At 35.0% G+C, this 461,373-nt stretch carries 342 protein-coding genes, 2 tRNA genes, 1 other RNA gene, 3 pseudogenes and 1 riboswitch (2 of these 349 only partly in view); of the genes and pseudogenes, 161 read left to right on the top strand and 187 right to left on the bottom strand.

Features of this window, described 5'->3' with window-relative positions:
- The 3 genes from FFWV33_RS13470 to FFWV33_RS13480 all read left to right on the top strand — a co-directional run.
- On the top strand, positions 1 to 659 hold the 3' portion of the coding sequence (locus FFWV33_RS13470; protein WP_108741391.1) for an alpha/beta hydrolase. Its footprint begins 466 nt before the window's first position; 659 of the gene's 1,125 nt are visible here — the last part of the coding sequence; the start codon falls outside the window, past its left edge; it ends in the stop codon at positions 657 to 659.
- 115 nt (positions 660 to 774) lie between these two features.
- A complete protein-coding gene (locus FFWV33_RS13475) occupies positions 775 to 2,424 on the top strand; it encodes a M1 family metallopeptidase (RefSeq protein ID WP_108741392.1) in 1,650 nt (549 codons plus the stop codon).
- A gap of 55 nt (positions 2,425 to 2,479) precedes the next feature.
- On the top strand, positions 2,480 to 3,172 hold the full coding sequence (locus tag FFWV33_RS13480) for a DUF4240 domain-containing protein (protein WP_108741393.1): 693 nt from the start codon (positions 2,480 to 2,482) through the stop codon (positions 3,170 to 3,172).
- 52 nt (positions 3,173 to 3,224) lie between these two features.
- Here FFWV33_RS13480 and FFWV33_RS13485 read toward each other — a convergent pair whose 3' ends face one another.
- Positions 3,225 to 4,118: a hydroxypyruvate isomerase family protein gene (locus FFWV33_RS13485; RefSeq protein WP_108741394.1), complete on the bottom strand. Its 894-nt coding sequence runs from the start codon at positions 4,116 to 4,118 to the stop codon at positions 3,225 to 3,227.
- Between the two features lie 173 nt (positions 4,119 to 4,291).
- Here FFWV33_RS13485 and FFWV33_RS13490 point away from each other — a divergent pair, with 173 nt between their 5' ends.
- A complete protein-coding gene (locus FFWV33_RS13490; protein ID WP_108741395.1) occupies positions 4,292 to 4,777 on the top strand; it encodes a hypothetical protein in 486 nt (161 codons plus the stop codon).
- A 1-nt stretch (position 4,778) separates the two neighbouring features.
- Here FFWV33_RS13490 and FFWV33_RS13495 read toward each other — a convergent pair whose 3' ends face one another.
- From FFWV33_RS13495 to FFWV33_RS13510, 4 genes are all read right to left on the bottom strand, one after another.
- Complete coding sequence (locus FFWV33_RS13495; protein WP_108741396.1) at positions 4,779 to 5,972, bottom strand: ATP-grasp domain-containing protein; 1,194 nt, start codon at positions 5,970 to 5,972, stop codon at positions 4,779 to 4,781.
- Between the two features lie 26 nt (positions 5,973 to 5,998).
- Positions 5,999 to 6,820: a type 1 glutamine amidotransferase gene (locus tag FFWV33_RS13500; protein ID WP_108741397.1), complete on the bottom strand. Its 822-nt coding sequence runs from the start codon at positions 6,818 to 6,820 to the stop codon at positions 5,999 to 6,001.
- A gap of 37 nt (positions 6,821 to 6,857) precedes the next feature.
- Positions 6,858 to 7,964: a carboxylate-amine ligase gene (locus FFWV33_RS13505; protein ID WP_108741398.1), complete on the bottom strand. Its 1,107-nt coding sequence runs from the start codon at positions 7,962 to 7,964 to the stop codon at positions 6,858 to 6,860.
- Positions 7,965 to 8,126: 162 nt separating this feature from the next.
- Positions 8,127 to 8,531, bottom strand: a complete 405-nt coding sequence (locus FFWV33_RS13510) for a glyoxalase (protein WP_108741399.1) — start codon at positions 8,529 to 8,531, stop codon at positions 8,127 to 8,129.
- Positions 8,532 to 8,600: 69 nt separating this feature from the next.
- Between FFWV33_RS13510 and FFWV33_RS13515 the strand changes: the two genes are divergently transcribed.
- Complete coding sequence (locus FFWV33_RS13515; RefSeq protein WP_108741400.1) at positions 8,601 to 8,993, top strand: acyl-CoA thioesterase; 393 nt, start codon at positions 8,601 to 8,603, stop codon at positions 8,991 to 8,993.
- 62 nt (positions 8,994 to 9,055) lie between these two features.
- On the opposite strand, the gene FFWV33_RS13520 is transcribed toward FFWV33_RS13515, so the two are convergent.
- Complete coding sequence (locus tag FFWV33_RS13520; protein WP_108741401.1) at positions 9,056 to 9,340, bottom strand: DUF3817 domain-containing protein; 285 nt, start codon at positions 9,338 to 9,340, stop codon at positions 9,056 to 9,058.
- A 96-nt stretch (positions 9,341 to 9,436) separates the two neighbouring features.
- Here FFWV33_RS13520 and FFWV33_RS13525 point away from each other — a divergent pair, with 96 nt between their 5' ends.
- The 4 genes from FFWV33_RS13525 (at position 9,437) to FFWV33_RS13540 (ending at position 14,332) form a co-directional block, all read left to right on the top strand.
- Complete coding sequence (locus tag FFWV33_RS13525) at positions 9,437 to 9,961, top strand: DUF6155 family protein (protein WP_108741402.1); 525 nt, start codon at positions 9,437 to 9,439, stop codon at positions 9,959 to 9,961.
- A gap of 103 nt (positions 9,962 to 10,064) precedes the next feature.
- Positions 10,065 to 11,633, top strand: coding sequence for a DEAD/DEAH box helicase (locus FFWV33_RS13530; protein WP_108741403.1), 1,569 nt, complete (start codon positions 10,065 to 10,067; stop codon positions 11,631 to 11,633).
- A 47-nt stretch (positions 11,634 to 11,680) separates the two neighbouring features.
- The gene (locus FFWV33_RS13535; protein WP_108741404.1) at positions 11,681 to 13,018 is read left to right on the top strand and encodes a DEAD/DEAH box helicase; all 1,338 of its coding nucleotides are present in this window, start codon (positions 11,681 to 11,683) and stop codon (positions 13,016 to 13,018) included.
- Positions 13,019 to 13,048: 30 nt separating this feature from the next.
- On the top strand, positions 13,049 to 14,332 hold the full coding sequence (locus tag FFWV33_RS13540) for an NAD(P)/FAD-dependent oxidoreductase (RefSeq protein WP_108741405.1): 1,284 nt from the start codon (positions 13,049 to 13,051) through the stop codon (positions 14,330 to 14,332).
- A gap of 159 nt (positions 14,333 to 14,491) precedes the next feature.
- On the opposite strand, the gene FFWV33_RS13545 is transcribed toward FFWV33_RS13540, so the two are convergent.
- The 3 genes from FFWV33_RS13545 to FFWV33_RS13555 form a co-directional block, all read right to left on the bottom strand.
- Entirely contained in the window at positions 14,492 to 15,328 is an 837-nt protein-coding gene (locus tag FFWV33_RS13545; protein WP_108741406.1) for an OmpA/MotB family protein, read from the bottom strand.
- Positions 15,329 to 15,402: 74 nt separating this feature from the next.
- Entirely contained in the window at positions 15,403 to 16,389 is a 987-nt protein-coding gene (locus FFWV33_RS13550; protein ID WP_108741407.1) for a glycosyltransferase family 2 protein, read from the bottom strand.
- On the bottom strand, positions 16,389 to 16,838 hold the full coding sequence (locus tag FFWV33_RS13555) for a type I restriction enzyme HsdR N-terminal domain-containing protein (protein WP_108741408.1): 450 nt from the start codon (positions 16,836 to 16,838) through the stop codon (positions 16,389 to 16,391). Before FFWV33_RS13555 ends, FFWV33_RS13550 begins: the two co-directional genes overlap by 1 nt.
- 227 nt (positions 16,839 to 17,065) lie before the next feature.
- Between FFWV33_RS13555 and holA the strand changes: the two genes are divergently transcribed.
- The 3 genes from holA (at position 17,066) to ettA (ending at position 20,122) form a co-directional block, all read left to right on the top strand.
- Positions 17,066 to 18,070 carry a DNA polymerase III subunit delta gene (holA, locus tag FFWV33_RS13560; protein ID WP_108741409.1) on the top strand — a complete coding sequence of 335 codons (1,005 nt, stop codon included), beginning with the start codon at positions 17,066 to 17,068 and terminating at the stop codon, positions 18,068 to 18,070.
- A 53-nt stretch (positions 18,071 to 18,123) separates the two neighbouring features.
- Positions 18,124 to 18,300, top strand: a complete 177-nt coding sequence (locus tag FFWV33_RS13565; RefSeq protein ID WP_108741410.1) for a CAL67264 family membrane protein — start codon at positions 18,124 to 18,126, stop codon at positions 18,298 to 18,300.
- Positions 18,301 to 18,427: 127 nt separating this feature from the next.
- Complete coding sequence (ettA, locus tag FFWV33_RS13570; protein ID WP_108741411.1) at positions 18,428 to 20,122, top strand: energy-dependent translational throttle protein EttA; 1,695 nt, start codon at positions 18,428 to 18,430, stop codon at positions 20,120 to 20,122.
- A gap of 291 nt (positions 20,123 to 20,413) precedes the next feature.
- Here the strand turns inward: ettA and FFWV33_RS19670 are convergent, their stop codons facing one another.
- The 3 genes from FFWV33_RS19670 to FFWV33_RS13580 form a co-directional block, all read right to left on the bottom strand.
- Entirely contained in the window at positions 20,414 to 20,542 is a 129-nt protein-coding gene (locus tag FFWV33_RS19670; protein WP_281261788.1) for a hypothetical protein, read from the bottom strand.
- 150 nt (positions 20,543 to 20,692) lie between these two features.
- Complete coding sequence (locus FFWV33_RS13575) at positions 20,693 to 21,547, bottom strand: hypothetical protein (protein ID WP_108741412.1); 855 nt, start codon at positions 21,545 to 21,547, stop codon at positions 20,693 to 20,695.
- Between the two features lie 11 nt (positions 21,548 to 21,558).
- Positions 21,559 to 22,281 (bottom strand): hypothetical protein, encoded by a 723-nt coding sequence (locus tag FFWV33_RS13580; RefSeq protein WP_159086026.1) that lies wholly within the window; start codon positions 22,279 to 22,281, stop codon positions 21,559 to 21,561.
- A 386-nt stretch (positions 22,282 to 22,667) separates the two neighbouring features.
- Here FFWV33_RS13580 and rpsA point away from each other — a divergent pair, with 386 nt between their 5' ends.
- Together rpsA and FFWV33_RS13590 are read left to right on the top strand one after the other, a co-directional pair.
- On the top strand, positions 22,668 to 24,449 hold the full coding sequence (rpsA, locus tag FFWV33_RS13585; protein WP_108741414.1) for a 30S ribosomal protein S1: 1,782 nt from the start codon (positions 22,668 to 22,670) through the stop codon (positions 24,447 to 24,449).
- A gap of 105 nt (positions 24,450 to 24,554) precedes the next feature.
- On the top strand, positions 24,555 to 25,019 hold the full coding sequence (locus FFWV33_RS13590) for a DUF5362 family protein (RefSeq protein ID WP_108741415.1): 465 nt from the start codon (positions 24,555 to 24,557) through the stop codon (positions 25,017 to 25,019).
- Positions 25,020 to 25,077: 58 nt separating this feature from the next.
- Here FFWV33_RS13590 and FFWV33_RS13595 read toward each other — a convergent pair whose 3' ends face one another.
- A complete protein-coding gene (locus FFWV33_RS13595; protein WP_108741416.1) occupies positions 25,078 to 25,611 on the bottom strand; it encodes an ExbD/TolR family protein in 534 nt (177 codons plus the stop codon).
- A gap of 314 nt (positions 25,612 to 25,925) precedes the next feature.
- Between FFWV33_RS13595 and FFWV33_RS13600 the strand changes: the two genes are divergently transcribed.
- Positions 25,926 to 26,480 carry a fasciclin domain-containing protein gene (locus FFWV33_RS13600; RefSeq protein ID WP_108741417.1) on the top strand — a complete coding sequence of 185 codons (555 nt, stop codon included), beginning with the start codon at positions 25,926 to 25,928 and terminating at the stop codon, positions 26,478 to 26,480.
- Between the two features lie 72 nt (positions 26,481 to 26,552).
- On the opposite strand, the gene pheT is transcribed toward FFWV33_RS13600, so the two are convergent.
- The 4 genes from pheT to recG all read right to left on the bottom strand — a co-directional run bounded on the left by pheT (position 26,553) and on the right by recG (position 33,746).
- On the bottom strand, positions 26,553 to 28,973 hold the full coding sequence (pheT, locus tag FFWV33_RS13605; RefSeq protein ID WP_108741418.1) for a phenylalanine--tRNA ligase subunit beta: 2,421 nt from the start codon (positions 28,971 to 28,973) through the stop codon (positions 26,553 to 26,555).
- Positions 28,974 to 29,400: 427 nt separating this feature from the next.
- On the bottom strand, positions 29,401 to 30,645 hold the full coding sequence (locus FFWV33_RS13610) for a hypothetical protein (RefSeq protein ID WP_108741419.1): 1,245 nt from the start codon (positions 30,643 to 30,645) through the stop codon (positions 29,401 to 29,403).
- Between the two features lie 127 nt (positions 30,646 to 30,772).
- Complete coding sequence (locus FFWV33_RS13615) at positions 30,773 to 31,636, bottom strand: bestrophin family protein (protein WP_108741420.1); 864 nt, start codon at positions 31,634 to 31,636, stop codon at positions 30,773 to 30,775.
- Positions 31,637 to 31,640: 4 nt separating this feature from the next.
- Positions 31,641 to 33,746, bottom strand: a complete 2,106-nt coding sequence (gene recG / locus FFWV33_RS13620; RefSeq protein WP_108741421.1) for an ATP-dependent DNA helicase RecG — start codon at positions 33,744 to 33,746, stop codon at positions 31,641 to 31,643.
- Positions 33,747 to 33,867: 121 nt separating this feature from the next.
- Here recG and FFWV33_RS13625 point away from each other — a divergent pair, with 121 nt between their 5' ends.
- Both FFWV33_RS13625 and FFWV33_RS13630 read left to right on the top strand, forming a co-directional pair.
- Positions 33,868 to 34,314: a DUF2059 domain-containing protein gene (locus tag FFWV33_RS13625; RefSeq protein WP_108741422.1), complete on the top strand. Its 447-nt coding sequence runs from the start codon at positions 33,868 to 33,870 to the stop codon at positions 34,312 to 34,314.
- A gap of 128 nt (positions 34,315 to 34,442) precedes the next feature.
- A complete protein-coding gene (locus tag FFWV33_RS13630) occupies positions 34,443 to 34,985 on the top strand; it encodes a DUF1697 domain-containing protein (RefSeq protein WP_108741423.1) in 543 nt (180 codons plus the stop codon).
- A gap of 223 nt (positions 34,986 to 35,208) precedes the next feature.
- On the opposite strand, the gene ald is transcribed toward FFWV33_RS13630, so the two are convergent.
- The 10 genes from ald to FFWV33_RS13680 form a co-directional block, all read right to left on the bottom strand.
- Complete coding sequence (gene ald, locus FFWV33_RS13635) at positions 35,209 to 36,288, bottom strand: alanine dehydrogenase (RefSeq protein ID WP_108742555.1); 1,080 nt, start codon at positions 36,286 to 36,288, stop codon at positions 35,209 to 35,211.
- A gap of 364 nt (positions 36,289 to 36,652) precedes the next feature.
- The gene (locus FFWV33_RS13640) at positions 36,653 to 37,381 is read right to left on the bottom strand and encodes a Dph6-related ATP pyrophosphatase (RefSeq protein ID WP_108741424.1); all 729 of its coding nucleotides are present in this window, start codon (positions 37,379 to 37,381) and stop codon (positions 36,653 to 36,655) included.
- A gap of 62 nt (positions 37,382 to 37,443) precedes the next feature.
- On the bottom strand, positions 37,444 to 38,388 hold the full coding sequence (locus FFWV33_RS13645) for a tRNA dihydrouridine synthase (RefSeq protein ID WP_108741425.1): 945 nt from the start codon (positions 38,386 to 38,388) through the stop codon (positions 37,444 to 37,446).
- Between the two features lie 112 nt (positions 38,389 to 38,500).
- Positions 38,501 to 39,016, bottom strand: coding sequence for a hypothetical protein (locus FFWV33_RS13650; RefSeq protein ID WP_211316262.1), 516 nt, complete (start codon positions 39,014 to 39,016; stop codon positions 38,501 to 38,503).
- Between the two features lie 281 nt (positions 39,017 to 39,297).
- Complete coding sequence (locus FFWV33_RS13655; protein WP_108741426.1) at positions 39,298 to 39,675, bottom strand: DUF4258 domain-containing protein; 378 nt, start codon at positions 39,673 to 39,675, stop codon at positions 39,298 to 39,300.
- Between the two features lie 38 nt (positions 39,676 to 39,713).
- Positions 39,714 to 40,913: an alanine dehydrogenase gene (locus FFWV33_RS13660; RefSeq protein WP_170111564.1), complete on the bottom strand. Its 1,200-nt coding sequence runs from the start codon at positions 40,911 to 40,913 to the stop codon at positions 39,714 to 39,716.
- Positions 40,914 to 41,083: 170 nt separating this feature from the next.
- Entirely contained in the window at positions 41,084 to 41,491 is a 408-nt protein-coding gene (gene tsaE / locus FFWV33_RS13665; RefSeq protein ID WP_108741427.1) for a tRNA (adenosine(37)-N6)-threonylcarbamoyltransferase complex ATPase subunit type 1 TsaE, read from the bottom strand.
- Positions 41,492 to 41,633: 142 nt separating this feature from the next.
- Entirely contained in the window at positions 41,634 to 43,187 is a 1,554-nt protein-coding gene (porX, locus tag FFWV33_RS13670; RefSeq protein ID WP_108741428.1) for a T9SS response regulator signal transducer PorX, read from the bottom strand.
- Between the two features lie 234 nt (positions 43,188 to 43,421).
- Positions 43,422 to 44,384: a sodium-dependent bicarbonate transport family permease gene (locus tag FFWV33_RS13675; RefSeq protein ID WP_108741429.1), complete on the bottom strand. Its 963-nt coding sequence runs from the start codon at positions 44,382 to 44,384 to the stop codon at positions 43,422 to 43,424.
- Positions 44,385 to 44,446: 62 nt separating this feature from the next.
- The gene (locus tag FFWV33_RS13680; RefSeq protein WP_108741430.1) at positions 44,447 to 44,722 is read right to left on the bottom strand and encodes a hypothetical protein; all 276 of its coding nucleotides are present in this window, start codon (positions 44,720 to 44,722) and stop codon (positions 44,447 to 44,449) included.
- Positions 44,723 to 44,820: 98 nt separating this feature from the next.
- On the opposite strand from FFWV33_RS13680, the gene FFWV33_RS13685 reads away from it, so the two are divergent.
- From FFWV33_RS13685 to FFWV33_RS13695, 3 genes are all read left to right on the top strand, one after another.
- Positions 44,821 to 45,741 (top strand): LysR family transcriptional regulator, encoded by a 921-nt coding sequence (locus FFWV33_RS13685; RefSeq protein ID WP_108741431.1) that lies wholly within the window; start codon positions 44,821 to 44,823, stop codon positions 45,739 to 45,741.
- A 267-nt stretch (positions 45,742 to 46,008) separates the two neighbouring features.
- A complete protein-coding gene (locus tag FFWV33_RS13690; protein ID WP_108741432.1) occupies positions 46,009 to 46,611 on the top strand; it encodes a transcriptional regulator in 603 nt (200 codons plus the stop codon).
- On the top strand, positions 46,605 to 47,312 hold the full coding sequence (locus FFWV33_RS13695) for a DUF3307 domain-containing protein (protein ID WP_108741433.1): 708 nt from the start codon (positions 46,605 to 46,607) through the stop codon (positions 47,310 to 47,312). The genes FFWV33_RS13690 and FFWV33_RS13695 overlap by 7 nt, the downstream gene beginning before the upstream one ends.
- Before the next feature lie 161 nt (positions 47,313 to 47,473).
- On the opposite strand, the gene FFWV33_RS13700 is transcribed toward FFWV33_RS13695, so the two are convergent.
- From FFWV33_RS13700 to FFWV33_RS13715, 4 genes are read right to left on the bottom strand one after another with little or no spacing between them, the layout of a single operon-like run.
- Positions 47,474 to 48,874: an efflux transporter outer membrane subunit gene (locus FFWV33_RS13700; protein WP_108742558.1), complete on the bottom strand. Its 1,401-nt coding sequence runs from the start codon at positions 48,872 to 48,874 to the stop codon at positions 47,474 to 47,476.
- Positions 48,864 to 52,028, bottom strand: coding sequence for an efflux RND transporter permease subunit (locus FFWV33_RS13705; protein WP_108741434.1), 3,165 nt, complete (start codon positions 52,026 to 52,028; stop codon positions 48,864 to 48,866). Before FFWV33_RS13705 ends, FFWV33_RS13700 begins: the two co-directional genes overlap by 11 nt.
- A gap of 24 nt (positions 52,029 to 52,052) precedes the next feature.
- Positions 52,053 to 53,159: an efflux RND transporter periplasmic adaptor subunit gene (locus FFWV33_RS13710; RefSeq protein ID WP_108741435.1), complete on the bottom strand. Its 1,107-nt coding sequence runs from the start codon at positions 53,157 to 53,159 to the stop codon at positions 52,053 to 52,055.
- Between the two features lie 12 nt (positions 53,160 to 53,171).
- Positions 53,172 to 53,663 carry a GbsR/MarR family transcriptional regulator gene (locus FFWV33_RS13715; RefSeq protein WP_108741436.1) on the bottom strand — a complete coding sequence of 164 codons (492 nt, stop codon included), beginning with the start codon at positions 53,661 to 53,663 and terminating at the stop codon, positions 53,172 to 53,174.
- A 195-nt stretch (positions 53,664 to 53,858) separates the two neighbouring features.
- Here FFWV33_RS13715 and FFWV33_RS13720 point away from each other — a divergent pair, with 195 nt between their 5' ends.
- The 14 genes from FFWV33_RS13720 (at position 53,859) to FFWV33_RS13785 (ending at position 68,692) form a co-directional block, all read left to right on the top strand.
- Positions 53,859 to 55,100 (top strand): HD domain-containing protein, encoded by a 1,242-nt coding sequence (locus FFWV33_RS13720; RefSeq protein WP_108741437.1) that lies wholly within the window; start codon positions 53,859 to 53,861, stop codon positions 55,098 to 55,100.
- Positions 55,101 to 55,211: 111 nt separating this feature from the next.
- Positions 55,212 to 56,255: a UDP-3-O-(3-hydroxymyristoyl)glucosamine N-acyltransferase gene (lpxD, locus tag FFWV33_RS13725; RefSeq protein ID WP_108741438.1), complete on the top strand. Its 1,044-nt coding sequence runs from the start codon at positions 55,212 to 55,214 to the stop codon at positions 56,253 to 56,255.
- Positions 56,248 to 57,642, top strand: coding sequence for a bifunctional UDP-3-O-[3-hydroxymyristoyl] N-acetylglucosamine deacetylase/3-hydroxyacyl-ACP dehydratase (locus tag FFWV33_RS13730; RefSeq protein ID WP_108741439.1), 1,395 nt, complete (start codon positions 56,248 to 56,250; stop codon positions 57,640 to 57,642). The genes lpxD and FFWV33_RS13730 overlap by 8 nt, the downstream gene beginning before the upstream one ends.
- Positions 57,643 to 57,697: 55 nt before the next feature.
- Positions 57,698 to 58,486 carry an acyl-ACP--UDP-N-acetylglucosamine O-acyltransferase gene (gene lpxA, locus FFWV33_RS13735; RefSeq protein ID WP_108741440.1) on the top strand — a complete coding sequence of 263 codons (789 nt, stop codon included), beginning with the start codon at positions 57,698 to 57,700 and terminating at the stop codon, positions 58,484 to 58,486.
- A gap of 63 nt (positions 58,487 to 58,549) precedes the next feature.
- Entirely contained in the window at positions 58,550 to 59,116 is a 567-nt protein-coding gene (efp, locus tag FFWV33_RS13740; RefSeq protein WP_108741441.1) for an elongation factor P, read from the top strand.
- 78 nt (positions 59,117 to 59,194) lie between these two features.
- Complete coding sequence (locus tag FFWV33_RS13745) at positions 59,195 to 60,124, top strand: UDP-3-O-(3-hydroxymyristoyl)glucosamine N-acyltransferase (protein ID WP_108741442.1); 930 nt, start codon at positions 59,195 to 59,197, stop codon at positions 60,122 to 60,124.
- Between the two features lies 1 nt (position 60,125).
- Complete coding sequence (locus FFWV33_RS13750) at positions 60,126 to 60,488, top strand: nuclear transport factor 2 family protein (RefSeq protein WP_108741443.1); 363 nt, start codon at positions 60,126 to 60,128, stop codon at positions 60,486 to 60,488.
- Between the two features lie 95 nt (positions 60,489 to 60,583).
- Positions 60,584 to 61,456: a succinate--CoA ligase subunit alpha gene (gene sucD, locus FFWV33_RS13755; protein ID WP_108741444.1), complete on the top strand. Its 873-nt coding sequence runs from the start codon at positions 60,584 to 60,586 to the stop codon at positions 61,454 to 61,456.
- Positions 61,457 to 61,672: 216 nt separating this feature from the next.
- Positions 61,673 to 62,098, top strand: a complete 426-nt coding sequence (locus FFWV33_RS13760) for a hypothetical protein (protein WP_108741445.1) — start codon at positions 61,673 to 61,675, stop codon at positions 62,096 to 62,098.
- Between the two features lie 118 nt (positions 62,099 to 62,216).
- Positions 62,217 to 62,312, top strand: a riboswitch (SAM-I-IV-variant riboswitch).
- A gap of 56 nt (positions 62,313 to 62,368) precedes the next feature.
- The gene (locus FFWV33_RS13765) at positions 62,369 to 63,691 is read left to right on the top strand and encodes a Na+/H+ antiporter NhaC family protein (RefSeq protein ID WP_108741446.1); all 1,323 of its coding nucleotides are present in this window, start codon (positions 62,369 to 62,371) and stop codon (positions 63,689 to 63,691) included.
- Between the two features lie 190 nt (positions 63,692 to 63,881).
- Positions 63,882 to 64,628 (top strand): 3-oxoacyl-[acyl-carrier-protein] reductase, encoded by a 747-nt coding sequence (gene fabG, locus FFWV33_RS13770; RefSeq protein WP_108741447.1) that lies wholly within the window; start codon positions 63,882 to 63,884, stop codon positions 64,626 to 64,628.
- 74 nt (positions 64,629 to 64,702) lie between these two features.
- Positions 64,703 to 66,730 carry a hypothetical protein gene (locus FFWV33_RS13775; protein WP_108741448.1) on the top strand — a complete coding sequence of 676 codons (2,028 nt, stop codon included), beginning with the start codon at positions 64,703 to 64,705 and terminating at the stop codon, positions 66,728 to 66,730.
- 27 nt (positions 66,731 to 66,757) lie between these two features.
- On the top strand, positions 66,758 to 67,654 hold the full coding sequence (locus tag FFWV33_RS13780; protein ID WP_108741449.1) for a LysR family transcriptional regulator: 897 nt from the start codon (positions 66,758 to 66,760) through the stop codon (positions 67,652 to 67,654).
- A 72-nt stretch (positions 67,655 to 67,726) separates the two neighbouring features.
- The gene (locus tag FFWV33_RS13785) at positions 67,727 to 68,692 is read left to right on the top strand and encodes a YeiH family protein (RefSeq protein WP_108741450.1); all 966 of its coding nucleotides are present in this window, start codon (positions 67,727 to 67,729) and stop codon (positions 68,690 to 68,692) included.
- On the opposite strand, the gene FFWV33_RS13790 is transcribed toward FFWV33_RS13785, so the two are convergent.
- From FFWV33_RS13790 to FFWV33_RS13800, 3 genes are all read right to left on the bottom strand, one after another.
- On the bottom strand, positions 68,685 to 69,281 hold the full coding sequence (locus FFWV33_RS13790; RefSeq protein ID WP_108741451.1) for a 3'-5' exonuclease: 597 nt from the start codon (positions 69,279 to 69,281) through the stop codon (positions 68,685 to 68,687). The genes FFWV33_RS13785 and FFWV33_RS13790 overlap by 8 nt on opposite strands.
- A 2-nt stretch (positions 69,282 to 69,283) precedes the next feature.
- Positions 69,284 to 71,200 (bottom strand): DUF294 nucleotidyltransferase-like domain-containing protein, encoded by a 1,917-nt coding sequence (locus tag FFWV33_RS13795; protein ID WP_108741452.1) that lies wholly within the window; start codon positions 71,198 to 71,200, stop codon positions 69,284 to 69,286.
- Between the two features lie 617 nt (positions 71,201 to 71,817).
- Positions 71,818 to 72,561: a hypothetical protein gene (locus FFWV33_RS13800; RefSeq protein WP_108741453.1), complete on the bottom strand. Its 744-nt coding sequence runs from the start codon at positions 72,559 to 72,561 to the stop codon at positions 71,818 to 71,820.
- A 203-nt stretch (positions 72,562 to 72,764) separates the two neighbouring features.
- Between FFWV33_RS13800 and hxpB the strand changes: the two genes are divergently transcribed.
- The 6 genes from hxpB to FFWV33_RS13830 all read left to right on the top strand — a co-directional run bounded on the left by hxpB (position 72,765) and on the right by FFWV33_RS13830 (position 79,426).
- Entirely contained in the window at positions 72,765 to 73,409 is a 645-nt protein-coding gene (gene hxpB / locus FFWV33_RS13805; protein WP_159086027.1) for a hexitol phosphatase HxpB, read from the top strand.
- 234 nt (positions 73,410 to 73,643) lie between these two features.
- Positions 73,644 to 74,111: a nuclear transport factor 2 family protein gene (locus tag FFWV33_RS13810; RefSeq protein WP_108741455.1), complete on the top strand. Its 468-nt coding sequence runs from the start codon at positions 73,644 to 73,646 to the stop codon at positions 74,109 to 74,111.
- 302 nt (positions 74,112 to 74,413) lie between these two features.
- A complete protein-coding gene (locus tag FFWV33_RS13815; protein ID WP_108741456.1) occupies positions 74,414 to 76,156 on the top strand; it encodes an APC family permease in 1,743 nt (580 codons plus the stop codon).
- Positions 76,157 to 76,336: 180 nt separating this feature from the next.
- Positions 76,337 to 77,167 (top strand): mechanosensitive ion channel family protein, encoded by an 831-nt coding sequence (locus FFWV33_RS13820; protein WP_108741457.1) that lies wholly within the window; start codon positions 76,337 to 76,339, stop codon positions 77,165 to 77,167.
- Positions 77,168 to 77,221: 54 nt separating this feature from the next.
- The gene (locus FFWV33_RS13825) at positions 77,222 to 78,058 is read left to right on the top strand and encodes a hypothetical protein (RefSeq protein WP_108741458.1); all 837 of its coding nucleotides are present in this window, start codon (positions 77,222 to 77,224) and stop codon (positions 78,056 to 78,058) included.
- A 195-nt stretch (positions 78,059 to 78,253) separates the two neighbouring features.
- Positions 78,254 to 79,426 carry an MFS transporter gene (locus FFWV33_RS13830; protein ID WP_108741459.1) on the top strand — a complete coding sequence of 391 codons (1,173 nt, stop codon included), beginning with the start codon at positions 78,254 to 78,256 and terminating at the stop codon, positions 79,424 to 79,426.
- 23 nt (positions 79,427 to 79,449) lie between these two features.
- Here FFWV33_RS13830 and FFWV33_RS13835 read toward each other — a convergent pair whose 3' ends face one another.
- Positions 79,450 to 80,220 carry a sulfite exporter TauE/SafE family protein gene (locus FFWV33_RS13835; protein WP_108741460.1) on the bottom strand — a complete coding sequence of 257 codons (771 nt, stop codon included), beginning with the start codon at positions 80,218 to 80,220 and terminating at the stop codon, positions 79,450 to 79,452.
- 106 nt (positions 80,221 to 80,326) lie between these two features.
- Here FFWV33_RS13835 and FFWV33_RS13840 point away from each other — a divergent pair, with 106 nt between their 5' ends.
- Positions 80,327 to 80,848 (top strand): DUF7935 family protein, encoded by a 522-nt coding sequence (locus tag FFWV33_RS13840; RefSeq protein ID WP_108741461.1) that lies wholly within the window; start codon positions 80,327 to 80,329, stop codon positions 80,846 to 80,848.
- Position 80,849: 1 nt separating this feature from the next.
- On the opposite strand, the gene FFWV33_RS13845 is transcribed toward FFWV33_RS13840, so the two are convergent.
- Complete coding sequence (locus FFWV33_RS13845) at positions 80,850 to 82,931, bottom strand: M1 family metallopeptidase (RefSeq protein WP_108741462.1); 2,082 nt, start codon at positions 82,929 to 82,931, stop codon at positions 80,850 to 80,852.
- A gap of 1,006 nt (positions 82,932 to 83,937) precedes the next feature.
- Here FFWV33_RS13845 and FFWV33_RS13850 point away from each other — a divergent pair.
- Positions 83,938 to 84,585, top strand: coding sequence for a DUF2306 domain-containing protein (locus FFWV33_RS13850; protein WP_108741463.1), 648 nt, complete (start codon positions 83,938 to 83,940; stop codon positions 84,583 to 84,585).
- Positions 84,586 to 84,676: 91 nt separating this feature from the next.
- Here the strand turns inward: FFWV33_RS13850 and FFWV33_RS13855 are convergent, their stop codons facing one another.
- The 5 genes from FFWV33_RS13855 to ung all read right to left on the bottom strand — a co-directional run bounded on the left by FFWV33_RS13855 (position 84,677) and on the right by ung (position 90,653).
- Positions 84,677 to 86,890: a TonB-dependent receptor gene (locus tag FFWV33_RS13855; RefSeq protein ID WP_108741464.1), complete on the bottom strand. Its 2,214-nt coding sequence runs from the start codon at positions 86,888 to 86,890 to the stop codon at positions 84,677 to 84,679.
- Between the two features lie 3 nt (positions 86,891 to 86,893).
- Entirely contained in the window at positions 86,894 to 88,189 is a 1,296-nt protein-coding gene (locus FFWV33_RS13860; protein ID WP_108741465.1) for a tetratricopeptide repeat protein, read from the bottom strand.
- A gap of 112 nt (positions 88,190 to 88,301) precedes the next feature.
- The gene (locus tag FFWV33_RS13865; RefSeq protein ID WP_108741466.1) at positions 88,302 to 88,856 is read right to left on the bottom strand and encodes a DUF4331 family protein; all 555 of its coding nucleotides are present in this window, start codon (positions 88,854 to 88,856) and stop codon (positions 88,302 to 88,304) included.
- 58 nt (positions 88,857 to 88,914) lie between these two features.
- A complete protein-coding gene (locus tag FFWV33_RS13870) occupies positions 88,915 to 89,565 on the bottom strand; it encodes a DUF4331 family protein (RefSeq protein ID WP_108741467.1) in 651 nt (216 codons plus the stop codon).
- 416 nt (positions 89,566 to 89,981) lie between these two features.
- Positions 89,982 to 90,653, bottom strand: a complete 672-nt coding sequence (ung, locus tag FFWV33_RS13875) for a uracil-DNA glycosylase (protein ID WP_108741468.1) — start codon at positions 90,651 to 90,653, stop codon at positions 89,982 to 89,984.
- Between the two features lie 156 nt (positions 90,654 to 90,809).
- Here ung and FFWV33_RS13880 point away from each other — a divergent pair, with 156 nt between their 5' ends.
- The 5 genes from FFWV33_RS13880 (at position 90,810) to FFWV33_RS13900 (ending at position 100,059) form a co-directional block, all read left to right on the top strand.
- Complete coding sequence (locus tag FFWV33_RS13880) at positions 90,810 to 92,978, top strand: endonuclease MutS2 (protein ID WP_108741469.1); 2,169 nt, start codon at positions 90,810 to 90,812, stop codon at positions 92,976 to 92,978.
- A gap of 121 nt (positions 92,979 to 93,099) precedes the next feature.
- The gene (locus FFWV33_RS13885) at positions 93,100 to 93,516 is read left to right on the top strand and encodes a thiol-disulfide oxidoreductase DCC family protein (RefSeq protein ID WP_108741470.1); all 417 of its coding nucleotides are present in this window, start codon (positions 93,100 to 93,102) and stop codon (positions 93,514 to 93,516) included.
- Positions 93,517 to 93,747: 231 nt separating this feature from the next.
- A complete protein-coding gene (locus FFWV33_RS13890) occupies positions 93,748 to 94,476 on the top strand; it encodes an LOG family protein (protein WP_108741471.1) in 729 nt (242 codons plus the stop codon).
- A 149-nt stretch (positions 94,477 to 94,625) separates the two neighbouring features.
- A complete protein-coding gene (locus FFWV33_RS13895; RefSeq protein ID WP_342748653.1) occupies positions 94,626 to 97,457 on the top strand; it encodes a gluzincin family metallopeptidase in 2,832 nt (943 codons plus the stop codon).
- Positions 97,458 to 97,647: 190 nt separating this feature from the next.
- A complete protein-coding gene (locus tag FFWV33_RS13900; RefSeq protein WP_108742560.1) occupies positions 97,648 to 100,059 on the top strand; it encodes an alpha-ketoacid dehydrogenase subunit alpha/beta in 2,412 nt (803 codons plus the stop codon).
- 366 nt (positions 100,060 to 100,425) lie between these two features.
- Here FFWV33_RS13900 and FFWV33_RS13905 read toward each other — a convergent pair whose 3' ends face one another.
- On the bottom strand, positions 100,426 to 103,608 hold the full coding sequence (locus FFWV33_RS13905) for a cytochrome c biogenesis protein CcsA (protein WP_108741472.1): 3,183 nt from the start codon (positions 103,606 to 103,608) through the stop codon (positions 100,426 to 100,428).
- A 322-nt stretch (positions 103,609 to 103,930) separates the two neighbouring features.
- On the opposite strand from FFWV33_RS13905, the gene FFWV33_RS13910 reads away from it, so the two are divergent.
- Both FFWV33_RS13910 and FFWV33_RS13915 read left to right on the top strand, forming a co-directional pair.
- On the top strand, positions 103,931 to 104,857 hold the full coding sequence (locus FFWV33_RS13910) for a mechanosensitive ion channel family protein (RefSeq protein WP_108741473.1): 927 nt from the start codon (positions 103,931 to 103,933) through the stop codon (positions 104,855 to 104,857).
- A 359-nt stretch (positions 104,858 to 105,216) separates the two neighbouring features.
- Complete coding sequence (locus tag FFWV33_RS13915) at positions 105,217 to 106,851, top strand: response regulator (protein WP_159086028.1); 1,635 nt, start codon at positions 105,217 to 105,219, stop codon at positions 106,849 to 106,851.
- 225 nt (positions 106,852 to 107,076) lie between these two features.
- Here FFWV33_RS13915 and FFWV33_RS13920 read toward each other — a convergent pair whose 3' ends face one another.
- Both FFWV33_RS13920 and FFWV33_RS13925 read right to left on the bottom strand, forming a co-directional pair.
- Positions 107,077 to 108,330, bottom strand: a complete 1,254-nt coding sequence (locus FFWV33_RS13920; protein ID WP_108741475.1) for a nucleoside permease — start codon at positions 108,328 to 108,330, stop codon at positions 107,077 to 107,079.
- An 806-nt stretch (positions 108,331 to 109,136) separates the two neighbouring features.
- On the bottom strand, positions 109,137 to 109,670 hold the full coding sequence (locus tag FFWV33_RS13925) for a DUF2911 domain-containing protein (RefSeq protein ID WP_108741476.1): 534 nt from the start codon (positions 109,668 to 109,670) through the stop codon (positions 109,137 to 109,139).
- A gap of 122 nt (positions 109,671 to 109,792) precedes the next feature.
- Here FFWV33_RS13925 and FFWV33_RS13930 point away from each other — a divergent pair, with 122 nt between their 5' ends.
- Positions 109,793 to 110,347, top strand: coding sequence for a hypothetical protein (locus tag FFWV33_RS13930; protein ID WP_108741477.1), 555 nt, complete (start codon positions 109,793 to 109,795; stop codon positions 110,345 to 110,347).
- A 7-nt stretch (positions 110,348 to 110,354) separates the two neighbouring features.
- Here FFWV33_RS13930 and cmk read toward each other — a convergent pair whose 3' ends face one another.
- From cmk to FFWV33_RS13980, 10 genes are all read right to left on the bottom strand, one after another.
- On the bottom strand, positions 110,355 to 111,047 hold the full coding sequence (gene cmk, locus FFWV33_RS13935; RefSeq protein ID WP_108741478.1) for a (d)CMP kinase: 693 nt from the start codon (positions 111,045 to 111,047) through the stop codon (positions 110,355 to 110,357).
- Between the two features lie 6 nt (positions 111,048 to 111,053).
- Complete coding sequence (gene porQ / locus FFWV33_RS13940; protein WP_108741479.1) at positions 111,054 to 112,073, bottom strand: type IX secretion system protein PorQ; 1,020 nt, start codon at positions 112,071 to 112,073, stop codon at positions 111,054 to 111,056.
- Positions 112,074 to 112,249: 176 nt separating this feature from the next.
- Positions 112,250 to 114,700 carry an endopeptidase La gene (lon, locus tag FFWV33_RS13945; RefSeq protein ID WP_108741480.1) on the bottom strand — a complete coding sequence of 817 codons (2,451 nt, stop codon included), beginning with the start codon at positions 114,698 to 114,700 and terminating at the stop codon, positions 112,250 to 112,252.
- A 208-nt stretch (positions 114,701 to 114,908) separates the two neighbouring features.
- The gene (locus FFWV33_RS13950; RefSeq protein WP_108741481.1) at positions 114,909 to 116,234 is read right to left on the bottom strand and encodes an MFS transporter; all 1,326 of its coding nucleotides are present in this window, start codon (positions 116,232 to 116,234) and stop codon (positions 114,909 to 114,911) included.
- Positions 116,235 to 116,330: 96 nt separating this feature from the next.
- The gene (locus tag FFWV33_RS13955; protein ID WP_108741482.1) at positions 116,331 to 117,146 is read right to left on the bottom strand and encodes a M48 family metallopeptidase; all 816 of its coding nucleotides are present in this window, start codon (positions 117,144 to 117,146) and stop codon (positions 116,331 to 116,333) included.
- Positions 117,147 to 117,181: 35 nt separating this feature from the next.
- The gene (locus FFWV33_RS13960; protein WP_108741483.1) at positions 117,182 to 119,581 is read right to left on the bottom strand and encodes a glycoside hydrolase family 31 protein; all 2,400 of its coding nucleotides are present in this window, start codon (positions 119,579 to 119,581) and stop codon (positions 117,182 to 117,184) included.
- Between the two features lie 199 nt (positions 119,582 to 119,780).
- Positions 119,781 to 121,688, bottom strand: a complete 1,908-nt coding sequence (gene glgB, locus FFWV33_RS13965; protein ID WP_108742561.1) for a 1,4-alpha-glucan branching protein GlgB — start codon at positions 121,686 to 121,688, stop codon at positions 119,781 to 119,783.
- Positions 121,689 to 121,751: 63 nt separating this feature from the next.
- Positions 121,752 to 123,686 carry a maltotransferase domain-containing protein gene (locus tag FFWV33_RS13970; protein WP_108741484.1) on the bottom strand — a complete coding sequence of 645 codons (1,935 nt, stop codon included), beginning with the start codon at positions 123,684 to 123,686 and terminating at the stop codon, positions 121,752 to 121,754.
- Positions 123,687 to 123,755: 69 nt separating this feature from the next.
- Positions 123,756 to 125,036: a glucose-1-phosphate adenylyltransferase gene (locus FFWV33_RS13975; RefSeq protein WP_108741485.1), complete on the bottom strand. Its 1,281-nt coding sequence runs from the start codon at positions 125,034 to 125,036 to the stop codon at positions 123,756 to 123,758.
- Positions 125,037 to 125,040: 4 nt separating this feature from the next.
- Positions 125,041 to 126,456: a glycogen synthase gene (locus tag FFWV33_RS13980; RefSeq protein WP_108741486.1), complete on the bottom strand. Its 1,416-nt coding sequence runs from the start codon at positions 126,454 to 126,456 to the stop codon at positions 125,041 to 125,043.
- Between the two features lie 459 nt (positions 126,457 to 126,915).
- On the opposite strand from FFWV33_RS13980, the gene FFWV33_RS13985 reads away from it, so the two are divergent.
- Both FFWV33_RS13985 and msrB read left to right on the top strand, forming a co-directional pair.
- Positions 126,916 to 127,992 (top strand): sensor histidine kinase, encoded by a 1,077-nt coding sequence (locus FFWV33_RS13985; protein ID WP_108741487.1) that lies wholly within the window; start codon positions 126,916 to 126,918, stop codon positions 127,990 to 127,992.
- A gap of 56 nt (positions 127,993 to 128,048) precedes the next feature.
- Positions 128,049 to 128,444 carry a peptide-methionine (R)-S-oxide reductase MsrB gene (gene msrB, locus FFWV33_RS13990; protein WP_108741488.1) on the top strand — a complete coding sequence of 132 codons (396 nt, stop codon included), beginning with the start codon at positions 128,049 to 128,051 and terminating at the stop codon, positions 128,442 to 128,444.
- Between the two features lie 44 nt (positions 128,445 to 128,488).
- Here the strand turns inward: msrB and FFWV33_RS13995 are convergent.
- Positions 128,489 to 128,566, bottom strand: a tRNA-Val gene (locus FFWV33_RS13995).
- Between the two features lie 68 nt (positions 128,567 to 128,634).
- Positions 128,635 to 128,709: transfer RNA gene (locus FFWV33_RS14000), tRNA-Val, on the bottom strand.
- A 208-nt stretch (positions 128,710 to 128,917) separates the two neighbouring features.
- Here FFWV33_RS14000 and FFWV33_RS14005 point away from each other — a divergent pair.
- Positions 128,918 to 130,708, top strand: a complete 1,791-nt coding sequence (locus FFWV33_RS14005) for an ABC transporter ATP-binding protein (protein WP_108741489.1) — start codon at positions 128,918 to 128,920, stop codon at positions 130,706 to 130,708.
- Between the two features lie 70 nt (positions 130,709 to 130,778).
- Here FFWV33_RS14005 and FFWV33_RS14010 read toward each other — a convergent pair whose 3' ends face one another.
- Positions 130,779 to 131,945 carry a proline dehydrogenase family protein gene (locus FFWV33_RS14010; protein WP_108741490.1) on the bottom strand — a complete coding sequence of 389 codons (1,167 nt, stop codon included), beginning with the start codon at positions 131,943 to 131,945 and terminating at the stop codon, positions 130,779 to 130,781.
- A gap of 263 nt (positions 131,946 to 132,208) precedes the next feature.
- Between FFWV33_RS14010 and aroB the strand changes: the two genes are divergently transcribed.
- The 5 genes from aroB (at position 132,209) to recQ (ending at position 138,749) form a co-directional block, all read left to right on the top strand.
- Entirely contained in the window at positions 132,209 to 133,288 is a 1,080-nt protein-coding gene (gene aroB / locus FFWV33_RS14015) for a 3-dehydroquinate synthase (RefSeq protein ID WP_108741491.1), read from the top strand.
- 298 nt (positions 133,289 to 133,586) lie between these two features.
- Positions 133,587 to 134,987 (top strand): type III PLP-dependent enzyme domain-containing protein, encoded by a 1,401-nt coding sequence (locus FFWV33_RS14025; protein WP_108741493.1) that lies wholly within the window; start codon positions 133,587 to 133,589, stop codon positions 134,985 to 134,987.
- Positions 134,988 to 135,085: 98 nt separating this feature from the next.
- Positions 135,086 to 136,057: a deoxyhypusine synthase family protein gene (locus FFWV33_RS14030; RefSeq protein ID WP_108741494.1), complete on the top strand. Its 972-nt coding sequence runs from the start codon at positions 135,086 to 135,088 to the stop codon at positions 136,055 to 136,057.
- 9 nt (positions 136,058 to 136,066) lie between these two features.
- On the top strand, positions 136,067 to 136,465 hold the full coding sequence (locus FFWV33_RS19320) for a DNA primase (RefSeq protein ID WP_159086029.1): 399 nt from the start codon (positions 136,067 to 136,069) through the stop codon (positions 136,463 to 136,465).
- A 175-nt stretch (positions 136,466 to 136,640) separates the two neighbouring features.
- Complete coding sequence (recQ, locus tag FFWV33_RS14040) at positions 136,641 to 138,749, top strand: DNA helicase RecQ (protein ID WP_108741495.1); 2,109 nt, start codon at positions 136,641 to 136,643, stop codon at positions 138,747 to 138,749.
- Positions 138,750 to 139,086: 337 nt separating this feature from the next.
- Here recQ and FFWV33_RS14045 read toward each other — a convergent pair whose 3' ends face one another.
- From FFWV33_RS14045 to FFWV33_RS14060, 4 genes are all read right to left on the bottom strand, one after another.
- Positions 139,087 to 139,602 carry a DinB family protein gene (locus FFWV33_RS14045; RefSeq protein WP_108741496.1) on the bottom strand — a complete coding sequence of 172 codons (516 nt, stop codon included), beginning with the start codon at positions 139,600 to 139,602 and terminating at the stop codon, positions 139,087 to 139,089.
- 11 nt (positions 139,603 to 139,613) lie between these two features.
- Entirely contained in the window at positions 139,614 to 142,199 is a 2,586-nt protein-coding gene (locus tag FFWV33_RS14050; RefSeq protein ID WP_108741497.1) for a phosphoenolpyruvate carboxylase, read from the bottom strand.
- Positions 142,200 to 142,281: 82 nt separating this feature from the next.
- Positions 142,282 to 142,761, bottom strand: coding sequence for an Lrp/AsnC family transcriptional regulator (locus FFWV33_RS14055; RefSeq protein ID WP_072943262.1), 480 nt, complete (start codon positions 142,759 to 142,761; stop codon positions 142,282 to 142,284).
- A gap of 79 nt (positions 142,762 to 142,840) precedes the next feature.
- The gene (locus FFWV33_RS14060; RefSeq protein ID WP_108741498.1) at positions 142,841 to 143,995 is read right to left on the bottom strand and encodes a M14 family metallopeptidase; all 1,155 of its coding nucleotides are present in this window, start codon (positions 143,993 to 143,995) and stop codon (positions 142,841 to 142,843) included.
- Positions 143,996 to 144,306: 311 nt separating this feature from the next.
- Between FFWV33_RS14060 and FFWV33_RS14065 the strand changes: the two genes are divergently transcribed.
- Entirely contained in the window at positions 144,307 to 144,747 is a 441-nt protein-coding gene (locus FFWV33_RS14065) for a helix-turn-helix transcriptional regulator (RefSeq protein WP_108741499.1), read from the top strand.
- Positions 144,748 to 144,809: 62 nt separating this feature from the next.
- Here FFWV33_RS14065 and FFWV33_RS14070 read toward each other — a convergent pair whose 3' ends face one another.
- The 3 genes from FFWV33_RS14070 to FFWV33_RS14080 all read right to left on the bottom strand — a co-directional run bounded on the left by FFWV33_RS14070 (position 144,810) and on the right by FFWV33_RS14080 (position 148,228).
- Entirely contained in the window at positions 144,810 to 145,814 is a 1,005-nt protein-coding gene (locus FFWV33_RS14070) for a hypothetical protein (protein WP_108741500.1), read from the bottom strand.
- Positions 145,815 to 145,920: 106 nt separating this feature from the next.
- Entirely contained in the window at positions 145,921 to 146,646 is a 726-nt protein-coding gene (gene kdsB, locus FFWV33_RS14075) for a 3-deoxy-manno-octulosonate cytidylyltransferase (protein ID WP_108741501.1), read from the bottom strand.
- A gap of 157 nt (positions 146,647 to 146,803) precedes the next feature.
- Complete coding sequence (locus tag FFWV33_RS14080; RefSeq protein ID WP_108741502.1) at positions 146,804 to 148,228, bottom strand: ATP-dependent DNA helicase; 1,425 nt, start codon at positions 148,226 to 148,228, stop codon at positions 146,804 to 146,806.
- Positions 148,229 to 148,492: 264 nt separating this feature from the next.
- Between FFWV33_RS14080 and FFWV33_RS14090 the strand changes: the two genes are divergently transcribed.
- Positions 148,493 to 149,299, top strand: a complete 807-nt coding sequence (locus FFWV33_RS14090) for a DUF3822 family protein (protein ID WP_108741504.1) — start codon at positions 148,493 to 148,495, stop codon at positions 149,297 to 149,299.
- Positions 149,296 to 149,883 (top strand): RsmD family RNA methyltransferase, encoded by a 588-nt coding sequence (locus FFWV33_RS14095; RefSeq protein WP_108741505.1) that lies wholly within the window; start codon positions 149,296 to 149,298, stop codon positions 149,881 to 149,883. The genes FFWV33_RS14090 and FFWV33_RS14095 overlap by 4 nt, the downstream gene beginning before the upstream one ends.
- 125 nt (positions 149,884 to 150,008) lie before the next feature.
- On the opposite strand, the gene FFWV33_RS14100 is transcribed toward FFWV33_RS14095, so the two are convergent.
- Together FFWV33_RS14100 and rnpB are read right to left on the bottom strand one after the other, a co-directional pair.
- Positions 150,009 to 150,935, bottom strand: a complete 927-nt coding sequence (locus FFWV33_RS14100; RefSeq protein ID WP_108741506.1) for a ketopantoate reductase family protein — start codon at positions 150,933 to 150,935, stop codon at positions 150,009 to 150,011.
- A gap of 127 nt (positions 150,936 to 151,062) precedes the next feature.
- An RNA gene (gene rnpB / locus FFWV33_RS14105) (RNase P RNA component class A) lies at positions 151,063 to 151,380 on the bottom strand.
- Between the two features lie 176 nt (positions 151,381 to 151,556).
- Between rnpB and FFWV33_RS14110 the strand changes: the two genes are divergently transcribed.
- The gene (locus FFWV33_RS14110; protein WP_108741507.1) at positions 151,557 to 151,871 is read left to right on the top strand and encodes an SH3 domain-containing protein; all 315 of its coding nucleotides are present in this window, start codon (positions 151,557 to 151,559) and stop codon (positions 151,869 to 151,871) included.
- A 94-nt stretch (positions 151,872 to 151,965) separates the two neighbouring features.
- On the opposite strand, the gene FFWV33_RS14115 is transcribed toward FFWV33_RS14110, so the two are convergent.
- Positions 151,966 to 152,799, bottom strand: a complete 834-nt coding sequence (locus tag FFWV33_RS14115) for a universal stress protein (RefSeq protein ID WP_108741508.1) — start codon at positions 152,797 to 152,799, stop codon at positions 151,966 to 151,968.
- Between the two features lie 62 nt (positions 152,800 to 152,861).
- Positions 152,862 to 153,692, bottom strand: coding sequence for a universal stress protein (locus tag FFWV33_RS14120; RefSeq protein ID WP_108741509.1), 831 nt, complete (start codon positions 153,690 to 153,692; stop codon positions 152,862 to 152,864).
- Between the two features lie 290 nt (positions 153,693 to 153,982).
- Between FFWV33_RS14120 and mnmE the strand changes: the two genes are divergently transcribed.
- The 3 genes from mnmE to FFWV33_RS14135 all read left to right on the top strand — a co-directional run bounded on the left by mnmE (position 153,983) and on the right by FFWV33_RS14135 (position 157,892).
- Positions 153,983 to 155,386 carry a tRNA uridine-5-carboxymethylaminomethyl(34) synthesis GTPase MnmE gene (gene mnmE, locus FFWV33_RS14125; protein ID WP_108741510.1) on the top strand — a complete coding sequence of 468 codons (1,404 nt, stop codon included), beginning with the start codon at positions 153,983 to 153,985 and terminating at the stop codon, positions 155,384 to 155,386.
- A gap of 177 nt (positions 155,387 to 155,563) precedes the next feature.
- Positions 155,564 to 156,922, top strand: a complete 1,359-nt coding sequence (gene dndC / locus FFWV33_RS14130; RefSeq protein WP_211316263.1) for a DNA phosphorothioation system sulfurtransferase DndC — start codon at positions 155,564 to 155,566, stop codon at positions 156,920 to 156,922.
- Between the two features lie 7 nt (positions 156,923 to 156,929).
- Complete coding sequence (locus FFWV33_RS14135; RefSeq protein ID WP_245891518.1) at positions 156,930 to 157,892, top strand: HNH endonuclease; 963 nt, start codon at positions 156,930 to 156,932, stop codon at positions 157,890 to 157,892.
- 18 nt (positions 157,893 to 157,910) lie between these two features.
- On the opposite strand, the gene FFWV33_RS14140 is transcribed toward FFWV33_RS14135, so the two are convergent.
- The 16 genes from FFWV33_RS14140 to FFWV33_RS14210 all read right to left on the bottom strand — a co-directional run bounded on the left by FFWV33_RS14140 (position 157,911) and on the right by FFWV33_RS14210 (position 169,599).
- Positions 157,911 to 158,192: a hypothetical protein gene (locus FFWV33_RS14140; protein ID WP_108741511.1), complete on the bottom strand. Its 282-nt coding sequence runs from the start codon at positions 158,190 to 158,192 to the stop codon at positions 157,911 to 157,913.
- Between the two features lie 69 nt (positions 158,193 to 158,261).
- Positions 158,262 to 159,107 (bottom strand): IS3 family transposase, encoded by an 846-nt coding sequence (locus FFWV33_RS14145; protein WP_245891521.1) that lies wholly within the window; start codon positions 159,105 to 159,107, stop codon positions 158,262 to 158,264.
- A gap of 50 nt (positions 159,108 to 159,157) precedes the next feature.
- Positions 159,158 to 159,469, bottom strand: coding sequence for a transposase (locus FFWV33_RS14150; RefSeq protein WP_108739487.1), 312 nt, complete (start codon positions 159,467 to 159,469; stop codon positions 159,158 to 159,160).
- An 86-nt stretch (positions 159,470 to 159,555) separates the two neighbouring features.
- A complete protein-coding gene (locus FFWV33_RS14155) occupies positions 159,556 to 159,762 on the bottom strand; it encodes a helix-turn-helix domain-containing protein (protein ID WP_108741512.1) in 207 nt (68 codons plus the stop codon).
- Between the two features lie 156 nt (positions 159,763 to 159,918).
- Positions 159,919 to 160,764, bottom strand: a complete 846-nt coding sequence (locus FFWV33_RS14160) for an IS3 family transposase (RefSeq protein WP_245891521.1) — start codon at positions 160,762 to 160,764, stop codon at positions 159,919 to 159,921.
- Positions 160,765 to 160,814: 50 nt separating this feature from the next.
- Positions 160,815 to 161,126 carry a transposase gene (locus FFWV33_RS14165; protein WP_108739487.1) on the bottom strand — a complete coding sequence of 104 codons (312 nt, stop codon included), beginning with the start codon at positions 161,124 to 161,126 and terminating at the stop codon, positions 160,815 to 160,817.
- 187 nt (positions 161,127 to 161,313) lie between these two features.
- Positions 161,314 to 162,780 carry a hypothetical protein gene (locus FFWV33_RS14170; RefSeq protein WP_159086030.1) on the bottom strand — a complete coding sequence of 489 codons (1,467 nt, stop codon included), beginning with the start codon at positions 162,778 to 162,780 and terminating at the stop codon, positions 161,314 to 161,316.
- Positions 162,781 to 163,104: 324 nt separating this feature from the next.
- A complete protein-coding gene (locus FFWV33_RS14175) occupies positions 163,105 to 163,950 on the bottom strand; it encodes an IS3 family transposase (protein WP_245891521.1) in 846 nt (281 codons plus the stop codon).
- Positions 163,951 to 164,000: 50 nt separating this feature from the next.
- The gene (locus FFWV33_RS14180) at positions 164,001 to 164,312 is read right to left on the bottom strand and encodes a transposase (RefSeq protein ID WP_108739487.1); all 312 of its coding nucleotides are present in this window, start codon (positions 164,310 to 164,312) and stop codon (positions 164,001 to 164,003) included.
- A gap of 52 nt (positions 164,313 to 164,364) precedes the next feature.
- A complete protein-coding gene (locus tag FFWV33_RS14185) occupies positions 164,365 to 164,820 on the bottom strand; it encodes an AAA family ATPase (protein WP_108741514.1) in 456 nt (151 codons plus the stop codon).
- Positions 164,821 to 164,822: 2 nt separating this feature from the next.
- Positions 164,823 to 165,032, bottom strand: coding sequence for a hypothetical protein (locus tag FFWV33_RS14190; RefSeq protein WP_108741515.1), 210 nt, complete (start codon positions 165,030 to 165,032; stop codon positions 164,823 to 164,825).
- 1 nt (position 165,033) lies between these two features.
- Positions 165,034 to 167,268 (bottom strand): DEAD/DEAH box helicase family protein, encoded by a 2,235-nt coding sequence (locus FFWV33_RS14195; protein ID WP_159086031.1) that lies wholly within the window; start codon positions 167,266 to 167,268, stop codon positions 165,034 to 165,036.
- Positions 167,269 to 167,279: 11 nt separating this feature from the next.
- The gene (locus tag FFWV33_RS14200) at positions 167,280 to 167,492 is read right to left on the bottom strand and encodes a helix-turn-helix domain-containing protein (RefSeq protein ID WP_108741517.1); all 213 of its coding nucleotides are present in this window, start codon (positions 167,490 to 167,492) and stop codon (positions 167,280 to 167,282) included.
- A gap of 152 nt (positions 167,493 to 167,644) precedes the next feature.
- Complete coding sequence (locus FFWV33_RS19325) at positions 167,645 to 167,785, bottom strand: hypothetical protein (protein WP_159086032.1); 141 nt, start codon at positions 167,783 to 167,785, stop codon at positions 167,645 to 167,647.
- 163 nt (positions 167,786 to 167,948) lie between these two features.
- Positions 167,949 to 168,707 (bottom strand): LytR/AlgR family response regulator transcription factor, encoded by a 759-nt coding sequence (locus FFWV33_RS14205; RefSeq protein ID WP_108741518.1) that lies wholly within the window; start codon positions 168,705 to 168,707, stop codon positions 167,949 to 167,951.
- Between the two features lie 250 nt (positions 168,708 to 168,957).
- Positions 168,958 to 169,599, bottom strand: coding sequence for an SOS response-associated peptidase (locus tag FFWV33_RS14210; protein ID WP_108741519.1), 642 nt, complete (start codon positions 169,597 to 169,599; stop codon positions 168,958 to 168,960).
- Positions 169,600 to 169,854: 255 nt separating this feature from the next.
- Here FFWV33_RS14210 and FFWV33_RS14215 point away from each other — a divergent pair, with 255 nt between their 5' ends.
- Together FFWV33_RS14215 and FFWV33_RS14220 are read left to right on the top strand one after the other, a co-directional pair.
- Positions 169,855 to 170,352 carry a helix-turn-helix transcriptional regulator gene (locus tag FFWV33_RS14215; protein WP_108741520.1) on the top strand — a complete coding sequence of 166 codons (498 nt, stop codon included), beginning with the start codon at positions 169,855 to 169,857 and terminating at the stop codon, positions 170,350 to 170,352.
- Positions 170,352 to 170,999, top strand: coding sequence for a nucleotidyl transferase AbiEii/AbiGii toxin family protein (locus FFWV33_RS14220; RefSeq protein ID WP_108741521.1), 648 nt, complete (start codon positions 170,352 to 170,354; stop codon positions 170,997 to 170,999). The genes FFWV33_RS14215 and FFWV33_RS14220 overlap by 1 nt, the downstream gene beginning before the upstream one ends.
- Positions 171,000 to 171,333: 334 nt before the next feature.
- On the opposite strand, the gene FFWV33_RS14230 is transcribed toward FFWV33_RS14220, so the two are convergent.
- Positions 171,334 to 171,636: a hypothetical protein gene (locus FFWV33_RS14230; protein ID WP_108741523.1), complete on the bottom strand. Its 303-nt coding sequence runs from the start codon at positions 171,634 to 171,636 to the stop codon at positions 171,334 to 171,336.
- Positions 171,637 to 172,029: 393 nt separating this feature from the next.
- On the opposite strand from FFWV33_RS14230, the gene FFWV33_RS14235 reads away from it, so the two are divergent.
- The 3 genes from FFWV33_RS14235 (at position 172,030) to FFWV33_RS14245 (ending at position 174,905) form a co-directional block, all read left to right on the top strand.
- Positions 172,030 to 172,389 (top strand): hypothetical protein, encoded by a 360-nt coding sequence (locus tag FFWV33_RS14235; RefSeq protein ID WP_108741524.1) that lies wholly within the window; start codon positions 172,030 to 172,032, stop codon positions 172,387 to 172,389.
- Between the two features lie 164 nt (positions 172,390 to 172,553).
- Complete coding sequence (locus FFWV33_RS14240; protein ID WP_108741525.1) at positions 172,554 to 172,730, top strand: histone H1; 177 nt, start codon at positions 172,554 to 172,556, stop codon at positions 172,728 to 172,730.
- Positions 172,731 to 173,102: 372 nt separating this feature from the next.
- Positions 173,103 to 174,905, top strand: a complete 1,803-nt coding sequence (locus FFWV33_RS14245) for a glycoside hydrolase family 15 protein (protein WP_108742564.1) — start codon at positions 173,103 to 173,105, stop codon at positions 174,903 to 174,905.
- Positions 174,906 to 175,071: 166 nt separating this feature from the next.
- Here the strand turns inward: FFWV33_RS14245 and FFWV33_RS14250 are convergent, their stop codons facing one another.
- The 3 genes from FFWV33_RS14250 to FFWV33_RS14260 all read right to left on the bottom strand — a co-directional run bounded on the left by FFWV33_RS14250 (position 175,072) and on the right by FFWV33_RS14260 (position 178,627).
- Positions 175,072 to 177,282, bottom strand: coding sequence for a bifunctional alpha,alpha-trehalose-phosphate synthase (UDP-forming)/trehalose-phosphatase (locus tag FFWV33_RS14250; protein ID WP_108741526.1), 2,211 nt, complete (start codon positions 177,280 to 177,282; stop codon positions 175,072 to 175,074).
- Between the two features lie 64 nt (positions 177,283 to 177,346).
- Positions 177,347 to 177,532: a hypothetical protein gene (locus tag FFWV33_RS14255; protein ID WP_108741527.1), complete on the bottom strand. Its 186-nt coding sequence runs from the start codon at positions 177,530 to 177,532 to the stop codon at positions 177,347 to 177,349.
- A gap of 567 nt (positions 177,533 to 178,099) precedes the next feature.
- A complete protein-coding gene (locus tag FFWV33_RS14260) occupies positions 178,100 to 178,627 on the bottom strand; it encodes a hypothetical protein (RefSeq protein WP_108741528.1) in 528 nt (175 codons plus the stop codon).
- A 296-nt stretch (positions 178,628 to 178,923) separates the two neighbouring features.
- On the opposite strand from FFWV33_RS14260, the gene FFWV33_RS14265 reads away from it, so the two are divergent.
- Both FFWV33_RS14265 and FFWV33_RS14270 read left to right on the top strand, forming a co-directional pair.
- Entirely contained in the window at positions 178,924 to 180,552 is a 1,629-nt protein-coding gene (locus tag FFWV33_RS14265; protein WP_108741529.1) for an acyl-CoA carboxylase subunit beta, read from the top strand.
- 14 nt (positions 180,553 to 180,566) lie between these two features.
- On the top strand, positions 180,567 to 181,100 hold the full coding sequence (locus FFWV33_RS14270; RefSeq protein WP_108741530.1) for a YfiT family bacillithiol transferase: 534 nt from the start codon (positions 180,567 to 180,569) through the stop codon (positions 181,098 to 181,100).
- A 153-nt stretch (positions 181,101 to 181,253) separates the two neighbouring features.
- On the opposite strand, the gene FFWV33_RS14275 is transcribed toward FFWV33_RS14270, so the two are convergent.
- Positions 181,254 to 182,300 carry an AMP-binding protein gene (locus tag FFWV33_RS14275; protein WP_108741531.1) on the bottom strand — a complete coding sequence of 349 codons (1,047 nt, stop codon included), beginning with the start codon at positions 182,298 to 182,300 and terminating at the stop codon, positions 181,254 to 181,256.
- Positions 182,301 to 182,327: 27 nt separating this feature from the next.
- Positions 182,328 to 183,242 (bottom strand): CPBP family intramembrane glutamic endopeptidase, encoded by a 915-nt coding sequence (locus FFWV33_RS14280; RefSeq protein ID WP_108741532.1) that lies wholly within the window; start codon positions 183,240 to 183,242, stop codon positions 182,328 to 182,330.
- 131 nt (positions 183,243 to 183,373) lie between these two features.
- Between FFWV33_RS14280 and arsC the strand changes: the two genes are divergently transcribed.
- Together arsC and FFWV33_RS14290 are read left to right on the top strand one after the other, a co-directional pair.
- Complete coding sequence (arsC, locus tag FFWV33_RS14285; protein ID WP_108741533.1) at positions 183,374 to 183,718, top strand: arsenate reductase (glutaredoxin); 345 nt, start codon at positions 183,374 to 183,376, stop codon at positions 183,716 to 183,718.
- A 79-nt stretch (positions 183,719 to 183,797) separates the two neighbouring features.
- Complete coding sequence (locus tag FFWV33_RS14290; RefSeq protein WP_108741534.1) at positions 183,798 to 186,296, top strand: TonB-dependent receptor; 2,499 nt, start codon at positions 183,798 to 183,800, stop codon at positions 186,294 to 186,296.
- Positions 186,297 to 186,417: 121 nt separating this feature from the next.
- On the opposite strand, the gene FFWV33_RS14295 is transcribed toward FFWV33_RS14290, so the two are convergent.
- Entirely contained in the window at positions 186,418 to 186,582 is a 165-nt protein-coding gene (locus FFWV33_RS14295; protein ID WP_108741535.1) for a hypothetical protein, read from the bottom strand.
- A gap of 149 nt (positions 186,583 to 186,731) precedes the next feature.
- On the opposite strand from FFWV33_RS14295, the gene fumC reads away from it, so the two are divergent.
- Positions 186,732 to 188,117, top strand: a complete 1,386-nt coding sequence (gene fumC / locus FFWV33_RS14300; RefSeq protein ID WP_108741536.1) for a class II fumarate hydratase — start codon at positions 186,732 to 186,734, stop codon at positions 188,115 to 188,117.
- 24 nt (positions 188,118 to 188,141) lie between these two features.
- Here fumC and FFWV33_RS14305 read toward each other — a convergent pair whose 3' ends face one another.
- Positions 188,142 to 188,735, bottom strand: coding sequence for a MiaE family protein (locus tag FFWV33_RS14305; RefSeq protein WP_108741537.1), 594 nt, complete (start codon positions 188,733 to 188,735; stop codon positions 188,142 to 188,144).
- Positions 188,736 to 188,913: 178 nt separating this feature from the next.
- On the bottom strand, positions 188,914 to 190,188 hold the full coding sequence (gene glyA, locus FFWV33_RS14310; RefSeq protein WP_108741538.1) for a serine hydroxymethyltransferase: 1,275 nt from the start codon (positions 190,186 to 190,188) through the stop codon (positions 188,914 to 188,916).
- Between the two features lie 108 nt (positions 190,189 to 190,296).
- Here glyA and fahA point away from each other — a divergent pair, with 108 nt between their 5' ends.
- Together fahA and FFWV33_RS14320 are read left to right on the top strand one after the other, a co-directional pair.
- Positions 190,297 to 191,580, top strand: coding sequence for a fumarylacetoacetase (gene fahA, locus FFWV33_RS14315; protein WP_108741539.1), 1,284 nt, complete (start codon positions 190,297 to 190,299; stop codon positions 191,578 to 191,580).
- A 298-nt stretch (positions 191,581 to 191,878) separates the two neighbouring features.
- On the top strand, positions 191,879 to 192,670 hold the full coding sequence (locus FFWV33_RS14320; protein WP_108741540.1) for an EcsC family protein: 792 nt from the start codon (positions 191,879 to 191,881) through the stop codon (positions 192,668 to 192,670).
- Positions 192,671 to 192,738: 68 nt separating this feature from the next.
- Here FFWV33_RS14320 and FFWV33_RS14325 read toward each other — a convergent pair whose 3' ends face one another.
- The 7 genes from FFWV33_RS14325 to FFWV33_RS14355 form a co-directional block, all read right to left on the bottom strand.
- A complete protein-coding gene (locus FFWV33_RS14325; RefSeq protein ID WP_108741541.1) occupies positions 192,739 to 193,080 on the bottom strand; it encodes an L-rhamnose mutarotase in 342 nt (113 codons plus the stop codon).
- A 2-nt stretch (positions 193,081 to 193,082) separates the two neighbouring features.
- On the bottom strand, positions 193,083 to 194,408 hold the full coding sequence (fucP, locus tag FFWV33_RS14330) for an L-fucose:H+ symporter permease (RefSeq protein ID WP_108741542.1): 1,326 nt from the start codon (positions 194,406 to 194,408) through the stop codon (positions 193,083 to 193,085).
- A 102-nt stretch (positions 194,409 to 194,510) separates the two neighbouring features.
- Positions 194,511 to 195,473, bottom strand: coding sequence for an aldo/keto reductase (locus FFWV33_RS14335; RefSeq protein WP_108741543.1), 963 nt, complete (start codon positions 195,471 to 195,473; stop codon positions 194,511 to 194,513).
- Positions 195,474 to 195,484: 11 nt separating this feature from the next.
- Positions 195,485 to 196,312, bottom strand: a complete 828-nt coding sequence (locus FFWV33_RS14340; protein WP_108741544.1) for an amidohydrolase family protein — start codon at positions 196,310 to 196,312, stop codon at positions 195,485 to 195,487.
- Positions 196,309 to 197,766, bottom strand: a complete 1,458-nt coding sequence (locus tag FFWV33_RS14345) for a tagaturonate reductase (RefSeq protein ID WP_108742565.1) — start codon at positions 197,764 to 197,766, stop codon at positions 196,309 to 196,311. The genes FFWV33_RS14340 and FFWV33_RS14345 overlap by 4 nt, the downstream gene beginning before the upstream one ends.
- Before the next feature lie 16 nt (positions 197,767 to 197,782).
- Positions 197,783 to 199,435 carry a UxaA family hydrolase gene (locus tag FFWV33_RS14350; RefSeq protein ID WP_108741545.1) on the bottom strand — a complete coding sequence of 551 codons (1,653 nt, stop codon included), beginning with the start codon at positions 199,433 to 199,435 and terminating at the stop codon, positions 197,783 to 197,785.
- Positions 199,436 to 199,445: 10 nt separating this feature from the next.
- Positions 199,446 to 200,459 carry a zinc-binding alcohol dehydrogenase family protein gene (locus FFWV33_RS14355; RefSeq protein WP_108741546.1) on the bottom strand — a complete coding sequence of 338 codons (1,014 nt, stop codon included), beginning with the start codon at positions 200,457 to 200,459 and terminating at the stop codon, positions 199,446 to 199,448.
- A 214-nt stretch (positions 200,460 to 200,673) separates the two neighbouring features.
- On the opposite strand from FFWV33_RS14355, the gene FFWV33_RS14360 reads away from it, so the two are divergent.
- Together FFWV33_RS14360 and FFWV33_RS14365 are read left to right on the top strand one after the other, a co-directional pair.
- Positions 200,674 to 201,705, top strand: a complete 1,032-nt coding sequence (locus FFWV33_RS14360; protein ID WP_108742566.1) for a LacI family DNA-binding transcriptional regulator — start codon at positions 200,674 to 200,676, stop codon at positions 201,703 to 201,705.
- Between the two features lie 23 nt (positions 201,706 to 201,728).
- Positions 201,729 to 206,021: a hybrid sensor histidine kinase/response regulator transcription factor gene (locus tag FFWV33_RS14365; RefSeq protein ID WP_108741547.1), complete on the top strand. Its 4,293-nt coding sequence runs from the start codon at positions 201,729 to 201,731 to the stop codon at positions 206,019 to 206,021.
- 75 nt (positions 206,022 to 206,096) lie between these two features.
- Here FFWV33_RS14365 and FFWV33_RS14370 read toward each other — a convergent pair whose 3' ends face one another.
- From FFWV33_RS14370 to FFWV33_RS14385, 4 genes are all read right to left on the bottom strand, one after another.
- Entirely contained in the window at positions 206,097 to 207,128 is a 1,032-nt protein-coding gene (locus FFWV33_RS14370; protein WP_108741548.1) for an L-rhamnose/proton symporter RhaT, read from the bottom strand.
- 95 nt (positions 207,129 to 207,223) lie between these two features.
- Entirely contained in the window at positions 207,224 to 208,681 is a 1,458-nt protein-coding gene (locus FFWV33_RS14375; RefSeq protein WP_108741549.1) for an aldehyde dehydrogenase family protein, read from the bottom strand.
- A gap of 10 nt (positions 208,682 to 208,691) precedes the next feature.
- Entirely contained in the window at positions 208,692 to 209,462 is a 771-nt protein-coding gene (locus FFWV33_RS14380) for an enoyl-CoA hydratase/isomerase family protein (RefSeq protein ID WP_108741550.1), read from the bottom strand.
- A gap of 1,546 nt (positions 209,463 to 211,008) precedes the next feature.
- Positions 211,009 to 211,818 (bottom strand): phospholipase D-like domain-containing protein, encoded by an 810-nt coding sequence (locus FFWV33_RS14385; RefSeq protein WP_108741551.1) that lies wholly within the window; start codon positions 211,816 to 211,818, stop codon positions 211,009 to 211,011.
- Between the two features lie 176 nt (positions 211,819 to 211,994).
- Between FFWV33_RS14385 and FFWV33_RS14390 the strand changes: the two genes are divergently transcribed.
- On the top strand, positions 211,995 to 212,306 hold the full coding sequence (locus FFWV33_RS14390; RefSeq protein WP_108739487.1) for a transposase: 312 nt from the start codon (positions 211,995 to 211,997) through the stop codon (positions 212,304 to 212,306).
- Between the two features lie 50 nt (positions 212,307 to 212,356).
- Positions 212,357 to 213,202 (top strand): IS3 family transposase, encoded by an 846-nt coding sequence (locus FFWV33_RS14395; RefSeq protein WP_245891521.1) that lies wholly within the window; start codon positions 212,357 to 212,359, stop codon positions 213,200 to 213,202.
- A gap of 55 nt (positions 213,203 to 213,257) precedes the next feature.
- Here FFWV33_RS14395 and FFWV33_RS14400 read toward each other — a convergent pair whose 3' ends face one another.
- Positions 213,258 to 214,085, bottom strand: a complete 828-nt coding sequence (locus tag FFWV33_RS14400) for an IclR family transcriptional regulator (RefSeq protein ID WP_159086033.1) — start codon at positions 214,083 to 214,085, stop codon at positions 213,258 to 213,260.
- A 56-nt stretch (positions 214,086 to 214,141) separates the two neighbouring features.
- On the opposite strand from FFWV33_RS14400, the gene FFWV33_RS14405 reads away from it, so the two are divergent.
- The 9 genes from FFWV33_RS14405 (at position 214,142) to FFWV33_RS14445 (ending at position 225,417) form a co-directional block, all read left to right on the top strand.
- Entirely contained in the window at positions 214,142 to 215,194 is a 1,053-nt protein-coding gene (locus tag FFWV33_RS14405) for an L-rhamnose/proton symporter RhaT (RefSeq protein ID WP_108741553.1), read from the top strand.
- Positions 215,195 to 215,234: 40 nt separating this feature from the next.
- The gene (locus FFWV33_RS14410) at positions 215,235 to 216,386 is read left to right on the top strand and encodes an ABC transporter substrate-binding protein (protein ID WP_108741554.1); all 1,152 of its coding nucleotides are present in this window, start codon (positions 215,235 to 215,237) and stop codon (positions 216,384 to 216,386) included.
- Positions 216,387 to 216,494: 108 nt separating this feature from the next.
- Positions 216,495 to 217,637 carry a CaiB/BaiF CoA transferase family protein gene (locus FFWV33_RS14415; protein ID WP_108741555.1) on the top strand — a complete coding sequence of 381 codons (1,143 nt, stop codon included), beginning with the start codon at positions 216,495 to 216,497 and terminating at the stop codon, positions 217,635 to 217,637.
- A 17-nt stretch (positions 217,638 to 217,654) separates the two neighbouring features.
- Positions 217,655 to 218,794 carry a CaiB/BaiF CoA transferase family protein gene (locus FFWV33_RS14420; RefSeq protein WP_108741556.1) on the top strand — a complete coding sequence of 380 codons (1,140 nt, stop codon included), beginning with the start codon at positions 217,655 to 217,657 and terminating at the stop codon, positions 218,792 to 218,794.
- A 1-nt stretch (position 218,795) separates the two neighbouring features.
- Positions 218,796 to 220,031, top strand: coding sequence for an extracellular solute-binding protein (locus tag FFWV33_RS14425; RefSeq protein WP_108741557.1), 1,236 nt, complete (start codon positions 218,796 to 218,798; stop codon positions 220,029 to 220,031).
- Positions 220,032 to 220,566: 535 nt separating this feature from the next.
- Complete coding sequence (locus FFWV33_RS14430; protein ID WP_108741558.1) at positions 220,567 to 221,637, top strand: Gfo/Idh/MocA family protein; 1,071 nt, start codon at positions 220,567 to 220,569, stop codon at positions 221,635 to 221,637.
- Positions 221,638 to 221,648: 11 nt separating this feature from the next.
- On the top strand, positions 221,649 to 222,092 hold the full coding sequence (locus FFWV33_RS14435) for a MaoC/PaaZ C-terminal domain-containing protein (RefSeq protein WP_108741559.1): 444 nt from the start codon (positions 221,649 to 221,651) through the stop codon (positions 222,090 to 222,092).
- 86 nt (positions 222,093 to 222,178) lie between these two features.
- On the top strand, positions 222,179 to 223,744 hold the full coding sequence (locus FFWV33_RS14440) for an alpha-L-fucosidase (protein ID WP_108741560.1): 1,566 nt from the start codon (positions 222,179 to 222,181) through the stop codon (positions 223,742 to 223,744).
- A gap of 86 nt (positions 223,745 to 223,830) precedes the next feature.
- Positions 223,831 to 225,417 carry a sulfatase family protein gene (locus FFWV33_RS14445; RefSeq protein ID WP_108741561.1) on the top strand — a complete coding sequence of 529 codons (1,587 nt, stop codon included), beginning with the start codon at positions 223,831 to 223,833 and terminating at the stop codon, positions 225,415 to 225,417.
- Between the two features lie 277 nt (positions 225,418 to 225,694).
- Here the strand turns inward: FFWV33_RS14445 and FFWV33_RS14450 are convergent, their stop codons facing one another.
- Entirely contained in the window at positions 225,695 to 226,816 is a 1,122-nt protein-coding gene (locus tag FFWV33_RS14450; protein ID WP_159086034.1) for a T9SS type A sorting domain-containing protein, read from the bottom strand.
- Positions 226,817 to 227,194: 378 nt separating this feature from the next.
- Between FFWV33_RS14450 and FFWV33_RS14455 the strand changes: the two genes are divergently transcribed.
- A complete protein-coding gene (locus FFWV33_RS14455; RefSeq protein ID WP_108741563.1) occupies positions 227,195 to 228,370 on the top strand; it encodes an HYR domain-containing protein in 1,176 nt (391 codons plus the stop codon).
- 713 nt (positions 228,371 to 229,083) lie between these two features.
- On the opposite strand, the gene FFWV33_RS14460 is transcribed toward FFWV33_RS14455, so the two are convergent.
- The 3 genes from FFWV33_RS14460 to FFWV33_RS14470 form a co-directional block, all read right to left on the bottom strand.
- Positions 229,084 to 229,923, bottom strand: a complete 840-nt coding sequence (locus tag FFWV33_RS14460; RefSeq protein ID WP_108741564.1) for a carbohydrate-binding protein — start codon at positions 229,921 to 229,923, stop codon at positions 229,084 to 229,086.
- A gap of 150 nt (positions 229,924 to 230,073) precedes the next feature.
- Positions 230,074 to 231,036 (bottom strand): IS30 family transposase, encoded by a 963-nt coding sequence (locus tag FFWV33_RS14465; protein ID WP_108739654.1) that lies wholly within the window; start codon positions 231,034 to 231,036, stop codon positions 230,074 to 230,076.
- 430 nt (positions 231,037 to 231,466) lie between these two features.
- Entirely contained in the window at positions 231,467 to 232,336 is an 870-nt protein-coding gene (locus FFWV33_RS14470; protein ID WP_108741565.1) for a family 16 glycosylhydrolase, read from the bottom strand.
- Between the two features lie 176 nt (positions 232,337 to 232,512).
- On the opposite strand from FFWV33_RS14470, the gene galB reads away from it, so the two are divergent.
- The 5 genes from galB to FFWV33_RS14495 all read left to right on the top strand — a co-directional run bounded on the left by galB (position 232,513) and on the right by FFWV33_RS14495 (position 241,404).
- Positions 232,513 to 234,999, top strand: a complete 2,487-nt coding sequence (gene galB / locus FFWV33_RS14475; RefSeq protein WP_108741566.1) for a beta-galactosidase GalB — start codon at positions 232,513 to 232,515, stop codon at positions 234,997 to 234,999.
- Between the two features lie 74 nt (positions 235,000 to 235,073).
- A complete protein-coding gene (locus tag FFWV33_RS14480) occupies positions 235,074 to 236,645 on the top strand; it encodes an alpha-L-fucosidase (protein ID WP_108741567.1) in 1,572 nt (523 codons plus the stop codon).
- A 16-nt stretch (positions 236,646 to 236,661) separates the two neighbouring features.
- Positions 236,662 to 238,320, top strand: a complete 1,659-nt coding sequence (locus tag FFWV33_RS14485; protein WP_108741568.1) for a sulfatase-like hydrolase/transferase — start codon at positions 236,662 to 236,664, stop codon at positions 238,318 to 238,320.
- Positions 238,321 to 238,345: 25 nt separating this feature from the next.
- Positions 238,346 to 239,998 carry a sulfatase-like hydrolase/transferase gene (locus tag FFWV33_RS14490; RefSeq protein ID WP_108741569.1) on the top strand — a complete coding sequence of 551 codons (1,653 nt, stop codon included), beginning with the start codon at positions 238,346 to 238,348 and terminating at the stop codon, positions 239,996 to 239,998.
- A gap of 41 nt (positions 239,999 to 240,039) precedes the next feature.
- A complete protein-coding gene (locus tag FFWV33_RS14495; RefSeq protein ID WP_108741570.1) occupies positions 240,040 to 241,404 on the top strand; it encodes a glycoside hydrolase family 28 protein in 1,365 nt (454 codons plus the stop codon).
- 211 nt (positions 241,405 to 241,615) lie between these two features.
- Here the strand turns inward: FFWV33_RS14495 and FFWV33_RS14500 are convergent, their stop codons facing one another.
- The 3 genes from FFWV33_RS14500 to FFWV33_RS14510 all read right to left on the bottom strand — a co-directional run bounded on the left by FFWV33_RS14500 (position 241,616) and on the right by FFWV33_RS14510 (position 245,117).
- A complete protein-coding gene (locus FFWV33_RS14500; RefSeq protein ID WP_108741571.1) occupies positions 241,616 to 243,469 on the bottom strand; it encodes a T9SS type B sorting domain-containing protein in 1,854 nt (617 codons plus the stop codon).
- Between the two features lie 220 nt (positions 243,470 to 243,689).
- The gene (locus FFWV33_RS14505) at positions 243,690 to 244,229 is read right to left on the bottom strand and encodes a GNAT family N-acetyltransferase (RefSeq protein ID WP_108741572.1); all 540 of its coding nucleotides are present in this window, start codon (positions 244,227 to 244,229) and stop codon (positions 243,690 to 243,692) included.
- Positions 244,230 to 244,292: 63 nt separating this feature from the next.
- Entirely contained in the window at positions 244,293 to 245,117 is an 825-nt protein-coding gene (locus FFWV33_RS14510; RefSeq protein ID WP_108741573.1) for a hypothetical protein, read from the bottom strand.
- A 543-nt stretch (positions 245,118 to 245,660) separates the two neighbouring features.
- Here FFWV33_RS14510 and FFWV33_RS14515 point away from each other — a divergent pair.
- Both FFWV33_RS14515 and FFWV33_RS14520 read left to right on the top strand, forming a co-directional pair.
- A complete protein-coding gene (locus FFWV33_RS14515) occupies positions 245,661 to 246,857 on the top strand; it encodes an ImmA/IrrE family metallo-endopeptidase (RefSeq protein ID WP_108741574.1) in 1,197 nt (398 codons plus the stop codon).
- Between the two features lie 5 nt (positions 246,858 to 246,862).
- On the top strand, positions 246,863 to 247,420 hold the full coding sequence (locus tag FFWV33_RS14520) for a hypothetical protein (RefSeq protein ID WP_108741575.1): 558 nt from the start codon (positions 246,863 to 246,865) through the stop codon (positions 247,418 to 247,420).
- A 205-nt stretch (positions 247,421 to 247,625) separates the two neighbouring features.
- Here the strand turns inward: FFWV33_RS14520 and FFWV33_RS14525 are convergent.
- The 13 genes and pseudogenes from FFWV33_RS14525 to FFWV33_RS14585 form a co-directional block, all read right to left on the bottom strand.
- Positions 247,626 to 249,113, bottom strand: a pseudogene (locus FFWV33_RS14525) (sulfatase family protein).
- Between the two features lie 69 nt (positions 249,114 to 249,182).
- Positions 249,183 to 251,537, bottom strand: a complete 2,355-nt coding sequence (locus FFWV33_RS14530) for a glycoside hydrolase family 3 N-terminal domain-containing protein (RefSeq protein WP_108741576.1) — start codon at positions 251,535 to 251,537, stop codon at positions 249,183 to 249,185.
- Positions 251,538 to 251,570: 33 nt separating this feature from the next.
- The gene (locus FFWV33_RS14535) at positions 251,571 to 253,778 is read right to left on the bottom strand and encodes a glycoside hydrolase family 3 C-terminal domain-containing protein (protein ID WP_108741577.1); all 2,208 of its coding nucleotides are present in this window, start codon (positions 253,776 to 253,778) and stop codon (positions 251,571 to 251,573) included.
- A 221-nt stretch (positions 253,779 to 253,999) separates the two neighbouring features.
- Positions 254,000 to 255,643 carry a sulfatase-like hydrolase/transferase gene (locus tag FFWV33_RS14540; RefSeq protein WP_108741578.1) on the bottom strand — a complete coding sequence of 548 codons (1,644 nt, stop codon included), beginning with the start codon at positions 255,641 to 255,643 and terminating at the stop codon, positions 254,000 to 254,002.
- 197 nt (positions 255,644 to 255,840) lie between these two features.
- Positions 255,841 to 257,388, bottom strand: coding sequence for a sialate O-acetylesterase (locus tag FFWV33_RS14545; RefSeq protein ID WP_108741579.1), 1,548 nt, complete (start codon positions 257,386 to 257,388; stop codon positions 255,841 to 255,843).
- Between the two features lie 15 nt (positions 257,389 to 257,403).
- On the bottom strand, positions 257,404 to 258,873 hold the full coding sequence (locus FFWV33_RS14550) for a sulfatase family protein (protein ID WP_108741580.1): 1,470 nt from the start codon (positions 258,871 to 258,873) through the stop codon (positions 257,404 to 257,406).
- 2 nt (positions 258,874 to 258,875) lie between these two features.
- A complete protein-coding gene (locus tag FFWV33_RS14555; protein WP_108741581.1) occupies positions 258,876 to 260,720 on the bottom strand; it encodes a sulfatase-like hydrolase/transferase in 1,845 nt (614 codons plus the stop codon).
- A gap of 24 nt (positions 260,721 to 260,744) precedes the next feature.
- A complete protein-coding gene (locus FFWV33_RS14560; protein WP_108741582.1) occupies positions 260,745 to 262,601 on the bottom strand; it encodes a sulfatase-like hydrolase/transferase in 1,857 nt (618 codons plus the stop codon).
- 36 nt (positions 262,602 to 262,637) lie between these two features.
- A complete protein-coding gene (locus tag FFWV33_RS14565) occupies positions 262,638 to 264,062 on the bottom strand; it encodes a sialate O-acetylesterase (protein ID WP_108741583.1) in 1,425 nt (474 codons plus the stop codon).
- Positions 264,063 to 264,134: 72 nt separating this feature from the next.
- A complete protein-coding gene (locus FFWV33_RS14570; protein WP_159086035.1) occupies positions 264,135 to 265,502 on the bottom strand; it encodes a family 43 glycosylhydrolase in 1,368 nt (455 codons plus the stop codon).
- A 429-nt stretch (positions 265,503 to 265,931) separates the two neighbouring features.
- Positions 265,932 to 267,335 (bottom strand): sulfatase-like hydrolase/transferase, encoded by a 1,404-nt coding sequence (locus tag FFWV33_RS14575; protein WP_245891525.1) that lies wholly within the window; start codon positions 267,333 to 267,335, stop codon positions 265,932 to 265,934.
- Between the two features lie 6 nt (positions 267,336 to 267,341).
- Complete coding sequence (gene lacZ / locus FFWV33_RS14580) at positions 267,342 to 270,563, bottom strand: beta-galactosidase, LacZ type (protein WP_108741586.1); 3,222 nt, start codon at positions 270,561 to 270,563, stop codon at positions 267,342 to 267,344.
- A gap of 15 nt (positions 270,564 to 270,578) precedes the next feature.
- Positions 270,579 to 272,093 carry a sulfatase family protein gene (locus FFWV33_RS14585; protein ID WP_108741587.1) on the bottom strand — a complete coding sequence of 505 codons (1,515 nt, stop codon included), beginning with the start codon at positions 272,091 to 272,093 and terminating at the stop codon, positions 270,579 to 270,581.
- A 558-nt stretch (positions 272,094 to 272,651) separates the two neighbouring features.
- On the opposite strand from FFWV33_RS14585, the gene FFWV33_RS14590 reads away from it, so the two are divergent.
- A complete protein-coding gene (locus FFWV33_RS14590) occupies positions 272,652 to 275,234 on the top strand; it encodes a VPS10 domain-containing protein (protein ID WP_108741588.1) in 2,583 nt (860 codons plus the stop codon).
- Between the two features lie 98 nt (positions 275,235 to 275,332).
- Here the strand turns inward: FFWV33_RS14590 and FFWV33_RS19715 are convergent, their stop codons facing one another.
- The 4 genes from FFWV33_RS19715 to FFWV33_RS14600 form a co-directional block, all read right to left on the bottom strand.
- Positions 275,333 to 275,980 (bottom strand): sulfatase-like hydrolase/transferase, encoded by a 648-nt coding sequence (locus FFWV33_RS19715; protein ID WP_211316264.1) that lies wholly within the window; start codon positions 275,978 to 275,980, stop codon positions 275,333 to 275,335.
- 258 nt (positions 275,981 to 276,238) lie between these two features.
- Complete coding sequence (locus FFWV33_RS19680; RefSeq protein ID WP_211316266.1) at positions 276,239 to 276,550, bottom strand: sulfatase-like hydrolase/transferase; 312 nt, start codon at positions 276,548 to 276,550, stop codon at positions 276,239 to 276,241.
- A gap of 20 nt (positions 276,551 to 276,570) precedes the next feature.
- Positions 276,571 to 276,861 carry a sulfatase-like hydrolase/transferase gene (locus tag FFWV33_RS19685; protein WP_211316267.1) on the bottom strand — a complete coding sequence of 97 codons (291 nt, stop codon included), beginning with the start codon at positions 276,859 to 276,861 and terminating at the stop codon, positions 276,571 to 276,573.
- Between the two features lie 32 nt (positions 276,862 to 276,893).
- Positions 276,894 to 278,237, bottom strand: a complete 1,344-nt coding sequence (locus FFWV33_RS14600) for a sulfatase (RefSeq protein ID WP_108741589.1) — start codon at positions 278,235 to 278,237, stop codon at positions 276,894 to 276,896.
- Positions 278,238 to 278,584: 347 nt separating this feature from the next.
- Here FFWV33_RS14600 and FFWV33_RS14605 point away from each other — a divergent pair, with 347 nt between their 5' ends.
- On the top strand, positions 278,585 to 280,243 hold the full coding sequence (locus FFWV33_RS14605; RefSeq protein WP_108741590.1) for a tetratricopeptide repeat protein: 1,659 nt from the start codon (positions 278,585 to 278,587) through the stop codon (positions 280,241 to 280,243).
- Between the two features lie 39 nt (positions 280,244 to 280,282).
- Here the strand turns inward: FFWV33_RS14605 and FFWV33_RS14610 are convergent, their stop codons facing one another.
- The 10 genes from FFWV33_RS14610 to FFWV33_RS14655 all read right to left on the bottom strand — a co-directional run bounded on the left by FFWV33_RS14610 (position 280,283) and on the right by FFWV33_RS14655 (position 294,805).
- Complete coding sequence (locus tag FFWV33_RS14610) at positions 280,283 to 281,347, bottom strand: glycoside hydrolase family protein (RefSeq protein WP_108741591.1); 1,065 nt, start codon at positions 281,345 to 281,347, stop codon at positions 280,283 to 280,285.
- Positions 281,348 to 281,383: 36 nt separating this feature from the next.
- A complete protein-coding gene (locus tag FFWV33_RS14615) occupies positions 281,384 to 282,319 on the bottom strand; it encodes a LamG domain-containing protein (protein ID WP_108741592.1) in 936 nt (311 codons plus the stop codon).
- 155 nt (positions 282,320 to 282,474) lie between these two features.
- Complete coding sequence (locus FFWV33_RS14620) at positions 282,475 to 283,758, bottom strand: glycoside hydrolase family 117 protein (protein ID WP_108741593.1); 1,284 nt, start codon at positions 283,756 to 283,758, stop codon at positions 282,475 to 282,477.
- Positions 283,759 to 283,796: 38 nt separating this feature from the next.
- A complete protein-coding gene (locus tag FFWV33_RS14625) occupies positions 283,797 to 285,242 on the bottom strand; it encodes a sulfatase family protein (protein ID WP_108741594.1) in 1,446 nt (481 codons plus the stop codon).
- Between the two features lie 2 nt (positions 285,243 to 285,244).
- Positions 285,245 to 286,351 carry a glycoside hydrolase family protein gene (locus FFWV33_RS14630; protein ID WP_108742567.1) on the bottom strand — a complete coding sequence of 369 codons (1,107 nt, stop codon included), beginning with the start codon at positions 286,349 to 286,351 and terminating at the stop codon, positions 285,245 to 285,247.
- A gap of 5 nt (positions 286,352 to 286,356) precedes the next feature.
- Complete coding sequence (locus FFWV33_RS14635) at positions 286,357 to 289,371, bottom strand: glycoside hydrolase family 2 TIM barrel-domain containing protein (protein WP_108741595.1); 3,015 nt, start codon at positions 289,369 to 289,371, stop codon at positions 286,357 to 286,359.
- A gap of 18 nt (positions 289,372 to 289,389) precedes the next feature.
- The gene (locus FFWV33_RS14640) at positions 289,390 to 291,669 is read right to left on the bottom strand and encodes an FAD-dependent oxidoreductase (protein WP_108741596.1); all 2,280 of its coding nucleotides are present in this window, start codon (positions 291,667 to 291,669) and stop codon (positions 289,390 to 289,392) included.
- Between the two features lie 40 nt (positions 291,670 to 291,709).
- The gene (locus FFWV33_RS14645) at positions 291,710 to 292,246 is read right to left on the bottom strand and encodes a hypothetical protein (RefSeq protein WP_108741597.1); all 537 of its coding nucleotides are present in this window, start codon (positions 292,244 to 292,246) and stop codon (positions 291,710 to 291,712) included.
- Positions 292,230 to 293,624, bottom strand: coding sequence for an IS4 family transposase (locus tag FFWV33_RS14650; RefSeq protein WP_108741598.1), 1,395 nt, complete (start codon positions 293,622 to 293,624; stop codon positions 292,230 to 292,232). The genes FFWV33_RS14645 and FFWV33_RS14650 overlap by 17 nt, the downstream gene beginning before the upstream one ends.
- Entirely contained in the window at positions 293,600 to 294,805 is a 1,206-nt protein-coding gene (locus tag FFWV33_RS14655; protein WP_108742568.1) for a sodium:solute symporter family protein, read from the bottom strand. The genes FFWV33_RS14650 and FFWV33_RS14655 overlap by 25 nt, the downstream gene beginning before the upstream one ends.
- A gap of 180 nt (positions 294,806 to 294,985) precedes the next feature.
- Between FFWV33_RS14655 and FFWV33_RS14660 the strand changes: the two genes are divergently transcribed.
- Entirely contained in the window at positions 294,986 to 296,002 is a 1,017-nt protein-coding gene (locus FFWV33_RS14660) for a LacI family DNA-binding transcriptional regulator (RefSeq protein ID WP_108741599.1), read from the top strand.
- Positions 296,003 to 296,078: 76 nt separating this feature from the next.
- Here the strand turns inward: FFWV33_RS14660 and FFWV33_RS14665 are convergent, their stop codons facing one another.
- From FFWV33_RS14665 to FFWV33_RS14680, 4 genes are all read right to left on the bottom strand, one after another.
- Complete coding sequence (locus FFWV33_RS14665) at positions 296,079 to 297,689, bottom strand: hypothetical protein (RefSeq protein WP_108741600.1); 1,611 nt, start codon at positions 297,687 to 297,689, stop codon at positions 296,079 to 296,081.
- A gap of 23 nt (positions 297,690 to 297,712) precedes the next feature.
- The gene (locus FFWV33_RS14670; protein WP_108741601.1) at positions 297,713 to 299,479 is read right to left on the bottom strand and encodes a RagB/SusD family nutrient uptake outer membrane protein; all 1,767 of its coding nucleotides are present in this window, start codon (positions 299,477 to 299,479) and stop codon (positions 297,713 to 297,715) included.
- A gap of 17 nt (positions 299,480 to 299,496) precedes the next feature.
- The gene (locus FFWV33_RS14675) at positions 299,497 to 302,532 is read right to left on the bottom strand and encodes a SusC/RagA family TonB-linked outer membrane protein (protein ID WP_245891527.1); all 3,036 of its coding nucleotides are present in this window, start codon (positions 302,530 to 302,532) and stop codon (positions 299,497 to 299,499) included.
- A gap of 441 nt (positions 302,533 to 302,973) precedes the next feature.
- Entirely contained in the window at positions 302,974 to 304,629 is a 1,656-nt protein-coding gene (locus FFWV33_RS14680; protein ID WP_108741603.1) for a helix-turn-helix transcriptional regulator, read from the bottom strand.
- Between the two features lie 488 nt (positions 304,630 to 305,117).
- On the opposite strand from FFWV33_RS14680, the gene FFWV33_RS14685 reads away from it, so the two are divergent.
- The 22 genes from FFWV33_RS14685 to FFWV33_RS14790 all read left to right on the top strand — a co-directional run bounded on the left by FFWV33_RS14685 (position 305,118) and on the right by FFWV33_RS14790 (position 335,922).
- Positions 305,118 to 307,676 carry a glycoside hydrolase family 2 TIM barrel-domain containing protein gene (locus tag FFWV33_RS14685; RefSeq protein ID WP_108741604.1) on the top strand — a complete coding sequence of 853 codons (2,559 nt, stop codon included), beginning with the start codon at positions 305,118 to 305,120 and terminating at the stop codon, positions 307,674 to 307,676.
- A gap of 31 nt (positions 307,677 to 307,707) precedes the next feature.
- On the top strand, positions 307,708 to 308,964 hold the full coding sequence (locus tag FFWV33_RS14690; protein WP_159086036.1) for a glycoside hydrolase family 117 protein: 1,257 nt from the start codon (positions 307,708 to 307,710) through the stop codon (positions 308,962 to 308,964).
- 297 nt (positions 308,965 to 309,261) lie between these two features.
- Positions 309,262 to 310,461, top strand: a complete 1,200-nt coding sequence (locus tag FFWV33_RS14695) for a family 16 glycosylhydrolase (protein ID WP_108741605.1) — start codon at positions 309,262 to 309,264, stop codon at positions 310,459 to 310,461.
- A 104-nt stretch (positions 310,462 to 310,565) separates the two neighbouring features.
- Positions 310,566 to 311,357, top strand: coding sequence for an IclR family transcriptional regulator (locus FFWV33_RS14700; protein ID WP_108741606.1), 792 nt, complete (start codon positions 310,566 to 310,568; stop codon positions 311,355 to 311,357).
- Between the two features lie 186 nt (positions 311,358 to 311,543).
- Entirely contained in the window at positions 311,544 to 312,560 is a 1,017-nt protein-coding gene (locus FFWV33_RS14705; RefSeq protein WP_108741607.1) for a zinc-dependent alcohol dehydrogenase, read from the top strand.
- Positions 312,561 to 312,580: 20 nt separating this feature from the next.
- The gene (locus FFWV33_RS14710) at positions 312,581 to 313,375 is read left to right on the top strand and encodes a gluconate 5-dehydrogenase (RefSeq protein WP_108741608.1); all 795 of its coding nucleotides are present in this window, start codon (positions 312,581 to 312,583) and stop codon (positions 313,373 to 313,375) included.
- A gap of 39 nt (positions 313,376 to 313,414) precedes the next feature.
- Entirely contained in the window at positions 313,415 to 314,185 is a 771-nt protein-coding gene (locus FFWV33_RS14715) for an SDR family NAD(P)-dependent oxidoreductase (protein ID WP_108741609.1), read from the top strand.
- A gap of 15 nt (positions 314,186 to 314,200) precedes the next feature.
- Positions 314,201 to 316,735 carry a glycoside hydrolase family 2 protein gene (locus FFWV33_RS14720; protein ID WP_108741610.1) on the top strand — a complete coding sequence of 845 codons (2,535 nt, stop codon included), beginning with the start codon at positions 314,201 to 314,203 and terminating at the stop codon, positions 316,733 to 316,735.
- 15 nt (positions 316,736 to 316,750) lie between these two features.
- The gene (gene aldA / locus FFWV33_RS14725) at positions 316,751 to 318,205 is read left to right on the top strand and encodes an aldehyde dehydrogenase (RefSeq protein WP_108741611.1); all 1,455 of its coding nucleotides are present in this window, start codon (positions 316,751 to 316,753) and stop codon (positions 318,203 to 318,205) included.
- Between the two features lie 12 nt (positions 318,206 to 318,217).
- Positions 318,218 to 319,786: a sulfatase family protein gene (locus FFWV33_RS14730; RefSeq protein ID WP_425433135.1), complete on the top strand. Its 1,569-nt coding sequence runs from the start codon at positions 318,218 to 318,220 to the stop codon at positions 319,784 to 319,786.
- Positions 319,787 to 319,901: 115 nt separating this feature from the next.
- Positions 319,902 to 321,548, top strand: coding sequence for an apiosidase-like domain-containing protein (locus FFWV33_RS14735; protein ID WP_108741612.1), 1,647 nt, complete (start codon positions 319,902 to 319,904; stop codon positions 321,546 to 321,548).
- Between the two features lie 26 nt (positions 321,549 to 321,574).
- Positions 321,575 to 322,669 carry a mandelate racemase/muconate lactonizing enzyme family protein gene (locus FFWV33_RS14740; protein WP_108741613.1) on the top strand — a complete coding sequence of 365 codons (1,095 nt, stop codon included), beginning with the start codon at positions 321,575 to 321,577 and terminating at the stop codon, positions 322,667 to 322,669.
- A gap of 27 nt (positions 322,670 to 322,696) precedes the next feature.
- The gene (locus FFWV33_RS14745) at positions 322,697 to 323,743 is read left to right on the top strand and encodes an aldose epimerase family protein (RefSeq protein ID WP_108741614.1); all 1,047 of its coding nucleotides are present in this window, start codon (positions 322,697 to 322,699) and stop codon (positions 323,741 to 323,743) included.
- 42 nt (positions 323,744 to 323,785) lie between these two features.
- Positions 323,786 to 324,790 (top strand): L-rhamnose/proton symporter RhaT, encoded by a 1,005-nt coding sequence (locus FFWV33_RS14750; RefSeq protein WP_108741615.1) that lies wholly within the window; start codon positions 323,786 to 323,788, stop codon positions 324,788 to 324,790.
- A 103-nt stretch (positions 324,791 to 324,893) separates the two neighbouring features.
- Complete coding sequence (locus FFWV33_RS14755; protein WP_108741616.1) at positions 324,894 to 326,150, top strand: glycoside hydrolase family 117 protein; 1,257 nt, start codon at positions 324,894 to 324,896, stop codon at positions 326,148 to 326,150.
- Positions 326,151 to 326,493: 343 nt separating this feature from the next.
- Positions 326,494 to 327,528, top strand: coding sequence for a Kelch repeat-containing protein (locus tag FFWV33_RS14760; protein WP_159086037.1), 1,035 nt, complete (start codon positions 326,494 to 326,496; stop codon positions 327,526 to 327,528).
- Between the two features lie 13 nt (positions 327,529 to 327,541).
- Complete coding sequence (locus tag FFWV33_RS14765) at positions 327,542 to 329,359, top strand: arylsulfatase (protein WP_108742571.1); 1,818 nt, start codon at positions 327,542 to 327,544, stop codon at positions 329,357 to 329,359.
- A 60-nt stretch (positions 329,360 to 329,419) separates the two neighbouring features.
- Positions 329,420 to 329,719 carry a hypothetical protein gene (locus FFWV33_RS14770; protein WP_108741618.1) on the top strand — a complete coding sequence of 100 codons (300 nt, stop codon included), beginning with the start codon at positions 329,420 to 329,422 and terminating at the stop codon, positions 329,717 to 329,719.
- A gap of 242 nt (positions 329,720 to 329,961) precedes the next feature.
- The gene (locus tag FFWV33_RS14775; RefSeq protein ID WP_108739654.1) at positions 329,962 to 330,924 is read left to right on the top strand and encodes an IS30 family transposase; all 963 of its coding nucleotides are present in this window, start codon (positions 329,962 to 329,964) and stop codon (positions 330,922 to 330,924) included.
- A gap of 306 nt (positions 330,925 to 331,230) precedes the next feature.
- Positions 331,231 to 332,652: a glycoside hydrolase family 28 protein gene (locus FFWV33_RS14780; protein WP_245891529.1), complete on the top strand. Its 1,422-nt coding sequence runs from the start codon at positions 331,231 to 331,233 to the stop codon at positions 332,650 to 332,652.
- A 209-nt stretch (positions 332,653 to 332,861) separates the two neighbouring features.
- Positions 332,862 to 334,355 (top strand): alpha-L-fucosidase, encoded by a 1,494-nt coding sequence (locus FFWV33_RS14785; RefSeq protein ID WP_108741619.1) that lies wholly within the window; start codon positions 332,862 to 332,864, stop codon positions 334,353 to 334,355.
- A 91-nt stretch (positions 334,356 to 334,446) separates the two neighbouring features.
- The gene (locus tag FFWV33_RS14790; RefSeq protein ID WP_108741620.1) at positions 334,447 to 335,922 is read left to right on the top strand and encodes a sulfatase family protein; all 1,476 of its coding nucleotides are present in this window, start codon (positions 334,447 to 334,449) and stop codon (positions 335,920 to 335,922) included.
- A gap of 175 nt (positions 335,923 to 336,097) precedes the next feature.
- Here the strand turns inward: FFWV33_RS14790 and FFWV33_RS14795 are convergent, their stop codons facing one another.
- Entirely contained in the window at positions 336,098 to 337,273 is a 1,176-nt protein-coding gene (locus FFWV33_RS14795; RefSeq protein ID WP_108741621.1) for a hypothetical protein, read from the bottom strand.
- Positions 337,274 to 337,601: 328 nt separating this feature from the next.
- Here FFWV33_RS14795 and FFWV33_RS14800 point away from each other — a divergent pair, with 328 nt between their 5' ends.
- Positions 337,602 to 340,163: a glycoside hydrolase family 3 C-terminal domain-containing protein gene (locus FFWV33_RS14800; protein WP_108741622.1), complete on the top strand. Its 2,562-nt coding sequence runs from the start codon at positions 337,602 to 337,604 to the stop codon at positions 340,161 to 340,163.
- A gap of 36 nt (positions 340,164 to 340,199) precedes the next feature.
- On the opposite strand, the gene FFWV33_RS14805 is transcribed toward FFWV33_RS14800, so the two are convergent.
- On the bottom strand, positions 340,200 to 341,354 hold the full coding sequence (locus FFWV33_RS14805) for a hypothetical protein (protein ID WP_108741623.1): 1,155 nt from the start codon (positions 341,352 to 341,354) through the stop codon (positions 340,200 to 340,202).
- A 187-nt stretch (positions 341,355 to 341,541) separates the two neighbouring features.
- Between FFWV33_RS14805 and FFWV33_RS14810 the strand changes: the two genes are divergently transcribed.
- The 9 genes from FFWV33_RS14810 to FFWV33_RS14845 all read left to right on the top strand — a co-directional run bounded on the left by FFWV33_RS14810 (position 341,542) and on the right by FFWV33_RS14845 (position 355,285).
- Positions 341,542 to 344,379 (top strand): glycoside hydrolase family 2 TIM barrel-domain containing protein, encoded by a 2,838-nt coding sequence (locus FFWV33_RS14810; protein WP_108741624.1) that lies wholly within the window; start codon positions 341,542 to 341,544, stop codon positions 344,377 to 344,379.
- Positions 344,380 to 344,404: 25 nt separating this feature from the next.
- Positions 344,405 to 347,254, top strand: coding sequence for a glycoside hydrolase family 2 protein (locus tag FFWV33_RS14815; protein WP_108741625.1), 2,850 nt, complete (start codon positions 344,405 to 344,407; stop codon positions 347,252 to 347,254).
- Positions 347,255 to 347,283: 29 nt separating this feature from the next.
- Positions 347,284 to 349,278: a right-handed parallel beta-helix repeat-containing protein gene (locus FFWV33_RS14820; protein WP_108741626.1), complete on the top strand. Its 1,995-nt coding sequence runs from the start codon at positions 347,284 to 347,286 to the stop codon at positions 349,276 to 349,278.
- 19 nt (positions 349,279 to 349,297) lie between these two features.
- Positions 349,298 to 350,590, top strand: coding sequence for a glycoside hydrolase family 117 protein (locus FFWV33_RS14825; protein WP_108741627.1), 1,293 nt, complete (start codon positions 349,298 to 349,300; stop codon positions 350,588 to 350,590).
- 105 nt (positions 350,591 to 350,695) lie between these two features.
- Positions 350,696 to 352,057 (top strand): alpha-L-fucosidase, encoded by a 1,362-nt coding sequence (locus FFWV33_RS14830; protein ID WP_245891530.1) that lies wholly within the window; start codon positions 350,696 to 350,698, stop codon positions 352,055 to 352,057.
- Complete coding sequence (locus FFWV33_RS19550) at positions 352,054 to 352,230, top strand: hypothetical protein (protein ID WP_245891531.1); 177 nt, start codon at positions 352,054 to 352,056, stop codon at positions 352,228 to 352,230. The genes FFWV33_RS14830 and FFWV33_RS19550 overlap by 4 nt, the downstream gene beginning before the upstream one ends.
- A 241-nt stretch (positions 352,231 to 352,471) precedes the next feature.
- Positions 352,472 to 353,464, top strand: a complete 993-nt coding sequence (locus FFWV33_RS14835) for a sulfatase-like hydrolase/transferase (RefSeq protein ID WP_245891734.1) — start codon at positions 352,472 to 352,474, stop codon at positions 353,462 to 353,464.
- Between the two features lie 44 nt (positions 353,465 to 353,508).
- Positions 353,509 to 353,802, top strand: a complete 294-nt coding sequence (locus FFWV33_RS19770; protein ID WP_425433144.1) for a hypothetical protein — start codon at positions 353,509 to 353,511, stop codon at positions 353,800 to 353,802.
- 82 nt (positions 353,803 to 353,884) lie between these two features.
- The gene (locus FFWV33_RS14845) at positions 353,885 to 355,285 is read left to right on the top strand and encodes a glycoside hydrolase family 28 protein (RefSeq protein WP_108741630.1); all 1,401 of its coding nucleotides are present in this window, start codon (positions 353,885 to 353,887) and stop codon (positions 355,283 to 355,285) included.
- 52 nt (positions 355,286 to 355,337) lie between these two features.
- On the opposite strand, the gene FFWV33_RS14850 is transcribed toward FFWV33_RS14845, so the two are convergent.
- The 4 genes from FFWV33_RS14850 to FFWV33_RS14865 form a co-directional block, all read right to left on the bottom strand.
- Positions 355,338 to 356,006 carry a hypothetical protein gene (locus FFWV33_RS14850; protein WP_108741631.1) on the bottom strand — a complete coding sequence of 223 codons (669 nt, stop codon included), beginning with the start codon at positions 356,004 to 356,006 and terminating at the stop codon, positions 355,338 to 355,340.
- A 365-nt stretch (positions 356,007 to 356,371) separates the two neighbouring features.
- Positions 356,372 to 359,266: a glycoside hydrolase family 2 protein gene (locus tag FFWV33_RS14855; RefSeq protein WP_108741632.1), complete on the bottom strand. Its 2,895-nt coding sequence runs from the start codon at positions 359,264 to 359,266 to the stop codon at positions 356,372 to 356,374.
- Positions 359,267 to 359,297: 31 nt separating this feature from the next.
- Positions 359,298 to 360,164, bottom strand: a complete 867-nt coding sequence (locus FFWV33_RS14860) for a family 16 glycosylhydrolase (RefSeq protein WP_108741633.1) — start codon at positions 360,162 to 360,164, stop codon at positions 359,298 to 359,300.
- 32 nt (positions 360,165 to 360,196) lie between these two features.
- Positions 360,197 to 361,516, bottom strand: a complete 1,320-nt coding sequence (locus FFWV33_RS14865) for a family 43 glycosylhydrolase (protein WP_159086038.1) — start codon at positions 361,514 to 361,516, stop codon at positions 360,197 to 360,199.
- Positions 361,517 to 361,771: 255 nt separating this feature from the next.
- Here FFWV33_RS14865 and FFWV33_RS14870 point away from each other — a divergent pair, with 255 nt between their 5' ends.
- The 11 genes from FFWV33_RS14870 (at position 361,772) to FFWV33_RS14920 (ending at position 379,929) form a co-directional block, all read left to right on the top strand.
- A complete protein-coding gene (locus FFWV33_RS14870; RefSeq protein WP_108741635.1) occupies positions 361,772 to 363,649 on the top strand; it encodes a sulfatase-like hydrolase/transferase in 1,878 nt (625 codons plus the stop codon).
- A gap of 203 nt (positions 363,650 to 363,852) precedes the next feature.
- The gene (locus tag FFWV33_RS14875) at positions 363,853 to 365,091 is read left to right on the top strand and encodes a T9SS type A sorting domain-containing protein (protein WP_108741636.1); all 1,239 of its coding nucleotides are present in this window, start codon (positions 363,853 to 363,855) and stop codon (positions 365,089 to 365,091) included.
- 355 nt (positions 365,092 to 365,446) lie between these two features.
- Positions 365,447 to 367,348 (top strand): T9SS type A sorting domain-containing protein, encoded by a 1,902-nt coding sequence (locus tag FFWV33_RS14880; RefSeq protein WP_108741637.1) that lies wholly within the window; start codon positions 365,447 to 365,449, stop codon positions 367,346 to 367,348.
- A gap of 468 nt (positions 367,349 to 367,816) precedes the next feature.
- Entirely contained in the window at positions 367,817 to 370,699 is a 2,883-nt protein-coding gene (locus FFWV33_RS14885; protein WP_211316268.1) for a T9SS type A sorting domain-containing protein, read from the top strand.
- 448 nt (positions 370,700 to 371,147) lie between these two features.
- Positions 371,148 to 372,266: a Zn-dependent alcohol dehydrogenase gene (locus tag FFWV33_RS14890; RefSeq protein WP_108741638.1), complete on the top strand. Its 1,119-nt coding sequence runs from the start codon at positions 371,148 to 371,150 to the stop codon at positions 372,264 to 372,266.
- A 94-nt stretch (positions 372,267 to 372,360) separates the two neighbouring features.
- On the top strand, positions 372,361 to 373,230 hold the full coding sequence (locus FFWV33_RS14895; protein WP_108741639.1) for a LamG domain-containing protein: 870 nt from the start codon (positions 372,361 to 372,363) through the stop codon (positions 373,228 to 373,230).
- Between the two features lie 72 nt (positions 373,231 to 373,302).
- On the top strand, positions 373,303 to 375,798 hold the full coding sequence (locus FFWV33_RS14900) for a glycoside hydrolase family 2 TIM barrel-domain containing protein (RefSeq protein WP_108741640.1): 2,496 nt from the start codon (positions 373,303 to 373,305) through the stop codon (positions 375,796 to 375,798).
- Between the two features lie 4 nt (positions 375,799 to 375,802).
- The gene (locus FFWV33_RS14905) at positions 375,803 to 376,609 is read left to right on the top strand and encodes an alpha/beta hydrolase (protein ID WP_108741641.1); all 807 of its coding nucleotides are present in this window, start codon (positions 375,803 to 375,805) and stop codon (positions 376,607 to 376,609) included.
- Positions 376,610 to 376,969: 360 nt separating this feature from the next.
- On the top strand, positions 376,970 to 377,797 hold the full coding sequence (locus tag FFWV33_RS14910) for a S1 family peptidase (RefSeq protein WP_108741642.1): 828 nt from the start codon (positions 376,970 to 376,972) through the stop codon (positions 377,795 to 377,797).
- 370 nt (positions 377,798 to 378,167) lie between these two features.
- The gene (locus FFWV33_RS14915) at positions 378,168 to 379,181 is read left to right on the top strand and encodes a DUF4062 domain-containing protein (protein ID WP_108741643.1); all 1,014 of its coding nucleotides are present in this window, start codon (positions 378,168 to 378,170) and stop codon (positions 379,179 to 379,181) included.
- Between the two features lie 448 nt (positions 379,182 to 379,629).
- Positions 379,630 to 379,929, top strand: a complete 300-nt coding sequence (locus tag FFWV33_RS14920; RefSeq protein WP_108741644.1) for a nucleotidyltransferase family protein — start codon at positions 379,630 to 379,632, stop codon at positions 379,927 to 379,929.
- A 406-nt stretch (positions 379,930 to 380,335) separates the two neighbouring features.
- Here the strand turns inward: FFWV33_RS14920 and FFWV33_RS14925 are convergent, their stop codons facing one another.
- Positions 380,336 to 382,501 (bottom strand): T9SS type A sorting domain-containing protein, encoded by a 2,166-nt coding sequence (locus FFWV33_RS14925; RefSeq protein ID WP_108741645.1) that lies wholly within the window; start codon positions 382,499 to 382,501, stop codon positions 380,336 to 380,338.
- 287 nt (positions 382,502 to 382,788) lie between these two features.
- Between FFWV33_RS14925 and FFWV33_RS14930 the strand changes: the two genes are divergently transcribed.
- Positions 382,789 to 384,108, top strand: coding sequence for a sulfatase-like hydrolase/transferase (locus tag FFWV33_RS14930; protein WP_108741646.1), 1,320 nt, complete (start codon positions 382,789 to 382,791; stop codon positions 384,106 to 384,108).
- 153 nt (positions 384,109 to 384,261) lie between these two features.
- On the opposite strand, the gene FFWV33_RS14935 is transcribed toward FFWV33_RS14930, so the two are convergent.
- The 5 genes from FFWV33_RS14935 to FFWV33_RS14955 form a co-directional block, all read right to left on the bottom strand.
- Positions 384,262 to 385,401, bottom strand: coding sequence for a zinc-binding metallopeptidase family protein (locus tag FFWV33_RS14935; protein WP_108741647.1), 1,140 nt, complete (start codon positions 385,399 to 385,401; stop codon positions 384,262 to 384,264).
- Positions 385,402 to 385,588: 187 nt separating this feature from the next.
- A complete protein-coding gene (locus FFWV33_RS14940; protein WP_108741648.1) occupies positions 385,589 to 386,434 on the bottom strand; it encodes a transglutaminase family protein in 846 nt (281 codons plus the stop codon).
- Positions 386,435 to 386,572: 138 nt separating this feature from the next.
- On the bottom strand, positions 386,573 to 387,538 hold the full coding sequence (locus FFWV33_RS14945; RefSeq protein ID WP_108741649.1) for an alpha-E domain-containing protein: 966 nt from the start codon (positions 387,536 to 387,538) through the stop codon (positions 386,573 to 386,575).
- A gap of 12 nt (positions 387,539 to 387,550) precedes the next feature.
- Positions 387,551 to 388,993 (bottom strand): circularly permuted type 2 ATP-grasp protein, encoded by a 1,443-nt coding sequence (locus FFWV33_RS14950; RefSeq protein WP_108741650.1) that lies wholly within the window; start codon positions 388,991 to 388,993, stop codon positions 387,551 to 387,553.
- 1,071 nt (positions 388,994 to 390,064) lie between these two features.
- Positions 390,065 to 391,348, bottom strand: coding sequence for a DEAD/DEAH box helicase (locus FFWV33_RS14955; RefSeq protein WP_108741651.1), 1,284 nt, complete (start codon positions 391,346 to 391,348; stop codon positions 390,065 to 390,067).
- A 534-nt stretch (positions 391,349 to 391,882) separates the two neighbouring features.
- Here FFWV33_RS14955 and FFWV33_RS14960 point away from each other — a divergent pair.
- The 3 genes from FFWV33_RS14960 (at position 391,883) to FFWV33_RS14970 (ending at position 395,331) form a co-directional block, all read left to right on the top strand.
- The gene (locus FFWV33_RS14960) at positions 391,883 to 392,626 is read left to right on the top strand and encodes a proteasome-type protease (protein ID WP_108741652.1); all 744 of its coding nucleotides are present in this window, start codon (positions 391,883 to 391,885) and stop codon (positions 392,624 to 392,626) included.
- A 32-nt stretch (positions 392,627 to 392,658) separates the two neighbouring features.
- Entirely contained in the window at positions 392,659 to 393,507 is an 849-nt protein-coding gene (locus FFWV33_RS14965; RefSeq protein ID WP_108741653.1) for a transglutaminase-like domain-containing protein, read from the top strand.
- A 411-nt stretch (positions 393,508 to 393,918) separates the two neighbouring features.
- Complete coding sequence (locus FFWV33_RS14970) at positions 393,919 to 395,331, top strand: APC family permease (RefSeq protein ID WP_108741654.1); 1,413 nt, start codon at positions 393,919 to 393,921, stop codon at positions 395,329 to 395,331.
- A gap of 131 nt (positions 395,332 to 395,462) precedes the next feature.
- On the opposite strand, the gene FFWV33_RS14975 is transcribed toward FFWV33_RS14970, so the two are convergent.
- The 4 genes from FFWV33_RS14975 to FFWV33_RS14990 form a co-directional block, all read right to left on the bottom strand.
- The gene (locus tag FFWV33_RS14975; RefSeq protein WP_108741655.1) at positions 395,463 to 396,911 is read right to left on the bottom strand and encodes a glyceraldehyde-3-phosphate dehydrogenase; all 1,449 of its coding nucleotides are present in this window, start codon (positions 396,909 to 396,911) and stop codon (positions 395,463 to 395,465) included.
- Between the two features lie 498 nt (positions 396,912 to 397,409).
- A complete protein-coding gene (locus FFWV33_RS14980; protein ID WP_108741656.1) occupies positions 397,410 to 398,663 on the bottom strand; it encodes an NAD(P)/FAD-dependent oxidoreductase in 1,254 nt (417 codons plus the stop codon).
- Positions 398,664 to 398,678: 15 nt separating this feature from the next.
- A complete protein-coding gene (locus FFWV33_RS14985; RefSeq protein WP_108741657.1) occupies positions 398,679 to 398,987 on the bottom strand; it encodes a 2Fe-2S iron-sulfur cluster-binding protein in 309 nt (102 codons plus the stop codon).
- 151 nt (positions 398,988 to 399,138) lie between these two features.
- Entirely contained in the window at positions 399,139 to 400,296 is a 1,158-nt protein-coding gene (locus tag FFWV33_RS14990) for a cytochrome P450 (RefSeq protein ID WP_108741658.1), read from the bottom strand.
- 315 nt (positions 400,297 to 400,611) lie between these two features.
- On the opposite strand from FFWV33_RS14990, the gene FFWV33_RS14995 reads away from it, so the two are divergent.
- Entirely contained in the window at positions 400,612 to 401,448 is an 837-nt protein-coding gene (locus FFWV33_RS14995; RefSeq protein WP_108741659.1) for an AraC family transcriptional regulator, read from the top strand.
- A 167-nt stretch (positions 401,449 to 401,615) separates the two neighbouring features.
- Here the strand turns inward: FFWV33_RS14995 and FFWV33_RS15000 are convergent, their stop codons facing one another.
- From FFWV33_RS15000 to FFWV33_RS15045, 10 genes are all read right to left on the bottom strand, one after another.
- Positions 401,616 to 402,869, bottom strand: a complete 1,254-nt coding sequence (locus FFWV33_RS15000; protein ID WP_108741660.1) for an MFS transporter — start codon at positions 402,867 to 402,869, stop codon at positions 401,616 to 401,618.
- 165 nt (positions 402,870 to 403,034) lie between these two features.
- Positions 403,035 to 404,087 (bottom strand): sugar phosphate isomerase/epimerase family protein, encoded by a 1,053-nt coding sequence (locus FFWV33_RS15005; protein ID WP_108741661.1) that lies wholly within the window; start codon positions 404,085 to 404,087, stop codon positions 403,035 to 403,037.
- A gap of 37 nt (positions 404,088 to 404,124) precedes the next feature.
- The gene (locus tag FFWV33_RS15010) at positions 404,125 to 405,282 is read right to left on the bottom strand and encodes a Gfo/Idh/MocA family protein (RefSeq protein WP_108741662.1); all 1,158 of its coding nucleotides are present in this window, start codon (positions 405,280 to 405,282) and stop codon (positions 404,125 to 404,127) included.
- 68 nt (positions 405,283 to 405,350) lie between these two features.
- Positions 405,351 to 407,567, bottom strand: a complete 2,217-nt coding sequence (locus tag FFWV33_RS15015) for a DUF7133 domain-containing protein (protein WP_108741663.1) — start codon at positions 407,565 to 407,567, stop codon at positions 405,351 to 405,353.
- Between the two features lie 14 nt (positions 407,568 to 407,581).
- Positions 407,582 to 408,337 (bottom strand): ThuA domain-containing protein, encoded by a 756-nt coding sequence (locus tag FFWV33_RS15020; protein ID WP_108741664.1) that lies wholly within the window; start codon positions 408,335 to 408,337, stop codon positions 407,582 to 407,584.
- A gap of 12 nt (positions 408,338 to 408,349) precedes the next feature.
- Positions 408,350 to 410,704, bottom strand: a complete 2,355-nt coding sequence (locus FFWV33_RS15025; RefSeq protein ID WP_108741665.1) for a TonB-dependent receptor — start codon at positions 410,702 to 410,704, stop codon at positions 408,350 to 408,352.
- Between the two features lie 14 nt (positions 410,705 to 410,718).
- Entirely contained in the window at positions 410,719 to 411,081 is a 363-nt protein-coding gene (locus FFWV33_RS15030) for a c-type cytochrome (RefSeq protein ID WP_211316269.1), read from the bottom strand.
- A 254-nt stretch (positions 411,082 to 411,335) separates the two neighbouring features.
- Positions 411,336 to 412,220: a family 16 glycosylhydrolase gene (locus FFWV33_RS15035; protein ID WP_108741667.1), complete on the bottom strand. Its 885-nt coding sequence runs from the start codon at positions 412,218 to 412,220 to the stop codon at positions 411,336 to 411,338.
- Between the two features lie 234 nt (positions 412,221 to 412,454).
- Positions 412,455 to 413,879, bottom strand: coding sequence for a sulfatase (locus FFWV33_RS15040; protein ID WP_108741668.1), 1,425 nt, complete (start codon positions 413,877 to 413,879; stop codon positions 412,455 to 412,457).
- A gap of 94 nt (positions 413,880 to 413,973) precedes the next feature.
- On the bottom strand, positions 413,974 to 417,042 hold the full coding sequence (locus FFWV33_RS15045; RefSeq protein ID WP_108741669.1) for a DUF2264 domain-containing protein: 3,069 nt from the start codon (positions 417,040 to 417,042) through the stop codon (positions 413,974 to 413,976).
- A gap of 178 nt (positions 417,043 to 417,220) precedes the next feature.
- On the opposite strand from FFWV33_RS15045, the gene FFWV33_RS15050 reads away from it, so the two are divergent.
- Positions 417,221 to 418,411 carry a hypothetical protein gene (locus tag FFWV33_RS15050; RefSeq protein WP_108741670.1) on the top strand — a complete coding sequence of 397 codons (1,191 nt, stop codon included), beginning with the start codon at positions 417,221 to 417,223 and terminating at the stop codon, positions 418,409 to 418,411.
- A gap of 91 nt (positions 418,412 to 418,502) precedes the next feature.
- Here the strand turns inward: FFWV33_RS15050 and FFWV33_RS15055 are convergent, their stop codons facing one another.
- The 8 genes and pseudogenes from FFWV33_RS15055 to FFWV33_RS15095 all read right to left on the bottom strand — a co-directional run bounded on the left by FFWV33_RS15055 (position 418,503) and on the right by FFWV33_RS15095 (position 430,874).
- Positions 418,503 to 419,732, bottom strand: a complete 1,230-nt coding sequence (locus FFWV33_RS15055) for an SGNH/GDSL hydrolase family protein (RefSeq protein WP_108741671.1) — start codon at positions 419,730 to 419,732, stop codon at positions 418,503 to 418,505.
- Between the two features lie 51 nt (positions 419,733 to 419,783).
- Positions 419,784 to 421,301 carry a sulfatase family protein gene (locus tag FFWV33_RS15060; protein WP_108742573.1) on the bottom strand — a complete coding sequence of 506 codons (1,518 nt, stop codon included), beginning with the start codon at positions 421,299 to 421,301 and terminating at the stop codon, positions 419,784 to 419,786.
- A gap of 19 nt (positions 421,302 to 421,320) precedes the next feature.
- Positions 421,321 to 422,910 carry an arylsulfatase gene (locus tag FFWV33_RS15065; RefSeq protein ID WP_108741672.1) on the bottom strand — a complete coding sequence of 530 codons (1,590 nt, stop codon included), beginning with the start codon at positions 422,908 to 422,910 and terminating at the stop codon, positions 421,321 to 421,323.
- Between the two features lie 19 nt (positions 422,911 to 422,929).
- Positions 422,930 to 424,426 carry a sulfatase family protein gene (locus FFWV33_RS15070; RefSeq protein ID WP_108741673.1) on the bottom strand — a complete coding sequence of 499 codons (1,497 nt, stop codon included), beginning with the start codon at positions 424,424 to 424,426 and terminating at the stop codon, positions 422,930 to 422,932.
- A 19-nt stretch (positions 424,427 to 424,445) separates the two neighbouring features.
- Positions 424,446 to 425,954, bottom strand: a complete 1,509-nt coding sequence (locus tag FFWV33_RS15075) for a sulfatase family protein (protein WP_108741674.1) — start codon at positions 425,952 to 425,954, stop codon at positions 424,446 to 424,448.
- Positions 425,955 to 426,004: 50 nt separating this feature from the next.
- Positions 426,005 to 427,827: pseudogene (locus tag FFWV33_RS19555) on the bottom strand (arylsulfatase).
- Positions 427,828 to 427,855: 28 nt separating this feature from the next.
- Positions 427,856 to 429,460, bottom strand: a complete 1,605-nt coding sequence (locus FFWV33_RS15090; protein WP_425433136.1) for a sulfatase family protein — start codon at positions 429,458 to 429,460, stop codon at positions 427,856 to 427,858.
- A gap of 91 nt (positions 429,461 to 429,551) precedes the next feature.
- Positions 429,552 to 430,874, bottom strand: a complete 1,323-nt coding sequence (locus tag FFWV33_RS15095; protein ID WP_159086039.1) for a hypothetical protein — start codon at positions 430,872 to 430,874, stop codon at positions 429,552 to 429,554.
- 148 nt (positions 430,875 to 431,022) lie between these two features.
- Here FFWV33_RS15095 and FFWV33_RS15100 point away from each other — a divergent pair, with 148 nt between their 5' ends.
- A complete protein-coding gene (locus tag FFWV33_RS15100) occupies positions 431,023 to 432,471 on the top strand; it encodes an IS1182 family transposase (RefSeq protein WP_108741163.1) in 1,449 nt (482 codons plus the stop codon).
- Positions 432,472 to 432,955: 484 nt separating this feature from the next.
- Here the strand turns inward: FFWV33_RS15100 and FFWV33_RS15105 are convergent, their stop codons facing one another.
- From FFWV33_RS15105 to FFWV33_RS15155, 10 genes are all read right to left on the bottom strand, one after another.
- Positions 432,956 to 434,506: a sulfatase family protein gene (locus tag FFWV33_RS15105; protein WP_108741679.1), complete on the bottom strand. Its 1,551-nt coding sequence runs from the start codon at positions 434,504 to 434,506 to the stop codon at positions 432,956 to 432,958.
- A gap of 40 nt (positions 434,507 to 434,546) precedes the next feature.
- Positions 434,547 to 436,148: an arylsulfatase gene (locus FFWV33_RS15110; RefSeq protein ID WP_108741680.1), complete on the bottom strand. Its 1,602-nt coding sequence runs from the start codon at positions 436,146 to 436,148 to the stop codon at positions 434,547 to 434,549.
- A gap of 21 nt (positions 436,149 to 436,169) precedes the next feature.
- Positions 436,170 to 437,495 carry a sulfatase family protein gene (locus FFWV33_RS15115; RefSeq protein ID WP_211316270.1) on the bottom strand — a complete coding sequence of 442 codons (1,326 nt, stop codon included), beginning with the start codon at positions 437,493 to 437,495 and terminating at the stop codon, positions 436,170 to 436,172.
- A 24-nt stretch (positions 437,496 to 437,519) separates the two neighbouring features.
- Positions 437,520 to 438,935, bottom strand: coding sequence for a sulfatase family protein (locus FFWV33_RS15120; protein WP_108741681.1), 1,416 nt, complete (start codon positions 438,933 to 438,935; stop codon positions 437,520 to 437,522).
- Between the two features lie 102 nt (positions 438,936 to 439,037).
- Positions 439,038 to 441,146, bottom strand: coding sequence for a six-hairpin glycosidase (locus FFWV33_RS15125; protein WP_159086040.1), 2,109 nt, complete (start codon positions 441,144 to 441,146; stop codon positions 439,038 to 439,040).
- 70 nt (positions 441,147 to 441,216) lie between these two features.
- Positions 441,217 to 442,734, bottom strand: a complete 1,518-nt coding sequence (locus FFWV33_RS15130; RefSeq protein ID WP_108741683.1) for an alpha-L-fucosidase — start codon at positions 442,732 to 442,734, stop codon at positions 441,217 to 441,219.
- A gap of 24 nt (positions 442,735 to 442,758) precedes the next feature.
- Entirely contained in the window at positions 442,759 to 444,087 is a 1,329-nt protein-coding gene (locus FFWV33_RS15135; protein ID WP_159086041.1) for a sulfatase family protein, read from the bottom strand.
- Positions 444,088 to 444,463: 376 nt separating this feature from the next.
- Positions 444,464 to 445,774 (bottom strand): amylo-alpha-1,6-glucosidase, encoded by a 1,311-nt coding sequence (locus FFWV33_RS15145; RefSeq protein ID WP_159086042.1) that lies wholly within the window; start codon positions 445,772 to 445,774, stop codon positions 444,464 to 444,466.
- 127 nt (positions 445,775 to 445,901) lie between these two features.
- The gene (locus FFWV33_RS15150; RefSeq protein WP_342748676.1) at positions 445,902 to 446,597 is read right to left on the bottom strand and encodes a response regulator; all 696 of its coding nucleotides are present in this window, start codon (positions 446,595 to 446,597) and stop codon (positions 445,902 to 445,904) included.
- A 3-nt stretch (positions 446,598 to 446,600) separates the two neighbouring features.
- The gene (locus tag FFWV33_RS15155; RefSeq protein ID WP_108741688.1) at positions 446,601 to 449,999 is read right to left on the bottom strand and encodes a ligand-binding sensor domain-containing protein; all 3,399 of its coding nucleotides are present in this window, start codon (positions 449,997 to 449,999) and stop codon (positions 446,601 to 446,603) included.
- Between the two features lie 376 nt (positions 450,000 to 450,375).
- Between FFWV33_RS15155 and FFWV33_RS15160 the strand changes: the two genes are divergently transcribed.
- The 10 genes and pseudogenes from FFWV33_RS15160 to FFWV33_RS15200 form a co-directional block, all read left to right on the top strand.
- Positions 450,376 to 452,985: a hypothetical protein gene (locus tag FFWV33_RS15160; RefSeq protein ID WP_108741689.1), complete on the top strand. Its 2,610-nt coding sequence runs from the start codon at positions 450,376 to 450,378 to the stop codon at positions 452,983 to 452,985.
- A 193-nt stretch (positions 452,986 to 453,178) separates the two neighbouring features.
- On the top strand, positions 453,179 to 455,206 hold the full coding sequence (locus tag FFWV33_RS15165; protein WP_108741690.1) for a glycoside hydrolase family 2 protein: 2,028 nt from the start codon (positions 453,179 to 453,181) through the stop codon (positions 455,204 to 455,206).
- Positions 455,207 to 455,525: 319 nt separating this feature from the next.
- Positions 455,526 to 455,717, top strand: coding sequence for a hypothetical protein (locus tag FFWV33_RS15170; RefSeq protein WP_108741691.1), 192 nt, complete (start codon positions 455,526 to 455,528; stop codon positions 455,715 to 455,717).
- Positions 455,718 to 455,721: 4 nt separating this feature from the next.
- Positions 455,722 to 456,570: an LPO_1073/Vpar_1526 family protein gene (locus FFWV33_RS15175; protein ID WP_108741692.1), complete on the top strand. Its 849-nt coding sequence runs from the start codon at positions 455,722 to 455,724 to the stop codon at positions 456,568 to 456,570.
- A 151-nt stretch (positions 456,571 to 456,721) separates the two neighbouring features.
- Entirely contained in the window at positions 456,722 to 457,522 is an 801-nt protein-coding gene (locus tag FFWV33_RS15180; RefSeq protein WP_159086043.1) for a glutathione S-transferase family protein, read from the top strand.
- A 168-nt stretch (positions 457,523 to 457,690) separates the two neighbouring features.
- Complete coding sequence (locus FFWV33_RS15185; protein WP_108741694.1) at positions 457,691 to 458,311, top strand: hypothetical protein; 621 nt, start codon at positions 457,691 to 457,693, stop codon at positions 458,309 to 458,311.
- A 649-nt stretch (positions 458,312 to 458,960) separates the two neighbouring features.
- Positions 458,961 to 459,923, top strand: coding sequence for an IS30 family transposase (locus FFWV33_RS15190; protein WP_108739654.1), 963 nt, complete (start codon positions 458,961 to 458,963; stop codon positions 459,921 to 459,923).
- A gap of 121 nt (positions 459,924 to 460,044) precedes the next feature.
- A pseudogene (locus FFWV33_RS19775) lies at positions 460,045 to 460,179 on the top strand (hypothetical protein); the annotation flags it as partial.
- A gap of 75 nt (positions 460,180 to 460,254) precedes the next feature.
- Entirely contained in the window at positions 460,255 to 460,881 is a 627-nt protein-coding gene (locus tag FFWV33_RS15195) for a hypothetical protein (protein WP_245891533.1), read from the top strand.
- Positions 460,878 to 461,373, top strand: the 5' portion of a protein-coding gene (locus FFWV33_RS15200; RefSeq protein WP_108741696.1) for a nucleotidyltransferase domain-containing protein. Its footprint extends 425 nt past the window's final position; the window shows 496 of its 921 coding nt (coding positions 1-496); its start codon is at positions 460,878 to 460,880; its stop codon lies beyond the right edge, outside the window. The genes FFWV33_RS15195 and FFWV33_RS15200 overlap by 4 nt, the downstream gene beginning before the upstream one ends.

The raw sequence follows: 461,373 nt of genomic DNA on the forward strand, positions 1-461,373 counted from the left end.
ATGATCATACAACCGAGCATTATCCTGTTTTGTATTTGCAAGATGCTCAAAATCTATTTCATGGTAATGCGGCCTACGGTAATTGGGAAATCGACAAAAAATTGGCTGTTATGGCAGAGTACAAAATTGGAAAAATCATTGTCGTAGCTGTGGAGCATGCTGATGGTGATAGATTAACAGAGTACAGTGTCGGAAAAACAGTTTTGGGTAAAGGGCAAGGAAAAAAATACATTCGATTTTTGACCGAAACGTTAAAACCTTATGTAGATCAAAATTTTAGAACGAAAAAAGATCGTAAGCACACCGGAATAGGTGGTAGTGCGATGGGAGCCTTGATTAGCATTTTTAGTGGTTTACGCAATCCAGAAGTTTTTGGGCGATTGATGATTTTTTCTCCTTCACTGTGGGTAGCGCCTCAACTCAAAATTGATGTTGAAGTTGAAAATACAGATGATACAAAAATTTACCTTTATGCAGGTGCAGAAGAGCGTGAGAATATGGTCGATCATGTTCAAAAATTTAGAGAACGTTTGTTGCAAAGCGAATTTGTAAAAAGTAAAATGGAAATCAATTTGAGCATTAATAAAAATGGCGAGCACAATGAAAGTTATTGGAGTGACGAATTTCCAAAAGCTATTGAGTGGTTGTTTTTTAGATAACAATTCGTTAGTCCGGTTATGGCTATATAGTGTTAGGAAGTTTCTTTGCAATAATGTATAGCTGCTTTAAAATCAATGAAAACTATTTTTTTTGAATAAAAATATAATGTCTTTTATGAGAAACACAGTTGCTTTATTTTACCTATTATTCTTGAGTATTCAAACAGTTTCATCCCAGGAGCATACTGCTTTGGTTGCGACCACTTTTACACATCAAGATAGTTTACGTGGTGGAATATCTAAAGAAAGAAGTTGGTGGGACGTAAAGAAATATGAACTTCAAATCAAAGTTAATCCTAAAGACAGTTCCATTGTTGGTTCTAATAAAGTCATTTACTCCGTTATTAATGAGTATAATACGATGCAGATTGATTTGCAAGAACCTCTCCAAATTACAAAAATAACTCAAGAAGGTTTACCATTGAAATACAAAAGAGATGGAAGCGCATACTTTATAACCTTAGATAAAAAGCAACTAGTGGGAGCGTTAAATGAACTTACTATTTATTACGAGGGTAAACCAAAATCAGCAATAAATGCACCTTGGGATGGTGGTATTGTTTGGAAAAAAGATGCAAACGGTCATCCATTTATAGCCTCATCTTGTCAAGGAATTGGTGCCAGTGTTTGGTGGCCAAATAAGGATCATATGTATGATGAAGTTGAAAGCATGGACATTAGTGTCAACGTACCATCCAATTTGATAGCAGTTGCCAATGGTAGATTAAAAAGTAAGCAAGAACAAAATGATGGTACAACTACATTTAAATGGTCGGTTGTTAACCCAATTAATAATTATGGGGTGAATTTTAATATAGGTGATTTTGTTTCTTTTTCAGAAATTTATAAGGGAGAGAAAGGAAATCTAGACTGTACCTATTACGTTCTTAGATCGAATTTAGAAAAAGCAAAAAACCAATTTAAGGATGTTACTCGCATGCTTAAAGCTTTAGAATATTGGTTTGGAGCATATCCATTTTATGAAGATGGGTACAAATTGGTCGAAACACCATTCTTGGGTATGGAGCATCAAAGTGATATCAGTTATGGTAATGGTTTTAAAAATGGCTATCGTGGATCTGATTTAAGCGGTACCGGTTGGGGATTGAAATTTGATTTTATAATCATTCATGAATCGGGTCACGAGTGGTTTGGAAATAATATCACAAACAAAGATCGCGCTGATATGTGGATACACGAGAGTTTTACTAGCTATTCTGAAACTCTTTTTCTCGAATATTATTATGGAAAATTAGCTGCAGATGAGTATGTACGTGGTACGAGACGTAATATTTCTAATGACAAGCCCATAATTGGATCTTATAATGTCAATGATCAGGGTTCTGGTGATATGTATTTTAAGGGTGCAAATATGTTGCATACGCTGCGCCAAATAATGGACAATGACAAAAAGTGGCGTAAAATGCTTAGAGGATTAAATAGTACCTTTTACCATCAAATTGTTGCATCTCAGCAAATAGAAGATTATTTATCGAAAGCAGCAAAACGAGATTTAACTCCCTTCTTCGATCAATATTTGCGAGATATTCGTGTTCCAACTTTAGAATATAAAATAATTCAAAATAAATTCCAATATCGTTGGTCAAATAGTGTGGACGGCTTTGATATGCCAATCAAAATTAATGTAGATGGAAAATTGAAATGTATTCACCCTACATTGGAGTGGAAAGCACTAACAATAAGTCGCGGAATTGACAGTATTAAAGTGGATCCTAATTATTATATAAATGTAAAAGCAAATTAGAAATAAATTTTACTAATTTTACCACTGCATTGCAATCTTAACTTGATCAATCATTATGAAAACTTCTGCTACCATTTTATTTCTTTCTCTTTTTAATTTCTTAGCAGTTTTTGCGCAAAATAATGTGAAAGACAAAGAGGTAGTAAAAACGGTTGTTGTAGTTAAAGAAACAGAACCATTGCAAGTATTTGATTCCATTGCTTTCGTAAAATCAGCAGAAATGCTTCCAGAGGATCAGTATTGGGCCATTATCGAAAAGTCAAAAGAAGCAAATGTTACACAGGCGTATCAAGAAATTTTCATAACAAATGAGCTTGAAAAATTAACTCCAAAAGAAATCATTGGTTTCCGATTGCGTACAGATAAATTATTATTCGATACCTATAAATCCAATTTGTGGTGTGCCGCATACATCATGAATGGTGGTACAGATGGTGGATTTGATTATTTTAGATGTTGGATTATTGCACAAGGAAAAGATGCTTTTAACAAAGCAGTGGCAAACCCTGATAGTTTAGCCGATTTAGTGCAAGAAGGCAAAGAATCATATGAATTTGAAGGTTTTTGGTTTGTAGCAATGAACGCGTTCATGAATAAAACAGACCATGAAATATACGATTATATTGATTATGATACCTTTGTGACTAATGATGAGCATTATCCATTAATTACTTTCAATTGGAGCGTAGATGAACCAAAGTCAATGGAGAAAATTTGCCCTACGCTATTTAAAAAACTTTGGAAATAAGGGTGGTTTAGATGGAAAGCTTATTCTGTTTTCAGTTATATTCTTTATTAAATTAAATGTCACAAATAGTAACGGCTTGTCGTAATGATTTTAGTTTATCTGGATTTTTAGCTAAAAATTCTTGTCCTACATAACCTTTGAATCCTGTTGCGGCTATTGCTTTCATAATTGCAGGATAATTTAATTCCTGTGAATCATCAATTTCATTTCGGCCAGGTACTCCTGCAGTATGATAATGAGCAATGTATTGATGATTTTCTTTTATTGTCCGAATCACATCTCCCTCATCTATCTGCATATGGTATATGTCGTAAAGTAATTTAAAGTTTTCCGAATGCAATCTTTTTGCAAGTTCAACACCCCATGATGTTTTATCACATTGATTGTCCTTGTGATCTATTTTACTGTTAAGTAATTCCATTACAAGGATTACATTATGTTTTTCGGCTATGGGGATTAATTTTTGTAAACCTATCACGCAATTATTCCAACCTTCCTCATCAGTTTTTCCTCTTCGCTTACCGCTAAAACATATTAATTTTGAGTATCCCGCTTGTGCTACCAGAGGAATCATTTCTGTGTAACTTTTTATAAGTACTTCATGAAATTTTAAATCATTAAAACCGTCTAATAAATTTATTTCGGCACCATTACACATGGAAGATGTGAGTCCATGTTTTTGTAAAATTGGCCAATCTTTTGGGCCTACTAAATCAATTCCTGTAATCCCCATATTTTTTGCAGCGATACATAAAGCTTCTAATTCTATATCTTTAAAGCACCATCTTGCAACAGAATGATTAATATTTCCATTTAATTTTATAGGTTCATCCTTTGTATAAACACCAGCGGTTGGAAGTGCGAATAAGCGATCAGAAATACCAAAAGTAATAGTACCTGCTAAAATACTTTTGAGTGCTGATCGTCGATTTGTTGGTCTTTTCATTTTCCTTAGTTTAATCAAATATAAGTAATTGTTTTTTTATATGATATTTAAGTTTTCCTTCAGCCATTAAAAATTATTAAAGTAACTTGCTTAGAAACAGTAATTAATTTTTTCTATTAGAAAAAAAAATCCTTAAAATAATTATTTAAAGCAATTAAAAAATAGCTAGTATTATGAAGAATAAATTTTTATTAGTTTTTACTTTTGTATTTTTAATGATGTGCAATCCATTTTTTGGTCAGCAAAAAAACCAACTAAAATTAGAGAAGATTTTTATAAAAAGCGCTGCTAAAGCATTATTAGCCATGGAAAAGGAGGCAATTGATGTAAAGGCAGAAGGAGTAGCAATAGTATGTTTTGTTCCTGGCGATAGCGTTCAGTCTTGGATATCAAAGATGAAAGTTGTAGGTTCTCTATCCGACGAAAAAGCAAATTTGTTAGCAATTGCAAGTGCAAAGGCATCTGAAATGGCTGAAACACTTAAAAATAGCGGTGAAAAAGGCAGAAAACTTAAAACTGGGGAATTCGGTTGGGCAGGAGGTGTTATAGTAAAAGTAAAATCAGGATTTGTTTTAGCATCTTTTTCAGGTGCAAAGACGCAACAAGATATTGCTATTTCAAAAATTGGTCTTACTATGCTCGCTCCTTTTTTTAACTAATTCATTCTTTTTCAAACAACCCAAGAGTACCACCCACCCAATCTTTGTCTTGATTGTATTTTACACCAATCATTTCGCCACGGCTCAGTCGTACCAAATTACTAAGTATAATTGGGTTTTCGTCATCATCCTTCCAAGTACACAACATTCTCACTTCGACCTTTATTTTTTGGTCAGGAGCTTGTAGAATAGGGAGGTAGTGCACTTTTTTTTGTAAAATATAGTTTTCTTTGTCAACTACTGCTTCAATGTCGGCTTTTGTGACATGAAAAATAACTCCTGCTCCAGAGAACGAAAAAAGAGGCTTTAAAACATAGTTCTCTAAATCTTCAGGAATTTGTTCTAAATCACTAAGTAAAATGGTATCAATAAAGTATTTACCTTTTAATAATGGCAGTATAAATTTACTAATCCTAAAAAACCAATTTGGATGACCTGCCCATTCAACATCCAAATCATCAGTGAAGCTAAACTGTAATTTCAAATCGGTACGGGCATCGAGTTCGTCAAATATGACGCGGTTATAAATTCGTTTTACAAGAATTTCTTGTCCGTTCTTATTTTTATAGAATAATTGTTTTCCTTTTTTGATCAGTTCCGTAACACATACAGGGGTAACGCCTAGGTCTCGTTTACAATAATCAAAGTCAATTTTTGTGGGTTGGTTATCAGGTTCTATTTCGAGTAAAATTACATTTTCAGTTGGATGATTATTGCAAATTACATCTCTCAAAATACCAAGATATTCCTCTTGAGATGCACCATTGACATAAGGTGTAAAAGATGCTAAAAAAGGATAAACTTCTTTAAATTTTTCGAATAAATTATTTTGAAAATTAAACAAAGACGGAAATCCTTGAACTTCAATTAACTTAGGAATGGTGTGTCCGTTTTCTTCGCAAATACCAAAATCAACAGCCATAAAATTAGTATGGCTATCTTCATTGGCGACTTTTTTATTATTTTCTAATGATTTATTAGTCAGTTTATTAAATCCGTCTCTCTTAATAAAAGCTATAACATCGTTACAACCTTCTATTAATTGGTCTTTTAATGTTTTCGAAATAAAAAAAGGAGTTTCTGCAATTCTAAATTTGGGTTCACAATCAAAATCACGAGCAATAGCATCCTTAAGATTTTGATAGTTTTCTCCGGAAAATGCCGAGTTGAATTCTTCTCTATATTTCGAAATCATAGTACTTTACATTTATTAAACAGACATTATTTTTTTGTCTTCAGTAAGTCGTTCACGGCTACTTTTAGAAAATTTGGAATGATAGTTTCATTTGTCATGTAGATTTTATCATCATCTAACAAATCTTCCAACATATTTCTGAATTTTCGCTTACCCTTCATTTTTCTTATTTTGTCTTTCGCTTCTTTATTTCGAAGATGAGAAATAAAACTAATTGGATCTGCTTCTGGATGAAATTGGGTACCAACAAAATGGTCTGTAAATCGCACCGCCATGATGGCTCGCTCGTACTGGACTTTGTCTCTCATTTTTTCAAGCGAAAGAATTTTTGCGCCGTATTTTTTAAAAACATTCAGTTTGGGTTGCACTACTTGATAATCTCTCGAATCAATAGTGTAAAAAGGATTGTTTAATCCCTCATATAAAGGGTCATCTTGTCCGTCGACTGTTTTTTTGATTTTCATCACTCCAAATGAGGTGCCTTTTCTTTTAGTGATTTCTGCCAATCCAAAATGTTTGCAGGCCATTTGAAAAGAATGACAAATAAATAAAACATGCTTTTTTTCCTCGTTCTCTTTATTCCAAGCCATCAGCGAATCAATAAATTGGTAGTACTTTGTGTCCCAAATTCCGTCACCTTCCAATGGGTTTCCTGGTCCTCCGGTAGAAATATAAATGTCGTATTTTTCGATTTCGGGTAATTCACATTTGGAGCGCACGTCAAAGATTTCAAATTTCATAACATTCGAAAATTGCATAATGCTATCAATAATGCACCGCATTCCTTGATTAGGATGCCCGTCGTACATATCCAATATAGCCAACCTAATAGTGTTATTCTTGTTCATTCTGTGGTATTTAGTGGAACAAATATAAGAATTTCATCTATAAACCCTTGGTGAATTCTGTAGTGATAAAATCAACTACCTTCTTTAAATCTTTTGTTTCCTCAAATACCGCCAATTGTTTGGCTGCTCCAGTGCCGTTTTTCAGTATTTCATGTACATAATTAATATGATCTCTACTGCCTAATTCATCAACTACCTCGTCAATAAAATCGATTAATTCACGAATTAATACACGTGTTTCTACTTCTTTCTGCAGACCAAAATCTATCATTTCACCTTCGATGCCGTATCTCGAGGCTCTAAATTTATTCTCCTTTATTAATGCTATCCTATAAATATTAAAACTCATATTGTTCAAGTTCATTTTATATAGTTTTGCTACAACTGCTTGTATGATAGCTACGATACACATTGTTTCGTCTGCAGTGAGACACATGTCGCAGATTCGAAATTCAATGGTATCATATACCGGATGCAGTCGCAAATCCCACCAAATTTTCTTGGGATCATCAATGCAGTTTGTTTTAACTAAGGTCTCCAAAAAACCTTCATAAGAACTCAAGCAGTCAAAATATTCGGGTAAACCAGTTCTAGGAAATTTATCAAATACTTTGGTTCGATACGATTTGTAGCCTGTCTGCCTACCTTGCCAAAAGGGGGAATTAGTCGAAAGTGCAAAAATATGGGGCAGAAAATAACAAGCTTGATTCATTATTTTTAGCGCCATTTCCTTGTTTTGAATCCCTATATGGCAGTGTAATCCAAAAATTAAATTGGATCGCGCAGCATCTTGTAGTTCTTTGATAATATTATGGTAGCGAGGATCATCTGTGATTAATTGATCTTGCCAATTTGCAAAGGGATGTGTACCAGCGCCACCTACAATTAATCCTTGATGATCTGCTAATTCAACGATTTTTGAACGTAAAAATTTTATTTCTTTCTCAGCTTCATGTACTGTATTACAAATATTAGTCCCGACTTCGACCGCAGATTGGTGCATTTCGGCTTTTACTTGTTCCTTGAGTAGTATTTTACCACCTTCTACAATTTTTGACAAATGAGATCGTAAGTCTCTAGTCTCAGGATCTATAATTTGATATTCCTCTTCGACACCTATTGTGAAAATGGGTAGTTTTTTCATTTATAGAAGTTTTTGATATAAATTAAATAGTTTGGTGTTTTGGTTGGTTAATAGTAAAATGCTCTTTCATGACGAATCATAAAAGAGAAAAATAAATAGGTTTTGTGTATGCAAAACCTATTTATAATAAAAAATAACAGTTTTTTTATAGTTCAACTGCTCTTAAACGCTGGTTTTTGCTTCAAAGAGTTGAACTTGGCTTTTGAGTCTTTCTATCAGCATATTCATCATTCGTTTGTTCAAACTTGATGAGTTTTGAATATAAAGACTATATTCTTCTGTTGTAAATAAGCCTACAACCATCCCTTTCAAAGCATTTCGATACTTAATATCTTTTTGAATAGCATTTTCGATGGTAGCAGTCTTTTTTTCAATAGATTGCGCATAGAAATCCTTTTTGTACTTGGTGATATAATTTAAAAACGAAGCTACAAAAAGATCGTTTTGTAGTTTTAAAATTGGTCGTAGTACCTGATTTTGAAAATTTTCATCAGTTGACGATTGCGAATTGATACTACCTATAGATTCTCCTCTAAATTCGGTTAAAAATTGGTCTCTTGGGCTCATTTTTTTTCTTTTAAAATTAACGAAAAATACTTTAGCAAATCGTATTTTAGCAATATTAAATAATGATTTATGAGATTTCACACAAGAAAATGGGTCAAGCCGCAAGACCTAAATCCAAACGGCACTTTATTTGGAGGACAACTATTAGCATGGATAGATGAAGAATTGGCTTTGTACGCTATTATTCAATTAGAAAGTCCTAGAGTAGTAACCAAAAGCATGTCTGAAATCAATTTTAGACGATCAGCAAAACAAGGAGATATTATCGAAATCGGAATTGATGTTGTGAAATTTGGCAATACATCGCTCACCTTACAATGTGAAGTGCGAAACATGATGACGCGCGAGACCATTATCACCATAGATACTACAACCATGGTTAATTTGGGCCCCGATGGAAAACCGAAAGCACATGGGAAAACTAAGATTGAATTTGTAAAAGATAGATTGATCGAAAATTAAAAAGTTCTACTAGGTACGATACATATACCTGGTAGAACTTTAATTTTATTTTTCGAAAGAAATTAAGCAGTTGCTAAATATTTTTTTTCAATATAAAAAGTACCGAATGGAACTAAAGAAGCTGCAAGGATGATCCCGAAGGTCTTCCAGTCCCAACGTTGTGCATTTTTGAGTAAAATAGCTAGAGCAATATATCCTATAAACAATACACCATGACTCATACCAATTGGATATAATAAGGTATGATATAGTTCGAAATTGTTAGGTTTTATAAAAAGCATGTTCGAAAATAAAACCAAATAGGATATTCCCTCAAGTATAGCTACAATTTTAAACAGTTTTAACATGGATTGTTTTTTTTAATTTCCAGCAAAAATAAGTAATATCGTTGGTTATTAAAACTTTTAAGAAGCTAATTTAACACTAGGTTTACAATTTAAACAATGAGTAAGAGAGATTTAAAAAAATACTTGTCAGAATTAAATAAGGAACAACTCGAAGAGCAACTTTTGGAGCTGTACGATAAGTTTCCGCCTGTGAAGGTGTATTATAATTTTGTATTCAACCCGAAAGAGGATAGCTTACTGCAGGAAAGTAAATTAAAAATTTCTAATGAATATTTCCCTGTAAAAGTGGGTCGAAGAACCAAACCAAAAATGAGACGATCGGTAGCCCAAAAGTATATTAAACATTTTTTACTGTTAGGGGTCGATCCATTTATTATTGCCGATTTGATGTTATACAATATTGAAATTGCACAAACTTTTTCTACCGAAAACCACATCAAGCAAGAGCTGTTTTTTAAAAGTATGTTGAATTCATATCAGCAACTAGTGCAATATGTGATTGCAAACGGAATTATTACCGATTTTAAAGGCAGAATTAAGGCAATTCATCAGGAAACGGTAGCTCAAAAGTGGAAGAATCATGCCCTTTTTGGTGCAGTTTTGGAGCCTTTTGATTACTAAAACTACTAAATTTCTTATTTATTTAAAGATTCTATTTCTTTTTGTTTAAATATCATGGTTTGCCTGTTTTTTCGACGTATTTTTGCAAAAACTCAATAAACGCATGCTCGAAAATTTTATAGAAGTAGAAAAAGAAGATAAAAAGGAACTTTATGCATATCAACAAGGCGATATTGACGCTATTTTTGAACGCATAGACAATGGACCAAAGCAACATCATTTGTTATACCAATTACCAACGGGTGGAGGTAAAACGGTGATTTTTTCTGAAATTGTTCGTAGATATATTTCTAAGCACCAAAAGAAGGTTGTTGTACTAACTCACAGAATTGAGTTGTGTAAGCAAACATCAAAAATGTTGAAAGGCTTTGGTGTGAAAAATAAAATTATTAACAGTAAAGTTAAGGATCTTCCGGATCAAAACGAATATTCATGTTTCGTGGCGATGGTCGAAACTTTGAAAAACCGTATCAATGACGAAAAGTTACACTTAGACAATATTGGTCTAGTGATTATTGATGAGGCGCATTACAATTCCTTTAGAAAATTATTAAGTTCTTTTAAGAACGCCTTTATTTTGGGGGTAACTGCTACGCCGTTAAGCTCGAATATAAAATTACCAATGCACCAAAGCTATGATGAATTAATTGTAGGAGACACGATCGCCTCTTTAATTGATCAAGGTTTCTTGGCGCGTGCTGTTACCTATAGTTATGATGTGGGATTGACCTCTTTGAAAGTAGGTATAAATGGTGATTATACTGTAAAATCATCAGATGATTTGTATACCAATACGTTGATGCAAGAAAAACTATTGCACGCTTACACAGAGCGATCATTGGGTAAAAAGACATTGATCTTTAACAATGGTATTAATACGTCGCTTTATGTTTATGAAACCTTTAGAGAGGCAGGATATCCCGTGCGTCACCTAGATAATACGAGCAGTAATGAAGAACGTAAAGAAATTTTGCAATGGTTCAAACACACGCCTGATGCTATTTTGTCTTCAGTCGGGATTCTTACCACTGGTTTTGATGAACCAACGGTAGAAACTATTATTTTGAATAGAGCTACCAAGTCTTTGACATTATATTATCAAATGATAGGTCGTGGTTCTCGTAAACTACCATTAAAAGATGAGTTCTCTGTAATTGATTTGGGGAATAACGCTGCGCGTTTTGGATTATGGAGTGAGCCTGTAAACTGGCAACATATCTTTAAATCGCCAGAATTCTATCTAGAAAATCTTAGGGATGACTCTGAAATCGAATTGCATTTTAAATACACTATGCCAGCAGAATTGCGAGCAAAATTTAGTAAAACAGAAGATGTAACATTTGACGTCGATGAAGAACACAAAGCAGCAATAGCACAAAACTTACGTTCGAAAGTAGTTCTTGAAAAATCATTGGATCAGCATGCTGCCATGTGTGTAGATAATACCGAAGAATTGAGAGATGCTAGAATGCTGTCAAAAGAATTGGCTGCCGATATAGAATGCCGTATCAAACGCTACTCAAAATGTTTGAGTCAGTGTAGTAAAAATTACCGTGAGTGGTTGGTAGAAGATTATTCTTTGAAACTAACATTACTTATCGGGAAAAAATACAGAGAAAAAATATTACGTGAATTAGATGAAGAAGAGGACGAAGACGAAGATCAATCGTAAACGTTGCTATTCGAAATTAAATTTACACTTAAAACAATAAAATTCAAATGCCAAAACAATTCTTAGATTTAGGAATTTCAGCACCAATTCTAAAAGCACTTGCCGAATTGAATATTGTTGAACCTACAGAAATTCAACAAAAATCCATTCCGCTACTTTTAAGCAACACTACTGATGTGGTAGGAGTTGCCAAAACAGGTACTGGTAAAACAGCTGCATTTGGATTGCCATTGTTACAACTTATAGATGTCAAAAATACCGCTGTACAAGCGGTAATTTTGGCTCCAACGCGTGAATTAGGACATCAAATTTTTAATAATTTGGAGTCGTTTGCAAAGTATTCAACAGAGATTTCTATAGCGGCAACATGTGGTGGAATTCCGATCAAACCTCAAATGGAACGCTTACAATCTGCTACACATATTGTAGTGGCCACTCCAGGTCGTTTAATTGATTTAATCGAAAGAAAAGCTATCGATTTGTCTCAAACTGCCTTTTTGGTATTGGATGAAGCTGATGAAATGGTGAGTATCTTAAAAGAAAGTCTAGATACTATAGTAGCAGCATTGCCCAAAGTTCACAAGACGATTTTGTTCTCGGCCACAATGCCAGGAACAATCAAGCAGTTGATTCAGAATTATTTGCATAAAAATGTTGTGCAAGTAAGTGCAAGTATGGAAACGGTAGGAAACCAAGGGATAGACCACCAATATATTGTGGTAGATCCGATTGAAAAACTAGACGTCTTAATGCATTTTTTGAATAGCAAAGAAGGAGAAAGAGGAATTATCTTTTGCAAAACTAAAGCAGCGGTAAACAAATTAGCCAAAAACCTAGCGATCAACCGATTTTCTTCAGGAGCAATTCACGGTAGTTTAAGTCAAGGAATTAGAGACCGAATCATGGACCAATTTCGTGAAGGGCATATCAATATATTAGTGGCCACTGATTTGGCAGCTAGAGGTATTGATGTCAAAGAAATATCATATGTGGTAAACTACCATCTTCCTGATGCTTACGAGGCCTACGTGCACCGTAGCGGGCGTACTGCGAGAGCAGGAGCAAAGGGACTTTCATTAACTGTGTTACAACCAGAAGAAGTGAATGAAATTCCTGAATTCGAAAAAGAATTAGGAATTAAGTTTCATCTTTTTCAAAAACCATCAGAAGCTAGTATTGAAGAAAATAATACACTTTTATGGGCCAAACAAATTTTTAAAACCAAACCGAACCACGAAGTAGACCAAAATTTAAAAGCAAAAATTAAAACCATCTTTCATCATCTGACCAAGGATGAATTGGTTGATAAAATTCTAGCGAATTATTTGCTTCAAAACAAAAATACACCAGCAGAAAAACCGGTGAAAAAATTAAAAAAGAACTAAAAAACTAAATTAAATATTAATTAAATCTGTATGGAAATCGTAATTATCGGAGGCGGTTTTGCGGGAATGAATCTCGCAAAAGCACTATTGAATCAAGATGGAGTTCGCGTAACTTTGGTTGATAAAAATAACTATAATTTTTTTCCTCCACTAATCTACCAAGTAGCTACAGCCTACTTGGAGCCTTCTAGTATCAGTTATCCTTTTAGAAAATTTTTTGCAGGTAAAAAAAATCTACAATTTCGCTTAGGCGAATTTCAAGAAGTAATACCTTCAGAAAATAAAGTAATTTTAAGTAATGGCGAATTGTTTTACGACCAACTAATTTTTGCTACTGGTGCAGAAACTAGTTACTTTGGAATGGAAAACGTTAAAAAGAACGCTATTCCAATGAAGACCTTGAACGATGCAATTGTGATGCGTAATACTTTGTTGAAAAACTTAGAAAAAGCAGCCATTACAAAAGATATACGTAAGCGTCGTAAATTACTAACGGTTGTTGTAGCTGGAGGTGGACCAACTGGAGTGGAGATTTCTGGAATGTTTGCCGAAATGCGTAAGAATATCTTCTTGAAAGAATATCCTGAATTAGCAACTACTGCCAGCAATATTTACTTGGTAGATGGTGGTCCGGCATTATTGGCACCAATGAGTAAAAAGTCGCAAGAAGATACTTATAAAGCATTAACCGAATTGGGGGTTGTGGTAAAATTGAACAACAATGTAGTTGACTATGTTGACGATACTGTTCATTTTGCAAATGGTGATACCATCCAAACCAAGAATCTTATCTGGGCAGCTGGTGTAACCGCACGAGAGTTTAAGGGCATTGGGGCTGAATCATATGGACGCGGTAAGCGTTTGAAAACCGATGCTTATAATAAAATTGAAGGTACGCAAAACATTTTTGCGATTGGAGATACTTGTATTCAATTTAATGATCCAAGTTTTGAACATGGACATCCACAAGTGGCACAAGTAGCAATACAACAAGGTATTAATTTGGCCAAAAACTTCAAGTTGAGTATGAACGGTAAAGCGCAAGTACCTTTTATCTACAATGATAAAGGAGCGATGGCTATTATCGGAAAAAATAAAGCAGTTGTTGATTTACCTAAACCAGAAATGCACTTCAAAGGTTTCTTTGCTTGGATCATTTGGTTGTTCATTCACTTGATCTCTTTGATTACTTATCGAAATAAAGTAAAAACCTTTTACAATTGGATGGTTGCTTATTTTTCTAAAGATAATTCATTACGAATGATCATTAGACCTGATAAAAAAGCACCAAAAATTACTACTACAGAATCATAAAACTGTTTTCGTTTATAAAATTAATGCCCTTCTGAATACGTTTCAGAAGGGCATTTTTTATTTAATCGAAAATGTGAAAACCAAAAAAAAACGCTCCGATTAAATCGGAACGTTTTTGATCTTTTCAAAAAAGTAATAATTGTACTTTGTGGGTACTAGTTATTTACCTTGTTGTTTTTTCATTTCTTTTTCGATCATATCGTAGAATTGATCAATTTTTGGTAAAATTACGATACGAGTTCTACGGTTACGAGCTCTGTTTTCAGCAGTATCGTTTGATACTAAAGGAATGTAAGAACTTCTACCTGCTGCAATTAATTGTTCTGGTTTAACACCCAATTGGTTTGTTAAAACACGGATAATTGAAGTAGAACGTTTAACACTCAAATCCCAGTTGTCAAGTAATACACCACTACCTACATAAGGTACGCTATCAGTGTGTCCTTCTACCATACATTCAAAGTCTGGTTTGTCATTTACCACTTTAGCAACTTTAGCCAAAACACCTTTTGCTTTGTCAGTTACGTCATAGCTACCACTTTTAAATAATAATTTATCAGCAATTGAGATGAAAACAACTCCTTTTTCAACGTTGATTTCGATATCTGGATCAGAGATTCCAACTGAGCTTTTCAAGCTAGATACCAATGCAAGAGTAACACTGTCTTTTCTTGTCATTGCATCTTGCAATCTTGTAATTCTTAAATCTTTCTCTTTTAAGCTTTCCAAAGATTTCTCTAAGTTTTCAGCTCCTTTAGATGTTAACATTGTTAAGTTTTTAGAGGTTGTCATCAACGTTTCGTTGTGATCTCTTAATCCCTCAACTCTTGCAGTAAGACCTGCTTTTTCTTCTAAACAACTGTTTAATTTTACAGTAGCAGAATTCAATAAATCTTGAGTTTCTTTATTTCTAGCTTCAAGATCTTGGTATTTCTTTTTAGATACGCAAGATGTCAAAAGTGTAAGTACGGATAGTGCGACTACGATTTTTTTCATAAAATTGATTAATTAGGTTCGAATACAAATTTAGTTTTTATAGTTCATAAGTTCTCTATAAAACAGTGTTAAAATTAGTTAACAAATATCTTGCCACCTTGTACGTAGTACTTGTAAACAATGGACTTTTCTTTGTAATAGTGTAATTGTTGCTTTGTGGTTCGTTTGTTGTAATTACTTAAAAATGAACCGTAAAAGCTAAAATGAGCACGTAATATTGCCCAAAAATGTTTCCATTTTCCTTCTGAAATAAATTTAAAACCAGCTATTCCGTCTAATATCATTCTAGAGAGAATAATAGGGAAAAGCGATCTAGTGGGTAAGTTTTTAACTAACATAAACAATGAATTTCTAAAATTCAAGTATGTTTTCTTTGGATTTCCTTGGTCTAAAGTTGCACCGCCTACATGATAAACGGTAGAATAAGGGGTATATTTAATTTTGTATCCTTGGTTTAATATGCGCCAGCACAAATCAATTTCCTCTTGATGGGCAAAAAAATCATTATCAAACCCTTTTAAATCCTTATAAACATTTGATCGAATAAAAAAACAAGCCCCAGAGGCCCAAAAAATTTCTTTCTCGTCATTGTATTGCCCTTTGTCTTTCTCGATTGTGTCAAAAATGCGACCTCTACAATATGGGAATCCATATTTATCAATAAAACCTCCTGCAGCTCCTGCGTACTCAAAATTTGCTTTAATTTTGAAGTCTAAAATTTTGGGTTGCAAAACAGCCGTGTTAGGTTCTTTTTCGAAAGTTGTAATGATGGGCACCAACCAATTTTCGGTAACTTCAATATCAGAATTGACCAAAGCATAGACATCGGCGTCGATATGTAGTAGCGCTTCGTTATAGCCTTGCGCAAAACCATAATTCTCTTTGTTCTTGACAATTTGTACCGTTGGAAAATGCTCCTTAATATAAGGTATAGAATTATCCGTTGATGCATTGTCTGCTACATATATAGTAGCTTCCGGTGAATATTGTATCACCGAAGGTAAAAATTGTTTAAGTAAAGCTACTCCGTTCCAGTTGAGTATGACGACTGCTATTTTCATTAATTTGTTGCGTATTGAGGTAAGTCAGGCATGAAATCATATTTTTCGTTTTCATAATCCATTTGACAAAAGTAGTGATTCAAACCGTTGGTTACCATTAAATATTCGGCATCCATGGTGAGGTTGTATCTTGCAATTTGGTCAAAGACGCCTTGCGTAATTTTTACTTCGGGTGCTTTGCATTCGACCAAAATATAAATACTACCATCAGAATTGTAGACTACAGCATCATATCTTTTTCTTAATCCGTTTACTTTTAATACTTTTTCGACGTTGATTAAGGATTTCGGAATGTTTTTTTCTTCTAGTAAAAAACGAACCACATGTTGACGAACCCATTCTTCTGGTGTGAGAATGATGAATTTTTTCCTGATTTCATCAAAGATAGACACTTTATTTTCGCTATTTTTGAATCGAAATTGATAAGTTGGGAATTGTAGCTTTTGCATTCGGCAAAAATACAAAATAGTTCCAGCTTTAAAGTTTAAAGTTCCAAGTTGTTTGATGATAGTAGTAATTGTAACCTAGTAATTGGTTGGTTATGTTAGCAAATAGGGGACAGGAGGATTTAAATAGTTTGATGTATTTAAAGTAAGAATAGAATATCTAGTTGCTCGCTTCGGGGCGCTCAATGGACAATTGTTTTTTGGAATGAATTTTGAAATAGAAAAGGTAAATGGACGAGGTAATAAAAATTGTTAATGATATCAAGGCGGGAAATATAAAACCGATTTATTTTTTGATGGGCGAGGAGGCTTATTATATTGATAAATTATCGGATTATATTGAGGACACGATTTTGACTGAGGAAGAAAAAGGGTTTAATCAAACCGTTTTGTATGGTCGAGACGTAACTATTGAAGATATTGTATCAACCGCAAAACGCTACCCAATGATGGCTGATAGACAAGTCGTAATTGTTAAGGAAGCGCAGGAATTGAGTCGTACCATTGATAAAATCGAAGCTTATGCCGAAAATCCGATGCCATCGACTGTGCTTGTGTTTGCTTACAAGTACAAAACACTAGATAAACGTAAAAAAGTCACCAAAACATTGGCTAAAAATGGCTTAGTTTTCGAAAGCAAAAAGTTGTACGAGAATCAAGTAGGTGATTGGATAAAGCGTGTTTTGGCTGGTAAAAAATATGCAATTGAGCCCAAAGCGGCCGCTATGCTAGTGGAATTTCTAGGTACAGATTTGAGTAAAATTAATAATGAACTAGAAAAGCTAAAGGTGGTTTTGCCTAAAGGAAGCACAATTACAGCACATGATATTGAAGAAAATATCGGTTTTAGTAAAGATTTTAATGTTTTTGAATTGCGTAAAGCAATAGGGGAACGCAACCAACTGAAAGCGTATAAAATTGCGGAGAATTTTGCCCAGAATCCAAAAGATAACCCAATGGTGATGACCACTGGATTGGTCTTTGGTTTTTTTATACAACTTTTAAAATACCATGGTACAAAAGACAAAAATCCTAAGGTAGTTGCAGGTGTAATTGGTGTCAATCCGTTTTTCATGAAAGAATATGACGTGGCCCTGAAAAATTATCCTATGCGAAAAGTAAGTCAAATTATAGCTTCGTTACGAGAAATCGACGTTAAAAGTAAGGGTGTGGGCGCAAATGCACTCTCAAACGGTGATTTGTTGAAAGAAATGCTGTATAAGATTTTTAATTAGGGGCAAAAAACACCGATATTTGTTGATGCAAAAATAACATTCGAATTATGTCAATGAATAAAAATACAATTTTGGGATGGGCCACTTTTATAATGCTATTGATGGGACTCTTATTAATAGGATTAGGTGCATTCAAATATAATCAAGTAGCAGGTTGGGGGTTTGCAGCTGTTGGAGTTGGTTTTTTGGCTATTTCATGGGTGTTTAATTCATTGAAAGGGAGACTTTGATTTGAATTTATAAAATAAGTTAGACATGAATTACATTTATTAGCTCGATTTATTCTTTATAAATCTGTAGAAATTTGCGTAATTTGTGGTACAGAAAAAAAGTAAAAAATAAAAATATAACATAATTATGTCAGACGATAAGAAAGTAATTTTCTCAATGTCAAAATTGAGTAAGACCTACACGGGAGCAGATAAACCTGTTCTTAAAAATATCTATTTGAGTTTCTTTTACGGAGCTAAAATTGGTATTCTTGGTTTGAATGGTTCTGGTAAATCTTCTTTGTTGAAGATTATTGCTGGAGTAGATAAAAATTATCAAGGTGATATTGTTTTTGCACCAGGATACACTGTTGGGTATTTGGAACAAGAACCAGCATTGGATGATAGCAAAACGGTAATCGAAATTGTTCGTGAAGGTGTTGCTGAAACCATGGAAGTTTTGGAAGAGTACAATAAAATCAATGATCTATTTGGTCTTGAAGAGAACTACTCTGATCCAGACAAAATGGACAAGTTAATGGATCGTCAAGCTTCACTGCAAGATAAAATCGATGCTCTAGGTGCTTGGGAAATTGATACTAAACTTGAAATTGCAATGGATGCTTTGCGTACGCCAGACGGAGATACGCCAATCAAAAACCTATCTGGAGGAGAGCGTCGTCGTGTAGCTTTATGTCGTTTGTTGTTGAAACAACCTGATGTATTGTTATTGGATGAGCCTACCAACCACTTGGATGCTGAGTCTGTTTTATGGTTAGAGCAACACCTTGCACAATATGCAGGAACGGTTATCGCGGTAACACACGATAGATACTTCTTAGATAATGTAGCAGGTTGGATTTTGGAATTGGATAGAGGAGAAGGTATTCCTTGGAAAGGGAATTATTCTTCTTGGTTGGATCAAAAATCAAGCAGAATGGCATTGGAGGAAAAAGTAGCTTCAAAACGTCGTAAGAATTTAGAGCGTGAGTTGGACTGGGTTCGTCAAGGTGCGAAAGGACGTCAAACAAAACAAAAAGCACGTTTACAGAACTACGATAAATTATTGAACGAAGATCAAAAAGAGCTAGACGAGAAATTAGAGATTTACATTCCGAATGGTCCACGTTTGGGTACGAATGTAATTGAAGCTAAAGGAGTTGCGAAAGCTTTTGGAGATAAATTATTATACGACAATTTGAACTTTACCTTGCCACAAGCAGGAATTGTTGGAATCATCGGGCCAAACGGTGCGGGTAAATCAACAATCTTCCGCATGATTATGGGTGAACAAGAAACAGATAGCGGTGAGTTTACGGTTGGAGAAACTGTTAAAATTGCTTATGTCGATCAAGCGCACTCTAATATTGATCCAAATAAATCAATTTGGGAAAACTTCTGTGATGGTCAAGAATTGATCATGATGGGCGGACGCCAAGTAAATTCTAGAGCTTATTTGAGCCGTTTTAACTTTGGTGGAAGCGATCAAAACAAAAAAGTAGCGACACTTTCTGGTGGTGAGCGTAACCGTTTGCACCTTGCAATGACTTTGAAAGAAGAAGGTAACGTATTGTTACTCGATGAGCCAACCAATGATTTGGATGTAAATACTTTACGTGCACTTGAGGAAGGTTTGGAGCAGTTTGCGGGTTGTGCAGTAGTAATCTCTCACGACAGATGGTTCTTGGATAGGATTTGTACGCATATCTTAGCTTTTGAAGGGGAGTCTGAAGTGTATTACTTTGAAGGTGGATTCTCTGAATATGAAGAAAATAAGAAAAAACGTTTAGGTGGAGATTTGACTCCAAAACGTTTGAAATACAAAAAACTGATCAGAGGATAATAGCTCTGAATCTTAATAAAACTGAAAAGGATAGTTCGAGAGAGCTATCCTTTTTTTTTGCTATTTTTTGCAGTCGATGCTCGAAGTTACTAGGTGTTAAAAGACTTAGCTTTGGAATCGGTTGTAGTCCAAGCTTATTATTGTGCTGCTTTTAGAGTAGTTTCCCATGCTCTTGGAAATAATTTTCTAAATGTAATTACAAAAAACAGTATCAACATTTAGATAATAATAATTATTATTTACAAAAAAAACTTAGAAGCTCAGCCTCTTAGCACCTAGAAACTTACTAGATTACTTCTTCTTTTTATCACCACTCATTAATAAAAAGATGGCGGCTATTAATCCGATGATTACCAATCCAAAAACAAAGACGATGATGATTGATCCGTTATCCCAATTGACAAGTATTGCGTTTTTCATATTTTTTTATTTAGTACAGCAAAGTTAAAAAACAGATTTTTCTACAACTATGACATTTATCAGGTATTATAAAACCTAAAAAAAGCCCAGTCATTGCAGTGCAACAGCTGAGCTTTCTCCTCAATAAATAATAATCTACTAAAAATACAATTATTGAATATCTAAAAATATTCCGCCTGTATACGTTGGGGCGGCATATGTTATTTTTCCGGACAGGATATCAGTATAGTTCACAGATACTCCAAATTTACTTGAGATATAATACGCCACTTCAATTCCCAAATTGGTAAACTCTACATTATTGGCAAAAATACCTTGCCCAGTTTCATTATTGAAAGTACCATTATTAAGAGAACGCACATTACTGAATTTTGTTGCAACAAAAAATTTATTAGCAATTTTAGTTCCAACTTCGGCTCCAAAATGAAACTCATCCGAGAATCCTTTTGTACGATTGTTAAACCCAGAATAGAGTTTTCCGTATAAATTTTGATTGCTAATCTTAAACGGAATACCTAAGTCGATTTGTAGTAATTGATTGAATTCTCCATCTCCAGTTTGGAGGCTTCCGTCAGATCCACCTTGACTTTTTCCAGTAGGTAAACCGAATTTTAAAGTAGCTGAAACTACCAAATGATCATTTTTTAAGAGTCCGTAACGCAATCCTAAATCAATATCTCCAATAGAATTCACAGCTTCACCATTTGCTAAAACTGAACCTGTTAGTCCAGAAACTTGTTTGTTTTGATACACACGGGCAAGTAGGGGCACGTAGGCAATCGCATCAATCCTATCGGTTAATCCGTATTCTGCGTAGGCGCTTACAATAAAATTCCCTCGGGTAACATTGGGATCTTTTTGTTTGCTACTCGTGAAATGTTCATCAGCAATAAGCGAACTTGCTGATAATTTGTAATACCCGTTTGATTTGCCTTTGGTCCATTGTCCATAAGAGAATTGGGATAGTATAATAAATAGGAAGGATAGTTTTATAATTTTTTGCATCTTGATGAAGTTTATTTGTTTTTAATTTCGGCTTGTCCAACTTTGATTCTAAAGGGTTCACACCAATGTGTTAGGTAGCCAAAATCATTTATTCCCACTCCAATTACATCAATAGAATGTATTCCTTTATATATTACACCATCTGAATCTCCTTGGGAGTCAATTTTTAATGCTCCACTAATACTATTTGGATTATTGGTAAGATACATTGCAAAGCCGGGTAGCGTTTGATCGGCTACATAATTACTGGCAAATGTGATTCTAATTCCGTTTGCAATTGCTACAATTTCAAAATCACCCGCAGAAGCATAGGAGCTAGTTTTTGTAATTGTTCCCACTTTTGCAGTGCTATTTGTAGGCATGGTACCACCTGGATTCACGGTAACTGCATTAACTGTAACTGTAGTTTCTTTTGTTGTCGTTACACCTGCATATAGTGTAGATACCGTGATAACGGCAGTACCTAAGGCTTTCCCTGTGATTATCTTGTTTGCATTATCTACTTCAACTGTAGCAGGATTAGAACTTTTTAGGTCGAAAGCAACGGTTTGTCTCATTCCTAAATTATCAAAAAAGAATGCATCTAGAGCAACTTGATCATTAACTTTAAAATTCGAAAAAGAATTATTTATTCTAATAGAAGCATCGATCTCGTCATTTACAATATCCTCTTGAATGCAAGAGCTAAATCCCACTATAATAAATAGGAGTAAAAAAGGCTGATAGATTTTCATGGTTATAAGGTTTTGGGTTTATATAATTGAAGAGTCGTTGTAAAAGTGAGAACCTGACACATTATTTACGATCTTTTTTGTCAAATGGTTTTTAAGATCATATAATAAGGTAGAAAGTAGTAGGGTTATTTAATAAGTTACTGTTATGTAAATCAGTGATTTGGCTAGTTTTGAATGCGTTTAATTTCTTTTCTGATTGTTTTTGATACTTTAAATAGTGATTATCAGAAGTTTATTTTGTAATTAAGTAAAAAAGAGTTAATTTTGCACACCTTTTGGTGAATAAGAGTTTCCTTTAGGTATCAATTAATTATACAAACAACTTCTGTTGTTTTCTATCACATTAAGAAGCTCGAGAGAATACAGAATACAAATTTTTAATCAGCATGTCTGAACAAATCCAATCACAAGAAGAGTTTTTAGCAAATTTTAACTGGCACAATTTCGAAGAAGGTATTGATGTAGTTGACGATCAGCACTTAAAAGAATTCGAAGAATTAGTAACTAAAACTTTTATCGCTACTGACCAAGAAGAAGTAGTTGATGGTACCGTAGTTAGAATTACAGATAGAGACGTAATCGTTGATATCAATGCTAAGTCTGAAGGTGTAATCTCTTTAAACGAATTCCGTTACAACCCAGCTTTAAAAGTTGGTGATACTGTAGAAGTATTAATTGACATCCGTGAGGATAAAACAGGTCAATTGGTATTGTCTCACAGAAAAGCACGTACTATCAAATCATGGGATAGAGTTATCGCTGCAAACGAAACAGGTGAAATCGTTAATGGTTTTGTAAAATGCAGAACTAAAGGTGGTATGATCGTTGACGTTTTCGGAATCGAAGCTTTCTTACCAGGATCTCAAATTGATGTTAAACCAATTAGAGATTACGATGTTTACGTAAACAAAACAATGGAATTCAAAGTTGTGAAAATCAACCACGAATTTAAAAACGTTGTTGTATCTCACAAAGCGCTTATTGAAGCGGATATTGAAGTACAGAAAAAAGAAATTATCGGTCAATTACAAAAAGGACAAGTATTAGAAGGTGTTGTTAAAAACATTACTTCTTATGGTGTCTTTATTGACTTAGGTGGAGTAGATGGATTGATTCACATTACTGACCTTTCTTGGTCTAGAATCAACCACCCATCTGAAGTTCTTGAATTAGATCAAAAATTAAATGTTGTAATCCTTGATTTCGATGATGAGAAAACAAGAATTCAATTAGGATTGAAACAATTAAACGCTCACCCATGGGATGCATTAGATGCTAACTTGGCTATTGGAGATAAAGTTAAAGGAAAAGTAGTTGTTATTGCTGATTACGGAGCTTTCATCGAAGTTGCTGAAGGTGTTGAAGGTTTAATCCACGTTTCTGAAATGTCATGGTCTACTCATTTACGTTCTGCTCAAGATTTCGTAAAAGTAGGTGATGTTGTTGAAGCTGTTATCTTAACATTAGATAGAGATGACCGTAAAATGTCATTAGGTATCAAACAATTATCTCAAGATCCTTGGACTGATATTACTTCTAAATACCCTGTAGGTTCTAAACATTCAGGTATCGTTAGAAACTTTACAAACTTTGGTATCTTCGTAGAACTTGAAGAAGGAATTGATGGATTAATTTACATCTCTGACTTATCTTGGACTAAGAAAATCAAACACCCATCTGAATTCGTTAACGTTGGTGAAAAACTTGACGTTGTTGTATTAGAATTAGATGTTGATGGACGTAAATTATCTTTAGGTCACAAACAAACTACTCCTAATCCATGGGATCAGTACGAAGATTCATTCGCTGTTGGAACTATCCACAACGGAGAGATCTCTGAGATCGTTGACAAAGGAGCTACTGTAGAATTCGGAGAAGATATCGTTGCTTTCATTCCTACTCGTCACCTTGAAAAAGAAGATGGTAAGAAATTGAAAAAAGGAGAATCTGCTGATTTCAAAGTAATCGAATTCAACAAAGAATTTAAAAGAGTTGTTGCATCTCACACTGCTATCTTCCGTGAAGAAGAAGAGAAAAATGTGAAAGCTAACAATGATAACAATTCTTCAGCTTCAAGCTCAACTAATGCACCTGCATCTACTTTAGGAGATAGCAATGATGTATTAGCTGCATTGAAAGCTAAAATGGAAAAATCAGAGAAAAAATAATTCTCATTTTCTAATATTAGAAAGCCTCACAGCAATGTGAGGCTTTTTTTTGTTGTTATTTCTGATAAAATCTATATATTTGAATCTAATTGTAAATTTATAAAAATGGAAGAAACTACTTTTCAAGAAGATGGCAGATTGTATTTAGGCCAAGAGGCACAAGGATTTTTAAAAGAAACAGCTAAGTGGGCTTACTTCTTATCCATATTGGGTTTTATCGGAATAGCATTTATTGTGATAATTGCATTATTTATAGGTACTATTTTTTCTACCTTAAACAGTATGAGTGGGAATTCGAATCCAATTATGGGAATTGGAACGGGAGTAATTACAGGTTTATATTTAGTACTTGCTGTATTGTATTTTTTCCCTGTTTTCTATTTGTTTCAGTTTTCATCTAAAATGAAAAAAGCTTTTAAAGAAAACGATAATGATTTGATTAGTTCTTCTTTTGAATACTTAAAATCACATTACAAATTTATTGGGATTATGGGGCTTGTATTAGTAGTAATTTATTCTGTAATAATTTTATTTTCTATAATTGCAGGTGGAATAGCGGCATTTAATTAATAAAATATAAAAGTGCTTTCAGTCTACTATTTTAATGTAGAACTAAAAGCACTTTTTTTTATCCTTTATATTTTTTCAAAAGTACTCTCTCTTCTGGAGTAAATTCATTTACGATTGAATAATTATCAATTTTATTTATTTCGAGTAAATCTAAAACTGCAATTAGATTTCCATATTTTGAAGTGGAGCTAGGTTTGATAATAACGATTGCTCCTCTATCTGGTTTTCCTAAGGCAGCAGAATATTTAAGAATAAGTTTATTTTTAGATTTTATGTCAAATGCCATATCATTTTGCTGTAAATCAAATTGCTTTGGTTTGAAAACAGGATACTGTATTGTGCCTTGATAAGCAGTAGCTGTATCTTCTTCTCCCAAAAGAATTGTAATAATTCTACTTGGATCAGGATTATAACAACCAAAATTACCACAAGTCCAGTCGTTACCGCTTGTGTATTCTATCATTCGCGATTTCCCCATTTCCTTACTTACCATAAAGAACATGAGTAATAGAAACGAAATGCTAGTCATAGCCGTTAAGTCAACTCTATTATTTAATTTTTTACTTCTAATTTTAGAATTTAAATTTTTCATTATCGAATGTAAATTAGTGGTTAGTAGAATATAGTTGTTTCTTCTGAATCTAAATATAAGCAATTATTGGTATGTATTTATAAGCGGTTATCTTTATTTTATGCCAAATTCAGATAGTAGTAGATATTACTTTCAGCAAACGAACTGATATTACATGCCGTTATTATGATTCTTTTCTATTTCGAATAAAAAAAAAGAAGTTTTAAAGCGTTGATTACTAGAGTAAAGAAAAAAACTTTCAAAAAAAGATGCTTTTTTTAAATCCAAATCGAAAGTGACAGCGTAAATGGATATATAACTTAATAAATAAATTTATGAAAACTAGAAAATTTTTATCAGTAGCAATTCTTGCATTAGTATTTGGAGCAACATCTTTCGCTCAAAAAACAAAAATGGTTGGTGGAGCCGAAATGTTTCCAACTAAAAACATCGTAGAAAATGCGGTAAATTCAAAAGACCATACAACATTGGTAGCAGCTGTAAAAGCAGCAGATTTAGTTGAAACCTTACAAGGCAAAGGACCTTTTACGGTTTTTGCTCCAACAAATGCAGCTTTTGATAAATTGCCAAAAGGAACGGTTGAAACTTTATTGAAACCAGAAAACAAAAAAATGTTGCAATCAATTTTGACTTACCACGTTGTAGCAGGAAAAATGAGCGCAATGGACATTATGAATGCTATCAAAAAAGGTAATGGAAAAGCAACTCTTAAAACTGTAAGTGGTGGAACTTTGACTGCTTGGATGAAAGGGAAAAAATTGTACATTACTGACGAAAAAGGTGGAATGTCAATGGTTACAATTGGTGATGTAAATCAATCAAATGGTGTAATTCATGTTGTTGACACTGTACTTTTGCCAAAAGCATAATTTACAAACAACCTTATTCAAAAAAAGCCAATTCTGAAAAGAATTGGCTTTTTTTGTATCATTACATTTTGATTATCTCAAAGTTGCTCCTAATTCGGTTTCAAAATTAGTTTGCAATTTCCCCATTAATTTATCAATCTGTACATCTGTCAATGTTTTTGTACTGTCTTGAATAGTGAAACTGATAGCATATGATTTTTTTCCTTCAGGTAATTTTTCACCTTCGTATACATCAAACAAATTGATATTCTTAAGTAAATTTTTCTCTGTTTTCTTTGCCAAAGCATATATTGAGTCGTAAGTAACGGCTTGATCAACTAACAAAGCCAAATCTCTTCGAACTTCTGGATATTTTGGAATTTCAGTATATTTAATTTTTAAAGCAATTGCCTTTAAAATTTCATCCCAATTAAAATCAGCATAAAATACTTCTTGCTTGATTCCAAAATGTTTTAAGATAGATTTTTTTACCACTCCAAATTCCACTAACGGAATATGTGTAGTTCCAATTGCTATTCCTTCAGAAAAAACATCTGAAGTTACAGGAGAGTTAATTGTTTTGGTTATTCCAAGACGGTGAAAAATAGCTTCGACATATCCTTTAAACAAAAAGAAATTACTAGGAGTTTGTGCTTTTGCCCAACTTTCTGCATTTCTGCTTCCTGTTTGGAATAACGTTAAATGCTTGTGTTCTTCAAAACCAGATAAATATTTATGATACGTTTTACCGAATTCAAAAAGTTTTAAATCATAATTTCTTCTATTAATGTTGTATGAAACGGCTTCTAATCCTGAAAATAACAACGATTGACGCAAGGTAGCCAAATCATTACTCAAAGGATTCAGCATGGTAACATTGTGCTCTTCCTTTAAATTTCCTGAAAGTTTTGCGTATTCAGCAGTGGTTAGCGAATTGGCCATCATCTCATGAAAACCTTGTGAGTTTAACTGAGATGCAACAATATTCTGAACTTTGTAATCTTCATTTTTAGGTGAATTACTTACCGTAGCATTCATCTTTCCAGAAAACCCAATATTGTTGTAACCGTATACTCTTAAAATTTCTTCGATTACATCAATTTCTCTTTGTACATCTACGCGGTAGGCAGGAATCGTAATTCCAAGACCAGCTTCAGAAACACTGTTTACTTTAATATCCAAAGAAGCCAAAATTTGCTTAATGGTATCTTTTGGGATTTCTTGTCCAATTATTTTTTTAACGTTACTGAAATTTACAAATACTGTAAAATCCTCAATTTTCTTTTGGTATACATCGCTCACATCAGATGTTACGATTCCACCAGCCACTTCTTGAATCAAAATAGCAGCACGTTTCAAAGCATAAACAGTAATGGTAGGATCAATTCCTCTTTCAAAACGGAAAGAAGCGTCGGTACTTAACTGATGTCTTTTGGCTGTTTTACGAATGCTTACTGGATTGAAGTAGGCACTTTCTAAGAAAATATCTTTAGTATGCTCGCTTACACCTGAATTTTTTCCACCAAAAACACCTGCGATACACAACGGACCCTTTTCGTCACAAATCATTAAATCTTCTTCGTGTAACGTGCGTTCAACATCATCGAGAGTAGTAAATTTAGTTCCAGCTTCAGCAGTTTTTACTATAATTTTACCATTAATTTTTGAAGCATCAAAAGCATGCAACGGTTGACCAAGATCATGTAAAACATAATTGGTAACATCGACTACATTATTTTTTGGTGTTAAACCAATCGCTTTCAATCGGTCTTGCAACCAGGCTGGAGATGGTTTAATAGTAATACCAGAAATTGTCACACCACAATAACGTGGCGCCAAGGTGATGTCTTCTATGACAGTATCAATTTTTAAAGTACGCATGTCAACTCTAAAATTAGAGATAGATGGCGTAATTAACTCTGTATTAATTCCTTTTTGCATCAGTCCTGCTCTAATATCACGAGCAGTACCCATGTGACTCATTGCATCCGCACGGTTGGGTGTTAGACCAATTTCAAAAACTTCATCATCTTCAATCTTGAAAACTTTTGCAGCTGGAGTACCAGGAACCAAGGCTTCGTCTAGAACCATAATTCCGTCATGACTATTTCCAAGTCCCAATTCGTCTTCGGCGCAAATCATACCATGACTTTCTTGACCACGAATTTTTCCTTTTTTAATTGTAAATGGGTTTCCATCTGCGTCATATAATACAGTTCCAATCGTAGCAACAGGCACTTTTTGACCAGCAGCAACATTGGAAGCACCACATACTATTTGAACAGGCGCTTCAGCACCAATATCGACAGTAGTAACTTTCAATCGGTCGGCGTCTGGATGTTGCTCACAAGTTAGAACATGTCCTACAACAATTCCTGCCAAGCCTCCTTTTACAGATTGGTATTTGTCTACACCTTCTACCTCAAGCCCTAAATCCGTTAGTAAGTTGGATACTTCCTCTGAATTCCAGTCTGTTTTTATAAATTGTTTCAGCCAATTATATGATATCTTCATTTTATGTTTTTTTCAAGATTGCAAATATAAACATTGTCAACCGAGGTTCAAAGTTATTAAAGCCCATTTTTAGGAATAATACTGATGATTTTTAGTAGTAGAAAAGTAGTTTATACCCACAAAGACTGTCCCTGCCATCCGTTTCAAGCTTTCCGGCTTCAAGCTCTTTTTCTAAGGTACTGCAGGAGCTTCTTTCAGTCGCTCTGCACCACCAAGAAAAAAGTAGCTTTCTTTCCGCAAAGGCTTTTCACTATTGTCAGGACTAACCAGATAGTTTAGTGTTATCAATATCATTCCAAAATTAGTATGCTATTTTTAGATCCTAAATAACAGCAATGTGAATTTTATAAAATAAAAAAGCAATCCGTTTAGAATCGTATTCCTAAACTGACTGCTAAATTTCACTTAAATTCTTTATTTCTATTGATTATTGCGCTCCATTTTTCATGGCTTCCAGTATTTTTACATTTAATTCCTCTTGCGTCATTATAGGATATCCTGCTGGAATTTGGAACTCGCCCTTATCTATTTTTTGAAGTGCTTTAAAATTCTCCATTTTATAAGTCACACCATTTCCAGCTTCATCCTTTAGTATTGCTCCAACAAAATAACCGCCTGCATTGAGTTTGTTTTTTTGTGTAGTTAGGGCTTTAGGCAGTACGTTATCCAAATCATGGGTATAATACAGCTCCATTATTATCTTGTACTTAGGGTCATAATTAGTATTGACCAAATCATCAAAATTGACATTAAGCAGGCAGTGGAACCACAGTGAGCTATTATCGACATGATTTTTTCTTTCTTGTTCCGGTTGTACAGGAATAATAATTCTGGCTACATTGCAATTATAACCAAATGCTTTTTGGTTTAGTATCACCTCCGATGTTGCACCTTTTTTTTCAATATTTTTTTCTGCCAACTTTGCCATTGCAAATAGGGAACCTACATTAAAATCTTTTTCAATTAGGGTGTAATTTACGCCCATAATGGTACCAACAGTTTTAGCAGCGTTTTGCTGTAAATCAACCAAACTAAAACCATCTATTTGAAAACCTACAAGAAAAATAGGCTTTTGCTTTGAGCTACCAATACCTTTAATAGTAGACTTCACAAAATCGTTTGTAATCAATACAGAGGTGCTAGCCAATGCCATTGCTTCAAAAGTAGCTGCAATCTGAAATTTTTTCTGAATCTCAAGAGCGTCTGCAGGAAGCGGACCTTTCATTAATTCAGTCCAAATTTTGGTTACTGTTGTACTATCCGTTCGGGCATTGTTAAAAACTTCTTTATTAGTTCCCGTAAAACCATTTTTTCTTGCAATCGCAATTGCTTTTTGTCCCAATGAATGTTGGAGAAAAAAGTCATAATCAACAGCGTATGTTAATTTGGAACCTAAATCAAATTTTCCAGTTTTAGGGAAAGTTATTGGCGCCATTTCTGGGAAACCTACTTTTTCTTTTTGTTTGGCTGTTGTTTGACTTGTTTCATCGTAAACAACTACACCTTGAGTGGTTGCAATTGTATCTGCAGCAATCTCTGTTGCTTTTGGAGTAATTAGCTTCTCTAATTTGGTATTGATTTTATCTTTTAACTTTTTTGTAAGCGAGCCAAATTGGGCTTGAGCGGTACAAATAATAAAAAATAAGAACAGAAAAGTTAGTTGTTTTTTCATAATTCTTCGTTTTCTAGTCTTGGTTTGTTAACTAGCTCGTTGATAATGAAGTAAAAGTATAAAAAATACTAATGTTCTGATGTTATTTTAGCTTTTCAAATTTTAAAAAATGATTAAGAATTGACATCTACAGTAATTCTTCAACATGTTTTTTAATGTTTTCTGCTATTTTACGGGTAGGTAGATCATTAGCATCATGTCCAAATGGTTCTTCAATTTCTTCAGCAATAAGTTCTAAGCTAGCCAAAACATAAAATATAAAAACTACTACAGGAACAACATAATACCCTAGATTGAAAACGTAACCAAAAGGCAATGTCATCACATAAAAAAAGATAAATTTTTTCAAGAATACACTATAAGAGTAGGGAATAGGTGTGTTTTTTATTCGCTCGCAAGCACCACATATATCGGTAAAAGATTGCAGTTCACTATTAAGAATAATCAATTGATCACCAGTGATTTTTTGTTTTTTATATAATTCATTAACTCTCAAGAACATCATTTTGGCTACTTGATTGGGACGATGCGTGTGATGATCCTCGGTAAAGGAGATTTCTTCGAATAATTGCTTACCAGTTTCTTCATCTTTTAGATGTTTGTTCAGAATGGCTGCGTAACTAGGTATCATTTTTCGAAAGAAAGTTTTGTCTTTTTCGTCATCCAAAATGGCGTGCAATTTCAAGGCTAAGTTGCGGCTGTTGTTGACCAACGCGCCCCATAGTTTACGGCCTTCCCACCAACGATCGTAAGCGGTATTTGTTCTGAAAACGAGCAGCAGTGAAATCACAAACCCCAGCATTCCGTGCATCATGGAGATGTTTTTTACATGGCTACTATCGGGTAATTGCCAGTATTCAATTTCGAGATAGGCTACTCCAGCGGCGTAGAGTCCAATAAGGACCATCATTACAAATAATTGTCTAAAAGTATCTGCTTTATGAAAACGAAATATAAAAGTAATCCAGTCTTTAGGGTTGTAGCTTATCATGTTTTTAACTTATATAATTCCAAATATTTTTCTTCTTGGTCAATTGAATGTAAATGCTTTTAATAATTTCGTTTTCAGGTTTCGCCAGTGATTTATCATTTGCAAGTACACGTTGTGCGTGATTGCGTGCTAGTCCTAGAATATCCTTGTCACGCACAATATCTGCAATTTGCAGATTAAGCACACCGCTTTGTTGTTTCCCCATAAGATCACCAGGTCCACGGAGTTTGAGATCGACTTCGGCAATTTCAAATCCATCATTGGTTGCAACCATAGTTTCCATTCGGATTTTACTATCGGTACTCATTTTGTGACTAGTCATTAAAATGCAATAACTTTGTTCGGCACCACGTCCTACGCGTCCGCGTAATTGGTGCAATTGTGAGAGGCCAAAACGTTCTGCACTTTCGATAATCATTACACTCGCATTGGGCACATTGACACCAACTTCAATTACTGTTGTAGCCACCATAATATTGGTCTTTCCTTCAGAGAAACGTTTCATTTCGGCATCTTTGTCAGCGGGCTTCATCTTTCCGTGTAAAATCGAAATAGAGTAGGTAGGCAAAGGAAAATCACGAGAAATACTCTCATAACCATCCATTAAATCCTTATAATCCATATTTTCAGATTCTTGTATCAAGGGGTAAACAATATAGATTTGTCGTCCTTTGGCAATTTCGTCTCTCAAAAATTTCCAAACTTTTAATCTATTACTGTCATAGCGATGCACGGTCTGAATGGGTTTACGTCCAGGTGGTAATTCATCAATCACTGAAATATCTAAATCACCATATAAACTCATGGCCAAAGTACGTGGAATAGGAGTGGCGGTCATCACCAATATATGCGGCGGAATCACATTTTTTCGCCATAATTTTGATCGTTGTTCAACACCAAAGCGATGCTGCTCATCAATAACAGCAAGACCTAAATTTTTGAATTTAACTTTGTCTTCTAGTAAAGCATGTGTTCCGATGATGATTTGTAAACTTCCGTTTTCAAGTTCTTCATGTATGACTCTTCGAGCTGCGATTTTGGTCGATCCGGTAAGGATTTTTATGTTTAAGTTCAGTTTTTCTGCCAGTTCAGAGAGTCCTATATAATGTTGATTGGCCAAAATTTCGGTTGGAGCCATTAAGCAAGTCTGAAAACCATTGTCGAGTGCCAAAAGGATACTCATAAAAGCGACAATTGTTTTTCCAGAGCCAACGTCACCTTGCAGCAAGCGGTTCATTTGTGCATTGCTTCCCATATCAGTTCTAATTTCTTTGATCACTCGTTTTTGAGCTCCAGTTAGATTAAAAGGAAGATGATTTTGATAGAATTCATTAAAAAGCTCACCGACTTTGGTAAACGGGTGTCCTTTAATTTTATGTTTCTGAATCAAGTTTTTCAGAATCAACTGAATCTGAATATAAAATAATTCTTCAAATTTTAAACGGAATTCAGCTTTCGCCAAAGCGTCGGTGCTTTTAGGGAAATGGATATTGAAAAGCGCTTCTTTTTTCGAAATTAACTTCAACTCATCAATTAAGTAATCGGGTAAAGTCTCTGTAAATAAGGCTTGTGTTTCAATAAACAATTGTTGCATCAGTTTATTTACCGTGCGGTTAGTAATACCTCGATTTGTCATTTTTTCGGTCGAGGGATATACAGGTTGCATGGCCGAACGTAAGCTTTGTTGGTGCTCTGCAAATTGTTCAATCTCCGGATGCGCCATATTGAAGGCTCCGTTGAAAGAAGTACATTTTCCAAAAATAACGACTACTTCATTAACCTTTAATGATTCTTTTATCCATTTTTGACCCTGAAACCAAACTAGCTCCATTTGGCCTGTATCATCGATAAAAGTTGCTACTAAGCGCTTTTTATTTTTACCAAACTCAACCGTTTTTATATGTACAATTTTGCCAATAATTTGTACCTCGGCAGTTGTATTTTGTAGCTCGTTAATTTTGTAATACCGAGTACGATCGATGTAACGATTGGGATATAAATTAATCAAATCAGCATATTTATGAATCCCAAGTTCTTTCCTGAAAAGTTCGCCCCTGCTTGGGCCAACGCCTTTGAGGTATTCGATTGGAGTGAGAAGGATATTGGTCATAAATGCTTAAATAATCATTAAAACACGAAGATAGTTTTTTAAAGAGGATTTTAAAAATAGAATAATTGTAATTTGTACCTAGAATTGGTAAGTTTGGTTGAAATATAAAAAATAAACAACAATGAAAACCAGTCTATATCTTCTTTTATTACTTTGTACCTGTACTTTGAGTTTTGCTCAAGCTTCTCCATCAAAAATAGCGGCTATTAAAGAATTACTTGACCGTACTGGATCTGGCAAGCTAGGCGTCCAGGTAGGACAAGCTATTATAGCAAATTTTAAAAAAAGTCAGCCGAATGTTCCAGAAGGATATTGGGTAGAAGCGGCAAAAGAATTTAATGCAGAAAATTTATTAGAACTTCTAATACCTATTTATGATGAAAATTTTACAGAAAGTGAGATTAATGGTTTGATTGCCTTTTACAAAACAACTTTAGGTGAAAAAGTAATTGCCACTTTACCAAATATAATGACACAATCCATGGAAGTTGGTAGAAAATGGGGTACGCAAATGTCATTTAAAATTTATCAACAATTAAATGCAAAGAAACTAATTATCAATGAATAGTATGTGAGTACTACACTATATTTTCACAATTGCAAAATGTAGTGATTGGCAAAAAATAGTAAAGAAAACGAATCTATTCGGGTGTTTTACGAAAAAGACAATATCTTTGAAAAAATTAAAATAAGACAATGACAACTCACTTAGTACTACTTAGAGGAATAAACGTATCAGGCCACAATATGATGAAGATGGAAGCTTTGAAAAGCTGTCTTGAAGCTGCTGGTTTTGAGAACGTAGTAACTTATATTCAGTCTGGTAATGTATTTGTTGATACCGATGATGACAGTACGGCTGCAGTGGGGTTTAAAATCAAGCAAGAAATTTTTAAGGTATTTGGTCATGAAGTTCCAGTAATTGTAGTAAATAAGCAAGATCTTGAAGCCTGTTTACAAAATCCATTTTTAAATGAGAAAGATGTTGATCTCAAGAAGTTGTACGTCGCATTTGTCTCTACTACTTTGCGTTCAGATAGTATAAATGATTTAAAAATTAGTCAGTTCAAACCTGACGAGGCTCGAATAGATCAAAATCGTATTTTTATAAAATATGCAGTAGGAGCTGGTAAAACCCGTTTTGACCAAAAGTATATTGAGAAAAAACTAAATGTCTCGGCTACAATACGTAATTGGAATACCGTCATGCAATTGTTGAAAATGTATGAGGAGCGATAATAAGTAGCATTAAGAAGCAATTATTCTTTATTATCAAAAAATAAGTAGTTTTGGAGTACTTAAGAAGTAATATGCACGATTTGCGTGAGGGATAAAAGCAAAAAGCCCGGAAACAAGTGAAGCGGTAGCGGAACTTGTTGAGGACTTGTAGCGAATAGCCCGACCGGCTTTTTTGCCGGTCACGCCAAACACTTTATTATTATAATTTTCTGTTTTTAAGGGATTAAAAACCTTCCATGATTCCAGGGTAAACGCATTCTCCACCTACAACATTCAGTCCTAATGCTAGACCTTTATTTTGATCCAAGGCATCTTTCCAACCTTTGTTTGCGATTTGCAATACATACCCAACGGTTACATTGGTCAAAGCTAGGGTAGAAGTACGAGGTACTGCACCTGGCATATTGGCAACGCAATAGTGTACAACATCGTCAATAATATAAATTGGATCTTGGTGAGTCGTAGCTACTGTACTTTCAAAACATCCACCTTGATCTACTGCAACATCAACAATTACAGTTCCTGGGCGCATATCTTTAAGCATGTCGCGTGTAATTAATTTTGGTGCTTTTGCTCCTTTTACCAAGACTCCACCGATAATTAAATCGTGCGTTTGAATGTTTTTTCTAATGTTGTATTCGTTAGAAAATTCTGTGATTACATTGTTTGCCATTACGTCATTGATGTAACGTAAACGCTTCATATTAACATCCATAACGGTTACTTGTGCTCCTAATCCCGCCGCTTTTTTAGCCGCTTGAATTCCAACAACTCCAGCTCCTAAAATTAAAACTTTTGCAGGAGGTACTCCAGGTACTCCACCTAATAAGATTCCTAGTCCACCGTATGTTTTTTCCAAATATTTGGCACCTTCTTGAATTGACATTCTACCTGCCACCTCAGACATTGGTGTTAATAATGGTAAACTACCATCTGGATCTTCAACAGTCTCGTACGCGATGCAAATTGCATTACTTTTCATCATTGCTCTTGTTAGCGTTTCGCTACCTGCAAAGTGAAAATAAGTGAATAGAATTTGTTCCGGTTTAATTAAAGCATACTCCGATTCAATTGGCTCTTTGACTTTAACAATCATGTCGCTTATTGCATAGACCTCCTCTATAGTTGGGAGAATATGAGCACCAGCATCAATAAAATCCTGATCCGAAAATCCGCTACCCAAACCAGCTGTATGCTGAACGTAAACAGTATGATTACTTTTTACTAATTCAAAAACACCTGCAGGTGTCATACCAACGCGATTTTCATTGTTTTTAATTTCCTTAGGAACTCCTACTATCATATATTCTTTTTTAAGTGTTAATTTGTAGCATATACTCATCATAATAAGCAATGCGTTGTTAAATTTACAAAAGAGATACCATATAAACAATGTTTTTTAAGAATAATGTAGTGCTAAATCCAAATACTAAATTGCATTTTATTTTGCATTAAATAGAAAAATAGTAACGATATTTCAGTGAAAAGTAGGAATTCAAAATTTTAATTCACTTATTTTTTTAGTTAACATTTTTTTAATCATTTGTTAGAAAATAAAAATAATAAAATGTTAACGTCTTTTTGTTGTAAATTTTCCTATATTTCAATATGGACAGTGTTTTTGGATTCTAATTTAAGTGTTTCATAATGGTAGCATAGAGCTCTTTTTACAATAGGTCACAATACCAAAATCCGAAGTCAAAGGCAGTGTCGTCTGTTGTGCAGGTACTGTCTTGAGAGGTTTCTGATTTGGTTTTTTCATATTTTCTATAAATAATTTCACCGATTGTGAACGGAATCGCTTTCGAAAAAATAGGACCGTCAAAGGTAAAGGTGTGAAACTCTCCATTCTCTCCACAAACATCCACATTATCAGGTAGATCATTAATGAAATCTTGATCTAATAGGCGCCCCACAAAGCTTTTGTCCAAAAATTTCTCATTTACACATACGACTATAGTTTTGAATCCTAGTGCTAAAAATTCTTGGATCAATGTTGATGTCGAAATTTTCCAGAGCGGAAAAATACCTTTAAATCCTTGTGTAGCTAGTTTATCTTCGCGGTATTGCCTTAAATCTTCGAGAAAAATATCGCCAAAGATGGAATGTGTTACTCCTCTTTCTTTTAATCGAATAAGATGTTGGTTTACTACGGCTTCATAGGCTTCCATAGTTGGCATTTCTGGAATCATCATGATTTGTAGCGGAATACCAATACTCTCTGCTTGTTTTTGCAGTAGTTCTACCCGTACGCCGTGCATGGATATGCGCTGGTATTGCACACTCACGCTCGTGAGTAGGCAATCAATTTCGAATTCTGGATTTTGTAGTGTTTTGAATAAAGCTAGCGCAGAATCTTTGCCGCTACTCCAATTAAAAATGGCTTTTGTCTTCAAAGGATATGAATAGAATTATATTAGGTCACTAAAATAAGACTATTTTTTTTGAAAAGTAATAATTATCCTTTTTTGAAAATTTCGATTACTGCAGCATCATAATTTCTAAAGGTTTTTGCTTTTTTAATTTGCTTTAAAACTTTGTGTGGATCTGAAAAAGTAGTTGAAAAATATTCCCATAAGTGGTACATTTTTAATAAAATATGAGTTTGTCCTGATAAAGATTCACTATATATTTCGTATAAAGTATCATGAAATTGCTTGAAGACTTCAAGTTTGTTTGCAGGATATTCGTGTGTGTTGTTTTTGATCATGGTTGGCAAGAAAGGATCAGCTATCAAAGCACGTCCAATCATCCAGTGGTCAATAGTTGGGAAACGCTCTTGCATTTCGTGAAACTTAGCCACAGACGTAATGTCACCGTTGTAGTATAGTTTATGTTTTGCCGTATCAATACAGTTTTGAAAAGCATCCAAGTGTACGCCTCCTTTGTACAATTGCTTACCTAGTCGTGCATGAATCGCTATGTTTTTAAGCGGATATTGGTCTAAAATAGGCATTACGTCAAGAATTTCTTGCGCATTATCATACCCTAATCGCATTTTCATCGAAACCAGAATGTCACTCTCTGAATGTGCACGGTCAAGAATGGTATTAATTTTTTCGGTATTACTTATCAATCCTGATCCCATACCGCTTTTGGTCACCATTGGGTAGGGGCAACCTAAATTCCAATTTAGTTCTTTGTACCCTAACTCCTTTACATATTTTGCAACGAACAAAAATTCGTCTGCATCATTAGTGATTACTTGCGGAATCACTTCTAGACCCGTATTATTTTCTGGTAATAGGTCACGTTCATACGATGATTTGATCACCATTTTTCCGTTTAATCGAATGTAGGGAGAATAGAAGGTATCAATACCGCCAAAGAATTTATTTTGGGCATTTCTAAATCTAAAATCGGTAAAGCCTTGTAATGGGGAAGATAATAATGTGTAATCCATATGAAATTTAAGTTGTGCAAATATAGTGTACTTTCTAGTTTATTGATGCTAGTTTGATTTTATAATCATCAAAAACGTACCAATCAAACGTGCTACAAAATAACTAGTAGAACTACCATTCTCTCCATAAATCTGCGATACCTTCGCCTTTAGCATAGTTTTTTGGGTTTAAACCTGCAGCAATAGTGATTTTGTCGATGAGTTCACATAAATCTTCACGTTCTCCGGTTTCAATCAATCCTTGTTCAACATCATTCAATTCATTTAAGGCCAAGACGGCAATCTCAAAATATTTCTCTTTCTTTTTAATTTCGCCATTTTCACCCGTTTTAATAAGCTTTTCTAGTAAGGTGTCAAAAATATTTTTGGCAGCTGTGCAATTGTCTTCGGTATACTGCAGTAATCCATATTTAGAGGATTTCTCGCGCCATTTTTCAAAAGGATAATACTGCTTTGTAGCAATTAGCGCTTCAATATAACTTAATTTATCCTTTTCGGGTGTGTTTAAAAATTCTGCTTTTTCAAAAGCAATATTCGAATCTCCAAGGTCTTTATTTAAACTTTTCGAAATATAATAAGCCACTCCAATAATTAGTGCGGCCAACGAACCTATAAAAATGTTATTCATGATAGTGGTGCTATTTTAACTTGTTATTCCAATAAAATCCTAACTTTCTTGAAGCGATCTCTATTTCTTGGCGCAAAGGTACTTAAAGAATGGAAAAGGAATGTCGTCTCTTTGTTGGCAAATCATTAAACTATTTTTGCTAATGTAGCACTTCCTTTTTTTTTTAGATAGAAAGGAAGCAGTCTATAAAGATTGGACAAAAAAACTCCTAACAGTTAAGTTAGGAGTATGATTTAATGTATAACAGTAATTGTATGTAATTCATTATCAGTATAATGTGCTTATTTTTTTATAATTTCTTCAAGTGTAGCACCACCGGCTTTGTTGCTAACCTTTAAGATTATAGCTTGATTTTTGGTTGTTTTACCTTCGATTACATACAGTTTGGTGTTTTTACCAAATTCGGTGTTGCTTTGATCAAAATCAACGTCACCATATTGTAAACTATTTTTAATATCAATAGTATCAATCCATGGTTCAGCTAGAACTGCTGATGCTTTTTCGGAATAAGAAAATGGTTTAGAGCGTAAATCATTTAAAACTCTAGCATTTGGAAAATAGTTGCAACGGGTGTCTTTTCCGCTGAAAATCATACCCACAAAGAACAGACCAAGTACTAAACCTACCAAATAGTAGGCGAAACGGTGAAAAAATTTCATGTATTATTATTTTGGTGCAAAGGTAAAATAAAGATTCCTTAAAAAACAATTAAATTGATATCGTTATTGGGTAAATTGAACCAATCTCCAACCGCTTTGTTTGTTAGGATGCCGTGGTAAAGATAAACGCCATTTTTCAACCCCACATCACAACGTATTGCCGACTCAATTCCGCCATCGTCTGCAATTTGCATCAGGTAGGGAGTAAGAATGTTGCTAATTGATAATGATGCAGTTTTAGAATAACGAGAGGCAATATTTGGTACGCAATAATGCAAAACATTGCTTCTTATAAATGTTGGTTTTTCGTGAGTCGTAACTTCGGAGGTTTCAAAACAACCACCTGTATCAATACTCACGTCTACGATTACTGCACCTTTTTTCATGTGTTCAACCATGGTTTCAGACACGACTACAGGACATCGCTCAACCCCGCGTAAGGCACCAATAGCCACATCACAACGACGCAAGGCTTTGGTTAATGCTTTAGTTTGAATTGTAGAAGTGAATATCCTCTGGTTCAGTGTGTTTTGTAATCTTCTAAGTTTGGTAATTGAATTATCAAAAACCTTGACACTTGCTCCAAGACCAAGTGCAGTTTTGGCAGCAAATTCGGCAACTGTACCTGCACCTATAATCACAATTTCAGTTGGTGGCACTCCTGTTATATTCCCAATCAGTAACCCTTTTCCAAAATCATTTGTAATCATCAATTCGGCTGCAATCAATATAGATGCTGTTCCTGCTATTTCGCTTGTAGAACGAACAGCTGGATACGAGCCATCTTCGTCTTTAATATATTCGAAAGCCAACGCAGTGATTTTCTTTTTGCTCAGTGCTTCAAAGTATGCTTTGCTTTTTGTCTTTAATTGGATGGAAGAAATCAAAATCGTTTTTGAATTCATCATTTCGATTTCGTCAATCGTAGGAGCACCGATTTTTAAAATCATCGGACAGCTAAAAACTTTCTTGGTATCGTGAGTAATTTCGGCACCAGCATCACTGTACTCTTTGTCTGTGTAACTAGAGTTTTCTCCAGCGCCAGATTCAATCATCACGCGATGTCCGTGGTGCGTAAGCGTGTTCACGGCATCTGGAGTCAAACAAATACGACGTTCTTGATAACTGGTTTCACTAGGAATACCAATGAAAAGTTCGCTCTTGCGCTTTGATACTTCAAGTTTTTCTTCTTGTGGCATCAATTGCTCTTTGGTAAATGGTGTAATCGCTATAGATATTGACATTGTATACGGTACTTATTGAAAGGTAAAATTACATAAAAAGATTAAAATAAGGACTTTTGAACCGTATTATTAACCTATTGTTATCCTTGTAATTTTTAGATTTATTGCCTTTGACTCTGTTTTATGTAGTTGTAAAACGATTTAAAATTTTTTATTCGAAAATATTATCGCAATTCCAATACTCGCTTTCCGTTGGGTAGTGCTTTAATGGTTATAATCGAATGTGACTCAGGGATTAGATTCGGAATATTTTCGGCCCATTCGATAAAACACCAGTTTCCGGAGTATAAATATTCATCAACACCCATGTCCAGTGCTTCTGTTTCTTTCTTTAAACGGTAAAAATCAAAATGATAAACCAGTTGGTTGTCAAGTGTTTCGTATTCGTTAACTAAAGAAAAAGTAGGACTGCTAGTAGCTTCAGTAACACCTAGTTTTTTGCATAGTTCCTTAATAAAAGTGGTTTTTCCAGCGCCCATATCCCCATGAAAAAGGATGATTTCGCTCGGTTTTGTATCTAGCACTTGTTGCGCCACCGACTCAATTTCGTTCAAAGAAAATATAAATTCCATTAATTTAAAAGATATGAATTACACATATAAAGCATTACTAATTTACTTTTTTAAAATTATGAGAGTTAGATTTTAATGATAGTTAACTGTTTTAAACAATTTTACTTTCGATCTAAAATCGAACTCTCCTATTTCAATTTTACTACTTTGGATTGAACACCAAACAAGGAATAATCATTTCTTCCAATGATATTCCGCCGTGTTGGTAGGTGTTTTTGTAGTAACCAACATAATGATTGTAATTATTGACATAAGCCAAGAACAAATCATTTTTAGCAAAAATATACGAACTGGTCATATTAATAATAGGTAAACCTATTTTTTTTGGATCTTTGACCGCATAAACATCTTTTTGTTCATAAGTAAGGCTACGACCCGTTTTGTAACGTAGGTTTAGACTGGTATTTTTGTCTCCTACTACTTTTGAAGGATTTCGAACATTAATAGTACCGTGATCGGTTGTAAGTACCAATTTGAAACCTAAGGCTTGTGCTTGCTGAATAATTTCGAGCAAAGGCGAATTTTTGAACCAACTTAAGGTCAAAGATCGGTATGCTTTGTCATCTGAGGCCAATTCTTTTACAACATCCATTTCGGTTTTAGCGTGTGATAGCATATCTACAAAATTGTACACTACCGTAACCAAATCATTGTTTTTTAAAGCTTTGAAGTTCTCGGCTAGTTTTTTTCCGCTAGCCAAGTTGGTGATTTTAAAATAATCCTCCTTAATATTGAGTCCCAATCGTTTGATTTGAGCGGTCAAAAACTCCGCTTCATACAAGTTTTTACCACCTTCTTCTGGATCATTTTTCCAATATTGCGGGAACTTTTTCTCCATTTCTAAAGGGAGCATTCCAGAGAAAATCGCATTACGAGCATATTGCGTAGCCGTTGGCAAAATAGAGTAGTAGGGAACCTCTTTTTCAAGTTTATAATGGTTGGCAACAACATCTTCAAACACTTTCCATTGGTCGTAACGCAGGTTGTCAATCACTACAAAAAGTACAGGTTTGTCTTTTTTCTTCAATTCTGGAACTACAACATCTTTGAATAAAGTATGTGACTGCATTGGTTTGTCTGCTTTTGGTTCAAACCAATCTTCATAATTTCGTTCAATAAATTTACCAAATTGAGAATTTGCCTCTTGTTTTTGAGATTCTAATATTTCAGTAAGCGAATGATCGTTTATGTTTTCAAGATTAAGCTCCCAAAAGATTAACTTTTTGTACAATTCGATCCAATCTTCATGAGAATTAACCATTCCCATTTCCATAGAAATTTTTCTAAATTCTTTCTGATAGTCTAGCGTAGTTTTTTCGGTTACCAAACGAGAATGATCTAAGTTTTTCTTTAAACTCAACAAAATTTGGTTGGGATTGACGGGTTTAATCAAATAATCAGCGATTTTAGAACCAATGGCTTCTTCCATGATATATTCCTCTTCGCTCTTGGTAATCATAATCATAGGAACAGCCGATTTTTTTTCTTTCATTTCGGCCAAAGTCTCCAATCCGCTCATTCCTGGCATGTTTTCGTCAAGAAAAACAATGTCAAAAGCTTCATTTTCGAATATTTCAATCGCATCACGTCCATTATTACAAGTCGTTACGCTATAATTTTTTTTCTCTAAAAAAAGTATGTGAGGCTTTAGGTAATCAATTTCGTCATCAACCCAAAGTATTTTTATTTTGTCCATATCGTAGTGTTTTTTATGTGCATTAACTAGCAATCAATGTGCCAATTTACATATAATACGAGCTTATAGTTCCTAATTTTATTATAAAAATTACCGATTTATATTTTAAATATTACGATTAGTAAGGATATCGAAATTAAAAAGAAAACAACTCATTGTGGTAATGAGTTGTTTCTGGCAATAAAAAGTCCGAGGATTAAACGTGGTATTTGGAATTTCGGATCGACTTTTTATCTAAAATGTTTGAATTACCCAAAAGTAGAGTGGCATACCGATCGTTATATTGATCGGGAACGTTACTGCTAGTGCCATGGGTAAGAATAATCCAGGATTTGCTTTGGGTACCGTGATTTTCATAGCGGCAGGCACGGCTATGTAGGAGGCACTTGCGGCTAGGATGGCAAAGATGAAACGGTTGGCGATATCATCTGTTACAGTTGCGCTCAAGATTGCAAACAAACAACCATTGAATAAAGGAATGAGCATTGCAAAAAGGAAAGGAAACCAGCCGAATGAGAAAAATGATTTTAATTTTTTCCCGCTCGTGATACCCATATCAAGCAAGAATATCGCTAAAAACCCTTTGAAAAGATCGTTTGTAAACGGTTTGATTCCTTGTGCTTGCTCGGCATTGGCAATAAAACCAATCACCAAACTTCCTAAAATTAACAGCACACTACCGTTGGTCAACGAATGTTTGATAACCGAACTTTTTTGCATTTCGGTAGTTTCTTTTTTATTAAAAATGGTGATAAGAACGAGCCCGATTATGATTGCAGGCGATTCCATCAAAGCCATGATAGCTACCATGTGACCATGTAATTCAAGGTGTTGCCCTTCTAAAAAAGATACTGCCGTGACAAAAGTAACTGCACTTACAGATCCATACGCCGCTGCAATGGCTGCCGAATTGTAAACACTAAGTTTTGTGCGTAAAATAAAGAAGGTGTATAGCGGAATTATCACGGATATAAAAATACCAAACAGAATAGACCAAGCAATTTCTGCAGAGAACGTTTCGTGTGACAATTCTTGACCACCTTTGAAACCAATTGCAAACAAAAGGTATAAGGATATAAATTTGGATGAATTGGCGGGGATTTCTAAATCGCTCTTTAAATAAGCTGCTAGTATTCCTAAAACAAAAAATAAAAGTGCAGGATTCGTTAAGTTTTCAGTGAGCAGATTGAAATTCATTTTGTGTATTTAGTGAGATTGAAATAGTAAGTTGTTGTGCGTGTGCTTTTACTTTATAAATATTAAACTACTTGTATAGAAAGTGTCGAATAGATTTGCACTTTTTTGTTTGAAATTGTTGCCTTGGCCATGAACTTTTTGATGGTTTCAATGTCGGCTTCCAATTCAGGTATTCTTTTTACTGAATATAAATCCTGATCACCAGTACATTCTTGGGTACTAAAATTTTTCAATTCATGAAATTTTATCTTTTGGTTGTACAAATTCAGTAAAATATCAACTGCTTCGCTTGGCAAAAATGTTCCTTCAATTAAATGTAATGATTGTTTGTTGTCCATTTTGTTTGTGTTTTTGGTTTTGTTTTCGAATGCAAAATTGAAATATTTAATTCATAAATTTTTATTTATATTTGTAATGATACGTATAAATTTATTTTATGAATTACACCCTTAACCAGTTACAGATTTTTTTGAAAATTGTGCAAACACAAAGTGTAACCAAAGCTGCTGAAGCCTTACACTTAACTCAGCCGGCAGTCTCGATTCAGTTACGTAATTTTCAAGATCAGTTTGATATTCCGCTCACAGAAGTTATTGGTCGAAAGATTTATATCACTGATTTTGGGCACGAAATTGCCGAAGCGGCTGACCAAATTATAAGTCAAGTCCAAGCTATAAATTATAAAACGCAAGCCTACAAAGGAAAACTTTCGGGTAAATTGAAAATTTCGATTGTATCAACCGGAAAATATATCATGCCTTTTTTCTTGGCGAATTTTATGAAACAACACGAGGGTATTGAACTACTGATGGATGTAACCAATAAAAGTAAGGTGCTTGAAAGTTTAAAAAATAACGAAGTCGATTTTGCATTGGTTTCTATTATTCCCACCACTTTAGAGGTAGAACAGTTGGATTTACTTCAAAACAAATTATACCTCGTGGGTAGTGGTGACGATGCTTTTGATGGAGAAACTAATACGCAAAAAATATTTGAAAATAGACCTATGATTTATCGGGAACAAGGTTCTGGAACGCGCCAAATCATGGAAAGATTCATTAAAGATAATGCTATTTCTGTTTTTAAGACCATGGAGCTTACCTCCAATGAAGCAGTCAAACAAGCTGTAATTGCAGGTTTGGGCTATTCGATTATGCCGTTAATAGGAATCAAAAATGCACTTCGAAGTAATGATTTGCAAATTATTCCGGTTGATGGCTTACCAATAACCACCAATTGGAGTTTAATTTGGTTAAAGGGTAAAAAGCATTCTCCAGTGGCGTCTGCCGTTTTGAGTCATATACAAACCGAGAAAGAACAAATTATTCAGCAGAAGTTTCAGTGGTATACGCAGTAGTTTATTTTTCGAAAATAATAAAGAAAAAGATAGCTGCCTATTTGGTTTGTTATGAATTTAGAAGAATATTATTTTTAGGTTAGAAAGTGTTTTATTGCTCTATAAATCTTATTTTTATCAGATTAATTTTTGAGGATACTATCTATATTTTGTTAGATAAATTAAAATATCTGCTTTTAAGTAGATAAATTAAAATATCTGCTTTTTGGTGGATATATTTGATTATCTGTATTATAAAAGATATATTTACAAACCAAAAGAAATATTATGTACGCAGTAATCACAGGAGATATCATTGAATCACAACAAACAGCGACTACTGTTTGGATGCCTATTTTGAAAGAAGTACTCAGTCAATTTGGCTCAAATCCAAAAGATTGGGAAATTTTTCGTGGTGATAGTTTTCAGATTATATGTCCGCCAGAGCAGGCATTATTGTGTGCTATGATCATTAAATCCTATTTAAAAAGTCATGAAATTCAAGTTCGAATGGCGATAGGAATTGGAACCATTGATTATAGAACGGATAAGGTAACAGACTCCAATGGATCTGCCTTTGTACACTCAGGCACCCGCTTTGACAACCTCAAAAAACAAACCTTAGCCTTACAAACTCCTTGGGAAGAATTGAATAGTCCGTTATCGATAATGCTTGATTTGGCCGCAATAACGTTAGACAAATGGACCGCCAAAACTGCGGAAGTAATTTGTTTTAAACTTCAAAATCCTAGTTTAAGCCAAAAGGAGATTGCAGAAAATTTAGATAAAAAAAGACAAGGAAACGTTAGTGAAGCCCTGAAAAGAGGTGGATTTGATGAACTACAACAATTACTAGATTACTATCACAAACAAGTAACAATGCTATGTTAGATCTTTTACTCCCTTTGCTATTAGCACATCTTATCGGTGATTTTTTATTACAACCTGATCATTGGGTCAAAGCAAAATCTATTGCTCATAAGCGGGTCAAATACCTCAGCTATCATGTTGGTGTACATGCTATTTTATTGTTGGTTGCTTTGCAATTTCAGCTACATTATTGGATGGGTATTCTTTGCATTTTGATCAGTCACTTTGTAATTGATTGGATAAAAATTAAATTCCAAAATAAAAAAAATCAAATTTGGATCTTTTTTGCAGACCAGCTGGCCCATCTAGTCGTTCTTTTCTTGATTGCTTTGTGTTATGTACCTTTCGAATGGGACTTAAGGGCAATAGCAAATCCTAAAACCGCATTATTTTGCATTGCTTTTTTACTTCAAACCCAAGTTAGCGCCATCGTGATGCGGGTGCTTTTGTCTAAATGGAAAATGAAAGACGATAACCCCAACCAAGCCGGAAAATATATTGGAATGCTAGAACGCTTGTTCATCTTTGGTTTTGTTGTTATGAATTTCTGGGAAGGGATTGGTTTTTTATTAGCAGCAAAATCAATCTTTAGATTTGGAGATCTAAACAACGCCAAAGATCGCACCCTAACCGAATACGTTTTGATCGGAACTTTATTAAGTTTTGGCTTAGCAATGCTTATTGCAAAAGGGTACTTAGTATTATTGCTGCAAATGGTTTAAGATATTTTTACAAAATGAATATGGTTTTAATTGTTAATTGAATCCACCATTGAATAAAGTACAAGAAAGGTTTAAACATAAAAAAAGCCCCTAAGTACAGTACTTAGGGGCTTTCTAACATAATCAACCAATCATAATTTCAAAAAAACTGAAACTATTTTTTATTGCCATCCACCACCTAAGGCTCTGTACAATTGAATTACCGATTTATATTGTTGGTATCTATTATCTGCAAGCGTCAGTTGAGCATTTAGCGCATCATTTTTGGCTGTTAAAACCTCAAGATAATTTGCTAATCCGTAGGTTAACAATTCTTCAGAGTAGCTAGAAGCTTTGGTTAAGGCAGCCACTTGCTTTTCGCGAACAGTTATCTTGTACGACTCGTTTTTGTATTGCGCCAAGGCATCAGATACTTCTTTTCCTGCTGTTAATAACGACTGCTCAAATTGCAAATAGGCCTTCTCTTGATTTGCTTTTGCAATTTCATATTTCGTTCTTATTTGTCTTTGATTAAAAACAGGTTGCGTTAATCCAGTAATAATAGAAGCAAAGATAGAGTTGGTAGAAAACAATTTCTGAATATCAATACTTTGCAGTCCGGAGCTTGCGGTCACGGTCAAAGCAGGATAAAAACTGCTTTTGGCAACATTCGTCATTTCAAAATTTGTAATCAAATTGTATTCAGCAGCGATAACATCAGGTCTGTTGCGTAATAAGCCAGACGCAACCCCAACATTAATATCTGCTTGCAATGGATAAGCAGCAAAATTTGAACGCTCAATTTTATTTGCTCCTTTGCCCATCAAAATACTAAGTGTGTTTTCTAAAAGAATACTGTTGTTTTTTAGATCTGCAATAATTAATTCTGTAGCATATTTTTGAGCTTCCGTTTGTTTTACACCAACTTCAGTTACGTTTCCAGCTTTTTTCAAGGCAAGAATCGTTTCAATGCTCTGCGTTCTATTCACCAAGGTATTCTCGGCAATTTTGATTTGCTCATCAACAGCTAGTAATTGGTAATAGGTACTGGCAATAGAAGCAATAAGCTGCGTTTTGATCGCTTGGTTAGCTGCTTGGCTTTGCAAATATGAAGCCTGAGTTCCTCTTTTATTACTTCTAATTTTTCCCCAAATATCAGCTTCCCAACTTAGATTTCCTACCAATTGATATTGATCTGTAGTAGGGTTTTTTACAATGGCACCAATTTGAGTGTTTCTTGATAACTCTTGATGTGTCCAGTTGGTAGTGACATTTAAAGTAGGGAAGTAGCCTGCTTTTCCTTGTAGCATGCTAGCCTCTGCCGCAGCCAATGTTTGCATTGCAATACGCACATCAAGATTGTTTTCTAAACCTTTTTTAATATACCCTTGCAACAAAGGATCGGTAAACATTTTGTCCCAACTAAGATTCGCTAAGGATAGCGAATCTGTACTTGGTGTCTCTGTGCGGTATAAATTTTCTGTTTTTACATCCGGTCGTTGATAATCTTTTGCAACAAAACAAGATTGCATCAGTGTAGCAGATACTGCTAATACCCCGATTTTATATAGGTTATTTTTCATTTTCTGTGTCATAAAATTGAACATCTGCTCCTTGTGGTACTGGTAATGGTTTTGTTGAAATGCGTTCTTGTAATCCTTGGAAAACAATAAATAAAATTGGCACTACAAATACTCCCAAAAGAGTACCTATTAACATTCCTCCGATTGCACCTGTACCAATTGCTTGATTTCCTACAGCACCTGCTCCTTGTGCCAACATCAACGGAAGTAATCCCAAGATGAAAGCAAACGAAGTCATCAAAATCGGACGCAAACGCGCAACAGATCCTGTGATAGCCGCTTGACTAATGCTCAATCCTTTTCGGCGAGCATCTGCCGCAAATTCAACAATTAAAATCGCATTCTTGGCCAGCAAACCAATCAGCATGATGAGCGTAATTTGCAAATAAATATTGTTACTGATATTAAAGAAGAAAGCAAAAATATAAGCTCCAGCTAATCCAATTGGTAAAGAAAGTAATACTGCGAATGGTAAGATGTAACTTTCATATTGAGCAGCAAGCAAAAAGTAAACAAACACAAGACATAAAATAAATATGTATAATGTTTGACCTCCAGCACTTATCTCCTCACGTGTCATACCCGAGAACTCATATCCGTAACCAATTGGTAAACTTTGACTAGCTACTTCTTGCACAGCCTTAATTGCGTCTCCGGTACTGTATCCATCTTTTGGCGCTCCAGTTACTTTTACCGAAGTAAATAAGTTGAAACGATCAATCGCTTGAGGACCAAATGTTTTTTCAAGTTTTAAAAACTGTGAAATAGGAGCCATTTGCCCTTTTGAATTTCGAACCATAACTTGATTTAATGATTCTGGATCACGTCTAAATTGTGGTTCAGATTGGTAAACAACTCTAAATTGTTTTCCGAATTTATTAAAGTTAGAGGCATAAACTCCACCATAATATCCTTGCATTGTACCTAATACATCCGTAACCGTAAGATTTGCTTTTTTGATTGCAGCAACATTCAAGTCAATTCTATATTGTGGGTAATTTGGAGAGAAAGAAGTTGCGGCATATTTAATTTCTGGACGACTATTCAGCGCAGCCAAAAATTTGTTGTTCACATCACTCAATTCTTGAATGGTTCCCCCTTTTTGATCTTGCAATTGCACTTCAAAACCATTCGTAAATCCAAAACCAACTAAGGTAGGACGTGCAAAAAATAACACTTTGGCATTTTTAACAGCTGAAGCACGTTTAAATAATTCGCCAACAATGGCTGATATTTCTTGATTTGCTTCTTTACGTTCAGCCCATGTTTTCAATTTCACGATAACCATTCCGTAGTTACTACCTGTACCACTAATCAAACTACGACCAGAAACACGCAATACTTCTTTTATTTCAGGAATGTCTTTAATTTTATTTTCGATCTCTAATAATACTTTTTCAGTATTGGCTAATGAAGTTCCAGGAGGTAAGCTTACATCAGATAAAATAGCACCCGTATCTTCACCCGGTACAAAAGCTTTTGGAGTAATATTAAGCAATAAAACAAAAATTCCTGCAAAAACAGCGATTCCTAAAAATGCCAACCATTTTCTTTTTACCAAAAACTCAACCGAGCGTTTGTATTTGGCAGTCGTAGTATCAAATCCAGTATTAAATGCGGTATAGAAACGAGCTAAGAATCCATCATTTTTCTTTTCTCCATGGCTTTTCAAGAAAATAGCACACAAAGCAGGTGATAATGTCAATGCATTAATTGCCGAAAGTACAATTGCAATAGCCAATGTTAAACCAAATTGTTTGTAGAATACACCTGCCGAACCGCTAATAAATGAAACCGGAATAAATACGGCAGACATCACTAAAGTAATTGATATGATGGCACTACTAATGTCACCCATCGCGCTATGCGTAGCTTTCCTTGGATCGTGTTCACCAGCTTCCATCTTGGCATGCACAGCTTCAACAACCACAATGGCATCATCGACTACAATTCCGACGGCGAGTACCAAGGCAAACAAAGTCAATAAGTTAATGGTAAAACCAAAAATGCTTAAGAAAAAGAAGGTACCAATAATGGCAACCGGAACTGATATAGCTGGAATTAATGTAGATCTCCAGTCTTGCAAAAAGACGAATACCACAATAAATACCAAAATAAAGGCTTCGATTAACGTATGAATTACTTTGGTAATCGACTCTTCCAAGAAATCATTAGCGTTAATCAAGGTAGTATATTTAACTCCTTTCGGGAAATTAACCATTGATTTTTCCAGTACAGCCAATGATCCTTCAATCACTTCTTGTGCATTTGATCCTGCTGTTTGAGCAATTGCAATCGCTACCGATTGATGACCATTTGTTAACGTATTACTAGCATAATTCACAGCTCCCAATTCGATCTTCGCAACATCTCCTAATTTTAAAACCTCACCGTTTTCGGTAGAACGAACCACGATTTCTTCAAATTCTTTGGTGTCTTGCAAACGACCTTTGTATTTTAACGTATACTGAAACGATTGATCACTATCTTCTCCCAATTGTCCTGGAGCCGCTTCAATATTTTGTTCTGCTAGTAAAGCAGTAATATCAGATGGAACGAGTCCATACGCACCCATTACATCAGGCTTAAGCCAAATACGCATGGAGTAATCTTTTTGTCCAAATATTGACGCATCACCCACACCAGCTACCCTTTTAATCTTAGGTAAAATGTTGATATTAGCATAATTTTGAAGAAAAGTCATGTCATAATCTGGATTTTCACTGTATAATGAAAAGATCAAGATATTATCACTTTGTCTTTTTGATGTGGTAACCCCTGCTTTTGTAACCTCTTGCGGAAGCAAAGGTGTTGCACGAGATACACGGTTTTGAACGTTTACAGCAGCCAAATCAGGATTTGTACCTAATTTAAAGTAGATGCTAATCGATGCCGAACCATCATTGTTGGAGGTAGAGGTCATGTATGTCATGTCTTCTACACCATTAATTTGTTCTTCTAGCGGTATTACAACCGAGTTCATTACTACCTCGGCACTTGCACCTTGGTAACTAGCTGCCACCGTTACGGTAGGTGGAGCAATTTCTGGGTATTGGGAAACGGGCAATGACGTTAATCCTAATGCTCCTAGTATGACAATGATAATAGAAACTACCGTTGACAGTACGGGCCTTTCAATAAATTTTGAAAACATATCCTGTTATTTAATTCGAATGTATTATTTACTTTCTTGTTCTTTCATTATCGTAGAATTATCAACCAATTCTGGTTTGATCAATGTTCCTTCGGCTACGATTCCAACACCTTCAACAAGGATTTTATCTCCTACATTAAGTCCTTTATCAACTACAAAATAACGACCTCCTGGTACTGGACGTACTTCAACCGGAATGGCTTTTACTTTGTTTTCTTTGTCGGTAACCAAAACAATTCGTTTGTCTTGCAATTCCAAAGTAGCATTTTGCGGGATTAAAATCACATCTTGCAAATCTGTTGGGATTTGGATTGTTCCACTTCCTCCAGAACGCAATAAGCGATTTGGATTTGGAAAACGAGCACGCACATTAAACGATCCTGTAGAAGAGTTCGCTTGACCACTAAAGGTTTCAATCTTTCCTTTTTGATCATAAGGTGATCCGTTACTCAAAAGCAAGTTCACATTTGGTAGTTTCGAAATTTTATCCTGAAAAGATTTCCCTTCACCATTCATCATGATGTCTAGTTGTTGCTTTTCATTTACGGAGAAGTAAGCATAAATGGTACTGATATCTGATATTCTAGTCAATGGTTCAGCAGTTTGGCTACTTACGTAACTTCCAATTCTTAGCGGTAACGTTCCAACAATTCCGTTCACCGGACTTTTTATTGACGCATAATTTATTTTAGCAATAATACCTTGGTACGTACTTTTTGCACCAGCCAAATTGGCTTTGGCAGTTTCTAACTGTACATCACTAATAATGTTACGGTCGACAAGAGGTTTTAATCGATTCACTTCTACTTGTGCAGCAGTTACTTTTGCTTTGGCCGCGGCAGCATCTTGATCAGCAGTTTGTGTTTCTAATTTAAACAAAACTTGGCCAGCGCGTACTTCTTGGCCTTCTTGAACATATATTTCCTCAATATATCCGTCAACTTTTGCACGGATATCGATATCTGTAACTCCTTCAAGTGTGGTAGGATATTCGGCCAATAGCGTAGTGCTTGAAGGCGCAACTTGCACAACCTTGTAAGGCATAACGGGAGGCGCGGCCTGTTCTTCGTTTTTCTTTCCGCAGGCTACTAGCAGAACTAAACTTACAATGGTTAAGGAAATTTTCTTCATTTCGATAGATTATTAATGGTTTTTATTACTGTTTTCTATTTGTTTAAATTCATTTATTGTTTTGGTAAACAACTTTTCAAGCTCCATAACGTGCAGCCGATATGCCTTGACATTCTCAAGGTTGGATTTTTCTTCAGGACAGGAAACGGTTTCTTGGCGGTAACCAATCATTCGTGTTATAATTTCCATTTCTGAATCAATTAATTTTAAATAATTCGATAATCTGTCACTTAAATCAGCTGCTCGAAAATATTTTTTTCGATCTCCACAAATGGTAAAGTAGGTTGCTTTGTCCATTTTTAAAAGAAGATTTAAGTTGGTCGAAATAGAGCTTTTACTAGCACCCATCTTTTCGACTAATTCCTCAAATGTGATTCCGCTCTTGCAACCGTCCACTATTAATGTTCCCAAAATCCGAGAAGCTAAAGGTGGAATGTTATAAAGTTTGGCAAAATGAACTCCAAAAAGTTCAATAATTTCTGCTCTTTCTTTTTCGATTTCCATTTTAAATCTTTTTTTCGGCAAATTTATATCTAGTTCGGAAATTACCGAACTAATCGAACTTAAATTAATGTTAAACTATCGTTTTATTTCTGTAGTGTACATAGTGTTTCTGTCAAAAACTTAGTAAACACAAAGGGTATACGTTATTTCGAATGTTAAATTTTATATCTTTGTCCTCTTAAAATAAAAGTTCGAGTGACTAAAATCAACAAACTAAAAATATTTAATGACCCGATTTATGGGTTTATTTCGATACCAAATGAATTAATCTATGATTTAATTCAGCATCCGTATTTTCAGCGTTTACGTCGCATTACACAGATGGGATTGTCTTACCTAGTTTATCCAGGTGCACATCATACGCGTTTTCATCACGCACTTGGATGTATGCACTTGATGCAAAAAGCAGTGGATGTGCTACGTTTTAAAGGAGTTGAGATTTCGTCAGAAGAAGAAAACGCCTTATATATTGCGATTTTATTGCATGATATTGGGCATGGTCCGTTTTCGCATACGATGGAGAAAACTATCGTTGAGGATGTACATCATGAACAAATTTCGCTACTCTTTATGGAGCAATTAAATTTGGAATTTGATGGTAAGCTCGATTTGGCTATTCAAGTTTTTAAAGGAGAATACAATCGAAAATTCATGTTACAATTGATATCAAGTCAGCTAGATATGGATCGAATGGATTATTTAAAACGTGATAGTTTTTATTCTGGAGTTGCAGAAGGGAATGTAAATTCTGAGCGATTAATACAGATGATGAATGTTGTTGACGAAGTATTAGTTATTGAAGAAAAAGGAATTTATTCCGTTGAAAAATTCTTAATGTCAAGACGATTGATGTACTGGCAAGCTTATTTACACAAAACTAGTTTGGCGGCAGAATTGATTTTGACAAAAGTTTTAAAGCGTGCCAAAGAGCTAACAAGTAAAGGAGTACTATTGCCTTCGAGTATGCCTTTGGGTTATTTTATGAAGAATAAAATAGATTTTGACTCTTTTGATGCTTCAAACTTGGAGCTTTTTTCACAATTAGATGATTTTGATATCATGAGCGCCTTGAAAGCATGGCAGTATAACGAGGATTATATATTGTCTACTCTGAGCAAAATGATTATAAATCGTGACCTTCCAAAAATTAAGTTGTCTAGTGAAAAGCCTGCTACAGATGCATTAGACGATTTTAAAGAGCGATTTGCCAAAGAAAACAACTTGAGTTTATTAGATACGAATTATTTCATATTCAAAGGAAAAATAAAAAACCAAGCCTACAGTAAGGAAGCAGAACCGATTCATATTTTGAAAAAAGATCGCTCTGTAGAAGATGTTTTTGAATCAGCAGATCAACTGAACTTAAAATCATTATCCAAGTTAGTTACTAAATATTACATCTGTTTCCCAAAACAACTCGAACAAATAAAGATTTAACATCAATTTTTTTATATTTTTGTCGAAATCAAAAATACAATCATTTTTTTATAACAGATTGATAATTGAACAGTGAAGAAGGAAAGGTTATAAAAAAAGAATTTAATCACAATGAAATTTACAGCAGAACAAATAGCGGGGATTTTAGAAGGCGAAGTAGTTGGTAATCCCAATGCTGAAGTTCATGAATTGTCTAAAATTGAAGATGGGCAAGAGGGTTCATTGACTTTTTTGGCCAATCCTAAATACAATAATTTTATATATAGTACCAAAGCAACGATCACCATTGTCAACAAAACATTTGTTCCCGAAGGTGATTTGAATACTACAATGATCAAGGTTGATGATGCTTACCTGTCATTTACCAAATTATTAGAATTTTATGACTCCGTAAAAAACCTAAAAAACGGAATAGAACAACCGTCAGTAATTTCGGAAGGAACTGTGTACGGTGAAAATTTTTATTTAGGAAGTTTTAGTTACCTTGGTACCAACATTACGATAGGTGATAATGTAAAGATTTATCCTAATTGTTATGTGGGCGATAATGTAAAAATTGGAGACAATGTAACCTTATATTCGGGAGCCAAAATTTATTCAGAGTCACAAATTGGTAATCAGTGTAAAATTCATTCAGGGACAATAATTGGATCTGATGGTTTTGGTTTTGCACCAAATGCTGATGGATCGTATAAGAAAATCCCACAAATAGGAAACGTAATCATAGAAGATGATGTCGAAATTGGATCTTGTACAACAATAGATAGAGCAACAATGGGTTCGACTATTATTCGAAAAGGGGTCAAATTAGACAATCAAATACAAGTTGCTCACAATGTCGAAATAGGAGAGAATACAGTTATTGCAGCTCAAACCGGTATTGCAGGTTCGACCAAAATTGGTAAAAACTGCATGATAGGTGGTCAAGTTGGCTTTGCTGGTCATTTGACAATTGGTGATAATGTTCGTATTCAGGCGCAAGCAGGGGTAGGGCGAAATATTAAGAGTAATGAGGTTTTGCAGGGAAGTCCATCTTTTGGGTATAATGATTTTAGTAAATCATATGTGCACTTTAGAAACTTACCAAAGATAATTACAGAGATTGAAGAGTTAAAGAAACAAATACTAAACACAAAAAACGGAAACAATGGTTAAACAGAAGACCATCAAAACAGAAATCTCCCTAACTGGAGTTGGATTACACACAGGTAAAGAAGTAAGTATGACTTTTAAACCTGCTCCAGTAAATAACGGATTTACTTTTGTTAGAATTGATCTAGAGGGACATCCTGTTGTTGAAGCAGATGCAAATTATGTTGTTAACACACAAAGAGGTACTAATTTGGAAAAATTAGGTGTTAAGATTCAAACTCCTGAGCATGTTTTGGCAGCGCTTGTTGGTTGTGATCTAGACAACGTAATTATTGAGCTAAATGCTTCAGAATTACCTATTATGGATGGTTCTTCTAAATATTTTGTGGAAGCACTTGAAAAAGCAGAATTTGAAGAACAAAATGCAAAACGTAACGTCTATGTTGTAAAAGAAGTTATTTCTTTTACAGACGAAGCTTCTGGAAGTGAAATTCTAGTTATGCCTAGTGATTCGTATAGCGTAACAACAATGGTTGATTTTGGAACTAAGATTTTAGGGACTCAAAATGCAACATTAAAAAGCATTGACGACTTTAAAACGGAAATCGCAAATTCTAGAACATTTAGTTTTCTTCATGAATTAGAGTCATTACTTGAAAATGGTTTAATTAAAGGAGGAGATCTAAACAATGCAATTGTATATGTAGACAAAGAAATCTCTGCAAGCACAATGGCAAGTTTAAAAGTTGCTTTTGGTAAAGAAACTTTGGCAGTAAAACCAAACGGAATATTAGACAACCTTACTTTGCACTATCCTAATGAGGCTGCAAGACACAAACTACTTGATGTAGTGGGTGATTTGGCTTTGATTGGAACAAAGATTCAAGGTAAAATTATAGCAAACAAACCAGGACATTTTGTAAACACACAGTTTGCAAAAAAAATGGCAAAAATAATTAAAATAGAACAACGTAATTTTGTACCATCTTATGATTTGCATGCTGAACCATTGATGGATATTCATAAAATCATGTCTGTTTTACCTCATAGACCTCCGTTTTTATTGATTGATAGAATTATCGAAATGTCTGAAAATCACGTAGTGGGAATGAAAAATGTAACGATGAACGAAAATTTCTTCGTAGGTCATTTTCCAGAAGCTCCAGTAATGCCGGGTGTTTTAATCGTTGAAGCTATGGCGCAAACAGGAGGAATTCTAGTTTTGAGCACCGTTCCAGATCCAGAAAATTATTTAACTTATTTCATGAAAATGGATAATGTTAAATTCAAGCATAAAGTGTTACCAGGTGATACCTTGTTATTTAAGTGTGATTTAATTACACCTATTCGTAGAGGAATTTGTCACATGCAAGCCAATGCATACGCTAATGGAAAATTAGTAGCAGAAGCAGAGTTGATGGCTCAAATTGCTAGAAAACCACAACATTAAAATATAAAATAGTTTAGCGTTTTTCTCTAATCTAAAATAACTAAAAACTAAGTAGATGAATCAACCATTAGCATATGTTCATCCAGGTGCAAAAATTGCCAAAAATGTGGTTATAGAGCCCTTCACGACCATACATAACAATGTTATCATCGGAGATGGGACTTGGATTGGATCCAATGTAACGATCATGGAAGGCGCTAGAATTGGAAAAAATTGTAATATCTTTCCGGGCGCAGTAATTTCTGCGGTGCCACAAGATTTAAAATTTGGAGGTGAAGATTCTCTTGCGATAATTGGTGACAATTGTACCATTAGAGAGTGTGTAACCATTAACCGTGGTACAGTTGCATCAGGACAAACAACCATTGGAAACAATTGCTTAATTATGGCTGCGGCACATATAGCACACGATTGCCACGTAGGTGATAATGCTATCATTGTGAACGGTGTATTATTGGGCGGACATGTAACCGTAGGTAACTATGCAGTAATTGGCGGATTATCTGCAGTTCATCAATTCATAAGCATTGGTGATCATGCAATGATTTCTGGTGGATCTTTGTTAAGAAAAGATGTTCCTCCATATACCAAAGCAGCCAAAGAGCCGCTTTCTTACGTTGGAATCAATTCAGTTGGATTGAGACGAAGAGGTTTTACAACAGAAAAAATTAGAGAAATACAGGACATATACCGTATTCTTTACCAAAAAAATTACAATACAACTCAAGCAATAGGAATCATTGAGGCTGAAATGGAGGCGACTCCTGAGCGTGACGAAATTCTTGATTTTATCAGAAATTCATCTCGAGGAGTAATGAAAGGATATTCAAGCAGTACCTTGTAAGATAATAAAATGAATTATAAACCGCTATTAGCCAGTCGCTAGTAGCCAAAAGCAATAAATAAAATGGCATCTACATCAGACATCAAAAACGGATTATGTATTAAATATAATAATGATATTTATAAAATCATTGAATTTCTTCATGTTAAACCAGGAAAAGGACCTGCTTTTGTTCGAACAAAATTAAGAAGCTTAAGCAACGGTAAAGTATTAGATAACACTTTTTCTGCTGGGCATAAAATTGAAGAAGTAAGAGTTGAAAATCATAAATTTCAATTTTTATACCCAGAAGGAGATGAGTTTCATTTTATGAACACAGAATCTTTTGAACAAATTTCTTTGAACAAAAATATTTTGGACTCACCAGATTTATTAAAAGAAGGTGAAAGTGTGATGGTCAGTATCAATACAGAAACAGATTTGCCTCTTTCTGTAGATATGCCAGCATCTGTAGTACTTGAGGTAACTTATGCTGAGCCTGGTATCAAAGGAAATACAGCTACAAATGCAACAAAATCAGCAACGGTTGAAACTGGAGCAACGGTTAATGTACCTTTATTTATTAATGAAGGTGATAAAATCAAAATTGACACCGCTTCTTGTTCTTACATGGAGCGTGTAAAAGAGTAATATTTAATATCCCGTAAACTTTTTCTATAAAGAGTTTACGGGATTTTTAATTGCATAAATAATATACAAAGAGCTGCTATGAAATTTCAAAAAGTTATAACTTTAGAAGAAATTGCAAATTTGATTCAATGCGAATTTGTAGGTGAAAAAGATTTTCTTGTTCATGGTATGAATGAAATTCATGTTGTTGAAGCTGGCGATATTGTTTTTGTTGATCATCCAAAGTATTATGACAAAGCGCTTCAATCTGCAGCAACCATAGTATTGATTAACAAAAAAGTAGACTGTCCAGCAGGCAAAGCATTATTGATTTCTGAAGATCCTTTTAGAGATTTCAATACACTTACCAAACATTTCAGACCATTTCATTCGGCATCTACATCAATTTCATCCTCTGCTGTAATAGGAGAAGGTACTGTGATTCAGCCAAATGTATTTGTTGGACATCATGTTACCATTGGAACAAATTGTTTGATTCATGCCAACGTAGCTATTTATGATCATACCGTAATCGGAAATAATGTGATTATTCACGCAGGTACTGTTTTGGGAGCTGATGCTTTTTATTATAAAAAAAGAGAAACTGGATTTGATCAATTGGTTTCAGGTGGTAGAGTAGTGATTGAAGATAATGTTGGAATTGGAGCTTTGTGCACCATTGACAAAGGTGTAACGGGTGACACTACAATTGGTGAAGGAACCAAAATTGATAATCAAGTTCACGTAGGTCACGACACCGTAATTGGAAAAAAGTGTTTGATCGCATCACAAACAGGTATTGCAGGTTGCGTCGTTATTGAAGACGAGGTGACATTGTGGGGGCAAGTTGGAACAACAAGTGGCATAACTATAGGTACAAAAGCTGTAATTATGGGGCAAACTGGTGTTACAAAATCTGTGGCAGGTGGCAAATCTTATTTTGGAACTCCAATACAAGAGTCAAGAGAGCAATTGAAACAATTAGCAAATTTGAAAAAAATACCTGAAATATTAACCAAACTAAAATAGTATGACTGCAAAAGAATTAGTACTTAATTTTTACAAATCAGATGCGCTGATAAATCCTGAAGAAATGAAGCAATTCATTCATCCTGATTTTTGTATTGAATGGCATAGTAGTACCGGATTTTCTGAATTGAATTATGATGGAATTCTTTCCTTGATAGAAACATTAGGAAAAGCGTATGTTCGAACAAAAGTAAGAATTAGTCAAATTATTGCAGAAGACAATAAAGTTTGTGTGCGATATTCACATTTTGTAAAGACGATTGAGAATCCAAGAGAAGAGATGTTACTTGGTTATTTCATGGTGATCTGGGAGATAAAAGACGATAAATTATTCAGAGGTTTCCAAAATAGTCAAAAACCCTGAATTTTGTGTTAAAATATCTGAGTGCAATTACAGATTACTGCCTACTATTTTATATTTTTGCAACACAAATTTAAAAACTACATAAAATATATATCATGAGTGTTTTAGTTAATAAAGATTCCAAAATAATTGTTCAAGGATTTACAGGAAGTGAAGGAACATTCCACGCTTCTCAAATGATTGAATACGGTACAAACGTTGTTGGAGGAGTTACTCCAGGAAAAGGTGGTTCTACACATTTAGATCGTCCTGTTTTTAATACAGTAAAAGATGCTGTTGAGCAAGCGGGAGCAGATACAACTATCATTTTTGTACCACCAGCTTTTGCTGCTGATGCAATTATGGAAGCTGCAGATGCAGGTATCAAAGTGATCATTGCGATTACTGAAGGTATTCCTGTTGCAGACATGATTAAAGCAAATGGATATGTAAAATCTAGAAATGCTAGATTGATCGGACCTAACTGTCCAGGTGTTATTACTCCAGGAGAAGCTAAAGTTGGTATTATGCCAGGTTTTGTTTTCAAAAAAGGTACAGTAGGAATCGTTTCAAAATCTGGAACTTTAACGTACGAAGCTGCTGATCAAGTAGTAAAACAAGGTTTGGGTATCACTACTGCTATTGGTATTGGTGGAGATCCAATCATTGGAACTACAACAAAAGAAGCAGTTGAATTGTTGATGAATGATCCAGAAACTGAATGTATAATCATGATTGGTGAAATTGGTGGTCAATTGGAAGCTGATGCCGCAAAATGGATCAAAGCTGATGGTAACCGTAAGCCAGTTATTGGTTTTATCGCTGGAGAAACTGCTCCTGCTGGTAGAACAATGGGTCACGCAGGTGCTATTGTTGGAGGTACTGATGATACTGCCGCTGCCAAAAAACAAATTATGAGAGACAACGGTATTCACGTTGTTGATTCACCAGCTGAAATTGGTAAAAAAGTAAAAGAAATTTTAGGATAATCTTTTCTTGAAATTAAAATATAAGAAGCCTCACATTTGTGGGGCTTTTTTAGTATAAAAATGAAATTAAAGAAATACATTTGCACTTTATTAAAAAGGACTGTTTTTGCAGCCATTTAATAAGAATCAGATAGATGAATAAATGATTTTCAAGCTTAAGGACATTTTATCAATGAAATTGGGTCGAGCAAATCTCAAAATAATTAAATAATAGTTATGTACAAAGAATTAGAAAAATACAAAGAAAACAACAGTTTTACTTTTACAATTGATGATAGTTTAGAAGATGTTTGCAATGCTTCAGAAGGAAGTGGTGTTTTTATCGTAAACGCTATCAACGGAGATGATAAGGAATTAATCATGGTAGGTTCTACTGGAACAGTACAAAATGATGGTTCTTTGAAAAGTAAAAATGGTGGTTTGTATGATAAAATTGTAAACGGACATCAATTTGCAAAAACAGGTAGAAAATATTCTTGGCCAGCGCAAATGAAAATTGAGAACATTGAAAGACTTGAAGTTCTTTGGTTCGAAACTTTCAACGCTGAAGACAAAGGAATCCCAACTTCTGTAGAAGGACAAGTTTTGCAAAATTTCTTGACAGCAAACGGAAAATTACCAAAATGGAATGTAGCTTTTTAAGCTGATACATTTTGATTGAAACAATTGAAAAAGCTTTACTTTGGTAAGGCTTTTTTAATTTAAAATTATAAAAAGCATTATGCTATTATTTTTTTTATAAAATAATAAGTACTTTTGCACCCGTTATCACGAATCTCATTACGAGATAGCAACCTGCAACAACGAGCAAGGTGCTAAAACGATAAGCCAATCCTTTGGAAAAAATGTTGTTTTACATTCCCATTTTTAGCTTTGTTTTTCGTTATAATCATTTCATTATAAAATTGATTTATGACACATTTATTGAAAAAAAAGGGCAATGCTTATGCTTTGATACCGCTACTTATTTTTATTTTCACCTTTTTGGGAGCTGGTATTTGGCTTGACGATTTTTATGCCTTACCTGCACCAATTGCTGTACTAATTGGTATTATAGCTGCTTTTTTAATGTTTAAAAGTTCAACCGAGGAAAAAGTTGCTACTTTAATTGCTGGTTGTGGCGAAAGTAAAATAATGACCATGTGTCTCATTTATCTTTTAGCAGGCGCTTTTGCAGTTGTTAGTAAGGCCATGGGAGGTGTTGATGCGGTTGTAAGCCTAGGAATTAACACCATAGATGTAGCCTACTTCCCTTTGGGAATCTTTTTAATTGCTGCTTTTTTATCAACGGCTACAGGAACTTCTGTCGGCGCTATCGTTGCCATAGGCCCGATTGCGGTTGACTTGGCTAATTCAAGTGGCGCTTCATTACCCTTGATTGCTGGTGCTTTATTGGGTGGTTCAATGTTAGGTGATAATCTATCGATGATTTCCGATACTACAATTGCAGCAACTCAATCCTTGGGTTGCGAATTAAAAGACAAATTCAAGATTAACTTATTTATTGCTTTTCCGGCCGCTATTATTACAATACTTGTATTCTTTTATCTTGGTTTAAATTCTGATATTACAGCAGTAACGATTCCGAAAACCAGTTTTGAATGGTTTGCAATTGTTCCTTACATACTAGTTATCGTACTTGCTTTGGTGGGAGTTGATGTATTTTCGACTTTGATTATAGGTATTGTACTGGCGGGATTGATTGGTTATTTTGGAAATCATTTTACGATAATGGAATTTGCTCGAAAAATCTATGAAGGATTCACTAGCATGACCGAAATCTTTTTGTTGTCCATGCTTACGGGCGGATTAGCAGCGATGGTGGATAAGGCGGGAGGAATAGATTTTTTATTACACCAAATTAAAAGAAGAATTAAGAGTAAAAACTCAGCTCAATTGGGAATAGGAGCGTTGGTTGGTTTTACTAATATGGCGATTGCCAATAATACGGTTTCAATTGTGATTACCGGAGGAATTGCAAAGGAAATTAACGAGGAATACAATTTGAGTTCAAAAAAAACAGCCGCTATTCTCGATATATTTTCTTGTGTAATTCAAGGGATATTACCTTATGGAGCGCAAGTACTTTTAATATTAAGTTTTGCAAAAGGGAAATTGGATTTTATGGATTTAATTGGTAATGCTTGGTATCATTTATTTTTGTTCGTTTTTACTTTGGTTGCCATTTATAGTGCTTTTTGGGATAAATTGGTCAAACGTTTTTTTAAACTATAAATTCGATTCGATTTTATAAGGTAAATGAATTTGAAATTTTTTTTAAAAAGGGAATTACTCTATATTTGACAACTCTAAGATGATAGCCCTGATAGTAGTGAAAATCCTTTTGTGTGCGCCGCGGCGGACATAAAAGATTGTAACGGATAGCAGGAATAGCTTCAAATAAAAATTAAACTAACTTTTGAACATGAAATTACTAGAAGGAAAAGTGGCGATTATAACCGGTGCAAGTCGCGGAATTGGAATGGGAATAGCAGAGGTTTTTGCAAAACATGGAGCTAATGTGGCTTTTACTTACAGTTCATCTGTAGAATCTGCTTTGGCATTGGAAAATGAATTAAATGCTTTAGGAATTAAAGCAAAAGGATATCAATCAAATGCAGCTGATTTTAATGAAGCACAACTTTTGGTTGACAAAGTTCTAGAAGATTTTGGAACAATTGACATCTTAATTAATAATGCAGGTATCACTAAAGATAATTTGCTAATGCGTATCTCAGAAGCTGATTTTGATAATGTTATCGCAGTTAACTTAAAATCTGTATTTAATATGACCAAGGCCGTTCAAAAGACATTTTTGAAAAAACGTGCTGGTTCAATTATCAATATGAGTAGTGTAGTTGGTGTAAAAGGTAATGCAGGACAAACGAATTATGCAGCATCAAAAGCTGGAGTAATTGGTTTTACAAAATCTGTAGCGCTAGAGTTAGGTTCACGTAATATTCGTTGCAATGCAATTGCTCCAGGTTTTATCGAAACTGAAATGACTGCAAAACTAAGTGAAGAAGTAGTGCAAGGATGGAGAGATGGTATTCCGTTGAAACGTGGTGGAACTACTGAAGATGTTGCTAACGCATGTTTGTTCCTAGCTTCAGATATGAGTGCATACATTACTGGTCAAACACTTAATGTTTGTGGAGGAATGCTAACTTAGTAAACAGTTGATAGTCTCGGTTTATAGCATACTATTGATAACCGCGACTTTTAAATGAAATTATATTACTAAATATGACTGCAGCTACAATCCTACTTCTTATACTTTCTTTGCTATTGGCAGGAGGATTGTCATTTTTTCAATACATATACAAAGCCAAAAGCAAATCAAAACTGAATTTGTTTTTGGCTTTTATTCGTTTTTTATCCTTGTTTGGTCTTTTTTTACTTTTGATCAACCCTGTAATTACAACTAGCAAACTAGAAATAGAAAAACCAGCTTTCGCCATTGTGATTGACAATTCTAGCTCTATTGCCGTATTAAACGCTAGACAAACAGCAAAGGATCTTTTTTCGTTTTTTAAAGAAAGCAAAGAGTTGAATGATAAATTCGAAGTGCAGACCTATCAATTTGACAAAGAATTTAGTGCTACAACAACTTTAGATTTTAAAGGGAGTCAAACCAATTTTGACGGTATAGCAAAAAATCTAAAAAATTACAATCGAAATCAAATCTATCCCACAGTAGTAATTACAGATGGTAATCAAACTGCAGGTAGTGATTATACCTATAGTTTTTCTGATACCAACAAAATATTTCCTGTGGTCGTTGGAGATACTATAAAAGTATTTGATTTGAAGATTGCTCAACTGAATGTAAATAAATATGCTTTTCTAAAAAATAAATTCCCTGTTGAAATTTTCTTATCCTATTCAGGAGATAAAAATTGTAGTGCAGAAGTTAGCATTTCAAATGGGAAGTCCATTATAGCCAAACAAAGTGTTTCATTTTCTCCGGAAAATACTAGCCAAACGATTAGTCTACTTTTACCAGCGGATAGAGTAGGGTTAATGGTGTACAAAGCAACTATTAGCTCTATAGAAAGGGAAAAAAATACGTATAATAATTCAAAGAATTTTGCAGTTGAAGTATTAGATCAAAAGACAAATATAGCGCTAGTTTCTAGTATTTCTCATCCGGATATTGCAGCTTTTAAACGTGCAATAGAATCTAATAAACAACGCAAAGTTACCATCGTTAAGCATAACGATATCAAATCATTAGCAGACTATTCAGTTTGTGTTTTGTACCAACCCAACAGTAGTTTTAAAACCCTATTTGATCTAATTAAAAAGGCTAGAATAAACAGTTGGATTGTAACTGGAACGCATACTGATTTTATGTTTTTGAACCAGAATCAAAACCTTTTTGATTTCAAAATGAGTGGACAACCTGAAGAATTTACAGCTAGTTTTCAGAGTCAATTCAATCAATTTGCAGCAGAAGATATTGGTTTTGATGCCTTGCCACCATTAGAAAATCCGTTTGGCACGATTACAACCAAAGCTGTAGTTTCAAATTTACTTACATCAAAAATAAGAAATATTGATACCAAAGCACCTTTACTGACTTTTGTAGAAAATCAAGGAATTCGCTCTGCCTTTCTCTTTGGAGAGAATAGTTGGAGATGGCGTCTAGATACGCACGTAAAGGATCAGTCTTTTGAAAAATATGATTTATTTATAGACAAGATTATTCAATTTTTAGCTTCAAATAACAGTAAAAAGTCACTAGTTGTTAGTCATGAAAATTTTTATAATTCAGGTGAGTCTATCGAAATGACTGCGCAGTTTTTCAATAAAAATTATGAATTCGATGAAAAGGCACATCTTACCATTGCAGTAAAGAACACTAAGACGAAGGAGGTAAAAAATTACGATTTTCTACGTTCTAATAATGCTTTCAAAGTCAATCTCGATGGTCTTTCGCCTGGGACTTATACTTTTTCGGTTAAGGAATTAAATACAAATAGTAGTTACAGTAATTCGTTCGAAATCTTAGATTTTGATATAGAAAAACAATTTGTAAATGCTGATGCGGAAAAATTATCCCAATTGGCGCTTAAGACAGGAGGGAAGCTTTATTTTCCGAACCAAAAAGAAAATCTTGTACAATTACTTTTAAATGATCAAGATTACAAAGCAATACAGAAGAAAGTTACAAGCAAATCTCCGATTATCGAATGGTATTGGCTGTTGCTATTAATTTCGTTATTTCTTTCTACGGAATGGTTTGTTCGAAAATATAATGGTTTACTCTAGTACTTTTTAGATAAAAATAATATCAAAATGGATTTTAGACTGCATGTTTTTGTTACCGTGGCCAATCGCTTGAGCTTTACCAAGGCCGCAAGTGAATTGTATATTTCGCAGCCAGCAGTAAGCAAACATATTCAGGAACTGGAAGAACAGTATAAAATAAAACTTTTTGATCGAACGGGAAGCAAAATTGCACTGACGCAAGCTGGAGCTGTTTTACTAAAAAACTGCAAAACTATTTTTGATATTTATCGAAATATTGATTTCGAAATGAGTGCTTTAACCAACGAAAGGCAAGGTGCACTTCGACTTGGGGCAAGTACCACAATTTCGCAATATGTAATTTCACCCTTATTAGCAGATTTTCATTCGAAACTAAAAGATATCAAAATAAATCTTCGAAACGGTAATACAGAGCAAATCGAAAATGCCTTGGTTAACAAAGAGATAGAGGTTGGAATAGTAGAAGGACAATCTCGAAATGCCAACATTAAGTACCAGGAATTTTTAAAAGACGAAATTGTTTTAGTTTGTAAAAGTACACATGCCTTAGCGCATAAAACGCCCATTTCGATAACAGACTTAGAGTATTTAAAATTTCTGACTCGTGAAGTTGGATCTGGTACCTTGGAAGTTATCGAACATAGTCTCAAAAAGCAAGGAGTCAAAGTTCAAAAGCTAACAATTGAAATGCAGTTGGGTAGTACTGAAAGTATAAAATCGTATTTGTTAAATTCTGATTGCGTGGCGTTTATGTCTATCCATGCGGTGAATAAAGAATTGATAAACAATGAACTAACCGTAATTGATGTTACGGAATTAAGTATTGAGAGATTTTTTTATATTATCACGCTTCAAGGAAATCAAAATCAACTCACCTCTTTTTTTATCGATAATCTCTCAAGTTATTATAACTTGAAGTTATAAGTTATAGTTATTTTAAATGTTGGATATTGAGGAAAGTGGTGCACCTTTGTACTAAGAAAATTTGAAAGTAGCATGGAAAAAGATGATAACAACAGCACCACTTTTATTAAAGTTAATCCAAATCTACAAAAAGTAATTTTTGTTATTTTATTAATTGTTTGCTTCACCAATGAGGTCACTCCACCCATAGCATTATTGCTAGGACTGGTAGTAGCCAATGTTTCTGGGCATCCTTTTTTGCCTTTTAATCACATTGCTATTCGCTATCTACTGCAGTTTTCGGTGGTAGGGTTGGGATTTGGCATGAATGCGTATCAGGCGATTGCCATTGGTTCTACTAGTTTTTTGTTTACCGTTGTCTCTATTGCAAGCACAATTACCATTGGACTATTTTTAGGAAAATGGTTCATGATGGACAAAAAAACTACTCACTTAATTTCTTGCGGTACGGCAATTTGTGGTGGAAGTGCAATTGCAGCGATCGCTCCAATTATAAAATCAGATGAAAAACAGACCTCTGTGGCACTGGGAGTGATCTTTATTTTAAACTCTATTGCTTTATTTTTATTCCCTGCTATTGGACATTATTTACAGTTAAGCCAACAAGAATTTGGTTTATGGTGTGCCATCGCTATACATGATACGAGTTCGGTTGTAGGTGCAGCCAACAAGTACGGACCTGAAGCTTTGTCAATTGCCACCACAGTAAAGTTGGCAAGAGCTTTGTGGATTATTCCGATAGCTTTGATTACAACAATTACTTTTAAAAATAAGTCTTCAAAAATTAAAATACCTTACTTTATAGGTTTCTTTATAATTGCCATGCTTTTGAATACCTATTTTACAGACATTTCAACTGTGGCACCAACAATTGTACTTTGGGCAAAAGTGGGTTTAACCATCACTTTGTTTTTGATAGGTTCGGGTCTAAATTTCAGTGTTTTGGCAGCCGTTGGATTAAAACCATTATTTCATGGAGTACTATTATGGATTTTTATCGCTTCTTTGTCACTAGTTACAATTCGCTACTTTATTTGATTCCTAATCTTGATTTTAGTTTTAGAAAAAGCAAAGCAGTTCTGTAAGCAGTATCAGGAGAAGAACCTTTCTCTTCATTAGGAATTTTGTAAGTTGCTAATAATTCGTCTAAAGTAAAATCTTGATCCGTAATTTCGATTAGCTTTTGGTGCATAATGTTCACATCCAAGGCTTCATTTTTTAAGTTCCCACACTCAAGGCGTTCAAGAGCTGCATTAATCATTGCAACACTGAAGTTGATATTGTGTCCTACCAAAATAGCATTTCCTAAGTAATCAATAAATGCTTTCATGGCGTCGGGCTCGCCCATTTTTTTCAATTTGCTTTCGACAATAAAATCAAAAGGCATTTTGTTATCATGGAAAAACTTGTACTGCATTAATACAGTTTCAAAACTATCACCAATATGAATACTGTCGTCTATCACAGAGAAAGCGCCGATGGTCAAAATAACATCAGAATGCAGGTTCTCGCCCGTACTTTCTGTTGCCAGAACGACGAAACGTTTTGTTTTTTTATTAAAAGTGGATAAGTAGTTTTTCCAGAATTCTGGATACACTTTATTCATTGATTTTAACCAATCTAGCATAATTAAGAAAATTGAGTTAATTGAAATTTATGTTTAATCAAGTCTTCAAGCTCTTTCATTGGAGCAAGCGCATTCTTTAATTTTTCGCGGTCAATTTTAGATAATTCTTCGATGTTGATGAATTGACCATTGTCGTCGTTTTTAATTCCTTCCAAAGTTCTGAATTTCGTCAAGGTTAAGTAGGCATCCGCACAGTCGAGATAAATTTCAGCATGTTTAGGATCTGTAATGGCCAATTGTTTGAAACGGACATAGGTATTATTGATTCCTTTGATGCCAAAACTCATGGTAAACATTCTAGCGCCATCAATAAGCGGTAACAATGCACGTGTTTTAATATCAAATTTATCTTTGAAAGGACCTTCTTCTTCAACCAAGAATTTCTTGAAAAAACTTAATGGAGAATTTGTTCTCAACGCATCATTACCTAAAAAATCGTAAAGAAGTGTATTATTAGTAGTGTTTTCGAAAACAATAGAATTCAACGCTTCTTCGATTCTTTGATCACCAAAAATAATTTCGTAATCAAAAAAGATGCTACTTATTTGATTGTTTTTTTCGCCCGGATTTTTCATCCATGACTCAAATTGTTTTAGCCAATCAGAAACTGATTTACACCAAATCATGTTGCTTGCAATATGTCCGTTTGGACAGATGACATATCCTACTTTCTCTAATTTAGCAGTGGTTTTTTGAGCTAATTCTACAAAATAATCTTTTACAGCCTTATATTTTTCGGGAACAACATCTTCAAAAACCAAGAAACTTTCTTGATCAGTAAGTAATAATTGTTCTTTTCGAGCTTGACTACCTACACTAAACCAAGCAAAACGGGCAGGAGGGGAGCCGAGTTCTAAAATTGATTGTTCGACTGCTCTTTTTAAAATAGCAAAATTAACTTCACTTGCAATATTTGATATATGTGTTAAAGGGATGTTCTTTTGAATCGAAGACTGAATAATATCTGCCAATCGCCTGCGAATTTGCTTTAACTCACTCGCATTTTGTGATCTTTTAATTTCTTTTATGAGGACACCAGGATTATTAGCTTGCGCCAAAATCAAATCGTGTTCGGTAATAATTCCTTTAATTTCAGTTTTATCAGAGCCATCAATCGTCACGCATAGATGGGTCACATTATGTTTCAACATCATTAATTGTGCTTCGGCCAATGAAACATTTTCTGAAACTGTGATCACCGGATAGGACATGATTGCATCAACAGAATCAGAAATAGGGAAGCGGCCTGTCGCAATTTTTGAAGACATATCCATATCGGTCACAATACCAACTGGAATATTTTTTTCGCAAATAAGAGCATTATTCATTCGGTTTTCTGCCATTAACTGTGCAACTTCTTTAATCACCGTATTACCTGAAGTAATTAATGGATTGGTGTTAAATGAAAGATTCTGAAAAAATTGCATTCCGTTTTGCTGACCCGTAAAAATTGAATTCTCAGAAATAAGATTGTTCTCGAAATTTTCATTATCACCCGCATTTCTTTTATCGACAGAAAAATTTTCTAAGAGTAAATTCAGTACATCAGGGTTACTAGCTACAAATGGTCTAAAAACAGCAATTGGAATTGCATAAACAACACTTTCTTCGCGCGCTTTGGCGGTCATGATATAGTTATTTTTTGCGAAAAATGGTCGTAATCCAAAGATAGTACCTTCGTGACATTTGGTCAAAATGGTTTCTTCAGCATCTGAAATTATGGATAAATTTACTAAACCTGAAGCTACAACATAAAAACTGTCGTGTAAGGGATCGTTAATTTTAAAAAGTGTTTTATTTTTTTCTAAATTAAGTACACGAATACTAGATGCTATTTCACCTAATTCTTCGGTGTTCAAGCGATTAAAAGGAACATATTCTTTTAAAAAATTGGTGATCTGTACAGCAATTGAATTCATAGTCATGTAGGATTGTGTGTTGCAAAACTACTAAATAAAACCATCCAAAGCATTCAATTTTCGTGTATTCTCAAGGTTTTATCAAAAATATTTATTTCGTTCTAAAAAATTGGAAAGTAGCAATATAAAATCAATAATGAATACTAATTTGGTGCTTAGCATTAAAATGATTGTTTTAAAAATTGCTTATTAATTTCTTCTAAACTGTTTATTAAAAGGTTTTTATATAGAAATTAAAAGTGTTACAGTGATTTTAGTCCTTTAAATAAACATGTGAACTACTTATTAATAGCAAAATTGTATCTCTAGTGATTGGATAAATTGAAGTGAAAATTTATCAAAACTTCATTTTATACGTGTGCTACTATCATAAAGTAGGAATAAGGTAATCAGATATGATGCTGATTTCATGAATAAAGATGAGTCATTAAGTCGAAAAGAGGTGGTTTTTAAACATTCTATTTTACATAATATAAATTATAGTTCACTTTATACACATCTTAAAAGAGGGGGCTTTTGAGCTTAATTTGAAGTTTATAGGCCTTCTATAGGTTTGCTTAGAAATTATTTCTAATCTTGAAGCTACCGGTGCACTTTTATTATTCGAATTATATAAGCTAGTTTAATTCCTCATTTAGATTAGTACATAAAACTTTGGTTTTTCCACGCAGTGTTTTGGCATTTTCTAATTGTTTTTTAATTTGCAAAATCCAACCGATTATGGCATTTTGATATTTCTTATTTGATAATAAACCAATGTAATCTGATTTACTTCCGTACGTTTTAATTGTCTTATACTTATTATCATTCGGTAATTTATCTGCTAGTGAAATATACTGTTCGATTATGGGTTTTATTTTTACATTCACTAACGTTTTAATATTCTCATTTTGTTCCTTAAACTTCACTAGTTTATTCGGGTATAAAATAATTAAATCTTTAAGATCATTGCTTTCTAATAACTCAAATTTAGAAGTTTGTACTATAGATGTAACTGAATTTTCTATCAAATTGGTATCGGTATCAAACAGATTTACAATAGTATCCTTAGCTCCTTGCGATAAATCCTTTTCATCTTTGCCCACGTAGTTTAAGGTGTTTTCAAGGTACTTAATTCGCTCAGGATACTCATCAATTACTCTGTTTAAAAGTCTCAAATTCGAATGTAATTCTTCATTAAGATTCATATAGATTTTTCTCTCTACAATTGTATCTTTTCGAATATCGTTCCAATTATTAATTTTCCAGGCAATTGAAATTCCAATTGTGATTAAAATAACTTCGCCGATAGCGTAAATTAAATACGATTTGAACTTACTGAATACTACTAATTTTCTTCTAAGATTACGGAATAACTTCATATTTATGATTTAATTTTTCAAATATGCTGTTTTATAATAATAATTTAAACAATACTATATGTTTACAAGGAATTTGAGGATAAAATAGCTGAATTGATCTACGATTTTATATTAACGATTGCTGATAAATTTAGAACAGAATTAACTTTATCTTGAACAAGGATTTGTTAGCTTTGTTGCCTAATTTATAGTACACAATGAGCATGAAAAAGAATGTTTTTATATTTGATATGGATGGCGTTATTATTGATTCTGAACCGATTTGGCGTGAAGCACAAATTGCAGTTTTGTCGGCCCAAAACATTACTATAACTGCTCAAGATTGCATTCAATATACGATGGGTAAACGTATTGATGATGTAGCTCTTACATGGTGTCAACTTTACAATTTAACTGTTAATCCCAAACAAATCGAAACCAATATTCTGGATGCTGTAGTACAATTAATTGCCGAAAAAGGTGCCGCTAAAGTAGGATTGTACGAGCTACTTAATTTTTTAGTAGCTAATAAATACACAATTGCCTTAGCAACCTCCTCTAGCCTACGCATTATTGATGCTGTATTTGATAAATTGCAAATTGCTTCCTTTTTCACTCATATTGGAAGTGCTGACAATGAAGAATTTGGAAAACCTCACCCAGCAGTATATATTAAGGTATATAAAAAGTTAGGATATACTCCACAACAATGTATTATTCTTGAGGATAGCGTTACTGGAATGATTGCCGGAAAAGCTGCTGCAATCACTACTTTGGTTATTCCTGAAAATCCTAATGATCCTCGTTTTAGTCTTGCTGATGAAAAATTAAACTCGATGCTAGAAGTTATTACCTATTTGCAAGCCTAAGTTCTTGAATTAATTTAATCCTAACTTGAGTGTTTCCTACCATTTAAATAGGATGATTTTTGTCATAATCTTTAAAGAGACAATTCAAAACATATCAACGTAGTCGATTTTTGTTTCTTTTTGGCTGCAAGTTTATTAGTTACAAATGTTGTTGTATTTTTAGATATAAATCTATCATGTAAAAGTGGTAATACACATTTTTTTTGTTATTTTTACTGACCAAAGCTCTTTAAAATGACTGCAAACGAACAAATTATACATGATTTTTATAAGGCTTTTGCCAAAGGTGATACAGCAGCAATGTTTGTATGTTATGCTCCTGATGTCAAGTTTATGGATCCTATTTTTGGTTTATTAAGAGGTAAAGATGTTTTGCTTATGTGGTCCATGCTGATCAAAAAAAGTAAGGGAAACATGAAAATTGAGGTAGCAGATATAAAAGCAGATGACTTTTTAGGATCTGCAAGATGGACAGCAACTTACAATTATTCGGCAACCAACAAAAAGGTAATCAATATTGTGACTGCTAATTTTCAATTTAAAAACGGAAAAATTGTAAAGCATACTGATGATTTTGATATCTGGAAATGGTCTAGCCAAGCTTTAGGTCTTAGCGGTTCCTTACTGGGATGGACAGGCTTTATGCAGAAAAAGATTCAAGAAGGTGCGCTGCTTTCTTTAGAAAAATACAAATTAGGCTAAACTTGCTACTTATAAAGTAGGTATTAATCATTTTTTTAAATTGTCTTAAATTTAGAATCCATTATTTCTTGGTATTTTTTTTCCATTAAAAGCTAACTCTTTTTTTATATTCAAGCTTCTTTTTTAAAAATTTCATTCTACATATGTATAGTACTACATCCTATAAACACAGTTTAATGATACCACTCTCCTACCACCTACCCTAGTTATTCTCAGCAAATGGTATCCGATATTTAATCGAATATTATTGGGAAATAATTAACAAACAACTATCTTGCACACGATTTAATACAATAAAAAAAATGAAAGAAGTAGTACACAAGAAATTAAACGAATTACAAGCAACGGCAATTTGCGGAAATGATATTAGTTCCTCCTGCTTGTATGTATCTGCGCTTACGATCATGTATGCGGGGCAATATGCATGGATCTCATTATTGTTTGTAGCCGTTGTACTTTTTTTATTTAGAAAAATATACGGCGAAGTTGTTGGTGCCTTACCTTTAAATGGTGGAGCTTACAACGTTCTTTTAAACACATCATCAAAAAGGTTAGCTTCTATAGCTGCAACACTTACGGTTTTGTCTTATATGGCAACCGCGGTAATTTCTGCGTCAGAGGGTATGCATTATTTACATAATATTGCTCCTGGGATCAATATAACGATTGCTACTGTTATCATTTTACTCATATTTACTGGTCTTGCCATTGTTGGTATCGGAGAATCGGCCATTGTCGCTGTTGTTATTTTTATAACACACTTAACGACCTTAACTTTGCTTGTAATAGCTTCTGTATGGTTCATCTTTATGAATGGTTTAGACGTTTTTAGCATGAACTGGAGCTTACCAATTACCTCTGGTACGATTGTTAACGCTTTATTTTTAGGATTTTCTGCAGCTATGTTAGGAATTTCAGGTTTTGAAAGTTCTGCCAATTTTGTTGAAGAACAAGAAGTTGGTGTTTTTCCAAAAACCCTTCGTAACATGTGGGCTATTGTTAGTTTTTTTAATCCTGTAATTGCTTTGTTGTTGATTTGTATCATTCCACTAGCACAAGTTGGTGAACATCAAGAATCACTTTTGGCACATTTAGGTGCGACTACAGGAGGATCATGGTTAGCCTATTTGATTTCTATCGATGCTGTTTTGGTGTTGTGTGGAGCAGTTTTAACTTCATTTGTTGGAGTTTCTGGATTATTAAATCGTATGACTTTGGATAGAATTTTACCAAATTACTTTTTGAAACAAAATAGTAGAGGATCCAATTACCGTATTATTATTAGTTTTTTGATTCTATGTATCTCCGTTTTATTGGTTACCAAAGGAGACATTGTAGCGCTTGCAGGTGTATATACATTTTCATTCTTGGCAGTAATGGGATTATTTGGAATTGGGAATTTACTCTTGAAATTTAAAAGACGCAAATTACCTAGACCGGAAAAAGCAAGAGGAATTGCTGTGGTAGCTGCAGTTGCGTTGATTGTTACGGCATTTGTTGGTAATATAAAATTAAATGTTTCTTCGTTCTATACCTTTTTGCAATACCTAGTGCCTGCATTTGGTTTTGTAGCGATCATGTTGAATCGTACGTTATTAATTCGTTTATTAATCGAAGCGCTAGAATATTTTTATACCCCTTTGCGTAAGATGGTTATTTTTAGTAATCGTTATTTACATAAAATGAATTTGAAAATCGAATCTCAAGAATTTGTTTTCTTTACCAAAGGAGATGATGTTGCGATTATCAACAAAGTAATGCAGTATGTGCAAAATAATGAATCAACTAAGAAATTAAAAATTGTCAACATCAATAACGATCATGAAAATCATGCCTTATTGATATCTGACTTGAAAGTATTAGATAGAGCTTACCCTGAAATCGACATCGAATTTATCGAACTTGATGGTGTATTTGGTCCTGCTATAATTGATAAATTGTCGAATCAATGGAATATCCCTAAAAACTTTATGTTCATTGGATCGCCAGGAGACCGTTTCTCTTACCGCGTTTCTGAGCTAGGTGGTGTTCGTTTGATAATGTAATCTTTATCGAAAAGTAAAACTATAAAGCCAAAGATAATTTCTATAAAACGAAATTTTTCTTTGGCTTTTTTTGTAAAACGATTTATACTTCAATTTTTAAAAAATTATTAAGTGACTTTATACGATCTCTAGTGTCTTAAACACGTAACCCTTTTATTTGTACCCCAATACTCTTTGCATATGAATGAATTTTTAAATTATCCTCTTCTTCAATCAGGACATTTCTCAGTGAGAATCAGTAATATTTTAGTGCTTATTACATTTATATTTGGTACATGGTTGCTTTTAAAAATGATCAAAAAAGCGATTTTTAAAACCCAAAAAATTGATCTTGGAAAAAAATATTCGATTTATAATTTATTAAAATATATTGTACTTCTCTTTTCGTTTATCTTCAGTCTTGAATTTATAGGTTTCAATTTATCGGTTTTGGTTGCCGGTTCTGCCGCATTATTGGTTGGTGTTGGTTTGGGTTTACAGAATTTATTTAGTGATTTTGTGTCTGGAATTGTTTTGCTAGTGGATTCATCGGTCAAGGTAAACGATATTATTGAAGTAAATGGATTGGTTTGTATTGTCAAAGAAATCAACTTAAGAACCACCACCGTGCTCACACGTGATGACAAATACATTATTCTACCCAACACAGATTTGACACACAACCAAATTATAAATTGGACACATAGTGATTTGTCCTCTCGTTTCGAGGTGCATGTTGGTGTGGATTACAGCTCAGATGTGCCATTGGTTATGAAGATTTTGCAAGAAGCAGTTGATCAACAAATTGGTGTTCAAAAAGATCCAAAAGCTTTTATACGATTAATGGATTTTGGAAATTCATCGTTGGATTTTTCAATTATATTTTGGTCTGAAAATGTATTTAGAGTCGAAAGCATTAAAAGTGATATGAGAATTAAAATCTTTCAACTTTTCAAAGAAAATAATATTACAATTCCGTTTCCACAAAGCGTTATCCATTTTGATAGTGGAAATACATCTGAAATAAATTAATTTTTTTGTCAGGAATTAGAAAAAATAACGACTATTCTAGTAAATTATATATTTATGAAAAAATTTGCCCCATTATATGCTATTATTGCAATTGCATTATTTTCGACATCAAGTAACGCTCAAAGTCCTTGGACTAAAGAAAAAGGGAAAGCCTACGTTCAGGTCGGTTTTTCTGGTTTGTTTTACGATACTGCTCAAATTGGCGGTGTAAAAACGGATTTAAACGCTGATTATTCAGATGTAACTACCCAATTGTATGCAGAATATGGATTGACTAACAACTTGGGAGCACTTGTGGTTTTGCCTTATAAATTTGTTTCTGTTGAATCAACCTTAAACTCAACATCAGCTGATTTATCTGGTTTAGGAAATATTACATTAGGTTTGAAATATAAAATTCAAGATAAAAACTGGAAAATAAGTACTGGTTTGACTTTTATTGCAAATACGATAGAAAAAGGCAGTGGTATAGATGGTAGAAATTTGAGTACTGGTTTTGCTGCAAACACTTATGTTCCTTACGTAACTGCGGGTACAAGCCATGGTAAATGGTATTATTTTGGTAACATTGGTTACGGATACATGTCTAATGGTTATAGCGATTATTTAAAAGCAGATGCTGAAGTAGGATATAATATCATTCCAAAAGGACATTTAATTTTAGCTTTTAATAGCAAGAATGTAGTTTCAGACGAAAAAGCTTTTGACTCAAACAATACGCAGTGGCCATCGTATTTGGATCGTCAAACCTACAATGCATTAGGTATCAAATTTAATTATGAGTTCAAGCAAGATAAATTTGGTGCAAATTTTGCCGTTTTTGGTGCATTTGGAAACGACAATGCTCCCCTTGCTCCTTCTATAAATATTGGATTATATACTAAATTATAAAGTGTAGTATCAGACTTTTGAACCGTTAAAAAAGGTTATGCCTTTTCACTATATACGGATTAACTCCTTATAAATTTTTATTTCATAGTCCCTAATGGTTAACGTACCTGTTGCCAGTAGGGGCTTTTGAGATTTATTTATAAAAAGCACAAAATAAAACACTAACAGCTTATCTTCTTCTTTTCGAATAAAAACATGAAAAAAGTATTATTTATTATAGTTATAGCTCAATTTCTTTGCACTTCGCTTTGGTTTGCAGGAAATGCAGTTTTACCTGAATTGATTCAGAAACTAGGTGTCTCTAGTGATTTTTTAGCACACAGTACAAGTGCTATTCAGTTAGGTTTTATTTTGGGAACATTGGTATATGCGCTTTTGGCTATTGCAGATCGTTTTTCACCTTCGTTGGTATTTTTGGTGAGTGCGGTGCTTGCTGCAATTTTTAATTTGGGTATAACTTTGCCAATCCTCACTCCTACTGTTTTGCTTTCTGTTCGGTTTATGACTGGTTTTTTTCTTGCTGGAATTTACCCCATCGGAATCAAAATTGCTGCAGATTATTATCAAGAAGGTTTGGGCAAATCATTAGGATATTTAGTAGGAGCCCTGGTTCTGGGAACTGCTTTTCCGCATTTGATTAAGAGTTTTACATTAAATCTTCCTTGGCAATATGTGGCTTATGCTACTTCTTTATTTTCACTAATTGGTGGTGCTTTACTTTATTTCATGGTTCCAGATGGTCCCTTTCGCTCAAAGGGAAGTTCCTTTTCGATAAAAAACATGTACGGAGCTTTTAAAAACAAGGACTTAAAGGCAGCTTCTATTGGCTACTTTGGCCATATGTGGGAGTTGTATGCCTTTTGGACCTTTGTGCCGTTATTATTGCAAAATTATTATGCACAACATCCGTCTGTAGGAACTAATATATCATTGCTCAGTTTTTCTATCATTGCAATTGGTAGTATAGCTTGTGTAATTAGTGGCTATTTGTCTAAGAGTGTTGGTACCAAAAAGCTTTCTATACTAATTTTGTCCTTGTCTGCTTTTTGTTGTTTGCTGTCGCCCTTGTTTTTAAATAGCAGCTCCGAAGTTTTATTTTTAGGCTTTTTATTTTTCTGGTCTTATGTTGTCATTGCAGATTCACCACTTTTCTCCACTCTTATAGCGCAAGCTGCACCACAAGAAAGCCGTGGATCAATAATTACGATTGTGAACTCAATTGGATTTTTGGTTACTATTATTAGTATTCAATTGATAAGTCATTTTTTAACTGCCGAAAATCAGACGTATCTTTTTACTATTTTAATGGTGGGACCACTTATTGGTTTATTTTTTCTTCGAAAGAAAGCTGAAATAGCAACAAGCTAATTATTTGCTAGAATAAGTATCATTTATTTGATCCAAAATACATCGTAAGCAAAACGAATTAAAGTACCTACGACAACAACCAAAAAGAAAACACGTATAAAACCGTTTCCTTTTTTGATGGCAACCTTTGCTCCTAGCCAACCTCCAAGTGCATTGCAAATAGCCATAGGAATAGCAATCATCCAAATGATTTTTCCTTTGATTATAAAAAGCACTATTGAACCAAAATTAGTAGATAGATTTACCATTTTGGCATTGGCAGATGCGTGTAGAAAATCAAATCCCATTAAGGCAATAAACGCAACCACAAAAAAGCTACCCGTACCAGGACCAATAAATCCGTCGTACATACCTACTATAAAACTGATCAAGACGGCATTAGTAATTTGTGCTCGTTTGGTCATTTGTTTTTCGATATGTTGACCAAAATTTTTCTTGGCATAGGTATAAATTGCCAATAAGGATAAGATGAAAAGTAACAATGGTTTCATGAAATCATTACTCATATAGGTTAAAAGTGCAGAACCTGCAAATGCTGAAGGTAAGGCAACGATCATCATGATGAATAGCAATTGCCAGTTCATCGTCACCTTCTTTAAATATTGAAAAGCTGCAAATGAGGTACCACTAAAAGCGGGTATTTTTAAGGTGCCTATTACTGTAGAAACGGGTAAATTTGGCAACAAAATTAGTCCTGCAGGGGTTTGAATTAATCCACCACCGCCTACAATGGCATCTATAAAACCGGCTACCAAAGCAGCTACGCACAACATAATTAAGATATAAGTTTCCATCTTTGGTTTTGAAAAAATTAATTTACAAAAATAGCATTCCTTATTTGATAATGGTCTATTTATTTTCTACAAAATAGTATATTTTTGTGCTTAAAAATTTTAAACCATGGATGCGAGCCCTCTTATAACTTTACTTTCTTACACAATTCCCTCTTTAGTAACAGGTGGGGTTGCCTACTATCTATTTACAGCTCATTTTAAAGACCAAGAAAATACTAGACGTTGGCTATTGCAAAGAGAAAACAAGCCTGCGTTGTTACCCTTGCGTTTGCAAGCCTACGAGCGCATGATATTGTTTGCAGAGCGCATCAACCCGTCACAATTACTTGTGCGCATAGCCCCCATATCATCTGATACTGCCGATTATCAAAACTACATTATTGCACAAATTGAACAAGAATTTGAACACAATTTAGCACAGCAAATTTACCTTTCTGTTCAATGTTGGTCTGTAATTTTGACGGCCAAAAATGCTACCATTCAAATGATTAGACTTGCTGCTAAAAATGAAAAAGTACAAGATGCTGACAGTTTAAGAACATTTATCCTTACTGAATTATTTGACAAAGAATCTCCTAGTAGTACAGCGATAGCTTATATCAAACAAGAGGTTAGTCAGCTGTGGTAAATTACAGCTCGTCCAACAAACGCTGGAGCTGAAAACGCTCTGCTTCATTAAGATTTGGTAAAATTTGCTCAAAGGAGGCTTTCATGCCAGGTTCTTTGAGCATTTTTCGAATTGTATCTCTACCATACTTTACAAACTGCCACATATGATGGGTCGTTGATTTTACCAAGTAAAGCAAAACCTGATCGTTGATTATCTTGAACCCAATCAATTTTTCTAAGGCGTTTTGTCTTGTAATTGCCTCGTATTGTGGGCTTGCATACTGAATTAATTCCTCAATTAATGGTGCTTTATCTTCGCTATAACCGGCAGTTGACAAGGCTAATGACAACCAAAGTGTTCGTAAATTATAGTCATTAAATCCTATCCATTTTTGTGACTTGTTTAAGTAGTCAAAACGTTTTTCTGGAAAATTTCGCCAGAGTTGGAGCAAAGCGATTTCTTGGGTTTGATAGGACTTATCATCCAATAAGGTCTCAAATTGTTCCTGATAATCAAGAGGTATTTTTGAGGTTGAAGCAGCAATTTGTTGTCGAATTTCAATATCATCACTTTCTAAAGCCACTGATAAAAGTGCTTTTTTGTCATCCCATTTTTCATTTTTAAGTTGATTAAGAATGGCTTTTTTAACCACAATCGAAGCATTCGATGCTAGAATATTTTTAAAAAATTCTTGCTTACTAGACAGCGGTTCATTTTTTTTACTTTCGACACTAAACAACAACTGCATCATAGGATTTTTTAACAGCAATTCATTGGCTTGTTGTGTATTGAACTTATAATCTTCAAGCCATACTTTACTATAATTTACTAAATCATATTTGGATACTTTTCTAACTTCATTAAAAAAATCTTGAGTATCAACTGTCTTATATTTATACTTTTTCAGATATCTTTTTACTGCCTTTTCAAAATTTGCTGAACCCATTTCTTCTTTTAAAACAAATAACGCCCACGCTCCCTTTTGATAAAAACTTAAAGAACTAGCTTTTTCGTTTAGAATCGGAATCGTGTCAGTACGAGAGGCATATTTTATTTGTTGTGCCATTTCATACATTTTACCATAAAAATAGTCGTCACCATACAATTTTCGTTCGGCCAAAAGTGCATAATATGTTGCAAAACCTTCTTGCAGCCAATGGTGTTTCCCTGATGTAGCGGTGACCAAATCACCAAACCATTGGTGCGCTAGCTCGTGCGCATTAACATTGGTATACGAACGATCTGCAAATCCTATGGAATCTACAACATAGCGACTAGAAAAAATTGTAGAAGAGGTGTTTTCCATTCCCGCATACAAAAAGTCACGCACCGGAATTTGACGATATACTTTCCAAGGATATTTCAAACCTATCTTATGTTCGAGAAAATCGAAAATTTCTTTTGAGTCACGATAAGTGGTTTCATACGTGGAGGCGTCGGGTTTTTCAAGATAGTGCTCTAGCGGGATTCCGCTTGCTGATTTACCATGGTAGATATCATACTTCCCTATTCCGAGCATCAATAAGTACGAACTCATTGGCTTTTTCATTTCATATCGCCAAATGGTTTCTTGACCGGATACTTTTTTACTTTTCAAAATTCCGTTTGAAGCTACTTCATAACCATTTTCGAAAGCTATTTCGAGATTAAAAATTACTTTTTCGTTGACATCATCAAAACTAGGAAACCAATTACTTGTATATCGTCCCTGCCCTTGTGTCCAAATTTGTGACGGAATTTGGCTAGCGGTTCCTGCTTGAAAGTCACCTACAAAATACAAAGTTTGCTTGGGATAGGCTTTATAATCGAAAGTTAGCTTGTATTTTCCTTTTCGAAAAGGTCCTATAATTTTCAGTTCTTTGTCCGTCTGAATAAATGGTAAGGATTTACCGTTTATAGCGACTTGACTAAAAACTGTTTTTTGTGCATCCAATTTGATGGTGTCTGTTGGCTGAAGTACTTTAAAGTCATATTGTACTTGTCCATAAACGGACTTTTCAACGGTATTCAGTTGTAATTTTGCGGTACAACGCACAAAATCTACGTTTTGAATTTGTTGACCTAAAGCAAAACAAGAAACAAACAACAAAAGGTATTTCATTTGACTATCTTTTTAAAAATTCAAAGTTACAAAAGCTTTTTCTTGTTTGATGAAATGCTGTGAGTTTTGGACACGAATTATACATATTTGTACAAATGCTTTGGGTCTGTATTGATCTGTATATAATTACACAGATTTCAATCAATGTGCTATTTTGAGTTTTTGACACGAATTTCACAGATTTGCACAAATGCTTTGGGTTTGTGGTGAACTTTAAATAATTACACAGATTTTTATCGATGTCCTGCTTTGAGATTTGGACACGAATTTCACAGATTTTCACAAATTAATTGGGCTTATGGTGAACTTTAAATAATTACACAGATTTGGACCGATGTGCTGCTATGTGTTTTAGACACGAATTTCACGAATTTTCACAAATGGATTGGGTTTGTGGTGCTCTATAAATAATTACACAGATTTTTTTGGTGAACTGCAGCGAGTTTTGGACACGAATTTCACAGATTTGCACAAATTGTTTGGGTTTGTGGTGATCTATAATTAATTAAATAGATTTGGATTTTTGGACTGGTTTGAGTTTTGGACACGAATTTCACAGATTTGCACAAATTGTTTGGGTTTGTGGTGATCTATAATTAATTAAATAGATTTGGATTTTTGGACTGGTTTGAGTTTTGGACACGAATTTCACAGATTTGCACAAATTGTTTGGGTTTATGCTGATTTGAAATAATTACACAAATATGGTTTGATGGACTTCTATGAGTTTTTGAGACGAATTTCATAGATTTTCACAAATTCGCTGAATCTGTGACATTGGTGATAAACCACACTACAATAAGTAGGTAGCTAACTAATATATAGTAAATGATAATTTTGTATCCATTTTGGTTTGGCTTTGGTTTTTAGTAACTTACATTTTGATTCTGAAATAGTGAGTTATAAATAGACAGTTCATCCTTAATAATGGACAGTTGGGAATTGTTTAATTTATAAAACGAGCTAATAATACGACTTTTGAATGGTCAAACTAAAATAATTGAAAATGGAAGCAACGATAAAAATTATGATTTATATTCACGCCTTTTTTGGCGGAATTGGATTAATTAGCGGGATTGGGAATTTTATTCTAAAAAAAGGAAATGCATTACACAAATATCTTGGGAGAATATTTTCATATTCGATGGTAATAAGTTCTTTGATTTCGCTTGTGGTGGCAATGCTACCTAATCATAATAACTTATTTTTATTCTTGATTGGAGTCTTAACTATCTATATGGTGCTCACCGGCAATAGAGCTTTGACCTTCAAGAATAAATCGAAATTAAAAGCAGACTATATTGATATTTCAATTTCGGGGATTATGCTTGTAACATCCGTTATTATGGCAGCATTGGGCATAATTGGATTAATGCAAAATGTAGACAATAGTATTCTCTATATTTTATTTGGAAGCATAGGTTTATCCTTGACAATAAAGGATTTTAAAAATTTTAGAAGTTTTAAAGAAAATAAAAAAGCTTGGTTAAAAAGTCATATTGGTCGTATGGTTGGTGCATTAATTGCGTCTGTGACTGCTTTTATGGTTGCAGGTCTTCACATTGGTACCTTATTCGTTTGGATTGCCCCAACAGTTATCGGGACGGCTTATATCATTTATTGGACAAGAAAATTAAAAACGACTTCCAATTAAATATTTACATTTAGTGGATGGAGAAGAAAATAAAAAGGCCTAGTGCCATACTAAAAACACTAGACCTTTCAAAACAAACAAAAATCAATCTCTAAAATCTATAACTTATTTTTCCTTTTAAATAGAAAGGTGTTCCTGGTGTAAAATGAATTTCGTCTACACTAGCAGTTTCATTTTGCAATCTTGATTCGGTTGCAAATTGAGTTTCATTCCATTCTTTATTGAATAAATTTTCTACTGATAGACCAAAAGTCACGTTTTGAAGTTCGTAGTTAATGTTGCAATCTACAATACCGTACCCTTTTGCTACAATAGAATTATCTTCATTTGCAGGACGGTTTTTTAAATGCCTATAATGTATTCCGCCAGAAAAGCCATTCCATTTTTGAAAACTTAGTCCACCCGTAGCAGTAAGATCAGGTGCTAGAGGAATATAATTTTGGCCCGATGGCTCATCAATACTTCTAGCATAGGTGTACGTTAAATCGGTATTAAAAAACAAATAATCGGTCATTTGGTAACGAATTCCTAAGTCGGCACCCATTCTTTTTGTTCGTCCACTTGGCTCAATAATACCTGCATCACCCACATATACAAATTCCTGTTGTAGGTACAAAGCCCATAAAGCGGTATTGACTAGCAACTTTGGCGTAACTTTGAAAATTGAGCCTAGATCGAATCCTATTGAGGTAGGCAAAATTTCTTTTCCGTTATTCTCTACCACCACTCTTGCATCATTCGAATGAAAACCAAATCCAGTTTTGAAAAAGAATTGTAAACTATTATTCTCTGAATAAATAAAGTTCAATTTTGGCGAAACTTTAAATTTAGAATCTGATTGCGTAGCGTAGGTCGCTGCTAATTTATCTTGGTAATTAAATTTGAAATAATCAAAACGTACCGCTGGATTGATAAGCCATTTTCCATGTCTGAATTCAGCATTCCAGTAATTGAAACCATTTACTTCTTCGATATCTCCCAATTTTACTGGGTTAATCAGTGTTGTTCTGCCTTTTGTATGCGAAAGTTCTGTGTCTACTGTAGCATCAGCTCTAAAACCTGCTCCCACTTGCAATAAAACATTCCAGTCACTGAATTTTAATTTTTTGTTCAGTTCAGAATTAAGTCCGTAAATCGACCGATTTTCTTTCTGTTTAATTTGGTCACCGTTGATAGGATCATCCAAGAAAAAGGTAAAATTGGAGTACAATTCAAAATCATATTTAGAATAATATACATTTGCCTTCACAAATATATTCTCATCAATTGATTTAACCAACGCAGCATTGATATTAGTTCGAGCTGTATTTCCTCCTTCTGTATTATCAACTGCACCAAATCTCGAAATTAGTCCTTGATCAATTAAACGCTGTGGCACTTGGCCAGAAGCATCCCAGCGACTAGAGAAACGTGAAGCTGTTAAGGTAAATTTGCTGTTCTCATCTATCAAAGTGGTATATTTTCCTAGCAAGTTTACACGATTGAAATTTTGAGGACTATCAAAAGGGCCATCAGTCAAAATATATTCTGTAGCTATGTAAGCCGACTGCTTTTTTTGGTTTCCTAACAAATTGAACATTCCAACCAACCGTTGGGTATTGAACTGCCCTACTTCAAGGCTAATTAAACTTTTGTCTAATTTCTCTTTAGTTTGAAAAGCAACATATCCTGCAGTGGCAAAATCACCTTTATCTGCATAATACGAACCTTTACCAAAATCGATTTTTTCAACCGTTTCTGGAATCACAAAATGCAAATCGGCATATCCTTGTCCGTGTGCATGTGAGACCATGTTTACCGGAATTCCGTCTACAGAAATAGCCAAATCGGTACCGTGATCAATATCAAATCCTCTCAAAAATATTTGTTCTGCTTTTCCGCCACCGGCATGCTGTCCAATAAATAAACCAGGTACTTTGCGCAAAATTTCTTGAGATGAGTTCACTGGCGCTGTAGACAAATCAATTTTTGAAATGGCATTCATGGCAGATAACTTAGGCTCGATTATAATTTCGTTCAATTTAAAAATAGCATCCTGCATGACCATTATCGTCTCATTAGAACTGATACTATAATTTACTTTTTTGAAACCAAAAGCGGTAACAGTAAGATTTTGTCCAATTGCAGTTTTTTCGATTACAAAAACACCAAATTGGTTTGTATGAGCATGTGCATCGGTCTCATTATTAAATAAATAAGCATTCTCAATGGGATTCCCTGTTTCATCAACTACCTTTCCTGTACTTTTTTGTGCACTTACAGTCAAAGACAAAAATGAAAAAACAAGTATATAAAGGGTTTTCATAATTTACAATTTTTGTATTTTAGCTTCAAATTCTGGTCCTAATTCATAGATACTTCCTTCTAATTCTTTCTTGATCGAAGGCACCTTTTTCATCTGATTATTGGCTTTATAAATCATTGCCAAGTGATATTGAATATGCGGTTCAAATGATTTTCCTGCGACTTTATCTGTAGCAATAGAAAGTGCTTTTTCTGGATCACCATTGTTTAAGTACGACCAAGCAAGCAAATCATAAGAATCGGGAGTTGGACGATGATCTACTTCAATTCTTGCTATTTCGAGCGCTTTGATTGCAGTTGTTTTATCATCAGCGTATACTAATGTGTTGTATTTGTTATACATAGCGCCATAATTATTTTTCGCCAACATATCAAAATAGTCCATTTCATAGCTTTTTGCTTCTTGTTTGTTGCCAGCAAATGCAGTAATTTGAGATTTTAATAATAAAAAGTCTGGTGTATTATGGTGTTTTTCGATCGTTTCGATAATTCTTTTCGCTTCAGTGGTATTTCTCTCGTGCGAAAAAACAATCCAAGCGATCCCTTTTAATGCATACGAATAGTTAGGGTCTAATTCCAATGTTTTTAAATAACTATCGTACGAATCTTGTACCCTTCCTGCATGACCGTAAAAGTCGCCTAGATTAGAATACGACCAAATTTTTAATGTTTTATTATCTTCTTTTTCGGCTATGGTTCTCGCTTTTTCCATAAAGGTAATCGCAGTGTCAAGATCTCCTTTGTGATCGTTCCATTTTGCTAATCGAATGAGATAATCATAATCATTCATGTCTTTTATAGCTTCCAAATTTGCCAAAGCAATGTCGTAGTTACCCAATTCCATTTGAACATCAAATAACAATTTCTGAGATTCAGCGCGCCCTTCACCAATGGCAAAAGCTTTATTTGCAAGCTTCAGTGCTTCTTTAAAACGGTGTTGAGCAATATAATTTCGAGCCAGAGAACGTAGTGTACCTACTTTGGTATAATCGCTAGCTTTGTTTGATTTCGATAATAATTCATCGGCTTTGTACAAATCTTTAATGTCGCCGGTGTATTGAAATAAGTTAGAATATTTGGCAGCAATAATGCCTAAATATGATTTTTGAATGGTATCTGCTTGGTATTTAGCTTCCCAAAATTTAATTTCTTCAAGTGCAAAATCCATTTCTTTGTTCCCTTTAATTTCTAGAAAGGACTTATAATCATTAGGATTTGTAATTTGTTTTTTAGTATCGTTGCAAGATACAAGCAACAATGTGGCTGCTGTAATTGCTAGTATGTGGTGGATTGTTTTCATAATATTTAGTATGTATATGAATTTGTTTGTTTTGTAATCATTGGGTAAAAAAAAACAGAGTGCGCTATAAAACGGCAAACACTCTGTTCATTTGAAAAAGGAAATTTATATCTTACCAAGCAGTTGCCAAATATGGAAAAGCTGCAGTAAAGTCTTTATCATTTTTATTTACATTGTCCTTAGTTAAACCTGCATTAGCAGTTCCATTAGGTCCACCAAAAATCAGTAATAATTCGGTATCAATAACGTCATCACCTAAAGCTCTACCAGTTAAAACATTGGTTCCGTCAAAAAAGGTTGTCTTACCTGTAGTGCTAACTCCCAAAACATCTGTTGCAAGAACACCTGTAAAAGCATCTGCGTTTAATGTTAAAGCGTTTGTTGTGTAACCACTATTCAAAGCCAAAAGTCTTGTTTTGAAAACTGATCGGTATTTTGCGCCCATTTCTGAAGGTATAGTTCCATTAAAATCATCTTTTGGTTGTCCTGATGCTACAAAAACGGTGTTGATCGCTGGTCTACCCATTTGATCTTGTTGTGTATAAGTTCCTGAGAAATCTACAGCTGCCGTTGCGTTATCATTGTTGTCATTTTTATCACAGCTTACTGCTCCTACCGCACTTACTAGAGCAAGTGTCATCAATTTTATATTTTTTATAGTACTCATAATATCTTTATTTTGAATGTTTGTTTTTTAAATCTAAATTCTTTGAACTATTCTTAACTTATTGTTTTTTCTTAGTTTCAACCCAAGTATTTAACTTTGCAGCCGTTCCTAATTTAGTTTTAGGCACTTCAACCACAATAGATAAAACATTTGTACCTGCAAAAGTATCAACTCCTGTAGTTTTGAAACCTGTAGCTTTTCCAGATAAAACATCTTGGTATTGACCTAAATCAAAGAAAAATGGATCGTCTCTTGGTCCTGCAAAAAATTTCATTCCGTTTTCTGTAGAAGTGATTGCTGTAGCACCATATTTAGATATAGCCACGCTTCCAGAAGCTTTTGAGATATCAATTGTACTCGTTTTTCCTGTTACAGATGGCGCGTAAGGTCCAAAAAAGTACATTTTGTCACCTCTTTTAATAGCTTGAATTACCAAGTCTTCTTTGTTGTCTCCTGTATTGTCGATATTTACTTCGATCATTACATTCTCATTAAATGCAGCCGCTCCAGTCGCGTTTGGACTTAAAAGTCCTTGAGTATTAACTGCAAAAACCATGTTGTTGGTGTCTTGCCCTTGAAATGCATAAAAATCTGTGATATCAGATGCGTTTCCTGTTACAGATGGAGCATCGATGTGATCAGCTGCAACCAATGTTAATCCCGTAATCGCTACTAGCGACATTCCTAAAATCATTTTTGACTTTTTCATTGTATAAATTTTTAATGGTTATAATAGGATTTACGAGAGATTGATTGTTATGGTTTTAAAATAAGTTAAAGAATTTCAATTTATTTTCCAAAACTCTGATAATCAATATTTTAAAATGTGAAAAAAATCAAAATTATTAATAAGAAAAAATGAGTTTAGACTTCAAAAGAGTATTTTATTTCGAATTAATCTCTAGTTCGATGGGGAAAATTGAAGTATTAAGGAAGATTTTATGAATCTAAAGATCACTTTCGATAAAAAGCAACTACTAAAGTGCTTATCAAGGATACATTTGTGAAAAGAAATTTGCTTATACCTATATATATGTAACGAACATGCAAACCTTCTCCATTTTCGAGATAGAACATTTTATCTTTCGAAAATTGAGAGTATAAAGTAAAGGTTGTGGTAAAGCACTACAACCAAGCTATTTCTTGAAGCCCTTTTGATTTTAAATAAGAGTTGGTTTGGCTAAAATGTTTATTTCCAAACCATTTACCTTGGTTAGCACTCATGGGTGATGGATGCCCCGATTCTAAAACCAGATGTTTTGTGCGGTCAATTTTAGCTCCTTTTTTGTGTGCAAAGCCGCCCCAGAGTAAAAAGACAACATTTTCTTTTTCGTCTGAAATTTTCTGAATAATAGCATCGGTAAAAAGATTCCACTTCAAGTGTTTGTGGCTGTTCGGCTTGTCTTTTTGCACGGTTAATCCAGCATTAAGTAGCAACACTCCTTGCTTTGCCCAATGCTCCAAATTGCCTGAAGTGGGTAAAAAAATGGAATCTAAATCATCACACAATTCACGATTGATGTTTCGTAAAGAGGGCGGAATACGAACACCATCGTTTACAGAAAAACTCAATCCATTGGCTTCTCCTTCTCCGTGATATGGATCTTGACCAATAATAACCACCTTCAAATTAGAAAAAGAACAATGTGAAAAAGCAGCAAAAATTAAATCCTGAGGCGGAAAACATTGGTTTTCTTGGAACTCTTTTTTAACATCTTGTTCTAGGGCCAAAAAGTAAGGTTTGTACATTTCATCTTTAAAAATTTTCCCCCAGTCGGATGGTAATTTAAATGGCATATTCAAAATATTAGTAAACAAAGATAAGGAGAGAAATAATAAGGATCCATAAAGAATAAAAAGTATTTGCTTTAAACATTTGTGAAAACTTAGTGAAGGACTAGCTAATAATCTTTTGTATTAACTATTTTTGCGTAAAAGAAGCACAGACTAAGAATGATATCGATCACCGAAAAAACATTACAAGATTTACAATTTCCAACAGTTCTAGAAACCATCTCGGATATTTGTAATACAGATATAGGAAAACAAAAAGCGCTAGAGATAACCCCTTTTAGAGACAAAGAAACATTGATGGATGCTTTGATGCAGACCTCAGAGTACGTTTCCTCTTTTGACAATAACAACGCCATACCCAATCATGGTTTTGATGCCATTACGCACGAAATCAAATTTTTGTCCATTGAAGATAGTTTCCTAGAAGTAGGTGGTTTTAGAAAAATAGCCAACCTCTCCTCTACCGTTAATTTTTTATTGAATTTTCTTCGAAAATTTGATGATTATTATCCGCATATCAACAAACGCGCTTCTGAGGTGGAGTTAACCAAAGACATTATCAGTCAAATAGACGCCGTAGTAGATAAATATGGCGAAATAAAAGACAATGCCTCACCCGTTTTAGTGGATATTCGTCGCAATATGAACTCGGTTCGCGGTAAGGTCAATCAAAGTTTTGGTATTGCTTTGACTCAATACAATGGTTTGGGGTATCTTGATGATATTAAAGAAAGTTTTGTGCAAAACCGTCGTGTATTGGCTGTTTTAGCAATGTACAGACGTAAAGTGCGCGGTACCATATTAGGAAGTTCGAAAACCGGAAGTATTGCGTATGTAGAGCCTGAAACTACCTTGCGTTACTCACGTGAATTGAGCAATTTGGAATACGAAGAAGGAGAAGAAATTACCCGAATCTTGAAGAAATTGTCTAATGGTGTACGTCCTTTTATTCCGTTATTGAAACAGTATCAAGAGTTTTTGAGTGATATTGATGTAATCGCTGCCAAGGCAAAATATGCGAATAGAATCAGAGGAATACTGCCGACTATCAGCGAAAACAGAAGACTTTATTTTAGAGATGCCTACCATCCTATTTTGTATTTGAACAACAAACAAAAAAAGGAAATTACGCATCCACAAACCATTGAACTGCTGCAAGAAAACCGAATCATCGTGATCTCGGGACCTAATGCAGGAGGGAAAACTATATCATTAAAAACGGTTGGACTGCTACAATTAATGTTGCAATCAGGAATGCTTATTCCGGTACACGAAAGGTCTGAAACGTTTCTTTTCGATCGAATACTTACCGATATTGGTGATAATCAATCTATTGAAAATCATCTAAGTACTTATAGCTACCGCTTGAAGAACATGAACTACTTTTTGAAGAAGTGTAATAATAAAACCATGTTCTTAATTGATGAATTTGGTACGGGTTCTGATCCTGAATTAGGAGGTGCTTTGGCAGAGATTTTCTTAGAAGAATTTTACCATCGTGAAGCCTTTGGAATTATTACTACCCACTACTCCAACTTGAAAATTTTGGCTAACGAATTGCCTTTCGCCACAAATGCCAACATGCTTTTTGACGAAAAAACCTTGGAACCAATGTATAAATTGGTACTCGGTCAAGCCGGAAGTTCCTTTACTTTTGAAGTAGCGTTAAAAAACGGAATTCCGTTTAGTCTTATCAATCGTGCCAAAAAGAAAATTGAGGTTGGAAAAGTACGTTTTGACAAAACCATTGCCACCTTGCAAAAGGAGCGTTCAAAAATGGAAAAAACTTCACAAACCTTAAAAGAAGAAGAAACTAGGGCGCGCGAAGAAGGTAAAAAGATGGAAACCATTAATGTCAAAATCAAGCAAAAACTAGAAAGCTATCAAGAATTATATGATAGCAATCAAAAAACGATTTACATTGGTCAAAAAATTGAAGACATTGCCGAAAAGTATTTCAATAACAAGAATAAAAAAGATCTTCTAGGTGAATTTTTGAAAATTATCGAAATAGAAAATTCGAAACGTAAAAAAGCAACCCCAAAGGAAGCCAAAGCCATTGTTGCCAAGAAAAAAGAAGTAATTAAAGAGGTGGAAGTCAAAGTCGAAGAAATTCGACAAGAGAAAAAAGAGAAAAAACTGAAACCAATTGTTATCAAACCAACTTACACCCTAAAATTGGGAGATCGTGTACGTATGATCGACGGTAAAGCAGTAGGTACACTTGATGTAATCGAGAAAAATAAAGCAACGGTGAATTACGGTATTTTTACGTCCAAGGTAAATTTGGATGAACTTGAACTCGTTGAAGCAGTTAAGAAAAAGTAAATAATTTAAGAGTATATAGTTTGATGTTCTTGGATTATAAACCCATAAAGTATTGGTTTTAAATCGTTTGACATAGTCGTTTGCTTTAGCTTTAATGAATTTAACCTTTCATCTCACTTAAATGATAAATCTTTCTGAGCATAAAAAAATAATTCTATTTGACGGGCTGTGTAACTTGTGTAACACGGCCGTCAATTTTGTTATTGCTCGTGATAAGGCAGATCTTTTTCGGTTTGTGGCTCTACAATCTGAGTTGGGGAAAGAAATCATTAAATATATAGGTATAGACACTACCAAAATGGATAGTATTATTCTATACGAACCTCAAAAAGCCTATTATTACAAATCACAAGCTGCCTTAAAAATTGCGGTACATTTGGGCGGATTGTTTCCGCTGACTGCTATATTTCAATTAATCCCAACTTTTTTAAGTGACTGGATTTATGATTATGTAGCAAAAAACAGGTACCGTTGGTTTGGTAAAAAAGATAGCTGTATGATTCCGACTCCAGCACTTTCAAAAAAGTTTTTATCGTAACTTCATTTTAATCTAACCTAAGGAGATGATTTTGATGTATCAAAGAACTTTAGTGTTAAAAAATTGAATCTCTTCAAAGTTTTTGTTTGTTTTTATGTAAAAACGCCTTATATTCGTTAGTCGGTGGCTGCCGCAAGTAAGCTCGTTTGATTAGGAACTATTCCCCTATTCATTCTTGTTTTTCCGTTATTCTAGGCGCGCCACTTTTTATAATTTTAAAATAAAAAATACATGAGACTCGAAGATTTTGATAATGATGAAGATAAAGTAATCCAAGATAGTTTAAAACAAAAAACATGGAATGAGATTCGTACCAATGATAGTTGGGCGATTTTTAAGATCATGGCCGAATTTGTAAACGGTTACGAAACTATGGGCCGCATTGGTCCATCAGTGACAATATTTGGTTCTGCTCGTACAAAACCAGATGAACCTTACTACAGACTAGCCGAAGATATTGCATATAAAATTGGTAAAGCCGGTTACGGTGTAATCACTGGCGGAGGTCCTGGTATTATGGAGGCAGGAAACAAAGGTGCACACTTGTCTGGCTCTCCTTCTGTTGGACTGAATATTGTTTTACCATTCGAACAACACTTTAATCCTTACATTGATGCTGACAAAAATTTAAATTTTGATTACTTCTTTGTTCGAAAAGTAATGTTTGTAAAATACTCACAAGGTTTTGTAGTAATGCCTGGTGGTTTTGGAACTATGGATGAATTGTTTGAGGCTTTGACTTTAATACAAACCAAGAAAATTGCAAAATTCCCAATCATTTTAGTAGGTACCACTTTTTGGTCAGGACTTGTAGAATGGATTAAAACGGTTTTGATCGAAAGAGATAAAACAGTAAGCCCGCAAGATTTGAATATCATCACAATCGTAGATACGGCTGAGGAAGTTGTTCACGTTTTAGATACTTTTTACAAGAAATACAATCTTAAACCTAATTTTTAATATAAAAGCTGCTTCTTCAAGCAGCTTTTTTGTTTTTAAAAACCTTCTTCCTATTTTTATACGTATATTAAATTATCAAAAACCTTTTGCGCTCGCTTCTGTCAAAAAGTTTTAAACAGTATATTAGTAGCCATCAAACGCCCTCAACTTTGAAAGTATATTCTAAAGTAGCTTTATTTACCTTGCTTTACCTCTATTCGGCCAAGCAGTATGGACAACATCATTCCAAAATGACGGTTGAAGTGAACAGTTATGCGCATGTCTTAAATGTGGATCAGGAGATTACGTATTTCAATCAATCCCCCGATTCTATTAGCACCCTAGTTTTAAACGACTGGAACAACGCTTATTCAAGTATTAAAACTCCGTTGGCAAGACGATTTTCAGATGAATTTTATCGCGGCTTTCATTTAGCCAAAGAAGAAGAACGAGGCAGTACTCAAAATATTAGTATCATTGATCAAAATGAACTTCCATTGGCTTGGGAGCGCAACACGATCGTTCCTGATGTGATTCATGTTCGATTACGAAAAAAAGTAGGTCCCAATCAAAAAATTGTATTACGACTACATTATTTAGTCAAAGTGCCAAGCGATATGTTTACAAAATATGGCTACGACAGTAATGATAATATGGTCTTAAAAAATTGGTTCCTTACGCCTGCACGCTACGAGAACCATGATTTTATTAAGTACAATAACGAAAACTTGGATGACATCGTCAATGCAGTTTCAGATTTTGACCTTTCGATAAAAGTACCTAAGAAATATACCGTTACAACAGACCTCGATTTAGTTGCAAGCGATGAAAATTATGGTTTTAATAATTACAATTTAACTGGGACAAATAGAATCGATTTCAGTTTAATTTTAGAAAGAAAGCCCTCCTTCACGACTTTTAAAACGAAGGAATTGGATGTTGAAACCAATATTACGGACAGCAAATTAACCAAAGAACAAAAGGCCTTAATCATCGAATGTATTGCACATTATGCCAATACTATGATTGGCAAATATCCATTTGATAAAATTGTAATCACTCAAACCGATTATGAACGCAGTCCGTTTTATGGATTAAACCAATTACCCTCTTTTATAAGTCCGTTCTCGGACACATTTGCGTACGAAATTAAGTTTATGAAAGCTTTTTTGAACGTCTATCTCAAAAACAGCTTGGCAGTTGATGAACGAAAAGAGGCTTGGGTACATGATGCAATCCAGATTTACACGATGATGAAATACATAGAGAGTAATCATTCTGATACCAAAATGCTAGGAAGCGCAGCCAATTACAAGTTATTAAAAAGCTATAATTTGACCAATATTGATTTTAACGAACAATATAGTTATTTCTATATGCTAATGGCTAGAAAAAACTTAGATCAACCGCTAAATACGTCAAAGGATCGTTTGGTGAAATTTAATGAACAAATTGCAAGCAAATACAGAGCAGGCTTGAGCTTACGCTATTTGGATAATTACCTAGAGAGTACTGTAGTAGAGAAAAGTATTCGAGAGTTTTATTCGAATAATAGCGGTAAAGCAATCGCTAGAGAGAATTTTGAAGCAGTATTAAAATCGAATAGTCCTAAGGATATTAATTGGTTTTTCAGTACGATTATCAATTCTAGAAAAGCTATTGACTATAAATTTTCGAAAGTAATAAAGACGAAAGATAGTGTATCATTTTCGATAAAAAACAAGACAGGTTTTATTGTGCCTGTTCCTGTTTACGGCTTAAAAAATGGTGATATTGTGTTCAAAAAATGGATAGATCCACAAGCTCATGATAGCGTTTACCAGTTTGAAAGACAAGATATTGACAAAATCGTATTAAATTATAAAAACGAATTACCCGAATACAATTTAAGAAACAATTGGAAATCATTAAAAGGTTTTTTCCCTAACAATCGTCCTGTGAAATTTGTTTTCATGAAGGATTTAGAAGATCCATATTATAACCAAGTCCTTTATGTACCTACTGTAGAGTACAATTTGTATGACGGTTTGATTTTTGGAATGCGTTTGCATAACAAAACGATTTTAGAGAAACCATTTACTTTTGATGTCACTCCCTCCTTTTCGACCAAATCACAAACGATGTCGGGATCTGGATTTGTGGCTGTAAATCAAAATTTTAGAGAAAGTGCTTTGTACAACGCACGTTATGTGTTTTCGGGATCCTACTTTCATTATGCGCCTGATGCTACGTACTTAAAACTGAATCCGTCGCTACAATTGCGAATCCGAAACCAAAATGACTTTCGAGACAATAGAAAAGAGTTGCTTTATTTTAGACAAGTAATTGTAAACAGAGAAGCAAGCGCAATAGTTCCCACTAATTTTGTCGAAAATTATTCGATTTTTAATGCCAAATATTTCAATACAAAAACGGAAGTCACCAAGCATTTCAGTTTTATGACGGAGTTACAAGCATCAAATAAATTTAGTAAAGCGATTGTTGAAATGTCGTATCGTAAATTGTTTGAAGACAACCGTCAAGTTAATTTTAGATTGTATGCGGGTGCATTTTTGCATAATAAAACGAATTCTGATTATTTCAGTTTTTCAGTTGATCGCCCAACCGACTATATGTTTGATTATAACTACTACGGTCGATCAGAAGACAAAGGATTTTTTAGTCAACAATTGATTATTGCCGAAGGTGGTTTTAAATCTAGATTAGGGACGAATTTTGCCAACGAATGGATCACGGCGATAAATGGAGGCTACTCAATTTGGAATTGGGTCGAAGTATATGGCGATGTTGGTTATTTGAAGAATAAAAATGCCCCAGATCAGTTCTTATTTGATAGCGGAATCCGTTTAAATTTGGTTACAGATTATTTTGAGGTCTATCTTCCGGTCTATTCTTCAAATGGTTGGGAATTTAGAGACAATAACTACAATGAAAGAATTCGTTTCATCATCACCTTTACACCAAAGATCTTTTTAAACCTTTTTAACAGAAAGTGGTTTTAATATTATCAATTATTTGTTGATTTTTTTACATTTTTCGTTTTTTAATTTTGTTTAAAAATGAATAAATTGGTAAATGACTATTTAAAATATGTATTTCGCAATGAATTAATTGTTATATTTTTTTTAATGTGTTATGAATTCCCCTAGTTTTTCAGTATTTTTGCAAAACTAAGTTATACCTTCATAAATGATGATACAAGAAAAAACCAATACTGCATTAACGTTTGAAGATTTCAAGACCGAAGTACTACAAGATTACATTGTTGCTATTACTAGTAGGGAATGTAGTTTGTTAGGACGTAAAGAAGTGTTAACCGGTAAGGCGAAGTTTGGCATTTTTGGTGACGGAAAAGAGCTGCCACAAATTGCTATGGCTAAGTTTTTTAAAAATGGTGATTTTCGATCTGGATATTATCGTGACCAAACCTTTATGATGGCGATTGGTGAATTAACCGTACAGCAGTTATTTGCAGGTTTATATGGTAATACCGATATTAACGAAGAGCCTATGTCTGCGGGTAGACAAATGGGCGGCCACTTTGTAACGCACAGTTTGAATGAGGACGGATCTTGGAAAAACTTGGCTCAACAAAAAAATTCAAGTGCAGACATCTCTCCTACTGCTGCTCAAATGCCAAGACTATTGGGTCTAGCACAAGCATCTAAAATTTACCGAGCATTTGATTCGATTCCTAATCAAGAAAATTTCTCGAATAAAGGAAACGAAATTGCTTGGGGAACTATTGGTAATGCAAGTACAAGCGAAGGTGTGTTTTTTGAAACAATAAATGCAGCTGGAGTATTGCAAGTACCTATGGTGATAAGTGTTTGGGATGACGAATACGGAATCTCTGTACACGCAAGACATCAAACTACAAAAGAAGATATATCAGCCATTTTGAAAGGTTTTCAAAAAGAAGAAAACACCAATGGTTTGGAATTAATAAAAGTAAAAGGTTGGGATTATACTGAACTGATTGCTGCCTATCAAAAAGCCGACAACATAGCACGTGCACAACATGTACCTGTAATGATACATGTAGAGCAACTCACACAGCCACAAGGACACTCTAGCTCAGGCTCACATGAGCGCTACAAAAGCAAAGAGCGTTTGGATTGGGAGAAAGAATACGACTGTGTACGCCAAATGCGTTTATGGATGATCGCAATTAATATTGCCTCACCTGAAGAATTGGATGAAATTGATGCTAAGGCAAAAAAAGAAGTTCTTGAAGCTAAAAAAGCAGCCTGGACTACTTTTATCACTCCTATTATTGAAGAGCAAAAGGAAATTGTAGCCTTGTTAGAAAAAGTCGCTCCAGCAGCTCACAATCCTACAATTATTTTGGACCATGCAAAGAAATTAAAAGGAACTAAAGAGCCTTTGAAAAAAGAAATATTGGTTGCTGCTCGTAAATCATTAAGAGTTTTACCAGCATGTGACGAAAAAATAGAGTTATTAGAATGGGTTAAAGCATTCACAACAAAATACCAAGCTGCTTTTAGTAGTAAACTGCATTCCGAATCAGAGTGGAATGTTTTGTCTGCTGTAGAGGTTGCTCCTACTTATTCTGATGAAGAAGAAAATCAAGATTCGGACGGAAGAATGATTATTCGTGATAATTTTGATGCTATCTTTTCGAAATATCCAGAAGCACTAATTTTTGGTGAAGATTCGGGAAATATTGGTGACGTAAACCAAGGACTTGAAGGTTTGCAGGAAAAATTTGGAGAATTACGTGTGGCCGATGCAGGTATACGTGAGGCAACAATTATTGGGCAAGGAATCGGAATGGCATTACGTGGTTTGAAGCCTATTGCCGAAATTCAGTATTTGGATTATTTGCTTTATGCCATTCAAATTTTGAGTGATGACTTAGCAACTTTACAATACAGAACCTTTGGTAGACAAAAAGCACCTTTAATTATAAGAACACGTGGACATCGCCTTGAAGGTGTTTGGCACTCGGGTTCACCAATGGGAATGATAATCAATGCCGTGCGTGGAATTAATGTTTTGGTTCCTCGAAATATGACAAAGGCTGCTGGTTTTTACAATTCGTTAATGGAATGTGATGAACCTGCAATTGTAATCGAATGTTTGAACGGCTACCGATTAAAAGAAAAAACACCTACTAATTATGGCGAATTTAAAACAGCAATTGGTGTAGTTGAAACGATAAGAGGAGGATCTGATATTACCTTGGTTTCCTATGGTTCCACCTTACGATTGGTTATGGAAGCCGCTGCTGAATTATCTGAAATTGGAATTGATTGTGAAGTTATTGATTTGCAAACCCTAATCCCTTTCGATATAAAACATGATTTGGTTAAAAGTATCATGAAAACCAACCGTCTTTTGATTATTGATGAAGATGTACCGGGTGGTGCATCTGCTTATATTCTACAACAAATTATCGAAGAACAAGGTGCGTATGCCTATTTGGATAGCAAACCACAAACATTGGCCTCGAAAGCACACCGCCCTGCTTATGGAACGGATGGCGATTATTTTTCGAAACCTTCCATCGAAGATATTTATGAAAAAATTTATGCTATGATGCACGAATCGAATCCAAATAAATTTCCAAGTATTTATTAAAATATAAAGTCTGCTTCATAGCAGACTTTTTTTATGCTTCAAACCTTTACAATTCATTTTGCTGTCAAAGAGCTAACTTTTTCAATTCTATTTATAAATTTAGGAATGTTCGCTTTAGGTCGTGTAAAAATATAGAAAGTAGATTTTCCTGATTTTAGTAGATGGCCTGCTCTTCTTTGTAAAGAAATCTGCAAACATTGATTATCTTTTCTATATACAGAACTCGTATTCACTAGTCATATTAACAATCGTTTTATTGTCAATTGGATCCAAGCTAAATGTAGTGAACGGTTAGATATCGAACAAAAAAAAGCAGCGAGTAGAAAATTTCTATTCGCTGCTTTTATATTTTATTCGGATAACTATCTATTTCTTATAATACTTTTTGTATTTAGGGTATGTAATTGCTCCTATAAAAGTAATCGTTCCCAGAGTATAGTAAATCCAATCTAAAGATTTAGCTTCTCCACTTGCGTATGAATGTAAACCTACCAAGTGAAAGTTAACTCCATAATAGGTAAATAATATCGATACAAAAGCAAACATACTCATCAAGTTGAAAGTCCATTTCCCACGTAATGATGGTACGAAACGCGCATGAATCACAAATGCATAAACCATAATACTAATTAAGGCCCAAGTCTCTTTTGGATCCCATCCCCAGTAACGTCCCCAACTTTCATTGGCCCATTGTCCACCCAAAAAGTTTCCGATGGTTAACATGATCAAACCAATAGTTAAGGATAATTCATTGATATAAGTAATCTCCTGGATATTCAAATCCATTTTTGCTCTGTTCTTATCATTCGTGAAAAAGATCAATAGTAAGGATACAAATCCTAATATCATTCCTAATGCTGTAGGACCGTAACTACCTACGATAACTGCTACGTGAATCATCAACCAATACGAATTAAGTACAGGTTGTAAGTTAGCGATTTCAGGGTCAATCCAGTTCATATAAGCCGATGACAAAATCATTGCAGTAACAAAAGCTGCTGAAGCAACAGTTAATTTTGATTTAATATCAAATGCCAAACCAAAAAACATAGTAGACCAAGCTACATAAACAATGGCTTCATAGGCATTACTCCATGGAGCATGTCCAGAGATATACCATCGTGCGGCTAATGTCAAAGTATGCAGTACAAATAAAAATGCAATGACACCATGCATTGAATTTACTAGAATACGTATCGTTTTAGATTCTTTAAAAATCTGTAGTATTGTAAATAATAGCATCAAAATAGATGCAAATAAATAGGCAAATGGTAACTTTTGAAGTAAGTCGTACTTATTATAAAAAATCTCCATCGAAATTTTATCTTCAGATGGTCTTACTTTTGATCCGAATTTCTTTTGAAAACCATTTAAACTTTCTTCTAAATCATCAGCATTTTGATAATCACCAGTTTGCGACGCATTGTTTAGAGAACCAAAGTACAGTGGTAAAATACTTTTGGTATAGGTAGAGTCCATTCCTGTTAAATTTGATTCACCTAATTCTAATGATGAAACCCATTTGTTATTTGGATCATTAGGGATTGGAAAAATCTTTAAGATTCTACCACTCAAAGCAGATTCCATTAAATTTACTCTCTTATCTGTTTCAATAAAATCTTTCTCAAATTGATTTGGATTAGCTGCTTTATACGCACCATCCAAATATTGAGACAATTTATAATTCCCTTTTGCATCAAAAAAAGCAACAAACGGAGCTGTTTTAGCCTTAAGATCTACCCCTATTAATTTTCGAATACTATCATTTCCAGCTCTCAAATGAATAATAGGAACTTCTATCCACAATTGTGCATATTGTGACATAGATAGAAATACTTGGTCAGGATTCATTCCTTTGTATGAATTTGAATGACTTACTTTACGCAACAATTCAGATGAGAATGTATTTATCGGTTTCATTCTTCCACCCGCATCTTGTATGATTAAACGACCAAATTTTTCTGCATGTTCTTCTGTAACTTTGAATTTGTTTAGCAGAGAATCTAATTGTTTTTCTGTAGGTGCGACTCTGTTATGCGTTGCATTTTCAGCATGGTCAGCATGATTCTCATTCTCGTCATGATGATGAGCTTGAGCAAAACCATTCATACTCAAAAGTAGTACAAGAATGGTAACTAATTTAGATTTCTTAATTTTCACTACTTCTAATTTTCTTTTTAAATCCGCAAATCTAGAATCTTTTGTAAACATGATAGCCATCATAGCAAAATACAATAAAAAATAGCCAAAATAAGTGATATTCGTACCCCAGAAATCATGATTTACAGACAATACTGTCCCTTTTTCATCTGGATCAAAAGACGATTGAAAAAATCGATATCCTTTGTGATCCAAAACATTATTCATAAAAATACGAGCATCAAAAGTTTCATCATCTTGTACCGTCACTTTACTTTCAAAAGAAGAATAACTTTTCTCAGTCCCAGGATATTTTGATGCTATAAAATCGTTTAATTTGATTTTGAACGGTAGTTCGTAAGCTTTACTTCCGTAGAACAAACTATAGTCTTTATTACCAATTTTAACTGTTTTGGCCTCTCCTACTTTACCTTTTGAACCAGTAAGGGTAACTAACTTTTCTTGTCCTTCAGCTTTCACCTTTACAATCAAAGCATTCTCCCCGCCTTTAGCTTTATAATCGTTGTCAGATTCATAAGCAATAACACCTTTAACAGGCATATCAGGTAACACAAAACGCATTTCGCCAATGCTGTACAAAGAACGCATCATCAAGGGTTGAACATCGTTTTTAGTAACTTTCCCTTTTAGCTTATCAGCCATTCGCATAAAATCTCCTTCAAAAGGAGTTTGTATGGTAAATTCTTTTCCTGTAGTGTTAATGTTGATCGCACCTTCGGTAAATTTATTTAAGGAGAACAAAACATTATGAATATTTTGCACTTCACCTGCTTTCAAAAAATGTTCGTGTCGACCACCGTCACCAGCTTCTACAATTTTCATGTAAACTGTTCCGTTTTTATCTTCTTTGACATATTCTTTGGCACCCATAATAAATTCTTCATACTCCACTTCAAAAGGAGTATCACCAAATTCACCTTTTAAAGTAAAATCATTATCTGTGGCTGGAGATAGTAAAAGCGATTTATCGTAAGGTCTACGTTTCATTTCTCCTTTGTATTCACCATCAACAAAAACAGTTAAAAAAGTTTTATCAGAATAAAATTGATTTTCTGCAGCACCTTCGCGAATAGGCATAACACCTTCAAAACTTATATAGCGAGTTACAAAGGCCCCTAACAATATAAAAACAAAGGATAAATGTAGCAATAAAGTAGCCCACTTTTCTTTTTTCCAAAGTTGGTAACGCTTGATGTTCCCTGCAAAATTAATCATAAAGAAAACCATGATTCCTTCAAACCACCAGCTGTTGTAGATTAAAATTCGAGCGGTATCGGTATTGTATTTACTTTCGATGAAAGTACCTGTTGCCATTGCGATTGCAAAGGTTAGAAACAGAACGGCCATTAACCGAGTCGAAAACAAAATAGAGACTATTTTTTTATCCATTATTAAGGAGATATTATAATTTAAAAGTGCCACAAAAGTACTCAAAAATGTTCGTTTGACCCGAGCTACAGTTGTTAATTAAATCCAAAAATAGCATTTATTCCGCAACCTTTTTACTTTTTAAAAATGAGGCTTTTTAAAAGTAATTCAAAGATTAAAAAGCCTTTACAAATTCTTACCACACAGAATAAAAATTAGTATAGAAAAAGGTCTGAATTGGCATCTTTAAAATTTTATTGTATTTTCGTGAGGAACAAAAATTTAAAATGAATTACCATTTAGGCTTTTAAAAGAGAGTTTAAAACTAACATTTAACCTTCATATGGACAAATATTATACACTTTTTGCGAACCTTACATTGATCGCTTTGATTTTTTTAATAGATCCAATATTACGCTATACGGGAACTTACTTAAATATTGACTTTTCTCAAATAATAAATCAAAAATCAAACTTTTTAATTGCCGCATTTGCATGGTTAATTATTATTATGGTTCGATTTTTCAAGTCTAGAATTCTAAAAAGATATGATATCACGGTCGAAGATAATTTAGTATCCCGTAAATGGCATACTGAAATTAATATTTTGGAGAAAGTGATTATTTTTATAATTGTTTTAATTGCTACGGGATTAATTCTACTATCCTTTGACAACATTAGGCAAATTGGTATCGGCTTATTTGCGTCCGCTGGGGTAGCGGGAATAATAATTGGATTGTCTGCCCAAAAAGTGGTTGGAGCGCTACTTGCCGGAATCCAAATCGCGATTACGCAGCCTTTTAGAATCGATGATGCAGTTCTGGTTGAGGACGAATGGGGATGGATTGAAGAAATTAACCTTACTTATGTTGTTGTTCGAATATGGGATAAAAGGCGATTAGTCCTTCCATCTACCTATTTTTTAGAAAAACCTTTTCAAAACTGGACACGAAATAGTGCAGATATCATAGGAACAGTATTTTTATACACTGATTATGGTGTGAATTTTGAAAGCTTACGTACTGAACTAACAAGACTCCTTCATGCTACAGATTTATGGGACAAACAAGTAAATGTTTTACAAGTAACCGATTCAAAAGAAACAAACATTGAAATCAGAATTCCTGTAAGTGCCAAAAATTCACCGACAGCATGGGATTTGCGTGTATTTATCCGAGAAAAAATGATTGAATACATACAGACTAATTTTCCCGATAGTTTACCCAAAACTAGAGTTACGATGTTAAAAGATGAATTAATTGTTAAGTAAGAGGTCGATTTATAATAAATCTTAAAGCAAGTGGTTAAAACTATCTTAAAATATTGAGTAGTACAACGACTAATTAAAATTATCCTAATCATTTTAATTTTTAAATGCTTATTATTCATTATTTTACTTAAATTTAGAAAAGAAACAAGAAACGTAAGGAGAGAAAATCTGATTTTTTAATTACATATTATTTTCCTACATTAGCAATTACTTTACAATTTTACAGCTCGTTAGTATTTAAATTTACATAAGCATAAATGGATAAAAGCAAGTCCCCTCTTAGCATAAAAAGTATTCACAAGTTCAGTCGTATAGACAACCTCAGTTTTTACTTCTTTACAGTACAATACATCACAATCATGCTTTTTTTATTTTATCTAAAATTAGATTATGCTGCTTGGGCAACTATACCTATAATTCTGCTGTTTATTCAGTTTTCATTTTCGAAAAATTTTACATTTCCACAAAAATCAGTTCTCGCAGTTACTGCCATTACACTTTTTTATAGCTATTCGTATATACTGTATGGAAAATCGTTAAATTATGTTATTTTGGCCTATTGGACTGCTATAATTTTACTTATCGTTATACGGTACATTAAGTTGATGTATTTATTTTTAGGTGTAATTATTGTTTTTGTATTGGTAACAAATTATTATGATTTTTTTGGGTTTGATTACGGTAACAAGCAGAATTTTGAAAGTGACATCTATAATCCATTGTTCTACTTCATGGTCATCATGATTTCACTTTACCTGATTATATTGCTAGTTGCGCGGACTACGGCAGTAACACTCATCATTAATGACTTAAAATCAAAGAATAATGAACTCAATGAGTCTAGAGCAGAGTTAAAAAAACTGCAAATTAACAAAGAATCCTTTTTTGCAATAATGAGTCATGAAATCAGAACTCCATTGAATGCCATAAAAGGAATATCAGATATTCTTAAAAGCAATATTCAAAGTGAAGAAGATCAAAATCTACTTGAATTAATGGATTATTCAACCAATCATTTACTAGCGTTGGTGAATAACATATTAGATTTCACTAAATTAAACGATGGAGTTTTTACACTTCAATATTCTGAATTTAATATTCAAAAATCACTACATTCTTTATTTAAGATGAATGAGCGTTTGGCAATTGAAAAAGGCCTTGTGTTTAAAATTGAAACTACAGATAACTTACCTAATTTTGTATATGGTGATAAAAACCGTATTAATCAAATAGTTCTAAATTTGCTAAACAATGCCATTGAGTATACCAAAAAGGGATCTGTAACGATGAAAATTGGTGGTGAATATGCTGCAAATAATAAAAATGAATATTTACTTCAAGTCATAATTGAAGACACCGGAAAAGGAATTGATAAAACATTGGCAGAAAAACTTTTTCAAAAATATGCTACATCCAATGCATCAAAAAACAGTGTGGGATTAGGACTCACTATTTCTAAAGGATTAATTGATCTGATGAAAGGAAAAATTTCATTCGAATCTGAAGTTAAAGTAGGAACAACCTTCTACCTCACTTTCCCTTTACCGGTAGTTTTAAAAAAGGAAAAAGATGTAGAAGATGTAGAAAAGGATTTCGAAAATACAAATTTGAAAATGCTACTCGTTGATGATAATAAAATAAACTTATTGGTACTTCAAAAGCAAATCGTCAATAAACTGAAAAAATGTGAATTAACAATAGCGTATAACGGTCTCGAAGCCCTGAATCTCATCAAAGAGAATCAATATGATATTATCCTCATGGATGTGATTATGCCTGTTATGGACGGAATCGAAGCCACTACCCACATAAGAGCACTTACAGATTCAGTCAAAAATAAGATTCCGATTATTGCTTTAACAGCCAATGTTGGCGAAAAAGAATTAAATGCGTGCTTGAATGCTGGAATGAATGATTTTGTGACCAAACCGTTTGAGATAAATGCCTTGCTGAAAATCATGTCAAGAGAATTGCAATCTACAAATGTAATTTGATGTAAATAGTAATACGGTAAGGAAGTCCAATTATAAGGTAAATAATAGTTTAGAACCGTTCCCTTTTCTTTTAATGCACTTTATCTTAAAACAGTATATTGGTCTACAGCTTTAATTATTTGGTTTTAATTGGGTATTTAGGTGATATGATCATAATTTCAAATAAAAAAGGAAAGCGGAACAATGTGTGAACATTATTCCGCTTTCTTTTTAGTTTATATAAAATTATATTGACTCTATGTCCTCTTCGGTGATTGTATGTTTGTGTTTAAACAACAATCCAAAAGCAACTGCAATTACAAAAGCATAGACAGCGAAGGAAGTCCAGATAGAAGACCAATCTTTATTATTATCAGTTGTGAAATAAGTATCAATTAAATAACCACTCGCTTTACTCCCGAGTACGGCTCCAAAACCATTGGTCATCATCATAAACATACCTTGTGCACTTGAACGTATAGACGAGTCAGTAGTAGTTTCGATAAACAATGAACCCGAAATATTGAAGAAATCAAATGCCATCCCGTATACTACACACGAGAGTAATATCATCCATAATCCGTCTACAGGATCTCCGTAAGCAAAGAAGGCAAAACGCAATACCCAAGCAAACATACTAATTAACATCACTTGTTTGATTCCGAATCGCTTCAAGAAAAAAGGAATAGCAAGTATAAAAAGTGTTTCAGATATTTGCGAAATAGACAAAACGATCGTAGAATATTTCACTACAAAAGAGTCAGCATAAGCGGGAACTTTTGCGAAATCAGACAGAAAAGTGTCACCATACATATTGGTCAACTGCAACGCACCTCCCAAAAACATTGAAAACAAAAAGAACAAAGCCATTTTGTAAGTTCCAAATAATCTAAAAGCTTTTAAACCCATCAACTCAACCCATGACGATTTGTTTGTAGTTAATCTTTCTGGAGGACATTTTGGTAAAGTAAATGAATACAAACCTAAAGCGATAGCAAAAACAGCTGCTATGTAAAACTGATTGGCATTGGCTTTACTACCTGTAAGATTGGTAATCCACATGGCTACGATAAAACCAACAGTACCCCATACTCTAATTGGAGGAAATTCTTTGACCACATCCATCTTATTACTCTTTAAAATAGTATAAGAAATAGAATTAGATAGAGAAAGTGTTGGCATGTAGAAAACCATGGCCAAAAATATAACGTAATACAATGTATTTGGATCATTTACTTGAGGAACGTAAAGTAAAACAACTCCATATAAAATATGCAGAATTCCATACAGTTTTTCAGCATTAATCCATCTATCGGCCAGAATTCCGGTAATTGGTGGCATGAATATGGAAGAAAGACCTAGGGTAGAAAATATAGCACCAAACTCTGCTCCTGTCCATCCCTTCGTATTAAAACAATAAGTACCAATAGTAATCAACCAAGCTCCCCACACAAACAATTGTAGGAAACTCATAATAGTAAGTTTATTCTTTATATTCATATAATAGTAAATAATACTTTGTTGTAAAGTAGTTGTTTTGTGTTAGTCGACTTCTAGATTTGGATTCATACCAATTCAATTTTTATTTTAAAATTGATATTATTCTAAGAAATTCTACGTTGTATTTTTTAATTGTCTATTCTTATTGTAATAACGATAAGAAATAATTCCTTGTCAATGCCCAATAAAATAATGATTTGTTTTAGTTGTTTTAAAACAAAATCAAAAAATAAATACAAAGCCTTCTTAAAGGGTTACAATAATAGGACTTTTTAAATAATAATACTCCAAAAGTTATATTTTTTTATCACAATTTCAATCTGTTTACCAACAGTTGGATCAGATTTAGGAAAGTTTACTTGGGTATTCAAAAATTCTATGCTTCGAAAGTATTTTGTCTTTTGTGTGAGATTGCGTTAAATACCTTAATAACAATACTTAAGTGCTAATAACGTAAAGTGTAAGTATCAAAAAATAGGCAGTTCTTTTGAAAAAAATGAAATGTCCATTTAGGTTTTTACCTATTCGAATACGATTTAGAAACAGCTCCTATTTCTTTATCGAAATTTAAATGATTGTTTTAATGCAATCAATCCTACATAGTTTTAGTTTGCCAAAATCAAAGGTGTATGGATTTGGTTGTCAAGTCAGCTTTAGATCGAAAAAAGTAGGGCCTGACAGCTGCAAAAAACATAAAATAATAAGGCACAACTACTAAATAATATATGCTCATACTTCTTTAAAACAAACAAACCTTTTCAGTCGCTGACCGAAAAGGTTTATTTCATAATTTTTAATGGAAGTTCTTATTTATTGAACGGAATCGCAACTCTATTTGTTCCCCATCCCAAAAATAATGTTCCGTCATCTTCAAAAGCCATTGATAAGCTTTCAAGAGATTCTCCAGTAGTTACTGGCGCCATCACGCGAACAACATCATTTGCTTCATTGTAAGAATAAGCACCCCAAACGTTGATATCTTTACTCAAAATAATAGTCCATTCTTTTGCACCAGGAATGGTAAAAAGAGAATATTCTCCTGCTTTAACCATTTTCCCTCCCAATTTGGTGTCTTTGTACAAAATTACATCTACTGCCTCATTTGCACCTGTACGCCAAACTTTTCCATTAGGCGCTAAGCTTTCTAATGATCTTTCTTTCAACTGTGGACGGCTGTAAGTAACTTTTATCAATTTATTAACTTCTTTGTTTGAAGTTGGGAAAGATAATGCGTCCATAGGGCTAGCATCTAGCGGTCTGAATTTTTGAGCATAACTAGTGCTGTTCAATAATAGGATAAAAACAAAGGCAAATACTTCTGTTAAAGCTGATTTTTTCATAATACTTTTTTTAGTGGTGCTAAAAATAGCAAAACTTATAAAAACAATGGCCTCAGAACGTTCATTTGACTTTTTATTATAAAAACTTTAACTATTTTAGCCACAAATCTAAGAAAGTAGTTATGAATGAAGAAAGTCCAATACTGGCTAGTAATTTTCGAATGAGAGTCTGTTCGCTACTTTTACTTGCAATGCTATTTTCGAGTTGTGCTGGCACTATTAAAACGACTAATTACGCAAAAGAACCCAATAGAAATTTTAAGAAAGCTTGTATCATTTCTACCGAAGGTTCAAAATATATAAAGTTTAGGTTTGGTGTTCTTACTCCTTTTGGAATATATGTACCTGCTGATAAAGCAGCAATTGAGCATTCGACTATAGGAAATACGGCAGAAGTAATCAAACAAGAGTTAGAAAATAACGGCATCACAGCAACTATAGCTGCAGCTGATACCGTTTTGACCGATTTTGATCTAATTATCGAATATAATGACGTTTGGCGATGGGACTTCAAGAAAATCTTAGATCACTTAGATTTGTTTTTTATCTCGGGCACAGGAGATCAATTACTCGCAAAATCAAGCTTTTCTATTTATAAAAACAAAGAACTCCACAATTTTCCAACACCCGAAAAAGAAGTCCCTAAGATGATTAAAGAATTTCTGAATCCAAAATAAGGAATCTTTAAGATTGAATTTTTTCTTGAACAAATTTCATTACCAAGTCAAATTGCGCTTCTCTAGTCATCTCTGAGTTGTCGATTTCAATAGCGTCATTTGCCTTAACCAAAGGGGAATTGTCGCGGTGTGTATCAATATAGTCTCGTTCTACGACATTATCATAGATCTCTTTGAAGGTAATGGTATCTCCTTTTGCAAGTAGTTCATCATAACGACGTTTTGCTCTCGTTTCTGCATTGGCTGTCATGTATAGCTTTAATTCGGCATCAGGAAAAACCACTGTCCCAATATCTCTACCGTCCATTACAATTCCTTTATCCTTACCCATTTCTTGTTGCTGTTCGACCAATTTTGCACGAACTTCGGCAAGTTCTGCTATCTTGCTCACAAAACCTGAAACGGCAATGGTACGAATTTCTTTTTCAACATCTACGTCGTTCAACACCATGACTGCAAATCCCATCTCTGGTTTAAACTCAAAACGCAATCGGATGCTCGGTAAGCTATTCAGTAGCGATTCGGTATCAAAATAATCTTTTGAAATATATCCTTGCTGCATGCTAAATAATGTGATCGCGCGGTACATGGCGCCTGTATCTACAAAAACATAACCTAATTCTTTGGCCAGTTGTTTTGCCAATGTACTTTTTCCTGTGGATGAAAATCCATCAATTGCTATGGTAATTTTTGAACTCAAAATGTATTATTGAAAATTAATTGTTAAACCAAATAGGCTCGTGTTGCCTGCTAATGTATATCTTGAATACGAATAATCAAACTTTAATTTATTCATGCGCAAACCAAATCCAACCGAAAAACCAGAGAAATTACGTTGCTCTAGTATTTTTAATTCCTGCGCTCTCCTAAAGTTGTAACTCATTCGGAAATTAAATGCTTTTTTAGGAAATAGTTCTGCTCCCAAAATTACATGTCGGAAAGTATTACCCAAAAATGACACCTTTTCATCTGTTGTGGTACCATCAAAAGAAGACGTTGCTCGTGATGGGTTGGCAAAAGAAATATTCCACTGTTGTAAGTTTTCTAAATTTATATGCCATCGTATGGGTACATGTTCCAATTCCTGCGAAACGCCAAGGATAATTTCCATAGGTGATTTTTCTCGAAGGCCTGAATAAGTGGTGAATTGCGTACCAACGTTGCGGATCGCTAATCCCCAATTGACATCATTTGCTTCATCTATAAAAAGTGCGCCAAAATCAATCGCTCCTCCCAATGAGGTATAGGTTTCAAGACTTGACGATATTAATTTTACATTGGCTCCAAGATGGATATTTGTATAAGGTATGTTGTAAGCGTAACCACCAGAAAGTGCTATCTCACTCCCTGAAAACGCGGCAGTACTTTGACCGTTTTCATCATAACCGTCAAAATTTCCGTAATTAATATAACTCACCCCTGCATGAAAAGTTTGCACGTGACGGTCATAAGTATACGCATAAGCGGCTGTACCATAGGTAACTTCTCCAAAATAACTTCCGTAATTAATTGACAAATGATTGTCCATTTCAGCATTTATAGACGCTGGGTTAAAGATACCTTGGTTGACATCTTCGTCATAAATCGTAACTGTTTTTCCTCCAAGTGCTGCTTGTCGTGGAGAGGTAACCAAATTTAGAAATTGGTATACGCTCTTCCCTCCTATTTGCGAATAAGAAAAAGAACAACAAAGGAAAAACAAATAAGTGAGCTGTTTTTTTAACATGCTTAATATTTCTCTAGTACGATTAAGTAGCTAACGCAATTGCGAAGATAAAATTATAATACTAGTTTTAATTACTTTTTATTATAAAATAGGACATAAAAATAAAACCAAAGCCAAGAATTAAACTAGTAACTCTTGGCTTTGGCTTGTATATCTAAAAAGGATGTTGTTTGCTGTTATAACGTTTTTGCGTTTTTTACATCTTGATCTGTAATTGCTATGGCTAATACTTCGCTCATTTCTTTAACAAAATGAAAAGTTACCCCTGCAATATACTCAGGTTTGATTTCGTCAATATCATTTTTGTTTTCATGACACAAGATGATCTCTTTAATATTTGCACGTTTAGCCGCCAAAATCTTTTCTTTGATTCCGCCCACCGGCAATACTTTTCCTCTCAAAGTGATCTCACCCGTCATGGCAATATTCTTCTTCACACGTTTTTGAGTCAATAATGAAACTAGTGAAGTTAGCATTGCAATTCCTGCACTTGGACCATCTTTTGGCGTTGCACCTTCAGGCACGTGTAAATGGATATTGTTCTTAGTCAGAATCTCAGGATTAAGACCTAATAAGGCTGCATTTGCTTTAATATATTCCAATGCAATTGTAGCCGATTCTTTCATCACAGTGCCTAAGTTTCCTGTAATGGTCATCGCTCCTTTTCCAGGAGAAATCAGGGACTCTATAAATAATATATCACCACCAACACTGGTCCAAGCCAATCCTGTAACCAATCCGGCTACATCATTTGACTCATATTTATCTCTTTCTAAGCGTGCCGCACCAAGTACTTCGACAATATCGGCATCAGTCACTTTGATGTTATATTCTTCTTCCATCGCTACAGATTTGGCCGCATTTCGAATCACCTGGGCGATTTTTGCTTCCAACCCACGCACACCCGATTCACGTGTGTACCCTTCGATGATTTTTTCTAGCTGTTTTTTTCCAATCGATAGATCTTTGGTGGTAAGACCGTGTTCTTTCAATTGACGCGGAAAAAGGTGCTGTTTCGCTATCTCCACTTTTTCTTCGATAGTATATCCTGACATTTTAATTATTTCCATACGATCGCGCAAAGCTGGTTGTATAGCAGCCATATTGTTTGACGTAGCAATAAACATCACTTTCGAAAGATCATAACCCAATTCAACAAAATTATCATAGAAAGTACTGTTTTGTTCTGGATCCAAAACTTCTAGTAAAGCGGAAGATGGATCTCCTTGGTTACTGTTCGAAAGTTTATCTATCTCATCCAATACAAAAACAGGATTTGATGTTCCTGCTTTTTTCAAACTCTGAATGATTCGTCCTGGCATAGCACCAATATACGTTTTTCTGTGACCGCGAATTTCTGCTTCATCACGTAATCCACCTAATGATATGCGTACATACTCACGACCTAAAGCCTCGGCAACAGAGCGACCAATCGACGTTTTACCAACACCCGGAGGTCCTGTCAAACAAATAATTGGTGATTTCATGTCATTTCTTAATTTCAAAACAGCCAAGTGTTCAATCATACGTTTCTTGACATCTTCCAAACCAAAATGATCTCTATCTAATATCTTTTGCGCTTTCTTTAAATCAAAATTGTCTTTCGAATATTCATTCCATGGCAATTCCAAAAGCAATTCTAGATAGTTACGTTGGATTCCGAAGTCAGGTGCTTGTGGATTCATACGTCTCATTTTCGAAAGTTCTTTTTCGAAATGTGCTTGCGATTTCTCGTCCCATTTTTTGGTTTTCGATTTCACCAACATCTCGTCCATTTCTTCTTCTTGTGATGCTCCACCCAACTCTTCTTGAATTGTTTTCATTTGCTGGTGCAAGAAATATTCACGCTGTTGTTGGTCCAGGTCAAAACGAACTTTTGACTGAATATCATTTTTTAACTCCAACTTTTGAAGTTCGATATTCATATATTTCAAAGTTTGTAGTGCTCTTTCCTTTAACGAGTTAATTGCAAGTAAGTCTTGTTTTTCTTTAACTGTTAAATTTAAGTTTGAAGTTACAAAATTGATCAAGAAAGATTGGCTTTCAATATTTTTAATTGCAAAAGTAGCTTCGCTCGGAATGTTTGGGCTTTCTTTTATGATCTGAATAGCTAGTTCTTTTACAGATTCTAATATGGCCAAAAATTCAGAGTTTTTCCCCTTTGGTTTCTTCTCTAAAATATCTTTGATCGTAGCGGTCATGTATGGCTCCTCTGAAGTTACTTCTGTAATTTCAAAACGCTTCTTACCTTGTAGAATTACAGTAGTATTTCCATCAGGCATTTTCAATACACGTAAAATACGAGCAACCGTACCTACTTTATGAATGTCTTTTTTGGTTGGTTCCTCAACATCTTCGTCTATTTGTGCTACAACACCAATAATTTTCCCTACTGCATTGGCGTCATCAATTAATTTAATTGATTTGTCGCGACCTGCTGTGATCGGAATTACAACTCCCGGAAATAAAACCATATTTCGTAATGGTAAAATCGGAATCGTATCTGGCAGCACTTCATTCATCATCTCCTCCTCGTCCTCGGGAGTTAATAACGGAATTAATTCTGCTTGAGAGTCAAGTTCTTGAAGTGACAGGTTGTCAATTGTACTTATTTTATGATTTGACATATATATAATTAAGTCATTTTGTCATAGAGTTAATACACGCTATGACAAAAATATTAGATAAAAAATTTTATTACACTGAAAATCAATCAGTAGCCATTGTAAACATCACTGATTAGTAGTTAAAAATCAATCTTTGTGCCACAGTGCCTTCAAATTGCGTAAAGGAATTTTTTGTGTACTAAAAATGAGGCTATACTTTTCGAATACACTATAACACAGAATCCTTCTTTGGAATTTTTCGTAGTAAAACGATTCCAATCGCAAAGAACAAAGCCAAGAATACCATAGCCAATCTTGGACTACCTGTGATTTGATCAATTAAACCATAAACTACCATTCCTATTACAATTCCGATTTTTTCGGCTACATCATAAAAACTAAAAAAGGAAGCTGTATCTTCTGTTTCAGGTAATAATTTGGAGTATGTAGAACGTGATAAGGACTGTATCCCTCCCATTACCAAACCAACAATTCCAGCCATAAAATAGAAAGTACCCGGTTGTGTGATGAAGTAAGCTGAAATACATAACAATAACCAGATCGAATTGATAACAATCAAAGTAGGTATGTTACCATATTTTGCAGATGATTTTGATGTAATAAAAGCTCCTAAAATAGCCACTAACTGAATCACCAAAATACAAATAATCAATCCTGTGGTGCTATCACTCTCTGTTTTCCATTCAATTTCTTGTGCTCCAAAATAAGTTGCAATAAGCATTACCGTTTGCACAGCCATACTGTAAACAAAAAAACTACCCAAATAACCTTTCAGTATCTTATTTTGTTGCAATAAAGCCCAAACTTTTTTTAGTTCATTAAATCCGTTGAATAAAACCGCTTTTGTTATTTTTTCTTTAACCTTGTGATTTCCTTTAGGTAAATAAAGGTAAGTATATTGACTAAACAAAAGCCACCAAATACCCACCGTGATAAAAGAATACCTCATAGCTTTCATAGCAGCCTCTCCCGGCGTACCACTAATACCAAATAAAGTTGGTTTCATCACCATAGCCAAATTGACAATAAGCAACAAGACACTTCCTAAATATCCCATCGAATACCCCTTAGCACTTATGGCGTCTTGTTGTTCTTCAAAAGCAATATCCGGTAGATAGGAATTATAAAAAACCAAACTACCCCAAAATCCTATCAATCCCAAAAAGTAAAATAACAACCCAAAATAGATATTTTCTAAGCTAAACCAATACAATCCAATGCATGAAAATGCTCCTAAATAACAAAAGAACTGCATGAAAGCTTTTTTATTCCCTACATAATCGGCTATTCCTGAAAGAAATGGCGAAATGAAAGCTACTACCAAAAAACCCAATGCAGTTACAAAACTTATCAAGGCAGAGTTTTTGAAATGAAAGCCAAAAACATCCAAATATGGATTGTCATCATCAAATAAGGCATTGTAAAAAATAGGAAATATAGCAGAACTAACCACCAAGGGGTAAGCTGAATTGGCCCAATCATAAAAAGCCCATGCATTCAATAATTTTTTGTCTCCTTTTCTTAATGTTTCCATACTTCCGTTTGCGAGTTAAAATTCTGTTTCATAAAAAAAGAGAAGTCTATCCAATAGAATAAACTTCTCTTTTGAAAATTATTTCAATTTTGGAGATTATTTGTAAATAACTCCAAATTTTGCTGCAGTTGCTTTCGCTTCTGGTACCATTGCTTTCAAATTGGCAATTCTTGTAGCGTCAGACGGGTGCGTACTCATGAATTCTGGTTGTGCTGCTCCATTAGAATTTGCAGACATTCTTGTCCAAAAAGCAATTGCTTCTTCGGGATTGTATCCTGCTATTGCCATTAATGTCAATCCAATTTTATCTGCTTCAGTTTCGTTACTTCTACTAAAAGGAAGAGTAACACCATATTGCGATCCTAAACCGTAAGCGGTACTGAAGGCTTGTTGCGTTTCTGCACTTTTTCCTGATGTAGCAACGGCCAATCCCATTCCAACATATTCTTGAATTTGAGAAACACTCATACGTTGCGCACCGTGATTTGCTAAGGCGTGTGATACCTCATGACCCATTACAGTTGCTAAACCAGCATCTGTTTTGGTAATTGGTAAAATTCCTGTATAAACAACAATCTTTCCTCCTGGCATACACCAAGCATTTACATCTGGGCTATCAACCAATTTGTATTCCCATGCATATCCTTTTAAATATTCCGTTTGCCCCAATGAAGCCAAGTATTTTTCGGCTGCAGCTTTGATTTTCATCCCAACTGATTCTACTTTTTTTGCATCTGTTGTTCCTGAAACTACTTTATTTTCTTGTAGAAATGTACCGTATTGTTGAAATGAAGTTGGGAATAAAGCATCATTCGATACAAAATTCAAAGTCTTCTTTCCTGTTAGTGGGTTAGTTGCGCATGAAAATAACATTCCAACTGCACAAACACTCATTACTATATTCTTTTTCATATTTCTTTAATTTTTAACAAAAATAAGAATAAATACTAAACTCCTATGATATGTAGCACTCTAAATTCCTTTTCAACCACCAAAAAATTAACGTTATCAAATGTTTTTTTATCGAAATCAAACTTTTCATTGTTAATCTCCACCGTTTTCACTTCAAATGGTAATCCTATAAAGTTGATTTTGTAGTTGGAATAGGAAGTGTCAAATTTACCATCCTTATGTAATTGAATTATTAATTCGTTCTTTTTTCCAGTTACTTGAAAGGATAGAAAGCTATATCTTCCTTTTTTGTAATCGTAGCCATCTTGTGCATCTTCATACACAACCGATTTTTCAGTTCCTTCTTTATAATATAAATCCAAAGTCAATTCATCAAAGTCTAATTCGCCTACATATTGTTGCACTGGATATTTTGGAATTACTGCTCCTGCCTTCACAAATACCGGAATTTCGTCAAATTTTGTGTCAACCCACATTTCTTTCCCTCCTTTAAACATCAAATTTGTCCAATAGTTGTACCATTGGCCTCTAGGAACATACATTCTTCGACCTAATGCGTTCGGCTCTAATATCGGGCAAACCAAAATTTGATTTCCAAAAATAAATTCATCATTTCGATAATGTGTCTGAATATCTTCTTGATCAAAGTAGACTAAAGGTTTCAACATCGGAATACCATATTCGATATACTGCCAAAACATGGTATATAAATAAGGTAACAATTGGTATCGAAGGTTTATGAATTTTCGACTTATATCTGTAACTTCTTCATCAAATGCCCAAGGTTCTTGATGGCCGTGATCTCCAGAAGAATGTGTTCTACAAAAAGGGTGAAAAACCCCTAACTGAATCCAGCGAGCATACAACTCACCAGTTGGCTGTTCTGCAAAACCCCCAATATCTGACCCTGTAAATCCCATACCCGAAATATTCATTCGTTGCACTTGAATGTTGGCGATCCAAAGGTGTTCCCAAGTGGCTACATTATCACCTGTCCATGATGATGTATAGCGTTGCGCACCCGAGTAAGCTGATCGGGTAATCACGAATGGACGCTTTGGATACGCGAATTTTTTAACTCCGTGATAAGTTGCACGAGCCATTTGTGTACCATAAACATTATGTGCTTTCCTGTGGCTACAAGGATTTCCGTCATAATTATGGCGTACATCATTTGGGAATGTCTTATTTGGAACCTCCATTACTGCCGGTTCATTCATATCATTCCAAACTCCTTTTACACCAATATCAGCAACCAATTCTTTGAACAATCCTGCCCACCATTCGCGAACTTCGGGGTTGGTATAGTCAGGGAAATTACATTCTCCTGGCCACACTTTTCCTTTCATATAAGGTCCATCTGCACGTTTGCAAAAATAATCTTTATCCAATGCTTCTTTGTAAATGGCATATTCCTTGTCAACTTTAATTCCAGGGTCAATGATCACAATAGTTTTGAAACCATCTGCGGCTAACTCAGCTACCATTCGTTTTGGATCAGGAAAATGATTTTTGTCCCAAGTAAAACACCTAAAACCATCCATATAATCGATATCTAAATAAATGGCATCGCAGGGAATTTTTAAGGCTCTAAATTTGGCTGTTATTTCTTTTACATTACTTTCAGGATAATAACTCCACTTGCATTGATGATAACCCAAAGTCCATAAAGGTGGGAGTTCGGGTTTTCCTGTTAAATCAGTATAAGATATTACTACATCCTTCATTTTGGGACCGTAGATAAAATAGTAATTCATTTCGCCACCATCTGCCCAGAAACTAGCAACATTACGGCGGTCATGACAAAAATCAAAAGTGGTTCGAAAGGTATTATCGAAAAAAATACCGTAAGCTTGTTTGTTTTGCAATCCAATATAAAATGGGACTACTTTGTATAAAGGGTCTTGTTCTTTTTGAAAGGCATACTGATCGGTAGCAAAGTTTTCGACTCGTTTTCCTTTCAAATTCAGTTGAGTTGCCTTGTCACCTAGACCGTAAAAACTTTCCCCATCACGAGAAGTTTTACTCATTTTGACAATATTTCCACCAAACTCATAACTCTCTTCCCAGTGAAATCCAAGTTCATCTTCTAAAATGACTTTTCCATCAATATCCAAAATGGCTATACGTAAATCCGATTTTTGAATGTTACAAATTACTTTGCTAGTTCGAATTTGATACATCGTCTCCTTTTCATCGACCTCTAAAAAATTGTATCCATGCGAATGATTTTGATCAATGGCATACGAGAAATCGTTACTAAAATACCCCTTTGTGGTGTAGCGAAATCGCAACATACTATCTCGCAAGATAGTAACTTTTAAAATAACACTATTGCTAGTATAAAAATAAACAGAATCAACCTCCTGTTCATAAGAGACTATTTTTGAGGGATATAAATCGCCTTTGTATTCGAGTTCAGTATTTGTAATCATGATGGTTTTTTTTAAAGAATTGCCTTGTGAGCAGTTCCATAAGGTCTGAAATGGTTTGGTTTTATTATACTAAATATAAAACAAAAATATCATATCACTTTTTATTCGATGCAAATAAATTGTGATATGATATTAATTTTTGAGTCGTATTAAAGATGGATTCAATTAGCAATTATGCTACTAAAATTATTCTTTTATATTACACAATCTTAAATGCTACTACACTTAAAGGAGGTAATGTGATCGCTACAGAAAAATCTCTTCCGTCATATGGTGATGACTCGATAGTAATTTTATCAGGACTTATTACTCCACTTCCACCATAAATTACATCGTCACTATTAAAAATTTCTTGTAATTTTCCTTTATGAGGTATTCCTATGCGATAGTCTTCTCTCACCACTTGTGTGAAATTGCAAATTACGATTACATTGTCTTTAGGATTGTTTCCTTTTCGAATAAATGACATTACTGCATTTTGATAATCTGAGTAATTGATCCATTCAAAACCTTCTGGACTAAATTGCTTTTCGTGCAAAGCAGGTTCTGTTCTGTATAACTTATTCAAAGCTGTAATGGTCTTCTTGACTCCTTCGTGTAATGGATACTGCAATAAATGCCAATCCAAACTCTCTTGGAAATTCCACTCCGCACTTTGACCAAATTCACAACCCATAAACAGTAATTTTGATCCTGGATGGGTGAACATATAACTATACAAAAGGCGTAAATTAGCAAATTTTTGCCATTCATCACCAGGCATTCTTCCTGCTATCGAATGCTTTCCATACACCACTTCATCATGTGATAATGGGAGCATAAAATTCTCAGTAAAAGCATAAGTCATCGAAAAAGTCAATTCATTCTGATGGTACTTTCTATACACCGTTTCTTTTTTGAAATATTCTAAAGTATCGTGCATCCAACCCATCATCCATTTCATTCCAAATCCTAATCCTCCAACAAAAGTTGGTCTAGAAACCATTGGGAACGAAGTACTTTCTTCGGCAATAGTTTGAACACCTTCAAAATTAGAATAAACCGCTTCGTTAAATTCTTTTAGAAAACTAATGGTATCTAAATTTTCTCTTCCACCAAATTCATTCGGCTCCCACTGCCCTTCTTCACGTGAGTAATCTAGGTAAAGCATAGACGCAACTGCATCTACACGTAAGGAATCAACATGGTAATGTTGTAACCAAAAAATGGCATTACTGATTAAAAAAGAACGAACTTCATTTCGTCCGTAATTAAAAACTAAGCTTTTCCAATCTGGGTGGTACCCTTTTCTTCGATCTGGATGTTCATATAAATTTGATCCATCGAAAAATCCAAGACCATGGGCATCATCAGGAAAATGAGAAGGTACCCAGTCTAAAATTACTCCAATACCAGCTTGGTGTAATTTATCTACCAAAACCATAAACTCTTGCGGATTACCAAAACGTGATGTAGGTGCAAAATACCCTACCAATTGATATCCCCATGAAGGATCATACGGATATTCCATCACTGGCATGAATTCTACATGTGTAAATCCTGTTTCTTTAACGTACTGTACTAAATCTTCTGCAAATTCTAAATAGGTTAGAAAACGATTTTCTTCGCCATGTCTTTTCCATGAACCCAAATGCACTTCATACACAGAGAAAGGTTTGTCAAGACTATTGTGGTCTTTCCTGTTTTTCATCCATTTGGAATCTTTCCATTTATAATCCAAATCCCAAACTACAGAAGCAGTATGTGGTGGTTTTTCGCAGTAAAAAGCAAATGGATCTGCTTTTTCTGTGATAATCCCACCATTATCGGATTGAATTTTATATTTGTAAGTTGCTCCTTTTTCGACATTCGGGATAAAACCTTCCCAAATTCCTGACGAATCCCATCTTACTTCAAGTTGGTGTTCTCCTTGAATCCAGTAATTGAAATCACCAACAACGGAAACCGTGCGGGCAGTTGGAGCCCAAACAGCGAAATAAACGCCTTTTACTCCGTCTACTTCAATAAGATGCGCACCTAATTTTTCATACAATCTGAAATGCTTTCCAGCTTTAAACAAATCGATATCAAAATCGGTAAAAAGAGAATACGTTTGTACTTTATTCATTTTTTGGTTTATTTTCTTAAACATTGCTATTTTTCTGCAATGTTCCGTTAGTAATAGACTTGTTTATTGCTGAATTTTAAACAAATGAAAGGGTAGATCAGGACTCACTTCGACATAATTCCATTCTCTGTCCCATAGATAACTGTTTCCAGTGATTAAGTCCACGATTCGAATTGGATTGACTCCCAATTTCTCAATTGGCAACCGCACCATTCCTGTTTGCGTGTTATGAGCATCCAGATTAACGATCATCAAAGTTTTGTTGTTCAAATCATCATCAAATTTGTAATACGCAATTAGATTATCATTATTAGTATCACAAAAAACAATATTATTGGTCTGTTGTAATGAAGCTTGTTCTTTTCGAATACCATTTATCTTGGTAATCAAACGTGTGATTTTATTCTCGATCGTCCAATCCCACTTGTATACTTGATATTTTTCAGAGTTCAGATACTCCTCTTTTCCAGCAGCCATCGGTTCGCACACACGGTACTCAAAAACAGGACCGTAGATACCAACACTTGAACTTAGAGTTGCCGCTAAGAAATACTTTTGTAAATGAGTCGATTCGTTACCACTTTGCAAAGCAAAAGGATTAATATCAGGTGTATTAGGCCAGAAATTAGGACGATAAAATTCTTTTTGCTCAGATTGGGTCAATTCGCTTACATACTCAGTTAGCTCATGTTTAGAGTTTCTCCAAGTAAAATAAGTATAGGATTGGCTAAATCCTTGCTTGGCCAGTTCATTCATTATTTTTGGACGTGTAAAAGCTTCAGCCAAAAACAAAACATCTGGATGTTTCTTTTTGATTTCACCTATCAACCATCCCCAGAAGTAGAAAGGCTTAGTGTGCGGATTGTCAACACGAAAGATCTTTATGTTACAATCTTCAATCCAAAATAAAGCAACGTCTAATAGTTCCTTCCAAAGATTTTTCCAGTCGGAACTTTCAAAATAAATGGGTTGAATATCTTGGTATTTTTTAGGCGGATTTTCAGCATATTGTACCGTTCCATCTGGTCTCCATTTGAACCATTGCGGAAAATCTTTTACATACGGGTGATCTGGTGCTGCTTGCAAGGCATAATCCATTGCTACTTCAATTCCCCAGTCTTGTGCTTTTTTTACTAGCGATTTAAAATCGTCAATAGAACCCAATTCTGGATGTGTAGATTTGTGCCCTCCTTTTTCAGATCCAATTCCCCATGGAGAACCTACATCACCGTGCTCTGCAGAAGTTGCATTATTTTTTCCTTTTCTATTTACCTCCCCAATTGGGTGAATTGGTGGAAAATACAAAGTATCAAATCCCATTTGCGCTACTCTAGGCAATAATCGTTCACAGTCTTTGAATGTACCATGTTGACCATCATGCTCTGAAGCTGATCTAGGAAAAAATTCATACCAAGTACTAAATAGTGCTTTTTTACGGTCTACATAAACCTCCAATACCAATGATTGATTGGCTAGTAAACGAGTAGGGTATTTTTTGAATATCTCCGTTAATCGAGCTGATGTAACCTCAGGAATAGCTTGGTCGTATTCTGACTCTGTTTTCAACAGATATTCCAAATGACCTAAGTAGCCTCTCTCATCATGCGTGGCTACCTCGAGTAAAGCGTGTACATATTCTGCACCTTCAAGTAATTCTGATTTTACGTATTGGTTGTCTTGGATTTTTCGATCTGTACCATGTTGCCAATTTAAAGCATAGTCTACCCAACCTTCCACAAAATAGCTGTAGGTACCTTGTTTTTCAACTTTAAAATCAGCAAACCATTCATCATTTACGGTAGGCGTCATTCTAACTTCGCTCCAATTTGTTTCGTCTTCATGCTTGTATTTTACACAAACTTCAATAACATCGTGTCCGTCTGAGAAAACTGCGGCAGTAACGTGTACAGGTTGACCAACTATTCGCTTTACCGGAAAAGCGCCACTATCTAATTGTGGTAAAACATTTTCTATTACAATTCGGGTTTGATTCTGCATCTTTTAAATGTATCTCTTTTCTAAATTTAATATTTATAACTATCGAGTTTTATACGATTGGTTAAGTTCTTATTTGATTACGTAATTATCCGGAATTGTAACTCCTTTTTTAATTACTACAATCCCTTCTTTTACAGAATAAAGTTCATTAGTTGAATTTTCTAATTGATCACCACCAATAATTTCGACATCGTTACCAATGCGACAGTTTTTATCAATAAGTGCATTTTTTATAAAACATCTTTCACCAATTCCCATTAAGATTTTGTCATTGCTTAGATCTTTCTCCATCTGTTCAATGCTTTGATAGATGTCGTTACCCATGACATAGCAATTTTGAATGACAGTATCTTTACCAATTCTAGATCGAATTCCGATTACAGACTTGGTGATTTCTTTAGCATTTAAAATACAACCTTCAGAAATTAAAGATCGATCAATTAATGTGTTTTGGAATTTTGACGGAGGTAATAATCTTGGTCTTGTGAAAATTTTATTATCGTTATCAAACAAATTAAATTTAGGCACATCATCTGTCAAGCCGATATTAGCTTCAAAGAAAGAATCAATATTACCAATATCTGTCCAATATCCTTCATATTGGTAGCTCAGTACTTTTCTAGTAGAAACAGACTGCGGAATAATTTCTTTTCCGAAATCTTTCGTTTCTGGGTCATTCATCAGGTCAACTAAAAGGTCTTTGTTGAAAATGTAAATTCCCATTGAGGCCAAATATAGTTTACCTTCAGCTTTCATCTCGTCACTTACTTCAGAAGACCAATCAGTTAATAAAGACTGAACTGGTTTTTCAATAAAGGACTCGATAAAACTGTCACTATTTGTTTTTAAGATTCCGAAATCTGATGCGTCTTTAGCATTCACCGGTAAGGTTGCAATAGAAATTTCTGCATCTTTACGAATGTGCTCTTCAATCATTTCATTTAGATCCATTTGGTACAATTGATCACCAGATAAAATTAAAGCGTAATCAAAATCATGATTTAAAAAATGTGGCATACACTGTCTTACAGCATCCGCAGTACCTTGAAACCAAGTTGGATTGTCAGGAGTTTGTTCTGCAGCAAGAATATCTACGAAGGCTTGACTAAAAGCACTGAAAACATATGTGTTTTTAATATGCGCATTTAATGAAGCAGAATTAAATTGTGTCAAGACAAACATCCTATAAATATCTGAATTCATACAGTTTGAAATGGGAATATCGACTAATCTATACTTTCCTCCAATTGGTACTGCCGGTTTTGACCTTGACTCAGTCAAAGGGTATAACCTTGAACCTTGCCCACCTCCTAGAATAATCGCAATCACATTTTTTCTTTTCGCTTTCATCTTTTTACTTTGTTATTAAGTTGTAAATTTTTAAATATTCTTGATATGCCTTGTTCCAGGAATGATCTAATTGCATTCCCGCTTTTCTTATAGTATGTAATTGTATTTTATTTTCGAATAATAAAATAGCTCTTTCGATAGCTACTTCAATATCCTCTACTTCGGCTTTTTCAAAACAAATCCCTAGCCCATTTTCCATACTATCGGTTACAGTATCCTTCAATCCTCCTGTTCTACGTACTATTGGTATTGAACCATATCGGTATGCATACATTTGATTCAAACCACAAGATTCTGTGCGTGATGGCATTAATAAAAAGTCAGAACCCGCATAAATTTGGTGTGCTAAATTTTCATTAAAACCAATGAAACATTTATAAAACCTCTGATAATCAATCAACAAAGCCATTAGTTCTTGTTCGATAGCTTTATTACCTGTCCCCAAGATAAGAATATTAAATTTATCAGCGTTTTCTTGTTGTATTTTTTTTATAAAATCGCATAATAAATCAGCACCTTTCTCTTCAAAGAGGCGACCTATGAAGCTTATTAATGGTTTATTAACATCGAAATTATACATTTCACAAAGTTTCTCCTTATTGATACTTTTACCAATGTCGAAATTTTCATAATTATATGTAGCTGCAATAACTGGATCTGTAGCAGGATTCCATAAAACATCATCGATACCATTTAGGATTCCCTTTGATTTGTAACGAACCTCTCTGAACAAATGTTCTAGCCCATATCCATGCTCATTAATTTCGTTCAAATAAGTTGGTGAAACGGTTGTAATTACTCGAGCAGATCGTAAACCAACTGCAATCGAATTGATTCTTCCACCCCACTCTAGCAAGTTGGTTTTGGATAAATCATAAGTTGGGAAGTAATGTAATTTATCAAAACCAAACTGTCCTTGATACAATGCATTATGAATAGTAAGTACCGTAGGTAAATCTCTTATTTTGTTGAACTCAATGCCATTATACATCATAAATGGCACAAGAGCCGTGTGATGATCATGACAATGAATTATGTCTGGTTGTGTATCTAGGCTATTAATCCATTGCAAAAATGCTTTTTGGAATGACATAAACCGTTCAATATCGTCCTCATAACCGTATATAGCATCTCTATCGAATAAGTCAGGTATCGAAATCAAAATCAGTTCAAATCCTAAAGAGTTGTCCCGTTCCTTGCAAACTGTAAATGGAAAATTAAATTGACCAAGTTGTACCTGGCCATGGTAAAGTATCACAAATTCATTTTCGGAAGTAAATGGTGTACTATAATAAGGTAGTACTACTTGAACGTCTTCTCCTTTTTGCTGTTGTGTTTTAGCCAAGGAATCAACGACATCACCCAAGCCACCTACTTTGGCAACTGGATAACATTCTGCAGTAAGGTGAATAATCTTCATCTAAATCCTCTTTATAAACTAGTGGCTAACAAAGCTATTGTGATTAACATTTTACCTTTTCGAAAATAGTATAAATTCCTGAATAAATGAATTTAACTTTTAATAAAAATAGTAAAAAAACAAGGAGCTTGAGCAATAATCAAAAATTTAATAAATCGTTAGAGATTAGTGGTAATCCTAGTAATTTGGGCTTGTAAGTTGAAGTAACAGTTGTAAAACCTAGTAAATAGTTAGTTAATTGTCCCTACTATCAAATTAATAATACAAAGCAAATAGGAACGTAGTTTCAAATATGACTTTATCCCTTAGTAATTGGCAGATATAAGAAATCATAAAAGTATTCACTATACTCAAATTAAGATTTGAAAAAAATATGATATAAAATGGACTTGCTTAAATTGATATCTTTAAAAATAAACTATTTTTACTCGATTATAAATGTTTTAAATACTACCTTGTATGTCTATTCTAAGTAAAGTACAGTCATTGTTCTACTATAGCCGGTTGTCAGGAATAATTTTGTCGGTTGTACTAATTTGTTTGATTGGTTTTCTAGATATATGTACAGGTGTAGAGATGGCTTTTTCCTTATTTTATGTAATTCCTATCGTTTTACTGTCAGTTCAACAAAAAACTGCCAAAATAGATGTTATTTTTTGTGCTACTTTATCAGCTGGATCTTGGTGCTATTCTGAATATACTGTAGTTTCCTTTTCTCATTACTTCTTCCCGATTTGGAATACTGGGGTTCGTTTTTCCTTATTTTTAATTATTGGAGTACTTATGTTTAACTTAAAACAAAAGGACAGACGACTTAGCGAAGTGAACCGAAAGTTATTGCAATTAAACACTGAGAAAAACAAATTTATAGGTATAGCAGCACATGATTTGGCAAATCCAATCGGTATGATTCAAAGTTTTTCTGACTTACTTATAGAAAGCTGCGCTGAAAACCATATTGTAGAAGTAAGCGAAGGACTTGAAGTTATAAAAACGTTGAGTACTAATAGCATGTCTGTACTGAAGAATTTGCTGAATGTTTCGGTAATCGAATCGGGTAAAATTGACTTGAAAGTACAAGAGCTCGATTATATTGAATTCATCAAGAAACAAGTGGAATACAATAACATCTTGGCACACAATAAGAATATTCACATCGAGTTTGAAAGTACCATAGATTCGGTTACAATGTCTTATGATGCTCATTATTTAGGTCAAGTCACCGGAAATTTATTATCGAATGCCATTAAATATTCTCCCTCAGGAAGTACCATTTCTGTTCGAGTACTAGCTGAAAATAATTATTTGGTTACCGAAGTCAAAGACCAAGGGAAAGGAATTCCTGAAAAAGAGCAAGGTGAATTATTTATGTATTTTCAAAAATCAAGTACACAACCGACCGCGGGAGAAAGTAGCACCGGACTTGGTTTGGCAATTGCAAAACAAATTGTAAATTTACATCAAGGAACAATTGGCTTGAAAAGTAAAATTAATGAAGGTGCAACGTTCTATTTTTCCCTTCCTATAAAAAATTAATTTTATCCTGCTATTTTCCCAATTAAAAGAATACGAATTTTAAAAAAAAACATCACATGAGTTATAAAGTAGAAAAATCTGAAAGCGAATGGAAAGATCAACTAGGTGCTGAGCGTTTTAGAATATTACGTGAAAAAGGGACAGAATACCCACATACGGGAGCTTATAATATGCATTACGAAAAAGGTGTGTATTGTTGTGGCGCCTGTGGAGAGCAACTATTTGAAAGTAATTCAAAATTTGATGCACATTGCGGATGGCCATCTTTTGACGAAGCAATCCCAGGGAAAGTAAAAAATGTATTAGATAAAACTCACGGCATGATTCGAACAGAGGTTGTTTGTGCCAACTGCGGTGGGCACTTAGGACATGTATTTAATGACGGTCCTACACCAACGGGAGAACGTTTTTGTGTGAATTCGTTGTCCATTGATTTTAAAGTAGAAGAGTAAAATATAAAGCAAAAAAAAACTCCAACAAAAATGTTGGAGTTTCTTGGTGGGCGATGAGGGGTTCGAACCCCCGACCCCCTCGGTGTAAACGAGGTGCTCTGAACCAGCTGAGCTAATCGCCCTATTTTACTAGGTTGTAATTATTACTAATTACCTGCTAAACATTTTTAAAGATAATGTTTGAATCTTGTGGGCGATGAGGGGTTCGAACCCCCGACCCCCTCGGTGTAAACGAGGTGCTCTGAACCAGCTGAGCTAATCGCCCTATTTTACTAGGTCGCTATCATTGTGTGATTGCGACTGCAAATGTAAGACGAGTTTTTGAATATACAATACTTTTTGAAGAAAATTTAAATTAAAAAAGCCTATTTTTTTCTTTAGAACTCATTAACAACTAATTATGAATTGTCCATCAGAATAGATTTTTTTTGTACTAACTATATATAGTACATTTGCACCAAAAATATAACTCAATGGCTCGTTTTAAAGAAAATGATTTACCTAAAGCAAAACTAAATACTAGTTCGCTACAAAAGGCTTTGCGAATTTTTAAATACTCCAAAAATCAAAAGTGGAAGTTCTTTGTTGGCTTGCTTTTTTTATTATTAACTAGCGCCACTGCCCTAGCCTTTCCAAAATTGATGGGAATGCTTGTGGACTGTGTGTCTACCAAAGATTTAGACAAAGCCAACCAAATTGCATTGGCATTGATGGGAATTTTAGTATTGCAAGCTGTATTTTCGTTTTTTAGAATCTCGTTGTTCGTAAATTTTACCGAGAATACTTTATCTAACATCCGTTTTGCATTGTATGAGAATTTAATAAAACTACCCATGTCGTTTTTCTCTCAAAAGCGCGTTGGTGAATTAAACAGTCGCATCAGTGCTGATATTTCGCAACTACAAGATACGCTTACTACAACCATTGCCGAATTTTTAAGACAGTTTATTCTTATCGTTGGTGGTTTTATTATCCTAGGGAGTATCAGTCCAAATCTTACTATTATGATGCTTTGCATTGTTCCCGTGGTAGCCGTTGCTGCGGTCATATTTGGTCGTTTTATTCGAAAATACGGAAAAATGACGCAAGACAAAGTAGCCGAAAGCCAGGTGATTGTTGAAGAAACCTTGCAAGGAATTACCAATGTTAAATCGTTTGCTAATGAATGGTATGAATTAGAACGCTACAAAAACAAAATAAGAGAAATTGTTGCTATCGCTATCAAAGGAGGTCAATACAGAGGGTATTTTGCATCGTTTATCATATTATGTTTATTCGGTTGCGTAGTAGCTGTCGTTTGGTACGGAATCACTTTGACTATCAAAGGTGAAGTCGAAGGTGTTGGAGATTTAATTTCCTTTATATTGTACACTACTTTTATCGGTGCTTCTTTTGGTGGAATTGCCGAAATGTATGCGCAAATTCAAAAAGCAGTTGGTGCTACAGAACGTGTTTTTGAATTATTAGACGAAGTTCCTGAAGCAATTAATACCCAACCTAACCCAAATAGCGTTCAAAAAATCAAAGGAATCGTTAGTTTTAAAGATGTTGCGTTTAGTTATCCTTCTCGAAAAGAAATTAAAGTCTTGAAAAACGTTAATTTCAATGCTGGCTTTGGACAAAAAATTGCCGTAGTTGGACCAAGTGGTGCCGGAAAATCAACTATTGCTTCCCTCCTGTTACGTTTTTATGATATTGAAAGTGGAGAAATTATTATTGATGGGAAAAATATTTATGACTATGACCTGGAAGAACTTCGTGGTAATATGAGTATAGTTCCTCAAGATGTAATTCTTTTTGGAGGTACTATCAAAGAAAATATTGCTTACGGAAAACCAAATGCAACAAATGACGAAATTATAGCTGCAGCAAAACAAGCAAATGCTTTGAATTTTATCGAAAGCTTTCCTGAAAAATTTGAAACCATTGTGGGAGAAAGAGGAATTAAACTTTCTGGAGGACAAAGACAACGTATTGCGATCGCACGTGCGTTACTCAAAAACCCTAGTATTTTGATTCTGGACGAAGCAACATCGTCATTGGATAGTGAAAGTGAAAAATTAGTGCAAGAAGCACTTGAGATTTTGATGCAAGGTCGTACGAGTATCATTATTGCACACCGATTATCGACTATTCGATCTGCAGACCAAATATTAGTACTTGACAACGGAATCATTGCCGAACAAGGAACACACCAAGACTTGATTACCCTTGAAAACGGAATCTATAAAAACTTAAGTAATTTGCAATTTAGCAATTCATAAGTTACTACTGTATAAAAAAGCTCCAAGAGAACTGTTCTTTTGGAGCTTTTTTTATGCTATATATTTTTGGTTATTTCTTCCTGCGGGATCGTTCTGTTTGTAATAAATTTAATTCTCTACTCGTTTGTCCTGCAACTGAGGTGTTTTCTTCTGCACGACGAATCAAATACGGCATCACGTCTTTCACAGGACCAAAAGGCAAATATTTTGCTACGTTATAACCGTGATCGGCTAGATTATAACTTATATGATCACTCATTCCGTACAATTGTCCAAACCAAATTGTAGCTGTATCAGGTGCTAACCCTTTTTCTTTCATGATCTGAATCAAATCCAACGAACTTTGCTCGTTGTGCGTCCCGAAAAAACTTGCAATACGATTTGTGTGGTCTAACATATAAATTGCGGTAGCATCAAAATTTTGATCTGTAATCGCTTTACTAGCGCAAATAGGAGATTTGTACCCTTTTGCAATTGCACGATTGTTTTCTTTTTCCATGTATGCGCCACGAACCAACTTTATTCCGATATGAAAATTTTCGGCTGTAGCAATTGCATTTATTTCTTTTAAATAATCCAGTCTATCCCAGCGGTACAACTGTAATGTATTATAGACAATTGCTTTTTCTTTATTATACATGCGCATCATATCAAGAATCAAATCATCGGCTGCTTTTTGCATCCAACTTTCTTCAGCATCAATTAATAAAGCCACATCTGCTTGATGAGCGGTCTTACATATTAACTCGAATCGTCTCAAAATTACATTCCACTCCTTTAATTCGGCATCATTAAGCTCCTGACCCGCACTAATTTTTTCGAATAATAAAAAGCGCCCGATACCTGTAGGCTTAAATACAGCAAAAGGTATTGCTTGTTTTTCCTGTCCAAATTTGATTGTTTTCAGAATCATTTGGGTAGCCGCTTCAAATTGCGCTTCCTCTTCTTTTCCTTCTACAGAGTAATCCAAAACCGAGGAAACTCCTTTGGTATGCATTTTATCCACTACCTTTAAACAGTCTTGCTCGTTTATACCACCACAAAAATGATCAAAAACAGTAGCGCGAATCAAACCTTCAACGGGTAAATGTACTTTAAACGCAAAATTGGTCACCGCAGTACCTATGCGCACAAGTGGCTCATTGGCAATCATTTTAAACAAAAAATAAGCTCTTTCAAGCTCTGTATCGCTTTTCAAAGCAAAAGCAACTTTAGTATCTTCAAAAATTGTGTTCATACAATAAAATTTTGTTTAAAAATAGTAATTAAGAATCACCAATTGGCAACTATATCACAAAATTTATAAAAAAAGTTTAAAATTTACATCATAGTTATTTGTCAATCAAACGAGAAGAATATACCACTGTATTTTTAGCGAAAAGCAAAGGAATAAAATTAAAAAAAATGTAGATTTGCAAAACTTTTTGGGACGCCTTTTTATGTTCTTAAAAGCAAGAGAGTTTACTCTATTTCGAACTTATTGCAAAATTAAAATACGATATGTCTTTACAATCTCATACTATACAAGCCGTTGACCATCCGATACACTTTAATGAAAAAGGATATGAAGCTCTAAATGCACATTTAAAAGCAACTAAATATTCTAACCTATTTATTATTGTAGACAGTAATACAAATGAATTTTGCTTGCCGGTGTTTTTGCCACTTTTAGAAACCACCTTGGCAATTGAGATTATTGAATTTGAGGCAGGTGAAATCAACAAAAACATTGATACTTGTGTTGAATTATGGAATGTTTTGACCGATCTTAACGGAGACAGAAAATCACTGGTTATCAATCTAGGTGGTGGAGTTGTCACTGATCTAGGCGGTTTTGTAGCGTCAACCTTCAAAAGAGGAATTGATTTTATAAATGTACCTACTACCCTTCTATCCATGGTAGATGCATCTGTAGGAGGTAAAAATGGTGTGGATCTTGGGAATTTAAAAAACCAAATTGGAGTTTTTAATTTGCCTAAAATGGTAATCGTAGACACGGAATACCTTGCTACTGTACCACAAAATGAAATGCGCTCCGGATTGGCAGAAATGTTGAAACACGGTCTTATATTCGATAAAAACTACTGGGAACACTTTTTGAACATTCGATCAATAAACTTTGCACAATTAGATGAATTGATTTTTCGCTCTGTCGAAATAAAAAATGAAATCGTAACCGCAGATCCTACGGAGAAGAATATTCGAAAAGCACTAAACTTTGGACACACCCTTGGACACGCCATAGAAAGCTACTTCTTGGAGAACGAAGACAAAACAACATTGCTTCATGGAGAAGCTATTGCTGTTGGAATGATTTTGGAAAGCTATATTTCGCTACACAAAAACTTAATTACAGAAGCCGAATTTGATCAGATTAAAACTACTATCAAATCGATCTACCAAGACATAACTTTTGACAACCAAGACATCAACCCGATACTTGAATTGTTGATCCATGATAAAAAAAATGAATATGGTACAATTCAGTTTGCCTTAATTCAAGGAATCGGAAAAATTATTATCAATCAAACGGTTGAAAATGAATTGATTCTTAAAGCTTTTGTTGATTATCAATCTTAATATATTTTTACCATAAAAGGATTGGATTACGTCTATATATTTTTTTACATTTGCGCCAATGAAAACTAATCAAAAACAAGGAAAAAACACTTCTCGAAGAAGGCAAAAAAGCAGCTCATTCTTAGGCTTGCTTAAACGCTTCTTTTCCATTAGAGGTAACTTTATTTTTGATGTTTTTCAATATCTAAAAATGGAGAATGAAAAACTGCAGATTATCTATGCAAATATTCGGGTTTGAATTGTAGGGTTTTTTTAAAGTGCATACATTAAAATATTCTAAATTCTTAAACGAACAACAATGAACACCAAATATTCTGACTTAATTAATCAAACGTATTATTTTCCACAAGAAGAGTTTAATTTAAACAAAGACAACCTTCAGTTTCACAATATTGATTTGATGAAATTGGTTGAACAATACGGTACACCATTAAAATTCACGTATTTACCTCAAATTTCGAACAACATCAACAAAGCCAAAAATTGGTTTCGTAAATCGATGGAAAAAAACAAATACGAGGGAAAATACTATTATTGCTATTGCACGAAAAGCTCTCATTTTGAATACATTATGAATGAAGCTTTTAAAAATAACATTCACATTGAAACTTCTTCTGCATTTGATATCAATATTGTTGAAAATCTATTGCAAAATGGAAAAATCAACAAAAGCACTTATGTAATCTGTAACGGTTTCAAAAGAGATCAGTACATTGACAACATTGCTAGATTAATCAATAACGGACACAAAAATACGATTCCGATTATTGATAATTATGAGGAACTTGACTTGTTGCAAGCAGAAATTAAAGGGAAGTTCAAAATCGGAATTAGAATTGCTGCCGAAGAAGAGCCTAAATTTGAATTCTATACCTCTAGATTAGGAATTGGATACAAAAATATTGTACAATTCTATAAAAAACAAATTCAAGAAAACGATAAGTTAGAATTGAAAATGTTGCACTTTTTTATCAATACTGGTATCAACGATACAGCTTACTATTGGAATGAGTTGGTAAAATGTATAAAAGTGTACATTGCCTTGAAAAAAGAATGTCCAAGTTTGGACGGTTTGAATATTGGTGGAGGTTTTCCGATCAAAAATTCATTGGCTTTTGAATATGACTACCAATATATGATTGACGAAATTATCAATCAAATTAAAATTGCTTGTGATGAAGCTGAAGTAGATGTTCCAAACATTTTTACAGAATTTGGTTCGTTTACTGTTGGTGAAAGTGGTGGCGCAATCTACCAAGTACTTTACCAAAAGCAACAAAATGATAGAGAGAAATGGAACATGATAGATTCTTCTTTCATCACTACCTTACCGGATACTTGGGCTATCAACAAACGTTTTATCATGCTAGCGGTAAACCGTTGGAATGAGACTTACGAGCGGGTTCTATTGGGAGGAATGACATGTGATAGCGATGATTATTACAACTCTGAACAAAATATGAACGCGATCTATTTACCAAAATACAACAAAGAGAAACCGTTGTATATTGGATTTTTTAATACAGGCGCTTACCAAGAAACAATTGGAGGATACGGAGGATTACACCACTGCTTGATTCCGCAACCAAAACATATACTGATAGATAGGGATGAAAATGGGATTATGGCCACAGAGGTTTTCTCAGAACAACAGACCTCAGAAGATGTATTGAAAATTTTAGGGTACAAAGCAAAATAATAATTCAAATTAGTTATCGTTAAATTAAAAAAATCTTTACTTTTGAAATTGTAATCAGTTTCGAAAAACAGATTAAAAATATCTTTAAAAAAAATAAAATGAGTAAGGGACCTATTAGCCAATTTATAGAAAAACACTATTTGCATTTTAATTCAGCATCATTAGTTGATGCAGCAAAAGCATACGAACAACAATTAGCCAATGGTGCTAAAATGATGGTAAGTATGGCTGGAGCAATGAGTACAGCTGAAATTGGTAAAATATTTGCCGAAATTATTCGTCAAGATAAAGTTCAAATTATTTCTTGTACAGGAGCCAATCTTGAAGAAGACATCATGAACTTGGTTGCGCACTCACACTACGAGAGAGTTCCTAACTATAGAGATTTAACACCGCAAGACGAGTGGGATTTGCTAGAAAGAGGATTAAATCGTGTGACTGATACTTGTATTCCTGAGCATGAAGCTTTTAGAAGATTACAAAAACACATATTTAAAATCTGGAAAGATGCAGATGATAAAGGGGAACGTTATTTTCCTCATGAATTTATGTACAAAATGCTACTTTCTGGTGTTTTAGAAGAATACTACGAAATTGATTTAAAAGACAGTTGGATGTATGCAGCAGCAGAAAAAAACCTTCCGATTATTGTTCCAGGATGGGAAGATAGCACGATGGGTAACATCTTTGCTTCATACGTAATCAAAGGAGAGTTAAAAGCATCTACAATGAAATCTGGAATAGAATACATGGTATATCTTTCAGATTGGTATCCTAAAAATTCTGCTAACGGAATTGGATTCTTCCAAATTGGTGGTGGTATCGCAGGAGATTTTCCAATTTGCGTAGTACCTATGTTATACCAAGATATGGAAATGCATGATATTCCGTTTTGGAGCTACTTCTGTCAAATTTCTGACTCAACAACCAGTTATGGTTCGTATTCAGGAGCAGTACCAAACGAAAAAATCACTTGGGGTAAATTGGATATCAAAACACCTAAGTTTATTATAGAATCAGACGCTACAATTGTAGCTCCATTAATTTTTGCTTATTTATTAGATTTATAGAACATCATTATGAAAAGAGTAATTGTTGATTACGCAAAACTTACAAACGAGATTTTGAACCTATTGGTGGAGCGCTTCCCTGATGGTTACGATGATTCAGATATCATTCGATTTAGAAATGCTAAAAACGAATTGGTAGAAGCAGTAGAAGTACGTACAGAAGATACTATTTATTTAGTAAAAGTAAGTACCAAATTGGCTGATCGAATCGAAAACTATGATGAAGACGATGAAATTGATGATGTAATCGAACCAATCACACCAATTAAAGGAGTGGATTTGGATGATGACGAAGATGATGATGACGACGACGATAATCTTGACAAACCAGATCTTGATGACGACGATGAAGATTCTGATGACAGCAGAAGTTCAGACGATGATGACGACGACGATGATGAAGATTAATTTTTTCAATTAAATATAAAAGGAACTCCATATCGAGTTCCTTTTTTTTATCAGTACTATATTCTTTAGTGTAGTATTTTTAAAATAGAATAAGAACGGATAAAATTCGTTTTTTAGCCTTTTGACTGAATGTAGTTCCTTTTAACTTACTTGTGTATTACTTTACCTTTTTTTCATGATAACATCCACCTTACTCCACGAGACGCTCAAAATTAATTTTGGTTTTGAAAAATTCAGACCAAATCAAGAAAAAATTATAAATTCGATTTTATCTGGTAAGGATGCTTTGGCGATCATGCCTACAGGTGGTGGTAAATCAATTTGTTTTCAATTGCCTGCATTGTTATTTCCGGGTGTAACGATTGTCATTTCGCCACTAATAGCCTTAATGAAGGATCAAGTTGATAGTCTAAAAGCCAATGGTATAGAGGCTTGCTACATTAATAGTAGTCAGTCAAGCGCAGAGCAACAAGAGTATATTGAAAATATTATTAATCAAAAAATAAAACTCGTATACGTAGCACCGGAGAGTTTGGCTTACCTTGAAAATACTTTCAGTCAAATTACGGTTAGTTTAATTGCTATTGATGAAGCACATTGTATTTCGTCTTGGGGTCACGATTTTAGGCCAGCTTATACCAATTTGGGATATTTAAAAAAGCGCTTCCCTTCTACTCCAATTCTCGCTTTGACGGCGACAGCTGATAAAGCAACAAGAGAAGATATTAGTAAACAATTGAATTTGACATCTCCTGAGATTTCGATTTCTTCTTTCGATAGAAAAAATTTAAGCTTAGAAGTACGACCAGCTTTGGATCGTGTAAAGCAAATTATTGATTTTATTACTGACAAACCAAATGAATGCGGAATTGTCTATTGCCTTAGTAGAAAAACTACCGAGGAATTAGCCGAAAAACTTCAACGAACAGGTATAAATGCCAAAGCATATCATGCAGGACTAGATAACACGACAAGGGCAAAAACACAAGATGAATTTATAAATGACGATTGCCAAGTGGTATGTGCTACGATTGCTTTTGGAATGGGAATCGATAAATCGAATGTTCGCTGGGTAATTCATTATAATCTACCAAAAAATATTGAAGGTTATTATCAAGAAATTGGTCGTGCAGGCCGTGATGGTCTTCCGTCTGAAACTGTTTTATTCGAAAGTTATGGAGATGTGATTCAGTTGCAAAAATTTGCTTCACAAGGACTAAATGCTGAAGTGCAGTTGTCTAAACTAGAACGGATGAAACAATATGCGGATGCTGTGAGTTGCCGTAGAAAAATTTTACTCTCGTATTTTGGCGAAATAGTTACTGAGAATTGTGGAAATTGTGATGTTTGCAAAAATCCGCCTGCCTTTTTTGATGGTACCGTTTTGGCTCAAAAAGCACTTTCGGCAATTATTCGATTAAAAGAAACAGAACCATTACCTGTTATTGTTGATTTTTTAAGAGGTTCGAAAAATGCTCATATTCTAGAAAACAACTATCAGAATCTTAAAACTTACGGTGTTGGTACAGACGTATCTTGGTACGACTGGAATCAATACCTTATTCAGTTAATCAATCAAGGCTACTGCGAAATTGCTTTTCATTTAAAAAACCAAATCAAACTGACGCCTCTTGCGCACGAAGTTTTATTTAATGGCGAAAAAGTGCAATTAACGACGATACAAAAAGAAAATGCCGCCGATAAAGGAACTCAAAAAGAAGTGAAATCAGTCAAGGCCAAGAAAGATTCCTTATTTGAAGTTTTGCGCAAAATACGCTACGATATTTCTAAAAAAGACAATGTACCTGCTTATGTAGTTTTTAGTGATGCAGTATTAAAGGAGATTGAAACGCATCGACCAATGAGCGAAGAAGAACTATTAGCCATTGATGGAGTTGGAAAAGCAAAGCTCGAAAAATATGGACAAATCTTTATAACTGCGGTTGTAGATTTTCATAAGGCGAAAGCAATACAGCAAAAGAAAACATCAACAACATACAAAGAAACCTTAGCTATGCTTCAATCTGGCTTAACAGTGGACGAAATAGCAGTTAAAAGAGATTTAGGCAAGGGTACGATCATGTCACATGTAGCAAAATTATACGAAGACGGTCATCCTATTGACTTGTACCAATTTGTAAGTAAGGAGGAAGTAGCAAGAGTAGCGAAGGCAAAAATTTTCTTAGAAACTCCAACTGCCCTGAAACCTTATTTCGATTATTTTGAAGAAGCGATGCCTTATGACAAGATTAGACTTAGCTTATCTATTTTGTCTAAATTATAGCTTTAAATCAGTTTTTAAGAGGTTAACAGAGTGACGTCACATTTTTAAAACCGAATATAAAATTTCAAAATTAGTTTTGTGCAGTTGGTCAAGTATTGTTGATTTCTATCTTAATGATATTTAACTTTCACCTTTTTCTAAATGAATTCAGGTAAGAGTATAGTTAAGATATAAAATAAAAATAGTACCATGAAATTGGACTATCCTGATACAAGCTTGTAAGAATGAAAAGGCAAAGCAATATATAATCGGCATACCTTAGCTGTAATTATAAAACAATAAAAAAAGCCACGAATCGCAATGATTCGTGGCTTCTCTATTTTATATTGGTTTCATTTTATAAGTAACGATCTTGAAACACTTTTTGATGGTGTTTTTGATGTCCTATAATCAAAAAACCAAGCGCTCTAACTGAAATTGCATGATTTGAAGCTGTCCCCATTCGTGCTAGTTGTTCTGAAGAAAAACTTTTAAATAAAAACAATGTCGAAAATCGTACTGCTGATAACTCAGCAAGTAAATTTTGAATACCTCTACTATTTGCATCAGTATTGACTACATAATCATTTTCGTCAAATCCAGGCAAAGCTGTGGTATCATTTCTAGAAACTCGCAATGCTCGGTAGGCAAACACTCTTTCAGAATCAATTAAATGCTGAATGATATCTTTGATTGTCCACTTGCCTTCAGCATATCTGAAATCAAATTTATCCAAAGGAATATTTTGAACGAACTTTATAAATTGATGAAGACTTATTTCTAAGTCTTCAATCAAATCTTCATCTTCTAAAATAGCAACATATGGCGCATAAAATGCCGCATATTCTGAACTATTTAAATCGCTTACTTTCATAAAACAACTGTTTATGCTGAGTTTCTACTTGCATTTGTATTTCCGAAAAGAGATCGCATAACGATTTTTTCATAAATCTTAACTAGTGCATCATCTACAACTTCAGCTTTGTTCAATTCGTTAATTCTAAGCAAAGCATATTGTTGTATTGTTAACAATGGCAACACGATACGCTCTCTAATCTCGATTGAAGCTTTACCATCAGGATAGTTTTCCATCAATTCGGTATGACCTGCAATCTTCAATAATAAACGTTTTGTATCTAAGAATTCATCGTAGATCATTTGCCAAAACTCACCAAATTCAGGATCATTTTTCATGTAAGCAGTCAAAGGGAAAAATGATTTAGCCAATGACATCATACTATTCTCTAACAAGGTTCTAAAGAACATAGAGTTGTCATACAATGCTTGAACTTTGTCCCATTCACCAGCTTCTTCATAATGCTTAAGCGCAGCACCTACACCATAAAAACCAGGTACATTCTGTTTTAATTGGCTCCAAGATCCAACAAAAGGAATTGCTCTTAAATCTTTGAAATCCAATTGTGCTGATTTACTTCTTTTTGAAGGTCGGCTACCAATATTGGTTTTCGCATAGTATTTCAACGTACTCATTTGCTCCAAATATGGAATAAATTTGTCGTGATTTTTGAAGTTTAAATATTTCTCATAACCAAGACGAGATAATTTATCCATCACTACTTTGTCCTCTGGAGCAAAGATATTTTTGTTTTTATTGAAAACTTGGTTTGTAACACCTGCACTCAATAAATTTTCTAGGTTATAACGACAAGAATCTAATGTTCCGAAATTTGAACTAATAGTTTGTCCTTGAACTGTAATTTGTATCTCTTTGTTCTCGATGTTTGGTCCTAGTGACGCATAGAATTTATGTGTTTTTCCTCCTCCACGTGCAGGTGGCCCACCACGTCCGTCAAAAAAGATAACTTCAACATTGTATTTTCTAGAAATGGCAGTCAAAGCTTCTTTTGCTTGATAAATACTCCAGTTAGCCATTAAGTAGCCACCATCTTTTGTTCCGTCTGAGAAGCCTAACATGATCGTTTGAATGTTACCTCTACTCTTCAAGTGGCCTGCATACATTGGATTGGTGTATAACTTCTCCATAATGTTGTGCGCATCAAGTAAATCGTCTACTGATTCAAAAAGCGGAATAACATCTACAGTTGGTTTTTCCCAATCTGTTAAATGGATCATGGCTAATGTTTCCATTACATTCAAAGCACTTTCGTTATTACTAATGATGTAACGGTTTGCTCCTTCTTCACCATTGTTCACTTGAATTACCTTGATTGCTTGAATAGACTCGATAGTTGCACGTGTCATTTCTTCTTCAAAATCTTTCGATTCTAATTTTCCTTTAGCATTCGATAATACTTCAAATTTATCTGCTTCTGACAATTCGTAGTAATTAGCTGGAAAAACAGCTGGGTCATTTTTTTGGTAGTAATCAAAAACATCTTTAAATACAGCGTCATGAATTCTACTGTTTTGACGGATATCTAAAGTTGCAAAATGGAAACCAAACAAATTAACACTAATGATCAAAGCTTCCAAATCATCCAAATACAAGGATTGATGTTGCTCAATAACAATCTGTCTTATTTTATTCAATTGTGCTTTAAACTCCTCTAAAGTGATATAAATATCCCCTTGAGAATAGAAAACAGAACGGTATAATTTATTTTCAAGTTCCGCAACCAAAACATCAACATTAAAGAACGTTAATTTTCTTTTTAGTTTACGAATCTCCATATAGTAACATTTCAAGATTGAAGTTCTCAATCGATCTGCTACTTTCAAAGTAATCTCTGTGGTTACAAATGGATTTCCATCACGGTCTCCACCTGGCCAGAAACCAAGTTTTACAATAGGATTATCAACAGTATGGCCTGGATACACATTTTTTTGTAGGTAATGAATCATATCGCTAGAAGTAGGATAGAATACATTCTCTAAATACCAAATCAAACTTACAGCCTCATCAAAAGGATTTGGCTTTTCGTTTTTGATAAAAGGTGTTTTACCTAATTGTGCCAAAAGTTGTTTAATTCGAAGTAAATTATTACCTCTTATCGCCTCAGTAAGGTCATTGATGATACCTAAAACGGCCCCAGGATAAAATTGTGTTGGGTGTGCCGTAAGCACTGTCCTAACATTGAAAGTCTTGAAAAATTCAATCAATTCTTCTTGCTTTCCTTTAGCATCTGTTTTCTCTTTTATATCGCGCAAAGAACCTCTTCCTTCCATGTTATTAACCGTAGAAAAAGCAGCATCTTCAACTGCATCAAACAATACAATTTGACGTTCTATATACTGAATAAAACGGAACATTAGATCCAATTTATCCTTCTCACTATTTGAATTTAGGTACTTATCCGAAAAGAACTCCATAATTTCTTTAGGAGTCTGTTGCTTTTTAAATCCACTCTCGCAAACGTCTGTAAACAATGGAAGCATAACGCCTGTATTGTCAATAGAGTCGAATGGTAAGGTTATAAAAACACTATTGTAAATATTGTATTTAGAAAGAACATTTTCGTTAAAACGTTCAATTTTAGGATTTATGTACATATATATTTTGTTGATGGTTTTACAAAAAAATAACCTCAAGAACTAACTTAAGGTTATATTAAAAATATAGCATTAATGTTAATTACATGTTTTTGAAGATAGTATGCATCAAACGCTTCTTGTCGTTAATGCTCTCTTCAAGGGAAATCATAGTCTCAGTTCTGTAAACGCCATCAATATCATCAATCATAAAGATTACATCTTTAGCATGTTTGGTATCTTTAGCTCTGATTTTACAGAAAATATTAAACTTACCTGTCGTAACTGAAGCTACAGTTACAAAAGGGATTTCGTTAATACGCTCCAAAACAAATTTTGTTTGAGAGGTATTATTCAAGAAAACACCAACGTAAGCAATGAATGAATACCCTAGTTTATCATAATCTAGAACCAATGATGATCCCATGATGATTCCAGCATCTTCCATCTTTTTTACCCTCACGTGGACCGTACCAGCAGAAATCAATAATTTCTTAGCGATATCTGTAAAAGGTACTCTTGTGTTATCAATTAACATATCTAAAATCTGATGATCTACTTCATCTAAACGGAACTTACTCATATTTCTTAAAATTATTTATAATTATCAGTTTTTACGAATTATAAAAATATACATAAAAACTAAAAAAAAATGCAAATTATTACTTTTTTATCAATCCATTAACAAATTTTGTGTCGTTTTTCAAACAAAAATCTGCTTTTTTGTGTAATTCGAGATTATTGTCTTCGATATCGCTTAATTCAGCTCCTTCAAGATCATAGACGATATGTCCAAAACGATCACTCAAATCACCAATCTCTACAACATAAGCATTGAATTGGATTTTATTGTCAATCAATTCTTCTTTATACTGTGCTGCAAAATTCGATAATTTTTTGATACCATCATAATTTATTTTTATGTTTTTGTATTTAAAATCATAAAAAGCCTGTTTATTTTGAGGAATATTTAAATAATTATCAATTCCTTTAAAAACTATATCGTTTTCGCTTAGTATTTGAAAACTACTTACTAACGAAATAAAAACGTATTTACGTGTTATTTCTCGCTCATAATCGTTTGGAAAATGTCCAGCTTCGAATAATAATGTGGGCACGCCTAAGTACTGAAAAGTATCCCCTATGCAATTAAGATTGAACGAATCATCAAATCGACCCACTTGTCCAGGAATATATTGTTGCAAAACATCATTAATCCCTGCAATCAGTTCAATAGCTTTTAATCTAGAAGGATTAATTTCTCTTTCGTCATTGTATGATGGTGCCAAAAAAGACATCGTAGCGGGCAGACCAGTATCACTCACACCAAAAATCGTTCGTTGATCATGGAGGTTGTAGCAATAGTCAGGCTGAAACGCTTCAAAAGTGGTTCTTAATATGTTGCTCTCTGGCTGTGTTAAGTCTTGAGAATCTCTATTCAAGTCAATTTTATTGGCATTCTCTCGTGTATACAAGCGAGCACCATCAGGATTAAGCATGGGTAAGGCGCAAAATATAAATTTCTCCAGTAATTGGGTCGCAAAAGCAGAACCTGATTTAAGGACATTAAAAAAGTCAAACAAACCTTTTGTGGTCGTGCTTTCGTTTCCATGCATTTGTGACCAAAGAAAAATTTTGATCGATCCACTACCAATTTGGTATTTATAAATAGGTTCGCCCAAAACGGATTGACCTATTATACTGAGTTCGTTATTGGTATTTAAGCGCTGTAATATAGGCTCAATCGAATCTAAAGTTAGGTACCTTCCTGCTATAGTTTGTTCTTTATTATCAAGAAACAATTGTTCTAAATTCATGTTGCTTTATTTGATTTACAAAAGTAAACAACTTTATTTTTACAATTGTAAACAACTAAAATTACAAGTATTTTAGAAATGTAAACAGTATATTTAGATAATAAATATCGAAAACAGCTCTAGCAGTTAACAAATGTCACCTATTTTTATTTAGCTATATAAATTACTATTATTCAGTATATTACAAAACTACACATTAAGTTATTATTTGATTATATGCACTTATTTATTACGATTTACACTTGTAATCTTGCTGGATTATCTTTAAATGATTACATTTGTAAATCAATTGATTTTAAATCGAATTTACAATGGTAAACACGGAAGAATTTATTAAACGACTAGAAATTATCTTGGAATATTACAGTTTGAATGCCTCTGCATTTGCAGATAAAATTGGTGTGCAACGATCTAGTTTGAGTCATTTGCTTTCGGGTCGAAATAAACCTAGCTTGGATTTTATATTAAAAATTCTAGAGGAGTTTCCAGAGGTAGATTTGTATTGGATGCTAAATGGTACTGGAACTTTTCCAAAGACGGAAGCTGCCCCTACTGCATCATTTACACCTAAAGAAAATACAGCTCCCGCAGTAGACCTATTTTCAGAGGAAAAAGAAGTTCCTCAAGTTAAACCAATTGAAAGACCCAGAAAAGTTGATTTACCATCCTTTTCAGCAGAATCTGAGTCGGATATTGAGAAGATTGTTGTTTTCTATACCAATGGTACCTTTAAATCATACCAACCAAAATAAAAAAAGGCCAATTCACGAATGAATTGACCTTAACAAACAAATAAATTAGCGTCGTATACGGCTTATTTTCTTAAAACGAAGATAGAAGTTACTCCTGCCTCCAAACGTGCATTTAGCGGCGAATAATCACCTGATGTACTAGGAGTAGCAAAAATTAATACTTGTCCTCCTGCGTTCAAACGCTCTGCAACATAGATATTTTTGGTTACTGCATCATACGCTACATCTACAGGGTTACCCAACATTGATTTGTCACCATATATTCTGATTTGCTTACTTGTTGCAATAGTCCCTTCAGCAACTGTTGATGCAAATACAGAAGAAAAGTTTGAAATTAAAACGAGACCACCATCTGTAGCAGAAGTTGCGCTTGCAACATCAGTCAAAACCATTAGGTCGTTTGATGCTGAATATGTGATTCCGTGTGTACGTGTCAATCCTTCAATTGTAACGCGTTTGGTTGCTGTAATAGTTCCGTTACCGTTTGATTCGAAATTTTTGAATTGTGCAATATCACCCGTAAGGTCAACCACAGCGTACAAATCATTTCCTTCAACATGAATTCCCCACAATTTGAATTCAGTTGTAAATGTTTTTAATAATGTGAATCCAGTAGTAGTTTTTTGATACACAAAAAGTTTGTTCACATTCCCGTTTGCTGCAATTTGATCTTGCACTACAACAACTTTGTCTCCGTAAACCGCAGTTTCTCTAGCGTTTATAAAATCACCAACCAAACTAGTAGCAGACAACATGATATTATCTGTTCCGGCAGTAGCATTGGTTTTGATTCCGGTATAAGTCTCTAATTTGTTGGTAGTACGAGAAGCTACAAGAATAGCGTCTGTTTTACTGTCATACGAAATACCCTCTGCATCCAATGATGTGATGGTAAATGTTTTTACCGACGGTGAAGTCGGAAGTAAGTTGGTATAGGTAACCTTTCCAGATGTATTACTAGACGTTACAAGAAATAATTCGGCGCTTGCTGATGCGTTGCTATCATTGCTATCGCATGACGCAAAAACTAAGGCTAATACTGAACAAGAAATGAATAGATTTTTCATAAATATATATTTTAATGATTTTATACATTTACGAGAAACTATTCGTGTTGGTTTTAAAAAAAGTTAAAAAATCATAAATAAAGTTAATTTAAACTTTTAATACGTTCTAAATCAATAATCTAGCTTTTTCTAAATCTTCCTTAGTGTCAATTCCGATTCCGGCGTGGGTGGTTTCTATCATCTTAATTTGCTTTCCAAATTCCAGGTAACGCAATTGTTCTAATTTTTCAGAGGCTTCAAGGGACATCATGGGTAATTTATAAAAATCCATTAAGGCTTCTTTTCGAAAAGCATAAACACCAATATGTTTCATATATCGTACTCCTACGTCTTTGTCTCTAGGAAAAGGAATCACAGATCTCGAGAAGTACATAGCAAAGTTATTTTGATTCACTACTACCTTCACGTTATTTGGATTCTCAATTTCGTTAGTGTCTTTGATCTCATACATTAACGAGGCCAAATCTACTTTTTTATCGGTATCCTTTTTAAACACTTCTATCACTTCTTTCAAAGGTTTTGCATTTATAAAAGGCTCATCTCCTTGTACATTGATAACGATATCTACATCAATACTTTCAATAGCTTCAGCAATTCGATCACTACCCGACTCATGTTCTTTGATACTCATAATTGCTTTCCCACCATGATTGACTATTTCGTCAAAGATCAATTTTGAATCGGTTACCACAAAAACATCATCAAACAATTGCGTGTGTAATGCAGCTTCGTAGGTACGCAAGATGACCGTTTTTCCGCCAAGATCTTGCATAAGTTTGGCATGGAATCTTGTTGATGCATATCGAGCTGGAATTACGGCAATTATTTTCATAGTGGTTTTGTATTTTTAGTAGTAGTCGAATTTATTATTTTCTTTTTTGAGCTGTTTGATGCGCAAATATATCAAATCTAGTCTGTTTTATTTTTGGAGTCTTTTGAATTATTTCTTTCGAAAATAAAAATTATACCCACAGTACAGCAACGCATATTTAGGTAATGAAACTTTCATCTTTAAATCCAATTAAATATAATTTGGTTTTTGCACGTGTCATGGCGGTGTACAGCCAACGAATATAATCGCGGTCGATACCGTTTGGTAAATATGGTTGTTCGACAAAAACAGTATTCCATTGGCCACCTTGTGATTTATGGCAAGTAATTGCATAGGAGAACTTTACCTGTAATCCGTTAAAGTATTCATTTGCTTTAACTTTTTGGAATTTTTTATATTTTGTGGTCTCATTTTCGTAATCTTTCATCACTTCTTCATACAACCTATTGGACTCTTCGTAGGTTAATGATGGTGATTCACTTTTAATTGTATCGAGTAGCAAAACAGTTTCAAACGGTTTTTGATTGGGGTAATCGACCATCCTGATTTTTACTTTGGCAAACTTAAAGCCGTATAATTCTAATATTTTGAAAATTTCTAAAACTTCAATAATATCTCCATTTGCTATAAATCCCGCTTCATCAGAATCTTTGAGCCAAAAATAATTATTCTTGACTACCATCAAAAAATCTCCTGTCGACAGTTCGCTTTCTTTATCTAATATTTTTGTTCGAATTTGCTCGTTGTATTGATTTGCTCTTTTATTTGATCGAACAATAAAAGCAGTATCTTCAATACTATAATTGCTGTAGGCCGAATTAATGGCGTCTTGAATATCATAACCATCGACCAAGCGAACGATATCTTTGAATTTTTTCAAATCAAATTGAAAATCGGTGATGAAAGAATCTTTTAATAATTCGCGAAGTTCGGTTGCATTGTACAAAATTCCGCTGCCTTCCTCCTGACGCATTACTTCGTCCAATTCAATATGTTCCACTTCTTTATTATAATGTAAACTCAAAGTGTCAATATCCAAGGCGGGACTCACATCCAAATTCACGGGAGGTAACTGCGCTGTATCTCCAAGCAAAATCATTTTGCAGTTGCTACCCGAGTACACGTACGAAATCAAATCGTCTAGCAAAGATCCGTTTTCATATAATTTAGAATCCGAATTGGTGTCGGAGATCATGGAAGCTTCATCGACTATAAAAATGGTGTTTTTATGTTTATTGGGTTGTAACACAAACGACACACCACCACCAGAAGATTTCTTGGGGAAATATATTTTTTTATGAATGGTGAATGCCGGCTTCTCTGAGTAGTTTGCAATAACTTTTGCAGCACGCCCAGTGGGAGCCAATAACACATACTTTTTATTGATTTCGACCAAATTATTTACAATGGTCGAAATTACAGTCGTTTTTCCTGTTCCAGCATATCCTTTGAGGACAAAGATGGTGTCGTCATAAGTATCTGTGATGAAAATTGCGATTTTTTGAAAAAATAAATCCTGTTGCTGTGTGGGTGTAAAAGGAAAATTTCTTCGCAAAAGACTGTAAAAGGAGGAGGAATTCATGTTGAAATGGAAATTGTAATAATGAAAATCAAAGATAGTCTAATAATTCTTGATTCACGAGTCGAACCCTATGGATTGATAACTGATTTTTGGTTTTGGTAGCAGCAAAAGGCAATGTATCTTGATGCAGCTGGTAATAACCTAATTTTTGCCTTTTGAGCACTATTATTAAATCGTTTATTGGAAATGATTATTGCTTCCTGAATTTTGAATTCGATTTTTGAAGTTGTAAGTTTGCCAAAACAATCCAACACCGTTTTATTCATGGACATCACCGAAAAGAAATATAAAAAATTATCCATTCAAGTTTCGTTGACTGGGCTTTCTTTTTGTTGTTTTGATACCTTGAACAATACGATAAGCTCTTTTAACGAAGTTATTTTTGACACTATATATAAAGGAGTAAAAATTGAGGATTTATTTTCAGAAGCTTTTCAGAATAATCCGGAACTAAGCGCAGACTATGACGAGGTTTTGATTATTCATCATAATAATCTTTCGACTTTTGTTCCCGCAGTTTTATTCGATGAAAATTATTTGGGGAGCTACCTACAATACAACACCAAAGTATTTGAGACCGATTTTTTTGCTTTCGACGAAAATAAAAAATATCAAATCAATACCGTGTATATTCCGTATGTTAATATGAATAATTTTTTTATTGACAAGTTCGGAAGTTTTGATTACAAACATTCCAACAGCATCTTGCTAGACAAAGTGATGGATTTGTCAAGAAATGATGATACTAAAACGATGTGGGTGCATTTTGCAGCGGGTCATTTTGAAATTGCTGTCATTCAAAATCAAAAATTACTTTTATTCAATTCTTTCGAATATCAAACAGCACAAGATTTCTTGTATTATATTTTGTTTACCGCAGAACAGTTAAACATGAATCCAGAAAATTTCGCGTTAGAATTAATTGGAGAAATTTCAATCGAAAGTGAATTTTACAAAATAGCTTACCAATATGTTCGCAACATTAATTTGATAGATGTTGAGGATTTACGATGGAACAATTATTTTTCTGAGGCCGAAAACAGAAAACACTTTATACTTTTCAACTCATGAGAATCATTTCAGGAAAATTCAAAGGCAGACGTATCTCACCCCCAAAAGGGTTACCGGTACGTCCCACAACAGATATGTCCAAAGAGGCGCTGTTCAATGTACTCAACAATCACTTTAGTTTTGAAGGATTAAAAGTCTTGGACTTGTTTGCCGGAACCGGAAATATAAGTTACGAATTTGCGTCACGCGGGAGTACGCCCATCACCTCTGTAGATGGCGATTTTGGCTGTGTCAAATTTATCAAGAAAACTGCAGAAGAATTTGATTTTAATATCGCCGCTTTAAAAAGTGATATTTTTAAATTTTTAGAAAGAAATAATGCAACTTATGACATTATTTTTGCCGACCCACCTTATAATTTTGATCAAGCAACTTTCGAGAAAATTGTATCCCTCATTTTCGAACGCAATAGTTTGAACGGTGACGGAATGATGGTAATCGAACATTCGAAATATACCAAATTGGATCATATGATGCATTTTTCATTTAAGAAAAGTTATGGAGGATCGATCTTTAGCTTTTTCGAATTAAATCAAAATGACGAAGTACGTGAAGTTCTAGACGAAGACGGAGAAGAAGAATAAAACACTCCCACTGACAATCATAAAAAAGCCAGAGAATATTAAATTTCTCTGGCTTTATTGTTTTTTTATAAATATCGTTTCGTTTATACTTTCGTATTTTAAAATCATTTATAACCTCTTGACTTTTAATTCACTTGCGATAATTTGTCGAATATTTTTTGGAACGTCGGTGTTTCAACCTCATATTTCAAACCTTCGTTAACTACATATTCAGTCAATGAGTCCAGTTCGAAAGGGTTTCCGGCGCGTACATCTCTGTGCATAGACGAAGTCATATCCGCAGGGCATTTTTCTAGTTTTTGAATGGTTTGCATGATAATATCGTTTGGCAAATTAAGCCCTTTTACCGCGGCCAAAAGGGTAATTTCGTGCAATAAAGCAACATATACTTGACGACTTTCGGGCGTTGCCATGATTTCACCAACATTTTGATCCAAATATGAAGTTGCGGAAGCCAAAGCAGCAATAAATACGTATTTTTCCCAAACAGCTTCTTCGATTTCAGTAGCCAAGGTACTTTGAATTTTGGCTTGTAGAAAAATAGCTTGCAACGCTTTCATTTTTTGCATCGAAGCAGTAGCCGATCCAAAAAACAATTTTTCATAGAATCCTACTTTTCGAATAACGGCAGGACTTTCAATTTTGGAAACAATATACACACAACCCTGGAGCACCTCATTGTCTGGATACAGCGCACTGATGCGCTCAGGAGCGTCTACACCATTGTAAAGTGGCAATATTACAGTGTTCTTGGTGATACAGCCCGATACAGAGGTCAAACTAGACTCGATATCATACGTTTTGGTAGCACAAATAAGGTAATCAAGTTTGCCAATTTCTCGAGGATCATTGGAAACTATGGCAGGATGCACTATCATTTCAGATTCGTCCATGATGACTTTCAATCCGTTTTGGCGTACTTGTACTTGGGTGTTTCCACGCGCTATAAAAATGATTTCGACAGTTTCAGAGTTTTCAAATTCTTTGGCCAAAAGTCCACCAAAGTAACCTCCTACTCCACCTAGTCCTAGAATTCCGATTCGAGTTTTCATTATTAAAAATGTATCAAAAAAATTAATGAATAAAAATAGATACTAGCTGTAACAGTTTGTACTAAATTTTTAGGACTACTTTCAGTGTCCTTGCAACTATGGATAAAGAACGAATTGCACCAAAAGAAAAAAAAACAGACCTATAAGCCGGATTCTGTCACCGATAAATCGGTGCCTTATCATTTATCTAGGCTTACAATTACTCATAAGCTCAAGCTATCTACCCTTCGGCAACGGGCGAGAAACCCTTAAAAACCGATATACTTGATATTTCACCGCATAGAGTTTACCTGGTTTCACTACAGCATTACCTGTACATACTTTCTGTTGCACTTGTCCTAATTCAATTGCTTGAACCGACGGGCGTTACCCGCTATGCTTCTCTATGGTGTCCGGACTTTCCTCAACCCTAATAAATCAGGGCAGCGATAAGGCGGTCTGTGCGGCAAATTTACACTAAATAATAGGATTGCCAAGCACGCCTTCCTTTTTTATTTCGAACAAGAAAATTGCTTTTCATCTTAAAAAAACATCTGAATTTTTGAAATTTACAAATACAGTGTAACATATTAATTGTAAATAGGTTATCTTTAGTAGTATATCTAAAAAAAATAAACTATTATGACCAAAATGTACCACTACACCCCTGTTGCCAAAGCTTTGGACGAATTGCATGAAAAAGGTTTTACTTATGATTACAACATAAATGAGGCCGATATTGTCAAAAATCCTAGCAAATTTGAAATCGTACACATATATAGGTACGAAGGCGACTCTAATCCTGATGACGAAGCGGTGGTTTATGGTATTAAATGCAGTTCAGGTAAAAAAGGCGTTTTTGTCTCTGGATTTGCCGCCAATTCATTCAATGAAGCACATGATGTCTTGATCCAAATAAGCATCAAAGGTCGTCAATCAAGCTTAAAAACGAAATAATCTAAAAACTACGCTGGTTCCAAAAGTAGGTAATAACAAAAAAAGCTTCTCATTCAAATAGAACGGGAAGCATTTTTTTTATCTTATTTTAAAATTATTCAATTGGTATAGCCAAAATCGGAATAGGGAATTCTGTTGCTACTTTTTTGGTCATACTCGAATGAAAAAGGGAATCAAAGAATCCTCTTTTATAAGTTAGCATCGTCAAGATATCAATATCTTTTTGAAGAATAAAATCCATCATACTTTCTTTCACCTCTTCAGAAAACACTACCGAAAAAGTGACTGGCTCTTGACCAAATTCTGTTTCCCAATCTCTAATTGTACCATCCAACACATCTGATACCGCTGTTTTGACATACAAACAACGCACTTGTGCCTTCATTTTGTGAGCAATTTTTAAAACGTTTTTCAGTGCGCTTTTGTCTTTTTCGCGAAAGCGGGTTGTAAAACCAATTGTCTGCACTTTTTTGAAAGGAACGTCAGATCCTACACAAAGCATCGGTACCGTGCAATCTGATAATGCATTGCCCGTATTGCTGCCTAAGAAAAAGGATTCCCAACCAGAAGTTCCAGAGGTACCCATGACTACAAAATCAATTTTATCTTCTACAACTGCTTTTCGAATATTATACACCAAATCACCATCCATCAATCGGTGACTTAATTTGATGTCACCTAGATTACGCCCCTCAGCAATTTCCCTCAGTTTCGGAATTTCGTCTTTAAACATATCAAACTGTGACAATTCTAGCGACTCATAAATCTCCATGTAATTTTGCGGAAAATACTGGCTATCAACCACAGGCAATTCAAAGGTATGCAAGATAATAAGTTCCCCTTTTAGTACTTTTGCGAGTTCTAGCGCATGTACAAAGGCGTTATTGGCCGTTTCAGAAAAATCAGTTGGAAATAAAATACGTTTCATAATTAAGATGTTTAATGTGATTAAAATAAGTCAATTAAGACTTGGAAAAATAAATAGCTTTACTAAGCATGAAACACCAAAAGTGGAACTGTGATGTCTGCTGCTTTATTTTTACTGTAATTGGCTACAAATTGTTCTTCAAAATCAGTTTTTTTATAAGTTAATACTGCTAAGACGTCAATAGTTTCCACTTTGATAAAATCTAATGTAACTTGTTTAATAGCTTCACTCCTAATCCCCATAAACTGTACCGGCTCAGCCTTAAATTCAGACTCCCATCGATCTACCTCTACTTGTGTATGGCCAGCATTACCATGGCCTATGTATAAACATTTCACTTTGGCGTTGATTCTTTTAGCAAGCTCAATCATTTTATGGAGTGCAGTTTTATCTTCAGGTCTGTAGTTGGTCACAAAACCAATGGTCTTCAATTTTTTGTATTTCAAATCTAAAGGAACACAAAGCATCGGTACCTTCAATCCCGTCACTACTGCACCCGAATTACTACCGGAGAACAATGTTTCCCAGTCCGTTGCACTTGTCGTTCCCATGATAAGGTAGTCGATATTTTCTTCAACTATGCATTTTTGAATATTATCTGCTAACTTCCCTTCCATTAATCGGTGATTAATTTGTATAGCATCCAGTCCGATTTCTTCCATGATTTTTCGCAGTTTCGGAATCTCTTCCTTAAATAATTCAAAATGAGAAAGTTCAACTGTGTCATAAACAGCAGCAAAATTCTCTGGAAAAAATTGATCATCCATAGGCAACAAATCATATGAATGCAACAATACCAGCTCACCCTTAACGGTATTTGCAAATTGTAACGCATGTACAAAGGCATTATTGGCCGTTTCAGAAAAATCAGTTGGAAATAAAATACGTTTCATATTCGAAGTGTTTTAAGGTTGATAGTTCAAAATTACGTTTAAATTTACGCTAATAATATGACAAAAATCAGGGCGTTATAACTTTTTTAAGATAAATTAGGGCGTGCCACCCACTAAAACTAGGGGCAATTAGCAAACGGTCATGGCCATATATTCTAGTGGCTGTCGGACTATCTGCATCCGCGGCGGCTTCCTGCTCCTATCCCTCACGCAAACCCTGCAAACAATCCACTTCAATCTCACCCATCACTTATTTTGTTTTAGTACCTTTGCAACCAAGACAAAACAAAATGCTAAACAACGACGCCATAGTAGCACTAGCAACTCCATCGGGAGCTGGAGCTATCGCCATCATAAGAATCTCAGGACAAGAAGCCATTTCGATCGGGAATTCGGTTTTCAAATCTATTAAAAACAAAGATTTACGCAATCAAAAAACGCACACCTTACATTTAGGTCACATCATGGATGACACCAAAACGCTAGACGAGGTTTTGGTTTCTATCTTTAAAGGACCCAATTCCTACACGGGCGAAAATACCATCGAGATTTCGTGTCACGGTTCAACCTATATTCAGCAACAAATTATACAATTATTGCTCCGCAAAGGTTGTAGAATGGCCGATGCAGGTGAATTCACTTTGCGTGCTTTTTTGAACGGAAAATTAGACTTATCTCAAGCCGAAGCTGTAGCCGATTTGATTTCGTCTGACAATGAAGCTTCTCACCAAATTGCTATGCAACAAATGCGTGGTGGTTTCTCTAACGAAATTGCAAAACTGCGTGAGGAATTACTAAATTTTGCCTCATTAATCGAATTGGAATTGGACTTTGCAGAAGAAGATGTAGAATTTGCTGATCGCACACAATTCAACGAGTTACTAAACCGAATCGAGTTTGTACTCAAGCGTTTAATCGACTCCTTTGCTGTTGGAAACGTAATCAAAAACGGAATTCCAGTAGCCATTGTAGGCGAACCAAATGTGGGGAAATCAACACTTTTAAATGCGCTTTTGAACGAAGAACGTGCCATCGTATCTGACATTGCAGGAACTACGCGTGACACCATAGAAGATGAATTAACCATTGGCGGAATCGGTTTCCGTTTCATTGACACCGCCGGAATTCGTGAAACACAAGATGTCGTAGAAAGTATCGGAATCAAGAAAACTTTCGAAAAAATTGAACAAGCACAGGTAGTTCTCTATTTAAGCCCCCTAACCCCCAAAGGGGGAACTCTTGACAGTGAAAATGTAAAACAAGTACAGCTTGAAATTGAAAAAATAAAAAATCAATTTCCGTTAAAACCGTTGATCATTATTGGTAACAAAAAAGATTTATATTCAAACCAGCAAATCCTAAATCTTCAATCCCAAATCCCAAATATTTTATTGATTTCCGCCAAACAAAACATCGGTATCGACGAACTTAAAGATCAATTACTCTCTTTTGTCAACACAGGCGCCTTACGCAATAACGAGACAATTGTTACCAACACCAGACATTACGACTCTCTTTTAAAAGCCTTGGACGAAATTTCAAAAGTAAAATACGGAATCGAAACCAATCTTTCTAGTGACCTTATGGCTATCGATATCAAAGAAGCCTTGTACCATTTTGGAATGATAACTGGGCAGGTTACAAATGATGAGCTGTTAGGGAATATATTTGCTAATTTTTGTATTGGCAAATAAAAGCACAAAACAAAAGGTCCAACCGTCTTCTCCGATTTTTATATTACTAAGAATCAAAATATAGTTAAGTGTCTTTCTAAGAAAAAAAATATTAATAAGTATTGTAAACTTTAAAAAATACTTGGCTTTGCATTAATGTAATTTTCAATACTTTTATAAAAAATAAAACTCTTTCTAATGTCTCCAATAAAAAATAAAAAAGTCGAAGGTATAATCGCAGAAATCATAGACCAATACGCCTATGCTGATAAATCTGATAGACCTTGGATAATCGGTTTTAGTGGTGGTAAAGATTCAACAGTTTTGCTAACTCTTGTTTGGATAGCCCTTCAAAGAATTAGAGAACAAATGCCGTTTCCTTTTCAGTTACGTAGAAAAGTATACATAGTATGTAATGATACAATGGTGGAAAATCCAATTATTGCTAATTATGTAGAAGATGTACTGGCAAAAATTTCTGAAGCTGCAAGAGATCAAGATTTACCTATATTAGTAAAAAAAACCACCCCAAAATTAGAAGAAACCTTTTGGACGAATGTTATTGGAAAAGGATATCCAGTTCCAAACACTGCTTTTAGATGGTGTACCGATAAATTAAAAATCAGACCTACATCAAGCTTTCTTTTAGAACAAATAGATGATAAAGGTGAGGCCATTGTTTTACTTGGAACTCGTTATGAAGAAAGTGCTACTAGAGAACGCTCCATGAGAAAACATGAAGTTACTGGTAGCAGACTATCAAAACACCAGACTACTGTAAATACTTATGTGTATGCTCCCATCAAAGAAATGATTATTGATGAGATTTGGTATATCATAAATACTGTAAAATCTCCTTGGGGATTTGATAATTCTATACTTTTCAAAATATATGCTGATGCAAGTGCAGATGATTACGAGTGTCCCACAGTAGTTGTAAACAGAGAGCATAATTCATGTGGTCAAAGTCGTTTTGGATGTTGGACATGCACCGTTGTAAAAAATGACAAATCAATGTCATCATTAGTGAATAACGGCCAAAATTGGATGGAACCACTAATGGAATTTAGAAATAGATTAGTTGAAGGTCGAAACCTTACTGAGAATAGATCTGACACAAGGCGAAATGGTCAAGAAGCGGTTAGAGAAGATGGTTCTTTTAATGGAAACTATACCGCTGAATATAGATACCAAATTTTAAAAGACTTATTAATAGTTCAAAAAGAAGTACAAAAAGATAGGCCGCATATAACCTTGATTAATAATCAAGAATTAATTGCGATCCAAGTTACTTGGAATCGTGATGGCTATTTTGATCATACCGTTGGTGATTTGTATAAAGAAATCTATAATAAAGAGATAAGTACAAATAATATCAAATCACTGGATGATACGGAACGTAGAATTTTGAAAGAAGTTTGTGAAGAAGAGCCAGGATACTATCATTTAATTGATAATTTAATAGCATTACAAGAGACTAAAACATTAATGATTTCTAAATATGGACTTCATAACGATGTCGAAAAGAGAATTGAAAATTTTGTAAATCAATACTAAAAGCAGAATGAAAAAAGATTTATCTTATTACATTTATTGTTTTACTCATTTGAAAAGAGATATGAAAAATGGTGGCGCGCCTCACAAGCCCATTTTAATTCTTAGTCTAATTGAAATGTTTGAAAAGCAAATGTTTTTTAATAATCAAATTTACATTTTACCTGAATTAGTTTCCAGTTTTAAAACGCATTGGAATGAATTAGTAAAAACAAATCATCATCCAATTTTTGCCTTACCTTTTTATCATTTAAATTCTGAACCATTCTGGAAATTGATTCCAAATCTTGGCTGTGAAAAATGGATTGAAAGTAAAAGTTCTATGAGAAGTTTCAATAATTTAACCACAGCTATTAATTTCACATTGATAGATATTGAATTAAAAGAATTATTAGAAATTAAAGAAAATAGCGACGTTTTAAAGTATGCGGTCTTAGATAAATATTTTCCAGAAACAAAAATATTATTTGGTAGTATTATAGATAACTCACAAAAGATTGACGTTTTAAATGAACCTACAGAAATATACAAACAAAAAATTATTGAATTAAAAAATAAGCTTGATGAAAATGCTTTTCAAGAAGAAGTTTTTGTAAGAAGTGGAATCTTTAAAAGGGAAATTCCAAAAATTTATAACAATACTTGTGCAATTTCAGGATTGAGAGTAGATGCTATTTTAAATGTTTCAATGATTGATGCTTGCCATATAGTTCCATTTTCGGAAGGATATAATGATACATTAATAAATGGTTTTGCTTTATGTCCCAATCTTCATAGAGCATTCGACAGAGGTTTAATTTCAATTTCAAACGACTATAAAGTAATATTAAATAATAATTTTGTTGAAAACAAAAATTCGACTTTAAATTTGAATCAATTTAAAGGTGAATTACTTATTTTACCTAAAAATAATGAATTTCATCCTTCGTTGGATAATTTCAAACATCATAGAAAAAGGTTTGGTTTTATATAATATATAATAAATTTTATTCTAAATTAATTTTATACCAAATGAATATTCTGCTAATTCACGCAATTCAATTATTTTATTTTTCCTTGCTATAATTTTATTAGTTTCACTTTCTACAATGCTTAAATAATCGATATTATCGATAATAACTGCTTTACTTTTCTTTATAAATTCTCTATGTTTTTGAATTCTAAAATTTATAGAGTTTTTAATTTCATCTACAATTTTTGCATTATTATTATTATTATTATCTGAAAAAAATTTTAAATTGTTTTCAATATCTACCAGACTTGTATCTTCCATATTTATATTTTTAAAAGGGTGTTTTGACCCCTATAAAACAAGAGTATTATTCTAAATTTCGATTATTAATTATGCGGTTAATTTTTCCAATAAAATTAGATCTTTATCTTGGTTCCATTTTTCCATTGGTGTAATACGTCCTAATAGCCCATGCAGCCTATTATTGTTATAGAAAATCACATACCTTTTTAATATCTGTTCAATTTCTCCAAAAGTTCTATAATCAACCCTTTGGAACACTTCTTTTTTTAGGATTCCATGATAAGCTTCAATATGTGCATTTTCTTCAGGTGTGGCTACATGTGTAAATTCCTGCTGAACACCTATTATACCTAGGTATTCACGAACACTTTTGGCAATAAATTGACTACCATTATCACTTCTAATAACAACGTTTTCAGGGTATTGGTATTCTAAAAATAAATCAGAAAGGAATGTTATTACTTTGTTCTGTTTTATTGAAAAAGAGAAGTAATCTTTTAAAATTCTACGGGTATGAACGTCTATGATTGATAGTAAGTAGGCATTTTTACCTACACTAGGAATCCAAACCATCTTAATATCCATTTCTATACACTGAAACGGCCTAACAGTAATAACCTTTCTATATTTTACAAACTTACGCCCAGAACCACTCCTGTTTATCCTATTTTCGAGTTTTAACAAGCCTTCTTCTTTCATAATTCGGTAAAGCTTTTTGTGATTAATCTTATATCCATCTCGATGTAAGTAAGAAGTCATTAAGCGGTATCCGCAGTCTATAAACTCATGGCTTAAAATCTCTTTAACCGATGCTATAACAGTTTCTTGACTCACCATTCCCTTGAACTTATTATAAGTAAAGACACTAGGCTTATTACCTTTTTTGCCAAGACTTGGCCTTCGGTAATAGCTGCTTTGATTCATACCTAACATACAAATGACTTTGCTTTTACTGATTTTATGTTTACTACAAATACTATCAACTAAATCTTTCTTGGATCGGACGTCCCAAACTTTTTTTTTAAAAGTTCACGTCCAATTTCTAGTTCAATTTCTTTATTAGCTAATAATTTACGTAGAATTCTGTTCTCTTCCTCTGCTTGCTTTAACTCTTTGCTACGATCGTCATAAGTAACTTTTAAGCCTGCCTCTCCTTGTTTTTCATGCTTCTTCTTCCAACTATACAAACTTCCTGTACTAACACTGTATTTACGACAGGTTTCTACAACGCCTAAATCTTCGCAAGAAGATAAAATTTCCAACTTCTCTTCTAAACTCCATTTCTTGTATTTCATATCTCAAATGTACTATTTGAAATTTAGAATATCACTCTGAACTTATAAGGGGCTAAAATAAAGGGTTATTAATTAGAAATAAATTATTAATCAAATAATTGGTCTATTTCAATTTCAAATGCTTTTGCAAGTTTACATATTACTTCTAATGAAACGTTTCTACTTCCATTTTCGATATTTGAAATATAAGATTTTTCAATTGAAGCTAATTTTGCTAACTTTTCTTGCGAATAAGATTTTTGTTTTCTCAATTCTTTGATTTTTAGACCAAATTTTATTTTAATATTTTCCATAATCTTGAATACTCAAATTTAATTCATAATTTAAAAGGAATGGTAATCTTAAGTTGTTTTTTAAACCCAAAATAAATGCATAAATATACAATTCATAAATAGGTCCTGTTTTGACCCCTATAAAACAAGAGTATTATTCTAAATTTCGATTATTAATTATGCGGTTAATTTTTCCAATAAAATTAGATCTTTATCTTGGTTCCATTTTTCCATTGGTGTAATACGTCCTAATAGCCCATGCAGCCTATTATTGTTATAGAAAATCACATACCTTTTTAATATCTGTTCAATTTCTCCAAAAGTTCTATAATCAACCCTTTGGAACACTTCTTTTTTTAGGATTCCATGATAAGCTTCAATATGTGCATTTTCTTCAGGTGTGGCTACATGTGTAAATTCCTGCTGAACACCTATTATACCTAGGTATTCACGAACACTTTTGGCAATAAATTGACTACCATTATCACTTCTAATAACAACGTTTTCAGGGTATTGGTATTCTAAAAATAAATCAGAAAGGAATGTTATTACTTTGTTCTGTTTTATTGAAAAAGAGAAGTAATCTTTTAAAATTCTACGGGTATGAACGTCTATGATTGATAGTAAGTAGGCATTTTTACCTACACTAGGAATCCAAACCATCTTAATATCCATTTCTATACACTGAAACGGCCTAACAGTAATAACCTTTCTATATTTTACAAACTTACGCCCAGAACCACTCCTGTTTATCCTATTTTCGAGTTTTAACAAGCCTTCTTCTTTCATAATTCGGTAAAGCTTTTTGTGATTAATCTTATATCCATCTCGATGTAAGTAAGAAGTCATTAAGCGGTATCCGCAGTCTATAAACTCATGGCTTAAAATCTCTTTAACCGATGCTATAACAGTTTCTTGACTCACCATTCCCTTGAACTTATTATAAGTAAAGACACTAGGCTTATTACCTTTTTTGCCAAGACTTGGCCTTCGGTAATAGCTGCTTTGATTCATACCTAACATACAAATGACTTTGCTTTTACTGATTTTATGTTTGCTACAGATACTATCAACTAAATCTTTCTTGGATCGGACGTCCCAAACTTTTTTTTTAAAAGTTCACGTCCAATTTCTAGTTCAATTTCTTTATTAGCTAATAATTTACGTAGAATTCTGTTCTCTTCCTCAGCTTGCTTTAACTCTTTGCTACGATCGTCATAAGTAACTTTTAAGCCTGCCTCTCCTTGTTTTTCATGCTTCTTCTTCCAACTATACAAACTTCCTGTACTAACACTGTATTTACGACAGGTTTCTACAACGCCTAAATCTTCGCAAGAAGATAAAATTTCCAACTTCTCTTCTAAACTCCATTTCTTGTATTTCATATCTCAAATGTACTATTTGAAATTTAGAATATCACTCTGAACTTATAAGGGGCTAAAATAGGTCCAAATTGGCTATATTCAGAAGTTCTACTTCCTTTATTGGCTAAAATTTCAATTATTGGAATTCTACTATTAGCATAACGAAGTCTCTTAATTAAAAGGTTCGATTTAAATTCTTGACTTGTCATTATTTCAATTTTATTTTAGTTGTAATTAAATCTACTTGTTCAACACCTTCAGTTACCTGATTAACATACATAGTTTTTACCATTGGGTCTTTCAATAATTTTTTACCCAAATCATTGATTTTCGTTGTATCATTTCCTTTGTATAAATCTTTGACCAATACGATACTTTGTGGAAATACATTTCCTGTAGCTTCAAAAAATCCTTCTGTAAACCCTTCACCAAATGCCGAAATAGGGGCATCAGCTAATAACGGATAATTGTATTTTGCAGTATTTGCTGATATAACTGCCATAACAACGGAAAATTTCTTCATACGCTGAAATCCTTCTGAACTTCCATGCACAATATTTCCTTTACTATCAATATAATTAAAGAGAATTGAACCAGATGGAGATTTCTCGAACTTCAAAATACCTCCAGCCAAATCATTGTACTTAATTAAACTTTGAAAGTGTTCATTAGCATATTTTTCAAGTAAACTAACCATATTGTCAAAAACCCTATCTTTAGCTTTCTCAGTAGCAGAAACTAAATCGTTACAAATTTCATAATTCATTAAATATCCCTCAGGAATATTACTAGGTCGTAGAGATTGAATTTCCTTTTCAGTATTTTGAATATTATTTTTTAATCTTTTGATATTATCTTTTAAACGTTCAATCTGATTAGAAGAATCTGCGATTCTTCTAATTGCTCCTTTATATCTATTAATTATAGTTAAAGAATCTTCACCATTACTTCCAGAAATTAGAATGTCTTTTCTTTGGTCTTTTAAAGATTTTAGTTCTTTTTTTAGTTTGTTTAATCTGTCATTTAAAGTCGTTTCTTTCTCTCTAGTTTGAAGAATACTATCGTCTATATTAGAAATTTTATTGTAAAAAGGTTGTGCATTAATTTGTAAGTCACTAAAAAAACTATCCAAATTATTTTTTACATATTCAGTTTCATTTTTAGTTTCAACCGGTCTATTTTTAAGTCTAACAATAAAATCATATTCGTCAGTACCTTGTTGTGCTGGTCGATTGCAAACATAGCAGTGCTCATGATCAATCATACTTTTTAGGGAAACACTATCCGGAGAATTTACAGGTAAAAAATGAAAATGTTTATTGGGGTCATTATTAATATTCAATAATGCTTTTTTCTCATAGTGAATATCTCTAAATTTTTGAATTTTACTTTGAAAATCATCTACAACAGCATCAAAACCCAATGAAATCCATGAAAAATTACCGTCAAAAAATCTATTATTGATACTATCTAAGAAATTATTATATTCATTAGCGACATCGGTATATTTCCTGTTTTTATCTTTTATTTTATTATCTAATTCATTTCTTTTTTCAGCATTAGAAAAATTTTGTTCAAGATCGTTTTTTTCGCGTTCTGCATCATCATATAACTTTATAAAGTCTGTAAGTTTAATATTTTCAAAAGCTAATTTTGTCTCTTCATCTTTCTTCAATTTGATGGCTTTATCTAATCGTCCGTTATGATCTGAAGTAGACTTCGTTTGCTTGTTCAAGTCTTTTTCTGCCTTGTCTTTAAATTCTTTGGTTAAAGTGACTAATTCTTCATAGTGACTAATATCAGTTAAAGTCCTAACAGCTTCCTCAATACTAGATTTTTTACCAAAATCTATTATACTATCAACTTCTTCCCCTTGAAAAAAGGAATATTGTCTTAAGTCTGGACGAATTAATTGTTTTATTATATTTAATTTTTCATCTGCATCATATTGTTTTGACCCCTATAAAACAAGAGTATTATTCTAAATTTCGATTATTAATTATGCGGTTAATTTTTCCAATAAAATTAGATCTTTATCTTGGTTCCATTTTTCCATTGGTGTAATACGTCCTAATAGCCCATGCAGCCTATTATTGTTATAGAAAATCACATACCTTTTTAATATCTGTTCAATTTCTCCAAAAGTTCTATAATCAACCCTTTGGAACACTTCTTTTTTTAGGATTCCATGATAAGCTTCAATATGTGCATTTTCTTCAGGTGTGGCTACATGTGTAAATTCCTGCTGAACACCTATTATACCTAGGTATTCACGAACACTTTTGGCAATAAATTGACTACCATTATCACTTCTAATAACAACGTTTTCAGGGTATTGGTATTCTAAAAATAAATCAGAAAGGAATGTTATTACTTTGTTCTGTTTTATTGAAAAAGAGAAGTAATCTTTTAAAATTCTACGGGTATGAACGTCTATGATTGATAGTAAGTAGGCATTTTTACCTACACTAGGAATCCAAACCATCTTAATATCCATTTCTATACACTGAAACGGCCTAACAGTAATAACCTTTCTATATTTTACAAACTTACGCCCAGAACCACTCCTGTTTATCCTATTTTCGAGTTTTAACAAGCCTTCTTCTTTCATAATTCGGTAAAGCTTTTTGTGATTAATCTTATATCCATCTCGATGTAAGTAAGAAGTCATTAAGCGGTATCCGCAGTCTATAAACTCATGGCTTAAAATCTCTTTAACCGATGCTATAACAGTTTCTTGACTCACCATTCCCTTGAACTTATTATAAGTAAAGACACTAGGCTTATTACCTTTTTTGCCAAGACTTGGCCTTCGGTAATAGCTGCTTTGATTCATACCTAACATACAAATGACTTTGCTTTTACTGATTTTATGTTTGCTACAGATACTATCAACTAAATCTTTCTTGGATCGGACGTCCCAAACTTTTTTTTTAAAAGTTCACGTCCAATTTCTAGTTCAATTTCTTTATTAGCTAATAATTTACGTAGAATTCTGTTCTCTTCCTCAGCTTGCTTTAACTCTTTGCTACGATCGTCATAAGTAACTTTTAAGCCTGCCTCTCCTTGTTTTTCATGCTTCTTCTTCCAACTATACAAACTTCCTGTACTAACACTGTATTTACGACAGGTTTCTACAACGCCTAAATCTTCGCAAGAAGATAAAATTTCCAACTTCTCTTCTAAACTCCATTTCTTGTATTTCATATCTCAAATGTACTATTTGAAATTTAGAATATCACTCTGAACTTATAAGGGGCTAAAATACATATACAGGAGTATATTTTGGTAAAATATGATCGGTCCGATTAACTTCTACATCATTTATATTAATTTGCCAACTTTCAAAAGAAGTTATACTTTCACTAATACGGGTTGCTGTAAAAGATTTTGTTATTTGATACTTATACCTTCCATTAGAATATTCAATTTGAATTCCAGTTACAACACTTTCTCCAATTTGGGTTTCACTTTTTGCTTTATCAGATATGATTTTTACCGCTATATCTTTAATTCCTTTCTTTCTTTTATCATCAGAATCTAATATTTGGTCATAGAATAACCATAAAAAAGCATTGAAAAACTTAGATTTTCCAGCACCATTATCAGCTACTATTATGTTAAGTCCTTCTTCAAAATCATAACGAGTTTCAAAATAATCGCCATAATAATTGAAAAAATTTTTGAAACAAATACTATTTATTATTGATGCCATAATTAACCTATATTATGAATATTTTTAATTTTTTTATAAATCTGCGATTCACTCAGATTATTATCATTTTCATTTATTATAACAGACAATACTTCAACTAATTTGTTGTGATATGGAGCGTTGGTTGTTAGTGTTTCAACTTCTTTAATATTATACTTTTCGCAAATTTCTTTGTCAGATAATATCTCTTTTAATACTTTATTTCTATCCATTTTATAATTCGTTTATAATTGTATCTAAATCCAAGTCATATTTAAAGCAAACGTCTTCTAATGCTTGCTTTGAGTCATAAAAATTCATTGCTAAACTTGCAAAATAGCCAACTCTTCTTAATTCATTAAGAACAAGATTTCGTTCCATATTATAAAGTTCAGCATTGTTGTCATTTAATCTTGGTATTACAACCATATCGAATATTGTTGCATAAGGCTTATCATCGTGTTTTCTTAACAAGCGACCTCTTCGCTGAATAAACTGCCTTGGGTTTCCCGTACTACTTGCAAAAATTCCAACTTCTGCTCTTGGGACATCAACACCCTCATCTAACATTTTCATAGCAAAGAGCATATCAATTTTTCCTTCGGAAAAACCTCTTAACAAATCGTTCAAATTTTGTCCATCTGCGATATAAGAATTCATTTTTAGATTAGGTAACATTTCGTGTCCAGCTACTAAAAATTTATTTAACATTCGCTCAGATGTACCATCTTCTTCATAAACATAGCCTTCTGGTATATAAGTAAAAATATATTTGAGTTTATTAATCTGTTTTAATTCGAGCAAAACATTTTTAAAACATTTAATTTTATCATTTGCTTTGTGAATGATGCTTTTCCTTTTTAAAAGTAAAATTTCAACGATTGGATCTTTTTTAAATTCACCCTTTTCAAAATCAAAAAACTTTAAAAGTTTTTTAGAAATTTCAATATATTCTTCTAACTCATCTTCGTTTAATTCAACAATTACTGGATAATACTTATAGTTGCATAGAAAATCATTTTCCATTGCTTCCTTCATTGAAAAACTATAAGTATATGGTTCTTTGTCATTGAAGAAAGTATCTATAAATTCTGTTCCTTCAGGATCATAAATTCTTTTAGGCGTTGCAGATAAACCAATTCTTTTTTTAATTAGTGATTTATTCATTGCAGCTTTTATATTTTTCGCACCCATATTATGAGCTTCATCTGCAATAAGTATAAAATCTTCCTCTACTTTTTTAAAATATTTTTGAAATTTACTTGAAGTAAAACTAGCATAGGTAGAAATTAAGATGATGTTTTTCCTTAATCCAGCATTAAAATTACTTACATAATTAGAAAACTCTTTTTCCCAATTATTTCCACCACCAATTTTAATTATATTTTGGAAATTGAAAGATAAAACTTCTTCTTCCCATTGATTAAGTAATGCTATCGAAGGAACTAGAATAACGGCATAGTAAGTATTGGTTTTTCTATATTCATTCAAAACACAATTTAATGAAGTTTTTGTTTTACCAGTTCCAGTTGCCATTCCAAAAACACCTGTAAAATCATTTTTTACCCAATTATTATATGCAATTTCTTGATATCTTCTAGGTTTAAATGGCACAGGAAATCTTGGTTCATTTACAATTTTATCTACAGTATTATTGAATTTTTCTTTTAAATAGTCATTGACTCTTTTAATTTTATGTTCTTCCTCCGAATAGACTTCATTATTTATCTCTACTAGGTCTAACTCTTCATCTAGTAGTTGTTTTTCATCAAGTGAAATAGATTTTTGTTTTATGATATTAATAAGTTTCTCTGGATTCAAATAAATAAAATCCTTTGATTCTTTTTTAAATATTTTTTCATAATCGTTAATCTCATTATTTAAGTTGGCTCTTTCAGAAGCTTCTCCCCAAGAACGCTTAATACTGAAGCTTTCTCCATTGCAAACAATGCCTTTATAAGTAAAATTACAACTGCCAATGATATTAATAATATTGTCTTGGCTGTCCCAGAACAAAGCTTCCTTGTAATGTGAAATCTCTCCGGATTTTGTGGTTACAGGAATAATATTAATTCTATTATGATCTATCAAGTATCTTAAACAATTATAAAAATGACTGACCTGTTTTTTTGTAAGTACATCGTTAAGCCGTTCTAAATCTTTAAGAATATTTTGTTCAATCGAATTATAGAATTCAGGTTCCAGAAATAATTCATTATTGATCAATTTATAATCGTTTTCGGAAACAAAGTGATTTATTATAAAATCTATCGTACCACCGTTATATATAAATTGCGCAAAACCGTAAGATAGTGTGCTTATAGAATTTGAACTAAAGTAACCTAACTTGAATTGTATCTTTTTTGAAATAGGAATTACTTCTCCAAAAAATTCAAATGGAATCATATCACTCGTAGATGATACTTTTAAAGTTATAGGAAATTTAATTGTTTTAAAATTAGTAATCAATTGGTAATATTTTATATGTTATGTAATAATTCCGATAGGCTTAAATTGAAAGCTTTTGCTATTTTTTCAATTACTACTAATGAAATATTCCTTTTACCACTTTCGATTCCAGGAATATAGGTTCTATCTAAGTCAGAAAGCTCTGCTAACTTTTCTTGAGAATAACCTTTAAGTAATCGTAATTCTTTTATACGATGTCCGAATTTTACTTTAATATCTTCCATATTACGAAGATGTGGTTTTGTAGACAATTGTACAATAGACGATTGTCTACTTTGTATATCATTAGTATTTATGCTTTGTTTAAATTTGTAATTTCTTCAAAATAATAAAACCAACTTGTTACAGTTGGTTTTGATAAAACATTCATTCAGTTTTACTTCTTCGGTGAGTTTCCTCTGTTACCGCCTGAAGGATTGCCATTGGTGCTAGGATAATTTGGATTCGAACCTCCTGTTTTTGAACTTCCTGCATTTGAACCTCCAATTCTTGGACCACTAGTGTTTGACTTACTCATAATATTTGGTATTAAATTAAATAGCACCTACTCTATTAGCTTTTCGGTTACCGCTTTTGATAATTATATACCAAATTTCAGTACAAAGGACTTGCTAAAATAATCTTGAATAATATTAACCAACTAGAAATAACGAGAAGTATTTTTAGAGTAACAAGAGCGGTTATTTTTTAAATTGTTTTACAATTGATTGGTAATTTTCGGAGACAGGAAGTTGTTTCGGTTCTAGTTTACCTACACTAGAAAAAATATCGACTTCGATAGTTTCTGTTTTTTTATCGTAGTGTTTGATGTGATTGATATTTACTCGAAAGGATTTGTGAATGGTAAGGAACTGCGATTTTAGTAAACCTTTATCCTCCATTTTAGAAAATGAAAAATCAATCAAATTTTCGGACTTTCTATGGTTAAAATGAATCTGCTTGTTATTGGATTCCGATCCACTTGCTTTGTCTGCCGTGAGGTAAACTATAGAATCTAATGCAATTTTGGTACGCTTAACTGATCCAAAATCTAGGTATACATGTTGCTGACTTGCAAAAAAATGTACTTCCATAAAAAAGCGAGACAAAGTCTTTTTGAATTCAGTTTCGGTAAACGGTTTTGTCAGATGGTCAACGCAAATGTGAAACTCTCTTTTCAAACTTTCCATTTCCTTGATGTATTGCGAGGTATTACTACTAACAAAAATAACAGGGAGTTTCAATTTATGAGCTACTTCCATTCCTGTCATGTAGGAATCTCCGAGATTTAAATCTAATACCAAAATATCTGGTTTGGTTTCAGCAACTTCCTTTAGAAAAGCTTTGGCTTCAAAACATGTAGCGACTACGTTTACAACTCCCAACTTTTGCAAGTATTCTTTATTGATTTCTAGTTGTTCAATATTATCATCAAGTAGAGCCGCCTTTAAAACATTCATATATACTTTTATTAGATATCTGATTACTTATTATAAAACTGTTATAACATCCAAACTTAGACATTTAAACGCAAATTATAAAGTGAGCAAAAACTTAATTCAATGAATTTATACAAAGACAAACTGTTTATTTGAAGTTTACTTACCGTTTTCCGCATTGAGACTAAATAAGTCCTAATCTATTTTAGAAATTAAAATTCTAATTACATTGATAAACCTAAAATAGCTGCAAAGAACCCTAACAAATCAATCAAAAAAGCAGCAAAGGATTATCATCCAATTTTCTCGCCACTAAATCCACATCATAAGGAAAAGCAAAATCTTGAACAGAAGCCTGATTCAGCCATTTTGCTTCATCTCCTGGAAGAAGGATGATCGGCATTCTTTTTTTGATATTGTGTATTTCAGCCATCAGCGGATTGGCCTGAGTGGTCACGATGGTATAGGTATTGCGTGACTCACCTGTGTGCGTATCTGTCCAGTGCGAATAGAGGCCTGCAAATGCAAAGAGTTCGTCATTTTCTACACCTATCTGATATTTTATTTTAGTATTGCCCTTAGAGTCGAGCCATTGCCATTCGTTGAAACCCGTTGCAATAACCAAACAGCGTTGGTTGATTACATTTTTGAAGGATGGTTTCTCGTCCAAGGTTTCAATTTTGGCATTGAGGGTCATTTTCTTAATTTGATCGTCTTTTGACCAATCTGGAATCAAACCCCAATTATAATGCTCAATTATATCTGGATGCTCGTTTGTAATAATGGGCGTTTTAGGAAACGTAAATCCATTTATACTATCTTGTGTAGCAAATAAACTTTCATCACGCATTTTGGCCTTAAAACGTTTTTCGATTTGTTTGGATAATTTGTTTTGAATCGTATGAAAGCACATGGAGATTATTTTTTTTGTAGGTGGAATTAATATCAAATTTAATCATTAAAATGTGATTCCAAAAATAAAAAAAGCGCCTTTATAAAATAATAAAGAGCTATTTTTCTGCCAAATAAAAAAACTTATAAATGGTGTTTTTGCTAATGAATAAATAACAAAGCTTCAAATTACTGTCGAAGCAGTAATATATAAGATGACTAGAGATAATTACTACCGCATTATTTTAATGTAAACAAAATTGTTTATATTTGTACTATGAATACATTAATAGAAAAATACAAAGGCATACACCCTGGAATAATATTGGAACGCTTACTGAACAAAAAAGCGATTTCACAACGTCCTTTTGCCCTTTCTATTGGAGAACATCCACAAACCTTAAACACTATAACAAAAGGCAAAAGAAGGCTTAATACTGCTTTAGCATTGAAAATTGAGGAGAAATTAAACTTAGAAGAAGGCTCGCTTGCTTTACTACAAACGTATTATGACATTAAAGAAGAGAAGAGCAAATCAAAACAAAGCACGCCTGATTTATCTCTTTTAAGAAAATCATTATTTTGGGATACTGATATTTCTAAAATAGATTGGCAAAAACAAAGAGAAGCGGTAATTAGACGAATATTTGAACGTGGTAATGATATCGAAAAAGAAGAAATTAAACACTTCTATAAAAGTGCCATCGTTAAAAGTACACTTGCAAAAAGTAGTCGTAAACCTTACACCATTTACAGCAATAAAGAAAACGCATAATGTTATACTACTCTACTGTAAATGATTTACTGAAAAACAGTTTATTACAATTAATGCAATCTGAAATTTTTAATGATTTTAGACTTGTAGGAGGTACTGCATTAAGTTTACAAATAGGTCACAGAGAATCTATCGATATTGATTTGTTTAGTGATGCCGACTATGGAACATTAGATTTTGGAAGCATCGAGAACTATCTAAAAGAAAATTTTAAATTTGTTGATTATTTAGATACAATTCCAGCAATGGGAAAGTCTTATTTTATTGGAGAAGACAAAGAAAATACGATAAAATTAGACCTATATTACACAGATAGTTATATACAACCTTATATCGAAGTAGACGGAGTCAGAATGGCAACTATTGAAGAAATTATTGCAATGAAAATAGATGTTGTGCAACGAGGTGGGAGAAAAAAAGACTTTTGGGATCTACATGATTTGCTTCAATTATACAATATCAGCCAAATGTTAGATTTACATGAGCAAAGATATCCTTATACTCATGACAGAGATTTAATAATTCAAAACTTCACTTCCTTCGATCAAGCTGATGAAGATTTTAATCCAATTTGTTTTAAAGGAAAATATTGGGAATTTATAAAGGAAGATTTTGAAGAAATTATTAATGAGTTTAAAAAAACATAATTTCTTTTTGATACCTTTAATATAGTTTTTCTATTAAGAAACGTACTCCTTTTGTACACCTCCACCCTCTTAATCCCTTTAAATACAAGGATTATTACTTATTGTATTGGTAAATAGTTAGCAGTCGCATTTTTCAGTTTTCAGTTTGATCAGGCATATATAACATTTGGCTGCCATGTCAGGCTATCCACTACAAGTCCGCAGTCATCACCCAAAAAACATACCCCTACAACGAGCTTCCTTCGGTCGCTGTTGTAGGGGTTGTTTTTTATGGGTTCTTCCTTTGCGGGCTTTTCGTTACTATCCTGGGCAGAGAGAGGTGGAAATTGCAATCTTACAAATCAATCACCAATTCACTTACTCCATAAGAAAACCATACGTTAAAAATTTTAAAGGTTCTTTTCTGCGGCCAATCTTCTTCGTCTGTCCAATGTCCTTCCAATTCTTCTTCGAAAATTTTTTTATAATACTTTTTAATGCATTTATCTGCATCATCAAAATCACCTTTGACTAAATACGTAGTGGCCAATTGAGCAACCTTATCCGACATTTGAAGTTCGGGAGTCAAAGCATTAGTCCAGTCGATAAATGGCTGTTTGTAGCGGATTGTAATGGCTGAACGATCAATTATATCCATAATATGTATTTGTTTTTGATTTACAGAACTTTAATTTCTCTTAAATGGAATTATAAAAATAGAACTATTACTTTTATCTAAAGCATTTTCTTTTCGTATCTACACTCGTATTTCATCAGAAGCTATTTTTAAGCCTTCAACAATTGCAATAAGAATCTGTTGAAACATGTTTTTTGTTAAATCTTGAGAATAATCAAAAGTAAGTACTAAATCTTTAATGGTTGTACTTCGTCAAAAAAAAAAGTAACATACAACTAAATCTGAAAGGGATCTTTCGTATTGCAATGCTTATTTGACTACTTTAAACATTTATCTAATTTCGTACTGCCTTACCTAACTATAAAACAAAATCTTATCTTGTCGTTATTTACTATTTAAAATTAAATCATACCAATGACCATTAAAGAATTACCTGGCTCCTATGCTATTGAAGGCAGTAATCAAGAGCAATCTGATCTTGTGACCTACACCGGAACTTTGCACCTGTCACTTGATAGTGCTAATCGAATTCTAGCACACTGGCAAATTAGCGAGGATCAAGAGCAACATGGCAGTGGATTTTTTAAGGATAATATTCTGGTAATTAATTTTTATTATCTTGGTGATAATAACCTTAAATACAAAGGAGTAGCTGTGTACCGTTGCATTACCAAAGATATACTTGAAGGTTTTTGGTCCGAAAAGCTCGGTAATCCATTGTATCTAGGCAGTGAGCGCTGTCTACGATTACATTCGACCGATTTTAAAAATTAATTGATCGATAAAGTACAATAATTAACAAATTTATTAGCACCAAAAGGAGCTACAAGGCATAAATAGGCCATTTGAAGCAAAAAATAAATGTTTTTTAACATAATTTTACTAGGCTATCGACTGTAAAACTCTATTTTTGTTACTTTATAATTAAAAAAAAAATCATGAAAGAATTAGTAGCAAAAATTAACGCTGAATTTGAGACATTTACAACTGAAACTGAATCTCTAATCGAAAAAGGAGTAAAAGCTGCTGGTGCAAGAGCACGTAAGTCAACTTTGGAAATGGAAAAAATGCTAAAAGAATTTAGAAAACTTTCTATCGAAGAGTCTAAAAAATAATTTCCCTTTTATCAAAAAGTCCTTAGTTCGCTAAGGACTTTTTTTTTATGCCTACTTTTACGTACGCACTGTACATGACATTTTTTTCTTCCTCTATCTCTCCCCTTTTCCGCTACAGTCTTTTATTTATTTTTCGAAAAATAAAATTCAGATGTAAACCCCGGCACTTTCAGATTGTAAATCCAAACTTTTGATCGTCTAATTGGCTTTTAATCTCCTAAAAACAATTGCTCATTTATAAGAAATCGCTATTTTGACTCTTAATTTTAGCCGCATTTGACAATTCTCCGCTAAATCGAGTAGTATTTTGGATTCCTCCTTTTCTTTTGTTAATTTTAAATGATTAGGAATCAGCAAAAAAAAGACTACTTTATGAAAAACTTAAATTATGGTATAATAGGTAATTGTCGCAGTGCTGCATTAATTTCAGACAAGGGCGCTATAGAATGGTGTTGCTTGCCCGAATTTGATTCGTCTTCTATATTTGCCAAAATTTTGGATACACAAATTGGCGGAAGCTTTGAAATTCACTGTACAGATGACTACTTAATTACCCAAAAATACCTCGAAAATACCAGCATTCTTGTTACTACATTTGACAATGGAGCTGACGCATTCGAAATAAACGATTTTATGCCCCGATATCGCAAGGAGAATCTTAGCTATAAGGTACCTCCAGAAATTATTCGATATTTTAGAAAAATTAAAGGTGCACCACAATTTAAGGTGCATTACGATCCTAAATTAGAATATGCTGTAGGTATAACATCCAATTATGTAAAGGAAGATCACGTATTGAGTTTGAGCGAGTCGACCAAATTTGACTCTTTGTTTTTATACAGTAATTTTGATCTTGAAGCGGTAAAAAACGCTCACAACATTACTCTTGAAGAGGATGGTTATATTTTGTTAGCTTATAATGAAAAGATCCTCAAAACTACTCTCACAAAAATTAACTTGGAATTTGAGAGAACGAAGTCGTACTGGCTTGGTTGGGCAGACAAAACGACCCATTACAAAAAATTCAATAAAGAAATTATTCGCAGTGCTATCACCTTAAAGTTGCTTAGCTATGAAAAAACGGGAGCGGTACTTGCTGCAGCAACTACTTCACTACCCGAAACTATTGGTGAAGTTCGTAACTGGGATTATCGCTTTTGTTGGATTCGTGATGCTTCTATGGTCGTAAAAGTAGTGTCTGAGCTTGGACATAAAAAAATGGCCAAAAATTACCTGCAGTTTATTGTGGATTTGATTCCGGATAAGGATGAAAAACTGCAAATCATGTACGGAATCAACAAAGAGAAAAAATTGACTGAGGAGACTCTTGATCACTTAAGCGGTTACATGGGCAGCAAGCCCGTACGTATAGGGAACGCGGCGTACTCACAACGACAAAACGACATCTATGGAATTTTAATGGATGTTATTCACCAACAATTAAGCACTTTTTCTAACGATACCGAAAACGGTGAAGAATTGTGGAACATTACCAAAGGTATTGTATGGGTGGTAGAAAAACACTGGCAAGAACCTGATAAAGGTATATGGGAATTTAGAACTGAAGAAAGACATTTTACTTTTTCGAAAGTTTTATGCTGGACAGCAATAGATCGCGCTGTAAAAGTGGCCAAAATTTTGGGTAAGAAAACACAATTGGCAAAATGGGAACCACTTGCGGCTACCATTAAACAAGATATTATGGATAATGCATGGAATGAATCGGTTCAAGCATTTACGCAATCGTACGGGTCACCAGATTTGGATGCTTCAGTTTTGCTAATGGAAAATTATGGCTTTATTGACGCCAAAGACCCTAAGTTTGTTGCTACGGTACAAGGAATTGAACGTGATTTGAGCAACGACGGACTCTTATATCGTTACAAAAACAAAGATGATTTTGGACTTCCATCTTCTTCTTTTACTATTTGTACTTTTTGGTTTATAAATAGTTTGTACAAAATTGGAGAAACTAAAAAAGCCGAGAAAATGTTCAAAAAACTATTGTCTTACAGCAACCATTTAGGTTTATTTAGTGAAGATATTGATTTTGAAACCAAAAGACTTTTAGGTAACTTCCCTCAAGCCTACTCCCATTTGGCTTTGATTGAAACGGCTATCAATCTTTCTAATATCTCAGATGATGATCAAGTGCTAGAGGCAATTAAAAACTAGAACATCATTTAATTTTAATCAAAAAAGAACCGCAATTAGCTAATTGCGGTTCTTTTTTTAAATTATTTCGAAAAAGAGTTAGATCTATTTCGATAAGCTCAATCTGATAATAGATATAGGACAAACTAGTATTTAAATGTCATCCAACAGCTTATCATATCATTATCTATACTCCCGTAACGCTGCGCAACAAATCAAGAACTTCAGAACTGTCTTTAATATAATAATTGGCTACTGTTTTCACGTTTCCAACTTTGACGGTGTATGCACTATCGGGCAATTCCTCAAACATAAATTCATCTGTCCAGTCGTCACCAATTGAAAAAATAAAGTCATATTCCGTTTCTGAAACGATTCGTGTAGCCGCGCGCCCTTTGTTGACATTGCTATTTTTAACTTCGAGTACTTTATTTCCGTCCAAAACTGATAGCGCATTGTTGGTCAGTAAACTTTTCAGTACATGCTTGAGTTCCATTGTTCTCAACGCCGCCATATGTGGATCTACTTTTCGATAGTGCCACGCAAGCGAGTACTCCTTTTCTTCAATCAAAGAGCCCGGTGTGCTATCGGTAAAGGATTCAATAACGGGGCGAATATTCTCTTTCCAACTTTTTTTCATTTGGTCCAGCATACCCCATTCTCCTCCTACTTTTCGTAACCATGCACCATGATCGGTCACCAAAGTATAAGGTTTATGGCCAAACCAACGTTCTAATGTTTCGCGATCGCGTCCGCTAATGATTGCAATTTCGGTATCTTTATTCTCATTTATCTTATCCAATAAATCGTAAAGTTCTTGAGTTGGAATCGCATCACTAGGATTGTTTTTAAACCCTGCTAATGTTCCATCGTAATCCAGTAAGAAAAGTTTTTTACCCTCTTTTTTATAATGTGTAGCAAATTTACCAATAGTTGCAGCATCCAATTTCTGCGCTACTTGAACAGGTACAATATCTTTTGCTACTTTCAAAGCTTTCAAGAATTCGCTAGCCCAACGTTCTACATCGTATCTCGAAATTCGTTTTTGCAACGCATCCAAACGGGTCTTTTGTTCATCAGCAGGCATCTCTAGAGCTTCCTTTATACTATCAGCAATTTGATCAAAATTATTTGGATTAACAATCAGTGCTTCAAGCATTTCCTTTGCCGCACCTGCCATTTCACTTAATATTAAAACTCCATCACCTTTGGTACGTGTCGCAACATATTCTTTGGCAACAAGATTCATTCCATCTCGTACAGGCGTAACCATAGCTACATCAGATGACACATAAAGATCAATCAATTCTCCGAAGGGTAACGAACGATAAAAATACCAAATGGGTGTCCAACTAATCGTTGATAAATCACCGTTTATTCGTCCAACCAATTCGTCAGTCTCTCTTTTTAGTAGTTGATATTGAGCTACATTTTCTCTTGATGGCACTGCCAACATTACCAATCGCACCTTCTCTTTATATTCTGGATATTTGTTCAAAAAATATTCGAATGATTTGATTCGGTTCGGAATCCCTTTGGTATAATCCATTCGGTCAATGGACAAAATTAATTTACTACCATCATTTGATTTATTATGAAAATCGATACTTTTCATCAAATCCGTTTTCGATTCTTCTGATGATTGATCATGTTCTAGAGCTGCATTATGATAGCGATCATAGTCTATACCCATTGGGAAAGAATCCACCTTAATAATTCTATTTGCATAAGAGATCTCATTGAAGTTGATTTCGATACCTTTAATTCTACTAACACAACTTATAAAATGTCGTGCATAATCATAGGTATGAAAACCAATCAAATCTGCCCCCAACATACCTTGCAAAAGTTCGTCACGCCATGGGCAAGTTCTAAATAATTCGTACGACGGATATGGTATATGCAGAAAAAATCCAATTGTTAAGGTTGGATTTTTGGCACGTAACATTTCTGGCAACAATAACAATTGATAATCATGTACCCAAACGGTATCACCATCATTTACCTGCTGCAAAACAACATCGGCAAACTTTTGATTGACCTCTACATAAGAATCCCAGTGCGTCAATTCAAATTCGGTATAGGCTTGAAAGTAATGAAACAGAGGCCACAAAGCAGTATTACTAAAACCATAATAGTAGTTCTCTATATCATCATTATTCAATGGAACAGCTACGCATTTTTCTTTGGCAAGAGCGGTATCAACAGCGTTTTTTTGATTTTCGTCCATTTCCTCATCTGCCAATCCAGACCATCCAACCCAAATACCATTTCCTTCAGAGTGAACCGATTTCATTCCGGTTGCTAGTCCACCAGTACTTGATTTCACTACCAGCTCGTCATCAATATATTTTAGGTCTACTGGTAATCTATTTGAAACTATTATTGTTTTATTCATCGCAATTATCTCTATATTTTAATGCTCAATTAACTTACTATCCTTTTCGAATGTGAATTCCTAATCAATTACTTGTTTGTGAACTTTCAATGATTATAAGATCACTTTCGATAAATTCTCCGATTAAGGTATTCCCCAATTCATCTTGCCACTGCGTAATTACGTTTTCACCCGCTCCAGGCTCAATATCGATTACTTTCATAATCTGTTCTCCTTCTTCTACTTGTACATTTTGTCCTAATTTAACCATTGCTTTTGTTTTTTAGATTTAGAATTTATACTTCAATTTTACAAACAACCAAAAAGGTCTTTTAACTAGTCTTTTTTTGACATCCCTAAAATAAAAAGTAGTCCTCTATTCCTTATTATATTATTTTCTACAAATCTTATAGAATTTCTTCCAAAATAGGCATTTTTAACGGTTTTAACTAGTAAATCACCCTAAAACAGTGTGAAAAGTCTTGATTATTGCGATTATTGTAATTAATATACGCGGCAAAATGTATATGTGGTAGGTAATATATAAACGTAGTATTAAAGTGGTATTTCCTAGTTTATAAGTGCTTTTTTTGAAAATTACTGAAACGTTTTGTAATTTAAAAAAGATATTTGTGGAGAGCGAAAATGAAAAGATATCGCGCTTATGTTAATGGTAATTTCTTTACTAATCAAACATAAAGTGGTTATTACTTACGAATCTGTTTCATTACTGTAGTGTGCAGTAGTAAGGACAATATTAACAATGTTTTTATTTTCGAAATAAAAAACTAACAACTTATAATACAGTTATTTGAATTGTAGCGTTTAAAATAATACTTTACTCCTCATCGTCTTCAAATTCGTCATCTATATCTTCATCAAAATCATCAAAAACATCATCAAAGTTAAAAAGTCCTTCGGCAAGATCATCCAATAAAGAAGGTGGTAATGTCCCCGGAGGATTAAAGAGTCCCCACTCAGCCCAAATATGATCTGATGCATCAAAGCCCGCAATCCATTGTACAAAGAGTCCACGAAACTCCTCTAGCTCCCTACGTATCAACAAGGCATACTCCACATCGCTAAAGTTTTCGTTAAAACGCAAACTTCCCACTTGCACATACAACGACATGGCGTGCTCACGTATGATGGCTGCATTCTGCATTTTGATACTGTATAGGTTTCCGGCTTCGGCACCTGCAATTTTAGCAGGTAAGATCATGGCGTCTGCAAGCATAAAATCTTTGGAAGCTTCTAAATAATCATCATCTTCTGGTAATATACCTACAAGGCTTTCTACCAACTGAAATAATAATTCAGCTTTCTTGTAGATGGGTAATTCGTCTATTTTTTCTCGTTTGGACATAATTCCTTTTTTAAGTTCATTAAAAGTAAGAATTATTCTAATACCTTTTACGGCAAAAAAGCTGTTTTTTAGCAGAAAACCAATTACTTAACATTGGAATAGCGCTAGTATAAAGTCAATTATAAAAAATGTAGAAGATTTATCGAATCGTACTCCATTGAGATACCATTGATTTACATAATTTTTTTTGCTCTTTCTACTCTATCCTATATATTCCATTTCAATTTTAGGAATAATGCAATAATGTTCAACTGTTTTTGTAAATTAGCCCTAACATTATAAAACCAGCACACCATATGGATCTAAACTTCAATAAAAACGAAGACCACAATAAATTATTACTTTCTGCTCTAAAGCAAAAATTTGCTAAAGTGAAACTTGGAGGTGGAGAAAAACGAATCGAAAAATTACATAGAGAAGGAAAAATGACAGCTCGAGAGCGCATTGATTACTTACTTGATGAGAAAGCAAAAGTGATCGAAATTGGCGCTTTTACTGGTGAAGGAATGTATCTCGAGCACGGAGGATGTCCATCTGGTGGGGTCGTTGTGAAGATTGGGTACATCAGAGGGAAACAATGTATTGTCGTTGCAAATGATGCTACAGTAAAGGCTGGTGCTTGGTTCCCAATTACAGGAAAGAAAAACCTACGTGCTCAAGAAATTGCCATGGAGAACAAACTTCCTATAATTTACCTAGTAGATAGTGCCGGGGTTTACCTACCGATGCAAGACGAAATTTTTCCAGATAAGGAGCATTTTGGTCGTATTTTCAGGAACAATGCTATCATGAGTAGTATGGGTATTACGCAAATATCTGCAATCATGGGTAGTTGTGTAGCTGGTGGTGCTTACCTACCTATAATGAGTGACGAAGCTATTATTGTAGACAAGACAGCCAGCATCTTTTTGGCGGGTAGTTACTTGGTCAAAGCAGCAATTGGCGAATCTATAGACAATGAAACCCTGGGAGGTGCTACTACGCATTGCGAAATCTCTGGTGTTACAGATTATAAAGCTAAAGATGATAAAGATGCACTGGACAAAATAAAAAATATAATTGATAAAATTGGTGACTATACTGTTGCTGGTTTTAATCGCATAAAGGCTGAAAAGCCTGCGATGGACGAAAACGACTTATATGGAATTCTTCCAAAAGCACGTAACGAACAATATGACATGATGGAAATCATTCATCGTTTGGTGGATAATTCTGAATTTGAAGCTTATAAAGAGGGATACGGTCAAACGATCATTACGGGATACGCTCGTATTGACGGTTGGGCAGTTGGAATTGTAGCAAACCAACGTAAAGTGGTAAAAAGTAAAAAAGGCGAAATGCAATTTGGGGGCGTAATTTACTCTGACAGTGCAGACAAAGCCACTCGTTTTATAGCGAACTGCAACCAAAAGAAGATTCCGTTGGTTTTTCTTCAAGATGTTACCGGTTTTATGGTAGGATCAAAATCTGAGCAAGGCGGTATTATTAAGGACGGTGCCAAAATGGTGAATGCCGTGAGTAACTCTGTGGTGCCAAAATTTACTGTAGTCATAGGGAATTCATACGGTGCAGGTAACTACGCTATGTGTGGGAAGGCTTTTGACCCTAGGCTTATCTTTGCTTGGCCAAGTGCAGAGCTTGCTGTTATGGGAGGTACTCAGGCTGCTAAAGTTTTGGCGCAAATTGAAGCTTCTTCTTTGAAATCGAAAGGTGAAACTATTGATGAAGCCAAAGAAAACGAACTTTTTATGAAAATAAAAGCACGCTACGATGATCAAGTTTCTCCTTATTATGCAGCAGCGCGCTTGTGGACAGATGCCATAATTGACCCACTAGATACCCGTACATGGATTTCAATGGGAATCGAAGCTGCCAACCACGCCCCTATCGAAAAACAATTTAATCTCGGCGTAATTCAGGTATAATAAACAAAGGAAGAATGGACATCGAAAAACAAAAATTTCCTATTGGATCTTTTGTGAAGCCTGAGATTATCAATGCTGAACAATTGTCCATCTGGATCGAAAGCATTGCTAGTTTTCCTGATCGTTTGAAAGCGGAAGTACAAGACCTCTCTAACGAACAACTCGATACACCTTACCGTGAAAATGGTTGGACAATTCGACAAGTGGTACATCATTGCGCAGACAGTCATTTGAATAGTTTTGCACGGTTTAAACTGGCATTGACCGAAGACAAACCATTTATAAAACCATATTTTGAAGATCGTTGGGCCGAAATGGTAGACAGTAAAAATTTCCCTATTGCAAGTTCGATAAAAATATTAGAAGGTATTCATTTGAGATGGACCGCCATTTTGAAAAATTTATCAGCTACAGACTTGACGAGAACTTTTGTTCATCCTGAGCATGGAAAATCTTTCTCTCTTGATGAAAATATTGGAGTATATGCTTGGCATTGTGATCATCACCTAGCACATATCACTACTTTGAAAATTCGTGAAGGTTGGTAATAGCTTTATTCGAATAACAGAATTATAAATAGCATTAATGAACGTAGCTTTATATTCAGTAAAAAATATTCTTTTTAAACGCTACATGAAGTGAAACAAAAAAAAAGCATTTTGATTACTCAAAATGCTTTTTTTATTTAGTAGCTATACTTTTTATAATTGTGCCAAAATCTCTTTCCTTCTAATTTTACCCGTTTCTGTAACGGCAAATTGTGGAACATAATAAATTTCTTTTGGTTTTTCATATTTATCCAAAACTGAAAATATACTCTGATCGAAATTGGTGTCTTCACCTTCTAAAACTAGTATTAACTTTTCACCTAAAGTAGGATCTGCTATACCACCTACAAAAAACTTAGTATGAACAGCATTGGCAATTTTTTCTTCAATTATTTCTGGTATCAATTTAATTCCGCCACTGTTTACCACATTATCACTTCGTCCTAAGAAAATAAATTGTTTTTCGTTTAGAATTTCTACAATATCATTTGTTACAATTTCTTCTAGAGACACGCGTGGAGCATTAATTACTAGGCAATTTTCCTCATTTTGCGAAATACTAACTCTTGGCAAAACAGTAAAAGCTTTCTCCCCCACTTTTTTGGCTGCAATATGGGTCATTGTTTCTGTCATTCCATAAGTTTCATAGACCTTTGTATTGATTTTCAACAAACTTTTTTCAAGCTCTCTTCCCATTTGGGCTCCCCCGACAATCATTTTCTTAACATTTCGTAATTCATTGATCGAATTTTGGGCTTGCATGGGTACCATGGCAACAAAATCATATACCGTTTCATTACGTGCCAGTGGTGTTGCAGTAGGCGCTACAAAATCAATTTCTAATCCAAGGATAAAACTTCTTACCAGCATCATTTTTCCAGCAATAAAGCGGGTTGGTAAACAATACAAAGCTTTATCTCCAGGGCTTAAAGCAAAGAAATCACCCGTTGCCAAAGCTGAATTCACCATTCTTTGCTTCTCTGTACGTAAGATTTTCGGTACTCCGGTTGTTCCTGAAGACTCTAGATCGATATAGGTTTTATCATCAAACCAATCCAATAAAAAATCTCCAATTGATTTTTCAAATTCATCTCCCTCTTTTACCAAAGAATAAGAAACGTGAATCAAATCTTCTCTAGTAAGGTGCACTCCATTTAACTTAAAACGATTGTGAACATTTTTGAAAGTAACATTTCTCATTGTAAATAGTTGTGTTTTATTATATAGTTAGTGTGTATTTCCTGTCAATTTTTCTTTCCAATTGGTCCATTGGTACTTACGACTAAAGATAAGTAAAAGTAGCGGGTATATGACCACGACTGGCAAAATAATATCTATTCCTGCTTCTGGTTCCGCAATATCCTTAAATATCGAGTTGGTTTGAAAGGCCGACCAATCTGAGGTAACCAACAATGCCGCAATAAGATTGTTTGCGCCATGAAAACCCAGTGCGAGCTCCATACCGTCATCCATCAAGGTAAGGATTCCCAAAAATAACCCTGTACCTATATAGTAAACCATGATCATGTTTCCCATTTTTGAAACCTCAGGATTAGCCAAGTGCATTAATCCAAAAATTAATGAGGTAAGCAACAACGGAAACCACCTATTCTTTGACAAATTAGCAAAACCTTGCATCAAATACCCTCTAAAAACGTACTCTTCCACAGTGGTTTGTATGGGTATTAAAATCGTACCAATGACCAATAACCCTAAAAACGGAATCAAATCAAATTGGAATTCATAATTGGCGGGATTTTGATAATAAGAAATCAAAGTAGTAATAACACTTATTACCGCCCATAATCCAAATGAAAAAGCTACACGACTCCAATCTACTTTTGGTCTTGCTGTAGTTACCGACATAAATGTTTGTTTGTGCAAGTACTTTACCACCAGATAAATCCCAACAATAGCAAAAACAGAAGGAATTAGAATTAAAACCAGGGTCACATTCGAATCAAAAAAATGCATTAAATCTTGATTGGTGGTTGGATAGGGCTTTTTGTTCTTAAAAACTTCGTAAAAAATAGCACCAATTAAAGGCAGTTGCCCTATGAAGGATGCCGAAATGATGGCTAGCGACCCTACAATATATTTCCAAAATTCATTCTCTATTCGAACACCTTGATTTACAAACATTAATTTATAGTTTTATTAGGACTAATATAGGATTTCAAATGCTATTTTTGCCGATTCATCTATTTTTTTTCAAAATATTAACCTAATATTTTAAAAGTAATATCCTTATATCACGTTAAAAACAAACACCTATGACACAAGTATATCATAATCCACGATGTGGAAAATCACGCAATTGTCTAGCTTTTTTAGAAGATAACGCAATTGATTTTGAAGTCATTAAGTACTTAGAAAATCCTCCTACAGAAAAGGAACTTACGGCCTTATTAGCTAAATTAAACCTAAGTCCTATGGATATTGTAAGACAAAAGGAAAAGCTTTGGATAGAAAATTTTAAAAATAAATCATTTACAACCGAAGAATTGATTACCATATTGTCGTCTAATCCTATTCTAATCGAAAGGCCGATTGTAATTAGGGATAATAAAGCAATCATCGCTAGAGATTTAGAAAAAATTAAAGATTTTATCAAATAACATTCAACTGTCGTAACTATTTTTTAAACGGACAAAATAGGACAGACTTAAAGCATGCAAAACAAAAAGCCAACTTAAAATGAAACAGCACTTAAAACACTTTTTCAGTCTACTTGTATTTTTTACATTCTTGACTGCATTCGCCCAACAAGGACCTCCACCTGCAAAAATTAAGATTACAGGTAAAGTTATTGAAAAAATATCAAATCAGTCACTAGAGTACGCAACGATCACTTTTGTCAATCCTAAAAATCCAAAAGGAATTACAGGTGGTATAACCGATCCAAAGGGAGAATTTTCTATAGATATTATTCCTGGAACTTATAACATTAAAGTAGAATTCATTTCGTTTAAAGCAATTGAAATCAAAGGTAAACTACTTCAAAAATCAACTAGTCTAGGAACTTTTTCACTAGAGGAGGATGCTGCTCAATTAAAAGAAGTCGTAATTACCACTGAAAAGTCGTCAGTTGAAATCAAATTAGACAAGAAAATTTACAACGTTGGCCAAGACATGACTGTCAAAGGTGGTACTGCAAGTGATGTTTTAAACAATGTGCCATCAGTAACCGTAGACACAGATGGAACTGTAAGTCTGCGCGGGAATGATAACGTGCGTATACTTATAGACGGACGCCCATCTAATGCGACTAATATTAGTGATGCCTTGCGCTCTATATCTTCTGATGCATTGGACAAAGTTGAAGTAATCACCAATCCATCTGCTAGGTATGATGCTGAGGGTGGTGCTGGAATTATCAACATTGTTTTGAAAAAAGGAAAAACAAATGGCGTAAATGGATCTGTGGTAGCTACTGTAGGAAATCCAAAAAACCTAGACATTTCTACCAACTTAAATTATAAAACAGACCGTTTCAACTTTTTCTCAAACTTTGGATATAATGATAGTAACTCTCCAGGAAAAACTATCACAAATACCAATTACTTAAATGAAGACGGATCGTTAAATAAGATTATCAATGAGGTTAACAACCGTAATCGTGAACGTAATGGATTCAATACTTCTTTTGGTATCGATTTATTTTTAACACCTTCGATAACTTGGACCAATGGAATAAAATATAGAAACCAAGACGGTAATAATCCAGAAGACGTAAACTTATCCAATTTTGAAGGAACAGACTTTTTTGTTCGAAATAGATACAATAGTCAATTTTCAACAGATAAAGACTTTCAGTATACCTCAAATTTTACTAAAAAATTTAAAAAGGACGGTCACAAGTTAACCTTAGATTTTTCTACTGCTTCGAGTAGAGATCAAGACGTTACAACTATTGCCGATCAAATAGTTGGAACACCTAGTAGTTTGACAAACGAGTATAACAATACCAAAGGAAAAGACATTACTAATATATTTCAAGGTGATTATGTATTGCCAATTGGTGAGAACAGTCAATTTGAAGCAGGTTATAAAGGACAATTTAAAGTTATTACAACCGATTACGAAATTGGAAAAATTGAAGATAACAACCTCTACGTACCCAATGCAAACTACAGTAATATATTAGAATACAAAGAAAAAATTAATGCAGTTTATGCTCAATTTGGTTCGAAAATAAATAAATTCTCCTATTTAGCAGGGTTAAGATATGAGGATTCTAATATTAACATCAATCTGTTGTCTTCGAACAATTTCAACACTAAGAAATATGACAATTTCTTCCCAAGTGCATTCTTGACCTACCAATTGACAGAGCACAATAGTATTTCTCTTAATTATAGTAAAAGAATCAATAGACCAAGTTCACGTTTTATTAATCCTGCATCACGATATTCGAGTAATGTAAACATTTTTCAAGGAAACTCTGATTTAAATCCATCATTTACGGATGTTTATGAGCTAGGTTATTTGACGAAAATTGGAAAAGCAACTTTGACATCGTCTATCTACTATAATAAAAGTAACTCGGTATTCCAATTCATTCGTAGACCAAATGGGGATACGGTAGAATCTGTGGTTGATGGTCAAACAGTGATTACACCAGTAATTCTAACCACGCCAATTAACTTAGCCGATGAAGATCGATATGGATTTGAATTCAATTTGAATTATTCACCTTTTAAATGGTGGAAGTTAAACAACAACTTGAACTTGTTTAGCAGTAAAGTAAGTGGTTTTTATAGTTATACCGATATTAATAATGTTGTAGTGGATCAAAATTTTGATCAAAGTACTTTGGGTTGGTTTACGCGATTAACGTCAAAGGTTTCTTTACCGTATAAAATTGATTGGCAAACAAACGGAATGTATTTTGCACCTCAAAAAAGCATTCAAGGTAAATATTTAAGCATGACCATAGTTAACCTTGCTTTTAGTAAAGATGTTTTAAAAGAGAAAGCAACGGTTTCTCTAACAGTAAATGATCTTTTTAACAGTGGTAAAAGAAGGTTTGAAACTAATATACCTGGTCAAATCGATTCCTTTACTTCGATGCAGTTTAGAGTAAGACAGATCAATCTTTCGTTTACCTATCGTTTCAACAAGAAAAAAGGCGAAGGTGAAAAACCAGGCAAACCGCAAGGGAATGATAATGAAGGCGGCGATTTCGCTGGATAAAATTTTAAAAGCCACTAGGAAACGATTTTCTTAGTGGCTTTTATATTCAATAGAAATTTATAAATAAGGCATAAAAAAAGGACTCGCTTGCGAGTCCTTTATACTTCAAATCAATTTAAAATTAAAGTGATTCTTGTTTCTTTGCTTTCTTTTCTTTGTACAATTCATATAATGCACCGCCAATCCAATATTGAACGATACCTACAAGAAAGAACATTAACCAAAAACCTATAGTTAATACGGTTAAGAAAAGTAAAAAGCCTAAATACTGTGAAAATTCAAACATGTTTTCCGGAATTTTTGAATGTAGCCACAAATATAGGACTTATATCTTTTGTTGACAATAAAAAAACAAATCAATTTACATAAAAAATACATTTTTGTACCTTTATAATATCAAAAGTCATTTTTATAGAAAAATCAATAGATAGAGTTATGAAATTTAGAATAGAAAAAGACACACTTGGAGAGGTTTCCGTACCTGTAGATGCCTATTGGGGTGCCCAAACAGAACGTTCAAAAACAAATTTTAAAATCGGTCCAGCGGCTTCAATGCCCAAAGAGATCATCACGGGTTTTGCTTATTTAAAAAAAGCAGCGGCTTACACAAATTACGATTTAGGAGTGCTTGCCATAGAAAAGCGAGATGCCATTGCAAAAGTTTGCGACGAAATAATAAATGGAGGTCTTGCCGATCAGTTTCCTCTAGTAATTTGGCAAACAGGATCAGGAACACAAAGTAATATGAACCTAAATGAGGTAATTGCTAATCGTGCACAAGTAAATCAGGGGTTGAAAATTGGTGAAGATGCCCCTTTTATCAAAGCAAATGACGATGTTAACAAATCGCAATCCTCCAATGACACCTTCCCTACTGCTATGCATATTGCTGCAAAAACCAGTATTATGCAACAAACGATTCCTGCACTTGAAAAACTGAGAGATAGCCTTGAACAAAAATCTATGGCTTTTAAAGATGTAGTAAAAATTGGTCGTACACATCTAATGGATGCCACACCACTCACCTTAGGACAGGAGTTTTCGGGTTATGTATCACAGCTTAATCACGGTATCAAAGCGCTTAAAAATACACTTCCGCATTTGTCTGAAATAGCTTTGGGCGGAACTGCGGTAGGAACTGGACTCAATACGCCAGCGGGCTATTCAGAATTGGTAGCTCGCTATATTTCTGATTTTACCGGACTTGAATTTGTAACTGCTGAAAATAAATTTGAAGCCCTGGCCGCACATGATGCAATGGTAGAGTCGCATGGAGCACTTAAACAACTCGCCGTATCTTTGAACAAAATTGCAAATGATATTAGAATGTTAGCCTCTGGACCACGATCTGGAATTGGCGAAATTATTTTACCCGAAAATGAGCCTGGTTCTTCGATTATGCCTGGGAAAGTTAATCCCACGCAATGCGAAGCGGTAACAATGGTTTGCGCGCAGGTAATAGGTAATGATGTGGCAATAACGGTTGGAGGTATGCAAGGCCAATATGAGCTCAATGTTTTTAAGCCCATGATTGCGTACAACTTTTTACAATCTGCAGAACTACTTGCAGACGCTTGCCATTCGTTTACTATTCATTGTGTAGATGGCATTGTACCCAATTACGATCGCATAACCGAATTGCTCAATAACTCATTAATGCTAGTTACGGCCTTAAATACAAAAATAGGCTATTATAAGGCGGCCGAAATTGCGCAAACCGCACACAAAAACGGAACAACTTTAAAACAAGAAGCCGTGAGATTGGGTTATCTCACAGCAGAAGAATTTGATCTTTGGGTTAAACCCGAAGATATGGTCTAGAAAATAATCACGGATAAAACCTTTTTATCCGTGAATTGTTTCTCCTTTTCCGTACTTGGATATTACCGCTTCTTCAAAAGCTAGCCATTCTCTCCAACGTTTTTCAACGTCAATTCCTTTTCCATACTTACGGGCGTAGGTGATAAAAGTGGTATAATGTCCCGCTTCACTTTCCATTAACTCTCTATAAAAAACAGACAATTCTTCGTCTTTGATATTTTCAGATAATACTTTGAATCGTTCACAACTACGCGCTTCAATCATGGCTGAGAATAACAATCTTTCGACCAAACCAGAAACTCTGCTCCCATCATTCGATTTTTTCATGTACAGGTACAACTCATTCACATAATCATCTTTGCGCTCGCGACCCAATTTCAAGCCACGCTTGATGATGATATTGTGGACCATATCAAAATGCTCAATTTCTTCTTTAGCCAAAGCCAATAAATCTTTTACCAAATCTTGGTGCTCAGAGTTATGAGTGATGATCGTGATTGCATTGGTAGCGGCTTTCTGTTCGCACCAAGCATGGTCAGTCAAAATCTCTTCTATATTTTTTTCTACAATATTTACCCATCTAGGGTCTGTAGGTAATTGTAATCGTAATACGCCCATGACAAATTTTGTTTAAGGTTTAAAAAGTTTAAAAGGTTTAAGGTAGTTTAATATTGTTTATAGTTTAAGCCTAGTTTAAAGCTAAAAAAGTTTAAAGTTTCGAGTCGTCACTGACAACTGCGAAACTTTAAACTTTAAATAATTCGTTAAATATTTAAACACTTCAACTATAGAAATTTTAGTAAACGAAGATTGCTCTTTCGCTCATCATATCATTTACTTCGTCAGCAACAGCTTCAATAACTGCTTCATCAGTATGGTTGGTAAGTACTCTGTCGATCAATTCAACAATAGTTTCCATATCTGCTTCAACAAGTCCACGAGTGGTGATTGCAGCAGTACCAACACGAATACCAGAAGTAACAAATGGAGATTTGTCATCAAAAGGAACCATATTTTTATTTACAGTGATCTCAGCTTTTACCAAAGCATTTTCAGCATCTTTTCCTGAAATACCTTTGTTTCTAAGGTCAATCAACATCATGTGATTGTCTGTACCTCCTGAGATGATGTCATATCCTCTTTTTACAAAAGCATCAGCCATAGCGTTTGCATTTTTTTGTAATTGACGAGCATAAGTAAAGAATTCATCTTGCAAAGCTTCACCAAAAGCAACTGCTTTTGCAGCAATAATGTGCATTAATGGTCCACCTTGATTTCCAGGGAATACTGCTAAATCTAGTAATGAAGACATCATTCTGATTTCACCTTTTGGAGTTTTCAATCCCCATGGGTTTTCAAAATCTTTCCCCATCAAGATCAATCCACCTCTAGGTCCACGCAATGTTTTGTGTGTTGTAGTAGTAACAATATGACAATGAGGAATTGGGTCATTCATCAATCCTTTTGCAATTAAACCTGCAGGGTGAGATATATCTGCCATCAAAATAGCACCAACGCTATCAGCAATTACTCTGAAACGCTCAAAATCCATATCACGAGAGTAAGCCGAAGCACCTGCAATAATTAATTTTGGTTGCTCTTTTGTAGCAATTTCTTGAATTTTATCATAGTTTAAACGACCTGTTTCTTTTTCAACACCATAAAAAGTTGGGTTGTAAACACGTCCTGAAAAGTTAACTGGAGAACCGTGAGTTAAGTGACCACCGTGAGATAAGTCAAATCCTAAGATTTTATCTCCTGGTTGCAAACAAGCATGAAATACTGATGCATTTGCTTGAGAACCTGAGTGCGGTTGCACGTTTGCGTATACAGCACCAAATAATTCTTTCGCTCTGTCAATGGCAATTTGCTCTACGATATCAACAACTTCACAACCACCATAATATCTTTTTCCTGGATACCCTTCGGCATATTTATTTGTTAAAGCTGAACCAGCAGCTTCCATTACTTCGTCACTTACAAAGTTCTCAGATGCAATAAGTTCTAATCCGTGTACTTGTCTGTCTTGTTCTTCAATAATAAGGTCAAAAATTTGTTTGTCGCGTTGCATTTTTATCAATTTAGTTAATTTACCGCAAAAATACAAAAAAACGTTTGTTCAGTAGCTAGATTATGATATATTTGATATAAAAAATTTCAACAATAAACATTCTTATATATGCCTATATCTGCTAACGATACCAAAAGAAAATCTTGGCTGACAGTTCACGAAAACAGCGACTTTCCAATTCAAAACATTCCTTTCGGGGTTTTTCTTACCAAAGAAAACGTCGTTACTGTAGGAACTCGAATTGGAGACTATGCTATAGATTTGGGGGCTTTGCAACAAATGAATTATTTCTCTGGTATCGAATTGACCGATGATATGTTCATGCAAGATACTTTAAACGACTTTATTTCTGACGGAAAGAAAACATGGAGGCTGGTTCGAAATCGAATCGCGGATATTTTTGACGAAAATAATCCAAAGCTGAAAGACAATGACAAGCACAAAGACATTGTAATCTTCAATATAACAGATGTAGAAATGCAATTGCCTGTACTAATAGGTGATTATACCGATTTTTATTCTAGTAAAGAACATGCTACCAACATGGGGAAAATGTATCGTGATGAAACAAACGCCTTATTACCAAACTGGTCGCATATCCCTGTAGGCTACCATGGTAGAAGCTCTACCATAATACCTTCGGGAATTCCAGTGCACCGTCCTTTGGGGCAGAGTTTGCCATCAGGTGAGACTACTCCAGCAATAGGCCCTTCACGTTCAGTTGATTTTGAACTTGAAACGGCATTTATTACTACAGATGCGAATATAATGGGTGAAATGATTCCGATTAGCGAAGCCGAAGACTATATTTTTGGTATGGTGATGATGAATGACTGGACTTCTAGAGACATCCTAAAATGGGAGTACATGCCATTAGGACCCTTTTTATCGAAAAATTTCGCAACCTCTATTTCGCCTTGGATTGTGACCATGGATGCCTTAGAGCCATTTAAAGTTCCTGGACCAAAACAATTTCCGAGTCCACTTCCCTATTTGCAACAAAAAGGTAAACACTCTTTTGATATTCATTTGGATGTGGCCATTCAGCCAGAAAATGGTAAAGCAAACGTGGTGAGTCAAACCAATTTCAAACATTTGTATTGGACTATGAACCAACAACTTGTACACCATGCATCAAGTGGTTGCAGAATCAATTCGGGAGATATGATGGGTTCTGGAGCAATTTCTGGACCTACAAAAGAGAACTACGCTTCGATGCTTGAATTGACTTGGGGTGGTAAAAACCCAATAAAATTATCTGATGGTACCGAACGAAAATTTATAAATGACTACGATACTGTAATCATGACAGGACATTGTAAAAACAGTCAAGTTCGAATTGGTTTTGGTGAAATTTCAAGTAAATTATTACCTCCATTCGTTAGAAAATAATAGCTTTTAAAGCTAGATAAAAATCGGATTTTGTTGAGAAGCTTTTAGAAAAGTCAATTCAGCAAAATCCGATTTTTTTTTATCTAAAATATTCCTGCTGGAACACCAATCGATTACAGATTGCTTTCCACCTTTGCACTTTCAGGCTTGCGTCAAAATAATCCTCCCTAAGCGTCGGGAGCATTGTCTTCATATTGAATCGACAGCAAACCAAAAGGTTTTAGACTAAATTATAAATGCATTTGGTATAAAATAACTTTAAGATATATTGCTTAAATTAGTACTAAAATAATCACCAATGACACTTACTCAATCAGATCATCAAGAATTACTAGAAGCCAAAAATCTACTAGAAAATCCTGGAATGGCGGCCAAAATAACAAACTACATCGGTAGACCTATCGAAATGGGTTTGGAAAAATTACCCAAAGATTGGACTGCAAAAATTGGTGCCATCACCGAAAAAGCGCTGATGAAAGCTTCTGAAGCGGCTATTTTTACTATTTCTAATACACCTGGCACGCCATCATCTAATAAATGGCACAAGTTTGGAGTAGCCGTGACTGGAGGATTGGGCGGCTTTTTAGGACTACCCGCTTTGGCTATTGAGCTACCGATTTCAACAACAATCATGTTACGCTCCATTGCTGAAATAGCACGATCGCAAGGAGAATCACTGGATACCACAGCTGCAAAAATAGCTTGTTTAGAAGTTTTTGCTTTGGGAGGGCGTACCATTACAGACGATGGAACCGAGAGTGGTTATTTTGTTGTGCGCACACTATTGGCACGTTCCATTGCAGAATCTGCAGAATACATCGCTGCAAAGGGATTTACAGAAGAAGGTTTACCGATATTACTACGAATACTTACAAAAGTAGCAGAACGTTTCAGTATTCAAATTACTGAAAAAGCAGCAGCTCAAGCAGTCCCGCTGGTAGGTGCTGCAGGTGGCGCAATCATCAACACCATCTTTATTGATCATTTTCAAGATATGGCCAAAGGACATTTTATTGTTCGAAAATTAGAAAGAAAATATGGATCTGAAGCAATCAAAAAAGTGTACCACAATCTTGGACATATACAATAAAAAACAGCATTTACTTAGAAGCGAACTTCTTGATAAATGCTGTATATTTTTATTTTATGGACGGTAACCTATAACTGAAAAACTTTTTCCAGAGGCAGCCACTTTTCGCCATCCTGTGCCCAAGGAAGTTCTTGTTGGTAGTTCCACATTAAGTTTTCCCACTCTTGTACTTTTGGGTTTTCGGCATCCATTTTTGACTTTTTTGCAGGGTCAAACGTTTTATCGACTTCCATAATCATGAACATTCTGTTACCGGTTAGGTAAATTTGCATGTCAACAATTCCAGCATCTTTGATACTTTTTGTGATATCAGGCCATGCATTACCTTCAGCATGGTATTCTTTATATTCGGCAATTAATTTCGAATCATCTTTTAGATCACACGAAAAACAAAATCTTTTAGTACTCATTTTTAGTCTTTTTTAGAAAGTTGATAGGTTATGTAGCCATATAATGTAACTACAGACAAACAGATTAGCGGTAAAATGAAAGAGAAATTAACTTCTGGAATAAATCCTAAAATTTTCATATCTGAAAATCCAGGACCTCCCCAATCCAAAATACTTCCTTGCAATACAGGCATCAAAGCTCCTCCAACGATAGCCATAACCAAACCTGCTGATCCAATTTTTGCTTCGTCTCCCATGTTTTTTAATGCGATACCATAAATTGTTGGAAACATTATAGACATAAAAATAGATACACACACTAGCGAAATTAATCCTGGCATACCTTGTAGCACGATTGCGCCAGCACAACAAATTACACTACCGATTCCAAAAAACATCAAGATTTTTGAAGGATTTGTTTTCTTCATTAGTCCTGTACCAATCCATCTACCCGTAAGAAACAAAATCATTGCCGCCACATTGTAGTATGTTGCTGTTAATTCCAAACCAAAAGTTAGATTTACGTTGTCAACATATTGAAAAATGAACGTCCAACACATAATTTGAGCACCTACATAAAAAGCTTGTGCTACTACTCCTAATTTATAATTTTTGTTAGCAAACAATTTCGAAAACGATTCTGACAATGACATTTTATCTTCCTGAGGTGTTTTTGGCATTTTGGTCATAATAATAACACCTAAAATTACCAACACTAAAACTCCCAGACCGATATATGGAATACTAATGATACCTAAATCATTTTCGCGTATTGCTGCTACCTCTGTAGAAGATAGTGCTTTGTATGCATCAGCCGTGTAGTCATCTGAACGCAATGAGTTAATCACAAAAACTTGTGCCATAATCATCCCTGTCAATGATCCGATGGGATTAAAAGCTTGTGCCAAATTCAATCGTTGCGTTGCCGTTTCTGGATCACCCAAAAACAAAATCAATGGATTTGAGGTAGTTTCCAAAAAAGCCAGACCACAGGTAATAATCCATAATGACACTAGAAAATAGTTAAAATCTTGATAAGCTGCCGCAGGATAAAATAGAAATGCTCCGGTTGCATATAGCAGCAATCCTAAAATAATACCAGATTTATAGCTGTATTTTCGAATAAAAAGTGCTGCTGGCAAAGCCATAAAAAAATAACCGAAATAAAAAGCAAACTGCACTAATGAAGCTTGCATATTGGATAATTCTGGCATTACTTTCTTGAAAGCAGAAACCATCGGATTAGTTAAATCATTTGCAATACCCCAAAGAGCAAATAAAGATGTAATTATAATAAAGGGGAAAAGTAGCTCTTTGCGGACTACTGGTTTATTCACGGTTGTATTCATAATTTGTGGTTATAATAGTGATCTGCTGCTATACCTAAACTTTTCATTAGGCAAAAACAACAATTAGGTTAAATTATTAGAAATCGTTCTTGGTTATTTTTTTTAATTCGTTGCTGCTAATTTTGCAGCAATGATAGTTTCTGTAATTTCGTCAAATATAGATTCCTCTAATTTACCTTCTTCCCAAGCATTAAGTAAATCAACCATTTGTTCTTTTTTACTTGGTCCAACCACTACTCTGTCTGCTTCTTCCATAGAGAAGACGTATCTTAATGCTAATCGAGACAATGGAATGTTATTTTTAACAGCTATCTCATTAATCTTAAGGGCTGTATCTACATCTAGATTAGTAATCCATTCATTATCTGGTCTATCAGCATTATATTCTTCCAATCGTCTTCCCAATAATCCCATATGCAAAGCTGAAGCTGCATAATAAGCGATGTTTTCCTTACGAATTTGAGGAATATCTCTATCATAACCCGATAGGTTACAGGCATCCATTTTTAAAAATCCAGAAAGAGCATCAAAGTTCTTTTTAATCATATGTGGATAAAAAGCTTCTGTTGGATTCCCTCCAATTCCTAACATTTTTACAACCCCTTCTTTTTTCAATCCATTCAAACAATCCATAATTTCGTCCATTTTTTCAACTGGCACTAAATGTGGCTCATGTAAAAACAATAGATCGATCTTGTCTATGCCTAAAGTTTCTAAACTTTCATAAACACTTTTTCTCATGGTTTCTGGAGAATAATCTACAATACATTCATCCGCTCTATCCGCTTTTAATCGTCCTACTTTTGTACTGATAAAAGGTCTTTCTCCAGTCCATAACTTTAAAGTTTTACCTAAAAATTCCTGTGATCTATTGTAAGATGGTGCCGTATCAAATACACGAACTCCGTTTTCTAATGCATACATTAATGTTCCCACAGCGTCTGATTCCTCAATAGGTCTCCATACTCCTCCTAAACCAGAACACCCACAAACGAGACGGCTTTGATTATTAAAAAAATCACTTTTTGTATAATCCCCTTTTATATAAGTCGGTTTTATTTTCATTTTATTTACTATTAAAGGTTATAAAAATTAATCGCATTTTGTCCCATAATAGCATTTTGCTGTTCTGGTGTCAAATGACCAATAAATTGTGTTACTAAATCTTTTGTTTTTGTATAATTCCCAGCCACTAAGCATACTGGCCAATCAGAACCGAACAATAATCGGTCGGGTCCAAATGCTTTTAATACTAAATCGAAATACGGTTTAATTTGTTCAGGACTCCAAGAGTCATAATCGGCTTCGGTAGTCATCCCTGATATTTTGCAGTACACATTTTTTTGTGCACCAATAGCCAACATTAATGTCGCCCATCCATCATAAAAACCGTCCTTTATGTATGGTTTTGCAATGTGATCGATGACAAACTTTTGCTTCGGAAATTTTTTAACGAATTCTAAAGTGGCTCCAAGTTGATGTGGGAAAATTAAAATGTCATAAGTGAAATTGTATTTTTCTAAAGCAGCAATACCTCGTAGAAATTCGGGTCTTAGCAGGAAATTAGGATCTAATTCGCCTTGAACCACATGCCTGAATCCTTTTAATTTCGAAAACGAACTATACATTTGTAGAATACCTTCAATATTTTCAGCTCTAAGATCTACCCACCCAACAATTCCTTTTATAAAATCATTCTCCGTTGCGAGTTCTAACAAAAAATCAGTTTCTGCCAGCGTTTGATCTGCTTGAACAGCAACGCAACCATCGATCTGATTTTCCTGAAAAACTTTATCTAAATCCTCAGCCAAAAAGTCACGACGAATAATCGCCATTTGGTCATCTATCCATTCGTGTTTTTTGGAATCGTATTGCCAAAAATGTTGATGAGAATCTATAATCATGACACTAGATTTTTAATAGAAGCTTCAATTCCGTTTTTTTCTAATGCCTCTAAATTAGAAGCTACAGTTTCAACTAAATTTGGAATTGTTGTTAGGTTTTCTCCCCAAATAGCTACATTTCCTATTACTTTTTGCACTAGTTCTGTATACCCAATTGTACCTGCATCCTTTTGACTCCAAATCATTTTGAAAAAATCTAATGTTTCGGTAGCATCGTTAATTGGAATAATTTCGTTGTTGTATTCTCCTTTATAAAAACGAATTAAGCAAGAAAGGGAGAAAACAATACGTTTTGGTAACTGTCCTTGACTTTCTGTATATTCTTTTAAAGCAGGATATAACCTCGCCATAAATTTGGAGGTACTGTTTAAAGAAATACTGATTAAGAAATGTTTTAATGTTGGATTTTTGAATCGATCCAAAACAGCATTCACAAAATAATCAAGCTCTTCTTCTGGGAAATTCTGTAACGTTTTTGTGATTTCTTCTGCCAAAACTTCATTTACAAATTGTAAAATATTCGGGTTTTCCATCGATTCCTTAACAGTTCGAAGACCTGCTAAATAGGCAACAGGCACCAAAGAAGTATGTGCTCCGTTAAGAATACGCACTTTCATTTCGCAATAAGCACTTATATCATTTACAAATTGTACGTTCAAATTGGTTTGTGAAAAAGGCAATTCTTTTTGCACAATTGCTGGCCCTTGTACTACAAAACTGTGGTAGTCTTCACCAGCCACCAATAAGGGGTCATTATAACCAATTTGCTTTAAAATTTCATCGGCACGGTCTGTTGGGTATCCAGAGACAATACGATCTACCAACGTATTACAGAAATAATTGGAATTTTCGATCCAAGCAACAAAATCAGATGAAAGATTAAAATGATGCGCATATTGGATGATAGCTTTCTTCAAAGCTTCCCCATTATTTTCTATTAATTCACAAGGCATTAGAATACAACCTTTAGAATGATCTCCTTTAAAATATTGAAAACGGTGATGCAACCAAACGGTCACCTTTGCAGGAAATTCGTGTGGAGGATTATCATTTAATTGATCCGTTTCTGAGAAACGAATACCTGATTCGGTTGTATTCGAAATAATAAATCTCAAATCTGGACTTTCGGCCAATTTCAAATAATCATCCCATTGTGTATAGGGCTGAATCACACGACTCACACTTTCAACAAGGGTAACTGTCGATACTAATTCTCCTTTTCGAATACCATCCAAAGCAACATGAAACAAACCATCTTGTTGTTTTAGTTCATCATAATCACCTCTTTGAGTCGGTTTTATAATAACGATACTTCCTTCGAAATCAGTTTCTTTATTTAATACATCAAACATCCAATCGCTAAAGGCACGAAGGAAATTCCCTCCTCCAAATTGCATAATTCTTTCGGGTGCAATAGCTGTTTTATTGGCTGTTTTTCTATTTAATTGTTGCATTTTTTTCGATTTAAAATTAAAGAGAAACCCCTCTTTTCCACGGAATAAAATCATTTTGACCCTTTAATTCGGCTTTGGTAATAATCTCACCACTCGCTGCTTTGATAATGTATTCCAATAATTTTTCGCCCATACTTTCGATCGTATCTTCACCCGTAATTACCGTTCCAGCATCAATATCAATGATATCTTTCATTTTTTGATAAAGCGTGGTATTACTTGACATTTTGATCACAGGCGCAATTGGGTTACCCGTAGGTGTTCCTAAACCAGTGGTAAAAACAATTAAATTACAGCCAGAACCTGCAAGACCTGTAGAACATTCTACGTCATTTCCTGGCGTACAAAGTAAGTTAAGACCTGGTTTGGTGATTCTTTCTGCATAATCCAATACTTCAACAACAGGTGAAGTCCCTCCTTTTTTGGCAGCTCCTGCAGACTTCATTGCATCGGTAATTAAACCATCTTTGATGTTTCCTGGCGATGGATTATTTTCGAATCCTGAACCAACTGCAATCGCAGAGGCTGAATAGGCGCGCATGAGCGACGAAAACTTGGTTGCATCTTCTGTAGTTTCACATCTATTAATAAGATCTTGTTCTACCCCATTCAATTCTGGAAATTCAGACAAAACAGGTGTTCCTCCCAAGGCTACCAATAAATCTGAAGTGTATCCTAAAGCTGGATTGGCAGAAATTCCGGAGAATCCATCTGATCCACCGCATTCTAATCCCAATATGATTTTACTGATAGGTGCTGGTTTTCTTTCTATTTTATTGGCTTCAATTAGTCCCAGAAACGTATGTTTCACCGCCTCCTCTATTAACTGTCTCTCACTTGCACTTTTTTGTTGTTCTAAAAAATGAACGGGTTTAGAGAAGTTTGGATCTAATTTTTTGATAGCTTCTTGCAGCATTTCGATTTGTGCGTTTTGACAACCTAAACTAAAAATAGTGGCTCCCGCTACATTAGAGTGCACAATATATCCCGCTAATAAATTGCACAAAACTTGTGAATCTTCACGAGTACCACCACAACCTCCATCGTGTTTCAGGAATTTTATTCCGTCAACATTAGGAAAAAGTCTGTTTTTTGCTATTTCTTCTTTGGTAGCGATAATTGGTGTATTCAATATCTCTTCTGTAGAGGCACCTTGTTTGTATTGTTGAATCAGTGCGTCGGTATCTACTGCAAAATCTTTTTTGGTTTGGTATCCCAATTTATCAGCTAGTGCACCTTCGAGCACGTCAATATTTCTATTTTCGCAAAAAGTAAGCGGAATCACCAACCAGTAATTACCCGTACCTACAGAACCGTCTTCTCTATGGTAACCGTTAAAGGTTCTTCCTTCAAACTTTGAAATATCGGGTGCTTTCCAACTAAATTTTTCCTGCGAAACGTTAAAATCTGCCGAAGCGTGTTTGGCATTTTCAGTTTTAATAGCTGCTCCTTTGGCTATGGGCTGCGTTGCTTTTCCGATTAAAACACCATACATGTAAATTAGATCCCCTACAGCCAAATCAGTTGTTGTGAATTTATGTTTTTGCTTGATGTTTTCGACCAAAACAATATCGGCTCCATTATGCGCAATTACAGTGCCTTTTGGTAAATCAATAAGGGCTGCAATAATATTGTCGTTTGGATGTATTTGTACAAAAATTTTTGACATGATCTTTGAATTACGAATTAAAAACTACAGTTGCTTTGATCACACCACTTTCTGGATTTAACCAACTATCAAAATTTTCGATCATTTCAGTAAATGGCACTGAATGGCTGATATAAGATTCTGTTGGGAATTGATCTAGTACATTGATTACGTGTTCAAAATCTTCAGTAGTTGCATTACGGCTACACATCAAAGTCATTTCTTTAGCATGTATTTTTGGGTGCGTGTATGTCAATTCACCTTTTGATAAACCTACCAATATAAAACGACCACCATGTGACATGTAATCTGGACAAGCTTCTAAAGCGTATTTATTTCCTGACGCATCAAATACAGCTGTACATAAGTCACCGTTGGTGATTTTTGTAATTTCTTCAACAGCGGTATCTCCTGCTTTTACAACATAATCAACACCAATTTTTTCTTTAGCATAAGCCAAACGTTGCTCATTCATATCAATCGCAATTACTTTGGCACCAGCAATTTGAGCCAATTTCATAATTCCGATTCCGATTGGTCCACAACCCACCACAGCTACAGTTTCGCCTGGTTGTATAGCTGCTCTACGAATAGCATGTGCCCCAATTGCCAAAGGCTCAACAATTGCCATTTGATCGTGTGACAAATGATTTGCTTTCAATAAAATATTGGTTGGAACAGTAATTTGTTCTTGCATTCCGCCATCAGTATGCACGCCCAAAACTTTAATATTTGTACAACAATTTGTTTTACCATTGCGACAAGCGATGCATTTTTGACAACTGATGTAGGGCATCACAACCACTTTATCTCCTGCAACTATTCCTTCAGGATTCTCTCCTATTTCTAAAACAGTAGAAGCTAACTCGTGCCCTAAGATGCGCGGATAAGTAAAGAAGGCTTGATTACCTGCATAAGCATGTAAATCGGTTCCGCAGATTCCAACTTTGTTAATTTGTAATAAGGCTTCATTTTCTTTTCTAATCGGAGCTTCTTTTTCTTTTAAGATAAATTCTCCTGGTTTTTCGCAAACAATATATTTCATTTTCTAGCTAAATAATAGGTTTAATTCATTTTGTTCAATCGATTGAACATAAATATCAAAATAAGAATTTATTTAAAATCTTCTATAGAAATAAAACTACATAACACCTACTTAATCAGTAAGTTATATAATTACACTATTTAAACTATTTGTTTTGATTTTAAATAAAAACAAATTATATTTGTTCAATCGTTTGAACAAATATATAAATATTTTGGAAATAAAAAAAAAATCGACCATAAAAGATATTGCTACAGCATTGGGACTCACCCCTTCTGCTGTATCAAAAGCGCTGAGTGATCATCCTAGAATAAGTGATAAAACGAAAGAAGCCGTAAAAAAGATGACTATACAATTAGATTACCAACCCAATACCTTATCTAGTGCCTTGCGAAAAGGAAAATCTAATTTGGTTGGAGTAATTGTACCAAGGGTGAATAGTAACTTCTTTTCTTCAGTAGTTCAAAACATGGAAGAAGTGCTAAACGAGAATGGGTACAATATTGTAATGACACAGTCTAATGAACAATATAATAAAGAATGTAAGAGCATTGATTCTTTATTAGGAATCCAAGTTGATGGTATTATCGCCTCCATGGCCAATGAAACAATTTGCTTGGACTATTATGAAAAAATCAAAACAAAAGGTGTTAAACTAGTACTATTTGACAGAGGTGAAGATGAACTTAATGTAGATTATATTGGTATTGACGATTATAAAAGTAGCCATTTGATTATTGAACATCTCCACGAACAAAATTGCAAAAAAATTGCACATATCGCAGGATTTAACCATATTCGTATTTACAAAGACAGAATTCAAGGGTATCGTGATGCGCTTGTAAAATACGGATTACCATTAAATGAAGATATGATCATCGAAAGTAATTTATTAGTTGAAGACGGCAGGAGAATAATGAAACAATTATTAGATATGCCTGAAAGACCAGACGCTGTTTATGCCGCTGGTGATTATGCTGCTTTAGGTGCTTTACAAGTGCTGCAAGAAAATAATATAAAAATTCCTGAAGAAATCGCTTTGATAGGATTTAGTGACGAGCCTTTTACATCGCTATCTTCCCCTTCTATAACAACAATTAATCAACATAGTGCCCAAATAGGAAAATTAGCAGCCGAAGCATTTTTGGAGCGAATTAATAATCCTAATGAGAAAATTAAACTTAAAAAAATTATCCTTGAACCCGAACTTATAATTCGAGATTCTTCAAGAAAAAAAAGCTTATAACATCTAATTAAAATAAAATAACAATGCCACTATTACCTAACCAACCAAATATCACACGTTACATCTCGCTCCTACTCCTCTTTTTTGTGCTAACTACTACAAGCGCCCAAAAAAAGAATGCATTTGTACATTTGACGACCGAAAATGGTTTGTCTCAAAGCGATGTTAATGCTATTTTTCAAGATAGTCAAGGATTTATGTGGTTTGGAACGCATGACGGACTAAACAAGTACGATGGATACAATTTTACCGTGTTCTCTCCTACCGTTAACGACTCAAAAACAATTAGCAGTAATTTAATATGGAATATAGTTGATGATAAAGCAGGAAATTTATGGATTGGAACTACTGGTGGCGGTCTTAATTTTTTCGATAAAAAAACAGAAACATTTACTCAATTTAAAAATAAAGTAGGTGATTTTTCGACTATTTCAAGTAATACAGTCAATTCGTTATTTAGAGATACAAAAAACAGATTATGGATTGGATCAAAAAGCGGTGTTAACATGCTTGATTTAAACCAACCTTTATCACAAGCCAAATTCAATCAAATAGGAGTCAATCTTTTAAGTAATGGAATGACCTATCAGCGTAACAGTTATTACACTTTTTTAGAAGGAAGTAATGGTGATATTTTTTTAAGTAGCGCCAATGGACTATTCAAACTTAGACGTGATAAACAAGGAGAATTATTTTTTCAACTTTTAGATCTAGGCAGTGAACTTGATTCAGTTGTCATTCGTGCTGTAGATTTTGATCAATTTGGACGTTTAATGTTAGGGACATCTATAGGCTTATATATTCAAACAAACAAAGATGGAGAATCCTACTCTTTTGAGAAAATTGATGATAGTAGCTATAGTATTTTACTAGCAGACAAGGGATATTTTTGGGCTTCTTCAAGCAATGGTTTAGTACGTTTTGAAAATTCATCTCCCTTGAATCTTCCTAAAAAAGTTACTACTTATACCAATGATTTAAAAAACCCAGATTTCAGTTTAAGTAAAAATGATATTAAATCACTATTCATAGACAAGGCAGGAATGCTATGGGTAGGTGTTAACGGTGGTGGCGTAAATAAGTTTGACCCAAATATCAAAAAATTTAAGCACATTAAAAAAGATCTAAACCCAAATAGTATCAGCAATGATAAGGTACGTGCAGTATTTGAAGATAGTAACGGATATCTATGGATTGGTACAGAAGGCGGTGGTTTGAACTATTCCGACAAAAATGATCTTACCTACAGTAACTTTCATAGTGTTCCTTCAAAGATGTCTAAGATTTTTGCATTTGCAGAAGTACAAGAAGGAGCAACAAAAAAATTATTAATTGGTGGCGAGTTTAAGTCTGGCTTGTACCAACTTGATATAACCAATCCCAACACAATATCTGCCGCCTCATTAAAGCCTTTTGTGGGTATAAACTTGAGCGTATTTGCTATTTTGGTAGATAAAAACAAAAATATCTGGATTGGAACCTATGGCTCAGGCGTACATAGATGGCTCGCAACGGCAACCCCAGGCGTATACATCAAAGATGTTTTGTATGAAAACGAAAACAATCCAACAAGCATACCCAATAACATTATACGTTCCATTTATGAGGACAGAGCAGGAAATATTTGGTTTGGTACTGGTGATGGACTTAGCCAACTACCAAAAAATCAAATAAAAAGCAAAGTTCCTCAATTTAAAGTGTATAAAAATGATCCTAAAAATGCCTCAAGTTTAAGTCAAAATTATATTTTGGCTTTGTACGAAAGTAAAAAAGGGGATTTCTGGGTGGGTACATTTGGTGGAGGCTTAAACAAACTTATTCCAGCAAAAGGTGACCAACCCGTTAGTTTTCAAAAATTTTCAGAAAATGACGGTTTACCTAGTAATGTCATTAAAGGGATTCAGGAAGATGAATTTGGAAATCTGTGGTTATCCACCAACAAAGGATTATCACGTTGGAATACAAAAACCAATAAAGTTAAAAACTATGATGTAAATGATGGATTGCAAAGTAATGAATTTAGCGAATTATCTTTTTTTAAACGAAGAGATGGTGAATTGCTTTTTGGAGGTGTAAATGGTTTTAATGCTTTTTTACCTTCAGAGATTATAGATAATGTAACGCCGCCAAAAACGGTAATTACTTCTTTGTCCATCTTTAATAAGCTAATCGCTATTGGGGACGAATTTAATGGAAGGGTAATTTTGCCTGAGTCTATAAGTACTATAAAAGAAATTGAGCTTAAGTATAGCGAAAATAGTTTTTCTATTGAATTTGCAGCTCTACATTATTCGGCTCCAAGAAAAAACCAATTTGCGTACAAATTAGAAGGTTTTAATAAAGATTGGGTATATACTACCTCAAAAAACCGCTTGGCAACCTATACCAACTTGGCCCCCGGTACCTATACCTTACTAGTGAAGTCAAGCAACAATGACGGAATTTGGAACGAAACACCTACGACATTGAAAATCATTGTGGTCCCTCCTTTCTACCGTACAAATTTTGCCTATTTTCTATATTTTCTAAGTATTATTGGATTGCTTTATTTTTATAGAAGGTTTACAATTATAAGTTCCACGCAAAAACATGAGTTAGAATTGGAGCATTTGGAGAAAGAAAAACATGAAGAAATTCACCGTTTGAAACTCGAATTTTTCACCAATATTTCGCATGAATTTAGAACACCGCTTACGCTAATAAAAGGACCATTGGATTATTTGATGAGCAAGGGTGATAATATTAGTGCTAAAGAAGTGAAGGAACAATACGGCCTTATGCACAAGAATACCAACTATTTGCTACGTTTGGTGAATCAGTTATTGGATTTCAGAAAAATGGATCAAGGAAAAATGAATTTGAATTTGAGCAAAAGTGATATTGTTGGATTCTTAAATGAAGTTGGTGAGCCTTTCCAATTTTTAAGTCGAAAAAAACGTATTTCATTTGGAATAAGTGCTTCAAGACAACAAATTGCAACCTGGTTTGATCCTGATGCAGTCGAGAAAATAATTAACAACTTGTTGTCAAATGCCTTCAAGTTTACGCCCGAAAATGGTTCTGTGCAATTGGATATTTATGATGGTATTGATTTTGTAAAACCCGATTTTATAGATTTGCAAATCAAGCAAGAAAACTATATTATTCTCCAAGTAAAAGATTCGGGACCAGGTGTACCCGCACACAGAATTCAACATATTTTTGAACGCTTTTATACGGCCAAAGTATTAACTAGTCATGAAAATGCAAAAGGAGCTGGAATTGGCTTGTCTTTTACTAAAAATTTGATCGAATTGCACCAAGGTATTGTTAATGTAAAAAGTGATCCTGAAAACGGAACCACGTTCTATATTTGGTTGCCAAAAAACAAAGAGACCTTTGAGGCAAGAGCGGGTGTGAATTTTCACGAAGTTTTTGAAGCCACCGATTTTATTAGTCAAGAGGATGCAGAATCCCATGCTATAAGCGTGATGGATGATATTGCAGACCAAAATATTTCAAGATCAAGGTCCAAATTACCGGTATTGCTAGTAGTAGATGACAATGCAGATATTCGATCTTTTATCAAAAAAGGGTTGGGTGAAAAATATTATATCTATGAAGCAGAAAACGGTCAAGTGGGTGCCGAGATTGCAAAAAAACACATGCCTAATATTGTAATTACCGATTTGATGATGCCTGTTATGGACGGAATCGAACTATGTAATTTATTGAAAAGCACTCAAGAAACAAGTCATATACCTGTAGTGATTTTGACTGCAAAAACTTCGCAAGAAAAAGAAATTGAAGGTTTGCAAAATGGTGCCGATGCTTATATTCGAAAACCATTTAATCTAGAACTTCTAGAACTGAAATTATCGAATATACTGAAGCATAGAGAAGAATTGAGAAAACGTTTTAATCGTGATATCACTTTACAACCAAATGAAGTAACCATCACATCATCAGACGAAAACTTTTTGAAACAAGCGATTGATATTGTAGAAAAACACATGATGGACACCGAGTTTAGTGTAGAAATGTTGGTAAAAGAAATGAACATCAGCCGAAGCAATTTATACTTAAAAATCAAGGAGTTAACAGGTTTATCTTCAAGTGAATTTATTCGAAATATTCGTTTAAAAAGAGCCGTTCAACTTTTCGAAAAAAGCGATTATTCGGTAAAAGAAATTATGTACATGACTGGTTTTAACACCGCCTCATACTTTTCTAAATGCTTCAAAAAACAATTTGGTGTGATTCCAAGTAAGTATATTAGGTTAAGTGAGTCGGAGAAAGGCAACGACCTAATTGAAGAAGATGAAACAGATGCTTAAGTTTATTGAGGTGATCTAAGAAAAAGCGGCTATTAAAACTGAATTTAATAGCCGCTTTTTTATTTTTAATAACTTCTATACGATAGCATTTCCATAGGCAACCACAATAATTCCAATGGTCATGATGGTTAATCCTGCAAACAACCAATTTTTACTTTGTGCTCCTGCCTTGTTCCATTCACCAGTAAAAAAACCTAAAAGATTGGCAACCATTATGCAACCAGTTTGAAAAATGGCAAATCCAACTGAGGTTCCCAAAGGACCTAAATCATAAGCACCCAAACCGTATATAATTAATGAGGCACAATATACAATTGCCATAACCAATAAAAGAACTAAATTCTTGGAGCTATCCGCTACTTTAAAATTAGACCAACTATTATTTTTTGATAATTGATTACTAAAATAGATCACCGTTGCAATTCCGCTACCTATAAACGAAGGCAACATCACGGCAATACGAGCAATCCAAGGTTGGTTACCAAATTGTTCTTGCGAAATTTGTCCAATATGTCCCAAATTATCAGCCACGTGATAGGAAAGATTAAAACCAGCCGCACAAATTCCGCCAATTACACAAAGAATAATTCCGTTCCTCATTTTATTTGGGTCGATATTAGTTTGGTCAGCTTCACTATTTTCGAACTTCTCTCGCAATAATCCCGCTTTTCCGTTGGCTATAATTCCGATCATGATGATAAAAATTCCTCCTAGAATCACTATTCCACCCGGAGTTCCTATTTTGTCGGCACTTCCCATAAAAAATGGCAACAAAGAGCCAGACAAGGTCCCTACTCCAATTAAAAGTGAAAAACCAAGAGCCATTCCGATTTTAGAGATACTTATTCCCCATAACAAATTCCCGATTCCCCATAGAATACTCAGTCCTAAAATCAGTAAAAATAATGAAGAGGATACTTGGCTATACGTTTCTATTAATCCATCTACAAGTGCAAAAGCAGAAATAACAGGTACGACAAACATGGCCAGTATCCAAAATGCGCCCCAAGTATTTTCGATAGCGTAATTTTTTACATATTTACTTGGCAAGGCGTAAAAACCTAGCATAACAGCGGCCATCAAGACCCAAAAGATTCCTATTCCCATAGATATTATATTTATTGGTTGTTATTTTTATAAAAAAACCATTAGAAACGGCATATTTGGTTTATCTCTAATGGTTGTTGAGTTGTTTATCTATTTTAATCGTTGTAATCTAGGTAAACTGTTCTTTTTTGCAAGAAACCTTCAATACCATAAATGCCGTCCTCTCCTCCTATTCCCGAAGTTTTGTGACCTGAATGGTATCCTTGAATGTAGCCTACAATTCCACGATTAATAAATATTGTTCCTACTTGCATTTGGTCAATCGCAGTCATATGGCGCTTGTAGTTGTTGGTATATAGATATGCAGATAGTCCCTCTTCACGAGCATTGGTCAAAGCCAAAGCTTCTTCAAAACCAGAAACTTTCATAATTGGCAAAACTGGACCAAATATCTCTTCTTGCATGGTAACATGATCGTTTTTAACGTTTGTCAAAATAGTTGGTTCGTACCAGTTTCCTTTTTCGAACATCGCTCCATCAGGACGTTTTCCACCCAAAACCAATTCTGCTCCTTGCTCAATATTCTTTTTCACCAAGCCATCAATGCGCTCCATACCTAACGAACTTACTCCAGGCCCCATATTTACAGAAGAGTCGAATGGATCACCCACTTTAATTTCTTTCACTCTTTTGATTAATTTATCGGTGAACTCATCGGCGATTTTTTCATCAACCATCACCATTTCGTTACAAATACAAACTTGTCCACAGTTAGCGTAGCGAGAAATAGCTGCTGCTTCGACCGCTTTTTCAATATCGGCATCGTCACAAACAATAAAAGGTGCTTTTCCTCCTAATTCTAATGTCAAAGCCGTAACATTATGCGCTACTGCTTTGTAAATTCCTCTTCCAGCGCGCGTGCTACCGGTTAAACTCACCAATTTGGTAATCGGACTTTCAACTAATAACGAAGCTGCTTCTGCATTTTGAGTTACAACCATATTCACCACTCCCTTTGGAACCCCTACTTCATGCACCAAACGACAAAATTCTGATGCCGTGACTGGTGTCAATTCATGCGGTTTAATAATCATAGTATTTCCTGTAACCAAAGCTGGTCCTACTTTTCGACCAATCAAAGCCAAAGGAAAATTAAACGCGCACAAACCTACAGTAACTCCGTAAGGTACTTTGTAGATCGCCAAATGTTCGTTTTTGTTTTCAGAAGGAAACATAGAACCTTGAATTCGACGTGCGGCTTCGGCATTATATGTTAAATACTGAATCGTTCCATCTACTTCGCCTTGTGCTTCTGGAAATGTTTTTCCTTGCTCTAAAACCAATAGTTTGGCAAAGTGATCGCGCTCTTCTTTCAATTTGTCAGCAATAGCAAACAAATATAACGCACGCTGGTGTGCTGGTGTCAATTGCCATGCGAGCTGGGCTTTTTCTGAAGATTCTAAGGCGTATTGCACATCTTCTTTCGAACAAGCGGTTACCGTTGCAAAAACTTCCAGATTAGCTGGATTTTCTACTTTAATACTATCGCGAGTCGAAGAATCTAACCATTCTCCGTTGATGTAACATTTGTAATGTTGAATATTTTGGTTCATTTTGATATAGTTATTTAAAATTAGGCGTTCTTTTTTCGATAAAGGCTTTAAAACCTTCTATTCCATCTGGCGTTTCATATAATGGATTAACTAGAGCGGTTTCTAGTTGCAAAGCTTGTTGTAGATTCATCCCTTGACTTTCAAGAGTAAATTTCTTAATGCTTGCCATCGCTTCTCCTGCGCCAGAGGCTAAATTTTTACAATAGTCTAAAACATCCTTTCCGAAAGTATCCGCAGGATATAAGTGATTGATTAGTCCGAATTGATGTGCCGTTACGGCATTAATCGTGTTTCCAGTTACGAGCAATTCCATTGCGCGACTTGCACCAATAAGAGTAATTAATCGAACTGTTCCTCCATTTCCAGGAATCAGTCCAAGTTTAATTTCTGGAAGACCAATAAGATAATTTCCTTGAGAGGCTAATCGAATGTCGCAAGCCATAGCCAATTCCAATCCACCGCCTAGAATATGACCTCTAAAAGCTGCAATGAAAATTTTTGTACTTGTGCTTATTAAATGACAAACACGACGAGCGGCCACAACCATTTCTTTATTTTGTTCTACAGTATTGCTGCCAAAAACTTTGATATCGGCACCTGCGCAAAAAAACTTTTCTGATGCACTGTTAATTAAGACCACTTTTGTAGTTGGATCTTGATTTGTATTTTCTATTGTATTTCCTAAGGCTGTTAAGAAGTTTAACTCGTAGCTGTTTGCTGGTGGTTTATTTAAGGTGATAGTGATAAGCGCTCCGTTCTGTGAGCAGATAATTGAATCCATCTTTTAATTGTTAAATAGTATTTATATGTAAAAATACTATTTATATATGAATTACCAATAAGATTTATATAAATAATATCTAGACAATACACAATTTTAGTTAAGCTTGGTAACCACATCTTTACTTTTAAACCATATAAGACATAAAGCTTTACGTTACTTAAAATTGTAAGCTAGTAAAAATGGAAGTCCATATAAGTTTTGTCGCTTTAAAGCAACAAACGTAACGCAAGCAAAATCTACGAAGTTTGTCATTCTGGAAGAATCTCTACACAAACTACTTTCGTTCTAGGCTTAATAAACGTTTGTTTATAGGAACCGCATTGCAAATGCTTCTATTTTGTTTATGATGAAAATAGGTACTCGTTGCAAACGAGCACCAGATTGGTTGGGGTTAATAAAAATTTGGTTTACAGCAAACAGATTAAAGCAAACCACATCTACAAAGTCATTGAGACGAAGAGCCTGTCCCGTTTTTCGGGAAAGCAATCACGCAAACTGCATCTTTACTTTTAAACCATATAAGACATATAAGCTTTCCTATGCTTGAAATTGTAAAGTAGTAAAAAAGGAAGTTCATATAAGTTTTGTCGCTTTAAAGCAACAAACGTAACGCAAGTAAAATCGACAAAGTTTGTCATTCTATAAGAATCTCTACACAAACTACTTCCGTTCTAGGTGTAATAAAAGTTTGGTTTATAGGAACCGCATTGCAAATGCAATGATTTTGTTTATAATGAAAATAGATACTCGCTGCAAACGAGCACCAGATTGAGTCACTAAAAAACAGCAAACCTAACGTAAACCACATCTACAAAGTCATTGCGACTAAGAGCCTGTCCCGTTTTTCGGGAAAGCAATCACGCAAACTGCATCTTTTTTTTAAACCATATAAGGCATATAAGCTTTCCTTTACTTAAAATTGTAAACTAGTAAAAATGGAAGTTCATATAAGTTTTGTCGCTTAAAAGCAACAAACGTAACGCAAGCAAAATCGACGAAGTTTGTCATTCTGGAAGAATCTCTACACAAACTACTTCCGTTCTAGGTGTAATAAAAGTTTGGTTTATAGGAACCGCATTGCAAATGCAATGATTTTGTTTATAATGAAAATAGATACGCGTTGCAAACGAGCACCAGATTTGGGTATAACAAACGTAACGCAAACTACATCTACAAAGTCTTTGCGAGGAACAGCCTGTCCCGTTTTTCGGGAAAGCAATCACGCAAACTGCATCTTTTTTTAAACCATATAAGGCATATAAGCTTTACGTTACTTGAAATTGTAAAGTAGTAAAAAAGGAAGTTCATATAAGTTTTGTAGCTTAAAAGCAACAAATGCAACGCAAGCAAAATCGCCAAAGTTTGTCATTATAGAAGAATCTCTACACAAACCATTTCCGTCATGGGCTTAATAAAAGTTTGGTTTATAGGAACCGCATAGGAAATACTACAATTTGTTTATGATGAAAATAGGAACTTGTTGCAAACCAGCACCAGATTGGGTTTCATTGTTGAATTTTTAACTCCAACGAAACCTTAGCAATTAATGGCTGCTTTTTTCAAACTTCTGCAATCTTTCATGTGCATTGTTCAAAGTTTTAATATCAAATAATAGTTGATATTTTTTCTTTGTAATAATACTTTCAAAAGTTAAATCCATTCTATTCAATTCCCACATTTTAATAAAACCTGATTGAATTTTGTCAGTTCCAGTAAGCATTAATCTTTTTGAAGCTCCAATTGCTCCATAAGATTTGATTAGTGGATATACTAATTCAAATTTAATTTTTGTGTTTAGTTTTTTAGATTCTTCCAAAGCTCGTATCAAATCTTGTTCTAAATCTTGTTCTAATTTTTCAAATTCTTCTTCAGCAATGTCTGCTCCAATATTTACTCTATTTACTAAAAGTTCATTATTGAAGTTCACAACAATTTCTAATAGTTTTTTAAATCTAATACTAAATTGTTTTACTAATAGTTCATTATTACTAATTATTACAGATTCGTGATTTTTGTATTCTGCAAAATATGTCCAATTATAAGAACCTGTAAGAATCGTTTCATTGTCAAAAAATGCAAATTTTTCGTGAAGGAATTTACCCGAATTAGTTTGTAAAATATTAAAATTCCCTCCTACACTAATAAAATCTTTAGGATTCTGCCTTTTATTTACAATATCATCACTAATAATTATTTGAATATTTACACCATTTCTTGCTTTTTCAGTTAATAAGCCTAATAATTCTTTATTTGTAAACCAAGCAACTGAAATATAAATTGATGTTTTACTTTTTAAAATTAATTCTTCTATTGTTTTACCGATGTTTTGAAATGACGCTCTGGTACTTTCCATAATATATTTTTTTACATTAAAATAACAACAAATTAATACACAATATTTTATGTGTAAATTTCAATTTTAAATATCATCGAAGTTTTTTCATTTAATCAAAAAACCACCTCAAAACCTATTTTAGCCCCTTATAAGTTCAGAGTGATATTCTAAATTTCAAATAGTACATTTGAGATATGAAATACAAGAAATGGAGTTTAGAAGAGAAGTTGGAAATTTTATCTTCTTGCGAAGATTTAGGCGTTGTAGAAACCTGTCGTAAATACAGTGTTAGTACAGGAAGTTTGTATAGTTGGAAGAAGAAGCATGAAAAACAAGGAGAGGCAGGCTTAAAAGTTACTTATGACGATCGTAGCAAAGAGTTAAAGCAAGCTGAGGAAGAGAACAGAATTCTACGTAAATTATTAGCTAATAAAGAAATTGAACTAGAAATTGGACGTGAACTTTTAAAAAAAAAGTTTGGGACGTCCGATCCAAGAAAGATTTAGTTGATAGTATCTGTAGCAAACATAAAATCAGTAAAAGCAAAGTCATTTGTATGTTAGGTATGAATCAAAGCAGCTATTACCGAAGGCCAAGTCTTGGCAAAAAAGGTAATAAGCCTAGTGTCTTTACTTATAATAAGTTCAAGGGAATGGTGAGTCAAGAAACTGTTATAGCATCGGTTAAAGAGATTTTAAGCCATGAGTTTATAGACTGCGGATACCGCTTAATGACTTCTTACTTACATCGAGATGGATATAAGATTAATCACAAAAAGCTTTACCGAATTATGAAAGAAGAAGGCTTGTTAAAACTCGAAAATAGGATAAACAGGAGTGGTTCTGGGCGTAAGTTTGTAAAATATAGAAAGGTTATTACTGTTAGGCCGTTTCAGTGTATAGAAATGGATATTAAGATGGTTTGGATTCCTAGTGTAGGTAAAAATGCCTACTTACTATCAATCATAGACGTTCATACCCGTAGAATTTTAAAAGATTACTTCTCTTTTTCAATAAAACAGAACAAAGTAATAACATTCCTTTCTGATTTATTTTTAGAATACCAATACCCTGAAAACGTTGTTATTAGAAGTGATAATGGTAGTCAATTTATTGCCAAAAGTGTTCGTGAATACCTAGGTATAATAGGTGTTCAGCAGGAATTTACACATGTAGCCACACCTGAAGAAAATGCACATATTGAAGCTTATCATGGAATCCTAAAAAAAGAAGTGTTCCAAAGGGTTGATTATAGAACTTTTGGAGAAATTGAACAGATATTAAAAAGGTATGTGATTTTCTATAACAATAATAGGCTGCATGGGCTATTAGGACGTATTACACCAATGGAAAAATGGAACCAAGATAAAGATCTAATTTTATTGGAAAAATTAACCGCATAATTAATAATCGAAATTTAGAATAATACTCTTGTTTTATAGGGGTCAAAACAAAACCCTATCCCCCAATCAATTTATTAATCTCTCCCTGCGCTTCTTTAAGTGCTTCGATAATTTTTTCTCTTGAAATTTCATTATCTATACTAGATGAAAAGACAGAAACTGCTAAAACGGCATTCAAATCCGAATCATTCAAACCTATTGGAACGGCAAAATCGGTGATACCACTGGTGATATTACTTTCGGCAGAACGGTAACCGTCTTTTTGAACTTGTAGAATCGATTCCTTGAATTCTTCCTGTTTTTTCTTGGTCCATTTACTATAATGTTCATCACGACTTAAAAAATCGTTTCGCTTGTCCTCTAAATAAATCGACAAAAATACCCTGCCCGAAGTAGTCAACGTTAGTGGAAAATGGGTTCCTTCTTCTATCGAAAGTGAAACCGCATTTGGACTTCGCATTTGGGCTATAATCAACAATTGGTCATTATTGATGATACTTAAATGACAAGACTGCCTGATTTTTTCGGATAAATTTTGCATCGGATAATGCGACACTCGTTTCAACTCATCAAAAGGCGTGTGTCGGTGCGAAAGGCTATACATTTTTAAAGACAAACGATACTTTCCCGCATTCGAACCTCTTATTAAGTACCCTCTTTCTTCCAAGCAAACTAACATTCGGTAAATTTCGCTTGGCGTTTTGCTAATTCCTTGGGCAATTTCTGCTTGCGACAACGGAATCCCTTCAGAAGATAAATATTCGAGTATATCTAAGCCTTTATCGAGTGCGGGAGCATTGTATTTTGTATTGTTTTCTTCAGCCATCTTTTGTGTTTTACGAGACAAATTTAATAAATTTAATCCGCTTCTTGTTTGTTTCATATATAAAATATACATTTGTATATGAATCACAATAACTAACCAACCAAACGCAAATTATGGCAAATCCTTTATTAGGTACTTTTATCCACGGAGTTGGAGGTGTATCTGCTTCAACCTGTTATGTTCCCTATCAAAAAGTAAAAAAATGGTCTTGGGATACCTACTGGTTGTTTCAAGCCAGTTTCGCTTGGTTCATCTTTCCTTTCGTCATCGGATTTCTTACGGTTCCTGATTTATTAGGTGTTTTTGAAAACTCGGATACTACTATTTTAATTAACGCTACCTTATTAGGAGCTGTTTATGGATTTGGCGGAATGTGTTTTGGTTTTGCCATTAAACACATTGGGTATTCGTTGACGTACACTATCTCTATTGGGATTTCTGCCATTCTAGGAACCATTGTTCCCTTAATTATGCACGGTGAGTTTGTAGAAAAATACAACGCTGCTGGTGGAAGTACCATATTTATAGGAATGTTTTTGGCCTTAATAGGTATCGCACTTTGCGGTGTTGCTGGCTATAGAAAAGAAGCGGACTTGAAACGAAATGCGGTTGAAGGTGCTAATCTTCCTTCTTTCGATATGAAAAAAGGGTTGACCTTAACTATTATTGCGGGTGTTTTGTCGGCTGTTTTCGGAATCTCATTAGAAGTGGGTGCTCCCGTAGCCGAGTTGGCGGGGAAATACGGTGCTGGAAATTACGAAGGAAACGCAAACTTGATTCTTTCCACTTTTGGTGCTTTTGTAACCAATTTGATTTGGTTTCTAATCGCTGGGATCAAAAACAAAACTTTAAAAGAATTTGTAGATGTAAAAAGCATCGGTGCAAAAAATTACGGTATCAATGCCGGAATGTCCATTTTGAGTGGTGCACTTTGGTACGGTCAATTTTTCTTTTATGGTATTGCACACGTACAAATGGGTGCTTACAAATTTGCGAGTTGGGTTATTCATATGTCCATGCTTATCTTCTTTAGCTATATCATCGGAATTGTTATGAAAGAATGGGTAGCAGTAAGCAAACGAACATATACCACATTACTATATGCTTTAATAATCTTAGTGGTTTCCTTTTTTGTAATGACTTACGGAAGCATGCAAGGAGAATAACAAGATAAAAAACAAACTAATAATATAATAAACCAATACAATGGAATCACAACCAATCAAATTAAAAGGAATTACTTGGAATCACAGTAGAGGTTTTACCTCAATGGTCGCTACGGCACAACGTTTCTCAGAACTGAATCCGAATGTAGAAATTACATGGGAGAAAAGATCTTTGCAAGCTTTCGCCGATGAGCCTATCGACGAATTAGCAAAACGCTATGACTTATTGGTAATTGACCACCCTTGGGCAGGTTTTGCGGGTAAAACAAAGGTGATCTTACCGCTAGACGAGTATTTGCCAAAAGCGTTTATAGCTGATTTGGCCGAAAATACGGTGGGGCATTCTCATGTGAGTTACAGTTCAAACGGTCACCAATATGCCTTAGCGATTGATGCCGCTACTCCAGTGGCCTCTAGCCGTCCGGATATTTTGGAAGCTAAAGGTCTAAAATTACCGACCAATTATGACGAACTTTTGGCTTTGGCAAAAAAAGGATTGGTGGTAATGCCAGGTATTCCGCAAGATACATTGATGAATTTCTATATGATGTGTTGCAACTTGGGCGAAGAAGTTTGTGTGTCCAAAGAACATGTTGTAAGCCAAGAAATTGGTATAAAAGCTTTGCAAATGTTACGTGCCTTAGCTGTAGAAATGGATCCAGCTATGTACGATTGGAATCCAATTAAAGTCTACGAAGCCATGACTTTGACAGACAACTATGCGTATTGTCCTTGGGCTTACGGATATTCGAATTATAGCCGTAACGGATATGCACGTAAATTGTTGCATTTTCATGACATGATCGAAATCAATGGCGTCGGTGCTATTTCGACTTTGGGAGGAACTGGATTGGCGGTTTCTGCACAATCAAAAGAAATTGAAACGGCAATGAAATACCTAGAATATGTTGGTTCAGAAGCAATTCAAAAAACGGTTTTCTTTGACGGTGGTGGACAACCAGGTCACAGAAAAGCATGGACAGATGAATATACAAACAGCATCACAGCCGATTATTTCAAGAACACATTACCTGGATTAGACAGAGCATTTTTACGTCCTAGATACAACGGTCATATGTACTTTCAAGACAGAGCGGGTGCTCCAATCAGAAATTATTTGATGAACGGAGGCGATGAATTGGCTTTATTGCAACAACTAAATGAGTTGTATTTGAAATCATTAGAAATTTAGAAAAAGTTTAAAAGAGTTTAAAAGAGTTTAAAAGTTTAAAAATTGTTTTAAAGACTAATCGTTAGTACTTTAAACTTTAAACAAAAAAAACCTTAAACAATAAAGCATATGAAACCACTAGAAGGAATTGTAGTACTCGAATTTGCTCAATTTATGGCAGGCCCGTCTGCGGGATTGCGATTGGCAGATTTAGGGGCAAGAGTAATAAAAATAGAACGTCCGGTTCACGGAGAAGCTGGGAGACAAATTGCATTGAAAAATTTATTTTTGGATGGTAGCAGTTTGGTTTTCCACACCGTTAACCGTAACAAAGAATCTTATGCAGCCGATTTGAAAAATCCTGAGGATTTGGAGTGCGTTCGACAATTAATAGCCAAAGCCGATGTGATGACCCACAACTTCCGTCCGGGAGTGATGGAGAAAATCGGTTTGGATTATGAAAAAGTAAAAGCCATCAACCCAAAAATGATTTACGCCACCGTAACCGGTTATGGTACAGAAGGTGCTTGGGTAAAAAAACCAGGACAAGATTTATTGGTACAATCCATGTCGGGTTTTGTCAACTTAACTGGTAACAAAAACGACGATCCTGTTCCTGTGGGAGCGGCGGTTTCAGATATTATTACAGGTTCGCACTTAGCACAAGGTATTTTGGCTTCAATTTATAAAAGAACCAAAACAAACCAAGGTGCTTGGGTTGAAGTAAGTTTGCTAGAATCAACTCTTGATTTACAGTTTGAAGTCTTGACAACCTACCTTAATGATGGTAATCAAAAACCAATAAGAGCTGAAAAAGGGAATGCAAATCCGTATTTAGGCGCTCCATATGGTGTTTATAAAACCAAAGATAGCTACCTTTCTTTGGCTATGGGAAATATTTTGAATATGGGAAAAGTGTTAGGCTGTGCACCTATCGCATCGTATATCGACTCAGATTCATGGTTTACAAAAAAAGATGAAATCATGGCTATATTGAGTGATTTTCTTATTCATAAAGAGACACAAGAATGGTTGGATATTTTAGAACCTGCTGGAATTTGGGCTTCTGCGGTTTTCAATTATGATGATTTATTGAACCACGAAGGGTATAAAGTTTTACAAATGGATCAAAAGTTGAAATTACTTTCTGGTGAAGAAGTGCATACGTTGCGTTGTCCTATTCGAATGGATGACGAAAGGATTTTTGCTCCAAAACCTGCACCAAGAGTCGGACAACACACTGCTGACATTAGAAAAGAATTTAATTTATAACTGTAATACGAAGAATAATGAAACCATTACAAGATATATTAATCGTTGATTTGAGTCAGTTTTTATCGGCTCCTTCAGCAACTTTGCGATTAGCCGATTTGGGCGCACGTGTCATTAAAGTCGAACGTCCAGAAACAGGTGATATTTGCCGTCAATTATATGTTTCGAATGTGATATTAAACGGAGAATCCACTGTTTTTAGAGCTATTAATCGAAATAAAGAAAGTTTTCAAGCCGATTTAAAGGTCGAAAAAGATAAAGCACAAGTTTTAAAATTAATCGAAAAAGCCGATGTTTTGGTGCACAATTTCCGTCCAGGAGTGATTGAGCGCTTGGGATTTGATTATGAAACCATCAAAAAAATAAATCCATCTATTGTCTATGGTGATATTTCTGGTTATGGTGATGAGGGTCCGTGGAAAAGTAAGCCAGGACAAGATTTGCTCGTACAATCCTTATCTGGTGTGACTTGGTTGAACGGGAAAATATCCGATGGACCTGTACCAGTTGGTTTGGCAATTGTAGATATCTTGGCAGGAGCCCATTTGGCACAAGGTATTTTGGCTGGATTAATCAAAAAAGCAAAAACTGGCGAAGGTTCAAAAGTATCCATTAGCATGTTGGAGTCTATTCTTGATTTTCAATTTGAGTCGATTACTACTTTTTACCATGATGGTGGAGCGCCTACTATTCGTCCAGAAAGTAATAGCGCACATGCCTATTTAGGAGCACCTTATGGCGTGTACCAAACTGCATCGGGCTATATGTCACTTGCTATGGGAGCTATTCCGTTTGTTGGTGAGTTGATTGGTTGCGGTGCTTTGTCCGCTTATCCTGAAAGAGAAAGCTGGTTTACAGAACGTAACGAAATCAAGAAAATATTGGCCAATCACCTATTAACAAACACCACAGAACATTGGCTGAGTTTGTTGGAACCTGCTGATATTTGGTGTGCAAAAATCATGAACTGGGACGAACTTTTTGCTCACGACGGATTCAAGATTTTAGAAATGATTCAGAAAGTAAAAATGGGAGATGGTTTTGAATACGAAACCACGCGTTGCCCAATAAAAATTGACGGACAATACATGAAATCTAGCTTAGGTTCGCCTGCATTAGGAGAACACACAGAGGCTATTATCAAAGAAATGTTGTAAAATGAGTAAACCAAAATTTAAAATAGCCGTACGTAAATTTGATGCTTTCGAAACTTCCATAGCAAAAATATGGGACGCTTTTTGCGCCGAAACAGGATGTGATTTTGAGTTGGAAGCAACCGCCTTTGATTTGCACCCTTTGTATGATACTATTTTAAAAAACAAAGGTTTAGCTAATGGTGATTGGGATGTATCTTTAATCAATACCGACTGGATTACAGAAGCTTTTGCAACGAATGCCGTCGAAGATTTAACACCTTATATCGCTGCAAATTCACCCGCTGATTTCCCTGAAGGTTGGTCGGAGTCATTGCTGTACAAACAACGATTTGAAGGCAAAACCGTTGGATTACCTTTTCATGATGGGCCTGAATGTTTGATTTATCGAAAGGATTTATTCGACTCAATGGAAGAGCAAATTACTTTTTATGGTTTACATGGAAAACAATTGGAAGTTCCCAAAACTTGGGATGACTTGATGGAAGTGGCCGAATTTTTTAATCGACCGGATCAAGGTTTGTACGGAACCACATTTGCCGCTTATCCTGACGGACACAATACCGTTTTTGATTTCTGCCTACAGTTATGGACCCGTGGAGGCGATTTATTCGATTTGAATAAAAAAATTAAAATCAATACCCAAATAGCTATCGAAGGTATGGAGTTTTACCGTTCAGCATTGAAAAATACCAAAGCTATTCACCCCGATTCTCGTGAATTTGATTCGGTTAAGTCCGGAATGGCTTTCGCCAACGGAAACTTGGCGATGATGGTCAATTGGTTTGGTTTTGCTTCTTTTGGTGAAGTATATCCCGATTCGAAAGTGAAAGGAAAAATCGATGTGACGAACGTTCCTGCAGGCCCGAATGGCGAAGGAGTTTCTCTCAACGCTTATTGGATGTACGTAATTGGAAAAGGGAGTACCAATAAAGACCTTGCCTACGATTTTATACAATTTGCTGTAAATGCAAAAAACGATAAACTACTGACTTTGGAAGGTGGAATTGGTTGTAGAAAATCAACTTGGCACGACAAAGAAGTAAACGAACTGGTTCCCTATTATTATAAATTGGAAGAATTACATAAAAATACCCGCTCCTTACCCCGCAAAAGCAACTGGTCTGAAATTGCAGATGTAATTGACCAAATTGTTGTGGAAGTTATCAATAGCGACAAAAGCATTGCATTGATTTTGGAGGAAGCGCAAGGGAAGATTGATTTGATTGAAGAAGTTTGATTAACGATTGATGATTAACGATTGCTGATTTTTGATTTGTTGGAACGAGGAAAATGATTAACGATTTTTGATTGCTGATTTGTTGAAACGGAATAAAGATTAAGGATTTTTGAATTAAGGTATTAGGATTTTTAAAGTGATTAACGATTGGTAATTAACGATTTTTGATTGCTGATTTGTTAGAACGGAATAAAAATTAAGGATTTTTGAATTAAGGAATTAGGATTTTTAAAATGATTAATGATTGGTGATTAACGATTTGTGATTGCTGATTTGTTGGAATCGTAAAAGTGATTTAAGATTTATTAATTTGATTTTTGAATTTGACTTTTGAACTTTGACTTTTGAAATTGAATTTTGAATTTTGATTCTCGCGTGAGGGATTGAAGTGGAGCTCTTTTTTTATCAATTGCCTCGGGTTTAAACCCGATAAAATTGATAAAAAAAAGCGGGAACGAAAAGCCCGACCCGTCCCGAAGCGTCGGGATACGGAGGGGCACGCACAAATAAAAAATACTATTAAAAACAACAGATAATGGATATTAACTACAAACCAACATTACCCATTGAGAATCGTCCGATTTACATTATTGGAGCGGGCGGAATTGTGCGTGATGCGCATTTGCCTGCTTACAAAAGTGTAGGTTTTACGATTGCGGGAATCACCAATAGAACTCGCGAAAGAGCAGAGGAAGTGGCAAAGCAATTTGCGATTCCGACTGTCTATGACACGGTTGCCGATATGGTGAAAGATGCACCTTCGTACGCTATTTATGACTTGACTCTTATGCCGAATCAGTTTGTGCAAACATTGGAGCAATTACCTGACGAAGCAGCAGTTTTGATTCAGAAACCCATGGGAGATGATTTTGAGCAAACTTTGGCGATTTTGCAAGTTTGTAGAAGAAAAAAACTAAAGGCAGCCGTTAATTGTCAGATGCGATTTGCGCCTTACATTATGGCTGCAAAAGATATAATTGACCGAGGATTGATTGGCGAATTGTACGATTTTGAAGTCCGTTTGACGACCTACACACCTTGGGAATATTTCCCGAATGTGGTGAATCACCCGAGATTGGAAATTCAGCAACACAGCATTCATTATATTGATTTGATTCGCTCGTTTTTAGGAAACCCAAAGAAAGTGTATTCGAAAACTTTGAAAAATCCTGGTAAAACAATGTCGTCTACTCGTACGACGACGATCATGGATTATAATGATGCCATGCGTGCGATTATTAACACCAATCATGATCATAATTTTGGCGAGAAAAACCAAGAAAGTTTTGTGAAATGGGAAGGTACCAAAGGAGCTATCAAAGCTCGAATAGGGTTGCTACTAGACTACCCAAATGGCAAACCCGATTTGTTTGAATACTGCATTGTAACCGAAGGACAAGAACCAAAATGGATTGAAGTGCCGTTGAAAGGCTCTTGGTTTCCCGATGCATTTGTGGGAACAATGGCGTCTTTAATGCGATTTGTAGAAGGTTCTACCACCGAATTACCCACTAGCGTGGAAGATGTGGTGCACTCGATGGCGATTGTAGAAGCGGCCTATGAATCCAATGACAACGGAGGTATTTTACCCAATTATTCTATTTAAAATAAAGACTTATGCATATACTATCACGATTTTACGAAGATTACGAACTAGGAAGCAAAAGAGAAACTTTTGGAAGAACCATAACCGAAACCGATTTTGTAGTTCACGCGGGACATACGGGGGATTTTTTTCCACACCATATGGATGCTGAATGGTGTAAAACACAACCCTTCAAGCAAAGAATCGCCCACGGAACTTTGACCTTTAGCGTGGGAATCGGAATGACGGCTACCGAAATTAATCCAGAGGCTTTTTCTAAAGGCTACGACCGTTTGCGTTTTGTAAAACCAGTTTATATTGGTGATACCATAAACGTGGTGATTACCATTAGCGAAAAGAAAGATTCCAACAAACCCGAATTTGGACAGGTAAACGAACATGTCGAAATTTTCAATCAAAATGGTGATTTAGTGCTTGTGTGCGACCATATCTTATTAGCAAAAAAGAAAATATAACTTTTGTTCTACTATAATGGACATATGAGAAGGCCTTTCTTAGCTGTATCGCCTATGTTTGTACAACCAAAAAACTACAAAATATTATGAAAAATACTGTTTTAGGATTAGTGACTATTGCATTGGTATCCTGCAATGCGCAACAAAAAACAACCCAAAACAAAGTCACAAATAAAAAAATCGAATACAAAGCCGATTGGAAATCATTGGAACAACACAAAACACCAGAATGGTTCTTGGATGCTAAGTTCGGAATCTATTGCCACTGGGGACCGTACTCGGTACCAGAATATAAAAACGAATGGTACTCGCACTGGATGTACATAAACAAGGACAACCCAGAAGCTAAAAATGGGAAAGAAAGTGAGTACTATACGCACCATGTGAATACTTATGGGCCATTGGATAAATTTGGTTACAAAGATTTCATTTCGATGTTTAAGGCTGAAAAGTTTGATGCTGCTGCTTGGGCAGATTTATTTGAAAAATCAGGCGCAAAATTCTCAGGACCTGTTTCTGAACATGCCGATGGTTTTGCCATGTGGGATAGCGATTTGACCAAATGGGATGCCAAAGAAATGGGACCGAAACGTGATATCATGGGCGAGTTGTCTAAAGAAATCAGAAAAAGAGGGATGAAATTTATCGCTACTTTTCACCGTCAATGGTTGTATGCTTGGTACCCAACTTGGGATGAAACTACCGATGCATCCGATCCAAGATATGCTGGTTTGTATGGTCCAAAAGTTAAAAAAGGTGATTTCCTTTTCCCAGATAATCCAAATAGAAAAAAACTAGGAGCGGCCTCTTATTACCCATTGGCTGACGAACAATTTAACAAAGAATGGTTGGCTCGTTTGAAGGAGATTACCAATAAGTACAACCCAGATATGGTTTGGTTTGATAATAAAATGGACATTATTGGCGAAGATTACCGCAAAGAATTCCTAGAGTATTATTACAACCATGCCGAGAAAAAGAATCAGGAAGTAGTGTCAACTTATAAATTTCATGATTTTGCCGAAGGCACTGCTGTTCTAGATTTGGAACGAGCAAGAATGAGTGAGAAAAAAGATTTTCCGTGGTTGACAGATGATTCTATTGACTGGAAATCATGGTCACACATTTCTGATCCAAACTACAAATCGACCAATCGTTTACTTGATTTCTTGATTGATGTAGTGAGTAAAAATGGAGCGGTTTTATTGAATATCACACCAAAAGCAAATGGTGAAATTCCAGAGCCAGTCAAAGAACGTTTGTTACAAATGGGAGATTGGTTGAAAACCAATGGAGAAGCCATTTACGGAACACGTACTTTTGATATCTACGGAGAAGGCGATGCAGAAGTAAAAGAAGGCCATTTGAGTGAAGACAAAAATGCTGATAATACGGCCAAAGATATTCGTTTTACTAGAAAAGGAGAGGTTGTTTATGCCACGGTTCTAGATTGGCCAGCAGAGAATCAATTGGTGATCCACTCGTTCAAGAAAGGAAGTCCGTATTTGACCAAAGGAATCGAATCGATTGAATTTTTGGCAAATAAGAAAAAAATGAAATTCACGGTGGAGAATGACGGATTACATATTCAACTCCCAAAAGAAAAAGTAGGTGATTATGCTTTTGCATTCAAGATTACTCCTAAAAAGTAATTGAACATTAATCAGATTTGCAAAGTTTAATCATCAATTAAGCTTTGCGAATCTTTTCATTTAACAAAATTTAGATTAAAAAAACTATGAAAAAGACCGGATTATCAATCACATTGGCAGTACTCCTTTTTTGTCAATTGGGTATTAGTCAACGTTCAAGCAAAAACCAGCCCAACATCATTTACATCATGTCTGATGATCATACCGCTCAAGCAATTGGTGCTTACGGGAGTCGTTTGGCAAAATTAAATCCAACGCCTACCATCGATAAGTTGGCAGCCGAGGGAATGTTATTCGAAAATGCTTTTGTAACCAATTCCATTTGCACGCCTAGTCGCGCATGTATTATCACAGGTCAGTATTCACAAACCAATGGTGTTTTGGACTTGGATGGGGAATTGGACCCCGCCAAAGAATACTTGCCAATGGAGATGAAAAAATTGGGTTACACAACAGCTATGATTGGAAAATGGCATTTAAAAAATGAACCTTCAGCCTTTGATTACTACAAAGTTTTGCATTCGCAAGGAAAGTATTTCAACCCTACTTTTTTCGAAAAAGGAAAAGGAGAATGGATGAAAAACGAAGTGAAATCAGTAGGCCATTCCACCGATGTGATTACCGATATTACGTTGGATTACTTGAAAAAAAGAGATAAATCAAAACCCTTTTTTATCATGCACCACTACAAAGCACCGCATGATATGTTTGAGTTCGCTCCACGATATGCCGATTATTTAAAAGACGTAGAAATTCCAGAACCAGCGAGTTTGTATTTTCAACCCAATTTTGGATCTGAGGCTACGGTTGGAAAAAACGGAAAATTAGGTGCGGTAATCGGAAGCTCCATTTCAGACCGACATTTATACCGAAACTATGTAAATATGCTTTTGAAGGATACTGTTTCTGGAACAATCGCTACTCATTTGGCTTACCAAGAATACTTAAAAAGATATTTAAGATGTGTTAAAGGTGTTGATGATAATTTGGCTCGATTGTTCGATTATCTAAAAAAAGAAGGTCTTTGGGAAAATACCGTAATTGTATATACTGGCGACCAAGGAATGATGCTTGGTGAACATGATTTAATTGACAAAAGATGGATGTATGACGAATCGATGCGCATGCCGTTTATTGTACATTATCCAAAAATGGTTAAAGCAGGTTCCAAAACCGATCTACTCATCAACAATACCGACTTTGCTCCAACGCTAATCGAATTGGCTAAAGGTAAAAAACCTTCGTACATGCAAGGGTTTAGCTTTATAAATACCTTGGAAGGAAAAGCAGAAAAAAACTGGAGAACAGCAACTTATTATCGGTATTGGATGCATAACATTCACCACTGGGTACCGGCACATTTTGGTGTTCGAAGCAAGCAATATAAGTTGATCTTTTTCTACGCCAAACATTATTTACCAGAAGCCGAATGGAATAAGTTTTATTGGAATAAAGAAATGCGTATTTATGGCTATAACACGCCTGTAGCTTGGGAATTTTATGATTTAAAAAATGACCCAGAAGAAATGAACAACCATTACAAAGACCCCAAATACAAAGATATTATTGCTTCGTTAAAAGAGGAAATTTTAAAACAACGCAAAGAATTAAATGAAACAGATGCCAATTATCCTGAAATTCAAAAAGTGATTGATAAGCACTGGAATGATTAAATTTCTGAAACAATTATTCAACCAAATAGTAATGAAATGTCACTGAGTAAGTCGAAAGTTTAAAAGTCGTACAGTCAAGAGAACAACTCGAACGTATAATTATTAAAATCATTTTATTACGATATTTTTTATTTGAATTAAGAATACGACATTATATAAAATAGTTACAACTAAAGTTATATTTTCTTTAGAAATTAAATACATAAATCTAGTAAAAAAAAAGGCCTCAAATCTTTCGATTATGAGGCCTCTTCAATTATTAAAACTTAAGTTTTACTTAATTCTTCATAATCTTAATTTTTTCCGAATCATCCTCTCCATTTAAAATTAAAAAATAGATTCCAGATTTTAAAGATGATACATTTACATTGTACTCTGCTGATCCGACTGCAATTTTACCTTGCGCTACTGATCTACCTAAAGGATCTATAATACTATAGGAATTATAATCGTTTTCTGATTTTAAGGTTACCTGCAATAAATTCGAAACTGGATTTGGTGACACAGAAGTTTTGTAATTATAAGTTTCTGATTTAAGCTTAGACTCGACTTCTTTTCCTGTAATATTAGCCAATGTATATGTATTTATCCAATCTACATACATCGTACTTTGAGCCTCATTTGCCAAATCGCTTCTTACTGCAAGGCCACCAAGATAATCAAATGGACCTGTCCATAAATCCCAAATAATATTCTGGGCTAATGTAAAAACACCAGTGGTTGTCAAACTACCCGCTGGCGCTCCATTAATGTAAAATTGTACATGTTTAGAATCTTTCCAATAGCAGCCAAGAACTTGATAAGTATTCCATTTTACTCCCTTTGCAGGATTACCAGCAGGGAGGTTTCTATTGTCAAAATTACCAGCATTTCTTTCAGTAACCCCATTTTTAACTATGAAATATTGTGAATACATTGTGTAAGGTCTGTATGTCTGACTAGTGATTGAAGGTTTGGGATTATTCTCGCAAATATCAATTTCATCACGGTTATTTGCATCCCCATTATTTAACCAATAAGTAGAATAAGCAGAAATATTAGCCGCTTTAATTCGGCATTCAGTGTACATAGGAAACCCTACTTTTGCTTTAGATTGTACTCGAGAAGACTGAAACCACGCTCCTGAGTTACTTTGTCCATTATCTGTCGCTTTGATCCATAAATTCCCACCTGAGACACCCGAATTGTTATTATTCATAAGAGTCGGTGTTCCTGCGTAATTCCAAATAGATTGTTCCCATTTCGAAGTATCAAAGGATCCGTTAAAATCATCTGAAAGATATGTAGCTTTTACCCACTTTTTTCCAGAAGGGGCGGCTGGTTGTGCAACAATAGTACTAACAGTAAAGAATACTGTCAACAGTCCTAAACTGATTTTTTGTAATTTTTTTAATTTCATAATTTGGTTTTTTAAGGTTAATTGAAACATTGTCATTTCTGTAGCAAAATCAGTAGTGTTTTATTTTAAACATTCTTAATTTACACTAGGTCATATGACATTTGTTTGCGATGCTAAATTATACTTTATGATAATTTAAAAATAGAAGAAAAAAAAATATTACAGCATAGTTCAGTTTAAATCTAGTTTAAATAATCAATTCAGTCATAGTATAAACCACCACCTTTAACAGGAAAAGTTTTTTTAATACCAATCTTTTTGATTTAATCTCTTAAATAAACAATAAAAATCATCTGTTATAATTTGTAAACCATATGATTACATCTACAAACAACTTTTAGTTTTATTTTGCATCTTAACTAAACCAAAACTATTATTATGATTAAAAAACACTACTTACTTGGTTTTTTCTACTTAATTCTATCTGCCTGTAGCACTAATGGGACAGACAATGAACCAAAGAAAGAGGAAAAACAAGTAGATACAACCCCTCCAGAAATCAGTTGTGTTGCCGATATCAATGTAGGAATAGATTATTTTGCCTCCAATGCTATAGTAACCTATACCGCTCCAATTGGTACCGATAATGTAGCTGGAGCATCAACTACTCAAACGGCAGGATTAGCATCTGGAGCCACATTTCCTGTGGGAGTCACTACCAATACTTTTCAAGTAAAAGATGTTGCTGGAAATTCCGTTTCCTGTAGTTTTAAAGTAACTGTAACAAAAAACGATCCTTCAGCTGATTTACCTTATTTAACAGAAGTAAATCCTGCACCAACTTCAAAAAAGTGGGTCAAGGTAGATGCCTTATCAGATGAATTTAATTTGAACGCTCTTGATGAAGTTAAATGGAAAAACACAGATCCATCCCAATGGATTGGTAGAGCACCTGGATTATTTAAAAAGAGTACTGTTTCGCAAAATGACGGAAACTTACAACTTACAGCCGATATTTTACCTGCTCCAGAAGTCGTTAATGGAAACACGTTTACGCACGCAGGTTCTTATATCACCTCCAATACTACCGCACAAGTAGGCTATTTTATAGAATGCAGAATGAAAGCCAATAAAACATTTATGTCGTCTACCTTTTGGTTAATCAACAAACGAAATGAGGCTACAGGATGCGATGCAAGAACGACAGAATTAGACATCCAAGAGTGTGTGGGTCAGGTTACAGGCACAGCCTCTTGGACACTAACTACCGATCAACAAATGGGGTCTAACCTACATAGTCGAAGTACTAGTTGTCCAGAAACTCCAGTTGGATCTGTTGGAGGTAATACTTTATTAAGTGGTAAAGCGTCCGAAGAGTATCACGTGTACGCAGCATGGTGGAAAAGCCCTACCGAAATTGAATTCTATTTGGATGGAAAAAAAGTACGTACAGCCACTCCTGTTGCTAACTTTAACCTCGGAATGTATATGAAAATGGTCGTTGAAACCTATGATTGGAATCCTGTACCTGCTGGCGGAGGAATGAATGGTTCAGCTCAAGACAGAACTACTTACTACGATTGGGTACGAACATGGAAATTAATTGATAACTAAAATTTTTCTTGACCAGGACTGCTAATAGAAACCCCGATGGTGAGGGCTTTTATCCAAACGATGGTACGGTCTCGAAGCTACGGGATGCCTCTAGCCACAAAGTAGAACAAGCAATGTAATAAGAAAGTTGTAATCATGAAAACGGTTGCAACTTTCTTTATTTTAAAAAAATCAAAAATGACTAAAAATAGATTATTTTTGGGTTACGATTGGAGTAGGTAAATTTATGAGAAATAACATTTAAAATACAGAAATTAGTAATATTTATGATTTTATAAATATTGAAGAATCATTTTTTTACACAAAAGAGCAAATATCTATATTATTTCCTGAATTTAAACTAATTAACGGCGTGTATTCAGACATTATAAATAGCGTTAAATCATCTTATGGTTTTGTTACATTAGAATATGAAAGTTATTATTTCAAAATTACTTGTGAAAGAGGAGTTATAAGATATCGATTAGAAATTAACAATAATTTTGTTTCAATCAATTCTAATATAGATCACTCTACACAAGTATTAGCTTTTAGCAAGAAAAACATTTTATTTATTTTAGAAGTCATGAAAAATAATATATCGTACAAAAACTAAAAAGCCCTCCTACCGAATCCTTTCGTCCGGTTCGTGAATAGAAACGAAAATATTCTAATTCAAAATATTCGATAATTTTATAAGCGACTGAATTATATTCAGTCGCTTTTTTTAGTTGTTAATTTTCTACAACACAATCGTTTTGAACTGCATTTTTAGCGTAGGCATTGTATTTCGCATAATCGTATTTGTTTAAGTCGGCAATTAAAATTCTGTCAATACTAAATTTTGATGACCTTCCAGTAATAGTAAGTGTATAAGTTTCTCCAGCTTTAAAATTATAAGTAGCCCAAGGTTTTACACTGTGTAAATCTAATTGACCAGCCGCATTTTTAAATTCTCCATCGCCACCTGTCCCAAAAAATTTGGTATCCGTTTTTAAAGGGTTTGTTTGAGTGGAGTTTCTATCAGCGTTTGCTATGCAAGAATTCATTTCTCCAGCAACAAAATTACCTTCCATTTTAATAAAGCAATCGTTATTTGCATCTTGTTCAACTCCTGCTGGTTTTGAACTTCTTATCATAAAACGATAAATTCCTGAATTTTCAATTTTGAATTTATAAACCAATGGCGAGCTTCCTGTAAAAGGGCCATTGTATCTTAAATAACCAGTACCTCTATAACCCGGAATGGCAGTTTCATAAATCCATTTATCAAAATCAGAGCTTGTATTTTCTGCTTCAAATATCAGTAATCCATTTTTTTCTAAAAATATGCCACATTTTTTATCTACGGGGATAACATTTTCGTTTATCAACTCTGGCACAGGTTGAGTTACTCCATCACAAATAGGAATTTTAATCGGGTCGGTTCCTTCAACAATAACTTCTTCTTCTTTAGGTGTAATAACCTCTGTCTCTGGATCCGTAATTTCGATTAAATCAATATCGTCTTTCGATTTTGAACATGATATAAGGCTAATAGCCACTAAGGATAAAATTGAAATGGTGAGTTTCATAATTTAAGGGTTTTGGTTTGACCAAAAATAGGTAATTGTTCACTTAAGCTATACCTGATATGACCAAAAAAATATCGCATATGTCTTATTCATAAATAATTACAAATTAGGAAGGTCTTTCTAAGGTGGATTCAATTAACAAATGCAACCTTATGCACATTGTTTAAGTTTTTGCTCAAAAATTTCATTTGGACTTTTAAAACCAAATCTTTTTCTGGGTCTGTTATTTAATTTATTTGTTACTCTTAAAACCTCTTCTTCTGTTATTAAATCAAAGTTATATTTTTTTGGAAAATATTGTCTTACTAAACCATTTAAATTTTCATTAGCACCTCTTTCCCAACTACAATATGGGTTGGCAAAGAAGTATGAGATTTCTAATATTTCAGATACTTTTTTATGGTTAGCGAACTCTTTCCCATTATCAGATGTAATGGTGTGCAAAATGGGCTTCCAATCCATTAATAATTCAATTAATTTCTCCTGAATTTCTTGTGATTCCTTACTGTTTATTTTAGCCATTTTAAGCACACCTGATGCTCTGTCATTTATTGTTAACAAAGCTCCTTTGTGATTTTTACCTATTACCAAATCAATTTCTAAATCCCCAATTCTTTGCTTTTCTTCTACAACCAACGGCCTGTTTTCAATACCAACTCTATCTTTAATAATACCTCTTGAGCCTTTTAAAGCCCCTCTTTTAGCATATCGCTTTCCTTTTGTGCGTAGGTGCTTATAATGTTGTCCGCCTTTCTTTTTGTCGCTCCAAATGAATTGATAAATTGTTTCAATCGAAACACATTCAAAGTTTTTATCACTGCAATATCCTACTATTTGTTCAGGACTGAAATCTTCTTCTAAAAGATGAATAACACGTGCTTTTATCTGTTCAGTAAAGCGTATTTTCTTAGCTTTTTCATGCTGTCGAATACTGGCCTTACTTTGGGCTAATTTAGCTTTATAAACATTATTTCTTTGATCGGAATTTCTGGATAGCTCTCTTGAAATTACAGATTTATCTCTACCTATAAACCCTCCAATTTTACTCATTGAAAATCCTTGTGAACGAAGTGTAGCAATTTCGTATCTTTGTTCAATCGTTAAATGTGACATCTTTTTTTTGTGCTTAGTAACCCAAAAATAAGAGAAATTTTTTTCGTAGCCTACTGATAAGTCTTGAAGATCTAGATCTTCAAGACTTATCAGTAGGCTTTATTTAAACAAATAAGGAGTGTTGCATTTATCACTTGAATCTAAGTATATTTACATTTCGGAATTGCTATTATCACATCTGTTTCTAAAATAACAATAGATTTTCTTAAGTATTTAAAAGATAATAACAGCCGAGCTTGGTTTATAGACATTAAGTTTACTTTATAAAATGAACAAAAAGTAATTAAAAATTTTCAGCCAGATACCACACGAATCCTTTCGTGTGGTAGGTGAATAGAAACGAAAACATTCTAATTTAAAAACCTGATCGCGGAGGCTTGTCTTCAAAAACTTTGAGGGAATTTTGGTTTTGTAAAACACAGTTTACCAATTACTTCTTCTGCCAAACTCTCACATAATCTACGTTAAAATCTTCATTCAAGCGGTTATCGTCTGGTAAGGCCAAAAGCCATTTATTCGATTCACTATTAAAATTAATGTGCAAATCTTGGTGCCAATACACGTTTGGTGATTCCCTGAATAAAACACCATCAATATACCAACGGATAAAGTCTTTATCCCACTCCAATCCCCAAACATGATAATCTTTTTGCAATTCAAACGGAATATAGTAGTTCTGCGGGTGAGATTTTAGTTTGGTTACATTTCCTTTGTCCACAGGTGCCGAAAATACGTGTAAGTTGGATGTCAAAGTATGTCTATTTTTTGCCGCTCCAGGATTGTTTTCACAGATGTCTATTTCTGTTTTCCAATTGTCTTTATACCACCAGTTGTACAACCAAAAACAACTTACCCAAGGCGCATCCATTAGCTTAGCTCGCATTTCAAAATAACCATAGGTAATAGATTTTTTACTCACTACCCAACCAACATTGTGCGTATAATCATTTTTGTATTTTGGTTCTTTAACTTGATTAATTCTTAGTACAAGATTTCCTTTTTCTAATGAAACATTCTCTGAATTTGCCATAGATGGTGCTCTACCCAACCATTTTGGATTGGTATCATACCATTTGTCTGAGTCTAGTTTTAATCCAGCGAATTCATCTGACAAATACTTTTGCAAAACCCACTTTTTATCTTTTTGATGGGATAATGGGAGTTTGTCTGTCATTCTTTTTGGTGCTGCAGAAAACGAAATTGTATCTGTGTAATAACTTGCAGGACGAGTGGAATCTTGTGCTTTTAGACCCGAATAAGAGGCTAAAAGTACTAAAATAGCATAGTTTATTTTATTCATAATAGTTTGTCTTTAACTATAAAAATACAGTGAATATAGCGGTTGCCATAAACGAAATGGTTTTTTCAGTAGAACAGATGTTTTTTGACTTCATTTAAACTCCTCAAACTTTTCTTGTCCTGTTTTTATCCTTTAGTTTTACCTTATAAACAATTCTGAAAGATAAAATAACACGAATGAAAGCAAGAAAATTAATTTTAAGCACGGTAGCTTTCCTAGCTCTTTTTGTGGCGAAAAATAGTTCCGCTCAAAGCGTAGTGGATAAAAAGGGAGTACAAAATTTCAATCAGAATTGGTTGTTTAAAAAAGACACGCTACAAGGAGCTGAAAAAATTGCGTACCAAGATTCGAATTGGAAAAAAATAAATCTTCCACACGATTGGGCTATTGAAGGTCCTTTTAGTAATAAAAATAATGCTAGAACAGGTGGGTTACCCGTTCACGGAATTGCTTGGTACCGAAAACATTTTGTTGTAGATAATAAAAATAAAGGAAGTCAAATTGCCGTAGCTTTTGACGGTGTGATGAATAATGCCAAAGTGTGGATAAATGGCAATTATGTGGGAGAACGCCCGTATGGTTACATTGGTTTTGAACTTGATTTGACACCATACATTAAATATGGTCAAGAAAATGTTATTGCCGTACAAGTTGCACCCGAGGATTTGTCTGCTCGTTGGTATCCAGGAGCCGGAATCTATCGCAATGTGTACTTAAAAGTCAAAAATGATATTCATATTCCGCAATGGGGAACCTATATTACGACGCCAATAGTTAGCGATGCAAAAGCAACAGTGGCAATTCAAACCACTATTAAAAATGCTGGGAATCTAAGTTCGAATGCCGTATTGGTTACAACTATCAAGAACAATAAAGGCGTTGTGGTGGCTAGTCAATCCAAAGCAATTTCTTTAGTTAAATCTTCAGAACAAAAAGTAAGTCAAAATTTAGAGGTTTTAAAACCTGCTCGTTGGGATATACAATCTCCTACCCTATACACTTCAATTAGTCAAGTAAAAGTAAACAATCAAGTTGTTGAAGAATACCAAACTAATTTTGGAATTAGAACCATAAAATTTGATGCCAACAATGGTTTTTTATTGAATGGAAAACGAGTGCAATTGAACGGAGTCTGTATGCATCATGATTTGGGACCTTTGGGTGCTGCCGTGAATTATCGCGCTAACGAACGCCAGATGCAAATTATGAAAAGTATGGGTACAAATGCCTTGCGTACCAGTCATAATCCACCATCTCCAGAAATATTAGAAGTTTGTGATAAACTTGGAATCGTTGTTATTGTCGAAGCTTTTGACGAATGGCAACTCCCTAAAGTTCCCAATGGTTACAGTAAATTTTTCGATCAATGGCATGAAAAAGATTTGCGCGACATGATCAAAAGAGACCGCAACCATCCATCGGTAATCATGTGGAGTATTGGTAACGAAATTTTGGAACAAAGCAAAAAAGACGGTTGGATTTTGACCAAACACCTCAATGATATTTGCCATGACGAGGACAATACACGTCCTACAACAGCTGGATTTAACTATTACCCACAGCCATTTATGAATAAACTAGCGTACCAAATAGATGTGGTAGGAATGAACTATTGGCCTGCTGATTACAAAGAAATCAAAGAAAAAAATCCGAATATCATTTTGTACGGATCTGAAACTTCTTCGCAAACTAGTAGCCGTGGCGTCTATCATTTACCAATTGAATTTAATGAAAAGCATGAAACCAATCAAGTTTCGAGCTATGACACCACCGTTGGTCCACCATGGGCATACGCACCCGATGTAGAATTTGAGGCTCAGGAGAAAAACCCTTTTTCGTTAGGGGAATTCATCTGGACAGGATTTGATTATTTGGGAGAACCAACACCTTATGGCGGTCGTGACAATTCGACCAATGGGTATTGGAACAAAGATTGGCCATCACACGCCTCGTATTTTGCACCCGTAGATTTGTGTGGTTTTCCAAAAGACCGCTATTATTTATACCAAAGTCAATGGACTACCAAACCAATGGTGCACGTTTTGCCACATTGGAATTGGGAAGGAAAAGAAGGCGACATTATTCCAGTTTACTCTTATACTAATTGTGATGAAGTGGAATTATTTGTGAACGGAAAATCGATGGGTAAAAAAGTAAAAGGAAAAGATTTTACCGAAATCCCATCAGAATATCATGGTTTTGAAAAAGGAATGTATAAAACAAAATACCGTTTGTCATGGAATGTGCCTTACCAACCAGGAAGTATCAAAGTTGTAGGTTACAAAAACGGAAAACAAGCTGCTGTAAAAGAAATTAAAACAGCGGGCGCTCCTGCTCTAATTAAACTTTCGGCTGATAGAAACGTGATCACCGCTGACGGAAAAGATTTATCCTTTATAACTGTTAGAATCGAAGATGCCAACGGAAATTTATGTCCAAATGCTGATAATTTGGTGAATTTTAAAGTCGAAGGCGCAGGAATTCAAGCAGCAGTTGGTAATGGTGATGCGGCTTCATTGGCTTCTTTTCAAGCGAATAACAGCAAAGCATTCAGTGGAATGTGTTTGTTGATTGTAAAAGCGACTGACAAAAAAGGAACCATCAAAATTACTGCTACATCTAGCAATTTGAAGACAGCAGAAACCATCGTTACAACAAAATAATAACATACTATAACCCTTTATGGATAGGTATTCGAATCATTCGATCTCCTTGAAATAATTCAAATATTCGATAGATGAAAAAAAATAACATCAAATTGATTTGTTTGTTTGCAGCAGCCTCTTTTGGTACTGTTCAAGCTCAAAATAAATCAAAGCAAAAAACAGAAAAATTTAAACCCACTTGGGAATCGGTATCAACTGTAAAAGCAGTACCCGATTGGTTTCAAGATGCTAAATTTGGAATTTATGCGCATTGGGGCCCAGTTTCTGCCGCTTTTGAAGGATCTGATCCTAACCAATATTATGGCGGTTGGCACGGAATGGTGATGTACCAAGATGGCAAAATTGTACCTACAAAAAGTGGAAATCCTTCAACTAATTATGTGCACCACACGAGTAAATACGGTAACGTAAAAGAATTTGGGTATAAATACATTATTGAACAATTCAAGCCAACTGGTTTTGATGCAGCAAAATGGGCCGAATTGTTTAAAAAATCAGGGGCTAAATTTGCTGGTCCTGTAGCCATGCACCACGATAATTTTGCCATGTGGGACAGCAAGGCGACACGTTGGAACAGTATGAATTACGGAGGTATTGATCCATCAGCAGCCCTAAAAAAAGAAATTGAAGCTAGAGGGATGAAGTTTATGGCTTCTTTTCATCACGCTTTTACTTGGAAATATTTTGCACCAGCACATGCACATGGCGGTATAGATCCAAAAGATTATGATTTGTACACCAGTCCACATTCCTTAGAATCTAATACACCTGACGATCGTTTTTATAAAGAATGGTGGGCAAAATTAAAGGAATATATTGATGTTTATCAGCCAGATTTAATTTGGTTTGATTGGTGGTTAGAAAATATGACGGAAGAAAGCCGACTTAAATTTTTATCCTACTATTATAACAAAGGAATTGAATGGAATAAAGAAGTAGGAGTTGCTTACAAAGAAAGTACCTTTACTTTGGACACTGCAATCAAAGATTACGAACGAGGAAGACCCAACCAACCCAAAAATCCAACTTGGTTGACAGATACATCTCCAGGAGCCTGGTTTTATAGACCGAATGCGCAGTTTAAATCACCTAACGAATTGGTGGATGTTTTGGTAGATATCGTTTCCAAAAACGGGGTTATGTTGCTTAATGTACCACCAGATCCAAACGGAACTATCCCACCAGTAATGGAAAATTTATTGACCGATATGGGACAATGGTTGGAAGTGAATGGTGACGCGATTTATGGTACACGTCCTTGGATTATTTTTGGCGAAGGCCCAAATAGATTGCCAGAAGGTGGTCATAAAGTGGAAGAAAAAAACAAGATAGAATATTCGAATAAAGACATTCGATTCACAAAAAAATCAGATAAAGAATTTTACGCCATTGTGTTGGATAAACCAGTGGGTAAAATTGTAATCAAATCTTTGAGTACACAAATAGGTGTTTTAAATTCGAAAATAGAAAATATAACACTTTTAGGTAGTGACGAAAAGATTAAATGGGTACGCAATGAAGAAGGATTGGTTATCACTGCTCCCAAATCATACCCATCTGATTATGCACATTCTTTCAAAATTAAAATGGAAGGCTATCAAGAAAATAATATTGGTGGTGCTGTTGATGCTCATAAAGATTAAGTTTTAAAATAAAAAAATGATAAAGAAATTTGTAACCCTGGCTGTTGTTTTTCATTCGATGCTCAGCATTAGCGCCCAACAGCGTCCTAACATCATATTTGTATTGACGGATGATCAATCATATGAATTAATGGGCAGTTCTGGACGAAATAATATTATTCAGACGCCCAATTTAGATAAAATGGCGCAAGACGGAATCTTGTTTACCAATGCGCATGTGTCGACCGCGATCTGTACGCCATCTCGTGTATGTATATTGCTAAGCCAATACGAACGCAAGCATGGAGTAAACTTTAATTCGGGCACTAGCGTTTCAGACAAAGCTTGGGAGAGTTCGTACCCCGTAGTAATGCGTGCAAACGGTTATTACACAGGGTGGATTGGCAAAAATCATTCGCCTATAGGTCAAGGAGGTTACAGTAGTGGTCTCATCGAGAAAAGCTTTGATTACTGGTACTCAAATCACACGCATGTAGGCTTTTATCCAAAAGAAATTAGTGATATTTATAATGATGCAATCGCTTTTACACAACCCGAAATTATCAATGAAGGGGTAAATGATTTTCTAGATCCTAACGAAAGAAAATTAAAAGGAGCTGTCCATTTTATCACCAACAGACCTGCTGACAAGCCTTTTATGTTGTCCATAAATTTCAATTTACCACACGGATCAAGTACGCGTGAAATGAAATCAAAATCGACAGATGATGCCATTTACCGTACTTTGTATCGTGATTTAGACATTCCGCTACCACCGAATTATGTGGCTAGAGCAGACATTAAAAACCCAAAGTTACCAAAAGATCTTTGGCATGCTGATGATCGTCAAGAAGGATACAATTATGTTGATAAACCTGATACTGCCAGAGAACGAGCGATACGCGAAATGCAAGCCGTAACAGGAATTGACCGCATGGTTGGAAATTTAAGAAAGAAATTGCAAGACCTTAAAATCGATAAAAACACTATTATCATTTTTACCTCTGACCATGGACTGTTTGGTGGCGAATTTGGTTTGGGAGGAAAAGCAACTTGTTACGAAAAAAATACTCATATTCCGTTTATAGTTTACGATCCAACAGCGCCCAAAAAGGCACATGGAGTGGTTAGTGATGCTTTAATTCAAACAGTAGACATCGCTCCTACTATGCTCGCTATGGCAGGAATAAAAATACCTACTACTTTTCAAGGAAAAGATATATCGGCCATAATTAAAGGTGATTTAAAAGATATTAGATCGTACTCTTATTCAGAGAATTTATGGTCAACAACATTTGGTAATCCTCGTTGTGAATCCATTCAAGACAAGCGCTGGAAGTACATTCGATACTACAAAAATGATAATTTTTCGGCAGTGAAATTGATTAAGTACGGAAAAGAAATGGGAATAAGCCAAAAAGAGATGTTGTATAATTTACATGATCCAGAGATGGCTCTTTACCGTGATTACATTGACTCCCCTCTTAATGGCGAAGAACCGGTCTATGAAGAATTATATGATTTAAAGAATGATCCTTTCGAAGCAAAAAATTTAATTAAAGAAAATATTCCTCCTGCTATACTTGACAATCTCAAAAAACAGTGGAAAATTGCCATTACAAATGCTCGTGGACAAGGGAAACCAGAAGTCTATCGTTACACTGATGATGTATTTCCTGGTGGTTCAAAAGAATAGAAAAATTATATATTATATTAAGATAATGAAAAAGCAAATTATAACTCTTGCATTGATGCTTCAAGGCATGCTTGGACTTTCGGCTCAAGATCGTCCAAATATTGTATTCGTCCTAACCGATGATCAATCCTATGAACTGTTAGGTTGTACGAGTAACACTATTGTACAAACACCAAACATTGATCAATTGGCTTCAGAAGGAATTTTGTTTACCAATGCCCATGTAACGAGCGCCATATGTACGCCTAGTAGAGTCTCTATGTTATTGGGGCAATATGAGCGCAAACACGGTGTTAATTTCAACTCAGGCACAAGCATATCCGACAAAGGTTGGGAAGGCTCCTACCCTATGATCATGCGAGCAAACGGCTATTATACAGGTTGGGTTGGAAAAAATCATGCACCTATAGGTAAAGGTGGTTATGATAGTGGTGTCATGGAAAAAAGTTTTGATTATTGGTATGCTGGACATGGTCACTTGGGTTTTTATCCAAAAGATAGACATGCCATTTTTAACGATGCTATCGCTTTTACCCAACCTGAAATCATCAATGAAGGAGTGAATGAATTTTTAGATCCTAACGAAAGAAAATTAAAAGGTGCCCTACATTTTTTGGAAAACAGACCGATGGACAAACCTTTTATGCTATCTATCAATTTCAATTTACCACATGGTGCGAGTACAAGCACCATGAAACTGAAACCAACAGATGATGCTATTTATAGAACGTTGTACCGAGATATAGACATTCCGTTGCCACCTAATTATATTGCCAGAGCTGATATAAAAATGCCAAAACTACCTGCCGATTTATTACATGCCGAAGATCGTCAAGATGGATACAACTACGTTGACACTCCTGCTGCAAAAAAAGAAAGATACATTCGCGAAATGGAAGCTATGACAGGTATGGATCGCTTAGTAGGTAATTTAAGAAAAAAATTAAAAGACTTAAAAATTGATAAAAATACAGTAATCATCTTCACATCCGACCATGGATTATTTGGTGGTGAGCAAGGACTTGGAGGTAAATCACTATGTTATGAAAAAACAACCCATGTGCCAATTATTGTGTTCGACCCAAAAGCTCGCAGAAAAGCTAGAGGATTAAGAAGTGATGCCTTAGTACAAACCATAGATATTGCCCCTACTATGTTGTCGATGGCGGGTATAAAAATTCCTGACACGTTTCAAGGAAAAGATATTACAAACCTAATAAAAGGAAAAAAAGAAGCTGTTCGCAACTACGTTTATACCGAAAATTTGTGGTCTACACATTTTGGAAATCCTCGTTGTGAATCGGTACAAGACCAACAATGGAAATACATTCGATATTATAAAAACAATAATTTTTCGGCTCGAAAAGAAATCAAATATGCCAAAGAATTAGGTATGAATGTTAATGAGATGCTATACAAAATGCATGATCCCGAAATTGCTATTTACCGTGATTACATCGATTCACCATTGAACGGCGAAATGCCAGTTTATGAAGAGTTGTATGATTTGAAAAATGATCCTTTTGAATTGCACAATTTGGTCGCAGAAAAGAAAAATGCCACTATTTTGGACAACTTAAAAAAACAGTGGAAAATCGAAATCAAGAATGCTCGAGGCGAAGGGAAACCAGAAGTATACCGATATACTAATGATTTGTACCCTGACGGAGAGCATTAATTTTTCTTAGATTGAATGAAAGGTTTTAAAATATAAAAATCATGAAAAAAATTGCCTTCTTCCTATTATTACTTTCAAGCTCCATCTATGCTAAGGATTACAATGTCCTTACTTTTGGAGCCAAAGGTGATGGTGAAACGATCGATACACAAGCCGTACAAAGAGCCATTGACTTATGCAGTGGCGAAGGCGGTGGCCGTGTAATTATTCCAGCGGGCAAAAAAGTGATGATAGGTACTATTTATCTAAAAGATTTTGTAACACTATATCTTGAAAATGGAGCTGTTTTGTTGGGAAGTCCTAATTATGCAGATTATACGACCGATACACACAAAAACACCTATAAAAACGAACCTCATATGGATCGTTGTTTGATTTTTGCTCGTGATGCAAAATCATTTTCTATCGAAGGAAAAGGAACGATTGACGCCAACGGTCATCCTAAAAATTTTACTAAAGAAAAAGGAGGACGTCCAATGATGTTGCGCTTTATGAACTGCAATGATATCAGTGTGAGAGATGTTACCCTAATCAACCCTGCAGCTTGGACTTCGGCTTGGTTGTATTGCAACGAAATTGTGGTAGACGGAATCAAAATCATCAGCAGAGTCAATCATAACGGGGATGGTTTGGATTTTGATGGTTGTACCAATGTGCGCGTTTCTAATTCGTCATTTGATACCAGCGACGATTCTATTTGTTTACAGACTTCAAGACCTGACAAACCTTGCAAAGACATTACGATTACCAATTGTGTGTTTACAAGCAAATGGGCAGCCATGCGTTTTGGTTTGGCTTCGCGAGGCGATTTTGAATCGGTAACAGTGAGCAATTGTACTTTTCATGATATCTTAGATTCGGGATTAAAAATCCAAATGAATGAAGGCGGTACAATGAAAAACATGATTTTTTCGAATATCGTCATGAAGAATGTCCCCCGCCCTATTTTCATGACTTTTTGCCAACAACGTGCAGGTGTAGATTCCCCTGAGCAATTGGCTCCCATGAAAGCAATGCAGGGATTTATTTTCGAAAATATTATAGTAGACAATAGAGAATTAGATAAAAATTCAGTTCTCTTTTTAACTGGAATGCCCAATCATTATATTCAGGACATTCAGCTAAAAAACATTCAAATCACAGTCTCTGGTGGCGGTACCAAAGGCGATGCTGCTCTTAAAAACATCAAAGAATTTACTCTAGAAACTCTAGGAGACTGGTGGCCTGAATTTAGTAAAGTAGGTACTTTACCCGCAAGCGGAATCTATGCTAGACACATTGATGGTTTGTTTATTGAAAACGTCAGCGTAAACACTATTAGCAAAGACGAACGTTTACCCATCGTTTTTGATGATGTTTTAAACAGCGAAATAGAATCAGTCTTTTTGAATCGAAAGAAACAATAAAGCTTAAACCATAAAAAAAGAGAACTAAACGTTCTCTTTTTTTTATGGTTATAACGCATCTCGTGATATAACTATTTCGCTAGTGCTTGACACCGATTTGTAAACGTTACGTAATTGTTGGTCATAAAGTACATGGATACGCAATGCGGCAACGCAGCAGATAGAAGTACAAACGAGCACAAGTTTGTATTTCCGTTTTACTTTAATTATTTTATCTTTTCAGTGAAAAATGAGATTTTGCATTTTTCGAAAACAAAACTCCATCCTCGTCTGCTTGTTTGTAATTTACCAAAAACCAATAATCTGAAGCAGGCAATGGCATGCCTTCTAATTTTCCATCCCATCCTCGATCAGCTGGGGTCATCTTTCTAATCATTTTACCATACCGATCAAAAATGGTAATCTCTGCCTCCAACATATTTTTATAGTTAGGAATATTCCAAAAATCATTATAACCATCGTTGTTTGGCGTAAAGAATTTTGGGTACCCAAAAATGGTAAAATCCTTAGATAATAAGGTACAGCCTACATCATCTTTGACGGTAACCACATGATCTCCATTTGTCAAACCATTATAAAAATTATTATCCTGAAACTCAAGATCGTCTAATTTATACACAAATGGTCCTGTGCCTCCTTGAACTTCTACGCTCAAAAAACTACTATCTGCAAAATCTTCACTTATATTAATCTTCATTCCACTCGCCATTTGAGTAGCAATAACTGTAGCCGAAACAGTAGTAGAACATAAGGTTTTAAAATTGCTAACTTCAACCTCATATCTCCCTTTTTTTACTGCCGTATGTTTACTTTCATTAGCACTAAAAATAAGTTTTGAATCTACATACCATTTATAAGTATTATCTGGATCTGTTAGTCCTGTATCAAGAATATAACCTTCTGCAAGACTGCCAGAAACGGATAAACAAATACTTCCGTCTTCAAGTGTTGGTTCTGGTGAAACGTTTATAGTAACCTCTCTTGATAAGCTATAGACACATCCCAAAACATTTTTCACGTTAAAAGTAATATTGAAATCACCTAAACCTGCATAAGTATGGCTTGGATTTTCGTCCGTTGAAGTTGTACCATCACCAAAATCCCAAAAATAAGAGTTTAAAGTCGAATCGGAATTGGTCGTTGTATTTTTAAAACTTACGGCTTTATTTTCGCATAAATTTGAAGTTTCAAAATCAATTTTAGGCTCTTGTAGCTTCAGATCAGTACTTATAATAACTTTGCAACCAGTCGCTGATGTAAGTTCGCAACTGTAACTCTGCCCCTCAATAGGATTATTAACCTGTAGGTTTTGCGTTGTTTCTCCTGTGTTCCATAAATAGGTAAATCCAATTGGTGCTGTAAGTGTCACACCATCAAAATCTGTGCAATAGGCTGAACCAATCGATAAGGAAGAGGCATATGCATCAATATATGCATAACCAAAATGTGCACCAAGAGAACAATCACCCGTTTCAAATTCTACTGTAAGCAATTGTCCTAAATAAGGACTTAAATCCAACCCTACTGTTGTCCAATCTTTAAAAACGACCTTATTTTCTGGACAAGATTGAAACCCTGGTAAATTTGATGTTGCAACCACATTGTAGCTACCACAGGTGGGATCAATTAATTCTTTATCCTCATTATACACCTTTACCCGAAAATAGGGTTGCTCATCTGGATTGTGTCCTGGGTCTTGTAAAACCACTGCATATTTATAGATGAACAACGAATTATTTGCAGTTACATCAATAGGATATGATAGTGTTTCTACTTCCTTACCTGCACTATCGTTCCCTAATCGTGCAGAATACATACCGCCCGGTGCAACCATAGATAATTTATCACAGGTATTGGTGTCAAATCTTTTTATGTCATTTATGATTGTATGGCGATTTTTGATTATACCAGAGTATTCAATTTTAACCGGACAACATTCACCAATCCATCCTTTCCACCCCAAAAAAGTACCTGTTTCAAAATCTAAGTTATAGCCTGTATCTTGAGCAGAGACCATCGTTGATGTAGAAACAAATAGTATTAAAAATAGTAATTTCAAGTTCATATACACCGACCTTATAAATATCGTTTGATAGCAGTTCAAACGAAACTTTTTTATTAAGCTGCAATATACTCCAATTTGTTGGATAAAATCTTACTGTCAAATTCAAGTTTATGAATGGATTTAGAGGCTAATTATTTCGAAAAAAGTTAGTTAACCTCTACTTTGTTTACCGCTAAAAAAGTAAGAAATGAATAGCAATTGAACGGCGCAAACAAACGTATTACTGTAGATTTAGCCCATTCAACTTTAACCAATCACTCCTATGTATTTCATATTTTCTGTCCCAGCATTGATCCTCATTATTATAAAACTCCTTAACCAATGTCATACTTTTTTCGAGAATCTTCACTGAACCAGTGTATGCTACATTCACATCAGCAGTCACTTTTTCGACCTTCAAAACCTTAAAATAGTAGTCTATCATAGCCTTTGCCGTCTCGGTCCCGTACCCTTTACCCCAGTATTTTTTCCTAAATCGGTAACCAAGTTCTTTTTCTTTTTCCTTGTTGATAAGGAACAAGGCAAGACCAATCATTTCATTATTTTCTTTTTCGAAAATGCCACAAATGGTTCTCTCCTCTTGATAAACACTTTCCAAATTTAGATTCTGATTAAATTTTTGAAGAATTTCTGCTTCCGTGAATAAGGCTTGCGGAATAGGGATTATAATTTCAGGAGCTGAAAGTAGTTCGTAGAAAAAAACTTTGTCTCCAAGTTTAAGATTTCGAATACTCAAACGTTCTGTTTCAAATACTATCATCTTCCATATCAATTTTATACCTGTTGTATTACAGGCAATATTCACTATAACTTTTTAATCCTGTTACTTCTTTAGCAGAATATATTTGTCATCGCAATCTCTAAACTTTGTATAATTGTTCATTGCATTACCATAGTTTTGAATCGAAATTTCATTTTCATTCAACAAACCGTCAATACCTACTGGAATTTTGAGATTTTTGTTCACTGGCTCTCCCTCCTCGTTTATAGCACCATTATACGCGGCCCATTTGATTCCGTTAAAATTGATATAAACATCTTTATAATCAATATCGCGATTAAAACTAACTTTACCCTTTAATGTCCTTTCAGCCGTTGTAATGGTATAAAAATAATTATTTTCTTTCATACTAATGATTAGTTTGAAGCTACAAGCTGTCCCGCTTGCATTGGTGTACGTACCTGCAATATTTTCAGGAAGTTCAGCAACATATTTGTCTGTTTTAGTGAGGACTACTTTTAATTCTTCCTGACCCTCCATACTTTTCCAAGTACCAACAATCTTGTTTCCTACCAATTTGCTAGCAATTGTGGCTACTTTATTTTTTTGGCTATCAAGTTCATATAGTATTACTTCATCTCCTTCAATACTACCCAAAAGTGGAATGTCTACCCCTACTTTTTTGTAAAAATAAGATCCAGTAATAACTCCATCTGTATTCGAAAGTGTAAAAACAACTTCAATACCATTTCCTATTGTACCCAGATAGCTCTTTTTGAAATTTTCGACCTTGATTTTAGGTTGCTCTTTTACTACTGCTTTTGGAACAGCTGTCGTATCAACGGTTGTGTCCAGAGTTTCTTTTTGTACCTCTTTCTTGCAGGATATCGTCAGTAGCAAGAGTAACGCGATAAATATATTTTTCATGATTTTTTGTTCTTTATCTTTATTAAAAGGAAAGATAGAATTTTATTATGGTCTCTAAAGTTTCAAAATTTAGTTTTAATACTAATTTATGAAAATCTGCTAAAAAAAAGTAATTGAACCTTTTTACAAATTAATGAATATAGCGGTGTATCGTTTATAATGGAAACATTTATTTCTAGTTCTCTTCTGGCGCTTGACTACGTCGGGTGCCTGCTGTAATTTTGAAAATAGGTCGTACCATTTGCAACGCGGTTCACTTCCATAAAACTCCAATATTTACATTGCATAGATTTGCATTATCCTCTTCGTAATTTCTGTAACTACTGTTGACATAACTGCAAACGCTACGATGTCTGGTCATAAGGTAAATAGGTACTCGACGCATTCAAGCACCAGAAGGTAGGACAAACGAGCGCTAGATGGGTGAATTTTAGAAACCAAACGAAATCCAAAAATTTGTGCAAATATAATTAAAGGGTAAATACCCTTTAAAAGTTTTATATCACGTAAATTTAACTATATTTGCAGGGTAAATACCTTTTTATGGAATCGAATGACATTAATAAATTACTGAAAAACATTTTTTCTGAAGATAACTATATTGATATAAGAGAAATTTTTGAAAAAAAATTACTTGAATACAATCTTAGTAAAACTAAAGCTTTTAAATTACTTAATATTGATAAAGATGTATTTGAGGAAATAATTTCAGGTACTGCTAAACAACCAAATTTTATAAACATTGTTAAAATATCAGAATTTTTAAATATTGATATTAATGATTTTATAAACTTGGTTCTAAAAAACCAAAGTAAAGAAAACATATCGTCAATAGAAAATGCAAGAAAAGCAACTTTTTTAGTTAAAAATTTTGACATTAAAGCATTGACTAAGCTCGGGTTTTTCTCTAATAATGACGATACCGAATTATTAGTTGCGAAGATTTTACATTTTTTCGGATTCACTTCAATTAAAGATTATGAAGAACAACTAGACGAACCTTTATATAGTCGTGTTAAAAGAAATTTTTCAGATAAAATGAAGGATTTCTGGATAAAGTCAGCTTATCAAAGTTTTAAAGTTATTGATAATCCAAACGAATATAATAGAGAAAGATTAAAGGATTTAATTGTAAAAATAAAACCTTATTCACAAGATTTACATAATGGTTTATTTACTGTTTGCAGAGCGTTATATAATCTTGGAATTACAGTTATATTTCAAAATTACCTTTCTACAACGCAAGTTAAAGGAGCAACATTCATTATAAATGGAAAACCTTGTATTGTTTTGACTGATTTTAATAAAAAATACCCAACTCTGTGGTTTACATTAATGCATGAATTACATCATGTATTATTTGATTTTGATTTAATTGAAACTAACAGTTTTCACTTGACTGGTGATAATGATTTATTTTTGATTGAAGAAAAAGCAGATGCATTTGCGAGGGATATATTTCTAAGTGAAGAAAAATTTCACTATATAAAAAAGTATATTAGTAATCCGTATTTAGTATCAAAGTTTGCAAAGGAAAATGAAATACACCAGTCAATTGTCTATTCATTTTTTACTTGGTATCAAGATAAATTATATAAGAAAAGTTACCATGCTGCTTTCAGGGAATTTTATCCCGACTATGCTGAATCACTAAAGAAAATGAATCCAATTACGTGGGATAATAAAAACTTGAAAGAAGCAAGTAAAAAAATAAAATCCATTTTAGAAATTAAATTTTAAAGATTATGATTGAAGATGAAAATAAAGAAATTAGAAAAAAAGAAGAATTAAAAATTTCTGAAGCTGATTTAGAAAGATTAGAAATACTTCAAAAATCTAATGAAAAAGTCGGTAAACAATTGACTATTAATTCTGAATTAGGAAACTTAGAAGAAATAGACGAATTGCGTGGGTTATTAGGAAAAGAATTTGAAAATCCTGAGGAGAAATATAATATTTACTACAAAGGAATTCGTAAATTATTGATGGAATATTTGCCTAAAGGAAAAGATTATAAAGAAATTAGGGATATTATTTATGATGAGAAAAACATTTTTTTAAATAATGGAAAAAGAAAATCTGATAATAATGGTGTAAGATTATCTGATGGTAGAATGACTTTTCAAGTTAACATGAATGAGATTTTAGATATTATTGTAAGTTGGATTTCAGACTCTCAAAATCCTTTTGATCTATATAGATTATTTTATGACCTAAATGAAAAATTTGGATATGGACACGAACAGTATGACAAATCAACTTTAAATGTTGCAAATGCAATGTTGAAATTAAGTCATAAATAATAAATGAAACAATTTAATTTTTCAAATGGTCAAATAATGCATTTTAAAAAAGGATGAATATTAATTACCCAATTATCACAAGTTTACAAATTCAATCTCAACAAAATTATCATACACTAAGTTTTTTCTTTCGATAAAAACCAAAAAAAATACCTTCTCTACAAAATGCAGAAAAGGTATTTTCATTTTAAAAAATTGTAAAATATTATTTTATATTCGAATAGTTTTTACCTCTAATCGCTTCAAAAGCAGTAAGAAGTTCTTTTAATTTTGCTGGATTTGATTCGGCTAGATTGTGGTCTTGGCTTGGATCGTTTTTCAAATTATACAATTGAAATTGAAGCGAAACACCCAACTCAGTGTTGGTTTGTTTGTTGATTGCATTTCCTTTGTATGGCGGAATAATTACCCAGTCACCTGAGCGGAAACAAGTATTGGAACCGGCTTCCAAAACGATATTGTTACGTCCTTTTTTTGATTTCCCTAATAAAGGTTGCAACATATCTTCACTGTCTCCCATGTCTACTTTTGCTCCTACCAAATCGGCCAAAGAAGCCAAAAGGTCCACTTGACACACCAAAGCATCTGATACTTGTGGTTTGATTGTTCCTTTCCAGTATGCCATCAAAGGCACGCGTGTGCCTGCATCAAACAAACTGTATTTTCCACCACGTAGCTTTCCGGCTGGCGTGTGTTTTCCTAATTTTTCAACGGCATCATCATAATACCCATCATCCAAAACTGGACCATTATCACTTGAGAATACGATCAATGTGTTTTCTAGAATCCCTTCTTTTTTCAAGGTTTTCATGAATTCTCCAATACACCAATCGGCTTCCAAAATAGCATCTCCACGAGGTCCCATGCCAGACTTACCAACAAAACGAGGGTTTGGTGTGCGGGGAACGTGTGGTTGTTGTAAAGCGTAGTACTAAAAGAAAGGCGATTTTTTGTGCGTACGAACGTAGTCTTGCACTTTAACCAAAAAGTGATCGGCCATATCGACATCACTCCAATTTGCGGCTTTTCCACCTTTTACAAACCCAATTCTCGGAATTCCGTTTACGATACTGTTATTGTGACCGTGGCTCCATTTCATGCTTAGCAATTCAGGATTATCAACACCTGTAGGCTCTCCTGGGAAATTTTTATTGTAATTTACAGCAATAGGATCTTTTGGATCTAAACCGTCCACACGACCATTTTTGATGTAAACTGTTGGTACACGATCTTGTGTAGCGGCTAGAATATACGACTCATCAAAACCAATTTCGTTGGCTCCTGGAGTAATATGACCGTTCCAATTGGTGTCCCCTGCTCCCAATCCTAAATGCCATTTTCCGATGACTGCCGTTTGATATCCTGCTCTTTTTAGCATTTTAGGCAAGGTTTCTTGCTTGGTATTGATAATCAGTGGTGCCGTACCTGGTAGAATTTTAGCTTCACTATTTCTCCACGGATACACTCCTGTAAGCAAGCCGTAACGACTAGGCGTACAAGTCGCTGATGTGGCATAACCATTGGTGAATTTGACTCCTTCATTGGCCAAAACATCAATGTTTGGTGTTTTGATTTCGGTAGCTCCATAAGCGCTAAGATCGCCATAACCTAAATCATCCAAATAAATTACGACAATATTGGGCTTGGTAGTTTTTCCTTTTTGGGCATTTGCATTGGTCAATAGTACCCCCATAAACAAATAGGTCAGTATCTGTCTCGTTTTCATTTTACTAATCATTAGTGTTTGTATAAAAATATTTAATTAATTTTTGGTTACTGAGGCAAAAAATACCTGTCTCCCTTTTGGTAGCAGTTTATTTTTACCTGTAAGTTGCATTTCGCCTTTTAAACGAATGTCGGTGCTTGACGCTCCTACTTTAATTTCGTAGGCTTCACTCTCTACAATCCATTGACTATTTTTGTATTGCGCCATTTGCTCTGGCGAAACATTGAAAGTCACTTTCTTTGATTCTCCTGCTTTCAAAGACACTCTTTCAAATCCTTTTAACTGAATCGGTTTTAAAGTCGAAGCTGCATTTTTTGGAGAAACATACAGTTGCGTAATTTCGGTTCCGTCCACTTTTCCTGTGTTTTTTAGTGTAAACGAAACTGAAAAAGTTTCATTGGAATTGCTAACATTTGATTTCATTTTCAAATCACTGTACTCATATTTTGTATACGATAATCCGTAACCAAAAGGATAATGCACCAACTCTTTTTCGGGATACCCATTTTTATAATCGATCTCTACATTTTTCTCTGTTTTAGGGTAAGTAACACATAATTTCCCCGATGGATTTACGGTTCCCAACAGAATGTCTGCAATTGCGTTTCCAGCTTCTTCCCCCGGAAACCATCCTTGAATGACTGCAGCGCATTGATCCGAAAAATTACTGATTACTTCTTGACGTCCACTCAACATGATCAACACAACTGGCTTACCTGTAGCTAGTAATTTTTGTACAAATGCTTCTTGCTCCCCTGGTAAACGAATTCCTTTTCTATTTCGTCCTTCGCCGTTTAAGTATAAATTTTCTCCCATTACTGCAATGATAACATCGCTATCTTTCGAAATTTCTAATGCCCTTTGTAAGTTTGGTTTTTCCAAATCTTTAACGGTCAATAATTTTAATTTGTCTAGTCGGCTGTCTCCTGCTCCACTTTTGTCGATTTTGATTTCGAGATCATCATTCCAATCGCAACCACGTTCGTAAGCAATTTGTACTTTTTTTCCAATCTTGCTTTCCAAACCTTCTTTAATGGTCACCAACTTTGGATTATTCGAATCAAAAGCTGATTGTTTCCAAAAAGCTCGCATTCCTTGATAGGTATAATCACCCAACAAGCCATAAACCGTTGCCGCATTTGGACCCACTAATGCAATTTTTTTTACCGATTTCTTCAAAGGTAAAACACCTTTGTTTTCTAATAAAACGATCGATTCACTAGCCGTTTGATACGCTAATTTTCTGTTTTCTGCTGTATCTAAATCTAAATCTCCGTCTTTACCAATAATTGGATTTTTGTCCAATAAACCTAGTTTGGCTTTCATGATCAAAGCACGTTTGACAGCAGTATTTATTTTTGCTTCTGTTGTTAATCCTTGTTTGAGTGCTTCTCCCAATTTAGGAAATGTTGATGGCGAAGACAATTCTACATCCATCCCTGCATTCAAGGACATTGCTCCTGCTGTTAACGAATCGATAGCTACTTTGTATTTTTTGAACAGCAAATTAATCGCTCCATAATCACTCACTACCAAGCCGTCAAAACCAACTTCTTTGCGTAGAATTTGATCCAACATCTGTGGACTAGCTGCTACGGGAACGCCTTTGTATTCTCCATAAGACGGCATTACGCTTTTGGCACCTGCAATTTTCATACACGCTTCGTGCGGCATCAGGTATTCTTCGTATAACTCTTTTGGATCGTCATTATTGGTTCCGTAGCCTACAAAATGCTTTACCGTTGCAGCAACTCCTGTTTTAAAATCGTTCCCTTGCAATCCTTGTACAAAAGCAACGCCCAAACGAGAAGTTAAATACGAATCTTCGCCATAACTCTCTTGGTGGCGGTTCCAATGTGCAGTTCGACTTAAATCCAACATCGGCGAAAGTGCCAAAGTAGCGCCCACCGCTCTCATATTTACTGCTGTAGAATGGGTGTTTTTTTCGACCAATTCGGGATTCCAAGTACAACCAACACCAATTTGCTGTGGGAAAGTCGTAGCGCCTTGGGTCGCAAAACCCGTAATAGCTTCTTCATGAAAAATTGCTGGTATTTTTAAACGAGTTTCTGTCATTAAATAATGTTGTACTTGTCGCACAAGATCTCTCAATTTTTCTGGTTCTAATGCCTGTCCTGCCGCAAATTGACAAAACTGACCTATTCCGTTCGGAATGTGTTTTCGGCATTTCTCCAAAGAAACTTTTCCGTCTTCTAAGATTTCCTCCAAACGAGTTCCCATGATTTGAGCCAGTTTCTCTTCCATAGTCATATCGACCATCAAAGCATCCACTTGCTTTTCGATTTCGGGAGTTATATAAGGTTTCACTTGGGCTTGTAGATTCCCGCATACATATAAAACCGACAGGACAAGGATTTTTCTAAAAGACATACTTTTTATTTAATAATTTTAAATTCAAACTGTTTATTTCAAAACTAAAACCGCTTCTTGTGGTACTGCAGCTCCCAATCGAGTGCTCAATGCTCCTGGTGAAGCGTTCCCAACAACCACTTGGTATTTACCTTTTCTCCACACACTATTTCCTGCTTCGTTGATTACTTTCAATTTGTCTGGTTCAATAGTAAAGTTCACCGTTTTTGTTTCTCCTTTTTTCAAAGCGATATGCTCAAAAGCTTTTAAACTTTTAATCGGAATTCCACCTGAAACTTCCATTGGATTAATGTACAATTGTACTACTTCATCAATGTCGTATGTTCCTGTGTTTGAAACGGCAACTTGCAGCGTCAAAGTTTGTTTTTCTTTTAAAGTTGTACTGCTTAGATTTAATTTATCGAAAGTTGTTTTCGAATAGGTTAACCCAAAACCGAACGGATACATTGGCTCTTCGGTCATATATTTATAGGTACGCCCTTTCATTGAATAATCTTCATAAGCAGGCAACTGCGCAATGTTTTTTGGAAACGTCAATGGCAAATGGCCAGAAGGTGAAATGTCTCCAAAAAGTACATCGGCAACGGCATTACCGCCTTGTTCACCTGGGTACCAAATTTGTACCACAGCATCACATAATTCCTCAATTCCTTCCAATGAAACTGGACTTCCGCTGGCAACTACCAAAACTAATGGCTTTCCTTTGATCTTCGTTGCAATTTCTTTTACATAATCAATTTGACTTTGTGGCAGCTTCAAATCATTTTTATCACCTACATTTTCGGCAGCAATCGCGTCAACTTCTTCTCCTTCTCTATCGGCTGTTAAACCCACCACGCAAATCGTCACATCTGATTCACCTGCTTCAAAAGGAGCCCAGTTTTTTGGGTTAATATTTTTATGAAAAGGCAAAACGCCACTTCTATAATTCAAAGAAGAACTTGGAGAAACTGCATCTGCAACCCCTTCCAAAATAGTCACCATTCCCGAAGTCACTCCGTAATAGCTTCCCATTAACATGTCATTCGAATTGGCGAAAGGCCCTGTAACATAAGGGATTTTAATCTCTTTTGACAAGGGTAAAATATTGTTTTTATTTTTTAATAATACAATCGATTTTTGCGCAACTTCTCTCGCCAAAGCAATGTGTTCAGGACTATGGATTTTATCCAGTCCATAATTCAAATACGGATTATCTGTTCCGGACTCGTCAAACATTCCTAATCTAAAACGAGTTTTAAAAAGCTGCACCGTTCTTTCATGAATAATTTTTTCTGTGATAAAACCTTCTTGAATCGCTTTTTTCAATTGATCGTAAGTCGTTCCACATTCCAAATTGGTTCCTGCTTTCAAAGAAACTGCTGCCGCTTCTGCCGCCGTTTTTACATACTTTAATTTACCCGAAACACCGCCAACAGCACCACAATCTGAGGTTACATAACCATCAAATTTCCATTTGTCTCTCAAGGTTTCTTTCAATAAAAAATCACTTGCGCAAGCTGGTTTTCCGTATACGGCGTTGTATGCCGCCATTACACCTTCGACCTTTGCTTCTTTTACCAAAGATTCAAAAGCAGGCAAATAGGTTTCGTATAAATCTTGTTTTGAAGGTTCTGCATTAAATACGTGTCTGATGACTTCTGGACCAGAATGTACTGCAAAATGTTTGGCACAAGCGGCAGTTTTCAAATATTTAGGATCATTTCCTTGCAATCCTTTTACAAAAGCAACTCCAATTCGAGACGTCAAATATGGGTCTTCACCATAGGTTTCTTGACCACGTCCCCAACGTGGATCTCTAAAAATATTGATATTGGGTGTCCAAAAAGTCAATCCTGAATATTTACTGTGGTTCCCGTTTTTTTGAGAAATACTGTATTTTGCACGTGCTTCTGTAGAAATTGCCGAAGCTACTCTTTCTGCTAATACAGGATCGAAAGTCGCACCCAAAGCAATAGCTTGTGGAAAAATAGTTGCTTTACCGTTTCTACCAATTCCGTGAAGTGCTTCGTTCCACCAATCATAATCGGGCACTTTCAAACGTGGAATCGCAGCTGCACCATTCTTCAACTGATTGATTTTTTCTTCGGTTGTCATTTGGGATACCAAAATTTCGGCTCTTTTCTCAATTGGTAAATTATTGTTTTGAAAAGAAAAATCCACTTGCTGTGCATTCGTACTCAGCGTTATTAAAACCACTGAGGCAATGCTTATTTTTTTGTATAAATTACTTTTTATCATTTGTTGTATTTATTATAATCTCTATCGTAGGTTTGAATCTACCAATCTTTATTTCTAATTAAATTTTACAAGAATTCAAATTTAACGAATTCATATATAAAACTAGTTTCAAATATTAAATTTTTCGAAAAATAAAACTACCTATAATTGATGTCTCATAGGTAGTCTACTTTTAAGCTATCAATTTGAATGTTTTCTCTCAAAAGAGGAATGATTTACTACTATTTTTTCACTTTCAACGGATCAACTTTTCCAATACCGTTTACTGGTGCATCATGTTCTGTCTTGTACATATCAAATCGTGGTAAAATATCTTTTAATTCTTTATACTCCGTTTGATAGGTTTTTGAAGTTTCACTTACCTCCTTTATTTTAGGAAAACTGATTAAATCGGCTGGATATTTTGCTACATCATAAATAGTCCCTTGACCATCAATCAAAACATCTTTACTTCTGATCAACTGTTTCTCATTATGAAAAGTATAAATCCATTTGCGGTGTTCTGGTTTGGAAGTTGTCAAAAACGGAATTAAACTCTCTCCATTTAGTTCATAATTATCAGGTAATTTCACTCCCGTAATCTCTGCAATAGTTGGTAAAATATCCGTTACATCTGCCAAGGCATCTTGCGCTCCTTTTTTGGTCATTTTCAAACAAGGTGCATATATCAACATAGGTATGTGTGGGCCACGTTGTGAAACCGTGCTTCCTTTTCCGTAGCCACTTGTTCCATTATCAGCACAAAAAATCAAAATAGTATTGTCTTCAATTCCTAATTCCTTCAATTTTTGAACATACTGCCATAACTGATAATCCAAATATTTCACGTGATTGTGTATTCCTCCTTCAGTAACTGTTCCGTGAGTGTCATAATTTCCTTTGTCTCCCGTAACATTTGGATTGGTACGAACATATTTGCCGTTTTTCCATTCAACGATAGGAGTTCCTGGCCATTTTTGTCTAGTTTCAGGATTGATATCACTGTTTAAGAAATCCCAACCGTCATGCCCCAAATGGCTAGTATGATAAATAAAAAAGGGTTTTTCTTCTTTTTTCTTGCGTTCCATAAAATCAAGAATAAAATTTAGCTCCACATCAGGACCATAAGTATTTAAACCATAAGAAGCTTTGGACTCTGGCGTGTTTGGCCAATACTCAAATTTCTTCTTTGAATTGGGATAATTCATCAACTCAACATTAGGTTTCCAGTACCAGCCTCCTTGTGCGTAGTAGTCTACTTGACCACCTGTATCTTCATTTATAAGTACGGGCTTGCCATTTATTTTTTGGGATACAATTTTGAAATCAGAATAAGGATTCCCCTTATCATTTACTCCAGGTGTAAAACAGCCTTCGTCAAATCCAAACTTTTCTACGCCATCGATTTGTGTTTTTCCTGCCCAATACGTTGCGTAGCCGCCCGCTTTGGCAACAATACCAATAGTATAAGGTGAACTTTCATATAGAGGATAAGTAATGTTTTTACCTTCTTCATTTTTAAACTTTCCTCTATCTTTCAAATGCCACCATTTATGAAGATGGGCATATCTTCCTGTCATCATCGAAGCTCTACTTGGTGAGCAGATAGTTGCTCCCCATGCGGTTTTTATATACAAACCTTCAGTAGCAAGTCTATCCATTACAGGAGTTACTGCCCTAAATTTAGGATCAGAAGTATCACCACCCTGAGGTGCAACACTCCATGTTGACGAATTATATATCGGTAATTCTCTTGCACTGATATCGTCTGCAAAAACGACAATAATGTTGGGTTTCTTTTTATTAGAATCCAACTTTTGGCTATTCACTTGTTGAGAAAATAGTACTGTACCAATAAATAATACGGGTAAAATATTTTTATTCATTCTCTAAAATTTATTACTTGAAACAAAATAATTGGCTTTATAATCCGATTATAAAATTAGTCCGTTTCAATTTTACAGAACGATAATCTAGGCTTAAACCATAATACAAATGGTTAATCCTCTCCCTAAAATAACTGTTTTTCTAGTGAAATTAAATTTCGGTTAAAAATGTATTTGTTTTTTGATCAAATGCAGTACTAGTAGCGTCTCGAAGCTTTTTTGGCATTTTGTGTAGAGACCTTCCAGTCATCCGTACGGAAACTAGTCACTGGTAATCCGTTAAAATCATATAGATTAATCTCTGGGTTATTTGCCCAACCGTAACGAACAGCCACGGGATTTTTGATATTGCCTGCAGCTACTTCTATTTGATTTTTGCTAATGATTTTTGCCGTAGCCCATTCAAATTTTTGGTCTTCGCCAGCGATAGCAAAACCTTTTACAACTTCATTATCAAATGCATATAATCCTTTATCAATATGATCGAAAGTGATGATGATAGCCCCTTGCTTTTTTTCCATAGAAAGATATCTTGGACTACTCGCTTCCATTTTATAACCATATTCATTTGCTAATGCATGACGAACCAATCTGTTTCCAACCGTTTGCTTGTCTCTATAATGTATATCTCTTTCTTCTCCTAAATCGAAAGTAACGACTTCTCCCGTTTTTGGAATAGAAAGCGATTGTGTTTGTGCTTCGCGATGTTCTGCCCAATTACTCTCAGAAGGTTGTTCTTTTGCCTCTCCAAAATCGGCTAATTGTATCCAGTAAAATGGAAAATCACCTTGTCCCCACCTTTCTCTCCAACTATTAATTAATAACGGAAATAAGGTTCTCGTTTGAAAAGAACGACCAACATTGCTTTCGCCTTGACACCAAATAGTACCTTTTATTCCGTATCCTAAAATAGGGTTGATTACGCCATTGAAAGCATTGGCGGGTCTATTTTGTCCGATACGAATGTCTCTTGGCGGAGGCATTTTTTTTCCCGGTTTTCCTGCCGCTTCCCAAGCTTCGTACTTTTTGGTCACTTCAACCAATTTTTCGTCGGTAAATTCTTTTACAGCCAAATCCCAGTCTTCTAATAATTCGGAATAATCATTGGTTTTCTCCATCGCATCACGAGGAACCCAAGTTTCTAATGACGAGGATCCCCATGAAGCATTTATTAATCCAATCGGAATTCCTAATGCTTGGTATAATTTGATTCCAAAAAAATAACCTGGAGCAGAAAATTCAGGAATACTTTTCGGCGTACATGCGTACCAAGTGGTGTCTGCAATAGTTGTTTGAAGTTCTGGAGTTGCTACCAATGGAACACTGAATAATCGAATATTAGGATAATTGGCAGCCGCTAATTCTACCTCTGAATGATTAGAATTAACAACACTCCACTGCATATTGGATTGTCCCGCACAAACCCAAACTTCACCAATTAAAACGTCTTTAAAAGTGATTTTATTTTTCCCTTGCACTGTTAAAACATAGGGACCACCTGCTTGCATAGGTGCTAATTTTACTTTCCAGTTTCCACTTTCGTCTGTGCTGGTTTTATGTTTTTGCCCATTGATTACAACGGTTACTTTTTCGCCCGCACTTGCCTTACCCCAAATAGGATTTTGCTGATTGCGTTGCAAAACCATGTGATTGCTAAATATTGAAGGTAGTTTCACTTCAGCCTTTACCGTACCAAATGAAAGTAAAAGTAGAAGAACGGAAATGGAGTTTAATAATGGTTTCATAGTACTAAAAAATAATTATTGAAGAATAAAATTCTTTTTGTGAATAGAAAATGCAGGGTCATTGTATTGCTTGGCTTGTTTCAACAATTCTGTTTGCAATTTCTCAGCCGTTTTTTTGTATGCAGGATCCGTATAGAAATTGATGTTTTCATTTGGATTTTTTTCTAAATCTATCAGCCAAGGTTTGTCTTTGTCTGAAACAACCAATTTATAACGTTGGGTTACGGCAGTCATCCAGCTTTGATTGGCGCTTGTAAAATAAGTAATTCGATCATCAATCACTTCTTTCTTAGCCGAGGTGAAATCAGCTGAGGCATCGATTCCGTCGGTGTTTTTGATTTGTGGCGCTCCCATCAATCCCAAAATTGTAGGTGTAAAATCGACAGTTGTCAAGGCTTTTCGAATCACTTTTCCAGCTTTTACTTTATTTGGATAGCGTAATACAAATGGAATTTTAGCCGAAGCTTCATACGGGTTTCCTTTGTTGTGTTTGTGATGTTCTCCCATCAAATCACCGTGATCGGAAGTAAATACTACAATGGTGTTTTTGGTTAAATTATTCTTATCTAAAAAATCAAGAATGCGACCTACGTTGTCGTCAATACATTTTACCATTCCAAAGTAACGTTGCATTTCGCCTTGCACCAATCCGCTAACTGCTCGTTCCTCAGAAAGTCCTGCCCAACTTGGCATTTGTTCCAACGGAGTTAGCATGGTTTTAGGTTTTTCGAACTTTAAATCTTTATACATCGTGTCATAAGGAGGGCGAACCGTATTTGGCGTGTGCGGATCAGGAATAGAAACCATCAAACAAAAAGGCTTGTTTTTGTCTCTTTCTAGAATTTCTAATGTTTTGGTAGCCAAGAAATCGGTAGTATAATTTTCTGCCGTTATTGTTTTTAGGTCTACAAATTGCTGTTCAGTTTTGGCATTGTACTTACCGTAAACATCTGGATTTCCTTCTTTCATATCCAAAGCTTTCCAATGTCCACGATTGAACATATAACGATTGTCTGAAAAACCAAACTGTCGTTTAGGCGAAAATTCAGGTTTCCCATCGCCATTCAAATGCCATTTTCCCAAATAAGAAGTTGCATATCCTTGCTTTCTCAACATTTCTGCAAAGGTAATCACCTCTTCTTTCATCGGGATATCATTTCGATAAGAACCCGTAGCAATAGGATATTTACCCGAAACCAAAGAGGCTCTTGACGGAGTGCAAACTGGTGACGAAGCATAAAAATTATTACAAATAGAGCCTTCATTGGCCAATCGATCAATATTGGGTGTGTCTACTTTAATTCCTTTTCCCCAAACAAAAGCTTGGTCTTCTGCCAAAATATCACGGTAGCAACCTAGCGTCCTGAAATTGTGTTCATCGGTATGAATAATTATCAGATTGGGTTTTTGATTTTGTGCATTTGAAACTTTAGGAAAGAAAACCACTCCTGAAAATAGAACTACAAATAGCTTTAATGATTTCATACTTATTTTTTAAGTTTTAATTTATAGTCATGTGCTCCAGGCGCAAAATTACTGTGTATCACTTTTGTACCCGTTACTGCAGTTCCTTTACCCCAAAGCACTTCAGCTCTGTTATCTCCAAGTACAATATTTATTAATTTTTCCTTCATAGCCATTGCTATTTTCTCATACTTTTTATCAAAGGCCAAGTTGTTTATTTCCTGAGGATCGTTTGTCATATCATACAAAGCTGGATCCAAGTCTTTATAGGGTGCATTTACCGCCCAATTCATATTTTCTCCACGGTTTTTATTTGGTCTAGATTGAATAGAAAAAGCATATTCCTTTGTTCTAATATAAGCTCTTGGACCTGTAACTGCATGATTTTCACCCACAACATAATCTCTTATAGGTGCTTTTCCTGAAGCGATATCAGCCAAATCAAAACCATCCAAATATTTAAAAGCATCCGACTTTATATTTGCTCCTGCGGCAGCAATAATTGTTGGAGCGATATCTACAAATTCGCTATACTCTTTCACAACTTTACCTGCTGGATATTTCTTTTTATCTGAAGAAATAACCACAATCGGGTTTTGAGAATCAATATTCCAAGGTGTAAATTTTGAATAAGCACCGTGGTCATTTAATTTCCAACCGTGATCGCCATTTACGTACACAATTATCCAAGGTTGCTTTTTTTCTTCACTGTATTTAATAAAAGCATCGGCAGATTCACCAATTAAATCATCACCATAAGCGCAAAATGCAAAATAATCCTGAATCATATTCAATTTTTGAGCATCGGTAAAATCATTCGAATACGAGTCATTTACCGCTTTCTTCAGTTGCGTAGGCATTTTAGCCCATTCTTCTTTCGTTAAATTTGGTATTTTGTACTTGTGTTTTTTAAACCGCTCACGATATTCTGCAGGTGGCAATACTGGCGTATGAGGAAAATCAAAACCAATATGACAAAACAGTGGTTTAGTAGGATCCACACCTTTAAATGACGTTGAACCTAATTTAAATTCTTTATTTTCATTATTTAAATAATCTATAAATGAACTCACATAATATCCATCACGCGTTTTTCCTGCCTTTCTTGGACTTATCCCTCCTAAAATACCATCACTAAAAACGGTTTCTGGTTTTTTATTGGTATGTTTACGCAACAAATCTAGTTTATCATAAATGCCTTTTGCCATTCCTGCAAATTGCGGATTTTGTTTTTCCAACTCTTTATCAAAAAAATGAAACTTTCCATCTTCAGTTTTTAGATACTTAATGTTTTTGAAAGGTTTTACTAATTTCTGACCTTCAATTTCATTCAGGAGAGATAATTTTCCCCAATCTGCCATTCCTTCATCACTTAATATTTTAGAATCAATATCTGTTTGATACATCTTAGGGTCAACTGCTTTACCGTTTTTAATAGTTCTTAATCGAACACCTAATTTTCCAACGTGCATAGTTTGGTACCCTAATTTTACCAGTTGTTCTGGTAAATGTGGGTATGAATTTTCAGTATTGTTATTATGATATTCAAATTCATATACTCCTGAACGGAAAGGATAACGACCATAATGCATAGAAGCTCGAGATGGCGCACAACCTTGTGCATGACAATACGTATTAACAAATGTTGTTCCCATAGTGGCTAAACGGTCAATATTCGGAGATTCAACATACCCCAATTCACTCATTTCATTACCTGTCAGTATTTTATTAAAAGATCGAACAGCATCATACCGATGATCATCAGTTAATATCCAAAGTACGTTTGGCTGTTTCTGTTGTGCAAAAACGACCTTTGAAGTTGCAATAAAAGCAACTATTGATAAAAATATTAAATGTTTAATTTTCATAGTGTTTATATTAACTTCTAACAATTATTTAAGATTTAATTTATAATCGTGTGCACCAGGAGCAAAGTTGCTTCTATAAACTTCAGTTCCAATTGCGTTAGTATTTTTCCCAAAATTATCTCCTCCCCAATTTACCTCAGCTCTCCCGTCACCAATTACAATATCAAGTAATTTCTTTTTTAATTTTTCAGCAACCTTTTGATAATTTGGATCAAAAGCAAGGTTGTTAATTTCATCTGGATCTTTTGCCGTGTAATACAACGCTGGATCCAATTCTTTGTATGTCGCTTTCATAGCCCAATCCATATTTTCTCCTCTTTTCGAATTTGGACGAGTAGCTACAGAAAACATATACTCCTTTGTCCTAATATATGCTCTTGGACCAATACTATGGTGACTCTCACCTATTACATAATCACGAGCTGGAATTTTACCAGACGCTATTTTTTCTAAGTCCAATCCATCTAAATACTTGAACTCGCTTTTCTGAATATTGGCACCAGCAGCATTCAAAATAGTGGGAGCAATATCTACAAATTCAGTATAATCAGTAACTACCTTACCCGCAGGGAATTTTTTCTTATCGGAAGAGACAACAATAATTGGGTTGTGACTGTCTATTTCCCAAGGTGTATTTTTAGCTATCGATCCATGTTCATTTAATTTCCAACCGTGATCCCCACAAACATATACAATCATCCAAGGTTGCTTATTTTTCTTGCTATACTCAATAAAAGCATCAACAGATTGACCTATCAAATTATCTCCATAAGCACAAAAAGCATAATAATCTTGCACCATTTTTTGTTTTTCTGCTTCTGTAAAACCATCAGAATAACTGCCATTTACACGCTTTTGAAAAGCTTTTGCCATTTTTTTAAACTCTTCATCTGTCGTTTTTGGAATTTTGTACGTATGTTTTTGAAAACGCTTACGATAGCTATCAGGAGGCAAAACTGGTGTATGAGGAAAATCGTATCCGATGTGCGCAAACAAAGGTTTGGAAGTATTTATACCATCAAAACCAGTGCTCCCTACATTAAATTTTTTATTCTCATTTTTTAAAAAATCTATAAAACTTGAAGTATAATAACCATCACGGGTTTTACCTTCGGGCTGTGGACTAACCCCTCCTATTATTCCTGGACCAAATACAGTTTGTTTCTCTTTTTTCTTCGTGTTATATTCATAAAAAAGATTATACTTTTCGTATGCTTCTTTTGCCATTCCATCAAATTGTGGATTATCTTTCTCTAACTTTTCTGATACATAATAAAATGTTCCATCCTTATCTTTAAGAAAAGTGACATTTTTCATTGGCTTCACCAATTTTTTACCATTTATTTCTGTTACAACAGATTGTTTTCCCCATTCTGGTAAACCTTCATTTTCAATTATTTTTGAATCAATATCCGTTTGATAGATGGAATAATTTACTGCTTTATTGTTTTTAAACGTTCTAATTCTAACACCTAATTTTCCTGTATGCATGGTTTGATAACCTAGATTTGCCATTTGTTCTGGTAACAAAGGATATGAATTGTCTGTATTATTATTGAAATACTCAAACTGATAAACACCAGAACGAAAAGGATACCTTCCTGAATGCATAGATGCACGTGAAGGAGCACAACCTTGCGCTTGACAATAGGTGTTGATAAAGGTAGTTCCCATGGTTGCCAAACGATCTACATTTGGTGATTCTACATAACCTAATTGACTTTCTTTCTTCCCTGTCAACATTTTATTAAAGGCTGAAATAGCATCTAAACGCTGATCATCGGTTAATACCCATAGAACATTTGGTTTTTGCTGTTGTGCATAACCAAATTTAATTGCTGTTACTAAAAGTAACAATACTAAAATTGCTTTGTTTTTCATTTTAATATTTATTTAATTTTATTTGTCTTATTGTTTTTATTGTTTGAAAATCACATCCCAATCATCAGTACAAAAAGCAGAAGCCGGAAGTGATGCTGTATTAAACAAACATCCTTCGACATAACTTTCCCAAGCGTAGCGAACAGAGATGGGCTGACTAATTTTGTCGCTCCACACTTCTAGAATTTTACCGGCTTTGGTAATTTTGGCTTGTGCAGGTTGAAAAATGTGATCACTGCCCGCTATTTCGAAATATTTTAGCGGTTTTCCTAAGCTAGTAATTCCAGACGGCGCATTGTCAAATGAAATTTGGGCTTTGTTCCCTTCGATAGTCATGGATTTGTAAATAGGTCCTGAGTGTAAAATTCCTTCTACTCCATAGGTTTTTGCCAGTGCCCAAAAGGCTAGACGTTGTCCTACCTCTTTTTTTCGAGGCGGATGAATACGAGTTGCATCTCCAACATCATTAATTACCGTCATTCCGGTATTTGGAATAGTCAACATCGTTTTGAGTTGCGCTTGTTGTAATTTTACCCAGTTTTCACCTTGATTTCCATAAGGTGCTAATTGTACAAAATAAAACGGAAAATCGCCCTGTTTCCAGTTGTCTCTCCAACTTTTTATCATCGCTGGAAACAATCTTGAATACTGTTCTGGGTCTGATTTATTTCCTTCACCTTGATACCAAATTGCCCCTTTGATCGTAAATGGAATTAAGGGATGAATCATACCATTGTACAAAGCACTAGCTGATTGTGTGGTTTGTTTTCCGGTCCAATCTTTCTTGAATTCCGGAAAATCGGATGCTATAATTTCTTTGGGTGTCCATGCTTGTCCGGGTGTACCGCCAACATTACTCGAAATCAAACCAATGGGAATATTCAAAAACTGCTGTAATCGTTGCCCAAAATAATAACCAACGGCACTAAACTGTGCTGCCGTTTTGGGTTGTGAAAGTTCCCAATTTCCTTTACAATTATCCATTGGCATGTCACTAACGGAATTGCTAACCGTAAAAAAACGCAAGTTTGGATTGGTACTATTCAAAATAGCGTCATTGCTCCCTTCCAAATGTTGTCCTGGACCACCATCAAGTGTCATGGCCATGTTGGATTGTCCGGTGCAAATCCATACTTCACCAATCAAAATATCGTCAAAAACTATTTTATTTTTCCCTTCGATAATCATAGTATGAGGGCCACCCGCTTGCATTGGATTCAGTTTAATTTTCCAATCTCCTTTTTTGTCTGCTGTTGTTTCGTGCTTTTGACCAGCAATCGTAAGAGTGATTTTTTCACCATTCGAAGCGGTACCCCAAACAAGATTTTGCTGTTCCCTTTGCAACACCATATGGCTCCCAAAAAGGTTGGGCAGTTTGACTTGCGCATTTACAACCATGGCATGGCTGCACAAGAATAATACAAAATATAAAAAGTAATTTTGTTTGCTACTAGATTTCATCAGTTATTTATTTTTATGTTTACTTATTATTGCATTCATTAACTGAAGCATGAAAAATTCTTTTGCATACATCTATTCAATCATAACATCCTCAATTTCCCAATTTCCAGAAGATGCATTAACTGTTGGTTGCAGTGCAATTTGCATCAAGCGATTTTTTACCTTTTGAAATTGTGACAAATTAATGGTGTAACTTTTAAATTTGGAATCGTTTTTCGATATCGGAATCTCTACCCATTGTTGCTTTTTCCAATCAACTTGCCCTGTTCCATTTGCCCAAAAATTATTTTCTTTCTCATCACGAGAAAAAACAGCTAGTTTAAGCGTTGTAGCAGTACTATTGTTTTTAATATTGATTGTTATTTTCGAACAATTTTTAGAACTGGTATAAAGCCAAGGTGCACTTTGAATAATTGCATTTTTGGAAGAAAGAGTTCCAATTAACTTACCATTTTTGAAAGTGGTGGTGGTTCCATTAATTGCAGCCCAACCCATCGTACTGTTTTTAAACTCAAATGGTCGTCCTGGGGAAGGATACATTCTATCGTCTTTTGGAACAATGATGGTTTCGTCTGCATTAAAGTTTACCGGTTTTAAACTAGCGCCACGATAAAAAGCACTGATATCATGATTTTCTTGCAGCACATATTTTTGTCCTTTCCAATCAAAAAAACTAGTATGTCCACCTTCTAAGAAAGCACCTTTAAAATCGTAGGGGCCATATAAATTACGAGACATCGCATATCTGCTTCCGTACACCAAATAATACCACCCATTTCGTTTGAATAAAGTAGATTTATCGTCTGTGCTCATTCTATTTCCCTTTGCATCCTTCACCAAAATCGCTTTGGGTTCTGTAGTCAAGGATTTCATGTCTTTGGATAGCGTCGCCATATAGTAGGTTCCTGATCCAAAACAAATTGTATAAACATCATCTTCAATATAAATCTCAGGATCATAAGGGTGCACCGGTACAATACCTTTTGGCAACAATGGCTTTCCTAATAAATCTTTGTATTCACCAGTAATGCTATTGGCAACCATGACTCCGGTATCTGTATTTCTATTCGAAAAAAACCAGTAGTATTTCCCGTCCCTTTCGGTAACATCACCCGCCCAACAATTGGGTTGATTGCCAATGTAGGTTTGAGAAGGTAAAATTTCTCGTTGCTTTTTCCAGTTGACTAAATCACCTGTAGACCATACTTCCCAGCGATCCATTCGAAAAGAACCTTTCCCTTCCCAAGATTCATCGTGACCGCAAATCACATACACAGAATCATTCTGTACCCACGCATGAGGATCTGCCATTCCGTGTTCTGGTGCAATGACATCTACTTTGATAGCTTTTGAATTATTTGCTGTTTTTTGGTTATTTTGAGCAGAAGCCGCAATCGAAAGGCAAATAACCAAGCCATTGATAATAGTAGATAAAAACATTTTTTTAGGTCGAAAAATTTGATATTCAGAATGTAACATATAGATACTTTGGTTGATTAGTAAATTAAATATAAGCATATTACGGGCAAAAATAATTTCAAATAGTAACAATTAAAATTGAATGGAGGTTGCTATTAAAATCTCCTCTATGACTTCTTTAAAAAAATAGGTTCCTTGGGATAAGTAGTCTAATTCTTTTTTGAGTAAAAAAAATAGCGAAGATTTTTAATAAAAACCTTAGCTATTTTATACGTCTCTTTAGAGAATATTATTATGATAAAAAAAATTAATTGATAGCCCTGATGGTTCCGAAATTTCGGGAGACATCCTCTTGGATGGTTCCGAAGCGTCGGAACAAATACAAGAGATTTAATGAACAGCAGGACGAGGCGTGAACTAAAAACAGCTGTTCTGCTCCTAACTCCAATGCTATTTTTTTCTAAGCGATTTTTGGCGTGTTGCTTGTAACTCTTTTTCTTCCTTGATTACGTGTTCTGGATGTGGATCTACCCAACCAGGAGCGATGTTCTTGGCGTCCCATGCTGTGTATTCTTTTTCTAATTGTGCAATGATAGCGGGATTTTTGTCTGCGATATCGTAACGCTCTAGAGCATCTTTCTTTAGATCAAAAAGTAACGTTTTGTTTTTGTATGCACTTTTATACAATTTGTAATCTCCTTTTCGAACAGCATATTCAAAACCACCAACCGAACGCCAGAAAAGTAAATCATTTGGTTTACCGTTATTTTTTCCTGTGATGTACGGCAATAAACTTGTTCCGTCCAATTGTTTTTCTTTCTTATAATCTGCACCGGCAGCGTCTAAAAAGGTTGGAAACAAATCTAAAGACGAGACTACGTTTTCATATTTTTGGTTGGCTTTCAAACCATTTGGCCAGGTGATGAAAAAAGGTACTTTAATTCCACCCTCAAATAACATTCCTTTGTGACCACGATTTGGTCGGTTGTCCGCCAACTCGGCTCTACCGCCATTATCACTCAAAAACACAATGATGGTGTTGTCTTTCATCTTATTGGCAATCAAGGTCGAATCAATTCTACGAACTCCGTTATCCACTCCGTTTACCATGGCTGCATACACGCTGCGGCCACCGTATTCTATATGTTTGGTGTTTTCTAAATACTGTTTTGTCGCATGATCTGGTGCGTGAGGTGCATTGTAAGCCAAATAAATAAAGAACGGTTTTTTGTCTTTTTGATTGATGAATTTGATGGTTTCATCTGTAAAGTCATCTGTCAAATACGTTAATTCATTTTCAGGAACTTTTACACCATTGCGATAAATAGTTTGAATTTCGTTTTTGGATTCTCCCCAATAATTCATAGCTCCTCCAGGAAAACCAAACCAGTAATCAAAGCCTTGGTTGTTTGGATAAAGAGATGAATGATCTCCTAAATGCCATTTTCCGATGGCACTCGTTCTATATCCTTGTGCTTTTAAAGCTTCGGGAATCATTTTCTCAGACAATGGTGTCCCTACTGTTGGATTATTCAGACCGTCTTCGGCAATGTTACAATCATGTCCAAAACGAGCTTGATAACGCCCTGTAATCAATCCCGCACGAGATGGACTGCAATAAGGATGCGACACATAACCATTAGAAAAAATGACTCCTTCTTTGGCTATTCGATCCAAATTGGGTGTTGGAATATCTGTGGCTCCATTGAAACCAACATCAGCCCAACCTTGATCATCTGTTAAAACAACAATGATATTTGGCTTTTGATTGCTTTGTTTCTGCGCATACATGTTTACAGTAAAAACAGAACTGCATGCAAATAAAGAGGCAACTAGAAAATTCGATTTTGACATAATTTTTTATTTTGAACTAATGTAAAAAGAATAACTATAGGTGTTTGGTTTGATTAAATACTCAGGATGCGCTTCTGCACGTTTCGACCAAGTATCATCTCCACCAACGCCCATTTGAATTAAATCAACATTAACTGTAAATACATTTCTTTCGATCAATTCATTAGTGTGTTTCGCTTCTTGTAAATTCATTGTAGCATATGGCTGCACACTAAAATTAAGTAGTTTGTCCCCCTGATTCACCATAAATCCTTTACCTGCTTTATTTACTAATTGAAACCATCTTGTATTTGTGCGATTACCGTAATCTTCTGGGTAAATATAGGTTTGATCCAGTGTATTCACATTTCCAGAGTACAAGCCTACTTTTGACCCAACGTTTCTATCTTGGTAATTTTCGAAAGGACCTTTTCCAAAATAAGTAAGGTTCTCCAATTGATTATTGGTATCAAACTGCATTCCAATTTTAGGAACATTTGGCGCCTTTGTATCGATTGATACGGTGTAATCAACTTTTAGTTTTCCGTTCCCTTGAATGGTATAGGTTAATGTTAAGTCCGATTTTGGATTGGCAATAGCACCTTTTACCGTTACCACGATATTCTTATCATCGTTAGTATTGACTTTTACATTTTGCACTTCAAAACGTTCTCCTGCTTTCATCCAATCCAATTCCGCTTTCAATTTCTTGGCATTACGATAGGCTTCATCATTTTCTGTTTCCGCTCTCCAAAAATTCGGCTTTAATGGACTTGCCAATACTTCTACTCCATTGGTGTTTAATTTGGTAACGAAACCAGATTTTTTATTCACAACCACTTCAATCGCTTTGTTTTGAACAACCAATTCTTGAGCCGTTTCTTTGGTATCTAAAGAAAATGCTTTTGCTTCTTTATCCGATTCGTTTTTCTTAGGATTATTGATTTCGAATTGCTCTTCGAAAACAACATAGCCTTTCGACTCCCAAACTGTATTGTTTTTTAATTTTCCTTGAATGGTAATAAAATATTCTGCATCTTCTTTGAATTTTATGTTCTTGAAATTAACAGCAAATGCTTCCGTAGCAAATGGTTTGGTATTCAAGCTTGGAATCGTTTCTGCTTGAATTGATTGTCCGTTTTCAGTAAGATTCCAAACCAAGTCATATTGGGATAAATCGACAGCATGATGACGGTTCAAAATAGTAAAATTCCCTTTTGAAGCATCTGTTGCAGAAATCACCACAGGTTGATTGACATATTTACATTCGTAAGTAGCTGGTTTTGGTTTTCTATCGGCAGTAATAATTCCGTTTACACAAAAACTACCAGAATTGGGTGTATCTCCAAAATCGCCACCATAGGCAAAAAATTCTTTACCGTTTTTGTCTTTCTTTACTACACCTTGGTCAATCCAATCCCAAATATAACCTCCCAAAGCTCTGTCATTTTTGTAAATCACATCCCAATATTCCTTCATATTTCCAGTTGAATTCCCCATTGAGTGTGCGTATTCACACATCACCACTGGTCGAGTATCAAAACTGGTTTGATCCATTAAATCCTGCAATTCCTGAGGTGTCGGATACATTCTACTCAACATATCCACCCATTTTGGATCTGTAGGATTCGCCATCTTTGAATTAAACTTCTTTTGGTAACGAGGATCTGTATGGTCTCCTTGTGCTCCTTCATAATGAACGTAGCGTGTTGGGTCGAATTCCTTAATCCAAGCCGACATTGCAGCATGGTTTGGTCCCATTCCCGATTCGTTTCCTAAAGACCAAATCACCACAGACGGATGATTTACATCGCGTTGCACCATTTTAATCGCTCTTTCTAAATAAGTGGTTGCCCAAAGCGGTTGGTTGGCTAATTTTCCTCGAATACCATGAGATTCTAGATTGGCTTCGTCCATAACATAGATTCCGTATTGGTCACACAAATCATAGAAATAAGGATCGTTTGGATAATGAGAAGTACGTACGGCATTGAAGTTAAACTGTTTCAACAGCTGCACGTCTTTTTCCATATCGGCTCTAGAAAGCGCTTTACCATTGGTCATATGATGGTCATGACGGTTCACTCCAATCATTTTTACAGGATTTCCATTGACCAAAAAGCGACCTTTGCCATCAATTTTAACTTCTCTAAAACCTACTTTTGTACTGGTAAATTGTATCGGATTTCCTTTGTTATCTTGAACAGAAAATAACAAGGTGTACAAGTATGGATCTTCTGCAGACCATTTTCGAGGTGATTTTACCTCTGTTTCGATCATAGCAAAATTCACATTGTCTCTTTGTGGATAAGATTCCCCAAAATATTCTTTTAATTTGATTGTTTTTTTACCGCCTACAACTTGACCGTTTGCATCTAATAATTGTGTCGATAATGTCCAGTCATCAACAGTTGTGTGCAACGGATCATCGCCAAAATGTCCGACTTTCTCAATGTATTTATTGACAATATTAGCTTCAAACGTTGGACGAATTTGTAACGTAGCATTTTCATATTTATCATCAAGGTCTGTTCGAACAACAAAATTAGACAGTCTCACTTTTGGCACTGCTTGCAAGAACACTTCACGCTCTATTCCGCTCATACGCCAGTGATCTTGTGCTTCCAAATAGCTTCCGTCTGACCAGCGGTACACTTTTACGGCAATTTTATTTTGTCCCTTTTTCAAATGTTTGGTAATATCAAATTCAGATGGCAAACGAGTGTCTTCGCTATAGCCTACAAATTCTCCATTTACCCAAACATAAAAAGCCGAAGAAACCCCTCCAAAATGTAGAATCACATCCTTGTCTTTCCAAGTATCATTCATTTCGAAAGATTTCACATAATGTCCAACAGGATTATCGTTGTGATTGATAAATGGAAAATCACTAAAAAATGGATAAGTCGAATTGGTATAAATCGGAATTCCGTAACCACGCATTTCCCAACTCGAAGGCACATCAATGGTTTTCCATGAAGAAGTATTAAAGTTTAACTCTTGAAAACTAGTTGAAGCATCGGCAGGTTTCGGCACCCAATTGAACTTCCAATCTCCATTCAAAGATTTGAACCAAGCTGATTTTTCTCTAAGATTTTGCTTAGCCAAAGCTTCATTTTCATACGAATAAAAAGTAGCTCTCGCTTCGAGTTTATTAATATGATTCACAGCGGGATTTTCCCAATCGTTTTGTTGCGCAAATAACCCAGCACTTAAAAATAGGACGGCAAGAAAGATTATATTTTTCAATGGTTTTAATTTTAATTATAATGTTTTATAAATTGGGGAAATATCCAAAGGATCTTCCATTTCTTTTTGTAGTTTGAGTAAATCTTGGAACAATCCCTTCACTTTGTTTTTGTTCGCAGGAAGTCCAGCGATATCGTTCATTTCTTCTGGGTCTTTGTTTAAATCAAACAACAATACTTTATTAATTTTAGGATAGACCAATAATTTGTACCCGTCTTTTCGAATCATACGTTGCAAATCGAGATAAGCTCCGTAAATTTCTTTGTAATGACTTTTTTTGGTTTTACCTGTTGCCAAATCTAAGAAACTATGAAAATCAATATAACTTGGTTTTACCGCTCCAGCCAATTCCAATGACGTTGCCATTGCATCTTGAAGGTAAATATCTTCGTCTATTCTTTTATTTTTAGGAATGTTTGGCCCCACTACTACAAAAGGAGCTCGGATACTATGATCAAACAAACTTTGTTTTCCAATTAAACCGTGGCGTCCCATTGCCAAACCGTGATCAGCAGTAAAAATGATATAGGTATTGTCCATTTTACCCGATTTTTTTAAGGCATCAAGAATAAGTCCTATTTGCTCATCGGCATAAGTAATACTTGCATAATATTCTTGCATATGTGTTTTGATCGCAAATTCGGTTCTTGGAAATGGTGCCAATGCTTCGTCTCTTAAACTTGGTCCATTACCAATTGCGTCTTTAAAAGGATATTCCGGCAAATAACTTTTCGGAATCGTTAATTTGTTTAAAGGATATTTTTCTTGGTATTCTTTTGGTGCTTGGCGTGGATCATGTGGTGCGCTAAATGCCAAATACATAAAGAAAGGATCTTTTTTTGTTTTTGCTTGATCAATAAACGCAATTGCATCATCTTTTAAAACAACGCTCCAGTGCGTTCCTCCTTTCCAATGTCCTCCTTTTGACGTATCGTAAGGCAACCACGAATGGTCGTTTTCACTCTCTGGACGGCTGTAGCCGTTAGGCATCAACGCTCTAGGATTGGCTCCAGGTACTTTGGAAATCGAATCAAATTGACGAACCATCTTCCCATGGTCCCAAGCATCTGCTGGCATTCCGCCACGAACATCTTTGGTATGCTCGAATACTTTTCCAACAGGAATTTCGACATGCCATTTACCTGTTAAGTACGTTTCATATCCTTGTTTCTCCATGAGTTTACCCCAAGTTTCAGGTGCTGTATCTGCTTTTTTATTTTTTTCGATAAATTCATTAGCCTTCCATACCGAACGACCCGTAATCAACATCGCTCTTGAAGCAACACAGATGGCACCACTCCAGGAGCCCATATTATAAGCATGTGTAAAGGTGGTTCCGTTTTGAACCAAAGCATCCATATTAGGAGTTTGGATTTCTTTGTTCCCAAGTGCGTGAATTGAAGAATAGGTTTGATCGTCTGTAAAAATAAAAACGATATTGGGTTTCTTAGAAGTTATCTTTTGACCAATTGTAGAATTTGAGCTTAAAAAAAATAACGCTGCAAATAAAGTAAAATAGCTGATTCTCATGATTTCGATTTGAATTAAAAAAAGTAATACTCGTCCTTTATGGGAGGACGAGTATTATAATAAACAAACTAACTAAAACTAACATTGCAAAGATTGTTATTAAAGAACGATAAAGTCGTTCCAAATGGTTTTATAAGTACTACAAATGTTCTAATAGCGCTATTCTGCTGCTTTTAAGATCGAAATAAACTTGTTATACAATCGTATTATCCCCAAAAACTGTTGTTACAATATTAGACTTTTATTTTTCAATAATCACTTACAAAATAACGGAACACACTATTTTCGTCTCTTTGTACAGTTAATTTCTAGTGGGAATGCATTTATGGTGAATACATAATCGTGTTTTATTGGTAAAACAGAAACTATTTCGTCAGTTTAAATTTCTAAAGGTTCGAAAAACTGATGCTGTATTTTGGATTATTTTTCTATAAGTTAAGCTCAAAAACAGGTCCATTCATAGGAATAAAAATCTTTTGTTATAGTTATTAGCACATAACTATCAGTACGCAGACCACTAATATCCTACCTTGCACCTCTAAATAAATTTGTAAAATAATGAAAAAAATAGTTTGTTTTATTTTCTTAATTCCGTTTTTATCAATGGCCCAAATTGATAAAAAATATTTTGAAAAATTAAAAGAGGAAAAAGTTATATCCGATCCTTCTGTCGAATGGAAGAATTTTGGACCAGGAATGTCGGGTTATAATGAAGAGTTCTGGTGCCATCCAACAGATAAAAATGTGATGTTTATGGGACCTGATATGCATGTTACCTACGGAAGTTGGGATAACGGAAAATCATGGCAAACAATCAAAGATAGTGACGGTACTGGTGACGATTTGGAACGTGTACACGATATTGCTTTTTCTACAAAAAATCCAGATTTTGGTCTAGCACTAGAACGTAGAGGTAAACTTTTTGAAACTAAAGATAGAGGAAGAACTTGGAAATTAATTTATACCATTCCAGATGCTGAAAAATCGAGTTACAATGCACATACCAAAATCGCTATTCATCCTACAAATGATGCTATTTGGTTTATTGGAGCAGGTGATTTTTGGAATATAAAAGACAACCACAGATCCTTGAAAGATTTGCACGGTAAATACCAAGCAAGAGCAAAATATGGTTATGTTTTGAGAACCAAAAACGGTGGTAAAAGTTGGGATAAAATAGCAAACAACATAAATGAGAAATTAGATGTTGCGCGTATCATCATCAATCCAAGCAGAGCAGACGAAATGGTTATTGCTACCAATTTTGGTATTTATACTAGCAACAATGGCGGTGATTTATGGCAAGCAGGCAGCAAAGGGTTGCCTAACAATTTGCCAAGAGACTTAACTTCGTACTATAATCCAAAAACAAAAGAATTTATTTTGTACTTGGTCGAACAAACAGTTTACGAACCAAATGGCAAAAGTATTTCTACCAAAGGTGGTGTGTATAAAAGTAAAGATAGCGGTAAAAGCTGGGAAAACATTACAGGAAATCTAGGTGTTAACTTTAATAAAATAACCTACGGTGCGCACCTGAACAACTATTTTAAAAACATAGGTTTCTTTTTGGGCGTAAATGCAAAAAACGTATATCCTGAACTTCCAGAAAACACTTATTCTGCATTTAATAGAATCGTGGTAAATCCTATCAATAAAGACGAAATTTACCTAGTAGAAAACCAACGTCATGATAAAACTTTTGGACCTGGTGATGCATGGAAAACAGTTGATGGTGGAAAAACATGGGTAATTTGTGCTCGTGCCGGACAATATTGGTTAACGAATAAGGACAAAAAATACTGGGAAGACAAAGGAAATCCAACGGGTGCCAATGTAGCATTTTCTCATGTTGCTCGTTCGTATGAAGAACAAAGCGAAACAGCATTCGGAAATAGATTATTGGCTATAAATTCTGTTGGTGATGTATTTATTGGAATTGGTCAACAAACCCAACGTTCTACAGACCACGGAAAAAGCTGGCAACAAATTGATGATTATGAAACCAAACCAGGTAGCAATGCATGGGTAGGTCGTGGTGATAGTGATTTACCAGGGAGATTTATGTTGCTAGAAACTGGAAAAAAAGACAGATACTTATTATGTAGTGGTGAGCACGGTTTGTGGGAGACTGCAGATCTTGGCGATTATCCAGACAAAGATGCTGTGGCAGTGAGACAAATTGAAGGACAAGTCCACGATCATAGTGGAAATGATGGAGCGCATTCCATATCAACCGTTGCGGTGCATCCTAATAATCCTGATATTATTTACATATTGTCTTGGAGACAAGAGCATAGAGGAAAATTAAGAAGAACAATGAATGGAGGGAAAACTTGGGAAAACATTTCAACTATTTTCGAAGGAAAAAATAATTCGTACGAAGGTCTTGCGATGACATATTCGTTGACTATTGACCCAAAAGACCCAAACAATATGTATTTCTGTTCGATTAGAAGAACAATTTCTGAAGTTGGTAGTTCGGTAAACGAAAAGGTTTTGACAAAAGGTGGTTTTGGTGTGTACAAGTCTACAGATGCAGGTTACACTTGGGAACTTCATAATAATGGGCTACCAGAAAAAGGAAGCGTTAGAAGAATTATAATGGATCCTAAAAACTCCAATGTTCTTTATGCATGTTTGAATAAGTTTTCAGGAAACGAGCCAGATGGATTATACATTTCAACAGATAAAGCCGATAGCTGGAAAAAAATGAATATCCCATCAGAAATTCAAGGGGTAAACAATTTGTTTATTGATAGAAAAGCAAACGATATGTTCTTGTCTGCAGGGTATCGCAATGGTGATGCTGAAACTGGTGGCGTTTGGAAAAGTACCGATAACGGTAAAAAATGGACCAAATTCTTTATTGCGCCTTACGTTTGGCAAACAGAAGTTTCTCCTGCAAATTCCAATATTATTTTGGTAACGGTTCCGGCACAAGTTGGTAATAGAGAAAGCCAGTTCAGAAATCCTGGAATTTATTTGACCAAAGACGCTGGAAAAAGCTGGTCAAAAATCAATAAAGGCATCGGACAACCAGACAAAATGGTGGATGTAAAACCAGACCCAACCAATGAAAACATTATTTGGAGCGCTGCTTGGGGAAGTGGTTGGTTCAAAGCAATGCTAAAAAAATAAGAAGCTTTAATGAGGGCATGGTTTACTACTCTATCCTCATAAACCTTCCTTTAGATTTAAACAATAAAACCAAGACTCACATCTTGGTTTTTTTGTTTTTATTTTATTACCGAATATCCTTGATCACGATACTTCTGGATTAAAGCATCCATTTCTTTGATTTTTTCAGGGAATTGCTCATACAAATTAACCCTTTGTTCAGGATCTTTATCCATATCAAATAAGAGTCCTTTGGTTTTAAAATCGGTATATCCTTTTAGTTTTTTAAAGGATTCTGGCATTTTTGTAACTTCTCCTGTTGGCTTATTAATATACAACCATTTTCCTTGTCTTAAACCCCAACTACCAACATAAGTGTTATGAACAGTTGCTTCCCGTAAAGGCGATTGGTGTTTTTTACCCATAATTAATGGTAATAAATTATAACTGTCAACTGCAGAACCTTTGGGTATTTTAGTTTGGGTTATTGCAGCCACTGTAGCCATAATATCGATTTGCGAGATTACTTCATTAGATATTGAACCAGCCTTTACTATTCCTGGCCATTTTATAACAAAAGGAATATGATGACCACCTTCCCAAACATCTCGTTTTAAACCACGAAAATCTCCCATACTATAATGACCGTATTTTTCGGCTCTTTCAAAAGCATATTTTTCTGGACCATTATCAGAACTAAAAATAACAATCGTATTTTTTTCAAATCCATTATCTTTTAATGCTTTTAATACCGACCAGCAACCCAATCGGTTTGAAACATATAATCCCCATAACCACCCGCTTGGGATTTACCTACAAACTCATCGTGTGGTATTATTGGAGCATGTGGAGAAGGCAATGCCAAGTATAAGAAGAAGGGTGTTATTTTGCTTTGATTCCCAATCCATGTCACCGTTTTCTTTGTTAAGGCCGGTAAAACCTCATATGGATCCCAATCTTTCACTTTTGGACCAGGACAACTATCTCAATCAGCTTCTTTTACCTCCTTGGCAAACTGATCAAATTCAAAAAAAATCATTAGGTGCTTCAACAAACTTATCATTTTCAATCCAAGCATAAGGAGGAAAATTAATCGTTCCATCACCAAAATAATAATCAAATCCACGATCCAAAGGACCTCCAGAAACAGGCTTAGTCCAATTTAAATCTTCAAGTAGGTAAGCTATTTGCGTTTTATCCCAAAAAGTTCTTTCGCCTGTAGGTTCCATATTTATAGAATTCCAATTCCAACCCAAGTGCCACTTACCAATACAAGCTGCTGTGTAGCCTGTTGTTTTTAATAGTTGCGTAATGGTGACATCACTATCTATAAACATGGGCTCGCCAAATGACTCGACTATGTTATTGTCTCGTCTCCAATGATACTGTCTGTCAATATCACAAAACGACTTGGCGAACAAATTCCCGACGAGCTATGTGCATCTGTAAATCGCATTCCTTCAGATGCCAATTGATCTAAATTTGGGGTAGGAATTTTTGAATTCGGATTTTGACAATTCAAATCGCCGTATCCCATATCGTCTGCATAAATAATTACGATATTGGGCTTTTGTGTAGCTTGTGCATTTGTCTGCAATGCCCCTAGGAAAAGAAAAGCGGAAAATATCGAAGTGTAAATTATATTCAAAATATTCGTTTTTAATTTAACCCCCAAATAATTTATTTTGCAATTATAGTAACCCCAATTCGAACTTCTTTTTCCCATTTTTCAAGTTTTAAAAGCATTTCCTTTACATATTGTGTCTTAGTTGAATTCAAATCTTTTTTTTCACCAAGATCATTTTTTAAATTATATACTTCGTTTGTGATTTTCCCCTTTGATTTACTTGATATCAATTTCCAATCTCCGTTTCGAATTACACTTTTATCACCAAAACTCCAGAAAAGGTCACGGTTTGCTAATTTTTTCCCGTGCAAAAGTAGATTTTTAATACTGACTCCATCAATATTTTTCCCTGAGGGCTTTACACCTATAAAATCTAGGAATGTTGGCAAAAAGTCCATCGAAAGAACTGTTTCATTTGTTGTTGTACCTTCCTTTATTTTACCTGGAAAGCTAATTATAGCAGGAACACGGTGCCCGCCTTCGTATAACGATGCTTTAAAATCACGAAGTACCCCATTTGACCCATATTTTGTTCCACCATTATCCGAACAAAAAACAATTATTGTATTCTCACGAAGTCCTTCATCATCAATTGTTTGCATAACCTTTCCTATTCCTTCATCCATTATTTCAATCATCTCCTTGTAGATAAAAGGAATACTATCTTGATTCACTTTTCTGGTATAAGTCGAACTACCCTCTTTTCTAACAGCAGCATCTTTACGTCCTTGAAAAGGATAATGAGGCGCTTCGTGGGGTAAGTACAAAAAGAACGGTTTCCCTGTATTTTTTGGATTCGAATTCTTGATAAATTCAACTCCATATTTTGTAATAAGGTCAGTAGAATAGCCCTCTTGATCACTAATAGATACGTTATTCCACCAATCGAGGTACCCTTCTTGATCTACATGAGATTGGTAATCTATATTGCCTCCCACATATCCCCAAAACGAATCAAAACCCTGTTTGAAAGGACTGTAATTTTCGGCATATCCCAAGTGCCATTTACCGAATATCCCAGTGCTATACCCTTGCTTTTTCAGTTCTTCTGCCAAAGTAATTTCACTAAGACTTAAACCAACTTCTCGATGACTTGCTGCCGTTATAACGCCTTCAACTCCAGTGCGCTGTTGGTACTTCCCTGTCATCAAAGCTGCCCTTGTTGGACTGCATACTGTCCCATTTGAGTGAAAATCAAGGAACTTAACTCCCTGCAACGCCAAACGATCAATATTTGGCGTATTTATTTTGGTGCTTCCATAACATGATATATCACCATAACCTAGGTCATCGGCCATTATTAAAACGATGTTTGGTTTACTATATTTTTTAGCCATACAAGGTATTGATGTCAATAAAAATATACTACTAATTGTAAGTGTTGCTAATGTCTTCATATTTCTTTAATTATTAATAATCGTTCCCTTTATTACTATTCTCAACAGATTTTTTCCAAGCCAACAATTCCGTTTTCATTTGTTCCACTAGGTCTGTTTTCGTTTTACTGATGTCTTACTTTTCACTTTTATCCGCTAATCAAGAATAATTATCATTTTGCCTTAAAATGAGTTTTAAACTCGTTTTGGTTTTACTTTTCTAAAAGCATTTTACAAACTTCCACCTTTTTTGGTCGAAGTCGAACATTTTTACCTTAGTTAAATCATAGCAATCCCTATTTTTAATCAAATTGAATCATAGCTTTGTCTTAACTTTTATAGCTTTGTCCCAACAAAATCATATATTTATGGTTAATAATCATCTTGCAGTGCAGTCAAACAATAAAAAACACATCTTTCAAATTCTATTTTTCTTTTTGCCGTTACTACTCATTATAGTTACGCAAGATGTTAGTGGTATGAAAGTTAATTTAGCTAACAAAACTCCATTAGAATCTATTAGTACAGATACTATTGTTGACCGTTTATCGAAATCATTATCCCTTTTTAAATCCAAAAAAAACACTCCAAAAATAATCGATACCCATCAACGTTTAGTACAATATTATTTAGACAATGGCTCTTACAATAATGCATTTGATGAAATTTGGAAACTATTGCCATTGGTAGCCTCTCCCGAATATGCCGAGCAACGATTTGAGATAACCAACAAATTAATTGGACTGTATTTATTGTATGGACAAAATGACAAAGCCATTGCGAGTTACAAACAACTCCCCGATTTGGTTCGAAAACAGATTACGAATCCCGAAAAAAAGATTCGTTTTTGGGGACGAATTTATAGTCTAGGTGCATGGATTGAATTAAAAACTACCAAAAATTATTCAAAAGCGGCACAGCTAAGTTTAAAAAGCAATGCGCTAAATAGCCAGCTAAAGGACGGTCTTTCCTCCTATCACCATACACAAATTCAACTTGCTCATATTTATATTTTGATGGGGAATTTGCAGAAAGCAGCACCTATTTTACAAAATATTCAAGATTGCTATCCGCTCCCGTTACAGTCCATTCATGCTTTGCTATATTTTCGATTAGGCCAGTTTTACGAAAAGGGCAATAAAACCGATTTGGCTATTGCTAGTTACAAAACGAGTTTAACTGCCATAGGTGCTTTTCGTACTTTACAAGATAAAAAACCAGAAGCAATACTGCGACTATCAGAATTATATGCTCAAAAAGGTGATTTTCAACTTGCTTTCAAATACCAAAAGGAAGCGTCGTTATTGAATGACCAATTATTTAGTGCCACCAAATCGCAAAACAACCAATTATTCGAAATAAAAAATAAATACCAAGAACAGCTTAAGGAAGACCAAGCCACTTTGCAGCAGCACCAAATGGTATTGTTGGCTAAAGAAAATCAATTGCTAATACTCAAAACAGTTTTTCTAATTTTAATGTTTATCGTTGCTGCTTTATTCATCATTCGATACTTTAAACAAAAAGCAAAAAAAGAACTTTTATCGCAGTCCCAAATCAACCACCAACAAAGGTTGGAATTAAAGCAACAACACGAAATTCTTGAATTAAAAAATAAGGAACTACTATCAACCGCGTTGCAGTTATTGGAACGAGATAATTGGCAGGCAGATGTAAAAAAAGAACTCGGCAAACTAACAGTTGATGGTGCCAATGCCGATATTGTCAAAAAAGTAAAAAGCTCACTGCAAATTGACACCAAACAAAAGTGGAATGAATTTGAATCCCGCTTTGCCACTATCAATGATGCATATATTGAAAAATTAAAAAGCAGCTATCCTTTACTTACTCCAACCGATTTAAAAATGTGTTCTTTTATAAAATTAGGTTTTTCGACCAAAGATATGTCACAAATCATGGGTATATCTGCCGAAGGTATCAATACTAGCCGAAGCCGATTGCGAAAAAAAATGGACTTGGACCGAAATATTAATCTGATTGATTTTCTACAATCGATTAATGGCTAAAGAATTAGCTGCAACATCTCCTACAAAGCATCTTTGAATTTATTTTATCGGAATCTGAACATTAAATGATTGCAAAACGCCTTTATCGTCAACGATATCAGCTGCACATAACAAGGCGACTGGTTTTCCTTTTTCGATATACAATTGTGGTCTTTCTAGGTGCTCTAATTTTTGAACTGTGCCGTTTTCCCATTTAATTTCTAGCGTAGAAACCAAAGCGTTTTTAGATAATTTCCAATCAAAACCATCATTCGATTCGAATAAAACCAATCCTCTACCCGCTGTAGTAAAAGCGCCGTGCATGTCTTTGAGAATGGCTCTGTATTTTCCGTTTTGGTACCAGATAAAAGGGTCTTCGGCAGGAAAATCATATCCTTCAGCAACAAAAACTGGTTTGTCATATTTTAGAAAAGGACCTGTTGGCGTTTTGGATGTAGCTATGCAATGCACTACGGGACCACCCATAATTCCGGGTTTCTTTTTCCCAACTGCTTTGTACACCATCAAATAGATTCCGTCGGGTCTTTGCGTAATAGACGGATTACTAACCATCAAGGCATCAAGAGCTTCAGTATTTGAACTGACATCGATAATAGGTTTGTCAAAGCGTTTCCATGGCCCGTTGGGATTATCGGCTACAGCCACACCAATGCGTTGGTTATTCCGGTGTGTCGGATTTAATTTATTGCCCATTGCAACACCGTTGCCCGTGTTACCCATATAATACAAATAATACTTGCCATTGTACTCGTGTACGGTTGGATTGTGCGTGCATAAACCATCCCAATATTGAGCTCCGCGAATAGGCAGTGCCACATCTTTAGGCTCGAATGGCCCAAATGGACTTTTGGAAACCGCATGCGCAATCTCGGAATGCGTGACCCAAGCCCAACCCAAGTTTTTATCCCAACGAGAATAATACATATGGTACAAACCATCTTTGCCTTTTACAATTGAAGCACCCCAAATACTCTTGGTTTCGCTTTCAAACTTTGCGGTAAGCGGAACGGGTTTGAAATTTAATTTAAAATCGGTATCTTGTTTTTGGGATTTACAAGAAAGTAATGTTCCAATAACCATTAGGAGTATCAAATGCTTTTTCATATAATCTAGGGCTGTAATTTTTAAAATACTACACGTTTATTTTTTCATAGGATGAAAATGAAACCAGTCCACTTCACAAGAAGAATTTGTAATTTGGTCTTCTCGAATAGCTGTTTTCCCATAAGTAAAAAACAAAGTTCCTAAATACCAATACAGTGGTTTAACAGCGTATTTTGGAACAGTGCGTAATGTTGGTGGAGTATCATCAGTTGTAAACGTCACTTTATTTCCGATTTTAACCCATTGATTTCCGTCTAGTATCCACATTTGCATATAGTCTGGATGGTATTCCATTCCCAACGTTTGCCATTGATCAAACCCTTTTGTTCCAATTACTTCTCCTTTATAACTATCTTTATGACCATCAATCATTATCGCTTTTTTCCAACCAAAATCTCTTCCGATAGGATCATTTACTTTTATTCTCTTTTTTAGAGAGTCGTTCCAAATATAGCATGGTGCGTCAGTACTCCAATCGGTAGCTTCTTCGCCGCCAGTAGAAAATTCCATTACGTCAATTTCCATCCAACTATCTCCTTTTCCATTAGTTCCCGGTACTTTATAGCCTCTGGTATCATCTAATGAACCCCAGAAAGAAGGATGCCAAGAATTTCTTTTGTTTTCGTAAATTCCTGTAGTTTTCCATTTAAAAGCATAAAAACCATATTGAAAATAATTATTAGAAACAATTGCGCCCCCTTTTTTTAGCTCTTTATGACCGTAACAAATAAGCGAACCGTCTTTTTCTTGAACAAAATTTGCTCCTTGTCCCAAACCTTCTTTGGTTGATTCTCTATAATGCCATTTATTAGTATCAAAAGAATTTTCTTTTCTATTGCCATTAAATTCATCCGAATACTTAGCATCGGCTTTGGCATTATAAATTGACTTAAGCTCGTTTGGAATATCTTGCGCTATTGCTGTCACTGATATAAAAGCAAACACTAATCCTATTTTTTGTTGAAATTTCATTTTTGTGGTATGTTTTAAAATAGAACGTCCTAATCTATTCTCTATGTTCTATTCTCTATGTTCTATTTTCTGTGTTCTATTTTCTATGTTCTGTGTTCTATTTTCTATGTTCTTTTCTCTCTTCTCTATTTTCTATTTTCTATTACCTCTTAACTTTATTTTTTCAAAATTCTTTCCATCTGTTTTTTGGTCAAACCTTGACTAAAATAAACCTCTGGAGCTAATAAAGGAGCTGTTTTTTTCATTTCGGGATCATCAACATCCAAACTCAAATCACAGTCAAAACGACTTAGAATCGTATGCGATTTACCTTTACCTCCTGCATTAACAAAATGTTCTAGTCCCCAAGTGATTCCTCTTCCATTTTTAGTATCTGTAAAAGCATCTGGAATAAAAGGTCCTGCAGCGGTTGGCATCATTGATGAAACTGCAGCTATTTCAAAATTTACCCAGTCTTTAGCGTACTGAATTGTGTTGTGTTCATTTCCATCTTGTGTAGTTAAGGCAGCAATTCCTTCCTTAAACGGAAATAGAGAAACCTCATGACCGGAGTTTAAAACCGGATTCAAAGCATGTTTTTTGAATGGTCCAAGAGGATTTTCTGCTATTGCCAAACCACCTGCTACCCAAAGGTTATTGGGTCTATTAAAAGCTGATTTGTAATACACATATATTTTGCCGTCGTGTACAAACGGATTAGGATCGTGAATGGCAAACTGATCCCATTCTCCTTCTTTTCCATTTTCGATAATAGCGCCTTCGGCAGCTGTCCACGGACCATCAGGCGAATCAGCATAAGAGGCAGCAACTGGGCAGTAATCCCCTTTTTTTCCGCTGGCTTCCATAAAACCTTGGTAATACAAATAGTATTTTCCTTTAAATTTCAAAATATCCGCAGTTGCTACCGACCGCCAACCTACTTGAGGTTTTGCAGGTCTTTTTATGGCTACTCCTTGTTCTTTCCAAGTAAATCCGTCCTCGCTGGTAGCGTACCAAATTTCGCTCAAATCCCAATCGGTTGAAGGAATAGTTTCTGTGCTTGCATCTGCTCCCATGGGCGGTGTTGGTGTCTCGCGATGCGTGTACCATACGTAGTATTTTCCGTTTTCAAAAATAACTTTTGAAGGATCTCTACGCGAAATAGTTCCATCGCCATTGTGATAATCAAAGCCTTTTAGAGGAGTGTGTTTGAACGCGGAGAACAATTCATTAGCAGCCGGTCTCGGTCCCATATAATTTGTAAACGCTCTTTTCATAGCGCTGCTCATTTCCCTTTTTTCGGTTTCCTTCGTTACCGTATAAGGAAAACCACCTTGTATATCTGCAATTTTCGAAAGGTCTTTTTGAGCAGTACATCCTATAATTGATAGTAACAAACAACTTAAACCAAGGCTAGTTAGTAGAATGTTTGACTTGGTGATTCGTATTCTGCAATTCATAATAAACATATTTGTACATTCTTAAATAATAGAAGATGCTATTTTAATAATAGTTCTTTCTCCCATTTTTTTACTATTTGTTCATAAGTAGCATCTACTTTTAAACCTAAATTCTCCTCCATAAGTCCTTTTTTGTAATACTTTACAGAAGATTCCATTGCTTCTTTTTCTGTAGCCGCATTTTCTTGTATCCTATTTTTTTCAAAAAACACCATGTCTTTTTGAAGTTTTGACAATAGGACGGATTTAATCTTTTGATGCTTAAAGGAATTTTCTAAATTATTAAATTCCATTGGATCCTTTTTTAAATCAAAAAGTTCGACTTCTGGTTTTGTGTCAGCCATAAATTGATTAAAGGGAGCTTTTAATTCTCCTTTTTCATATAAATAGTGATACAAAGCAAATGCTGGGTATTCCAATTTTTTATAACTTGTAAGTTGCATCCAGGATCTGTCTGGGGTTCTGTTCCAAATTAGCTTGTATCTTCCGTCTGTAATACTTCGCATATTTTCTATGGCATCTCCTGTTCTATCTCTAAAACCATAAACATATTTACGTTGACTTGAGTTTTTACCTAAAAAAACATTTCCTTGAATATGTTTTGGAACCTCAATATTCGATAATGCCAAAGAGGTGGCAGTAACATCAATCAAGCTCACCAATTGTTGGTCTATTTTTCCCGCTTTCAATAGTTTTGGATAACGAACAATCAAGGGAACCTTTAAACCGCCCTCATATAAAAATTGCTTGTCTCGTAGATGAGGTCTTCCATTATCTCCAAAAAAGAAAATGATGGTATTTTCTAGCAATCCGTCTTTCTCTAGTCTTTCCATTATTTCACCTACTTGACGATCTGCGTCTTGAATACTTTCTAGATACAAAGCCCAATCTGCTTTTAATAATGGATAATCAGGGTAGCAAGCGGGTAGCGTAACACTTTGGGGGTCAATAGGATTTTTTAAATCTCTAACAAATGGCCGGTGCGGCTGCTTAATTTGAATTTGTGCAAAGAAAGCTTGCCCTTTTGCTCTTTGTCTCCAATCTGTTCCATCAAATAAATTTTCATTCAAAAAATTAAAATCTTCCTTCCCTTTTTTATTCAAATCAGCTGGGCTTCCATTAGAACAGAAATAGCCTGCATTTTTAAAATAGGTCGTGATCGGTTCGATTCCATCTGGCAACATCGTCATGTTTATCGTTCTGTGATCTTGACAATTAATAGCTGGTGGATACATTCCTGTTATCATTGACGAACGACTCGTGGAGCATACTGGCGCTGTAGCATAGGCATTTTTATAAAGAGTTCCTTGCTTTGCCAATTGATCTATATGAGGTGTTTTTACATCTTTATTACCGTAACAAGCAAGTTCTACACCTAAATCATCTGAATTAATCCATAAAATATTGGGACGATCTTGTGCCAATGAAAGAATTGGAAAAGTAATTAAAATACTGAAAAATAGAAAGCTAGATATGATTTTCATAATTAGTCTTTTGTGATTATTAATGGAATTTGGATATTAAAAGAATTTCGTACTTTGTTGACAATCGTATCTGCAGCACAAAGCAATGCTACTGCTTTTCCGTTTTCAAAAAACACTTGTGGACGTTCTAAATGGGTAAACTGTTGTACACGACCATCTTCCCATTGCACTTTACGTTCTGATATTTCATGGTATTTTGAAGGTACCCAATCAAAACCATTTTTAGATTCGTATTGCACCAAGGAGAATACCCTTTTTTTATCAATTTCTTTAATACGTTTTACAATTGCTCTGTATTTGCCATCTTGAAACCAAATATAAGGGTCTTCGGCAGGGAAACGTTCCCCTTTAATTTCAAATGCTAATTTTTCTCTCTTTACAAATGGACCCGTAGGTGAGTCAGCAATGGCTACACAATGCACGACTGGACCACCATTTGGCAATGGAAATTTTTTCCCCACTCCTTTGTAAACAATCAAATATTTCCCTTCTGGCGTTTGACAGACAGACGGATTTGATGTTACTAAAGCATCGTGGGCATTGTCATCTTTCGACACATCAACAACGGGTTTATCAAAACGTTTCCAAGGTCCAGATGGACTGTCTGCAACCGCCACTCCTATTCGTTGATTGTTGCGATGTACCCAATTCAATTCTTCTTTCTCTGGTGTTCCTTCAATTTTTAAATCACCCGTATTCCCCATATAATAGAGATAATACTTTCCGTTGAATTTATGAATCGTTGGATTATGTGTACACAATCCGTCCCAATATTCGGCTCCTCGCACCTTCAAAGCAACATCTTTGAATTTGAATGGTCCAAAAGGAGAATCAGAAACCGCATGAGCGATCTCGGAGTGCGAAACCCAAATCCATCCTGGTGCTTTTGGCCAACGAGAATAAAACATATGATACAAATTATCTTCCCCTTTGACCAGCGAACCTCCCCAAATACTCATTCCTTCTTCTGAAAAAACTGATTTTTTTGCTACTTTTCCAAACTCAATTTTAAAATCATTTCCTCCAACATTGGCAGCAGATTTTTTAGATTTTTGAGCGCAAGACTGTAATATTAAAAGTGAAATTACCAGAATTTTTATATATTTCATAACTACTATTTTTTTGCTTTTATAACATTTGACCAATTACTTTCTCCCGTTTTTAAAACACTTTTTATTTGAAAACAAATGACCTTTTCAGCTTTCAAATCAATCGAAAGCATTCCTTTTACATTGGTAACAAAATTTTTGTTTAACAATTTTTCTGTTGCGCCATAACGCACTTTGTATTTTAATTCATCTTTAGTTGTTGCGTATCCTATCACTAATTTTTGATCCGCAATAAAAGCATCGTAAACCAGAGGTGGCAATGCAATTCCGTTTGGAGTTGCTATTACTTTTATCGAAGGTTTGCTTTCTCCTTTGTCATTAAAAGCAGTCAAAGTCAATGAAACCGATTGATTGTTTACCAATTGAGGAACATCAATATAATCGGCAATCGTTTTTGGCGTTTTTACCAAGTGATTGGCGCTGTTTAAATAACTTATTTGGTATTCTGTAGCTCCTGCAACTTTATCAAACAAAACCCGTACCGATTGGTTTCCAGTAATTATTTCCTTTATCGCTGGTGGATTTGGAACTTGAAACGAAAGTGTTTTTTCGAATCTATTAATGCCTATTGAATTTTCTAAATTCACAGTTAAGCTCATTGGATTAGTTTTCAAATTTGTCCACTGAATCGTTCCTTTCCAGAGTCCGTCTTGTGGATGGATTGTTGGTAAAATCATTTCATTTTTCGAAATAATTAAACCATTCGCATCTTTAAAAATCCACACCAATGTATAGCCTTTCAAACTAAAAATTGGATAATCTGCTAGTCCACGAATCGGAACAATCACTTGTGCTTCTTTTTTATCAAAATCGATTCCTTCAACCTGAATGTCTTTTACGGGACTCAATTCTTTTTTTACTCTATCAAAAAGTCGGCGTTTTTGTCTCCAAGAATTGATGACTCCCCACACCCTATTTTCCTCATCGGATGTTCCAGCATAACCCGAACGATAATCGTTGAATGTCCATAACGAGGTGCCAATTACAAAAGGGTTTTTATTTCGAAAAGTATCATGCCAGTCCGAAAGTATTTCTTTATCCTCATCCAAAGAAGGCGTTTGAAAAGGGTCAAACCCATATTCTGAAATAAAAATGGGTTTGTTGGGCCATTTTTTTCTAATTATTTCCAAAATCTCTTGTGGTTTTCCCTGCCATTGGTACATATTGTGCATAATAATATCGGCAAAAGTATTGGGGTCTGTTTCTGGCGTAGCCGAATCTTTCTGTCCTGAATTGCTCACACAAGTCACCAAACGGTACGGGTCCAATTCGGTTTTAACATATTCCATCATTTTTCGACCGTAATCAAAATGATTTTTGAGTTCGTTACCCACGCTCCAACCAATAATACTCGGATGATTAATGTCTCGATTCACCATCGCTTTTATCCACTCTTTGGGATAAGGATCGAAAATTGGTGCATTAAATTCTGGATTAGACAATTCCCTCACATTTACTTCTTCAAAAAGTAAAATCCCCATTTTATCACACAAATCTATCAAACGCTCGTTTTGTGTTCCGTGCATAATGCGCATAAAATTGGAACCCGCCTCTTTCATTAATTTCATGTCTTGCTCTAACAATTCTTGCGGTTCTGAACTTCCCCAAAAGCGGTGCTCACTCACTCTATTAAAACCGCCTAATCGAATGGGTTCGCCATTCAAAAACAATTGCGAGTCGTTGATTTCTATTTTTCTAATACCAAACGTATTGGTTTGATTGTCCAATTGCTGTTTGTTTTCTCTGATAGTCGTTTGAATCTGATACAAATTTGGCAAATCAAAATGCCACAGTTTTACATCTTCTGGTTTAAGCGTTGTTTCTAGATTAATTTCTTGTATCGAATGGGCCAAAACAGCAAGATTCCCTGTCATTTCTGCAACTTTTTTGATATCCAAAATAGCAGAATTGATTTGAATGTTTTGTGTTACCCCTGAATTATTTTCAACTCTCAATCGTAATTTCAAAAGTGCTGTTCCCGTTTTTAAATTCGGTTCTGCATGTATGTATTGCTGCGTGATTCGAACAGCTTTATTTTTAACTATCGCCACTTCTCTGATAATTCCGCCCCAGTTCCAAGTAGCGCCAACGAGAAAATTATTATCCACTTCGACTGCTAGAACGTTTGGTTTTCCTGCTAAAACCTTATCGGTTATATCCAACTCAAATGGCGAAAAGCCGCCTTGATGTTCTCCCACAAATTTTCCATTGAGATATACTTTGGCAACATGATACACGGCTTCAAACTGCAAACGCACTTGTTCGTTCGGATTAATTTTCCAGTTTGCAGGGAAGTTAAACGTCTTGCGATACCAACCTTTACCCACATAATTAGAAAAATTATTTAGCATTCCCCAATGCCCTGGCACTTTCAATCGATTCCATTTGGAATCATTAAATTGTGGCAAATACACTTGATTGGGAAGGTTTTTAGCATTCGAAAAAACAGCGTCAGAAATGGGTCTAAATAGCACCGCATCTGCAGAAACACCACCTTCATCAATAGCCGAAATTTCTACAAAATTATCTTTGGAAGCGTTAAAAGTATAAATCCCAAGACTTATCCATTGGTCACCACAGCTGCGCTGGTTGGCATAAGTAGCCACTTCTCCGTCGGCATGTTGCACGGTAAATTGTGTTGTCAGATTGGTTTCGAACGGAAAGCGTACAAATGCCTCGTAATTGCCTTTTTTCGAAATTTTAGGTCTAAAACGAACATAATTATCTCCCGTATCTCCTACTCTAAAAACTCTTTGTAAAAAATCCGCTTTATAAAAAGTAGCGCCTTTTGTCCCTACTTTTTTGAGGTTCCATTTTCCTTTTATTTCTACAAAATCAGCATCGGCATTATCCACAATTATATCCGTAGGTTCTTCCTTCACCTGAAGCGAATTGGAACCTTGACCCTCAATGGCATAAAATTTCCAATCGCCGTTTAACGAAAATTGAGTATCGATTGCTTTTTGCGCATTCACACCCAAAAAACAAAAAACAGCAATTGATAATAGTATCTTATTCATAATTTTTTTATCTAAATTTTAGTGACAAAACAATTCAAAAACCGAAACAGGAACAGTTGTATGTGCTTGTTCCAATTCAATTAAAAATCCTTTGGTTTTAAAATTGGCATCGAATGTAAAACTGTTGATGGCTTGGTAATTATTTTTCTTTTCGAATAAAATAGTACCATCCAAATTTTTTATGGTGTAATTACGAACACAAAACGGAACCACATCTTCCGGATGCCCCATCAAAGTTGACTCCATCGGATGGTCATAATCTGGGTCAAGGAAAAGTTTTAGTTCGCTTACTTCTTTTTCAACCTCCCAGGCTATCTTTAAACTTGGATTCTTGTCGTTTAGTGCAGCCATCCACGCATTTGCCGCACCATAGGGACGTACAAAACCGTTGGTCAAATTGTCCGTAGCAAAATCGGTCAAGGCTGGACTGATTTCCATCGCAATATTTTGTCCTTTTGGTCTTCTAAACGGAATCCAAAATTCGAATGCATCTATTCCAACATCCTCTGGTGGCGTTTGTTTTCCGGTATTGTTTACGGCTTTATTTTGACCATTAAAGACTGATAAAATTCCGGTATAACGACTATTACTCGATTGAAGACTTACGTTTTCATTCGATAAAAAAGTAACAAAAGCATATTGATTTTCGCTAGTGCTCGCTTCAAAATCAATTACAATAAATTGTTCTCCTTCATGAAGTTCAATTTCTTTAGTTTCTAAAATAGTATCAGGCGTATAATTTTTCGACTTAGAAGCCGTACGCAATTGTACCGTAATTTGTGTCGCTTGTTTCGCTTTCGCAAAAAATTTAAAGCTATATTTTATATTGGCTTTCAAAGGTAATAGTTGAGCAACGGCAACTTCTAGAGAGGTCCATTCTCCATCAAAATCAATGGTATTTAATGCCAAAGTCGAAGAAGCGGTTACGTTTGCCTCAGCAATTAAATTCAAATTTTCATCAATAGCAATTCCTGGAATACTTTGCCCATTGATGCTTAAAGTTTGTTGCAATTGTTTTAAATTTTCTTTTTCTAACAATTGTAATGGCGCACTATTTTGTTTGATGGCTTGTGCGGCTGCAAACCCAACTGCTTGTCCCATATGTGCGCAAGTTGCCATCACTCGAGTAGAACCAAAAGCTACGTGAGTGGCACTGATGATGCGGCCTGCCAAGAACAAATTATCAATATTTTTACTAACCATCGTGCTCAGTGGAATATGATAAACCCCCTTGGAATGGTATTGCGTACAACCCGGACGACTATCATACACCCCATCTGAAGGGTGTAAATCGACTGCCCAGCCACCAAAGGAAACGGCATCCTCAAACTCATTTTGTTCAATTATATCTTGTTGTTTAATCATATACTGTCCTTCAAAACGGCGGCTTTCTCTCTTTCCTGGTATCGTTCCTACCCATTCTAAAGTTAAGTTTTCGGCATCCGGAAATTCACCTGAGTTTTTGATATAATCCCAAACTCCGTACACAACTTTCCATAATTCCCATTTAATATCTTCCGATTCGTGAATGGTATCTTTTCGTCCGCCGTACTCCAACCACCACAAACGACAACCAAAATCTTTATCGCTCAGTGATTTGTAACGTGGAATTTCGGTGATGTCTTTTAAGGCAAATTCTGGCGCTACATATTTAACTGGCGCTCCCGAATCTTTACTATAAAAGTAGATTGTATGTCCTAACAATTCTCCATACGATTGATCAGGAGCAAAAAGCTCTCCAAATTCTTCTTTGGTTTCTGCACCCATTCTAAAAGCGGCTCCAGCTTGAAACCCAACGATTCCGTCACCAGAAGCATCACAAAACAGTTTCGCTTCCAAAATATAAGTTGTCGAGTTTTGACTGCAAAACGCATGTACTTTGCTAATTGTAGTAGGTGCTGATTTTTCAACTTCATATACAGAAGTGTTTAGCAGTAGCGTAATATTTTTTTCATTCGTTACTTTTTCGAGTAAAACCGTGTCAAAAATAAGTGCATTTCCCTCTTTATTTCGATATAAATTTTCGACTAAAATTTCGTCAATAATTCCGCCTTCTCTTGCCCAACGGTTGTTGTTTCCCATGTGCGAAGTTGCTCCCAAAGTCCATAAACGGACTTCGCTAGAAGCATTTCCGCCTAAAACTGGACGGTCTTGCACCAAGGTCACCATAATTCCGTCACGAGCGGCAGCAATAGCAGCACACACACCCGCAAGTCCGCCTCCTACCACCACCAAATCGGATTGTGTGATTACTGTTTTATTTTTTCTGGCAATCTGGCTAAAATTTTCTTGTAACATTGTACTCGTATTAAAAGTTTTTTAAGTCTTATTTTTTTATTTATTCTTTATTTTTAAATACTATAAAAGCACCTAAAAGCGAGACAACAACGCCCATAGCAGTAACAATCAAAGCGCCATGAGCAGCAATGATACCCAATACTAGTATCATAACCCCTGTTAGTCCAACGCCTATTCCAATCACGCGTCCTCCTTTTTTATTACTTCCATCCGAAGCATCGTCGTAGACATTTTCGCCAACATTCATTTTTTCGATATACATCTCATAAGAAGAATTGGATTGCTTACTGAAGTAAAAATAACATTCAGACAACAACATCAAAGTCATGGGTACGCTCACGCCAACAATCATTTCCATACTACGACTCAAGGTCAAATCGATTAATTGAGGTGCTATAAATTTGAAAAATCCTGTGATAGACAAAGACAAAATAGTCACTGATAGCATACTTGTACCTGTTTGTTTTTTCGAAAAAATGGTCCACAAGGGTGGTAAAAACATCGCGCCACCAGTAACTGCCGCCAAGCTCAAAACAAAGTTGACCACACCGCCCAATAACCTATCGTGTGGACACATTTCTACTTATTGTCCATCCTTCCATTGCGGCTTTAAAATATTTCAGACCAATCCATAATGTTGTAATGCCTGGATGTCTTTTGCTTTCATAGCCCTTCCAACCACCAAGTCTAGCAATGACCCATACGTATCGTTTTAAATCTTTTTGTTTATATGGGTTTTTCTGCTTCTCTGTTTTACCTTCTAAATGATCTATTTGATGTTCTAAAAACTCTTCTTCCTCTTCTGTAAAACAACTGTTAGAACTTATTTCTAATTCTGGCTCAGCATATGCAAGTCGCATCAAAAACAGCTTTATAACTACTTCCATAATCAATAAACTTAATTTTCTTACTGATGATGCATACTCTAATTCCGAAGCTTCAATATTAAAACCTTCCTTTTTTAGTATTTTAAAAACCTCTTCGATTGTCCACCTCCAACTATACCACTCTATGCAGTTTTTTGCAATTTCAACATTTTCGACATTCATCGTGGTTAGTAGTCTCCAACATATTTTATCCTTGCCAGTATATCCTGTTTCAGAAGCTTCAATAAAGAATAATTTTAAACTTGAAGCTATTGCTTTACTTACATTTGTAGGTCTGTTTAATTCAACTTCTTTATACCTAATTTCAATGGTAGCTGTTCGTTTTTTTCTTTTAGTCTTTGCGCAAGAATCAACTTCAATTTGATAAGATCCTTGTGCGGGCTCAGTCTCTAGATTACTAAATAAACTAGTCTTGTCTTTTAATTTTCTGTCTGTTCTTGCCCTTACTAAAAGTTCAGTAGTTGCATTGGGAATTGTAGCAAACTGCTCATAAATATCACCTTCTCTATCTTGTACTATTACCATCGCTGGTACAAAATCTTTTAAGGAAGCTTGAGTATTTTTAGACACCTCAAGCCATTTATAAGATTCTTTTTCTTCAATTGGTAGTTTACTGTATCCCCTTTCAAACTTAGAAGTAAATTTCAAGGGTCTATTCCACACTTTTATTGCTGCATATCCATAAGGAGTACCATTTTGAGCATCTAAAACTAAGCTCGGATGAATAAAAAATCCTAAACCTTGACTGTTTTTTGCATTGGTGGTTCCAATGAAATCGTCCTTGGTTATCCTCCTGCTATGACTACTTAAATTTATTTCGGTAGTATCTTGTATACAAATAACATATTTACCTTTACAGGCTTTTTTGCAATTTGATGCTAAATTCATAATTATATCATCTTCACTTACTCGCTCATTTTGTAAAAAACGATACATCCCTTTAGCATCAGCATCTGTTGTACTAATTTGTCTTATCGAATGAAGGCCCTTTCTAAATAAATCAGATAAAATCTTATTACCTCGATACAACAATCGCATATCATCTAAATCGCTGAAATCTCTACGCATCTCTTTTTTAAGTAAAAATAATAAAAAGATGTGTCCACACGATAGCCCAATAACGGAACGACCAAAGCCACACCAATAGTAATCAATCCTAAAACCACGGTCGATAATTTCCCCACACGCATGAGTTCGACATCATTTGCCTCGGGTTTAAAGTGTTTGTATAAGTCGTTGGTAAAGACACCAGCTGCAATATTTAAAGTTGTATTTACAGAACTAGAGGTTGCAAAAATCATCCCAACGAGCATTAAACCTAACATTCCGGCTGGCAAAACCTCTTTACACATCAATAAGTAAGCGCCTTCTGTTTCTAATCCTTGTAAATTAGGGTTTACAACATGATAAATCATTGGCGGTAACATCCACAACAACGGACTCACCGTATACAAAGCCCCAAACAACCAGCCCACTTTTTGCGCATCTTTTGGAGTGGCTACCGAAGTGTACCGTTGTACATAGGCCCAATTCCCTGCAAGAAAGAATAAATTGTAAAATCCAAAAGCAATGATAAAAGAAAGCGAATATTCTTGGTTTAATAGGTCAAAAAAGTGTTCTGGAGATTTTTCGATAAAAGTACTTACTCCACCAACTTTATTAAATGCAAGTGGCACAATAATAATTACAACGGCTGTCAAAACCACAAATTGCAGAACATCGGTCACAATTACTGCCCATAATCCACCCACTGCGGTGTAGATTAATATTAAAATTCCCAAACTGATAATACTGGTCGTAATCGGGATTCCGGTGGAGACTTCTAGGATTTTGGCAACGGGATATAAAAAAGCACCAGTTGTAAATAAGGATATTAACAGAAATAAATAGGTATATACTTTTTGAATTTTATACCCAAAACGATTGGTGATGTATTCTGCTACGGTAAGCGAATTGGTTTTGCGCCATTTTGGTGCAATATACATCCCGATGATAAAACCCGCAACGGCCATTGTCCATTGGATACTCACGGCCACCCAACCACTTTTGTAAGCGATAGAACCCCAAACGACAAAGGTTCCTGCAGAGAAAAAACTCATAAATAGAGAAAGTCCACTCATCCACCAAGGCAAAGCACCACCAGCGGCAAAATAGGATTTCATGTTTTTTCCTGTTTTAGAAAAGGCCAATCCGCATATAAAAATCAAGAGCGAGAATAGGATTATTACCCAAATATCAATGTTTTTCATACTATTTAAATCAATTTTTACTAAAAGTACCATAGATTTTAGAACTATAACTTTTTTTTTTCGAAAGGAGTACCGAGAACGTTACCGAAATATAAATTAAGTTCCGAGAACGTTACCGAAAAATTTGTATCTTGCCCTTAATTTATTTAGCATTCTATTTGAAAAGTCAAATTAAGCGTTATGAAATACATTACTATTAAAGATATAGCCAAAAAATTGAAGATTTCGGTTTCTACCGTCTCCCGAGCCTTCAATGACAAAGCCGATATTAATGCTACAACCAAAGATTTGGTTTTAAAGACGGCAAAAGAACTTGGATACCGCCCCAACCCTATTGCCAAAAAATTAATGCAACAACGTTCGTACACCATCGGAATTATTGTTCCCGAATTTGTGAATGCATTTTTCCCAAAAGTGATTATTGGAGTGCAAGAAATTGCTTTGAAGAAAGGCTACCAAGTTTTGATTGCCCAATCTAATGAATGTTATGAAACCGAATTAAAAAACATAAAAACGCTGGAAGACAGTATGGTTGACGGACTGATTATTTCCCTTTCGAGCGAAAGTAAAAATACCGAATATTACCAAGACCTTATTCGGTCGGGATTTCCTATTGTGTTTTTTAATCGGGTGAATAATCAATTGAATTGTTCTAAAATTGTATTTAACGATTATAAGTGGGCATTATTTGCTACAGAACATTTAATAAATGAAGGCTACCAAAACATAGTACACCTTAAAGGAAACGAGGGCATTTCCTTATCAAATGAACGGATGCGCGGTTTTATGGATGCGCATCATAAACATAAAAGAATTTTTGATTTCGCTCAAATTATCCCGACTGGATTTACTATCAAAGATGGTCGAAGAGCGGCCTTGGAAATTATTAAAAAAGGTACTATTCCTGATGCCATTTTTGCGGCCAATGACCCCGTTGCTATTGGTGCGATGCAAGTTTTTAAAGAAAATGGATTTCAAATTCCAAATGATATTGCCTTTGTGGGCTTTACCGAATCACAAATGGCTACTATTATCGAACCGCCTTTAACTTCTGTTTCACAACCAGCGAACGAAATTGGGAAAGCGGCTGCCCAAATTTTATTAGAACAAATAGAAAGTAAAGTAAAATTTAAACCGCGAACAATTACTTTGAATGGGGAGTTGAATATTCGAGCTTCTTCTATTCGAAAAAAATAAGACATAAAAAAGGCGGCACATTTTGCAATGTAACCGCCTTTTCAAACTAACTCAAACTAACTTAAACTAAAAACAATTATGGTCTTAAATTCAATTTTTTCACTGTAATATCGTCCATATAAACTGTTACAGGAGTTGTTCCCCCTATATTATTTCTGGTTCTGAATACAAGTTTACCCGTTCCATTTGGGATCACTACGTTTACTTTTCCGTAAACCCATTGATTAGTTGGAGAACTTGAATTAAATGTAGCAAATTCTAATGCTGGATCTACTTGAGTTGCTCCACTTATTATAAATGTTCTCATTTCAACAGAACTAGTTCCAAAAGTATTAGTCGAAGGAAGGTACGTCCACGCTCCCACTTCGTATGTTCCTCCAGCTACTACAGGAAAGGTAATATCCCCAACATCAGTTCCGTCACTGGTATTCAACAAAGCAGCTACACCACCGTTTTTAACCGTTAGTTTTAATGACTTATTTCCTGAATGTACTTGCTCTGTAGAGTACAAATAACTACTATTGGCTGCTGTACACGGACCACAAAAAGTGATGTTTTGTCTCCAGTTAGTACTTGCAATTCCTATTGTCTCATAACTATAGTCATAATTTGTTCCTATTAATACATTCACACCACTAGCAGCTGCTTCTCTTGCTGAAAAAGTAGCAGAAAAAACACCATCACTTGTTACTAATGAATTTATTCCTGAGTAAGAAACAAAAGCCTTATCATCATCATAAACGGTACGACCGTTCAAAGTAATAATAAGTATGTTCGTATCTACTGCATCACGGGTAACAGAAGCGATTGTAGATGAAAGACTCGCATTATTCTTATCTGTTAACGTAACCGAGAACTCATTCGCTTTAATTGAAACGGGATCAATTTCTCTACTAAAAACAAGAGAAATTTTACCATCTTTCTTTTTAACTTCAAGAAGCGTTACTGGAGCAGTAGAAGGGATAATTGTAATTAAATCTGAAAAAGTTGTTTTTTCTTCGCCAAATGGTCTAGCCGTATTAGCTAGAAGGTCAAAATTATAATTCCCTACTTTATTATATCGAACATCTAAAGTTCTTTTATCATTAGATAAAGTTACCACTGTAGCACCTGTAGTCCAAGTAAAACTTGCTGGAGCACCTTCTGCAGATTCTACTACATATCGAACAACACTTCCTGCCGTAACTTGATTCTTCGCACCATTACTCAAATTTAAAGCAGCTCCCAAAGTACCATTTGTATTCAAAACATTCGCTTTTAGAACCGTTTTAATCTGAGGAAGAACAGTAACCTTAAAAATGGTATCTAACTCTTTCCCTTTGGCAGTATTTTCTAATACTGTGAAGGCATTATCGCTAAAAACTTGTTGTAATCTAACATCATGCACACCAACCGCATTGAATATTGCTTTGACATTTGCAGCAGTTGAAGTAACGTCATTATCTGAATCAACAATATCAGCAACTCCAGTTGGTAAAGTCCACAATCTAGATACTACTCCTGAAGAAAGGTCTCCAAGAGTAATACTAGTTCCTACTCTAATAGTATTTGCAAAATTCATTTGTGAGGTTGCGATTACTCTACTATTAGCCTCATTTAAATTGATTGTATCGTATATGTCACTACAAGAATGCAAACCAAATATGGCAATGCAAACCGCTATAACTATTTTGAAATTTGTTTTCATATCTTTTATTTTATAAAAATTATTTATAACCCTTTATTTGATTGCAATTCAGTTGCAGGAATCGGGAAATAGTCATGAAATGAAGACTGATAATTTGCCACAGCTGTTAATGCTAATAAATTAACCGACCCCTCAATTGTCAATGGTGCTTTCCCTACAATGGTAGCAAAATTATCTCTTCTCCAACTCAAGTTAGATCCCAGAGTTGTAAACACATCTTTTACAATTCCCCAACGTACTAAATCCTTCCAACGATGTCCTTCAAAACATAGTTCCAATGGTCTTTCCACCATTTGAAGATGCGTCATTAAATTTTGTTTTGTAGGAGCCACCATAGGTTGAGTTATATACCTTTGTTTACTAATATTAAGTTGAGGAAACGTATTGCTGTTAGCGGCTAAATATTGTTTTAAAGTTTTAACCCCAGCTCTTTCTCTCACCAAATCAATATATTTTATTGATTCTGCAATAGGATCAGATACACCAGCAGGTAGCGTACTTGCATTTAATACAGCCTCTGCATACATCAAATAAACATCTGCCAAACGGATATGTCTAAAATTAATACCACTACGATTTAATGCTATTTCAGCCGTTCCTTGATACCAGTTGGTATATTTTTTTACTATAGCAGTCAATCCTAAACCTCTGTAAGTATGTACTTGAGTATTGGTATTGGTTACACCAAAATAGGTTCCTTCAAAATCTTTTGGAGCTATAGAAGCGGTAAGTCTTTTAGACTGCTTGTTGGTAACTCCTCCAACAGGTGCATTCACAGCATTATTGGTGTCTACTTCGTCACTTAAAAATAATTCATGTAAATAATAATTGGAGATAACCGTATTAAAGCCTCCAAATCCTCCGATGGATGCATATTGTGAACCAACAGCATTTGCCTCAGCACCTGATGCAAATGGAGTATCATCAACATTGTTTCCACTAGCACCTGGACTTGCTGTAGAACTATAAGCTACTTCAAGAATTGATTCTGAGTTAAATTCATTTTGATCTGTAAAATTGTCTAAAATTTTAGGCGTTAAAGTATAAACATTCGAGTCAATTACTTCTTTAAAATCTGCGGCAGCAAGATCCCATTTTTTATCGTATAAATATACTTTTCCGCGTAAGGAAGTAGCTGTACCAGAAGTTACTCTTCCAATATTTAAACCTGTCCATGATGGAGGTAAATTTAGTCTAGCATAATTCAAATCTGGAATAATTATTGTATTTGTAACTTCTTCAATACTACTCAATTTTTTATTAAAATCGGTAGTAGAAACCTCTGTACGAATCACCGCTTTACCATAAGTGTGAATTAATTGAAAATAGAAAAAAGCTCTTAAACATTTAGCTTGAGCTAAAATATTTTCCTTTTCATTTGGCGCAAAAGTCGAAGTATCAACCTTTTCGATCTGACCAATTACTTGATTGGCTCTGAAAATCCCAATATATAATTCACTCCATTTACTTACCACTTGTGGACTATTATCCGTATACGTTAATTGTCTATAAATCAATGGCCTGAAAAAAGTAAAGGTATCTGCAATATCCGCTCTTACTTCTTCATCCGGCAAACCACTACCACTTATTGATTGAAATTGCAAAGCAGCATATACAGTTGTCAATGCACTATTAAACTGTGTAGGCGTTTTCCAAAATGTAGCCTCAGTTACCGAGTTAGGGTTATTTACCGTTAGAAAATCTTTCTCATCACAACTAGATAGTGATAAAATGGAGCATGTCATTATGGTAATGAACAATGCTTTTTGTTTTATTTTAAATTGTATCATTTTTTTTTAATTAGTTGTTAAAACTTAACTTGAGCTCCTAGAACGAATCTTCTAGCCACAGGATAATTTCCTTTATCAACACCTCTTGTACTTATCCCGTTACCACCTACTTCAGGATCATAACCAGTATATTTGGTAAAGGTAAAAGGATTAAATCCAGTCACATATAGCCTTACACTTCCTACCTTAACTTTATCTAATAATTCTTTAGGTAATGAATAACCAATTGTTATATTTCGAATTCTCAAATAAGTTCCATCTTCCAACCAATAATCTGATCTAGCTCTAATACTTTCAGAGGATTGACTGTTTTTAAAACTTGGAATATCAGAGTTTGGGTTTTGTGGAGACCATTGTGAAAATTGGTCTAAATGTCTTCCTTGTGTATAAGCAAAGAAACGCGCACCATTAAATAATTCAGCTCCATAGGATAAGTAAGATTGCACTGACAAATCAAAGTTTTTATATTTTAAGTCAACATTCAAACCAGCTTCAAAGGCAGCTTGACCTGAACCTGAATATACACGGTCATTTTCATCGATCTTACCATCTGCAACACCATTTGCACCACTAACATCTTTATACATCATATCTCCTTTTACAGCAGTTGGATTAATTTTTTTATACTCCGTTAATTGCTCATCCGTTTTAATTACACCATCATTTTGTAATAAGAAGAAAGCTCCCGCTTCATGACCTACAGCAAAAAAGGTAGTTTGATCGATTCCGTCTCCTAAAGAAACTGTTGGTCTACCATTTGGATAACCTCTGTCAATCCCGTTCAAATCAACAATATTATTTACGTTTTTAGTAAATGTGGATGAGATATCATATTTCAATCCATTTTTTAGCTGATTTTTATATCCTAATGCGATCTCAATACCCTTGTTTGTCATTTTACCAGCATTGATAAAAATAGGATTGTAAACAGTTTCCGCATTTGGTTGTGATGTACCCGCAGAAGGTGGTGTCTGGTATGGTAATAACATATCTTGTTTGTCATTACTATAAATATCTGCATTGAATGTCAATTTGTTTCTAAACATTGCCAAATCAATACCGATGTTTTTAGAACTACTTGTCTCCCATTTTAAATCTGGGTTGGAATATCTTCTTTGTATTAATCCAGAAGAAAGTGTTTCATTCAAACCAAATAAATAATTAACACCCGTTTCAATTTGAGTGCTTGCCGTATAAGGTTGAACGTCTTGATTTCCTAATTGTGCATAACTAGCTCTTAATTTTAGGCTTCCAACATTTTTCCCTAAAAATGAATTTTTAAAGAACTTTTCTTCAGAAATATTCCAACCTGCAGATACGGAAGGAAAAGTAGCGTAACGATTGTTTAAGAATTTTGAAGAACCATCTCTACGGATACTAGCTGAAAACAAATAACGTTCATCATAACTATATTGAAATCTACCTAATAATCCTGCCAAAGTATAAGTGTTTACAAAACTAGTTGGCGATTTAAATTGTTGACCTTGCCCAATTTCTTGGGTATCGTTTGTAGGGAAACCAATAGCACCAATTGTTAATTGCTTCGAATTAAAATCTTCATAAGAAGAAACCGCAGTTGCTGTTAGACTATGTTTTCCAAATTTTACATTATAGTTCAACATATTCTCAATCACATTTCTCTCAGTAAACGTATACTCTTCTGTAAGTTGCGCTTGAAGAGTTGATGCCGTAGCATTTAACTTTCCGTCCAATCCATAAATTAAATACGATGGAATAAAGAATTTTCTTTGATAATCATATTTATTTTTACTTAAACTTATTTTATAAGTCAACCCTTTTAAAAATTCATATTCTAAATTTACTGCAATATTTGAAGAGGATACTTTTCTTTCATCGGTGTTTTGCAATTGTTTTGCTAAAAATCCAAAATAAATAGTATTGTCAACAGGAATCGTTACCACATTATCTCCACTAATACTCAAGTCACCTAAAGGCAGTTGCCAAGGTTTTTGACCTATACTATATTCATACAAACCGAAAGGCTCTTGTTGTCTATTTTCTTCAGTCAAGCCTATAGTAGCGAATGCTTTAAATTTTCCTTTAGTAAATTGAGCATTCAGTCTAGAACTTAATCTGTCAAATCCAGAATTAATTAAAACTCCATCTTGATCGTTATAACTAGTATTAAAATTCAAAGACAAATCTTTGGTACCACCTGAGATTCCTAAATTATAATTTCTAAGAATCGCATTGTTATTCTGCACATCCTTCACAAAATTGGTGTCATAGTTCAATAACTCAGGGGTTAATATAAAATACCCCGGAAGATTACCACCATTCAATACCGGTTGTACCGTAAAATCTGCAAACAATTGTTGTTGCGTATTCATTAATGGCGTACCTGAATAAATATTTTGAATTCCAGTATAAGTAGACAAATTCACTGATACATTACCAGGTTTTCCTCTTTTGGTTGTTATTAATATTACACCATTAGATGCTCTAACACCATAAACAGCCGCAGCCGCACCATCCTTTAAAATGTCCATTGTCTCAACTTGATCAGGAGCAATGTTCGGATTTGATTCATAAGGCACACCATCAACTACATATAAAGGCTCTAATTTTCCTAACAAGGAACCTACACCACGTATTTGAATATTTGCTGCTTCTCCTGGTCGTCCACTCGCTGCTTGTACATTTACCCCAGCAACACGACCTTGAATTGCTTCACTAATATCCGAAACAGGAGCGCGATCAATAATATCAGATTTTACTTGGACTACAGCTCCAGTTACTTCTTTTACCTTTTGCTTACCATAACCAACATTGATTACTACTTCATCAAGTACTTTGGAGTCTGTAGCTAATACTATATTGATTTGGGTAGCCGAACCCACTGTTTTCTTTTGTGTTTTAAAACCAACATAAGAAAAACTTAATGCATCGGTATCTTTTGCCATAATAGCATACTTACCGTCAATATCTGAAATCACACCAATCTTAGTCCCAGAAACCAATACCGAAACTCCTGGTAATGGAAATCCCGTATCATCTTTAACTTGTCCAGACACCTTTCTTTGTGCATTCATTACACAAAAGCATAGAAGAAAAAACATTATTGGAAATGTTTTTTTCCAAAATCCATTCTTTTTTTTCATAAAAAATTTTTAAATAGGTTAATTAATTTGTCTTTAGTTGTTCTAACAATTACTCAATCAAAACCAATATATATTCCTGATATCGCAATTATTACTTCACAAAACTACATATTCAACACTAAAAGAAACTTAAAACCAACTTGATTAAAACTGTACACAACTAACATAAATGAGCTAAAGTCCCTTAAAAAACAGTTAAACTAACACAACTAGACGTGACAACAAACTATATTTTAAATATTTTATTGATGTATTAAAATGATCCCGACTTAAAACCAAATTCTGGTATTAAAAAAAACATATGTAATAAAAAAAGCTCCGACTTACTGACAGTAAATCGAAGCTTTTTGCAAATAAGGACTTTTATAGGGATCAAAAATCAGCTATGAATTCATTCAAATTATCATTCCTTTCCAATTTGAATTTCTTGCGAAGTCGATAACGAGAGGTATGGACGCTTTCAAATGAAATACCTAAAAGTGAAGCCATATCTTTACTAGAAAAATTTAATTTTATAAGCGCGCAGATCTTTAAATCAGTTTGCCCTAAATCTGGATACTTCTCTTTTAGATTGGTATAAAAACTTTGATTGACAGCGGTAAATCGAGCTTCAAATTCTTTCCAGTTACTACTAGGTGATCCTTGAATTGTTTTTAGCATTTTGTTGATTGTTCGCACATCAACATCTTTATCATCAGTCAAATTAAGTTTTAACCTTTCTATAAACTCATCTTTCTCTATTAATTGTAAAGCAGAACTAGTTAGTTCCTTATTCTTTAATTCCAAAATAGCTTTGCTCCTCACTAGCTCCATTTCCTGCTTCTCAGCTATAGATTTTTTCTCTGCCTTATGCTTTCTCCTGATGCTTCTTACAAACAAATATCCATATAAAACTAATGAGAGTATTATTATAGTATATAAGATGGATTTCAAGAACCACACTTTTTCTTCACTTTCTAATTGCTCAATACGTTGCTTGTTTAAAATCTCTTGTTCCTTTTGTTTTTGAACCCTATATTTATCATTAATCTCAAACAAATGTTGACTATTTTTACTCCCTTTCCCAAAAACTTCCGCATTTAATTGGCTAGCTAAGTTAGAATGCTGGTAAGCTTTTTGGAAATTTCCAGTTTTTGCATACGTTTTAGACAAAGCCTCATGATCCATGATGATATAATTCTCATGGCTGTGATATTTCCCAGAGAAAGTCAACGATTTTTCATAATACAATATACTTTGACTTACATCACCTTTTAGTCGGTGTACTTCAGCAATCAAATAGTTAATAATGATTAAATACGATGGATCGTTTTTTTCAAAATACAGATTGGATTCTTGTAAACCCTCCAAAGCTGAATCATATTTTTTATCAACTGCCTTCAAAAAAGCCGCTTCGACTCGCACGAAATAATTTTTATCCCCTCTATTAAGTTTATTGTGTATAATTTGACAACTATCCAAATATATTTTTGATTTTACATAATCCCCATTAACACGATATAAATTCAAAATAGAAAAATAATCTTGAATCATTAATTCAAATTTCTTCACTTCCCCTAAGCCTTTATTATTCTTAGTAAGATTTAATGAATTATTGTAATAACGGAGTGCTTCCATATCCCTATCATAGTAACTAAACAACCAACCTAAACCTTGGTAAATCATCGCTTTCGAATAATCATCTTTGGAAGCATCCGCTAAAAAAAGTGCTTTCCAATAGCCATCATAAGCTTTACCATAATCTAATCTGTGGGCGTACAAGTCGGACATATCACGTAAGTTTAAAATAATATTTACGGTGTCCTTATTTTCAGTATTGTATTCGATACTTTTTTTATAATGATAAATAGCCCCTTTATAATTAGTATATTTAATTTCATTTGCCTTCTCTAGGTAAGGATTGGTAGCACTATGCTCCTGACTGTAAAAATGAAAAGACGTAAATAAAAAGACTGTCAATAGAATAAACTTTGTATTTGTTGAAATACAAAATTTATTCAAAAACTTATAAAAAGTATTTCTATTCATATTAAATAATATTTAGTTGGTTTGGAATTTGGTTTATAAATAGTCAATGATTTTGAACCGAACGATACGATAACAATTCTAAGAGAGTACAATATAGTTACAGTCTAGTTAATAAAAGCAAAAAATTGCCAAAAAACACCAATGTTCAGTTTATGTCTAGTCGATATTAAAAACCAAGAACCATATTTATAAGATATTTGTATCACAGAAATATTCGCATTAATTATGATACACAATTTCATATTTACTATTTTAAAATCCTTTTTTATATCAAAATCTCAGTTATAAACATAATAATCAATTTGACATAAACTCCTTTTTACTAGAAACTTTAAGTTTATCTGGAACAAAATTATAATAAGCTCAGTTCGTTTAGGAACATAAAAAACAATTAATGATTCAGTTTAGAACTCCTTTTTAAACATATAAAAACAATCATTAAGAACTAAACATTAGACCCAACAATTACAAATTATATACTTATCATCATGAAGAAAAAAAAGTCCAAATATTCCGTAAAAAAAATAGTCCAGCTCGGTATTCTTAATTTAATTACCGTTTGTGCTTGTGCTCAAAATAACACTCAAGACTTTAATTTTGATTGGAATTTCAAATTAGAAAATTCTAGTCAAAGTAATTGGAAAAATGTAAACCTCCCACATGATTGGAGTGTTGGTTTTTCTTTTGACTCTATAAAAGGAGAAGGTGCAACAGGATATCTTTTAGGAGGTATTGGTTGGTACAAAAAAGATTTTAAAGTAAAACCTAGCAAAAATGAAACTACCTATATTCTATTTGACGGAGTTTATAATAACAGTACTTTGTGGCTAAATGATAAAAAATTAGGCGAACACCCATACGGATATTCACCATTTTTTTATGATTTAAGTGCTTATTTAAACAATAACAGCAATCAAATTAAGGTAAAAGTAGACCATTCAAGATATGTAGATAGCCGCTGGTACACTGGATCTGGTATTTACAGAAATGTAAAGTTAGTAACCAAAAACAACCTACATATTCCTATTTGGGGAACTTATATCACAACTCCACAAGTGTCTTTGCAAGAAAGCAAAGTTCACTTAGAAGTTAAGGTTAAAAACAACTTTGATAAGGATGAGACTTTTGACATCATCACAACAATACTTGATGGTAAAGGGCAAAAAGTAGCCGAGCAAAGCACAAAAGGAAAAGTTAGTTCCAAGAAAGAAACAAAATTCAACATCGATACCACTGTAAAAAATCCAAAATTATGGGATGTAGTGAGTCCTAGTATGTACACGGCACAATTTAAAATTGTACAAAACGGAAAAACAGTCGATGAGAATCAGACTAAATTTGGAATCCGAACTATCAAATTTGATGCGAATACTGGTTTTTACCTAAATGGTCAAAACATGAAAATCAAAGGGGTTTGTTTGCATCATGACGCTGGTCTTGTAGGAGCTGCTGTACCAGAAGGAGTTTGGAGAAGACGCTTTGAAAAACTTAAGGAAGCTGGAGTAAACGCAATCAGAATCTCTCACAATCCAGGTTCAGATGAATTTATTTCGCTTTGTGACGAAATGGGAATAATGGTTCAAGATGAGTTTTTTGATGAATGGGACAATCCAAAAGACAAGCGTAAAAACATGAAAGAACAATCAGTAGACGCTATTACCCGCGGATACGGTGAACATTTTCAAGAATGGGCAGAACGTGATTTAAAAAATACCATGTTAGCACATAGAAACCACCCAAGCATCATCCAATGGAGTATTGGAAATGAAATTGAATGGACATACGAACGAAATGCAAAAGCCACTGGTTTCTTTGATAATATGGATTGGAGCGGAAATTATTTCTGGTCGCTACCTCCTAATTCCATTGAGACAATAAAGGAAAACTTACGCTCACTACCTAGGGAGAAATACGATATTGGTGAAACTGCTAAGAAACTAGCAAAGTGGACTAAGGAAATGGACACCACTAGATATGTAATTGCCAACTGTATCCTTCCCTCATCAAGCTACGAATCTGGATATGCAGATGCATTAGACATGATTGGTTACAGCTACCGCAGAGTAGTTTACGATTATGGACATAAAAACTATCCTAAATTACCAATAATGGGTACTGAAAATGTAGCACAATGGCACGAATGGAAAGCCATTATGGAACGCCCATTTATTTCGGGGACGTATTTATGGACAGGTATTGATTATTTGGGCGAAGCCAATAAACAATGGCCTAAAAAAGGAATAGATAGTGGAATATTGGATTATGCTGGTTTCGAAAAACCATCCTACCACATGATGAAATCATTATGGAATGATGCTCCTGAATTATATATTGCCACACAAAGACTGGAAAAATCAATCTATAAAATTAATGAACAAACAGGAGAGCCTGTAGAAAAAAAGAAAAATGGATGGGAAACTGCGCTTTGGGTTTGGCATGATGTCAACGAACATTGGGAGTACCAATCTGGAGACAAGACAATTGTCGAAATCTACTCGAATTGTGATGAAGTCGAATTGTTTTTGAATGATAAATCATTAGGAAAGAAAAGACTAATCGATTTTGATGATCGTATTTATAAATGGGCCGTTCCTTTTCAAGCTGGAAAGTTAACTGCAAGAGGAACAAAATCAGGTAAGACGATCTCATCGGAAAGAGTTACTCCTACAGAGGCTTACCGTGTTCAATTGACAACAGACAAAACTAGCCTTTCCGCAGATGGATATGATGTAGCACATATCGTAGCACAAGTAGTTGATAAAGACAATAACCCTGTAAAAACAGTGAATCCAACAATCACATTTTCGATTGATGGAAACGTAAAAATACTTGGAGTAGATAATGGAGCAGTCGATAATGTTCAGGATTTTCAATCAAATACTATAACCACTTCAAAAGGAAGATGTTTGCTTATTGTTCAATCGAAAAAAGGAGCAAAAGTAGATGCTACCGTTCAAATTGAAAAAGTTGTTCTTGAAAACAATAAAATAAATTTCACAGAAAAAACTAATTTCACCAGTAAAATCAAATTAACTAGTAAAAATTAAGTAATATTGTAATACTAATCAAACTTCAATTATGAATACAATTAAGAAAAGTGTCTTTGGACTACTCACAATTGGAATGACACTATCGGCAGTAGGTCAATCTGTAGAATGTAAAAAAGAGGAAGAAAAACAGCTAAAGGCTGATGCCATAAAATATAAAGATAAACTAGGTATTATGGATGTAAATCACTTAAGTGCAGCATCCAAAAGAGCACTAAAGTGGCCTAAAGATTTAGGTAACGAATGGTTTATCGAATTTGGTGGCTTACAACCCCTAAAAGGTGATTTAGCCTACGAAGAAGGTGTCGTTAGAAGAGATCCTAGTGCTATTATCCAAGAAAACGGAAAATACTATGTTTGGTACACTAAAAGTACTGGTCCAACACAGGGATTTGGTGGCGATATGGCGAACGAAAAAGTTTTTCCTTGGGATCGTTGCGATATTTGGTATGCAACTTCGCAAGATGGTTGGACTTGGAAAGAAGAAGGAATTGCAATTCCTAGAGGAAAAAAAGGTTCTTATGACGACCGTTCTGTTTTTACAGTTGAAATCATGAAATGGGATGGTAAATATTACCTGTGCTACCAAACAGTTGAAGGAATCTACAATGTACGTGTTCAAGAAAAAGTAGGTATGGCTTGGTCTAATTCACCAAACGGTCCTTGGGAAAAATTGGATGCTCCCGTAATTGCACCTGCTCAAAATGGTGTATGGAAAGGTACAGAAGACAATCGTTTCATGGTCGAGAAAAAAGGAGATTTTGACAGCCATAAAACACATGACCCATGTATATTGCCTTTTAAAGGGAAATTTTATTTGTATTACAAAGGAGAGCAAATGGGTGAAGAAATGACTTTTGGTGGTCGCCAAATCCGTCATGGTGTTGCCATAGCAGATAACCCACTTGGACCTTATGTTAAGTCCCCATATAACCCTATCAGTAATAGTGGACACGAAATTTGCGTTTGGCCTTACAACGGCGGAATCGCTTCGTTAATCACAACCGACGGACCTGAAAAAAATACCATTCAATGGTCTCCTGATGGAATTAATTTCGAAATAAAAGCTTCTATCAAAGATGCACCCCATGCAATTGGATTGAACAGAACAGCAGATAATGAAAAAGAGCCAACTGAGATTTTGAGATGGGGATTAACGCATATTTACAATAACTGGAATTACCAAAGCATCATGCGTTTCTCTTCTGAAAGAAAAACAACGCACGTTGCTGCTGGTGAAAAATCAGTAAACGGAAAAACAGAGAAAGCAGAGAACATGCATAAATAGAATAATTCAATTATTCACCAATAACTCCTCTTTTTGGATATACTTTAAAAGTAAATTCAAAAAGAGGAGTTATCTTTTAGGGAAGTGTAGTGATGCAGTATTGTTTTTAACAACATGAATCAATCCATACCTTTAATGTTAAAAAAAAAAAAAACATAAACCACTAACAAAAAAACAACTTAAAAACAGTTTCCGCTTTATTGTTTAGTTTATATCTAGTTGCTTTTTATCACAATCATAGCTACTTAAACTACATTTGTATGTACTAATATGTATTAACACCAATACCACCAAACTATGAAATTTTTCAAAACACTAATGTTCATTACTTTTTCTATTGTCATAGCGGCTGCATGTACAAAAGACGAAGCACCAGCGCCGACTCCCAAAGCTACTTCCATTAGCACCAAGACTCCTGTGGGCGCAACTTTATATTCTGAAATTGAAACAGGAGGAACCATTACTTTAGGAAATGACAATTTAACAATTACCGAAAGAGGAATCTGCTGGGGAGAAACCACCAACCCAACTACAGCAACCAATAAAAAAATAACTACTAGTAATTCCAATACATTTGATCTCACTTTGACAGGATTAAAAGAAAACCAAATCTATTACCTAAAAGCCTATTTTGTAGCTGGTTCCGTAACTTTTTATGGTGATCAAAAACAACTTACAACTGCCAAAAAACCAAGCGAAGTTAGTTTTCTACCAAGTGCTGGAAACAATAAAAGCTGGGTTATTCAACCTGTTTTCTCCAATGAGTTTAATTATGATGGAAAAACAGCCGATTTTACCACCAATTGGCAAGACCGTTTCTTCAATGGATGGACAGGAGCTCTTCCAACTGTATATTCTGCTTCTCAATCAACCATTACTGGTGGCGAATTAGTCTACAAAGCTACCATAGAAAAAAAATCAACTGGAGATATAATTCGAACTGGAATAGTTACGTCTAAAACTAAAGTCGGTTATCCAATGTATATGGAAGCACGAGTGAAAATTAGCGAATCTTCATTAGCTTCAGCTGTTTGGATGCTCAGCGAAGACTCAACTCAGGAAATTGACAATCTAGAAGCTTATGGCGATAAAACGAATGATTACTACTCCAAACGTTTACACTTAAGTCATCATGTCTTCATAAGAACACCATTTCAGGATTACCAGCCATCTGGTTTGGAAACCTATTATGCTGATGGCAAGGGAACACAATGGGCAAACGATTACCATAATTATGGAGTATTATGGTTAGATCCTTTTACATTAAAATATTATGTAGATGGTGTACTAGTAAGAACAACGCCAATCAACCAAATTGACCCTAATAATTATGCTGGTGGAACTGGACTTACCAAGGATATGTATTTAATTATTTCGGCCGCATCCCAACCCTGGAGACAATCACAAGGCATAAATTACTTTACTGATCCATCCGTGTTGGATGATGCTCGATCAACCATGCGCGTAGACTGGATTAGAGTTTATAAACCAGAATAGAGGATACATAAACTAGTTAAAATCAAACTTATTTTATAAATATATTTTTTTTTCAAAGTCAAATAAATAAAACTATTTTTGCACACTATCTAGTACACAATCAAATGACTCAAGAAAAAGAAGATTTAAAATCAAACTATAACGTTCCAAATTTAGAAAGAGGATTACAAATCATAGAATTATTAGCAATGCACCCAAAAGGACTTACTTTGTCTGAAATCCTTCAGACTTTGGACGTAACCAAATCTAGTGCCTTTCGTATAACCAATACTTTGATTTTTAAAAACTATCTTCAAAAGAACGAAACCACCAAAAAAATCACGCTTTCGAGAAAGATGTTAACCTTGGGGATTTCTTCAATGAATGAGCAAAGTATTGTCGAATTGTCGATTGATATCATGAGAGCGTTACGTGACGAGTTGAAAGAATCAGTAATGCTGGGCGTAGTTCTTGGTAATAGCGGTACTATCTTAGAACAAGTCTCCTCCTCCTATCCTGTAAAACTTTTTGTTGAATTGGGAACGCGTTTCCATTTGCACAGCTCGGTTGGTGGAAAATCAATTTTAGCCTTTCTTCCAGACGAAGAAGTAGATGCCATTTTGAGTTCGGTTAAATTTGAAAAATTCACCAAGAATACCATTACTTCCAAAAAAGAATTTAAAGAACAATTAAAATCTGTTCGAGAATTAGGATATGCCATTGATAACGGCGAAGATATTCAAGGAATCCATTGCATTGGCGCTCCTGTTTTTAATGAGCAAGGTAGTCCTGTTGCCTGTCTTTGGATAACAGCTCCTCATGGTCGGTTACCCCATTCGGAATTTGAGGAAAAAGGAAAGATAATCGCTAAGTATGCTTTAGAAATATCTACTAAACTTGGTTATATCGAAAGGTAAACAACTACAAACCAATTAGTAAAAAGTACCTAAGATTTTTAGGTACTTTTTTTATTTCCTTTTTTTATTAACGAAACTTGTTTCAAATGTGAATAAAAAATCACTTTTAAAGTAAGTTACTTTCGTTCATAAGTCTTATATTTGTTCAAATAAGAAACAAGTTTACTATTTGAAACAAATATAAAGATGAAAGCAACTATTTATGAAGGGAATAAAACCTTCACTGTAATTAACAAAGAAATTGAAAATCCAGCAAATGGAGAAGTACGAATCAAAGTAGCCTACGTAGGTGTATGTGGAACTGACGTGCATATCTACCACGGAATGATGGACAAACGTGTGAGTATTCCAGAAACTATTGGACACGAAATGTCTGGTACGATTGATGCTGTAGGTGAAGGCGTAACAGGATATGCTGTTGGAGACAAAGTTGTTGTCCGCCCTTTGGATGACCGCAAAGCAAAAGCATCTGATAAAGGATTTAATCACATTTGTGAGGAATTAAAATTCATCGGAATCGATAGCCCAGGTGCTATGCAAGAATACTGGAATGTTCCAGCTTTTACACTTCACAAATTAAAAGACAATACCGACTTAAAATTAGCTGCTTTAATTGAGCCTCTTTCTGTTGCAACTCACGATGTACGTCGTAGTGGCTTGGTAAAAGGTGAAACTGCTGTGGTTTTAGGTGGTGGTCCAATCGGTTTATTAGTCGCTATGGTTGCCAAAGATGCTGGAGCACAGGTTATCATCTCTGAAGTTAACGAAAACCGTATTGCAAAAGCTAAAGAATTAGGTTTTGATGCTGTAAACCCTATCAAAATTGACTTAGTTGAATATGTAAAAGGAAAAACAGAAGGTCGTAAAGCCGATGTTGTTTTTGAAGTTGCAGGTGTTCAACCAGCACTTGACATTATGTGTGAAGTAGCAGGAATTCGTGGTAGAATCTTAATGGTAGCAATACACGGAGAGAAAAAACCAGTGGATTTATTCAAATTTTTCTGGAAAGAATTAAGCTTAATCGGTGCGCGAGTGTACGAAAAAGAAGATTACGAAAAAGCAATCGAATTAATCACAGCAAACGAATTGCCTTTCGAACAAATGATTACAGACGTTCAGCCTTTATCCAACATCCAACAAGTTTTTGAAAACATTGACAAAAACCCAGAAGGATTGAAAGTATTGATGGATTGTCAACTTTAAAAAAAAATAAAAAGTAAAATATGAAAGAATTATTTGATTTATCAGGTAAAGTTGCACTTGTAACAGGTGGAACTCACGGAATTGGAATGGCATGTGGAAAAGCACTAGCAAAAGCGGGTGCAAAATTATGTGTAAACGATATTGATGACGCAAAATTAGAATCTTGTAAGGCTGAATACGCTAAAGAAGGTATTGAGGTTTACACGATTAATTTCAATGTATGTAGTGAAGATGGTGTAGATAAAGGAATTAGTACAATTGAAGCAGAAGTTGGACCTATTGATATTCTAGTTAATAATGCAGGAATTATCAAGCGTGTACCCATTTTAGATATGCCAATAGCTGATTTCGAATTAGTACTTAATGTTGATTTAGTTGCACCATTAATTTTAGCAAAACGTGTAGCTCCAGGAATGATTAAAAGAAGACACGGTAAAATCATTAATATGTGTTCTATGATGAGTGTTTATGGTCGTCAAAATGTTTCAGCTTATGCAGCAGCAAAAGGTGGTTTAAAATTATTAACAGCCAATATGTGTTGTGAATGGGCAAAATATGGTCTACAAATAAATGGGATTGGACCTGGTTATATAGCAACTGAACAAACAGCGCCGATTCGTGTTGGTGGGCATCCTTTTAACGATTTAGTAATGACTCGTACACCTGCAAACCGTTGGGGAGAACCAGAAGATGTTGGAAATGCTTCTTTATTTTTAGCTTCAAAAGCAGCAGATTTCGTAAATGGTCAGGTTTTATACGTTGATGGAGGAATTTTAGCAAATTTCGGATATGTAAAAGGCGAAAACGACATATAAATTCTTAAATAACTCATCTGGTTAATAAAATAAATAAATATGAGCGTTTTAGATACATTTAGTTTAAAAGGAAAAGTAGCCTTGGTTACAGGTTGCAAAAGAGGAATTGGTAAAGCTATGGCAATTGGATTGGCACAAGCAGGTGCTGATATTATTGGTGTTAGTGCTTCATTAGAAACGGAAGGAAGTGCAGTTGAAAAAGAAGTAACGGCTTTGGGTAGAAAATTCAAAGGGTATACTTGCGATTTCGGCGACAGAAAAGCATTATATGCTTTCATCGAAGCAGTTAAAAAAGACTTCCCTACAATCGATATTTTGGTAAACAACGCAGGAACAATCTTAAGAGCTCCAGCTGCTGAACACCCAGACGAAATGTGGGACCAAGTGATTGAAGTAAATCAAAACGCACAGTTCATTTTAACTAGAGAAATCGGTAAAGAAATGATTGCTAGAGGAAGTGGAAAAGTGGTTTTCACGGCTTCATTATTAACGTTCCAAGGAGGAATAACTGTTCCTGGCTATGCTGCTAGTAAAGGTGCTATTGGTCAATTGACAATGGCTTTTGCTAACGAATGGGCAGGAAAAGGGGTTAATGTAAATGCAATTGCACCTGGATATATCAACACCGATAATACAGAAGCATTGCGTAATGACCCAGTTCGTTCGGCTTCAATCTTAGGTAGAATTCCAGCAGGTCGTTGGGGAAAACCTGAAGATTTTGCAGGACCAACCGTATTCTTATGTTCAGATGCTGCTTCTTACATGCACGGTACCACGATGCTTGTTGACGGTGGATGGATGGGACGATAATCAAAAAAACAAAAAATGATATTACTACAAAGAATAGCCTTTATCGCTTTAAGCATACTATTTTTTATGACAACTTCAGTCCTGGCGCAACCCGGGTCTGAAGTTTCTCATAAAGACAACAGCCAGTTATCACAAGATTTGAGTGGTTTTAAATGGAAAATGAAAATGATGTTGCCTGGCGAAGGTGTCAAGGCCGGATTACACCAATTACCACCAGAAGATATTGAGACACTAGTGTGGAATTCTGCACAAGTACCAGGTGATGTGTACACTGACTTATGGAAAATAGGTGCTATCGAAGATCCTTACTTTGGACGTAATAGCGTAAAAGCACAATGGGTAATGCACTACGAATGGTGGTATGCACTACAATTCAATGTTACTCAAGATTTAAAAGATCAATTGGTTCGAATTGATTTTGACGGAATTGATTATGCGTGCGATATTTGGTTGAACGGAAATTACTTGGGAAGTCACGAAGGTGCTTTTTCACGTTTTTCATTCGATGTAAATAAATACATTCGCAGCAGCAAAAAAAACTTAGCCAGTACTAATATGTTAATGATTAGATTGGCTCCTCCCCCACAAGTCAACGCCAAAGTTGCAGGAAGAAAAACACCTTGGTTTGGCGATTATTGGAGAGATTTAATTCCGTTTGGAATTTATAGACCAATCAAAATGGTTTATACTGGAAAAACAAGAATTAAAGATGTTTACCTACGACCAAAAATCGAGGACAATAACAATGCAAAAGTAACGCTAGAGGTTGAAGTTGAAAATACAGATTCACAACCCAAACAAATGACGTTTACTTCGACTATTCAAGGTAAAAACTTTGAGTCTGAAGTAATCAAAACAGAATTTACCGAGACGATTGCTCCCGGAAAACAAACAATCAAAAAAGACATTTTTATAAAAAATGCACAATTATGGTGGCCTTGGGATTTAGGAAAACCCAATTTGTACATCAATAAACTGTCCTTGGTAGAAAACAAAATCAACCACGATTACAAAGAAACAACTTTTGGTATTCGTGAAGTAAAAATGGAATGGAATCCTGGTTTTACTAGAGATGAAGTGAGTTTTCCTAGAACTACGCTCATTAATGGTAAAAAAATATACATTCGATCGGCTTGTTGGGGCGGACCTCCAGACATTTTTACTGGTCGTACGTCTGACGAAAAATACCGAAAATTAATTCAGCTTGCCAAAGAAGCAAACATGAATAATATTCGAATATTTGGATGGCACCCCTCTGAATTACCTATTTTTTACGAATTGTGTAGCGAAGCTGGAATTACAGTTTGGAATGATATTATTCCACTAGGAACTGGAAATTTGGCTAGAGATGAGGAATTTATAGCAACCACAATTGCCGAAGGAGTTGCCGTAATTAGAGAACGACGCAATAACCCATCATTAATTATGATGGAAGGTGGCGAAGAAATGATGTTGCGTTCTGCCGATCCTGCATTTACTAGAATGTTCTTGGAGCGTCTTGGAAAAGCATTGCAAGCAGAAGTAGATTTACCTTACGTTCCCGATTCTCCTATGACCGATGAACCTTCACAAGAAGCAGGTTTTAAACCAAAAGAAGCTATTCATGCACTTGCCTATTTCTACGGAATGGGGCATTTGCCTATGGAAGATTGGTACAAAAAAATAGATTTTCCGATTGTACCTGAGTTTGCAATCACCTCTGTTCCCAATATCGAAAGTTTGAAGAAATTTATTCCAGCGAATGAAATCTGGCCTCCGGGACCAAGTTGGGGACATCACTGGGCAGATTTGGACCGATTGAGAGCGCAAAACTTTGATGCTTTTGGTAGCGAAAAAACAGGTTCATTACAAGAATTTGTAGATGCAACACAAGATTCTCAAGGGATTATCTTTCAATTAGGAATCGAACATTTTAGACGTAACAAACCCAAAAATAGTGGTGTTGCGCTTTGTCACTTTATTACCTACTGGCCTGATATGAAATGGGGAATTGTAGATAATTACCAACAAACAAAACGTTCCTACGAATTTGTAAAAACGGCCTATCAACCACTTTTAGTCAACTTGGATTTTGCTAAAAGAAGATGGCACAACGACGAAATTTTTCAAGGTCAAATTTGGATTGTGAATGATTTCTACAAAGAATACAGCAATTGTGTTGCCAATTTCACAATAGAAAACGACAAAGGAAAAACCATCGAAAAAGGATCTTTTGAAGTTTCTAAAGTTGGCGAAAACAGTTCCCAAAAATTCTTTGATATAAAAACAGATAATCTTAAAAAAGTGAAATCTAATTTTTATGTCAAATTAGAATTGAAAGATCAAAATGGTGTGGTTATTTCAACCAATAAATACCAATTTTTGATTGGAGACCATGACCAAGCAGCCAAAGAATTCAAAGAAATGGGTGCTGAAATTAGAAAAAGAAACGGAATCTATAAATATTCTAATTACAACCAATTCTACGATAAATTAACGCGTGAAAATGGTGAAGAATATGAAAGTGAAACCGATACTGTAATAGCAAGAGGATTTAAAAATAAAAAATAATTTAAACTTATAAAAATGGCAGAAATTAAAGAATACCAATTATTTATAAACGGCGAGTGGAGAACTTCTACTTCTGGTGCTACAATTGATGTTTTAAGTCCTTCTACTGAAGAGATTGTTGCAAGAGTACAAAATGGAACGGCTGAAGAAGCTCTTGAAACATTAGCTCATGCGGATAAAGCACAAAAAGAATGGAAAAAGAAACCAGCTAGAGAAAGAGCTGATTTAATGTATAAATTCTCTAACGAAATTAAAGCTAACTCTGAATATTTAGCGCAATTAATCGTAAAAGAACAAGGTAAATTACTTAAAGTTGCTCGTTTTGAAGTTGCGGTAGCTTCGTCATTTATCGAATATGCTTGTGAAGGTGCACGTCGAATTGAAGGAGACATTATCCCTTCAGACAATGCAAACGAGCAAATTTGGATTCAAAAAGTACCTCGTGGAGTAATTGTAGCGATTACCGCTTGGAACTTTCCATTTGCACTAGCAGCACGTAAACTAGGACCAGCTTTGATTGCGGGAAATAGTATTGTAATCAAACCAACATCCGAAACGCCATTATCTACTTTAGAGTTAGGAAACATAGCGAACAAAGTAGGGATTCCTGCCGGAGTAATCAATATCCTTACAGGTCCTGGTAGAGCTATGGGGAATGCTTTGGTAAAAAGTCCAATAACCAAAATGGTTACTATGACAGGTTCTACCCCGGTTGGGCAAGATATTGCTCGTAATGCTGCCGAAAATTTAACGCATGTACAATTAGAATTAGGTGGTAAAGCCCCTTTTATCGTTTTTGCAGACGCTGATATTGACGCTGCTGTAGATGCTGCTTTGCATTCTCGTTTTGACAATTGTGGTCAAGTGTGTACCTGCAACGAACGTATGTACTTACACGAAGATATTTATGATGTTTTCATGGAAAAATTTATTCCAAAAGTAAAAGCATTAAAAGTTGGTGACCCAATGTTGGAAGATACAGATATGGGACCAAAAGTAAACGCCGCCGAATTGAAAGCGATGGAGCATTTGGTAGCTGTAAGTGTAAAAGAAGGTGCAACAGTTGCGACTGGAGGTAACAAACCAACAGGTCCTGGATTTGAAAAAGGATATTGGTTTGAACCAACTATTTTGACCAATGTAACACAAGATATGACTATTGTTCATGAAGAGTCTTTTGGTCCAATATTACCAGTACTTAAATTCAAAACTTTTGAAGAAGTGATTGGTTATGCAAATGACTGCGAATATGGTTTGGCTGCAATGGTTTTCACCAATGACATGAGTACTATCATGAAATGTAATGACGAATTGGAATACGGAGAAATATATGTAAATCGTGGTCATGGAGAGCAACACCAAGGTTTCCATAACGGATACAAATTATCTGGTTCTGGTGGTGAAGATGGAAAATATGGTTTTGAACAATATTTAGAAAAGAAAACTTTCTACATTAGACATAAAGCTTAAATAATTTATATCATGAGAATATTCAAATTTAAAACAATTTTTAATTTATTGCTGATTGCATTGATGTTCATCTCTTTAAGTTGTAAAGCTAAAGATGAAGAAAAAGCAACCAACAAGGCCAAGAAGCCAAATGTGATTGTAATTTACATGGATGATTTGGGTTATGGAGATTTGAGCAGCTATGGTGCAACGGAAATCAAAACACCAAATATTGACAAATTAGCCAATAATGGGGTTCGTTTTACAAATGGATATGCTACATCTGCTACCTGTACGCCAAGTCGATACGGTATCTTAACAGGAACCTATCCATGGCGTAATAAAGATGCGAAAATTTTGCCTGGAACCGCTCCAATGTTAATTGGCACCTCTCAGAATACATTACCAAAAATGTTTAAATCTCAAGGATATGCAACAGCCGTTGTTGGTAAATGGCATTTAGGTCTTGGTACTGGAAATGTTAATTGGAATGAACATATTAGTCCAAGTCCAAATGAAGTTGGTTTTGATTATTCCTATATTATGGCTGCGACTCAAGACCGTGTACCGACTGTTTATATCAAAAATGGAAATGTAGTTGGTTTGGATCCAAAAGATCCTATTGAAGTGGATTATGATAAAAATTTCCCGGGAGAACCAACCGCTATTTCAAATCCTGAAATGTTAAAAATGACTTGGCATCACGGTCACAATAATAGTATTGTGAATGGAATTCCAAGAATTGGTTATATGAAAGGTGGAAAATCTGCCAAGTGGAATGATGAGGAAATGTCTGAAAATTTTCTAGCGCAAGCCCAATCCTACGTGGTTGAGCATAAAAATAAACCTTTCTTTTTATACTATGCATTGCAACAACCACATGTTCCTAGAACCCCAAGTCCTAAGTTTGTTGGGAAATCTGGAATGGGACCACGAGGAGATGTGATCTTAGAAGCCGACTGGATTATTGGAGAGTTTATAAAAACTTTAGAAAAAGAGGGTTTGTTAGAAAATACGCTAATCGTTTTTTCTAGCGATAATGGCCCTGTTCTAAATGATGGTTATAATGATGATGCTGTAGAAAAAATAGGAAAACACGACCCAAAAGGTGGTTTACGCGGAGGAAAATACAGCCTGTTTGAAGCGGGTACTAGAGTACCTTTTATTACCTATTGGAAAGGTAAAATTCAACCAAAAGTGTCCAATGCATTGGTCTGTCAAATAGATTTATTTAATTCTTTAGCGCAATTAATTGGTAGTAGTGAAAAGACTTCTGATAGCGAAAATATTTTAAATGCATTTTTAGGAAAAAGCGAACAAGCAAGAAAATCTTTAGTCGTTGAGGCAAATTCAAACACCGCTTATAAAGAAGGAAATTGGATCCTTATCCCTCCTTACAAAGGAGTTGCACTGAATAAAGAAGTAAATATAGAATTAGGAAATTCTTCAGACTACCAATTATTTAATGTAGCCAATGACAAAGCAGAAAAAACAAACCTTGCTAAATCAAATCAGAAAAAGTTAAAAGAGATGATCACTAATTTCGAGAAAATCAGAGGTACCGATTATAAATTATCTGCTCCTCCTCTTGAATTAAAATAAATCGAGCTGGACTAAAATTTAGCCCTATGATTATGCTGTTTTAACAAATTTATCGCAAGAATACTATTTAAAAAAACGATTCGTATTTAACTTAAAACCAAGTACAAATTAGAATATGAAAAAAAATATCATTTTACTTTTGATTGGTGTATTTGCAATTTCAAATGCACAGGTAAAAAAATGGGATAATCCCAAATCAAATGTATTGATTACCATTCCACAATGGGAAGTAAATGATATTGTTTTTCATACAAAAAATAGGATTCAAAATCCATTCGATAAAAATGTATTTGCTCTTGTAAATGCTAATAGAGATTCGCAAAAAGTTCCTTTATTTTTTAACGGCAACAACACTTGGGTATTGCGTTATTCAAGTGCCTCAGAAGGAATTAAAAACTTTACTATTACTGGTGATTTAAAAGAATTATCGGGTAAAAAAGGTACTATTTCGATTCTTAAAAACACTAAAAAAGACCGTCATGGAGGTATAACTACGTCTAAAGAAAATCCGCAGCATTTTTTCTACCAAGATGGCAAACATTACAGCAATTTGGCTTTTGAATGCGATTGGTTATTTGCTCTTGATTACGGTCAAAAAGAACTATCCAAAACCAATCAATTGCTAGAAACGATTCGTCAAAATGGTTTTAGCCAAATTGTAATGAATCTGTACACCTATGATGTTTCATGGCCCAAAGATCCTTTACTAGCTCAACATCCAGAACATGAATACGGCGGAAGCGAAAAGATGTTTCCTTTTTTAGGCTCAAATTCGAAACCCGATTTTAGTTCGCTCAACGTTGCTTTTTTTGATCATTTTGACAAAGTAATTGCTTCGATGCACGATAAAGAATTGGTGAGTCATTTGATGATTTATGTTTGGAACAAAAAAGTCGCATGGCCAGAAATGAATTCTCCAGAAGACAATAGGTATTACGATTATGTGATCAAACACTACCAAGCGTTCCCGAATATGATTTGGGATGTATCCAAAGAGGCTTTGCATTATGGCAGAGCGACCAATGAATACATATCTGAACGTATCGCTCGTACCAAAAAACTAGATGGCTACCAAAGGCTAATCTCTGTACATGACTATGGTTTTTGCAGAAATCATCCCGATGAAGTCGATTTTATTTCGACTCAAAACTGGAGACACACCCTCTATCAGCATATGATAGATGCACGTACTGATTTCCCCAACAAACCTATTTTCAACATCGAACACGGCGGTTATGAAGAAGCACCATACAAGGTTTTTCCTGGCGCTTATACCAATGCCGAATCTTGTTTAAGACGAAATTACATGTGCTTTTTTGCAGGTGCGTACAGTACCTATTATTGGCAAGGAACTTCTTGGAATGCCATAATTCACAATCCTTTTGAACAAGCCGAAGGCGTTTACAAACCGCGTTTTGATTATTTTTCTCATATGCGAAAATTATATGATACTTTTAATATTGAAAACTTCAAGCCCTCACCTAATAATAATGGAAGCGGCTATAATTTGAGTAATGAAAAAGAGGGTATTATTATGTTGTTTATGCCTAAGGAGAATTTTACCATTATGTTTGATGGTCTAATAAACAAGGATTTTTCTAGCGCAAATGCTACACAGCAATGGTTCAACACCTATACGGGTGAATTTTCGGAAGAAAGAAAATACGAAAAAATAAAAGATAATTTTTGGCCTTGGCAACCTTGGCGTGGAGAAGCAGATACGATTCTTATTATTCGAAATCTAAAATCTAAAAAGAAATAAAATTTTAAAAATTTAAATAGACAAACATGAATACTGCTATTAAAAATGTAAAAGTACAATTGTTCAAAGTGCCTTTACCAGAAATATTAAATGATGCCAAACACGGTGATCATTCTCATTTTGAATTAATTACTACGACGATCACTCTTGAAGATGGATCGGAAGGAACTGGATATACCTACACGGGTGGAAAAGGTGGTCATGCCATAAAGGCTATGGTGGAGCATGATTTTGCTTCCGTTTTAGTTGGGAAAGACGGTACAGACATTGACGGAATCTACGATTTCATGGAATGGCATGTACATTACGTAGGTCGTGGCGGAATTGCTTCTTTTGCTATTTCGACTATCGATATTGCCCTTTGGGATATAAAATGTAAAAAAGCTGGTTTACCGCTATGGAAAATGGCTGGTGGACAAGGAAATACCTGTAAAGCGTATTGTGGCGGAATCGATTTGATGTTTCCTATCGAAAAGCTTTTGAACAACATGAAAGGCTACATGGAAAGAGGTTTCACTGCTGTGAAAATCAAAATCGGTCGTGAGAATCTTGAAGAAGATTTAGAACGTATCAGAGCCGTACGTGAATTTGTTGGTCCAGACGTTACTTTTATGGTAGATGCCAATTATTCAATGTCGAAAGAAAAAGCCATTCGTGCTATCGAAGGTTTCAAAGACCAAAATATCACTTGGTTTGAAGAGCCAATTATTCCAGACGATTACAAAGGCTATGGCGAAATTGTTGACCAAACCGGTTTTCCATTGGCAATGGGTGAAAACTTACATACGATTCACGAATTTGAGTACGCTTTTGACCAAGCCAAATTATCATTTATCCAACCTGATGCTTCCAATTGTGGCGGAATTACAGGATGGTTGGCAGCAGCACGATTAGCAGACAAACATAATATTCCTGCTTGTTCTCACGGTATGCAAGAGCTACACGTAAGCTTGGTTTCGGCACAACCTAATTCAGGATGGCTTGAAGTACATAGTTTCCCAATTGATGAGTACACCACTCGTCCTTTAGTGGTAGAAAATCATAGAGCTGTAGCACCAGATTATCCTGGTACTGGAGTCATATTCGATTGGAATAAATTAGCGCCTTTCGAACAAAACTAAGTCTATTAACACCAAAAAACAACCACAATGCAAACAACCAAAAGCAATTTTGCCACCCATAATAATCAAGAAATTGATTTATTCACCTTAACAAATGATAACGGTATGACCGTAAAAATCATGAATTATGGTGCTACAATAACTTCAATCACTGTTCCTAATCAAGATGGAACAAGAGATGAATTGGTATGTGGATTTGAAAATTTTGACAATTACTTTTCTAAAGATTACGCTGCAAATGCTCCTTATTTTGGATCCATCGTTGGACGTTATTCTTCGCAAATCAAAGATGCTAAATTTACCTTAAACGGAAAACAATACGAGTTGGCACCAAACTGCGGTGACAATAATTTACATGGAGGTGTTCTTGGCTTTGACAAAAAAATATGGACCGTAGAAACTTCTAACCTTAAGGATGCCACAGGGGTCAAAATGTCACTTATAAGCAACCATCTTGAAGAAGGTTTCCCAGGAAATGTAGTAATACAAGTTTCATTTAGTTTGAATAATGCCAACGAATTAAGCATTAAATACCAAGCCAATCCTGATGCCGACACTCCCCTATCATTGACAAATCATACTTATTTCAACCTATCAGGATTTGTAGATTCTATCGAGCACCATTTGGTTCAAGTTCAAGCTGGCAAAAAACTAGCCATGGATGACACTGGAGCCGCAACAGGCGAAATCGTTAACCTTCATGGACAAAAAGATGATTTGAGAACTTCTCAAACGATCAAAGACGTCCATACCAAAATGGACGATGGTTTTGAGCACTACTATATTTTCGATAAAAACAATTTCGAACTTGAAAAAGTAGCCGAAATCAATTGCCCTTCAAACGGACGCAAACTAGAAATTAGCAGTTCTGAACCTGGCATGTTATTCTACACCGGAAAATACACTTCAGATGCCATTGTGAGAGAAACAGGAGAACAATTTGGGAAATACCGTGCTTTCTGTTGTGAAACCCATCGTTATCCAAACGGAATCAACATGGAAAATGCTCCAAACTGCATTACAAAAGCAGGAGAAACATTCGAAAGTGAAACCGTTTTTAAACTATCTTTCTAGTCAACAAATAAAATTAATTAACCACCACACAATACAAAAATTATGATCGAAGGAATATTATTAGCCATATTTGCAGGCTTGATGCTTGGCTTATACGCGCTACCAGAAAAATTTACCAAGGATTTCAAATATGAAAACACTTGGAGTTTGTTCTTTTTACTAACCATGTTCGTCGTGCCTATCATCGCATCGGTTACTTTAATTGATGGTTTTTCGACTATTTTCAGCGAAATGCCAACAGATATTTTAATCAAAATGGGATTGGCTAGTTTCCTGTGGGGAATCGGAGTGATGATGTGGAGTAAAGCCATCAATTACATCGGTCTTTCATTAGGATTTTCGTTATTTATCGGAACCGTAATTTTAGTTGGTTCTCTACTTCCATTTATTGTAGAAGACCTTCCTCCTGCTAACAAATTAACTTTAATTCTTATCGGTTTATTCATTGTTTTGATTGGAATTTTCGCCAACGGAAAAGCAGGATACGCTAGAGAAAGCGCTGAGAAAAAAGAAGAAAGTACCGATTCTAAATCAATGACGACCGGAATCCTTATCGCTGTTATTGGTGGTTTATTGGCAACTGGTTTCAGTTATGCCAATGCAGTGGGTCGCCCGTACTTACATGACGCATGTCAAGCGCAAGGAAACGCCGATTGGATTACTGCCGTAGCTGTTATGTTTCCAATCTTCATCAGTGGTGGTCTAGTTATGACTGCTTATTTTGTATGGCAATTATCTGCCAAAAAAGCTTGGAACGACTTCAAAACACCATCTTTTAGCAAAAACTTTTTCTTGATTTTGGTAATGGCTGTTTTTCATTACGCAGCTTCTGCTTTGTTTGCTTTCGCGGCTTTCAAACTAGGAAATAGCGGAAATACTGTTGGTTACGCCATCTTCAATACTTCTTGTGTAGTAACTGCCATCATGAGCGGAATCGTAACCAAAGAATGGATCAATGCCTCGGCCAAAGCTAGAAATTTCCTTTACCTAGGACTAGCTTGTATGGTTGTCGGCATTTTGTTTGTCGCTTTTGGAAACGGAGCTTAATAACTCTATCAGATAGATTTTTATATGTTTAAGTATCATTGAGAAGATTAATTAACTAATTTTCTCAATGATTTTTTTTTAGAACTAAACCAAAAATTAATTTATGAGTACATCCAAAAAAATACAATTCTGTAGTAGTTCTGTTTTGGCGTTACTATTACTACTTTCGATCAATAGCTTTTCCCAAAACACTACCGATGGTTTTCCTTTTATGCTACCAAAAGAAAAACCAAACCGAAAATTAAGTCGGGCAATGGAACGATTATATGACAACTACTCGGCTCCAAAACCAGAAGACAATGAACTTTTCTCTCAGTTTAAATACACCGAAATCAAAGGTTTTGATTATAACAATCATGACGGAAAAATTAGTCGTAGGGATCCCTCCAAAATCATTTTGCACAACGGCAAATATTATGTTTGGTACACCTACCGAAATACAGTAACACCGCCACAAGGAGCAGATAAAAGTAGCGAAACCATTCCGTCATCAGATTGGGATTTGGGCGAAATATGGTATGCAACCAGTACCGACGGTTTCAACTGGAAAGAAATAGGCGTGGCTGTCAAAAGACCTGCAAAACCAAATGTTGGCTGGCGTGCAGTTACCACTCCCGATATCTTAGTTTGGAAAGGTAAATTCTATTTGTACTACCAAGGTTTTATGGAAGCCAGCGGAAAAAGAGGTGACGATTGCCCAGTTGCCGTTTCCTATGCCGATTCGCCAGATGGCCCTTGGACTGCCTACAACAAAGTCGTAATTCCAAATGGTGCCAAAAACGAATGGGATCAATTCTCGATTCACGATCCTTATCCCTTAGTTTACAAAGGAAAAATATATTTATATTACAAATCCGATACTGGTATTACGCCACATTGGGTGCGCATGCAAGGTCTCGCAACGGCCGATAATCCTTTGGGTCCCTTTACCAAAAATCCTTTAAATCCAGTTATTTCATCAGGTCATGAAACCTCTTTGTTTCCTTTTAAAAGCGGTATTGCAGCTTTGGTTTATAAAGATGGTAATGAGCACAACACGATTCAATATGCTGAAGATGGCGTAAATTTTGAAATTGCATCCATAACCGAATTAATGCCCTATGCTGCCGCTCCTTTTGTTCCCGATGCTTATACAGACACCAAGGACGGCAGGGGAATTACATGGGGACTTTCTCATTTTATCAATCAAGGTGAAAAAGGAAAAAACCATTCTATTATGGTGCGATTTGATTGCGATCTGAGTCAAGATCTAAATGATCCCGAAATGAAAGAACACCGCGTTAATCATGACGTCGATGTATACCTGAGACAAGGCCTAAGCAACAAACAAAAACAACGCATTACTCAAGAAAACAAATAATCTTTTTTAGAATAGAAAGAAATATCATAACCCGTTTAATTCATTTTAAACGGGTTTTTTGTTTTCAATTCTAATCAAATTTCAGTGCTTTTTTAGGAGCAGAAATATTCCGCTTTTATGTGAATTTGGTTCCTGTTCTACGCTATATCTTTGCTTTTTTAAAGAAAAAAAGCAAAGGATGCCGCTGCGATCAGGGCTATCAGGAAATACCGTACTTTTATGTTGTTTTTTCCATAAACAATCCAAAATCAACTATCCGAAGCCCTCTAAACACCCAATTAACCATATGTTGCATCCTTTTAATCATAGTAAACAAAGGCATCTATACCAAAAAACTACTTTTATGAAAAATTTAAACCCAACAATGCTTCAGCTACTTCCAATAAAAAAACAACAGCTCCTTTTTGTCCTTATTTCGGGCATGATGGCGTTGGGATGTGGCCGAAAAACACAAAGTATCACCACAGCAACCAACAGGCAATGGCAAGAAGTAATTGCTACTGATGGCTCCAAACCAGTTGCGCGTCATGAAGCAGCTTTTGTGGGCATCAAAGACAAAATGTACCTATTAGGCGGACGCGGCATCCGTCCCGTAAGCATCTTTGACACACAAACAAAAAAATGGACCCTAGGCGCGAAAACACCTATTGAGTTGCACCATTTTCAGCCCGTAGTATACCAAGACAAAGTCTACATTATTGGCGCTTTAACAGGACAATACCCTGCAGAAGTTCCTGTTCCCGTAATTTATATTTACAACAGCACAACGAATACCTGGAGTACAGGCGATACCATTCCGCCAGCAAGACTAAGGGGTTCAACTGGAAATGTGATTCAAAATGGCATTGTTTACCTGAGCTGCGGCATTACAAACGGCCACATTGATGGACATCAAAAGGAAATGGACAGTTACAACATAAAAACTAGTGAATGGAAAGTACTTCCAGATGCTCCAAGATCAAGAGATCACTTTCAAGCCGTTGTAGCAAAAAATAAAATTTATGTCTTAGGTGGTCGATTATCACAAGCACCTCAAAAGACATTTTCAGAAACTATAGCAGAAGTAGATGTATTTGATATTAAAAAAAATACTTGGGAGACCATAAAAAATCCTATTCCAAACCAGCGAGCAGGAACATTTGCCACCTTTTTCAATAACAAAATTTTGGTAATAGGTGGAGAATCGATTCGACAAAACCAGGCACACCATGAAATAGATGCCTTAGATATTGATACAAATACTTGGAGCGTTTATCCACATTTAATCACAGGACGACATGGTACTGGAGTGGTAACCTATAAGAACCAACTTTATATCGCCTCTGGTTGTGGCAATCGTGGAGGATCACCAGAATTACAAACAATGGAAAAATACTAATTACTATATAAAAATGAGAACAATAAAAATCACGACGCTATTAAGTGTTTTAATTATTAGTTGCGCTTCCAAAAACGAAGCACAAACGTCCAAAAACAGCAAACCCAACGTAATTCTGGTTATGACCGATGACCAAGGATACGGAGATCTAGCAGTTCACGGAAATACGATTATAAAGACACCCGAGATTGACCAGTTTTATAAAGAGAGTTACCACTTAACCGATTTTCACGTGGGCCCTACCTGCGCCCCTACCCGTTCTGGACTTATGACCGGACGCTATGCGGACGAAGTAGGAGTTTGGCACACAGTTGGTGGTTGGTCATTGTTGCGTGAAAACGAAAAAACATTAGGTGATATGTTTACCCAAGCAGGTTACGTTACTGGTGGTTTTGGTAAATGGCACTTAGGTGACAATTATGATTTTAAACCTGAAAACAGAGGTTTTCAACAAACCGTGATGCACCAAGGTGGTGGAGTCGAGCAAACTCCTGACTATTGGGGGAATACCTATTTTAATGACACCTACTTCAAAAACGGAAAACCACAAAAATATACTGGCTATTGTACGGATGTATTTTTTGGAGAAGCGATTGACTTTATTAAAACAAACAAAGACAAACCGTTCTTCTGTTACATTGCAACCAATGCGCCACACGGTCCGTACAATGTACCTGTTGAATACTACAATATGTACAAAGACTTAAGCGATGATGTACTATCTGACTCTCAAAAACGTTTTTACGGAATGATTACCAATGCTGATGAAAATTTTGGTAAACTAAGAAAATCTATTAAGCAACTTGGTATCGCTGACAATACGATTTTGATTTTCATGACCGATAACGGAACATCAAACGGTTACAATAATAAGGATGGAAAAGTAAGAGGTTTCAATGCTGGTATGAAAGGAAATAAAGGTAGTGAATACGAAGGCGGACACCGTGTACCCTTTTTCATTTACTGGAAAAACGGAAAAATAACCGGTTCAAAAGATATTACTGCTTTGACAGCCAATGTAGATATCATGCCTACTCTTGCCGACTTATGTGGAATTCAATTACCAAAAGGTCACTTAGAATTGGAAGGAAAAAGTTTTGTACCCTTGTTGAGAGGAAAAGCTTTTGATACCAACAGAATTCTAATCACCGATTCGCAACGTGTACAAGAACCAAGAAAATGGAAAAACACTTCGGTGATGCAAGACAAATGGCGATTAATCAACGGTAAAGAATTGTACAACATCACGAATGATCCTGGACAAAAAAACAATATTGCTAGTAAAAACCCAAAAAAAGTTGTTGAATTAACCAACTTTTATGACCAATGGTGGAACAAAACAGTACCAACGTTCAAAGATGTGGTTTCGTTTAAAGTAGGAACCAAACAAGAAAACCCTATTACCCTAACCGCACACGACGTACATGGCGCTGAAGGAAAACAACCTTGGAATCAAACACTAATTCGTAATGGAGCCATGGGATTGGGCTATTGGAACGTTGATATTGTGGAAGAAGGAAACTACGAAATAGAATTACGTCGTTACCCTATCGAATCGAAATTAGCGCTTAATGCCGTTGCCAAAGGCATATCAAAACAAGAACTACCTGGTTTAGAAAATCCAGTTCCTGCTGGAATAAAAATGAATTATGTAACAGCGATTGTTCAATTTGGTAATGGAAATAAAGAAGAAACAAAAGTAGATCCAAACGCACTTTCGGCAAATTTCAAAATGCATTTAAAATCTGGTAAGACCATCTTGAACGCCAACTTCATTGACAATAAGGGACAAGAAAACGTAGCTTACTATGTTTATATCAAAAAAGTATAATCTCAGATAAAGAGACGAATTTTAAAATCAAAATCAACTAATCCAAAAACCACAACAACCATGAAAAAATTATTAGTTATTGCTGCCTTAGCACTTTGTACAACTGCAATGAATGCACAAGAGAAAAAAAGTCTTGAAAATGGTGCCAAAGAATTGAATTTACCTATTGAGCAAGTAGACCAATTAAAATCCATGGCAGCCGAAAGAACGCAAAAAATTCAAGATGTAAAAAAACTAAAACTAGAGAGCGCAGAAGAAAAAGCCAAAATTCAAGAAATCAACAAAGAATATTGGCCAAAAACACAACGCATCCTAGGACCAGAAAAAATGAAAGAATGGAATGCATATTGGCAAAAATAAAATCTAGTACAGAAATTAAGGAGCGTTTAAAAACGCTCCTTTTTTTTTGAAAATTAATAAAACTGTAATCTATTTCCATTTGCTCATTTGTTATCATCTTAGATTCAAGTGATAAATGCAACACTCCTTATTTGTTTAAATAAAGCCTACTGATAAGTCTTGAAGATCTAGATCTTCAAGACTTATCAGTAGGCTACGAAAAAAATTTCTCTTATTTTTGGGTTACTAAGCACAAAAAAAAGATGTCACATTTAACGATTGAACAAAGATACGAAATTGCTACACTTCGTTCACAAGGATTTTCAATGAGTAAAATTGGAGGGTTTATAGGTAGAGATAAATCTGTAATTTCAAGAGAGCTATCCAGAAATTCCGATCAAAGAAATAATGTTTATAAAGCTAAATTAGCCCAAAGTAAGGCCAGTATTCGACAGCATGAAAAAGCTAAGAAAATACGCTTTACTGAACAGATAAAAGCACGTGTTATTCATCTTTTAGAAGAAGATTTCAGTCCTGAACAAATAGTAGGATATTGCAGTGATAAAAACTTTGAATGTGTTTCGATTGAAACAATTTATCAATTCATTTGGAGCGACAAAAAGAAAGGCGGACAACATTATAAGCACCTACGCACAAAAGGAAAGCGATATGCTAAAAGAGGGGCTTTAAAAGGCTCAAGAGGTATTATTAAAGATAGAGTTGGTATTGAAAACAGGCCGTTGGTTGTAGAAGAAAAGCAAAGAATTGGGGATTTAGAAATTGATTTGGTAATAGGTAAAAATCACAAAGGAGCTTTGTTAACAATAAATGACAGAGCATCAGGTGTGCTTAAAATGGCTAAAATAAACAGTAAGGAATCACAAGAAATTCAGGAGAAATTAATTGAATTATTAATGGATTGGAAGCCCATTTTGCACACCATTACATCTGATAATGGGAAAGAGTTCGCTAACCATAAAAAAGTATCTGAAATATTAGAAATCTCATACTTCTTTGCCAACCCATATTGTAGTTGGGAAAGAGGTGCTAATGAAAATTTAAATGGTTTAGTAAGACAATATTTTCCAAAAAAATATAACTTTGATTTAATAACAGAAGAAGAGGTTTTAAGAGTAACAAATAAATTAAATAACAGACCCAGAAAAAGATTTGGTTTTAAAAGTCCAAATGAAATTTTTGAGCAAAAACTTAAACAATGTGCATAAGGTTGCATTTGTTAATTGAATCCACCAATAATAACTTCTATATAGTTTTTTTTTTATAACGTATAAGTTGAGGTCCGTGTTAAGTTAAACAGATGATTGTTATATTTTTAAAAATCATGCGTTTACCCTGAATGTCTTTGTAAGTACATTTTAAGGATACATTTCAACTATCCAAGGTGTTCTTTTATTTAGAAAACCATATCGCTTAGTATCAAAATCATCTGTTAATCAAAAAACAGATACTATTCTTCATTTTTGTATATCCAGAAATCAGATTACACTCACCTTCTAAACGTGAAGACACAAATGAAAAACAATACGCTTCTTAAAATGGCACTAATTGCAATTGCCGTAATTTCCTTTTTCAATTTCGAAACCAAAAAAACTTGGGATGTTCGTGATTTTGGAGCCAAAGGAGATAACAATACGCTAAACACAAAAGCCATTCAGTCCGCAATTGACGCTTGTAATCAATCTGGCGGGGGAACTGTTCTTATTGAAGACGGAATCTACATTTCGGGTACGCTATTATTAAAAGATAATGTAACCCTAAAAGTAGAGAACAATACAACACTTTTGGGTAGCGACAACCCAAATGATTACATTAGCATTGATCCTTTTGTCGATGCCACAGGACAACTGCGCGGAAAATGTTTGGTTGGAGCCATAGATGTAAAAAACATCGGGATTATTGGAAAAGGTACTATCGATGGCCGAGGAGAACTTTTTACACCCAAAAAAGTAGAAGAAACGCTAAAACGCATTGGCGAAAAAGAAAAACTGTCGCAACTGGACTTAAAAGAAAGTGCTTTGTACGACGGTGGAAAAGTCAAAAAATTTGACCGCCCGTTTTTGGTTCGTTTGGTGCGTTCCAGCACTATTTTATTAAAGGACATTCACCTTCGTCAGCCTGCTGCTTGGACATTGCACATCTTTCAATGCAACGATTTTGAAATCGATAAAATTGATATTCACAGTCACGCCAATCAAAATAATGATGCCATAGATATTGATTCTAGCACCAACGGATTGATTAAAAATTGTACGATTGATTATGGTGACGATGCGATTTGTTTTAAAACAACCAGCCCAAAACCGACACAAAATATAAAAGTGCTTAATTGTAAAATTAAAAGCGAATGGGGTGCCATAAAATTTGGTACCGAGTCCATGGGCGACTTTCGCGACATTACTGTAAAAGATTGTTTTATACATGATACAAGAGGTGGTGGAATCAAAATTTTGAGTGTTGATGGAGCCAATATCAACAACGTTTTGATAGACAACATCAAAATGGAAAATGTAGAAATGCCTATTTTTATTCGCTTAGGTGAACGTGGATTGGTCTATCGTGACACACCCAAACAACCCGTAGGTACGATTAATAATGTGGTTATTTCCAACATTAATGCCGTTTCTAGAAAACTAGAAGATTGCCGAATCAAACCTACCGTTGGTTTCTTTTTCACCGGTACACCCAACCATAAAATTGGGAATATCAAATTGAAAAACATCAAAATCAGTTTACCTGGTGGTGGAACTGAAAAAGACAACGAAATTATAGTTCCCGAAAATGAATTACAATATCCCGAATTCACAAAACTTGGCGCCGTTCCTGCTTATGGTATGTATGCTCGACACATCGAAAAATTAGAAACAAAAAACATCCATTTCTCTTTGCAAAACAGTGATAAACGAAAAGAAATTGTGCTGGAGGATGTTAATTAAAAAATAAAAGATAAACTATTTAATTTGGGCGTGACCCTTCGTAATCCCGATAGCTATCGGGATCGGGTCGGGCTCCCGACGCTTCGGGACACTACAATCTTTTTTGGGGCAGAAAAAGCCCCAAAAAAGGATTTCCGCTACTATCCCTCACGCAAAAAAATAAAATTGAACTCAAATTACAAGACATTAAAAAGTAAATCGGAATAACTATGTACAAAAAAGCCTTGGTATTTTGTTTAGCACTTAGCCTCAACATTGGTGCTCAAAACAAACCGCAAACAATCAAAAAGAAGTACGACGACAGTTGGGAATCGATTCGTGCAGGCTACAAAGTACCAGAATGGTTTAAAGATGCCAAATTTGGAATTTTTCTACATTGGGGGCCTTACGCCGTTCCTGCCTATAGTAGTGAAAAATTTCCAAAAGGTATTTACGACCAAAAGTGGAATAAAGGAGGCATGAATCCGTACAGTTACCACAGAGAACATTATGGAGATCCATCAAAATTTGGATACAAAGACTTCATTCCGATGTTCAAAGCTGAGAAATTTGATGCTGAAGAATGGATTGCGTTGTTTAAAAAATCAGGTGCCCGTTATGTAGTTCCTGTTGGAGAACATCACGATGGATACGCCATGTACAATTCTAAAGTAACACGCTGGAATGTTGTGGAAACAGGCCCTAAAAAAGACGTAATGAAAATGCTAGCCGATGCTTGTAGAACACAAGGATTAAAGTTTGGTATGTCATCGCACTTTGCCTACAACCGTTTGTATTACTACAAAAACGACCCAACTTGGGATACCAATGACCCTAGATATTTTGATCTATACGGAGAGCCTGTTGAACCAGGAGCTGCGCCAACAAAACAATATTTGAACCTTTGGTGGAATAGAACCACCGACATGATTGACAATTACAAACCCGATTTGCTTTGGTTTGATTACGGTTTGGATGATGCTGGTTTTGCACCCGTACACAAAAAAATCCTTTCGTACTATTATAACAAAGGCGAGGAATGGAATAAAGAAGTTGTTTTTCAAGACAAAAACATGAAATACCCATCTTTCCCAGAAGATTTAATTGTTCTGGATTTGGAGCGTGGACGAATGGATAATATCAACAAATACCCTTGGCAAACAGACACTTCTATTGGAAAAATATCTTGGGGATATATCGACAATGAAGAGTACAAAACAGCCGATTATCTACTAGATGAACTGATTGACATTGTGAGTAAAAATGGTTGTTTACTATTGAATATCGGCCCAAAAGCAGATGGAACAATTCCAGATCCTGCCAAGAAAATTTTGGCAACTATGGGAGAATGGCTTTCTGTAAATGACGAGGTGATTTTTAATACTCGCCCTTGGAAAATTTATGGTGAAGGTCCAACCAAAGTAGACAAAGGAAATCATACCGAAAAGAACAATAAAGACGCCGGTTTTGAAGACATTCGTTTCACTACAAACGGTGATGTATTGTATGCAACAGCTTTAGGTTGGTCAAAAGATGGCGTGTTTAACATCAAATCGTTGGCTACGAACAATGAATACGAAAAACGAAAAGTAGAATCGGTAACTTTTGTAAGCGGGAAAAACAAGCTCGACTGGAACCAATCTGCTTCAGGTTTAAAAATCACTGTAAAAGGCAACAAACCTTGCGAAGAAGCTTTTGCATTTAAAATCAAATTCAAAAAATAACCACTGGGTGTTAAACTAATTCATTTTCGAAAATAAACCAAAAGCATTAACTAAAGTCTAAAAAAATAAAAAATACCTTAATTCAACTAAAATGAGAAAAATACATTATTTATTAGCTTGTTTAGCATTGGTAACCACCTTCAAAACAGCAGCACAAGAAAAACCAAATATCCTAGTAATCTTAGCCGATGATTTGGGTTATGGCGATGTAGGATTTACTGGTTCTACCGAAATTAAAACGCCCAATTTAGACCAATTAGCAAAGAATGGTGTGATTTTCAAAAATGGCTATGTAACGCATCCGTACTGTGGACCTTCTCGTGCTGGTTTAATTACGGGACGCTACCAAGCCCGTTTTGGATTGGAAATTAATTTGACCAACTCCCCTTTTGACATGTATAATGGATTGCCACTTACAGAACAGACTTTTGCCAACCGACTCAAAAAATCGGGTTACACTACGGGAATAATAGGAAAATGGCATATGGGAGGTTCAGAACCTTTTCATCCAAACAATCGAGGGTTTGATTATTTCTACGGATTTTTGGCAGGCGGTCACTCCTACTTTCCTGAAAATGTAAAAACCGTTGCACCATTAGTTTCTGAGAAAACAGGAGAACCAGCGTATAGCGCTAATGAGGGCAGCTATCATCCTTTGACACGTAATGATAAAGCTGGAGAATTCACTGAATATCTTACAACAGCACTTAGTAAAGATGCTGCAAAATTTATTGGTGACAGCAAAAAACCATTCTGTTTGTATATGGCCTATAATGCGCCACATTTACCACTAGAAGCTCCAAAAGAAACGATTGACAAATATAAGAATATCAAAGATCCGCAACGTAGAGTGTATGCTGCTATGATTGACAAAATGGATGAAGGAGTTGGAATTATTATTAAAGCTTTGAAAGATTCTGGAAAATATGACAACACTTTAATATTCTTCTTGTCGGACAATGGTGGTCCAAGAGCTGAAAAGCAAGGTCATGGTTTTGCTTTCAACGGTCCATTTGTGGGCGGAAAAGGTAGTATGCACGAAGGAGGTTCTCACGTTCCTTTCTTTTTACATTGGCCAAATGGGAATTTGAAAAAAGGTGTTTTTGAAGGATTAGTATCCTCTTTGGATATAGCGGCAACGGCTGTAGCGCTAGGAAATGGAGATACCTCAGGCGAAAAACTGGAAGGAACCAACTTGATTCCGTTCCTAACAGGAGCTAAAAAAGGAACGCCGCATGATGCCTTGTTTTGGAGAATGGACGATGGAAAAGCATGGTCTGTTCGAACTGAAAAAACGAAATACCTGCTGGAGGGATATGGTAAAAATGTCCAACCAGAATTATTTGACATGGAGAAAGACCCTTATGAGTCGAACAATATTGTATCTAATTCCGCAAAAGATAAAGCAGCTATGGCAAAACTCTGGAACGAATGGAACCAAGGCAATATATCAAACAGCTTCTTGCAAGCAGGTCCTTACCAAAAAAAGCGACTAGAAATGTATAAAAAACTGTATGATGATTTACACGAAAAAGCTAAAAAGCAAAAGCTTTTGATTATTGAATAATCTGTCTATCCTCTTTTAATAGATAATTAATTGTCTGGCTGTAAGTTTCTTGATATCGTTATTATTTAGAAACTTACGGCAGAACAATTTACTTCCAGTTTTTCTACAATAAATACTAGTAAAATTAGATTTTGTGTAACTCTACGATTACACTTTGGATTGAAATATAATATAATCAATTCAAAACTTCCAGCGCAACCATTTTGCAACTTACATCGGTACGTTGCAATCCACTAACTTCAAACAAGGCGTTAAAATATTTGGCCTTATTTCCCAACTGTTTTTGAAAATCATCTAAATATTCTTTGTCTGTAAATTGCTTGATCGTAGCCATCACACCAATATCATTATTGGACACAAAATACAGAGCCGTTTTTCCTTTGCTCAAACTAATACACGAAACCATAGCATATTCTTTTTTGCTGTTTTTATCTTGTTGTGTATCATACAAAATGGTCTTTCCGTTGGCACTATATTCAAAACCATCATTAAATATTTTGAAAGCTTTACTGTCTTTCAAAAAGAAGGTCTTAGACATGTTCATTGTTTTAAACTGTCCAATAAACAAGATGTTATTTTGAGTAATATCATCATAATTGAGCTCACTTTCTAGCTTTAGATCAAAATCACTGCTGTAGTCCGAAAACCAGTCTGCAATAGATTTGATACAATAAGGTGCCATTTTCGACATCAATGTATAATCCGTCATTTGCAGGTTATTTATTGGTGTTGTAGTTGTGTAATCAACAAACTCATTTCCGTTATTGATATTGGCGTAGATTACACCGTGAACCCTACCATCACTTAGTTTTTCATGCACTACATATTGATCAGAAACTACCACCAAGTTTTTTGCATTCGAGTCAAAATAAGGCTCCCAAAGAACGGCGGGTTTATTAACGAAATAAAATCCTGCTCCTATTATTATTCCAATTATAATTATTGAAAGTCCGACCAGTTTGAGGTATTGAAGCGGAATGGTAACGGTAGCTTTAGTTGTCTTTTTTTGTTTCGAAAATGTTTCTTGACTAATGAAATTTAGATTGTACTGTCCTTTGTTTATTTTAAAAATAATGGGTTCATCAGCTCCTTCTTTCGAATAAAATTCATCTAATTTTTTTCGCAAATTATATACATACGAACGAACAGTACCATCATTTTTGTCAAGACTATAATTTTTCGAAAAAAGGTCCAAACCGATAGTAAACTCTTTTACATCTTCGTTAATAAGTGCTTTTTCGACCAAATAATTCAAAAGCCTTGTGTACACGGAAGAATTAGCAAACAAAGAATGTTTTCCTATTCTCTCCAAGGCATCTTGTATAGCTGTTTTTTCTTTTTCGGACATCATAAGGTCAAAAATAAGGTTTTTTTTGAAAGAAAGGAAGCCTACAATTTGAAGTCTGTTATTATTTGAATTAACATTCTGTTTATTAGTATTTTAAGCTATATTTTAACGGTTAAAGTTACAGTGATTGCAACAGTTTTTGAGTTGTTTTATGATATTCATTCAAAATGGAACGACTATCCTTGTACTGTAATAACTAAAACATACCAACCATGAATTTCAACTATTATAGTCTAATCAGTTTACAATTTAGCATTGCAGCTAAAAGGCAATAACTTTCAAATTAAACGGACTAGATTACAAACCAATCAAAAAATCACATAAATAAATTATGAATCAACTAAGCAAAATTATTGTTGCGCTTTTCCTCTTTTCTGCTGGAAGCAATGCGCAAACTTGGAAAAACCCAAATGCTCCTACTGAGGACAGAGTGAAAGATTTATTATCCAAGATGACTCTTGAAGAAAAAATTAGTCAATGTAGTTCTGATATTCCCGCTATAGAACGATTGGGTATCCCTGCCTATATCTGGTATGGCGAAGCATTGCACGGTGTTATTGCATGGAATTGCACCTCTTTTCCGCAAAACATTGCCATGGGTGCCACTTGGAATCCAAACTTGATGTTTGATGTGGCTACCGCTATTTCAAACGAAGCACGTGCCTTGAAAAATAATGGACAGAAAGAAGTGATGATGTTTTCGCCAACGGTAAATTTAGGAAGAGATCCTAGATGGGGACGCAACGAAGAATGTTATAGCGAAGATCCGTTTTTAATGTCCGAAATGGCTCGAATGTACATTAGAGGAATGCAAGGAAATGACAAAAAATACCTTAAAACAGTAACTACGGTCAAACACTTTATTGCAAATAATGTTGAGAAAAACAGAGAGCGTATTCAATCTAATATCAGCGAAAAAGATTTGAGAGAATTCTATATGCCTGCCTATAAAACCTGTATTGCCGATGAAGAAGCTGGTGGAATTATGTCAGCACTAAATGGGTTGAATGGAGTTCCTAGTTCTGGAAGTAAATGGTTATTAACCGATGTTTTAAGAAATGAATGGGGCTTTAAAGGCTATGTTGTGGCCGATTGGAATGCAGCTTCGGGTATGTTCAACAATCAGAAATATGTTAAGTCATTTCCTGAGGCTTCCGCTTTATCTATAAAATCGGGTACCGATCAGGAATGTTTTCGACCTAAGGCATCACTAATGGTACAAAATTTAAAACCTGCAATTGAGCGAGGTTTACTTACAGAGGCTGAACTTGATGTTTCGGTTGCTCGACTTTTGAGAATGCGTTTTTTAACGGGTGATTTTGACAAACCAGAACTAAATCCATATTCAAAAATACCGCAATCTGTTTTAGAAAGCGACACACATAAAAAATTGGCACTCAAAGCAGCAGAGCAAGCCATTGTTTTATTAAAAAATGACAATATTTTACCCCTTAAAAAAGATGTAAAATCAATTGCAGTTTTAGGGCCATTTGCAAACCAAGCTTGGTTGGGAATTTATTCTGGATTTCCTAAAAGTAAAATCAGTCCATTGGCTGGAATAAAAAATAGCACTACAGCACAAATTAATTATGCTGAAGGTTGTGGAATTATTGAACCATTTGATGAAGCAAAAATCAAAGAAGCAGTTGAAGCGGCCAAAAAATCTGAGGTTGCTATAATTTTTGTTGGAAACGACGAAAAAACATCCACCGAAAATACAGACCGTTTCACCTTGGCATTACCTGGTGCGCAACAAAGATTGATTGAAGCCGTTTTGAAAGTAAACAAAAATACAGTAGTTGTTTTGATTCCGAGTGGTGCTACCACGATTGGTCCTTCTCAGAAAGATGTTCCCGGAATAATTTGCGCGTGGCCAAACGGTCAAGAGCAAGGAACGGCAATTGCTAATGTACTTTGGGGAAAATACAATCCGGGTGGAAAATTAAACTCGACTTGGTATGAGTCGGATAATGATTTGCCAAACATACACGATTATGACCTTAGAAAAGGACGAACGTACATGTTTTTCAAAAACAAACCTTTATACCCATTTGGTTATGGTTTGAGTTATACCTCTTTTGATATTAAAAATCTAAAATTAGATAAAACAACTTTAGCTGTCAATGAAAGCGTTGCTGTTACTGTAAGCGTAACTAATTCTGGAAAAATTGATGGTGATGAAGTCGTACAGTTGTATATCAGAGATTTAAGTAAAAATAAACTAGCACCATTAAAATCTTTAAAAGGATTTGAGAGAATCCATCTTAAAGCGGGAGAAACTAAAAATGTAACTTTAAATGTACCCTATGCAGCCTTTAATTATTACAATGTAGACAACAAACGTTTTGAAGTAAGCGACGGAAAATTTGAAATCATGGTGGGTAATTCTTCTGAAAAGATTTTAGCTAAAGGAAAAGTAACACTAAAAGCTGGTGCGGTTCCAGAAGTAAATGTAGACAACAAATCGGCCTATTTTAATGCTAAAGATCCTAATAGATTCAAAAATTGGGATTCTATTTATGAAGATAAAAGCTTCTTGCAAACAGCAAATCCTAAATCTAAAAAAGAGGATTCAGGAATAGAATTTAAAATGACTTTTAGAGACCCTGGTTTTTATGTCAATACTTGGGATGCCGAGGTAAATATGAAATTAAAAACAAACGAAGCTACTTTGAAGTTAACAATGTTAGGAAACGAAATTGACACCTACGTAGTGAAAAAAGAAAATACTGAATTCCAAACTTTGGCTATAAAAATTCCAATTCCACCAGAGTACGGTAAAGAAGTTATCTTAAATGCCTTCATATTGCCATCAGAAATGGAAATAGAATACATCAAAATTATACCTCCCGGAAATGCAAAGCCTTACCGTGTATATCCAAAAGCAAAGTAATAGCAGTAAAATAAACTAATAAAAATGGTCGTGTCTTTAAAAAGGTACGGCCATTTCTAGTTTTATGTTAGTGTTGGTGCGGTTTTGTCCTTTGACTTTAAAAACAGCGGTAAAGTGTTTTTTGCCTTTGAGGTAACGGTTCGAAAACGTCTCCATATTTTCAGGATTGGTAAAATATTCCACTGTGGCACTTACACCTATATCATGTTGGGAGAAAAATACAAAATGTTCGGTGTTGTTTATTGTGGGATATTTTGAAACAATCGCATATTCTACCGTGTCTTTGGGCGAAGTCAAATCAAACCGCTTGCTCTCTAAACTAGGATGATTGGAAAAGTACAAAACATCCTCTTTTAATTTGAAATAAGGATTCGCTTCATTAAAAAACGGAATGAAAGGACTATTGTTTTTAGTAGGGCCTACATAAATGGCGTTCCCTTCCTTGATCTCTACAATCGAACTTTGGGTAGTAAAACGGATTGTAAAATCATGATCGTAATTTCGATAAAAACGCTCCAATTGTTGCGTAGCCAGAACCCCCATTTTGGTGCTATACGAATAATCAGAGGGTTTGATTTGGTCTTTTAAGTTGGGATATTTATCAATAAGCTCATAGAATTCTTTTTGACTATTTATATTGAAATCTCTAGTCCAACCTTTACCGTTTGTTATTGTGTTGCCTGTGATTCCAAAATGGTCACCAATAAACAAATTAGTAATCGTATTTTTGTCCAAAAAAGATTTCCATAAATCAGGTTTCGAATTTGGGATTTTTGTTAGGACTAAAATAAAAAGAGCCAGAAACAACCCTATATAAGGAATCGCCACCGCCCAATTTATTTTACGTTTTACTGCTGTTTCTTTTTTATAAAATCGAACTTGATATTGACCTTTATCAATGATTAAATGATAGATTTCGTCTCGGCCTTCATCCTCATAATAGCTTACTATTTTCTTGCGCAAATTGTACACATTCACGCGTACACGCGGATTAGTTTTATCTGAGTTTTGCGAACCTCCAAAAAACTCAATATCGATAGTAGCTTCTTTAAGTGAAGTTTCATTTTCGGTAGCTTCAAATAAATACTGTAGTAATGCACTACTTGTAGGGGCATTTTTAAAGGTTTTACTTTGCTTTATGTGGTTAACAAGGTCTTGCTTTTGGTTTTTGGTTAAGCTAGTATCTTTCATTTAAATAACTGTATTTCAATGTTTTATTTATAACTTTAACCGTTATAGCTACTGTTAAAGAGTGGTTAAAGTTACATAAAGATTATTAATTAGATACATTTGAAGTATTCATATATAAATAATATTTCTTATTTGGAAGTTATTTCGATTTAAACACTTCTAAAAGTTAACCAAAAACCAACACCACATGCAAAAGTTTACAGCATTGTTGCTAATTTTAATTCTGAATAGCTATGCATCAGTGGCTCAAAATGTAGGTATTTCTAATAATCAAAAAACCGAGATTCATTATTTATCGGGTACCGATAAAGATCATTTGGTCGATTGGGATTTCTTTTGTTCAGAAGGAAGAAAAAGCGGCAAATGGACTTCAATTGGAGTACCATCTTGTTGGGAACAAAAAGGATTTGGTACCTATAATTATGGTAGTGACGATTCAGATAAAAGAGCTAAGGAATTTGGCTTGTACAAACACACCTTTAAGGTACCGAAAGACTGGAATAATAAAGAGGTACAAATCGTGTTTGAAGGCGTAATGACCGATGCCGAAGTTAAAATCAATGCAAAGTTGGCTGGCGAAATTCACCAAGGTGCCTTTTATGAATTTAAATATGCTATCGGCAATTTATTAAAATATGGAAAAGACAATGTCTTGGAAGTAAAAGTAAATAAGGTATCGGCTAATGCATCTATCAACTTTGCAGAACGTGAAGCTGATTTTTGGATTTTTGGTGGAATATACAGACCTGTTTACTTGCAAGTTTTACCAAAAGAAAATATTGACCGTGTAGCGATTGACGCAAAAGCAGACGGAACTATAATTGCAGATGTTTTTACAACTTCTCAAAAAGCGACCACCGTAAAACTGTCTTTATCTGATGCAAACGGAAAGAAAATTCAAGATTTAAAAGTTGAAAAAGCAACCCAATCACAAGATAAATGGACAGTGTCAACAAAAGCAAATGTTATAAAAACATGGAATCCAGAAGCACCCAATTTGTATACCTTAAATATTGAAATGCTCAACAATAAAAAAGAGGTTTTGCATGCTGTAAGCCAACGAATCGGTTTTAGAACTGTAGAAATTATAGAAGGTGACGGCGTTTATGTAAATGGCGAGCGAATTAAATTTAAAGGTGTCAATCGCCACTCGTTTCATCCTTCTTCGGGACGTACCACTTCAAAAAAGATTAGTATTGATGACGTAAAAATGATGAAAGACATGAATATGAATGCCGTTCGTATGTCTCATTATCCGCCAGATGTTCATTTTCTAGAAGTATGTGACTCTTTGGGATTGTTTGTTATTGATGAGCTTTGTACTTGGCACAACCCAATATTGGACACAAAAGTAGCCCGTAAACTAGTAAAAGAGACTGTCGTTCGTGATGTAAATCACCCATCCATTTTACTTTGGGCAAATGGTAATGAGCAAGGTTGGAATACAGAAGTTGATGATGGCTATGCAAAATGGGATATTCAAAAACGTGAGGTTATTCATCCTTGGAGCATCTTCAAAAAAACAAATACGATTCATTACAGCCCCTACCATTCTTTGGTAAACGATTCCTATTCGATGGAGAAAATTTTGTTTCCAACCGAATTTCTACACGGGTTATACGACGGTGGTCATGGAGCTGGATTGGATGATTATTGGAATCTAATGTGGAATACGCCCTTAAGCGCAGGAGGATTTCTTTGGGATTTTGCAGATGAAGGAATCGAAAGAACGGATAAAAATAACGAAATTGATTTACAAGGAAATAAAGCCGCAGACGGAATTGTAGGCCCTTATGGCGAAAAAGAAGCGAGTTATTTTACAATTAAAGAGATTTGGTCGCCAATTTATATCGAAGACAGATTCATTACCAATGATTTTAATGGCATTTTTAGATTAGAAAACAGGTACCACTACACCAATTTGGACCAATGTAAAATGACTGCGAAGTGGTTGAAATTTGATGGACCAGAAGGAAAATCAAATCCGAAAATCATGGCAGAAGGAATTGTAAAAATGCCAAGTCTAAATCCAGCCGAAAAAGGGAAGTTTACGGTTGAACTACCTCAAAATTGGAAATCGGCAGACGCACTACATTTGACCGCAACAGACCCTTACGGTAAGGAAATTTTCACCTGGTCTTATCCTGTTTCAACACCAAAACAGCTGAATTCACCTTTAATTGATTATGCAGGTGGTGGAACTTTATTGTCCGAAACTAAAGATAATTCGATTAAAGTTGTGGCTAATAAAATGACCTACGTTTTCTCTGAAACGACTGGCTTACTTCAAAAAGTAATGAAAGGTTCGAAGGTTATTCCGCTAAACAATGGTCCGATTATTTTAAGTCAAAAAGACAAAATAGAAAATATTGCGGTTCAAAATCTAAAAGATAAAGTAGAAATTACAGTCACTTTCGAAAAAGCTGTCAAATCTCCTTCTTGGTCCACTATTAAAGAATATGGAAAAGACATTATTAAATGGACCGTACATTCCAATGGATTGTTGGATGTGAAAGTGGAGTTTAAAGGTTATAGAAACTTAAAAGACTATAGAGGAATTACGTTTTCATTTCCAGAAAAAGAGGTCGCAGGGATGAAATGGCTTGGCGATGGTCCTTATCGCGTGTGGCGAAACCGCATGAAAGGAACCAAATTTCAGGTTTGGGAAAATAATTATAACAATACCATAACTGGAGAATCTGGTTTTGTATATCCGGAGTTTAAAGGATTTTTCTCTAGTGTCTACTGGACAAAATTAAAAGGGAAAGACGATAATGGTTTTACGGTCTATTGCCATTCGCCGCACACATATTTACGAATGTTAACGCCTGATAAAACGCAGGAGGATAAGAATGGAAGATTGAATCCTAAATTCCCCCTAGGTGATATTTCATTTGTAAAAAATATTCCGGGAATTGGCACAAAGTTTCAGGATCCAGATACGATGGGACCACACGGAAATTCGGAACATTTTTTCGGTAATGATGACGAGCCTATTACTATCGACCTGACTTTTGAATTTTAATACCCAACAATTAAGAAAACTAAATATGAAAATATATAAAATTTTTGCAATTAGCTGTTTCGTTAGTTTGCTTTTTTTCTCGAATGCGAAGGCACAACAAACTGTTGAAAATACACAAACAACCATAAAATACTTGTCTGGAACGGGTAAAGACGATATGGTACTATGGGATTTTTATTGTTCAGATGGAATGCAAAGTGGCAAATGGGCAAAAATAGGCGTTCCCTCTTGTTGGGAATTACAAGGATTTGGTGGTTATAACTATGGACACGACAAAAGAGACACAGATTTAAAAATACACGATGAATTCGGTTTATATAAACACCAATTTTTAGTTCCGAAAGAATGGAAAAATAAAGAGCTTAAAATAGTTTTTGAAGGTGTAATGACTGATGCCGAAGTGAAAATAAATGGCAAACTGGCGGGAGAAATTCATCAAGGAGCTTTTTATGAATTCAAATATTCAATTACCAATTTGGTCAAATATGGAGCAGAAAATGTGCTGGAAGTAAAAGTGAATAAAGTCTCTGCCAATAAATCGATTAACGCTGCAGAACGAGATGCAGATTTTTGGATTTTTGGTGGAATTTTTAGACCCGTTTCTCTTGAAGTACTACCAAAAGACCATATTGAAAGAGTGGCTATTGATGCAAAAGCAACTGGAGAAATAAAGACAGCGCTAGTAATTTCTTCGAAAAAGGCAGAGAAAGTAAGTGTGGTTCTTGCTGATATTACAGGAAAAAAATTGCAAGATTTGACCATTACTGATTTCAAAAAAGAGGATGATAATTGGACATTTTCAACAAAAGCTGTTAACATAAAATCGTGGAATCCAGAGAAACCGACGATGTATCAACTTCAAATGAGCTTGTTGGATAAAAACGGAGCTAGCTTACATACTAAAATTGAAAAAATTGGCTTTCGAACCATCGAAGTCCGTGAAAGTGACGGAATTTATGTGAATGGAAAACAGATAAAATTCAAAGGCGTAAACAGACATTCTTTTTATCCAACTTCGGGTAGAACTACTTCCAAAGAGTTGAGTATTGAGCACGTTAAAATGATGAAGGATATGAATATGAATGCGGTTCGTATGTCGCATTATCCACCAGATAAACATTTTTTGGAGGTCTGCGATTCTCTAGGTTTGTTTGTAATTGATGAAATGTGTACTTGGCATACCCCCTATTTGGATACGAAAGTAGGACAAAAAATCATTAAAGAAATGATTGTTCGAGATGTAAATCATCCTTCGATTGTATTGTGGGCAAATGGGAATGAAACCGGATGGAACACAGCATTAGACAATGACTTTGCAAAATGGGACATTCAAAAAAGAGAAGTAATACATCCTTGGAATATCTTCAGAAAAACAAATACAATGCATTATCCTGATTACCATATTTTTGCTTATGATGGCCCTGCAAAAGATAAAATATATTTTCCAACGGAGTTTATGCACGGTTTATATGATGGCGGTCACGGAGCTGGCTTGGATGATTACTGGAAACAAATGTGGAATATGCCATTGGCTGCTGGTGGTTTTTTATGGGATTTTGCAGATGAAGGAGTCATTCGAACCGACAAAAATAACGAAATTGATTTTGATGGAAATCACGCACCAGACGGAATTGTAGGTCCTTATGGCGAAAAAGAAGGTAGTTACTTCACCATTAAAGAAGTTTGGTCGCCAATAGCAATTGCAGACCGTTTTATTCGTGATGATTTTTCAGGGATTTTTCAGGTGGAAAATAGGTATCACTTTACCAATCTTAACGAATGTGTGATGACGGCTAAATGGGTGCAGTTTAATGGTCCAAATGAAAAAACCGAATTTAAAGTATTGTCACAAAGTAATGTAAAATTACCAAATCTAGAACCTAATGAAAAAGGTACTTTCTCAGTAGAAAAACCACAAAATTGGAAATCGGCTGATGCACTTTATTTAAAAGCAACAGACCCACACGGAAAGGAACTATTCACCTGGTCGTATCCTGTAAAAACACCCGAAAAATTAAATTCAGAAAGAAGCATTGCTGATGCTAAAGGAACTGTATCTTCTGAAATTAAAAACGAACAGATTCTGGTAACTGCTAATAATAAGCATTTTAAATTTTCTAAAACTACCGGTTTATTGCAAGAAGTGATTGCTAATGGAAAGCTAATTCCGTTAAACGAAGGGCCAATTATTTTAGGTCATAAAGGGAAAATCGATACGATTTTTGTAAAACAGACTGATACTAAAACAGAAGTTATCGCTTTGTTTAAAACGAACAAGAAGTACTATAAATGGGATGAAAATACCGAAACAACGCAAGATTTTATAAAGTGGACAATTCATCAAAATGGTTTGGTTGATTTGAAAGTCGAAATGAGAAGTCAGAAGAAAGTAACGGGTTATATGGGTATTTCCTTTTCTTTTCCGGAGCAAGAAGTCAACGGCATGAAATGGTTGGGTGATGGTCCTTACCGAGTTTGGCGAAACAGGATGAAAGGAACTAAATTCAACGTTTGGGAAAACGACTATAACAATACCGTTACGGGTGAATCGGGTTTTGTATATCCTGAATTCAAAGGATTCTTCTCCAGTTTATATTGGATGAAACTGAAAGGAAACAACAACAATGGATTTACGGTTTATTGCAAATCTGATGCAACTTTTTTACGAATGTTGACACCACAACAGCCAGTAGACCCACAAAAAGGAGCAACAGTCAAAGATTTTCCTGTGGGAGATATATCGTTTGTAAAAAATATTCCTGCTATAGGTACCAAATTCCAAGAAGCAGAGAGAACAGGTCCGCAAGGAAATCCCGAAAATATTTTCGGTAATGATGACGAGCCTATAATTATAGATTTAACTTTTGAATTTTAACTTTCCAACCAACCTTTATAATTTCTAAAATGAAAAAAAACTATCAATTTTTGTTCCTGCTTTTTGCAATAGCATTTAATGTTACTGCAAAAGAATACCATGTAGATTGTACCAATAAATCTCTTGGAAATGGTTCCGTATCAAATCCTTTCAAAACCATATCTCAGGCAGCTGCAATTATGGTCAAAGGAGATGTTTGCTACATTCACAAAGGCACTTATCGTGAAAATATTGTACCGAAGAATTCAGGTACTGCATCCAAACCAATTTTGTTTACCTCTTTCGAAAATGATATTGTCATTGTTTCGGCAACCGATCAAGTTTCGGGTTGGGAAAAATATTCTGGAAATATTTATAAAAAATCGGGTGTCAATTTAGGATTAGGAGACGGGAATAATGTCTTTTTTAATTCGAAAAAAATGCAATTGGCTCGTTGGCCAAATGATGCTGACAATGATGAATATACGTTGGATGCCAAATACATCGATATGACCAAAGGGACGTATTCTATGTCTTATATTTCTAATAACGAAATTCCGAATATCGATTGGACTGGCGGAACTATTCATTACCTAGGTGCGCATAGCGGTTGCAGTTGGGAACGTACCATTACCAACTATGAAAAAGATTTAAATCGAATTCATTTTAAAACATTACCAGATGAATGGCCTTTTGGAGACACCCATAGTCCGATGCGTACAGAGAATGGTCATCGAGGAATTTTTTATCTAATGAATAAATTAGAAGCGCTTGATGCACCAAAAGAATGGTATTATGACACTCAAAAAAAAGAACTTTACCTATATGCTCCCGAAGGTAAAAATCCAAATAATGATTTGGTAGAAGTTACTTCTCGTTTAAATGTGGCCGAAATTACTAGAGATTATATTCATTTTAATAAGCTTAATTTTTTTGGAGGAATGATTACCATCAAAGGAAATCATAATGAAATAACCAATTGCATGGTCAAACACGGATCTGATAAATTGATTACCAATTTAACTGGTGCCGCATTAAGTGACGCCGCCATTCAAGTTTTAAATGGGTCTAATAACACCATTGAAAAATGTGTTTTAGAAAGTGGGACTGTGAACGGTATTATAATAAGTAAAGATGCTGAGGATAACAGAATCGAAAACAATATCATTCAATATTTCAATACCATTGGCATTCATGCGCAACTGCTGAATAGTAGTGGTGCAAGAAATAAAATTTTAAAAAATTCCTTCTATGGTTCCGCTCGTGATGGGGTAAAAGTTACGGGTGATGATAGCGAGTTTGCCTATAATCACGTTCAAAAATGTTTGATTTCGGGAGCCGATGGAGGATTGTTTTATGTCACCGGAAGAAGTATTCCTGTAAATGTAGAGGTACATCACAACTGGTTTCATGATGCGTATGGCGCCAAACATGCGGGTAAAAAAGCAGTGGGTATTTATCTAGACAATAATGCAGCAGGTTACATTGTGCACCACAATGTAGTTTGGGATATAGAATGGGGCGGCTTGCATTTGAATTGGAATGCCGTAAAAAATGAAATATACAACAATACTTTTTGGAATGTAGGTCATGCAGAACAAGCCCTTATTGATAGTTGGGTACCCAAAAGAGACGGTGTCCAAACCAATGTAGCAGAAAATACCTTGTACAACAATATTTCGGATGTACGCCCTTGGTGGCATTCGGGTGATGGAACAAAATATAGAGTAGACGAAAAAGAGTTTGAAGGAACAGAAGCAGACAATGATTTCAAAAACAATGTTCAGTTTTCTACTTTGCCATTTTCTATCGAAAAAAGTTCTCTTTTTATGCCTTTAAAAGATTCTCCAATAATTGATAAAGCCAATAAAATTAAAAAAATAACGGACGGATTTATAGGAGCTGCACCAGATTTGGGTGCCTATGAATTTGGTGGTAAAGCATGGACTGCTGGAGTAGATTGGACTTCCGAAGGTTTTGCATGGACTCCAGGGAATGATTATAAAAAGTTAGAATTTATAAATAAGGCTAAATCGAAAAGATAAAAAGTAATTTGAAAAACAGATGAAAAATATATTTTTAATAACAATTGGTTTCGTTCTCTATATAGGGCAAATTCAAGCGCAGGAAAAAAACGGGAAAGAAAAATCGCAAGTTACAACCGAAGAATTCCCATATTTTATTCCTAAAGAAAAACCCAATCGCCCTTTGAGTGCAGCAGTAGCGCGTAATTATGACGCATACGAAGCCATTCGGCCAGAACAAAATGAATTGTACACACAATTTAAATACACCGAATTAAAAGGGTTTGATTATAATGGCGGAGACGGAACGATTACACGACGTGACCCCTCCAAAGTTATTTTCGAAAATGGTAAGTATTACGTTTGGTATACAGGTCGCAAGACAGCAGTAAAAGCAGTTGGAATGTCGAGAGCTAAAGAAGCTACAGACGTTATTCCATCTTCCGATTGGGATTTGGCGGATATTTGGTATGCCACTAGCAAGGACGGATTTACTTGGGAAGAACAAGGGATTGCAGTAGCGCGTCCTCCAAAACCTCAAGCGGGTTGGCGCTCGGTAACTACATCAGCCATTTTGAAGTTCAAAGGAAAATATTATTTGTATTACCAAGCATTTATGGAAGCTAGCGGTTTACGAGGTGATTTTTGTCCTGTGGCGGTTTCTTATGCTGATTCTCCCGATGGCCCTTGGACTTCGGCAAACAAAGTAGTTATTCCTAATGGACCTGAAGGTTCGTGGGACCAATATTCTATCCATGATCCGTATCCTCTTGTACATGATGGGAAGATTTATTTGTACTATAAAGGAGATTTCGATAAAAAACCAGAATTGAATCCTTCAAAAATAAGAATGCAAGGTTTGGCAATTGCCGATAATCCATTGGGGCCGTTTACAAAACATCCACTAAATCCAGTATTGAATTCGGGTCACGAAACCACTTTGTTCCCGTATAAAGAAGGCGTAGCAGCCTTAATTATTAAAGACGGAATGGAACACAATACCATTCAATACGCAAAAGACTGGGTCAATTTTGAAATCGCTTCTATCACAGAGTTGCTTCCTGTTGCTGCTGGGCCTTTCATACCAGATGCTTTTACAGATACCAAAAATGGACGAGGAATTACTTGGGGGATTTCACATTTTATTAATGCTGGAGGCGATTGGAACCATACAATTCTAGCTCGTTTTGATTGTGATTTAAGTCAAACTATAGACGATCAACAAATGAAAGAACATCATTATAATTATAGTCCAGAATTTCATTATACCCATAAATTAAGTGAAAAACAGCTGGAACGCATCCAACAACAAACGGATAATTTAAAAAACTAGCTTTACAGAATTAGGAAAAAATACTTACCCATTTCTAAAAGTATGAGATCTATAAATACGGTAAATAATTAGGAAAAGTATTCGATAAAAAATAAAATTTAAAACATGAAAATATATAGAAATAGAACACTTATTAGTATTACACTAGGATTAACACTACTGTTTTCAAGTTGTAAATCAGGGAGTGCCATTGCTTCTAAGAAAGTAGAAAAATACAAACCCAATTCCGAATCCCTTTCCAAACATGGGTCGGCGCCAGAATGGTTTGCAGATGCCAAATTGGGAATTTATTTTCATTGGGGACCATACAGCGTTCCCGCTTTTGGAAGTGCTTGGTATCCTAGAAATATGTATTTGGATAATTCTAGTGATCGAAAGCACCACGAAGCTACTTACGGTAGTATCTACGAATTTGGATATGAAAAATTTATCCCAATGTTCAAAGCAGAACAATTTGATCCAGAGGAATGGGCGGAATTATTTCAATCTACTGGCGCAAAATTTACGGGTCCAGTAGCGCAACACCACGATGGATTTGCCATGTGGGATAGCAAAATAAATCCTTGGAATGCCAAAGATATGGGCCCCAAAAGAGATATTTTGGGAGAACTTTTTGCAGCCTTAAAAAAGCGTGACATGAAAACGATTGCCACTTTTCATCATGCTCGAAATGGTCAGCGTAATGCCAATATCCCTGAAAATTGGAAGACGGGTTACAACAGCCATTATCCGTATCATCCAGACCTACCAACGGCGACCAAAGATCCGTTGCTACGCAAATTGTTTGGTAATTTTGAAACTATTGAAGAGTTTAACAAGTATTGGTTAGACCAAGTAAATGAGGTTGTTGATAAATATAGTCCCGACATTTTATGGTATGATTCCTGGTTGAATATGATTCCAGAAGACAAAAGAATGGAAATGGCGGCACATCATTTTAACAATGGTGTCAAGAATAATAAAGAGGTAATGTTGGCGCACAAACAAGAAGATTTACCGCTTGAATATAGCGTGTTGGATTATGAACAAGGAGGAAGAAGAGATTCTTGGCCGTCACCTTGGATGACGGATATTACTATTGGAGAAAGTAAATGGATGTATGTAGAAGGGCATCCATATAAAACGGCAGATTTGGTTATTCGAAATATGATTGATGTTTGGAGTAAAAACGGAATTGTATTGTTGAATGTTTCACCACGTGCTGATGGCGTTATCAATCAAGAACAAAGAACTATTTTAAAACAAATTGGCGATTGGATGAAAGTACACGGTGAAGCAGTTTACGGAACTCACCCCCACACTATTTTTGGATACGGAACCGCAAGTGCTGGAGATGGGCATCATGGAGGGCAATCTGCTACTGTAAATTATACCGAGGATGATGTGCGTTTTACCATTTCTAAAGATAAAAAAGCCATGTATGTTTTCTTTTTAGGGAAACCTCAAAAAGGGAAAAAATTGACATGAGAGCTATAGGAGGACATCACCGTAATATCCCTCCTTCTCCAATAAAAAACGTGAAATTATTAGGATCGAATGCCAAAGTGCAATGGGAACTAACCACCGAGAGTTTCTTCCTAACCATGCCAGACGCTACAATGAATGACTTGGCAACTGTGTTTAAATTTGAATTAGAATAAAACAAAAAAAACTCATATGATCTCTAATCAAGAACATTTGTAGGGCTACAATTTGATTTGATTCTGTAGTTTTGGAAAGTTAGAATACCCATTTAGAATTTATTTTAGAATCCTATATGGGTATTCACTAATTTATAAAAACAAACGAATGAAATCAAGTAGATTTATAATGATGTTGTTATTTGCTAATATCATAACTTTAAATGCACAGCATAAGTAACCTAATATTCTATTTATTTCAATAGATGATTTAAGACCCGAACTACATGCTTACGGTGTTGCAGATATGATTACTCCCAACTTAGACGCCATCGCAGCACAAGGCAGATTATTCAAGAGGCATTATGCGCAAGTCCCAACTTGTGGCCCATCACGAATGGTAATGTTAACCGGGAAAAATTTAACTTCTAGTGATGAAATTTCACATCCACTTTTAGGAAATAGATTAGCTGGAAAACCAGAGACAGACAATCCAGAAACTTTTATTCATCATCTAAAAAGGAATGGGTATTATACGGTGGGAATGGGGAAAATCAGCCATAGTATCAGCGGAAGAAGAGGCAAAGAATTAGAATTACCTCATAGTTGGAATGATTTTATCACTAATCCAGATGCTTTTCAAATGTATGCTGGTGGCGAGCATCGAGACGCTAAGAAAACACCCCCGTTTGAAATGTTGGATGTTGCCGATGAGGTATATCCTGATGGTAGAGTGGCACAATTTGCGGTAAAAGAATTAGAAAAAAGAGCCAATGCCAAACAACCATTTTTTATGGCAGTAGGTTTCCTTAGGCCACATTTGCCTTTTTCTGCTCCAAAAAAATACTGGGATTTGTATTATAGATCGAAAATGAATTTGTCACCCAATCCCGATGCTCCAAAAAATGTAGCTGATGAGTTTTTACACAATAGTGAAGAATTTTTTGGACAGTATTATTCTCCTGAAAAAGGAGGTGCTCGTAAACGCATTTCAGATGCTTATGCCAAACAAATTATTCATGCCAATCACGCTGCAGTTTCTTTTGTAGATGCTCAAGTGGGCAAAGTGATGGATAAGTTAAAAGAATTGGGACTGGACAAAAATACGATTGTCGTAGTTTGGGGAGATCACGGTTGGCATTTGGGAGATCAAACTATTTGGGGAAAACATAGTGCTTTCGAAAATGCATTAAATAGCGCCATGATTGTCAAAACACCTCAGATGAAAAAGCAGCAGTTCCGTCAAATAGTCTAATTGCTTCGGTAGATATTTATCCTACCCTATGCGAATTAACAGGAATTCAAAAACCCAAAGGACTAGACAGTACAAGCTTTGTTCCTATTCTTGAAAATCCAAAGACTGAAACTCGAACAGAAGTATTCAGTTATTGGAAAGATGTTGTAAGTATGCGTACAGATCGGTACCGATTAGCAATTTACAATAACGGCAAAAAGCAAAAAATGATGTTGTATGATCATCTAAAAGACCCTCATGAAACTGTAAATATAGCAGAGGAAAGTCCCAAAATTATAGCTGAATTATTGCCTTTGGTAAAAAATAGGAACAATGGGTATCTAACTCAAATTAAGTAATTCAATAAAAAAATAGTTGTTCTGAGGTATGTTTTCTTAAATTAATAGTAAAATAACATTGTAAAAATTAAAAAGAACGGGTTTGTTAAAAAATAAAATTGTGCTATTGATTAGCTTGTTTTTCACAATAATAAGTATCGCAAAAGAATATAATATAACGAGTTATGGTGCCAAAAATGATGGAAAAACAATCAATACTATTGCGGTGCAAAAAGCAATTGACGACTGTTCAAAAAATGGCGGGGGTACTGTACGAATTGATGGAGGTGGGACTTACGTTATAGGTACCATTTTTATGAAAAGTTATGTTACTATGCATATTGCCAACGGAACTGTATTGCAAGGAAGCACTAATCAAAATGATTATGTAGGTAATGTGCATAAAAATATGTATAAAGGAGAAGTAACAAAAAATAATTGTTTGATTTATGCTGAAAATGCAGTTTCATTCGGTTTTGAAGGTTATGGTACTATTGATGGAAATGGTCATCTAGAGAATTTTCCAAAAAAAGGAGTTATTCAGCGACCAATGTTATTGCGTTTCAAAGATTGTTCTGAAATCTCTATGAGAGACATTCATTTAATAAATCCAGCTTCTTGGACATCTGCGTGGTTGTATTGTAACAATATTACGATTGACGGTATCACTATCAAAAGCCGAGCAAATTTTAACGGTGACGGTCTTGATTTTGATGGGTGTACCAACGTTCGAGTAAGTAATTCTAGCTTCGATAACAGTGATGATTGTATTTGTTTGCAAACTTCACTACCAGATAAACCTTGTAAAAACATTACCATTACTAATTGCAATTTTACCACAAAATGGGCAGGAATCCGAATTGGATTGTTGTCACGTGGAAATATCGAATATGTAACGGTTTCCAATTGTACCTTCACAGATATTGAAGATTCGGGCTTAAAAATACAGCAAAATGAGGGAGGAGAAATGAGCAATATGACTTTTACTAATTTGGTGATGGAAAATGTACCAAGGCCCATATTTATGACTTTCTGTCAACAAACGGCTTCTGTAGAAACACCTGAAGGGCAAATGGAACCTTTGAAGCGCATGCACAATATAAAATTTAGTAATATCATTGCTGACAATTCTAAGGGAGATAAAAATTCTGCCATATTCATAACAGGAATTCCAGGTCATGCAATCGAAGATGTTTCTATATCCAATGTAGATTTTATAGTTTCAGGTGGCGGTACACTGCAAGAAGCAAAACAAATAGACGTAAAAGAGTATACATTCGATAATATGAAGCGTTGGCCAGAATTTTATGTAGTGGGTGCATTACCTGTTTACGGAATTTATGCCCGTCATATAAACGGTTTGAACTTAGATGCTATTTCAATAAAAACTAATTCAGAAGACAAACGTGCTCCCGTTATTCTAAATTCCGTTACCAATGCCCATTTTTATAATTTGAAAACAAATGGCAAAGTGCTGGAAAGTACAGAGGTTTTAAGACAATAGTTATTTTAAAGGCTTGTAATCTGGTCTTCCAAACTGTCAGAACGTTCCAATCCTATTTTTTTGCGAATTCTGGAGCTGCATGTATTTTTTTTCCTAATTCACGATGCAATTCACAAATTTTTGTAATAATTATATCGATTTTGCTAGTGATATATTTCTTAGGAGTAAGCCTACCTTCAGGATAAAAATCTACCGCATGAACCATAGGTTCATTTAGAGGCTCAACATATTCCGGAACATTGGCTTCTTGTTTTTTATAATAATTGGTTATATAATTAGTCGCATCATCTATGTAAGAAGTTAAATCTATAGTTGAATAATCTGCATTTGGGTCGTCACTATAAAACAAATCACCTGGTTTACCTGATCCTACTCTATTTTCAACGGGTCTAACTCCACTAAACGAATTTTTGATTACTGGAAACACACCATTCACTTGGTTTTTCATCGGGCTGTCAAATGTCCTACCTCCTCGATACGAACTGGCTATTCCGTATGTGCTTTTAAAATTTATAAATTCAGTGTCTGTGAGACTAGTCAAATTGTGGATATTGAAATACTTACTCTTGTTTAAGGTAGTTTCTGTTTTTAAATATTGTTTCGTTTTATGCTCTATTTTAATAGTACCTTGGCCTAAAACAGGTACAGATAGTAGTAAAACACCAAGTGAAAGTGACGCTTTTTTAATCATTTTTGTATTAATAATTTGGTTATTGATCATTCTATTTTAACCCAAAATTCGCATTTATAAATAAATGCGAATTCTAGATTGACTATTATCTTAAAGTCTTTACAATTTTACAAAATAATCATATATCTATTTGTTTTTCAATGAATTATAACTATAACATATAGTTTTTATTTTGATACTTTTTTTCAATCAAAACCTCTTTAAGTGCTAATTATTTAATTTCTATAGCTCCCATATCTGGCAAACCACTTCTTTTGTTACCTAAATATCCGTTTTTACTATAAACTACCTTTTATTCCATAAGTGTCTCCAAGAATCAATTCGATATCGAAACCTTTATTCTTGATTCACACAGTGCTTTTTGGTACATAATTTTCAGCTCTATACTAGAAGTATTAGTACCATTGACTTAATTCAAAATTATTCAACCACACGGCTGCACCTTTTGGGTCTTTAAAAATAATTTTAACTGGATTTATTCCGTCCGATTCAAAATACTGTGTACTGTTACCAAAAGATTTATTTTGCATATCACTTCCTTCTGTTACTACACTATTTTCTTTTACTGTAGTTCCGTTTTTATCGGTAGTACTGATGTTTATTTTTTTAGCATACGGAATTTGGTAAATTTTGTAAGTCGCCGCTTTTTCCTGGTTAGGATCCATACTGTCTGTATTGGTTCTTGGGGCATGGTGTACCGTTTTTAGTTGGTATTTTCCTTTTTTAAGTCCCGTTAATTCTAGCGATAACCCCTCTTTGGTAGCGCCTAAAACACCATCTCCACAAGCAAATCCATACTTACCAATAACATTAATTTCGCCCAACCATCTTGTGTTTTCAACTTTGCCGATAGCTTCGATTTTGGCTGTAAATCCACCCATCTCGCTGAAGGTTTTAATGCCTGCATTGTTGTCGTTTCCGTTCCAAGGAGTCCAATCAAATTGTACCAATTGATCGTTTCCTCCCAAATCTACTTTTATTTGTTCTAAATCGTGAATGGTTTCTGGTTCGAATGCGTTGTCATCTACTTTGGTACTCATGATACTAGCTTTGCCCGACTTTAAACCTTTCGCGAAAGCGGTAACTTCAATTTTTCCAACCGCTGTACCAGCCTGAATCAAGACGGGTGCAACCCCATGAGTCGTAAACATTGGGTTGGAATGTGCGGCCGTTTGATCCCCAACAATAGTAGCGTTTCCTTTTACCGAAAAACTAATATCCATATCCACTTCTTGCAATATCGTACCGTTTTTGTCGACTACTTTGGCGTAGCCTACGATAATATCCGACCCATCAGCAGTCAATTTTCGCCCCTCTGAATCCAATTCCAAAATTATATGATCTGGAGCTTCGGGCGTCATTTTGGTATCGCTAGACATTTTTTGTCCTTCGACCAAACCATTAGCGGTAAGCGTCCCTTTTTCGAAATTTTCTATTTTAAAATGAAAAGGAGCATGCTTTAGATTTTTATAATCATCTTTGATCGTTGGAGATTGCGTTGCAATTATTTTTCCGTTCAAAACCAATTCTACTTGATCGGCGTTGCTGTACACAATTACTTCTTGCGTTCCTTCTTTCCAATCGGTTTCCAATCGTGTAAAAGGCACTTTGGTCAACTCCGACTGATACCAAAAAAGTCCCGGTCTTGGGTATCTAAAAACCGTCATCATACCGCTACGACTTTTATCTCTTTTGTCTGGATTAGGGTGAAAAGTATAATAAGCATGCGCCGTCCAAGCGATATGACCAATTTTCATTGGGCTACTCATAAAGTCGTTTACCGCTTCGGGACCACGTTTTCCTTCCATGGCTAGAATAGGTTCGTCACCGCTCCAATAATAATCACCGTAAATCATTTGTGCAAAAATATCGGTCAGTCCCGAGTTTTGCCATCCTGTCCAGCGGCTACTTTGCGAAGCCGTAAATCGAGTTGGGTCTTCTTGTTTCATTATATTGTGCGCTCTTGGCACATAACCACGATGATTGATTCCGGCTCCCCAAATAAAGACTGACGGGTGGTTGCGGTGGTTGCGCACCATGGTTCTAGCGGCTTTTTCATAATTATCAAACCATTCGTTGCTACCAATAGACATCCAAGTTGGTGCTTCTTCATAAATCAAAATTCCCAATTCGTCACAAGCCTCAATAAAAGCGTTATCATGCGGATAATGTGCGGTGCGAATGACATTCATACCCAATTTTTTGATTTGCAAAGCATCTTTATAATGTAACGAATTAGGCATTGCATCTCCTATAAAACCATAATGTTGATGGCGGTTGACACCAATTAACTTAATCGGCTTTCCGTTTAGCAATACGCCTTGCATATTGTTCATTTCGATTTTTCTAAAACCCATTTTACATTCGGTTTCATCTACTAGTTTTCCGTTTTCAAATACGGTGGTATTCACACGGTACAAATACGGATTATCCGTTGACCACAAATGAAAATCGTCTTCAATACTACCTATTTCGTTAAACTGAACTTCATTTCCTGCACCAATTTCTTTGGTTTGCGAAAGCTTCAAAACCACCAGTCCGTTCTTATCTACCAATCGATTGACAACAGTAGTTTTTTGCGTTTGGTTGGTTTCATTTCGAACTCCCGTTTTGATATTTACAGTACCATTCAAATTGATTGGGTCTACCGTAGGCGTGGTTATATTTTGTCCCGAAATATCCGATTCCCAATTGAAAGTCACGTGCGTCGGATTGGTTTCAACCAAATACACATCACGGTACAAACCTCCAAATTTGATATAATCCATAGGTCCTGGATCGGGCGGAATAATATCGCTTTTGCGGTTGTCGGCCTTTACTGTTACTTGATTTTTACCGCCATAGGTCACGTATTTCGAAATATCAAAATGAAAGGGCGTATACCCTCCTACCGCATATTCTCCCACATGTTTACCATTGACCCATACATTGGTCACTTGATGTACGCCTTCAAATTCTAGAAATACTTTTTTGGATGTATCTGCCGTAACCGCAATATCTCTGCGATACCAACCTACGTTTCGCATAAAGGTTTTTTGGTATTTATCATCTTGGTTTCCGTTCAAATCCATCGATGTCAATTCTAAGGAATGCGGAACATTGACAGACTCCCATTTTGAATCGTCTAATTTTTCGGTGTATAAAGCACCATCGGGATCACCCAAATGAAATTTCCATCCAAAATTGATGCTTTTTTTGGTTCGCGTTCCTTTCTCCTGTTGGGTCTGACTATGCACGTTCAGGGTGCAAATGAAGCATAGCAGGCTAAGTATTTGAATAGTTTTTTTCATTTTATAATAAATTCTAAGGTTTTTGTAGTAATTATTTATGATCCCAAGCTCTAAAGTATTTCACATGAAACTCGCCGTCCAAACGTTTATCGTCTGGTAAAGCACCAAACCATTTATTGGATTCACAATTAAAGTTGACTTCCAACGGTTGGTGCCAGTGTGTGTTGGGTGCTTCTCTAAAAAGTATTCCGTCAATATAAAAACGAATAAATTCCGCTGTCCATTCTAAGCCCCAAACGTGGTAATCGGCTTGCAATTCTTTCGGAAAATAATATTTGATAGTTCTTGAAAAATGGGCCTTCACATCTCCTTGATCGGCTGGCGATTTAAAAACATGAATATTCGAATTCAAATCATGACGGTTGTATGCAACTCCAGGCGCATTTTCGCAAATATCAATCTCTGTCCACCAATCTTTGTCCACATTGGTCATCCAAAAACCCGACACCCATGGAGCATCCATCAATTTACATTCGGCTTCAAAATAGCCGTATAAAAATTGTTTTTTACTTTTTATAAATCCAGTCGAATGCGTAAAATCTTTTGGTAATTGCTCATTGCCGTGTTGGTTTACTTTAATGACCAACTCCCCTTTTTCCTGACTTACATTCGAAGGATGAAAATAAGTTGGCGCACGACCTTTCCACTTAGGATTGTTCGGAAACCATTTGTTTTCGTTTAAAGTTTTCGAATCAAATTCATCGGAATACTCTTTTAGAAGTTTCCATTTTCCAGAATTTTTTTGATCCGAAAGCGGAAATTGTTGGTTCAATCTAGCAGGTGCTTTTTCGAGTTGAATCGAATCTGCATACTTTTTTGGCGGAATGGTTAAATCCTGTGCCTGTACAGTCACACAAAAGGTAAAAGTAGAAACGATAGTTAATAGTACTTTTTTCATTCTTTGGTTTATTTAGTTGTTTTGATTTTTTATTAATTGAATCGAAACCAGTCCAAACTATTATCGGAACTGTTGGTTTCATTTTTAAAAGTTAGAAACAGCGCTTGCTTTCCTTTTTTTACATTTCGAATCGAAGTTTTTACAATTTGATAGTCCTTTGAAGGTTCCAATACGCATGTACCAATTAGATTTCCGTGCTCCGAACCTTGTCTTATTTCGATAGTAATTTTCGAATGAACTACTGCTTTTAATTCGAACTCACTACAGTTTTTAGGAAAATCCAAATATTTGTAGCCTACAAAATCTCCATCTTTGAAAGCCGCAAGACCTTCTGATTTGATATCGGTCGCTGCAATTCCTGTAACCCGAACATTACCAGATAAGTGACACGCCCACTCGGCCTCTATAATTGCTGTTGCATCTAGGGGTGCGCTTGCTCCTTGCGAACTCATTTCGACTTCATCAATAGTTCCGTCTTTCTTGATAAAAATAGGTTCTACACATGCTTTTCGAAATTTTTGAGAATTGTGAGTCGAACGGTGGTAAAACACATACCATTGGTCTTTGAATTTTTCTATTGAGCCATGATTGTTCCAAGAGGCAGGATCACAGGCCACATTATCAATCAAAACACCTTTGTATTCAAAAGGTCCCATGGGCGATTTTCCTATTGCGTACCCCAAACAGGTGGGTTTATTGTTTCGGCTATCATCTGCGAAAACAAAATAATACAGTTTTCCTATTTTTCGAATAGAAGAACCTTCGTGAAAAGCTACGTTTCCTTTGGCATCCAAGGGTTCCACAATGCTAGTCGAATCAATTTCGATTAAATTAGGCTTCAGTTTGGCCACTTTTGGTTTTCCTTGTCCCCAATAATAGTAGCCTTGACCATCATCATCAATCAAAACTGCAGGATCAATTTGATACGCACCTTTAATCTGTTTTCCGTTTTCGAAAGGGCCAAAAGGAGATGAACTAGTCGCAACACCTTCGGTTAACTTTTTTCCTGGTGAGCAATAATACAGATAATAGGTTCCGTCTTTGTAGGCGCAATCTGGAGCGAATAGTAAATTGTCATGGTATGAAACTTGGTCGTTTGCACCTTTGGACGCGAAAGCATTTTCGGTTACCGTCCATTTTTTCAAATCAGAAGTGTTTAATACATGATGAGAATAAGAACACCAATAATCATCACTCTCATCGCGAGATCCGTAGAGGTACAATTTGCCATCTTTCCACACATGCGCTTCGGGATCAGCGATGTACATCCCTGCGGGAACAATTGGATTTTGCGCTTTTACTACCAAAACAAAAAGCGTAAGAAAAAGCGTAATTATTGTATTTTTTTTCATTTTATTCGAAAAATAATTTAGAGACTGAAAAATACAATCTTTTACTTCAAAGGAGCAACAATGCAGCATCTTATACGTCCAAAAATCCATTTGTTATAGAGATAAAAACATTTGATTTAGTTGGCTTACCTCTTCCTAGTTTACTTTTATTCGAAAATATAAATTGACTAAATAGGAACAAAAAAAGAATATTAAACCAATACACTTTTATACCATCATAACACCAATACTTTTTAACAACCAAAAAACAACACTATGAAAGTAAAATTATTTGCCCTTTGTGTATTGAGCTTTGCGGCATCCAATTCACAATTGTTGGCACAAAAAACAGTCAAAAAACCAAATATCCTTTGGATTTTGACTGATGACCAACGAAAAGATTCCAACGGCTACTACAACCAAATCACAACAGGGAAAAATGATAGTCCGCTGGGGTATATTGAATCTCCAAACTTAGATGCTTTGGCAAAAGAAGGAGTTGTGTTTCCAAATATGTATTGCAACTCACCCGCTTGTGCACCATCACGAAACGGAATCTTAGCTGGGAAATACCCGCACCATTCTGGAGTCTATGGTTTTGAATATTTTAATGGTGAGGCCGAATTTTTCACCAAAACGATGCCTCAAATTATGGTTGAAAACGGTTACGAAACCAGTTTGTTTGGTAAGGCTGGTTATCGAAATAAAAGCGTTGACAAAAAAAGTGCTACTAAAAAAACGGAAGACTTATACAAAGGTTTCTATCAAAAATATGTTTTGGATACAGAACTGGAAAGAGGTGGCGTAACCGACTGGAACAAGGAAACGACATATGGTAAAGTAAATGGCAAATCGGGTAAAATAGATACGCGCATGCAATTTTTCTATCCGAATAATGTCAAAAAATCTTGGACTACAGAAGATAATATTTCGGATGCAGAAAAAGCTATCAAAGCTTCTGTCGAAAAAGAATTGGATATCCTGTATCACAATGCCAACGATGGAGAAGAGTCTACTTTGATTATTGGTGGAGTTAACTCTATGCCTGCAGACAAAACATTGGATGGTAATATTTTGACCGAGTATCGTAACTATCTTCAAAATCAAAATAAGCCTTACCAATCCTTATTAGGAGATAAAATGGCGGGTGCCAATACCAGCAAACCTATTTTTACCAGTTTGAGTTTCCACTTTCCGCATACACCTGTGATGCCTCCAAAGGAATTTAGAGACCGCTTTAAAGATAAAGTGTATAAAATTCCAGCATTCGATAAAAAAGAAGAGTTGAGTAAACTACCAAAACAATTGGTGGACTTATACAATAAATTAAGAATTGACGGCTACTCTTATGAAGATAAGCAACAAGCCATCAGAGATTATTATGCCTTTTGTGCTTTTGGAGATTACATTATCGGGAAAGCCATAGCCGAATTTAAAGCCTATTCGAAAAAGAACAACCAAGAATACATAATCTTGTACACGTGTGGAGATCATGGATGGCAATTGGGAGAACAAGGTATTGAATCAAAATTTTCGCCTTGGGAACTTTCTACACATACCACTGGTATTTTGGTTTCGTCAGACAAAAAAGCGGTACCTGCAGGAAAAGTGTATGATGGCTTTGCGGAGTATGTAGACATTATGCCGACCATTTTGGCCGCTGGAGGTGTTGATTTGAAAGCCAAAGAATACCAATTTTTGGACGGATTTGATTTAGCCGAAATGTATTCGAACCCACAACTAAATAAAGACTACATTATTGGTGAAATAAATAGTGTTGCAGGTCCACGCTCGTATATGCGTACCAAGGATTTCGCTTTCTCTATGCGTCCACGTCCATTGAACGGAGGACCTGGAGGAAGATACAAACCAAATGAAAACGTACGTTGGGGATTGGATGCTCCAAGACAAGAAGTGCAATTGGCATTTTATGATTTACGTAAAGACCCTATGGAGCGAAACAATCTGGCTAATGACAAAAACTACATTGCTTTGACAGATTGGTTTAGAACCAAACTCGGAAATATTATTCTAGGTGATGGTCGTATTGAATGTGATTGGAAACAAAAAAATGTTTACAACACCAGTACTTTTGCCTTGGGTGCAGATGATAAGAAAATTGATATTCCAAAGAATATTGTTCCAAAAATATAACTAAAATACAATCAAAAAAGCCTTTAGAATTTGTTTCTAAAGGCTTTTTTTTTTCACTGTATCGTAATTAACCACAACAAATAAGCTTAACAAGTAACTGGATTACAACACCTTAACCATATGTGGCAGGGTAAAAACCATATGCAAACACCTATTTCACTAATGAATTATAGTTTTGTATAAACTTTAAACAATAAACAATTATGAAAAAATTATTACTCTTATTTGTTACTGGCCTTGGAGCTATAACAATTTCTCAGGCACAGACTCAAACACTTAGTCTAAGTACAGATGCAACCTCTTTAAATGCTATTGTAATTTCAGACAATGGTTATATTCTAGAGGAAACTGGCCCTGGAGTTTACACACAAAGAACCATAACGGTTACTTCGACTAATGATCCTGGAAATGCGTCAGCAACGAATGGAGCTGGAGATCCAAGCCCTATTGCACCTGGTAATTCCAATGTTTTCTTTGTAGTCAAAAATGGGACAGGAACTGCCTCCCAAACTAATGTGGCAACAGCTGGAACTTTAAGCAATTCAAATGCAGCAACTGTAGTTATAGATGGTACAGATCCAACAATAAACACTAGAACTTGGGTACTTTCAGTACTAACACTTCAATCAGGTAATATTGCACCACTAGGTGCAGGTTATGATTTTAGACCTACTGGTGGGACTTCAAGTAATCCACCTCAAGCAGTTTCAATTGTAGGAACCTATACTGTACCTGTTGTAGAAAAACATAGTTATGAATTTAATAATGGTACTAACACCGAAGGTTTCAGTGCAATAAATTCAGCTATAACGGTTTCAGGAGGTAAAATGGTTATTACAACTGATGCAGTCGCAGGTAATGCACCACACACTGTTGGAATTATAAGAAAAACTGATCCAACAAATTATATAAATGCAGAAACCTATAAATATGCACATGTATATTATAGAAACAAATCATTCAATAATCAACTTAGGATTTCTACTGGTAGTGCTCCTAGTGGTACTAATGGATCAAATTATACAACATTAACTTTAAACATGACCGATGCAAGTCCTTATGAAGTTGCTGTTATTAATTTATCTAATGCAGTAACATGGATTGGAATTGTTGATACTTTTGATGTACAGCACAGAACTACTGGTACTAGTTCATTAGCAGGAACTTTAGAAATTGACAGAATTGAATTTTCTACAGGACCTACTTTAGGATTGAGTACAAAACAAGTTACAGAGTTAGTAAATGTATACCCAAATCCAACAACTGGAGCGATTACTATTTCTGATTTAAAAGACAGTAAAACCATTAACATCTACAATATGTTGGGAGCTGTTGTAAAAACCCTTCCTGCAACAAATACAATTGATATTTCTGATTTGGCAACAGGAACTTATTTCTTAAAAACAGATACAGGTTTGAGTAGCAAAATTATAAAACAATAAGAAATCCAACATAATATTTTACCTTATTAAGTTTTTATACGGTAACACAAAACCCTTTGCATTGTCAAAGGGTTTTTTCGTTTTACTCAAAAAGTTTTCAATATTGTCGTCAAAAAATAAATTATCCGAATAGAAATCACAGAAAAGATTGTTTTTTTTATAATAAATGGATACTAGCGATTAGTAATAACAGCTATTTTAAGTGATTTTGAAGAACAAAAACAAATCATTTATTCTAGCTAATAAATCATATGTTGTAATTACAGATTGTGATTTAAAATACATTTGACATTGAACTTTTAGTTAAAATACATAGCTAAAAGTTAAAATATATTAATTAACAATAAACTTTATTATGAAAAAAAATTACTTTTTAAGTCCTTCTAGAAACAATTTTCTAGGACTTATGATTATGGGTTGTGGGTTATTTTCGAGCTCAATTGTGGCACAAACGTACACTTGGAAACCAGCTGTAGCTTCGGGGAATTGGGCAGATGCTGCCAACTGGACAAATGCATTAGCGTCAAAAACTGTTACAGCTAGTAGTGGTGTTACGGATATTGTTGTAAATAACACAAACCAAATTAAGATTGGGGATAAGGTTACTGGTACTACAGCTGGTCAAATTGCGACAGGTACCGTAGTAACTGCAGTTAACGAAACTACAAATACAGTTACACTTAGTCTAGCTACAACAGCAGCATTATCAGGAAGTAATAATGTTAAGTTTGCAAGAGCAACTGTATCCTATCCTGGTGACAATGGTAATCCAGATTCGGCTATAATTGCTGCTGGATCTGTTACATTGGATGCAGACATTTCAATTTCACAATTAAGTTTGCATACTACCACTACTCCAGCTCAGGGAGTTTTGACAATTCCTTCTGGAAGAACATTGAATATAGCAAATAACTCTTCTGCACTATATATAAGAGGTGGTAAATTAACCAATAATGGTACCTTGAATCTAACTCCACAGAGTAATAATGCAGCTATAAACTGTCAAGTACCAGCTAATAATGTTGCTGGTCTAGATACTGGATACGGTGGAACAGGTACTTTGACAACAACTGTTGATGGTACTGGAGGTTTTATAACTTTTACTAATGCTGGTGCTCTAACTTTACCTGTAATTAATTTAAATGCAGCAACTACAACAATAACTATTTTAGGAACTGGGAATGTTTTCAATACAGCTGGTGGTGCTACAACAGCTGGTAATGGAAAAATAGGAGGAACTGGAGTTACTGTTACTCTTTCTCAAAGTGCTGGTAGGCTTTTTAATATTAATACTGGTGCAGGTGGAACATCTTCTATAGAAGTTCTTTCAGGAACAGTACTTACTTTAAATCCTGCCATAGGAGGTAATTCACCAATTTATGTAAATGCTAACGGTAGCGATGCATCTTTAATCAATAACGGGTCAATTATCTTTAATGGCGATTATGGTACTAGTGCTGGAATAGTTGGTTCTGGTTTAAATTCATCAGAGGTGTATAATAATGGTACTTTAAGACTCCCAGTTACAGCAGTAGGTACTAACTCAAATGCTATTGGTAGTAATCTTTCTAAATTTGTTAATACAGGAATCGTTGAAACAAATTCTGGATCAAGTATCTTAACAGATTTGTCAGCAGTAAATAACACTTTTACATCTGGAACTTTATCGCCTGGTGGAGTTGGTAATTCTAAGATGAATATTTCTGGAGCCTCTTTGCCATTAAACACAACTACTTTAAAAATTGATGTGTCCGGTAATGGTGCTGTTGCAGGAACTGATATGGATCAAATCAATGCAAATACAGCTTCAGCAGCGGTTACTATTTCGGGAGCAAAACTTGCATTAAATATCACAGCTACTCCTCCAACTGGAATAACTACTTATGCTATTTTAAGTACAAATGGTGGAACAGTTACTGGAACTTTTGCATCTGTAACAGGACTTCTTGCAGGATGGGCTTTGGATTATTCGGATACGAGTAAAGTGGTTTTGAAATATGACTCTTCAACATTAGGAGTAAAAAAACTTAACGCATTCGAATTTGCAGTATATCCTAACCCAGTAAGAGAAACTTTGAATATCCAAACACAGGAATCTTTGACAAAAGCACAAATTGTTGACGCTTCTGGAAAAGTAGTTTTGTCTCAAAACAATCCTTCAGATGCTATTAATGTAGCTTCATTGAGCAAAGGAATTTATATGTTGCGATTGACTTCTGCAAACGGAGTTTCTACCTCTAAAATAGTGAAAAAATAAGTAATTTAATTTACTAGTTTTTAGGAAAGCTGCTCTGAAAAGAGCAGCTTTTTTTATTAAGAAGTGAAGGTTATAAATCCCTATTATTTTTATTACAATAACCCGTTGGGTGTAATACGTTTTTGATGCCTTTTTGGGGTTAATTAGTGTGTTTTTCGAAAAGAATCCCGAAGGGTCGCGAGTATTGATAATAAAAAAAGATATTGGATCACCTTTTCATGATACTTTTTATGATAGATTTAGGAAGTACTTTTGAAGAATATCTATCTGGATGTTTCATTATCAAATACTGGACTGTCAAGAAAGATAACTTTCATTTTTTAATATGATTTAAAATTAGATTTTTAAAAACTAACTTATTGTATAATAGTTTTGTAACAAATCATTTGTGATACAATATAAACTATATGGTTTAATGAAAGAGATCTGTTTTCATAATTTTGTTTCTTAATTTAAATCCAAATAGTTTTGAGAAAAAATCTACTATTATTTATAAGTTTAACAATTCTTCTTATTTCGCATTTGTCTTCGGGACAAGGTACGTTTACAAATTTCACCATGTTGCAAAATCAGAAGATTCAATCTTCTCCTTTGGTACAATGGACAAATATTTCGCCAGGTACATCAGGGTATTGTGAAGAATTTTGGTGTCATCCTACAGATGTAAATGTAATGTTTAGCGGTGCCGATATGCATGCTGCCTTTGGTACTTGGGATAATGGTCAGTCATGGAATACACTAAAAGATAGTGATGGTAATGGTTTAGATATGCGAAGAGTTATTGACATTCAATTTTCATTACAAGATGCAGATTATGGTATTGCCTTTGCGAATGATCAAAGCGGTAGTAATTCTAGTGGGAAGGTGTACAATACTATAGATAGAGGTAGAAATTGGACAGAAGTATCAACTATGGGTAAATGTCATTCAAAACTTGCGATACACCCTACTAACGATAATATTTGGTTTTTAGGAGCAGGAGATTTTTGGAACGTAAAATCCAATCATCGTACCTTAGCTGAACCTCAAGGACAAATGCAATCTAGGTCTAATTATGGATATGTTTGGAAAACAACAAATAGAGGTGTTAATTGGACAAAAGTTGCCACGGGTATAGACACTAATCTAGATGCAGGCAGAATTATTTTTGACAGAAGCAATCCTAATACTTTAATTATGGCTACTGCTCAAGGAATGTACAGAAGTACAAATTTGGGTGTAACATGGACTTCTAGCGCCACAGGATTACCAAATAATAGACCACGGGATTTAACCTCATACTACAACTCAACCACAGGAGAATTTATTTTATATGCAGTAGAACAAACCTATTACAATCCAACTGGAACAACAATAAATAGTACTGGAGGTATTTATAAAAGTACTGATAGCGGACTGAGTTGGCAAAACATAACTGGTAATTTGGGTCTAAATTTGCAATTGGTTACCGATTATAGGTCTAGAGACGATTATCATAGCACAGTAGCTAAGTGGTTGGGTATCACAAAAGCGCAATCTATAGCTACCTACACCACTTATCCAACTCAGATTTTGCAAACATTTAATCGAATTGTTGTTAATCCAACAAATAAAAATGAGATTTATATTGTACATAACAAAAGACATGACGTTAGTTTTGGACAAGGAGATGTTTGGAAAACAATTGATGGCGGAATTACTTGGATAGCTTGTTCAAGATCGGGACCCTATTGGATTAATAACACCAATCAATCGTATTGGACATCCAGAAACAATCCAACTGGTGCTAATATTGATTTTTCTCATATGCAAAAATATATGGATGATATTGATGAACAATACTCTGGCGCTAGAATGTTGGCGATCAATAAAAACGGTGAAGTATTTGCAGGGATTAATCAACAACTGCTACGCTCCAACAATGGTGGTGTTTCATGGGAACAGGCAGATGATATTGAAGCGGCACCCAATAGCAATCAATGGATAGGCCGTGGTAATACCAATCTTCCAGGTAAAGTTATGCTATTGGAAACAGGGGTCGCGGGTAGAAAATTATTATGTAGTGGAGAACACGGATTATGGAAAACTACAGGCACTGCTACAAGTAGTCCTATAGCCAATAATGTAGTAATAGAACAAATTGAAGGACAAGTACATGATATTGGAGGCAATACTGCAGCACACTCCATAGCAACTGTAGCTGCACACCCAACCAATCCAGATATTATATACACATTGAGTTCAAGACAAGAACACAGAGGATGGCTACGACGTACCACAGATGGTGGACAAACATGGCAAGATATAAGTGAAATTTTTACAGCAAGTAACAATGTATATGAAGATTTAGCACCACAAAATTCGTTATTAATAGACCCTAACAACCCCAGCAACATGTATTTTTGTGCTACACGAAAAGCAATTACAGAAGTGGGGAACTCTGTAAACGAAAGCATATTAACCAAAGGGGGCTACGGATTTTACAAATCAACTGATGCAGGACTTAATTGGACTTTAAGTAATACTGGTTTGCCGGCTTCAACAGGTAGCATACATAGATTAACGCTTGACCCTGCTAATTCAAATACAATTTATGCAGCTGTAAATCAATTTAGTAATTCTGATCCAGGGGGATTATATAAATCGACTAATAATGGTGCAAGCTGGACACAAATGACAATACCAACGGCCATAAAATCAGTTAATAATTTTTTTATGGATCGCAACACCGGTTATATGTTTATATCTGCAGGAGCAAGATCAGGAGAACTTAATGCTGGTGGGGTTTGGAGAAGTACTAATAGTGGTACTACTTGGACTCGAATATTTGAATCTCCTTACATATGGCAAACAGAAGTATCGCCAATAAATTCAAATATAATTGTGATTTCGGCCGCTGCACAAGTACCTAATCTTGTAGATAATTTTAAAAACACAGGTGTCTTTTTATCTGTAGATGGTGGTTCAAATTGGACAAAAATAAACAAAGGATTAGCACATTCTGAAAGAATAGTAGATGTAAAACCAGACCCAGATAATCAAAATATTCTGTGGTGCGCTGGATGGGGAAGCGGGTGGTATAAAGCGGTTATTGATCCTGCTTTATTATCAGTCGAAGATAAAACACATACAGGCAACCAGATAAATGTTTATCCAAATCCAGTGGGCAATAATGGTAGTGTTAAATTGAAAAACATTGATGATAACACACCCTATTCTATTTATGATATTCAAGGTAAACTACTATTTTCTGGAAATGTTTCAAAAGAAGAGGCTATTAGTGTATCACAATTAAATTCAGGAATCTACTTTATAAAAGTAAAAAACCAACAAGGTAAAAAAACAAGTATAAAATTTATTGTGAATAAATAGAAAAGTTTGCATCTAATAAAATGATAAAAAAACAAACTATTTAAAGTTCTAGTACAAACGTGTTTCCTAAATAGTAGTGGATTTTTGCAACAAAAACCAACATTTAAAGAAATCTAAGTTCGGAAACTACATTTTTTGGGATTCTTATTCAGGTACGTTTGTAATATCTCTACACCAGATACAGGTTTAGTTCGTGAAATTATAAAACAATAGGAAATACCACAGAGTACTATATCTTTATGGGTTATCCAACCGCAACACAAAACCCTCTGCATTAGCAGGGGGTTTTGTCGTTTTAATCAAAAAGTATTCAATATTGTCGCAATAAACTAGGTTATTAATGTACACACAACAAAATAGTTTATTTTATTGATTAGATACATACTACAAACAAGTCCTTGTCTAAGTACTTTTATAAATTAATTAGAACCTTATTTAAACACAGTATATGAGCATCACTTGTAAAGCAGCAATCGCTAAAGGAGACGGAACATTTTCGATAGAAACCATAACAGTAGAGAACCCACAAGCAGATGAGGTTTTGGTACAAGTAAAAGCGGCTGGTTTATGCCATACCGATCATGATTCTTTAAACTGGGGAAAACCAATTGTAATGGGACACGAAGGTGCCGGAATCGTTACTGCAATTGGATCGAATGTCTCTTCTGTAAAAGTTGGTGATGCTGTGATTTTGAACTGGGCTACTCCTTGCGGAAAATGCTTCCAATGTGAGCACGAAAACGAACATATTTGCGAAAACAATTCGCCCGTGGTGGCAGGTGGAAACGGATACACTCCCGGACACGCACACCTGGAGGGAACATCTTGGAACGGTACACCTATCATTCGATCCTTCAATATTGGTACTTTATCGGAATATACTTTGGTGAAAGAATCTGCAGTTGTCAAAAACCCTATTCAAGACATGAGTTATCCTGCCGCTAGTATTGTGAGCTGTGGCGTAATGACCGGTTTTGGATCAGCGGTAAACACAGCAAAAGTAGAAGCTAATTCATCTGCCGTTGTACTAGGAACTGGTGGTGTTGGATTGAATGTAATCCAAGGAATTAAAGTTTCTAAAGCGGCAATGATTATTGCAATCGACATCAACCAACAACGTTTGGACATGGCAGTTGAATTTGGAGCAACGCATACCATCCTAGCAGATAAAAACGACAAAGGATTACTAAATGCTGCCAAAATAGTAAAAGAAATGACCAATGGTCGTGGCGCTGATTATGCTTTTGAGTGTACTGCCATTCCTGCCTTGGGAGCAGCTCCTCTTGCCATGGTTCGAAATGCAGGAACCGCAGTTCAAGTAAGTGGTATCGAAGAAGAAGTGTTAATTGATATGTCATTGTTCGAATGGGACAAAAAATACATCAATCCATTATACGGAAAATGCAACCCTCAAAAAGATTTTCCAATAATCGTGGAGCATTATAGAAAGGGGGAAATCATGTTGGACGAAATGATTACCAATACCTATCCATTAGAAGATTTACAACAAGCCTTAGACGATATGTTGTCGGGTAAAAATGCCAAAGGAGTAATTGTTTTCGAATAATATATAGGTATGAAATCGCCATGATTCAATTATCACAAACACAGATGAAGAATGGCGATACCATATTCCATTAAAAAACAAATATTATCTACATATGAAAAAAAACATTCTTTTTATAGCTGGAACTTTTTTAACATTTAGTTCTCTATTAAGTGCGCAAATTAAAGCGCCTGAAGGTAAATCATGGCAATTGGTTTCTGAATTATCAGATGAGTTTAACGGAAAAAAATTAGATACCAAAAAATGGATTGCAGATCCAGAAGGTCATCCTGAATTCGGTTGGATTGGTCGTTCTCCTGCCCTTTTTATAGAAAATGCAGTTACTGTCGAAAACGGATATTTAAATATTGAAGTTGGAAAACTAGACGAGCGTTTTGTAAGCAACAAATATAATACGGCTACCAATTATGATTATTACGGAGGTATCATTAGAGCAGTGAAACCTGTAACTTATGGTTATTATTTTGAGAGTACTTTCAAAATGAGCAAAACAGAAATGGGTGGCGGTTTTTGGATAATGTCTAAAAATACCTGTGGCAAAAAACACGAAATTGACATTACCGAATCTGTCGGAAGTATTTCTCCACTAGCACAAGAATGGGGCAAAAAATGGGATAAAATTATGCATTCCAATACCATTTTACGAAATACTACTTGCAACGAAGAGAAAAGGGATCAGGGAATGATCCTTCCAGAAACAAAAAATTCTGAAAAATTCTATACCTACGGTTGTTGGTGGAAGAGCCCAAATGAATTATTATTCTATTTGGATGGAAAATATGTGTATACACTAACACCTCCTGCGGACTTTGACCAACAAATGTTTATTCATTTTTCAATTGAAGTCTACGATTGGAATCCAATTCCTGAGAAAGACAGTAAACTGATGACAGCATCCAAAAAAGACAGAACTGCCTTGATTGACTACATAAGAACCTATAAATTGGTTACGGTAAAACCTTAATTAGTACCAGAAGTAAGCTTTAGATTTGAATTTTAAAACCTAAAGAATAGTAAAAAATATAAAAACCAACAGATGAAAAATATTTGGACAACAATAGGATTGTTTCTTTTGACTTTCCATGCCAATGCACAACAAACCGATTTACTAAAAAACTGGAAGTTCACCAATTATGATTATGGTGCTGCTTTTCAGGAAAACTTTGATGATTCCACTTGGGAAAAGGTAACTGTCCCTCACGATTGGGCTGTAAAAGGTGATTTTGATTTTGCCAATGACGTACAACTAACCATGGTGGTTCAAGACGGCGATAGCAAACCCTTTTACCGCACGGGTCGTAGTGGCGCTTTGCCATACGTTGGCATCGGTTGGTATAGAACCCAATATTCTGTATCTGCTGCCGACTTAAAAGGCAAAGTACAAATTATGTTTGATGGTGCCATGAGCAACTCCAAAGTTTTTGTAAATGGACAATACGTAGGCGAAAGACCTTTTGGATACATTTCCTTCTATTTTGATGTGACTAAATTTTTAAAAGCGGGTGACAACACAATTGCCGTTCGATTGGAGAACTTCAACAGTCAATCCCGTTGGTATCCTGGAGCTGGTTTGTACCGCAAAGTTTCGGTGATAAAAACCCATGCTACACACGTAAAAACTTGGGGGACTTTTGTAACCACACCTTCTATTTCGAAAAAGAAAGCTATTGCGAATTTAAATTTAGAATTAGCAGGAAACGGAAAATACACAATCAAAAATGAAGTCCTTAATCCTGCTGGAAAAGTAGTTAGTTCGAAAACTTCTTCCGTACAAATCAACGACAACCAATTGGTCAACGAACAATTTGAGATTTCGAAACCTGAATTATGGAGTTTAGAAAATCCTAATTTGTATCAATTGAAAACGACTATTCTTGCTGGCAATGAAGTTGTAGATACCTACTCGACTACTTTCGGAATTAGAACGGTTCGTTATGAAGTAGATGGTTTTTATTTGAATGACAAAAAAGTACGTTTCAATGGTGTGAACATGCACCATGATTTGGGACCAGTTGGGGCCGCTTTTCACAGAGAGTTATTTGTTCGACAAATGAAAAAAATGAAAGCGATGGGTGTTAATGCGATTCGTTTTTCACACAACCCACCTGCTCCAGAAGCTTTGGATGTTTGCGATGAATTGGGATTATTAGCAATCGACGAAGCTTTTGACGAATGGCAAATCGGAAAAGTAACCAATGGTTATTCTATCCATTTTGATAAATGGTCGAAAACTGATTTGACCGACATGATTTTGAGAGATCGAAATCACCCAAGTATCATCATGTGGAGCATCGGGAACGAAATCATGGAGCAGTACAAACATGATCCTAACAAAATTACGTCTTACTTAAACAAAATAGTAAAATCGCTAGACACCACTCGTGCTACAACAGCAGGATTTAACTCGGCCAAAAACGCGATTGTTAGCGGAATGGCAACTACCGTAGATGTGGCTGCTTTTAATTATAAAGCAGGTATTTATGGAGCCATTCGCAAGCAATATCCAAATTTGAAATTTTTTGCCAGCGAAACGGGCGGTTCTGTAAGTGTTCGAAATAGTTATAAATTCCCAGTTGTTTTTGATACCATTCATGGCAAAAGAGGCGATTCGTCTCATACCGTTGTGTATCCTGATGGACATCCTGGTAATTTTGAAACGACCAATGTCCCTTGGGGTTATCCTGCGTACAAAGAGTTTGCTTCTCAAGAAAAAAATCCGTCTGTTTATGGTGAGTTTGTTTGGACAGGATATGATTATTTAGGTGAACCTTCTCCATATCACAATGCCGAAGCACGTAGCTCCTACTTTGCACCGGTGGATTTTGTAGGATTAGAAAAAGATAAATTTTACCAATACCAAGCGCAATGGAATAAAGACGCAAAAGTATTGCACTTCTTCCCTCATTGGACATGGCCTGACTTGAAAGTAAAATCTTTTCCAGTGGTTTGCTATACCAATTATGAGAAAGCAGAGTTGTTTGTGAACGGAAAAAGTTATGGTATCAAAACAAAAAAACCGATAAGTAAATTAGATTTCGAAAGCAATAATTTAGCCAAAGAAGCTTCTGGTGGTGGTAACTGGGATTTATTCAAAGCCTATGCGATTGTTTGGGACGATGTGGTTTATGAACCTGGCGAAGCCAAAATTGTCGCCTACGACAAAAACAACAAAAAAGTAGCCGAAACCAAAAGAGTAACTGCTGGAGCACCGCATTCGATAAAAATAGAGCCCGAAATTGCAACGATCCAAAACGGAGAAGTGGGAGTTTATGTGATTTCTATGGTGGATAAAGACGGGAATTTATGTCCGCATTTTAATGATGATATGGACATAGAAGTTTCTGGAGCAGCAAGCTTTTTGGCGGCAGGAAATGGAGATCCAGTTAACATGCAAAATTTATCCAAACCAAAACGTAAGTTTTTCAACGGGCAAGCGGTTATTTTTGTACAGTCGAATTCGAAAGGAAAAATCACGCTTGCGACAAAAACAAAAAATATCCAAGCGACAAGTACAGAACTAGCCGTAAAATAAAAATATGGAATCAAAATTTAGAACTACCGAAATTTCGAACCCCGAATTCGAAAGCAACAACCTCCGTTTTATCACCGTGAAAACGCCCAATTTGCAAGGGCGTGGTGATATTTGTGTGTTTGTGCCTCCGATGAAAGATTTAAAAAATGTTCCAATAGTCACGCTCTTACACGGTGTGTATGGTAGCGCGTGGATCTGGGCACATAAGGCAGGAGTTCATTTGACCGCCTTAAAAATGATGCAAGAAGGAAAAATAAAACCCATGGTTTTGGCCATGCCATCCGACGGATTGTGGGGCGATGGCTCTGCTTACTTGCCTCACAATGATAAGAATTTTGAATCTTGGATTGTTGATGATGTTGTAAATGCGGTGATCGAAAATATTGATTGCACCAGTTCGACTTCTGATTTGTTTATCTCAGGTTTGTCCATGGGCGGATTTGGAGCTTTGCATCTAGGGGCAAAATACCCGTTACGATACAAAGCTATTTCAGCACATTCGTCTATCACCAACAAAAACCAAATGCCGTTGTTTGTTGAAGAAGACGAAAATCAGTACAATCAAGTCAATAGTTCTGACGAAGATGTTTTGGAAACCATCTTAAAAAACAAGACAGAACTCCCCTATTTGCGATTTGATTGTGGAAAAGACGATTTATTGATTGAGCACAATCGGCTTTTGCACCAGCAATTAAACGAAGCTAACATCAATCATACCTATGAAGAGTTTGAAGGTGCTCATGAGTGGGCGTATTGGCAGGAACATGTTCAAGATAGTTTGTTGTTTTTTAGTCAATTTGTGACACTTTAAAATATTATTTTTCAAGTACAAAAACCCAATCTAGTACCATATTTGTATTAGATTGGGTTTTTCTTTGTCTTATTTTGTAATCAATTCAAAAAATGGTTTTGAAGATTGCCTAGTTGAATAGTTGCTTCATTAGGACTTGGACTGTAGACTGTTTTGTTTCCTTTTACAATTGTAAAGGGAAAGAATGCCCCCAGACTTTCCGGGATCATTCTTTAGGCTGTTTAGGGTTGTATTTACGAGTATTTATAAATGACAGAAAAAACTTTGGTTATAATTTTGAGTATTCAGAAAAAACGCATAAACTTGCGTATATATACAAGTTATGCGTCAGCTTAAAAAAAACATAAAACGAAAAAAAAAATGGATTTATCAATATCAGAACAATTAACTTACTCGACAGTTAGAATTGAATGTGAATTAAAAACTGGTGGAACTTCCACTGGTACAGGTTTTTTCTTTAACTTTCTTGAAGACAAAACGAGTAATACTCACGTACCAGTTGTAGTAACGAACAAACACGTAATAAAAAACGCTTCAAAAGGAAAACTCATCATTACTAAAGCTAATGAAAAAGGAGAACCAATTGACACTGAACATTTCACGCTAGCATTTGATAATTTTGAAAGTTTTTGGCGACTACATCCCGAAGCTGATGTGGATTTATGTGCAATGCCAATTGCTCCTTTTGTAAATGAAGCACAAAAAAGAGGAGACAAATTGTTTTATATTCCTTTTACAAAAGACCTTTTACCAACCGAAAAACATAAAGAGGAATTGACCGCAATTGAAGATGTTTTAATGATTGGTTATCCAAATGGAATCTGGGACTCTGTAAATAATATGCCGATTTTCCGAAAAGGTACAACAGCAACAAATCCTTTGATAGACTATAATGGTAAAAAAGAAATTATGATTGACATTGCCGCTTTTCCTGGTTCTAGCGGTTCGCCTGTTTTAATTTTTAACGAAGGTGGCTATCGAGACAAAAAAGGGAATACTTATATGGGTGCAAATAGAATTATTCTCCTTGGGGTTTTATTCGCAGGTCCACAAGCAACAGCGACAGGAGAAATTGTAATGACACCAAATTTGCAAAGACCAATTTCTGTATCGCAAATTCCAAATAATTTAGGACTAATTATTAAATCTGAAAGAATAATTGAAATGGAAAAATTATTCAATCAATAGAAAGCCGAACGCATAACAGCTAAGGTTTCATTGGGCTTGAAAAGCCAACAATGAAATCGCGGTTGAACGGAACCGCTCTACTTCCGCCACTATGGGGATATCGATAAACAAGTTTAGGTTATTTAAGAGGACAAAACGTCCTCTTTTTTTTGAGGAATAATATGCTTTGTACTATTTTGTTCTTCTTCCGAATTTTTAGAAGAAACCAGCTTATTACTCGGTATTCCTGTGATAAGTTGCATACTTAAATGTTCGACTTTTCTTTCGAATATTTCAATTATTTATTTATATTTGAGAGAAACAAACGGAGGTTTTTCAAAGACTGACGTTAGTAGCAATTATTCGTAAAAATTAAAAATTCAGTTAATTAATGTCAGATATAAAAAAATATTCCGTTTTTGTAAGTTCAACTTATCAAGATTTGATTGAAGAAAGAAAAGAAGTTATTCAAGCTCTTCTTGAATTAGATTGCATTCCAATTGGAATGGAATTATTCCCTGCAACCGATGATGACCAATGGACATTAATCAAAGAATTAATAAACGAATGTGATTACTACATTTTAATAATTGGTGGTCGTTATGGCTCATTAAACAAAGAAGGAATTAGTTTTACCCAAATGGAATATGAATATGCTATTGAAATTGGAGTTCCTGTAATTTCATTTCTTCATAAAACTCCAGGTGAAATCAAAAGTAGTAAAACAGATAGAGATTCTGAAAAAGAGCAAAAACTTGAAAATTTCAGAAAAATTTCTTCAGAAAAATTAATTAAATATTGGAATTCTCCTGAGGAACTAGGCTCAATCGTTAGTAGAAGTTTAATAAAATTAATTAAGACAAAACCAAGAATTGGTTGGGTAAAATCTGATAGAGTTAGTTCAGACGAAGCAAATTTAGAAATTTTAGAACTGAAACAAAAAATTCAAGAATTAGAAAATGAAATTAAAAAATCAGAAGAAAATATAAATAAAGATTTGCTACAAGATGATGATATTTTTATTGTAAAATATGGTTATAAAATTAAAAAATATGACAGTTGGGACCAAAAAACAATAGAAGTAGAGTGGAATACCTTATTTGCAAAAACCTGTGCTATATTAATAGATGAAGCAAAAGAAGAAGATTTTAGATTAAGAATTGATTCTTATATTAAGTATTTAACAAAAATAGAAGGCTTTGAATATGAATTAGTTAATTTATTTTCAGATAATTTTTTATCAATTTTAATTCAATTAAAAGCTCTAAACTTAGTAGAAAAAAGTGATAAAAAAAGGTCTCTAAAAGACAATAGTACATATTGGAAATTAACCAAAAAAGGGGATAATTTAATAACAAAATTAAGAGCAATCAAAAGAGAAAACGAATTTATTGATGCAGAATAAAATTAAAACTGCCAGCTGTCCGAAGTATTCATTTAAACTAAAATTGAATCATACCGCTTTGCGAATGCCCAGCTGTCCGAAGTATTCATTTAAACTAAACTTGAATCATACCGCTGTGCGAATGTCTCCTGACTTCGCACACAATCCAATTATCCATCCAGTTTTGGGAATTAGTGTCCGAAAAAATATCCTTTTCAATAAGTAAATGATCCACTATGCGGGACAGGCTATTCGTCGCAATGACCGAAGTCGATTGTCAATTGCAACCAGCTGATTACACAGTAGTCCTGTGATATACTGCATATTTAACATACAACTTTTCTGTTGAATAGTTCAATTAATTACATATTTGAAAGAAATCAACGAAGGTTTTTTCAAACACTGACGTTACTAGTAATTATATCCAAGAATCGGAAACTTATAGAAACTTTTTCCCTAAATTTGAATTATGATTCTAATAGAACAAAATATTGACCGTCTAAAAACAATTTGTTCAACATACAATGTGGACAAAATGTATCTATTTGGCTCTGCTTTAAATTCAAACTTCAACGATAAAAGCGATATTGATTTTTTAGTTAAATTCAAACCTTTTGATTTATCTCAATATTTTGATAACTATATAAATCTGAAAGAAAATTTAAAAATTTTATTCGGAAGAGAGGTTGATTTACTTGAAGAGCAAACACTTAAAAATCCAATTTTAATAAATTCCATAAACAAATCTAAAGAGCTTATTTATGGATGAGAGAACTTCAGATGTCCAAACTATTCATTTAAACTAAACTTCTATAATACCGATGTGCAAATGTCTCCTAACTTCGTACACAATCCAATTATGCATAAAAGCTTGGGAATGAATATCACAACAGCTGCTTAATTTCAATTAATAACTGATGCATTATACGTGATTACTTTCCCGTAAAAGCGGAATAGGCTATTCGTCGAATTTCCCTAAGTCGATTACCAATACCAACTCGCACGAGCACGAGCAGATTGGATTTTTATTCGTCTTTATTCTATTCGAAAAAGAAAATTTCAAGAAGCTAAATGCCTTAAAAACGCAAAGCCGAATTTGATGCACTCAAATTCGACTCTACTAACTTTAAACAAAAAACAATTGGTTTATTTTAAATTAAGAACCAATAAAACACCTAATTTACGATCAACTTCACTTTGGCCATCGTTGTATTATTTTTCTTTAGTACTACAAAATAAACTCCCTTTGGCAACTTAGCAATTGTGAAATTATTATCTAACTGACTTAGTTTTTCTGTTTGAACTAAAGCCGATTGCATATTGTAAATACTTGCAGAACTGCCAATCAATTCTTCTACAATTTTTAACGTTACCATATCGCTAGCAGGATTTGGTGCTAAACTAATTTGCGAATCATATTTAAATGTGTTGGTTGCTAATACTCGAATATTATGACTAAAATTATTTACTTGCATACATACACTACTCACGTTTCCGCCCGCGTCTGGAAACTGAACTGAAATTACATTGTTCACATCCAAAAGATTGTAGGGCACAGGAATCTCTAAAACTCCAAAAAAAGAATCTCTTTGAGGTTGATTATCCCCTCTAAAATCGGTTGGAGTTGTGACAAGGGTATTATTCACTTTGATTACAGGAACCAGTGATTTTCCGGTTGCTCTACCCACCCCAATACGCAAAATAGCCTCGCCATAAGTTGCTTTCGTTATTCCGTTTACATTATAAACCACTGGCGTATTTGCTGCAACAATTGGTTTTAAGTAGTCGTCGGCATAGTATTTTGTTTCGTCCAAGGTTCTATCAATCGCAATAGGATTGGCAAAAGTATATTCTAAAACAACATGTGACTCTGAACCGATAGTCAAGGACGTAATCGGAGAAGTTGTTGTTGTTTCTTGTAAATCTGTTTGGTTGGCCGTCAAGGTCAAATAACGTTTTACAATTTGCGTTAAGTTATTAGCATCATGATCAAATAAATTTAAATCAATTGTTTTAACTGCTTGCTCTAGATTGTTTATAATCACATATCCTTTGTTGCCATCAACGTAAGCTTTAACTAAAATATCGGGATCGTCTGATTTGATGTCTACTCGAGTTCCTTTTACATTTTTCCATTGTTGGTAAAACTTCACAAAATCGGTATAAACCCATTGTCCTGTATAACTCGCTGGCTCATTGGCCTTGCGCATTAATCGGCTAGTATAAGGAACTCCCGTTGTGCTGTTGTAACCCCATTCTGCTTTTACGATGACAAACGGAATCGCACTAGCAATTGTGTTGGGTCTTTCTAAAAACGACATCAACATCGAATTGAACGATTTCACATTTAGCCAATCTCTGTACGAACTCCATTGTTGGTTGTTTGAATCATGTGTTTGTGCTCCATATTCCGAAAGCACATAAGGCTTTACCGACCCTACCGAAAGCATACCATAATGATCCATCATGTCAAATGTGGCTTCAAGATTACTCCCAGAACGCATCTGACGCTTTCCGCCAATAGTTGGAAAATCATATAAATGAATCGAATAATAATCCATTTTGCTTCCTGCCATATCCATAAACATTTTGTCTCGGTTAAACCAACGTTGAAACTCCCCTACTTCGTAATACGGAAACGAATTGGTATAGCCACAAATCTTAGTATTTGGCATTTGCGCTCTAATTGCATCGGCTGCTGCAATGTGAAAATTGGCTATCTCCGCAATCGTTTTGGTATATTCTTTCACACCACCCAATAGTTCATAATCAGGCTCGTTGACAATTTCCAAAAAAGCAGGTAAACTAGGTCCGTTCCCTCCAAAAAATTCTTTCATAAAACGTCCCATGTATTCTCCTGTAGCAGTTCCGTTGGCTATATTCCATCCTTTAGCTGTTGGTTTTTGCCCAACACCCGTCCAAAATGGATACAATTGACCCCCAAAAATCATTCCTCCCTTGCGGCTCTCGTATTGCGCTAAATTGGTTTTAGCAGCAAAACTATTTCGAGATGACAATCCTCTTGAAGCAATATCAGTAGGACTTGCATAACCAGCACGTGCAGGATCCTGTGCCACCTGATTCAAAGTATACGTAATCAATCCCGTCTCACGACCCAAATAAACATCCAGTCCGTTTAGGAAATTATTTCGTAGATCACCTATTTGATTGTCTCCATCCCATTCCGTATCCGTTGTATTAGAGTGCATCGTAATAAACTTAGAGCGTTCAAAAGTCGAAACGCCACCAACAGTATGTTTGACATTCAAGTTCACAGCTACTTTTACTTGGGCAAAAAAAGCAGCCGGCACTAAAAGAAGTATTAGGTATTGTTTTTTCATGGTTATGGTTGATTAGTTTTCTGATCACAAAAGTCTATTATTTAAACCTCTTTCTAAGCAAAACAAACTAGACAAAAAATAGACAATCCCATAAAAATCGGCTTTTTTAACTGAATTAATTCTTTTTTAACTTGGCCACTGTTGAAAGTACGTTTCTCATTGTAGACTGTCGTTTTACTGCTGCTGAATAACTAGTAAAAGAATGTCATATATTTACAAATCAACTCCTTTCATTAAACCTTTCACTATCTTATAAGTCCAATATTTGATTACCAAAATCTATTCATATGAAAAATAATACCACTCACGTTACAGAGCGCCCGCACTTATTTTTAATACTTATTGTATTTGTATTTTTGGGTTGTAGTAAAAATGATAATAATTCAGAAACTCTTACCACTAATACAACCGCACCAAATATACTCTTCATCATAGCCGATGACTTAGGAAAAGATGCGATTAGTGGATTCTCTGAAGGAAGCATCAAACCAAGCACACCAAATATTGATGCTATTAGAACAAATGGTTTATCGTTTACTAATTTTTGGGCATATCCTACGTGTTCGCCTACAAGAGCCTCTATATTGACAGGGAAATATGGTTATCGTACCGGCGTAAAATGGGCGGGTGATGTGTTAAGCACGACTGAATTAAGTCTTCAGGATTATATAAAAAAGCAAACAAATAGTAAATATGCTACAGCACTTGTTGGTAAATGGCATTTATCAGGTAGTAGTGATACATTTAATCCTGAGGTATTTGGAATCGATTATTACGCTGGATTCCTTCGTGGTGAAGTCGAGAATTATTACAGCTGGACAATGTCCGAAAACGGATCTAGCAAAGTCGTTACTGATTATGCAACAACAAAATTTACCGACTTAGCAATTGATTGGATAGGTACACAAAGTAAACCTTGGTTTATGTGGTTGGCCTACAATGCGCCTCACACGCCTTTTCATGTTCCTCCGTCTAACATGCATAAGCAAGGAAACTTACCGGAATATAAGGATGGAATGGATGCAGCTCCCTATTACATGGCCGCCATTGAAGCGATGGATTTTCAAATTGGACAATTGCTCGCCACTATGTCTGAGGCACAAAAAGCAAATACCATTATTATTTTTATAGGAGATAATGGCACACCAAATGAAGTAGCACAGTCACCTTATTCCAGTAAAACAGCAAAAGGAACCGTTTACCAAGGAGGTATTAATGTACCTATGTTTATCTCCGGAAAGGGAGTTTCTCGTAATGGAACAGAAAACAACCTCGTTTCAAGTACCGACTTATTTGCCACAATTGCTCAAATTGCAGGTTCTACGACCACCCAAATTAATGACAGTACTAGTTTTTTATCGCTGCTATCACAAAGTAGTGCTACTCGAAGCTACCAATATGCTGAAAAAAATAACGGCACCATCGATACTTGGACCATCAGTAACGGAAGCTATAAATTGATACAATATACCACTGGGGTAAATGAACTTTATTATCTCGTGTCTGATCCTTACGAATTAAACAACCTCATCAAAGGGACTTTAACGAGTGCACAAACTTCTGCGAAAACGGCATTGGAGGCTGAGCTTTCAATTATTCGAAAATAAATTCACTATTATTTCGAAACAAATAAGATAAATTTGCTCATAGCCTATTGATAAACCTTGGATATCTATATCTTCAAGAGGTATCAGTAGGCTTTATTAAACTAATAGCTGTACATTTTTAATTAGATGAAAAACTTTTTCGCAAAAGTTAGTTTAATTTGATGTAGTGGTGTCTTTTCCTAAATCTTTTATAGTGCTTTTCTTTTTTCGAGAACTACTTTCTGTCCTCACTTTTTTAACCCTTTGTGGTAATAGTAATTTATGAATAAATTTCATTTTTTTGACCATATCTGGTGTAATCACAAAAGGATAAACATCAGGAACTCCCATAGCCCTATTGATACTATTTACTGCGAAAGATAAAGGAATGCAAGTTTCTACAATAATATCAAAATCTTCGACAGTGTAGGGATCGAAAGTAACATTAACCTTCATGTTTTCTTTCATGGCTTCATGCATATCCACTGGCCTTACATTTAAACCAAAAAAGTAGGCTGTTTCAAGCATGTCCATAATATGTAAGTAATGCGCCCATGTCTCTGCCCAATCTTCCCAAGAATGTGATGTGGCATATTTACTTATAAAAGATTCTTGCCAATTTTCTGGTGCTCCGTCCTTGTAATATTTTTTTAAAGAATCACCGTAGTTTACTCTTTCGTTTCCAAAAAGCAAACGATACTGTTTCAATAACCTTTTATTATTATAAATCAATCGATCCCAAAAATAATGTCCAACCTCATGCCTAAGATGTCCTATCAAAGTACGATACGGCTCCATAAGTTGTCTTCGCATCTGCTCACGCAACACCGAGTCAGCTTCTTTTAACAAAATAGTAATTACACCATTTGCATGGCCAGTCATAAGTTTTGGGTCGTGTTTTTGTACTACAAAGTCAAAACAAAATCCTTCTTTATTGTCTAATTTACTTTTTAAATCTAAACCAATTTTTTGTAGTTGGTAAATCAGTCTGTGTTTTGCAACTTCTAGATTTTGCCATTTTTCAAAATTTTCAGCATCAGACAAATTTGGGATCGTTCGGTTGAGCTGGCAAGCTTGACAAAATTCTTCGGGAGAATCTTTTTCCACTACCCAATTACATACGTTGTATTCTTTATTTTTACAATATTTGTATTCCTTCTGCTCTCTGTCAGAAATCAAAGTATCGCCTTGAGGATCGAAAGTGAGCATCGTACGATCTTCGTCTCTGAATCCAGCCAAATGACCACAATTCTCACAAGTATAACATTCAAAATATAAGGAGTGAGCACAATACCCACATTGAAAGATCTTCATAATTTTAATCTTAATAATATAAGTAACAGATTGCTACCTCGTTGTCGCCCTATTTATTAAAGGGGTGCAAATAACCGCATTTCAATTTTCACCTGCAACTATAATGCAAGAACAATTGCACCCACATTTCATAATAAAAATTCATGAAATTTGCGAAGCAGTGTATCCTTTTTATGTTTACGATATTCTAGATAAATTTTTCGATCGAAAGCTGTGTACGCAGTTGAGAGGTTGCACTCCCGCGAATACCACCTGATACAGGCATGGTATTTTCAAAAGTAGCACTTGATGCTATGGCAAAATGAGTATTACCCGTAAAAATTCCGTGACTTGGGTCTAATCCCAACCAGCCAATTCCGGGTAAAAACACCTCTACCCAAGCATGCAGTTCATAGGAAGGTGAAATCATGTCAAAGTAATAATAGCCACTTACAAAACGGGCTGCAATACCAAACTGTCGTAATAAATTGATTTGCATCCAGGATAAATCACGACAAGATCCTCTTTTTATAACAAAAGTTTCGTCGGGTTGTAATGGTGAACCTACTTCTCTGTATTCTACAATAAAATCATCGTGTAATTGTTTGGTCAATTGGGTTAAAAATGCAATCGTATTAAAATCGGAGGCTTTCAAAATTGCATTTCCATAATCCAATAATTCTTGCGAAATCATCTGCCCTTCTAGTGTTCCAAAAAGCAACTTTTTTTGCAATGCATCATATTGTAAAGGGAGTTGATTGAATTGCAATGGATAAATAAGAAAATCAAATGGATTATATTCTTTCGTTTCAAGGACGGTTGTGGCTGTAATTGTTAGTTGATTTGTCATACCTTCAAACCAACAAAAATCAACCATATTGTTTTCTTCATCTAGCACTTGTTTGTGACCGATTGGTTCGAATACAATTGTAAGCGCATGACAGTCCACAGACACATAAGGGGTTTGTTTGGGCCTAAATCTCAAATAATGAGGTTCTAAAAAAACGTCTGAATCAAAGGTATATATAGTAGTATGCGTGATTTTGAATTTCATTGTGGGGCGTAGTTTAATTGGTCCAAATGGAATATTACTTTTTTTAGGTAAATCACGCCTGTAGTTACGATTAAAAAAAAATATAGAAGAGAGAACCAAATTTAATTGCTTCAAGTCTGATTCTCTGTTCCAATTATTTTAATTTACTTCTGGAAAATTAGATTCTACAGCAAAGAATACTGTAAAAATAGCAGAAGAAATATCATTCAGGTTGTGCTGAATTTCATGTAGATATTCATGCATTCCTTTAGTGATAATTTCATTGATGTCACTTTCTTCTAGTTGAGATCTTAATGCAGCCAGTTTTGTTTGTGCTTTATTTTCAGCCTTATCAGTACTCACGGCCAATTTGATTAAAGAATGTTCAGCACTTAGCAAACAAGCTAATATTGACCTAGGAAATTCTCTGTCTAAAATCAAAAACTCAGCAATTGAAGAAGGAGATAGTTTTCCGTATTTTTTTCGATACATATCATAAGCACTAACCGATTTTAAAAGTGCTGCCCATTGTATTAAATCAATAGACGAGCCAACCGATTTGGGTGAGCTTAACAAAAAGTGGTATTTGGCATCCAAAACTCTTGATGTTTTGTCGGCGCGTTCTAGGACTTGTCCTAATCTACCAAAGTTATAACCTTCATTTCTAGAGATGGTTGAGTTGTACATACCATACACTAACTGACATCCTTTTTTTATGTCGTTAAAAAAATCCCTAATATTTTCGTCGTCATAATTTTCTTTTTCTTGCCCTTCTTTCACCAAAAAATAGAGTGCATTAATTTGCTCCCATACTTCTTTAGTAATTTCTGTTCGTACTGCACGTGCATTTTCTCTTGCTCGAAAAATACAACTGAAAATAGAATTTGGATTTTTTTCTTCGAAAGCTAGAAAATAAATCACTTTATTTTTTTCAACGACTGTATTCAGTTTTTGATACAAGTCCCAATCTCCAGTAATAACAACTAGTGGTTGCCATTGCTGAATTTCGTTAGGTGGTAATTCCAAAGATAAATTAAAATTAACATCTAGAAAACGAGCATAATTCTCTGCACGTTCCAAATATCTATTCATCCAATGTAGTGTGTTTGCTACTCTTCCAAGCATAATTTTTTTCTTTTAATTATTTAATATCCATGTATCCTTACTCCCTCCACCTTGTGACGAATTCACAACGATTGATCCTTTTTTTAGCGCAACGCGAGTTAGAGCACCTGGAATAATTTTGATACTATCGCCAGCTCCATACAATGCATAAGGTCTCAAATCTACGTGTCGTCCTTCAATGGTATCCTCAGTCAAGGTTGGCACTCTAGATAAGTTAATCATTGGTTGTGCAATATAATTTCTTGGATTATGTTTGATCTTTGCAATAAACTCTTCTTGTTCTTTTTTAGTTGATTTTGGACCAATCAACATTCCGTATCCACCAGAAGCATCTGTTTGCTTGACAACCAAATTATGAATATTTTCAATTACATATTTACAGTCAGCTTCTTCATCACAGATATAGGTTTGTACGTTGGGTAAAATCATTTCTTCTCCCAAATAATATTTTATAATTCTAGGAATATAGGCGTAAACTGCCTTATCATCTACAACACCTGTTCCTGGCGCATTCACTAGAACAACGTTCTTCTTCAAATAGGCACCAAATAATCCTGGAGTTCCTAGCACTGAATCTTTATTAAATGCCCTTGGATCAATAAATTCGTCATCGACACGACGATAAATAACATCAACACGTTGCAGGCCGCGCGTGGTATTCATGTATACGATATCATTTTTCACAACAAGATCTTTACCTTCTACCAGCTCTGCTCCCATTTGTTGTGCCAAATAAGAATGTTCAAAATAAGCTGAATTATAAATCCCTGGTGTAAGTACTACTACCGTTGGTTTTTCGACATCTGTAAGTGATTCTAGCGTATCTCTTAGGATATGTGTATAATTGTAAACCGGTTTTACTTCTAACTTTTTAAATAATTCTGGAAAAGTTCTTTTTAGAATTTCTCTATTTTCAAGCATATAAGAAACTCCAGACGGGCATCTTAAGTTATCCTCTAGAACATAATATTGTCCGTCACCACCTTTAATTAAATCTGATCCTGTAATATGACACCAAATATCTTTTGGAGGAGTAAAACCTTGCAACTGTTTTAAATAGGATACGCTAGATAAAATTAATTCTTTCGGAATAATTTTGTCTTTGAAAACCTTTTGGTCATTATAAATGTCCTGAATAAACAAATTCAGCGCTCTAATACGTTGCTGCAATCCTTTCTCTAGATAAGTCCATTCGGTATTATCAATGATCCTAGGAATAATATCCAAATGAAGAATCCGTTCCACACCTTGATTATCATTATAAACATTAAAAGTCATTCCCAATGACAGTTGTGCTCTATCTGTAGCATGTTGCAAACTTTGCAGCTTTTTGTGACTCAATTTTTCGAGTTGCTCTGAGAATAATTTATAATTGGGTCTTACTTTATTATTTTCATCGAACATTTCGTCGTAATACCCTTTGGTATCGTATTCTGATAAATTTAACTTTGGCATGAAGTACAGCGGGTTTATTTCTTTATTTTCAAAACATTTTCCAGATCACTTTTAAAAGTAAATAGGGTACATTTTGAGTTCAAAAGAGGATTAATTTTCTACAAACAATCATTTAAAACGTGCTACAAGCACGAACATTTTTCTCAATATACAAATATTATCATATAAAATCCTACAAATATCTATTTTTTTTCACTTCTAATCGAAAAATAAATTCAGTATTCACAAATATATCAAGCACAAAAAACTTGTAATCAGATAGTTATTCACTTTATAATTATACTAATAAAATCATCCCAACAAGCTTATCTTCGTAAGTAAAAAAGTACTTGCCAAAAAACTTCAGAGGCAGACCTTATTATAAATTCGCAAATTAATTATAAAGTTAATACTAAATTAGACACAAATTACATCACTTTTTAAACAGTTTACTACTTTATTTCTTGAAGGATCAATAAAGTTCTAATTTATTGTTATTTCTTATCACAAACAATAAAAGTATCCTATTTATTTTAACATTCTTTTTTTAATTTTAAACCAAAGGTGAACTGAAAGCAACGGCTAAAAGATGAGTTGTCTTTAGATTTTTCGATTGTTATGAAGTAAGCTAGCATTATAAAGATACTTTTTGGGGTTCGAGGCAAATATATTGGTCATTATACCTCTAGAAAATTGACAAAGCTGAAGGAGAAAGATCGATTACAAACTTAAGGCTGTGGATATCTTTAAATTAAGCAGTTCGGTTTTAGTTTGATCTGTTTGTTCGAAAAAGACATTTATATCGAAACAATCATGACTACCGGTCTATATAACTAATGAAAATGGAATGATTTAGTATTTTTAAAATAGAATCATTAGAGAATGAGCACTATTATAAAGCTGTTTAGCAAAATACTAACGCCTTCTAACTTTAGGACAATTAACCTTCTGACTTAATTAATTAAAAATAAAAAAAACGGAGAACTTCAAGCGTACTTGAAATTCTCCGTTACTTATAAAAATTGCTCTTTCTATATAAATTGAAAACGATTGTATTTTTCTACATTGAAAGTGTAAAATTCAGATTCTATTTTAGTTTCGTCTGTCATTTGTGCGTTTTGGAGCTCTTGAACGATTATCGTTACCCGAATTTCTGTTCCCGTTTCCTGCTGGTTTTGCACTGTTTCTAGGTGTTCTATTTTGACCTCCACGACCCATTTTCACAGGCTCTGTCGATTCGTTTGGATCGGGTTCAAAACCTTTAATTATTTCGACTGGAAGTTTCATTTCGATTAATTTTTCGATATCCTTCAAAAAAGTTAATTCGTCTGAGCTCACCAGTGACAAGGCTTCTCCGCTCGCTCCTGCTCTACCCGTTCTACCTATACGATGCACATAATCCTCAGGGATATTTGGAATCTCGTAATTGATAACGTGTGGTAATAACGGAATATCCAATCCACGGGCTGCAATATCAGTTGCTACCAAAACACGTAAGCTTCCGTCTTTGAAACCGGACAAAGCTTTGGTTCTTGCTCCCTGACTTTTGTTTCCGTGAATCGCTGCTCCACTTATACCCGCTTTGGCCAGTTTTTCACAAAGGTTATTTGCACCATGCTTGGTACGGGTAAACACTAAAACTTGTTTCCACTTACCTTCTGTAATTAACTTGATCATCAAATCGGCTTTCAAGTCTTTGGCAACGCGGTACACCAATTGATCGATTGCGTCTACGGTGGTGTTCTCTGGTGTTGCCTCCACCTGTACAGGATGCTGCAAGATACCGTGAGCTAGTTTTTTTATATCCTTAGAAAAAGTAGCTGAGAACATCAAATTTTGACGTTTTGCTGGCATCAATTTCATTACACGTTCGATATCTCTCAAAAATCCCATGTCTAGCATACGATCGGCTTCGTCCAAAACAAAAATCTCTACACGTTTAAGAGATACTAAACCTTGTTTTTCTAAATCTAATAATCGTCCCGGCGTTGCAACCAAAACATCAATACCTTGACGAATTGTTGCTGCTTGTGGATTTTGGTTTACCCCTCCAAATATTACAGTGGATCGAATATCCAAAAACTCACTATATTCTTTTACGTTCTCATATATTTGCGCCGCTAGCTCACGTGTAGGAGTTAGTATCAAAGCACGAATAGGTCTGAACTTAGTTTTCGGATTTTCAGACAATATATGTAGTACCGGTAAGGTAAAACCAGCTGTTTTTCCGGTTCCTGTTTGTGCAGATGCCAAAACATCTTTACCTTCAAGTACAGGAGGAATAGCTTTTTGCTGAATTGGTGATGGTGTTGTGTATCCTTTTTTGCTAATCGCTTTTAGCAAGGCTTCAGATAAGCCTAAAGATTGAAATGACATAAAATGTGTTTATGAAGTAAACACTATTTAATTAGGTTACTCCTTATAATAAGTTGCAAAGGTACGTCTAATTTTAGTATTAGTTTTTAAATTATTGTTTTTGAGGCTATTTTTCATTCTTTCCCACCACGTTCTTGCGTCTTCAGTGCTTATCTTCCATGTCAAACGCCTTTACTTTATACCAATAAAATGAAGTAACCACGCGATTGAAAGCCTTGCAACCTGGCCAAAACTGCATCGTTCATATACACTACATAATGCGCTACTACAACTTCACTTTCGATAAAAATCATTAGAAACAATCACCTTTAGCTTTATTTTATTCGAAATAAAAAATAAAAGACACCTTGACTTAACAATTTCGTAATACAACCTAAACCTTTACATATTAAAGAGTTATTGTAATTCTATAACAAACGATAACAATCATGTAATACCTTTCTATGCAAATTGAGATAATATTGTACTGTTCCTATTAAAGTTTGACAAAGAATAGAAAAATAGCAAATCATCATTAATCTTATAGCAAAAAGTATGACTTACTGCCTAGCAATAAAACTAAAACAAGGATTGGTAGCCCTTGCTGACACCCGTATCACTGCAGGTTCAAGCGCATCGACCAAGAAAAAAATAAGTATTGAGCAGCACGATCGCCAAAGTTATTTTATGATGACTAGTGGTTTGCGTTCTGTGCGTGACAAGACCATGAACTATTTTGAAGATTTAGAAAATCAAACGCATTCTTATACCAAACTCTACCAAGTAGTGACTACTTACGGTGAACAACTTAAACGTGTCGCCGCCGAAGACAAAGCTGCATTGTGGCAATCTGGCCTTACCTTTAACCTTCATACCATCATTGGTGGACAATTAACCGAGGATACCGAGCCAAAATTATTTTTGATCTATCCTGAAGGCAATTGGGTAGAATTAGAAGAAGATTCTCCCCACGTCATTATAGGAAATTCAAGCCAAGGGAAAGCAATTTTAAATTCGATTATCACAGCAGATACCACGATCAAAGAGGCGCTCAAAGCTGGATTATTATCTTTTGAATCTACACGAGCAAGCGCAAATAACGTAGATTATCCAATTGATGTAGCCCTGTACAAAAAAGATAGTTACTTTATGCTCGAAAAACGATACGAGCAGCAAGAACTAGCCTATGTTTCTCAAATTTGGGAAGATAAACTAAAACAGCTGGTCCTTGATTTACCAGATGACTGGATTGATCCCCGATTTGAAAGCCAAAACCTCATGCAAACCGTTTACCTATAAATACAATTCTACTACATTAATATCTATCTATCATGAAATTTAATATTCAAAGTACCATATCCTACGCCGTAAGTGCACCTACTACCTTTATATTTAACATCCACGCTATTCGATCAAATAGTCAAAAGATTCTAACTGAATCACTCGTACTTGACCCACCATTGGCTGTAGAAGAGTTTTCGTATAACGGAGGTGCAGGACGATTTGTGCGTCTGAAATCAGAAGGAAATGCAAATTTCACTATAAATTATAGCGCAACTGTCGAGACTAATTATGCCATCATTGATCAAAGGCAAGAATTCCAGACCGTTCCTGTAGCCGAATTAGACGGAGATATTATTCCGTTTTTGTTCCCAAGCAGGTATTGCCAGTCTGATAAATTACAAAAATTGGCGTACACCGAATTTGGATCCATAGAAAACGTCTACTCAAAAGTACTGGCGATAACCGACTGGATTTATAATAACGTAGAGTATCGCAGTGGTAGCACTGACTCGCAGACCGCCGCACTAGACACCATTACTGATCGTGTAGGTGTATGTCGTGATTTTGCACACTTAGGTATAAGTTTGTGTCGTGCGTTATCTATACCTGCGCGCTACCTTACTTGTTACGCGTATACATTACAACCGCCCGATTTTCACGCTTGTTTTGAAGCTTACATTGGTGGAAATTGGATTGTTTTTGATGCTACACGACTTGTACCGCTTAACAGCCTTGTGAAAATTGCCAACGGACGTGACGCTGCAGATGCCGCTGTTGCGAGTATCTTCGGAAATGCAATGTCACAAAACATTCAGGTATCTTGTGAAGTAGCCCAAGATGATTTCACTCCTTTTTGGTACAATGACAATTTGATGAACGGACTGTCTTTGCAATAAGTAATGTTCAATTTAATTCCTCTTTATAAATGACCAAAATCAAAGCGTTCCTTTTCGAAAATGTTTTTTTTAGATCGAAAGATAAAATTCAAGATTAGCCGTTTATAAACGCATTACATATATCCAGAAGCACCACATAGTAACTATGATGGTGCTTTTTTGTTTGAAAAAATTAGCAGACTAATGACCATTTTAAAGTGAAAAATGTTTGAAAATAAAAAAAACGAGTTTGGTAACTGATTACAACTTTTTGTTACATTTATACAAGACTGACATTGAATTCAGCTTCTAATAGCTAAGTACTCAGTACCTATTGAATTTATAAGCTGATTATTACAAAGACCAAATTGTATTGGAAACCCATTAAAAAAGGTACATCTAATTATAACCAAAGAAAAAACGTATTTGACTATGCAAGAAAACACTCCCGATGATTTCAAAAGAGAATTAGGTTTACTAGACGGCACCATGCTCGTTGTAGGTTCGATGATTGGATCAGGAATATTCATTGTCAGTTCAGATATGGTACGACAACTCGGATCTGCAGGTTGGCTTATTGCTATGTGGGTACTCACTGGAGCGATCACCGTAATCGCTGCTGTAAGTTATGGCGAACTTAGTGCTTTGTTCCCAAAAGCAGGCGGACAATATGTGTATATAAAAGAAGCCTTTGGAAAACTCATCGGTTTCTTGTACGGATGGAGCTTCTTTGCAGTGATTCAAACAGGAACTATTGCAGCCGTTGGAGTCGCATTTTCTAAATTTGCCGCCTACCTCTTTCCGTCCTTTAGTGATAAAAATATAGTTTTCGAAATTGCTGATTTTAAGCTAAATGCTGCACAACTCGTTTCTATTTTCACTATTATATTGCTGAGTTACATAAATAGTCGCGGAGTCAAAAACTCTAAGATTTTACAAACGGTATTGACTGTTATCAAAATACTATCGTTGGCCGGTTTGATTATTTTTGGTTTTTTTGCTGCAAAATCAGAAGTTTGGGATGCCAACTGGACCAATGCCTGGACCTCACAAACGCTAGATGTATCGACCAACACTTGGCTACCAATAAGCGGGACAGCATTGATCTCTGGTATTTCGGCAGCTTTGGTGGGATCTATGTTCTCAAGCGTTGCCTGGGAAGGAGTCACCTTTATTGCCGCTGAAATTAAAAATCCAAAACGAAATGTAGGTCTAAGTTTGTTTCTTGGTACTATGATTGTAAGCATCATCTACATTTTGGCCAATGTAATGTACTTGGCTGTAGTACCCTTGCAAGATATTGCCACTGCCGAGTCTGACCGAGTTGCTGTTGTGGCCTCACATATAATTTTTGGTGGTATTGGTACTATGATTATCGCCGTAATGATTATGATTTCGACCTTTGCTTGTAACAATGGTTTGATTATGGCAGGTGCTCGTGTGTATTACACAATGGCGCAAGATGGTTTATTCTTTAAAAAAGCAGCTGAATTAAACGAGGCAAAAGTACCTGCTTGGAGTATCTGGGCACAGTGTATTTGGGCATCGGCTTTATGCTTGACCGGAAAATACGGTGATTTACTGGACTTTGTAGTGATCATTGTTTTGATTTTTTACATATTGACCATATTAGGAATATTTATTCTACGAAAAAAAATGCCCAATGCCGAGCGCAGCTACAAAGCTTTTGGTTACCCTCTCGTACCCGCTTTGTACATAATTATTGCCTCAGCAATTTGTTTGGCTTTATTGTACGCTAAAACAAGTACCGCAGGTTGGGGAGTTGGAATCATGCTTTTGGGAATTCCAGTTTATTATTTGACTCGAACCAAAATCACAAAATAATTTGAGTATAAAAAAATCCGTTTCGAATTTTCGAAACGGATTTTTGTTTTAATACAGGCGATTGGCCCATTAACATCTAAAAAATGAACAAAAAAAAAACAGTAGGCCAATCGTGATCTGTATCAAATCTACTAGTAATAGGTATACCTTCTTACTTTAGCAATGTATTTTGCCAGTCGAATAACTTGATGGCTGTAGCCATATTCATTGTCATACCAAATATAAAGAACAATATTTTTTCCGTCTGCAGAGACAATTGTAGCATTACTGTCATAAATTGAAGGCGCTGATGTACCTACTATGTCCGAAGAAACCAATTCGTTATTGGTTGAGTATTTAATCTGTTCTACCAAATCACCCTCCAAGGCATATCTTTTCATAATGGCATTGATATCCTCTACCGAAGTTTGTTTTTCGACTTCAAGATTTAAAACCACCAACGATCCATTAGGAACTGGTACACGAATAGCATTTGACGTTAATTTCCCTGCCAATGAGGGTAATGCTTTTGCAACGGCAGTTCCCGCGCCAGTCTCAGTAATCACCATATTTAACGCTGCAGCTCTACCACGACGGTATTTTTTGTGCATATTATCAACCAAGTTTTGGTCGTTGGTGTAAGAATGGATTGTTTCTAAGTGACCTTTTACAACGCCCAAAGTATCTTCAACCGCTTTTAATATCGGAGTTATCGCATTGGTAGTACAAGACGCCGCCGAAAAAATAGCGATCTTATCCGGATTGTATTCTGATTGGTTTACTCCATGTACAATATTGGGTACTCCTTTTCCTGGTGCTGTTAGTAGTACTTTTTGAGCCCCTTTCGAAACCAAATGCCTACTCAAAGCTTCCTCTGTTGTAAAAGCACCTGTGTTATCAATAATCAAAGCATGATCAATATCAAATGCGGTATAATCTATTTCTTCTGGTGCGTTTGCTGTAATCATGTGCACCGTAGTTCCATTGATTATCAAAGCATTATTTTCGACATCAGCAACCACTGATCCTTGAAAATCACCATGAATGGAATCATAACGCAACAAAGAGGCTCTCTTTTCAAGGCTTACCGCATCGTTTTTATCTCTGGTAACAATGGCTCTTAATCGCAACTGCGTTCCCTTGCCTGTTTTTGACATTAATTCGCGCGCCAATAATCGACCAATACGACCAAAACCATATAGCACAACGTCTTTCGGTTTAATTTCACTCGACTTTTTGGCATCTTTCAATTTATCCAAAACGAAATGTCTAGCGTCTGGGTATTTTTCATTTTCCAATAAATACTCATACGTCAGTTTACCGATGTCTAATTTTGAAGGTGGTAAATCTATTTCGAACACTGCTCTAGCAATTTCAACCGAATCAAAAATCGAAATTGGCTTTGCAACAAATTCACCCGCATAATGATGCAAGTTGATAATGTCACTAACATTTTTGTCTAATAACTGATTCTTGAACAAAACCATTTCAATTGATTTGTCATACCATAAATCGCTAATAATTTTGATTAATTCGACACCAGCTCGGCGCCTGTCAACTTGCAATGAAACTTCTTTTTGATACAAAGCGGTGTTCTTCATAAGTGAAAATTTGTGATAATTGTGTAGTTAGTTTTAGTAATTTGTTGCAAAACTACCGATTTCAATCGATTTCGTAATTTTTTTTCAGGTTTTTTTTCGAAATAAAAAATAAGTGCTACTTTTTAGTTTGAAGTCAGAAAGAATAGCTCTTTATTCGAAAAATAAAAAAACGAGCCTTCATGCAATAGCATTGATCCAAAGTTTTAATGATAGCATCATCAAAACTTTGGATCTCTTTTGGATCTCTTTTAAAAAAAACTAGCAATTGAATTTTAGATCATAAACGAAGATAAAATTGAATGATACACCACAATAAAATTCCGATTTCCTGAAACAAAAAAGCGACTGAAAGAAGCTCTTTTTACGACATGGGAAATGGGGACTTTTATGAAAAACATTGTAACGTCCTGAAGTCTCGGGAGCAGGAAATAGTTCCTGAAAATAATTAGTAAATATAGATTTATACAGATTAAGACTTATAGTCTATGGCTCATTTATTTAAGAAACCAAAATAGCATCCATTTTCAAAGCATCCACAGTGACTAGTTTTTCTTTGTCGATAGAATTACTTTCTTTAATAATTTTGGTACCAATTACGTAGGCTTTGGCATTGTTTACTGCATCTACAGACAGCAAAACATCATCTTTAAAATACCAAACCGAAAAACTATTCGGATTCGCTGGTTCGTGACGCAAGATGATTTGGTTATAGCCTTGAGAAAGACCGACCATTTGTAGTTTGACATCGTATTGATCTGACCAAAACCACGGAATACTATCGTAAACCGGAGATTTTCCGCAAATGGAAGCTGCGGCCACTTTGGACTGATCCACGGCATTTTGAACCGACTCTAATCGGATATTGCGTTTATAATGTGGATTGTAATGAAAAGTGCAGTCGCCTATGGCGTAAATATTTTCGTCGCTGGTTTGTGCTCTTTCGTTAACTAGGATTCCGTTTTCTATAGTTAACTGCGCTTGTTCTGCCAGTTCTTTGTTTACAAAAATTCCAACACCTACAATCAACATATCGGCAGGATATCGAGAACCATCGGCGCAAATCACTTCGTTGTAGCCGTCATGCGTTTCTATTGCCGAAACGTTTTTGCCTGTAAGTACTTCTACTCCATTGCGAGCATGTAGCTCATGGAAAAAAGCGGACATTTCGGGGGCTGTTACTCTTGCCAAGATGCGGTCTTCTCTTTCGAGAACCACTACTTCTGCACCTAATTTTTTGAGCGAAGCCGCAGTTTCTAGACCGATGTAACCACCTCCTATCACCACAACACGTTTTAATGTAGTGGTTTTCATAAAACAACGTATATCACTGATGTTCTGAGCCGTACGCAACGGATACATATTTGTTGCCGTATCCAATCCTGGAATCGGTGGAATAATCGGACGAGCACCCGTAGCAATGACTAATTTATCATAGGCAACAGTTTCTCCGTCGGACAAAGTAATGGTTTTATCTTTTGGCTGAATAGAGTTTACTCTGACACCCAAACGCAAGTCGATAGCGTCTTTTTCATAACTTTCCAGCGACTTTAATAAATTTTTGTCTATCGCATCATCGCTGGTCAAATACGCTTTGGACAAAGGCGGTTTATGGTAGGGAATTACAGGGTCTGCATCAATCAAGATGATATTGCCTTTCCAGCCTTCACGACGTAAAGCGGTTGCGCAATTCACACCTCCATGGCTTGCTCCAATAATTACACAGGTTCCTTTTGTAGCTGTTTCTCCAGACATAAACTTATTTTTTAATTATTTAGCAACACGTAAAACGACTCCATCAAGGGCTTCGCTAATTTCTAATTGGCAACACAAACGACTAAATTTATCAGCATCGTCATCTAATTCTAACATGTCTGTTTCTATTTCGCTTGCCTCACCCGTTTTTGCAACGTGCTCGGGTAAAACGTGAACATGACAAGTTGCACATGAACATACGCCTCCGCAGTCTCCGTCAATTCCTTTTATGCCATTATCTACAGCCAAAGCCATTACAGATCCTGAAGTTCCTTCTAGTGTTATTGTTTCGTTATCGCTAGTGATAAAAGTTATTTTTGCCATAATTATGTTTTTTATAAGGTCCTTTTTACAACCGATTTATTTGCATTAGTACGCAGATTTCACAGATTTAAGCAGATAAAAACGGATATATATCACTCCTGTTTTCATCCAAAATAAGTTCCAGAAATTGCTTTGAGCGTGCGTTAAATTTTTATTTTTTATTAAACTTCATTTGTAGAGCGTGGAAACCAACTTTGCGTTTGAATTCGCCCAACTCTTCGATGTTTTCTTCTGCACTGATGATTTCCATGCTTTGTACTTTGGCTGTCAGCACTTCAATTAACACTTTCATAATTGTACGTGCATGTGTGGCTCCTAGGCAGTTATGTGTACCAAAACCAAAACTCAAATGCGGATTCATTTTTCGATCTAAAACTACTTCGTTTGCATTTTCGAATACTTTTTCGTCACGATTGGCAGATGCCCATACGAGCGAAATTCGAGTATCGGCTTTGATGGCGTGCTCACAAACGGTTGTATCTTCTGTAACCACGCGACCCATTTGGGTTAAAGGTGCATAGTAGCGAATTAACTCTTCTATGGCTCTATTTCTTATTTCAGGTTCCTCACGCAATCTTTCTAATGATTTTGGATTATCGGCCAAATAAGCAAGCGAATTTGAGACCGCATTGATCACCGTATCGCGCCCACCTGCAAACGTCAAAATCATCACTCCTTTGACTTCTTCCTTGGTTAACTTTGTACCATCGACTTCAGAAGCTAGTAAAACCGAATATAAATCTGGTCCCGGATTGGCAATTGCTTTGTCAATCTCGGCATCGATATAATCGTATAAAATAGCGGCTTTGTCTCCGTCTAAAGCTTCTCCTTCACTACGGAAAACGTGTGTTCCCCAAGAAATCCATAAATCAGATTTGTCGTAAGCTGTATTCAATAACAAAGTCAACGCTCTTGATTGTAATTTCAGAGCAAATTCGCTAATCACATCCACAGAATCCATTGCTAAAACTTCATCAACCAAAGCGCTAATTTGCGCTGTAAGTTTCGCTTGGTATTTCTCTTCTAGTGGTCTTTTGAACCAAGGATCCAAAATATCTCTAAAACTTTTGTGTTGTGGTGGATCTACTTCAAACGGAATTTGACGCGTAGTTCTGATGTTTACTTCTGACGGAATCACAATTCGCCCTGGAGTCGATCCAGATTGAAATGTTTTCCAGTCGTGGGCTCCTTTACGTACATCTTTATGACGCAAAAGCATGGTTACGGGATCGTTTTGATCGTCCATTTCACCAAAACCTATGTTGGTTCTTACTTCTGAAAACGGACAGGATATTTCGCTTTTTTTCATTTCAAAAAGGGTTAGTTGTGTGTGCTGTGTGCCTTATAATTCCTCTGTACATCTTAAAATATTAAATTGAATATCAAAAATCAAGGATTCTATATCTTCAAACCTAATTTCAATTGTTCTATTGTACTATGCAAATATTGCCAATATCTCTGAAAATAAACTATTGCTAAACGTCACATTTATAAACTATTCTGTCTGCATTATTAAAAATACCAAAATAAACAGACAATATAGAATACTATATACTATTTTTACAACTAATAACAGGAGTCAATTTGATTTTTACTATTTCTATAAAACCAACAAAACTAGCCTATGAAACCAATTCTAGAACCCATACATTTAGGGGAACAAAAGACAATTACGGCTTTTACGTATCAAGAGGATAATTTTGAGGTGCCATGGCATTTTCATCCACAGCACGAATTGACTTTTATAGAATCTAGTTTTGGAACTAAGTTTATTGGCGATTATGTAGGGCCTTATGAACCGGGAGAATTGGTTTTAGTTCGATCGAACTTACCACATTGCTGGAAAAATCAGGAACAGGATGGGGTACCTTCTCAGTCTATAGTCATTCAATGGAACAAAGGCGTTTTTGCGAAGGTTCCCGAGTTAGACACATTATTCGAAATGCTCACTACTGCCTCCAAAGGTATTATTTTCGAAAAAAAATCGATTAGACAACTTATCCCTGAATTGAAAAATTTACTGACCTTAAGCAGCGATGATTTGTATATTAACTTCTTAGGTTTCTTGCTGCGCTTATCCAAATGTGCATACACTACTTTATCTGATGCAAGTTTTGTAGATGATATTCCGCATGAGCATAACAACCGCATGACCCGAGTTCATGATTTTATCGAAAAGAGTTTTGAACGTAAAATATATTTGAAAGAAGTAGCCGATTTGGTCAACATGTCTGAACAGTCTTTTTCTCGTTTTTTCAACAAAATGATGGGACGTTCTTTTTTTACTTTTCTAAATGAATACCGCATCAATATGGCCAGTAGAATGCTATTGTATTCAGATAAATCGGTTTCTCAAATTAGCTATGACTGTGGCTATGAATCGCCACCTTTTTTCTTCAAAAAATTCAATGAAGTCTATGAAATGTCACCAACAAAATACAGAAAAAAGTATTTGAAGTAGTTTTAAAAAAAGCCCTAATTAATACGTGTAGATTAATTAGGGCTTTTTTAAAGAATAGTTCTTCTAAATAAAAAAGTACGTAATATGGCTTCACTTAGCAATCAAATTTAGCTATCAGAAAGCTCAATTTCTACCAATTTACTAATGCTGTATTTGAAAAACATCGTTTAAGCAAGTACCACCTTCTTTTTATTTTTCATATAAAAATTTAAGCCAATAAACGCTACTACTAAAATAATAGGAATCACCATCGTTACTTTTAAGACTTCTGGACCAGCAGCGGTTCTGGCTAATTCGAGTAAATTATTCATTTCTTCTGGAGATGTACTGGCTGCATTTGCATCGGATGGTAAATTTTCCATGATTAATTGATCATAAAAATTCCCCATAAAAATGGTATATATGGATACGGCAAACATACCAGCGCCACCCATTAAGTTTAAACCAAGTGCTCCAGAGTCTGGAATATTTTCTGAGACAAATCCTAACATGGTTGGCCAGAAATAGCAAACTCCCAAACCAAATACAAAGGCTCCTATAAAAATAGAATTCCCCGTTAATGTCGCTAAAAGATATAATCCTAAGGCTGCAAAAGCTGCCGATAAAACCAATACTCCTTGTGGCGAAAAACGATGTACAACAGGCTCTGCCACTCCTCGACCAATGATCATTACACCAGTGGTCAAAGTCAAAATCAGAATAGAATTATCGGTTACATTTTTAAGAAGCATTTCGATCCATTGCCCTGTAAATAGTTCCGTAATGGCGGTACCAAACATACAAATGAACATAAATAAGAATAGCGGAGATGTTACCGATTTATACATCGTACTAGTAGAAACACCTGACGCGACTCTTTCTGTAACTGGAAAATCAAGTTTGGAGAAAAGAAAACCATAAATAAATGTTGGAATCAACATGATACCCACTTGAATCTGCCAATTCAATCCTAGATAATCAAACAATAACACCACTAAGGTTCCGATAAAAATTCCGCTAGGAAACCACAGATGAAAATGGTTTAACTTAGTTGTTTTGTTGTCTGGATAAAGTGTTGCAACCAATGGATTACAGGCTGCTTCGACTGTTCCGTTGGCGATACCGATCAAAAGTGTCGAAATAAAAAGTGTCCAATAACCTTGTGCAAAAATGGTTAGCACGATACCTAATAAATGAAAAACGAAAGCCATTACAAGGAGTTTTTTCATTCCCACTGCATCTACAATAAAACCACCAATGACTATAGCTAATGGAAAACCCCAAAAAGCAGTGGCGATAATGGTTCCCAATTCGCCTGCGGTGAGTTCGAAATCGGTACCCAGTTTACTCATGATACCCGCTCTGATTCCGAACGAAAGTGAAGTAACTAATAAGGCTAGACAACTAGCCAAAAAAAGCTTATTTTTTTCAATAGATTGCATAATTTATAATTTATTTGGTTTGGTTTTAATAGTAAAATAGTCCTGTACTAGAGTGGTTTTTAGTACAGAACACTAAAATTCATATCCTTATAAATATTTTTTTATTTATCGGAAAATAATATAACGAGCTAAAAAAACACCTAAAAGCAAGGTGTTTTTATACTGTTATATTCCTAATATTTTTCGGTTGAGTTCTTTGTCTATTCCAGTAGCCGCAAAATCATCAAATGCTTTTTCGGTTACCTTTATGATGTGATCTTTAATAAATATAGCTCCTTCTTTAGCGCCACTTTCAGGATGTTTGATGGCACATTCCCATTCCATTACTGCCCATCCATCAAATCCATAAGTTGCTAATTTGCTGAAAATTTGTTTGAAATCAACTTGGCCATCTCCCAAAGATCTAAATCTTCCGGCTCTATCAACCCAGTTTTCATAACCGCCATAAACCCCTTGTTTTCCTGTTGGATTAAACTCAGCGTCTTTGACATGGAACATTTTAATTCGCTCATGATAATGGTCGATATAACTGATATAATCTAGGCATTGCAATAAAAAATGAGATGGATCATAAAGCAAACATGCTCTTGGATGTTGGTTGACTTTATCTAAAAAGCGCTCATAAGAAACACCGTCGTGCAAATCTTCGCCAGGATGAATTTCGTAACAAACATCAACACCCGCTTCGTCAAAAGCATTTAGAATAGGCATCCAACGGTTGGCCAATTCTGTGAAACCATCGTCAACTAATCCAGCAGGTCGTTGTGGCCATGGGTAAACCGTATGCCAAAGCAATGAGCCACTAAAAGTAGCATGGGCATTGATACCCAAATTCTGAGAGGCTTTTGCAGCATATTTCAACTGTTGTACCGCCCATTTGGTACGCTCTTTTGGATTGTTGTGTACTTCTTTGGGAGCAAAACCATCAAATAAATGGTCGTAGGCTGGATTTACTGCTACCAACTGCCCTTGTAAATGGGTAGAAAGTTCGGTGATTTCTAATCCTGCTTCGTTTACTTTTCCTTTAATTTCGTCAGCATAGGTTTTACTTTCGGCTGCTTTTTGTAAATCAAAATAATGGCTATCCCAAGTCGGAATTTGAACCCCTTTGAAACCTAAATCTTTTGCCCATTTGCAAATAGAATCTAAATCGTTGAAAGGAGCTTCTGAACCTAAAAATTGTGCTAAAAAGATAGCTGGACCTTTAATATTTGTCATAACTATTTTGTTTTTTATATTATTTTAAACCATTTCCTTAGACCACAAAATCCATCCATTTTTGATTGGATTCACCCGATGCAATAGCTTGTTCGATAAAAGCCATTCCTCTTACGCCATCATCAACACCTGTAAAATCAAGCATTTCTTCGGTTGGAGTTTCTTGTTTTAGTTCTGCTTGAATTGTTAATGCAAAATTGCGGTACAAATTGGCAAAGGCTTCCAAATATCCTTCTGGATGTCCGCCTGGTGTGCGTGTGTTGTGTTTGGCAAAATTACCTAAATAGGCACCGCCGGTTCTTAAAACTTGGCGAGGCTGGTCTATCCATTTCATCACCAAAGAATTGGCGTCATCTTGCTGCCACTCCAAGCCACCTTTTTGTCCGTACACTCTAATTTTAATATTATTTTCTTCACCTGCCGCCACTTGTGTAGCAAACAAAATTCCCGAAGCTCCGTTATCGAATTTTAAAAGTACCGTAGCATCATCATCCAGTTTTCGACCTTCGACAACTGTATTGATAGCAGCATTAATTTGAGTTACTTTCAAACCCGAAATGTATTCTGCAAGGTTAAAGGCATGCGTACCAATATCACCCAAACAACCTCCTTTTCCGCTTTTAGAAGGATCGGTGCGCCAAGCGGCTTGTTTGTTATCCCCGCTTTCTTCCAATTTACTCAACCAACCTTGTGGGTATTCGACATAAATTTTGGTAATAACACCTAGTTTTCCAGCGGCAATTTGTTGTTTGGCTTCTTTCACCATTGGATAACCCGTGTAGGTATGCGTCAAACAAAAACGTTGTCCTGTTTCTTCGGCTACACTTTTCAAAATTTTAGCTTCCGCTAAAGAAAAAGCCATGGGTTTATCTAAAATCACATGAAAACCAGATTGCATCGCCAATTTTGCTGGTTCAAAGTGAACGTGGTTTGGCGTTACAATACTTACCACTTGCATGCGCTCATTTTCTGGCAATAGTTTTTCTTTTTCGAATAGTTCGACAAAAGACGCATAACATCTTGCTGGATTTAAACCTAGTTCTTTTCCGCTTTCTAATGAAACATCTGGATTGGAACTAAAAGCTCCACAGACCAATTCGTATTCACTATCAATTTGGGCGGCAATACGGTGAATGGCTCCAATAAAAGCACCTTTGCCTCCACCTATCATTCCAAGTCTTAGTTTTTTTGACATAATAGTTATTGTTTTTTACTAGTATAAGCAGCAATAATCTAAACAATTATTGCTGCTTACTGTAGCTATTAATTTAACTCTCCCGCTGTATAAGGTAGCGTTCTGTTAGCAGTATTTTTTCTAATTTTAGCCACTTCCTCTGGCGTCACCATTTTTGCTTTATTTCCAAAATCACTTCTTACGTAGCTCAAAACTGCTGCGATATAAGCATCGTCGTTTTCAAGAAGAGAAGGCATTAGATTGGCAGTATAACTTGTACCGTCAATAGGTCCAGTCAAACCATGAAGTAAAATTTTGATTGCTTTTTGAGGATTCTTTTCATTAATGGTTTTGTTTTTTGCTAATAGAGGCGCTAAAAATTCTTTTTCGCCCAAAGCAATTCCTTTACCATCCATTCCGTGACAAGCTGCACAAAGAGTTTTATAAATATTAGATCCTTCACTAATTACTTTTTGTTCTGCAGCGTTCATTAACTTTTCTTCTTCCAAGCGCTTTTTATCTGCTATTTTTGCATTTTCAAACGCTTTTACAGAAGCAATCAAGACTTCATTATTTGGATATTTTTCCATCATGAAATTAATAATGGCTTTTGCCTTTGGACTCTCATTAAAACGTAGCGACAAGGCCAGTTGAAACCTTACATCTGCGCTTGGGTCATTTTTGAGTGCTTCTAAGTTTTCGACAATAAAATTATTCGTTTTGGCATTCATGAAATTTTCACTTGCCCAAACAGCCGTTTTTCGAACATTAGCATCGGTGTCTTTAAAAGTAGCAGCCAATAATTCTTTCGATAAAGAATGCATACCACTTAAAGTCCATAAAGCATGCATTTTGGCTAAGTGATTTGGCGCGGTTTTAACCATCGTTTCCAATTGAGGCACTACACTTTTATCATTACGCAAAACCAGTAATTTTTGAGCGTTTTCTCTCCACCAACCATTTGGGTGGTTCAAGTACCCTACCAATTTGGCACTACTAGCATCTAGCAAATCAGGTTTAACTTTTGACGGTTTAATTTTATCATAAACCACTCTATAAATACGACCACGACCTACGTTTTTCTCCAATCCTTTTTTCAAAATTTCTGGTCTTAAAAAACTTCCTTCCCTTGTCCAGTTGCTTTCTTGAATAATTCCGTGGTACATATCCACAATATACAAACAACCGTCAGGCCCTGTCGCCATGTTTACTGGTCTAAAATTCATATCTGCAGAAGCGATAAACTCTTGCTGATTATAGGCGTTTTCAAGTGTTATTTTACCATCATTGTTGTGCACCACTGCTCTTCTGATGATACGTCCTACGGGTTCACAAACAAAATAATTATTTTTTAAATCAGCAGGTAGCGCATCACCTCTAAAAATTGTTTGTCCTGTGGAAGCTGTAAAGTGATTTAATGTTCCGTTAGGTCTAAGTCTCTTTAGTCCACCTTGTACATCTGGCGTAACAATAATAGGCCATGGCTCGACAAAATCTCCAACTAACTGGTCTTTGAATTCTAAATTTCCGTAAAAATTGCTCTGTTGGAATCCAAAAGCAGGATTTTCACTTCCAGCTGATGATTGAAACAAACGTCCGTAGTCATCAAAACCTAATCCCCATTGTCCTTGAGGATTTCCATGTAATTCTTCTGGAATTAATTTTCCGTTTTCGAATGAGTAACGTATTTTGTTTACGGTAACATAAATGCGGTTGTCAAGATTCCACATCAAACCACTTTTTTGATGTTCTAGGTTTTTCTGGTCTCCATCATTATTTTCATAAACTATTACTTTTTCGTCAGCATGACCGTCGTTGTTTGTATCTCTGTAGCTGTATATGTTGTTGGTCCAGGTTTCGTTTACTAGCAAGCGATCGTCTAAGCATAACATCATTCGAGGCAAAACCAAACTATCTAAATAAACCGTTGCTTTGTCCATTTTACCATCAGCATTTGTATCTTCCAACAGTTTAATTTTGCAAGTATTCATTTTTTGACCAGTACCGTCAATATCTTGCATATAGGTATTCATTTCGGCTACATACATTCTACCGTTTCCGTCCCACACAATGGCTACAGGCTCACTTACCATAGGTTCATCAGCAACTAGTTCAAGATGATATCCTTTTTGCAAAGCCATCAATTTCATGCTTTCTTCTGCTGAAACTGGCAATGGATTTGGATTCGTATTCAGGATTATTTTCCCCGTTGCATCGCGTTGAAAACTGTCTTTATAGGTTTTACAAGTAACTATCAACGTTAGCAATACAACAAAACCTAATATATAATTAATTCTTTTTTTCATGACTTGTATAATTTTTATTTGCTTTTACCCATTGCATATTTAATTCCGCCTAATAAATGCTGCAGAAATAACGGTTCTTTATAGGATTCATCCGTATGCCCCAGCTCTGTATAAAATGCCCTTCCACCATCAAAATTGTGGTACCATGCCATTGGGTGATTAGCTCCCATTTTGCCTTTTCCAGCATCATAAGAAGTCTCGTCAATAGAAACAAGCACTTTTAAATCTGGTGCCATCCATTTAAAATTGTACCATTCGTCTTTTCTCTTCCAGTCGGCTGGAAGGTGTTTGGTCGAAATATGTTTGCGATCACTTACTTTCAAAACAGCTTCTTGTTGTTTGGGATGGCTAGAAAAATAGGCTCCAACTAAATTGCCATACCAAGCCCAGTCGTATTCACAATCTGTTGCTGCATGAACCCCCATAAAACCACCACCAGATTTAATATACTGTTCGAAGGCTTGTTGTTGCTCTTCGTTCAAAACGTCACCTGTTGGACTTAAGAAGATAACCGCCGCATATTGCTTTAAATTTTCTTTATTGAAATTCTTGCTGTTTGTGGTAGTATCAGTTTTAAACCCGTTTTCTTCTCCCAGTTTCATAATCGCTTTTATGCCAGCCGGAATCGATTGATGGTGAAACTTTGCTGTTTTACTGAAAATCAAAACTTTATTTGATTTCTTAGCAAAACTAGTTCCTGTCGAAAAGACAAATACAAGCGCCAATAAAGCAGTTAATACAGTAAAATGGTTCTTTTTGGTTTGTTTCATGGTTCGAGCTATTTAAAAATTAGTTCTTAAAAGTAATCCGTAGGTGCGTGCTGTCGCTAAGTGTGCTGCGCCAAAATTGTAAGCGTAATCTACGTATTTTTTATTGGTTAGATTCTCAGCCCAGATAGAAATTTCTAGTTTTTTGAAAGATATTCCAGCCCTAGCATTAAACAAATGATAGGAGTTTTGAGATAGTTGATTGGCTAAATCAAAATATTGTTTACCCAAATACTTCCATTCTACCCTTGCAAATGATTTGACACTCTCTGTTATTGACTGTTTATATTGTGCTGCCAACATAGATGTAACAGCAGGTGTAAACAATTGTTTTCTAGAGTTGAAAGTTTCTGTATTTCCATTGTCTGACAAAGTCAAGTCTTTATATTTTGCGTCTGTAAATCCAAGATTATAATTCAATTCTAAATTTTTGATCGGAATAATTTCTGTTTGCAACTCGATACCTTTACTAGTCAACTCCCCTACGTTTTTGGTAACGGTAATGGCATCTGGCAACATTAAGGTTGGTACTTGTGCATTGTTTACTGTAGTGTAAAAAGCAGCTAGATTAAGACGCAAACGATTGGCTAAAAAGGTGTTTTTACTACCGATTTCAAAATTGTTACTAAATTCTGGCTCATAGGTTTGCAAAGCTTCTCTAGGATCACCAGACAATTGGCTTATCCCTCCAGTTCTAAAACCTCTATTATAAGTCGCGAATAAGTTTGAATTTGAATTGATTTTATACTGTAATCCTGCTTTTGGACTAAAAGCATCAAAACTAGCTGAAGCAGAAGTTTCTGGAAAAATAGTTCCCACGGCATCACCATCAGGCTGACGCTCGCCTTGAGCAGTTTGCTTTCTTTCTTCAAGATCATAACGCAATCCTACAGAAAGATCCAGTTTTTCGTTTAGTGCATAGGTTCCTTGTCCAAATAGTGCCAAACCATTTCCTTTTCCTTGATTGGTATTGATGTAGGTTACATTACTTTCAGGTGCACCCAACAAATTTCCATCTGCGCCAATGTGTGTTCCTTGTTTTACTGGATTGTCTTGATGAAACAAATAAGTTCCTGCAATCCATTTTAATTTCGATGTTGAATTTGCTTTCGAACTAAAACGCAATTCTTGACTAATGACATTGACATTATTCCAATCTCTACCGTAATTATTTACTATTGCATAGCCATCCAATGGAGAAAAATCACCATCAATAGGCGTTTTGTAATATCGGTAATTGCTTTGGTAAGCTGTTTGTGAAACAAAATCAAATGCGTTGGCATTGTACTTTAATGACAAACTAGTATTAAAAGTCTTATCGACCATTTTTGCAATACTATTTTGGTTTAAGTTATAAGGATTTGATAACGCCTCGTCAATACTTGACGCCAAAGGAAAAGCACCATTATTATTATTTAAAATATGCTTCGCGTTTAAAGTAATAGACAATTTGGAGTTTGGTAGGAACTTCAAATAATAGTTCCCCATGACACTATTTTGCTTATCAAAATTAGAGTTATTGAAGGTATTAGTAAAATAACCGTCTCTTTTGGTATACAAACCACTTGCTCCAAAAAACAATTTATCTTTTACAATAGGTAAACGAACACCTGCACTAATGCGTTGTTGGTTAAAATTACCTATACCTAATTCAGCAAAACCCGTTGTCTCATTAGTTGGCTGCTTGGTAATAATGTTGACCACACCACCCATTGCATTTCGTCCATACAAAGTTCCTTGAGGACCTCGCAAAACTTCGATACGTTCAATATCCTGCAATTGTGAGATGTAAGTATCCAAACCAAACTGGTTCACGCCATCAATATAGGTAGCCACAGCGGGATCATAAGATGTTGTGGTAATTCCTCTAATAGAAGTGACATTGCGATTATCACCAGGATTGGCAGCATTAAAATTAGGTACAATAGCTGTAATATCTTTTATATCCCAAATTTTGTATTCTTTGATTTGTTTCTCTGTTAAAGTCGAAATACTTACTGGCAGATTTTGTTGGTTTTCTTCACGTTTTTGAGCACTTACGATTACCTCGTCCAATTCATTTTCAGATTTAGAAAGTTTAAAAACTAAACTGTTTTCATTTTTAGCTGAGATGCTTACTTTCTGACTGAAAGTAGCATACCCGACACCTTTTATTTTTATAACATAATCACCATAAGCTACATTTTCGATACTAAAACTTCCATCATTACTAGAAGTTGTATAGTGATTGGTATTTAAAATCTCTATTGTGGCATTAGAAATTCCTTGATTTACATTATTAACTACTTTACCTTTAAATTGAAAAGACTGATTTGCTAAAACTGCAAAACTGCACGTTAGCATTAAACATAGTAATAGGACTTTTTTCATTTTATGGTTATATTTTATTTAATTGATAAAATATACTTGATCATTTTTTTGGCTTCTTCTGGTTTCAAGCTTGAATGCGCAGACATAGGAATAGGTCCCCAAACGCCTGAACCACCTTTTACTACTTTTTGGCTTAATAAAGTATAATTAGCCTCCGATGCTATATATTTCTTAGCGACGTCCATATAACTAGGGCCTACCAACTTAGCATCTACCTTATGACAAGCCAGACAATCTGATTTAGTAATAAGCGCTTTACCCTCTGCAATTTCAGCTGATGTCGCTTTTTTAACTTGTGCGCTAACAGTAGTTGATGAAATAAGTAAGAATGCAATTGCCATGGTTACTGACAATAAAAATTTGTAAATAGTTTTCATAAGGGTTAAATGTTACTAGTTATTATAGGTTATTTTTACTCTACCATACTGTACTGTGCTGTAAATTACAACTAAGTACAAAGTCTAGATACAGTCAATAGTAAAAAAGAGGAATCATGAATTACAAAAATTCTAATTACTTGCAATTACAAGAATTAAATGATTCCGCTTTTTTGAATTTTTTTTAAGATAGTAAGTGCCATATTCTGTTTTAATAATTCCTATAGCAAGATGGTTTCTATGGGACAATATTTTTAATTTACCAATTGCCAAGAGCGTACCCAGTTATAAGTAGTCGTTCTATCCTTCAAAGAGCCATTCAATCCTCCATCAGCAGGAACTGGATTCCAATCATACGTCTCCACAACCAATCGTAAATACATTTTAATATCAAAATTTGCTGGTGGTTTTACAGTTGAAGTATGTTTACCATCTAAAAAGAATTGCACCTCATCAGCACTTTTCCACCAAACTCCGTACACATGGAAATCATCATATACTTTTCCACTTACTGCTGCTTTAGCACCATTGGAAGCTTTTTTATAATCGCATCCTTCAGGAATATTTCTACTGTGTGTATTCGAATTCATTTGTTGATCAAAATTTTTCATCCATTCCTTTGGACTAGTAATTTGGCCTACAGTTTCTAAAATATCTAATTCGGTAGTTCTCTTATCGCAACCTGATGTGTTTTTTCCTTCATTAATCAACCAAAAAGTTGTAGACATAAAGGTTTTATTTGCTTTTACTTCACACTCATAATACCCATAAGTTTTTCCTTCTTTCGACCCCACATAACCTCCACTATGTGTAAATTCCTTCCCTTGTTTCACCACTTTTTCGGGTAACATTTTAGAAATTATTTTTAGACTTCCATCAGAAACACTAATATTTTCAGCCAAAAATAATCCTGGAGCACGACCAATCCATCCTATACCTGATATTTGCCATTTGGACTCATCCACTTTTTTACCATCAAACTCATCGGACATTTCTTTTATCAATGACCATTTTTGAGTTGCAGGTTTTGGATCATTTCCTTTTTCGAAAAAAGGGCCTTTTTGAGCAGAAAGTCCCGTTACAAAAAGTGAAGATACTAGACAAAAAACTAGTCTAGTTTTGCTGTAATTTGATTTCATAGTTTTCTTTGGTTGTAATTTTAAAATAGATTTATTAGCTATAATAAAACTAAGGTATTATCTATTTTTAAAATAAGAAACTAAAAAACCATTTGTCTCCCAAAAATACACCAAAATGCTCTTATTTGCTAAAAAAGAACAATTACCCCCCTACTTTTGCTGCACTCAAGAAACCTATATTTAATGTCTGATCATTTATTACTCCTATCTATAATGGAAATCTAAACTACTAATCTAGTTTAATTTGTCTAGTTTATTTTTCAATAACAATTTCAATTCTTCTACTATTACAGGATTTTCTTGGGCAATATTTTTAGCTTCTTTAGCAGTAGATTTTTCGTCATACAATTCTGTTGCACCATTTTTATGAAGTGTAAATCGGTATTGCATTGTTCTAATACTATTCGCTTTTCCATTGTAACTAAAGGCAACATGACCATTACTTTTTGCATCTTTAAGTAATGGCAGTAATGATTCGCCATTTGCAAAACTTGGTTTTTCGATACCACTTAAATCATATAATGTTGGAAAAATATCGACTGTTTCAACAATTCCATTAGATTGTTTTCCTTTTGCTTTTAATTCTGGGTAGGAAATAATTAAAGGTGAACGAACGCCTTCTTCAAATAAATTGTGTTTGCCCCAAATGGCATGTTCACCAAGATTCCAACCGTGATCTCCCCACAATACAATGATGGTATTTTTATCCGCTCCTGTTTCTTTCAATTTCGCTAAAATAAAACCTACTTGTTCGTCGGCATAACTAACACAGGCGGCGTAATGCTTGCGTACCTCATCAGCAAATTCCTTATCTGTATTTGGATTTTTACCCCAAAGATTGTATTGAAAAAACTCACCTGAATTGTGCCAAGTCGAAACAGAAGTCGGTTTTTCTGGACTTTGTATAGGTGGGAGTTTGACATTTTTATACAAATCTAAATATTTCTTTGGAGCGCCAAACGGCAAATGGGGTCTAATAAGTCCAACTGCCAAGAAAAACGGCTTGTCTTGACTAGCTAATTTTCCGAGTTGCTTAATCGCTTCATTGGCTATATGACCATCAGGATAACTAGTATCTGGACCATCAAATGACTGAAAAACATCCATCTTCGTTTTTTCAGTCGATCTTATTTCTCCATTTGCCAAACCGTGCATAGCACCACGTGGATGTTCCCATTCTGCCACCGGCATCAACTGCTCATTCCAAGCATTTGGCATTTCGATTACATTTACATCATTCCAATCTTTACCTCCTAAACCGCCCGGATGATGCGATACTTTACCTACCGAAACTGTTGTATATCCTTTGTTTCTAAACCATTCTGGCATACTTGGCGGTACGGCATTTGGGTTCACTTTTAGTTTTTCAGCTCTTTCAAAAATAGCATCGTTTCCTGGGTCTCCGTACCTCCCTGTTAACATGGTGTAACGGGAAGGACCGCAACTTGCCGAATTTACATAATGGTTTAAAAATACACGTCCTTCACTGGCTAGCTTGTCTATATTCGGACTTTTGATATAGGAAACCCCAAAAGAATTCAGCTCTGGACGCAAATCATCCATACAAATTAATAGAATGTTTTTTTGACGTTCTTGTGCTTGAATTGTAACACAAAATACCATTCCAAAAAGTAGCGTAACCAATTTTAAATTCTTCATTTTTATTTTTTTATTTCGAAAAATATTTAACCAAACATAGGATTTATTTCACAATCATAGATACTCAAAAGCAGTGTTACAATTGTAATAAAATCTAATAAGCTATTTCGGTTTTTGTATTATCTGCATTTGTAACAGTCACCTTTTCTTTGCTAACTTTTACTTTTTTGACAACGGTCAATTCTGCATTTGTAAAAGGAATTCCTGATTTTTTCCAAAGCATAGCCGTTACATAAACCTTATTTTTATCGGCTGGATCATAACTTCCTGATACATTAATCACAGTGCTCTCCTTTGTTTCTGGATGAATACCTGTAGACGTTATCGTTTGAATACCTTTCCATCCTTGTATGGGAACTAGTGCCAATTGATAATTGCCATTGTCTATAATTTGTACTTCTTCTTTATTTATTTTTCGAATAGTTTTCGAAATAAAACCATTGATATGCGGCAAAGCATAATGTCCCAGCGTAAAATCAAAGGCTGTATTCCCTTCCATTTTATCCACTCTCAAAATACCGTTTTCAATCGGAATATCTGCCAATTGAATACTAGCATTATCCACATACTCAGCGATTAATTCTCTATAATAAACACCCTTTTCAAACTTTTTAAAATCATAAACATGTCCAGATTCAAACGGATGGTCTGCTTGTTTTGTTTTAAAAACATAGTTCATTGCTGCAGTTCCTTCGCTATTGTCGGCTTGCCATGTAAACTCTGAGTTGTACGATAATTTGTTGTAGTTTTCACTAGATCGAAAAGATTCCTTAATTCCTTTTTGAGGAACATTACACCAAGCTCTAATTTCAGACGCTCCTATAGACGGATAATTGGTCACCAAAATTTCCGAATTTTTGTAAAAGTGATTGGTAGTGGGCGCATTTTTTAATTCTTTATCCCAAACACCACCATTTTCTTCTTCATTCCAGAATTTACTATCAGCAGGTGAAAACAAACTCAAGAACGCTTTTCCCATCCAAAATACACTTCCACGACAACTGTAACTTTGTGTTGAAGGCTCAAAACCACCATAAAAACCAAGAGTTGGAATCTCATCTTTTCTAAATTCAGGATGCTGTAAAAATTGCAAAAGCACAGCAGACGATGTTCCACGTAAGCCACCCCAATTGGCATTTGGCAAGTCTTTTTCATAATAGCTCATTAACGGAAACGAACTAATAGACGCAAATCTATAGGTAATACTTCGACCCCACATGATCATTTTGCCGTCTTTGCCAAACATGTACGGATAATTGGCTTCTACTGGTAGGAAGTTCCTTTTGAATTTCTCTGCAATTTCTGGGTAATGCTTATCTCCAAAGTATTTACTCCAAACCGGACCATACATTTGAAACGCCCACATACTATAATAATCGAAAGCAGGATTGTCATTGTACCAACCGTCTTCTCTATAATGTTCTAGTGATTTATTCAAGTAGTCTTCTAGCAATTTTTCATTTACTTGGTATCCTTTTTCCTTAAAATAACTTAAAATAAAGATATTGAAGAATTTCCAGTTAGAAGGCACGGTGTATCCATCTCCATAACTAATCATCGTTTTGGCCAATTTATCTTGCTGTGCTTTGGTTAAGGGGTCCCATATAATTTCGGGAATCATAAACATCGATACCGAAAGCGCTCCAAACTCTACCAGTGTTTGTCCCGGCCAATCTCCTTTTTTCATGGCAATATAAGAAGGATGGTTTTCATCAATTAAATTTACGATGTTCTTACGATAATATTCGGCTATTTTAATACCGTTAATTTCCAAATTTGGATTTTCTTTTAATAATGGTGCAGCCACAAATAATGTTCGACACAAACCTTCCAATTTTTCGACTGGACTGTTACGGCCATCTTTAGGATATGATACCGTACCCATTTTTGGAAATTTCAAAGGATCATCGTAGTTTTTTACGTAACTAAAGGCTCCTTTCAATAAATACTTAGCCGCATCGATCCAATGTTGACGGGTCATTCCTGTTTTTGGACTTTTTACAAAATCAGGATTCTGAATCTGAAAAATAGGTTGTCCGCCTACCATTTTGTACACTTCGGATCCAGCTGCCAAAAAAGCTCCTGAACCATATACTTCCGTTTTGTCTGCCCATGCACTTCCGGGAGCTGCGCCTATAGGCTGTACATAACCCAACATGCCCTCTTTTGTAATATGCGAGCGCAAACAATTCCATGCTTTTTCAATATGTGGCGTATAGATCGCTTTATCGAGTAATCCGTGGTTCACTCCCCAAGCCAAACCAAAAGTAAAAAAGGAAGTTCCACTCGTTTCTGGAGTTGGGTAAACATCTTGCCCTAATAAACACATTGCCCAATGTCCATCTGGCGTTTGAATTTCGATTAATTTCTTTGCCATTTTTAAATAAATAGCTTTAAAATATTCATATTCTTTCGATCCAGGTTCGTATTCGTCCATTAATAATGTTAGACCTCCAAAGACCCAACCATTACCACGGGCCCAAAATATTTTTTTGCCATGATCTAATTTTCCAATATAGCTGTTATCTCTGTAAAAAAGGCTTTCTTCCTCATCGAATAAATGGGCTCGAGAGGCTTCATATTCCTTCATCATGAAGTCATTGTACTTTTGTTCTCCAGTAATTTTTGCCAATTTTGCCCAAACAGGAGGAGCCATAAATAAGGCGTCACACCAAGTCCAGCGCTCTACATTTTTGTAATTGTCTAGCGTTATGGGTTGCGAACTTGGATTGTTAAGTACATAATCAATCCCTTCCTTTGTTGGTTTAAGCATGGCAGAATCTCCAAATTTTCGGAACAATTCTAGGTGCATTTGACCAATAGTGTGATCGTCGGCCATGTATTTGCGTTGGTGTAATTTCCAGTTTTGCTCCTCACCTATTTTTCGCAACCAATTCCAATAGCGGTCGTCTTTTGCAATTTCGGCATATTTGAGCAGGCCAACATAAAAAGCACCATTTGTCCAATCGGCAATATGATGGGGTTTGTTCTTATCACTATAAACATCCCTAAAATGTTCTATTTGCCAATCGGCTACCCGTTGCATTTCGTTACGAACAGATACTGGATTTATAGAATAGTTGTTTTGTTGCGCCTTTCCATTCGAAAAAAAGAATAGTGCAAACAATAAAAACCGAATTGAATTTTTTAGTTCAAATAGCATAAAATGGTAGTTTTTTGGTTTGGTACAAATGAAAATTAGTTTTTATAAGGATAGACCCTTTTATTTATGTAATTTTCGAAACCAAATATAAATAGTAAAATCCGAATTAACAGAAGTTAACGGTACTTGTAACCGTTACACAGCAAACCTTTTAGACTATAAAATCCACTAAAACAAGATGATAACAGAAAACATATCAAAAGAAGATAAAATTTCACAATTGGAAAGAGTATTGGAAAGCGATACTTTTAAGCTGTCACCAACGAGTTCTAGATTGTTGCGTTTTTTGACCAATGCTACCCTTGAAGGAAAAGAGTTAAAGGAAACTACTGTTGGAATCGAAATTTTCGGAAATTCTTTTATCGAAGATGCGAGTTCGTCAAAGATGAGAGTTAGTATTTACAATTTAAGAAAAAAACTAAAAACGTATTACAGTGACGAAGGCAAAAACGATGCTTTAAAAATTGAAATCCGAAAAGGACAATATTACACTGATTTCATCATTAATAAAGAAATCAGCATAGAAAAAAAAGCAGTTGATAATTACAAAAATCGATTTGTAATGGCATTATCTGCCGTTGGTGTGCTTGGTCTTTTTGTGATTGGACTTTTGTTTTATTTTCTATACCAGCCTTCTACACCTATTTGGGATTCGTTTTTTACCAATAAAAAAGAAACTATTGTAGTTGTGGGCGATGTTTTTGGAGTGCTAGGAAAAACCGCCACGGGTCAAGTGGGTTGGAATAGAGATTATAACATCAATTCGATGGCAGATTTTTATAAATTAAAAAATGAAAATCCTAAAGTTGCTAAAGGAATCAAACCTTCTGATTATACTTATTTGACAAGTTCAGGCGTACTAGGAACGAAGGTGCTATCTGATTTTTTCTTCCAGCAGAAAGCTGATTTTGCGGTACGTTTTTCGAGTAAATTAAATTATGCCGACTTAAAGGAAAACAATACCGTGTACATCGGACCAATGAAGAACAAAAATATGTTTATTGATTATGTAAATAATTATAATAAACATTTTAATATTCAGGATTTTAAAATAAAGTACAAGAATAATTCAAAAAAAATAGATACCGTTTTTGACTTACGCGAAACAGATGGCATCAAAGATTATGCTTTGGTCTGCAGAATTAAAGGCCAAGCCAATAAAGGAGAACAGTTCTTTTTCTTTTCCGATCACGACATTGGAAATATTGCTGTAGTGGAATATTTTACCAACAAAGATAATTTAGCTTCTTTTGTCAAAAAATACCTGCAAGAAAGTGAATCATTTGTAGCTGTCTTTTTGGTCGAAGGAAAAGACAGAACCAATCTCGGCATCAAGCTGCTTTATGTAGATGCTGAAAAAGGGAAATAACGATAAAAGTCGCCCTAATTAACCATACCGATTATTAGGGGCGACTCTTTTATTAAAATAGATCTAAGTCTATGGAAACAATATATCCAAACTACTTATTTACCACTAAAAACTGTCCAATTTGAAAAACTTTACCTGGCGCTAATTTCACTAATTTTATAGTCGTTGTATGTGAGCCAGCTTTAATTTCGTCAAAAAATTCATATTTGGTTTGTGTCCCTCCATTTCTAGAGTTGAGACTAACTATTTTACTAGGGCCTCCATCTGTCGTAACCTCAACTTGAATAGCTCCCTTGGATTCTAATATAGTCGTAAGTCCTAATAAAAAACCATCCCAGTTTAAGGTAAACGAATCACCAACAGTTGTTGTTTTCATTGCCTTATCAAAAAGTGTTTTATCGCCGCCATTTTTATCTGTTAGATCAGCATTAATATCAACCTCGTCACCTACATCTGCAGTTTGCCATCCTCCACTAAATTTAGCAGAAGTAACAGGTACCATTGAAGCACTAGAAAATGCATTATCTTTTAAAGGAGCAGGAATCACATTGGGACCCGGTGTACCAAAATTTTCGATAGATTTAAGGGAACGAACAAGTACATTTCTATAGATATCATGTCCCGCATCTACAGGGTGCGTACCATCATGGGTAAATATAATTTTCCCGTCGGCAGGACTATCTCCTTTTTTAAATACTAATTTATTTTCATTCAATAGTTTCACCACTTCAAGTCCAAATTCTATAGAAGTAATGCCATAATGATTGGCTACAGGCTCCATAAAAACACCTGCATTAGTTTGATTTCCTTTTTTAATGTCTTCAATCATTCCTTCAGAAATGGTGTAAACAATACAAATTTCGGTATTCGGATTATTTTTCCATATTTGAGGAATCAACCCTTCCAAAGCTCTACCTTGATATGCTCCTCCATTATTTACCCTGTATTCTATAAAAACCATATCTGGATTATGAACGAGCAAATGATTATTAATTCTACAAGCACCATATTCGGGACCAGTTCCTCCAATTGCTGCGTTTATCTGACTGATTTTAGCTGTTGGAAATTCGCTTTTAAACCATTCTAACGACTTTTCTCTCCACAAACCGCCGTTGGTTATACTTCCTCCGATATAGCCAATTTTCACTTCTTTACCTGCTTTTAGCTTTTGAAACAAATTTGGCAAACCATCCCTAACTCTAAGTTCTTCTGTCTTTTTAGGATCAAAATTATAGGTTTTTGATTTTGTTGCAACTTGGGCTGAAACAGAGCTGAAGTTAATAACTAACAAGCTAAGTACTATACTAATTCTAAATTTCATATTGTTCTATTTAATGTATGTGATTTTATTCTAAAGCCTTAATGGGAATACTTACTGTTTTTCCAAATTTTCAGATTTTACTCCTGCTTTAAAGTCTTTCGCCAATTGTAAATATTTTTTGGTCCTTGCTTCTCCTTCATAGCTATCAAAGACATCACCGTTTCCGAACATTCTAGGGTCATTTTGGATTTTCAATTCCTCAAAAAGTTCCTTATGAAGCTCTTTTTTTACTTTATCATATTTAGAATTTGAAGCTAAATTATTTAGACATTCAGGATCTTTCTTTAAATCATACAGCTCCTCTTGCGGTCTTTTTTCATAGCACATTATAAATGGCAAACTTTCATGGGGTAGGTTTTTGGTATATTCTTTCGTCGGACTTTCATCTGTATCTCTGTAATCTGCTTCAGGATTTCCAGAAGGCCATCTTTCTGGGTGAAAATTATAAGAATAAACAAAGTCTTTATTATGAATGCTACGTACTGGATATCCCCATCCGTTGGGTCTACTTGGGTCATTTCTTTCACGTCCTGTGATGACATTGTCTCTGGATTTGCTAGCATTATTATTAAAGATATCGACTAAACTTTTACCTTCAATTTTTTGCATTCCACTACCCTTTTCTTTAATATTTACAATTTCAAAAACAGTAGGTGCAATATCTGTAAAGCTTGCAAAATCATTGACAACTCTTCCTGGTTTTTCAATCTTATTAGGCCATTTTACAGCGAAAGGAATACGAGTTGCAAAATCAAAAGGATGCCCTTTGTATCTAGGAAACGGCATCCCATTATCGGAAGTTACAATAATGATGGTATTCTCCAATTCTCCTAAACTTTCTAGGTGGGCTAATATTTTACCTAAATGATTATCATAGTGTTCTACCTCAACAGCATAATCCAAAATATCATTTTTCACAACTTCAGAATCTCCCCAAAAAGTAGGAAGGAAATCTACATCAGATAATTTTTTTCCGTTTTTATTTACTCCCGACTTATACTCGTAACTTCTGTGTGGCTCTTTGCAACCATACCAAAAGAAAAAAGGAGTGTCTTTTGGTTTATTAGCCATAAAAACTTTAAAATTCTCTGCATAATCTATTTTATTGATACCCGCAGCAGGAACATTCTTGTTTAGTATTTTATTATATTCTTTGCCTGTCAACTCTCTAACTTTTCCTTTTTCGAATACACCTGGCCCCCAGCCTTTTCCTGTAAAACCAGTAGCATAGCCATTCTCACCAAGAACTTCAATAAAACTTTTGAATTTATCCGGCCAAACAGGCGTTAGGTTTGCGGCATTTTCTATCTGCCACGGGTTTCTACCAGTCACAATTACAGCTCTAGAAGGCGAACATTTACTGCTTGGGGTAAACATATTGTTAAAAAGCAACCCTTCTTTTGCAACTTTATCAAAATTGGGCGTTTTTAAAAACTTGTAGCCATAAGCACTAGCGTGCGACATATCATCTGCTATGGCAAACAATATATTAGGTCTTTTAGTTTGACCAACCATTACCTGATTCGTTAGTACAACAAGAAGTAGTACTAATTTTAATTTTATATACATAGGATCTATATTTATTATTTTATTCGTCTTTTTCAGCTTTTCCATTTTTCCCACCTTTTCCGCTTTTTTCTTTTCCTCCATAAACAGCCATATATTTGTTGGCCAATTCTGTTACTTTGGCAGGGTTTGCATTAGCAAGATTTACCAATTCTGTAGGGTCTTTTTTTATGTTGTATAATTCCCATTTGCCGCCGTTGCGCTGAACAATTTTAAAATCACCCGCTCTAAACATTCGAAAATCTTTGACACCCGAAATAAAATAGTCTGGTTCTTTACGCTCTTTTCCATTAAAAATGGGTACTAAAGAACTTCCTTGTAGCGGAATCGTTTTGAATCCTTTTATTGTAGCTGGATACTGGATATTCATTAAATCTAAAAATGTTGGTGCGATATCTACAACATGACCCGGCTGATCAGTGATTGTATTTGGCTTAATCTTATTTGGCCAATAGGCGATAAAGGAAGTACGTCCGCCGCCTTCATATCCCGACTGTTTAAATTGTCTGAAAGGTGTGTTTCCTACGTTTGCCCATGATGTACGTAAACTCCAATACGAATTTGCAGGACCTGGTTCAACGTCTTTAATCAAATTCGAATAAAAAGGACAAGCTCCATTATCACTTAAAAAAAGTACTATGGTATTTTCTAACTTTCCTTCTTTTTCTAATTTTTTCAGGACACGGCCTATATTTTGATCCATTCTATCTATCATGGCTGCATATACAGACATTTCTAAATCAAGAGAATCCTTTTTAGCCTCTGACAAACTAGACCATGGAGAATAATTAGAATAATCGGTAACAAACGGACCTCTATGTTTGTTTAAATTATTCTCAGGAGGACTCAATTTATAATCTTTGGAAATAACGCCTAATTTTTGCATTTTTTCATAGCGCTCTTCTCGTACTTTATCCCAACCCTTTTTATATTTCCCTCTGTACTTTTTAATATCTTCTGGTCGTGCCTGCAAAGGGTAATGTGCTGCGTGATAAGGTAAATACAAAAAGAAAGGTGTGTCTTTTTTGCTACACGTTTCGTCCAACCATTTTAAAGCATAATCCGTCATAAAATCGGTTTTATACAAAGGCGAAATTTCATGCTCAATTTCTTTTGGGTTTAACTTTTTACTTCCTTCGTAAAAAGGATGCGAAAATTCACCAGATGGAGGTACAAAATACTCTGTTGTTGACGTAAAATGTAACGAACGGTCAAAAGCATTTTCCGCCTTACAATAATCGGGTATCCAAGTATTAAAGTGCTCTTTACCACTCATAATCGTTGAATAACCTGCTGTTTTAGCTAAACTGGCTAAATGAACGGCTCCATTTCCACCAGAATACAAACCAGTTAACAAGGAAGATCTAGTTGCAGCACATTTTGCCATATTGTAAAAGGTAGTAAATCGTAAACCTCCATTTGCCAAACGATCAATATTGGGGGTTTGAATTTCTGCACCATAAGCACCAATGTCTGAAAAACCGATATCATCAGCCATAATCAGAACGATATTGGGTTTCTTATCCTTGCTTTGACCAAAAGAGTTAATTGTTATTATCGAAAGAATTACTGCTAGCAAAATTCTTTTTGAATTAATATATATAGTATTCATGCTTATTGTATTTAAAATATTAAAATAAAGTAGACACTCCGTCGTTTCGAATTTCTAAATAGGTTTTCATCATTGATTTAATTCGATTGGCTTGCTCTGGTTTATTGATCAGATTTTCTGACTCTTTTTCCTGTACATTATCTTTAAGGTTGTACAGTTCTATTGGAGTAAGTTCTCCTAAAGCCTTCATGCCTTTTCCTTTTAAGATTAATTTATAATCACCATCACGTAAAGCATAGAAAGGACCATCTTTTGCTTGAGAAGCATGAACTAAATATTTATGCAGTGGTTTTTTATCTCCTTTTATAAAGACAGGAAGTAGGTCTGCTGAATCCAAAACTTTATCTTTATCCAAAGAGATTCCAGTAATAGAAGCAATTGTTGCCACCATATCACTAGCATAGATCGGAATATCCGACTGGGTTTTGGGTTTAATTTTACCAGGCCAAACAGCTATAAATGGAATACGATGCCCACCTTCATAAATAGACGCTTTTTTACCTTTATATTGACCGCTTGAATTGTGCCCCGCCTTCAATAGGACTTCGTTTTCGTTTAAACCACCATTGTCTGATGTAAATACAAACAGCGTGTTATTATACAATCCCGTTTTCTTTAATGCAGCAATCAACATACCCACTTGTACATCCAATTCTACAATCATATCTCCATGGGTTCCCAAAGTAGCTCCAGCTATTTTTACCCCATTTAATGCTGCAGGGGGACTATGTGGGACATGAACTGCTTGACTGCAGTAATACAAATAAAACGGTTTCTTAGTATAAACCTGCTTATCAATATAGGCAATAGCTTTAGTGGTTAAGATGGAACCCGCTAAAGTTGGATCCCAATTCGAATCGGCTATACTTCCTTCTTTAACATTTTTAGCTTCATCTGCATATTTTAGTTGTTCAAAAGGGATTCTAGTTATTATTGAGTTCGCCGAAATCTTCATGAACTTTCCGTTTTCATAATAGACATAAGGAACATTCTGAATGCCTTCTGGCAAAGCCACCGAATATTCAAAACCATAGTATGGCGCTCCTTTATCATTTTTTTGATATCCAGAAATGGCTGCAGGACGACTATCCCAATCGCCTCCAAGTCCCCATTTTCCAAAGAAAGCAGTACTATACCCTCCTTTTTTAGCAATCCGCGCTACGGTTGTAAAATGAGGTTCAATACCTGCATCTCGGTCAGGTCCCCAAACCCCCCAGGGGCTATTCGTATTTCTATACGGTAGATTCCCTGTCATCATTGAAAAACGTGTTGGAGCACATAAGGATGCTGGTGAATGCGCATCGGAAAATTGCATTCCAAGATCAACTAATTTATCAATATTAGGTGTAGGCACTATAGGCTCTTTACCCGTTAGTTGCTTGTGATAATAACCGATATCTCCCACTCCTATGTCATCAGACATAATCACTACAATATTCGGCTTCTTTGTTTGAGCCATAACTACTTGACTCGACAAGATCACTAGGACAATTAAATTTCTTATTATTTTATACATAATGTCATACTGCTATTTATTAATATAAAGTAGACGCACCATTTTTTCGAACTTCTAAATAGGTGGCTTTCATCGACTTAATTCGATTGGCTTGTTCTGGATTATTAATCAAATTTTTTGCGCCATCTTCTGTAACATTATCTTTAAGATTGTACAATTCTATTGGAGTAAGTTCTCCTAACACCTTCATACTTTCTCCTTTCATAATTAATTTCCAATCCCCTTCTCTTAAAGCATAAAAGGGTCCGTCAAGTGCTTGCGATCCATGTATCAGGTATTTGTGAAGTGGCTTCTTGTCTCCTTTTGTTAAAATCGGCAATAGGTTTGCTGAATCAAGTACTTTTGTTTTATCCAAAGGCACACCTATAATAGTAGCAATTGTAGCCACCATATCAAGACCATAAATTGGAACATCCGATTGCGTTTTAGGTTTAATCTTACCAGGCCAAACAGCAATAAATGGAACGCGATGACCCCCTTCATAAATGGATGCCTTTTTTCCTCTATATTGATTACTTGAATTATGACCTGCCTTCACTAGTGCTTTATCGTCATTTAAACCACCATTATCAGAGGTAAAAACAAATAATGTATTTTCATAAAGTCCATTTTCTTTTAAGGCAGCTAACAACATGCCTACTTGAACATCCAATTCAACAATCATATCACCATGTGTTCCTAATGTTGCACCAGCAATTTTTTTTCCATTCAATTCTACTGGAGGTACATGCGGTGAATGAACAGCCTGACTGCAGTAATACAAATAAAAAGGTTTCTTTGTACGCGCTTGTTGATTTATATAATTGACCGCTTTAGATGTTAAGATAGAACCCGCCAAAGATGGATCCCAATTTGAATCACCTGGACTTCCTCCCTTTTCCTTTTTAACCTCTTTCGTAAGCATAGTTTGTGAAAATGCAATTTTTGTCAAGGTTGAATTTTCCTTTATCTTCATGAAATTTCCATTTTCGTAATAAGCATAAGGAACATTCTGAATCCCTTCTGGCAAAGCCACCGAATATTCAAAACCATAGTATGGCGCTCCTTTATCATTTTTTTGATATCCAGAAATGGCTGCAGGACGACTATCCCAATCGCCTCCAAGTCCCCATTTTCCAAAGAAAGCAGTACTATACCCTCCTTTTTTAGCAATCCTCGCTACGGTTGTAAAATGAGGTTCAATACCTGCATCTCGGTCAGGTCCCCAAACCCCCCAGGGGCTATTCGTATTTCTATATGGTAGATTCCCTGTCATCATTGAAAAACGTGTTGGAGCACATAAGGATGCTGGTGAATGCGCATCGGAAAATTGCATTCCAAGATCAACTAATTTATCAATATTAGGTGTAGGCACTATAGGCTCTTTACCTGTTAGTTGCTTGTGATAATAACCAATATCTCCCACTCCTATGTCATCAGACATAATCACTACAATATTCGGCTTCTTTTGGGCTGCAATCTTTGTGATCGAAAAACAAGCTATTGCAACCAAGGTGAATATTCGAAAATCAACGAGAATCTTATTCATAATTATATATATTATTGTGTTTAATTTATTGACAAACTTTCCTTTTTAAACTATTCTACTTTTTTAATGTACACGTAAAAAGCAGCAAAAACGTTATTTTCATTGTTCGAGAAAGCGGCTTGCAAATGCTGTCTCCCTTTTGAGAGATAAGCTTTGAAAGTTATTTCCTTTTTCTCCATATCCACATTTTTCTCCATATGAATCCCTTCTATATCTAATATTGCTTTTTTAATGTCAAGCTTTACTCCTGCAGGTTTTGCCTCGTACCAAGGAGAATCTTTTCCCAAGGCAGGAACTACACTATTAAATCCAAGCCCAGATTCGCTTGGCCACCTTCGCAGTGCTATTTCATACTCCCCTTCACGCTGCACATCGATCATCCAAAATCCGGTCCCTAGAGAAGGCACTTTGGTAATATAAGGATCTCGAATGTAACTTTGTTCCCAAGTAACGGGAGCATCTGTATGCAGATCGTGAGCGGTAATAATCGTTTCTTTGCGGTTTGGAGCACCAACTTTATAGGCTTCATAATGTCCAAAATCAGTAGAAGTATACGCCCACCAATTTTCGTAAGCTGTTCTCATGTCTTTGACTTTTTCAGGATAATTGCTAGCAATATTTTTTTCTTGTCCAGGGTCTTTGCTTAAATCATACAACTCTTTACCGTTAATCAAACGCCAACTTTCATCCATTACCGAACATTGTCTCCATTTTTCAGGTTGCTGAACACGGTTATTGTCCACTACGCAATACCGTTTTGGCCAATCTTTTACCTCCTGCCTCATTAATGGCGATAAATCGCGTCCGTCACGTCCTGTATCAGGATGATTATTTATACCGCACAAACTGACCAAAGTGGGAAGAATATCATAGTTCATTGCCAATTGATTAATATCACGACCGCCTTCTATTTTTCCATCTTTCCAACGGATAAAGAATGGAACACGATGACCTCCTTCGTATTGAGATCCTTTATATCCTCTCATCCCTGCATTATGAGGATACTTGCTCTTGCCGTCTTTTGTAAGCTGAAAAGCAGCCCCATTATCTGTAGTAAAAATCAAAATTGTATTGTCTTTAATACCTAACTTTTCAAGCTTTTTTCTAATATCGCCATGTTATCGTCTATGTTGGTAATCATACCATAATAGGCCTTTTGCATTTCGTTTAGCTCCTTGTCATTTTTATAAAGATTATAATATTTTTCAGGAACATTAAGCGGACCGTGAGGTGCATTAGTAGACAGGTAAACAAAAAAAGGTTCGTCTTTTTTGCTTTCGATAAAATCTATAGCATTCGAAAAAAATACATCTGTACAATATCCTGTATATTTTTGTGGAATTCCATTATGCCAATACGTATCATCAAAATAATCGTTGTCCCAGTAATCGGGTGTTTGACCAACTCCTCCTCCACCAAGTGCCACCGTTTCGTCAAATCCACGGTCTTCTGGGCGATACGGATATTCATCTCCCAAATGCCATTTTCCAAACATACCAGTTGCATAGCCATTTTGTTTAAAAACTTGTGGCATAATCGTAAACTTCTCTCTCATGATGCTACACCCTCCAATGGTATGCCATACACCCGCACGATTTCCTTCTGCTCCACTCATCAAACCTGATCGACTAGGAGCACAAGTAGTTCCTGCATGATAATTGGTTAAACTCACCCCTTCATTAGACAATTTATCCATCTGCGGCGTTTTGATAATTCTGTTGCCATTGGCTCCAACATCACCGTATCCTTGATCGTCGGTAATAATTAAAATTACATTTGGAGGCCTTTTATCAGCTGCTTTTACAACAGTTCCTAGTGTTAGGAAAGCAAGAGCCATAATAGACGTAAATCGTTTCATTTTTATCATCATCATACTATTTTATTTATATATTTTTTTAAAATTAATCGTTCCAATGATCCTTGATAATCTTTTGGATGTTAGGATAAGCTCCATCTTCCTCATTTAAATCTTTACGCTTTTGCGCTAATTCTTTCTTTAACTGCTTTATAACAGCTGCGCATTTAGGATCACCATATCTATTATCCATTTCATAAGGATCTTTTTTTAGGTCATAAAATTCCCAAGCCACTGGTGTTTTGAAAGCAGGTAGAAAATTTTTATTTTTCCCTTGCCAGTTTACAAGATCCTCTCTGTAAGGTGCTCCATAGAAAAATATAAGTTTGTATTGTTTTGTTCGAATACCAAAATGTGCTGGATTATTATGTAGATGCGCCATATGCATCCAGTAACGATAATAAGATGATTGTTGCCAGCCTTTAGGCTCTTTGCCAGCCTTTAAAATTTCCGCAAAACTATTTCCCTGCATGTAGTTAGGAGTTTTTCCTCCTGCTAATTCTAAAATCGTTGGCGCAAAATCAGCATTATTTATTATCGCATCTGTTTTTACTCCGGCTTTAATCATTTTAGGATAACGGACCAAAAAAGGCATATGTAAGGACTCCTCATACATCCAACGCTTATCCATATAATCGTGCTCTCCTAACATAAAACCTTGATCTCCAGTATATATGATAATAGTATTATCCATCAAACCTTCTTTTTCTAAGTAATCAAAAATTCTTTTTACATTATCATCAACCCCTTTTACACATCGCAAATAGCGTTTTAGGTATTCCTGATAGGCTTGTCGTTTATAATCATCATCCGAAAGATTAGGATCTATATTCATATGAACTCCCATATTTCGCACTACATTACGTCTCCCAATCGACGAGCCAATGGTATCCATCAAAGAGTTGTTATACCCCTTAGTCCCTACCGATCCATTATTTTTGTTATCCCACAAACTCGCTGGCTCTGGAATGGTTACATTTTCTAAATATTGAGCATAACGTGGAGCGAACTCAAACATATCATGCGGTGCCTTAAAATGATGTAATAATAAGAAAGGCTTGTTCTTATCTCGTTTGTTTTTCAACCAATCAAGAGTAGCATCGGTAACCACATCAGAAGAATGTCCTTCATATTTTTTACCTGGAAATGTTCCTGTTTCTTTGTAGGGACGGTAATTTTTCACCGAATCTGTGGCCCCTTTTTCTATCATCACCGGATTAAAATATTCTCCTTGTCCATAAAATACTTTGAAATAATCAAAAGCATCTGGGTTTTCTTTTAAATGCCATTTACCAAAAATAGCTGTCTGATACCCTAATTTATGCATCTCTATTGGTAAGTACTGACGGTCGGCAGGAAGACTACCATCTAAATCAAGTACCCCATTGGCTTGACTGTATTGACCAGTCATTATGGAAGCTCTTGAAGGAGTACATATTCCGTTGGTGCAAAATGCATTTTTAAAAAGTATTCCTTCCTTGGCTAAGCGATCGATAGTAGGCGTTGGATTTAATTTTGCCAAACGACTTCCGTAGGCTCCAATTGCTTGCGTGGTATGATCATCTGCCATTATATACAAAATATTAGGCTTGTCTGACTTTGTCGTTTTTTTTATCTGTTGCGAAAAACTTAGTAATGGAAGTAACCCCAAAACGATGACACTATATTTTATTACTTTAAAAAATTTGCTTTTATCTTTTAATAAACCTCATAGAATAACTGCTAATTCTTTCTTGTTTTTATTATTCAATAACAATTGGTTTCTTTTTTCGAATAGGTTCCAAATCAAAACTTACCTCTTTGATACCAACGTTAGACTTGCTAACATTTTGTCCAGCACGAATCAACACGTTACCACAACCTTCATCATTTCCTGAAAATGTAAATCTCTCCTTGTTTTCTACTATTCCCATAAATTTATTAAGCGAAATAGTACCGTCTTTTTTGGTTCCAATTTGAATATTCTCGCCTTCACCTACGAAGACATATTTGTCAATTTTGGTAGAAGTATTGAAGGTATTTCCTGCTATGAATATATTTCTAGGTCCATAAGCATGCACATCACGTTTGCAATCCTTTTCTATATTTCCTGTTTTGGCACACTGCACATTTGCTCTTCTTTTATTCCCACCATCAATATTGTAGGTCCAACTCGCATAAGTACTACTTGGGCGTTCTTGAGTCACTCGTTTATGTCCCTCTATACCAGTTATATTTATACAATTGTATGCCTTTGAAACTGTATTCGACATATTGAAAACATTATCATAAATTTCGAGATTATGACAAAACTGTTCTACGTGTATGGGTTGACATCCTGTACCTGCATCATCTGTCATACCTGCAAAATTGTTATTTCGAATAATAACATTTTCGGTTTGCACCATACCAATATGAAATTGTTTACTTTTTTCGAAAGTACAATTCTGAATAAGTGTACCATTCAAACTAGTACTTTCAGTATATCTTCTGCCTGTTCCATTTCCGCTATCTTCTCTATCGTTTCCGTTATCTGATGTGATTGCAGTTTCGTACCCTTCTTTAAAAACACAGCTATCTATAAGTACTTTGTCAACGCTCACGATAACTTTTCCGTTTCTCTTAGCGGTATTTCGATTGAATATTTGAATACATATAAATTCGATATTCGAAAAAATACATTTTTTGGCAATCAATCCGTCAGTAGCATATCCTTGTGCAGCACTAATAGCGTTGTATTTCGAATTAGTAAATTCAACATTTTCAAATTGATGTCCTTTACTTTTATTGAAGCTGAAAATTACGTTTCCAAAACCTTTTTGGTTCATTCCTCCATCCAAAGTCAGGTTTGAAAATTTATAATTATTTCCTTTGGCATCAATTAAAACAGGAGATAAACCTCCTAATTTCAATATCGTCTTGCCAATTCCATTTCCTTCGAAAATAAGGTTTTCATTAGAAAGTACAAACGCTTTTGGAAACTCAAAAACACCTGCAGGAAAGATAATTTTAGTAGTCTTCCCATCATTTCCCCATTTGATGATTTCATCAATTTTGTTTGGGTTGGCTGTTTTTATTTGTGCCAATACATTATAATTGCTAAAAACAATCATTAGCAAACAGGAGGGCACTGAAAAAGTCTTTCTAATAAATTGACACATAAAAAGGAGTAGATATCTATGGATTTCTACTCCTTTTTTCTTATATTTAAATCTAATTATAAGTGTTTTTTAGATGTTAGTACAACAACAAACAATACAATTCAGCGATTATTCTTCGTTGTATGATTTAATAGTTCCAAAAGAAAATCTATTAAGAAAAATTAATGATTTGATTGATTTTTCATTCATTTACGATGAGTTGTTAAATAAGTACTGTCCCAATAATGGGCGAATGGCAGAAAGTCCCGTTCGTATGTTTAAGTATTTACTACTTAAAACAATCTATACTGTTTCCGATATTGATGTCGTGGAGCGTTCTCAATACGATATGTCCTTCAAATATTTTTTGGATATGAATCCAGAAGACGATGTTATCAATCCGAGTTCGTTAACAAAATTTAGAAAACTACGTCTAAAGGATACCGACCTATTAAATCTGTTGATAAACAAAACAGTCACCATTGCTATCGAAAAAGGTATTATTCGTTCGAAGTCTATCATCGTTGATGCCACACATACTTTATCAAGATCCAATCCATTTTTAGCCATCGATGTATTGAGAGAACGTTCCAAGCTACTGCGAAAAACAGTATACAGCTTTGAGCAGGAATTCAAAGAACATATGCCTGAAAAAAATACAGACAATGACTTAGAGAAGGAACTTGCTTATTGTAAAGAGTTGGAAAAACGCATTGAAAATGAGCCGTCAATAAGTTCGATTCCAGCTGTGAAAGAGAAATTAAATCTACTCAAAGAAACTGTAGAAGACACTCAAGAAAATTTTACCTTATCAAAAGATGCAGATGCTAAAACGGGTCATAAATCTGCTGATAGTTCTTTCTTTGGATATAAGACTCACTTAGCTATGACCGAGGAGCGCATCATTACAGCGGCTGTAGTCACATCAGGTGAAAAAGGGGATGGACCAGAATTACCTAGACTTTTAGCGATTAGTCAAAAAAACGGAATTGATGTTGATACTATTATTGGGGATGGAGCTTATACAGGAAAAGAAAATCTCAAACTCACAAGGGAGCAAAATATTAAAGTGGTAGCCAGACTAAATGTTACAATAGCACAAGGAGCTAGAAAAGACGAAGATAAATTTGACTATAATAAAGATGCCGATAGATTTGTTTGCACTGCTGGTCATATGGCCATACGAAAGGCTCGCCAAGGTAAAAAAAATGTTGGAACCAATCAAATACAAACCTACTATTTTGATGTGGAAAAATGTAAGACCTGCTCTTTAAAAGAGGGTTGTTATAAAGAAGGATCCAAGACAAAAACATATTCGGTGTCGATAAAATCGGACTTACACCAAGAACAAATCAGCTTTCAAGAAACTGACTATTACAAAGAAAAAGCAAAACATCGATATAAAATAGAAGCGAAAAATAGTGAGTTGAAAAATGTACATGGTTATGATAGAGCAATATCATATGGCATTACCAATATGCAAATGCAAGGTGCAATAGCAATTTTCGCAGTCAACTTAAAAAGAATACTCAAATTAATGTAGAAAAATGAAAGCTACTGCTGCATTACTCAAAATGACTCTAGCTAAACTCAAAATAGCCTTATTGAACCAACATTAAAAATCAAGATTAAAAAGGAAAACGCTTGCAACGGATTATATAACTCCTGTTACAAGCGTTTTTTTATTGTCTAAAAAACGATGATAATCAAAATATGCGATGTTTTTCAGTGCCCTCGCAAACAGAGAACAGTTTTTATTTTTTTTAGATTTATCATAAGAATGAATTATTTTTTTAGGTACCCTTCACAGGATTTTTTGATTGCATTTCAAGATTATTTTAATATCAAAATGTCGATTTACGTTTAAGAATAAAAGACTAGTAGTTTAATGTATGGAAATTAATGTTCTTGTTTTATTTGCTTTTATAAAGCAATATTACTTTGCTTCTTAATTATTTTTTTAAAGGATCTCTACTTATAAGACTTTTTTTTTGTTTATTATCTAAAGAAGTCACCGCTACTTTAGACTAATAGTTATTCCCCATATATACTTTACTCTTAATGGTTTCTTTGTATTTAGCAAACAAAGTTTCTATTTTGTCTTTATATTTTGGATTGTTAATATAATCTTTCCTGTCGTCCTCTGTAATATTATCGTTCAAATTGAATAATGAAACTGGTTTGGCATCAATATAATCTCCACTTTTTTTATCTACCTGAACGATCAGCTTCCAACCGGCGTCATTAATAACATATTCTTTGTTTGCACCACCTTGAATCATTAAAAAATCATGGGTTTTAGCCCCTTTTTCATTTTTCAAAACCGGTAACAAGTTATGCGAATCTTGCGCTACAGAAGTTCCTATTTTTTGCTTGGTGATACCCGCCAAAGTTGCCATGATATCCAAACCTACTATTGGCTTATCTGAACTCTGATTTTCTTTGATAACTCCTGGCCACACAACCATAAACGGCACTCTGTGTCCTCCTTCATAAGGATCATTTTTAGCACCACGGTAAATATCACTTGGTTCGTGATGTGCGTTCCAAGTGTCTCCATCTGTGTGAAGCCCACCGTTATCAGAGGTGAAAATAATCACCGTATTTTCATATATTCCTTGTGCTTTTAATTCGTTCACAAGCATTCCGACTTGTTCATCTAGTTCCTTAATCATATCCATATGGCGTGATGGCGTGGTTCCTTTAATTTTTACACCATTAATTGCAACTGGAGCCGCATGCGGAGAATGTACCGCTTGTGAACAGTAATACATAAAAAACGGTTTTTCATTATGGGCATTTTTAGCGATATAGTCCACCGCTTTCTTCGCCAAAAGAGGTCCGATTTCACTTGGGTTCCAATTTGAATCACCATATCCAGGATTGCTAAAATGGTCTACATCTATACTGGTCATATACCCTTTGTCTACGATTTTTATTGTCGAAGTTTCACGAAGTTTCAACCATTTGTCATTTTCGTAAATGGCATAAGGCATATTTTGAATTCCAGCAGGTAGCGTAACATTATAATCAAATCCTAACTGCGTAGGCCCATGCACTATTCTACTAATATCAACATTTGCATCCGCTTCTTTTTTTCCTCTTTTTGGAATAAAGATGGTATTTGGGTCATCCTTAGTTGGAAAACCTGTCCCCAAATGCCACTTCCCAAAGAAAGCTGTTTGGTAATTTGCTTGCTGCATTAATCGTCCGAGAGTTAGTTGATCATCTTGAATGGCACTCTCCGAATATCCTCCCCATACACCCCACGGTTCTTTGCTGCGGTAACAGCTATTACCCGTCATGATGGCATATCTTGATGTTGCACATAAGGATGCAGGAGCATGAGCATTTGTAAATATCATTCCTAGCGACGCTAACTTATCGATATGTGGCGTTTCTAAAATTATAGTATTGCTATGCAGCCTTCTGTAGTACGAAACATCTCCCGTTCCTAAATCATCAGCTAAAACGACAATAATATTTGGACGATCGCTTTTTTTGGATTGCGCAACTAGGTTAAAACTCCAAGCCAAAGCAATGGCTATTATGATGTTATGGATTTGGTTTACTTTCATACTATTTATTTTTATTGTAATTCGATTCATTATATTTTATTTACTTACCAACTACTTTCACCCGTCTGGCCCATTCGAACCATCTATCGATCATCGTTTTTAATCGTTCGGGATCTTTAGCTGCTAAATCAATCCTTTCGGTTGGGTCTTCTTTTAAATTAAATAATTCCCACTTTTTATCGCCTACCTCTTTTGAATACGCAATTTTCCAATCCCCTTTTCGATAGCCTTTATTGGTTCCATGTTCCATAAACCATTCATCTCTATCTAATTTTTTATTTTGAAGAACAGTCATTAAACTCAACCCTTCCATAGGAATAATTTTATTTTTATTGAAAGTTAGTGGATAGCTTGTTTTTGCAATGTCCAAAATTGTAGGCATCAGATCTATAATACTTGCAACATCTGTTTTTATAGAATTTTTATTTGTAATCCCTTTTGGCCAATGCATGATAAAAGGAGTCGCCACTCCGCCTTCATGACCTGATTTTTTATAATTTCGATAGGGTGTATTACTCAAATTTGCCCAAGCTTCAGCATAACTCATATACGATGTCGCTGGTCCTGCCATCATCGTAGGAATATTTTTGGGAGTCACTTTTTTTCCATCCAACGTAATGGTTAATTCACGTGAATCCATAAATTTATCGACTCCATCCAAATTTTCAGCACAGCCCCCATTATCAGATAAAAATAAAATTAACGTATTTTCAAATTCACCTTCTTTTTTCAATTTCTGAATAATTCGTCCGATTCCCTGATCCATATTGTCAATTTGAGCCGCATACGTCATCATGCGCTGTAATTCCCATTCTTTATTTTCAATGGAATCCCAAGCTTTTGCAGTCGAATTCCGGTTGCTTAATTTTGTATATTCAGGAACGATACCCAATTTTTTCATTCGTGCCAATCGTTCTTCTCGCAAAACATCCCAACCTTTGTCAAAAACACCTTTGTATTTTTTGATGTCTTTTTCTAAAGCATGCAAAGGCCAATGAGGTGCAGTATAAGCCACATAAAAAAACAGTGGTTTTTGTGACTTTTCTTTAAAATGCTGATCTAAAAAAGTGACAGTAGAATCGGATATTGCATCGGTGTAATAAAAATTATCTTTTGTTTTTAACTGAACTGGTTTGTTATTATACGTTAGCGTCTTTGGATCGTAGTAGCTTCCTGCTCCTTCTATGGTCCCAAAAAAGTGATCGAAGCCTCGTTGGTTTGGCCAATTATGAATATCTTCATTTGAATTGGAATCAGCCACATGCCATTTTCCGGTCATATAGGTTGCGTAACCATTGGTTTTCAAAACCTCAGCAATGGTTACTGCATTCTTACTAAGGTCTGCATGTCCGTTACCCACCATGCCACCAATTCCTGCTTGGTGCGGATACAAACCGGTTAAAAGTGCTGCTCGAGTAGGACAACATCTGGCATTATTATAAAACTGACTAAAACGCAGTCCGTTTTTAGCAAGCATATCAATATTAGGCGTTTTGACTTCACCTCCATAGCAACCTATATCCGAAAACCCCATATCGTCCGCCATAATCAAAATGACATTGGGACGTTTTTGAGCAGATAACTGAAGGCTAGCAATAACGGCTACCACTGTATATAGGATGCTTTTTCTAATGAAAATCATTGCGGCTTCTTTATTTTGGTTTTACTTCACTTTAAACTCCGTGTTATTCAACTCAAACGGAATTTCTTTTTCTCTTTTGTCTAAAACTTTCTGAAATCCAGCTTTTATTTCTTCTTCTTTGGCAGATAGTATTTTTAACTCTTCTTTCTCTAGTGGGTCTTTTGCAGTATTAAAAAATCGACCATCTTTATACAATTTATAAGTGTCATTTAACACCCATCTAGTCTGGCTTAATTTATTCATTCGTGGCGTATAATGAATAAATACTTCGTCTTGTATTTTTTTGTCTTTGTTGGTTATCAAGGGTAAAAAGCTAAATCCATCAGATTGAAATTTATTCGCTTTTACGTCAGCGGCATCACATAAAGAAGGCAATACATCTGCAAACGAAATCAATCCTTTTTCTGTTCGCTTTGCTTCCATTCGAGCAGGCCAACTCGCTACAAAAGGAACATGATTACCGTGGATGATTGTTTTGCCTTTTCCTCCTTTTATTTTACCCAAATCGGTAGCACTAACAATATTTCCTGGAGAACCATTGTCTGCTGTGAAAATAAATAAGGTATTTTCCAAAAGTCCTTTTTCTTTTAGTTTAGCCTGAATTTTTCCAACAATTTTATCGGTATACGCCACCATATCTTTATAATAAATTGGATCTCTTTTATTACGCAATTTTGGGTCTTTAGATTCTGGTGAATCTGGCGTAGGCATAAATGGCTCATGTACCAATGCCATCGGATAATATACCAAAAATGGAACATCTGCTTTTCTATCTATAAAGTCCATAATATAGTTCGAAAAAATATCAGGACCGTAGGCATTTGCATCCCTTGGTAATTCTTTTCCATTTTGAACAATTAGTGGGTTCCAAAAACGTTCTCCCTCACTTTTACCTTTGTTTACCTGCCACAAACAATATTCACCAAAACCAAAATGATTGGGACGATTTAAATCTTGATTACCAGGCATATCGCCTTTATTTCCATTTAGCTGCCATTTTCCAGCAATACAAGTAGCATAACCTGCATCCTTCAATAGATTTCCAAATGTTACTTGATTTGGATTGAGATATTCAAAGGCTTCGTAGTTTCTAAAATTACTTTTACCCGTCATTATTTTTACTCTCGACGGTGTGCAAAGTGGTTGCGAATAACAGTTATCAAACCGCACTCCAGCGGCGGCAATACGATCAATATTTGGTGTTTTGTAAGTTGTACTTCCGTTTGCACCAATACATTCGTATCCCATATCATCTGCCATGATCAGTACAATATTTGGACGTTTTTGTGCTATTGTAGTGGCTGTTACCAATAATAGCATTGCAATATATATGGATTTGTATTTCATTGGACTATTTTTAAAAATTGAGTCTTATTTCTTTTTTATTTCTTTTTCCAAAGTGCTATCATATTCCTTCATACGCTTGATTAACTCTTGCGCTTTCTGAGGATTAGATTTTATGAGGTTGTTCTTTTCAGATACATCTTCTTTTAGATTATACAATTTATCTACTAAATCGTCTCCGCTAAGTTTTCCAGAGTTTTTCAAACGGTGTCCTTTATACAAAAACTTCCAGTCACCAGAACGAATTCCGTCGATTATTGTACTATTAGAAGAATAATAAAACATTTCGTTACGGGGCGACTTTGTTGTTTTTCCTTCTAGAAAATCCGAAACATTATAACCGTCATAAATTCTGTTTTTAGGCATTGCAATTCCTGCCCAATTGGCTATAGTTGGAAAAATATCTAAGGAAGAAAGTAGTTCACTCGATTCTGTTCCCGCTTTAATTCTACCCGGTGCCCAGATAACTGCAGGCACACGTTGCCCTCCTTCATACGTATCAAATTTATGTCCACGCAATGGCTTAGCCGAACCAAAACTATTTGGTCCATTATCAGAGGTGAAAATTACCACTGTGTTTTTATCCAAACCATTCTCTTTTAAGGTTTTCAAAATCTCACCTACACTCCAATCAATTTCCTGAATTGCATCGTAATACGGAGTCGTTCCGCTAGAACCTTTAAATTTTGCTCCCACATATATAGGTACGTGCGGAAAAGAATGCGCCATGTACAAAAAGAAAGGTTTCTTTTTATTTTTTTTGATGAATGAAACTGCTTCATCAGTATAACGTTCTGTAAGTGTTTCTTGATTGGTAGGATATTCTATAACTTCATTTCCGCATAATAAAGGCGGTTTGTTCTGAATTGATTTTAGGTCGCTTGCCTTAGCTCCCTGCACTGCTTTCTGCATATCTGCATGCATTTTGTCAAGGGTGTAGCCATTATTAAAAACAATATCTTTGGATACTTTGATGTCCTTTGAAACCGACATATTGTTACTATACGGTATTCCGAAATAAGAATCAAAACCTTGATTGAGTGGTAACAAAGCGGTTTGATGTCCCAAATGCCATTTCCCAACAAGCGCCGTAGCGTAGTTTTTTTGTTTTAGAAGTTCGGCAATCGTAATTTCATCTGCTGCAAGTCCGTCTTCAGAATACGGATGAAGTACCGCAGGAACTCCTACTCGTTTAGGCATTCGTCCTGTCACTAAAGCGGCACGAGATGGCGAACAAACAGAAGAAGCCACATAGAAACTCGTCAACTTAATTCCTTCCTTGGCCATATTGTCTATGTTCGGTGTCTTTACATTATTCGAACCAAAACAACTTAAATCCTCATACCCTTGATCATCTGTAAAAATGATAATAAAATTTTTGGGTTGACTTCTAACGGGAGCTAAAGCAACTATTAAAAAAAACACAATGGCTAACTTATTCATAATTCCTATTTTTTATTTATTAAGACTATAGATTCTAATTTCGGTTTAATTACTTTATCGCTTAAAGGCGGTTATTTTTTAATTCTAAAGAGGCAACTACTCTTATTTCCATTTTAATAATTCATTCATTTCGTCATAGAAAAAAAGTGCCCAATCTTGATCGTTTGCAAACGGATCATAAAATTCTGCCGCTTTTCCATTGACTTTTTGGGGATAAATGTAAGCCGCTGCTCCTGCTCCATTATCTCGAATATTACACAAGTTATTTTCTAAACAAATTTTCCCTTTTCGAAGGTACTCCTTGTCTCCAGTCGCTTGGTAATACAAAATATACGCTCTACCTGTAAGGGCCGACCAGTAATGCGGCATGGTATCTCCCCATGACGCTCTTTTACCAAACCAATAACCATCCCAATGTCTAATTCCGATTTCGTTCAAGTGGTAATCGGGTTGTTGTCCGTTGAAAGCTTCCAAAAGAGCCAAGTGTTTTTTACCTTCTACTAAGAACTTATCTTCTTTGGTTAACAAATACATTTCGAGATAAAAATTAACAGCAGGAGAAACAATTGATTGTTCGAAAACAACCTCATGACTTGGATAATTAATTCCGTTTTTGTCGTATTCTTTAGCGACTAGTCTGTAGTCGTTTAGTAAGAGGTCAGCTTCTTCATTTAAACCCGCTTCACGCAAATAATCAACGCTTTTCTTTATGGGGACGCAAACCGCATAAAATCCATAACCGAACTCTTGGAACCATTTTCGCATGGTATAATAGCAATCCTTTATATACAACGGATTTTTGGTTTGCTTGTACAGCTCTGCATAATAAGCTGCTACCCACGGATAGTTGTACCCACGATGTCTCTTTTTATGATCGGTAGTCGAATAAACTTTGTAATCAGGTGTTTGCAATTTATTTCGAACAAAATCATAGTAGCTCAGTAACGATTTTTCATACTTTGCGCCAGCCTTTGGATTTTGCTGCAACCAGTTTGCAATAGCAACTCCCATTCCTAAACGTTCTCCCCCTTCGTCATGATCAACAACAAAAGGCGTGTTTACGTGAATGCTATTGATTTCGTTATCATAGACCATATAAGCACCGTATCGTGGATCAGACTTGTCATTCATTTGTTGTTTATCGACGATAAAATCGACTCTTTTCTTTAGTAATGCAGCAGTCGGAATCGAAAAGTATAAGTTGACAACCGTTTGTTTACCGTCATATTTTAAGGTTACTACTTTATCGCCAGGCGTTTTAGCTCCGTAAGTTGCGGTAATTTCGTTCCCAATTTGCTTAAACGGAATGGTTTTTCCTTCTACCTCACAACTTACGTTTCCTAATTTGTCTTTCGATGAAAAACGCAAATTGGTAGTTTCTCCTACGGGTACAAAATACTTATCGGCTTGCGCAATAACAGTTCCGCTTTCTTTTGCTTTTTTATAAAAATCTGCATAACCTTGGTGCCAAAAAACTTTCCAACTCAGTCCGTACTTTCCTCCTGATTTTATAGTTGTAGGTTCCACTTTCAAAGTAATTCCGCCTCTTAAATTAGAGCCTGCTACCTTTCGAGGCAAATCTCTAACATTTATGATTTCGTAATGCACGATACTTCCTTCGGTTACTACCAAACCAAGATGTGGTGCTTCTGTCCCCATTCGAATAGCATTTACATAAGACGAATTATGCCCGCCTGCCCAAATGTGTGCATGACATCTTTCAGTTAAACATACTTCGGCGCCACCTTTGTACCAATCTTTGAAGGGCGTATAAATTCCCATATCGACTACTTTAAGGTTAGTTGTACTTGTGTTTTCTACCTCAAAATTTTCGATTAAACTACCTTCTTGATCGAAAGAGCGTGTAATCTTCATTACAAAATCAGGAAAATCATAAGAGATTACGGTTTTCCCATTTTCAGTCACTATTTTAGAAATTGAATTCCATTTAAAAGTTTCTTGTCTGCCCTCTTTTTCGATAGTTATAAAACCAAGTCCCCAACCAAATTCGGGTGTAAACCACTCTAAATCTGTTCCATCTGTGGCAAATATCCAGTTCATATGGTATTTGTCATTTTTATTGATGATTTTTTCAATTCCACCCGTTTTCATATCGGTATGGATAATAAAATCTGTATTTTGGGCAATACTATAGCCCAAAGACATAAAAAACGTCAATAAAAACAGTGGTATTTTAGAGTGTATTTGCATAATTGTTTTGGATTTGCTTCCGTTAGCCCGAAGACATAAAGTCGTTGCTTTCGAAAAAGAATCTTATAATTTACTTCAAATTAATTTTGTACACGATGGCCGCATCTCCTTCTGCTGGTTTGTTTTTTGGTGATGTTACTTCCAAACCTTGAGCTGTTTTTTTCCAATTAATTTTTTCTTTACTACCCAACACGCTTACTGATTTAATATTTAAATCTTTTGCTTTTCCAGCAAACGTTTCCAATGTTATAGCATTTGACGCACCAGGCCATCCTAACTGAATTGCATAAACTGTGTTTCCTATTTTGGTATAACGAATGTCTTTTGCGTTCAAGTTTTGTAAACCTTCTTTGATTGAACCATAAGCATTCCAATCATCATTCGGGTTACGTTTTAATTTTGTAGGTCCTTGTCCAAATTCAACAAACGGACGTGTTTTGTAAATTGCTTCTCCATACAATTTCAACCAAGAACCAATACCAGCCATCGCTTGTACTTGCTCCTCTGGCATGGTTCCGTCAGCCATTGGTGCGGCGGCTAAAATCATTACACCATTTTTACTCACTACTTCTGCCAAAATACGGATGGCTTTTTGTGGATTGATAGCTACACGCTTGCTCTTATCAAATCCCCAAGAACTTCCAATCTGAAAATCGGTTACCCAAACAAAAGGTGTGATGTCTTCCATTGTGGCACGTTCTACGTTGACAACAGCAATATCGGTTGGGAAAAAATCTCCTTTGGTATTTACAACTACCTCTTTTTTCAATTCGGCAGCTTTATTGAAATAATTTGCCAAAAACTGCTGACGGTAATCTTCTTGCACAAAACCTTGTCCAAAATCCATCCAAATATAATCGGGACAATAAGTATCAATCACCTCATTTAGTTTTCCTAACCATATATCGCATTCTGCTTTGTAAGGCATATTACCATAGAGAATATCAAATTTTCCTCCTTGCGGAAATTCTAATTTGTCATAGGCCGCAATGTGTTGCGACGCAGGACGTAAAACAGAATTCTCCTTTTTAGGGTAAAACATCATATGAAAACCATGATGAAAAGTAGTCATGAATTTTAAATCACGCTTTTTGACCTCGATAGACATTTCTTTAACAACATCAATCTTTGGCCCCATGTCTTTTGCGTTCCAAGGGTTTACTTTACTACCCCACATCGAAAAACCATCGTGGTGTTCTGCAATCGATCCTATGAATTTTGCACCCATATTTTCGAACATATCCACCCACATTTTCGCATTAAATTTTTCGCCTTTAAATTCAGGTATAAAGTCATGGTATTGTTTTTTTCGACCATACGTTTTAGTATGGTACTCGTAAATTTCTTTTCCCCAACTTTTTTTACGATCGTATTCATACATGAATCGGCCGTACCACTCATTTCCGTTTTCAGGAATAGTGTACACACCCCAGTGAAAATAAACTCCCAACTTTGCATCGGCAAACCATTCAGGTGCTACTTTGTGTTTTTTTAAACTCTCCCATTCTGGCTTGAATTTCTCTTGAGCATTGGTCAGTGTTACCGTTGCAATTAATGCAACTATTGTACTTTTAATTTTTTGTTTCATTTTTATGTGGTTGGTTTCATATAATTAGTTGTTATCTCTTTTGCCAATGGGCAATAAATACTTGTTTTCATATCCTTGAAAAAAATAAGGATAATTATCCCAGGGCGATTTCCCTTCCATTCTAGGATCTTTGGTTTGTTTTAAATAGGCAAAAAGTTCCGATTTTAAAGCAGCACATTGTTTTGAATAGGCTTTATTATCTGCCAAATTATGCAGCTGAAAAGGATCTGTTTTTACATTATACAATTCTACTTTTGGGCGTTTGCCGAGCGAAAGATCAGCTATAGGTTTTATCGAAGGATTGTCTTTGTTATCAATCAGAAACGTACGACTAGGGCCAGCATCTATATCTCCATATAAACCTGCGTGTACCGAATTAAAATCGGGATCACCACAAGGCCATCTGTCAGCTTCAAAATTAACGATGTATAAATAGTCGTTTTTTCGAATGGTACGAATCGGGTAAGGCATTCCGTCCGGACGGCAATACGCATGACGTTCTAATCCTGTGAAAACTCGGTTTCTTGCTGGATCTACTTGTCCGCTTTTATTCGATAATAAAATATCCAAAAAGCTTTTTCCTGTCATTTCTTTAGGAACAGCAGCGCCAACTGCTTCCAATAAAGTTGGTGCAAAATCAATAAAACTGATAAAATCATCTACACGAGCACCGCCTTTTATTTTATTTCCCCAACAAATCGCTAATGGCATATGGGTTCCATAATCGTAGCAAGTTCCTTTTGCTCGTGGAAATGGCATTCCGTTGTCTGCTGTTACAATAATGATGGTATTTTCTAGCTCGCCAGCAGCTTCCAAAGCTTTGATCATACGACCCAAATGCGAATCAAACCATTCTATTTCATAGTAATAATCAGCGATATCACCACGGACAATAGCATTATCGGGTAAAAATCCTGGCACTTGTATTTTCGAAATGTCTTTTCCTACCTTCGCTCCTATTCCGAGTTCATACTCACGGTGTGCTTCATGTGAACCATACCAAAAAAAGAAAGGTTGGTCTTTGCCTTTTTTCGAAAGAAAATCATCAAAATTGCCTGAATAGTTTTTGTTCGAAATATACTTGGGAGCAACCATTTTGAGATCATTATATTCCTTTGCCAATGGAATTGTTTGATATGGTTCCTTGGTATTTGCAGGCATATATCCTTTACCAGTTGATCCTGTAGCGTATCCATTTTGTCTTAGTAAGCTAGTAAAAGTGGTGAATTTCTCTTTTAGAGCACCAAATAGCAAACCTCCTTCTTCCAATTCCCAAAGATTTCTTCCCGTTAAAATAGTTGCTCTTGAGGGAGCGCAAGAGGAAACATTGGTGTAAGCATTATTGAATAACACTCCGTTTTTTTGCAACACGGTCAAAATTGGGCGTATTTATTTGACTGGTTCCCTGTATAGAGGAGTGCAAATAAGAAGCATCATCTGCAATACAAAAAAGAATATTGGGTTGTTTTACCTCCTTTTTTTGTGCGTGAACTATTGCTATTGAAAAAACCATTACTAGCAATAATCCTTTTTTAATAAGTATATAATTTTTAAAATTTATCATTTTATAATATTTGTAACTAGTCATTCCACTTATTTAAGTATCTAAGACAATGATATTCTGAGTTATATTTAATTGAAAGAGAAAATTATTTCATTTAATGATGATATTCTCTTTAAAATTGCCTGCATAAATCTAAGGAACTTAGAAACTTCTAAATCGATAGTACTATTTAAAACTTACCCCTATTTTTTCACTCAATTTTTGAATGTTTTTCTCTTTTAAATCGGTTGGATTGTATTTTAAATCCAATTCTAAAGGCAAGATGTAAGCCAAAGATGACCATCCAAAGAATGGATTCATTCCCAAACCTTCCCCTGTTTCGGCATTAAAAAATTCACGGGTTGCCGAATTATTCAATACCATATTATAGGTTTTGTTAGCAATCTCTTTTGCTAAATCATTGTAACCATAATCCATTAATCCGTGGCAAATCATATAGTTCGTCGGAATCCATGTAGAGCCTTTCCAATTACAACCTTTTTGTCCTTGGTAATTTTGACGGTAATCTGGCTCCGTCAACGCATAACCTGGAATTGGGAATTTTGTCCAAAACTCTTTTGGATTTAATAAATGCTCTTCAACCATGCGTTTTACTTGCTTTTTGGAAGCTACACCAGCCCAAATAGGTGTAAAACAAGAAACCGATTTTACAAAAGTGGTCTTTCCATCTTCTTCATTTCGATCATAATAAAAACCTGATTTTTCATCCCAAAGAAATTCATTAATCAATCCTTTTAATTTTTTGGCGTGCGCCAAATATTCTTTTTTATCGTTTTTATATCCTAGTTCGTCAGCAATAATTGCCATGGCTTCTAACTCTCGAACCAAATAGCAATTCAAATCGACACCTTCACTCAAACCAACAGTTCGTGTATTTTGATTGTCCATTCCGCTATGATCGGCAGCACCAGACCAAGTTCCTTTTTGCACACCAGACCAATAGGCCAATCCGTTTTTATCACTGTCATAGGTAAACCAATGATCAAGGTACAATTGTGTTTTTTTATAATATTTTCTAGCCCATTCCCAATTGCCTTCCTGACGCGAACCCAAAACAATTATTTGAGCAATAAATGGTTTGAAATGATGGTCTCCACCAAACGGTTTTAGACCAAAAGAACGTTTGATAAAACCATTTGATTCTTGCACTCCCAAAAAGCCTTCTAGGTTATCAAAGTTGTATTTCGAAATTCCGTAATAGGACATATAAATATTTTCGAAATACAAATCCCAATCATAAAATTGTTCGTATCGATAACCCGTTAAAAGTTTCTTATTGGTTACGATGGTATCTAATAAAATTCCGTAATTATTAATATCACTATTCAGCTCCTTTAGCCTTGTTTTTAAAACTGTAGAATTGGCATCAAACTTTTTATCAATTGCGATTTCAATTGGTTTTGGTTGTGCCAGTCCGTTTGCACAAAAACAGATAAAAACGATTCCTAATTTCTTTAATATTTTGTTATTCCACATTTGCATTTCATTAAATAGTATAAAGCTAAATTAAGACTTCAAGCGGTGAAAAAGCGGGGGTAAAAACCAACTAAAAGCGGGGGTGTTTTCTAAAAAACAGCCCTTAACGCCTATTAATGCTAATGTTTTATGATTCCGAATCTTCGTCTGTATTGTTTCTCTTAAAATCTGAGGGAGAAACCAAAAACTCTTCTTTGAAGCTATTTCTAAAATATTTCAAGTCTGTAAACCCGACTTCATAAGTCACATCACTTACAGAATACCTGCCTGTCGAAAGTAATTTTGCAGCTCTTTTTAATCGAATAGACCGAATAAAAGCCGCAGTACTTTTGCCTGTCAAAGCCTTGAGTTTTTTATTCAAATTGGCTTGAGAAAGCCCACATTCTGAGGCTATAAATTGTACATTTAATGTTTCGTCGGTTAATTTACTTTCTACAATTTCGAGGATTTTGGTCAGTAAATTATCGTCCACCTTGGTAGTCGAAAATTCAGAAGGTTCTATGTCTATCGTATTTCTAAATTTTTCTTGAAGTAGTTTTCTATTTTTAATAAGAGTATCCAGTTGCGCTTTTAATACTTCCAAATTAAATGGTTTTTCGACATAGGCATTTGCACCCAAACTATACCCTTTTACTTTATTATCATCGGAAGTTTTGGCGGTCAAAAGAACAACTGGAATATGACTCAAATCAACATCGGTTTTTATGGCTTTGCACAATTCAAATCCATCCATTTTTGGCATCATTACATCACTAATAACTAAATCAGGAATAAACTGTTTGCATTGCGCTAAACCTTCTTCGCCATTTTCGGCTTCATAAATAGTTTAGAATTCAGCAAAATTATTCACTACAAATTTTCTCAATTCAATATTGTCTTCGACAATTAACAAGGATAAAAGCTTTTGTTCTTCTACTTCTTTTAATTGCACTACTGTTGGATTTTTTTCGAAATTAGGAGTTTCCTCCACTTCATATTCCGAATAATCCTGATTGACTGCTACTTCATTTTCATCAAAATGATAGCGCCCTTTCAACAACGTAACTTTCAACTTTGTTCCTTTATTTGGCTTACTCAAAATTGAAATCCTACCGTGATGCATTTCGACCAATTCTTTCGAAAAGGATAAACCGATTCCGCTTCCTTGTACTTCATCAGCAATTTTTTCTACCTGATAAAACGGATTAAAAATAAATTCGAGCTTATCTTGCGAAATTCCAATGCCGTTATCCTTGACAATTACTGAAACAGAATCTTTTTCATCTACAATTTCAATTGTTACTTTTCCGTTTCTAGGCGTGAATTTAAAAGCATTTGACAATAAATTCAAGAACACTTTTTCTAATTTATCTTCATCAAACCAAACAGACAGATTGGTTTCTTTGGACTTTAATTGCAATTCAATTTCTTTTTGGTCGGCAATAAACTGGAACGAATGCATTATTTTTCGAACAAACCCAACAAGATTACCTTCACTGGCTTTTACACTTATTTTTCCTTGTTCTAATTTTCTAAAATCCATTAGCTGGTTAATTAAACGCAGCAATTGATTGGCATTTCGATTGATAATCTGATAGTTTTCTTGTACTTTTTCCAATGACATCGCCTCTTTATCTTTCAATAATTTTGAAATAGGACCAATTATCAAGGTTAAAGGCGTTCTAAATTCATGTGAAATATTGGTGAAAAACTGCAATTTCAATTGGGATAACTTTTGAATTTTTTCTTTTTCAAAACTCTCCATTTCCAATTTACTTTTGCGCTGTACGCCAATAATCGTAAAACGTCTGAAAAACCAAAGCGCTAGCAAGAATAGAAATGCATAACAAACGATGGCAAAACTAGAAAACCACCAAGGAGATTTCACGTAGATTACAATCGTTTTGGCTTGCTCGTTCCAATAGCCATCACTGTTGGAGGCTTTTACTTTCAAAGTATAAGTTCCCGGGCTCAAATTGGTGTATTTTGCAAATCGAGCTTCAGATGTTGCCGAAACCCAATTCTTATCAAAACCCTCTAGTTTGTATTTGTATTGATTTTTGAGCGGTGAAGCAAAATGCAAACCCGAAAAATGTATGGTGAAACTATTTTCTTGATAGGCTAATACCAATTTTTCAGTAGTATTTATGGAGTTTTCCAAAATAACGTTACCGTCTAATTTTTCGCCTACATCAACAGCTTGGTTCAAGATTTCGAGGCTCGTAAAAACCACCTTATTCGCGGTTGTATCTATTTTTAATTTACTTGGAAAAAAGGAATTGAAACCATTAACACCTCCAAACAGCATTTCGCCATTTTTTCGTTTAAAACAAGACAAATCTTTAAATTCAAAATCTTGCAATCCCTCGGAAACACTAAAATTCCGAATTGCTTTTGTCATCGGATTATAGCAGCTAATTCCCTTGTTGCTAGAAATCCATAAAGCACCTTTTTCGTCTTCTAATATTCCTTTAATCACGTCATTCGGCAAACCTTGAGCTGTTGAAATGGTTTCGAAATAAGCAGTACCATTCTTAGAAAAGCACAATTTATTCAGTCCACCGCCCAAAGTTCCCACCCAAATAGTTCCTTTTGATGATTCAAAAATGGGTAAAATATAATTGTTGCTGATACTTCGATTATCGGTTACACTATTTTTAAAACCAGTAAAAATTGGGTTATTCGTGTTTTTAGAAGCTGCGTCTATTTTATTTAATCCCTCGGGAGTACCAACCCACAAATTCCCTTTACTATCTTGAAATAAGCTTCTGATGATATTCGAAAACAACCCTTTATTATTTTCTTGTACAAGAAATTGAGTCCGGCTGAAGTTGCCGTTTTTTTCTAATTTTAAGCGCCATAAGCCGTAACCATAAGTCCCAACCCACACAAAACCTTCTCGATCAACTGCTATCGAAAAAACAGAAACGATTCCTGACAAACTACTTTTATATTTAGAAATCTCTTTTCCTGTTTTCGAGCTAAAAACCGTTAATCCACCGGGAGAACCTACCCAGACTTCGCTGTTTTTTTTATCGAAAGAAATGGCATTGACAATAGTATGACTTGGCAAAACAGAGCTAAAACCCGAATTATAGTTCCCCTTATTTTTAGCAGATAAAAAATTCAAACCTCCATTTTCTGTTCCAATCCATAAATTCTGATAATCGTCTTCTTGTATGGCACGCACCGTATTATGAGAAATACTGCCCTTAGTTGCCGTCGATTTATAGTGCTTAAAAAACGAACCTTTGGGATTGTAAACAAAAACGCCTCCTCCACTTGTTCCAATCCAAACTAAGCCCGAAGCATCTTTTAAGAAAGAAGAAACCATGTAATTATTAAAATCCTCAATTTTATGACTGCCGTTATTTGTATGAAATGAGTCAGTCTGCAGCCTACTTTTATTTAGAAATTCATACCAATAAATACCAGTGTCATATTTTGACATCCAAATATTGTTTTGTTGGTCGATTAGAAATTTTCTAGCATTTTTTATTGCTGTAATTGTGGTGATTTTACGTTCTTTTTCATTAAACATTTGAAGTCCTTGATTATTCAAAAAAAACAAATTACTGTTCCTTTCTGAAATAGCACCTACAGAACCAAATGAAGCATAGCGCTTTGTAACTTGGTAATTTTTAGGATTAACTTTCAAAATACCATTCGAGGTTCCAATCCAAATCGCTCCTTTCGAATCTTCAAAAATGGAAAGAAAACTAAAATCTGAATTGCCATTGGAAGTAATTCCCAATCGTTCTTTTGAAAGCTTAACAATGCTATTGTCCTTTTTTATAATAACAATACTTTGCTCAGACAATGCCCAAACAGAACCATTTCTATCAGAAATCAGCTTGTTTTTGCGGTTGGTGGAAATCACTTTGGGGTGTGCTTCGGTATTATTGAAAGAGGTAAATGTATTCTTGGTGATATTGTATTTGCTTATTCCGTTGTCATTAGTTCCCACCCAAATATTGCCATCTCTATCCTCGGTGATGGAATAAATAATATTGCTCACTAAGCCATCTTGCTGTCGTGGTTTTTTTCTGAAAATTTTAAAATCGTAGCCGTCATATCGGTTCAAACCGTCATTGGTACCAATCCAAATAAAACCTCTACTATCTTGAAAAATACAATTAACATCATTCTGAGAAAGTCCGTTTAGAGTTGTCAAATTTTGAAACTCCATCGAACTCATCTCGAAAGCAAATAAGAAAAAAATAACTAGTAAAAAACTCTTTTTCATTACTATTCTTTGTGTGAATTATTGCTAATTTGGTTACTATTAAATCCTAAAAATGCTATAAAAAATACGCTAATTACATTTTAAAAAACGTACTAGTATTTGGCTTTGTGAACCTATTTTCAAACAATGCCCTTTATTCAAAAATAAACTATTTCTTTCGGGTACCATTTTACAAATGGTTTTCTAACTATCATAAATGTGTTATTACCTCTATTTAAAGAGAAAAACCGCTCCTCAATGCTATTATTTGGTACGAATTAAACCAATAATAAAAAAGCTATTCTAATTGTTGTTGCTTATATAAAACCATATGAAGCACTACAACTGTAACAAAAAAAGCTATTTTTGAACTATCAATTTCTATCCACGCTTAACTATGAAAACATTATTAATTAGCCTAACTGTAACTTTTGCATTACTCCCTTTTTGGGCACAAAGCCAAGAGAATTATCCTTCGATAAAAGCAAAAAATCCTATCAATTTTAGTGATTTAAAAAAGAAAAATATCGTCTCAGATACCGATATCATTTGGCAACAATTTGGTCCTGGAATGAGCGGAAATAATAAATCGGCGATGTGGCATCCTACCGATTCCAACGTGCTCTATATTTCGCCGAATATGGGCAATACTTATAGAACAACCAACAAAGGTTTTACCTATGAAACCATTTTGGACGAAGATGGTCCTGGAATAAAATCGGGAGAAAGAGGTCCTCAAGAACTAGGAAGTATCGATTTTTCACGTCAGAATCCTAATTTTGGTTTTTGTACCGATTTAAAAAATAATGGTATCTTCTACACCAATGACAAAGGAAAGTCATGGCGAAAACAACAAACAACGGTTGATACCTTCGCAAAAGCGTTTTTGGCTTGCGTTGCCGTGGATCCAAAAAACGAAAATATTTGGTATCTGGGTGCAGGACAATTACGAAACACGGGTCGCATATTATTTAGCCAAGAAAATCCTCGAGGCAACCTAATTGACAAAAACAGTCTAGCAAAAATCTGGAAAAGTACCAACAAAGGGAAAAGTTGGGATTTAATCACCAATGGTCTTCAGCCAAATACAGAGGTAGAAACAGTGGCAGTAGACCCAAAAAACTCCAATATCCTCTATGCAACAACCAGCAGCGGCTTTTATAAAAGTAGCGATGCCGGTAAAAACTGGGAACTTAAATCAAAAGAAATTGATAATGCCGTTTTGCGAAGTGTCAGCTCACAATACGACCCAAAAACAGACAAACTCACGATGTATGTACTTAGCAATCGCGTTTGGAAAGCCGATGGAAATACCGTTACTGACCAATCTGGCGGAATTTTTAAGAGTACAGATCGTGGCGAAAGCTGGACCAACGTTGATGGTAACCTTGCATTGGACTTAAAGCAATTCAAAAACAACAAATCGGTACTTCAAACCTACTACAATGCGGTGGCGTATTTCTTTGGTATTTCTATAGAAAAAGCTAAAAAATCATATCCAGAAATGCCCTCAAAAATTACGCATAATTTCTGCCAAATTCAGGTAGACCCAAATGATGCCAACAATGTTTATTTGGTAAATATGTTTTCGAATATGGCTCGAAATAATTTTATGCCCGGCTGTATGTGGAGGTCCAAAGATGGAGGGAAAAATTGGTATGTTACTTTTCGAAATGGAAAAAATTGGAGTTCAGGTCCAGACGTAAAATACTGGGCAGACCGTGGGAATCCTACTGGTAGTAATGTTAAATTAAAGTACCTGCACCAATGGGAAAACCGAGATGATTATGACCGTAAATCGACCAATTTCGGAATTTTCAATGCCGATGGAACAGTCTTGCACGCACAAATGGCAAAAATATCTTTGATGTCCTACGACAAAGGAGATACTTGGGTAGATATTGACGATGTGCAAACGACTGCAGGTACCGAGAGTTATATAGGAGCAGGAAACAGCAACTTACCCGGACATGGCTTTTACCAAAGCTACTTAACGCCAAACAAAGTGTATTGTTCTGCGGGCGAAAACAGTTTGTGGATTACTAATAATGAAACAAGTCCAGAACGTCCAGGTGCTCAAGCAGCGACTTGCAAACGATTACTAGACGATGAAATATCGGTGAGTTGTTATGCCATTCACCCTAAAGACCCCAAAATTCACTTTGCTTTGTTTTTTAGACAAAAAGGCCGTGGCGAGTTGTACCGCTCTACTGATAGTGGCGAAACTTGGGTAAAACATGGAACACCTATTCCTGCTTGGGAAGTAAAAGCGCATTCTGGCGACCAATCGGTACATCAATTGAGTTTGATAATTGATCCAAACAATCCAGACACTATGTACTTTTGCGTACCCAAAGCAGCCAAAAACATGGAATATGTGGGCGATAGCGAAACAGGTTTTGGAATCCATAAATCAATTGATGGCGGAAAAACATGGACAGAACCAAACGCTGGTTTGCCTGCTTCACTAGACACGACAACGATTAAATTTGACCCAAGCAACCCGAACACCTTATTCACTTGTATACAAAATGACAAAGGCGGACTTTATTTTTCGACCAATAACGGAGCCAATTGGTCTGTTGTTCCTTCCACTATCGAAATTGCGGGCAAATTTGGAATTAACGATATTCATTTTGCCAAAGACGGAAAAGTGTACATCACATCTGGATATAAAAATGCAAATGAAAACGATGGCGGTCTTTGGGTAAGCAGTGACCAAATGAAATCTTGGAGAAAAATATTTGATTATCCTTGGGTTAATCGTGTCGAAGTAGCACCTTATAATCCAAATATTATATTAATTAATACCCTTGCTAACGCAAAAGTAAATTTAATCAATCCAGGAGCTTTTCTATCCAAAGATGGAGGGAAAACGTGGAGTAAAATCAACAAAGGCAATGGACAATCCGACCGTATCAATGATATTGCCATTGACTATTTCACCCCAAACAAATACTATCTTTCTACTTATGGAAGTGGTTTTTATGTAGCGAAAGAGAAATAATTACACACCAAAAAAATCATTCAAAAAAGCACAGAAGATAAAATTGACTGTACTTTTTATTTTAACGAAAAAAGCATAATTGAGACAAAAGAAACAATAAACTTATTTACAAAATCATAAATCTAAAAACAATTACGTAATTTGTAGCCGTTTTACATACAATATTAATTACATCAAAAAATAGAACCAAAAAATGAAACTAAAAATCGCAATAACAACAGGACTTATCAGCTTGGCAATGCAAGCGCAAGTTCCTTTTGTAAAAGAACGCAACCACATCAACCTAACCGATTGGATTTATGCCAAAGGAATCAATTTCAACGCACAAAAAAACAGTTTTGACATACAAAATTGGCAAGCCGTAAAAGTACCACACACCTACTCCATGGATGCCATCAATGCAATTGGGTATTACCGTGGCGAATCTTGGTACCGCACTCCTGTAACCATTCCGCAATCAATGGATGGGCAGCGTATTTTCATTCGATTTGAAGGCGTAGGACAACAAGCAGAATTGTATTTTAACGAAAAGAAAATTGGCGAACACAAAGGTGGTTACAGCGCTTTTTGTTATGAAATTACAGATCTTGCTCAAGCAAACAAACCCAATTTATTGGCGGTAAAAGTAACCAACGAACCCGATTTTAAAGTCATTCCAACCGTAGATAAATTATTCAATCTCTATGGCGGAATTTACCGTCCCGTACAAGTATTCTCTACCCCGAAAACAAATATAGACCCCAATTATTACGCCTCTTCGGGAGTTTTTGTCGAACTCAAAGAACTTCAAAAAGATTTGGCTACTATTCAAATTCGTACCCATTTATCCACATCCACACCAGGTCAAAATAGTACCATCAACTACACTATTTTGGATGCCAAAAACAAGGTAGTCGCGCAAGAAAAACGCACTATTTCTAGTTTCAAAAAAGATACTATACTTAGCGAAAACTTTCAAATCAAAAAGCCTATTTTATGGAATGGACGACAAAATCCACACCGCTACCATGCCGAAATTAGTGTAACCTCTAATAATGAGACCGATAAAATAAATCAATCTTTCGGAATCAAAACCGTGTCCGCAAACGCCGATACTGGCTTTCACTTAAACAACGAACCGTATCGTTTATATGGCGTGGCAATGCACCAAGAATGGGAACAAAATGGCCCTGCACTTTCAGACCAACAACACCAGCAAGACATGGACTTGGTAGACGAAATTGGCGCAACGGGTTTACGTTTATCGCACTACCAGCACTCTGACCTTACCTACGAATTGGCCGATGAAAAAGGAATTTTGGTCTGGACCGAAATTCCGTTTGTACACGATTACAGCAGCCGTGAAGATGGAAACGCCAAGCAACAGTTAACCGAATTAATTCTCCAAAACTACAACCATCCCAGCATTTTTACTTGGGGATTGTGGAACGAGGTTCGTGCTCACAAAAGCAAAAACGAGCCTTGTGTGTTACTTGTTGAAGACCTCAAAAAGTTGGCTCATAAATTGGACCCAAACCGCTTAACAGCTTCTGCCAGTGACCGCGGAATCACCGGAAACATGGAAAACATCACCGACCTACAGGCTTGGAACAAGTATTTTGGTTGGTACGGTGGCAAGTATGGCGATTTTGCAAAATGGCTCGACGAAGCGCATACCCAAAACCCAACCATTCCCCTAGGTATAAGTGAATATGGATCTGGAGCCAACATCAAAGATCAGGATGAAACCATAAACAACAAACCATTCGGAATCCATTTTCCTGAAATAGACCAAACCCACGGTCACGAAATCACTTGGGAAATCATCAAAGACCGCCCTTTTGTTTGGGGATCCTTTGTCTGGAATATGTTCGACTTTTCGGTAGCGGGTTGGAACCGTGGCGGCGTTGCCAATCGCAATCACAAAGGCCTAATCACCTATGACCGCAGCACAAAAAAGGATGCCTTTTATTTCTACAAAACCAATTGGAACAGCGAACCGCAGCTCTACATTGCCGAACGCAGAAATACCAACGACCATAGCAATCCTACAACCGTAAAAATCTACACCAATCAACCAGCAGCGACGCTTTACCTAAACGGTAAAAAAATCGAAACACAAAAACTGATATCCGATATTCGAATCATCGAATTCAAAAACATAGAACACCAAAAAGGAAATAACAAAATAGAAGTCAAAGCCGGAAAATTATCCGACGAAATCAACTGGATTTCACCTTAATTAGTAGGAGCAGAAGAATTTGTTTTCATAATGACGTCTGCTCCCGCTATTCGTTACAATCTCTTGTATTTGCTATCGCCATACAAGAGGATTTTCACTGCTATCGGGGCTAGTTATGACGTTTTTGTTTTCATAATTGCGATTTGCAAATTTGACTTACTAATAGAAAATAATTTTAATATTTTATAAGTTAAATTTTATACATTTGAAAATAAATTATAAGTGACCTTTTTCAGACTTATAAAACCAATTTTGGTTATTGAAGTCTGATTTTGTCAACCCTATATACTAGTTATGCCAAATTATATAAAAAAAGAATATGGATACAATAATTAATTATTTAATAGAAGAAAAAGAATGGATCTTTTCTGGTATAGGTGTTTTTATTTTGGGTTTTTTCTTTTACAGAAAAACGGCAAACACTTCTGTTAATCAAAAACAGAAAATTAGTGATAATTCGACTGGTATACAGGCGAATGGAGATGTGAATATCAATACCAAAAAGGATTAGAGTTATGTTTGAAAAACAAAAACTGGAAGCGAAAGAAGGTAGCACAGCCATACAAGCGGGAGGAAATGTAAGTATCGGAATTTCTTATAAAGATGTTAAGGAAATCGTTTATGATTTATTCAAGCAAAATTTTCCTGAATTATTAAAAGAAGCTCAAAATCAAGCTCAAGGAAATTTTGAAGAATATGATAAACGACTAGATGAAGCAATAAAGAGACGTATAGAAGAAATTGATTTCAATAAGTTTAAAGAGCCAAATACACAATATTTATTAAACAGTTCCATAAATCATGCAGCAAGAAAAGGAAAAACAATTGATTTAGGGTTATTATCAGAAACTTTGGTTGCATCACTGGGGAAAGACAATACTGAAATATTAAATATTGTTTCAGAACAAGCATTGGAAACAATACCAAAATTAACTTCTGTTCAAATTAAGATATTAACTCTTGTACATTATCTAATACACAGCGGTTTTGGAGGAATACCAAATATATCTTTTGCTGAAAAGAATAATGCAGTTGTTCACAGTATGGTACAAGAAATTCCAGAGAATTTGTTTTCTCATTTAAATTACATGAGTTCACTCGGTGTATTATCCCTTAACCAATTTCAAGGGATAAATCCTTATGATTCAATAAAAGAACAATATCAAACTTTATACAAAGACATTAATGCTGATCAAGTTAAAAGTGATATTGAAGAGAACTCACCTTCATTAGCAAAGTTGGCGCAGATTTATGAGGAAAAGCAACTACGAATTGTAAATCTAACACCAGTTGGGATGCTGATTGCTTTAATAAATATGAGAAGAATATTTCCAGTAATTGATTATAAAATATGGATAAAATAACTTGGCATAACCGCCATTTTGACCTAGCTGGAATTTAGTGGAATTAACGTTTCGTACCAAGTTTTCGTTATGCCGAGAATTAAGCGGTTTCGAACTTCTAGCCATCTTAAAGTGGCGAAACGTTACCAGTAATTTGAACAAAATCCTAAAAATGAACAGAATAGAACGAGATAAGTATATTGCTTGGGTTGGTTATACAATTGGAGATATACAAATTTGGGGACAATATGAACGCTTATTTGATTTTATTTTTGAGGAGTATCCTAAAACGAAAAGAAGATTTGATGAAATTTCATTACCAACGTTATTCACTTTATCACACGCAATAGAATTAGGACTTAAAGAGAATATTAAATATTTCAAAAAGTATCACGAATCTAAACATTTATCAAAATTTGAAAATTGGACTTTATTAACAAAAAGTCACGACTTAAAAAATTTAGCGGAGGAATTTAAATGTGGCTATAATAAACTGCATAAAATGGTCAATGCAGACAAAGAGAATAAAGAAGAATTCAATAAATACTTCAAATCATTCCAAGAATTAATTTCCTTGCTTGACCGAAACTCGGAAACATACCGATATTATCTGAAAATCGACAATAAAGGAGATAGAATAAAAGAAAGTATTGAGCACACAAAGAGAATAGACTTTCTAGAAATTAAAGAACATTTTGACGAAGTAAAAACTCTTTTAATTGGAGCACCTAATTCAATAGGAATTTATACAGATTTTATTGATTTTCAAAAGGCAAAACCTGAATATAAAAAAGGTAAAGGGTATTTGTATTGTCAAAGACTTCATTATACAGAACATTTTTTGGATAATATAAAAGAAACCCTAAATAAACGTATGACTAAAATAAAAGATGACAGATGGTTTGATAGTAAAACAGGAGAAAACTTTGAAATAGAAATATACAATAATGACATTTATATAATTGCAGTCTGAAATAAAAACTGCTGGCAACATCGTCTATAATTAATTACTTGGTCCTCGACTACATACGAAAATTACCGCGTTTTTTCTATTCGGTTTTTATTTACTAAATTTCGTGCTTAAGCACGCAACTAATCATACACAAACAGGTAGGCAGTTCTTGCAAAAAAAATGATAAATATGAACGAAAATTCACAATTACCAAAAAGAACAATTTGGAATAACATAACAATTTTAGTTTCTGTTGGAGGATTAGTTTTGTCTGTAATTCTTGCGGAAGTAAATCGTAGAGCAAATATTGAATTAGAGAATAAAAAGCTAGAATCTGATTTGTTTATCAAAGCTATTGACATCGGAAATAAAGGAAAATCCTTGAAAAATTTAACATTCTTGTTGAAATTGGGTATATTACCTAAAGAAAGACAAAATGCCATTCAAAAATTAACCGATTCAATTTATTCAGATAAAACTATTAAAGAAATTCCTTCTGATACAATAGGATTTTTTAATTTTCAATTCTATAATAACAAAAGAGATGTCTCATTATCTGAAAAATATTTGCGTGGTGCAAAAATTAAAATAGAAAGTATTGATTCGATTCCTAATCCATTAAAAATAATTGCATATTCTGATTACCAAGGAAAGTTAGAAATTGCTTTTCCAAAATATTATTCAGCATCTTTTATAAAAGTAATAATTCAAAAAAAAGGGTTTATGTCACGAGAATTTAAAATGCAATTACCTGATTTTGGAGAAATGAATGACACATATAAAGAAATAATAATGATTCCGAAAAAATAGCAACTACTACCCCGCTCCCCCGCTCTGCGAACTGTTCTAGAAATAACAAAACCCTCTTAGAACCGCTGTGCAAATGTCTCCTGACTTTGCACACACAACAGTAGCAAGTCTTCAACTAGAAATAAGAAATTGTCCAAACCGTTCCTTGAGATTCTTCCAGAAGGACAAGATTGTGGAAATGCTTTGCGAAGCACGGTGTTTCTTTGAGTATCTCTGTGTTATAGCTCAATAAAGAAGAAGAATCGCTGAGGCGCACAAAAAAGGATACTTGCTACGACCGCGGCTAATTACAGCGTTTTTGTTTTCATAATTATGATTTACAAAATTGACATATAAATACAAAATCATTTTAATATTTTATAAGTTAAATTTTATATATTTGAAAATAAATAATGTCTGATATTTGTCAGACATATACAAGCAAAATAGGGTATCTTAAATCTGATTTTGTTAGACCTATATAAAAGTTGCGTGGCATTTAAAAAAAGACAATGAGCAAAATGACTTAGATTCAAGTGATAAATGCAACACTCCTTATTTGTTTAAATAAAGCCTACTGATAAGTCTTGAAGATCTAGATCTTCAAGACTTATCAGTAGGCTACGAAAAAAATTTCTCTTATTTTTGGGTTACTAAGCACAAAAAAAAGATGTCACATTTAACGATTGAACAAAGATACGAAATTGCTACACTTCGTTCACAAGGATTTTCAATGAGTAAAATTGGAGGGTTTATAGGTAGAGATAAATCTGTAATTTCAAGAGAGCTATCCAGAAATTCCGATCAAAGAAATAATGTTTATAAAGCTAAATTAGCCCAAAGTAAGGCCAGTATTCGACAGCATGAAAAAGCTAAGAAAATACGCTTTACTGAACAGATAAAAGCACGTGTTATTCATCTTTTAGAAGAAGATTTCAGTCCTGAACAAATAGTAGGATATTGCAGTGATAAAAACTTTGAATGTGTTTCGATTGAAACAATTTATCAATTCATTTGGAGCGACAAAAAGAAAGGCGGACAACATTATAAGCACCTACGCACAAAAGGAAAGCGATATGCTAAAAGAGGGGCTTTAAAAGGCTCAAGAGGTATTATTAAAGATAGAGTTGGTATTGAAAACAGGCCGTTGGTTGTAGAAGAAAAGCAAAGAATTGGGGATTTAGAAATTGATTTGGTAATAGGTAAAAATCACAAAGGAGCTTTGTTAACAATAAATGACAGAGCATCAGGTGTGCTTAAAATGGCTAAAATAAACAGTAAGGAATCACAAGAAATTCAGGAGAAATTAATTGAATTATTAATGGATTGGAAGCCCATTTTGCACACCATTACATCTGATAATGGGAAAGAGTTCGCTAACCATAAAAAAGTATCTGAAATATTAGAAATCTCATACTTCTTTGCCAACCCATATTGTAGTTGGGAAAGAGGTGCTAATGAAAATTTAAATGGTTTAGTAAGACAATATTTTCCAAAAAAATATAACTTTGATTTAATAACAGAAGAAGAGGTTTTAAGAGTAACAAATAAATTAAATAACAGACCCAGAAAAAGATTTGGTTTTAAAAGTCCAAATGAAATTTTTGAGCAAAAACTTAAACAATGTGCATAAGGTTGCATTTGTTAATTGAATCCACCTGATAAAACAGTTTTGGAATTTAGATGAAAAGCATTTTAATCGAAAAATTGAATCTCAAGAGGAATTCTATACTTCGTTAAAGAGTTCTGACGACTTGAAAGATTTTGTTTATTGGCCTAACGAGTTAATACCAAAAAAATCAGTTGAATACAAAATTGAAAACAAAACATTCACTAACTGTAGTTTTGCTTTTACAACATTCGAGAATATCATTTTTCAAAACTGCAAATTCATTAATTGTAGGTTTAACCACGCTAAAATTAAAAAGTGTAGATTTCACGATTGCTTATTCAAGTATGTAAATATGTTTAAAGTATCAATAAAGAAAACATACCTCGAACCAAATTCATTCAGAAATATAATCCCAAATATTCAAAACTTTAAAGGTTGTGTCAAAAATGCTAATGTTTGCGTGACCTTTTTCCAAGAAATACTTGATAATTCTAAAGATGAAGGACAACCTGAACATACAAAGCAAGCTGATTATCATTTTAGAAAATGGAAAGGATTAAACTATATTCAAAAGAGATTTGAGCCAGAGAAAAATAGCAGAAGAATTACAAATTGGACTTTTACAAAAAAGTTTGTGCCAAACATGCTTTTGTACTTTTTTACAGGTTATGGTTATAAAATTCCGAATTTCTTAATTGTATTTTTGCTTGGATTTAGTTTCTTTTTCTATAACAATTATAATAATTGGCTTAAATATGGACTTAAACAGAAGGACTTAAAAATAGAATCATTCAATCCAGAATTACCAAATTACAGTTCTACCTTTTATTACACTTTAGATTCCACCACTAAACTAGTGGATTCACAATTTCAAGCAACAACGGAATTTGGTATGGTTTGGCTAACAGCTCAAAGCCTATTTGGGTTCTTTCTATTAAGTGCATTATTGACAATAATTATAAACAAATTCGTGCGATGAAAAATTATAGCGTAGCAATTTTTGGTAGCTCATTGAGAGCAGATTTTGATAAATATAGCGATAAAGATTTATTGATCGTAGCTGACGATTTTGAAACTTTAGAGAAATTAAAAAAAGAATACTGTAATGATAATTGGTCAATATCTTATTACACATATTCAAAGCTTAAATACTTGGCTGAAAATGGTAGTTTATTCATCAAACATTTACAAAACGAGTCAAAAATAATTATTGACATAAAAAATAGGTTGGATGAAATTCTGAACGAATTCAAACCTAAAAACAATTACAAGGAAGACATTAAAGATTGCGAGAATTACTTTGATATTATTAAAACTATTCCAAGGACTGATTTAGGTTTTGCTTGGTTTTGTGATAGTCTTTATGTTGGATTAAGGAATTATTTAGTATTTAAAAATGCAGAAATTGGAATTTTCGAATTTTCGTTTATAGAACTTTTAAACGGACTAAAAGAAAAAGGAAAAATAAGAC

This window comes from Flavobacterium faecale, from assembly GCF_003076455.1.
Taxonomy (GTDB): domain Bacteria; phylum Bacteroidota; class Bacteroidia; order Flavobacteriales; family Flavobacteriaceae; genus Flavobacterium; species Flavobacterium faecale.

Coding starts and splice junctions, on each gene's coding strand:
- dndC (WP_211316263.1), top strand. CDS start 155,564: ATGTCTCCAATAAAAAATAAAAAAGTCGAAGGTATAATCGCAGAAATC.
- FFWV33_RS15145 (WP_159086042.1), bottom strand. CDS start 445,774: ATGTGGAATAACAAAATATTAAAGAAATTAGGAATCGTTTTTATCTGT.
- FFWV33_RS13880 (WP_108741469.1), top strand. CDS start 90,810: ATGATATCGATCACCGAAAAAACATTACAAGATTTACAATTTCCAACA.
- FFWV33_RS13580 (WP_159086026.1), bottom strand. CDS start 22,281: ATGAAAATCTATCAGCCTTTTTTACTCCTATTTATTATAGTGGGATTT.
- FFWV33_RS15125 (WP_159086040.1), bottom strand. CDS start 441,146: ATGCAAATACACTCTAAAATACCACTGTTTTTATTGACGTTTTTTATG.
- FFWV33_RS14810 (WP_108741624.1), top strand. CDS start 341,542: ATGCAAAAGTTTACAGCATTGTTGCTAATTTTAATTCTGAATAGCTAT.
- FFWV33_RS13915 (WP_159086028.1), top strand. CDS start 105,217: ATGCTTTTTTTATTTTATCTAAAATTAGATTATGCTGCTTGGGCAACT.
- FFWV33_RS13855 (WP_108741464.1), bottom strand. CDS start 86,890: ATGAAAACCCTTTATATACTTGTTTTTTCATTTTTGTCTTTGACTGTA.
- FFWV33_RS14010 (WP_108741490.1), bottom strand. CDS start 131,945: ATGAACACAATTTTTGAAGATACTAAAGTTGCTTTTGCTTTGAAAAGC.
- FFWV33_RS14985 (WP_108741657.1), bottom strand. CDS start 398,987: ATGGCAAAAATAACTTTTATCACTAGCGATAACGAAACAATAACACTA.
- FFWV33_RS14070 (WP_108741500.1), bottom strand. CDS start 145,814: ATGAAAAATCTATTCATTTCTTGTTCAGTATTAGCCTTAGTTTTTGCG.
- glgB (WP_108742561.1), bottom strand. CDS start 121,688: ATGAATAAAGTACAAACGTATTCTCTTTTTACCGATTTTGATATCGAT.
- FFWV33_RS14865 (WP_159086038.1), bottom strand. CDS start 361,516: ATGAAAAAAAATACAATAATTACGCTTTTTCTTACGCTTTTTGTTTTG.
- FFWV33_RS13645 (WP_108741425.1), bottom strand. CDS start 38,388: ATGGATTACACATTATTATCTTCCCCATTACAAGGCTTTACCGATTTT.
- FFWV33_RS15170 (WP_108741691.1), top strand. CDS start 455,526: ATGGATACAATAATTAATTATTTAATAGAAGAAAAAGAATGGATCTTT.
- FFWV33_RS14160 (WP_245891521.1), bottom strand. CDS start 160,764: ATGTTAGGTATGAATCAAAGCAGCTATTACCGAAGGCCAAGTCTTGGC.
- FFWV33_RS15020 (WP_108741664.1), bottom strand. CDS start 408,337: ATGAAACAAACCAAAAAGAACCATTTTACTGTATTAACTGCTTTATTG.
- FFWV33_RS14930 (WP_108741646.1), top strand. CDS start 382,789: ATGAAAAATAATACCACTCACGTTACAGAGCGCCCGCACTTATTTTTA.
- FFWV33_RS14575 (WP_245891525.1), bottom strand. CDS start 267,335: ATGTCAAAATCGAATTTTCTAGTTGCCTCTTTATTTGCATGCAGTTCT.
- FFWV33_RS19325 (WP_159086032.1), bottom strand. CDS start 167,785: ATGAGTAAGTCAAACACTAGTGGTCCAAGAATTGGAGGTTCAAATGCA.
- FFWV33_RS14265 (WP_108741529.1), top strand. CDS start 178,924: ATGGATCTAAACTTCAATAAAAACGAAGACCACAATAAATTATTACTT.
- FFWV33_RS14405 (WP_108741553.1), top strand. CDS start 214,142: ATGGCAAATCCTTTATTAGGTACTTTTATCCACGGAGTTGGAGGTGTA.
- FFWV33_RS14570 (WP_159086035.1), bottom strand. CDS start 265,502: ATGTTTTTATCTACTATTATCAATGGCTTGGTTATTTGCCTTTCGATT.
- FFWV33_RS14745 (WP_108741614.1), top strand. CDS start 322,697: ATGCAAACAACCAAAAGCAATTTTGCCACCCATAATAATCAAGAAATT.
- FFWV33_RS14655 (WP_108742568.1), bottom strand. CDS start 294,805: ATGAAAAACATTGATATTTGGGTAATAATCCTATTCTCGCTCTTGATT.
- FFWV33_RS13775 (WP_108741448.1), top strand. CDS start 64,703: ATGACTGCAGCTACAATCCTACTTCTTATACTTTCTTTGCTATTGGCA.
- FFWV33_RS14450 (WP_159086034.1), bottom strand. CDS start 226,816: ATGAAATTAAAAAAATTACAAAAAATCAGTTTAGGACTGTTGACAGTA.
- FFWV33_RS13480 (WP_108741393.1), top strand. CDS start 2,480: ATGAAAACTTCTGCTACCATTTTATTTCTTTCTCTTTTTAATTTCTTA.
- FFWV33_RS14530 (WP_108741576.1), bottom strand. CDS start 251,537: ATGTCTTTTAGAAAAATCCTTGTCCTGTCGGTTTTATATGTATGCGGG.
- FFWV33_RS14630 (WP_108742567.1), bottom strand. CDS start 286,351: ATGAAATATATAAAAATTCTGGTAATTTCACTTTTAATATTACAGTCT.
- FFWV33_RS15065 (WP_108741672.1), bottom strand. CDS start 422,910: ATGAATACTATATATATTAATTCAAAAAGAATTTTGCTAGCAGTAATT.
- FFWV33_RS13950 (WP_108741481.1), bottom strand. CDS start 116,234: ATGGAAACATTAAGAAAAGGAGACAAAAAATTATTGAATGCATGGGCT.
- FFWV33_RS14515 (WP_108741574.1), top strand. CDS start 245,661: ATGGAATCGAATGACATTAATAAATTACTGAAAAACATTTTTTCTGAA.
- FFWV33_RS13625 (WP_108741422.1), top strand. CDS start 33,868: ATGAAAACCAGTCTATATCTTCTTTTATTACTTTGTACCTGTACTTTG.
- FFWV33_RS15175 (WP_108741692.1), top strand. CDS start 455,722: ATGTTTGAAAAACAAAAACTGGAAGCGAAAGAAGGTAGCACAGCCATA.
- FFWV33_RS14340 (WP_108741544.1), bottom strand. CDS start 196,312: ATGATTATAGATTCTCATCAACATTTTTGGCAATACGATTCCAAAAAA.
- FFWV33_RS19670 (WP_281261788.1), bottom strand. CDS start 20,542: ATGAAAAACGCAATACTTGTCAATTGGGATAACGGATCAATCATCATC.
- FFWV33_RS14270 (WP_108741530.1), top strand. CDS start 180,567: ATGGACATCGAAAAACAAAAATTTCCTATTGGATCTTTTGTGAAGCCT.
- FFWV33_RS13610 (WP_108741419.1), bottom strand. CDS start 30,645: ATGAAAAAACAACTAACTTTTCTGTTCTTATTTTTTATTATTTGTACC.
- FFWV33_RS14965 (WP_108741653.1), top strand. CDS start 392,659: ATGAAATTTAATATTCAAAGTACCATATCCTACGCCGTAAGTGCACCT.
- FFWV33_RS13655 (WP_108741426.1), bottom strand. CDS start 39,675: ATGAAATTTTTTCACCGTTTCGCCTACTATTTGGTAGGTTTAGTACTT.
- FFWV33_RS13525 (WP_108741402.1), top strand. CDS start 9,437: ATGAGTAAGAGAGATTTAAAAAAATACTTGTCAGAATTAAATAAGGAA.
- FFWV33_RS14305 (WP_108741537.1), bottom strand. CDS start 188,735: ATGGGCGTATTACGATTACAATTACCTACAGACCCTAGATGGGTAAAT.
- FFWV33_RS14545 (WP_108741579.1), bottom strand. CDS start 257,388: ATGAAACCATTATTAAACTCCATTTCCGTTCTTCTACTTTTACTTTCA.
- FFWV33_RS13890 (WP_108741471.1), top strand. CDS start 93,748: ATGAGACTCGAAGATTTTGATAATGATGAAGATAAAGTAATCCAAGAT.
- FFWV33_RS14510 (WP_108741573.1), bottom strand. CDS start 245,117: ATGAAAAATATATTTATCGCGTTACTCTTGCTACTGACGATATCCTGC.
- FFWV33_RS14215 (WP_108741520.1), top strand. CDS start 169,855: ATGAATACATTAATAGAAAAATACAAAGGCATACACCCTGGAATAATA.
- FFWV33_RS15015 (WP_108741663.1), bottom strand. CDS start 407,567: ATGAAAAAAAGAATTAATTATATATTAGGTTTTGTTGTATTGCTAACG.
- FFWV33_RS14775 (WP_108739654.1), top strand. CDS start 329,962: ATGTCACATTTAACGATTGAACAAAGATACGAAATTGCTACACTTCGT.
- FFWV33_RS13575 (WP_108741412.1), bottom strand. CDS start 21,547: ATGCAAAAAATTATAAAACTATCCTTCCTATTTATTATACTATCCCAA.
- FFWV33_RS14470 (WP_108741565.1), bottom strand. CDS start 232,336: ATGAATAAAATAAACTATGCTATTTTAGTACTTTTAGCCTCTTATTCG.
- FFWV33_RS14645 (WP_108741597.1), bottom strand. CDS start 292,246: ATGTGTCCACACGATAGGTTATTGGGCGGTGTGGTCAACTTTGTTTTG.
- FFWV33_RS14320 (WP_108741540.1), top strand. CDS start 191,879: ATGACACTTACTCAATCAGATCATCAAGAATTACTAGAAGCCAAAAAT.
- aldA (WP_108741611.1), top strand. CDS start 316,751: ATGGCAGAAATTAAAGAATACCAATTATTTATAAACGGCGAGTGGAGA.
- FFWV33_RS14705 (WP_108741607.1), top strand. CDS start 311,544: ATGAAAGCAACTATTTATGAAGGGAATAAAACCTTCACTGTAATTAAC.
- FFWV33_RS14540 (WP_108741578.1), bottom strand. CDS start 255,643: ATGAATAAAAATATTTTACCCGTATTATTTATTGGTACAGTACTATTT.
- FFWV33_RS13885 (WP_108741470.1), top strand. CDS start 93,100: ATGATAAATCTTTCTGAGCATAAAAAAATAATTCTATTTGACGGGCTG.
- FFWV33_RS13785 (WP_108741450.1), top strand. CDS start 67,727: ATGGAAAAAGATGATAACAACAGCACCACTTTTATTAAAGTTAATCCA.
- FFWV33_RS14080 (WP_108741502.1), bottom strand. CDS start 148,228: ATGAATTCCTCCTCCTTTTACAGTCTTTTGCGAAGAAATTTTCCTTTT.
- FFWV33_RS14955 (WP_108741651.1), bottom strand. CDS start 391,348: ATGTCATTTCAATCTTTAGGCTTATCTGAAGCCTTGCTAAAAGCGATT.
- FFWV33_RS14915 (WP_108741643.1), top strand. CDS start 378,168: ATGTCAGATATAAAAAAATATTCCGTTTTTGTAAGTTCAACTTATCAA.
- FFWV33_RS14260 (WP_108741528.1), bottom strand. CDS start 178,627: ATGTCCAAACGAGAAAAAATAGACGAATTACCCATCTACAAGAAAGCT.
- FFWV33_RS14900 (WP_108741640.1), top strand. CDS start 373,303: ATGAAAAATATTTGGACAACAATAGGATTGTTTCTTTTGACTTTCCAT.
- FFWV33_RS14505 (WP_108741572.1), bottom strand. CDS start 244,229: ATGATAGTATTTGAAACAGAACGTTTGAGTATTCGAAATCTTAAACTT.
- FFWV33_RS13780 (WP_108741449.1), top strand. CDS start 66,758: ATGGATTTTAGACTGCATGTTTTTGTTACCGTGGCCAATCGCTTGAGC.
- FFWV33_RS15005 (WP_108741661.1), bottom strand. CDS start 404,087: ATGACAAATATTAAAGGTCCAGCTATCTTTTTAGCACAATTTTTAGGT.
- FFWV33_RS13800 (WP_108741453.1), bottom strand. CDS start 72,561: ATGAAGTTATTCCGTAATCTTAGAAGAAAATTAGTAGTATTCAGTAAG.
- FFWV33_RS13530 (WP_108741403.1), top strand. CDS start 10,065: ATGCTCGAAAATTTTATAGAAGTAGAAAAAGAAGATAAAAAGGAACTT.
- FFWV33_RS14280 (WP_108741532.1), bottom strand. CDS start 183,242: ATGTTTGTAAATCAAGGTGTTCGAATAGAGAATGAATTTTGGAAATAT.
- FFWV33_RS14255 (WP_108741527.1), bottom strand. CDS start 177,532: ATGGTTAAATTAGGACAAAATGTACAAGTAGAAGAAGGAGAACAGATT.
- FFWV33_RS14660 (WP_108741599.1), top strand. CDS start 294,986: ATGAAATACATTACTATTAAAGATATAGCCAAAAAATTGAAGATTTCG.
- FFWV33_RS13980 (WP_108741486.1), bottom strand. CDS start 126,456: ATGAAGATTATTCACCTTACTGCAGAATGTTATCCAGTTGCCAAAGTA.
- FFWV33_RS13910 (WP_108741473.1), top strand. CDS start 103,931: ATGGACAAATATTATACACTTTTTGCGAACCTTACATTGATCGCTTTG.
- FFWV33_RS13795 (WP_108741452.1), bottom strand. CDS start 71,200: ATGAATTCAATTGCTGTACAGATCACCAATTTTTTAAAAGAATATGTT.
- ung (WP_108741468.1), bottom strand. CDS start 90,653: ATGCCATTTAAATTACCATCCGACTGGGGGAAAATTTTTAAAGATGAA.
- FFWV33_RS13815 (WP_108741456.1), top strand. CDS start 74,414: ATGAAAGAAGTAGTACACAAGAAATTAAACGAATTACAAGCAACGGCA.
- FFWV33_RS13825 (WP_108741458.1), top strand. CDS start 77,222: ATGAAAAAATTTGCCCCATTATATGCTATTATTGCAATTGCATTATTT.
- FFWV33_RS14380 (WP_108741550.1), bottom strand. CDS start 209,462: ATGGATTCAATTATCTGCTCACAGAACGGAGCGCTTATCACTATCACC.
- FFWV33_RS14555 (WP_108741581.1), bottom strand. CDS start 260,720: ATGAAAATTAAACATTTAATATTTTTATCAATAGTTGCTTTTATTGCA.
- FFWV33_RS14345 (WP_108742565.1), bottom strand. CDS start 197,766: ATGCAACAATTAAATAGAAAAACAGCCAATAAAACAGCTATTGCACCC.
- FFWV33_RS14175 (WP_245891521.1), bottom strand. CDS start 163,950: ATGTTAGGTATGAATCAAAGCAGCTATTACCGAAGGCCAAGTCTTGGC.
- FFWV33_RS15045 (WP_108741669.1), bottom strand. CDS start 417,042: ATGCTATTTGAACTAAAAAATTCAATTCGGTTTTTATTGTTTGCACTA.
- FFWV33_RS13510 (WP_108741399.1), bottom strand. CDS start 8,531: ATGAGCCCAAGAGACCAATTTTTAACCGAATTTAGAGGAGAATCTATA.
- FFWV33_RS13810 (WP_108741455.1), top strand. CDS start 73,644: ATGACTGCAAACGAACAAATTATACATGATTTTTATAAGGCTTTTGCC.
- FFWV33_RS14355 (WP_108741546.1), bottom strand. CDS start 200,459: ATGAAATATATTGTTTGCGAAAAACCAGGAGAATTTATCTTAAAAGAA.
- FFWV33_RS15130 (WP_108741683.1), bottom strand. CDS start 442,734: ATGAAACAAAAAATTAAAAGTACAATAGTTGCATTAATTGCAACGGTA.
- FFWV33_RS14240 (WP_108741525.1), top strand. CDS start 172,554: ATGAAAGAATTAGTAGCAAAAATTAACGCTGAATTTGAGACATTTACA.
- FFWV33_RS13905 (WP_108741472.1), bottom strand. CDS start 103,608: ATGGATAAAAAAATAGTCTCTATTTTGTTTTCGACTCGGTTAATGGCC.
- porQ (WP_108741479.1), bottom strand. CDS start 112,073: ATGTTAAAAAAACAGCTCACTTATTTGTTTTTCCTTTGTTGTTCTTTT.
- FFWV33_RS15010 (WP_108741662.1), bottom strand. CDS start 405,282: ATGTCAAAAAAACTAAGACTTGGAATGATAGGTGGAGGCAAAGGTGCT.
- FFWV33_RS14700 (WP_108741606.1), top strand. CDS start 310,566: ATGACTCAAGAAAAAGAAGATTTAAAATCAAACTATAACGTTCCAAAT.
- fumC (WP_108741536.1), top strand. CDS start 186,732: ATGAAATTTAGAATAGAAAAAGACACACTTGGAGAGGTTTCCGTACCT.
- FFWV33_RS15195 (WP_245891533.1), top strand. CDS start 460,255: ATGTTTAAAGTATCAATAAAGAAAACATACCTCGAACCAAATTCATTC.
- fabG (WP_108741447.1), top strand. CDS start 63,882: ATGAAATTACTAGAAGGAAAAGTGGCGATTATAACCGGTGCAAGTCGC.
- FFWV33_RS13765 (WP_108741446.1), top strand. CDS start 62,369: ATGACACATTTATTGAAAAAAAAGGGCAATGCTTATGCTTTGATACCG.
- FFWV33_RS13565 (WP_108741410.1), top strand. CDS start 18,124: ATGAATAAAAATACAATTTTGGGATGGGCCACTTTTATAATGCTATTG.
- FFWV33_RS14830 (WP_245891530.1), top strand. CDS start 350,696: ATGAAAATATATAGAAATAGAACACTTATTAGTATTACACTAGGATTA.
- FFWV33_RS13925 (WP_108741476.1), bottom strand. CDS start 109,670: ATGAAAAAATCAGCTTTAACAGAAGTATTTGCCTTTGTTTTTATCCTA.
- FFWV33_RS14635 (WP_108741595.1), bottom strand. CDS start 289,371: ATGAATAAGATACTATTATCAATTGCTGTTTTTTGTTTTTTGGGTGTG.
- FFWV33_RS14190 (WP_108741515.1), bottom strand. CDS start 165,032: ATGGATAGAAATAAAGTATTAAAAGAGATATTATCTGACAAAGAAATT.
- FFWV33_RS14685 (WP_108741604.1), top strand. CDS start 305,118: ATGAAGAAAAAAAAGTCCAAATATTCCGTAAAAAAAATAGTCCAGCTC.
- FFWV33_RS14205 (WP_108741518.1), bottom strand. CDS start 168,707: ATGAATGTTTTAAAGGCGGCTCTACTTGATGATAATATTGAACAACTA.
- lpxD (WP_108741438.1), top strand. CDS start 55,212: ATGAAATTTACAGCAGAACAAATAGCGGGGATTTTAGAAGGCGAAGTA.
- FFWV33_RS14875 (WP_108741636.1), top strand. CDS start 363,853: ATGAAAAAATTATTACTCTTATTTGTTACTGGCCTTGGAGCTATAACA.
- FFWV33_RS15105 (WP_108741679.1), bottom strand. CDS start 434,506: ATGAAAGTAAACCAAATCCATAACATCATAATAGCCATTGCTTTGGCT.
- ald (WP_108742555.1), bottom strand. CDS start 36,288: ATGATAGTAGGAGTTCCTAAGGAAATTAAAAACAATGAAAATCGCGTT.
- FFWV33_RS14770 (WP_108741618.1), top strand. CDS start 329,420: ATGAAAAAATTATTAGTTATTGCTGCCTTAGCACTTTGTACAACTGCA.
- FFWV33_RS13590 (WP_108741415.1), top strand. CDS start 24,555: ATGGAAGAAACTACTTTTCAAGAAGATGGCAGATTGTATTTAGGCCAA.
- FFWV33_RS15110 (WP_108741680.1), bottom strand. CDS start 436,148: ATGATTTTCATTAGAAAAAGCATCCTATATACAGTGGTAGCCGTTATT.
- lpxA (WP_108741440.1), top strand. CDS start 57,698: ATGAATCAACCATTAGCATATGTTCATCCAGGTGCAAAAATTGCCAAA.
- FFWV33_RS14765 (WP_108742571.1), top strand. CDS start 327,542: ATGAGAACAATAAAAATCACGACGCTATTAAGTGTTTTAATTATTAGT.
- FFWV33_RS14800 (WP_108741622.1), top strand. CDS start 337,602: ATGAATCAACTAAGCAAAATTATTGTTGCGCTTTTCCTCTTTTCTGCT.
- pheT (WP_108741418.1), bottom strand. CDS start 28,973: ATGAAGATATCATATAATTGGCTGAAACAATTTATAAAAACAGACTGG.
- kdsB (WP_108741501.1), bottom strand. CDS start 146,646: ATGAAAATAATTGCCGTAATTCCAGCTCGATATGCATCAACAAGATTC.
- FFWV33_RS15055 (WP_108741671.1), bottom strand. CDS start 419,732: ATGAAATTTAGAATTAGTATAGTACTTAGCTTGTTAGTTATTAACTTC.
- FFWV33_RS13960 (WP_108741483.1), bottom strand. CDS start 119,581: ATGATTACAAATACTGAACTCGAATACAAAGGCGATTTATATCCCTCA.
- FFWV33_RS14620 (WP_108741593.1), bottom strand. CDS start 283,758: ATGAATTGCAGAATACGAATCACCAAGTCAAACATTCTACTAACTAGC.
- FFWV33_RS14715 (WP_108741609.1), top strand. CDS start 313,415: ATGAGCGTTTTAGATACATTTAGTTTAAAAGGAAAAGTAGCCTTGGTT.
- FFWV33_RS13835 (WP_108741460.1), bottom strand. CDS start 80,220: ATGGAAACTTATATCTTAATTATGTTGTGCGTAGCTGCTTTGGTAGCC.
- tsaE (WP_108741427.1), bottom strand. CDS start 41,491: ATGGAATTTATATTTTCTTTGAACGAAATTGAGTCGGTGGCGCAACAA.
- FFWV33_RS14720 (WP_108741610.1), top strand. CDS start 314,201: ATGATATTACTACAAAGAATAGCCTTTATCGCTTTAAGCATACTATTT.
- FFWV33_RS14910 (WP_108741642.1), top strand. CDS start 376,970: ATGGATTTATCAATATCAGAACAATTAACTTACTCGACAGTTAGAATT.
- FFWV33_RS14650 (WP_108741598.1), bottom strand. CDS start 293,624: ATGCGTAGAGATTTCAGCGATTTAGATGATATGCGATTGTTGTATCGA.
- FFWV33_RS13495 (WP_108741396.1), bottom strand. CDS start 5,972: ATGATTTCGAAATATAGAGAAGAATTCAACTCGGCATTTTCCGGAGAA.
- FFWV33_RS19550 (WP_245891531.1), top strand. CDS start 352,054: ATGAGAGCTATAGGAGGACATCACCGTAATATCCCTCCTTCTCCAATA.
- FFWV33_RS13615 (WP_108741420.1), bottom strand. CDS start 31,636: ATGATAAGCTACAACCCTAAAGACTGGATTACTTTTATATTTCGTTTT.
- FFWV33_RS14730 (WP_425433135.1), top strand. CDS start 318,218: ATGAGAATATTCAAATTTAAAACAATTTTTAATTTATTGCTGATTGCA.
- FFWV33_RS14935 (WP_108741647.1), bottom strand. CDS start 385,401: ATGAAGATCTTTCAATGTGGGTATTGTGCTCACTCCTTATATTTTGAA.
- FFWV33_RS14980 (WP_108741656.1), bottom strand. CDS start 398,663: ATGTCTGGAGAAACAGCTACAAAAGGAACCTGTGTAATTATTGGAGCA.
- FFWV33_RS13845 (WP_108741462.1), bottom strand. CDS start 82,931: ATGAAATACCTTTTGTTGTTTGTTTCTTGTTTTGCTTTAGGTCAACAA.
- FFWV33_RS14045 (WP_108741496.1), bottom strand. CDS start 139,602: ATGAAAGTAAGCGATTTAAATAGTTCAGAATATGCGGCATTTTATGCG.
- FFWV33_RS14400 (WP_159086033.1), bottom strand. CDS start 214,085: ATGAAACAAACAAGAAGCGGATTAAATTTATTAAATTTGTCTCGTAAA.
- FFWV33_RS15060 (WP_108742573.1), bottom strand. CDS start 421,301: ATGTATATAAAATTAAAATTAGTACTACTTCTTGTTGTACTAACGAAT.
- FFWV33_RS14490 (WP_108741569.1), top strand. CDS start 238,346: ATGAAAAAGCAAATTATAACTCTTGCATTGATGCTTCAAGGCATGCTT.
- FFWV33_RS13700 (WP_108742558.1), bottom strand. CDS start 48,874: ATGAAAAATAACCTATATAAAATCGGGGTATTAGCAGTATCTGCTACA.
- FFWV33_RS14180 (WP_108739487.1), bottom strand. CDS start 164,312: ATGAAATACAAGAAATGGAGTTTAGAAGAGAAGTTGGAAATTTTATCT.
- FFWV33_RS13865 (WP_108741466.1), bottom strand. CDS start 88,856: ATGAGTACTATAAAAAATATAAAATTGATGACACTTGCTCTAGTAAGT.
- FFWV33_RS14415 (WP_108741555.1), top strand. CDS start 216,495: ATGAAACCACTAGAAGGAATTGTAGTACTCGAATTTGCTCAATTTATG.
- FFWV33_RS14465 (WP_108739654.1), bottom strand. CDS start 231,036: ATGTCACATTTAACGATTGAACAAAGATACGAAATTGCTACACTTCGT.
- FFWV33_RS14680 (WP_108741603.1), bottom strand. CDS start 304,629: ATGAATAGAAATACTTTTTATAAGTTTTTGAATAAATTTTGTATTTCA.
- FFWV33_RS14780 (WP_245891529.1), top strand. CDS start 331,231: ATGAAAAACAATACGCTTCTTAAAATGGCACTAATTGCAATTGCCGTA.
- msrB (WP_108741488.1), top strand. CDS start 128,049: ATGAGTTATAAAGTAGAAAAATCTGAAAGCGAATGGAAAGATCAACTA.
- FFWV33_RS14550 (WP_108741580.1), bottom strand. CDS start 258,873: ATGAAATCATTAAAGCTATTTGTAGTTCTATTTTCAGGAGTGGTTTTC.
- FFWV33_RS14165 (WP_108739487.1), bottom strand. CDS start 161,126: ATGAAATACAAGAAATGGAGTTTAGAAGAGAAGTTGGAAATTTTATCT.
- FFWV33_RS14440 (WP_108741560.1), top strand. CDS start 222,179: ATGAAAAATACTGTTTTAGGATTAGTGACTATTGCATTGGTATCCTGC.
- FFWV33_RS13595 (WP_108741416.1), bottom strand. CDS start 25,611: ATGAAAAATTTAAATTCTAAAATTAGAAGTAAAAAATTAAATAATAGA.
- FFWV33_RS15000 (WP_108741660.1), bottom strand. CDS start 402,869: ATGCAATCTATTGAAAAAAATAAGCTTTTTTTGGCTAGTTGTCTAGCC.
- FFWV33_RS14420 (WP_108741556.1), top strand. CDS start 217,655: ATGAAACCATTACAAGATATATTAATCGTTGATTTGAGTCAGTTTTTA.
- FFWV33_RS14150 (WP_108739487.1), bottom strand. CDS start 159,469: ATGAAATACAAGAAATGGAGTTTAGAAGAGAAGTTGGAAATTTTATCT.
- FFWV33_RS14325 (WP_108741541.1), bottom strand. CDS start 193,080: ATGAGTACTAAAAGATTTTGTTTTTCGTGTGATCTAAAAGATGATTCG.
- FFWV33_RS14760 (WP_159086037.1), top strand. CDS start 326,494: ATGAAAAATTTAAACCCAACAATGCTTCAGCTACTTCCAATAAAAAAA.
- FFWV33_RS13695 (WP_108741433.1), top strand. CDS start 46,605: ATGTTAGATCTTTTACTCCCTTTGCTATTAGCACATCTTATCGGTGAT.
- FFWV33_RS14520 (WP_108741575.1), top strand. CDS start 246,863: ATGATTGAAGATGAAAATAAAGAAATTAGAAAAAAAGAAGAATTAAAA.
- FFWV33_RS15185 (WP_108741694.1), top strand. CDS start 457,691: ATGAACGAAAATTCACAATTACCAAAAAGAACAATTTGGAATAACATA.
- FFWV33_RS14145 (WP_245891521.1), bottom strand. CDS start 159,107: ATGTTAGGTATGAATCAAAGCAGCTATTACCGAAGGCCAAGTCTTGGC.
- FFWV33_RS14995 (WP_108741659.1), top strand. CDS start 400,612: ATGAAACCAATTCTAGAACCCATACATTTAGGGGAACAAAAGACAATT.
- FFWV33_RS14735 (WP_108741612.1), top strand. CDS start 319,902: ATGAAAAAAAATATCATTTTACTTTTGATTGGTGTATTTGCAATTTCA.
- FFWV33_RS14625 (WP_108741594.1), bottom strand. CDS start 285,242: ATGAAAATCATATCTAGCTTTCTATTTTTCAGTATTTTAATTACTTTT.
- FFWV33_RS14395 (WP_245891521.1), top strand. CDS start 212,357: ATGTTAGGTATGAATCAAAGCAGCTATTACCGAAGGCCAAGTCTTGGC.
- FFWV33_RS14750 (WP_108741615.1), top strand. CDS start 323,786: ATGATCGAAGGAATATTATTAGCCATATTTGCAGGCTTGATGCTTGGC.
- FFWV33_RS14880 (WP_108741637.1), top strand. CDS start 365,447: ATGAAAAAAAATTACTTTTTAAGTCCTTCTAGAAACAATTTTCTAGGA.
- FFWV33_RS14615 (WP_108741592.1), bottom strand. CDS start 282,319: ATGAAATTTCAACAAAAAATAGGATTAGTGTTTGCTTTTATATCAGTG.
- FFWV33_RS14590 (WP_108741588.1), top strand. CDS start 272,652: ATGAAAAAAATAGTTTGTTTTATTTTCTTAATTCCGTTTTTATCAATG.
- FFWV33_RS14640 (WP_108741596.1), bottom strand. CDS start 291,669: ATGTTACAAGAAAATTTTAGCCAGATTGCCAGAAAAAATAAAACAGTA.
- FFWV33_RS14385 (WP_108741551.1), bottom strand. CDS start 211,818: ATGGAAAGTACCAGAGCGTCATTTCAAAACATCGGTAAAACAATAGAA.
- FFWV33_RS14755 (WP_108741616.1), top strand. CDS start 324,894: ATGAGTACATCCAAAAAAATACAATTCTGTAGTAGTTCTGTTTTGGCG.
- FFWV33_RS14435 (WP_108741559.1), top strand. CDS start 221,649: ATGCATATACTATCACGATTTTACGAAGATTACGAACTAGGAAGCAAA.
- FFWV33_RS15035 (WP_108741667.1), bottom strand. CDS start 412,220: ATGAAATCAAATTACAGCAAAACTAGACTAGTTTTTTGTCTAGTATCT.
- FFWV33_RS15040 (WP_108741668.1), bottom strand. CDS start 413,879: ATGAAGAATTTAAAATTGGTTACGCTACTTTTTGGAATGGTATTTTGT.
- FFWV33_RS15160 (WP_108741689.1), top strand. CDS start 450,376: ATGAAAACATTATTAATTAGCCTAACTGTAACTTTTGCATTACTCCCT.
- FFWV33_RS13715 (WP_108741436.1), bottom strand. CDS start 53,663: ATGGAAATCGAAAAAGAAAGAGCAGAAATTATTGAACTTTTTGGAGTT.
- FFWV33_RS14090 (WP_108741504.1), top strand. CDS start 148,493: ATGGACATCACCGAAAAGAAATATAAAAAATTATCCATTCAAGTTTCG.
- FFWV33_RS13500 (WP_108741397.1), bottom strand. CDS start 6,820: ATGAACAAGAATAACACTATTAGGTTGGCTATATTGGATATGTACGAC.
- FFWV33_RS14920 (WP_108741644.1), top strand. CDS start 379,630: ATGATTCTAATAGAACAAAATATTGACCGTCTAAAAACAATTTGTTCA.
- FFWV33_RS14710 (WP_108741608.1), top strand. CDS start 312,581: ATGAAAGAATTATTTGATTTATCAGGTAAAGTTGCACTTGTAACAGGT.
- FFWV33_RS13505 (WP_108741398.1), bottom strand. CDS start 7,964: ATGAAAAAACTACCCATTTTCACAATAGGTGTCGAAGAGGAATATCAA.
- FFWV33_RS14870 (WP_108741635.1), top strand. CDS start 361,772: ATGAAAGTAAAATTATTTGCCCTTTGTGTATTGAGCTTTGCGGCATCC.
- FFWV33_RS19680 (WP_211316266.1), bottom strand. CDS start 276,550: ATGTTTATAGATAGTGATGTCACCATTACGCAACTATTAAAAACAACA.
- FFWV33_RS13485 (WP_108741394.1), bottom strand. CDS start 4,118: ATGAAAAGACCAACAAATCGACGATCAGCACTCAAAAGTATTTTAGCA.
- FFWV33_RS14095 (WP_108741505.1), top strand. CDS start 149,296: ATGAGAATCATTTCAGGAAAATTCAAAGGCAGACGTATCTCACCCCCA.
- FFWV33_RS14970 (WP_108741654.1), top strand. CDS start 393,919: ATGCAAGAAAACACTCCCGATGATTTCAAAAGAGAATTAGGTTTACTA.
- FFWV33_RS14110 (WP_108741507.1), top strand. CDS start 151,557: ATGACCAAAATGTACCACTACACCCCTGTTGCCAAAGCTTTGGACGAA.
- FFWV33_RS13555 (WP_108741408.1), bottom strand. CDS start 16,838: ATGCAAAAGCTACAATTCCCAACTTATCAATTTCGATTCAAAAATAGC.
- FFWV33_RS14290 (WP_108741534.1), top strand. CDS start 183,798: ATGAAACAGCACTTAAAACACTTTTTCAGTCTACTTGTATTTTTTACA.
- FFWV33_RS14365 (WP_108741547.1), top strand. CDS start 201,729: ATGCCACTATTACCTAACCAACCAAATATCACACGTTACATCTCGCTC.
- FFWV33_RS13545 (WP_108741406.1), bottom strand. CDS start 15,328: ATGAAAAAAATCGTAGTCGCACTATCCGTACTTACACTTTTGACATCT.
- FFWV33_RS14665 (WP_108741600.1), bottom strand. CDS start 297,689: ATGAAAACAAATTTCAAAATAGTTATAGCGGTTTGCATTGCCATATTT.
- FFWV33_RS15070 (WP_108741673.1), bottom strand. CDS start 424,426: ATGTATAAAATAATAAGAAATTTAATTGTCCTAGTGATCTTGTCGAGT.
- fucP (WP_108741542.1), bottom strand. CDS start 194,408: ATGAATACAACCGTGAATAAACCAGTAGTCCGCAAAGAGCTACTTTTC.
- FFWV33_RS14410 (WP_108741554.1), top strand. CDS start 215,235: ATGGAATCACAACCAATCAAATTAAAAGGAATTACTTGGAATCACAGT.
- FFWV33_RS14235 (WP_108741524.1), top strand. CDS start 172,030: ATGACCATTAAAGAATTACCTGGCTCCTATGCTATTGAAGGCAGTAAT.
- FFWV33_RS14825 (WP_108741627.1), top strand. CDS start 349,298: ATGAAAAATATATTTTTAATAACAATTGGTTTCGTTCTCTATATAGGG.
- FFWV33_RS13930 (WP_108741477.1), top strand. CDS start 109,793: ATGAATGAAGAAAGTCCAATACTGGCTAGTAATTTTCGAATGAGAGTC.
- FFWV33_RS14485 (WP_108741568.1), top strand. CDS start 236,662: ATGATAAAGAAATTTGTAACCCTGGCTGTTGTTTTTCATTCGATGCTC.
- efp (WP_108741441.1), top strand. CDS start 58,550: ATGGCATCTACATCAGACATCAAAAACGGATTATGTATTAAATATAAT.
- FFWV33_RS14210 (WP_108741519.1), bottom strand. CDS start 169,599: ATGTGCTTTCATACGATTCAAAACAAATTATCCAAACAAATCGAAAAA.
- FFWV33_RS14370 (WP_108741548.1), bottom strand. CDS start 207,128: ATGGGAATAGGAATCTTTTGGGTCTTGATGGCCGCTGTTATGCTAGGT.
- aroB (WP_108741491.1), top strand. CDS start 132,209: ATGTCTTTACAATCTCATACTATACAAGCCGTTGACCATCCGATACAC.
- FFWV33_RS15115 (WP_211316270.1), bottom strand. CDS start 437,495: ATGAAATACAAATCCATATATATTGCAATGCTATTATTGGTAACAGCC.
- FFWV33_RS14375 (WP_108741549.1), bottom strand. CDS start 208,681: ATGAACCAAAATATTCAACATTACAAATGTTACATCAACGGAGAATGG.
- FFWV33_RS14605 (WP_108741590.1), top strand. CDS start 278,585: ATGGTTAATAATCATCTTGCAGTGCAGTCAAACAATAAAAAACACATC.
- FFWV33_RS13830 (WP_108741459.1), top strand. CDS start 78,254: ATGAAAAAAGTATTATTTATTATAGTTATAGCTCAATTTCTTTGCACT.
- FFWV33_RS14975 (WP_108741655.1), bottom strand. CDS start 396,911: ATGAAGAACACCGCTTTGTATCAAAAAGAAGTTTCATTGCAAGTTGAC.
- FFWV33_RS15075 (WP_108741674.1), bottom strand. CDS start 425,954: ATGAATAAGATTCTCGTTGATTTTCGAATATTCACCTTGGTTGCAATA.
- FFWV33_RS13475 (WP_108741392.1), top strand. CDS start 775: ATGAGAAACACAGTTGCTTTATTTTACCTATTATTCTTGAGTATTCAA.
- FFWV33_RS14740 (WP_108741613.1), top strand. CDS start 321,575: ATGAATACTGCTATTAAAAATGTAAAAGTACAATTGTTCAAAGTGCCT.
- FFWV33_RS14945 (WP_108741649.1), bottom strand. CDS start 387,538: ATGCTTGGAAGAGTAGCAAACACACTACATTGGATGAATAGATATTTG.
- FFWV33_RS15030 (WP_211316269.1), bottom strand. CDS start 411,081: ATGAAAACTATTTACAAATTTTTATTGTCAGTAACCATGGCAATTGCA.
- holA (WP_108741409.1), top strand. CDS start 17,066: ATGGACGAGGTAATAAAAATTGTTAATGATATCAAGGCGGGAAATATA.
- FFWV33_RS14790 (WP_108741620.1), top strand. CDS start 334,447: ATGAGAAAAATACATTATTTATTAGCTTGTTTAGCATTGGTAACCACC.
- FFWV33_RS15165 (WP_108741690.1), top strand. CDS start 453,179: ATGAAACTAAAAATCGCAATAACAACAGGACTTATCAGCTTGGCAATG.
- FFWV33_RS14350 (WP_108741545.1), bottom strand. CDS start 199,435: ATGTCAAAAATTTTTGTACAAATACATCCAAACGACAATATTATTGCA.
- fahA (WP_108741539.1), top strand. CDS start 190,297: ATGCCTATATCTGCTAACGATACCAAAAGAAAATCTTGGCTGACAGTT.
- FFWV33_RS14950 (WP_108741650.1), bottom strand. CDS start 388,993: ATGCCAAAGTTAAATTTATCAGAATACGATACCAAAGGGTATTACGAC.
- FFWV33_RS14100 (WP_108741506.1), bottom strand. CDS start 150,935: ATGAAAACTCGAATCGGAATTCTAGGACTAGGTGGAGTAGGAGGTTAC.
- FFWV33_RS14245 (WP_108742564.1), top strand. CDS start 173,103: ATGAAAAACTTAAATTATGGTATAATAGGTAATTGTCGCAGTGCTGCA.
- FFWV33_RS13870 (WP_108741467.1), bottom strand. CDS start 89,565: ATGAAAAAGTCAAAAATGATTTTAGGAATGTCGCTAGTAGCGATTACG.
- FFWV33_RS13975 (WP_108741485.1), bottom strand. CDS start 125,036: ATGAAAGCGAAAAGAAAAAATGTGATTGCGATTATTCTAGGAGGTGGG.
- sucD (WP_108741444.1), top strand. CDS start 60,584: ATGAGTGTTTTAGTTAATAAAGATTCCAAAATAATTGTTCAAGGATTT.
- FFWV33_RS15120 (WP_108741681.1), bottom strand. CDS start 438,935: ATGAATAAGTTAGCCATTGTGTTTTTTTTAATAGTTGCTTTAGCTCCC.
- FFWV33_RS14120 (WP_108741509.1), bottom strand. CDS start 153,692: ATGAAACGTATTTTATTTCCAACTGATTTTTCTGAAACGGCCAATAAT.
- FFWV33_RS13650 (WP_211316262.1), bottom strand. CDS start 39,016: ATGAATAACATTTTTATAGGTTCGTTGGCCGCACTAATTATTGGAGTG.
- FFWV33_RS14335 (WP_108741543.1), bottom strand. CDS start 195,473: ATGAAAATAAAACCGACTTATATAAAAGGGGATTATACAAAAAGTGAT.
- FFWV33_RS13900 (WP_108742560.1), top strand. CDS start 97,648: ATGATACAAGAAAAAACCAATACTGCATTAACGTTTGAAGATTTCAAG.
- FFWV33_RS14535 (WP_108741577.1), bottom strand. CDS start 253,778: ATGATAAAAAGTAATTTATACAAAAAAATAAGCATTGCCTCAGTGGTT.
- lon (WP_108741480.1), bottom strand. CDS start 114,700: ATGTCAAATCATAAAATAAGTACAATTGACAACCTGTCACTTCAAGAA.
- FFWV33_RS13760 (WP_108741445.1), top strand. CDS start 61,673: ATGTACAAAGAATTAGAAAAATACAAAGAAAACAACAGTTTTACTTTT.
- FFWV33_RS14425 (WP_108741557.1), top strand. CDS start 218,796: ATGAGTAAACCAAAATTTAAAATAGCCGTACGTAAATTTGATGCTTTC.
- FFWV33_RS13750 (WP_108741443.1), top strand. CDS start 60,126: ATGACTGCAAAAGAATTAGTACTTAATTTTTACAAATCAGATGCGCTG.
- FFWV33_RS14065 (WP_108741499.1), top strand. CDS start 144,307: ATGGTAAACACGGAAGAATTTATTAAACGACTAGAAATTATCTTGGAA.
- FFWV33_RS15100 (WP_108741163.1), top strand. CDS start 431,023: ATGTTAGTACAACAACAAACAATACAATTCAGCGATTATTCTTCGTTG.
- FFWV33_RS14155 (WP_108741512.1), bottom strand. CDS start 159,762: ATGGAAAATATTAAAATAAAATTTGGTCTAAAAATCAAAGAATTGAGA.
- FFWV33_RS13600 (WP_108741417.1), top strand. CDS start 25,926: ATGAAAACTAGAAAATTTTTATCAGTAGCAATTCTTGCATTAGTATTT.
- arsC (WP_108741533.1), top strand. CDS start 183,374: ATGACACAAGTATATCATAATCCACGATGTGGAAAATCACGCAATTGT.
- mnmE (WP_108741510.1), top strand. CDS start 153,983: ATGCTAAACAACGACGCCATAGTAGCACTAGCAACTCCATCGGGAGCT.
- FFWV33_RS13860 (WP_108741465.1), bottom strand. CDS start 88,189: ATGAAAACAATCCACCACATACTAGCAATTACAGCAGCCACATTGTTG.
- FFWV33_RS14430 (WP_108741558.1), top strand. CDS start 220,567: ATGGATATTAACTACAAACCAACATTACCCATTGAGAATCGTCCGATT.
- FFWV33_RS14455 (WP_108741563.1), top strand. CDS start 227,195: ATGATTAAAAAACACTACTTACTTGGTTTTTTCTACTTAATTCTATCT.
- FFWV33_RS14670 (WP_108741601.1), bottom strand. CDS start 299,479: ATGATACAATTTAAAATAAAACAAAAAGCATTGTTCATTACCATAATG.
- FFWV33_RS15155 (WP_108741688.1), bottom strand. CDS start 449,999: ATGAAAAAGAGTTTTTTACTAGTTATTTTTTTCTTATTTGCTTTCGAG.
- FFWV33_RS13550 (WP_108741407.1), bottom strand. CDS start 16,389: ATGAAAATAGCAGTCGTCATACTCAACTGGAACGGAGTAGCTTTACTT.
- FFWV33_RS13710 (WP_108741435.1), bottom strand. CDS start 53,159: ATGAAGAAAATTTCCTTAACCATTGTAAGTTTAGTTCTGCTAGTAGCC.
- FFWV33_RS14925 (WP_108741645.1), bottom strand. CDS start 382,501: ATGAAAAAACAATACCTAATACTTCTTTTAGTGCCGGCTGCTTTTTTT.
- FFWV33_RS13920 (WP_108741475.1), bottom strand. CDS start 108,330: ATGAATATAAAGAATAAACTTACTATTATGAGTTTCCTACAATTGTTT.
- FFWV33_RS15180 (WP_159086043.1), top strand. CDS start 456,722: ATGAACAGAATAGAACGAGATAAGTATATTGCTTGGGTTGGTTATACA.
- FFWV33_RS14025 (WP_108741493.1), top strand. CDS start 133,587: ATGAACACCAAATATTCTGACTTAATTAATCAAACGTATTATTTTCCA.
- FFWV33_RS13690 (WP_108741432.1), top strand. CDS start 46,009: ATGTACGCAGTAATCACAGGAGATATCATTGAATCACAACAAACAGCG.
- FFWV33_RS14275 (WP_108741531.1), bottom strand. CDS start 182,300: ATGAGAAATGTTACTTTCAAAAATGTTCACAATCGTTTTAAGTTAAAT.
- FFWV33_RS15050 (WP_108741670.1), top strand. CDS start 417,221: ATGATAACAGAAAACATATCAAAAGAAGATAAAATTTCACAATTGGAA.
- FFWV33_RS14480 (WP_108741567.1), top strand. CDS start 235,074: ATGAAAAAAAATAACATCAAATTGATTTGTTTGTTTGCAGCAGCCTCT.
- FFWV33_RS14565 (WP_108741583.1), bottom strand. CDS start 264,062: ATGAAATCTAGTAGCAAACAAAATTACTTTTTATATTTTGTATTATTC.
- FFWV33_RS13515 (WP_108741400.1), top strand. CDS start 8,601: ATGAGATTTCACACAAGAAAATGGGTCAAGCCGCAAGACCTAAATCCA.
- FFWV33_RS14250 (WP_108741526.1), bottom strand. CDS start 177,282: ATGAATAAAACAATAATAGTTTCAAATAGATTACCAGTAGACCTAAAA.
- FFWV33_RS14050 (WP_108741497.1), bottom strand. CDS start 142,199: ATGTACATAAATCCTAAAATTGAACGTTTTAACGAAAATGTTCTTTCT.
- FFWV33_RS14005 (WP_108741489.1), top strand. CDS start 128,918: ATGGCTCGTTTTAAAGAAAATGATTTACCTAAAGCAAAACTAAATACT.
- FFWV33_RS14495 (WP_108741570.1), top strand. CDS start 240,040: ATGAAAAAAATTGCCTTCTTCCTATTATTACTTTCAAGCTCCATCTAT.
- FFWV33_RS14795 (WP_108741621.1), bottom strand. CDS start 337,273: ATGATGTCCGAAAAAGAAAAAACAGCTATACAAGATGCCTTGGAGAGA.
- FFWV33_RS14500 (WP_108741571.1), bottom strand. CDS start 243,469: ATGAACTTGAAATTACTATTTTTAATACTATTTGTTTCTACATCAACG.
- FFWV33_RS14815 (WP_108741625.1), top strand. CDS start 344,405: ATGAAAATATATAAAATTTTTGCAATTAGCTGTTTCGTTAGTTTGCTT.
- ettA (WP_108741411.1), top strand. CDS start 18,428: ATGTCAGACGATAAGAAAGTAATTTTCTCAATGTCAAAATTGAGTAAG.
- FFWV33_RS14585 (WP_108741587.1), bottom strand. CDS start 272,093: ATGAGAATCAGCTATTTTACTTTATTTGCAGCGTTATTTTTTTTAAGC.
- FFWV33_RS13955 (WP_108741482.1), bottom strand. CDS start 117,146: ATGAAAAAGAATATAGTAATGAGTGTTTGTGCAGTTGGAATGTTATTT.
- FFWV33_RS14055 (WP_072943262.1), bottom strand. CDS start 142,761: ATGAGTAAGTTCCGTTTAGATGAAGTAGATCATCAGATTTTAGATATG.
- FFWV33_RS14390 (WP_108739487.1), top strand. CDS start 211,995: ATGAAATACAAGAAATGGAGTTTAGAAGAGAAGTTGGAAATTTTATCT.
- FFWV33_RS14610 (WP_108741591.1), bottom strand. CDS start 281,347: ATGAAAAAGCATTTGATACTCCTAATGGTTATTGGAACATTACTTTCT.
- FFWV33_RS14560 (WP_108741582.1), bottom strand. CDS start 262,601: ATGAAAAACAAAGCAATTTTAGTATTGTTACTTTTAGTAACAGCAATT.
- FFWV33_RS13675 (WP_108741429.1), bottom strand. CDS start 44,384: ATGAATTTCAATCTGCTCACTGAAAACTTAACGAATCCTGCACTTTTA.
- FFWV33_RS13730 (WP_108741439.1), top strand. CDS start 56,248: ATGGTTAAACAGAAGACCATCAAAACAGAAATCTCCCTAACTGGAGTT.
- FFWV33_RS14135 (WP_245891518.1), top strand. CDS start 156,930: ATGAAAAAAGATTTATCTTATTACATTTATTGTTTTACTCATTTGAAA.
- FFWV33_RS14600 (WP_108741589.1), bottom strand. CDS start 278,237: ATGAAGACATTAGCAACACTTACAATTAGTAGTATATTTTTATTGACA.
- FFWV33_RS13540 (WP_108741405.1), top strand. CDS start 13,049: ATGGAAATCGTAATTATCGGAGGCGGTTTTGCGGGAATGAATCTCGCA.
- FFWV33_RS14905 (WP_108741641.1), top strand. CDS start 375,803: ATGGAATCAAAATTTAGAACTACCGAAATTTCGAACCCCGAATTCGAA.
- FFWV33_RS14805 (WP_108741623.1), bottom strand. CDS start 341,354: ATGAAAGATACTAGCTTAACCAAAAACCAAAAGCAAGACCTTGTTAAC.
- FFWV33_RS14890 (WP_108741638.1), top strand. CDS start 371,148: ATGAGCATCACTTGTAAAGCAGCAATCGCTAAAGGAGACGGAACATTT.
- FFWV33_RS13970 (WP_108741484.1), bottom strand. CDS start 123,686: ATGCAGAATCAAACCCGAATTGTAATAGAAAATGTTTTACCACAATTA.
- FFWV33_RS14690 (WP_159086036.1), top strand. CDS start 307,708: ATGAATACAATTAAGAAAAGTGTCTTTGGACTACTCACAATTGGAATG.
- glyA (WP_108741538.1), bottom strand. CDS start 190,188: ATGCAACGCGACAAACAAATTTTTGACCTTATTATTGAAGAACAAGAC.
- FFWV33_RS13850 (WP_108741463.1), top strand. CDS start 83,938: ATGGAAGCAACGATAAAAATTATGATTTATATTCACGCCTTTTTTGGC.
- FFWV33_RS14990 (WP_108741658.1), bottom strand. CDS start 400,296: ATGAAAAAAAGCGAAATATCCTGTCCGTTTTCAGAAGTAAGAACCAAC.
- recG (WP_108741421.1), bottom strand. CDS start 33,746: ATGACCAATATCCTTCTCACTCCAATCGAATACCTCAAAGGCGTTGGC.
- FFWV33_RS15025 (WP_108741665.1), bottom strand. CDS start 410,704: ATGAAAAAAGTCCTATTACTATGTTTAATGCTAACGTGCAGTTTTGCA.
- FFWV33_RS14140 (WP_108741511.1), bottom strand. CDS start 158,192: ATGGAAGATACAAGTCTGGTAGATATTGAAAACAATTTAAAATTTTTT.
- FFWV33_RS13705 (WP_108741434.1), bottom strand. CDS start 52,028: ATGTTTTCAAAATTTATTGAAAGGCCCGTACTGTCAACGGTAGTTTCT.
- FFWV33_RS14115 (WP_108741508.1), bottom strand. CDS start 152,799: ATGAAACGTATTTTATTTCCAACTGATTTTTCTGAAACGGCCAATAAC.
- FFWV33_RS13840 (WP_108741461.1), top strand. CDS start 80,327: ATGGATGCGAGCCCTCTTATAACTTTACTTTCTTACACAATTCCCTCT.
- FFWV33_RS14675 (WP_245891527.1), bottom strand. CDS start 302,532: ATGAATGCACAAAGAAAGGTGTCTGGACAAGTTAAAGATGATACGGGA.
- FFWV33_RS13535 (WP_108741404.1), top strand. CDS start 11,681: ATGCCAAAACAATTCTTAGATTTAGGAATTTCAGCACCAATTCTAAAA.
- FFWV33_RS13745 (WP_108741442.1), top strand. CDS start 59,195: ATGAAATTTCAAAAAGTTATAACTTTAGAAGAAATTGCAAATTTGATT.
- FFWV33_RS14785 (WP_108741619.1), top strand. CDS start 332,862: ATGTACAAAAAAGCCTTGGTATTTTGTTTAGCACTTAGCCTCAACATT.
- FFWV33_RS13490 (WP_108741395.1), top strand. CDS start 4,292: ATGAAGAATAAATTTTTATTAGTTTTTACTTTTGTATTTTTAATGATG.
- FFWV33_RS13520 (WP_108741401.1), bottom strand. CDS start 9,340: ATGTTAAAACTGTTTAAAATTGTAGCTATACTTGAGGGAATATCCTAT.
- FFWV33_RS13685 (WP_108741431.1), top strand. CDS start 44,821: ATGAATTACACCCTTAACCAGTTACAGATTTTTTTGAAAATTGTGCAA.
- recQ (WP_108741495.1), top strand. CDS start 136,641: ATGATAACATCCACCTTACTCCACGAGACGCTCAAAATTAATTTTGGT.
- FFWV33_RS14960 (WP_108741652.1), top strand. CDS start 391,883: ATGACTTACTGCCTAGCAATAAAACTAAAACAAGGATTGGTAGCCCTT.
- FFWV33_RS14460 (WP_108741564.1), bottom strand. CDS start 229,923: ATGAAACTCACCATTTCAATTTTATCCTTAGTGGCTATTAGCCTTATA.
- FFWV33_RS14185 (WP_108741514.1), bottom strand. CDS start 164,820: ATGGCATCAATAATAAATAGTATTTGTTTCAAAAATTTTTTCAATTAT.
- hxpB (WP_159086027.1), top strand. CDS start 72,765: ATGAAAAAGAATGTTTTTATATTTGATATGGATGGCGTTATTATTGAT.
- FFWV33_RS14850 (WP_108741631.1), bottom strand. CDS start 356,006: ATGATCAATAACCAAATTATTAATACAAAAATGATTAAAAAAGCGTCA.
- FFWV33_RS19320 (WP_159086029.1), top strand. CDS start 136,067: ATGAAAAGAGTAATTGTTGATTACGCAAAACTTACAAACGAGATTTTG.
- FFWV33_RS14820 (WP_108741626.1), top strand. CDS start 347,284: ATGAAAAAAAACTATCAATTTTTGTTCCTGCTTTTTGCAATAGCATTT.
- porX (WP_108741428.1), bottom strand. CDS start 43,187: ATGGACAAAATAAAAATACTTTGGGTTGATGACGAAATTGATTACCTA.
- FFWV33_RS13680 (WP_108741430.1), bottom strand. CDS start 44,722: ATGGACAACAAACAATCATTACATTTAATTGAAGGAACATTTTTGCCA.
- FFWV33_RS14445 (WP_108741561.1), top strand. CDS start 223,831: ATGAAAAAGACCGGATTATCAATCACATTGGCAGTACTCCTTTTTTGT.
- rpsA (WP_108741414.1), top strand. CDS start 22,668: ATGTCTGAACAAATCCAATCACAAGAAGAGTTTTTAGCAAATTTTAAC.
- FFWV33_RS14940 (WP_108741648.1), bottom strand. CDS start 386,434: ATGAAATTCAAAATCACGCATACTACTATATATACCTTTGATTCAGAC.
- FFWV33_RS14060 (WP_108741498.1), bottom strand. CDS start 143,995: ATGAATTTAGAACAATTGTTTCTTGATAATAAAGAACAAACTATAGCA.
- FFWV33_RS13985 (WP_108741487.1), top strand. CDS start 126,916: ATGTCTATTCTAAGTAAAGTACAGTCATTGTTCTACTATAGCCGGTTG.
- galB (WP_108741566.1), top strand. CDS start 232,513: ATGAAAGCAAGAAAATTAATTTTAAGCACGGTAGCTTTCCTAGCTCTT.
- FFWV33_RS13820 (WP_108741457.1), top strand. CDS start 76,337: ATGAATGAATTTTTAAATTATCCTCTTCTTCAATCAGGACATTTCTCA.
- FFWV33_RS14695 (WP_108741605.1), top strand. CDS start 309,262: ATGAAATTTTTCAAAACACTAATGTTCATTACTTTTTCTATTGTCATA.
- FFWV33_RS14220 (WP_108741521.1), top strand. CDS start 170,352: ATGTTATACTACTCTACTGTAAATGATTTACTGAAAAACAGTTTATTA.
- FFWV33_RS14855 (WP_108741632.1), bottom strand. CDS start 359,266: ATGAAAAAAACTATTCAAATACTTAGCCTGCTATGCTTCATTTGCACC.
- FFWV33_RS13790 (WP_108741451.1), bottom strand. CDS start 69,281: ATGCTAGATTGGTTAAAATCAATGAATAAAGTGTATCCAGAATTCTGG.
- FFWV33_RS14200 (WP_108741517.1), bottom strand. CDS start 167,492: ATGGAAGATATTAAAGTAAAATTCGGACATCGTATAAAAGAATTACGA.
- FFWV33_RS13630 (WP_108741423.1), top strand. CDS start 34,443: ATGACAACTCACTTAGTACTACTTAGAGGAATAAACGTATCAGGCCAC.
- FFWV33_RS14295 (WP_108741535.1), bottom strand. CDS start 186,582: ATGTTTGAATTTTCACAGTATTTAGGCTTTTTACTTTTCTTAACCGTA.
- FFWV33_RS14895 (WP_108741639.1), top strand. CDS start 372,361: ATGAAAAAAAACATTCTTTTTATAGCTGGAACTTTTTTAACATTTAGT.
- FFWV33_RS14230 (WP_108741523.1), bottom strand. CDS start 171,636: ATGGATATAATTGATCGTTCAGCCATTACAATCCGCTACAAACAGCCA.
- FFWV33_RS14030 (WP_108741494.1), top strand. CDS start 135,086: ATGAGTAAGGGACCTATTAGCCAATTTATAGAAAAACACTATTTGCAT.
- FFWV33_RS14860 (WP_108741633.1), bottom strand. CDS start 360,164: ATGAAAAAAGTACTATTAACTATCGTTTCTACTTTTACCTTTTGTGTG.
- FFWV33_RS15190 (WP_108739654.1), top strand. CDS start 458,961: ATGTCACATTTAACGATTGAACAAAGATACGAAATTGCTACACTTCGT.